Origin of the sequence: Dactylosporangium sp. McL0621, from assembly GCF_049995355.1 — a bacterium.
In the GTDB taxonomy this organism is placed as follows: Bacteria; Actinomycetota; Actinomycetes; order Mycobacteriales; family Micromonosporaceae; genus Dactylosporangium.
In genome coordinates this window covers 12073050-12523920 of sequence record NZ_CP188259.1, presented here as the reverse complement: position 1 = coordinate 12523920, position 450871 = coordinate 12073050, and the positions used below count along the sequence as shown (strand labels likewise).

At 71.8% G+C, this 450871-nt stretch carries 420 protein-coding genes, 8 tRNA genes, 1 other RNA gene, 7 pseudogenes and 2 riboswitches (2 of these 438 only partly in view); of the genes and pseudogenes, 254 read left to right on the top strand and 182 right to left on the bottom strand.

The features are described 5' to 3' along the window. The 3 genes from ACPPVO_RS59470 to ACPPVO_RS59460 all read right to left on the bottom strand — a co-directional run. Positions 1-326 carry the start of a PKD domain-containing protein gene (locus tag ACPPVO_RS59470; RefSeq protein WP_426508757.1) on the bottom strand. Its footprint begins 1726 nt before the window's first position, so only the first 326 of its 2052 coding nucleotides appear in the window; the start codon lies at positions 324-326; its stop codon lies off the left edge, out of view. Between the two features lie 89 nt (positions 327-415). Beyond that, the gene (locus tag ACPPVO_RS59465) at positions 416-736 is read right to left on the bottom strand and encodes a CopG family transcriptional regulator (protein WP_360368533.1); all 321 of its coding nucleotides are present in this window, start codon (positions 734-736) and stop codon (positions 416-418) included. Then, positions 733-1005, bottom strand: coding sequence for a hypothetical protein (locus ACPPVO_RS59460; RefSeq protein ID WP_426508755.1), 273 nt, complete (start codon positions 1003-1005; stop codon positions 733-735). The genes ACPPVO_RS59465 and ACPPVO_RS59460 overlap by 4 nt, the downstream gene beginning before the upstream one ends. 55 nt (positions 1006-1060) lie before the next feature. Between ACPPVO_RS59460 and ACPPVO_RS59455 the strand changes: the two genes are divergently transcribed. The 3 genes from ACPPVO_RS59455 to ACPPVO_RS59445 are packed head-to-tail and all read left to right on the top strand — an operon-like array spanning position 1061 to position 5183. Next, the gene (locus ACPPVO_RS59455; RefSeq protein ID WP_426508754.1) at positions 1061-1849 is read left to right on the top strand and encodes an SDR family oxidoreductase; all 789 of its coding nucleotides are present in this window, start codon (positions 1061-1063) and stop codon (positions 1847-1849) included. A 26-nt stretch (positions 1850-1875) separates the two neighbouring features. Next, complete coding sequence (gene valS / locus ACPPVO_RS59450; RefSeq protein WP_426508753.1) at positions 1876-4377, top strand: valine--tRNA ligase; 2502 nt, start codon at positions 1876-1878, stop codon at positions 4375-4377. Then, the gene (locus ACPPVO_RS59445) at positions 4377-5183 is read left to right on the top strand and encodes a TrmH family RNA methyltransferase (RefSeq protein ID WP_426514915.1); all 807 of its coding nucleotides are present in this window, start codon (positions 4377-4379) and stop codon (positions 5181-5183) included. The genes valS and ACPPVO_RS59445 overlap by 1 nt, the downstream gene beginning before the upstream one ends. A gap of 29 nt (positions 5184-5212) precedes the next feature. Here the strand turns inward: ACPPVO_RS59445 and ACPPVO_RS59440 are convergent, their stop codons facing one another. From ACPPVO_RS59440 to ACPPVO_RS59425, 4 genes are all read right to left on the bottom strand, one after another. Beyond that, positions 5213-6961, bottom strand: a complete 1749-nt coding sequence (locus tag ACPPVO_RS59440; RefSeq protein WP_426508752.1) for a VWA domain-containing protein — start codon at positions 6959-6961, stop codon at positions 5213-5215. 160 nt (positions 6962-7121) lie between these two features. Next, positions 7122-7913 carry an endonuclease/exonuclease/phosphatase family protein gene (locus tag ACPPVO_RS59435; RefSeq protein ID WP_426508750.1) on the bottom strand — a complete coding sequence of 264 codons (792 nt, stop codon included), beginning with the start codon at positions 7911-7913 and terminating at the stop codon, positions 7122-7124. 155 nt (positions 7914-8068) lie between these two features. After that, the gene (locus tag ACPPVO_RS59430) at positions 8069-8374 is read right to left on the bottom strand and encodes a hypothetical protein (protein WP_426508749.1); all 306 of its coding nucleotides are present in this window, start codon (positions 8372-8374) and stop codon (positions 8069-8071) included. Beyond that, a complete protein-coding gene (locus ACPPVO_RS59425) occupies positions 8364-9305 on the bottom strand; it encodes a hypothetical protein (protein WP_426508748.1) in 942 nt (313 codons plus the stop codon). The genes ACPPVO_RS59430 and ACPPVO_RS59425 overlap by 11 nt, the downstream gene beginning before the upstream one ends. Positions 9306-9471: 166 nt before the next feature. On the opposite strand from ACPPVO_RS59425, the gene fabG reads away from it, so the two are divergent. From fabG to ACPPVO_RS59410, 3 genes are all read left to right on the top strand, one after another. Further along, complete coding sequence (gene fabG / locus ACPPVO_RS59420; RefSeq protein ID WP_426514914.1) at positions 9472-10230, top strand: 3-oxoacyl-ACP reductase FabG; 759 nt, start codon at positions 9472-9474, stop codon at positions 10228-10230. 67 nt (positions 10231-10297) lie between these two features. Continuing rightward, positions 10298-11413, top strand: a complete 1116-nt coding sequence (locus ACPPVO_RS59415) for an acyl-CoA dehydrogenase family protein (RefSeq protein WP_426508746.1) — start codon at positions 10298-10300, stop codon at positions 11411-11413. Continuing rightward, positions 11410-12447: an acyl-CoA dehydrogenase family protein gene (locus tag ACPPVO_RS59410; protein WP_426508745.1), complete on the top strand. Its 1038-nt coding sequence runs from the start codon at positions 11410-11412 to the stop codon at positions 12445-12447. The genes ACPPVO_RS59415 and ACPPVO_RS59410 overlap by 4 nt, the downstream gene beginning before the upstream one ends. A 56-nt stretch (positions 12448-12503) precedes the next feature. On the opposite strand, the gene ACPPVO_RS59405 is transcribed toward ACPPVO_RS59410, so the two are convergent. From ACPPVO_RS59405 to ACPPVO_RS59390, 4 genes are all read right to left on the bottom strand, one after another. After that, positions 12504-12959 (bottom strand): MaoC family dehydratase, encoded by a 456-nt coding sequence (locus ACPPVO_RS59405; protein ID WP_426508743.1) that lies wholly within the window; start codon positions 12957-12959, stop codon positions 12504-12506. Positions 12960-13061: 102 nt separating this feature from the next. Further along, positions 13062-16250: a S8 family serine peptidase gene (locus tag ACPPVO_RS59400; protein WP_426508741.1), complete on the bottom strand. Its 3189-nt coding sequence runs from the start codon at positions 16248-16250 to the stop codon at positions 13062-13064. A 307-nt stretch (positions 16251-16557) separates the two neighbouring features. After that, positions 16558-16791, bottom strand: coding sequence for a hypothetical protein (locus ACPPVO_RS59395; protein WP_426508740.1), 234 nt, complete (start codon positions 16789-16791; stop codon positions 16558-16560). Positions 16792-16821: 30 nt separating this feature from the next. Further along, positions 16822-17001 carry a hypothetical protein gene (locus tag ACPPVO_RS59390; RefSeq protein WP_426508738.1) on the bottom strand — a complete coding sequence of 60 codons (180 nt, stop codon included), beginning with the start codon at positions 16999-17001 and terminating at the stop codon, positions 16822-16824. Positions 17002-17042: 41 nt separating this feature from the next. On the opposite strand from ACPPVO_RS59390, the gene ACPPVO_RS59385 reads away from it, so the two are divergent. After that, entirely contained in the window at positions 17043-17729 is a 687-nt protein-coding gene (locus ACPPVO_RS59385; RefSeq protein ID WP_426508737.1) for an HAD family hydrolase, read from the top strand. Positions 17730-17748: 19 nt separating this feature from the next. Here ACPPVO_RS59385 and ACPPVO_RS59380 read toward each other — a convergent pair whose 3' ends face one another. Next, positions 17749-18315: a GAF domain-containing protein gene (locus ACPPVO_RS59380; RefSeq protein ID WP_426508736.1), complete on the bottom strand. Its 567-nt coding sequence runs from the start codon at positions 18313-18315 to the stop codon at positions 17749-17751. A gap of 49 nt (positions 18316-18364) precedes the next feature. Here ACPPVO_RS59380 and ACPPVO_RS59375 point away from each other — a divergent pair, with 49 nt between their 5' ends. Beyond that, complete coding sequence (locus ACPPVO_RS59375; RefSeq protein ID WP_426508734.1) at positions 18365-18709, top strand: STAS domain-containing protein; 345 nt, start codon at positions 18365-18367, stop codon at positions 18707-18709. A 1-nt stretch (position 18710) separates the two neighbouring features. On the opposite strand, the gene ACPPVO_RS59370 is transcribed toward ACPPVO_RS59375, so the two are convergent. After that, entirely contained in the window at positions 18711-19082 is a 372-nt protein-coding gene (locus ACPPVO_RS59370) for an ATP-binding protein (protein WP_426508732.1), read from the bottom strand. A 106-nt stretch (positions 19083-19188) separates the two neighbouring features. Here ACPPVO_RS59370 and ACPPVO_RS59365 point away from each other — a divergent pair, with 106 nt between their 5' ends. The 6 genes from ACPPVO_RS59365 (at position 19189) to ACPPVO_RS59340 (ending at position 24530) form a co-directional block, all read left to right on the top strand. Then, entirely contained in the window at positions 19189-19554 is a 366-nt protein-coding gene (locus tag ACPPVO_RS59365) for a TraR/DksA family transcriptional regulator (RefSeq protein WP_426508730.1), read from the top strand. A gap of 238 nt (positions 19555-19792) precedes the next feature. Then, the gene (locus tag ACPPVO_RS59360) at positions 19793-20941 is read left to right on the top strand and encodes a hypothetical protein (protein ID WP_426508729.1); all 1149 of its coding nucleotides are present in this window, start codon (positions 19793-19795) and stop codon (positions 20939-20941) included. Between the two features lie 51 nt (positions 20942-20992). Next, entirely contained in the window at positions 20993-22306 is a 1314-nt protein-coding gene (locus tag ACPPVO_RS59355; RefSeq protein WP_426508728.1) for a response regulator, read from the top strand. Between the two features lie 105 nt (positions 22307-22411). Next, a complete protein-coding gene (locus ACPPVO_RS59350; protein ID WP_426514913.1) occupies positions 22412-24049 on the top strand; it encodes a sodium:solute symporter family protein in 1638 nt (545 codons plus the stop codon). A gap of 15 nt (positions 24050-24064) precedes the next feature. Beyond that, positions 24065-24346: a hypothetical protein gene (locus ACPPVO_RS59345; protein ID WP_360368584.1), complete on the top strand. Its 282-nt coding sequence runs from the start codon at positions 24065-24067 to the stop codon at positions 24344-24346. A gap of 37 nt (positions 24347-24383) precedes the next feature. After that, positions 24384-24530, top strand: coding sequence for a hypothetical protein (locus ACPPVO_RS59340; protein ID WP_426508727.1), 147 nt, complete (start codon positions 24384-24386; stop codon positions 24528-24530). On the opposite strand, the gene ACPPVO_RS59335 is transcribed toward ACPPVO_RS59340, so the two are convergent. Continuing rightward, positions 24508-24816 carry a hypothetical protein gene (locus tag ACPPVO_RS59335; RefSeq protein ID WP_426508725.1) on the bottom strand — a complete coding sequence of 103 codons (309 nt, stop codon included), beginning with the start codon at positions 24814-24816 and terminating at the stop codon, positions 24508-24510. The two genes, ACPPVO_RS59340 and ACPPVO_RS59335, sit on opposite strands and share 23 nt — an antisense overlap. A 3-nt stretch (positions 24817-24819) precedes the next feature. On the opposite strand from ACPPVO_RS59335, the gene ACPPVO_RS59330 reads away from it, so the two are divergent. The 3 genes from ACPPVO_RS59330 to ACPPVO_RS59320 are packed head-to-tail and all read left to right on the top strand — an operon-like array spanning position 24820 to position 27980. Further along, positions 24820-25740, top strand: a complete 921-nt coding sequence (locus ACPPVO_RS59330; protein WP_426508723.1) for a hypothetical protein — start codon at positions 24820-24822, stop codon at positions 25738-25740. A gap of 39 nt (positions 25741-25779) precedes the next feature. Next, positions 25780-26475: a response regulator transcription factor gene (locus ACPPVO_RS59325; RefSeq protein ID WP_426508722.1), complete on the top strand. Its 696-nt coding sequence runs from the start codon at positions 25780-25782 to the stop codon at positions 26473-26475. 35 nt (positions 26476-26510) lie between these two features. Further along, on the top strand, positions 26511-27980 hold the full coding sequence (locus ACPPVO_RS59320; RefSeq protein ID WP_426508720.1) for a sensor histidine kinase: 1470 nt from the start codon (positions 26511-26513) through the stop codon (positions 27978-27980). Between the two features lie 410 nt (positions 27981-28390). Here the strand turns inward: ACPPVO_RS59320 and ACPPVO_RS59315 are convergent, their stop codons facing one another. From ACPPVO_RS59315 to ACPPVO_RS59305, 3 genes are all read right to left on the bottom strand, one after another. Next, complete coding sequence (locus ACPPVO_RS59315; RefSeq protein WP_360368601.1) at positions 28391-29053, bottom strand: response regulator transcription factor; 663 nt, start codon at positions 29051-29053, stop codon at positions 28391-28393. Beyond that, positions 29050-29187 (bottom strand): hypothetical protein, encoded by a 138-nt coding sequence (locus ACPPVO_RS59310; RefSeq protein WP_426508718.1) that lies wholly within the window; start codon positions 29185-29187, stop codon positions 29050-29052. The genes ACPPVO_RS59315 and ACPPVO_RS59310 overlap by 4 nt, the downstream gene beginning before the upstream one ends. Before the next feature lie 257 nt (positions 29188-29444). Continuing rightward, positions 29445-30632 (bottom strand): sensor histidine kinase, encoded by a 1188-nt coding sequence (locus ACPPVO_RS59305; protein WP_426508716.1) that lies wholly within the window; start codon positions 30630-30632, stop codon positions 29445-29447. Positions 30633-30800: 168 nt separating this feature from the next. Here ACPPVO_RS59305 and ACPPVO_RS59300 point away from each other — a divergent pair. After that, positions 30801-31526, top strand: a pseudogene (locus ACPPVO_RS59300) (ABC transporter ATP-binding protein); the annotation flags it as partial. Between the two features lie 203 nt (positions 31527-31729). Continuing rightward, positions 31730-34165: an FtsX-like permease family protein gene (locus tag ACPPVO_RS59295; RefSeq protein WP_426508715.1), complete on the top strand. Its 2436-nt coding sequence runs from the start codon at positions 31730-31732 to the stop codon at positions 34163-34165. A gap of 77 nt (positions 34166-34242) precedes the next feature. Here ACPPVO_RS59295 and ACPPVO_RS59290 read toward each other — a convergent pair whose 3' ends face one another. From ACPPVO_RS59290 to ACPPVO_RS59280, 3 genes are all read right to left on the bottom strand, one after another. Further along, a complete protein-coding gene (locus ACPPVO_RS59290) occupies positions 34243-34695 on the bottom strand; it encodes a Rieske (2Fe-2S) protein (protein ID WP_426508713.1) in 453 nt (150 codons plus the stop codon). 17 nt (positions 34696-34712) lie between these two features. Continuing rightward, positions 34713-35297, bottom strand: coding sequence for a DUF6529 family protein (locus tag ACPPVO_RS59285; RefSeq protein ID WP_426508711.1), 585 nt, complete (start codon positions 35295-35297; stop codon positions 34713-34715). Positions 35298-35862: 565 nt separating this feature from the next. Continuing rightward, entirely contained in the window at positions 35863-36555 is a 693-nt protein-coding gene (locus ACPPVO_RS59280; RefSeq protein ID WP_426508710.1) for a hypothetical protein, read from the bottom strand. Positions 36556-36732: 177 nt separating this feature from the next. Between ACPPVO_RS59280 and ACPPVO_RS59275 the strand changes: the two genes are divergently transcribed. The 7 genes from ACPPVO_RS59275 to ACPPVO_RS59245 all read left to right on the top strand — a co-directional run bounded on the left by ACPPVO_RS59275 (position 36733) and on the right by ACPPVO_RS59245 (position 45386). Beyond that, the gene (locus ACPPVO_RS59275) at positions 36733-38637 is read left to right on the top strand and encodes an adenylate/guanylate cyclase domain-containing protein (protein ID WP_426508709.1); all 1905 of its coding nucleotides are present in this window, start codon (positions 36733-36735) and stop codon (positions 38635-38637) included. Next, positions 38634-39290 carry a Crp/Fnr family transcriptional regulator gene (locus ACPPVO_RS59270; protein WP_426508707.1) on the top strand — a complete coding sequence of 219 codons (657 nt, stop codon included), beginning with the start codon at positions 38634-38636 and terminating at the stop codon, positions 39288-39290. Before ACPPVO_RS59275 ends, ACPPVO_RS59270 begins: the two co-directional genes overlap by 4 nt. Before the next feature lie 149 nt (positions 39291-39439). Then, entirely contained in the window at positions 39440-41803 is a 2364-nt protein-coding gene (locus ACPPVO_RS59265; RefSeq protein ID WP_426508705.1) for an immune inhibitor A domain-containing protein, read from the top strand. 36 nt (positions 41804-41839) lie between these two features. Further along, on the top strand, positions 41840-42232 hold the full coding sequence (locus tag ACPPVO_RS59260; RefSeq protein ID WP_426508704.1) for a hypothetical protein: 393 nt from the start codon (positions 41840-41842) through the stop codon (positions 42230-42232). A gap of 34 nt (positions 42233-42266) precedes the next feature. After that, the gene (locus ACPPVO_RS59255) at positions 42267-42848 is read left to right on the top strand and encodes a DsbA family protein (RefSeq protein WP_426508703.1); all 582 of its coding nucleotides are present in this window, start codon (positions 42267-42269) and stop codon (positions 42846-42848) included. Positions 42849-43192: 344 nt separating this feature from the next. After that, positions 43193-43819: a GOLPH3/VPS74 family protein gene (locus ACPPVO_RS59250; protein ID WP_426508702.1), complete on the top strand. Its 627-nt coding sequence runs from the start codon at positions 43193-43195 to the stop codon at positions 43817-43819. A 58-nt stretch (positions 43820-43877) separates the two neighbouring features. Continuing rightward, positions 43878-45386, top strand: coding sequence for an APC family permease (locus ACPPVO_RS59245; RefSeq protein WP_426508700.1), 1509 nt, complete (start codon positions 43878-43880; stop codon positions 45384-45386). Between the two features lie 128 nt (positions 45387-45514). Here ACPPVO_RS59245 and ACPPVO_RS59240 read toward each other — a convergent pair whose 3' ends face one another. The 3 genes from ACPPVO_RS59240 to ACPPVO_RS59230 form a co-directional block, all read right to left on the bottom strand. After that, positions 45515-45709: a hypothetical protein gene (locus ACPPVO_RS59240; protein WP_360368634.1), complete on the bottom strand. Its 195-nt coding sequence runs from the start codon at positions 45707-45709 to the stop codon at positions 45515-45517. Continuing rightward, entirely contained in the window at positions 45706-46776 is a 1071-nt protein-coding gene (locus tag ACPPVO_RS59235; protein ID WP_426508698.1) for a LacI family DNA-binding transcriptional regulator, read from the bottom strand. Before ACPPVO_RS59235 ends, ACPPVO_RS59240 begins: the two co-directional genes overlap by 4 nt. Positions 46777-46917: 141 nt before the next feature. Then, positions 46918-48033, bottom strand: coding sequence for an MBL fold metallo-hydrolase (locus ACPPVO_RS59230; RefSeq protein WP_426508696.1), 1116 nt, complete (start codon positions 48031-48033; stop codon positions 46918-46920). 261 nt (positions 48034-48294) lie between these two features. Here ACPPVO_RS59230 and ACPPVO_RS59225 point away from each other — a divergent pair, with 261 nt between their 5' ends. The 3 genes from ACPPVO_RS59225 (at position 48295) to ACPPVO_RS59215 (ending at position 51255) form a co-directional block, all read left to right on the top strand. Continuing rightward, entirely contained in the window at positions 48295-49650 is a 1356-nt protein-coding gene (locus tag ACPPVO_RS59225; RefSeq protein ID WP_426508695.1) for a helix-hairpin-helix domain-containing protein, read from the top strand. Further along, positions 49650-50717: an OmpA family protein gene (locus tag ACPPVO_RS59220; RefSeq protein WP_426508693.1), complete on the top strand. Its 1068-nt coding sequence runs from the start codon at positions 49650-49652 to the stop codon at positions 50715-50717. The genes ACPPVO_RS59225 and ACPPVO_RS59220 overlap by 1 nt, the downstream gene beginning before the upstream one ends. 133 nt (positions 50718-50850) lie before the next feature. After that, positions 50851-51255 carry a hypothetical protein gene (locus ACPPVO_RS59215; protein ID WP_426508691.1) on the top strand — a complete coding sequence of 135 codons (405 nt, stop codon included), beginning with the start codon at positions 50851-50853 and terminating at the stop codon, positions 51253-51255. A 15-nt stretch (positions 51256-51270) separates the two neighbouring features. Here the strand turns inward: ACPPVO_RS59215 and ACPPVO_RS59210 are convergent, their stop codons facing one another. The 5 genes from ACPPVO_RS59210 to ACPPVO_RS59190 all read right to left on the bottom strand — a co-directional run bounded on the left by ACPPVO_RS59210 (position 51271) and on the right by ACPPVO_RS59190 (position 54479). Beyond that, on the bottom strand, positions 51271-51951 hold the full coding sequence (locus ACPPVO_RS59210; RefSeq protein ID WP_426508690.1) for a DUF4386 domain-containing protein: 681 nt from the start codon (positions 51949-51951) through the stop codon (positions 51271-51273). A gap of 41 nt (positions 51952-51992) precedes the next feature. After that, positions 51993-52220, bottom strand: a complete 228-nt coding sequence (locus tag ACPPVO_RS59205) for a helix-turn-helix transcriptional regulator (protein WP_360394006.1) — start codon at positions 52218-52220, stop codon at positions 51993-51995. After that, positions 52220-52714, bottom strand: coding sequence for a hypothetical protein (locus ACPPVO_RS59200; protein ID WP_426508688.1), 495 nt, complete (start codon positions 52712-52714; stop codon positions 52220-52222). The genes ACPPVO_RS59205 and ACPPVO_RS59200 overlap by 1 nt, the downstream gene beginning before the upstream one ends. Positions 52715-52807: 93 nt before the next feature. After that, positions 52808-53479: a hypothetical protein gene (locus ACPPVO_RS59195; RefSeq protein WP_426508687.1), complete on the bottom strand. Its 672-nt coding sequence runs from the start codon at positions 53477-53479 to the stop codon at positions 52808-52810. A 64-nt stretch (positions 53480-53543) separates the two neighbouring features. Further along, the gene (locus tag ACPPVO_RS59190) at positions 53544-54479 is read right to left on the bottom strand and encodes a septum formation family protein (RefSeq protein ID WP_426508685.1); all 936 of its coding nucleotides are present in this window, start codon (positions 54477-54479) and stop codon (positions 53544-53546) included. A 303-nt stretch (positions 54480-54782) separates the two neighbouring features. Here ACPPVO_RS59190 and ACPPVO_RS59185 point away from each other — a divergent pair, with 303 nt between their 5' ends. From ACPPVO_RS59185 to fxsT, 3 genes are all read left to right on the top strand, one after another. Then, a complete protein-coding gene (locus ACPPVO_RS59185) occupies positions 54783-60848 on the top strand; it encodes a hypothetical protein (RefSeq protein ID WP_426508683.1) in 6066 nt (2021 codons plus the stop codon). Then, entirely contained in the window at positions 60841-62976 is a 2136-nt protein-coding gene (locus ACPPVO_RS59180) for an MBL fold metallo-hydrolase (protein WP_426508682.1), read from the top strand. The genes ACPPVO_RS59185 and ACPPVO_RS59180 overlap by 8 nt, the downstream gene beginning before the upstream one ends. A gap of 345 nt (positions 62977-63321) precedes the next feature. Next, the gene (gene fxsT, locus ACPPVO_RS59175) at positions 63322-65829 is read left to right on the top strand and encodes an FxSxx-COOH system tetratricopeptide repeat protein (RefSeq protein ID WP_426508681.1); all 2508 of its coding nucleotides are present in this window, start codon (positions 63322-63324) and stop codon (positions 65827-65829) included. A gap of 105 nt (positions 65830-65934) precedes the next feature. Here the strand turns inward: fxsT and ACPPVO_RS59170 are convergent. Then, positions 65935-66006 (bottom strand) — tRNA-Lys (locus tag ACPPVO_RS59170). 140 nt (positions 66007-66146) lie between these two features. On the opposite strand from ACPPVO_RS59170, the gene ACPPVO_RS59165 reads away from it, so the two are divergent. Then, positions 66147-66938, top strand: a complete 792-nt coding sequence (locus ACPPVO_RS59165; RefSeq protein ID WP_426508680.1) for a hypothetical protein — start codon at positions 66147-66149, stop codon at positions 66936-66938. 57 nt (positions 66939-66995) lie between these two features. Here ACPPVO_RS59165 and ACPPVO_RS59160 read toward each other — a convergent pair whose 3' ends face one another. Both ACPPVO_RS59160 and ACPPVO_RS59155 read right to left on the bottom strand, forming a co-directional pair. Then, complete coding sequence (locus ACPPVO_RS59160; RefSeq protein WP_426508679.1) at positions 66996-68141, bottom strand: epoxide hydrolase family protein; 1146 nt, start codon at positions 68139-68141, stop codon at positions 66996-66998. A gap of 123 nt (positions 68142-68264) precedes the next feature. Continuing rightward, positions 68265-69374 (bottom strand): glycoside hydrolase family 19 protein, encoded by a 1110-nt coding sequence (locus tag ACPPVO_RS59155; RefSeq protein WP_426508678.1) that lies wholly within the window; start codon positions 69372-69374, stop codon positions 68265-68267. 247 nt (positions 69375-69621) lie between these two features. After that, a riboswitch (cyclic di-AMP (ydaO/yuaA leader) is annotated at positions 69622-69768 on the top strand. A 9-nt stretch (positions 69769-69777) separates the two neighbouring features. Between ACPPVO_RS59155 and ACPPVO_RS59150 the strand changes: the two genes are divergently transcribed. Continuing rightward, positions 69778-70800 (top strand): coiled-coil domain-containing protein, encoded by a 1023-nt coding sequence (locus ACPPVO_RS59150; RefSeq protein ID WP_360374944.1) that lies wholly within the window; start codon positions 69778-69780, stop codon positions 70798-70800. 72 nt (positions 70801-70872) lie between these two features. After that, positions 70873-71373: a hypothetical protein gene (locus tag ACPPVO_RS59145; protein WP_426508677.1), complete on the top strand. Its 501-nt coding sequence runs from the start codon at positions 70873-70875 to the stop codon at positions 71371-71373. 12 nt (positions 71374-71385) lie between these two features. Here ACPPVO_RS59145 and ACPPVO_RS59140 read toward each other — a convergent pair whose 3' ends face one another. Beyond that, entirely contained in the window at positions 71386-72447 is a 1062-nt protein-coding gene (locus ACPPVO_RS59140) for an App1 family protein (RefSeq protein ID WP_426514912.1), read from the bottom strand. 174 nt (positions 72448-72621) lie between these two features. Between ACPPVO_RS59140 and ACPPVO_RS59135 the strand changes: the two genes are divergently transcribed. The 3 genes from ACPPVO_RS59135 (at position 72622) to ACPPVO_RS59125 (ending at position 74030) form a co-directional block, all read left to right on the top strand. Then, positions 72622-72927, top strand: coding sequence for a hypothetical protein (locus ACPPVO_RS59135; protein ID WP_426508676.1), 306 nt, complete (start codon positions 72622-72624; stop codon positions 72925-72927). Positions 72928-72970: 43 nt separating this feature from the next. Then, complete coding sequence (locus ACPPVO_RS59130; RefSeq protein ID WP_426508675.1) at positions 72971-73243, top strand: hypothetical protein; 273 nt, start codon at positions 72971-72973, stop codon at positions 73241-73243. Between the two features lie 67 nt (positions 73244-73310). After that, entirely contained in the window at positions 73311-74030 is a 720-nt protein-coding gene (locus ACPPVO_RS59125) for a hypothetical protein (RefSeq protein ID WP_426508673.1), read from the top strand. Here the strand turns inward: ACPPVO_RS59125 and ACPPVO_RS59120 are convergent. Both ACPPVO_RS59120 and ACPPVO_RS59115 read right to left on the bottom strand, forming a co-directional pair. Next, a complete protein-coding gene (locus ACPPVO_RS59120) occupies positions 74027-74923 on the bottom strand; it encodes an AAA family ATPase (protein WP_426508671.1) in 897 nt (298 codons plus the stop codon). The genes ACPPVO_RS59125 and ACPPVO_RS59120 overlap by 4 nt on opposite strands. Continuing rightward, the gene (locus ACPPVO_RS59115) at positions 74920-75681 is read right to left on the bottom strand and encodes an RNA ligase family protein (RefSeq protein WP_426508669.1); all 762 of its coding nucleotides are present in this window, start codon (positions 75679-75681) and stop codon (positions 74920-74922) included. Before ACPPVO_RS59115 ends, ACPPVO_RS59120 begins: the two co-directional genes overlap by 4 nt. Before the next feature lie 169 nt (positions 75682-75850). Here ACPPVO_RS59115 and ACPPVO_RS59110 point away from each other — a divergent pair, with 169 nt between their 5' ends. Beyond that, positions 75851-77461, top strand: coding sequence for an alpha/beta hydrolase (locus tag ACPPVO_RS59110; protein WP_426508667.1), 1611 nt, complete (start codon positions 75851-75853; stop codon positions 77459-77461). A gap of 64 nt (positions 77462-77525) precedes the next feature. Here the strand turns inward: ACPPVO_RS59110 and ACPPVO_RS59105 are convergent, their stop codons facing one another. Further along, a complete protein-coding gene (locus ACPPVO_RS59105; protein ID WP_426508665.1) occupies positions 77526-78641 on the bottom strand; it encodes a MerR family transcriptional regulator in 1116 nt (371 codons plus the stop codon). Between the two features lie 352 nt (positions 78642-78993). Here ACPPVO_RS59105 and ACPPVO_RS59100 point away from each other — a divergent pair, with 352 nt between their 5' ends. The 8 genes from ACPPVO_RS59100 (at position 78994) to ACPPVO_RS59065 (ending at position 86765) form a co-directional block, all read left to right on the top strand. Beyond that, positions 78994-79281, top strand: a complete 288-nt coding sequence (locus tag ACPPVO_RS59100; protein ID WP_360374964.1) for an antibiotic biosynthesis monooxygenase — start codon at positions 78994-78996, stop codon at positions 79279-79281. Between the two features lie 4 nt (positions 79282-79285). Continuing rightward, the gene (locus tag ACPPVO_RS59095) at positions 79286-79726 is read left to right on the top strand and encodes a GyrI-like domain-containing protein (protein ID WP_426508663.1); all 441 of its coding nucleotides are present in this window, start codon (positions 79286-79288) and stop codon (positions 79724-79726) included. 160 nt (positions 79727-79886) lie between these two features. Continuing rightward, the gene (locus ACPPVO_RS59090) at positions 79887-81248 is read left to right on the top strand and encodes a S53 family peptidase (protein WP_426508661.1); all 1362 of its coding nucleotides are present in this window, start codon (positions 79887-79889) and stop codon (positions 81246-81248) included. A gap of 150 nt (positions 81249-81398) precedes the next feature. Next, positions 81399-81908, top strand: coding sequence for a mycothiol transferase (locus tag ACPPVO_RS59085; protein ID WP_426508659.1), 510 nt, complete (start codon positions 81399-81401; stop codon positions 81906-81908). Between the two features lie 84 nt (positions 81909-81992). Beyond that, the gene (locus ACPPVO_RS59080; protein ID WP_426508657.1) at positions 81993-83318 is read left to right on the top strand and encodes an NAD(P)/FAD-dependent oxidoreductase; all 1326 of its coding nucleotides are present in this window, start codon (positions 81993-81995) and stop codon (positions 83316-83318) included. Between the two features lie 144 nt (positions 83319-83462). Then, the gene (locus ACPPVO_RS59075; protein WP_426508656.1) at positions 83463-84698 is read left to right on the top strand and encodes a reverse transcriptase family protein; all 1236 of its coding nucleotides are present in this window, start codon (positions 83463-83465) and stop codon (positions 84696-84698) included. A 129-nt stretch (positions 84699-84827) separates the two neighbouring features. Beyond that, the gene (gene cax, locus ACPPVO_RS59070; protein ID WP_426508654.1) at positions 84828-85799 is read left to right on the top strand and encodes a calcium/proton exchanger; all 972 of its coding nucleotides are present in this window, start codon (positions 84828-84830) and stop codon (positions 85797-85799) included. A gap of 57 nt (positions 85800-85856) precedes the next feature. Then, positions 85857-86765, top strand: a complete 909-nt coding sequence (locus ACPPVO_RS59065; RefSeq protein WP_426508653.1) for an expansin EXLX1 family cellulose-binding protein — start codon at positions 85857-85859, stop codon at positions 86763-86765. Here ACPPVO_RS59065 and ACPPVO_RS59060 read toward each other — a convergent pair. Next, positions 86718-87257 carry a TetR/AcrR family transcriptional regulator gene (locus tag ACPPVO_RS59060; protein ID WP_426508652.1) on the bottom strand — a complete coding sequence of 180 codons (540 nt, stop codon included), beginning with the start codon at positions 87255-87257 and terminating at the stop codon, positions 86718-86720. The genes ACPPVO_RS59065 and ACPPVO_RS59060 overlap by 48 nt on opposite strands. Before the next feature lie 77 nt (positions 87258-87334). Between ACPPVO_RS59060 and ACPPVO_RS59055 the strand changes: the two genes are divergently transcribed. The 10 genes from ACPPVO_RS59055 to ACPPVO_RS59010 all read left to right on the top strand — a co-directional run bounded on the left by ACPPVO_RS59055 (position 87335) and on the right by ACPPVO_RS59010 (position 98084). Further along, positions 87335-88522 carry an FAD-dependent monooxygenase gene (locus ACPPVO_RS59055; protein WP_426508650.1) on the top strand — a complete coding sequence of 396 codons (1188 nt, stop codon included), beginning with the start codon at positions 87335-87337 and terminating at the stop codon, positions 88520-88522. Between the two features lie 126 nt (positions 88523-88648). Beyond that, positions 88649-88948 carry a MarR family winged helix-turn-helix transcriptional regulator gene (locus tag ACPPVO_RS59050; protein WP_426508649.1) on the top strand — a complete coding sequence of 100 codons (300 nt, stop codon included), beginning with the start codon at positions 88649-88651 and terminating at the stop codon, positions 88946-88948. Positions 88949-89338: 390 nt separating this feature from the next. Continuing rightward, complete coding sequence (locus tag ACPPVO_RS59045) at positions 89339-90967, top strand: hypothetical protein (RefSeq protein WP_426508648.1); 1629 nt, start codon at positions 89339-89341, stop codon at positions 90965-90967. 577 nt (positions 90968-91544) lie between these two features. Beyond that, a complete protein-coding gene (locus ACPPVO_RS59040) occupies positions 91545-92993 on the top strand; it encodes a hypothetical protein (protein ID WP_426508647.1) in 1449 nt (482 codons plus the stop codon). Beyond that, positions 92990-94498 carry an NADH-ubiquinone oxidoreductase-F iron-sulfur binding region domain-containing protein gene (locus ACPPVO_RS59035; RefSeq protein ID WP_426508645.1) on the top strand — a complete coding sequence of 503 codons (1509 nt, stop codon included), beginning with the start codon at positions 92990-92992 and terminating at the stop codon, positions 94496-94498. The genes ACPPVO_RS59040 and ACPPVO_RS59035 overlap by 4 nt, the downstream gene beginning before the upstream one ends. 4 nt (positions 94499-94502) lie before the next feature. Beyond that, positions 94503-95093, top strand: a complete 591-nt coding sequence (locus ACPPVO_RS59030) for a sigma-70 family RNA polymerase sigma factor (protein ID WP_426508643.1) — start codon at positions 94503-94505, stop codon at positions 95091-95093. 119 nt (positions 95094-95212) lie between these two features. After that, positions 95213-95860: a COG4315 family predicted lipoprotein gene (locus tag ACPPVO_RS59025; protein ID WP_360374990.1), complete on the top strand. Its 648-nt coding sequence runs from the start codon at positions 95213-95215 to the stop codon at positions 95858-95860. Beyond that, positions 95860-96768, top strand: a complete 909-nt coding sequence (locus tag ACPPVO_RS59020) for a DUF4142 domain-containing protein (protein WP_426508641.1) — start codon at positions 95860-95862, stop codon at positions 96766-96768. Before ACPPVO_RS59025 ends, ACPPVO_RS59020 begins: the two co-directional genes overlap by 1 nt. Positions 96769-96973: 205 nt before the next feature. Then, a complete protein-coding gene (locus ACPPVO_RS59015) occupies positions 96974-97495 on the top strand; it encodes a hypothetical protein (protein WP_426508639.1) in 522 nt (173 codons plus the stop codon). 373 nt (positions 97496-97868) lie between these two features. Continuing rightward, positions 97869-98084: a hypothetical protein gene (locus tag ACPPVO_RS59010; RefSeq protein WP_426508638.1), complete on the top strand. Its 216-nt coding sequence runs from the start codon at positions 97869-97871 to the stop codon at positions 98082-98084. Between the two features lie 108 nt (positions 98085-98192). Here the strand turns inward: ACPPVO_RS59010 and ACPPVO_RS59005 are convergent, their stop codons facing one another. Together ACPPVO_RS59005 and ACPPVO_RS59000 are read right to left on the bottom strand one after the other, a co-directional pair. Next, a complete protein-coding gene (locus ACPPVO_RS59005) occupies positions 98193-99401 on the bottom strand; it encodes an RNA polymerase sigma factor (RefSeq protein ID WP_426508636.1) in 1209 nt (402 codons plus the stop codon). A gap of 57 nt (positions 99402-99458) precedes the next feature. Then, positions 99459-100103 carry a LysE family translocator gene (locus tag ACPPVO_RS59000; protein WP_426508634.1) on the bottom strand — a complete coding sequence of 215 codons (645 nt, stop codon included), beginning with the start codon at positions 100101-100103 and terminating at the stop codon, positions 99459-99461. Between the two features lie 133 nt (positions 100104-100236). Here ACPPVO_RS59000 and ACPPVO_RS58995 point away from each other — a divergent pair, with 133 nt between their 5' ends. Beyond that, complete coding sequence (locus tag ACPPVO_RS58995) at positions 100237-100602, top strand: hypothetical protein (RefSeq protein ID WP_426508633.1); 366 nt, start codon at positions 100237-100239, stop codon at positions 100600-100602. Here ACPPVO_RS58995 and ACPPVO_RS58990 read toward each other — a convergent pair. Then, on the bottom strand, positions 100588-101949 hold the full coding sequence (locus ACPPVO_RS58990) for an MFS transporter (RefSeq protein ID WP_426508632.1): 1362 nt from the start codon (positions 101947-101949) through the stop codon (positions 100588-100590). The genes ACPPVO_RS58995 and ACPPVO_RS58990 overlap by 15 nt on opposite strands. A 67-nt stretch (positions 101950-102016) precedes the next feature. Here ACPPVO_RS58990 and ACPPVO_RS58985 point away from each other — a divergent pair, with 67 nt between their 5' ends. From ACPPVO_RS58985 to ACPPVO_RS58950, 8 genes are all read left to right on the top strand, one after another. Then, a complete protein-coding gene (locus ACPPVO_RS58985; RefSeq protein WP_426508630.1) occupies positions 102017-103108 on the top strand; it encodes a winged helix-turn-helix domain-containing protein in 1092 nt (363 codons plus the stop codon). A gap of 120 nt (positions 103109-103228) precedes the next feature. Continuing rightward, on the top strand, positions 103229-103642 hold the full coding sequence (locus ACPPVO_RS58980; RefSeq protein ID WP_426508628.1) for a VOC family protein: 414 nt from the start codon (positions 103229-103231) through the stop codon (positions 103640-103642). 14 nt (positions 103643-103656) lie between these two features. After that, on the top strand, positions 103657-104928 hold the full coding sequence (locus ACPPVO_RS58975; RefSeq protein WP_426508626.1) for an adenosylmethionine--8-amino-7-oxononanoate transaminase: 1272 nt from the start codon (positions 103657-103659) through the stop codon (positions 104926-104928). Positions 104929-105422: 494 nt separating this feature from the next. Beyond that, positions 105423-107450 (top strand): glycosyl hydrolase family 28-related protein, encoded by a 2028-nt coding sequence (locus ACPPVO_RS58970; RefSeq protein WP_426508624.1) that lies wholly within the window; start codon positions 105423-105425, stop codon positions 107448-107450. Positions 107451-107791: 341 nt separating this feature from the next. Next, positions 107792-108340, top strand: coding sequence for a hypothetical protein (locus tag ACPPVO_RS58965; RefSeq protein WP_426508622.1), 549 nt, complete (start codon positions 107792-107794; stop codon positions 108338-108340). Positions 108341-108374: 34 nt separating this feature from the next. Further along, positions 108375-108809: a T3SS (YopN, CesT) and YbjN peptide-binding chaperone 1 gene (locus tag ACPPVO_RS58960; RefSeq protein ID WP_426508621.1), complete on the top strand. Its 435-nt coding sequence runs from the start codon at positions 108375-108377 to the stop codon at positions 108807-108809. 73 nt (positions 108810-108882) lie between these two features. Next, a complete protein-coding gene (locus ACPPVO_RS58955; protein ID WP_426508619.1) occupies positions 108883-110442 on the top strand; it encodes an aldehyde dehydrogenase family protein in 1560 nt (519 codons plus the stop codon). 417 nt (positions 110443-110859) lie between these two features. Beyond that, a complete protein-coding gene (locus tag ACPPVO_RS58950; RefSeq protein ID WP_426508617.1) occupies positions 110860-111516 on the top strand; it encodes a hypothetical protein in 657 nt (218 codons plus the stop codon). 58 nt (positions 111517-111574) lie between these two features. On the opposite strand, the gene ACPPVO_RS58945 is transcribed toward ACPPVO_RS58950, so the two are convergent. Then, entirely contained in the window at positions 111575-112903 is a 1329-nt protein-coding gene (locus tag ACPPVO_RS58945; protein WP_426514911.1) for an MFS transporter, read from the bottom strand. A 19-nt stretch (positions 112904-112922) separates the two neighbouring features. On the opposite strand from ACPPVO_RS58945, the gene ACPPVO_RS58940 reads away from it, so the two are divergent. Both ACPPVO_RS58940 and ggt read left to right on the top strand, forming a co-directional pair. Then, positions 112923-113909, top strand: coding sequence for a GlxA family transcriptional regulator (locus ACPPVO_RS58940; RefSeq protein WP_426508615.1), 987 nt, complete (start codon positions 112923-112925; stop codon positions 113907-113909). Between the two features lie 42 nt (positions 113910-113951). Then, positions 113952-115727 (top strand): gamma-glutamyltransferase, encoded by a 1776-nt coding sequence (gene ggt, locus ACPPVO_RS58935; RefSeq protein ID WP_426508614.1) that lies wholly within the window; start codon positions 113952-113954, stop codon positions 115725-115727. Between the two features lie 21 nt (positions 115728-115748). Here the strand turns inward: ggt and ACPPVO_RS58930 are convergent, their stop codons facing one another. Then, the gene (locus ACPPVO_RS58930) at positions 115749-116192 is read right to left on the bottom strand and encodes an HAAS signaling domain-containing protein (protein WP_426508613.1); all 444 of its coding nucleotides are present in this window, start codon (positions 116190-116192) and stop codon (positions 115749-115751) included. After that, the gene (locus ACPPVO_RS58925) at positions 116189-116530 is read right to left on the bottom strand and encodes a PadR family transcriptional regulator (RefSeq protein WP_426508611.1); all 342 of its coding nucleotides are present in this window, start codon (positions 116528-116530) and stop codon (positions 116189-116191) included. Before ACPPVO_RS58925 ends, ACPPVO_RS58930 begins: the two co-directional genes overlap by 4 nt. A gap of 75 nt (positions 116531-116605) precedes the next feature. Between ACPPVO_RS58925 and ACPPVO_RS58920 the strand changes: the two genes are divergently transcribed. From ACPPVO_RS58920 to ACPPVO_RS58890, 7 genes are all read left to right on the top strand, one after another. Continuing rightward, the gene (locus ACPPVO_RS58920; RefSeq protein WP_426508609.1) at positions 116606-117055 is read left to right on the top strand and encodes a MarR family winged helix-turn-helix transcriptional regulator; all 450 of its coding nucleotides are present in this window, start codon (positions 116606-116608) and stop codon (positions 117053-117055) included. A gap of 77 nt (positions 117056-117132) precedes the next feature. Beyond that, the gene (pulA, locus tag ACPPVO_RS58915; RefSeq protein WP_426508607.1) at positions 117133-122883 is read left to right on the top strand and encodes a pullulanase-type alpha-1,6-glucosidase; all 5751 of its coding nucleotides are present in this window, start codon (positions 117133-117135) and stop codon (positions 122881-122883) included. 29 nt (positions 122884-122912) lie between these two features. After that, positions 122913-123140, top strand: a complete 228-nt coding sequence (locus ACPPVO_RS58910) for a hypothetical protein (protein ID WP_426508605.1) — start codon at positions 122913-122915, stop codon at positions 123138-123140. Between the two features lie 628 nt (positions 123141-123768). After that, a complete protein-coding gene (locus ACPPVO_RS58905) occupies positions 123769-126498 on the top strand; it encodes a sensor histidine kinase (protein ID WP_426508603.1) in 2730 nt (909 codons plus the stop codon). Then, a complete protein-coding gene (locus tag ACPPVO_RS58900; protein WP_360375471.1) occupies positions 126498-126908 on the top strand; it encodes a roadblock/LC7 domain-containing protein in 411 nt (136 codons plus the stop codon). Before ACPPVO_RS58905 ends, ACPPVO_RS58900 begins: the two co-directional genes overlap by 1 nt. Positions 126909-126927: 19 nt before the next feature. Beyond that, a complete protein-coding gene (locus ACPPVO_RS58895; protein ID WP_426508600.1) occupies positions 126928-127896 on the top strand; it encodes a TAXI family TRAP transporter solute-binding subunit in 969 nt (322 codons plus the stop codon). Positions 127897-127966: 70 nt separating this feature from the next. Continuing rightward, positions 127967-128923, top strand: a complete 957-nt coding sequence (locus ACPPVO_RS58890) for a threonine ammonia-lyase (RefSeq protein WP_360375038.1) — start codon at positions 127967-127969, stop codon at positions 128921-128923. 136 nt (positions 128924-129059) lie between these two features. On the opposite strand, the gene ACPPVO_RS58885 is transcribed toward ACPPVO_RS58890, so the two are convergent. Continuing rightward, a complete protein-coding gene (locus ACPPVO_RS58885; RefSeq protein WP_426508598.1) occupies positions 129060-131138 on the bottom strand; it encodes a S9 family peptidase in 2079 nt (692 codons plus the stop codon). A gap of 125 nt (positions 131139-131263) precedes the next feature. Here ACPPVO_RS58885 and ACPPVO_RS58880 point away from each other — a divergent pair, with 125 nt between their 5' ends. Together ACPPVO_RS58880 and ACPPVO_RS58875 are read left to right on the top strand one after the other, a co-directional pair. Beyond that, positions 131264-132259 carry a hypothetical protein gene (locus ACPPVO_RS58880; RefSeq protein WP_426508596.1) on the top strand — a complete coding sequence of 332 codons (996 nt, stop codon included), beginning with the start codon at positions 131264-131266 and terminating at the stop codon, positions 132257-132259. A gap of 194 nt (positions 132260-132453) precedes the next feature. Next, the gene (locus tag ACPPVO_RS58875) at positions 132454-133680 is read left to right on the top strand and encodes an FAD-binding oxidoreductase (RefSeq protein ID WP_426508594.1); all 1227 of its coding nucleotides are present in this window, start codon (positions 132454-132456) and stop codon (positions 133678-133680) included. On the opposite strand, the gene ACPPVO_RS58870 is transcribed toward ACPPVO_RS58875, so the two are convergent. Beyond that, a complete protein-coding gene (locus ACPPVO_RS58870; RefSeq protein WP_426508592.1) occupies positions 133677-134966 on the bottom strand; it encodes a hypothetical protein in 1290 nt (429 codons plus the stop codon). The two genes, ACPPVO_RS58875 and ACPPVO_RS58870, sit on opposite strands and share 4 nt — an antisense overlap. A 1-nt stretch (position 134967) precedes the next feature. After that, a complete protein-coding gene (locus ACPPVO_RS58865) occupies positions 134968-135462 on the bottom strand; it encodes a SigE family RNA polymerase sigma factor (RefSeq protein ID WP_360375048.1) in 495 nt (164 codons plus the stop codon). Between the two features lie 122 nt (positions 135463-135584). On the opposite strand from ACPPVO_RS58865, the gene ACPPVO_RS58860 reads away from it, so the two are divergent. The 3 genes from ACPPVO_RS58860 to ACPPVO_RS58850 are packed head-to-tail and all read left to right on the top strand — an operon-like array spanning position 135585 to position 136748. Next, the gene (locus tag ACPPVO_RS58860) at positions 135585-135806 is read left to right on the top strand and encodes a hypothetical protein (RefSeq protein WP_426508590.1); all 222 of its coding nucleotides are present in this window, start codon (positions 135585-135587) and stop codon (positions 135804-135806) included. Between the two features lie 13 nt (positions 135807-135819). Further along, positions 135820-136446, top strand: a complete 627-nt coding sequence (locus tag ACPPVO_RS58855) for a glycosyltransferase family 2 protein (protein ID WP_426508588.1) — start codon at positions 135820-135822, stop codon at positions 136444-136446. Continuing rightward, entirely contained in the window at positions 136398-136748 is a 351-nt protein-coding gene (locus tag ACPPVO_RS58850; protein ID WP_426508586.1) for a hypothetical protein, read from the top strand. The genes ACPPVO_RS58855 and ACPPVO_RS58850 overlap by 49 nt, the downstream gene beginning before the upstream one ends. Before the next feature lie 3 nt (positions 136749-136751). Here the strand turns inward: ACPPVO_RS58850 and ACPPVO_RS58845 are convergent, their stop codons facing one another. The 6 genes from ACPPVO_RS58845 to ACPPVO_RS58820 form a co-directional block, all read right to left on the bottom strand. Beyond that, positions 136752-136961, bottom strand: a complete 210-nt coding sequence (locus ACPPVO_RS58845; RefSeq protein WP_426508584.1) for a hypothetical protein — start codon at positions 136959-136961, stop codon at positions 136752-136754. 2 nt (positions 136962-136963) lie between these two features. After that, entirely contained in the window at positions 136964-137803 is an 840-nt protein-coding gene (locus ACPPVO_RS58840) for a hypothetical protein (protein ID WP_426508582.1), read from the bottom strand. 21 nt (positions 137804-137824) lie between these two features. Next, entirely contained in the window at positions 137825-138415 is a 591-nt protein-coding gene (locus tag ACPPVO_RS58835; protein WP_426508580.1) for a L,D-transpeptidase family protein, read from the bottom strand. Positions 138416-138495: 80 nt separating this feature from the next. Then, on the bottom strand, positions 138496-139320 hold the full coding sequence (locus ACPPVO_RS58830; RefSeq protein ID WP_426508578.1) for a TolB family protein: 825 nt from the start codon (positions 139318-139320) through the stop codon (positions 138496-138498). 279 nt (positions 139321-139599) lie between these two features. Then, the gene (locus ACPPVO_RS58825; protein ID WP_426508576.1) at positions 139600-140124 is read right to left on the bottom strand and encodes a SigE family RNA polymerase sigma factor; all 525 of its coding nucleotides are present in this window, start codon (positions 140122-140124) and stop codon (positions 139600-139602) included. A 71-nt stretch (positions 140125-140195) separates the two neighbouring features. Further along, positions 140196-141173, bottom strand: a complete 978-nt coding sequence (locus ACPPVO_RS58820) for a TolB family protein (protein WP_426508574.1) — start codon at positions 141171-141173, stop codon at positions 140196-140198. A gap of 197 nt (positions 141174-141370) precedes the next feature. On the opposite strand from ACPPVO_RS58820, the gene ACPPVO_RS58815 reads away from it, so the two are divergent. Beyond that, complete coding sequence (locus tag ACPPVO_RS58815; RefSeq protein ID WP_426508572.1) at positions 141371-142114, top strand: hypothetical protein; 744 nt, start codon at positions 141371-141373, stop codon at positions 142112-142114. 277 nt (positions 142115-142391) lie between these two features. Here ACPPVO_RS58815 and ACPPVO_RS58810 read toward each other — a convergent pair whose 3' ends face one another. The 8 genes from ACPPVO_RS58810 to ACPPVO_RS58775 all read right to left on the bottom strand — a co-directional run bounded on the left by ACPPVO_RS58810 (position 142392) and on the right by ACPPVO_RS58775 (position 151466). After that, a complete protein-coding gene (locus ACPPVO_RS58810; protein WP_426508570.1) occupies positions 142392-142619 on the bottom strand; it encodes a hypothetical protein in 228 nt (75 codons plus the stop codon). A gap of 190 nt (positions 142620-142809) precedes the next feature. Beyond that, positions 142810-143571, bottom strand: a complete 762-nt coding sequence (locus tag ACPPVO_RS58805; RefSeq protein ID WP_426508568.1) for a 2-phosphosulfolactate phosphatase — start codon at positions 143569-143571, stop codon at positions 142810-142812. Next, positions 143568-145997 (bottom strand): phosphoribosylformylglycinamidine synthase subunit PurL, encoded by a 2430-nt coding sequence (gene purL / locus ACPPVO_RS58800; protein ID WP_426508567.1) that lies wholly within the window; start codon positions 145995-145997, stop codon positions 143568-143570. The genes ACPPVO_RS58805 and purL overlap by 4 nt, the downstream gene beginning before the upstream one ends. Further along, entirely contained in the window at positions 145994-146674 is a 681-nt protein-coding gene (gene purQ / locus ACPPVO_RS58795) for a phosphoribosylformylglycinamidine synthase subunit PurQ (RefSeq protein ID WP_426508565.1), read from the bottom strand. Before purQ ends, purL begins: the two co-directional genes overlap by 4 nt. Further along, positions 146671-146934: a phosphoribosylformylglycinamidine synthase subunit PurS gene (gene purS / locus ACPPVO_RS58790; RefSeq protein ID WP_360375064.1), complete on the bottom strand. Its 264-nt coding sequence runs from the start codon at positions 146932-146934 to the stop codon at positions 146671-146673. Before purS ends, purQ begins: the two co-directional genes overlap by 4 nt. A gap of 176 nt (positions 146935-147110) precedes the next feature. Continuing rightward, positions 147111-148550, bottom strand: a complete 1440-nt coding sequence (gene purB, locus ACPPVO_RS58785) for an adenylosuccinate lyase (protein WP_426508564.1) — start codon at positions 148548-148550, stop codon at positions 147111-147113. A gap of 5 nt (positions 148551-148555) precedes the next feature. Then, the gene (locus tag ACPPVO_RS58780; protein WP_426508562.1) at positions 148556-150139 is read right to left on the bottom strand and encodes a hypothetical protein; all 1584 of its coding nucleotides are present in this window, start codon (positions 150137-150139) and stop codon (positions 148556-148558) included. Between the two features lie 28 nt (positions 150140-150167). After that, on the bottom strand, positions 150168-151466 hold the full coding sequence (locus ACPPVO_RS58775; RefSeq protein ID WP_426508561.1) for an acetyl-CoA C-acetyltransferase: 1299 nt from the start codon (positions 151464-151466) through the stop codon (positions 150168-150170). A gap of 92 nt (positions 151467-151558) precedes the next feature. Here ACPPVO_RS58775 and ACPPVO_RS58770 point away from each other — a divergent pair, with 92 nt between their 5' ends. The 5 genes from ACPPVO_RS58770 (at position 151559) to ACPPVO_RS58750 (ending at position 156259) form a co-directional block, all read left to right on the top strand. Further along, on the top strand, positions 151559-152878 hold the full coding sequence (locus ACPPVO_RS58770) for a 3-oxoacyl-ACP reductase (protein ID WP_426508560.1): 1320 nt from the start codon (positions 151559-151561) through the stop codon (positions 152876-152878). Next, positions 152878-153726, top strand: a complete 849-nt coding sequence (locus ACPPVO_RS58765; RefSeq protein ID WP_426508559.1) for a MaoC/PaaZ C-terminal domain-containing protein — start codon at positions 152878-152880, stop codon at positions 153724-153726. The genes ACPPVO_RS58770 and ACPPVO_RS58765 overlap by 1 nt, the downstream gene beginning before the upstream one ends. Positions 153727-154076: 350 nt before the next feature. After that, on the top strand, positions 154077-154811 hold the full coding sequence (locus ACPPVO_RS58760; RefSeq protein ID WP_426508557.1) for a hypothetical protein: 735 nt from the start codon (positions 154077-154079) through the stop codon (positions 154809-154811). A gap of 75 nt (positions 154812-154886) precedes the next feature. Next, entirely contained in the window at positions 154887-155861 is a 975-nt protein-coding gene (gene rffA, locus ACPPVO_RS58755) for a dTDP-4-amino-4,6-dideoxygalactose transaminase (protein ID WP_426514910.1), read from the top strand. Beyond that, entirely contained in the window at positions 155858-156259 is a 402-nt protein-coding gene (locus ACPPVO_RS58750) for a GtrA family protein (RefSeq protein WP_426508556.1), read from the top strand. The genes rffA and ACPPVO_RS58750 overlap by 4 nt, the downstream gene beginning before the upstream one ends. Before the next feature lie 296 nt (positions 156260-156555). Here ACPPVO_RS58750 and ACPPVO_RS58745 read toward each other — a convergent pair whose 3' ends face one another. Then, complete coding sequence (locus ACPPVO_RS58745) at positions 156556-156690, bottom strand: helix-turn-helix domain-containing protein (protein WP_426508555.1); 135 nt, start codon at positions 156688-156690, stop codon at positions 156556-156558. Between the two features lie 121 nt (positions 156691-156811). Continuing rightward, positions 156812-157348 (bottom strand): annotated as a pseudogene (locus tag ACPPVO_RS58740) (recombinase family protein); the annotation flags it as partial. Here ACPPVO_RS58740 and ACPPVO_RS58735 point away from each other — a divergent pair. Next, positions 157280-157744, top strand: a complete 465-nt coding sequence (locus ACPPVO_RS58735) for a hypothetical protein (protein WP_426508553.1) — start codon at positions 157280-157282, stop codon at positions 157742-157744. The pseudogene ACPPVO_RS58740 and the gene ACPPVO_RS58735 overlap by 69 nt on opposite strands. Before the next feature lie 308 nt (positions 157745-158052). Then, on the top strand, positions 158053-159000 hold the full coding sequence (locus tag ACPPVO_RS58730; protein ID WP_426508551.1) for a hypothetical protein: 948 nt from the start codon (positions 158053-158055) through the stop codon (positions 158998-159000). 293 nt (positions 159001-159293) lie between these two features. On the opposite strand, the gene ACPPVO_RS58725 is transcribed toward ACPPVO_RS58730, so the two are convergent. Then, positions 159294-159381: transfer RNA gene (locus ACPPVO_RS58725), tRNA-Ser, on the bottom strand. A 181-nt stretch (positions 159382-159562) separates the two neighbouring features. On the opposite strand from ACPPVO_RS58725, the gene ACPPVO_RS58720 reads away from it, so the two are divergent. Beyond that, positions 159563-160216 (top strand): hypothetical protein, encoded by a 654-nt coding sequence (locus ACPPVO_RS58720; RefSeq protein WP_426508550.1) that lies wholly within the window; start codon positions 159563-159565, stop codon positions 160214-160216. A gap of 7 nt (positions 160217-160223) precedes the next feature. Continuing rightward, a complete protein-coding gene (locus tag ACPPVO_RS58715) occupies positions 160224-161180 on the top strand; it encodes an NAD(P)H-quinone oxidoreductase (RefSeq protein WP_426508548.1) in 957 nt (318 codons plus the stop codon). On the opposite strand, the gene soxR is transcribed toward ACPPVO_RS58715, so the two are convergent. Further along, complete coding sequence (gene soxR, locus ACPPVO_RS58710) at positions 161167-161592, bottom strand: redox-sensitive transcriptional activator SoxR (protein WP_360375475.1); 426 nt, start codon at positions 161590-161592, stop codon at positions 161167-161169. The two genes, ACPPVO_RS58715 and soxR, sit on opposite strands and share 14 nt — an antisense overlap. Continuing rightward, positions 161589-162296: a glycosyltransferase family 2 protein gene (locus ACPPVO_RS58705; RefSeq protein ID WP_360375086.1), complete on the bottom strand. Its 708-nt coding sequence runs from the start codon at positions 162294-162296 to the stop codon at positions 161589-161591. Before ACPPVO_RS58705 ends, soxR begins: the two co-directional genes overlap by 4 nt. 103 nt (positions 162297-162399) lie before the next feature. Here ACPPVO_RS58705 and ACPPVO_RS58700 point away from each other — a divergent pair, with 103 nt between their 5' ends. Beyond that, a complete protein-coding gene (locus ACPPVO_RS58700) occupies positions 162400-162792 on the top strand; it encodes a PPOX class F420-dependent oxidoreductase (protein ID WP_426508547.1) in 393 nt (130 codons plus the stop codon). Between the two features lie 119 nt (positions 162793-162911). Here the strand turns inward: ACPPVO_RS58700 and ACPPVO_RS58695 are convergent, their stop codons facing one another. Together ACPPVO_RS58695 and ACPPVO_RS58690 are read right to left on the bottom strand one after the other, a co-directional pair. Continuing rightward, positions 162912-163121, bottom strand: coding sequence for a BldC family transcriptional regulator (locus tag ACPPVO_RS58695; protein ID WP_223099768.1), 210 nt, complete (start codon positions 163119-163121; stop codon positions 162912-162914). A gap of 450 nt (positions 163122-163571) precedes the next feature. After that, complete coding sequence (locus ACPPVO_RS58690; protein WP_426508544.1) at positions 163572-164411, bottom strand: hypothetical protein; 840 nt, start codon at positions 164409-164411, stop codon at positions 163572-163574. A 144-nt stretch (positions 164412-164555) separates the two neighbouring features. On the opposite strand from ACPPVO_RS58690, the gene ACPPVO_RS58685 reads away from it, so the two are divergent. Together ACPPVO_RS58685 and ACPPVO_RS58680 are read left to right on the top strand one after the other, a co-directional pair. Then, positions 164556-165614: a Glu/Leu/Phe/Val dehydrogenase dimerization domain-containing protein gene (locus ACPPVO_RS58685; RefSeq protein ID WP_426508542.1), complete on the top strand. Its 1059-nt coding sequence runs from the start codon at positions 164556-164558 to the stop codon at positions 165612-165614. Positions 165615-165843: 229 nt separating this feature from the next. Continuing rightward, a complete protein-coding gene (locus ACPPVO_RS58680) occupies positions 165844-166071 on the top strand; it encodes a DUF3073 domain-containing protein (protein ID WP_360375095.1) in 228 nt (75 codons plus the stop codon). A 235-nt stretch (positions 166072-166306) separates the two neighbouring features. Here the strand turns inward: ACPPVO_RS58680 and amcA are convergent, their stop codons facing one another. From amcA to ACPPVO_RS58655, 5 genes are all read right to left on the bottom strand, one after another. Then, on the bottom strand, positions 166307-166504 hold the full coding sequence (gene amcA / locus ACPPVO_RS58675) for a multiple cyclophane-containing RiPP AmcA (protein WP_360375097.1): 198 nt from the start codon (positions 166502-166504) through the stop codon (positions 166307-166309). Then, entirely contained in the window at positions 166488-167579 is a 1092-nt protein-coding gene (amcB, locus tag ACPPVO_RS58670; RefSeq protein WP_426508540.1) for a cyclophane-forming radical SAM peptide maturase AmcB, read from the bottom strand. The genes amcA and amcB overlap by 17 nt, the downstream gene beginning before the upstream one ends. Before the next feature lie 189 nt (positions 167580-167768). After that, positions 167769-168923, bottom strand: coding sequence for a phosphoribosylformylglycinamidine cyclo-ligase (purM, locus tag ACPPVO_RS58665; RefSeq protein ID WP_426508538.1), 1155 nt, complete (start codon positions 168921-168923; stop codon positions 167769-167771). Between the two features lie 58 nt (positions 168924-168981). Next, positions 168982-170553 (bottom strand): amidophosphoribosyltransferase, encoded by a 1572-nt coding sequence (gene purF / locus ACPPVO_RS58660; protein ID WP_426508537.1) that lies wholly within the window; start codon positions 170551-170553, stop codon positions 168982-168984. 227 nt (positions 170554-170780) lie between these two features. Further along, positions 170781-171134 (bottom strand): sterol carrier family protein, encoded by a 354-nt coding sequence (locus ACPPVO_RS58655; protein ID WP_426508535.1) that lies wholly within the window; start codon positions 171132-171134, stop codon positions 170781-170783. A gap of 359 nt (positions 171135-171493) precedes the next feature. Here ACPPVO_RS58655 and ACPPVO_RS58650 point away from each other — a divergent pair, with 359 nt between their 5' ends. Beyond that, entirely contained in the window at positions 171494-173737 is a 2244-nt protein-coding gene (locus ACPPVO_RS58650) for a carboxypeptidase-like regulatory domain-containing protein (RefSeq protein ID WP_426508533.1), read from the top strand. 70 nt (positions 173738-173807) lie between these two features. On the opposite strand, the gene ACPPVO_RS58645 is transcribed toward ACPPVO_RS58650, so the two are convergent. The 5 genes from ACPPVO_RS58645 to ACPPVO_RS58625 form a co-directional block, all read right to left on the bottom strand. Continuing rightward, positions 173808-173972 (bottom strand): hypothetical protein, encoded by a 165-nt coding sequence (locus ACPPVO_RS58645; protein WP_426508531.1) that lies wholly within the window; start codon positions 173970-173972, stop codon positions 173808-173810. 16 nt (positions 173973-173988) lie between these two features. After that, positions 173989-174162 carry a hypothetical protein gene (locus ACPPVO_RS58640; protein ID WP_426508530.1) on the bottom strand — a complete coding sequence of 58 codons (174 nt, stop codon included), beginning with the start codon at positions 174160-174162 and terminating at the stop codon, positions 173989-173991. Between the two features lie 241 nt (positions 174163-174403). Further along, entirely contained in the window at positions 174404-175324 is a 921-nt protein-coding gene (locus ACPPVO_RS58635) for an anti-sigma factor RsbA family regulatory protein (RefSeq protein ID WP_426508528.1), read from the bottom strand. Continuing rightward, positions 175321-176199: an MEDS domain-containing protein gene (locus ACPPVO_RS58630; RefSeq protein ID WP_426508526.1), complete on the bottom strand. Its 879-nt coding sequence runs from the start codon at positions 176197-176199 to the stop codon at positions 175321-175323. The genes ACPPVO_RS58635 and ACPPVO_RS58630 overlap by 4 nt, the downstream gene beginning before the upstream one ends. 42 nt (positions 176200-176241) lie before the next feature. Beyond that, positions 176242-177018, bottom strand: a complete 777-nt coding sequence (locus ACPPVO_RS58625) for a hypothetical protein (protein ID WP_426508524.1) — start codon at positions 177016-177018, stop codon at positions 176242-176244. Between the two features lie 359 nt (positions 177019-177377). On the opposite strand from ACPPVO_RS58625, the pseudogene ACPPVO_RS58620 reads away from it, so the two are divergent. Beyond that, a pseudogene (locus ACPPVO_RS58620) lies at positions 177378-178331 on the top strand (helix-turn-helix domain-containing protein); the annotation flags it as partial. Between the two features lie 190 nt (positions 178332-178521). Continuing rightward, complete coding sequence (locus ACPPVO_RS58615) at positions 178522-179244, top strand: HAD family hydrolase (protein ID WP_426508522.1); 723 nt, start codon at positions 178522-178524, stop codon at positions 179242-179244. Positions 179245-179467: 223 nt separating this feature from the next. Here the strand turns inward: ACPPVO_RS58615 and ACPPVO_RS58610 are convergent, their stop codons facing one another. After that, positions 179468-180070 (bottom strand): peptide deformylase, encoded by a 603-nt coding sequence (locus ACPPVO_RS58610; RefSeq protein WP_426508520.1) that lies wholly within the window; start codon positions 180068-180070, stop codon positions 179468-179470. A gap of 258 nt (positions 180071-180328) precedes the next feature. After that, positions 180329-180949 (bottom strand): pyridoxamine 5'-phosphate oxidase family protein, encoded by a 621-nt coding sequence (locus ACPPVO_RS58605; RefSeq protein WP_426508518.1) that lies wholly within the window; start codon positions 180947-180949, stop codon positions 180329-180331. 80 nt (positions 180950-181029) lie between these two features. On the opposite strand from ACPPVO_RS58605, the gene ACPPVO_RS58600 reads away from it, so the two are divergent. The 4 genes from ACPPVO_RS58600 (at position 181030) to ACPPVO_RS58585 (ending at position 184838) form a co-directional block, all read left to right on the top strand. Continuing rightward, positions 181030-182142 carry a globin domain-containing protein gene (locus ACPPVO_RS58600; RefSeq protein WP_426508516.1) on the top strand — a complete coding sequence of 371 codons (1113 nt, stop codon included), beginning with the start codon at positions 181030-181032 and terminating at the stop codon, positions 182140-182142. Between the two features lie 168 nt (positions 182143-182310). Beyond that, the gene (locus ACPPVO_RS58595) at positions 182311-183057 is read left to right on the top strand and encodes a CPBP family intramembrane glutamic endopeptidase (RefSeq protein ID WP_426508514.1); all 747 of its coding nucleotides are present in this window, start codon (positions 182311-182313) and stop codon (positions 183055-183057) included. 225 nt (positions 183058-183282) lie between these two features. Next, positions 183283-183999 carry a S8 family serine peptidase gene (locus ACPPVO_RS58590; RefSeq protein ID WP_426508513.1) on the top strand — a complete coding sequence of 239 codons (717 nt, stop codon included), beginning with the start codon at positions 183283-183285 and terminating at the stop codon, positions 183997-183999. Further along, entirely contained in the window at positions 183996-184838 is an 843-nt protein-coding gene (locus tag ACPPVO_RS58585; protein WP_426508511.1) for a hypothetical protein, read from the top strand. The genes ACPPVO_RS58590 and ACPPVO_RS58585 overlap by 4 nt, the downstream gene beginning before the upstream one ends. A gap of 3 nt (positions 184839-184841) precedes the next feature. Here ACPPVO_RS58585 and ACPPVO_RS58580 read toward each other — a convergent pair whose 3' ends face one another. Then, positions 184842-186095 (bottom strand): mannosyltransferase family protein, encoded by a 1254-nt coding sequence (locus ACPPVO_RS58580; protein WP_426508509.1) that lies wholly within the window; start codon positions 186093-186095, stop codon positions 184842-184844. A 282-nt stretch (positions 186096-186377) separates the two neighbouring features. Then, positions 186378-187679 carry a hypothetical protein gene (locus ACPPVO_RS58575; protein WP_426508507.1) on the bottom strand — a complete coding sequence of 434 codons (1302 nt, stop codon included), beginning with the start codon at positions 187677-187679 and terminating at the stop codon, positions 186378-186380. A 132-nt stretch (positions 187680-187811) separates the two neighbouring features. Between ACPPVO_RS58575 and ACPPVO_RS58570 the strand changes: the two genes are divergently transcribed. After that, positions 187812-187902: transfer RNA gene (locus ACPPVO_RS58570), tRNA-Ser, on the top strand. Between the two features lie 35 nt (positions 187903-187937). After that, positions 187938-188010 (top strand) — tRNA-Arg (locus ACPPVO_RS58565). A 73-nt stretch (positions 188011-188083) separates the two neighbouring features. On the opposite strand, the gene ACPPVO_RS58560 is transcribed toward ACPPVO_RS58565, so the two are convergent. Further along, the gene (locus ACPPVO_RS58560) at positions 188084-191212 is read right to left on the bottom strand and encodes a VWD domain-containing protein (RefSeq protein WP_426508506.1); all 3129 of its coding nucleotides are present in this window, start codon (positions 191210-191212) and stop codon (positions 188084-188086) included. Positions 191213-191548: 336 nt separating this feature from the next. Next, positions 191549-192379: an SAM-dependent methyltransferase gene (locus tag ACPPVO_RS58555; protein WP_426508505.1), complete on the bottom strand. Its 831-nt coding sequence runs from the start codon at positions 192377-192379 to the stop codon at positions 191549-191551. A gap of 123 nt (positions 192380-192502) precedes the next feature. Between ACPPVO_RS58555 and ACPPVO_RS58550 the strand changes: the two genes are divergently transcribed. From ACPPVO_RS58550 to ACPPVO_RS58540, 3 genes are all read left to right on the top strand, one after another. Further along, positions 192503-192700, top strand: coding sequence for a hypothetical protein (locus tag ACPPVO_RS58550; RefSeq protein ID WP_426508504.1), 198 nt, complete (start codon positions 192503-192505; stop codon positions 192698-192700). An 87-nt stretch (positions 192701-192787) separates the two neighbouring features. Beyond that, a complete protein-coding gene (locus ACPPVO_RS58545; protein WP_426508502.1) occupies positions 192788-193549 on the top strand; it encodes an SDR family NAD(P)-dependent oxidoreductase in 762 nt (253 codons plus the stop codon). A 32-nt stretch (positions 193550-193581) separates the two neighbouring features. Next, positions 193582-194334, top strand: coding sequence for a class I SAM-dependent methyltransferase (locus ACPPVO_RS58540; protein ID WP_426508500.1), 753 nt, complete (start codon positions 193582-193584; stop codon positions 194332-194334). 15 nt (positions 194335-194349) lie between these two features. Here the strand turns inward: ACPPVO_RS58540 and ACPPVO_RS58535 are convergent, their stop codons facing one another. Both ACPPVO_RS58535 and ACPPVO_RS58530 read right to left on the bottom strand, forming a co-directional pair. Next, positions 194350-194835: a hypothetical protein gene (locus ACPPVO_RS58535; RefSeq protein WP_426508498.1), complete on the bottom strand. Its 486-nt coding sequence runs from the start codon at positions 194833-194835 to the stop codon at positions 194350-194352. Positions 194836-194845: 10 nt separating this feature from the next. Continuing rightward, the gene (locus tag ACPPVO_RS58530) at positions 194846-195703 is read right to left on the bottom strand and encodes a sigma-70 family RNA polymerase sigma factor (protein WP_426508496.1); all 858 of its coding nucleotides are present in this window, start codon (positions 195701-195703) and stop codon (positions 194846-194848) included. 102 nt (positions 195704-195805) lie between these two features. Between ACPPVO_RS58530 and ACPPVO_RS58525 the strand changes: the two genes are divergently transcribed. Next, positions 195806-196261 carry a carboxymuconolactone decarboxylase family protein gene (locus ACPPVO_RS58525; protein ID WP_360375161.1) on the top strand — a complete coding sequence of 152 codons (456 nt, stop codon included), beginning with the start codon at positions 195806-195808 and terminating at the stop codon, positions 196259-196261. A 5-nt stretch (positions 196262-196266) separates the two neighbouring features. On the opposite strand, the gene ACPPVO_RS58520 is transcribed toward ACPPVO_RS58525, so the two are convergent. Next, positions 196267-197205, bottom strand: coding sequence for an STM4015 family protein (locus ACPPVO_RS58520; RefSeq protein WP_426508494.1), 939 nt, complete (start codon positions 197203-197205; stop codon positions 196267-196269). A 97-nt stretch (positions 197206-197302) separates the two neighbouring features. Here ACPPVO_RS58520 and ACPPVO_RS58515 point away from each other — a divergent pair, with 97 nt between their 5' ends. The 4 genes from ACPPVO_RS58515 (at position 197303) to ACPPVO_RS58500 (ending at position 202602) form a co-directional block, all read left to right on the top strand. Beyond that, positions 197303-197704 carry a hypothetical protein gene (locus ACPPVO_RS58515; RefSeq protein ID WP_426508492.1) on the top strand — a complete coding sequence of 134 codons (402 nt, stop codon included), beginning with the start codon at positions 197303-197305 and terminating at the stop codon, positions 197702-197704. Positions 197705-197708: 4 nt separating this feature from the next. Continuing rightward, positions 197709-199310: an arginine--tRNA ligase gene (gene argS, locus ACPPVO_RS58510; RefSeq protein WP_426508490.1), complete on the top strand. Its 1602-nt coding sequence runs from the start codon at positions 197709-197711 to the stop codon at positions 199308-199310. 121 nt (positions 199311-199431) lie between these two features. Next, positions 199432-199947, top strand: a complete 516-nt coding sequence (locus ACPPVO_RS58505; protein ID WP_426508488.1) for a hypothetical protein — start codon at positions 199432-199434, stop codon at positions 199945-199947. Between the two features lie 96 nt (positions 199948-200043). Next, positions 200044-202602, top strand: a complete 2559-nt coding sequence (locus tag ACPPVO_RS58500; RefSeq protein WP_426508487.1) for a hypothetical protein — start codon at positions 200044-200046, stop codon at positions 202600-202602. A gap of 491 nt (positions 202603-203093) precedes the next feature. Here the strand turns inward: ACPPVO_RS58500 and ACPPVO_RS58495 are convergent, their stop codons facing one another. After that, complete coding sequence (locus ACPPVO_RS58495) at positions 203094-203648, bottom strand: methyl-accepting chemotaxis protein (RefSeq protein WP_426508485.1); 555 nt, start codon at positions 203646-203648, stop codon at positions 203094-203096. A gap of 98 nt (positions 203649-203746) precedes the next feature. Between ACPPVO_RS58495 and ACPPVO_RS58490 the strand changes: the two genes are divergently transcribed. Then, positions 203747-204055 (top strand): hypothetical protein, encoded by a 309-nt coding sequence (locus ACPPVO_RS58490; RefSeq protein WP_426508483.1) that lies wholly within the window; start codon positions 203747-203749, stop codon positions 204053-204055. Here the strand turns inward: ACPPVO_RS58490 and ACPPVO_RS58485 are convergent. Next, positions 203962-204624: pseudogene (locus ACPPVO_RS58485) on the bottom strand (MCP four helix bundle domain-containing protein); the annotation flags it as partial. The gene ACPPVO_RS58490 and the pseudogene ACPPVO_RS58485 overlap by 94 nt on opposite strands. A gap of 488 nt (positions 204625-205112) precedes the next feature. On the opposite strand from ACPPVO_RS58485, the gene ACPPVO_RS58480 reads away from it, so the two are divergent. The 5 genes from ACPPVO_RS58480 to ACPPVO_RS58460 all read left to right on the top strand — a co-directional run bounded on the left by ACPPVO_RS58480 (position 205113) and on the right by ACPPVO_RS58460 (position 209196). Then, on the top strand, positions 205113-206156 hold the full coding sequence (locus tag ACPPVO_RS58480; RefSeq protein WP_426508481.1) for a suppressor of fused domain protein: 1044 nt from the start codon (positions 205113-205115) through the stop codon (positions 206154-206156). Between the two features lie 57 nt (positions 206157-206213). Then, a complete protein-coding gene (gene mgrA, locus ACPPVO_RS58475; RefSeq protein WP_426514909.1) occupies positions 206214-207203 on the top strand; it encodes an L-glyceraldehyde 3-phosphate reductase in 990 nt (329 codons plus the stop codon). Positions 207204-207270: 67 nt separating this feature from the next. After that, positions 207271-207615 carry a YciI family protein gene (locus tag ACPPVO_RS58470; protein WP_426508480.1) on the top strand — a complete coding sequence of 115 codons (345 nt, stop codon included), beginning with the start codon at positions 207271-207273 and terminating at the stop codon, positions 207613-207615. After that, positions 207609-208811 (top strand): RNA polymerase sigma factor, encoded by a 1203-nt coding sequence (locus ACPPVO_RS58465; RefSeq protein WP_426508478.1) that lies wholly within the window; start codon positions 207609-207611, stop codon positions 208809-208811. The genes ACPPVO_RS58470 and ACPPVO_RS58465 overlap by 7 nt, the downstream gene beginning before the upstream one ends. A gap of 58 nt (positions 208812-208869) precedes the next feature. After that, positions 208870-209196, top strand: a complete 327-nt coding sequence (locus tag ACPPVO_RS58460; RefSeq protein WP_360375181.1) for a DUF5808 domain-containing protein — start codon at positions 208870-208872, stop codon at positions 209194-209196. A gap of 4 nt (positions 209197-209200) precedes the next feature. On the opposite strand, the gene ACPPVO_RS58455 is transcribed toward ACPPVO_RS58460, so the two are convergent. Further along, positions 209201-209623, bottom strand: a complete 423-nt coding sequence (locus tag ACPPVO_RS58455) for an ester cyclase (RefSeq protein WP_426508476.1) — start codon at positions 209621-209623, stop codon at positions 209201-209203. 90 nt (positions 209624-209713) lie between these two features. Between ACPPVO_RS58455 and ACPPVO_RS58450 the strand changes: the two genes are divergently transcribed. From ACPPVO_RS58450 to ACPPVO_RS58410, 9 genes are all read left to right on the top strand, one after another. Further along, positions 209714-210328 (top strand): TetR/AcrR family transcriptional regulator C-terminal domain-containing protein, encoded by a 615-nt coding sequence (locus ACPPVO_RS58450; protein ID WP_426508474.1) that lies wholly within the window; start codon positions 209714-209716, stop codon positions 210326-210328. Positions 210329-210453: 125 nt separating this feature from the next. Next, positions 210454-212250, top strand: coding sequence for a molecular chaperone HtpG (htpG, locus tag ACPPVO_RS58445; protein WP_426514908.1), 1797 nt, complete (start codon positions 210454-210456; stop codon positions 212248-212250). Between the two features lie 5 nt (positions 212251-212255). Next, the gene (locus ACPPVO_RS58440) at positions 212256-213443 is read left to right on the top strand and encodes an aminoglycoside phosphotransferase family protein (RefSeq protein WP_426508472.1); all 1188 of its coding nucleotides are present in this window, start codon (positions 212256-212258) and stop codon (positions 213441-213443) included. A 71-nt stretch (positions 213444-213514) separates the two neighbouring features. Further along, positions 213515-214000, top strand: coding sequence for a hypothetical protein (locus ACPPVO_RS58435; RefSeq protein ID WP_426508471.1), 486 nt, complete (start codon positions 213515-213517; stop codon positions 213998-214000). Beyond that, the gene (locus tag ACPPVO_RS58430) at positions 214000-215349 is read left to right on the top strand and encodes a hypothetical protein (protein ID WP_426508470.1); all 1350 of its coding nucleotides are present in this window, start codon (positions 214000-214002) and stop codon (positions 215347-215349) included. Before ACPPVO_RS58435 ends, ACPPVO_RS58430 begins: the two co-directional genes overlap by 1 nt. Then, positions 215349-216647: a VWA domain-containing protein gene (locus ACPPVO_RS58425; RefSeq protein ID WP_426514907.1), complete on the top strand. Its 1299-nt coding sequence runs from the start codon at positions 215349-215351 to the stop codon at positions 216645-216647. The genes ACPPVO_RS58430 and ACPPVO_RS58425 overlap by 1 nt, the downstream gene beginning before the upstream one ends. An 11-nt stretch (positions 216648-216658) precedes the next feature. Then, positions 216659-217771, top strand: coding sequence for an ATP-binding protein (locus ACPPVO_RS58420; protein ID WP_426508469.1), 1113 nt, complete (start codon positions 216659-216661; stop codon positions 217769-217771). Continuing rightward, the gene (locus tag ACPPVO_RS58415; RefSeq protein ID WP_426508468.1) at positions 217768-220560 is read left to right on the top strand and encodes a DUF5682 family protein; all 2793 of its coding nucleotides are present in this window, start codon (positions 217768-217770) and stop codon (positions 220558-220560) included. Before ACPPVO_RS58420 ends, ACPPVO_RS58415 begins: the two co-directional genes overlap by 4 nt. Positions 220561-220845: 285 nt before the next feature. Then, the gene (locus ACPPVO_RS58410; RefSeq protein ID WP_426508467.1) at positions 220846-221496 is read left to right on the top strand and encodes a hypothetical protein; all 651 of its coding nucleotides are present in this window, start codon (positions 220846-220848) and stop codon (positions 221494-221496) included. Between the two features lie 53 nt (positions 221497-221549). Here the strand turns inward: ACPPVO_RS58410 and ACPPVO_RS58405 are convergent, their stop codons facing one another. Continuing rightward, positions 221550-222371 (bottom strand): SDR family oxidoreductase, encoded by an 822-nt coding sequence (locus ACPPVO_RS58405; protein ID WP_426508466.1) that lies wholly within the window; start codon positions 222369-222371, stop codon positions 221550-221552. A 58-nt stretch (positions 222372-222429) separates the two neighbouring features. Between ACPPVO_RS58405 and ACPPVO_RS58400 the strand changes: the two genes are divergently transcribed. Next, positions 222430-222816 carry a winged helix-turn-helix transcriptional regulator gene (locus ACPPVO_RS58400; RefSeq protein WP_426508465.1) on the top strand — a complete coding sequence of 129 codons (387 nt, stop codon included), beginning with the start codon at positions 222430-222432 and terminating at the stop codon, positions 222814-222816. Here ACPPVO_RS58400 and ACPPVO_RS58395 read toward each other — a convergent pair. Beyond that, positions 222813-223472: a hypothetical protein gene (locus ACPPVO_RS58395; RefSeq protein WP_426508464.1), complete on the bottom strand. Its 660-nt coding sequence runs from the start codon at positions 223470-223472 to the stop codon at positions 222813-222815. The genes ACPPVO_RS58400 and ACPPVO_RS58395 overlap by 4 nt on opposite strands. A gap of 1 nt (position 223473) precedes the next feature. Continuing rightward, positions 223474-224169 carry an ATP-binding cassette domain-containing protein gene (locus tag ACPPVO_RS58390; RefSeq protein ID WP_426508463.1) on the bottom strand — a complete coding sequence of 232 codons (696 nt, stop codon included), beginning with the start codon at positions 224167-224169 and terminating at the stop codon, positions 223474-223476. Between the two features lie 108 nt (positions 224170-224277). Here ACPPVO_RS58390 and ACPPVO_RS58385 point away from each other — a divergent pair, with 108 nt between their 5' ends. After that, complete coding sequence (locus ACPPVO_RS58385) at positions 224278-225498, top strand: sensor histidine kinase (RefSeq protein WP_426508461.1); 1221 nt, start codon at positions 224278-224280, stop codon at positions 225496-225498. A gap of 1 nt (position 225499) precedes the next feature. After that, positions 225500-226159, top strand: coding sequence for a response regulator (locus tag ACPPVO_RS58380; protein WP_426514906.1), 660 nt, complete (start codon positions 225500-225502; stop codon positions 226157-226159). A 247-nt stretch (positions 226160-226406) separates the two neighbouring features. Here the strand turns inward: ACPPVO_RS58380 and ACPPVO_RS58375 are convergent, their stop codons facing one another. The 6 genes from ACPPVO_RS58375 to ACPPVO_RS58350 form a co-directional block, all read right to left on the bottom strand. Continuing rightward, positions 226407-227795, bottom strand: coding sequence for an FtsX-like permease family protein (locus tag ACPPVO_RS58375; protein WP_426514905.1), 1389 nt, complete (start codon positions 227793-227795; stop codon positions 226407-226409). Further along, positions 227795-228472 (bottom strand): ABC transporter ATP-binding protein, encoded by a 678-nt coding sequence (locus tag ACPPVO_RS58370; protein WP_426508459.1) that lies wholly within the window; start codon positions 228470-228472, stop codon positions 227795-227797. The genes ACPPVO_RS58375 and ACPPVO_RS58370 overlap by 1 nt, the downstream gene beginning before the upstream one ends. Continuing rightward, on the bottom strand, positions 228469-229422 hold the full coding sequence (locus tag ACPPVO_RS58365) for an efflux RND transporter periplasmic adaptor subunit (RefSeq protein ID WP_426508457.1): 954 nt from the start codon (positions 229420-229422) through the stop codon (positions 228469-228471). Before ACPPVO_RS58365 ends, ACPPVO_RS58370 begins: the two co-directional genes overlap by 4 nt. 48 nt (positions 229423-229470) lie before the next feature. After that, positions 229471-230235 (bottom strand): C1 family peptidase, encoded by a 765-nt coding sequence (locus tag ACPPVO_RS58360; protein ID WP_426514904.1) that lies wholly within the window; start codon positions 230233-230235, stop codon positions 229471-229473. 287 nt (positions 230236-230522) lie between these two features. Continuing rightward, entirely contained in the window at positions 230523-231062 is a 540-nt protein-coding gene (locus tag ACPPVO_RS58355) for a hypothetical protein (protein ID WP_426508455.1), read from the bottom strand. Between the two features lie 174 nt (positions 231063-231236). Next, the gene (locus ACPPVO_RS58350) at positions 231237-234065 is read right to left on the bottom strand and encodes a PQQ-dependent sugar dehydrogenase (RefSeq protein ID WP_426508453.1); all 2829 of its coding nucleotides are present in this window, start codon (positions 234063-234065) and stop codon (positions 231237-231239) included. A gap of 553 nt (positions 234066-234618) precedes the next feature. Here ACPPVO_RS58350 and ACPPVO_RS58345 point away from each other — a divergent pair. From ACPPVO_RS58345 to ACPPVO_RS58330, 4 genes are all read left to right on the top strand, one after another. Next, positions 234619-235263 carry a DUF6230 family protein gene (locus ACPPVO_RS58345; protein ID WP_360375221.1) on the top strand — a complete coding sequence of 215 codons (645 nt, stop codon included), beginning with the start codon at positions 234619-234621 and terminating at the stop codon, positions 235261-235263. 70 nt (positions 235264-235333) lie between these two features. Continuing rightward, the gene (locus ACPPVO_RS58340; protein ID WP_426508451.1) at positions 235334-236959 is read left to right on the top strand and encodes a DUF6114 domain-containing protein; all 1626 of its coding nucleotides are present in this window, start codon (positions 235334-235336) and stop codon (positions 236957-236959) included. 225 nt (positions 236960-237184) lie between these two features. After that, positions 237185-237328, top strand: a riboswitch (cyclic di-AMP (ydaO/yuaA leader). Between the two features lie 136 nt (positions 237329-237464). Further along, a complete protein-coding gene (locus ACPPVO_RS58335) occupies positions 237465-238322 on the top strand; it encodes a hypothetical protein (RefSeq protein WP_426508449.1) in 858 nt (285 codons plus the stop codon). Positions 238323-238429: 107 nt separating this feature from the next. Continuing rightward, on the top strand, positions 238430-239110 hold the full coding sequence (locus tag ACPPVO_RS58330) for a DUF899 family protein (RefSeq protein ID WP_426508447.1): 681 nt from the start codon (positions 238430-238432) through the stop codon (positions 239108-239110). A 64-nt stretch (positions 239111-239174) separates the two neighbouring features. Here the strand turns inward: ACPPVO_RS58330 and ACPPVO_RS58325 are convergent, their stop codons facing one another. Both ACPPVO_RS58325 and ACPPVO_RS58320 read right to left on the bottom strand, forming a co-directional pair. After that, positions 239175-239375 (bottom strand): hypothetical protein, encoded by a 201-nt coding sequence (locus ACPPVO_RS58325; RefSeq protein WP_426508445.1) that lies wholly within the window; start codon positions 239373-239375, stop codon positions 239175-239177. Continuing rightward, positions 239366-240052 carry a hypothetical protein gene (locus ACPPVO_RS58320; RefSeq protein WP_426508443.1) on the bottom strand — a complete coding sequence of 229 codons (687 nt, stop codon included), beginning with the start codon at positions 240050-240052 and terminating at the stop codon, positions 239366-239368. The genes ACPPVO_RS58325 and ACPPVO_RS58320 overlap by 10 nt, the downstream gene beginning before the upstream one ends. A 260-nt stretch (positions 240053-240312) precedes the next feature. Here ACPPVO_RS58320 and ACPPVO_RS58315 point away from each other — a divergent pair, with 260 nt between their 5' ends. Then, on the top strand, positions 240313-245094 hold the full coding sequence (locus tag ACPPVO_RS58315; protein ID WP_426508441.1) for a family 43 glycosylhydrolase: 4782 nt from the start codon (positions 240313-240315) through the stop codon (positions 245092-245094). A 60-nt stretch (positions 245095-245154) separates the two neighbouring features. Here ACPPVO_RS58315 and ACPPVO_RS58310 read toward each other — a convergent pair whose 3' ends face one another. Beyond that, complete coding sequence (locus tag ACPPVO_RS58310) at positions 245155-245544, bottom strand: VOC family protein (RefSeq protein ID WP_426508440.1); 390 nt, start codon at positions 245542-245544, stop codon at positions 245155-245157. Between the two features lie 381 nt (positions 245545-245925). Here ACPPVO_RS58310 and ACPPVO_RS58305 point away from each other — a divergent pair, with 381 nt between their 5' ends. Then, positions 245926-247659: a glycosyl hydrolase 53 family protein gene (locus tag ACPPVO_RS58305; RefSeq protein WP_426508438.1), complete on the top strand. Its 1734-nt coding sequence runs from the start codon at positions 245926-245928 to the stop codon at positions 247657-247659. A 26-nt stretch (positions 247660-247685) separates the two neighbouring features. Here ACPPVO_RS58305 and ACPPVO_RS58300 read toward each other — a convergent pair whose 3' ends face one another. Then, a complete protein-coding gene (locus ACPPVO_RS58300; protein WP_426508436.1) occupies positions 247686-249356 on the bottom strand; it encodes a DUF885 domain-containing protein in 1671 nt (556 codons plus the stop codon). A gap of 80 nt (positions 249357-249436) precedes the next feature. Between ACPPVO_RS58300 and ACPPVO_RS58295 the strand changes: the two are divergent. Then, positions 249437-250252, top strand: a pseudogene (locus ACPPVO_RS58295) (DMT family transporter); the annotation flags it as partial. A gap of 72 nt (positions 250253-250324) precedes the next feature. On the opposite strand, the gene ACPPVO_RS58290 reads toward ACPPVO_RS58295, so the two are convergent. Next, complete coding sequence (locus ACPPVO_RS58290; protein ID WP_426508434.1) at positions 250325-251368, bottom strand: PHP domain-containing protein; 1044 nt, start codon at positions 251366-251368, stop codon at positions 250325-250327. A 91-nt stretch (positions 251369-251459) separates the two neighbouring features. Here ACPPVO_RS58290 and ACPPVO_RS58285 point away from each other — a divergent pair, with 91 nt between their 5' ends. The 3 genes from ACPPVO_RS58285 to ACPPVO_RS58275 are packed head-to-tail and all read left to right on the top strand — an operon-like array spanning position 251460 to position 252956. Next, positions 251460-251834 (top strand): hypothetical protein, encoded by a 375-nt coding sequence (locus tag ACPPVO_RS58285; RefSeq protein ID WP_426508433.1) that lies wholly within the window; start codon positions 251460-251462, stop codon positions 251832-251834. A 42-nt stretch (positions 251835-251876) separates the two neighbouring features. Next, positions 251877-252467: a hypothetical protein gene (locus ACPPVO_RS58280; RefSeq protein ID WP_426508432.1), complete on the top strand. Its 591-nt coding sequence runs from the start codon at positions 251877-251879 to the stop codon at positions 252465-252467. Positions 252468-252500: 33 nt separating this feature from the next. Further along, positions 252501-252956, top strand: coding sequence for a hypothetical protein (locus tag ACPPVO_RS58275; RefSeq protein ID WP_426508430.1), 456 nt, complete (start codon positions 252501-252503; stop codon positions 252954-252956). Between the two features lie 89 nt (positions 252957-253045). Here the strand turns inward: ACPPVO_RS58275 and ACPPVO_RS58270 are convergent. Beyond that, positions 253046-253135, bottom strand: a tRNA-Ser gene (locus ACPPVO_RS58270). Between the two features lie 67 nt (positions 253136-253202). Between ACPPVO_RS58270 and deoD the strand changes: the two genes are divergently transcribed. Further along, the gene (gene deoD, locus ACPPVO_RS58265) at positions 253203-253910 is read left to right on the top strand and encodes a purine-nucleoside phosphorylase (RefSeq protein ID WP_426508428.1); all 708 of its coding nucleotides are present in this window, start codon (positions 253203-253205) and stop codon (positions 253908-253910) included. 443 nt (positions 253911-254353) lie between these two features. On the opposite strand, the gene ACPPVO_RS58260 is transcribed toward deoD, so the two are convergent. From ACPPVO_RS58260 to ACPPVO_RS58245, 4 genes are read right to left on the bottom strand one after another with little or no spacing between them, the layout of a single operon-like run. Continuing rightward, complete coding sequence (locus ACPPVO_RS58260; RefSeq protein ID WP_426508426.1) at positions 254354-255520, bottom strand: ABC transporter permease; 1167 nt, start codon at positions 255518-255520, stop codon at positions 254354-254356. Further along, positions 255517-256167, bottom strand: a complete 651-nt coding sequence (locus ACPPVO_RS58255; RefSeq protein WP_360375269.1) for an ABC transporter ATP-binding protein — start codon at positions 256165-256167, stop codon at positions 255517-255519. The genes ACPPVO_RS58260 and ACPPVO_RS58255 overlap by 4 nt, the downstream gene beginning before the upstream one ends. Next, positions 256164-257192, bottom strand: coding sequence for a peptidoglycan-binding protein (locus tag ACPPVO_RS58250; protein ID WP_426508425.1), 1029 nt, complete (start codon positions 257190-257192; stop codon positions 256164-256166). Before ACPPVO_RS58250 ends, ACPPVO_RS58255 begins: the two co-directional genes overlap by 4 nt. Next, positions 257189-257677 (bottom strand): hypothetical protein, encoded by a 489-nt coding sequence (locus tag ACPPVO_RS58245; protein WP_426508423.1) that lies wholly within the window; start codon positions 257675-257677, stop codon positions 257189-257191. The genes ACPPVO_RS58250 and ACPPVO_RS58245 overlap by 4 nt, the downstream gene beginning before the upstream one ends. A gap of 88 nt (positions 257678-257765) precedes the next feature. Between ACPPVO_RS58245 and ACPPVO_RS58240 the strand changes: the two genes are divergently transcribed. The 4 genes from ACPPVO_RS58240 to ACPPVO_RS58225 are packed head-to-tail and all read left to right on the top strand — an operon-like array spanning position 257766 to position 260656. Continuing rightward, complete coding sequence (locus ACPPVO_RS58240; RefSeq protein ID WP_426508422.1) at positions 257766-258422, top strand: response regulator transcription factor; 657 nt, start codon at positions 257766-257768, stop codon at positions 258420-258422. Continuing rightward, a complete protein-coding gene (locus tag ACPPVO_RS58235; RefSeq protein WP_426508421.1) occupies positions 258419-259537 on the top strand; it encodes a sensor histidine kinase in 1119 nt (372 codons plus the stop codon). The genes ACPPVO_RS58240 and ACPPVO_RS58235 overlap by 4 nt, the downstream gene beginning before the upstream one ends. Positions 259538-259580: 43 nt before the next feature. After that, positions 259581-260210: a TetR/AcrR family transcriptional regulator gene (locus ACPPVO_RS58230; RefSeq protein ID WP_426508419.1), complete on the top strand. Its 630-nt coding sequence runs from the start codon at positions 259581-259583 to the stop codon at positions 260208-260210. Continuing rightward, positions 260207-260656, top strand: a complete 450-nt coding sequence (locus tag ACPPVO_RS58225) for an acyl-CoA thioesterase (RefSeq protein ID WP_426508417.1) — start codon at positions 260207-260209, stop codon at positions 260654-260656. The genes ACPPVO_RS58230 and ACPPVO_RS58225 overlap by 4 nt, the downstream gene beginning before the upstream one ends. On the opposite strand, the gene ACPPVO_RS58220 is transcribed toward ACPPVO_RS58225, so the two are convergent. The 4 genes from ACPPVO_RS58220 to ACPPVO_RS58205 all read right to left on the bottom strand — a co-directional run bounded on the left by ACPPVO_RS58220 (position 260615) and on the right by ACPPVO_RS58205 (position 262713). Beyond that, positions 260615-261040, bottom strand: coding sequence for a nucleoside deaminase (locus ACPPVO_RS58220; protein ID WP_426514903.1), 426 nt, complete (start codon positions 261038-261040; stop codon positions 260615-260617). The genes ACPPVO_RS58225 and ACPPVO_RS58220 overlap by 42 nt on opposite strands. Before the next feature lie 20 nt (positions 261041-261060). Then, complete coding sequence (locus ACPPVO_RS58215; RefSeq protein ID WP_426508415.1) at positions 261061-261582, bottom strand: tRNA adenosine deaminase-associated protein; 522 nt, start codon at positions 261580-261582, stop codon at positions 261061-261063. Positions 261583-261904: 322 nt separating this feature from the next. Further along, positions 261905-262108 (bottom strand): hypothetical protein, encoded by a 204-nt coding sequence (locus ACPPVO_RS58210; RefSeq protein ID WP_426508413.1) that lies wholly within the window; start codon positions 262106-262108, stop codon positions 261905-261907. Positions 262109-262203: 95 nt separating this feature from the next. After that, entirely contained in the window at positions 262204-262713 is a 510-nt protein-coding gene (locus ACPPVO_RS58205; protein ID WP_426508412.1) for a hypothetical protein, read from the bottom strand. 642 nt (positions 262714-263355) lie between these two features. On the opposite strand from ACPPVO_RS58205, the gene ACPPVO_RS58200 reads away from it, so the two are divergent. After that, on the top strand, positions 263356-264360 hold the full coding sequence (locus ACPPVO_RS58200; protein ID WP_426508410.1) for a prephenate dehydrogenase: 1005 nt from the start codon (positions 263356-263358) through the stop codon (positions 264358-264360). Positions 264361-264524: 164 nt separating this feature from the next. Here the strand turns inward: ACPPVO_RS58200 and mtnA are convergent, their stop codons facing one another. Continuing rightward, positions 264525-265451 carry an S-methyl-5-thioribose-1-phosphate isomerase gene (mtnA, locus tag ACPPVO_RS58195; protein WP_426508408.1) on the bottom strand — a complete coding sequence of 309 codons (927 nt, stop codon included), beginning with the start codon at positions 265449-265451 and terminating at the stop codon, positions 264525-264527. 150 nt (positions 265452-265601) lie between these two features. On the opposite strand from mtnA, the gene ACPPVO_RS58190 reads away from it, so the two are divergent. After that, positions 265602-266045, top strand: a complete 444-nt coding sequence (locus ACPPVO_RS58190) for a hypothetical protein (protein ID WP_426508406.1) — start codon at positions 265602-265604, stop codon at positions 266043-266045. 75 nt (positions 266046-266120) lie between these two features. On the opposite strand, the gene ACPPVO_RS58185 is transcribed toward ACPPVO_RS58190, so the two are convergent. Further along, positions 266121-269354, bottom strand: coding sequence for a DNA polymerase III subunit gamma and tau (locus ACPPVO_RS58185; RefSeq protein ID WP_426508404.1), 3234 nt, complete (start codon positions 269352-269354; stop codon positions 266121-266123). Between the two features lie 90 nt (positions 269355-269444). After that, positions 269445-269538, bottom strand: an RNA gene (ffs, locus tag ACPPVO_RS58180) — signal recognition particle sRNA small type. A 54-nt stretch (positions 269539-269592) separates the two neighbouring features. Here ffs and ACPPVO_RS58175 point away from each other — a divergent pair. From ACPPVO_RS58175 to ACPPVO_RS58155, 5 genes are all read left to right on the top strand, one after another. Then, a tRNA-Ser gene (locus ACPPVO_RS58175) sits at positions 269593-269677 on the top strand. 291 nt (positions 269678-269968) lie between these two features. Then, a complete protein-coding gene (locus ACPPVO_RS58170; RefSeq protein WP_426508402.1) occupies positions 269969-270241 on the top strand; it encodes a hypothetical protein in 273 nt (90 codons plus the stop codon). A gap of 285 nt (positions 270242-270526) precedes the next feature. After that, the gene (locus tag ACPPVO_RS58165; RefSeq protein WP_360375303.1) at positions 270527-270802 is read left to right on the top strand and encodes a hypothetical protein; all 276 of its coding nucleotides are present in this window, start codon (positions 270527-270529) and stop codon (positions 270800-270802) included. Between the two features lie 263 nt (positions 270803-271065). Further along, a complete protein-coding gene (locus tag ACPPVO_RS58160; protein WP_426508399.1) occupies positions 271066-271977 on the top strand; it encodes a helix-turn-helix domain-containing protein in 912 nt (303 codons plus the stop codon). Positions 271978-272048: 71 nt separating this feature from the next. Continuing rightward, complete coding sequence (locus tag ACPPVO_RS58155) at positions 272049-272231, top strand: DUF397 domain-containing protein (protein WP_426508397.1); 183 nt, start codon at positions 272049-272051, stop codon at positions 272229-272231. A 3-nt stretch (positions 272232-272234) separates the two neighbouring features. Here the strand turns inward: ACPPVO_RS58155 and ACPPVO_RS58150 are convergent, their stop codons facing one another. Further along, positions 272235-272438, bottom strand: coding sequence for a DUF397 domain-containing protein (locus ACPPVO_RS58150; protein ID WP_426508396.1), 204 nt, complete (start codon positions 272436-272438; stop codon positions 272235-272237). 172 nt (positions 272439-272610) lie between these two features. Beyond that, positions 272611-273084 carry a DUF6232 family protein gene (locus ACPPVO_RS58145; RefSeq protein WP_426508394.1) on the bottom strand — a complete coding sequence of 158 codons (474 nt, stop codon included), beginning with the start codon at positions 273082-273084 and terminating at the stop codon, positions 272611-272613. A 284-nt stretch (positions 273085-273368) separates the two neighbouring features. Here ACPPVO_RS58145 and ACPPVO_RS58140 point away from each other — a divergent pair, with 284 nt between their 5' ends. Next, on the top strand, positions 273369-273728 hold the full coding sequence (locus tag ACPPVO_RS58140; RefSeq protein ID WP_426508392.1) for a YbaB/EbfC family nucleoid-associated protein: 360 nt from the start codon (positions 273369-273371) through the stop codon (positions 273726-273728). An 11-nt stretch (positions 273729-273739) separates the two neighbouring features. Next, entirely contained in the window at positions 273740-274333 is a 594-nt protein-coding gene (gene recR, locus ACPPVO_RS58135; RefSeq protein ID WP_360375315.1) for a recombination mediator RecR, read from the top strand. Here recR and ACPPVO_RS58130 read toward each other — a convergent pair. From ACPPVO_RS58130 to ACPPVO_RS58115, 4 genes are all read right to left on the bottom strand, one after another. Next, entirely contained in the window at positions 274330-274572 is a 243-nt protein-coding gene (locus tag ACPPVO_RS58130; RefSeq protein ID WP_426508390.1) for a hypothetical protein, read from the bottom strand. The two genes, recR and ACPPVO_RS58130, sit on opposite strands and share 4 nt — an antisense overlap. A gap of 68 nt (positions 274573-274640) precedes the next feature. After that, positions 274641-275306, bottom strand: a complete 666-nt coding sequence (locus tag ACPPVO_RS58125) for an HNH endonuclease family protein (protein ID WP_426508388.1) — start codon at positions 275304-275306, stop codon at positions 274641-274643. Positions 275307-275387: 81 nt separating this feature from the next. Continuing rightward, the gene (gene leuA / locus ACPPVO_RS58120; RefSeq protein ID WP_426508387.1) at positions 275388-277103 is read right to left on the bottom strand and encodes a 2-isopropylmalate synthase; all 1716 of its coding nucleotides are present in this window, start codon (positions 277101-277103) and stop codon (positions 275388-275390) included. Positions 277104-277295: 192 nt separating this feature from the next. Beyond that, positions 277296-278051 (bottom strand): hypothetical protein, encoded by a 756-nt coding sequence (locus ACPPVO_RS58115; RefSeq protein WP_426508385.1) that lies wholly within the window; start codon positions 278049-278051, stop codon positions 277296-277298. Between the two features lie 147 nt (positions 278052-278198). Here ACPPVO_RS58115 and ACPPVO_RS58110 point away from each other — a divergent pair, with 147 nt between their 5' ends. From ACPPVO_RS58110 to ACPPVO_RS58095, 4 genes are all read left to right on the top strand, one after another. Further along, positions 278199-279464 (top strand): aspartate kinase, encoded by a 1266-nt coding sequence (locus ACPPVO_RS58110; RefSeq protein ID WP_426508383.1) that lies wholly within the window; start codon positions 278199-278201, stop codon positions 279462-279464. 11 nt (positions 279465-279475) lie between these two features. Next, complete coding sequence (locus ACPPVO_RS58105; protein ID WP_426508381.1) at positions 279476-280534, top strand: aspartate-semialdehyde dehydrogenase; 1059 nt, start codon at positions 279476-279478, stop codon at positions 280532-280534. A gap of 847 nt (positions 280535-281381) precedes the next feature. Further along, positions 281382-282884 (top strand): MFS transporter, encoded by a 1503-nt coding sequence (locus tag ACPPVO_RS58100; protein ID WP_426508379.1) that lies wholly within the window; start codon positions 281382-281384, stop codon positions 282882-282884. Next, the gene (locus ACPPVO_RS58095) at positions 282862-283446 is read left to right on the top strand and encodes a TetR family transcriptional regulator (protein ID WP_426508377.1); all 585 of its coding nucleotides are present in this window, start codon (positions 282862-282864) and stop codon (positions 283444-283446) included. Before ACPPVO_RS58100 ends, ACPPVO_RS58095 begins: the two co-directional genes overlap by 23 nt. Positions 283447-283452: 6 nt before the next feature. On the opposite strand, the gene ACPPVO_RS58090 is transcribed toward ACPPVO_RS58095, so the two are convergent. Beyond that, on the bottom strand, positions 283453-285093 hold the full coding sequence (locus tag ACPPVO_RS58090) for a DNA repair helicase XPB (RefSeq protein WP_426508376.1): 1641 nt from the start codon (positions 285091-285093) through the stop codon (positions 283453-283455). Between the two features lie 223 nt (positions 285094-285316). Here ACPPVO_RS58090 and ACPPVO_RS58085 point away from each other — a divergent pair, with 223 nt between their 5' ends. Together ACPPVO_RS58085 and ACPPVO_RS58080 are read left to right on the top strand one after the other, a co-directional pair. Beyond that, positions 285317-285514: a hypothetical protein gene (locus tag ACPPVO_RS58085; RefSeq protein WP_360375334.1), complete on the top strand. Its 198-nt coding sequence runs from the start codon at positions 285317-285319 to the stop codon at positions 285512-285514. Then, positions 285511-285729: a hypothetical protein gene (locus tag ACPPVO_RS58080; protein ID WP_426508374.1), complete on the top strand. Its 219-nt coding sequence runs from the start codon at positions 285511-285513 to the stop codon at positions 285727-285729. The genes ACPPVO_RS58085 and ACPPVO_RS58080 overlap by 4 nt, the downstream gene beginning before the upstream one ends. Here the strand turns inward: ACPPVO_RS58080 and ACPPVO_RS58075 are convergent. After that, positions 285726-288095 carry a helicase-associated domain-containing protein gene (locus ACPPVO_RS58075; protein ID WP_426508372.1) on the bottom strand — a complete coding sequence of 790 codons (2370 nt, stop codon included), beginning with the start codon at positions 288093-288095 and terminating at the stop codon, positions 285726-285728. The genes ACPPVO_RS58080 and ACPPVO_RS58075 overlap by 4 nt on opposite strands. A gap of 78 nt (positions 288096-288173) precedes the next feature. Next, positions 288174-289814: a glycosyl hydrolase family 18 protein gene (locus tag ACPPVO_RS58070; protein WP_426508371.1), complete on the bottom strand. Its 1641-nt coding sequence runs from the start codon at positions 289812-289814 to the stop codon at positions 288174-288176. A 174-nt stretch (positions 289815-289988) separates the two neighbouring features. Here ACPPVO_RS58070 and ACPPVO_RS58065 point away from each other — a divergent pair, with 174 nt between their 5' ends. Beyond that, positions 289989-290588, top strand: coding sequence for an HAD family hydrolase (locus ACPPVO_RS58065; protein ID WP_426508369.1), 600 nt, complete (start codon positions 289989-289991; stop codon positions 290586-290588). Positions 290589-290660: 72 nt separating this feature from the next. Next, positions 290661-291059 (top strand): cold-shock protein, encoded by a 399-nt coding sequence (locus ACPPVO_RS58060; RefSeq protein ID WP_360375344.1) that lies wholly within the window; start codon positions 290661-290663, stop codon positions 291057-291059. Between the two features lie 42 nt (positions 291060-291101). Here ACPPVO_RS58060 and ACPPVO_RS58055 read toward each other — a convergent pair whose 3' ends face one another. The 3 genes from ACPPVO_RS58055 to ACPPVO_RS58045 form a co-directional block, all read right to left on the bottom strand. Continuing rightward, positions 291102-291920 carry a 1,4-dihydroxy-6-naphthoate synthase gene (locus ACPPVO_RS58055; RefSeq protein ID WP_426508367.1) on the bottom strand — a complete coding sequence of 273 codons (819 nt, stop codon included), beginning with the start codon at positions 291918-291920 and terminating at the stop codon, positions 291102-291104. 543 nt (positions 291921-292463) lie between these two features. Beyond that, a complete protein-coding gene (locus tag ACPPVO_RS58050) occupies positions 292464-293156 on the bottom strand; it encodes a futalosine hydrolase (RefSeq protein ID WP_426508365.1) in 693 nt (230 codons plus the stop codon). Beyond that, the gene (locus ACPPVO_RS58045) at positions 293153-294826 is read right to left on the bottom strand and encodes an MFS transporter (RefSeq protein ID WP_426508363.1); all 1674 of its coding nucleotides are present in this window, start codon (positions 294824-294826) and stop codon (positions 293153-293155) included. Before ACPPVO_RS58045 ends, ACPPVO_RS58050 begins: the two co-directional genes overlap by 4 nt. A gap of 71 nt (positions 294827-294897) precedes the next feature. On the opposite strand from ACPPVO_RS58045, the gene ACPPVO_RS58040 reads away from it, so the two are divergent. Beyond that, positions 294898-295746 (top strand): DUF3027 domain-containing protein, encoded by an 849-nt coding sequence (locus ACPPVO_RS58040; RefSeq protein WP_426508361.1) that lies wholly within the window; start codon positions 294898-294900, stop codon positions 295744-295746. Further along, positions 295733-296425 (top strand): helix-turn-helix domain-containing protein, encoded by a 693-nt coding sequence (locus tag ACPPVO_RS58035; RefSeq protein WP_426508359.1) that lies wholly within the window; start codon positions 295733-295735, stop codon positions 296423-296425. Before ACPPVO_RS58040 ends, ACPPVO_RS58035 begins: the two co-directional genes overlap by 14 nt. Here ACPPVO_RS58035 and ACPPVO_RS58030 read toward each other — a convergent pair. Together ACPPVO_RS58030 and ACPPVO_RS58025 are read right to left on the bottom strand one after the other, a co-directional pair. Next, positions 296422-296808 carry a VOC family protein gene (locus ACPPVO_RS58030; RefSeq protein WP_426508357.1) on the bottom strand — a complete coding sequence of 129 codons (387 nt, stop codon included), beginning with the start codon at positions 296806-296808 and terminating at the stop codon, positions 296422-296424. The genes ACPPVO_RS58035 and ACPPVO_RS58030 overlap by 4 nt on opposite strands. Positions 296809-296818: 10 nt before the next feature. Then, positions 296819-297064 carry a DUF2530 domain-containing protein gene (locus ACPPVO_RS58025; RefSeq protein ID WP_360375487.1) on the bottom strand — a complete coding sequence of 82 codons (246 nt, stop codon included), beginning with the start codon at positions 297062-297064 and terminating at the stop codon, positions 296819-296821. A gap of 131 nt (positions 297065-297195) precedes the next feature. Here ACPPVO_RS58025 and ACPPVO_RS58020 point away from each other — a divergent pair, with 131 nt between their 5' ends. The 5 genes from ACPPVO_RS58020 (at position 297196) to thpR (ending at position 302707) form a co-directional block, all read left to right on the top strand. Further along, complete coding sequence (locus ACPPVO_RS58020) at positions 297196-297636, top strand: MarR family winged helix-turn-helix transcriptional regulator (protein ID WP_426514902.1); 441 nt, start codon at positions 297196-297198, stop codon at positions 297634-297636. Continuing rightward, positions 297633-298940: an MFS transporter gene (locus tag ACPPVO_RS58015; RefSeq protein ID WP_426508355.1), complete on the top strand. Its 1308-nt coding sequence runs from the start codon at positions 297633-297635 to the stop codon at positions 298938-298940. The genes ACPPVO_RS58020 and ACPPVO_RS58015 overlap by 4 nt, the downstream gene beginning before the upstream one ends. Positions 298941-298978: 38 nt before the next feature. Then, positions 298979-299776: a maleylpyruvate isomerase N-terminal domain-containing protein gene (locus ACPPVO_RS58010; protein ID WP_426508353.1), complete on the top strand. Its 798-nt coding sequence runs from the start codon at positions 298979-298981 to the stop codon at positions 299774-299776. A gap of 1762 nt (positions 299777-301538) precedes the next feature. Continuing rightward, on the top strand, positions 301539-302126 hold the full coding sequence (locus ACPPVO_RS58005; RefSeq protein WP_426508351.1) for a hypothetical protein: 588 nt from the start codon (positions 301539-301541) through the stop codon (positions 302124-302126). A 20-nt stretch (positions 302127-302146) separates the two neighbouring features. Beyond that, positions 302147-302707 carry an RNA 2',3'-cyclic phosphodiesterase gene (thpR, locus tag ACPPVO_RS58000; RefSeq protein WP_426508349.1) on the top strand — a complete coding sequence of 187 codons (561 nt, stop codon included), beginning with the start codon at positions 302147-302149 and terminating at the stop codon, positions 302705-302707. 45 nt (positions 302708-302752) lie between these two features. Here the strand turns inward: thpR and ACPPVO_RS57995 are convergent, their stop codons facing one another. The 4 genes from ACPPVO_RS57995 to ACPPVO_RS57980 form a co-directional block, all read right to left on the bottom strand. Further along, a complete protein-coding gene (locus ACPPVO_RS57995) occupies positions 302753-303739 on the bottom strand; it encodes an aldo/keto reductase (protein ID WP_360375366.1) in 987 nt (328 codons plus the stop codon). A 14-nt stretch (positions 303740-303753) separates the two neighbouring features. Then, on the bottom strand, positions 303754-304839 hold the full coding sequence (gene sepH, locus ACPPVO_RS57990) for a septation protein SepH (protein WP_426508348.1): 1086 nt from the start codon (positions 304837-304839) through the stop codon (positions 303754-303756). 106 nt (positions 304840-304945) lie between these two features. After that, positions 304946-306064 carry a phosphoserine transaminase gene (serC, locus tag ACPPVO_RS57985; protein ID WP_426508346.1) on the bottom strand — a complete coding sequence of 373 codons (1119 nt, stop codon included), beginning with the start codon at positions 306062-306064 and terminating at the stop codon, positions 304946-304948. A 180-nt stretch (positions 306065-306244) separates the two neighbouring features. Continuing rightward, complete coding sequence (locus tag ACPPVO_RS57980; RefSeq protein ID WP_360375372.1) at positions 306245-307351, bottom strand: citrate synthase 2; 1107 nt, start codon at positions 307349-307351, stop codon at positions 306245-306247. 180 nt (positions 307352-307531) lie between these two features. Between ACPPVO_RS57980 and pdxH the strand changes: the two genes are divergently transcribed. The 13 genes from pdxH to ACPPVO_RS57915 all read left to right on the top strand — a co-directional run bounded on the left by pdxH (position 307532) and on the right by ACPPVO_RS57915 (position 321103). Continuing rightward, positions 307532-308149: a pyridoxamine 5'-phosphate oxidase gene (pdxH, locus tag ACPPVO_RS57975; protein WP_426508344.1), complete on the top strand. Its 618-nt coding sequence runs from the start codon at positions 307532-307534 to the stop codon at positions 308147-308149. 59 nt (positions 308150-308208) lie between these two features. Further along, positions 308209-309423, top strand: a complete 1215-nt coding sequence (locus ACPPVO_RS57970) for an MFS transporter (protein WP_426514901.1) — start codon at positions 308209-308211, stop codon at positions 309421-309423. Positions 309424-309440: 17 nt separating this feature from the next. Next, on the top strand, positions 309441-310376 hold the full coding sequence (locus ACPPVO_RS57965; protein WP_360375378.1) for an aldose 1-epimerase family protein: 936 nt from the start codon (positions 309441-309443) through the stop codon (positions 310374-310376). A 10-nt stretch (positions 310377-310386) separates the two neighbouring features. Next, positions 310387-311004, top strand: coding sequence for a nitroreductase family protein (locus ACPPVO_RS57960; protein WP_426508342.1), 618 nt, complete (start codon positions 310387-310389; stop codon positions 311002-311004). A gap of 57 nt (positions 311005-311061) precedes the next feature. After that, on the top strand, positions 311062-311352 hold the full coding sequence (locus tag ACPPVO_RS57955) for a type II toxin-antitoxin system VapB family antitoxin (protein ID WP_426508340.1): 291 nt from the start codon (positions 311062-311064) through the stop codon (positions 311350-311352). Positions 311353-311532: 180 nt separating this feature from the next. Next, complete coding sequence (locus ACPPVO_RS57950) at positions 311533-312705, top strand: acyl-CoA dehydrogenase family protein (protein WP_426508338.1); 1173 nt, start codon at positions 311533-311535, stop codon at positions 312703-312705. A 73-nt stretch (positions 312706-312778) separates the two neighbouring features. Further along, complete coding sequence (locus ACPPVO_RS57945; protein WP_426508336.1) at positions 312779-313573, top strand: DUF4230 domain-containing protein; 795 nt, start codon at positions 312779-312781, stop codon at positions 313571-313573. 161 nt (positions 313574-313734) lie between these two features. Next, the gene (locus ACPPVO_RS57940; protein WP_426508335.1) at positions 313735-315057 is read left to right on the top strand and encodes an ABC transporter ATP-binding protein; all 1323 of its coding nucleotides are present in this window, start codon (positions 313735-313737) and stop codon (positions 315055-315057) included. A 57-nt stretch (positions 315058-315114) separates the two neighbouring features. Beyond that, complete coding sequence (locus ACPPVO_RS57935; RefSeq protein WP_426508334.1) at positions 315115-316122, top strand: hypothetical protein; 1008 nt, start codon at positions 315115-315117, stop codon at positions 316120-316122. Positions 316123-316158: 36 nt separating this feature from the next. Continuing rightward, the gene (locus ACPPVO_RS57930; protein ID WP_426508332.1) at positions 316159-316623 is read left to right on the top strand and encodes a DUF4442 domain-containing protein; all 465 of its coding nucleotides are present in this window, start codon (positions 316159-316161) and stop codon (positions 316621-316623) included. 97 nt (positions 316624-316720) lie between these two features. Beyond that, complete coding sequence (locus ACPPVO_RS57925) at positions 316721-318196, top strand: glycoside hydrolase family 3 protein (protein ID WP_426508330.1); 1476 nt, start codon at positions 316721-316723, stop codon at positions 318194-318196. 39 nt (positions 318197-318235) lie between these two features. After that, positions 318236-318964 carry an LppX_LprAFG lipoprotein gene (locus tag ACPPVO_RS57920; protein ID WP_426508328.1) on the top strand — a complete coding sequence of 243 codons (729 nt, stop codon included), beginning with the start codon at positions 318236-318238 and terminating at the stop codon, positions 318962-318964. Between the two features lie 678 nt (positions 318965-319642). After that, positions 319643-321103, top strand: coding sequence for an MFS transporter (locus ACPPVO_RS57915; RefSeq protein ID WP_426508326.1), 1461 nt, complete (start codon positions 319643-319645; stop codon positions 321101-321103). Here the strand turns inward: ACPPVO_RS57915 and ACPPVO_RS57910 are convergent. Both ACPPVO_RS57910 and ACPPVO_RS57905 read right to left on the bottom strand, forming a co-directional pair. Next, positions 321094-321480 carry a DUF6401 family natural product biosynthesis protein gene (locus ACPPVO_RS57910; RefSeq protein ID WP_426508324.1) on the bottom strand — a complete coding sequence of 129 codons (387 nt, stop codon included), beginning with the start codon at positions 321478-321480 and terminating at the stop codon, positions 321094-321096. The genes ACPPVO_RS57915 and ACPPVO_RS57910 overlap by 10 nt on opposite strands. A 710-nt stretch (positions 321481-322190) precedes the next feature. Next, positions 322191-322391, bottom strand: a complete 201-nt coding sequence (locus ACPPVO_RS57905; RefSeq protein ID WP_360375402.1) for a PspC domain-containing protein — start codon at positions 322389-322391, stop codon at positions 322191-322193. 227 nt (positions 322392-322618) lie between these two features. Between ACPPVO_RS57905 and ACPPVO_RS57900 the strand changes: the two genes are divergently transcribed. The 3 genes from ACPPVO_RS57900 (at position 322619) to ACPPVO_RS57890 (ending at position 325057) form a co-directional block, all read left to right on the top strand. Next, complete coding sequence (locus ACPPVO_RS57900) at positions 322619-323269, top strand: CAP domain-containing protein (protein ID WP_426508322.1); 651 nt, start codon at positions 322619-322621, stop codon at positions 323267-323269. 65 nt (positions 323270-323334) lie between these two features. Then, on the top strand, positions 323335-323832 hold the full coding sequence (locus tag ACPPVO_RS57895; protein ID WP_426508320.1) for a hypothetical protein: 498 nt from the start codon (positions 323335-323337) through the stop codon (positions 323830-323832). A gap of 34 nt (positions 323833-323866) precedes the next feature. Next, a complete protein-coding gene (locus tag ACPPVO_RS57890; protein ID WP_426508319.1) occupies positions 323867-325057 on the top strand; it encodes an esterase-like activity of phytase family protein in 1191 nt (396 codons plus the stop codon). A 203-nt stretch (positions 325058-325260) separates the two neighbouring features. On the opposite strand, the gene ACPPVO_RS57885 is transcribed toward ACPPVO_RS57890, so the two are convergent. After that, positions 325261-325581 carry a DUF6401 family natural product biosynthesis protein gene (locus ACPPVO_RS57885; protein ID WP_426508318.1) on the bottom strand — a complete coding sequence of 107 codons (321 nt, stop codon included), beginning with the start codon at positions 325579-325581 and terminating at the stop codon, positions 325261-325263. A 126-nt stretch (positions 325582-325707) separates the two neighbouring features. Between ACPPVO_RS57885 and ACPPVO_RS57880 the strand changes: the two genes are divergently transcribed. Both ACPPVO_RS57880 and ACPPVO_RS57875 read left to right on the top strand, forming a co-directional pair. Further along, positions 325708-326178 (top strand): DUF6328 family protein, encoded by a 471-nt coding sequence (locus tag ACPPVO_RS57880; RefSeq protein WP_426508316.1) that lies wholly within the window; start codon positions 325708-325710, stop codon positions 326176-326178. Between the two features lie 80 nt (positions 326179-326258). Beyond that, positions 326259-328805, top strand: a complete 2547-nt coding sequence (locus ACPPVO_RS57875) for a glycoside hydrolase family 9 protein (protein WP_426508314.1) — start codon at positions 326259-326261, stop codon at positions 328803-328805. A 4-nt stretch (positions 328806-328809) separates the two neighbouring features. On the opposite strand, the gene ACPPVO_RS57870 is transcribed toward ACPPVO_RS57875, so the two are convergent. Genes ACPPVO_RS57870 through ACPPVO_RS57845 form a run of 6 tightly spaced genes read right to left on the bottom strand, consistent with a single transcriptional unit; the run spans position 328810 to position 335356 of the window. Further along, positions 328810-329943 carry a vWA domain-containing protein gene (locus ACPPVO_RS57870; protein WP_426508313.1) on the bottom strand — a complete coding sequence of 378 codons (1134 nt, stop codon included), beginning with the start codon at positions 329941-329943 and terminating at the stop codon, positions 328810-328812. After that, positions 329915-330775 carry an AAA family ATPase gene (locus ACPPVO_RS57865; protein ID WP_426508311.1) on the bottom strand — a complete coding sequence of 287 codons (861 nt, stop codon included), beginning with the start codon at positions 330773-330775 and terminating at the stop codon, positions 329915-329917. Before ACPPVO_RS57865 ends, ACPPVO_RS57870 begins: the two co-directional genes overlap by 29 nt. Then, positions 330772-331656: an XdhC family protein gene (locus tag ACPPVO_RS57860; RefSeq protein WP_426508309.1), complete on the bottom strand. Its 885-nt coding sequence runs from the start codon at positions 331654-331656 to the stop codon at positions 330772-330774. The genes ACPPVO_RS57865 and ACPPVO_RS57860 overlap by 4 nt, the downstream gene beginning before the upstream one ends. After that, positions 331657-334026, bottom strand: coding sequence for an aerobic carbon-monoxide dehydrogenase large subunit (locus tag ACPPVO_RS57855; protein ID WP_426508308.1), 2370 nt, complete (start codon positions 334024-334026; stop codon positions 331657-331659). It lies immediately after the preceding gene. Beyond that, on the bottom strand, positions 334023-334478 hold the full coding sequence (locus ACPPVO_RS57850) for a (2Fe-2S)-binding protein (RefSeq protein WP_426508306.1): 456 nt from the start codon (positions 334476-334478) through the stop codon (positions 334023-334025). The genes ACPPVO_RS57855 and ACPPVO_RS57850 overlap by 4 nt, the downstream gene beginning before the upstream one ends. 2 nt (positions 334479-334480) lie before the next feature. Next, positions 334481-335356, bottom strand: a complete 876-nt coding sequence (locus ACPPVO_RS57845; RefSeq protein WP_426508304.1) for an FAD binding domain-containing protein — start codon at positions 335354-335356, stop codon at positions 334481-334483. A 108-nt stretch (positions 335357-335464) separates the two neighbouring features. On the opposite strand from ACPPVO_RS57845, the gene ACPPVO_RS57840 reads away from it, so the two are divergent. Next, positions 335465-336316 carry a spermidine synthase gene (locus tag ACPPVO_RS57840; protein ID WP_426508302.1) on the top strand — a complete coding sequence of 284 codons (852 nt, stop codon included), beginning with the start codon at positions 335465-335467 and terminating at the stop codon, positions 336314-336316. A 68-nt stretch (positions 336317-336384) separates the two neighbouring features. Continuing rightward, on the top strand, positions 336385-337503 hold the full coding sequence (locus ACPPVO_RS57835) for a branched-chain amino acid aminotransferase (RefSeq protein WP_426508300.1): 1119 nt from the start codon (positions 336385-336387) through the stop codon (positions 337501-337503). Positions 337504-337558: 55 nt separating this feature from the next. Here the strand turns inward: ACPPVO_RS57835 and ACPPVO_RS57830 are convergent. Further along, positions 337559-337634: transfer RNA gene (locus tag ACPPVO_RS57830), tRNA-Arg, on the bottom strand. Positions 337635-337745: 111 nt separating this feature from the next. Here ACPPVO_RS57830 and ACPPVO_RS57825 point away from each other — a divergent pair. Together ACPPVO_RS57825 and ACPPVO_RS57820 are read left to right on the top strand one after the other, a co-directional pair. Continuing rightward, the gene (locus ACPPVO_RS57825; RefSeq protein ID WP_426508298.1) at positions 337746-338249 is read left to right on the top strand and encodes a SigE family RNA polymerase sigma factor; all 504 of its coding nucleotides are present in this window, start codon (positions 337746-337748) and stop codon (positions 338247-338249) included. A gap of 1 nt (position 338250) precedes the next feature. Beyond that, complete coding sequence (locus tag ACPPVO_RS57820) at positions 338251-339381, top strand: hypothetical protein (RefSeq protein WP_426508296.1); 1131 nt, start codon at positions 338251-338253, stop codon at positions 339379-339381. On the opposite strand, the gene nhaA is transcribed toward ACPPVO_RS57820, so the two are convergent. After that, complete coding sequence (gene nhaA / locus ACPPVO_RS57815; RefSeq protein ID WP_426508294.1) at positions 339335-341242, bottom strand: Na+/H+ antiporter NhaA; 1908 nt, start codon at positions 341240-341242, stop codon at positions 339335-339337. The genes ACPPVO_RS57820 and nhaA overlap by 47 nt on opposite strands. A gap of 104 nt (positions 341243-341346) precedes the next feature. On the opposite strand from nhaA, the gene ACPPVO_RS57810 reads away from it, so the two are divergent. The 6 genes from ACPPVO_RS57810 (at position 341347) to ACPPVO_RS57785 (ending at position 347768) form a co-directional block, all read left to right on the top strand. Beyond that, the gene (locus tag ACPPVO_RS57810) at positions 341347-341940 is read left to right on the top strand and encodes a response regulator (protein WP_426514900.1); all 594 of its coding nucleotides are present in this window, start codon (positions 341347-341349) and stop codon (positions 341938-341940) included. After that, positions 341937-342992, top strand: coding sequence for a sensor histidine kinase (locus ACPPVO_RS57805; RefSeq protein WP_426508292.1), 1056 nt, complete (start codon positions 341937-341939; stop codon positions 342990-342992). Before ACPPVO_RS57810 ends, ACPPVO_RS57805 begins: the two co-directional genes overlap by 4 nt. A gap of 3 nt (positions 342993-342995) precedes the next feature. Further along, positions 342996-343856 (top strand): ABC transporter ATP-binding protein, encoded by an 861-nt coding sequence (locus tag ACPPVO_RS57800; RefSeq protein WP_426508290.1) that lies wholly within the window; start codon positions 342996-342998, stop codon positions 343854-343856. Further along, positions 343853-345322, top strand: a complete 1470-nt coding sequence (locus tag ACPPVO_RS57795) for a hypothetical protein (protein WP_426508288.1) — start codon at positions 343853-343855, stop codon at positions 345320-345322. Before ACPPVO_RS57800 ends, ACPPVO_RS57795 begins: the two co-directional genes overlap by 4 nt. A 61-nt stretch (positions 345323-345383) precedes the next feature. Beyond that, positions 345384-346730, top strand: a complete 1347-nt coding sequence (locus ACPPVO_RS57790) for an FAD-binding oxidoreductase (protein ID WP_426508286.1) — start codon at positions 345384-345386, stop codon at positions 346728-346730. A gap of 60 nt (positions 346731-346790) precedes the next feature. Beyond that, on the top strand, positions 346791-347768 hold the full coding sequence (locus ACPPVO_RS57785; RefSeq protein WP_426508284.1) for a diguanylate cyclase domain-containing protein: 978 nt from the start codon (positions 346791-346793) through the stop codon (positions 347766-347768). 4 nt (positions 347769-347772) lie between these two features. Here the strand turns inward: ACPPVO_RS57785 and ACPPVO_RS57780 are convergent, their stop codons facing one another. Then, positions 347773-348342, bottom strand: coding sequence for a permease (locus ACPPVO_RS57780; RefSeq protein ID WP_426508282.1), 570 nt, complete (start codon positions 348340-348342; stop codon positions 347773-347775). A 162-nt stretch (positions 348343-348504) separates the two neighbouring features. Between ACPPVO_RS57780 and ACPPVO_RS57775 the strand changes: the two genes are divergently transcribed. After that, a complete protein-coding gene (locus ACPPVO_RS57775) occupies positions 348505-349098 on the top strand; it encodes a TetR/AcrR family transcriptional regulator (RefSeq protein ID WP_426508280.1) in 594 nt (197 codons plus the stop codon). Here the strand turns inward: ACPPVO_RS57775 and ACPPVO_RS57770 are convergent. Together ACPPVO_RS57770 and ACPPVO_RS57765 are read right to left on the bottom strand one after the other, a co-directional pair. Next, the gene (locus ACPPVO_RS57770; protein ID WP_426508278.1) at positions 349084-349746 is read right to left on the bottom strand and encodes a response regulator; all 663 of its coding nucleotides are present in this window, start codon (positions 349744-349746) and stop codon (positions 349084-349086) included. The genes ACPPVO_RS57775 and ACPPVO_RS57770 overlap by 15 nt on opposite strands. Then, positions 349743-350789: a sensor histidine kinase gene (locus ACPPVO_RS57765; RefSeq protein WP_426508276.1), complete on the bottom strand. Its 1047-nt coding sequence runs from the start codon at positions 350787-350789 to the stop codon at positions 349743-349745. The genes ACPPVO_RS57770 and ACPPVO_RS57765 overlap by 4 nt, the downstream gene beginning before the upstream one ends. A gap of 89 nt (positions 350790-350878) precedes the next feature. On the opposite strand from ACPPVO_RS57765, the gene ACPPVO_RS57760 reads away from it, so the two are divergent. From ACPPVO_RS57760 to ACPPVO_RS57745, 4 genes are all read left to right on the top strand, one after another. Then, a complete protein-coding gene (locus tag ACPPVO_RS57760) occupies positions 350879-351574 on the top strand; it encodes an ABC transporter ATP-binding protein (protein ID WP_426508274.1) in 696 nt (231 codons plus the stop codon). After that, positions 351571-352329: an ABC transporter permease gene (locus ACPPVO_RS57755; protein ID WP_426508273.1), complete on the top strand. Its 759-nt coding sequence runs from the start codon at positions 351571-351573 to the stop codon at positions 352327-352329. The genes ACPPVO_RS57760 and ACPPVO_RS57755 overlap by 4 nt, the downstream gene beginning before the upstream one ends. Before the next feature lie 71 nt (positions 352330-352400). Beyond that, positions 352401-353000, top strand: a complete 600-nt coding sequence (locus tag ACPPVO_RS57750) for a carbohydrate-binding protein (RefSeq protein WP_426508271.1) — start codon at positions 352401-352403, stop codon at positions 352998-353000. Positions 353001-353054: 54 nt separating this feature from the next. Continuing rightward, positions 353055-353408, top strand: coding sequence for a response regulator (locus ACPPVO_RS57745; protein WP_426508269.1), 354 nt, complete (start codon positions 353055-353057; stop codon positions 353406-353408). Here the strand turns inward: ACPPVO_RS57745 and ACPPVO_RS57740 are convergent. After that, positions 353391-354086: a response regulator transcription factor gene (locus ACPPVO_RS57740; RefSeq protein ID WP_426508267.1), complete on the bottom strand. Its 696-nt coding sequence runs from the start codon at positions 354084-354086 to the stop codon at positions 353391-353393. The two genes, ACPPVO_RS57745 and ACPPVO_RS57740, sit on opposite strands and share 18 nt — an antisense overlap. Positions 354087-354128: 42 nt before the next feature. Here ACPPVO_RS57740 and ACPPVO_RS57735 point away from each other — a divergent pair, with 42 nt between their 5' ends. Both ACPPVO_RS57735 and ACPPVO_RS57730 read left to right on the top strand, forming a co-directional pair. Continuing rightward, entirely contained in the window at positions 354129-356027 is a 1899-nt protein-coding gene (locus ACPPVO_RS57735) for a CHASE3 domain-containing protein (protein ID WP_426508265.1), read from the top strand. Between the two features lie 138 nt (positions 356028-356165). Beyond that, complete coding sequence (locus ACPPVO_RS57730) at positions 356166-356414, top strand: hypothetical protein (protein ID WP_426508263.1); 249 nt, start codon at positions 356166-356168, stop codon at positions 356412-356414. Positions 356415-356481: 67 nt separating this feature from the next. Here the strand turns inward: ACPPVO_RS57730 and ACPPVO_RS57725 are convergent, their stop codons facing one another. Then, complete coding sequence (locus ACPPVO_RS57725; RefSeq protein WP_426508261.1) at positions 356482-357489, bottom strand: coiled-coil domain-containing protein; 1008 nt, start codon at positions 357487-357489, stop codon at positions 356482-356484. Between the two features lie 198 nt (positions 357490-357687). On the opposite strand from ACPPVO_RS57725, the gene ACPPVO_RS57720 reads away from it, so the two are divergent. From ACPPVO_RS57720 to ACPPVO_RS57685, 8 genes are all read left to right on the top strand, one after another. Beyond that, on the top strand, positions 357688-357915 hold the full coding sequence (locus ACPPVO_RS57720) for a hypothetical protein (protein ID WP_426508260.1): 228 nt from the start codon (positions 357688-357690) through the stop codon (positions 357913-357915). Then, positions 357912-359288, top strand: a complete 1377-nt coding sequence (locus ACPPVO_RS57715) for a hypothetical protein (RefSeq protein WP_426508259.1) — start codon at positions 357912-357914, stop codon at positions 359286-359288. The genes ACPPVO_RS57720 and ACPPVO_RS57715 overlap by 4 nt, the downstream gene beginning before the upstream one ends. A 223-nt stretch (positions 359289-359511) precedes the next feature. Continuing rightward, complete coding sequence (locus ACPPVO_RS57710; RefSeq protein WP_426508257.1) at positions 359512-360144, top strand: ATP-binding protein; 633 nt, start codon at positions 359512-359514, stop codon at positions 360142-360144. Positions 360145-360227: 83 nt separating this feature from the next. Further along, positions 360228-361199: a hypothetical protein gene (locus ACPPVO_RS57705; protein ID WP_426508256.1), complete on the top strand. Its 972-nt coding sequence runs from the start codon at positions 360228-360230 to the stop codon at positions 361197-361199. A gap of 112 nt (positions 361200-361311) precedes the next feature. After that, positions 361312-361953, top strand: coding sequence for a hypothetical protein (locus tag ACPPVO_RS57700; RefSeq protein WP_426508254.1), 642 nt, complete (start codon positions 361312-361314; stop codon positions 361951-361953). 69 nt (positions 361954-362022) lie between these two features. After that, positions 362023-363411 (top strand): MFS transporter, encoded by a 1389-nt coding sequence (locus ACPPVO_RS57695; protein ID WP_426508252.1) that lies wholly within the window; start codon positions 362023-362025, stop codon positions 363409-363411. Next, on the top strand, positions 363404-363823 hold the full coding sequence (locus tag ACPPVO_RS57690; RefSeq protein WP_426508250.1) for a MarR family winged helix-turn-helix transcriptional regulator: 420 nt from the start codon (positions 363404-363406) through the stop codon (positions 363821-363823). Before ACPPVO_RS57695 ends, ACPPVO_RS57690 begins: the two co-directional genes overlap by 8 nt. 154 nt (positions 363824-363977) lie before the next feature. Beyond that, positions 363978-366581 (top strand): lamin tail domain-containing protein, encoded by a 2604-nt coding sequence (locus ACPPVO_RS57685; protein WP_426508249.1) that lies wholly within the window; start codon positions 363978-363980, stop codon positions 366579-366581. Positions 366582-366634: 53 nt separating this feature from the next. Here ACPPVO_RS57685 and ACPPVO_RS57680 read toward each other — a convergent pair whose 3' ends face one another. Further along, positions 366635-367516: a MarR family transcriptional regulator gene (locus ACPPVO_RS57680; RefSeq protein ID WP_426508248.1), complete on the bottom strand. Its 882-nt coding sequence runs from the start codon at positions 367514-367516 to the stop codon at positions 366635-366637. Between the two features lie 140 nt (positions 367517-367656). Here ACPPVO_RS57680 and ACPPVO_RS57675 point away from each other — a divergent pair, with 140 nt between their 5' ends. Continuing rightward, entirely contained in the window at positions 367657-368457 is an 801-nt protein-coding gene (locus tag ACPPVO_RS57675) for an ABC transporter ATP-binding protein (RefSeq protein WP_426514899.1), read from the top strand. Further along, entirely contained in the window at positions 368454-369272 is an 819-nt protein-coding gene (locus tag ACPPVO_RS57670; RefSeq protein WP_426508247.1) for an ABC transporter permease, read from the top strand. Before ACPPVO_RS57675 ends, ACPPVO_RS57670 begins: the two co-directional genes overlap by 4 nt. On the opposite strand, the gene ACPPVO_RS57665 is transcribed toward ACPPVO_RS57670, so the two are convergent. Next, the gene (locus tag ACPPVO_RS57665; protein WP_426514954.1) at positions 369204-369629 is read right to left on the bottom strand and encodes a hypothetical protein; all 426 of its coding nucleotides are present in this window, start codon (positions 369627-369629) and stop codon (positions 369204-369206) included. The genes ACPPVO_RS57670 and ACPPVO_RS57665 overlap by 69 nt on opposite strands. Here ACPPVO_RS57665 and ACPPVO_RS57660 point away from each other — a divergent pair. After that, on the top strand, positions 369580-369696 hold the full coding sequence (locus tag ACPPVO_RS57660; protein WP_426508245.1) for a hypothetical protein: 117 nt from the start codon (positions 369580-369582) through the stop codon (positions 369694-369696). The genes ACPPVO_RS57665 and ACPPVO_RS57660 overlap by 50 nt on opposite strands. A 71-nt stretch (positions 369697-369767) precedes the next feature. Beyond that, positions 369768-370505 carry a CPBP family intramembrane glutamic endopeptidase gene (locus tag ACPPVO_RS57655; RefSeq protein WP_426508243.1) on the top strand — a complete coding sequence of 246 codons (738 nt, stop codon included), beginning with the start codon at positions 369768-369770 and terminating at the stop codon, positions 370503-370505. Here the strand turns inward: ACPPVO_RS57655 and ACPPVO_RS57650 are convergent. Continuing rightward, positions 370502-371158: an RluA family pseudouridine synthase gene (locus ACPPVO_RS57650; protein WP_426508242.1), complete on the bottom strand. Its 657-nt coding sequence runs from the start codon at positions 371156-371158 to the stop codon at positions 370502-370504. The two genes, ACPPVO_RS57655 and ACPPVO_RS57650, sit on opposite strands and share 4 nt — an antisense overlap. Positions 371159-371382: 224 nt before the next feature. On the opposite strand from ACPPVO_RS57650, the gene ACPPVO_RS57645 reads away from it, so the two are divergent. From ACPPVO_RS57645 to ACPPVO_RS57635, 3 genes are all read left to right on the top strand, one after another. Continuing rightward, a complete protein-coding gene (locus tag ACPPVO_RS57645; protein ID WP_426508241.1) occupies positions 371383-372366 on the top strand; it encodes a sigma-70 family RNA polymerase sigma factor in 984 nt (327 codons plus the stop codon). Positions 372367-372437: 71 nt separating this feature from the next. Then, positions 372438-373037 (top strand): DedA family protein, encoded by a 600-nt coding sequence (locus ACPPVO_RS57640; protein ID WP_426508239.1) that lies wholly within the window; start codon positions 372438-372440, stop codon positions 373035-373037. Between the two features lie 24 nt (positions 373038-373061). After that, complete coding sequence (locus ACPPVO_RS57635) at positions 373062-373256, top strand: CsbD family protein (protein WP_426508237.1); 195 nt, start codon at positions 373062-373064, stop codon at positions 373254-373256. 66 nt (positions 373257-373322) lie between these two features. Here ACPPVO_RS57635 and ACPPVO_RS57630 read toward each other — a convergent pair whose 3' ends face one another. The 4 genes from ACPPVO_RS57630 to ACPPVO_RS57615 form a co-directional block, all read right to left on the bottom strand. Next, the gene (locus ACPPVO_RS57630; protein WP_426508235.1) at positions 373323-373739 is read right to left on the bottom strand and encodes an SPW repeat domain-containing protein; all 417 of its coding nucleotides are present in this window, start codon (positions 373737-373739) and stop codon (positions 373323-373325) included. Between the two features lie 36 nt (positions 373740-373775). Beyond that, entirely contained in the window at positions 373776-375386 is a 1611-nt protein-coding gene (locus ACPPVO_RS57625) for a glycoside hydrolase family 10 protein (RefSeq protein WP_426508233.1), read from the bottom strand. A 195-nt stretch (positions 375387-375581) separates the two neighbouring features. After that, positions 375582-376097, bottom strand: a complete 516-nt coding sequence (locus ACPPVO_RS57620; protein WP_426508231.1) for a GNAT family N-acetyltransferase — start codon at positions 376095-376097, stop codon at positions 375582-375584. A gap of 167 nt (positions 376098-376264) precedes the next feature. Continuing rightward, the gene (locus tag ACPPVO_RS57615) at positions 376265-376483 is read right to left on the bottom strand and encodes a hypothetical protein (RefSeq protein ID WP_426508230.1); all 219 of its coding nucleotides are present in this window, start codon (positions 376481-376483) and stop codon (positions 376265-376267) included. Positions 376484-376891: 408 nt separating this feature from the next. Here ACPPVO_RS57615 and ACPPVO_RS57610 point away from each other — a divergent pair, with 408 nt between their 5' ends. The 7 genes from ACPPVO_RS57610 (at position 376892) to ACPPVO_RS57580 (ending at position 386120) form a co-directional block, all read left to right on the top strand. After that, complete coding sequence (locus tag ACPPVO_RS57610) at positions 376892-377905, top strand: helix-turn-helix transcriptional regulator (protein ID WP_426508229.1); 1014 nt, start codon at positions 376892-376894, stop codon at positions 377903-377905. A 129-nt stretch (positions 377906-378034) separates the two neighbouring features. After that, the gene (locus ACPPVO_RS57605; protein ID WP_426508228.1) at positions 378035-379147 is read left to right on the top strand and encodes a hypothetical protein; all 1113 of its coding nucleotides are present in this window, start codon (positions 378035-378037) and stop codon (positions 379145-379147) included. Between the two features lie 74 nt (positions 379148-379221). Beyond that, complete coding sequence (locus tag ACPPVO_RS57600) at positions 379222-380691, top strand: glutamate--cysteine ligase (protein WP_426508227.1); 1470 nt, start codon at positions 379222-379224, stop codon at positions 380689-380691. 7 nt (positions 380692-380698) lie between these two features. Then, entirely contained in the window at positions 380699-381424 is a 726-nt protein-coding gene (locus ACPPVO_RS57595; protein ID WP_426508226.1) for an enoyl-CoA hydratase/isomerase family protein, read from the top strand. A gap of 62 nt (positions 381425-381486) precedes the next feature. After that, on the top strand, positions 381487-383421 hold the full coding sequence (locus ACPPVO_RS57590) for an ArnT family glycosyltransferase (protein ID WP_426508224.1): 1935 nt from the start codon (positions 381487-381489) through the stop codon (positions 383419-383421). A gap of 304 nt (positions 383422-383725) precedes the next feature. Beyond that, positions 383726-384940, top strand: a complete 1215-nt coding sequence (locus ACPPVO_RS57585; RefSeq protein ID WP_426508222.1) for a glycosyltransferase — start codon at positions 383726-383728, stop codon at positions 384938-384940. Positions 384941-385070: 130 nt separating this feature from the next. Next, the gene (locus ACPPVO_RS57580) at positions 385071-386120 is read left to right on the top strand and encodes a hypothetical protein (protein ID WP_426508220.1); all 1050 of its coding nucleotides are present in this window, start codon (positions 385071-385073) and stop codon (positions 386118-386120) included. A 182-nt stretch (positions 386121-386302) separates the two neighbouring features. On the opposite strand, the gene ACPPVO_RS57575 is transcribed toward ACPPVO_RS57580, so the two are convergent. Continuing rightward, positions 386303-386809, bottom strand: coding sequence for a PaaI family thioesterase (locus ACPPVO_RS57575; protein WP_426508218.1), 507 nt, complete (start codon positions 386807-386809; stop codon positions 386303-386305). A 66-nt stretch (positions 386810-386875) separates the two neighbouring features. Here ACPPVO_RS57575 and ACPPVO_RS57570 point away from each other — a divergent pair, with 66 nt between their 5' ends. The 7 genes and pseudogenes from ACPPVO_RS57570 (at position 386876) to ACPPVO_RS57540 (ending at position 391735) form a co-directional block, all read left to right on the top strand. Then, complete coding sequence (locus ACPPVO_RS57570) at positions 386876-387358, top strand: winged helix-turn-helix transcriptional regulator (RefSeq protein ID WP_426508216.1); 483 nt, start codon at positions 386876-386878, stop codon at positions 387356-387358. A gap of 104 nt (positions 387359-387462) precedes the next feature. After that, positions 387463-388200: a S8 family serine peptidase gene (locus tag ACPPVO_RS57565; RefSeq protein WP_426508214.1), complete on the top strand. Its 738-nt coding sequence runs from the start codon at positions 387463-387465 to the stop codon at positions 388198-388200. Continuing rightward, a pseudogene (locus tag ACPPVO_RS57560) lies at positions 388197-388334 on the top strand (hypothetical protein); the annotation flags it as partial. The gene ACPPVO_RS57565 and the pseudogene ACPPVO_RS57560, both read left to right, overlap by 4 nt. Positions 388335-388428: 94 nt before the next feature. Then, complete coding sequence (locus ACPPVO_RS57555) at positions 388429-388935, top strand: hypothetical protein (protein ID WP_426508212.1); 507 nt, start codon at positions 388429-388431, stop codon at positions 388933-388935. 467 nt (positions 388936-389402) lie between these two features. Continuing rightward, a pseudogene (locus ACPPVO_RS57550) lies at positions 389403-390623 on the top strand (putative bifunctional diguanylate cyclase/phosphodiesterase); the annotation flags it as partial. Between the two features lie 61 nt (positions 390624-390684). After that, positions 390685-391026: an EAL domain-containing protein gene (locus ACPPVO_RS57545; RefSeq protein ID WP_426508210.1), complete on the top strand. Its 342-nt coding sequence runs from the start codon at positions 390685-390687 to the stop codon at positions 391024-391026. Positions 391027-391036: 10 nt separating this feature from the next. After that, a complete protein-coding gene (locus ACPPVO_RS57540; RefSeq protein ID WP_426508208.1) occupies positions 391037-391735 on the top strand; it encodes an NRDE family protein in 699 nt (232 codons plus the stop codon). Positions 391736-391996: 261 nt separating this feature from the next. Here ACPPVO_RS57540 and ACPPVO_RS57535 read toward each other — a convergent pair whose 3' ends face one another. Further along, positions 391997-392791 (bottom strand): SDR family NAD(P)-dependent oxidoreductase, encoded by a 795-nt coding sequence (locus ACPPVO_RS57535; RefSeq protein ID WP_426508206.1) that lies wholly within the window; start codon positions 392789-392791, stop codon positions 391997-391999. A 28-nt stretch (positions 392792-392819) separates the two neighbouring features. Further along, on the bottom strand, positions 392820-393404 hold the full coding sequence (locus ACPPVO_RS57530; protein WP_426508204.1) for a DUF998 domain-containing protein: 585 nt from the start codon (positions 393402-393404) through the stop codon (positions 392820-392822). Between the two features lie 237 nt (positions 393405-393641). Here ACPPVO_RS57530 and ACPPVO_RS57525 point away from each other — a divergent pair, with 237 nt between their 5' ends. Both ACPPVO_RS57525 and ACPPVO_RS57520 read left to right on the top strand, forming a co-directional pair. Then, positions 393642-394604 (top strand): LysR substrate-binding domain-containing protein, encoded by a 963-nt coding sequence (locus ACPPVO_RS57525; RefSeq protein ID WP_426508202.1) that lies wholly within the window; start codon positions 393642-393644, stop codon positions 394602-394604. A 280-nt stretch (positions 394605-394884) separates the two neighbouring features. Beyond that, positions 394885-398880, top strand: coding sequence for an AAA domain-containing protein (locus tag ACPPVO_RS57520; RefSeq protein ID WP_426508201.1), 3996 nt, complete (start codon positions 394885-394887; stop codon positions 398878-398880). 3 nt (positions 398881-398883) lie between these two features. Here the strand turns inward: ACPPVO_RS57520 and ACPPVO_RS57515 are convergent, their stop codons facing one another. Together ACPPVO_RS57515 and ACPPVO_RS57510 are read right to left on the bottom strand one after the other, a co-directional pair. Further along, positions 398884-399876 (bottom strand): SMP-30/gluconolactonase/LRE family protein, encoded by a 993-nt coding sequence (locus ACPPVO_RS57515; RefSeq protein ID WP_426508200.1) that lies wholly within the window; start codon positions 399874-399876, stop codon positions 398884-398886. 25 nt (positions 399877-399901) lie between these two features. Next, positions 399902-403603 carry a family 78 glycoside hydrolase catalytic domain gene (locus ACPPVO_RS57510; protein ID WP_426508199.1) on the bottom strand — a complete coding sequence of 1234 codons (3702 nt, stop codon included), beginning with the start codon at positions 403601-403603 and terminating at the stop codon, positions 399902-399904. A gap of 235 nt (positions 403604-403838) precedes the next feature. Between ACPPVO_RS57510 and ACPPVO_RS57505 the strand changes: the two genes are divergently transcribed. The 4 genes from ACPPVO_RS57505 (at position 403839) to ACPPVO_RS57490 (ending at position 410329) form a co-directional block, all read left to right on the top strand. After that, positions 403839-404663, top strand: a complete 825-nt coding sequence (locus tag ACPPVO_RS57505; RefSeq protein ID WP_426508197.1) for a cyanophycinase — start codon at positions 403839-403841, stop codon at positions 404661-404663. Continuing rightward, positions 404653-407301: a cyanophycin synthetase gene (cphA, locus tag ACPPVO_RS57500; RefSeq protein ID WP_426508196.1), complete on the top strand. Its 2649-nt coding sequence runs from the start codon at positions 404653-404655 to the stop codon at positions 407299-407301. Before ACPPVO_RS57505 ends, cphA begins: the two co-directional genes overlap by 11 nt. Further along, positions 407283-408755: a protein kinase domain-containing protein gene (locus tag ACPPVO_RS57495; protein WP_426508194.1), complete on the top strand. Its 1473-nt coding sequence runs from the start codon at positions 407283-407285 to the stop codon at positions 408753-408755. Before cphA ends, ACPPVO_RS57495 begins: the two co-directional genes overlap by 19 nt. Positions 408756-408895: 140 nt before the next feature. After that, positions 408896-410329, top strand: coding sequence for a hypothetical protein (locus tag ACPPVO_RS57490; protein WP_426508193.1), 1434 nt, complete (start codon positions 408896-408898; stop codon positions 410327-410329). 736 nt (positions 410330-411065) lie between these two features. On the opposite strand, the gene ACPPVO_RS57485 is transcribed toward ACPPVO_RS57490, so the two are convergent. Then, positions 411066-413159, bottom strand: a complete 2094-nt coding sequence (locus ACPPVO_RS57485; protein WP_426508191.1) for a RecQ family ATP-dependent DNA helicase — start codon at positions 413157-413159, stop codon at positions 411066-411068. Positions 413160-413201: 42 nt separating this feature from the next. Then, on the bottom strand, positions 413202-413492 hold the full coding sequence (locus ACPPVO_RS57480; RefSeq protein ID WP_426508189.1) for a C40 family peptidase: 291 nt from the start codon (positions 413490-413492) through the stop codon (positions 413202-413204). A 752-nt stretch (positions 413493-414244) separates the two neighbouring features. Here ACPPVO_RS57480 and ACPPVO_RS57475 point away from each other — a divergent pair. Further along, on the top strand, positions 414245-415108 hold the full coding sequence (locus tag ACPPVO_RS57475) for a hypothetical protein (RefSeq protein WP_426508188.1): 864 nt from the start codon (positions 414245-414247) through the stop codon (positions 415106-415108). 54 nt (positions 415109-415162) lie between these two features. Here ACPPVO_RS57475 and ACPPVO_RS57470 read toward each other — a convergent pair whose 3' ends face one another. Beyond that, the gene (locus ACPPVO_RS57470) at positions 415163-416794 is read right to left on the bottom strand and encodes a DEAD/DEAH box helicase (protein WP_426508186.1); all 1632 of its coding nucleotides are present in this window, start codon (positions 416792-416794) and stop codon (positions 415163-415165) included. 235 nt (positions 416795-417029) lie between these two features. Between ACPPVO_RS57470 and ACPPVO_RS57465 the strand changes: the two genes are divergently transcribed. Beyond that, positions 417030-417692, top strand: coding sequence for a ferritin-like fold-containing protein (locus ACPPVO_RS57465; RefSeq protein WP_426508184.1), 663 nt, complete (start codon positions 417030-417032; stop codon positions 417690-417692). A 359-nt stretch (positions 417693-418051) separates the two neighbouring features. On the opposite strand, the gene ACPPVO_RS57460 is transcribed toward ACPPVO_RS57465, so the two are convergent. Together ACPPVO_RS57460 and ACPPVO_RS57455 are read right to left on the bottom strand one after the other, a co-directional pair. Further along, the gene (locus ACPPVO_RS57460; protein ID WP_426508183.1) at positions 418052-418285 is read right to left on the bottom strand and encodes a DUF3107 domain-containing protein; all 234 of its coding nucleotides are present in this window, start codon (positions 418283-418285) and stop codon (positions 418052-418054) included. A 69-nt stretch (positions 418286-418354) separates the two neighbouring features. Next, entirely contained in the window at positions 418355-418993 is a 639-nt protein-coding gene (locus tag ACPPVO_RS57455; RefSeq protein WP_360374780.1) for a TetR/AcrR family transcriptional regulator, read from the bottom strand. Between the two features lie 89 nt (positions 418994-419082). Here ACPPVO_RS57455 and ACPPVO_RS57450 point away from each other — a divergent pair, with 89 nt between their 5' ends. The 5 genes from ACPPVO_RS57450 to ACPPVO_RS57430 are packed head-to-tail and all read left to right on the top strand — an operon-like array spanning position 419083 to position 425462. Beyond that, the gene (locus ACPPVO_RS57450) at positions 419083-421461 is read left to right on the top strand and encodes a hypothetical protein (protein WP_426508181.1); all 2379 of its coding nucleotides are present in this window, start codon (positions 419083-419085) and stop codon (positions 421459-421461) included. A 27-nt stretch (positions 421462-421488) separates the two neighbouring features. Next, positions 421489-422529, top strand: a complete 1041-nt coding sequence (locus ACPPVO_RS57445) for an alpha/beta fold hydrolase (RefSeq protein WP_426508180.1) — start codon at positions 421489-421491, stop codon at positions 422527-422529. A 6-nt stretch (positions 422530-422535) separates the two neighbouring features. After that, positions 422536-423402 carry a DUF3152 domain-containing protein gene (locus ACPPVO_RS57440; RefSeq protein WP_426508178.1) on the top strand — a complete coding sequence of 289 codons (867 nt, stop codon included), beginning with the start codon at positions 422536-422538 and terminating at the stop codon, positions 423400-423402. Between the two features lie 41 nt (positions 423403-423443). After that, positions 423444-424622: an adenylyltransferase/sulfurtransferase MoeZ gene (gene moeZ / locus ACPPVO_RS57435; RefSeq protein WP_426508177.1), complete on the top strand. Its 1179-nt coding sequence runs from the start codon at positions 423444-423446 to the stop codon at positions 424620-424622. 42 nt (positions 424623-424664) lie between these two features. Beyond that, the gene (locus tag ACPPVO_RS57430; protein WP_426508175.1) at positions 424665-425462 is read left to right on the top strand and encodes a squalene--hopene cyclase; all 798 of its coding nucleotides are present in this window, start codon (positions 424665-424667) and stop codon (positions 425460-425462) included. Positions 425463-425477: 15 nt separating this feature from the next. Here ACPPVO_RS57430 and ACPPVO_RS57425 read toward each other — a convergent pair whose 3' ends face one another. Beyond that, the gene (locus ACPPVO_RS57425) at positions 425478-426044 is read right to left on the bottom strand and encodes a TetR/AcrR family transcriptional regulator (RefSeq protein ID WP_426508173.1); all 567 of its coding nucleotides are present in this window, start codon (positions 426042-426044) and stop codon (positions 425478-425480) included. An 84-nt stretch (positions 426045-426128) separates the two neighbouring features. On the opposite strand from ACPPVO_RS57425, the gene ACPPVO_RS57420 reads away from it, so the two are divergent. Beyond that, a complete protein-coding gene (locus ACPPVO_RS57420; protein ID WP_426508171.1) occupies positions 426129-426887 on the top strand; it encodes an SDR family NAD(P)-dependent oxidoreductase in 759 nt (252 codons plus the stop codon). Here the strand turns inward: ACPPVO_RS57420 and ACPPVO_RS57415 are convergent. Continuing rightward, positions 426879-427178 (bottom strand): MGMT family protein, encoded by a 300-nt coding sequence (locus ACPPVO_RS57415; RefSeq protein ID WP_426508169.1) that lies wholly within the window; start codon positions 427176-427178, stop codon positions 426879-426881. The genes ACPPVO_RS57420 and ACPPVO_RS57415 overlap by 9 nt on opposite strands. 52 nt (positions 427179-427230) lie before the next feature. Between ACPPVO_RS57415 and proB the strand changes: the two genes are divergently transcribed. Next, complete coding sequence (proB, locus tag ACPPVO_RS57410) at positions 427231-428331, top strand: glutamate 5-kinase (RefSeq protein ID WP_426508167.1); 1101 nt, start codon at positions 427231-427233, stop codon at positions 428329-428331. A 126-nt stretch (positions 428332-428457) separates the two neighbouring features. Here the strand turns inward: proB and ACPPVO_RS57405 are convergent, their stop codons facing one another. From ACPPVO_RS57405 to ACPPVO_RS57395, 3 genes are all read right to left on the bottom strand, one after another. Beyond that, the gene (locus ACPPVO_RS57405) at positions 428458-430125 is read right to left on the bottom strand and encodes a caspase family protein (protein WP_426508165.1); all 1668 of its coding nucleotides are present in this window, start codon (positions 430123-430125) and stop codon (positions 428458-428460) included. Positions 430126-430516: 391 nt separating this feature from the next. Next, positions 430517-430744, bottom strand: a complete 228-nt coding sequence (locus ACPPVO_RS57400) for a hypothetical protein (RefSeq protein WP_426508163.1) — start codon at positions 430742-430744, stop codon at positions 430517-430519. A 195-nt stretch (positions 430745-430939) separates the two neighbouring features. Further along, complete coding sequence (locus tag ACPPVO_RS57395; RefSeq protein ID WP_426508162.1) at positions 430940-431119, bottom strand: hypothetical protein; 180 nt, start codon at positions 431117-431119, stop codon at positions 430940-430942. A 133-nt stretch (positions 431120-431252) separates the two neighbouring features. Between ACPPVO_RS57395 and ACPPVO_RS57390 the strand changes: the two genes are divergently transcribed. Genes ACPPVO_RS57390 through ACPPVO_RS57380 form a run of 3 tightly spaced genes read left to right on the top strand, consistent with a single transcriptional unit; the run spans position 431253 to position 433248 of the window. Then, complete coding sequence (locus tag ACPPVO_RS57390) at positions 431253-431762, top strand: NADH-quinone oxidoreductase subunit B (RefSeq protein WP_360374758.1); 510 nt, start codon at positions 431253-431255, stop codon at positions 431760-431762. Beyond that, positions 431759-432277, top strand: a complete 519-nt coding sequence (locus ACPPVO_RS57385) for an NADH-quinone oxidoreductase subunit C (RefSeq protein ID WP_426508160.1) — start codon at positions 431759-431761, stop codon at positions 432275-432277. The genes ACPPVO_RS57390 and ACPPVO_RS57385 overlap by 4 nt, the downstream gene beginning before the upstream one ends. Further along, entirely contained in the window at positions 432277-433248 is a 972-nt protein-coding gene (locus ACPPVO_RS57380) for a complex I subunit 1/NuoH family protein (RefSeq protein ID WP_360374903.1), read from the top strand. Before ACPPVO_RS57385 ends, ACPPVO_RS57380 begins: the two co-directional genes overlap by 1 nt. On the opposite strand, the gene ACPPVO_RS57375 is transcribed toward ACPPVO_RS57380, so the two are convergent. Then, the gene (locus ACPPVO_RS57375) at positions 433214-434674 is read right to left on the bottom strand and encodes a pyridoxal phosphate-dependent decarboxylase family protein (RefSeq protein ID WP_426508158.1); all 1461 of its coding nucleotides are present in this window, start codon (positions 434672-434674) and stop codon (positions 433214-433216) included. The two genes, ACPPVO_RS57380 and ACPPVO_RS57375, sit on opposite strands and share 35 nt — an antisense overlap. Next, a complete protein-coding gene (locus tag ACPPVO_RS57370; RefSeq protein ID WP_426508156.1) occupies positions 434616-435962 on the bottom strand; it encodes an MFS transporter in 1347 nt (448 codons plus the stop codon). Before ACPPVO_RS57370 ends, ACPPVO_RS57375 begins: the two co-directional genes overlap by 59 nt. Positions 435963-436041: 79 nt before the next feature. Here ACPPVO_RS57370 and ACPPVO_RS57365 point away from each other — a divergent pair, with 79 nt between their 5' ends. Next, positions 436042-437391, top strand: a complete 1350-nt coding sequence (locus ACPPVO_RS57365) for a gamma-glutamyltransferase (RefSeq protein WP_426508155.1) — start codon at positions 436042-436044, stop codon at positions 437389-437391. Positions 437392-437448: 57 nt separating this feature from the next. On the opposite strand, the gene ACPPVO_RS57360 is transcribed toward ACPPVO_RS57365, so the two are convergent. Then, a tRNA-Tyr gene (locus ACPPVO_RS57360) sits at positions 437449-437529 on the bottom strand. A gap of 102 nt (positions 437530-437631) precedes the next feature. Between ACPPVO_RS57360 and ACPPVO_RS57355 the strand changes: the two genes are divergently transcribed. Further along, entirely contained in the window at positions 437632-438126 is a 495-nt protein-coding gene (locus tag ACPPVO_RS57355; RefSeq protein ID WP_360374714.1) for a YajQ family cyclic di-GMP-binding protein, read from the top strand. 168 nt (positions 438127-438294) lie between these two features. Here the strand turns inward: ACPPVO_RS57355 and ACPPVO_RS57350 are convergent, their stop codons facing one another. From ACPPVO_RS57350 to ACPPVO_RS57310, 9 genes are all read right to left on the bottom strand, one after another. Beyond that, complete coding sequence (locus ACPPVO_RS57350; RefSeq protein WP_426508154.1) at positions 438295-438459, bottom strand: hypothetical protein; 165 nt, start codon at positions 438457-438459, stop codon at positions 438295-438297. An 11-nt stretch (positions 438460-438470) separates the two neighbouring features. Then, positions 438471-439712: an MFS transporter gene (locus ACPPVO_RS57345; RefSeq protein WP_426508152.1), complete on the bottom strand. Its 1242-nt coding sequence runs from the start codon at positions 439710-439712 to the stop codon at positions 438471-438473. A gap of 132 nt (positions 439713-439844) precedes the next feature. Further along, positions 439845-440720 (bottom strand): zinc metalloprotease HtpX, encoded by an 876-nt coding sequence (gene htpX, locus ACPPVO_RS57340; protein WP_426508151.1) that lies wholly within the window; start codon positions 440718-440720, stop codon positions 439845-439847. A gap of 149 nt (positions 440721-440869) precedes the next feature. After that, complete coding sequence (locus ACPPVO_RS57335) at positions 440870-442372, bottom strand: NADH-quinone oxidoreductase subunit N (protein ID WP_426508149.1); 1503 nt, start codon at positions 442370-442372, stop codon at positions 440870-440872. Next, the gene (locus ACPPVO_RS57330; protein ID WP_426508148.1) at positions 442369-443961 is read right to left on the bottom strand and encodes a complex I subunit 4 family protein; all 1593 of its coding nucleotides are present in this window, start codon (positions 443959-443961) and stop codon (positions 442369-442371) included. The genes ACPPVO_RS57335 and ACPPVO_RS57330 overlap by 4 nt, the downstream gene beginning before the upstream one ends. Then, on the bottom strand, positions 443958-445799 hold the full coding sequence (locus tag ACPPVO_RS57325; RefSeq protein WP_426508147.1) for an NADH-quinone oxidoreductase subunit L: 1842 nt from the start codon (positions 445797-445799) through the stop codon (positions 443958-443960). The genes ACPPVO_RS57330 and ACPPVO_RS57325 overlap by 4 nt, the downstream gene beginning before the upstream one ends. Then, positions 445796-446176 (bottom strand): NADH-quinone oxidoreductase subunit NuoK, encoded by a 381-nt coding sequence (nuoK, locus tag ACPPVO_RS57320; RefSeq protein ID WP_426508145.1) that lies wholly within the window; start codon positions 446174-446176, stop codon positions 445796-445798. Before nuoK ends, ACPPVO_RS57325 begins: the two co-directional genes overlap by 4 nt. Next, complete coding sequence (locus ACPPVO_RS57315) at positions 446176-446700, bottom strand: NADH-quinone oxidoreductase subunit J family protein (protein ID WP_426508143.1); 525 nt, start codon at positions 446698-446700, stop codon at positions 446176-446178. Before ACPPVO_RS57315 ends, nuoK begins: the two co-directional genes overlap by 1 nt. A 78-nt stretch (positions 446701-446778) precedes the next feature. Continuing rightward, positions 446779-447285 (bottom strand): NuoI/complex I 23 kDa subunit family protein, encoded by a 507-nt coding sequence (locus ACPPVO_RS57310; RefSeq protein ID WP_360374696.1) that lies wholly within the window; start codon positions 447283-447285, stop codon positions 446779-446781. A gap of 84 nt (positions 447286-447369) precedes the next feature. Here ACPPVO_RS57310 and ACPPVO_RS57305 point away from each other — a divergent pair, with 84 nt between their 5' ends. From ACPPVO_RS57305 to ACPPVO_RS57295, 3 genes are all read left to right on the top strand, one after another. Further along, positions 447370-447666, top strand: coding sequence for a hypothetical protein (locus tag ACPPVO_RS57305; RefSeq protein WP_426508141.1), 297 nt, complete (start codon positions 447370-447372; stop codon positions 447664-447666). Between the two features lie 439 nt (positions 447667-448105). After that, positions 448106-448327, top strand: coding sequence for a hypothetical protein (locus tag ACPPVO_RS57300; RefSeq protein ID WP_426508140.1), 222 nt, complete (start codon positions 448106-448108; stop codon positions 448325-448327). Positions 448328-448479: 152 nt separating this feature from the next. Next, positions 448480-450871: the 5' portion of a putative bifunctional diguanylate cyclase/phosphodiesterase gene (locus ACPPVO_RS57295; RefSeq protein WP_426514898.1), read on the top strand. The gene runs 62 nt beyond the window's last position; the window shows 2392 of its 2454 coding nt (coding positions 1-2392); its start codon is at positions 448480-448482; the stop codon falls past the right edge of the window.

Sequence of the window (450871 nt, the reverse complement as noted above, 5' to 3'; positions counted from 1 at the left end):
CCGGCGCTGCCGACGATCCGGCTGCGGGCGGGGTCGACCACGCTGATGGATGTCCCGTTCGCCACGTAGGCCCGGCCCTTGACCGGATCGAACGCGATCCCGCCGGTGCCGCCCTTGACGTCGACCGGCGGCCGCTCGGTGATCGTGTTTACGTCCTTGCCGGTGGCCGCGTCGACCACGGTGGCGAGCCCGGTTCCGGTGCCGCCGACGTAGAGCACCGGCCGGGGAGCCGCCGCGGCGGCGGACGCCGGGGCGGCCAGGGCGATCAGCGCGCTCGTCGCGCCGGCCGCCGTCGCCGCGATGGCGGCGATGAGGGGTTTCTGCACGCGGAGATTATGATCGACAACCCGCCCACCCGTGGATGCGGGTGGGCGGTGGGGTTACGTCTCGGACGTTACGTCTCGGACACGACCGCTCAGGCGACCCGGCGCAGGGTGGTCAGGGCGCGCAAGGCGTCCGACAGGGAGATCGGGTGGTCGTCGGCCTCCGTGGCCAGGCACTGTTCGATCATCTGGCGCATCAGTGTCGAGGGCTTCACGCCACGGTCCTTCGCCAGCGTTGCCAGCTGCTCGGCGGTGTCCGTCGGCAGGCGTACCGAGTACACGGCCATGGTCTCGCCGTCCGGCCTCGGGGGAAGGGTCGCCGGGGTGTCCGTGTAGGTGATGTTGCCCGCGGCGACGGCCAGGGCCAGCTGGTCGAGCTCGTCGTCGGTGGCCCGGGGGTGCGGCTGGCTCATTGCGAGACCTCCCATGCCTGGAACTCGGCCTGCTGGGTGGGCGTCATGTCGAGCGCGCCGACGATGAGCCACTCCAGGCCGCCTTCGTGTCGCAGGACGACGATCAACGCTCGTCCCGCCTTGGTGCGGGCCCACACGCTCAGGACCGGCAGGCCCAGGGCCTCACCCGCCCTTGGGAGTCGACGGTCCGCGTTGAGGGCCTCCAGGGCCTCGAGCGGGTCGATTCCGCTGAGGGCCGCCAGGGTCGCCGGCCACCAACGGTAGGGCATACCCCAATGTACGACGCTCGTCATACGCGCGTCCAGCAGGGAGGATACTGACGGCATGATCGTTGTCAGCGGAGCGTCGGGGCAGGTCGGGTCCAGGGTCGCCCGAGGGCTCTCGCAGCCGTACGTGCGGATGGTGCGCGACGCCGCCAAGCTGCCCGGGGCCGAAAGGGCCGCCGACTACGCCGATCTCGCGGGCATGGTCGAGGCGCTGCGCGGCGGGGAGACGCTGTTCCTGGTGTCCGGGCGGGAGGACCCGCACCGGCTGCGGGCGCACAAGACGGCGGTCGACGCGGCGGTGCAAGCGGGCGTGCGGCGGATCGTCTACCTCAGCTTCGCCGGGGCCGCGGCCGACTGCACGTTCACGTTCGGGCGCGACCACTGGCACACCGAGCAGCACATCCGGGAGAGCGGCCTGCGGTTCACCTTCCTGCGCGACAACCTCTACCTCGAGATGGTTCCGCGGCTCGCCGGCGCGGACGGGGTCATCCGCGGGCCGGCCGGGGACGGGCGCCTCGCCGCCGTGAGCTACGACGACATCGCGGCCTGCGCCGTGGCGGTGCTCGAGGACCCGGACTCGCACGACGGCCGGACGTACACCCTGACCGGGCCGGAAGCGTTCACGCTGCACGAGGCCGCGGAGGTCCTGCACCTGACCTATGTCCCGGAGACCGTTGCGGAGGCCTATGCGTCGCGGGCCCACCTCGGCGCGCCGGAGTTCGAGGTCGCCGGCTGGGTGACGTCGTACGAGGCCATCGCCAACGGCGAGCTGGAGCAGGTCACGGGCGACGTTGAGCGGCTAACCGGACAAAAGCCCCGATCGCTGCGGGAATTGAGAGGTGCGTGACCAGGGCCGGCCATAGCATGAGATCCATGCCTGAAACCGACCGCATACCGCAGCGCCCCAGTCTCGACGGTCTCGAGGAGAAGTGGGCGCGCGTATGGGAGGTGGACGGCACGTACCGCTTCGACCGCACCGCGGCCCGGGAGGACATCTTCTCCATCGACACGCCGCCGCCGACGGTGAGCGGGGCGCTGCACATCGGGCACGTGTTCTCCTACACGCAGACCGACATCATCGCGCGGTACCAGCGCATGCGCGGCCGCGAGGTGTTCTACCCGATGGGGTGGGACGACAACGGCCTGCCGACCGAGCGCCGCGTGCAGCTCACGTTCGGCGTGCAGTGCGACCCGACGCTGCCGTACGACGCCGACTTCCAACCGGTGGAACAGAAGAACGCGAAGTCCGGCACCGACCGGGTGCTCGTGAGCCGGCGCAACTTCATCGAGCTCTGCCAGCGCCAGACCGCGATGGACGAGCAGTCCTACGAGCGGCTGTGGAAGCTCCTGGGCCTGTCGGTGGACTGGTCGCTGCTGTACACCACGATCGGCGACCGGGCCCGCGCCACCGCCCAGCGCGGGTTCCTCAACAGCCTCGCGCGCGGGGAGGCGTACCCCCTGGACGGCCCGACCCTGTGGGACGTGTCGTTCGGGACCGCCGTGGCGCAGGCCGAGCTCGAGGACCGGGAGCGGCCGGGCGCCTTCCACCGGATCCGCTTCGGCGAGCACTTCGTCGAGACGACCCGGCCCGAGCTGCTGCCGGCGTGCGTGGCGCTCGTGGCGCACCCGGGCGACGAGCGGTACCGGGCGCATTTCGGCGGTACCGTGCGGACCCCGTTGTTCAACGTGGAGGTGCCGATCCTGCCCCACCGCCTCGCCGACCCGGAGAAGGGCAGCGGCCTGGTGATGGTGTGCACGTTCGGCGACCTCACCGACGTGATCTGGTGGCGGGAGCTGGACCTGCCGACCCGCACCGTGATGCAGCGCAACGGCCGGCTCGGGCTCACCGCGCCCGACGGCGTGGACGAGGACCTCTACGCGCCGGTGGCCGGGCTGACGGTGCACCAGGCGCGGGAGAAGATCGTGGCGCTGCTGCGCTCCTCCGGCGAGCTCGACGGGGAGCCGCGGCCGATCACCCACTCGGTGAAGTTCTACGAGAAGGGCGACCGGCCGGTCGAGATCGTGGCGACCCGCCAGTGGTACATCCGCAACGGCGCCCGCACTCCCGAGCTGCGGGAGATCATGCTCGAGCGCGGGCGGGAGCTCGAGTGGGAGCCCACGCACATGCAGACCCGCTACGAGCACTGGGTGGAGGGGCTCACCGGTGACTGGGTGATCAGCCGCCAGCGGTTCTTCGGGGTGCCGATTCCGCTGTGGTACCGCCTCGACGCCGACGCCAACCCGGTCTACGACGACCCGATCGTGCCCGAGTCCCTGCCGATGGACCCCAGCAGCGACGTCCCGCCGGGCTACGAGGAGATCGACCGCGGCATGCCGGGCGGCTTCGTCGGCGACCCGGACGTCATGGACACCTGGGCGACGTCGTCGCTGACCCCGCAGATCGCCGGGGCCTGGCTCGACGACCCGGAGCTGTTCGCGCTGGTGTTCCCGATGGCGATGCGGCCGCAGGCCCACGAGATCATCCGCACCTGGCTGTTCACCACCGTGCTGCGCGCCCAGTTCGAGCACGGCGTGCTGCCGTGGCGGCACGCCGCGATCGCCGGCTGGATCCTCGACCCCGACCGCAAGAAGATCTCGAAGTCGAAGGACAACGCCAAGGACTCGCCCGAGGAACTGCTGGCCCAGTACGGCGCCGACGCGATCCGGTACTGGTCCGGCAGCGCCCGCCGTGGCGTGGACACCGCCATCGACGTGAACCAGTTCAAGGTGGGCCGGCGCCTCGCGGTGAAGCTGCTCAACGCGAGCCGGTTCGTGCTCGGGCTCGGCTCCGGGGGCGCCCCCGACGCGGCCGCGGTGACCGAGCCGGTGGACCGCGCGCTGCTCGGCGCGCTGTCCACGGTGGTCCGCGAGGCGACCGCCGCGTTCGAGGGCTTCGACTACGCCCGCGCGCTGGAGGTCACCGAGCAGTTCTTCTGGACCTTCTGCGACGACTACGTGGAGCTGGTGAAGGCCCGCGCCTACGGCGAGGCCGCGCCGGCGGAGGTGGCGTCGGCCCGGGCCGCGCTGGCCGTGGCGCTGTCGGCGGTGCAGCGGCTGCTGGCGCCGTTCCTGCCGTACGTGGCCGAGGAGGTCTGGTCCTGGTGGCAGGAGGGCTCGGTGCACCGGGCGGCCTGGCCCGAGGCGCCCGCCACCGCCGACGTCGCGCCGTTCACGGTGGCGGCTGAGGTGCTCGGGGCGATCCGGCGCGCCAAGTCGGCCGCGCAGCAGTCGATGCGCGCCGAGGTGGCCCGGCTGGAGGTGGCCGGGCCGGTCGCCACCCTGGAGCGGGTCCGGGGCGACCTGACCGCGGCCGGCAACGTGCGCGACTGGGCCATCTCCGAGGCGGAGGAGCTGTCGGCTACCGTCAGCCTGTGATGGAACTTCAGGCCATCGGGCTGCAACACCCGGCCGTCCGGCAGGTGCAGCACATCCAGAACAACACCGCGCCGAACCGGTACAAGCTCTTCGTCGCCGAGGGGCTGTGGGCGCACAACATGCTGCTGGAGGCCGGGGCCCCGATCGACACGTTCTTCTGGTGCCCGGAGGCGATCTACGCCGACGAGGCCCGCAAGCGGGCCGAGGAGATCGCGGAGCGGGCCGAGCGCTCGTTCCGCATCTCCCTGCGCACGCTGGAGAAGATCTCCGAGCGGGACAAGCCCGACGGGCTGCTGTCGCTGGCCGCCCTGCCCCGCTGGGACGAGCGCGACCTGCGCTTCGGCAAGACGGCGCTGGTGCTGGTGGCCGACGGGCTGGAGATCCCCGGCAACCTCGGCACGCTGATCCGCTCGCTCGACGCGTGCGGGGCGGACTGCCTGGTGCTGACCAACCGCAAGACCAGGCTCACGCATCCGAAGGTGATCCGGGCGAGCCAGGGGACGATTCTGACGGTACCGACGCTGGAGTTCGAGACCGTGGACGACGCGGTCGCGTGGCTGGAGTCGCGGCGCTTCACGGTGCTGCTGGCCGACACCGACGAGGCCGTCAACTACCGGCAGGCCGACTACAGCGGCCGCACCGCGCTCGTGGTGGGCAGCGAGCGGTACGGCATCGCCAAGGGCTGGTACGGCCACGGATACCAGCGAGTCGCCGTCCCCATGCTCGGGTCCGGCGACTCACTCAACGTGTCGGTCTCCGCGTCGGTCCTGCTCTACGAGGCACAATCGCGAAAGCGGGGCTGGTAGGTACTGCGCGCAAGTCCGGCTGGTAGCCCTTACTTCGGCTGCGCGATCTGGCCGCGCAGTGAGATCGCCTGCAGGAAGATGTCGCCGATCTTCGCCGGGTCCGGGGCGACGAACGTGCCGCCGCCGACCGAGTCGGTGATCTGCTTCATCGCGGCCTCGCCGACCTTGTCGCCGATGCCGATCAGGATGATCTGGATCGGCTTCTGCGGGTCGGCCGCGGCCTTCAGCTGGGCGATGAGCTCCTCCAGCTTCAGGCCGCCGGCGGGGTCGTCGTTCTCGCCGTCGGTCATCACGATGATCGAGTTGACCCGGCCGCTCTCGTACCCGCTCTGCACCGCCTTGTACGCGGCGAGGATCGTGTCGTAGAGGCCGGTGTCGCCGGTCTTCTTCGGCTGGATCGTGCCGAGCGCCTGCAGCGCGGCGTTCCGCTGGCTGATCAGCGGCCCGATCGGCACCAGCTGCTTGTAGTCCTTGTTGCCGTCCAGCAGCGTGGAGAAGATCCACACGCCGAGCGACCAGGAGTCGTCGAAGAGGCTCATGCCCTTGCGCGCCGCCTCCAGCGTGACCTGCATGCGGGTCGCGTTGCCGGCGGTCGGCACCGGTTCCAGCATCGAGCCGGAGACGTCGATCACGGCCAGCATGCGGGCCGGCAGCGTGATCGCCTGCCAGCGGCTCAGCAGCTGCTCCACCGTGGCCGCGTCGGGCAGCTGCGGGGCCGCGGCCGCGAGTGCGCCGGGGGCGTTCGCCGGGGTCTGGAAGCCCTTGCCGGGCGCGCCGTCCGCGCCGCGCAGCCCGATCGCGCCGAGCTTGTCGCGGAAGTCCTGGCTGTTGAGCTGCTTGAGCAGCTCGTCGGCCATGCTCGCCTTGTCGGCGCTGAGCACCACGTACGGGTAGTCCATCGGCGGGGCCGACGGCTCGGCGTAGAGCGCGGCCAGGCGGACCGGCGGCTGCTGGCCGTTGTACTGGATCACCGCCTGCTCCGACAGCGGGGCCACGGTCAGGCCGCTGCCCAGAGAGGTCGGGTCGGGGGCCTTCGGGAACTTCTGCACCAGGTCGGAGCGCACCGAGGAGCGCCCGGCGGCCAGCGCCCGCAGCGCGGCGGTGGCGATCTGCGTCGCCTGGGTCTGGTTGCCGCCGCCGGCCTGCTGGGCGACGGTGGCCAGGGTCAGCAGGCTGCCGAGGCCGGTCGCGTCGCGGCTGGGCTCGACGATGCCGACCTTGACCTTCTGGTCGGTCGCCACCTTGGTCACCAGGTCGGCGTACGAGATGTTCTTGTTCGGCCAGCCGAAGGAGGCCGTGGCGATCGGCTCGGGCATGGCGAGCACGACCGGGCTCAGCGCGATCGAGTGCGCGCCGGCCTGGAGGCTCTGCGGGTTGACCGCGCGGATGCGCTGCAGCCACAGCGAGGAGTCGGCGACCCAGACGTCCGGGATGCGGGTCTTGCCGTTGGCCTGCCCGACGCCCGTCAGCGACTTCTCGGCCTTGCCGGCCAGTGCGGCGGCGACGTCGGCCGGGTCCTCGTCGAAGACCTCGATGTCGACGCAGTTGCCGTCCTGCTTGGCCTGCTCGGCCCAGTCCGCGGCCTGCTGGCGCAGCGCGGGCGCGATGTCCGCGACCGCGCCGATGCTGAGCTTCGCGGCGGTACCGCCGCAGGCGGGCTTGGAGTACTTGTTGAACGCGTACCAGCTACCGGCGAGGACGATGAGCACGGCGACGGCGGCGGCGCCCAGCTTCAGCGCTCCGCCCGACGACCCCGCTGAGCGGTGGCGACCTTTCACGGCTCTAATCCTCCGGACCGGCGGCCTCTGCGGCCTTGTACCTTCGGTTGAAAATCACTGACGGTACGCATCCCAACAAACGAACGCCCAATCTACAAGGCGCCGAAGAATCGTAGTTATCCGAGCACTCTTCGCAATCGCGACGCCTCCGCCTGGTGATCTACCAGCGGCCACGCACCGTCACCACGAGCGGCCGATGGTCGGAGAACGGCATCGAGGGGCTCGTCACATCGATGACCCGCCCCAGCCGCTCGATCCCGCGCCGGTCGGCCAGCACGTGGTCGAACTGCACCTGCGGCGACAGGGAGGGGTAGGTCGGCACGCCGGCCAGCCGGTGCCAACCGGAGAACAGCCGCGGCAGGCCGCCCGGCAGGTTCAGATCCGCGAGCAGCACCCGCGGGGCGGGCAGCGTGAGCAGCGCCCGGCGGACCATCCGCAGCTGCCGGACGTTCCATCCGGGCACGAACGACAGGTGGGTGGTGGCGACCGTCATACGTCCGACCGGGGTCGCGACCACCGCGGCGAGCAGCACCCGCGGCTCGTCGTCGAGCAGCGTGAGCTGCATCCCCTTCGGGCCGGGGATCACGATCGGGGCGCGCAGCGGGGCCGCGGGCAGGCGGGTGACCCGCCACTCCAGCACCGGATAGCGGCTGACCAGCGCCACGCCGTAGTGCGGGTCGACGCCCTCGGCGTCCTCGTCGGTGGCGGGCCGGAAGGCTTCCCCGGGTGTACCGACGACCGCCGGCACGAACATCGCGTGCTCGGCGCCGAGCGCGTCCGCCGCGATCCGGGCCAGGTCGGCGTGCCCGCTGCGCGGCTGGGCCCGGTCGACCTCCTGCAGGCCGAGCACATCCGCGTCGAGCTGCGCGATCCCTGACCAGATCCGGCCGGTCTCGACCAGCCCGTCGGTCAGCGAGCGCCCGTGCATCAGGTTGAACGTGCCGAACCGCATGACCTCATTCTCGTCGCCTCATCTTCGCGACGGCCGCCTTCGCGATCGACTCGGTCTCGGCGCGGTCGACCCCGGGCTGCCCGAAGTGCACGAGTGTGCAGGTCAGACCCGCGACGCGGACCTGGAGGAGATAGCCCGACGTGGTCCAGGCGTCGTCACCGGGTACCGCCGGATGCCGTCATCTTGAAGACGTGCTGGTCGGCTCCCAGGTCCGGGAAGCCCTGCTCCGGCGCGACGCTCACGTTCGTGGTGTCGCCTTCGTCATCGGCGTCCGTGAAGCGGGCACATGTGCCGGCCATGGAGTTTATGTCGGTTTCCGGGGCCAGGCTCTCGGCGAGGAACGGGCCGCTGGTGCCGGCCTCGAACCGGGCCGCGTCCGCCGGGCCGGACTGGAAGAGATCCAGGAGCGTGTCGCAGCCGCTCGCGGTGCTCGCGGCGTTCTCGGTCGTACTAGGCGGCAACGGTCGGCTGCGAGCCCTGGTGGAGCGGGGTGCGCCGGCCCGTGGCGAGGTCGACGGCGGTGATCCAGGAGTGGCCGTTGTACGCGGCGGTCAGCATGCCCGTGCGGGTGCCCTCGTAGACCATCTCGCGGTCGTCGGCCTTGCCCACCATGTGGCGGTTCGAGCCGTCCACGTCGGCCTCGGTAACGGCCACGGCGGTACCGTCGGCGTCGTACCTCGTCCAGGCGACCTTCTGGCCGTCCGTGCGCCAGGCCGGGACCACGCCGAAGCCGCTGGTGCCGTTGCCGCCGCCGTACACGTCGATCGCGCGCTCACGGCCGGTGGCCACGCTGCCGATGCTGAGGCAGTTGTCGGCGATGCTCTCGCACTCGCCGCCGCGGAAGGCGATCCGGGTGCCGTCGGGCGACCAGGCCACGGCGTCGTCCGTGCGCAGGCGGCCGACCAGGTCGGCCGCCGCCGGCGCCGGGGCCGACTCGGTGGCCGCCGGGACCCCCTGGTCGCGGCAGCTCGCCGGGAACAGGGGCTCGACGGTGTCGTTCGGGCCGCCCCGGAAGACGCCCGGGCCGCCCGTGCACGACAGCGCGGCGAACGCGATCGTCCGGCCGTCGGGGGACCAGGCGGGCCCGCCGGCCTTGCGGTCGCTGACCTGGTGCTTGTTCCCGCCGTCGGCGTCCATCACCCAGACCGTGCCGTCGTGCAGGTACGCCAGCTTCGTGCCGTCCGGGGAGAACCGCGGGCGGGCGTTGACCGTGTCCTCGGTGAGACGCACCTCGTCGGCGCCGCTGCTGCGGTAGATGACCCCGCCGCGCACGTAGGTGACGGTCTGGCCGTGGGTGGCGGTGGAGGCATGGGCGGCGGTACCGGTCAGCAGCGCGGCCACGCCGGTGAGTCCCGCGATCGTGAGCGCCTTCGTGATCGTCTTGCCGTTCATCCTTGCCCCCCGTTTGTGCTGTCTCATCCGTGTGACGCCCTGACCATCGGCGCAACCTTTCCGCACCTGAACGGTTCCCGGCGGGAAACTCTCGTTTGAGGAATATGCACTCTTAGTGCATACTTTTCGAGACCCTGTCTCACGCGGGAGGATCGGTGTCGTGACCATTACTGACCTGAACCGCGTCGCCATCGTGACCGGCGCGGCCCGCGGCATCGGAGCCGCCACCGCCATCCGCCTCGCCGCCGACGGCCACGCCGTCGCCGTGCTCGACCTCGACGCGGACGCGTGCAAGGACACCGTCGAGCAGATCACCACGGCCGGCGGGCGGGCGCTCGCCGTGGGCGCCGACGTCGCCGACGCCGAGCAGGTCGCCGCGGCCGTCGAGCGGACCGCGGCCGAGCTCGGCCCGCCCGTGGTGCTGGTGAACAACGCCGGCGTCATCCGCGACAACCTGCTGTTCAAGATGACCGACGGCGACTGGGACACGGTCATCGGCGTGCACCTGCGCGGGGCGTTCCTCATGAGCCGGGCCGCCCAGGCGCACATGACCGCGGCGAAGTTCGGCCGGATCGTCAACCTGTCCTCGTCCTCGGCGCTGGGCAACCGCGGCCAGGTGAACTACTCCGCGGCCAAGGCCGGCCTGCAGGGCTTCACCAAGACCCTGGCGATCGAGCTCGGCCCGTTCGGCGTGACCGCGAACGCGGTCGCGCCCGGGTTCATCGCCACCGACATGACCGCGGCCACCGCCGCGCGCATGAAGATCGACTTCGAGACCTTCCAGAAGGGGGCCGCGGAGCAGATCCCGGTGCGGCGCGTCGGGCGGCCCGACGACATCGCGCACACCATCTCGTTCCTCGTCAGCGACGGTGCCGGGTTCGTGTCCGGTCAGGTGATCTACGTGGCCGGCGGGCCACTGAACTAGAGGGGTACCTCCTTTGAGTACAGCGGACCTCGCCCGGGAGTTTCTGGCCGGTCATGATCCTGTCCGTATGGACCCGTTGGACTTCCAGCGGGCGCGGTTCGACGCGGGGCTGGCTTGGGTGCAGTACCCGCCCGGCCTCGGCGGCCTCGGACTCCCGCGGGCCGAGCAGCCCGCGGTGGACCAGGTGTTCGCCGAGGCCGGCGCGCCCGACAACAATCCGCGGCGCATCGGCATCGGGCTCGGCATGGCCGCCCCGACCATCCTGCGCCACGGCACGGACGAGCAGCGCCGGCGCTGGCTGCGCCCGCTGTGGACCGGCGAGGAGGTGTGGTGCCAGCTGTTCAGCGAGCCCGGCGCCGGCTCCGACCTCGCCGGGCTCGGTACGCGTGCGGTCCGCGACGGCGACGACTGGGTCGTGGACGGGCAGAAGGTCTGGACCTCCATGGCGCACGAGGCCCGCTGGGCGATCCTCATCGCCCGCACCGACCCGGCCGTGCCCAAGCACCAGGGCATGACCTACTTCGTGCTCGACATGACCGGGCCGGGGGTGGAGGTGCGCCCCCTGCGCCAGATCACCGGCGAGGCGGAGTTCAACGAGGTCTTCATCACCGGCGCCCGGATCCCCGACACCGACCGCCTCGGCGCGGTCGGCGAGGGCTGGGCCGTGGCGCAGACGACGCTCATGAACGAGCGCGTCTCGATCGGCGGGCAGGCGATCCCGCGCGAGGGCGGCACGATCGGCATCGTGACCGAGCTGTGGCGGACGCGTCCCGAGGTGCGCTCACCCGGCCTGCACGACGCGCTGCTGCGGCTGTGGGTGGAAGCGGAGGCGGCCCGGCTCACGGGGGTGCGGTTGCGCCAGCAGCTCGCGGCCGGCCAGCCCGGGCCGGAGGGCTCGGCGTCGAAACTGCTCTTCGCGCGGCTCAACCAGGAGATCTCGGCCCTGGAGCTGGACCTGCTCGGCGAGGAGGGCCTGCGCCACGACGACTGGACGATGCGGCGCCCGACGCAGGTGGACTTCGCGGGGCGGTCGGCGGGGTACCGGTACCTGCGCGCGAAGGGAAACTCGATCGAGGGCGGCACCTCGGAGATCCTGCGCAACATCGTGGCCGAGCGGGTACTGGGCCTGCCGCAGGAGCAGCGGGCCGACAAGAACGTCGCGTGGAAGGACCTGCCGAAGTGAGCGACCTGCTGTACTCCGAGGTCGAGGAGGAGCTGCGCGCATCGGTGCGCTCGCTCCTGTCGGACCGCGTCGACCTTTCGCTCTTCGAGGGCGCGGCCGACATGAAACTGTGGCGCGCGCTGGCGGCCGACATGGGCTGCGCGGGCCTGCCGATCCCGGAGTCCGCGGGCGGCGCGGGAGCCACGTGGCGGGAAACCGCGGTGGTCATGGAGGAACTGGGGCGTTTCGCGGCACCGGTACCGTTCCTGGGCAGCGCGGTCCTCGCGACGGCGGCCCTGCCGGCGGACGATCCGCTGCTTCCGGAACTGGCCGCCGGCACCCGGACGGCCGCGCTGGCAATTCCGCTGTCCGGCGCCGCGCAGTGGACCGTCGAGGGCGGCGCCACCCTTTCCGGCTCGGTCACCACCGTGGCCGACGCCCTGACCGCGGACGTCCTCCTGGTGCCGACGGCGGCGGGCCTGTTCGCGGCCGAGGCCTCGGACGTCACGCGGACGCCGGTGGTGTCCCTGGACCTGACCCGGCCGGTGACGGACCTCGCGTTCGACGGCACCGCGGCGCGGCTGGTCTCGGCGGACGCGGCCCCGCTCGTTTCCCGGGCAATGCTGGCGGGCGCGGCCCTGCTGGCGTCCGAGCAGCTGGGGATCGCCGAGTGGTGCCTGGAGACGACTGTCGAGTACGCCAAGACGCGCCGCCAGTTCGCCCGGCAGATCGGCTCGTACCAGGCGATCAAGCACCGGCTGGCCGACCTGTGGGTCGCGGTGACCCAGGCCCGCGCGGTGGCGCGCTACGCGGCCGACTGCCTGGCGAACGACGACCCGGACCTACCGGTCGCCGCGTCCCTGGCGCAGGCCTTCTGCTCCCCGGTGGCCGTGAAGGCGGCCGAGGAGTGCGTGCAGTTGCACGGGGGGATCGGGTTCACCTGGGAGCATCCGGCGCATTGGTACCTCAAACGCGCCCGGGCCAACGCGACGGCTCTGGGCTCGGCGACGCGCCACCGTGCGCTGCTGGCCGACCTGGTGAATCTTCCCGCCTGACGCCCTTGCGCTCAGCGCGCGGGTGCGTCACGCTCCCGCGCGCTGTGTGGCCGAAGTCAGATGAGCAGGCGGGTCAGGGCGTCCGCCACGCAGACGGGCTTCTCGTGGCCCTCGCGCTCGATGGTCACCCGGCACTTCAGCTGGGTCCAGCCGTCGCCCTTGTCGTCGGCCGCCAGGATTTCCACGCCCGCGCGGATCTTCGAGCCCGTCGGCAGCGGGGACGGGAAGCGGACCATGTCCAGGCCGTAGTTGATGCCCATGCGGACGCCGTCGACGCGGTACACCTGGCCGACCAGGATCGGCAGCAGGGACAGGGTCAGGTACCCGTGGGCGATCGTGGTGCCGAACGGGCCCTCCTTGGCCCGCTCCGGGTCCACGTGGATCCACTGGTGGTCGCCCGTCGCGTCGGCGAAGAGGTTCACGCGCTCCTGCGTGACGTCCTGCCATTCGCTGTAGCCGAGGTGCTCGCCCACCGAGGCCAGTAGTTCGCCCGCGCTCGCAAAGGTCCGCATGACCTCGATCCTCGGGCGGGGCATCCCTCGGCGCAAGGCATTGTGAGGAAATGGAAGCGGCCGGCCCCGGAGGAGGGGCCGGCCGCCTGTGTGCAGGGTGGATCAGGTGCCGATGCGGTTGAGCTTCGGGCTCACCGTCACGGTGCTCTTCACGATCGTCGTGCCCGGTACCGCGGGCGTGCTGACGGACGTGGTGACCTCCCCGCTGCCGGGTATGAGGCCGAACACGGTCACGGTGTAGGACGTCGACGCCCCGGGCACCGGTTCGGTGCTGACGATGCGCAGGTCCTCGGTCGGCAGGGTGTTGTACAGGCCCTGGCCGCCCGTGCCGTTGACGTTCTCGGCGCCGACCGCCAGGTTCTGCCCGTTCGGCAGAGCCCCGACCGTCGCCGGGTCGTAGGCGAACACGATGTCCTGCACGCCGTTGATGCCGATCCAGGTCTGGAACCGCCGGGTCGTCGCCGTGCCGAAGTCGTTCACCCGCCACTCGACCACGAGCCACGAGTCGACCCCGTCGGTCAGGTTGCCCACGTAGATGCCGTCCGCGCCGGTGCCGTTCAGGTCGGTCCAGAACGGGGCCAGCACGTTGTTGGGCTTCGACGGGTCCGGGATCGGGGGCGGGTCGAAGACGCTGTTCTCGTTGCTGTCATCGCTGCCCGGATACATGTACCCGTTCGACGAGATGGTGAACGAGTTGTACGTGACGCCGTTGTACACGTAGTCGGGCACGTTGAACGAGAGCAGGCTTTCGTCGGTGACCGGCGTCGGGGTGATCCCGAACAGATCCAGGGGCAGATACCCGGCGATGGTGCCGGGCGTCAGCGACGGGGTACCGGGAACGGCCCCGGCTATGGGCGCGCCCTTCTTCTCCGCCTTGAACGGGTTCACGACCTTGGCGCCGCTGGCCCCCGCGATCGGGAGGTTCAGCGACGTCGTGGTGGTGAAGTCCGACGTGGTGTCGTTGAAGGTGTTGTTGGTGGCCGTGACCGTGCACTTGCTGGTCTGCAGCAGACCGATCGCGGCCGGCGTGCAGGTCTGGGTGACCGTCACGTCGCCCTGCTTGGGCACGAACGCCACCGGCAGATGCAGCGTCGGTACCCCGCCGGTGACCGGCACGAGCCGGACCTCACCGAAGTACTGGCCCTGCGCCGCGCTGGACTTGATCGTGATGCTGATCTGCTGGCTCTTGCCCGGCGCGACGGAGAACACCGCCGGCGTCGCCGTGATCGAGGAGCCCTTCGGGGAAGTCGTCTCGACGCGGTACAGCAGCGTCTTGTTCGTGACGTTCTTCGCCGTTCGAACGGCGGTGAGCTTGCCCGGCATGACGGGCGCGTTCACCGACGGCAGGTTGATCTGCACCGCGTTGACCGGGTCGTTGCCGAGGGCGAACATCCGATCGGCCGTCTCGTCGAACGTCAGGCCGGGGTTCGCGGCCAGGTTGACCTGGACGCGGCCCGAACCGAGGTCGAACGGGTCGGCGGGGGTGACCCCGTCCTCCTTGACCACCTTGGTCGTCGCCGTGGTCATCAGCGACGACTTGATCTGACCCGGGGTGAAGCCCGGGTGCAGCGCCTTCTCCAGGATCGCGGAGCCGGCGATGTGGGGGGAGGACATCGAGGTGCCGGCGATCGCCTGGAAGTACTGTCCGGGCGGGCCGACGGCGATGTCGTCCGGGGTCGGCGTGTTGCCGGCCAGGATCTGGGTGCCGGGGGCGGTGATGTCGGGCTTGATGAAGTTGCCGCCCGGGCCGCGGGACGAGAAGCTCGCCATCACGTCACCGGCCTGTGTGCCCTTCTCGCCCTGCGTGAAGCTCGCCGTGACGTTCGGGTGAGCCCCCATGTACGCCAGGAACGGCGCCCCGTCGCCCAGGTGCACCGCCGGCAGCCAGTGGCTGTCGCTCAGCGTCTCGGCCGCCGGGCTGTTGTAGAGGATCATGCCGGCCGCGCCGGCCTGCTTGACCGTGAAGCCCTTGAGGACCCGGTTGGGCCCGCGCTGGCACGCCACGATCTTGCCGGTGAACAGACCGGCGGGTGGCGTCTTGATGCAGAGCGGGTCGCTGTACGGAGCCGCCGAGGCCAGCACGACCGGCAGTGCGGTGGAGATACCGGGCGTGATCGAGGTGCCGATCAGCGACGCCCCCGTGCCGTCCGAGGACCGCAGCGTGAGCGTGGACTGGAACGCGCGCTTCTGGGTGGACGCGGCCACCGTGGTCACCCACGGCGACAGGTGGTCGGACGTGCTCGCCCCCGGGCCGCTGTTGCCGGCCGAGGCCGCGACGAAGACGCCGGCCTTGTACGCGTCGAAGAACGCCAGCTCCACGACGTCGGTGTACGGGCTCGCGCCACCCGAGATCGAGAAGTTGATGACGTTCACGCCGTCCTTGATCGCCTGGGCGACGGCGGCGGCGGAGTCCGTGCTGTAGCAGCCGGTGGCCCCGCAGACCTTGTACACCGAGACCCACGCGCCGGGCGCGATGCCGTTGACCGGCCCGCGCTCGATGTCGAAGATCTTCGCCGACGCAACCGGGTCACCGGCGGCGGTCGACGCGGTGTGCGTGCCGTGACCGTCGGAGTCCCGGGCGGTGTACCCGTACACCTCCATCGGCTGCAGCGCGTTGTAGGTGTCCAGGAAGCCCTTGCCCCCGATGAGCTTCTTGTTGCACGCGAACGGGTCGCTCGCCGGGGTCAGCGGGTTGTCGCCGAAGTCGCACGCGCGGGCCGTACCGTCGGCCTTGGCGGGCGGTGCGCCGAGGTTGCCGTTGTCGGCGAAGGACGGGTGCTCCGGCCAGACGCCACTGTCCAGCGAGCCGAAGATCACGCCCTTGCCGGCGTTGGGCGCCCCGCCGAGCTGCGGGTAAACCTGGTCCGCGCCGATGAACTGCGGTGAGGAGTCCGTCTGCGGCTGCCGGGCCGAGTCGGCCTGGACCGCCACGACGTTGTCGATGGCGAGGATGGCCCCGACCTTGTCGGCCGGCACGGAGAGCGCGATGCCGCCGTAGACCGTCCGGAGCCGCTGCCCGACCTTGGCGTCGGGCACCTGCTTCTTCAGGTCGGCGAGGAACTTGTCCTCGATTCCGGCGATCCGGTTCTCGTACCGCTTTTCGTCGGCGCTGCCGGACAGCGCCTTCCCCGTTACGGATGGGCTCGTCGCCGCATATCCGGCGATATCACCGGAATAGGTCGCGGTCGAGTCGTAGTCGAGCTTGACCGCGATCGCCACCTTGGCGGTGTCGGAGCGGTTGAGCAGGGACGGGTCGGTCTTGGCCATGCGGCTCGTCGGTGCCTTGGCCATCTCGGACTGCTTGGCCGGTTTGAGGTTTTCGACGGCCTTCAGGCTGCCTGCCGGGATTGGTGCCGCTTCGCTCGGACTCGCCGAGGCGATAACGAACAGAGGCGGAAGGAGTGCGCTCGCCACTGCGGCGTGCACCCATCTCCGTCGGCCCATCGTGCCCCCTCTCGCTGGTGGAGGTGATGCCTCAACATGCCAGCTTTCGTACGCACGGAAAAGAGGGGTTCACGCTGTGACATCGAATCGTGAAATGCCGGTAGGGCAACGACGAGGGTCGGTCCGAATTGGCCGGGCCGACCGCATTTGACATTTATTGCCGTCGTTCGTCCGAGGAGCGGCGCACGACGACGCCGGGCAGGCCGAGGAGCCCGGGGATCGGGCCCGGGATCGGCGCGGCGATGTACGAGGCGGGCGCGGCCGGCTCGAGGAGGTCGGCGGGGCCGGGCGCACGAGGGCGCCGGCTCCCGTTGCGCCTGGTCAGGCGCTGGAAGCCGGCGCGGACAAGCCGGATTATCACCCCAGGGGTCTCACGGACCGAGTCCATGCTCCGAGGGGTTGCCCCATTCAGGCGTGTTTATTCATCCATGCCCGCGAGGCCGCGCGGGCTCTCCGCCTCACGGGCGTGTTCGGGGCCGCCGGCCATCTCCCCGGCGAGCGTGACGCTGCAGTGCTCGGAGGCGAAATCGCCGAGGTCGTCCACGTCGAAGCCGGGAAAGGGCTCGGCGACGGCGACCGGTCGTTCTTGCTCGGTCATGGATCCAGTGATACCCCGGCCCGGGTGGGTATCACCCGCACATGACCAAACCCGTGACGGGCGTTCTCTTTGATGTGGACGGCACCCTTGTCGACAGCGTGTACCTGCACGTCGCCGCCTGGTGGCAGGCGCTGCGCCAGCACGACCACGACGTGCCCATGGCGCGCATCCACCGCGCGATCGGCATGGGCTCCGACAAGATCCTCGACGAGCTCCTCGGGCCCGGCCACGACCCGTCGGACGACGACGCGATGCGGGCCGCGCACTCCAGCCTCTATGCGCCCCACTGGCCGGCCCTGCGCCCGCTGCCCGGGGCCCGGCGGTTGCTGGACACCTGTGCGAACAGGGGCTTGAAGGTGGTACTGGCGACATCCGCTTCCCGCCCGGAGCTCGACGCGCTGCTGCGCTGCCTCGACGCCGACGCATCCCTGACCGCCGTGACGACCTCCGACGACGCCGAGCAGAGCAAGCCGGCGCCGGACATCGTGGAGGTGGCGCTGGAGCGCTCGGGGCTGTCGGCGGACGAGACGGTGTTCGTGGGCGACTCGGTGTGGGACGTGCGTGCGGCCGGCAATCTCTCGATTCCGTGCATCGGGCTGACGTCCGGGGGATTGTGCGCGGCGGAACTGCTCGACCACGGGGCGGCGGGGATCTATGCGGATCCGCAGGATCTGCTGGACCACCTCGATGAGGCGCTGACCACGGCGTTCAGAATGGCGCTGTCGTAGAAATGGCGGGATGACGCGGTCAGGGCAGCGCCGACAGGTGGCGCGACGCCTCCGGCAGGGGTTCGCTCACCGTGCCGCCACCGTGTCCGCCAGGCCGCCGCGCGCGGAGTGCAGCTCCGTCAGCCAGTCGTTCGCCTCGCGCACCAGGCGCGAGTCGTCCGTCAGCAGCGCCGCCGAGAGCGAGTGCAGCGCGTGATCCAGCGCGTCGTCGGCCAGCGGCGTTGACGGCCAGCGCGATGCGGATGGCCAGCTCCTCGGCGAGCTCGACGTCGTCGGCGTCGACGCCGATCCCCGCGCGCCGGGCGAGGGTCAGGGTGCCGAACGTGGTGCCGCGGGCGGTCAGCGGCACGCCGAGCACGTCGGCCGGGCGCAGCGCGGACACCTGCCCGCGCATGCCCTCGTCGGGGACCAGGGCGCTCAGGCCCTCGGCGGCCGTGTCGTCCAGCGCGACGTGCAGCAGTTCGGGGCGGCCGGTGCGCAGCAGGCGGGCCTGAGCGGCGGGCGGGGCGGGCCGGAGGGTGTTGCTGGGGACGAGTGTTCCGCGGGGGCCGATCGAGGGCAACCGCGCTGTGCGTTTGAACTCCACCGATTGGGTACCCCAGACTGTTGACCAGTGAATCGGAAGGGAACGCCAGGTGGTTGACGACGACGAGGCGATCTGGGAGTTGGAGACGCACCGGCGGGACGGCCGTGCGCACATGATGCTGACGGGGGAACTCGACCTCGACACCGCCCCCAGCCTGCTCACGGCCGTCGTGGGGGAGCTCGACGCCGGCGCCGGGGAGGTCGTGGTCGACCTCACGCATCTTTCCTTCATCGACTCGAGCGGCCTCGGCACGCTCGTCGGCTGCTGGCGGCGGGCGAAGAGCGCGGGCGCGAAGCTGGTGGTGGCCCACCCGAACGAGGACGTGCGGGTGACGCTGGAGATCACCGGGCTCGACCAGATCCTGCCGATCACGAACGAGCCGGTCGCCAACTGAGTCAGGCCGCGATCTCCGCCCAGACGGTCTTGCCGCCCTGGTGGGGCCGCACGCCCCAGGCGCAGGCGAGGGTGTCGACGATCTGCATGCCCCGGCCCGACATGCTGGTGAGGTTGTCGATCTCGGCGATGCGGGGCACCTGGTCGCTGCCGTCGCCGACCTCGATGATGAGCCCGTCGCCCCGGCGCAGCAGCCGCAGGACCGCCGGCGGCATGCCGTGGCGCAGGGCGTTGGCGACGAGTTCGTGGCCGACCATTACCGCGCCGCGGGTGAGATGGGGCAGGCCCCAGGCCTCGAGCGCCTGGGTGATCACGCGACGCGCCCCACGGGCCTGACCCGCGAGCACGTCGACCTGGATCGAATCCCCCTCCACGTATTCATGGTGCCCTGCGGGGGTCGCAAAAAAACAGTCAGGTTTGGGCCACCACTCGGGCGGGCACCCCGGAAGCCAATCCATCGCCGCGACACCGGGGGGCCCGATGACGCTCGTTTACCCTGAGACCCGTACCCAGGACATCCGCACGGCCCTGCTCGGCCGGCGGGAGGAGCTGGAGGCGGAGTACGCCGTGACCGTGGCGGAGATGACGCTCGCGGGCGTCGTGGATGCCGGCGACGACGTGGCGGACCTGGGCACCAAGGCATTCAACCGGGAGCAGGAGGCCGCGCTGGCCCTGTCGATCCGGACCCGTCTGGACCAGGTCGACCGGGCGCTCGAGCGCCTCGACGCCGGTCACTACGGCACCTGCGAGACCTGCGCCGGCGAGATCCCGGTGGCCCGGCTGGCGGCGTTCCCCTCAGTCACCCTCTGCGTCGCTTGCAAGAGCCGCAGCGAGTCGCGTCACTAGTCCCAGCGCCCGCTCGGCCGCGCTCTGCAGGTGCGGCAGGTACTCCGGTGCCGACCCCGTGCGCGCCAGGTCCTCGGCGAGGAAGGTCGTGTAGTTCAGCACCGCGCCGAGGGCGTGGACAGGTCGTGGGTGGTCGCGGCGACGGTGGCGCGCAGGGCATCATCGCTCATCCGGCCCCCCGCCCTCCGTCGGCTGACTAAAGTGAGTCCCGTTCGCGAAGGTAACGGGGCGTAGTCGTATGGTAACTCTTGTCACAGCCGCGCTGGTCGCGGCCGTCTTCCTGCGGGCGGCCGTGGGCTTCGTGCGCGGCCGGGACCCGTTGCAGCGCGACGTCGCCCTCATCTTCCTGCCGACGCTGGCGGTGTGCGCCAACGCCGTGTTCCGCGACCTGTCGCACCGGCCTCTGCCGGTCGCCGTGAGCGCCGTGACGACCGCGTTGCTGCTGCTCCAGCCGTACCTCACGCTACGGCTCGCCGCCCGCCTCGGCCGGGTGCCGCGCTGGCTGAGCGGGACGCTGCTCGTGCTCATGCTGGGCAGCATCGCCGTGGTGACGAACGAGCCCCGGCCGCTGAGCCTGCCGTACCTCGGGCTGGTCACCGCCACCTTCACGGTCACCGAGGCGATCGCCGCCACCATCCTGCTGCGCGTGAGCCGGCGCCGCTCCGGCGCCGGACGGGCACGGCTGCGCCTCGCCGCCGGGGCCACCTACCTGTACCCCGTGATGATGCTGATGATCTTCACCGCGGCCAGCCGCTACCCGGGCGAGCGGGTGTGGTGGCAGCCGGCCGGGCGGGCCGTCGGGCTCGCCGCGGCGCTGCTGTACCTGCTGGCCTTCGTCCCGCCCGCGTTCCTGCGCCGGATCATGTCGGCGACGGTGTGGTACGAGGCGAGCGGGGACCTGCAGCGCCTGCCGGCCGACGTGGAGACGGGCAGGTGTGGCGGCGCTACGTGCACGTCGTGCACGACACCACCGGTACCGATGCCGTCCTGCTCCTGGGCCACGACCTCGAGCGCATCGCCTCGGTCTGCCGCTCCGGCACACGCCTGCCGCACGAGCGCCTCGACTTCGACGTGCAGGCGCTCCTCGCCGCGCGCCAGCCGGTCCGCCTGCCGACGGACCACCCGCTCGCGCTGGCTACCGGCGCCCGGCTGGCCTCCGTGCTGCGACTGCCGGAGGTGGGCACGGTGCTGCTGCTGGACCGGTACCGCGCGCTGTTCAGCTCCGACGACCTGCGCCTCACCGGCGTGCTCGGCGCGCAGGCCAAGGTGCTCGCCGAGCGCAGCACGGTGCTGGCCGAGCAGCGCGAGCTCACGGCCGCGCTGGCCGAGTCGGTCGGCGCGCTCACCCACGCCAGCCAGGCCAAGAGCGACTTCCTGGCTGGCATGAGCCACGAGCTGCGCACGCCGCTCAACGCGATCATCGGGCTTCAGCGACCTCATGCGCGCCGAGCAGCCCGACGGCGACCGGCGCAGCGTCCCGGCCGAGTGGGTCGACCACGTGCACAACAGCGGCCGGCACCTGCTGGGCCTGATCAACGACATCCTCGACCTGGCCAAGGTCGAGGCGGGCCGCACGGAGCTCAACGCCGAGCCGATCGCGCTCGCCACGGCCGTGAGCGACGTCGTCACCACCCTGCGGCCGCTCACCGACCGCAAGGGGCTGCAGGTGTACCTCGAGGTCCCGCCGACGGCCGCCGTGCGCGCAGACCCGCTGCGGCTGCGGCAGATCCTCGACAACCTGCTCTCCAACGCGATCAAGTTCACGCCCGACGGCGGCCAGATCGCCGTCATCGTCGCTCCGGCGGCCGGCACGGTGGCGATCACCGTCGCCGACAGCGGCATCGGCATCGCCGCCGCCGACCAGGAGCGGGTCTTCGAGGAGTTCCAGCAGCTCGGGCCGGCCGACCAGCGCAAGGCCGGCACCGGGCTCGGCCTCGCGCTGACCCGCCGGCTCGTCGAGGCGCACGGTGGGGACATCTCGCTCGAGTCGGCGCCGGGGGAGGGCAGCCGGTTCACGGTGCGGCTGCCCGCGGCCGAGACGCCGGACGTCGAGCCCGTGGGCCATGTCCCCGCCCCCGGCCGCGGCCGCGTGCTGGTCATCGACGACGACGCGCAGGCGGCCGAGCTGCTCGAGGCGTACCTCACCGGCGCCGGCTACGAGGTGCGCACCGCCTCCACCGGCGAGGCGGGGCTGGCCGAGGCCGGCGCCTGGCGCCCGGACGCGATCCTGCTCGACGTGATCATGCCCGGCCTCGACGGCTGGGACGTGATCCGGCACCTCAAGCGCGACGAGACGCTGGCCGCGATCCCGGTCTTCTTCGCCACGATCGTCGACGACCGGCGCGCCGGGCTGGCCCTGGGCGCGGCCGACTTCTTCGTCAAGCCCGTGTCGCACGACGCCCTGCTGGCCCAGCTCGCCCGGCACGTGGCGCCCGCCCTGACCCAGGATCCGGCGTCGGTACTCGTGGTCGACCGCGACGACACCACCCGCGCGGTCGTGGAGCAGCGCCTGACCGAGGCGGGTATCGACCTGGTACTGCTGGACGTCAACCTGCCCGACGGCAACGGGCTCGCGCTGGCCTCGGAGCTGCAGGACGCGGCCGGGCGCCCGACCGTCATCGCGCTGACCGCGAGCGTCCTGCCGCACGAGCGGGCCGCGGCGATCGAGGCCGGGTGCGACGCCTTCCTGGACAAACCCTATGCAGCCGCCGATTTGGTGACAATACTGTCAAACCACTTAAGTCGACCCTGATGGTTTGATCCTCGCCCTTGTCTGGGTAGGAGCCTCGACGCTCCACTCGTACCGGCACAAGGGGAGGAACGGGTGCAGACATTCGCCGATGGGCTGCGCCTGCAGATGGACGCGATGGACTACGTCCTGCTGGCGCTCTACTTCATCACCGTCCTCGGGGTGGGTCTCGCGGCCCGCCGCTCGATCCGCAACAGCGTGGATTTCTTCCTGTCCGGCCGTTCGCTGCCGGCCTGGGTGACCGGCCTCGCGTTCATCTCCGCCAACCTCGGGGCCCTGGAGATCCTGGGCATGGCCGCCAACGGGGCCAAGTACGGCCTCATGACGCTGCACTACTACTGGATCGGCGCCGTGCCGGCCATGGTGTTCCTGGGCATCGTGATGATGCCTTTCTACTACGGCTCGAAGGTGCGCAGCGTCCCCGAGTTCATGCGGCGGCGCTTCAACCGCCCCGCGCACATGCTCAACGCCCTGTCGTTCGCGCTGGCCCAGGTGCTGATCGCGGGCGTCAACCTCTACGCGCTCGCACTGATCATGCAGGCGCTGCTCGGCTGGCCGCTGTGGATCGCGATCATCGTGGGCGCCGCCATCGTCCTCGTGTACATCACCCTGGGCGGTCTCTCCAGTGCCATCTACAACGAGGTGCTGCAGTTCTTCGTGATCATCGCGGGCCTGCTGCCCATCGCCATCGTCGGCCTCGTCAAGCTCGGCGGCATCGACGGGCTCTTCAACGCGGTACGCAACAGCACCAAGCTCGGCGACGCCGGCCTGCACACCTGGGCCGGCACCGGCGGCAGCGACAACCCGCTCGGCGCGCCCTGGTGGGGCATCGTCTTCGGCCTCGGCTTCGTGCTCTCCTTCGGCTACTGGACGACCAACTTCGCCGAGGTCCAGCGCGGTCTGTCGGCCCGCAACATGAGCGCGGCCCGGCGCACACCGATCATCGCGGCGTACCCCAAGCTGCTGATCCCGTTCGTCACGGTCATCCCCGGCCTCGTCGCGCTGGTCACCGTCAAGGGCCTGGGGGCGGACACCGGCGACCTGCAGTACAACAGCGCGGTCCCGCTGCTGATGCGCGAGTTCCTGCCCAACGGCGTGCTCGGCATCGCCGTGACCGGCCTGCTCGCCTCGTTCATGGCGGGCATGGCGGCCAACGTGTCCGGCTTCAACACCGTGTTCACGTACGACCTCTGGCAGGAGTACGTCGCCAAGGACAAGCCGGACGGCTACTACCTGCGGGTCGGCCGGATCATCACCGTCGTGGGCGTGGTGATCGGCATCGGTACCGCCTTCATCGCGTCCGGCTACAGCAACATCATGGACTACATCCAGGCGCTGTTCTCGCTGTTCAACGCCCCGCTGTTCGGCGCGTTCATCATCGGCATGTTCTGGAAGCGGATGTCGGCCTGGGCCGGCTTCTGGAGCCTGCTGCTCGGCACGCTCGCCGCCTTCATCACCTACGCCGGATACAAGTGGTTCGGCTGGTTCACGTTCGGCTCCGACCTCGACGAGTCGTTCTGGGGCGCCGGCATCGCTTTCGTGGTGGTGGCCATCGTCGCCATCATCGTCACGCCGCTGACCCGGGCGAAGGAGGAGTCCGAGCTTCAGGGCCTGGTCTACGGCGTGGGCAGCCACGACCTGCGGGCCGACGCGATCGCCGGCGACACCGCCTGGTACCGCTCGCCGGTCCTGCTCGGCTCGGGCGCCCTGGTCCTGGCCTTCGTCTTCTACCTGCCGTTCCTGTAGGACTGGGGAGTTGTCATGAGTGACGAGCAGAAGGTCGACACCGCTCGCGCGGCTCGCCTGTTCGACGTCCGGCGGGTCATCGGGGGCCTGTTCACGGTGTACGGCGTGATCGTGACGACCCTCGGGATCTTCGACTCGCAGGCCGAGATCGACAAGGCCGCGGGCGTGCGCATCAACCTGTGGATCGGGCTCGGGATGCTCGCGCTGGGGCTGCTGTTCCTGCTGTGGCAGTGGCTGCGGCCGGCCGAGCCGCCGGAGACCTCGGACATTCCGCCCGCGGATCACGTCCGGGAGTAGATGTTCTTTCGCGCTGCGGCGCCGCAGACTGCTCGGCATGGAAATCGTGCTGGCCGATGTGGCGCCGCAGCCGTCTGTCTCGCCCACGTCGGCCGTGGTCGTCATCGGCCTGGCCTGCCTGGTCTTCGTGGCGGCCCTGGCGGTGCTGATCATCTGGCTCGTCAGGCGGCGGTCAGGCCGATGAGCAGCGAGGCGGCGTTCGCGCCGACGGCGACGAGCAGCAGTAGGAGTTTGTCAGTTTTTATCGCTTTTATCAGGACGAACGCCTCGATCGCCGTGGCGGTCGCCTCGGCCGGCCAGAGCCGGTCGGGGTGGTGGCTGAGGAAGAGCCACAGGGCCGGGTGGGTCAGCAGGTTCACGAGGACGCCCAGCGTCGCCGCTTTCGCCGGTTTTGCGAGCTTCAGGGCCACGAGGGCCGCGGTGTACAGCGGCACCTCGACGGCGAGGGTCAGCAGCAGGGCCCGGAGCACGCGATGAAGATAAGCCTGTTCTTCGTGCTGGCCACCCTCGCCGCGCTCGGGATCGCGGTGCGCTCGCCGCTCATCGTGACCGTCGGCGGGCTCATCGCGTTCGGGGCGCTGCACAACGTGCTCGAGCTGCGGTACGTCGCCGGGCGCTTCTCCTCGCTGCTGACCGGCCGCTTCCTGGCGGTGCTGCTCGGGCTGGTCACCGCGATCGTGCTGTGCCGCCTCGCCGCGCTCGTGGTCGGCGACCCGGCCCGCTACGCCGAGATCCTCGTCGGGTACGCGGTGCTGGCCGCCGCCTGCATCCACGCGCTGCGGGGCCGGCGCCTGTTCGGTGCGGGGTTCGTTCTGCTCGTCGGGGCGGCGCTGTCGCTGAGCTTCCCGGGGTACCACTTCGTGGTCTTGGCTCATCTCCACAACGCCGTTCCACTCTTCTTTCTGTGGGAGTGGGCGGGGCGGCTGCGGCGGCCGGCGCTGTTCCGGTGGACGCAGGTCGCGTGGGTGCTGGTCGTGCCCGCGCTGGTGCTGCTGGGCGCGATCGACTTCGCCCTGCCGGACGGCGTCGATTTCCGGCGGTTCCTGATCGCCCCGCCCGGCTCCTCCGATCTCGTCGGCACCCGGTTCCTGGTGGTGTTCGCGTTCCTGCAGACCATGCACTACTTCGTTTGGGTCTACTTCCTGCCGCGGTACGCCCCCGAGGCGCCCCGGTTCCTGCTCGGCCGGCGCGCGTGGCTGCTCGGCCTCGGGCTGGCCGCGCTGCTCGCCATCCCCTTCGCGATCGACTACGCGACCGGGCGGGCGTTGTACGGCGCGTTCGCCTCGTACCACGCCTACCTGGAGTTCCCCGTGCTGCTCGCGGCCGTCGCAGGCGGTTCACAGCTGGTTATCAGGGAAACCGCATCGGGAGGTCAGGTACCGGCGGCAGTCTGAACAGGACAAGGGAAACTCTGACGCAATCTGGAGCGAATCATGACGCGGCTGCTTGTGGTCGACGACGAGCCCGACATCGTCGAACTGCTCTCCGCGAGCCTCAAGTACCACGGCTACGACGTCGCCAGCGCCACCAGCGGCCGCCAGGCGATGGAGGAGGCGCGGCGCTTCCGGCCGGACATGATCCTGCTCGACGTCATGATGCCCGAGCTCGACGGCTTCGAGGTGCTCCGCAAGCTCCGCGGCGAGGGCGCCCGTGTGCCAGTGCTGTTCCTGACCGCCCGCGACGCCACCGAGGACAAGATCAAGGGCCTGACCCTGGGCGGCGACGACTACGTCACCAAGCCGTTCAGCCTCTCCGAGATCCTGGCCCGCATCCAGGCCGTCCTGCGCCGGGTCGCCGACCCCGCGGGCGGCGCGTCCGCGCAGACGTCGCGGCTGAGCTTCGCCGACATCGAGCTCGACGAGGACACCCACGAGGTCTTCAAGGCGGGCCAGGAGGTGCAGCTGTCACCGACGGAGTTCAAGCTGCTGCGGTACTTCATGACGAACTCCGGTCGCGTGCTGTCCAAGGCTCAGATCCTCGACCACGTGTGGCAGTACGACTTCGGCGGCGACGCCGGCGTCGTCGAGTCCTACGTCTCCTACCTGCGCAAGAAGATCGACACCACCGAGCCCCGGCTGCTGCAGACCCTGCGCGGCGTCGGCTACTCGCTGCGGTTGCCACGCACATGAAGTCGTGGCCGCTCCGCGTCAAGCTAGTCGTTCTCATGCTCGTCCTGCTCGCGGCGGCCCTAGCGACGACCGGCATAGCCGGCGTGATCAGCACGCGCGACTACCTCATCAACCGCGTCGACGACCAGCTCCTGCAGAGCTTCAACGACGCCTTGCGCAACTGCAACCCTCCCCTCCCGGACAACGGGAACGGGAACGGCCACGGCCGCGGTCCCGGCGCACCCGTGCTGCGCAGCGGCTACTTCGTGGCCTGCGGCAAGCCCGACGGCTCCTTCATGGACTCCGTGTTCACGCCGAGCACCAGCGACCAGGTCCAGCCGGTGACGCCGAAGACCTGGGACGGTATCGACACCACGCCCCTCGCGCCCAACGTCATCGGCGTCTACTCGACCGTCGACTCCCGGGACGGCACGGGCCACGCCTGGCGCGTGCTCATCGCGTCACCGCCCACGGACCCGCCGCACCCCGTGATGATCGCGATCAGCTTCGACGAGATCGACAGCACGGTCAGCCGCCAGGTGGTGATGAGCGCGACGATCGGCGGGTTCGTCCTGCTGGTTCTGGCCGTGGTGGCGTACCTCCTGGTGCGCTCCAGCCTCCGCCCCCTCGTCGAGGTCGAGGAGACCGCCGAGGCCATCGCCGCCGGCGACCTGAGCCGGCGCGTGCCCGAGTCCGACCCGCGCACCGAGGTCGGCGGCCTAGCCCGGGCCCTCAACACCATGCTGGGCCAGATCGAGACCGCCTTCGAGGAGCGCCGCGCCTCGGAGGAGGCCGCCGTCGCCTCCGAGCAGTCGGCGCTGGCCTCGGAGGGCCGCATGCGCCGCTTCGTCGCCGACGCGTCCCACGAGCTGCGAACGCCGCTGACGTCGATCCGGGGCTTCGCCGAGCTGTACCGCCAGTCCGGCCACCAGGACGAGAACATCCGCCGGATCGAACACCACGCGACGCGTATGGGCCTGCTGGTCGACGACCTGCTCCTGCTGGCCCGCATGGACCAGCAGCGCCCCTTGGAGAAGCGTCCGGTCGACCTGCTCTCCTTGGCCACCGACGCGCTCATCGACGCCCGCGTAACTGCCGGCGACCACCACCGCCTGCGCCTGCGCACCCCGAACAGCACCGACGCCGAGGCCGACACGGAGCCCCCGATCGTCCTGGGCGACGAGGCCCGCCTGCGCCAGGTCTTGCAGAACCTGCTGTCGAACGCGCTGAACCACACCCCGCCCGGCACCGAGATCACCGTCTTCGTGGGCACCGAGGCGGACCAGGCAATCCTGGAGGTGGCGGACAACGGCCCAGGCATGACCGCCGAGGACGCGGCCCGGGTCTTCGAACGCTTCTACCGAACGGACCCGAGCCGGACGCGAGCCCTGGGCGGCTCAGGCCTGGGCCTGTCAATCGTCGCGGCCCTGGTAACCGCCCACGGCGGCCAGGTGTCCCTGACCACAGCCCCAGGCGAGGGCGCCACTTTCCGCGTGACCATCCCGCTGCTTCGCGAGCACCACTGACGAGACGGCCAGGTGTGGCTGGCCACGGGCGCCTTTCCGCATGTATGACCATCCCGCCGCTTCGCGAGGACCATTGACGAGGCGGCCAGGTGTGTCTGGCCACGGCCTCCTGCGGGGACGCGACTTTCCGCGCGACCATCCCGCTTCCTTCGCGAGGACCACGGCCCCGCCACCGTCTAGTCGTCTCGCCCGTCGGCGGATCGGGTGGCCTCGTCGCCGCTGGGCGGGTGTGACCTCTCCGCCCGCTGCCCCACGAGGACCGCTGACCCCCGCAACAGTCTGATCTTCTCGCCCGACGGCGGTGGGGTGGCTTCGTCGCCGCAGGGCGGGCATGGCCTCCCCGCCCGCTCGTGCACCACGCCCCCGCTCTTCCTCGGGGCACTACTCCCCACCGGGCGCGGCTTGGCTGGTCAGACGCTCGCGGTCACCAACCCCGTCTCGTACGCCACGATCACCAACTGCGCCCGATCCCGCACCTCGAGCTTGGCGAGTATCCGCCCCACGTGTGTCTTCACCGTGGCCAGACTCAACCTGAGGTGCGTGGCAATCTCGGTGTTGGAGAGCCCGCGCCCGACGAGCTCGAGCACCTCCCGCTCCCGCTCGGTCACCCCGTCGAGCCGCCGCGGTATCGGCTTCTCCGGCTGCGGCCGCCGCGCAAACTCCGAGATGAGCCGCCGCGTAACCGACGGCGACAGCAGCGCCTCCCCGCCGGCCACGACCCGAACCCCATTGAGCAGCTCGACCGGCGGCGTGTCCTTGACGAGAAACCCACTGGCCCCCGCCCGCAGCGCCCCGTACACGTACTCGTCGAGATCAAAGGTCGTCAACATCAGCACGCGCACGCCGTCGAGCTCCGGATCCCGGCAAATCAGCTGCGTCGCCTCGATCCCGTTCATCCCCGGCATCCGCACGTCCATGAGCACGACGTCCGGCCGGTGCTCACCCGCCAGCCGCACCGCCTCGTCCCCGGTCCCGGCCTCCCCAACCGTGCTGCAGTCCCCACTGAGGTCGATGAGCGCCCGAAAACTCCCGCGGAGCAGCGCCTGATCGTCCGCAATCAGCACTCGAATCACAGCTCACTCCCGCCGCTCGTCTCCGGCTCGCGCAGCAGCGCTCGATTGCCCGGCATCAGCACCCGAATCACAGCCCCATCCCCGCCGCTGGTCTCGGGCCCGCGCAGCAGCGCCCGGTCGTCCGCAATCAGCACTCGAATGACGGTCCACTCCGTTCGCTCGTTTCCGCCCCGGAGCAGCGCTCGATTCTCCGGAGTCAGCACTCGAATCACAGCCCGTCCCCGCCGCTGGTCTCGGGCCCGCGCAGCAGCGCCCGGTCGTCCGCAATCAGCACTCGAATCACAGCCCGTCCCCGCTGCTCGTCTCGGGCCCGCGCAGCAGCGCCCGGTCGTCCGCAATCAGCACTTGAATCACAGCCCGTCCCCGCTGCTCGTCTCCGGCCAGCCCTGGTTCATGTCACGCCCCCCGCCGCCGGTAAGAGCGCTCGCACCGAGAACCCGCCCTCGGTCCGCGGCCCGGCGCTGAACGTCCCCCCGTGCAGCGCGACCCGCTCGCGCATCCCGATCAGCCCATGCCCGACGCTGCCGGTCCGCGCCGGGCGCTTCCCGTCGTCGTCCACCTCGATGCACACCTGGTCGGCCCCCACCACCACGCTCACGTGGCACCGGGCCGGCGACGCGTGCTTGACGACGTTCGTGATGGCCTCCTGCACGATCCGGTACACGGCCAGCTCCACCGACTCCGGCATCCCCGCCGCCACCGCCTCCTCGGGCCGGTCGACGTCGAGCCGCACCTGGACGCCGCCCACGGAGGCCAGCTCGACGAGGGCGGGCAGGTCGCGGAGGCCTCGGGTCGGTGCGTACGGCGTGTCCTCGCGCAGCATGTCCAGCACCCGGCGCACCTCGAGCATCGCTGTCCGGCCCGTCGCTTCGATCACCTGGAGCGCGTCGCGCGCCTCGGCCGGGCTCGCCTCGGCGACGTGGTTGCCGATCGCGGCCTTCACCACGATGAGCGTCATCGTGTGTGCGATGACGTCGTGCAGCTCGCGGGCCACCCGGAGCCGCTCCTCGACCGCGGCCCGCTGGAGCATCTGCCGGCTGCGCTCGGCGGCCTGCGCGCGGCGCTCACCCAACGCGAAGCCGAATGTCTGGGCGGGCGCGATGGCGATGAACCCGAAGAGCGCGGCGAAGGCTCTCCCGGGGCTGTCGCCGGAGGGCGATCCGCCGGAGGCGACGATCGGACCGATCATGCCCGCGCTGACCAGGGCGCCACAGGCGATGCTCGTGCCCAGGCCTTTCCAGTCCCGCGCGCGACTGCCGAACGTGTAGAAAACCAGAGCCAGTGCGAACCCCGGGCCGATCCCCGCAAAGTCGGGGACGACCTGGGTGGCCAGGCTGACCGCCGATGTGATGGTTACGGCAAAGGCCGTCGGATAGGGCCAGCGCCGCCGGAGGGCGACGGTCAAACCGAACACCACGGCGACGAGTATCGACACCCAGGTCGGCTCCTGCGGTCCGTGCATCGGCGCCGCGAGCGCCGCCGTGCTGCAGAGCACGGTGACGAGTATCGCGACGAGCGCGTCGAGAGCGTACAGACCCTTTGGGGTGAACCGCCGGGTCAGCACCGGTGGCAGTTCCATGGGCTCGACGGTAGCGGTCGGCGGGGTTTTGCGCGTCGGCCTGCGAGCCGTCATACCCAGGTATGAGAGAGGGGCCGATCGCGGCTCGGCGTACCACAGTGGTCGGAACGAAAAGTGTCAATCACGGTCCGATGCGCGACCCGGCCCCGAGACGGCAAGGTTTCGGCCATGACGACGCAGACCGTTGTTCTGGAGGGCGTCCGGGCCGCTTATGGCGACGGCGCACGGCAACTCGTTGCGCTCGACCACGTCTCGGTGGCGTTCGAGCGCGGCACGTTCACGGCGGTGATGGGACCCTCCGGCTCCGGGAAGTCGACGTTGCTGCACTGCGCGGCCGGCCTCGATCGCCCGGTCGGCGGCTCGGTCACCGTCGACGGGGTCGTGCTCGACAACCTGAGCGAGGACGACCTCACGCGGTTGCGACGCGATCGGATCGGGTTCGTGTTCCAGGCGTTCAACCTGGTCTCCGCTCTCACCGCCGAGCAGAACGTCTCCCTGCCGATGCGCCTCGCCGGTCGCCGCCCACCCGCGGCGGATGTGGTGGCCGCGCTCGCCGCGGTCGGGCTGGCCGACCGGCTCCGGCACCGCCCGAGCGAGCTCTCCGGCGGCGAGCAGCAGCGGGTGGCGGTCGCCCGGGCCCTGATCAGCCGCCCGGCGGTCGTGTTCGCCGACGAGCCAACTGGCGCGCTGGACAGCGTGACGTCGCGCCACATTCTCGACCTGCTGCGGGCGCTCGTCGACGAACACGCCCAGACGGTGGTGATGGTGACCCATGACCCGGTCGCCGCCGCCCGCGCCGACCGGATTGTGTTCCTCGCCGACGGCGGGATCGTCGACGACATCCGTGGCCCGCTCACCGCCGAGGCGATCGCGGCCCGCACCGCGCACCTCGAGGAGCTGATGGCGGCGAGCATCACCCACCTCGACGGGCCGATGGAGGTGAGCGGCACGCACCTCGAAGGGCCGGTGGCGGCGAGCGGCACGCACCTCGAAGGGCCGGTGGCGGCGAGCGGCACGCACCTCGAAGGGCCGGCGGCGGCGACCGCCACCCACGTCGAAAGGCCGGTGGCGGCGAGCGTCATCCACCTGGAGGGGTCGTGCTGAAGATCCGCCGGATGGCCGGCGCGCTCGTCGCCGTGGTGGTCGGGATCGCGCTGGTCGTGCTGGCCCTGCTGCTGCTCCTCGCGGGCCGTCCGATCGTGCCGGACCGGCTCGCCGCGGCGGCCGTGGTCGTGCAGGCCTCCGGGAGCCGCAGCCCGGCCGAGGCGTTTCCGCCGACGGTTCCGTGGTCCGCGGCCAGGACGGAGGAGCTCCGCCGAGAGCTCGCCGCGCTACCCGGCGTCGAGACCGCCGTCGCCGACCGGAGTTTCTACGTCCAGGCGCTCGTGGACGGGCGGCCGCCCGCGGTTGCGGGGCAGCGGCAGGACACGTACGAGGGGCACGGCTGGTCCTCGGCGCGGTTGGGTGGCCTGTCGCTCGTCGCCGGGGCGGAGCCTCGAGGATCGGGCGAGGTCGTCGTCGACCGGGCGCTCGGGTTCCGGCCGGGGGACCCGGTGACGCTGCTGACCGCGACGGGGCCGGTGCGGTACACCGTGACCGGACTGGTCGATGCGCCCGGCTATCTGGTGGCGGACGAGGTGGCCGCGGAGCTGGCGCCGGGGGTGCGCGCGATCGGGCTGGTGCTCGGGGCGGATGCGGAACCGAGCGCGGTAGCGGCGGCCGCGTGCGGAATTGTCGGGGCCGACGGGAGGGTGCTGTCCGGCGACGAGCGGGGCGCGTTGGAGCCGCGAGACGACGCGCGGGCCCGGTGGATCGGCATGCAGGCGCTCACCGGGGTGGCGACGCTCGCCGGGTTCGTCACGGTGTTCGTGGTCGCATCGACGTTCGCGTTCACCGTCGCCCAGCGAAGGCGGGAGCTCGGGCTGCTGCGGGCGATCGGGGCGACGCCGCGGCAGGTGCGGCGGATGGTGTACGGCGAGGCGCTGCTCGTCGGCGTCGTCGGAGCCGTCCTCGGCATGGTCGTCGGGGCGGCGGCGGCACCGATCGTGGCGCGGATGCTGGTCGGAGGCGGGTTCGAGCCGGCGACGTACGAGGTGCGGTACGGGCCGCTGCCGTTCCTGGTCGCGCTCGCGCTGGGGCCGATGGTCGCGCTGCTCGGGGCGTGGTCGGCGGCTCGGCGCGCGGCCCGGGTTCGGCCGCTGGAGGCCTTGCGCGAGGCGGCCGTCGAGCAGCGGTCGATGGGGCGGACGCGCTGGGTGGTGGGCGGGTTGCTGCTGGCGCTGGGCACGGTCCTGGCCATCGGCACGGCGACCGCGGACGATGCGCAGGACGGGGCGACGCTCGCGTTGTACAGCGCCATGGCCCTGATCACCGGGATGGTGGCGTTGGCGCCGGCGGCGGTGCGACCGATCGTGCGGCTGTGGCGACTGCCGTTCCGGCGCGGAGGCGGGGCGATCGGGCTGCTCGTGCGCGAGGGGGCGACGACCGCGGCGCGGCGGACGGCGTCTACGGCGGCGCCGGTGCTGCTGACCGTCGCGTTCGCGGTACTCGTCGCGGGGATGGTGCGGACGTCGACGGCGGCGTACGCCGCGGGGCGGGCCGCCGGCGTCGACGCGGGGCACGTGCTGGTGCCGGACCGCACACCGGGGCTGTCGGATGCCGCCGTGGCCGCCGTACCGGGGGCCGCGATGCTGCCGAGCACCGTGTTCGCGGCCGAGGACGGGAGCGGGCCGGGCCTGCGGGCGTGGAGCGTGCTCGGGGTCGACACGGCCGCGTTCGCCCGGGCCGATCGCGGGGCGCGTGTCGTCGCGGGCTCGCTCGGAGACCTCGGTTCCGGGGACACGGCGGTGGTCACCGAGTCGGTGCATAGCGGGGTTGGGGACGCGTATCCGGTGGTGTTCGCGGACGGCGAGCGGGTGTCGTTGCGGGTCGTGGCGGTGGTGGCCGATCGTTCGGTACGAGCGGATCTGTTGCTGTCGCGGGAGACCGTCCGGCGCCATGATCCGTCGGCGTTGACCTCGGCCATCTACCTGCCGGACGGCGGGGATGCGGTGCCGGGTGCGCCGGCGGGTACCGGGGCGCGGGTGACCGACGTGGCCACGTGGGCCGCCGAGGCGGACAGCTCCGAGGATCGGCTCGTATGGCTGTTCACGCTGATGCTGATCGGGGTGTCGGCCGGGTACGGGGCGATCGCGGTCGCGAACACGCTGCTGATGGCGGCCCAGGGGCGCGGGGCCGACCTGCGGGTGATGCGGCTGGCGGGGGCGACGCGCAGGCAGGTGGCCGGGTACGTCGCGGCGGAGTCGGCGCTGGTGGTGCTCATCGGGGCGGTGCTCGGCGGGGTGGTCGCGTTCGGGGCGCTCGTGAGCATCCGGGCCGGGCTCAGCCAGCAGGTGGGGGCGGCGGTCGAGCTGGTAGTGCCGTGGTCGGTCGTCGGCGGGGTGGTTGGGCTCTGTCTCCTGCTCGCGCTGCTCGCGGGGGTGCTTCCCACCCGGCGGATGCTGCGGGAGCGTGCGATTCGGATGCCGTCATGAGCGGGCGGAACGGCGGCAGTCGAGTGCCCGCCGTCCGTCCGGTGTGGACAGTCGGCGGGCACTCGACCCTGTGGGAGTCAGGCCTTGGAGATGGCGTCGCCGGTGACCTTGATGGCGATCGCGGCGAGCGCCTTTTTGGCGGGGCCGGCGGCTACGGTGCCGTCGGCGACCTTGAAGCGGCTGCCGTGGCAGGGGCAGTTGATGGTGCCCTCCGACACGTCACCGACGATGCAGCCGGCGTGGGTGCAGACGGCGGTGAAGCAGCGGAAGGTCCCGGCCGTGGGCTGTGTGACGACGATCTTCTGGTCGGCGAGGACCTTGCCGCCGCCGACCGGGATGTCGCTCGTGCTGGCGAGGCTCGCGCCGCTCGGGGCGGTCTGGTTCGCCCCGCTGCTGCTGCCGTCGTCGTCGTTGGCGTCGTCGTCGGCGGGGGCGCTGTCGGGGCCGTACGCGGCGCAGCCGGAGAGTGCCGTCGCGAGGCCGACGGCGCCGGCGCCGGCCAGCAGGGTGCGTCGGGTAGGAGTGCCCATGGTTCTTCGCGCCCCTTTCAGAGCTTGACGCCGAACGTGGTGAAGAACCACAGGGCGGAGGTGACGAACAGGCCGGCCAGCGCGGTGAAGACGAGGCCGCCGAACAGCGGCAGCGCCCAGTTGGGGACGCCCTTCTTGGCGAGGATCAGCATCTTGGCCGTGAAGACGCCGTAGAAGAAGCAGCCCAACAGGGAGTGCAGGAGGACGCGGGTGTTGTAGTCGTCGAAGCCGAGCGCGTAGAGGCAGTGCAGGGCCACGGGAATGGAGGCGATGAAGGCCAGGCGGCCGGACCAGCGGTGCACGGGGCCGAGCCACTGGGCGTTGTTGAGGATCGGGATCTTGCCGTACATGACGAGGGCGGTGAAGAGCTGCACCAGGGCCAGGACGAAGGCGACTGTGGCCAGCCACACCTTGACCGTTGCCGGGCTGGAGAAGCCGGCGACGTTCACGGCGATGCCCGTCGGCTCGTGGAGCTTGCCGTAGACGCCCAGGCCGGCGGCGACCAGGCAGGCCACCAGAAACGGGACGATCAGGGTTGCGGTGGTCTTCGGGCTGGTCGGGGTTGCGGCTGGAGCGGTGGCCGGGGCCGCGGGGGTGGCCAACGCTGGGGCCGCGAAGGCCGGGGCCGCGAAGGCCGGGGCCGCGGAACCGGGGATGGCTGAGTTGGGGGTGGCGAAGGACGGAACGGTGGAGACCGGGAGCGCCGAACCTGGGACACCGGAGGACGGAGCCCCGGAGGACGGAGCCCCGGAGGACGGAGCCCCGGAGGACGGAACCGTGGAGACCGGGAACGGGGAACCTGGGACACCGGAGGCCGGCACCCTCGAGAACGGGACTGCGGAAGCTGGGACCCCAGAGGTCGGGACCCCAGAGGTCGAGGCTCCAGAGGTCGAGGCTCCAGAGGTCGGGGCCCCAGAAGGCTCAGCAGAGGGGGCGGATGGGGAGTAGGTGGGAGGGGGAGTCGGGGCGGAGTAGGCGGGTGCGGCTGGGAATGAGGGCTGGGCGGGCTCGGAGTACAACGGGTCGACCGTGTAGGCCTGGGGTACCTCGAACGGCTTGGCGTCCGACGGTGGTAGGGGGGACGGGTCCGGGATCGGGGGGAACTCCACGCGCTTCAGTGGCTCGTCGGCGTTGTTGAGCGGGGCGGTCATCTCGCGGGCTCCTCGCTCAGTATCCGGTCGCGGGGCTGGTGGGTTCGATCGTCACCGCGGTGCCGTCGACCACGGCGGTCTTGTTGTTCACGTCGAAGGGCGGGGCCGGCTGCAGGACGCCGTTGCGGGTTTCCACGCCCACCTGCTTGCCGTCCGGCAGGACGATCCAGCTCGCGTCCAGCTTCTTGCGCAGGCTCGCCTGGGAGCGGTAGAGGCCCGACGGGGGCGCTACCGCCTTGATGGTGAAGGTCCACGTCTTCGTGCCGGCCTTCACGGTGCCCTTCATCTGGGCGGCGGTGTACGTCGCGGTCAGGTTGCCCGTTGCCTTCGCGCTGTTGAGCTGGGCTTCGCCGTTGGCCATGTCGCCGTCCATCCAGGACTCGGCGGCGCGGCCGTCGCAGACGTACGCGATGGCCTTGCCGTTCTTGACGACCACGCCCAGGGAGGCGGCGCCGCCGTCCACCGCGCCCGCGTAGGTGATCGTGCCCTGCTGGGCCGCGTTGCCCGTGCCGTCGCCGGGCGGCGGCGTCGAGGGCTGGGCGGAGGTGGGGGCCGGGGCCTGGGCCTGGGACGGGGACGCGGCGGGCGCCGCCGCGGTCGCGGCCTTGTTGCGGGCCGCCTCGTTGGTGACGCTCACATTCATGCCGTACAGCACGCCGGCCACGACCAGGCCGGCGCCCAGGGTGATGAGCGGTGCCTTGAGTTTCATCGGTAACTCCCACAGGTTGAGCACCGTGTCGGTGCTTCATGGCTTATGAGACCGAGGTTGCGCCGCCGTGTCTGCGTCGAAAGACGCAGAGCGAGATGTCCAGAACGAGACGGCTCGGATCCGCGGGAGAGGTGGGACCCTTATGCGGATCGATCGACGGACCTAGGGAGGGGCGAGATGCCACGCGTCATCGTCTGGGCCGCGCATCTCGCGCTGCCGCTCGCCGGGCTCTGGCTCCTGCTGAGCCGGCCCGGTACCGACGTCATCTGGCAGCACCATCAGACGCACTTCTGGCTCGTCATGATCGTGGCGGGCGTCAACGTGATCGTGGGCGTGGCGATGGGTGTCGCGGCGCGGCGGCGCTCCGACGGGCGGCTGTTCCTCGTGTCGCTGGTGTTCCTCGCCGCGGCCGGGTTTCTGTTCGCGCACGCGCTCGCCACGCCCGGCGTGCTGATCGGGCACCCCAACGCCGGCTTCGACCAGTCGATGGCGGTCGGGCTGATCGTCGGGTCGGTGCTCGCGGTGCTGTCGTCGCTGAAGCTGCCGAGCGGGATCACCGGCTGGCAGCTCGGGCTGCGGATCGCGCTCGGGCTCGTGCTGTTCGTGTGGATCCTGTGGTCGCTGTCGGACCTGCCGCCGCTGTCGCGGCAGGACCAGATCCGCGACGTCGAGGGGCCGCTGGTCTGGGTGTCCTGGGCCGCGGTGGCGCTCTACGTGGCGGCCGCGGTGCGTTTCTTCCTGTTGTACCGTCGCAGCCCGGGCGCCGTGCTGATCTCTGTCGTGACCGCGTTCGCGCTGCTGGCCGAGGCCATGGTGGCCGTCACGCTGGCCGACAAGTGGCGGCTGTCGTGGTGGGAGTGGCACTTGATCCTGACGGCCGCGTTCCTGTTCGTGGCCTACAGCGCGTATGTGCAGTACCGCCGCGAAGGCAGTGCCGCGGGGCTCTTCGACGGCATCGCGATGGCCGCCACGAACCGGCGGATCCGGCAGCAGTACGAGGCCGCGCTCGAGGAGCTGGTGGCCGCGCTGCAGGAGTCCGAGCAGGGGGCGGCGCCCGAGCGGCTGGCGGCGCGGATGGCCGAGCGCTTCGGGCTCACCGAGAAGCAGGCGGAGGTCCTGGACCGGGCGGCCGCCGCGCTGGTGGCCGAGCGGCAGCTCTCGGAGCGGCTCGGCGCGCTGGTCGCCGTGGGCGAGCAGGCGCGGGTCGGGGCCGGCGAGGAGGAGTTCCTGCGGGGCGCGGTCGAGGCCGTCCGCGGCTCATTCGGTACCGTCGAAATCGCCCTTGTCTCCGACGGAGAGATCGAGGAGCGGCCCGATGCGTTGCCGCTGACGGTCAAGAACATCAAGGCGGGCGCCGTCACGATTCCGGCCAGCACCCGCGCCGAGCTGCGCCAGACGCTCGCGCACCAGCTGTCCATCGGGCTGGAGAACGCGCGGTTGTACGGCGAGCTGTCGACCCTGTTCCGCCAGTACATGTCCCCGGACGTCGCCGCGGCGCTGCTGGCCGACCCGGACCAGGCGGCGCTGGGCGGGCGGCTGGTCGACGTCACCGCGCTGTTCGCGGACCTGCGCGGGTTCACCACGTTCTCCGAGGCGGTCGAGCCGGGCGACATCGTGGAGATGCTCAACCGGTACCACGGCGTCGCGGTGCCCTGCATTCTCGACAACGGCGGCACCATCGTGCAGTTCGTCGGCGACGCGCTGCTGGCGCTGTTCAACGCGCCCGCGCGGCAGGAGGACCACGAGGCCCGGGCGGTGCGGGCGGCGCTGCAGATGCAGGAGGCCGTGCGCGGGATCGCCGAGGGGCACCCGGACTGGCCGCGGTTCCGCGTCGGGGCGAACACCGGGCCGGCGCTGGTCGGCAACATCGGCAGCGAGCTGCTGCGCGGGTTCAACGCGATGGGCGACGCGGTGAACGTGGCCGCGCGGCTGCAGACGATCGCCGAGCCCGGGCAGGTGGTGATCGGCGGGGTCACGTACGACGCGATCGCCGAACGGGCCACCGCGACGCCGTTGGGGGAGCTGGAAGTGAAAGGTCGCCGACAGACAGTCCGCGCCTATGTGGTGGAGACTTTGGCGTGACCGAGTTCTTCGAACTTCTGCACGCCGACGAGCAGGCCGCGCTGGAGGCCGCCGGGCACCGCAAGCAGTGGCGGCGCGGCTCGGTGATCTTCCGCGAGGCGAGCCGCTCGGAGGCGGTGATCATCCTGCGGTCCGGGCGGGTCAAGGTCTCCTCCGACACGGCGTCGGGCACCGAGGTGGTGCTCGCGGTGCGCGGGCCGGGGGCGCTGCTCGGGGAGCTGTCGGCGATCGACGGCGGCCTGATGTCGGCGACCGTGACGGCGCTGGAGCCGGTGACCGCGCTCTCGGTGCCGTCGCCGGACTTCGAGCGGTACCTGCTGGGCCACGCCCGCGTCTCGTTCCTGCTCATGCGCGAGGTGACCCGCCGCCTGCGCGACGCCGACCGCAAGCGCATCGAGTTCGGCGCCTACGACACCACCGGCCGGGTCGCGGCCCGGCTGGTCGAGCTGGCCGAGCGCTTCGGCGAGCCGTCGCCGGAGGGGCTGCGCATCAGCCTGCCGCTGTCGCAGGACGAGCTGGCCGGCTGGACCGGCTCGTCGCGCGAGGCGGTCACCAAGGCCCTGCGCACGCTGCGTGAAGAGGGCCTGATCCAGACGGGGCGACTCCACGTGATCGTCCATGATCTCGATGCACTCAGAGACCGCGCTCAATAAATGGACGACCCTTGTTTTGACCCTCGCAAACATGCGTAAACCCCGATGTTGATCTTCAGGAGGCGAGAACAGCCCCTAGTCTTCCGCGACAGGTGCATCGAGGCATCGACGCAGGGCCTCGGTGCGGAAGCCCCACCAGGGAGGTACCTGTGCGTAAGTTGACCGTGGGACTGCTCAGTCTCACGCTCGCGTCGGGGATGGGGGTGTTCGTCGGCGGGGGTGCGGCCCATGCCGTGCCGGCCCAGGCGCCGTCCGTCGACGCGGCGTCGCCCTCCGACGAGCTGATCACGGCCGACGAGCAGAAGCAGCGCGCTGCTCGTGAGGTCGCCCTCTCGCAGGTGCTCACGGGTCAGGCCCAGCCGGAGAAGCGTGGCGCGAGCACGGTCGTGAACATCGGCAAGACCGACCGGAGCAAGGGCCACGTCGACAAGTACGTCGAACTGGGCCGTGAGAAGACGGACAAGATCTTCGTGGTGCTGGCCGAGTTCGGCAACACCCGCCACCCGTCGTACCCGGACCAGGACACCAACCCGGCCATCGCCGGCCCGGCCAAGTTCGACGGCCCGCTGCACAACGCGATTCCGCAGCCGGATCGCACCCGGGACAACTCGACGATCTGGAAGCCGGACTTCAGCCGGCAGTACTTCGAGAACATGTACTTCGCCTCCGGCAACGGGGTCGAGTCGCTCAAGACCTACTACGAGAAGCAGTCCTCCGGCCGCTACAGCGTCGACGGCATGGTCTCGGACTGGGTGAAGGTGCCCTACAACGAGGCGCGGTACGGCCGCAGCAACGGCTTCCCGTGCACCGGCAACGTGTGCAGCAACAGCTACTACCTGATCCAGGACGGCATCCAGGCCTGGGTCGACGCGCAGCACGCGCAGGGCAAGTCCGACGCGGACATCAAGGCGACGCTGGCCTCCTACGACCAGTGGGACCGTAACGACTACGACCACGACGGCGACTTCAACGAGCCGGACGGGTACATCGACCACTTCCAGATCGTCCACGCCGGCGGCGACCAGGCCGACGGTGACCTGATCCAGGGCGAGGACGCGATCTGGAGCCACCGCTCGACGGCGTTCCCGGGCGACAGCACCGGCCCGGCGTACAACATGCGCGGCGGCACCCAGGTCGGCAACACCGGCCTGTGGGTGAGCGACTACACGATGCAGCCCGAGAACGGCGGCCTGAGCGTGTTCGCGCACGAGTACGGCCACGACCTGGGCCTGCCGGACCATTACGACACCTCGGGCGCCGGCGGCAACGCCGAGAACCCGGTGAACTGGTGGACGATCATGGCGCAGAGCCGGGTCAGCCTCCCGAGCGACAACGGGATCGCGACCCGCGCCGCCGACCTCGGCGCCTGGGACAAGCTGCAGCTGGGCTGGCTGGACTACACCACGGTCAACGCCGGCAAGACGAAGCTGGTCGACCTCGGCCCGCACGAGTACAACAGCAAGAAGCCGCAGGCGGTGGTCGTCAACCTGCCCAAGAAGAAGGTCACGACGCCGCTGGCGACACCGCCGGAGGGCACCAAGTCGTGGTGGAGCGGCTCGGGCAACCTGCTCGACAACTCGCTGACCCGCAACGTCTCGGTCCCGGCGGCCGGCACCACCACGCTGACGTTCCAGGCCAACTGGGACATCGAGGACTGTGGGCCGGACCCGTGTGACTACGCGTACGTCGAGGTCGACGACGGCTCCGGCTTCAAGGAGATCCCGGGCTCGATCACGAACGCGGCCGAGGGCGACGGCATCGACGGCACCAGCAACGGCTGGGTGCCGGCGACGTTCGACCTCTCCGCCTACGCGGGCAAGACGGTCGGCCTGCGCTTCCGCTACGTCACCGACCCGGCGGCCGGCGGCAAGGGCTTCTTCGCCGATGACATCCGCATCACCAACGGCGCCACCACGGTGTTCGCCGACGGCGCGGAGAACGGGCTCAACGGCTGGACCGCGGTCGGCTTCACGGCGGTCGGCGCGTCGCTGACGACGGAGTACGACAACTTCTACATCGCGTCGCACCGCACCTACGAGTCGTACGACAAGTACATGAAGACCGGCCCGTACAACTTCGGGTTCGCGGACAAGCCGCAGTGGGTCGAGCACTTCCCGTACGAGACCGGCCTGCTGGTCACGTACTGGGACACCTCGTACCGCGACAACAACACCAGCCAGCACCACGGTGAGGGCCTGATCCTGCCGATCGACTCGCACCCCGACCTGGCGCTCAAGGCCGACGGGACTCCCTGGCGGCCGCGCATCCAGGGCTTCGACGCGCCGTTCTCGTTCGCGCGGACGGACTCGTTCACCCTGCACTCGGGCGCGACGAGCGCGCCGAGCCAGCTCGGCGGCCAGTGGGGCAACCCGCTGTTCGACGACAGCAAGAGCTACTACCGGGAGGACCCGGCGACCAGCACCTACTACGGCGTGAAGGTTCCCAACAACGGCGTGAAGATCTTCGCGCTGCTGGAGAACGGCACGTCGATGGCGGTACTCGTCACCGGCTGACCGGAACCGATCGAACCGGGAGGAGGTCCAAGGAGTATGAAAGCTCCGCTGGGCCTCCTCCTGGCCGTTCTGCTGCTGGCCGGATGCGCCACCGCACCGAAGACGGATGAACCCGCACAATCCGCCGCACCGGCCGTCTCTGTTTCCCGGGAACCGACGATCAGCATTCCGCCGGGCGTGCCGAAGACGACGAAGGTCGAGCCGCCGGTCGACGAATTCCAGCAGGTCGTGACCGAGGGCCGGGTTCGCGTCACTGGTACCTGCATCGAGCTGATCACCGCGCAGCTGAACTGGGTGCTCATCGGGCCCGCCGCGGACGGCCTGCGCGACGGCCAGCAGGTGAAGGTCACGGGCGTGCCGAACCCGAACCGCGAGACCATCTGCACCGGCAGCCCGCTGCTCGTGTCCAGCGTCGCGCCCGTGGGGTGACGTTCCCGGGGCGACTCCGGCTGACCGTTGAGGCATGACCACCACGCCCTTCCAGGTCACGACCCCCCGGCTGACGATCCCGGTGGGCCCCGACGACCACACGTTCGGCCCGGCGAGCGCCCCCGTGTCCCTGGTCGAGTACGGCGACTTCCAGTGCCCGTACTGCGCCATGGCCCACGTGATCCTCCATGACCTGCTGCGGCTGCGGCGGGAGACGGTGCGGTACACCTTCCGCCACTTCCCGCTGACCAACGTGCACCCCTACGCCGACCTCGCCGCCGAGGTGGCCGAGGCCGCCGGGGTGCGGGGCGCGTTCTGGCCGATGCGCGACTGGCTCTTCGCCAACCAGGCCGGCATCAACCCGCGCCGGCTCATGGTCGGCGTCGAGCGCCTCGGCCTGCCCTCGGCCGAGGTCGGCGACGAGGTCGGCGCGCACCTGTACCTCGACCGCGTCCGCCGTGACCTGGTCGGCGGCGTGCGCAGCGGCGTCGCCGGCACCCCCACGTTCTTCGTCAACGGCATCCGCCACGACGGTGGCTACGCGCTGGACGACCTGCTCGAGGCGGTCGACGAGGCGGCCGAGACAGTACAGCGGCACAACGAACACGCACCGTAGCGGGCCCGGCATTACGCAGCGCACACGTTCGGCGGACGGTGAGTGGACCGTCCGCCGTTCAGGAGCGTGCCGCCAATGGGCCGGATATTCCGGTGCGTAATCGGCGGCGGTGAACTCCGGAAATTCCGGACATCACCGTGCGTGAAAAACCAACGCTGCAACATCCGTCAATTCGGTAATGGTCGGCGGCGATTATCCGATTTTGCGCGCCGATGGTTGCGGTCCGTCAATGCGCAAGGCATGCTTTCCGATCGGGTCGCACGTGTCTTTCGGGCCCTAACTGTCAGATCTGGGGTAATGGGGGCCCTGGGCGGGGCGACGATTGGTGACGGGTACGCGGTCGAATGCTGCTGGCCGATGACTTCTTTCTCATTGCGCACGACGACCGGGATGGCCGATCCCGGCTGTCCGCGCGCGCGGTGGAGCTCGGGCTGGCCGGGGCCCTGCTCGGCGAACTGGTACTGGAGCAGCGGATCACCGTCGAGGGTCCGCGGCTGCGGGTGCTCAGCGGAGAGCCGCCCTCCGACCCCCTGGCGCACACCAACCTGGCCACGATGGTCGCCGAGGTGCAGCACCGCGAGGTGCGCACCTGGCTGCAGTTCCTCGGGCGCACGGCGGTCGACGAGGTCGGCACGCGGCTGGCCCGCAACGGCATGGTGGAGCAGACCCAGGTGCGGCGCCTGCTGCGGTCCTCGACCCGGTGGCTGCCCACGGACATCAACCTGCCGGCGGGGCGGGTGGTGCGACTGCGCCGCCTGCTCACCGGATTCGAGCCCATGCGGGTCGCGGACACGACCCTCGCCGGCATCGCGGAGGCGACCGGGCTGACCGGGCACATCCTCTGGGACCGCGACCCCTCGGGCGGCAGAAGACTTCAACACGCGATCGGCGCCCTGCCGCCACCGCTGCGCGACCTGATCCTGCAGGTCGAGTCGGCGGTCGGCGACGCGGTGCTGTCGCAACGCGGGTGACGGCGCGGCTCGGACTTCCCTCTCCCCCTTCCCCCCTCAAAGAAACCCTGGAGGACCGATGTCCGCAACGTCGCCTGCGCGACCGAGCGTGGTATCCCAAGCACTGGCCCGCGACCGGCTGGGCGTGCCTTCCGTCATCATGTTCGCCCTGACCGCGGCAGCGCCGCTGATGGTCGTCGGCGCGCTCGTCTCGACCGGCTGGGGCGTGGTCGGCACGACCGGGTTCCCGCTGGCCTTCCTGATCATCGCGGTGATCCTGGCGCTGTTCAGCTTCGGCTACGTGGCCATGTCGCGGCACATCACGAACGCCGGTGCCTTCTACTCGTACATCGCGCAGGGCCTGGGCCGGCCGCTGGGCGTCGGCGGGGCCATGGTGGCCCTGGTCGCCTACAACCTGCTGCAGGTCGGCCTGTACGGCGCGTTCGGGGCCTTCCTGTCGCAGCTGCTCGCCGAGAAGGCGGACGTCACCATCGACTGGTGGGTCCTCGCCCTGGTGCTGTGGCTGTTCATCGCGGTCCTGGGCCTGCTGCGGGTCGACGTCAACAGCAAGGTCCTCATGATCCTGCTCGGCGCCGAGCTGATCGTGGTCACGATCTTCGACGTGATCTTCTTCAGCCACCCGGCCGGCGGCTCGCTGAGCTTCGAACCGTGGAGCTGGGGCGCGCTGCAGGACAGCGCCGGCCCGGCCTTCGCGGTCGCGACCACGGCGTTCGTCGGCTTCGAGGCCGCCCCGGTCTTCGCCGAGGAGGCGCGCAGCAAGAACCGCACCGTGGCCCTGGCGACGTTCCTCGGCCTCGCCGTCATGCTGCTGTCGTACTCGCTCACCAGCTGGGCGGCGTCGGCGAGCATGGGCGTCGACGCGACCGTCGGGCAGGCCCAGCAGACCCTCGACCAGGGTGGCCCGTTCTTCCCGGCCCTGGTCGCGGCGAGCGGCAACTGGGCCAGCGACCTCGGCCGGACCCTGCTCATCACGAGCATCGCGGCGGCGGCGCTGAGCTACCACAACACGACCGCCCGGTACGCGTTCGCGCTGGGCCGCGAGCGAGTGCTCCCGTCGTTCTTCGGGCGCACCCGGGCCCGCTCGGGCGCCCCGATGGCCGGCTCGCTGTTCCAGACGATCATCGCGGCCGCCACCATCGTGCTGTTCGCGGTGACCGGCTGGGACCCGCTGGTGAACCTGTTCTTCTGGCTGGGCACCGCGGGCGGCGTCGGCGTGCTGCTGCTCGTCGCGGCGACGTCCCTATCGGTGATCTTCTACTTCGCGCGGGACAGCCGTGGCGAGAGCGCCTGGTCGCGGCTCGTCGCGCCGATCCTGGCCACGATCGCGCTCGGCTACGTGATGTGGCAGGTGTTCGACAACTTCGGGCTCCTGCTGGGCATCCCGCCGGACGCGAAGAACGCGGCGGTGTGGGCGTTCCCGGCCACCTACGGCATCGCCGCGGTCATCGGCATCGTCTGGGCGCTCATCCTGCGCGGCCTCAACCGGCAGGACTACGAGGCGATCGGCCTCGGCGCCCGGGCCAACACCGCACGCATCGAGACCGCGGACGCGGTCGAGGTTCGTTAGATCCGGTTGTACCCGAGGGAAGACAACAGCGAGGGGAGGTCGGCGGTGGCCGGCCTCCCCTCGCTGTTTCACATACGCCTGCCGCCGGGTGTTACCCGGCTTCGCATACGCCGTCCCTTGGCGGGGTGTTACCCGTAGGTGAGGGCCGGCGTGGGCTCGACTCGGTCGGCGACGGCGCGCAGCCGGCGAGCGGCGAAGCCGCGCACCTTCTTCATCGTGGCCGACTCGGGACGGCGGTCGTCGACGACCGGGGCGTTCGGCAGCGCGGAGTGCATCTCCAGCCGGACGGCCTCGAGCGAGACGATCATGGCGATCGGGGTCATGACTGCTCCTTGGTGGGGTTCGGGCCGGTGGTCGCCCTGACCACCAGCGATACGGGCAGCGTCAGGCGACGCCGCGCCGGGTCCTCGGGCGGGTCGAGCAGGAGCTCGCCCGCGAGCCGCCCGCGCTCGACGCTGGGCTGGCGGATGGTGGTGAGGCCGGCCGGCTCGGCCTCGCCGATGTCGTCGAAGCCGGTGACCGACACGTCCCGGCCGGGGCGCAGGCCCCGCACGCGCAGCGCGTCGAGGACGCCGAGCGCGAGGACGTCGGAGGTGGTCAGGATCGCCGTGGCCCGGTCGAGCCGGTCCAGCGCGTGCGCCGCGGCGGCCGAGCCCTCGTCGCGGCTGTTGTCCGCCGCGTTGATGAGCAGCACCCGGTCCCACTCGACGCCGGCCTCGGCGAGCGCGTCGCGGAACCCGCGCACCCGCTGGCCGGTCACGTAGTACCGCAGCGCGTCGGGGTCGGCGTCGACCGGCCCGGTCACGCCGCCGTCGACGATCCAGTGCGCGACGACCGCGATGTCCCGGTGCCCGAGCCGGGCGATGTGCTCGCCCAGCCGGTGCGCGGCCGCGCGCTCGTCGATGCCCACGTAGCCGGCGTCGGGGCCGAACGCGTTCGGGTCCTCGCCGATGACGATCGGCACGCCCCGGGCGCGGATCAGCTCGAGCGCGCCGTGCCAGTCGGGCACGCAGTAGAGGCAGAAGGCGTCGACCGCGGCGTTGCTCACGATCCGCCGTCCGGCCTCTTCGTCCTGGGGCAGGTTGAGCAGCAGCAGCGAGGTCTCCCGCGCCGAGGCCGCCTCCGCCAGTCCGCGCAGGTAGGCCACCGCATAGGGGTCGGTGAACGCCATCGACAGGTTGTCGGTGAGCAGCACGCCGATCGCGTTGACCTTGCCGCGGCGCAGCGACCGGGCCGTCGGGTTGGGGCCCGAGTAGCCCAGCCGCTCGGCCGCTGCGAGGATCCGGGACCGCAGGTCGGGGGAGAGCTGATCCGGGCGGCTGTACGCGTTCGACACGGTGCTCCGCGACACGCCCAGCTCGTCGGCGATGGTCTGCAGGGTGGCGGGCATGGCCTGGATCCTCCCTTCCGGCTGTATCGATCCAGTTCCTTCTGTATCGATACAGTACGCCGAGGCGGCCCACGCTGCCAGGCTTTTGCCGGCTCCTGGCATGTGGGCCGCAACACGTGCTCTGAGCTGCGGATTTAAACGTCACGCAATAGCGCGCCACCACGGTTCAAGTGCCGGTAACGCGTCGATGTTCACCCGGTCACCCGGGCGCGGCACAACGAGCTCGATGTCGCGCGCGCGGGCCTCCTCGACCAGCCGCTCGACCGGCTCCGACCACGCGTGCAGGGCGAGGTTGAACGTGCACCAGTGCAGCGGGATGAGCACCCGTGCCCGCACGTCGAGGTGCGCGCTCGCGCCGTCCTCGGGCTTCATGTGGATGTCCGGCCAGGCGTCGTTGTACGCCCCCACCTGGATCAGCGACGCGTCGAACGGGCCGTGCTGCTCTCCGATCTGCTTGTACCCCTCGAAATAGCCGGAGTCGCCCGTGTAGAACAGGCTCCGGCGCGCCCCCTTCACCACCCACGACGCCCACAGCGTGCCGTCGCGGGTGAACCGGCGGCCGGAGAAATGCCGGGCCGCCGTCGCGGTCAGCGTGATCCCGCGGATCTCGGCCTGCTCGTCCCAGTCCAGCTCGATCAGCCGGTCCGTGGGCACGCCCCAGCGCTCGAGGTGCGCCCCGACGCCGAGGGGTACCAGGAACGGCGCCTGCTGGGTGCGTTGGAGCGCCCGGATCGAGTCGAGGTCGAGGTGGTCGTAGTGGTCGTGCGAGATGACCACGGCGTCGATGCGCGGCAGCTCGTCCAGCGGCAGCGGCACGGGGTGCAGCCGCCGCGGGCCCGCGAACCCCGTGGGCGAGCAGCGATCGCTCCACACCGGGTCGAACAGCACCCGTACGCCCTCGATCTCGACCAGCGCGGTCGAGTGGCCCAGCCAGGTCACGTGCAGCTCGTCCGGCTCCAGCCGGCCGTCGAGCGCGGGCCGTGTCACCGGGATCACGCCGAGCGGCTTGCGCCGCTGTTTGCCCGTGAGCAGCTCGACGAAGGCGTCCCGCATCGCGTGCGGCGGCAGGATGTCGGCCGGCACCGAGTTCACGAACCGGCCGTCGCCGCCGTACTGCGGTGAGCGCCGCATGCGCTCGGCCCGCGCCCCCGCCGGGACCGCCCCCAGCTGCGCCGGGAGGTCACGCAGAGCCCATGCGACGCCGCCGGCGGCGGCCGCCACCGCGGCCCAGGCAAGCACCCGAGTCGTCTTCCCCATTGCTCCGTCGCCTCCAGTTGTGGTGAGGTTCAGCACCCGTCCGTTTCGATTTTCGCTCGGCCCTCTGGGTGACCCGCCACCGGCAGAGCCCCCGTGAACGCCCACGATCTGCGAAAACGTCGATCAACAGGCCTTTGACCGGTGATAACGACCCGGTACAGGGCGTGGGCGGGGCCCTGTTGCCGGACTTCCAGTTGTGCAAGGCTGCCCGCGAACCCCCTCTTTCACGCTTCCCTTTCACGCCTGCCCCGGAGGCCTGTCGTGGTCTGGTACACCAACCAGTCACTTTTGTTGATCCTGCTCGCGTTCCTGCTCGGTCTGCTGGTCGGGTACCTCTGGTGGGGCCTGCGCCTGCGCCGGGTCCGGTCGTCCGAATCCACCACCGAGTCCACCACCGACGCGCCGGTTGCGCTCGCCGAATCGACTTCGTCGGCCGCGGTCGCCGATCCTGAACCCCTTGCTTCGCCGGTCGAGGTGCCTTCGCCGGTTGATGTCGCTCCGCCTTCGCCGGTTGTCGAGGATTCGCCTTCGCCGGTTGTCGAGGATTCTCCTTCGCCGGTCGTGGCAGAAGAGCGCGACCCCGTCGATGCCGATCTCGTGGCCGATGTCGAGTCCGCGTTCACGGCCGAGCCGGCGCCGGTCGTGGTCAGCGAGGAGCCGCAGCCGCACGACAAGCTCGAGCGCATCGAGGGCATCGGGCCGAAGATCGCGGCGGCGCTGCGGGCGGCCGGCATCACGACGTACGCGGCGCTGGCCGACGCCGACCGGTCCACTGTGGAGCTCGCGCTCGAGCGGGCCAATCTTCGGTTCGCGCCGAGTCTTGCGACCTGGTCGCGGCAGGCGCGGCTGCTGGCCGACGGGGACGAGGCCGGCTTCAAGGAGCTGACCGACCGTTTGACCGCGGGCCGGGAAGTCTCCGCCTCGCCGGCCGTGGTCTCGCCTGCGGTGGTCTCGCCGGTCGTGGATGAGCCGGTCGTGGACGAGTCCGTGATGGTCTCGCCGGTCGTGGATGAGCCGGTCGTGGACGAGTCCGTGGTGGACGAGCCGGTGGTTGAGGAGCCGGTGGTTGAGGAGCCGGTGGTTGAGGAGCCGGTGGTTGAGGAGCCGGTGGTTGAGGAGCCGGTGGTTGAGGAGCCGGTGGTTGAGGAGCCGGCGGTGGCTGAGGAGCCGGCGGTGGCTGAGGTCGAGCCCGAGCCCGAGCCCGAGCCGGTTGCCGAGGTCGTGGAAGAGCCCGCGGTCGAGGAGCCGGTGGCCGAGCCTGAGCCCGAGGTCGAGCCGGTTGCCGAGGTTGTGGACGAACCCGCGTCCGAGGTTGTCGTCGTGCCCGCACAGGCGGCGGCGGTCGAGGACGTCGAGCCCGACAATCTGCGCCGGATCGAGGGCATCGGCCCGAAGATGTCGGCGGCGCTGATCGGGGCGGGCATCAAGACGTACCGTCAGCTGGCCGAGACCGACGTAGACACGCTGCGGGCCGCGATCGAGGCGGCCGGGCTGCGCTTCGCGCCCAGCATCGTCACGTGGTCCCGCCAGGCGCAGCACCTCGCCGACGGGGACGAGGAGGGCTTCGCCGACCTCACGCGCCGCCTGGTCGCCGGCCGTGACACCGGGCGGGCCTGATGGCGGGCACCACCCGTACGACGTTGTCGACCGGCTGGGAGGTCCGCAAGCGCAATCCGCTCATCCCGATCGGCGTCGCCGTCGTGGGGCTCGCGGCGCTGGTCGTCACGTTCGAGGTACCGCATAGGCATGCGGTGGAGGACAGTCTGACCGACCGCACGAAGGTCGCGCTCGCCAAGGCGGGCATCGACGCCGACGTGCGGTTTGTCGGGCGGGACGGCACCGTGAAGGTCGGCTCGGCCGACGAGAAGGACAAGGCGCGCGAGGTCACGCTCGGGATCGACGGCGTGCGCGTGGTCGACGTACAGGCCCCGCCGAAGGTGACGACGCCGGAGGTCCAGCGGTCGGCGATCTCGGTCAAGCTGCTGGTCGACAACGGCAAGGTGACGCTCACCGGCACCGTGCCGGCCGAGGGCGACCGGGCGAAGATCGCCGACGCGGTCAAGCCGGTCTTCGGGGCCGAGAACGTGCAGGACGAGATGACCGTCGACGCCACGCGGGTCGCCGACGACACCGACCTGGCCGGGCTGGGTGCGGTGGCGGTCGCGCTGGGCAAGGACGCCAAGGCCGCCGTGGTCGACCTGACCGACCACGTGGTCACGCTGACCGGCACCGTGGCCTCGGCGGAGACCAAGGACAAGGCCGAGACGGCGGCGAAGGCGGCGGCCAAGTCGGTCCGCAACGAGCTCGTGGTGGGCCAGGCGGCCGCGCCGGAGCAGGTACAGACCCAGCTGGTCGCGCTGCCGACGGTCGAGTTCGAGAACGACAGCGCCACGCTGACCCCGCAGGGCCGGGCAGTGGTCGAGAACGCGGCCTCGATCCTGCGGGCGAACCCGAACATCAAGGTCAGCATCGAGGGCCACACGGACCTGACCGGCACCGTCGAGCACAACCAGACGCTGAGCGAGAACCGCGCGCGCACCGTCCTGGACACCCTGGTCTCGCTGGGCATCGCCGCTGACCGCCTGACCTCGAAGGGCTTCGGCGAGAGCCGCCCGAAGGTCCAGGGCAGCGACGCGGCGGCGAACGGCGTCAACCGGCGGGTCGAGTTCATCGTGCAGCAGTAACCCGGGCACGGGCACGAGGCCAATCTCGTGCCCGTCCCCGTGTCAGCGGCCGCGTCAGGGCGCTGACCGTTCGGTGTCAGCGGCGGCCCGCATGGTGGTGGCACACAACAACCGCCACGAAGGAGCGCCCACCATGTCGACCACCCTCACCACCCAGGACCAGAACACCATCCGCCTCGCCGCCTACGGCGCCGTCACCCTCCTGTCCGCCGCGGCCGCCGCCGGTGGTTCGCCGCACAAGGTCGCCAGCAACGGCAGCATCGCCCTGGGCACCTCCACCGGCCTCGTCGGCCACATCCTGGCCAAATACCCCAGCCACAAGGACCTCAACGGCCGCTCCGTCGCCGACATCGCCGACCGGGTCCTGCCCGCGCTGACCGAGGCGTCGGCGCTGCTGCGCACCCAGGCGCCGGACGAGGCCGCCAACTTCCGCGGCACCGTCCTCACCGCCCTGGAGTCGGCCACCCACAACACCCGGCCCACCCCCGCCGTCACCGACATGATCCGCAAGATCACCGCGGCCATCGACGCCGCGTGACCGGTCGGTGGTGACTCAGCCGGTTGCCGTCTTCAGGCCCGCCCTCACCGTCACGCCCGTCACGAGCAGGTGGCCGACCATCCACAGCTCGCCGACGGTGGCCGGCACGGTGAGGGCGTAGGCGAGGCCGGAGCTGTCCGGGGCGAGGAAGGAGACCACGACGCTCAGGACGTAGCCGACTCCGCCGCCGACGAGCAGCCAGCCGAGCGGCCGGGGCATGTAACCGGAGCGGCCCGCGAGCCAGCCCATCGGCACCAGCCAGAGGCCGAAGAACAGCCCGCCGAGGCTGGTCCCGGCGGCGTTGAGGTCGTAGAGCAGCAGCGCCTGGTCCGCCGACGCCGGCGCGGCGCGCACGGCCACGTCGAGCGCGGTGGCCGAGAACATGGTGCCGACCAGGATCGTCACGGAGTTCACCAGTCCGAACGCGGCGATCGAGCCAGCGGCGACCGGGTGGACCGGGCGGAACAGCCGCCAGAACCAGACGGCGGTGACGGCCTGGGTGAGCACCGTCACGGCGTCGGCGACGATACCGAACCGGGCGAGCCCTTCGTGCGCGACCAGGTTCGCCGCCGTACGCGTGGCATCGCCCGGCACGTAGAGCTGGCTACGGACGACGAGGAATCCGAGAATGCCGGAGACGGCGAGGCCCAGATAGGCCAGGCCGGTGATCCGGGCCGTGTGCTTGACGTCGGTCATGCGACTGCCTCCGGTGAACGGGTGGTGGTCGCACCGCCGCGTCAGCCGGGCGGCGCGTCGTACTGGAAAACCGCGTCGAGCGGCCGGTCGAAGATCCGGGCGATCTGGAACGCCAGCTCCAGCGAGGGCGAGTAACGCCCCTGCTCGATCGCGATCACCGTCTGGCGGGTCACGCCGAGGCGGTTGGCCAGGTCGGCCTGCGTCATGCCGTCGGCCTGCGAGCGCAGCGTGCGGATCTGGTTGGTGACCCGGGTGGGCTTCGGGCTCATCAGAAGCCCCGCTGGTACAGCCGGAGCTTTGTGATCGCCTCCACCACCGCGCCGATCGTGCCGAACACGAACAGCAGGTTGCCGATCCAGAAGCTGTGGGCGTCGAGCATCGCCAGCACGAGAGCGCCGCCGAACCCCACGCTGATCACGATCATCGAGGCCCGCCAGCCGCGCCGGCCGATCTCCTGATCCCGCACGTCGGAGGTCACCGTCCCGCCGCAGGCCGGCACCGATCCGCCGCCCCGGGTGGCCTCGGCGACGATGGTGAACACGATGCTGAGCACGATCGAGCCGACGATGGACAGGCCCAGGGTCCACAGCATCGGAACCACCCACGAGATCTCCGCGACCGGCTGGTGCAGGAGCCGTGGCACCATCAGCGCGCCGTAGGCGCCGGACGACACGACGACGGTGGCGAGCGAGGCCCAGACGGTGCGCTCGTTGACCGTCATCCGGACCGGCTCGTCATCGGACAACGGCGAAACGGCGGCCATGAGCCCCTCCAATGTCAAACATCTTGTACATGACGACCGTACGGCGGTACCGGTCGCGAAGTCAAGTATCTTTGACATTCCCAGCTCGCGGCGTCAGGAATGACAGCGCACCCGGGCCAGGATCGTCTCGGGAGCGACCGAGTCGACGTACGAGCTCAGCGCCAGAGCGTGCTCGTCGGCGCCGCGGTCGCCGGTCTCCTCGCTGAGCCAGTCGCCGGTTAGCGTGATGTACACGTAGGTGGACATGGCCTGGGCGGCGGCGCGGGCCAGGTAGGCGTCACGGCTGCCGGCGAGGGTGGCGACCGGGTCGGCGAGCAGGAACTGGAACGTGAAGTAGCGGTGGCGCTGGGTCGCCGCGGCGATGGCGACCGCCTGGATCGCCGGCTGGGCCAGCCAGGGGCCCTGGTCGTCGAAGTCCGACAAGGGCCGGGTGCCGGGATGGGCGGCGGTCAGCTCGGCCCACGCGTCGAACTCGCCGGCCGCGCGCCGCACCGAGCTGTCCCGCACCGCCGCGAAGTCGATCGCGGCCTTGGGCGCCGCGAAGGCGACCCGTCGCCGGCCGGGCCGCAGGCGGTCGAGGCCGCGTGGCAGCAGCGGGAATGCGACGGAGTCACGGGCCGGCTCCCAGCGGTCCCAGGTGGCCGACGGGTCGTACGGGCCGTGGGTGTAGTCGTCGCGGTCGTACGGCGCGAGCGCCGCGGCGAGGGCGGCCGCGACGTCGGCCGGGGGCGTCGGCGGCAGGAAGACGGTGGCGTAGAAGTTCACAGCGCGGCATCCTATGGTCCGTGAAGTCCGCACTGGACAGTCCACAGTAGACGATTACGATTGGTCAGACCGGCAGGGGTTTCGTGCCCAGTCCCTTGATCGAGGCGTGGACCTTCTTGCCGGGGCTGAACAGAACGAAGCAGCGCTGGTGGCGCTCGCCGGCATCCCACTGGTACTTGCTCATGCCTTCCCAGGTGAGCCCGATGTCTTCGCGGTTGTCGAACTGGGCGCGGCTGAGCCCCATGAACGTGGCCACCACGGGCCAGCAGATGTCGGTCGTCCACTTCTTCAGCACGTCCTTGGCGGGCAGCGCGCCGCCGGCCCCGGTGCCGATCTGGACCGCGCCGACGAACTCGGCCTCGTGCGGCTGCGCGCAGTCGATCGGGGTCAGCGCCGAGATCGCGTCCCACCAGCCGTTGGCCGCCTTGTTGCCGACGACGTCCAGGCAACGCAGCGCTTTGGGCGCGTCCCCGGCCAGCGCACCCTTGAGCGACCCGGAGGTGAAGGACATCACGCCGTAAGCGCTGCTCAACGCGTAGACCGAGCAGACGTAGGAGCGCAGGCCGCCGCCCCACGGAGCCCGCGTCGGCATCTGCACACTGATACCGAGCATTCCGGTGTACCAGTCACCGCCGACATAGCCGCCGGCCGCCTGGCCACACGCCGCATACGCGGCCTGGTACCCCTCGCTCCCCGGAGCGGGCGGCTCGGGCGCCTGCGCGGCCTTGCCCTCGATCGTGCCGACGAGCACGACCTCCAGCGTGTGCCCGCGCTCGCACTCGATCGGCGTGGACCGCACGAAGGCCGGATCGAACGGCGCCTTCGACGGGCTGTCCAGGCACATCCCGACCGTCGGCAGATCGAACTTCGCCGCCGCCATCGGCTTCCAGTCGTCGACCAGGTCGCCGTCGGTGCCGGCGACGCGCAGACCGCAGCCGGACAACCCGAGAAGAGCCCCGACAAGCACGGCCGTGATCGCCGTCCGGGCAGGCATCATCATCGCCACTCGTTCCCCCGTGAACCCCACCGGACAGTGGAGATCACGACTGTCTCCGCCACGTCCCGCGTTGTCAACGGCTATACGGCTGACTTTGTGATCCCGGCTCCTCGGCACTCGGCCCGTACCGCAGGGCCGGGGCAAGCCGTACTCGCTCGGTGCCCGGAAACCGCGGGCCGGTCGGCGTTGCGGTGAAGCCGATCGTTGCCTGTAGTCGGCCGCGCGGGCGCTCCATGCGCCGGGTGTGGTGCGGTAGAACCGGAGTTCGACCAACTCCGGAGGTTGCAGGTGGGCGGGCGGCGCGGCGTGACACGGATCCAGTTCGACGACGAGCAGCAGGCGCCCACGCCCGAGGGCTGGCCGAGCGCCGGCGACGTCCTGGCGGTCGTCGACCCGCACGCCATCGCCCAGCGGCTGCTCGAGCACGTGTCCAACGACGACGTGCTGATGCTGCTCAAGCGGATCGGCCCGGAGGTGTCCCGGGTCGTGCTGCACGTCATCAACCTCAACCTCTCGGGCCGGGTCAACGCCGGCATGGCAGGGCAACTGCTGGTCCGGCTGCGCCACGACAAGGCCACCGCCTCCTCGCACGCACTGCGGGCGCTGCTGTTTCCGGTCGTCGAGGTGTTCCGGCGGCTCGCAATCGGGGCCGACGACTGGCGGGTGCTCGTCGAGGAGCCCGACGCCAAGGTCGCCTACGCCTTCGACGAGCAGACGTTCCGGGGCATCCAGCAGGTCCCGGCGAGCCTGCGCTCCGTCGGATGCGCGGTCGCCATCGCCTACCGCAGCTCCGCCGCGGCGGCCGCGCTCGGCTTCCTCGCCAAGCAGGACCCCGACCTCGCGGTGGTCTACCAGGCGCTGCGCGAGCGGCACCCGGCGCTGCCCGAGCGGTACGCCGTCGACATCGCCGACGTCGTCGACCCGGCCCGCGGAGGCGTGGACGACGGCGCCCTGGCGGAGCCTGCGCCCGCAGCCTTCGACTCCCCGGGCCTCGATGCCGCGGCCATCGATGGAGCGGCCTTCGATGGAGCGGCCTTCGATGGAGCGGCCTTCGATGGAGCGGCCTTCGATGGAGCGGCCGAGCTGCGACGGGTAGAGGCGCGGTGGGACCTCGGTCGGCGCGCGGCCGAGCGGGTTGGCGCCTCGCTTGAGGCCGGTCGGCTACCGGCCGGCGAGGACCTGGCGACCCTCGCCGCGCTCGGACCCGAGGTGCGCGGGGCGGCCGGCCGGTTCGCCCGGCGCGTCGGCCAGGAAGTGGCATCCGAGCTCGATGCGATCCGAGCCGCCGCGAGCGCGGTCGAGTGGGCGCAAAGCCATGGTTGGCTGCGACGGCTGGCCGCCCTCACCGGCCCGGCGGGCTCCGACGAGCCGTTGGAGCAACTGCGGGTGATGGCGGCCCGCGCCGAGACGGCCCCGAACGACGCCGCGGACCTACGCGATCTGCGCTCCTTCTACGAGTTCCTGGTGGCCGCCGAGGGCTCGCCCGACGACGCCCGCGATCACGCCGACCGGCTGCGCCTCGACGAGGCGCTGCCGGAGCCGCTGCGGACGCTGGCTTTCAAGGAGCTGATCCGGCCGGGGTCGCTGGTCCTGCCCGCCCGCGCCACCGAGCCGGGCGAACGCGGGCCGGAGCTGGTGGAGGCGTCGCCGCCCGCGGCCGAGAGCCGGCATCCGGCCGTCGCCGAGGCGGAGCCGGTGCCCGCGGCCGAGGGGTCGGCCGATGCGCTCGACGCCGAGCTGGACGAGTTGCTCGGCGGGAACATGGACCGGCTGCTCGCAGTCAGCCAACCGCCGGCGCCGGTGGCGGCAGTACCGCCGCGGCAATCACAACCCCGTGCGGACGCTTCGCCGCCGGTGCCGCGTCCGGAGGCGGAGCCCGCCCCCGCACCCGTTCGGGGGCCGGTCGGCACCGACGCTCCGCACGCCGGTCGCGACGCCGACCCGGTGACCGTTGTCGGCCTCCAGGCCGCGCTGATCGAGGACCGGCGGTTCGGGCTGGCGGCCTGTATCGCCGAGGCGGCCGGGCAGCCGTCCGCGGTTGTCGCAGCGCGCCAGGCCATGGCCTACGCGACGAGCATGCGCGGTTCGGCCGGGTCGCTCGCCGCCGCCCTGACCGCGAGCGCGGAGCGCCTGTCGCGGACCCGGCTCGCCGACGACCGGGCCGGGCAGCTGTTGGGCTGGGGAGCCGCAGCGACCGCGGCGGCGGTCGCGCACGTGCCGCAGCTCGCGATCGTCCTCGACGACCTTCAACCCGCCATCGAGGATCACGCCGGCCTGGCCGCGCTCGGCCGGGCGCTCTCCGAGGCGACCCGCAGCGGCATCGTCGTTGCCCAGGAGCCGGGCGCGACCGTTGCGGCCGCCCTCGACCTGGAGAACCACGCCCGGCGCTACGCCGAGCAGGCCGCCCATTTGATCGACATCGCGCGGTCGCGGAGCATCAAATACGCGCCGGCGACCGGGGTGTACATGGCCTGGATGGGCGAGCGGGGTCTGCTCGGCACTCTGTTGCGGATCGTCACCCGCAACGACGCGGCTTGCCTGGCCGACGTGCGCGAGCAGATCCTGCACGCGCAGGGCCAGGAGGACCGGCAGATCGACAACCAGTACGCCCGGCAGCGGGGCCGGCGGCAGTCGAGGATCGAGGCGGGCGCGCGGCAGAAGCTGCGAGCGCAGTACCGCGAGGCGCTGCGCGTCGCCTCGGAGTGGGTCGCCACCGTCGAGCGGATCCGGCAGTTGCGGGAGCAGCATGCGGACCCGTCGGCCGAACGCGTCGACCGGATCCGCCGGGCGGTGCTGGCCTCCCGGGAGGACGTCCGGCGCGACATCGCCGCTCTGCGCGGCGAGGAGCTCGCCCGGGGACGCCAGGAGGTGGTCGCCGCTTTGGGGGCGGTGGGCGAGCTGATCGAGCGCATCTACGATCGCTGCACCGGCCAGGCCGCACCGGAGCCGCCCGGCGCCGAGCTGTCGGCCGCCTTCGTCGTCAGCGGCGAACTCGCCGCCACCAGCCTCTTCCTCGACCCGAACCGGCTACGTCCCGAGTCCGGGCTCACCGCGGCGCTGCTCGACGAGATCGTCGCGGTCGCCGGGCTGCCCCGGGCGGAGCTCGACCAGCTCTACACCCACCGGGCCAACCTGGGCGACCACGACATCACCCAGCGACTCATCGACGAGGCGCGGGCGGTCGACGCGCAGCTGGCGGAGGAGCTAGCGGTGCGCTGGGCGGCCGACGACGCGGAGTGCGGCGCCCGGATCCGCCCGGCGATCGAGGGAATCAAGCTAAAGGTCGAGCAGATGCGCATGGCCGGCGTGCTCGACGAGCGGCAGTGGTCGTTCTACGCGCTGGACGTGGAGAGGCTCGAGACCCACGGACGGCGCGACTACCGGCGCATCGAGGACGAGATCGCCCTGCTGGACAACGTGCTGATCGAGACCCGGGCCGCCGTCATCGACCGCACGCTTGCCGACATCGACCGTGAGGCGTTCGACCACCAGAAGGTCGCCGCGCACCAGGAGCGGCTCAAGGCGATGGCCCGGCAGGGCGAGATCGCGGGCGCCGAGGAGTACCTGGAGCAGATCCGCGCCGGCCGGGACCTGCCCTCGCCGGACCGCTCCGCCCGCCACCTCAGCCGCTTCTTCCCGGCAGTGCCTGAGCTCTTCGCCACCTGGCCCGACCTCATGGGCTCGCTGCTCGAGGGGCTCAAGACCGACACGGTCGACGCCGCCTTGGACGCGCTGCACCAGGCGACGGAGCTGTCGGTGAAGGGCGTCGACGAGCGCCGCCGCCGCGCCGGGGCCCGGTCGGTGGAGTCGTGGCAGGGGCTCTCGGCCCGTCGGCTGCGTGCGCATGGCCTGGACACCCAGCGCGCCCTCGCCGAGGTGCTCAGCCAGGCCGGCATCGACTTCAAGAGCGCCACGCCGGACTCCGTGGAAACCAAGGAGCGCCGCTGGTGGGTCCTCGACGACGTCAGCACGGCCGGGCGAGCGGCCAACCCGGCGCTCGGCTCGCGGATGAGCCCGGACGGCTCGACGCTGCGGGTGCTCATCGTCCACTCGGCGCAGTCGGTCACCCGCCTCATCGAGTCGCTGCGGGATCAGAGCGAGGAGCACACGGTCCTCGTAGTGTGGCTCGGCGCACCGCTGCGGGCTGCGGAGCGGCGCTCCCTCATGGAGGCGACCCGCGGCCGTCCCCGGCCGTCGGTGCTGCTCATCGACGCGGCGGTGCTCGCCTATCTGGTACTGCAGCCAGAGGCTCTGCGCGGCCCGTTCGCCGACATCACGGTGCCGTTCAGCGCCGCCAACCCGTACCAGGACAAGGCCGGCGACGCCGCCGAGGAGATGTTCTTCGGCCGCAGCCGTGAGCTGCGCGAGGTCCAGGCCATGGACGGCTCCTCGATCGTTTACGGCGGCCGGCAGCTCGGCAAGTCTGCCCTGCTACGGGCGGCGCAGCGGGAGTTCGTCCGGCGCAACCGCAGCAGCGTGGCGGCCTACCTCAGCATCTTCTCGATCGGCAGCGACGGGCAGGCGGCCAAGCTGTGGCCGGAGCTCTGGCACAAGCTCGCCGAGCACGGCGTTCTGCCGGACACGCCGGCGCAGCAGGACATGGCTCGCGGGGTGTACGACGGCATCCGTGCCTGGCTGCGCCGGGACTCGACCCGGACGCTGCTGGTGTTGCTCGACGAGGCCGACGCGTTCCTCGAGGCCGACGCCCGGCAGCAGTTCGTCGAGATCGACTGGTTCCGGCGGATCATGCAGGACCCGGGCAGCGCCGGGCGGGTGAAGATCGTGCTGGCCGGGCTCCATCGCACGGCGCGGTTCAGTGCGGTACCGAACCAACCGCTCTCCCACTTCGGGCAGCCGATCCTGATCGGACCGCTCGGGCCGCAGCAGGCCTACGACATGATCATCCAGCCGCTGGAGACGCTGGGCCTGCGCTTCGCCAACCCGCAGACCGCGCCGGCGCACATCATGGCGTACACGAACAACATCCCGGCGCTGCTGCAGATCCTCGGCCAGGCCCTGGTGACGCAGGCGTTCAGCCGGGTGGTCGGCGAGGGCGAGCCGCCCGGCGTGATCACCGACGACGACGTCACGGCGGTCATCCACAACGCCGGCCTGCGCGGACAGCTGGTGCAGAAGTACAACCTGACGCTCGACCTCGACCACCGCTACCGGGTCATCGCGCTGGTGCTGGCGCTGGCCGCCTACGAGGAGGAGTCCGGCCCGTCCGGCCTCTCCGTCGAGGAGATCGCCCAGCGGTGCCGCATGTACTGGCCCGAGGGCTTCCGGGACAGCCCCAGCGACCAGGTGGTGAGCCTCGTCGACGAGTGCGTCGACCTGGGAGTGCTGGCCCGCGACGGCAACCGCTACCGGATCCGGACGCCGACCGTGCTGCGCCTGCTCGGCGACCACGAGAGCGTGCTCCAGAAGCTCTTCTCGGCGCCCGAGCAGCTCGAGGTGCCAAGCGTCTCGCGCCGGCTGCACTTCCGCCGCGACATCGGCAACGACCTGCACTGGCGCTCGCCGCTGACCGAGCTGCAGGTCGACCGGATCGCCAAGATGAGCGTCCCGCTGATCATCGTGGGCACAAAGGCGCACGGCATCCACTTCGTCGCACGGGCCCTGGACGCGCTGCGCGGGATGCTCTCCGTCGACGAGGTCCGTCGGGTCTCGAAGGGTGGCCTGGATCAGGTACGCCATCAGGTGAGCATGCACCCGCGCTCGCTGGTCGTCGTCGACGCGACCGCCTCCGCCCCGCAGGAGCTGGCCGACCTCTACCGCGAACTCGACCCGGCCGCCCGCGTGGTCATCCTCGCGTCGGCGGCCGGCGCGCCGGCCTGGATCGGCATCGAGCACCGCATGGCCCTGAGCCGGCTCGGCCGCGACGGCCTGCGGCTGTGGTGCGAGGAGGAGAATCTGCCGTTCCACGACACCGCAGGGCAGCGCAGCCTGGACCTCAAGACCGGCGGGTGGCCGTCGCTGCTTGCCCGGATCACCGAGAAGTCCCGTTCCGACGGGAACCTCACCGCGGAGCAGCTGCTCGCCTGGTTCGACGCGTGGTGGGCGGAGCGGGGCTCGGCCGGCCTGCTGGCGGACGTCGGCCTCGAGGACCGGCAGAACCCGGTCGTCGGCGCGCTCGTCGCGGCCCTTGCCGCCGCCACCGCGATCGGCCCCGTCGGGATCCAGGACCAGGTTGCGCTGATCGAGATGCTCGGCGAGCAACTGCCCACCGACGCGCTCGTCGGCTTCGCCGGCCCGGAGGCGCTCTTCGACGCGCTGTGCGTGCTCGGCCTGTTCGACATCGACGGCAACGGCATCCAGCCCGACCCGGTGCATCTGGACGCGATGCGCCGCGCCGGAGCGGTCGATGGGTGACGAGGCCGGCCCGCCGACCGACCCGCGGGCCGACCCGGCGATCGGCGCTGTACTCACCACCGTGGCCGACCTCGTCCGCCGGCGCCGTCCCGCGCTCGGCCCGGCGGAGCGGGTACTGGCCACCCGCGCCGGCATCGACCTGATGCTCGATCTGCTGGCCGGCGGACGGACGCTGCGCTCGGTCACGGCGACCGCCATCGCCGGCCGAGACGATGGCGCGGCGCTCGCGTCGGCCCCGATCGCCCGGCTGATGCTGGCCCCCGATCCCGAGCAGGCACACGCCGGCGTCGCCTGGCTGCGCGAGCGGCTCGACGCCCACGACGCCGAGCGCCGCGGGGTGGAGCGCGAGCAGGTTCGGCGGGGCCGGGAGGAGCGCAAGGTCGCGCAGCTGCGGCAGGAGCGGGACCGGGCCCGCGGCCGGCTCGCGACCGCCGAGGCCGAGCTCACCGAGGCCCGGCAGCGCCTGGCCGAGCTCACCGACGAGGTCACCGCCCTGCACGGCCAGCTCGTCGCCGGCCGCGCGCAGCTGGAGCGCTCCCGCGCCGAAGCGGACAAGGCGCCGCTGCTCGCCGACCGCCTGCTGCGCCTGGTCGCGCCGGCCCGCGGCACCGACGACACCCGCGGCATCCAGGCCGGCGAGCCGCAGCCGCGCACCGGCGTACTCTCGCCCGAGGCCCTGGCGACCGCCGCCCGGCAGGCCGGGGTCCCCGACGCCACCGCCTGGCTACCCGCACTGCTGGAGCGTCTGGCCCGACCGAGGCCACCCGAGATGCTCATCGGCCTCGAGCGCACCCTGCGGGTCGAGATGCTCGGCGGCGGCGCCGAGATCGGCGGCTCCTGCGTCCTCGTCACCGCCGGCGACACCCGCATCCTGGTAGACGCAGGCCTACGCCCTGGCGGCCGGACCGCCGAGGAGTGCGCGCCACCGCGCATCGACCGCGCGCTACGCCGCCGGCTCGACGCCGTCGTCGTCACGCATGCGCACAACGACCACGCCGGCTGGGTGCCGACCGTCCTGCGCCGCCAACCCCACACCCCCGTCTACGCCACCAGCGCCACCATCGACCTGCTCGGCGTGATGTGGGCCGACGCGCTGCGCCTCCAGGCCCGCGACACCGACGGCGACCCGGCCGAGAGGCACTTCGACCCGTCTGATGTCACCGCCGCCCTGGAGGCCCTGACGGCGGTGGAGCCCGGCACCACGCGCACGATCGGCGACCTGACGGTCGAGCTCTTCCCCGCCGGCCACATCCTCGGCGCCTCCGGCGTGGTCGTCCACGCCGGTCGGCGCCGCGTGGTCGTCTCCGGTGACGTGTCGAAGACCGCCCAGTACACCGTCGGCGGCATCGAGCTGCCCGCCGGCGCCAAGCGAGCCGACCTGCTGCTGCTCGAGTCGACCTACGCCGGCCAGGGTCGCCGCCGCCCGAGGTCCGTCGCCGTCGAGGAGATCATCGAGGCCACCACCGGCGTGGTGGCCGCCGGTGGCCGCCTGCTGGTGCCCGCGTTTGCTTTCGGGCGCGCCCAGGAGCTGGCCATGCTCTTCGCCACCGAGATGCCGGGCGTCGACGTCCTGGTCGATGGTCTGGCCCGCGACGTGACGGAGGTGTACGAGCAGCACCTGGGTCCATCGGGCTCGCCGCTGCGCATCTTCGGCCGCTCGGTACTCCCCGTACCGCGCGGCAAGTCCGACCAGTACATCCGCCAGCACCGCACCGGCGTCGTCATCGCCACGTCGGGCATGCTGGACGGCGGCCCCGCGGTCCGTTGGGCACGCGCGGTCCTGCCGGATCCGGCGTCGGCCCTCATGCTGGTCGGCTACCAGTCCCGCGCGTCCGCCGGCGCAAACCTTCGCGAGGCGGCGCTCTCCGGAGCCGCGAAAGCCGACCTGCCAACGGGCTACGGTGCCCACGACCCGGTGCCGCTGCGGGCTCGGGTCCTGGACTGCCAGCTGGGCGCGCACGCCTCGGAGGACGAACTGGTCGAGGTGATCCGCGACATCACACCTGACACCGTGATGCTGGTCCACGGTACCCGGCGGGGGCAGCAGGCCCTGGAGGAGCGCTTGGCCCGTCGTGGCCAGCCCACCACCCCGGCGACCACCGTCTGGCGCGCCGGCGGGTCTGATTAGCCCGGCATTTCAGTATCGTCGGCGTAGCAGTAGAGCGTTGGCATAGACTGATCCCGATGTCTGGTTCGGCTCTCGATCGGGACGGTGAAGGTCAACATCTGACATCTCCTGGACTGAGTAGGCCGTTGGTGTGGTCCTTTGTGCAAGTCCGGCCGATTCCCCGGCGATGGCTGGCGTAGGTAACCTCCGGAAAACCCCAGTCCGACATCCGAGATTCGTATTCCGTGGTCCGGATACGCCCCGGACCGCCGAGGGGGCGGTGATTTCGTGGCCGCATCGTCCGGTCCTGCCGGCACATTCGCCGCAGGGCTCCGCCAACTACATGAGGCAGCGGGAAGCCCCACATTGGCCGAACTGGTGCGGCAGGGAGCCCGCCAAGAACCACGTTTGGCATTTGCGGAAACGTCACTGAGTGACTGGTTTCGCGGCGTCTCGATTCCGAGCGACGAAGCAGTGGTGCGGTTCCTCGCTGATTACCTTGAGGCACGAGCTGCCCGGCGAACAGCTTCGTACGCACCACGCGGCAGCCGGTGGTGGCTCGAGCGCCGCCAGGAGGCGTGGGATGACCGGCACAAGCACCGTCGCGGGCATCCGGCCGACCGTCCGCCGAGCCCTGCCGCCGACAGGAAACCAGCGCTTTGCGTCGGTGTCGCGCCGACCATGGTGACAGGTCGGCAACCCCGAGCCGTCGACGATCAACTAGCCACGGCAACGGTCGGTCAGGCTGCCACCGTCATCGTGGGCATGGGCGGCGTCGGCAAGACCCAGATCGCCGCGGCTCTGGTTAACCGATTGAAGAACGAAAATGCTGTCGATCTGCTGGTATGGGTTCCGGCAGCATCTCGAGACGGGATCATCACGACGTATGCGCGAGCCGCGCATACGGTCGAGGTGGGCGAGATCGATCCGGACCTGGCTGCCGCAAATTTCGTAGCCTGGTTGGGGCAGCCCCACCGTCGCCGCTGGATAGTCGTCCTCGACGATGTCACGGACCCGGCCGATCTCGCTGGCCTCTGGCCGCCGGTGGCCGAGAGTGGCCGTACCATCGTCACTTCCCGTCGTCGCGATCATGCAATGCTCGCCGGGCACAACGTTGTGGACGTCGGCGCCTTCGACGACGCGGAGGCCGTCCGGTACCTCTGTGAGCAGTTCGGCGAGGGCGAGAGCAGCGCCGAAGCCGCTGCTCTCGCCGCCGACCTGGGCCACCTCCCGCTTGCTCTGGCCCAGGCGGCCGCATACATCGCCGATCGTGGGCTGACGTGCGCACGGTACCGGGCACGTCTGGCTAGACGGCGCTCGCTCGCGGATCTGACGCCAGACGCGCTGCCTGACGGCCACCAGCACGCGGTGGCAGCCGCGTGGCAACTATCGATTGAACTCGCGAACGAACTCCGGCCGATCGGGCTGGCAAAAGCGGTGCTCGAGTTGATGGCACTTCTAGACCCGAACGGAGTTCCTCTCAACGTTCTGGCAGCTCGGGTCGTCACGCTCCACGTCTCACGGCAGACCGGCGTGGATTTCGACGCCGAGGACGTCTTCGACGCCCTGCACAACCTTCGCCGGCTGAGCCTCGCCACCGTGGACGAGCCCGCCGGCGTCGCCCGGGTTCACGCGCTGGTGCAGCGGGCCACACGCGAGGCAACTCCACCGGAAGCCGTCGATGCGGCAGTTATCGCGCTGACCCAAGCGTTGTTGAGTGTGTGGCCGGAGACTGAGCGAGACGCCGAAGTCCAGATCCTGCGGGCTAGCGTCGCCTCGCTGCGACAACTCGCCGGCGACACTCTATGGAAGGGCCAAGACAACCGCGGTGAGGTCTTGTTCAAGGCGGGAAGCAGCCTCGGTTTCACTGGACAGGTCTCCGCCGCAGCCTCTTACTTCGACGATCTGGTGGCCATGGCGTCCGCCAGAATCGGCACCGATCATCGTGACACGTTGTACGCGCGCTATTGGGCGGCGTACTGGCTCGGTGACACCGGCGACATCACGGGCGCCATTTCCGCCTTGACGTCGTTACTCGTTGACCAGCAGCGGGTGCTGGGGCCGGACAGGGAAGCTGACATTTTGTCTACGCAACACGAACTCGGTTACTGGTACGGCCGATCCGGTGACACCGCTCGGGCGGTCCGGAGCTTGAGCGCCGTCTTGCCCAACCGCATCCGGGTGATCGGCGACGAACATGAAGAAACGCTCCAAACTCGTAGCAGCCTTGCATACTGGCGGGGCCGGAATGGTGATGTTGCAGGCGCCCTTGCCGACAACATCGAGTTACTCGCCGACCGCACACGTATCCTCGGTCCCGAGCATCCCAAAACGGTGAACACTCGACACGAGATTGCGTACTGGCGCGGCTGCTCCGGCGACTTCGAGGGCGCTGTCGAAGGCTTCACGACCGTACTGCACGATCGGACGCGCAGCCTGGGTGCGGAGCACCCCGAGACGCTATCGACGCGGCACAGTCTCGCCTACTGGCGTGGTAGGGCCGGCGACCCAATCGCCGCGGTAGCCGAGTTGCGCGAGGTGCTGGCAGATCGCCAACGCGTTATGGGCGAGGACAATCCGGCGACGCTTACCACTCGACACGCTCTGGCCTACTGGACCGGGCATGCCGAAGGACCGGCAGCCGCAGTCACCCAGCTGGAGGCAGTCCTGGCCGACCGTCGGCGGGTGCTCGGTCCCGACGACCCGGACACTCTGCTCACTCATCACGAGCTCGGCTGCTGGCGGCACCGCGCTGGGCAGCTGGAGCAGGGCATCGCCGACCTCGTTGACGTGCACCGTGATCGGGAGCGCGTCTTGGGTCCCGTCCACCCCGACACATGCGCTACTCGGGCTGAACTCGAGCGCCTACGGTGACATCCGGCGGGCACGGGACCAAGGAAGCCAAATAGCCGCCCGTAGCGGATGAACCACCCGGGCCACGGCCGACCTCTGTGGAGAAACTGCTGAGCTGGCCAAACGTGGGCCGCCAGGGACTCGAACCCTGAACCAATGGATTAAAAGTCCACTGCTCTGCCATTGAGCTAGCAGCCCGCGCCCTACAGGGTACCGGGCGGTCCGCTGCTGGCCGCAACGACTTTCCGGCCGGCCGTGTTTCTGCAGCTTACGGTCGACCTCCACCGGTCGGTCGTGACGGAGCGTCGCGGTTTGCTGACGGGCGTCACACTGCTGGCATGGACGGGGAATGTGCCGAGCTGGAGTGGAGCCCGATCGTCTCCGCGCCGGTGCACTCGGCGTTTGCCGGGGTGCTGGCCGGGCTGGTGTTCGCCGGCATCGTGGTCCTGCTGTCCGGGGCCGGCGATCAGGTGCGGCGCACGAACGCGCTGGTGACGTTCGGCAGCTCGTTTCTCGTCCTCGCGTTCGACGCGTTCCTCTTCGGGGTCATCGCCGGCGAGCGGGTGTGCGGGCGGGCCTGGACCGAGACGCTGTACGCGAGCGGCCTGCTCGGGCTCGGCGCGCTGGGCATCTTCGCGGGCATCTGCTGGCTCATCGACGCCGGGGACACGACCTCGGGCCGGATGACCCGGTTCTACGTCGTGACCACGTACGTCATCGCGCTCATCGTCAGCTACCACGTCGGCGCGACGGCTATCGAGTACCTCGACGATCTTCGCCGGACGTCGAGTGTGCCGGGGTGGCTGGTGGCGGTCGCGGCGGGCTACCGGTGGGTGATGCTCGCCGCCGTTCTCCTGGTGGGCGCCTCGCCCCGGCTCCGGCGACGGTGGGGGACGCTCGTGACGTCCACCGCCTACGCGTACGTCGCCTGCGTGGTGCTGGCGCTCTACGGCGCCGGCGGCGCATCGGGCAGCGCTCAGGACTGGACGCATCCGTCGGCCGCGCTGATCGCCGGTAACACGGTCCTCGCGCTGGCGTTCCCGGCGCTCGCGGTCCTGGCCCAGGTCATCACGCTGCCGTCCCGCGTGCCGGCGGTCGTGGAGGAGCAGGAGCCGGAGCGCCGCACCTGACCGCCCGGAGCAGGTGCGTGCGGACGGCCGTGGGGCGCGTCCGCACGTACCTTCGGGTCAGCGGAAGCGGCGGAAGAAGGTGCGCACGTCCGGCACGAGCAGGTCGGGTGCCTCCATGGCGGCGAAGTGCCCGCCCCGGTCGAACTCCGACCAGTGCACGATGGCGTTGCCACGCTCGGCGTACTGCCGAATGGCGATGTCTTCGGCGAACACGGCGACGCCGGTGGGGATTTCGCTGCGCGTGGGCCAGTTACGGGTGTGCATGCTTTCGTAGTAGAGGTTCGCGGCGGAGCCGGCGGTGCCGGTCAGCCAGTACAGCATGACGTTGGTGAGCATCCGGTCCCGGTCGACCGACTGCTCGGGCAGGTCGCCGTGGGTCCATTCCTTGAACTTTTCGACGATCCAGGCCAACTGCCCGGCCGGCGAGTCGAGCAGCGCGTGGGCGAGGGTCTGCGGACGGGTGGCCTGGATCTGGAAGTATCCGTTGCCCTCGCTCAGGAACGCCTTCATCCGCGTCAGGCGCGCCCGTTCCGCCTCGGTGAGCGCGGCCTGCTCGTCCTCGCTGATCTCCCCGAACGGGATGAAGCCGACCGTGGCGGCGTTGACGTGTACGCCGACCACGTGCTGCGGATCGACCCGGCCGAGGTCCGGGGCCACGAACGCGCCGAAGTCGCCACCCTGCGCGCCGTACCGCTCGTAGCCGAGACGGCGCATCAGCTCGGCGAACGCGGTCGCGATCCGCCTGCTGTCCCAGCCCGGCCCGGACAGCGGCCCGGAGAACCCGAATCCGGGCAGCGACGGGATCACCACGTCGAACGCATCGGTCGGATCGCCGCCGTGGGCCCGGGGATCGGTCAGCGGGCCGATGACGTCGAGGAACTCGACGATGGAGCCCGGCCATCCGTGCGTCAGCAGCAGCGGCAGCGCGCCGGGTTCGGCGGATTTCGCGTGTACGAAGTGCAGCCGCTGCCCGTCGATCTCGGTGACGTACTGCGGGTGGGCGTTGAGCTCGGCCTCGTGCGCGCGCCAGTCGTACTTGGTGGCCCAGTGCTCGGCCAGGTCCTTCAGATAGCCGACCGGCACGCCGCGCTCCCACGCCGGGCCCGGCAGTTGCCCGCCCCACCGCGTGCGGGTGAGACGCCCGCGCAGATCGTCGAGGTCGGCCTGGGGAATGTCGATACGGAACTCGGTGATCGCTGTCATGGCTCCAGACTGACGACCACTGCGGACAACTTCGGTCCTCAAATGAAGGAGGGCTGAAAGACCTGGCGGCGGCCCCCCACACCCCAGGGAGGGCCGCCGCCAGGTTCGGAAGGAAGCAATGAATCAGCAGGACAGGGAGCCGGCCCCCACGCCCGTGCCCAGGATCGACACGAAGCGCTGGTACGCCGACACGCGGCTCTGCACCTGGGCCGGGTTGCGGCCCCCGCACTCCAGGCTGCCGTTGATGCTCCGGATCGTCTCGCCGAAGCCGGCGCCGTTGACGATGGCGTTGTGCGGGGTCATGGTGCCCGGGCCGCTCTGAGTGTTCCAGTACCAGAGGGCGGTCTTCCAGGCCACGGCCGAATCGGTCTGCACGAGGTTCGGGTTGTGCAGCAGGTCGATGCCCAGCGCGTCGCCCGCGGCCTTGTAGTTGAAGTTCCACGACAGCTGGATCGGGCCGCGGCCGTAGTACGCCGACTGGCCGGCCGGGCAGCCGTAGGACTGGCTCGTGTCGCAGTAGTGCGGGTAGTTCGCGGTGTTCTGCTCCACCACGTACACCAGGCCGCCCGTCTCGTGGTTCACGTTCGCCAGGAACGCGGCCGCCTCCTGCTTGCGCACGTCGTCCGAGCCGGTCTTCGCGAAGCCGGGGTACGCCGACAGCGCCGCCACCAGGCCCGAGTACGTGTAGAAGGAGTTCCGGCCCGGGAACATCTGGTTGAACTGGGCCTCGCTCACGACGAAGGAGCCGTTCGAGGGGGGAGGAGTCGTCCCGCCACCAGTTCCACCACCAGTGCCGGTGCACGCGTACGGGTCCCAGTACCAGGTGCTGATCACCGGGCTGTAGCCCGGGTTGTCATGTTCGGCGACGTAGAAGTTACCGTCCGTGAACTTCACGATGTCCCCGGTCGCGTAGTTGCGGCCCTGCACCCACGCCGGGAAGCTGCAGCCGCCCGCGGTGCCGGTCTGGGTCGGGGGCTGCGGGGTCGAGCCGCCGCACGAGCCCTGGTCCTGCCAGACGCCGGTCGTACCGGGGGGCGCCTCGTTCTGCGTCCACCACTTGGCGAGGAAGTTGTGGCCGTTGCGGGAGACCGTCGCGCCCCCGGTGTAGACCGCCGAGGCCTGCCAGGCGGGGCTGCAGGACGCGGCCGACGCGGGGAGCATGTTGAAGACCGCGACCACCCCGCCCACGACGGTCACCGCGGCCAGCATCGCCCACAGGCGCACTCTCGACACCGTTGATCACTCCTTACCCAGGTCGTCTGACCTGCCCATCCGACCAGGCGGAGGGGCGTGAAGGAGCGAACGTCATCTTTTTATGAAGAATATTTACGGTTGTCTTGAGACATGCGGCCCGGCGGTGATCTACGTCACTGCGGCGTGTCTTCAACTGGAAGAGGACAAACCGTCCGGTGCGCGAATTCGGCGCCCTGGGTACAGTGACCCACGGTCACGTCCACGAGGGCACCGCCCCCGGTGCCGGGCGAGGCTGCCGCCTAATCGCCGCACTGTGGCGAGCCGGGGACCCACCGTAACGTTGGGGTGAATCCGCCCTTCTCCCGAAGGGTGGTAGGGGTCGTTCCGTCCCGAACCCGTCAGCTAACTCGGTCGGCGGCCGACGGAAGGAACAACGAACAAGATGTCATTGCGACATCCCTACCGGCGCCTGATGGTCGCGCTGCTGGCGGCATTCGTGCTCGGGGGGCTCGCCGCCACGCCCGCCGCGGCCGAGCCCGGCGGCGACACCGGCGACGAGGGCTCCAGCGCGAACCCCACCCTGGGCTCCGTACTCGAGGACAGCACCCGGGCCTGGTCCGAGGCGAAAGAGAAGTTCGACGCCTCGGTCAAGCGCCAGGGCGAGCTCACCGCGCAGCTGCAGGCGACCGAGGCCCAGCTCGCGACGGTGCAGGACCAGGTGGCCTCGATCGCCGTCGCGGCCTACCGCACCGGCCCGCTCACCACGTTCGCCGCGCTGATGGACTCCGGCAGTCCGGACGGCTTCGCCGAACGGGCCGGCACCATCAACCAGATCGCCCACCACAACGACAACCTGCTGCACCAGCTCAAGCAGCTCAAGGACAGCCAGGCCGCGCAGAAGAAGGCGCTCGAGGACGAGGTCGCCGCGCAGCAGCAGCAGGTCCAGACGATGGAGCAGAAGAAGAAGGACGCGGAGAACGCCCTGAAGCTGGCCGGCGGCCCGAGCAAGGGCTTCGTCACCGCCAACCTGCCGACCGCCGACCCGGTGCCCCGCACGTCCACCGGCGCGCTGCCGAAGGAGTCGTGCAGCGTCAAGGACCCCACGACGACGGGCTGCATCACCCCGCGCATGCTGCACGCGATGCAGGAGGCGCAGAAGGACAACTTCAAGCGGTTCGTGGCGTGCTTCCGCCCGAGCGGGCCGTACGAGCACCCCAAGGGCCGGGCCTGCGACTTCTCGGTACAGACGAAATCGGGATTCGGCGGCGTGGCCTCCGGTGACGACTTCGTCTACGGCAGCACGCTGGCCGCGTACTTCGTCAAGAACGCGAATGCGCTCGGCGTGATGTACGTGATCTGGTTCAAGGAGATCTGGACGCCCGCCGTCGGCTGGCACCATTACAGCGGCGTCGCCGGCGATCCCTCCAGCGACCACACGAACCACGTGCACCTCTCGATCCTGTAATCCTCAAAGACGCGAGCGGCCGGCCGATGGGGCAACCGTCGACCGGCCGTTTTCCGTGGCAAGGGGATTGCAGTGAAGTACCGTCTCGTGACCCGCAGCGACTTCGACCGACTGGTCTGCGCGGTCCTGCTGCGCCACCTGGACCTCATCGGCGACATCACGTTCGTGCACCCCAAGGACGTGCAGGACGGTGCGGTCGACGTGGGCCCGACGGACATCCTCACCAACCTGCCGTACGCCCCCGGCGCCCACCTGGTCTTCGACCACCACCACTCGGAGACGCTGCGCACCGGCGGGCTGGCGAGCAACCACGTCATCGACGCGGAGGCCCCGTCGGCGGCCCGGGTGATCTGGGGAAAGCAGAAGCTCAACACGGTGTTCGCGGTCGGCAGGTCGATCCTCGACCGCAGCTCGCCGACGGACATCGGCTCGGTCATGCTGCAGTACGGCGGCGGCGGCCACCTCGCCGCCGGCACCTGCCAGGTCCCGCACGACCGGTCCGAGCAGGTCCTGCACGAGCTGATCGAGAAGGTCGGCGCCCCGATGAGCTCGAGCGCGAGCCGCAAGGGCTAGCCCCTGGAGGAGCTACAGGAGTTCCGTGTCGCGCAGCAGGCGCCACAGGCCGGCACCGTCCGGGGCGCCGAGCCAGCGCCAGTCGTCGGGCGGGAACCGCCGCGGGTTGCCGGCCACGCCCGGGACCGCGCCGGCCAGCACCGCCTGCGTGGGCGAGAGGTGCCGGATCGCGACCGCCGCGATGCTGTCCGGGTGCTCCGCGGCGAACTCGGCGTAGATCTCCGGGTCGTGCTGGCCGTCGTCGCCGACGAGCAGCCAGCGGATGTCCGGGAACTCCTGGGCGAGCCGGGACAGCGAGGCCCGCTTGTGCGCCTGGCCGCTGCGGAAGAACCGGTCCGCCTGTGGCCCCCAGTCGGTGAGCAGCAGCGGGCCGGCCGGGTACAGGTGCCGCGACAGGAACCGCGTGAGGGTCGCCGCCACGTTCCAGGCGCCGGTGGACAGGTAGAAGACGGGCGCGCCCGGGTTGGCGTTGACCAGCCGCTCGTACAGCACCGCCATCCCTGGTACCGATGCCCGGGCGTGCTCATCCAGCACGAAGGTGTTCCACGCCGCCAGCAGCGGCCGCGGCAGCGTCGTGACCATTACCGTGTCGTCCACGTCGGAGACGATGCCGAGGCGGGTGGCGGCCGGGTCGATGATCCGGACCGGCGCCTCGACGGGGTCGCTGTCCTCGCACTGCAGCGTCACCGTGGCCCAGCCGGGGGCCAGGTCGGCCTCGACCACGAAGTCCACGAACCCGCCGCGGTCGCAGCGCACCTCGCAGGTCTGCCCGCCGGCCTGGATCCGCACGAGCGCGTTGCTGACCGACACCGCGGTGAACGAGCGCCAGCCGCGCAGCTTCTTGAGGCGCTTGCCGGGCTTCGGGTCGATGCGGGCCAGCAGCACCCGGCCGAGCACCCGGACCCAGCCGGGCCTGGTCTCGGTCGCGGCGGAGCCGTAGCCGGTGTAGGCGGTGACCGCGACGCTCCAGCCCCGCCGGCGCAGCCGCCGCTCCAGCACGGCGTGGAAGGCGTCCTCGATGCGCGCCGCCCGGTGCAGCGGCAGAGGCGCGCTGCTCGGAGAGCTCGAGGTCAGGGACACCGCCCCACCCTGCCACAGCCCTGCCACCGGTGCACCCTGCTAGCCGATCAACTCAACGTGACCAACAGACGACGGTGGCATGAAACCGTGAGCCCGAACCGGCGGGGCACTTCTAACGTGAATGTCATCGAGGAAACATGAAGGTACGAGGCGCACAGGAGGTGCGAGATGGCTACCACTTTCGAGGCCGTTCGGGCCGAGGCGCTGTTCGCCTCGGATCTGCAGGGCTCGCAGGCCCCGGCGCGCGGCGAGATCCGCACCGCGGTCGCGGCGACCCTGCGGCGCATGGGCGTGCAGGGCTGCGCGGCCCGGGTCGCGAGCGAGTTCGGCGACCACCCGGAGACCGCCGTCGCCCGCATGGCGTGGGCGCTGGCCCAGATCCGCGCGACCTACCCGGTCGAGGGCTCCAAGACGCTGCGGGCCATTCGCTCGATGCGCCGCCCGGGCGCGGTCATCCGTCCGATGGCCGCCTGAAAAGCCTGAATAAAAGGCGCGGCCGTCGGGCATTACCACGGCCATGCAGGAACTGCACGTCACCATTGACCCGGACGGCGCCGACCCCGCCGTCCAGCGGCTCCAGGAGCCGCTCGAGGCCCAGCTGACCTCGGCGCTGCAGCGCGCCGCCGAGGTCGTCAAGGACGACTACCACGGCGAGTCCGTGGACGAGGTGAGCCAACGGCTCCTCGAGGTCGCCCGCGCGAGTCTGCATCCGGACATCGCCGGCGCCTGGCTGCCCGACCAGCGCGAGCTGCGCCAGGCCGCCGAGGCGATCGTGAGCGATTTTCACTGATTGCCCCGATCATGCAACCTGTCCGCCCCACACTGTCTCCAGAGCCCGCAAACCCAGGAGGCCTGCAGTGGAGCAGCACAAACTCAAGATCGACATGAACGACGCCACGGTCGACCAGCTGCGCGACCACCACTTCGCGCTCTTCGGCCTCCACGCGATCGCCACCTCGGCGAGCGGTGCTCCGACGATCTGGCTCTCCGCCCACTATCTCGAGCGGCACCTCGAGATCACGTGGCGGGAGACGTACTCGATGTACACCACCCGCCAGACGGCCCACGCCCCGAGCACCAAGGTCGTCGCCACGCACAACTACCCGGCCCCGCTGGGCAGCGTGCTGACCGTCGCGGGCAACGACGGCGCCGGCATCGTGACGCCCGGCGGCCCGGCCGGCCACATGGAGATCGACAACACCGGCCGCACCGAGCTCGGCGCCGGGCTGTGCCTCCACGACTCGCACGGGATGTACCAGCCGATGGGGGTCTTCGACCTGATCGACGTCGACCTGTTCCAGCCGGTGCCCAAGGTCGCGTTCTTCTTCTCGCCGATCCCGCACACGGCCGGCGAGATCGCCACCCGCTCGCTCGGCCCCGGCGTACTGCTGGACTACCAGATGTCGAGCAACCGGGAGCTTTCGGTCGAGTACGACATCCACGACGGCTGGTCGACGAACAACCGCCCGTACGCCCGCGCGATCGCCGCCAACGAGCCGCTCAACCCGCTCCTGCTGATCCGCTCGTCGGCCCTGCAGGCCCTGGCGATGCAGCGGCAGCGCATCACCGCGCGCTAGACGTTGCTGATCCAGCGCACCGCGTGCGCCTCGGTCGGGTCGGGCGGCTCCCAGCGCCCGGCCATCCGGTCGATCACCGCGGGCGGCACCGTCCGGGCCCGCGCGCGGTTGCGCCGGTGCACCACGTCGGGCGGCGCCTCGACGCTGACGACCTCGACCCGCGCGCCGTAGTCGGCGGCCAGCCCGATGCTCCGCGAGCGCAGGGCGCGGGTGAGGTTCGTGGCGTTCCAGACGTACGCCGTGCCCGCGCGCAGATGCTCGCGGGCGCGCGCGTAGGCGGCGGCGATCACCGGGCCCTGGTCGCCGGTCGGGCGCACGCCGAGCTCGTCGCGCAGGTCGTCGAGGCTGATCACGGGCACGCCGGGCCGGTTGGCCGCGATCCAGTGGTCCTTGCCCGCGCCGGGCAGACCCGACATCACGGTCACCGTGAACCGCGTGCCGTCGAAGGCGGCATAGCCCGGATCGCGGCCCGGGGTCCGGAAATATTCGAACCGGGCATGGTCCGAGGGGAATGCGCGGGGCCGGTCGAAACAGCCGATTTCCCGGGTGTACTGCATGAAGAGCGCGACTTCCGCGAGCCGCTCGGCGTCGCCGCCGGACGCCGCGGCCGCCAGCAGCGCCAGGTCGTCGTTGCGGGCGAGCAGGCTGACCCGGAAGGCGACGCGGTCGAGATCGGGGCGCTCGAGCGCGCCGAAGGGGAGCCGCTGGTGGCGTACCAACGCGGCGACATGCTCCCGCCAGGCGATCGGCACGCCGCGCGCCCACAGGATGCGCCGCGCCCCGAGCTCGCCCGCGTCGAGCAGGAGCGCCGCCGCCCGCACCCGTTCGCGCTCCTCCGGCGGCCGCGCCCGCCACGCGGCGAGGCCGTCCAGCGCCTCCGCGACCGGGTTCACGCGCGGACCCGGTTGGCCACGATCGGGCGGTCCTGCCAGTGGCTGCCCGAGTCGAGGATCGCGGTGTGGAAGCTCGGCCGCACCCATTTGTAGCGGCCCAGTACCGTGCCCGCGTCCTCGAGCTTGAGGTACAGCCCCTCCATCTCCTCGGACATGTCGGTCTCGCGCACGACCTGGTCGGGGTCGGCGCCCCCGGCCAGCGCCGCCTCGCGCAGCGCGCCCCGCCAGCCGGGCGTCCGGCACGTCGACGGGCCGGCGAGCTTGGTCAGCGTGGCGAGGTCGGCGTACTCGCCCTCGCCCAGCACCGGCACGGAGGCGATGCCGAGCCCGGCGAGCAGCTCCCGGCGGCAGGGCGTGGAGAGAAATGTTTCGGATTGACGGTCGTAGACGTCGAACTCGCAGAAATGATGCGGCAACGCGTCGTAGAAGACGGTGTGCTTGGCGTACAGCCACTCGCCGTACAAGATGAAACGTTCGCGCAGCACGGGCCACAGCTGGTATTGCCGTCCGGCCGCCCACGCCTTGAACGGGGCGAACTGCTTCTCGCGCGGCCCGCCCGACAGATAGTGACCGCGCGACTGCAGCCGCAGCGTGCCGTCGGCATCGAAGCTGATCGCGGCGTTGGCCCCGTCGAGCTTCTCCTCCACCACCAGCGGCCGGCCGGCCAGCTCGGCGAACGGCACCTGGGCGAGGTCGTGGTCCCCCGGCTGCAGCCGCGATCCCTGCAGGTGGGGCGTCCGGGGGTACTTGCGCAGCATCTTCCCGTTGTACCGGACCGCGGATGTTGCCCGACATCGGTTTTACGCGGGTGAGGGAAAGGGTCCTACGGCTTCCGCGCGGCGGGCCCGCCCGAAAGCATCGGCGTGACATTGTTTGACCCGAATCAGCTGGCCACTGCACAGATTTGGGCAGATTGGGAGGGTTGTCTTGACGAACAGAACCGTGAAGGGGCTGGTCCTCTTCACCGCCGCGGCCACGCTCGCGGCCGTCGCGCCGGCCTCGAGCGCCCTGGCCGCGCCCGGCGCGCCGGGCGCCGACGGCTACGCGGCCTCGATCCCCTGGGGCCAGTGTGCGAGCAAGGGGCTGCAGTCCCGCGGGGCCGAGTGCGGCCTGCTCGACGTGCCCCTGGACTACGGCAAGCCCAACGGCAAGAAGATCCAGATCGCGGTCTCGCGGATCAAGCACAAGGTCGCCGACAAGGACTACCAGGGCGTCATGCTGGTCAACCCGGGCGGCCCCGGCGGGTCCGGGCTGACGCTGTCGGTGCTGGGCGAGTACGTGCCCAACGGCGCCGGCGACGCGTACGACTGGATCGGCTTCGACCCGCGCGGGGTGGGCTCGAGCGTTCCGGCGCTGCACTGCGACGACGACTACTTCAACGGTCCGCGTCCGGAGTACATCCCCTGGAACAAGAGCATCGAGAGCACCTGGCTGAACCGGTCGAAGGGTTACGCCGAGGCCTGTGGCAAGTCCGGCGGTGACCTGCTCAACCACATCACGACGGTCGACTCGGTCAACGACATGGAGTCGATCCGCAAGGCGCTCGGCGCGAAGCAGATCAACTACTACGGCTTCTCGTACGGCACGTACCTCGGCCAGGTCTACGGCACCCTGTACCCGGACAAGGTCCGGCGCATGGTCCTCGACGGCAACGTCGACGTGCGCAAGGTCTGGTACCAGGCCAACCTGGACCAGGACGTGGCCTTCGAGCGCAACGAGAAGATCTGGTTCGGCTGGCTGGCCAAGTACGACAGCGTGTACCACCTGGGCACGACCGCCAAGCAGGTCGAGCTGCGCTGGTACGCCGAGCAGAACAAGCTGCGCACCGCCCCCGCCGGCGGCGTCGTCGGCTCCGACGAGTGGACGGACATCTTCCTCTACGCCGGCTACTACCAGTCGACATGGACGGAGCTGGCCGACGCCTTCTCGGGCTGGGCCAACGACCACAACACCGAGATCATCGTCGACGCCTACAACAACTACGTCGGCCCCGGCGACGACAACGGCTTCGCGGTCTACAACGCGGTCCAGTGCAGCGACGTCCAGTGGCCCCAGAGCTGGAACCAGTGGCAGCGCGACAACTGGCTGACGTTCCTCAAGGCGCCGTACATGACGTGGGACAACGCCTGGTACAACGCGCCGTGCCTCTACTGGCCGGCCAAGGCCCACAAGCCGGTCAAGGTCGACGGCTCGAAGGTCAAGAGCGTCCTGTTCGTCGGCACCACCCTCGACGCGGCCACCCCGTTCGAGGGCAGCCTCGAGGCGCGCCGGCTCTTCCCGCACAGCGCCCTGCTCGCCGAGGTCGGTCAGACCACGCACGCCAACTCGCTCAACGGCAACGCGTGCATCGACGACACGATCGCGGAGTACCTGTCCACCGGCAAGCTGCCGCAGCGCAAGTCGGGCGACCGCCCCGACAAGAACTGCGACGCCCTGCCGCAGCCGGACCCGACCGCGGCCGCCGCGACGGCTTCGGTGCAGTCCCTGCGCGCGGACAACAGCGTCGCGCGTGAGCCGCTCTACCCGATCGGCCGCTAGTTCGACCCGTACCGAACGAGAGGGGCGCGACCGCTACCGGTCGCGCCCCTTCTTGCGTACGCAATCAGGCTACGAGGAGGCGGAGGCCGAGCTCGGCGGCATCGAGGTCGGCGAGGTCGCCGTTGCGCTCGGCCCATCGGCCCGAGGCGAGGTCGTCGCCGAGCTCGCCGACCACCCGCCGTTCGGTCCGCGGCCCGACTCTCGTCCATACCGACACGGCTCGGCGCACATGCTCGTCCAGGTACGCCTCGGGCCGGCGCCAGTAGGCCTCGAAGAAGCCGTCCGCGCAGTCCCACGGTACGAGCACCGGCTCCGTGCGGCCCTCGATCGCACGGGTCAGGTCGGCCAGTGCGGGCCGGCCGGCGAAGAGGTCCGCGAACTCCGGCAGGTAGTCGCGGGTCAGCCAGAATCGTTGCCGCCAGCCGGCGTCGTCGGCGTCGTACGTGAGCACCACCACCCGGCGGGCGACCCGCCGCATCTCACGCAGCCCGGCGATCGGGTCCGGCCAGTGATGAACGGTGCTGACCGCCATCGCGACGTCGAAGGACCGGTCCTCGAACGGCAGGCACTCCGCGGCGGCGGCCACGCAAGGCGCCGCGTCCGCGGGGCGCTGCGCTCGCATGACCGCCGACGGTTCCACGGCCGTGACGTCGCGATCGGAGGGCTCGTAGGAGCCGGTGCCGGCCCCGACGTTCAGCACCGTCCGGGCGTCACCGAGCGCATCCCAGATACGCGCGGCGATCCGCGGCTCGGTGCGCCGCGTCGCCGGGTAGGCGGACCCGATGGCGTCGTACAGCTGCGCGCCGAACATCTGCAGTTGTTCCTCCGGTGTCGTCCTGATTCCCATGGCCCGGGCCTCCAGTTCCCTGTCGATGGCCGTCACCATGGCGGCCGCGCGGTCGCGCTGGTCCAGCAGCAGCCCGCGCAGCCGGCGCAGGTGCGCGACCGCGTCGGTGGCCGGGTCGTCGACCAGATGCGCGATCTCGCGCAGCCCGAAGCCCAGCCGCCGGTAGGCGAGCACCTCCCGCAGCCGTTCCACATCGCCCGACGTGTAGGCCCGGTACCCGGCCGCGGTCCGCGAGGACGGCTGCGCGAGACCGATCTCGTCATAGTGGTGCAGCGTGCGGACCGTCACGCCGGCCAGCTCGGCCACCCGTCCCACGGTCAGGTGTTCTTCCACGCGACCGACTATGCGGTATGACGCCACGTGAGGGACAAGCCCGGCCGGGCGGCGGCGGGACGTACGTTCAGCTCGTCCGGGCGCCGGCGCCGCTCTCGCCGGCGCGCGGGCCGGTGCCCGCCGACAGGGCGGTAGCCCGGTGCCGCACGACGAAAGCCGCACCAGAGGGCGATCGCGGCCGGTTTGGTTCCGGCGTGCCGGCCGGCGTAGGCGATCAGCTTGTCCGGCGATGCCAGGAGGTCGAAGAGGGCCAGCCGGCCGTCCCGGGGGAAGATCTCGTCGTGCCACTGCAGGTGGAAGAGGACCGGCGCGGTGATCCGCCGCGCCCGGCGCGTTACATCATGCTTGACGCATGACCGCAATTGTGGAACTCACCCGCCTGCGGGTGGCGCCCGAGCAGACCGACGCGTTCCTGGCCGCGCGGCCCGGCATGGTGGCCGACTTCCGGGCCGACCGCGCGGGCTTCCTCGGCGCGCGCCTCGTGCGCCTGCCCGGCGACGAATGGCTCGACATCGTCGACTGGGCCTCGGCCGAGGACCGGGAGGCCTCCCGCGTCAAGGGCGCGAACCGCCCCGGCATCGCGGCGTTCTTCGCCACCATCGCCGACGTGGTGTCCGCCGAAGACGGCGTACCGGTCTAGCGCGATGTACGACGTCAGGATCGTGGACGCGCAGCGCCGCCCGACCGTAGTGGTCCCCGCGCAGACCACCTGGGCGCAGTTCCCGGCCCTGTGGCGCGAGCTGAGCGGCGAGGTGTGGGCCTGCCTGCGGGCGGGCGGGGTGGAGCGGGGATGCCGCAACATCATGCTGTACCTCGACGACAGCCCGCGGGTGGAGATCGGCGTCGAGCTCGGCGTGCCGTGCGCGCTCACCGGCCGGGTCGTGCCCTCCGCGCTGCCGGCCGGGCGCGCGGCCACCACCGTGCACCGCGGCTCCTACGCGGACCTCGGCGCCGCCCATGCGGCCGTGACCGGGTGGTGCGCCGAGCGCGGCGAGCGCACCACCGGCGTGCGGTGGGAGGTGTACGGCCCGAACGAGCCCACGCCCTGGGTCGAGGTCTTCTGGCAGCTCACAGCGGTCGAGTAGACATCGTCACGTGATGGTGGCCGGATTATTCCGGGAAGATGTCCCATTTGGAAGGGCCTCAATATCAAGAAAGGGTGACAGAAAGGGTTCCGACGGATGGCACGGCGGCGTCCCAGCGGTTCGGATGGGCTGGTCCCAGTTCCTCGCCCGAGAGGTGTCGATGAAGCTCATCTCGATCGTGTCCCGGGCCGCCGTAGCGACGGTCGTCACCACCACGGTGGCCGGCTTCGCGGCGGTGGCCGCGCCGGCGGCGGCCTCGGCCGCGACGCCCGCGTTCAAGCTCCGTCCGGCGATCACCGGGCATGTGGAAAAGGTCTCCCGGACCGCACCGCTGTCCACGTCCGACTGCGTCGCGCAGATCGGCATCCACTGCTACTCGCCGCTGCAGTACCGCACGGCGTACAACCTGAACCCGCTGTACGCCCGCGGCGTCACGGGCAAGGGCCGCACGATCGTCATCGTCGACTCCTTCGGCTCGCCGACGATCCAGCACGACCTCGAGGTCTTCGACGCGCAGTTCGGCCTGCCGAACATCAACGTCCAGGTGGTCAAGGCCGGCAACGTTCCGGCGTTCGACCCGACCAACCCCGACCACGTCGGCTGGGCCCAGGAGACGACGCTCGACGTCGAGTACGCGCACGCGATCGCGCCCGACGCCAAGATCGTGCTCGTGGAGACCCCGGTCGCCGAGACCGAAGGCGTCACCGGCCTGCCCGAGATGATGAACGCCGAGAAGGCGCTCATCGACAAGGGCGTCGGCGACGTGATCTCGCAGAGCTTCGGCGCGACCGAGAACACGTTCCCCGGCTTCGACAAGGGCGACTTCTCCAGCATCCAGAAGCTGCGGTACGCGTACGCCGACGCGGCGGTGCACGGCGTGACGGTGCTCGCCGCCTCGGGCGACGCGGGGGCCACCGACTACCAGGAGAACGGGGAGGACCTCTACACGTACCCGGTCAACTCCTGGCCGTCGTCGGACCCGCTGGTGACGTCGATCGGCGGCACGCAGCTCAACCTCGACAACAGCGGCAAGCGTGTCACCGCCGACGTCGTGTGGAACGACGGCTACGGCGCCGGCGGCGGCGGGCTCTCGCACGTCTTCCCGCGCCCGCTGTTCCAGGCCGGCGTGAAGAACGTCGTGGGCAACCACCGCGGCACGCCTGACATCTCGATGAGCTCCGCGGTCGACGGTGGGGCGTGGGTGTACTACTCCTTCGTCGGCGCCGACTCGCCGTGGCACATCTTCGGCGGCACCAGCGAGGCCACCCCGATCTTCTCGGGCATCGTGGCCCTCGCCGACCAGCAGGCGGGTCGCCGCCTCGGTGACATCAACGCGGCCCTGTACCTGCTCGGCGCGGGCAGCACCCGCACGCACCTGCCGACCGGCCTGGTCGACGTGACCTCGGGCGACAACAGCTTCGAGGGCGTGACCGGCTTCCCGGCGAAGCCCGGCTACGACCTGAGCTCGGGCTGGGGCACCATCGACGCGAACAAGTTCGTTCCGGCCTTGGCGTTCCTGTAGCAAAAGGCGCTTTGACAACAAGGTAGAAAAGGCGGGCCGCCCCGGGTGGGGCGGCCCGCCGTCTTTTCGGGCCGGCGGGCTGGAGGCATCTCCCCGGCTCCGATGGGTAAGGATCCGGGTTGACCGAGTGTTGGAGAGGGGTACTGAGCCATGCGCGTGAACGAACTGCTGGCCGAGGGCTACGGGCGGCTGCCCGACCTGGTGCGCGGGGCCGTCGAGGGGCTGAGCGCCGACCAGCTGCACTGGGCCCCCGGGCCCGGGGCGAACTCGATCGGCTGGCTGGTCTGGCACCTCACCCGGGTGCAGGACGACCACATCACCGACCTGGTCGACGGGGCCGAGCAGCTCTGGGTGACCGGCGGCTACGCGGCGCGGTTCGGGCTCAAGCCGCAGGCCCACGACACCGGTTACGGGCACACGCCCGACCAGGTCGAGGGGGTGCGCCCGGAGTCGACGGAGGCGCTGCTGGAGTATTTCGACGCGGTGTACGCCCGCACCCGCGCCTTCATCGGGCGCCTCACCGAGGACGAGCTCGACAAGATCGTCGACGAGCGCTGGGACCCGCCGGTGTCGCTCGCGGTGCGGCTGGTGAGCATTCTCGACGACGACGTGCAGCACGCCGGCCAGGCCGCCTACGTGCGCGGACTCTTGCCACAGTGAGGTAGTACAGGACACACCGTCACCGGCCCCAAACGGTGGTGTACTTGATCCGCAGGGTCCAATGCCCCACATCGGGAGATGCACATGGACGAGCGTTCGCAGCAGCGGCACCGGGTGGTCGTCATCGGCGCCGGGTTCGGGGGACTCTTCGCGACCAAGGCGCTGAAGGGCGCCCCGGCCGACGTCACCCTGATCAACGGCACGGCGCATCACCTGTTCCAGCCGCTGCTGTACCAGGTGGCCACCGGCATCCTGTCGGAGGGCGAGATCGCGCCGCCCATCCGTGAGGTCCTCAAGCGGCAGCACAACGTCAAGACGCTGCTGGGCACCGCGACCCACGTCGACCCGGTGGCCAAGCGCGTCGACGTGGTCGCGCCCGGGGTGGCCTACAGCGTCGAGTACGACTCGCTCATCGTGGCGGCCGGGGCCTCGCAGTCCTACTTCGGCAAGAACGAGTTCGCCGAGTTCGCCCCCGGCATGAAGAGCGTCGACGACGCCCTGGAGCTGCGCGGGCGGATCTTCGGCGCGTTCGAGCTCGCCGAGATCGAGAGCGACCCGGCCGCGATCGAGCGGCTGCTCACGTTCGTCGTCGTCGGGGCCGGGCCGACCGGGGTGGAGATGGCCGGGCAGATCGCCGAGCTCGCGCACCGGCACCTGCCCGGGCAGTACCACAACATCGACCCGCGGCAGGCGCGCATCATCCTCGTCGACGCGCTGCCGACGGTGCTGTCCACGTTCGGCGACCACCTCTCCACGCAGGCGCTGCGCCAGCTGCACAAGCTCGGCGTCGAGGTGGAGCTGAGCACCAAGGTGGTCGACGTCGACGAGACCGGCATCGAGGTCGAGACGGCCAACGGGCGGCGACGCATCGAGTCGGCGACGAAGATCTGGGCTGCCGGGGTGGCCGCGCCCGCGCTGTCGCTGCAGCTGGCCGAGGCGACCGGGGCGGAGACCGACCGGGCCGGGCGGCTCAAAGTCAACCCCGACACGACCGTGCCCGGCCACCCGGAGATCTACGCGGTCGGCGACATGATGTCGCTGGACCAGCTGCCCGGGGTGGCGCAGGTGGCCATCCAGAGCGGCCGGCACGCCGCGGGGCAGATCAAGAAGCACCTCGCGGGCGAGCCGACCGGGCAGCCGTTCAAGTACTTCGACAAGGGCAGCCTCGCCACCATCTCGCGCTTCTCGGCGGTGGCCAGCGTCGGCCGGTTCCACTTCGCCGGGCTGCTCGGCTGGCTGCTCTGGCTGGTGGTGCACCTGCTCTACCTGGTCGGCTTCAAGAACCGGGTCACCGCGGTGCTGCACTGGTTCGTGAGCTTCGTCGGCCGCGGCCGCTCCGAGCGGGTGGCCACGTTCCAGCAGGTCTTCGCGCGGCGGGCGCTGCAGGAGTACCAGTCGAAGCTGCCGTAGGGTATTGCCCGTGGCAGCGCGTCCCGAGCTGATCGCGGCTCGCCGTGATCGCTCCGGGGCAACCCCGGGGACGCGAAATTGAGCACCGCAGCACACCGCCGGCCCACTACCGCGCTGCGCGCGAGCCGGGGCAGGCACGACCGGGTGACGTCGGGGCGCGCTGCCCATGCCCTCGCGCACGCCTTCCTGGCCGCGGCCGACTGGTCGCGGCCGGTTCTGCTCGAGGCCGGGTCCGAGGTCGTCGGGCGCCGCCCGCGCTGGATGGGCCCTCTGGTCACGGCGGTGCTGCGGGGGTACCGCGAAAGGCCCGCCGACCGCCCGCGCGAGCTCGCCGGTTTCCTCGCGGCCCAGCTGCCCCCGCGGGTGCCGGCGCGGATCGTGGTGCGCCGGGCGGTGCCGACGCGGGTCGTGCGCATGCGGTGGGACACGCCGCCGCTCGACGACCTCGCCGCCCTGGCCGAGTGGCTGGAGCTGGACGGCGACCGGCTCGACTGGTTCGCGGACCGGCGGGAGATCAACCGCAAGAGCTCCGCGGAGCGGCTCCGGCACTACCGGTACACCTGGATCGGCAGTCGTCTGATCGAGGCGCCCAAGCCGGCCCTTCGCGGCCTGCAGCGGCGGCTGCTGGACGAGCTGCTCGGCCGCGTGCCGGTGCACCCGGCGGCGCACGGCTTCGTGCCGGGCCGCTCGGTCCACACGTTCGCCGCGCCGCACGCCGGCCGGGCCCTGGTCGTCCGGCTCGATCTCGCCGCGTTCTTCCCGAGCATCCCGGTGCGGCGGGTGTACGGCCTGTTCCGCACGATCGGCTACCCGGAGCCGGTCGCGCACACGCTGGCCGCGCTGTGCACCACGAGCACGCCCTTCGACGTCGCCCGGAGCGCCGTGCTGCGCGCCCCGCACCTGCCCCAGGGCGCACCGACCTCGCCGGCGCTGGCCAACCTCTGCACGTTCCGGCTCGACCGGCGGCTGACCGGCCTGGCGGCGGCCTTCGGGGCCCGGTACACCCGCTACGCCGACGACCTCGCCTTCTCCGGTTCGTTCCGGCCGTCGCCGTTGATCGAGGCGGTGACGGCGGTGGTCGCCGACGAGGGCTTCCGCGTCAACCCGGCCAAGACGCGGGTGCGCGGCCGCGGCGACCGGCAGCGCCTCGCCGGGCTCGTGGTGAACGACTCGCCGGCCGTGGCGCGGGCGGAGTACGACCGGCTGCGGGCCGTCCTGCACAGCGCCGCCCGGGACGGTCTCGAGGCCGCCAACCGCGACGGCCACCCCGACTTCGCGGCCCACCTGGCGGGCCGGATCGCCTGGGTCGGCGCGGGGCGCCCGGCCCGGGCCGCAAAATTGCGGGAACTGTACAGGGCCGTCGCCGCGACAGACTTGTGATCGAATGCGATATTCGACGTCGTGACTGTGGAAGCCGCTCCCGTTCGAGTGTTCGAACGCTCCGACTACACCATCTTCGGCCTTTGCGCCGTGGCCGTCGGTGCCGCGGCGGTGACACGGTTCGCGAACGTGCCCTCTGTGGTGGCCTTCATCGTGGCGGGCGCCGCCGTGGCCGCTCTCGCCTCGCTGGTCGGCCGTAGCGTCGAGCAGCTCGGCGACCGCTTCGGCCCGGGCGCGACGGGCGTGCTGCAGGGCGCGCTGGGCAACCTGCCGGAGCTGTTCATCGGCTTCTTCGCCCTGAAGGCGGGCCTGGTCGCGGTGGTCCAGTCGGCCATCATCGGCTCGATCCTGTCCAACATCCTGCTCGTCCTGGGCCTGTCCTTCGTCGCCGGCGGCCTCAAGCACGGCACCCAGAAGTTCAACTCGGAGCGCGCCCGGACCACGATGGTCCTGATGGTGCTGGCCACGGGCGCCCTGGTGCTGCCGAGCCTCGCCTCCTACGTGCACACGCCGGCCGAGCCCCACGAGAAGGCCCTGTCCATCTTCGTGGCCGTCATCCTGCTGCTCGTCTTCGCGCTGTCCCTCCCGGCGAGCCTCAAGCGCAGCGCGGCCGCGGGCGCGGACGTGCACATGGAGGCGCCGCGCTGGCCGATCTGGCTGGCCGTGGCCCTGCTCGCGGTGGCCAGCGGGTGCGCGGCCCTGGTCTCGGACTGGTTCGTGTACGCCCTGGAGCCCGCGATCGACGCCATGGGCATCTCGCAGGCGTTCGCGGGCCTGGTGATCGTGGCCATCGCCGGCAACGCGATCGAGAACGTGATCGGCATCAAGCTGGCGTACAAGAACCAGTCGGACTACGCCCTGAGCGTGATCATCAACAGTCCGCTGCAGATCGCCCTGGTCCTGGCCCCGGCGCTGGTGCTGCTGAGCCTGCTGACCGCGACGACCCTGACCCTGGTCTTCGCCCCGATGCTCATCATGGCGGTCGCGATCACGGTGATCGCCGTGGCCTTCATCGTCTTCGACGGCGAGTCCACCTGGCTGGAGGGCGCCACGTTGGTCGCCCTGTACACGATCATCGCCGCCGTCTTCTGGTGGGGCTGAGCTTAAGCTTCGCTTTGGTCGGCGGCTCCGGCCCGGCCCGGTCGGTAGGCTGCGGCCGTGGTGGAAGCTGACGCGCCCCGTGGGCATCGCGCGGCGCCCTGGTGGCGCAGCCGCCGGGCCCTCGTCGGGGCCGGCGCCGGGATAGTCGTGGCCGGGGTCGCCACCGTGGCGCTCGTGGCACAGGCGTCCGGGGCGGCCTGCGCGGCCACCGTCGGCAGCACCGCCGGGCAGGCCACGTACTACGCGGCCGACGGCGGCGGGAACTGCTCGTTCGACAAGGTGGCCGAGCCGCTCGTCGTGGCGCTCGGCAACGCCGAGTACCAGGCCGGGGCCGCCTGCGGGGGGTACCTCGACGTCAAGGGGCCCAAGGGCAGCGTCCGCGTGAAGATCACGGATCGGTGCCCGGAGTGTGCCGCGGGGCACATCGACCTCAGCCGGCAGGCGTTCGCCCGGATCGGGGCGATCGACGACGGGATCATCAAGGTCTCCTACAGCCAGGTCGCCAATCCCGCCGTGCCCGGGGCGATGACGGTCCGGGTCAAGGAGGGCTCGTCGCGGTACTGGCTCGCCCTGCGCTTCGACAACACCGGCAACCCGCTCGCCGGCGCCGAGATTCAGTCGGGCGGCTCCTTCAAGGCGCTCGCCCGCACGGACTACAACTACTGGATCGCCGAGAGCGGGGCCGGGAACGGGCCGTTCACCGTGCGGGTCACCGACACGGCCGGACGGCGTACCACCCTCAACGGCGTCACGCTCAGCGTCGGCACGGTGCAGAAGCCCGGGGCGCAGGCCGCCACCGCCTCACCGGCCGCGCCGAAGCCGAGCCGGGCCACCGCGACCGGCTCGGCCGGCCCCACCGGACTCCCCGTCGCCGCGCCCTCGGCGGAGGCGAGCAGCGCCATGCCGGAGGCGGGCTCGCTACAGGCCGAGCGCAGCCCGGGCGGCCTCCAGCGTTGCGGCTCGTAGCTCGGCCGGCGGCGCGTCCGTCTCCATGACCGTGCAGTCGCCCAGGCCGCCGATCGCGACCAGGGCGCGGGTCTGCTGCACCAGGGTCGGGGCGGTTCCGTAGAGCAGGACCGCCATGCGGCGCCGCCAGCCGTCGACCGCCATCGCCAGGTTCAGGTGAGCAAGGACACTCGGGTCGGTCATCACCATGCTGGTGATGGCGCGGTGGCGGTACGTCACGTCGAAGTAGTCGCCGAGCAGCTCCTCGACCTCGGCCGAACCCGCCGCCTCGTAGCGGGCCAGGAGCTCCTCGACGTCGTCGATCAAGGGCTGGACCAGGCCGCGGAGCAGGTCCTCACGCGAGGCGAAGTGGTAGTACAGCGCCGGTTTCGTGATGCCGACGCGCTCCGCGATCTCGCGCAGGCTCGCCTGCTGGACCCCCTTCTCAAGGATCAGCTCCAGGGCGGCGGCCCGGATGCGCTCGGCGGTCTCGCTCGTTCTCGGTCTCGGCACCCCTCCAGCCTAGTTGACTTACCGGGCGGTAAGCATTTACCGTCCGGTAGGTAAGTAAATGACTCGGGAGGGTGGACATGCGCGTACTCATCAGCGGGGCCAGCATCGCCGGACCCGTCCTCGCCTACTGGCTGCACCGGGCCGGCTTCGAGGTCACCGTCGTGGAGCGCACGGCATCGCTGCGCACCGGCACCGGCGGGCACCCGGTGGACCTGCTCGGGCCCGCGGTCGAGGTGATCGACCGGATGGGGCTCGGCGACGTTGTCCGGGCGCACCGCACCCGCACGGACCTCATGGCGCTGGTGCGCCCGGGCAAGCCGGACGTCACCATCCGCGCCGCCGAGCTGCTCGCCGGCATCACCGACCGGCAGATCGAGATCATGCGCGGGGACCTGGCGCAGATCCTGCACAACGCGACGAAGGAGCAGGTGGAGTACCGCTTCGACCGGACCGTCACCGGCATCGAGGACACCGCGGTGACGTTCTCGGACGGCTCCCGGGAGCACTTCGACCTGATCGTCGGGGCCGACGGGCTGCACTCGGGCGTGCGGCGGCTGGTGTTCGGCGACGAACGGGGCTACCGGCACTTCCTCGGCGCGTATCTCGCCGTCTACACCGTCCCCGCGTTCCTGGAAACGCAGACCGTCCTGACGTACAACACCGTCGACCGGGCGATCGCGATCTACCCGACCAACGACCCCGCCCGGGCGCGGGCCGGATTCCTGATCCGCAGCCCCGAGCTCGAGTACGACCACCGGGACCTCGCGGACCAGCGCCGGCTGCTGCGCACGCTCGCGGACGGGCTCGGGTGGGAGGTACCGCGGCTGCTGTCGCACCTCGACGAGGCCCCCGACTTCTACTTCGACGAGATCAGCCAGATCCGGCTCGGCTCGTGGTCGCGCGGGCGCGTGACGCTCGTCGGGGACGCGGGCTACGGCCCCGGGCCGGCGGTCGGCGGCGGGAGCAGCCTCGCGCTGGTCGGCGGCTACGTGCTGGCCACCGAGCTCGCCGCGGCGGGCGGGGACCACACCGTGGCCTTCCCGGCGTACGAGGCCGCCATGGCGGCCACGGTCGAGGCCAGCCGCCGCATCGGCCCGTCGGTGCTCGCGACGCTCGTCCCGCGCAGCAACCTGCAGATCTGGGCGATGGCCCAGGCGATGCGCCTGCTGCCGCGCCTGCCGGCCTTCGCCCAGCGGCGGCTCACCGCCTTCGGCGGCGGCCCGGCGGCGATGCTGGACGGCGTGCAACTGCAGCCGGCTTTATAGTCGGGAACTATCGAACCCACCGACCTCGGCGTCCTCTCCGCGCAGGTCCTCTTCTCGCTGCAGAAGGAGCTGTTCGGACGCCTGGCCGAGCAGGGGCACCCGCGGCTGCGGCCCCGCCACGGCGCCGTGCTGGCCTACCTCGACCCCGAGGGCAGCCGGGCCACCGACCTGGCGGCCCGGTCGGGCCAGCACAAGCAGGTCATCGGCACGCTGGTGGACGAGCTGGAGGAGCTCGGATACGTCGAGCGCCGCCCCGACCCCCAGGACCGCCGGGCCAAGCTCGTCGTCCCCACCGACCTGGGCCTGGACCAGGCGCACAAGTCGCGGGTCATCCTCGCCGGTATCGAGGCGCGGCACGCCGTGGAGGTCGGCGGGGAGGCGTACGCCGCGTTCAAGGCCGTCCTGATCCGCATCGCCAGGGGGTGAATCCGCACCCGTTTCCCGGATGAGGCCGCCCGAAGCCCGGTAGGAAGCGGGGCGTGACCCTGCTCGCGGAACGGGACACGTCCGGCACGGACCGCGGGCGGCCCGTCCGGGTCCGGTGGGGGTCGGGGTGGTGGCCGGCCGGGCTGGTCTTCGTCGCGACCGGGTCGGTCCTGCACGCGTACGGCGTCGCGCTCCCGGCCTTTCTCGCGTTCTCCGCGTACGTCGGGCTCGCCGTCGCCCTGCCCGGAATGCTGCTGTGGCGGCTCATCCACCGCGGCTCCCGCGGCCTCGGCGAGGACCTCGCGGTCGGCACGGCCGTCGGCTACGGCGTCGAGGTGCTCGCCTACATCCCCCGCCCACGCCCTCGGCGTCCCGCTCGCCGCGCTCCTGGTGCCGGCGACGGTTCTCGGGGCGTTCGCCGGGTTCGAACGGCTGCGGCGGTACTGGCACGGCAGCGGCCCCGCCGGCCGTGCCCCGGTCGCGCACTCGTGGACCCTCGCCGCGATCGCGCTGGTCCTGCTGTTCTTCGCGCTCTCCCCGGACCCGTACGGCTGGGTGCAGGACCTGTTCTACCGCGACTACGGCTTCAACGCGACGGACGACGGCTCCAACATCCGGCTCACCCTGTGGACCAGCCCGACCCAGACGTTCGGGGCCCTGCTGTTCGTACCGCTGATGCTGGTCCTGCTGGACCTGCTGCGGGAGCACGGCGGCGACCGCCGGCGCCGGCTCGCCTTCCTGCTGCTGCCCGCCGCGGTGATGGGGGCCAAGGCCAGCTTCCTGCCCACGCTCTTCTGCGGCCTGCTGCTCGTGCTCGCCGTGCACGGCCTCGTGCGCCGCCGCGTGCACGGGATCGCCGCGGCCGCGCTGGGCGTCGTGCTCGGCTGGCTGGTCTTCGCGCAGCTCGTGCTCTTCGGCGGCGAGAGCCAGGGCCTGGGGCCGGGCCCGCTCGACGCCCTGCGCCGCAACCCGGCCGGCGTGAGCACGCATTACACCGAGGATCCGCGGGTGTACCGCCTGATCGTGCTCCTGGCCCTGACGGTCCTCGCCTGGCTGGCGATCTGGGGCGCCGCCCTGGGCCTGCGCCGCCGCCTGCTGCACCCGGACGCGGTACTGCTGCTGGGCCTGGGCCTGGCCGGCTTCTCGATCCTGGTCCTGTTCGGCCACTCGGGCGGCCAGGCCGAGGGCTTCTTCCTGCAGGGCGCCCGCCCGTACCTTGCGGCCTTGGCCACCTGGGGCCTCCTGTCCCTGCCCCGCCCCCGCCGCGTAATTTATTGGCTCGGGGCCGGCGCGCTCTTGATCTACGTCGTACGTTTTCTCGACGGCGCCCAGGTCCCGGCCATCGGCCCCACGCGCCACGCCGCCGCCGTCACCGCCGCCCTCGTCTGGCCCTGGGCCGTCATCGCCGCGGTCGCGCTGGCCGGCCTGCTCCTCGCCCGCCGGTCGGCCAAGGCGTACGCCGTCGTCGCCGTGTTCCTGCTCGGCTGTACGGCCCCCACCGCCGTGCGCCAGATCGTCTACGCGGCCCAGGACGGGCGCGCCAACGGCTGGAGCGAGCGCGCCGACCTGTGGCCGATCGTCACCGAGGGGACCCTGGAGGCCGGCCGCTGGCTCCGCGATCATTCGTCCCCGAACGACCTCGTGGCCACCAACATGCACTGCGCCTACGAGGGCCGGCGCGGCCACTCGGCCTGCGACCGCCGGCACTTCGGCATCGCCGCCTACAGCGAGCGCCGGGTCCTGGTCGAGTCCTGGGCCTACACCGCCGAGGCCCACGACCAGGAGGCGATCCAGGGTGTACCGCAGGAGCACACCGCCTACTGGAACCCCCGGGTCCTGGCCGACAACGACGCCGCCTTCGCCCGCCCGTCCCCCGAGACGATCGGCGTGCTGCGCGATCGCTACCACGTGCGGTGGCTGTTCACCGAGGACGACATCATGCCCCCGTCGCCCGACCTGTCACGCTACGCGACGCTGACGTTCCGCTCCGGCGCCTGCGCCGTGTACCGCGTCGGCTGACCTCCGTCGCACACACGTTCTATCCACAGGCTGTGGACGAACATGTGTACGAACTCCCGGAGTGCCTTCTCGTGCTGGTTATGTGGGCCCGAACGACGTGATCATCGATCGGCTCAAGGGTTTCCGAAAGAAGCCCTAACGGGCACTTAAGCAGTGGTTCACGAACGGCGGGCCGTTACCGTTCGAAGTGGATCGATGACATTGGTTCTTGAGGGTTGCGCCAGGCGCGACCGATGCCCGACAAACCGGACAATTGCCCCCGGCGCGCTGCGTGGGAGCGCTCCCCAGTGGTGCCCTTCGATGTTCAGCGATCAATAAAGAGGATTAACAGACTTTGAAATGAGGTCTGTGGATCATGTTCCGCAGGCGTGGAACCGCTCGATGAAACTTAAATTGACCCGTTCCTAAGGCCCTGCCTAGGTTGGTTTCGCCGGCCGGTGGAAACCGCCGGAAACCAGCTCGACAGGATAGAGGAACTGCAATGGCTCAGCCGCACCCGTCGGGCTCCGGCGGGGGACAGGCACCACGCGGTCGATCCACACGGGGCGGTCCGCCGTCCGCGGTCAACGTCGGGCTCGTGGCCCTTGCCGGGCTGCTGCTGCTCGGCGTGGCGACCGGCGGCGGGCGCGAGACGATGACCCAGCTCTTCGGATTCCTGGTCTTCTACTGCGGCGTCTTCACCCTGGTCTCGCTGACGCTGTCGGTCATCGTGGGGCTCGTCGCGACCGACCGCATCATGCTCGTGGCCCGGCACCGCGTCTGGGTCCAGTCGGTGCACCGCACGCTCGGCATCGTCGCGGTGGCCATGCTCGGCCTGCACATCGCCACCGAGGTGATGGCCGCGCGGGTCAGCGTGGTCGGCGCGCTGGTGCCGTTCACCATGGCGCCGTTCACCATCGGCGCCGGGTCGGTCGCGGCGTACCTGATGATCCTGGTGATGTGGACCGGCATCGTCCGCGCCCGCTTCGCGCAGACCGGCAAGCCGTGGATGTGGCGGCCGCTGCACGCGACGGCGTACCTCTGCTGGCCCGTCGCCCTGTGGCACGGCCTCAACGCCGGCCGCCCGCCGGCGGTCTGGGTGACCGCCAGCTACCTGCTGCTGGGCTTCCTCACCTTCGTGGCGCTCGGGCTGCGGCTGTCCGTCGAGCGCAACCGGCGCCGGCAGCAGCTCGCCGCCGACCGCACCACGACCCTCATCGCGCCCGTGGGGCGGCCGGAGCCGGTCGGGTACGAGCGGCGCGCGCCTCGCACGTCGCGCTCGGCGAACCGGTTCCGCTGGGACGCGCCGCCGGCCGACCAGCAGTGGGCGGCGGAGGAGCGGCCGGCGGATCTGCGCGCCGACTACCGGCGCGAGGCCGTTGCCGACGTGACGCCGGTGACCGCGATCCCGTCCTATGTGGACAGTTTCGTCGAGGCCCCTGTCCCTGCCGCTGCCCCTCGCTTCGTCGAGAGCCCTCGCTTCTCGGACGGCCCGCCGCGCTTCTCCGACGATCCCCCGCGCTTCTCCGACGATCCCCCGCGTTTCTCCGACGATCCCCCGCGTTTCTCTGCCGATGCCCCGCGTTTCTCTGCCGATGTCCCGCGTTTTGCCGAGGGGCCGCGCTTCTCGGACGATCCTCCTTACGAGCCCGAGCACCTCGTCGAGGCCCCCTACGAGCCGGTGTACGAGCCGATCGAGGAGCCGGTCCAGACCTACCGCGGGGTCGCCGCTGCGATCCAGGACGACTACGACCCCTACGCCGCCTACCCCGAGCCGTCCAAAGTGGACGACACCGCGGGGATGTCGCTGCGGGACCGGTTCGCCGCGCGCCGCTCGGCCGCCGCGGCGACCGCCGCCGCCGAGGCGGAGCAGGACCGCTACGCCGACGACGACACGCCCACGCTGGTCAACCTCGACACCCGGCGCGAGCTGCGCCGCCAGGAGCGCGAGCAGGCTCAGAAGAACGTCAGCCGCGGCCGGCGCTACCGCGACGACGATGACGACGACGTCGCGTTCTGGAACCGCATTCGGGGCGAGGCCCGATGAGCTCACGCAGTCGTGGTGCTACCGCGACCGCGGCGCCGCAGGTGCCGACGGTCCTGACGATCGGCCCGGCCCGGCTCACCGCCGGGCTCGACCGGGCCGAGCGGCTGGACCTGCGCGCGCACCAGCAGGTGCACGGCCCGATCGGCCCGCTGGCGATGCGTGGCCTGCTCGAGCTCGCCGAGGACATCCGGCTCACCGGCCGTGGCGGCGCCGGCTTCCCGTTCTACAAGAAGGTCAAGGCCGTCGTCGACGTCGTCGAGCGGCGCATGCTCGCCCCGTACGTCGTCGTCAACGCGACCGAGGGCGAGCCGGCGGCGTGGAAGGACAAGGTGCTGCTGACCCGCGCGCCGCACCTCATCCTCGACGGGGCCGCGCTCGTCGCGTGGGCGCTGCGCGCGGTGGAGATCGTGCTGTGCGTGGCCGACGACGGCGTGGGGGAGCGCTCGCTGCTCAACGCCCTGGCCGAGCGCGACATGCCGGTGCCGTCCCGCGTGGTGCGGGTCCCGCACCGGTTCATCTCCGGCGAGGGCGGCGCCCTGGTGCAGGGCATCAACGGCTTCCCGCACATCCCGCCGGGCATCAAGCGCCGGGCGGCCGAGGCCGGCGTGGCCGGGCAGCCGACGCTGCTGTCCAACGCCGAGACGTTCGCGCAGCTGGCGATCGCGGCCCGGATCGGGCCCCGGCGCTACTGCGAGGTCGGCGACGGGGAGAACAAAGAGCCGGGCACGGTACTGCTCAGCGTCACCGGCAGCGCCCGGCACCCGGCCGTGGTCGAGTGCCCGACGGGTACACCGCTCGAGGAGGTGCTCGACCTGTGCGGCGTCCCGGCCGGGCCGGCCGTGCTCACCGGCGGCTTCCATGGCCGCTGGATCGACATGGCGGGCGCGGCGCGGGCCCAGGTCTCGCGCCGCGGGCTCCAGGCGGTCGGCGGGGCGCTCGGCGCCGGGATCATCCTGCCGCTCGGGCCGGACACGTGCCCGGTGGGCGAGGTGGCGCGGGTGGTGCGGTACCTCGCGGCCGAGTCGGCGGGCCAGTGCGGCCCGTGCCGGCTGGGCCTGCCCGACCTGGCCCGGGCCGTGGACGGCCTGGCGACGGGGTCCGGCGACGCGGCCGTCGTGCGGCAGGCCGCGGCGGCGGTCAAGGGGCGTGGCGCCTGCAGCCATCCCGACGGTACCGCCGGATTCGCCACCTCCGCCCTGGAAGTCTTCGCGGACGATCTCGCCCGCCACGCCCGGTCCGGCGACTGCGGACGCCCGGTCGCCGGGGTGCTGCCGGTGCCCACCGCCCGTGACGAGGGCGGCACGCGGCGGCTGCACGTCGACTGGTCCCGCTGCGACGGCCACGGACTGTGCGCCGACGTGGCCCCCGACCTCATCCGGCTGGATGGCAACGGCTATCCGGCCTTCATGGACGCACCCGTGCCGGTGCGGCTCGAACCCGTTGCCGCGCAAGCGGTGGCGATGTGCCCGGCACTCGCGCTCCGCATGGCTGCCCCGAAACGGTGACGTGATGATCGAGGCATATGGACGCCGCACCGCGCGGCACACCTCCGGCCCCCGCGACGCGGACGACGAGCTGCTCGTCGCCCTGTACCGGGAGCACGCCGACGCCCTGCTGCGCTTCGTCGCGCGGCTCACCGGCGGCGACCGGCAGCGGGCGGAGGACATCGTGCAGGAGACTTTGCTGCGGGCCTGGCGCAACGCGGACCGGTTCGACCACAGCGCGGTCGGCTCGCTGCGCCCGTGGCTGTTCACGGTCGCGCGGCGCATCGCCATCGACGAGCACCGCAGCGCGAGCGCCCGGGCCGGCGAGAGCTTCGGCCAGGACCTCGACGAGCTGTGGCTGGCCGACCTCGCGCAGTCCGACGAGACCGAGCGCGTGCTGGCCAACATGGTGGTCATGGACGCCCTGCGCAGCCTGAGCCGGGCCCACCGCGAGATCCTGGTGGAGACCTATCTGCGCGATCGCACCGTCAACGAGGTGGCCGAGCTGCTCGGCCTGCCGCTGGGCACGGCGAAGTCCCGGGTGTACTACGCACTGCGCTCCCTGCGTGCGGCGCTGGACGCTCGCAAGGGTGGTACGGAGCGCGGCGCCCGATAGTTCGAATACACGCCCGGCAATCTTTGTGAACTTGTCCACTGTGGAACCTTCAGTCTCGCGCCCCTCGGCCGCCCGTACCACTTGGCGGAACACGAGACACGCCAACCGAGGAGGATCCAGTGGCAGCAACCAGGCTCACCGCCACCGTGGCGGGATGTGCCGCGGCGGCGGCCGCGCTGGCCGCCCTGACCGCGTGCGCGCCGCAGGGCGCGGGCGCCGACAACGCCTACGATGCGGCGGCCCAGGCGCAGGCGCCGGCCCTCAATGATGTGGCCGGGGAGAGCCTCGCGCCGGTCAGCACCGCGCCCGCGGCCCCGCTGACCACCGCGCTCAAGGCGGCGTCGATTCCGAAGATGGGCAAGGTCGTCACCGACCAGGACGGGTTCGTCCTGTACCGATTCGACAAGGACACCGCCAAGCCGCCGAAGTCCAACTGCGTCGACAAGTGCGCGCAGGTGTGGCCGCCGGCGCTGACCGACGGCAACCCGGACCTCACCGGTGTCGACACCGCGGTCGTCGGTACCGTCACCCGCGCCGACGGATCCCGCCAGATCACGCTCGCCGGTTGGCCGGTCTACCGCTACATCGGCGACCCGAAGCCGGGCGCCTGGAAGGGCCAGAACGTCGGCGGTGTCTGGTTCGTCGTCGCGCCCGACGGCAAGAAGAACCTGACCTGCCTGCCCACGCCCGCGCCGACCGCGGTGCAGCCGCCGGCCGCCTCGGCCGAGCCGACCGCCACCGGTAACGGCGGGTCCGGCGGCTACTGATGTACTCCGTCGAGCCCGACGGCGCCGGTTCCCGGCCGTGGCCGCGCCGCCGCACCTGGCCCTGGTGGGTCCTGATCGCCGCGGCCGTGGGCGTCATTCTGGGCGTGCCGTCCTGGCGCGCCGCGCTGACCGGCGGTCAGGCGGGCTCGGCGAACGCTCAGCAGACCGCTCCGGCCGCCGCGTACGGCCCGGCCTCGCCGGCCGCCCAGAACCCGGTGCAGGTCGCCGCGGCCGGAACGCAACCGGCCGGGGCCCTGCCCTCGGGGTACACCATGACCAGCTTCGGCCCGCTGGGCCCGGTCGACCGGGAGTTCCTGACCAAGGTGCGCCAGGCCGGGCTCTGGGAGGGCCCGGCCGGCACCATGGCGCAGTCCCGGGCCGCCGATGAGAAGGTCAAGGAGGTCGGCAAGCAGCTCGCCACCGACCACAAGGGCCTCGACCAGCAGGTCCGGCAGGTGTCGGCGCAGCTCGGGGTACCGCTGCCGGACAAACCGAGCGACGAGCAGCAGGGGTGGCTCAACGAGATGAACGCCGCCACGAGCGGCGAGCAGTTCGACGACGTCTTCTCCAACCGGCTGCGGGCCGCGCACGGCAAGGTCTTCGCGCTCGTCTCGCAGATCCGCTCCGGCACCCGCAACGAGCTCGTGCGGACCTTCGCCCAGACCGCGGTCAACGTCGTGATGAAGCACATGACGCTGCTGGAGAGCATCGGCAACGTCAACTTCGGCGCGCTGCCCGAGCCGGTCAGCGGCGCGGCCCCGGCCAAGAAGAGCAACGCCACGCCCGCCTTCGCCCTGCAACCGGACGCCGTCTGGGCGATCGCCGGGGTGGCCGTGGCCATCGGCGCCTTCGCCGCGTTCCGCATCTTCCGCGGGAGCCGGGGTTCCCGGCACCGCACAACGTACTGATTTTTGTACCGTCCATCTTGGACGCTTGATCCTCGGCGCCGTCGAGTGCAAGGAAGGCCTCGACGGCGCCGAGCCCATCGCTTTTCACTGCTCCCCATCGACTGTTATCGTGCGCTAGGCCCCGGTGGAGGGGCCGGTTACCGACGCACACGGGGAGGACGCGGTGACCAACGGGGGTAGTGCCTTGCCTGTCGGCGAGGTCCCGATGGAGGTTTCACAGGCCGCTCAGGCTCGCGGGCTCGGCCCGCTGGTGAGCGAGCGGCAGCTGGCCAACATGCGCAACCGGTTCCTGCTGTGGCTGGTGATCGCCTTGGCCTGCCTCGGCCTGCTGATCGGCGTCAGCGCGATCGGCAGCAAGATGAGCGTTTTCGACGCGATGTACTCGGTCGTCCGGTTCATCGGCCTTTTCTTCTGTTTCGGCATGGTGTTCGCGATCGGCACCGCCATCCGGACGCTGGTTGTGGGCAATCGCGCCTATTTTGTCTACAGCGAGGGCTTCGTCTACCGACACAACGGGAAGGTCCGGGCGTTCAGCTGGCCTGAGACCACCGGACTGCAGTCGGTGCTCGGCAAGCGCGGCGATGCGGCCGGCAAGCTGAGCCACTACAACCTGCTGGTCCAGGGGAGCGAGCCCATCATGATCCCGATCCAGATCGTCAACGGGCGGGACGAGTTCCTCGACCACCTCATGGCGGCGCTGAACCGCCACGGCCGACCGATCACCTGACAGGACCACCATGCAACCTGGATATCCGCCCTCGGATCCGCAGCAGCCTTATGGGCAGCCTCAGCAGCCTTACTCGGCGCCGCCGGCCTATGGGCAGCCGCCGAACTCCGCGCCGCCCGCCTATGGGCAGCCGCCGCAGCAGCAGCCTTATTCGGCGCCGCCGGCTTATGGGCAGCCGCCGAACTCCGCGCCGCCGTCTCCCTCTCCCCAGAGTGGGCCGCCGGCTTACGGGGAGCAGCCGGGTTACGGGCAGCCGCCGGCTTATGGGCAGCAGCCGCCGGCCTACGGGCAGCAGCCGCCGGCCTACGGGCAGCAGCCGCCGGCCTACGGGCCGCCTCAGCAGCCTTATGGGCAGCCTCAGCAGCCGCACTACATGCAGGTGCAGCAGTCGACCGAGGCCAAGAGCGCGCTGGCCTCGAAGGGGCAGCGGGAGATCGTCTTCGGTCTCATCTGGATCGCGGCCGGCATCGGCATCACGGTGTGCACCTACGCGGCGGACATCCCCGTGTACGTCGTCGCCTGGGGCCCCATCGTCTGGGGCGTCGTCCAGGTCATCCGTGGTGTGATCAACCTGGGCCGCGGTCGCTGACGCGTTGCCGCCGGGGTGCGGTTCGTCCGCACCCCGGGGGTTCTCAGCTCGGCCGAAACTGTCATACCCCGCGGCTAGCCTCATCCCCGAAACACGTTGCTTCACAAGTCAAGAGGGGATGGCGGCGGCCTTCTGCTCGAGGTACCGCTGCTCGGGAAGACTTGTGGTGCGCTTGGCGGCGAGGGCGTACCACTCGCGCGCCTCGCCGGGAGCACCGGCCATCTCCAGCAGGTGCGCGCGCACGGCGGCCAGGCGGTGGCTGGAAGCCATCCGGTCGTCGGCGTCGAGGGTCGCCAGCAGGTCCAGCCCGGCCCGTGGGCCCTTCACCATGGCCAGCGCGACGGCGTGGCTCAGCGTGACCATCGGGTTCGGGGCGACGCGGGCCAGCAGTTGGTAGAGGACCAGGATCTGCGGCCAGTCGGTCGCCGCGGTGTCGGCGGCCTCGTCGTGGACGGCGGCGATCGCGGCCTGCAGTTGGTAGGGGCCGGGCGAGCCCTGCGGCAGTGTGCGCGTGATCAGGTCGGTGCCCTCGTCGATCATCGGGCGCAGCCAGAGCGAGCGGTCCTGCTCGGCCAGCGGGACCAGGGTGCCGTCGGGTCGTGTGCGGGCCGGGCGGCGGGCATCGGTGAGCAGCATCAGGGCCAGCAGGCCGGCGACCTCGCCGTCGGCCGGGAGCAGCCGGTGCACGTCGCGGGTCAGGCGGATGGCCTCCGCGGTGAGGTCGCCGCGGTGCAGGTCGGCCCCGGAGCTCGCGGTGTAGCCCTCGTTGAAGATCAGGTACAGCACGTGGAGGACGACCTCCAGGCGGGCCTCGCGCTCCTCGGGCGGCGGCGGGGCGAACCGGGCGCCGGCCGACTTGATCTTCGCCTTGGCGCGGCTGATGCGCTGGGCCATGGTGGCCTCGGGGACGAAGAAGGCGCTGGCGATCTCGGCGGTGGTGAGGCCGCCGACCGCGCGCAGGGTCAGCGCGAGCTGCGACGCCTGCGACAGGGCCGGGTGGCAGCACAGGAAGAGCAGGGTGAGCGTGTCGTCGCGGTCGGGCACCGCGTCGGACGGCTCCGGCTCGAGGGCGGCGACGGCCTGCTCCCGCCGGCGGCGGGCGTCGTCGGAGCGGAACTGGTCGGTGAGGCGGCGCACGGCGACGGTGATCAGCCAGCCGCGCGGGTTGGCCGGGGTGCCCTCGGCGGGCCACTGCAGGGCGGCCGCGAGCAGGGCCTCCTGAACGGCGTCCTCGCAGGCGTCGAACTGGCCGTACCGCCGGATCAGGATGCCCAGCACCTGCGGGGCGAGCGTGCGCAGCTCCTCCTCGACCGTCACAGCCTCATCTCTACACCACCACCGGCCGGGGCCCGCGCGCCCGTCACCTCGACGGCGTCAGACCGCCATCGGGCGGGCCTTGTCGGTCGCCAGTTTCACGGCGATCAGGCCGAGGAGGGTGCCGGTGACGTACCGCTGGGCGCGCAGCCAGGCCGGGCGCCGGGCCAGGAACGCCGCGATGGAGCCGGCCGCGCCCACGATCCCGGTGTTGACCAGGAGGCTGACGACGATCTGCACGCCGCCGAGCAGGAACGCCTGGGCCACGAGATGACCCGCGTGGACGTCGACGAACTGGGGGATCAGCGAGGCGTACATGATCGCCGCCTTCGGGTTGAGCAGGTTGGTCATCAGGCCCATCGTGAACAGCCGGCGGTTCGAGTCCGGCGGCAGCTCGACCGGGGCGAACACCGACGTCCCGCCCGGGCGGACCGCCTGCCAGGCGAGGTAGGCCAGGTAGCCGGCGCCGGCGAGCTTGACCGTCGTGTACAGGGCGGGCACGGCGGAGAAGACCACGGAGAGCCCGGTCGCGGCGAGGGCCAGGTAGACGAGGAAGCCCACGGCGACGCCGCCGAGCGAGGTCAGGCCGGCGCGGCGGCCCTGGGAGATGCTGCGCGAGACGAGGTACATCATGTTCGGGCCCGGCGTGAGAACCATCCCGAGCGCCACGAGCGCGACGCCCGCCGCCGCACCGACAGAGATCATGAGGCCCACGATGCCCCGCCGGTCGGCTACGGAGAACGGCCAATCCGCGATGAGTGGCGTACGACAGCGGGCGTAGGCGCGGTTACGCCCGTCGGGCCACGACCGGAGGCCGCGGATTTGCCAGGCTGTTGGGGTGCGATTCACACCGAGATGGCGCAAGGCGATCCTGACGCTGCACGTGGCCACCGCGGTCGGGTGGCTCGGCACCGACCTGGTGCTGCTCACGCTCGGCATCGCCGGGCTGAGCGGGGCCGCCGACCGGGCGGTGGTGTACCCGGCGCAGGGGCTCATCGGCATCGTGCTCTTCGTTCCGCTGACGTTCCTGGTGTGGCTGGTCGGCGTGGTCAACGCCCTCGGCACGCCCTGGGGGCTGGTCAAGTGGTGGTGGGTCGCGGTGAAGCTCGGCATCGTGACGGTGATGCTGGGACTGGTCGTCCTCGCGCTGTACCCGAACCTCGCCGACGCCTCCGACCTGGGCGCCGCGCTACCGGCCCAGTAGCGCCTCAACCTCGTCATCGCGCCCGCCGTGTCCAGCACGCTGCTGCTGTTCGCGACGGTCCTGTCGACGTACAAGCCCTGGGGCCGCACCCGCCGCGGTGAGCAGGGTGGCCGCGCCCAGCACGCCGACGACCAGGCCGGGCCGCAGCGCCTCGGCGAGCAGGCCGGCCAGCGCCGGTAGCAGGCCCTGCGCGGTCATCAGGCCGGTGCTGAGCAGCCCGAACGCCTGGCCACGGCCGTCGGCGGGCAGCGCGTCGCGGAACGCGGCCTGCACGCCGAGGCCGAACGCGAAGCCGACCCCGACGAGCACGAGCGCGGCGGCGAGCACCGGCCACGCCGGCTGCCCCGCCCGGGTCGCGGGGAGGGCGAAGACCAGGCACGGCAGGCCCATCAGCGCGATGAGGGCCGGAACGAGCCGCTCGCGCCGCGCGGGTGCGAGCAGCCGGCCGACGACCAGGTTGCCGCCGACCATGCCGACCGGGATCGCGGCGAGCAGCCAGCCGGCGACGCCGACGGGGAAGCCACGACCGGCCGCGTACGGGACCATGAGCGCCTCGGCGCCGGTGATGAACGCGGGCGGGAGCCATTGGACCAGTAGCAGGCGGCGGACGGTCCGGTCGCGCAGCAGGGCCGCGTTCCCGCGCCAGCTGGCCGCGGCGAGGCCCTTCGGCCCGGAGGCGGCTCGGGCGCCGGCCTGGGCGGCGGGTCGGGTGGCGGGTCGGTCGTCGGTGTCAGCGTTGGCCTCGGCTGCGGCCCGGCCCGCGACGTGGGCGGCGGGTCGGTCGGCCAGCGACAGCCGGGTCCAGGCCGCGGCGATGACGTGGCCGAGCGCGGCCAGCAGCATCGCGTCGCGGCCGCCCAGGACCGCGACCGCTACGCCGGCGCCCGCCATGCCGACGAGCTGGGCCAGCGAGGAGGCGACGTTGGCGAGGGAGCGGCCCAGCACGTACGCGTCGCCGGTGAGGGTCTCGGCGATGAGCGCGTTCTGGGCGCCCATGAACACCGGGGTGAGCAGCGCCCCGGCGGCGACCAGGGCCAGGGCGGCCCAGACCGGTAGCGCGAAGGCGGCGAGCAGCGCGGCGACGGCGGCCTCGGCGAGGTAGCCGAGCACGATCAGCGGCCGCGGCCGGATGCGGTCGGCGAGGGCACCCAGCACACTGGCCCCGAGCAGCTGGGGCAGGAAGCCGATGCCGTATGCGAGGGCGGCCAGGGCCGGCGAGTCGGTGGCGGCGTAGACGAGCAGCGAGAGCGCGACGATGCGCAGGGTGTCGGCCAGGATGCTCAGCGTCCGGGTGCCGAACAGCACGCGGAACGTGCGATCGCGCAGCACCGCCGTGTACGTGGTCATGCCCCTCAGCCTCATCGCGCGCCGCGCTTGCGCGAGAATCATTCGTCCCTGGACGTAAGGTCGGGGGATGCTCCGGCTCGAGGTCGCCGCCGATGACCTGCTGCACACCCGGTTCGCGGTGTCGCCGCTGTTCGAGCTCGGCGCGCTGCTGCGGCGGCTGAGCGGGCTGGCGCCGCTAGGGCCGTTCGCGCGGCTGCGGCCCGCCTACGAGCGGCTGCGGGCCGGGACCGACCTCGACGCGGTGGTGGCGCTGCACACCGCGCGGTACGGGGCCGACTTCGTCGGTTCGCCGCCGGCCGGGATGCAGCAGACGTGGCAGGACGACCTCGCGGCCGTACGGGCGACGCCGTTGCCGGTGGCGCGCCGGGAGATCGCGCGGGCGCTGTCCGCGGGGCCGCGGATAGGCCCGGCGGCGCTGGCCGTGCTCCGCGCCGACGACGTGGTGCCCCGGCTGGCCGCGGCGCTGGAGGAGGCGTGGCTGACGCTGCTGGCGGCGGACTGGCCGCAGCTGCGCGCGATCTGCGAGAGCGACGTGGTGTACCGCGCGGGGCGGCTGGGCGAGGGCGGCTGGGCGGCGGCGTTCGCGGGCCTGCATCGACGCGTGCGCTGGCACGACGGGGCCGTGGAGATCACGGTTCCGGCGGAGCCGCCCGTTGCGCCGACGGTGGCCTCCGTTGCGGCGGCGGGGACCGCCGGTTCGGTCGCAGGGATCGCCGGTTCGGTCGCAGGGATCGCCGGTTCGGTCGCGCGGGAGGAAATCGGCGGGGCGGGCGTGCGGACGGTCGCCTCCGATGGGGCGGGGCTGCTGCTGGTGCCGTCCGCGCTGGTCTGGCCCGGGATCGGGATCTACACCGATCCGCCGTGGCGGCGGGCGCTCGTCTATCCGGCCCGCGGGGTCGCGGCGCTCTGGGAGGGGGCGCCGGTCAGCGGTGGGGCGCTCGGGGAGCTCGTCGGGCGGTCGCGGGCCCGGCTGCTGCTGGCTCTGGAGGAACCGGCCAGCACCACGCAGCTCGCGGGGCGGCTCGGGCTGGCCGCCGGCGCGGTCGGTGATCATCTCGCGGTGCTGCGGCGGTGCGGGCTGGTGCGTTCGGCGCGGGCGGGGCGGTCGGTGCTGTACCGGCGTACGGCCCTCGGGGACGCGCTCGCCGCCCAGGCTTGAACGGCTCCCGGCCATCGGTGTCGGCCTTGGCGTGAACCTTTTCCGCATCGGGGTCCCGCGCCCGCACGGCGAACTAGGCTGCGGTTAATCGCGCCCGTCACACGACCAAAGGAGTTTGCTGTGGCTTCGAGGCTCAACCCGTACATCAATTTCCGGGGCAACGCCCGACAGGCGATGGAGTTCTACCAGAGCGTGTTCGGCGGCGAGCTGCGCATGAACACGTTCGGCGAGTACGGCTCCGACGACACGGCGATCGCCGATCAGATCATGCACGCGCAGCTGGAAAGCCCGGCCGGGTACACGATCATGGCGTCCGACACGCCGCCGAACATGACGCTCACCCCCGGTGACCACATCACGGTCAGCCTGAGTGGCGACGATGCCACGGAGCTGCGCGGGTACTGGGAGAAGCTGTCCTCCAGCGGCAAGGTCTCCATGCCGCTGGAGAAGCAGATGTGGGGCGACGAGTTCGGCTCCTGCGTCGACCAGTTCGGCATCCAGTGGATGGTCAACATCACCCAACCGCAGGGCTGACTAATCTCGGGGGCATGCCCACCGAGGATGAGCTGACCGCGCTCGATCGCGAGCATGTCTGGCACCCGTACGCTCCGATGCCGGCTACGCAGCCGCCGCTGGTGGTCTCGTCGGCATCGGGCGTGCGGCTGACCCTGGCCGACGGCCGGGAGCTCGTCGACGGGATGTCCTCGTGGTGGGCGGCGATTCACGGGTACCGGCACCCGGCCCTCGACGCCGCCGTGACCGACCAGCTCGGGCGCATGAGCCACGTCATGTTCGGCGGCCTCACCCACGAGCCCGCGATCCGCCTGGCCAAGACGCTCGTCGACATCACGCCCGGCCCGCTGCGGCACGTGTTCCTGTGCGACTCCGGCTCGGTGGCCGTCGAGGTCGCGGTGAAGATGTGCCTGCAGTACCACCGCTCGCTGGGCCGCACCGGGAAGCGCCGGATGCTCACCTGGCGCGGCGGCTACCACGGCGACACGTTCCACCCCATGTCGGTCACCGACCCCGACGGCGGCATGCACAGCCTGTGGCGCGGTGTGCTGCCCGAGCAGGTCTTCGTGCCGATGCCGCCGGTCGAGTACGACCCGGGCTATGTGGCGAGGATCGCCGAGACACTGCGTGAGCGCCGCGACGAGATCGCCGGCATCATCGTCGAACCCGTCGTGCAGGGGGCGGGCGGGATGCGTTTTCACAGCCCGCGGTACCTCACCGCACTGCGCGAGCTCGCCGACGAGCACGACGTGCTGCTCGTGTTCGACGAGATCGCCACCGGCTTCGGTCGCACCGGCGAGCTGTTCGCGGCCGACCACGCCGGGGTCGCGCCCGACGTGATGTGCGTGGGCAAGGCGATGACCGGCGGGTACCTCTCGATGGGGGCCACCCTCTGCGTGCCGCGCGTCGCCGCCGGCATCAGCCGCGGCGAGACCCCCGTGCTCGCCCACGGGCCGACGTTCATGGGCAACCCGCTCGCCTCGGCCGTCGCGAACGCCTCGATCGACCTGCTGCTCGCCGGCGACTGGGCCGGCAACGTGCGCCGCATCGAGTCCGGGCTGCGTGCGGGCCTCGAGCCGGCGTGGAAGCTGCCGGGGGTGCGCGACGTGCGCGTGCTCGGCGCGATCGGCGTCGTGCAGCTCGACCACGACGTGGACATGGCCGCGGCCACGGCCGCCGCGGTCGGGCACGGGGTCTGGCTGCGGCCGTTCCGCGATCTGGTTTACACGATGCCGCCGTACGTCACGGGCGACCTCGATCTGGCCGCCGTCTGCGCGGCCGTGGTCGCCGCGGCGGAAGCGGCTTGAGCGCGGCGCGCAATCGGATCTGAGCGCGGCGCGCAATCGGATCTGGAGGGCCGCGCGCAATCGGATCTGGAGGGCCGCGCGCAATCGGATCTGGAGGGCCGCGCGCAATCGGATCTGGAGGGCCGCGCGCAATCGGATCTGGAGGGCCGCGCGCAATCGGATCTGAGCATCGCGCCGCAATCGGTCTGAGTGCCTTGGCGCAAACCCGTCTGAGCGCCGCGTGCGCCGGGGTTGCGGCGGCTTCCGTCGTTGCGGAAGTTGCCTAGTCCGTCCATTTGGGACATCGTGCCGTGCAAGAAGGCGGCAGTGTTACGCAATTATGTCGCAAGGCCTTGTGCAAGGGCGTGCGGCCGCCCTAATGTCACCTCACTCCACGGCGTCCGCTCCCACCCCGCCTCGAGCGTCCGAGGTGTACACCCCTTCACCCCGCTCGACGTCCCGCCATCTCGATGCATCTGGGTGCGACCGCCTACCCGAGAGAAACGAGTCAATCGATGTCACGGAGCACCACAGGAGCACCACCGCGGTGGTCCGCGGCGGCGACCGCGGCCGCCGTCGGCCTCGGGCTCATCGTCGCCGGTGGCACCACCGCCTACGCCGCTTCGGCGGCGCCGGCCGTGACGCGGGCGGGCCTGGACCCCGCGCTGGTCGCGGGCCGGGGCGCCAACGTCGGCTTCGCCGAGCAGGAGGCGGAGAACGCCAAGACCAACGGGGTGGTCATCGGACCGGATCGCGCGGCGTACACGCTGCCGGCGGAGGCCTCCGGCCGGTCGGCGGTCAAGCTCACGCCCGGGCAGTACGTCGAGTTCACGCTGCCGAGCGCGGCGAACGCCATCAACGTCCGCTACAGCATCCCGGACGCCCCGAATGGCGGCGGCATCACCGCGCCGCTGGACGTGACGGTGAACGGCAAGTCCAAGCAGACGATCTCGCTGACCTCGCAGTACTCCTGGCTGTACAACCAGTATCCGTTCACCAACGACCCCAACGCGGACCTGCTGCACGCCGACTGGTGGATCACCGAGTGCGGCTGCGTGCCGGCCGCCACGTCGCCGGCGCCGCAGATCAGCAAGCCGTTCCGGCCGTTCCACTTCTACGACGAGCAGCGGCTGCTGCTGGGCAAGACGTACAAGGCGGGCGACAAGGTCCGGCTCGCGGTGCCGGCCGGCAGCAACGCCGCCTGGACCGCGATCGACCTGCTCGACTCGCAGCTGGTCGCCGCCCCGAAGATCGACCTGATCGCGTCGAACGTGCTGTTCTTCGGCGCGGACCCGACCGGCAAGCGCGACTCCGCGGACGCGTTCGACATGGCTATCGCGTTCGCCAAGTGGACGCACCTGAAGGTGTACGTGCCGCCGGGCACGTACCAGGTGAACCGGCACATCGTCGTGGACAACGTCACGGTCGAGGGCGCGGGCTCCTGGTACACCATCATCAAGGGGCACGAGGTCGCGCTCAGCGAGCCCGCGCCCGACAAGTCGATCCACACCGGGGTCGGCTTCTACGGCAAGTACGCGCAGGACGGCGGCAGTCGTAACGTGCACCTGTCGGGCTTCTCGATCGTCGGTGACGTGCGCGAGCGCATCGACACCGATCAGGTGAACGGCATCGGCGGGGCGATGTCGGACTCCACCATCGACGGGCTGTACATCCAGCACACGAAGGTGGGCCTGTGGTTCGACGGCCCGATGAACAACACCAAGGTCACCAACACCACGGTCGTCGACCAGATCGCCGACGGCCTGAACTTCCACACCGGCGTCACGAACTCGTCCGTGTCGAACAGCTTCTTCCGCAACACGGGCGACGACGCGCTGGCGATGTGGTCGGAGACGACCGCGGACGCGAACAACACGTTCGACCACAACACCGTGCAGACCCCGACGCTGGCCAACGGCATCGCGATCTACGGCGGCCAGGACATCACGGTCTCCGGCAACCTGGTCGCGGACCCGATCCGCGAGGGCAGCGCGCTGCACCTGGGCACCCGCTTCGGCGCCCAGCCGTTCGCCGGCACGATCAACGTCACGAACAACACCACGGTCCGGGCCGGGACCTACGAGCTCAACTGGAACATCGGCCTGGGCGCGATCTGGCTGTACGCGCTCGAGCGCAACATGGACGCGAACATCCAGGTCGTGGGCGACAACTTCCTCGACAACACGTACAACGCGATCATGCTGGTCGTCGACTTCCCCGTGAAGGACCAGTACTCGATCACGAACGTCCACTTCAAGGACATCAAGGTGGACGGTACCGGCACGTCGGTCGTCTCGGCCCGCGTGGCCGGCTCGGCGACCTTCGAGAACGTCGACGCCCGCAACGTGGGCGCGGTCGGCGTGAACAACTGCGGCTCGTTCCACTTCACCCCGGCCGGCTCGGAGTTCTCCCTGACCGACCTGGGCGGCAACGACGGCGGTGGGACCACGGGCCCGTGGCTGGCGCCGTGGGAGCTGCCGAACACCATCACCTGCGACGACCGCCCGCCGGTCGTGGCACCCCCGGCTCCGCAGCCGTGGTGATAATCGCCTGAACCAGAGCGCCCCCGCCGATCTCCGGACCGGCGGGGGCGCTTCGTTCAGGCGTGGCGCCGGATGCGCAAAAGCGGTCGCGGGGCCCGGCGAGACCCCGCGACCGCGGCTTTGTGCGCCGACGCCGCCGAGCGGATCGCGCCTGTACACGCTCCGCTCGGCGGCCACCGTCCGCGTCGCCCCGTTCCCCCGACTTCGACGCGGACGAGCCACCGGCATGCGACCGCCCCCCGGTCCGAACACCTTGTGGCTGGTGGGTCCGGATAAGCGTATCTAGACGTCTAGGTGAGCGCAATTGTTGATTTGCGGAATTGTGGATTAGCCTTGCGGGCGTGCGGGGCCGCCTCTTTCCAGTCGCCGATGGCTGGTACGAATGGCGCCAGGACGAGCCCCCGCTGGCCGGGGCGGTGCTGGTGCGCGTCGCTGTGGGTGCGGGTGGCCGGCTCGTGCTGACCGGGCTGCGCATCGACGGGACGCCGAGCGCCGAACTGCTGCGCGCCATCCCGGTCGGGCGCATCGAGGCGGCGGCCAACGCGCAGCTGGCGGCCGGGGAAGCGGCCGGAGGTACAACTCCGGTGCTCAGCCTTCGGGCCCGACCCGTCGCGCCGCCGGTGGCCGAGGACATCGGCTGGGAGATGGTCGAGCCGGCGCTGGCCGTCGTGCGCGCGGCTCCGGCCGGGCCCGGACGGCTGCGGGGGCGGCCCGACTTGTTCTATCGGCAGGTCGCCGACGTGTACCTCGAGTTCGCCGCGGCCTCGGCCCGCCCCGCGTGCGATCTGGCCGACCGGCACGGGGTGCCCGTGAGCACCGCGCACCGGTGGGTGAAGGAGGCCCGCCGGCGCGGGTTCCTGCCGCCCGGGCGGCCCGGCAAGAGCGGCTGACGGCGGGCGTGCGCGTCACTTGTATCGTGGACGTGTGTCGATAGACGGGGCCTTACGGGCGAGGGTGCACGGGCTCGTCACCGAGTACCTCGGCGGCCAGGACGTGCCCGCAGACCTCGTCGACCGGCCGATCGCGATCCGCAGCGGGACCGCGGTCGTGTATCTGCGCCTGATCGCCAGCGAGCCGCCGTTCGTGCGCGTGTTCTCGCCCCTGCTGCGGCAGCTGGCGTGCTCGCCCGAGCTGCTGGCCGAGCTCAACGAGCTCAACGGGCGGCTCAACTTCATCCGGCTGTTCTGGCGCGACGAGAGCGTGTTCGCGGCGGTCGAGATGCTCGCGTCCACGCTGGACCCGATCGAGCTCAGCAACGCCTGCGACTGGGTCGCCGACACCGCGGACTACTACGACGAGCGGCTCCGGGACCAGTTCGGCGGCCGGCTGGCGTTCGACCCGGCGGAGACGCCGAGTTAGCGATACGACACACAGAGCGACGATCCGGATGACCGTTCCAAAAGTGTCAGACCCCGGGTCCAAGATGAGACCCATGAACCGCCTCATCGTCTCGACCGTCGGGGGCCGACCGGTCACCGCCACCGAGCACCGCATCCCCTCTCTCAACCCCTCCCGGCTGGACGACGTCGTGGCCGAGGTCGCGCTCGCCGACGCCGACACCTTCGTCGCCGCCTGCCGCTCCGCCCGCCGCGCGCAGAAGGCCTGGGCCGACGTGCCGGCGCCGGTGCGCGGGCGGGTCGTGGCCAACCTCGGCCGCCTGGTGGAGGCCAACTTCGAGGCGCTCGCCGCGCTCGTCACCCGCGAGGTCGGCAAGACGCTGGGCGAGGCCCGCGGCGAGGTCCAGGAGATCGTCGACACCTGCGACTTCTTCCTCGGCGAGGGGCGGCGGCTCTACGGGCAGACCGTGCCGAGCGAGATGCCCGACAAGCAGCTGTTCACGTTCCGGGTGCCGGTGGGGGTCGCGGCGATCGTGACCGCGGGCAACTTCCCGGTGGCGGTCCCGAGCTGGTATCTCGTGCCGGCCCTCCTGTGCGGCAACGCGGTGGTGTGGAAGCCGGCGGAGTACGCGGCGGGGTGCGCCGAGGCGTTCGCCGAGCTGATCCGCCGCGCGGGGGTGCCCGAGGGCGTTTTCGAGGTGGTGTACTGCGACGGGCCGACGACCTACGCCGGGCTCGAGTCCGGGCTCCGTGAGCAGCTCATCGACAAGGTCGGGTTCACGGGCTCGTCCGAGGTCGGGGCACGCATCGGCGAGCTCGCCGGGCGGCACCTGCAGAGCGCCTGCCTGGAGCTCGGCGGGAAGAACCCGATGGTCATCACCGAGGACGCCGACCTCGACCTGGCGGTGCACGGGGCCCTCTTCGCCGGCTTCGGCACCGCGGGGCAGCGCTGCACCTCGCTGGGGACGCTGATCGTGCATGACAGCGTGCTGGACGAGTTCACGCGGCGGCTCGAGGACGCGGTGCAGGGGGCGGTCGTCGGGGACCCCGCCGACGCCTCGGTGCTCTACGGGCCGCTGATGAGCGAGCGGTTCGCGGAGCGGTACGAGGGCTATCTCGAGTGGATCGAGGACCACCACCGCGTGTCGGGCTCGTCGGGGGTCGGGCGGATCACGGCGGACAACCCGCGGGCCGGGTTCGTCGGCGACCCGGCGGCCGGGCTGTTCTACCACCCGGTGCTCGTGCACGGGGTGCGGCCCGAGGACAAGGTGTTCCAGCAGGAGACGTTCGGGCCGCTGGTGGGCGTGGTGCGGTACTCGGCGCTGGAGGAGGCGATCGAGCTCGCGGACGCGCCCGGCTACGGGTTGTCGGCCGCGATCTACACCACCGATCCGCGCAAGGCGTTCACGTTCCGGCGGGGCACGCGGGCCGGGATGGTCAGCATCAACAACTCGACGTCGGGGGCGGAGGCGCACCTGCCGTTCGGGGGCAACGGGCGGTCGGGCAACGGGAGCCGGCAGTCCGGGGTCTGGGTGCTCGACCAGTTCACGCGCTGGCAGTCGATGAACTGGGACTACTCGGGGCGGCTGCAGCGGGCGCAGATGGACACGCTGACGATTTCGCCGGACCTGGATTATCGGCTCGTCTCGGATTAAATCGGATATTTGCCGTAAATTTCCCGTCGGAGGGGCGACTCGTGCTGGAGGCGGCGCGGGAGCTATGGACGGCGGGAAACAGTGATCTTGCGGGAGAAGGGGGCACGGTCGACGCGCTGGGCCGCGGTGGCGGTGCTCGCCAGGTGCGGGGCGTTGGCCGTGCCACAGGCGGGCTTCGCGGCCCAGGCCGGGCCGGGGTGGAACGCCGGCGCGGGAATGGCCGGTCACGTCGATCGGGCGGCCAAGGTCGATCGGGACGGTAAGGCCGATCGGCGCGGCAAGACTGGCCGGGACGGTAAGGCTTCTCGGGACGGTAAGGCTGGCCGGGACGGTAAGGCTGGCCGGGAAAGTAAGGCTGGCCGGGAAAGTAAGGCTGGCCGGGAAAGTAGCGTCGGTCGGGACGGTAAGACTGGCTCGGTGGCCAAGGCTGGTCGGGTCGGGCGGAGTGACCGGGCCGGCGGGAGCGATGCGGCCGGTCAGGGCGGCGTGATCGGGCGGGTCGGCGGTAGTGGGCTGACTGGCGCCGGCGGGCATGTCGGCAGTAGTGGTCAGGCGACGTACACGATCACGGTCGTCACCAACCACCCGCTCGGGGACTCCGCCGCGGCGGGGCCGTCCAGCGAGGCCACGCCGACCGCACCGGTGATCCCGGCCACGCCGCCCGACACCGACCTGACGCTCACCACCGACCAGGGGCTGATCACGAGGGCGGAGCCGGGGCAGGACATCGTGGTGATCGGGACAGGCTTCATGGCGTACTCGACGGCCACCATCGTCGTGTACTCCACGCCCATCGAGCTCGGCACCGTCGTCACCGACGGGCAGGGCAACTTCAGCAAGCCGGTGCGGGTGCCGCCGGACCTCGTGGTCGGGGCGCACCAGCTCGTGGCCGCGGGGGTCGGGCCGAACGGGCTGCCGCACAGCCTGAAGATGGCGATCACCGTGCAGGCGGCCGGCAGCGCGCTCGCGGTGACGGGCACGCCGATCGCGGCGATGCTGCAGCTGGGCCTGGCGACCGTTTTCGGCGGCGGGAGCCTGCTGTTCGCGGCCCGCACCAGGCGCCGGCGGCGCTAACAGGTAGGTAGTCGAAGCGGCCGGGCCCGGAGAGAGCCCGGCCGCTTCAGCAAAAGGCTTAGGCCACCGCGGCGACCGCGGGCGTCGGGGCCGGGGCCTTGGACTGGCGGGCCTTGAACAGCAGCAGGGACAGCGCCGCGGCCGTGATGGACAGGCCGCCCGCGATGTACCAGGCCATGTCGTAGTTGCCGAGCCGGTCGCGCAGCAGGCCCGTCGAAGTCGCCGCGATCGCCGCGCCGAACTGGTGGGACGCGAAGACCCAGCCGAAGACGACGGGGCCGCTCGCGCCGAAGTACTCGCGGCACAGCGCGACTGTCGGCGGTACCGTCGCCACCCAGTCCAGGCCGTAGAACAGGATGAACACGAGCATGCTGGGCCGGACCGTCGCCGCGAACAGCGCCGGCAGCACGAGCAGCGACAGCCCGCGCAGGGCGTAGTACCAGCCGAGCAGGATGCGGCTGTCCATGCGGTCGGTCAGCCAGCCCGAGGCGATCGTGCCCGCGATATCGAAGAGCCCGACGAGCGCGAGCAGCGAGGCGGCCGTCGGCTCGGTCATCCCGTGGTCGTGCGCGGCCGGGATGAAGTGGGTGCCGATCAGACCGTTCGTGGTCGCCCCGCAGATCGCGAAGCCGCCCGCCAGCAGCCAGAACGCGGGCGAGCGGGACGCCGTGCGCAGGGCCCCGAGGGCCCGGCGGGCCGCGCCGCCGCTGCCGACCGGCGCGTCCACGGAGACGTCGGTCGCGCCGTACGCGGCCACGCCCAGCTCCGCCGGGTGGTCCCGCAGGCGCCACAGGACCAGCGGCACCACGGCGAGGGCCGCGCCCGCCACCGTCAGCGCGGCCGCGCGCCAGCCGTGCGCGTCGGTGAGCAGGGCCAGCAGGGGCAGGAAGACGAGCTGGCCGGCCGCGCCGCCGGCGGTGAGCACGCCGGTGACCAGGCCGCGGCGCTTCACGAACCAGCGCCCGGTGACGGTGGCCACGAAGGCCAGCGCCATGGAGCCGGTGCCGAGGCCGACGAGCACGCCCCACAGGGCGATGAGCTCCCAGCTGTGCTTCATGAACACCGTCAGGCCGCTGCCGGCCGAGACGAGCAGCAGCGCGTACGCGACGACCCGGCGGACGCCGAAGCGCTCCATCAGCGCGGCGGCGAACGGGGCGGTCAGGCCGAACAGCAGCAGGTTGATCGACACGGCCAGCGAGATGGTGCCCAGCGACCAGCCGAACTCGTCGTGCAGCGGATGGATGAGCACGCCCGGGGTCGCGCGGAAGCCCGCGGCGCCGACGAGGGCGACGAACGCGACGGCGGCGACGAGCCAGGCCGGGTGCAATCTCTTCACGAGACTATTGCAGCGGATTCGGTACCGGAGAACGAGTGGCCCGAAAGCCAACGTACGCAAGAATTGAGCCATGACCGAGCAGCACCTCGTGGCCGTGATCGCGCTCGACGGCGTGGTGTCCTTCGACCTGGGTACGCCGACGCAGATCTTCGGCACCGCCCGGGACGAGACCGGGCACCGGAAGTACCAGATCGCCGTCTGCAGCCCCGGAGGGCTTCCGGTCGAGACCTCGGCCGGCTACAAGGTCCTGCCGGAGCACGGGCTGGAGATCCTGGAGCGCGCCGAAACCGTGGTCGTGGCCGGGATTCACCGCGGCGACCCGGTCGAGCGCGGCACCCTGGACCCCGCCGTCGCCCGGGCGCTGCGGAGCGCCCACGAGGCCGGCAAGCGGGTCATGTCGATCTGCACCGGCGCGTTCGTGCTGGCCGCGGCCGGGCTGCTGGACGAGCGCCCGGCGACGACGCACTGGTGGTGGGCGGAGCGGTTCCGGGAGTTCTTCCCGCAGGTCAAGCTCGACGCCGACGTACTCTTCGTAGATGACGGCGACGTGCTGACCAGCGCCGGGGTCGGGGCCGGCATCGACCTGTGCCTGCACGTGGTGCGCACCGACTTCGGCAGCGAGGTCGCCAACCGCGCGGCCCGGCGCAGCGTGGTGCCGCCGTGGCGCGACGGCGGGCAGGCGCAGTACATCGAGCGCCCCCTGCCGCGTCCCGCCGACGCCACGCTGGCCGCCACCCGTTCGTGGGCGGCCGAGCGGCTGGATGCGCCGCTGTCCCTGCAGGACCTGGCCGCGCACGCCAACATGAGCGTGCGCACGTTCACCCGCCGGTTCCGCGAGGAGACCGGGGTGAGCCCCGCGCGCTGGCTGCTGCAGCGGCGCGTCGACCACGCCCGCGCCCTGCTGGAGAGCACCAACCTGCCGGTCGAGGTGGTCGCGCGCCGCTCCGGCCTGGGCACGGCCGCCGGGCTGCGCCAGCACCTGCAGAACACGATCGGGGTCGCCCCCAGCGCCTACCGCCGCACCTTCCGGGTTGTGCCGGAGGGCGTCGGCGGGTAGGCAGGGATGAGCGATCGCCGTCGATCTCTCTGGGAGGTACCCGTGCGAAGGCTCATCCCCCTGCTACTCGTCCCGGTCCTGCTCGCCCCCGCGGCCCCCGCGGCCGCCGCGAGCACGAACGGGCCCACCGCGACGGGGTACGGCGGCGCGGTCGCGTCCGTCGACCCCACCGCCACCGCGGCCGGCCTCAAGGTCCTGCGCGACGGCGGCAACGCGGTCGACGCCGCGCTCGCGGTCGCGGCCACGCTGGGCGTGACCGAGCCCTTCTCCTCCGGCATCGGCGGGGGTGGGTTCTTCGTGTACTACGACGCCCGCACCGGCCGCGTCTCCACCCTCGACGGCCGGGAGGCCGCGCCGCAGTCGATGGGCGCGACGGCCTTCGTCGACCCGGCCACCGGCCAGCCCCTCGCCTTCCAGGAGGCACGCGTCAGCGGGCTGTCCGCGGGTGTACCGGGATCCCTCGCGACCTGGCAGGAGGCGGCCCGGCGCTGGGGCTCCCGCCCGCTCGCGGCCGCGCTGCGCCCCGCCGCCCAGGTCGCCCGCGACGGCTTCACCGTCGACGCGACCTTCAACCAGCAGGTCAAGGACAACGCCGCCGCGTTCGCGCAGTTCGGGCCGACGGCCCAGCTGTTCCTGCCCGGCGGCGCCCCGCCCGCCGTCGGCAGCACGCTGCGCAACCCCGACCTGGCCGCGACCTACGACCTCGTCGCCCGCCGCGGCACCGGCGTCTTCTACAGCGGCGACGTCGGCCGGGACATCGTCTCGACCGTGCAGCACCCGCCGGTGGCCGCGAACCCGGGCCAGGCCTGGCAGTACCCGATCCGCCCCGGCGGCATGACGATCGACGACCTGCGCGCCTACGACGTGCGCAACCCGGCGCCGACCCGGATCTCGTACCGCGGCTACGACGTCTACGGCATGGCGACGCCGTCCTCCGGCGGCTCCACCGTCGGCGAGGCGCTGAACATCCTCGAGCGCTCCAACCTGTCGAAGCTCGAGAAGACCCAGGCGCTGCACCGGTACCTCGAGGCGAGCGCCCTGGCCTTCGCCGACCGCAACCGGTACGTCGGCGACTACACGCCCCGGCCGCTGCTCGACGCGCTGCTGACCGACGGCTTCGCGGGCGAGCGGGCCTGCCAGATCGATCCGGCGAAGGCGCTCGCCAAGCCGGTGCCGCCGGGCAACCCCGACGGGCGGTACGACCGTCACTGCGCCACCGCGCCGGGCGGGGCGAGCCCGGACAAGGGCCAGTCGACGACCAACCTCACGGTGGCCGACAAGTGGGGCAACGTCGTGGAGTACACCCTGACCATCGAGCAGATCGGCGGCAACGGGATCGTCGTGCCGGGCCGCGGCTTCCTGCTCAACAACGAGCTGACCGACTTCAACTTCACGAACACCCAGGGCACCGCGGACGACCCGAACCTGCCCGGCCCAGGCAAGCGGCCGCGCAGCTCCATGGCCCCGACGATCGTGCTCCAGCACGGCAAGCCGTTCCTCGCGGTCGGCTCGCCGGGCGGCTCGACGATCATCACCACCGTGCTGCAGATCCTGGTCAACCGCCTCGACCTCGGCATGAGCCTGCCGCAGGCGGTCGCGGCCCCGCGCGCCTCGCAGCGCAACAGCGTGAGCGTCACCGCGGAGCCGGCGTTCATCGCCTCGCCCGAGGGCACCGCGCTCGCCGGGCTCGGCCACACGTTCACGCCGATGGCCGAGATCGGCGCGGCCACCGCCATCGAGTTCCTGCCCCACGGCAAGCTCCTGGCCTGCGCCGAACCCGTCCGGCGGGGCACCGGCTCGGCCGGCACCGTCCGCTAGATCGGGGTGCGCCCCGGCCCCCTACGACGACGAGGGGGTCGGGGCGATCACCGAGGCCTCCGGCAGCGGCGCTGGTCCGCCACCGCTGGTGCCGTCCCCACCTCGGAACGCCAGGAACGCGGCGCCCAGCACGCCGACGACGACGCACAGCGAAGCCACCGCGGCGATCGTGATGATGACCCAGATCAGCGCGGCCGACTTCTTCTTCGGCTCGATGAGTATCGGCGCGGAGTGCGGATCGTCGAGCCGGGCCTCCGCGGCCACCTCGTCGGGGTCGCCCAGCAGCTCGAGGATCGAGCGCACCTCGACCTCGGTCTCCTCGCCCGGCGCGATCTCGGCGCGCTTGGCCGAGATGTGCTCGGAGAGGTCGGCGAGCAGCTCGGCGCGCCGGTTCGCGGGGACGCCGGCCAAGGCCTGCTCGACGGCGTGAAGGTAGTCGTTGACCAGGTCATCGTAGGTGTTCATGCCGCCCTCGTTCCGACAATTCGGTCAACTGTGGTGCGGAACGCCGCCCACTCCTCGCGGAAGTGCCGCAGCGCCGCCCGGCCGTGCTGGGTGAGGGCGTAGTAGCGCCGGGGCGGTCCGCTGGGGGACTCGCGCCAGGTCGTCTCGACCCAGCCGGCGCGGCGCAGGCGGGCGAGCATCGGGTACAGCGTGCCCTCGCTGGTGGTCAGGGTCCGCTCCGCGCCCAGGCGGCGGACGAGCTCCACGCCGTACTGCTCCTCCTGCTCCATGAGGGCCAGCACGCAGAACTCCAGGGTGCCGCGGCGCAGCGCCGTCGACAGCGAGCCGGGTACTTCCATGTCTGGCACAGTACCTTGTGTCGCAAGGTAGCAACAGGAGCGAAACCGTTTTCTGAACATGCAAAAATGAATGTCATGACCCGCTGGCTCGACGAGGAAGAGCAGGCCGCCTGGCGCGCCTTCTACAGCTCGACCACGCTGCTGATCGACCGGCTCGACCGCGAGCTCCAGCACGACGCCGGCATGCCGCACGCCTACTACGAGATCCTGGTCGTGCTGTCGGAGTCCCAGGGTCGCTCGCTGCGCATGAGCGAGCTGGCGATCAAGACGCGCTCGTCGCGCAGCCGTCTCTCGCACGCCGTCACCAAGCTCGAGGCCCGGGGCTGGGTCAAGCGCCGCGACTGCGACGACGACAAGCGCGGGCAGTTCGCCGACCTCACCGAGGAGGGCTTCGCCGCGCTCGAGGCCGCGGCGCCCGGGCACGTCGAGACGGTCCGGACCCACCTGTTCGACCCGCTCACCCCGCAGCAGGTCGAGCAGCTGAAGCAGATCAGCGACGCGATAAACGCGAGCCTGAAAAGCTGAAATGCCTGCTTGTCAAGGCTTGTAAGGATCTCCATCGGTCGATACGGTGCCCACCTCGCCAGAGAGGTAGGCCCGCCATGCCGTCCGCCAAGCACCTGACGTTAGGCATCCTCACGACCCTCGCCGTGCTGGCCGCGGTCCCCGGGGACAACCCGCGCACCCCGGACGTCGCGCAGCGCCCGACGAGCTACTCCGCGGAGGGCGTGCCCGAGTGGGCCGGAGAGCCCTCGATCGCGAGCCTCCTCGCCGGCGAAGCCGGCCAGCAGGACAAGGGCAAGGCCAAGCGGGCCGAGCAGTTCTACTTCGTGCTCGCCGACCGCTTCGCCGACGGCGACCCGGGCAACAACACGGGCGGACTGGGCGGCGACCGGCTCAGCACCGGCTACGACCCCACCGACAAGGGCTTCTACCACGGCGGCGACCTCAAGGGCGTCATCGACAAGCTCGACTACATCCAGGGCCTGGGCACCACTGCGATCTGGCTCGCGCCGGTGTTCAAGAACCGCCCGGTGCAGGGCAGCGGGGCCGACGTCTCGGCCGGGTACCACGGCTACTGGATCACCGACTTCACCCAGATCGACCCGCACTTCGGCACCAAGGAGGACCTCAAGGTCCTCACGCGCAAGGCGCACCAGCGCGGGATCAAGATCTACCTCGACGTCATCACCAACCACACCGCCGACGTCATCCGCTACGCGCAGAACCAGTACACGTACCGCAACAAGACCGACTACCCGTACAAGGACGCCAACGGCAACAAGTTCGACGACAGCAACTACGCCGACGGCACGCACGGGTTCCCGCCGGTCAACGCGCAGTCGTTCCCCTACACGCCGGTCTTCCCGAGCGAGAGCGACAAGACGGTCAAGCAGCCGGCCTGGCTCAACGACCCGACGATGTACCACAACCGCGGCGACTCGACGTTCAGCGGGGAGAACGCGGAGTACGGCGACTTCTTCGGCCTCGACGACCTGTGGACCGAGCGGCCCGAGGTCGTCAAGGGCATGACGAAGATCTACTCGGACTGGGTCCGCGACAGCGGCATCGACGGGTACCGCATCGACACCACCAAGCACGTCGACCTGCCGTTCTGGCCGCAGTTCGTGCAGGGCGTCGAGTCCGCGGCCGAGAAGGCCGGCAAGCCGGACTTCTTCATGTTCGGCGAGGTGTACGACGCGAACCCGGCGTTCGACTCGCGGTACGTGCGCAAGGGCCGGCTCCCGGCGACCCTGGACTTCCCGTTCCAGCAGGCCGCGGCCGACTTCGTGGCCAAGGGCGGCTCGGGCCAGGAGCTCGCCGACATGTACGCCCAGGACGACATGTACACCTCGGCCGGCACGAGCGCGCAGTACCTGCCGACCTTCCTCGGCAACCACGACATGGGCCGCATCGGGTACTTCGTCGCCACCGGCGGCACCGACCCGGCCACGCACCTGCGCCGCGACGAGCTCGGCCACGAGCTCATGTTCCTCACCCGCGGCCAGCCGGTCGTGTACTCCGGCGACGAGCAGGGCTTCACCGGGGCCGGCGGGGACAAGGACGCGCGGCAGGACATGTTCGCCACGAAGACCGCGGACTACCTCGACGACGACCTGCTCGGCACCGACACCACCCACGCGGTCGCGCACTACGACACGAACCACCCGATCTACCGGACCATCGCGAGCCTGGCCGACCTGCGCGAGCACAACCCGGGCCTGCGCCAGGGCGTGCAGGTGACGCGCTACGCCGACCAGAACGTCTTCGCCTTCTCCCGCATCGACCCGGACCAGCGGGTCGAGTACGTGGTGGCCAGCAACAACGGCACCGGCACGAAGACGGTCACGATCCCGACGTCGATGGCGAGCACCACCTTCGACCAGCTCTACCCGAGCACCGGCGCCATCGCCGCGACCGCGGGCAACGGCGGGCTCCAGCTGAGCATCCCGGCGCTGACCACGTTGGTGTTCAAGGCGCGGGGCCAGATCGCGAAGGCGACCGCCAAGCCGCAGATCACCCTGGCCGTGGACCCCGCCCCGGCGGGCGTCGCGCAGGTCAGGGCGAGCGTCAACGGCGACCCGCTGTCCACCGTCACGTTCGCGGCGCGGGCCGGCGACGGCGCCTGGAAGCTGCTCGGCACCGACCAGGCCGGCCCGTACGCGGCCTACCACGACCTCGACGGGCTCGCGGCCGGCACGAAGCTCGAGTACAAGGCCGTGGTTCGCGACGGCTCAGGACGTACCGCCGAAGCCCGGATCACCACGAAGGTCGGCACGCCGCCGAGCGCCGCGTCGGCCGACTACGCCGTCGTGCACTACCAGCGGCCGGCGGGCGGCTACGACGACTGGAGCCTGTACGCCTGGGGCGACATCCAGGACCCGATGAGCTGGCCGGCGGGCGCGCCATTCGCCGGGGAGGACTCGTACGGACGCTTCGCATGGGTCAAGCTGAAGCCGGGCGCCACGAACATGGGCTTCCTGGTCGTCGACCACAACGGCGTCAAGGACGTCGAGGCCGACCGATCGCTCGACCCGACGAAACATCCGGAGATCTGGCTCAAGCAGGGAGATGCGACCATCTACACCTCCGAGGCGGCCGCCACCGGCAGCGTTTCGATCCACTACGGGCGCCCGGACGGCAACTACGCCGGCTGGGGCCTGCACCTGTGGGGCGACGGCCTCGCCCCCGGCACCGCGACCGACTGGCCGAGCCCGCGCCCGCCGGACGGGGTGGACTCGTTCGGCGCCTACTGGCACGTGCCCGTCGCCGACCCGTCCAAGCCGGTCAACTTCATCGTGCACAACGGCGACACCAAGGATCCGGGCGCGGACCAGTCGGTGCTGCCCAGCGCCCAGGGCGAGGCGTGGGTGCGCTCCGGTGAGTCGGCCGTGCACCCGACCCGGGCCGCGGCCGAGCACACCGCGGTGCTGCACTACCGCCGCCCGGCCGGCGATTACGACGGCTGGGGCCTGCACGTGTGGACGGGCGCGGCGACCGGCACCGACTGGGGCAGCCCGCTGCCGCCGTCGGGCACCGACGCCTTCGGGGTGACGTTCACCGTGCCGCTGGCCGATAACGCCCCGCTGCTCAACTACATCGTGCACAAGGGCGACACCAAGGACCTGCCCGCCGACCAGGCGCTGGACCTCGTCACCGTCGGGCACGAGGTGTGGATCCTGTCGGGGCAGGAGAAGTACCTGCTGCCGATCCCGGCCCAGGGCACGCCCGACACCGACGTGACCAAGTCCAAGGCGGTCTGGATCGACCGGAACACTGTCGCGTGGCGGGCCGGCCCGACCGACGGGCACGGCTACGAGCTGTGGTCCGCGCCGGCCGGCGGGCTCACCGTCGTCGACGGGCAGGTCGTGGGCAACGCCACGAAGCTCGGAATGACCGCGGTGCCGGGCAACCTCACCGAGACCCAGCGGGCGAAGTTCCCGCACCTGTGGGCATACCAGACCTTCCACGTCGACGGGGACCGCGACGCGTTCACCGCGGCCCTGCGCGGGCAGGTCGTGGCGGTCGAGCGCGACGCGTCCGGGCAGGTCACCGAGGCGACCGGGGTGCAGCTGGCCGGCGCCCTCGACGACCTCTACGGCGCCGCGGTGAGCGCGCGGCTGGGCCCGGCGTTCGACGGCGGGCGGCCGGGCGTGAGCGTCTGGGCGCCGACCGCCCAGACCGTGGCGCTGGAGCTGTACCGCGATGTCAAGCAGCCGCCGCAGATCGTGGCCATGCGCCGCGACGAGCGCACCGGCGTGTGGTCGGTGAGCGGCGACAAGAGCTGGAAGAACCTTTACTACAAGTTCCGGGTCACGGCGTACCAGCCGGCCGTGCGCGCGGTCACCACGGCGAGCGTCACCGACCCGTACTCGGTGTCCCTGGCCGCCAACGGCACCCACAGCCAGCTCACCGACCTGTCGGACTCGGCGCTGCGCCCGTCCGGCTGGGGCGACCTGCGCAAGCCGCCGGCCCCGGCGCGCCCGCAGATCACCGAGCTGTCGGTGCGCGACTTCTCCATGGCCGACGAGACCGTGCCGGCCGCGCAGCGCGGCACCTACCTCGCCTTCGCCCAGCCGCAGTCGGCCGGCATGCAGCACCTGCGGCAGCTGGCCCAGGCCGGCACGTCGTACGTGCACCTGCTGCCGGTCTTCGACATCGCCACCATCCCCGAGGTGCGCGCCGACCAGGCCCAGCCGCCGTGCGACCTCGCCGCGCTGCCGCCGGACTCCGCGCAGCAGCAGGCGTGCGTCGCGCAGGTGGCCGACCGGGACGGCTACAACTGGGGCTACGACCCGTTCCACTACAACGCGCCCGAGGGCTCGTACGCGACCGACCCGCAGGGCACCCCGCGGATCACCCAGTTCCGCCAGATGGTCGCGGGGCTGAACAACGCGGGCCTGCGCGTGGTCATGGACGTCGTGTACAACCACACCACCGCGGCCGGCACCGACCAGTACTCGGTGCTCGACCAGATCGTGCCCGGCTACTACCAGCGGCTGCTCGACGACGGCACCGTCGCCAACTCCACCTGCTGCGCCAACACCGCGCCGGAGAACGCGATGATGGGCAAGCTCGTGGTCGACTCGATCGTGCAGTGGGCCAAGCAGTACAAGGTCGACGGCTTCCGCTTCGACCTGATGGGCCACCACCCGAAGGCGAACATCCTCGCCGTCCGGGCCGCGCTCGACCAGCTCACGGTGGCCAGGGACGGGGTCGACGGGAAGAAGATCCTGCTGTACGGCGAGGGCTGGAACTTCGGCGAGGTCGCCGGCGACGCCCGGTTCGTGCAGGCCACGCAGGCCAACATGGCCGGCACCGGCGTGGGGACGTTCAACGACCGGCTCCGCGACGCGGTGCGCGGCGGCGGCCCGTTCGACGGCAACCCGCACATCCAGGGCTTCGCCACCGGCCTGTACACCGACCCCAACGGGGACCCGGTCAACGGCAGCGCCGAGGAGCAGAAGGCCCGGCTGCTGCACTACCAGGACCTCATCCAGGTGGGGCTCACCGGGAACCTGGCCGCGTACGAGTTCACCGACTCGGCCGGGCACCACGTCACCGGCGCGCAGGTCGACTACAACGGCTCGCCGGCCGGGTACACGCGCTCGCCGAGCGAGGCGGTGACGTACGTCGACGCGCACGACAACGAGATCCTCTACGACGCGATGGCGTACAAGCTGCCCGCCGGCACGACCGCCGAGCAGCGGGCCCGGCTGCAGGTGCTGGCGCTGGCCACGACGATCCTCGGGCAGGGCACGGGGTTCGTCACGGCCGGCTCCGACCGGCTGCGCTCGAAGTCCCTCGACCGCAACTCGTTCAACTCCGGCGACTGGTTCAACCAGATCCGCTGGGACTGCGCCGACGGCAACGGTTTCGGGGCCGGGCTCCCGCCCGCCGCGGACAACCAGGACAAGTGGCAGTACGCGCAGCCGCTGCTGGCGAACCCGGCGCTCGTGCCGGGCTGCGCCGCGGTCGACCTGGCCTCGGCGCGCTTCCAGGAGCTGCAGCGCATCCGGGCCGGCTCGCCGGTGTTCTCCCTCGGCACGGCGGCGCAGGTGCAGCAGCGGCTGAGCTTCCCGCTGTCGGGGCCGCAGGCCACCCCGGGCGTGATCACCATGGTGCTCGACGCGCGCGGGCTGGACGGCCACTGGCGGTCGCTGGTGGTCGTGTTCAACGCCGGCGCGGTGGCCACGACCCAGACGGTGCCGGCGTACCGCGGGGCGCATGTCTCGCTGCACCCGGTCCAGGCCGCCTCGGCGGACCCGGTGACCCGGCAGTCCACATTCGACAGCGCCCACGGAGCGTTCACGGTGCCGGCACGGACGGTGGCGGTGTTCGTACAGGAATGAGATGAGCGCGGTGGGGTAACCACCTCTGCATGAGTCGATACCGCAACCGCGTCCTGAAGGCGACGGCCGCTATGTGGCTGCTCGTCCTGCTCGCCGACGCCGGCTGGGTGGCGACCTCGCGCGCCGCCCTCACCGCCGCGACGGTGCTGGGCGTCTGCGTGGTGCTGTCCGCCGCGCTGCTCCACAAGTTCATGCAGAACCTGCGCGAGGACGAGGCGGTCCCGGTCCGCGTCCGCGGTAACGACCGGCGCCGTTGATCGCGTAAAGGCGCGCTTAATCCTCGTAAAAGGCTCAACCCCGTCCCGCCGGTGCCGTTGGGACGGGCGTGAAGTCGCTCGTGGCCGCGGTGCTGATCGGCGGCGCGGCCCTCGGGCCGACGCCGCCGCCGGGGCCGCCCCTGCCCGGGCCGCCCGCCATCCTCGAGCCCGTCGGGCCCTCCGCGACCCTGCCGGACCTCACCGCCGGACCGACCGGGCCGGCCACACTTCCGCCGGTCGCGACCCCTGCCGTGCCCTCCGGACGGCCGCTGTCGCCGACCCCGGGGGCGTCCGGCGGCGCGCCCGCCGCGAGTCCCGCGCCGAGCGCCGGCGAGGTCTCGCCGAGCCCGGCGTCCGTGGAAGTGTCATCGGGGCGATCGGCCACCTGGATCGCTCTCGGGGTCGCTCTGGGGCTCGCCGGAGCCGTCACCTGGTTCGTTGTGCGACGCCGTCGTCACGCATAGTCAGAACGACTAGGCCGTTCGGCTAAGGACTCTTTAGGGATCCGACCTCTTCCAGTAGCGTGCCTGATCGTGTTCCGTAGTGGATCCGACTCCGACGCCAATGTGTTGGAGCGCTCTCTTCGGCACGCTCCGTTGTGGAGCCGCTACTTTTAGGAGGCCAGGCGGTGGCAGCTAGCGCCCCCTCCCGCGCCCCGGTGCCGCGTCACGGTGTCAGCTCCGGCGGCCCGACGCGCCGGGCCGCGGGCACCGACACCTCGGTGGCCGGGCACCGCCGTGGCGGAGGCCCTCGCGCGGGCCTGCTGCAGTCCGTCCGCGCCCAGCTGCTCGCGCCGATCGTCGTGGCGATGGTCGGCCTCATCGTCCTGGGCGGCATCCAGGTCACCAACGCCATCAACTCGGCCCGCGACGCCGGCCACGCCCGGACCCTGAGCATCACCGCCACCAGCGCGGTGCTCTTCGTCCACGAGATCGAGCGTGAGCTCGCCGAGACTGCGGCGCTGCGCCAGCGCGGCGGCCAGAGCGGCGCCGCCCTGGTCACCGCCCAGCGCGCCCGCACCGACCAGGCCGCTTCACGCTTCTTCGCCGACGCCGCCAAGGCCGTCGACGCCGTGCCCGCCCTGTCCAACCGGGTGCGCGTGGCCGGCGAGAACTACGGCCAGCTGGGCTTCACCCGGGCCGCGATCGACAACGGCACCGCCACGATCGTCCTGGTCACCGACGTCGTCTACGGCGGCCTGGCCGACGCGCTGCTGGCCGTCGCCGACGCCGTCCCCGGCCAGATCGAGGACATCGAGCTGTCCAACGCGGCCCGCGCCCTCGCCGCCAGCGCCTTCGTCGAGCACTACTCGGCGGTCGAGCGCGACCTGCTGCGCACCGTCTTCAGCCGAGGCAACCTCCAGCCCGGCGACCTGGGCAACCTGGCCCTGGTCGAGGGCGCGCGGGGGCAGCGCGAGGCCGAGTTCCGGCGGGTCGCCACCGCCGCGGAGCTGCAGCTGTTCACCACCGAGGTCCGCGGCACCGACGTGGACACCGCCGACAGCATGAGCGCCAAGGTGCGCGACGCCGAGCGGGACGCGGCCGGGCTCAAGGTCGACGCCGACGCCTGGTTCGTGGCGCAGAGCGGCGTGATCCGCCGGGTCAGCATCGTCAGCGTCGAGATCGCCGACGACCTCGACGCGCGCGCCGAGCAGGTCGCCACCAACGCCTCCCGCCGGGCCTGGGCCACCGGTCTGCTCACCGTCCTGTTCGCCCTCGCCGCCCTGGCCATCGCCATCATCCTGGCCGTGCGCACCGCCCGCCGGCTCAACCTGCTGCGCGGCGCGGCCCTGCAGGTGGCCCGCCGCGACCTGCCCGACGCGATCAACTCGGTCTCCGCCGGCTCGGTCTCCGCGGCCCCGTCGGTCATGGAGGGCGGCCAGACCGCGGCCGAGGTCACCCGCGGCATCGCCGCCGTCAACGACGAGGTCGGCCAGGTGGCCGAGGCGTTCGGCACCGTGCACCGCACCGCCCTGCGCCTCGCCGGTGAGCAGGCCGAGCTGCGCGTCGACGTCGCCCGCATGGCCGAGGTGCTGGCCCGGCGCATCCGTACCCTCATCACCCGCCAGCTGCGGCTGCTCGACGAGTTCGAGCGCGACGAGACCGACCCCGACGTGCTGGCCCGGCTCTTCGCCCTGGACCACCTCGCCGCCCGCCTGCGCCGCAACGGGGAGAACCTGCTGGTCCTCTCCGGCGGCGAGCCCGGCCGGCCGCAGACCAAGGCCGTCGGGCTGGGTGCGGTCGTCACCGCCGCCGCATCGGAGATCGAGGACTTCGTCCGGGTCGAGTTCCAGCCCGCCGACCTGGCCATCGCCGGCCCGGTCGTCGGTGACCTCGTGCACCTGCTGGCCGAGCTGCTGGAGAACGCCACCGCGTTCTCGCCGCCGACCGAGCCGGTCATCGTCGACGCGCGGGCCACCGGCAACGGCGCCATGATCCGCGTCCACGACCAGGGCATCGGCATCATCCCGGCCCGCCTCGCCGAGATCAACTCCCGGCTGGCCGTGCCGAGCGTGCTGAGCAGTGCCGCCGCCGGCACCATGGGCCTGCACGTGGTCTCCCACCTCGCGGCCCGCCACGGCATCCGCGTCCAGCTCTACGCGACAGGCAACGGCGGCGGCACGGTCGCCTACGTCGAGGTGCCGCACCGCCTGCTGGACCAGGTCTCGGCCCTGCCCGCGGGCCGCGGCGCGCCGACCGAGACGATCCCGGCCGTCCAGCCGCCGGCCGCCCGGCCGGTGCAGGTCCCCTCGACCGTCGGCGCCCCGATCGGCCGGTCCGAGCCCGTCGTGGCCCGGGCCGCCGAGGCCGCGCAGATCCCGCAGCAGCGCCGCCCGGAGCGCGCGGCCCAGCCGGCCGCCGCCGGCCCCGGCCTGCAGTCGGTCGCCCCGGCGGGCGGGGTGGCGCCCTGGTTCCGCCCGTATCTCAGTGGCAACTCCGGCGCCGGCGGGTCCGACACCCCGCCGCCGGCGCCCCCGCGGGTCCAGCCGGGCGGACACACCCCGCCGCGCGGCGTGGCCCAGGTGGCCGCCACCCCGCCGCCGGCGATCCCGCCGGTCCGGCCGCCGCAGTACAGCGCGCAAACCACCTGGGGATCCCCCGGCACTTGGCCGCCACGTCCGGGGAGCCCGTCCAGTGCCGGAGGTGGCTCGATGTCGGAGCAGGATCAGGACAATCTTCCGCGCCGTCGTCCGGGGGCCCAGCTGCTCCCGGAAACCACCGAACCACGTGCCGAGAGCCGCAGCGCCGCGGCGGTCGACCCGGAGCAGGTCCGCTCCCGGCTGTCCGCGTTCGCCGAGGGCGTCTCGGCCGCAGCACGTCGCACGAACAGCACCGCCCCAGGAACGAAGGACTCATGATGTCTCAGCAACCCCAAGGCGCCGGACAGCTCGACTGGCTGATGGTGAGCTTCGCGCGCCAGGTGCCCGACGTGGCGCACGCCATCACCGTGTCCGGTGACGGGCTGCGCCTGGCCGCTTCGGCCGACCTGCCGATCGACCAGGCCGACCACCTCGCCGCCGTGATCAGCGGCCTGGCCAGCCTGGTGTTCGGCGCGGCCCGGGTCATGCAGGCCGGCCACGTGCGGCAGACAATCGTCGACATGGACGGCGGCGTCATGATCGTGATGTCCGTCGGCGACCGGGCGCTGCTGGGCGTCCTGGCGGCGCCGGGCTGCGACCTGGGCCAGGTCGGCTACGAGACCGCCATGCTCGTCCACCGCGTCGCCGACGCGCTGGACCCGCTGCCCCGCGATGCCCTGTTCCGCTGAGACCGCTGAGAAGGTCGGCTTGAAGATCCGGAATCTGGCGCTGGTGCTGGTGGCGGTGCTCGCGGTCGCCGGCTGCGCGAACTCGTCCCAGCGCCCCGGCGCCGGGTTGTGGCACGGCGGGCGCCTCTTCATCGCCACCGGCAACACGACCGGGGTGTTCTACTCGCTCGGCGGCGGCTACGCCGACCTGATCACCAAGCACGTGCCCGGCTACGAGGCCCGCGCGGAGGCGACCGGCGCGTCCGGCGAGAACATCCAGCGGGTCGCCACCGGCGACATGGACATCGCGCTGACCCTGGCCGACACCGCCGCCGACGCCTACGCCGGCAAGGGCGCCTTCGACGGCAAGCCGCAGAAGGTCGTGGCGCTGGCGCGGATCTACAAGAGCTACACGCACCTGGTGGTGCGCAAGGCCGCCGGCATCACGAAGTTCTCCGACCTGCGCGGCAAGCGGGTGTCGACCGGCTCGCTCGGCTCGGGCGCCGACGTCCTGGCCGGGCGCATCCTGTCCGCCGGCGGGCTCAACCCCGACGCCGACGTGGTACGCCAGCGCCTGTCGCTGCCGGAGACCACCAAGGGCATGCAGAACGGCACCACCGACGCGCTGTTCTTCACCGGCGGCCTGCCCACGCCGGGCATCGCCGACCTGCTCAGCAGCCAGCCCAACGCGTTCGCGATCCTGCCGCTCAACAGCCTGCTGCAGCCGCTGACGGCCAAGTACGGGGCGGTCTACCTCGGCGCCAAGATCCCCAAGTCGGCGTACAACACCGCGGCCGACATCGACACGATCGCGGTCGGCAACTTCATCGTCGTCTCGCCCGACATGCCCGAGCAGCTCGCGCACGACCTGGCCAAGGTGCTGTTCGAGTACCAGCAGGAGCTCAGCCGCGTGCACCCCGAGGGGGGCAACTTCGACAAGGGCGCCGCGCCGCAGACCGAGCCCATCCCGCTGCACCCCGGCGCCGCCCGCTATTACAGCAGCGGATAGGCGTTATGGATCTCTCATTCGGGACAAGGGACGAGGGTGATCCGGGCCGGGTGATGTCAGGATTGGCGCCGTGACCGCCCTCCAGCAAAACCTCGTTCACCTGGACGACATCCGCGACGCGGCCGCGCGGGTGTCCGGGCTCGTGGTGCGCACCCCGCTGCTGCCCAGCCCCTGGGCCGAGGAGCTGTGGCTCAAACCCGAGAGCCTGCAGCCCATCGGCGCGTTCAAGCTTCGCGGCGCCACCAACGCGCTGCACCGTCTGGACCTCGAGCGCCGGCGCGCCGGCGTGGTCACGCACTCCTCCGGCAACCACGGCCAGGCCCTCGCCTACGCGGGGCGGGCCCTGGGCGTGCCGGTCACGGTCGTCATGCCCGACGTCTCCACGCCCCTGAAGATCGACGCGACCCGCGGCTACGGCGCCGAGGTCATCCTGGTGCCGCAGGCCCAGCGCGAGACCGAGGCCCTCCGCCTGGTCGAGGAGCGCGGGCTGACCCTGATCCCGCCGTACGACCACCCCGACATCATCGCCGGCCAGGGCACCATCGGCCTGGAGATCTTCGAGGACCTGTCCAACGTCGACGTGGTCGTGGTGCCGGTCGGCGGCGGCGGGCTCTCCTCCGGGGTCGCGACCGCGGTCAAGTCGCTCGCCCCGCACGTGGCGGTCATCGGCGTGGAGCCCGCGGTGGCGGCCGACGCCGCCGAGAGCCTGGCCGCGGGCATGGTCCGGGTCTGGCCGGTCGAGCGGATGCTCGCCACCGTGGCCGACGGGCTGCGCACGCCCCTGTCGGAGCTGACGCTGGCCCACCTGTCGACCTACCTCGACGCGATCGTGACCGTCAGCGAGGAGGAGATCCTCGACACGGTCCGCACGCTCGCGCGCAAGGCCCGGCTGATCGTCGAGCCCAGCGGCGCGGTGGCCACGGCCGCGGTACTGCACCGCCGCGACGAGCTCCCGGCCGGCCGGACAGTTGCCGTGATCAGCGGCGGCAACATCGCCCCTGAGCTGGCCGCACGCCTCTTCGCCTGAGCGTTGTCCACAGGCTGTGGAGAACTGCCTGTGGACAACCCGCCGTCCGCCTGTGGAAAACTCCCGGTAACGAGGTTTCCGCGCGGCGCGTGACTGTGCGGATCCACACAGGCGTTACCCACAGCCTGTGGACAACTCAGGCGCGCCCCACCTTGTCGAGCAGCCAGGCGGCGATGAAGGCCTCCTCGCGCCAGGCGTCGTAGCGCCCGCTCGGCCCGCCGTGCCCGGCGCCCATCTCGGTCTTGAGCAGCACATGTGTCGACGGCGACGCCACCCGCAGGCGGGCGACCCACTTGGCCGGCTCGTGGAAGAGCACCCGGGTGTCGTGGAGGCTCGTGACCGCCAGGATCGCCGGGTACGGGACCGGCTGGAGGTTCTCGTACGGGGTGTACGACTTCATGTACGCGTACACCTCCGGATCCTGCAGCGGGTTGCCCCACTCCTCCCACTCCGTCACGGTCAGCGGCAGCGACGGGTCGAGGATCGTGTTGAGCGCGTCGACGAACGGCACCTGGGCCACGATCGCCCCGAACGCCCCGGGGGCCAGGTTGGCCACCGCGCCCATGAGCAGGCCGCCGGCCGAGCCGCCGCGGGCCACGAGCCGGTCCGGCGCCGTCCAGCCGGCCTTGACCAGGTGCTCGGCGCAGGCGATGAAGTCGGTGAACGTGTTCTTCTTGGCCAGCAGCTTGCCCTCGTCGTACCAGCGCCGGCCCATCTCGCCGCCGCCGCGGATGTGCGCGATGGCGAAGACCACCCCGCGGTCCAGCAGCGACAGGCGCGGGATCGAGAACCACGGGTCCATGGAGGACTCGTAGGAGCCGTAGCCGTACAGCGTCGCCGGGGCCGATCCGTTGCGCGGGGTGCCCTTGCGGGCCACGATCGAGATCGGGACGCGGGTGCCGTCGTCGGCGATGGCCCACTCGCGGTGCTGCTCGTAGCGGGACGCGTCGAAGTCGCCGAGCACCGGCTTCTGCTTGCGCAGGGTCAGCGTGCCGCTGTCGAGGTTGCAGTCGAACACCGAGTCCGGGGTCACCATCGACACGTAGTGCAGGCGGAACGAGGTGGTGTCGTACTCCAGGTTGGCCTCCGGCCCGACCGAGTACAGCGGCTCGGGGAAGGCGATGTCGTAGGGCGCGGCCCCGAGCAGAGGCACCACCCGGACGCCGGTCAGCCCGTCGCGGCGCAGCGAGACCACCAGGTGCCCGAAGAACGCGTCGACCTGCAGCAGCCGGGTGCCCGGCTCGTGCTCGATCAGCGTCGTCCAGTCGCCCGGGTTGTCCACCGAGGTGTACGCGAGCGCGAAGTCCTCGGCCCCGTCGTTGTGCAGGATCAGGAACCGGTGGCCGTGGTGCTCGACCGAGTACTCCACGCCCTGCCGGCGCGGGGCGATCGAGCGCGGCGGGGTCAGCGGCGCGTCGGCCGGGATCACCAGCACCTCGCTGGTGACCTTGCTGTTGACGTCGATGAGCAGGAAGCGCTCCGAGCGGGTCAGCTCGATGCCGACCCAGAAGCGCTCGTCGGGCTCCTCGAACACGACCGCGTCGTCGCCGGCGGCCGTGCCCATGGCGTGGCGCCAGACGCGGTTGGGCCGCCAGGCGTCGTCGACGGTGATGTAGAACAGCGTCGAGCCGTCGGCGGACCACGCCGAGCCGTAGAACGCGTTCTCGATGACGTCGGGCCGGTCCTCGCCCGTGCGCAGGTCCTTGATCCGCAGCGTGAAGCGCTCGTCGCCGGAGAAGTCGGTGCTGTACGCCAGCAGGTGGCCGTCCACGCTGAGGTCGAACGTGCCGAGGGCGAAGTACTCCGAGTCGCCCGCCAGCGCGTTGCCGTCGAGCAGCACCTCCTCGCCGGGCAGCGGGGTGCCGTCGCCGATCTCGGGCGGCGCGTCGCGGCCCTCGGCGGCGGGGACACGGCAGTGGATGCCGTACTGCTTGCCCTCCTCGGTGCGGGTGTAGTACCAGTGGCCGCCCTTGCGGGTGGGCACCGAGAGGTCGGTCTCCTTGGTGCGCGACTTGATCTCGTTGAACAGCGTCTCGCGCAGCGGCTCGAGGTGCGCGGTCGCCGCGGCGGTGAACGCGTTTTCGGCCTCGAGGTAGGCGACCGTGTCCGGATCATCCCGGTTCTGGAGCCAGAAGTACTCGTCGGTCACGGTATCGCCGTGATGGACCCGCTCGTGCGGGACCCGCTTCGCGGCGGGTGGCTGCTCGGTCGTCACACAGCCAAAGGTTACCCGGTTCAGGACGCAACCAGGCGCGTCGTTCGGTGGTCTGTCCACTAGGAGAGAGCGACGCCGGTACCGTCATGGTCGCGTAGTTCGGGCGAGACCACGGAGGGATGCCGGTGCGGCGTCGTGGGGTGTTGCACATCGGGGTGACCGGGCTGGCAGTAATGCTGGCTCAAGCGTGCTCCGAGGGGTCGTCGACGACACCACGGGCGGGGAGCGGTTCCCCGGCGGGCGGTTCCGGCTCGCCGAGTGCCGAGCCCCAGGCCGCGTCGACGTTCGACCCCTCGGGGTACGTCCCGGCGCCCGTGCCCATCGCGGAGCTCAAGAAGCTCTACAACTATGACAAGGGCTCGACGCTCAACGCCCAGCTGACCGACCGGCGCACCGGCGACGGGGTCATCCTCGAGGACATCACGTACTCCGACACCCGCGGCAACGACGCGATCCCGGCGTACGTGGTGAGCGCCGACATTCCGGGCGACACCCTGCGGATGCCGGCCGTCGTCTTCGGCACCGGCCCCGACGGCGACCGGGACAAGCTGCTCGCCGAGGCGACCGCCATCGCCCGTATGAAGGCGCTGGTCATGATCACCAGCCTGCCGGTCAAGCCGACCGGCGACCCGAGCGCCGACGCCACGGCGTTCGCCGCCGCCGTGGTCGCCCAGCGCCGCGCCTTCGACCTGCTCATCCGGCGCAGCGACTGCGACGGCTCCCGGGTCGGCTACGCCGGGCACCACTCCGGCGCCGCCCTCGGCGCGGTACTGCTCGGGCTCGAGTCGCGCATCACCGGCGCCGTGCTCGCCAGCGGGACCAGCCGCTTCTCCCGCTGGATGGTGAAGCAGAAGGTCCCGGCGAACTGGCACGCGTACCTCGACTCCCTGGCCCGCTTCGACGCCGCCCCCTACGTCGCCGTCGGCGGCAAGCGCTCCGTGCTGCTGCAGTTCGGCACCAAGGACGCCGTCGTGCCCGAGGCCGAGCGGGCCGAGCTCGCCGCTGCGGTCGCCGGGGCCAAGCAGCGCAAGGATTACGACACCGGCCATGACCTGGCCGGATTCGCCGCGGCCGCCACCGACCGGGCGGCCTTCCTCAAGCAGGTCTTGCGGCTCTCGTGACGACCCCATAGGCTTTCGAACGTATGTTCGGTGTCGGTTGATGCGCCATGTGCATCGCTCCGGCGCCCGGATGTACTCGAACGTGTCATTGGGAATGCCTGGATCATGTCTTCCTTACCCGGGCAACCGCGAATCCCAGCGACCGATCTTCCCCACGTCCACGGCGGGTGACACCAGGGAAGCGGGAGTTTGCGGTGACGGTGATCGAGGCGTTGGCCGAGGCGTGCGGGCCGGACCACGCGTGGGAGGCGGGGCCGGCCGACAACGTCGACGGCGTGCCGGTCGGCTGGGTGGCCGAGCCCGGCGACGCCGCCGCGGTGGCGGAGGTGCTGCGTTTCACGGCGACCGAGGGGCTCTCCGTTGTCGCGACCGGCGCGGGGACGAAGCTCGACTGGGGCGTCCCGCCCAGCCACGCCGACGTGCTGCTCGACGTGGGCCGGCTCACCGGCGTGCTGGGCTACGAGCCGGGCCGGCGCGCCGCGACCGTCGCGGCCGGCACTCCACTGCGGGCGCTGCGCGCGATCCTGCTGCGGGAGCAGCGCCGCCTGCCGCTCGACGTCGGCTCCCCGGCCGCGACCCTCGGCGGCGTGCTGGCCACCAACGAGTCCGGGCCGCTGCGGCACCGCTTCGGCGCGCCGCGCGACCTCGTCACCGGCGTGCGGGTCGCGCTGGACGAGGGCAGCGTCGAACACGCGGCCGGCGGCCAGGACCTCGCGCGGTACGTCTGCGGCTCCTACGGCACCCTCGGCATCATCACCGAGGCGACCGTGCGGCTGGAGCCGATCCCGGCCGCGCGGGCCTGGGTCGTGCGCCCGGTGTCGACCCCGCGGGAGGTCCAGCAGCTCACCGAGGCCCTGGTCGCCTCGCCGCTCGAGCCGGCCGCGATCGAGGCCGACCTGCCCGGCGGCGCCGGCGCCCGCCCGGCCGAGCTCGCCGCGCTGTTCGAGGGCGAGGAGGCGTTCGTCGCGCACCGGGCCGAGTCCGCCGCGAAGCTGCTGGGCGGCGGGGCCACGGTGGAGTCCCTCCCGCCGCCGTGGTGGGGGCGCTACCCGTTCGCCCTCGACGACGTGGCCCTCAAGATCTGGGGGCGCCCGAGCGAGCTGTTCGCCGTCGTGTACGCGCTCCGGGACGCGGCCGGCCAGCCGGTGCCCGTGCGCGGCTCGATGGGCCTGGGCGTCGCGCACGTGGCGCTGCGCGACAACATCGCGCCCGAGCGGCTGGACGGCATGCTGACCGTCGCCCGCGCCGTGCTCCTGGCCCGCGGGGGCGGCGGCTGCACCCTGTTGCGGGCCCCGCTCGACCTGCGGGAGCTGGTGGAGAGTTACGGCCCCGACCCGATGCCGGGGGCGGCGGCCCGGCTCAAGCTGGCCCTCGACCCCGAGGACCGCCTGGCACCGGGCCGCACACCCGACTTCTCCTAGTGACAGTTCCAGACCACGGCCTGGAAGGTGTCGCCGGTCTTCCAGGCCTGGCCGGCGATGGTGCGGCCGTCGTCGCTGATCGTCCTCGCCAGGTTGGGCCGGTCCTTGGTCGGGTCGAGGATCGCCGGTAGGACGAGACGCTGGTCGTCGGCCACCAGGACGGCCCGGCCCCCGGCGGTCCCGCCGACCACGAAGCCCATCCCGTTGACCGGCCCGGCCGGCGCGTCGACGCCGCTCAGCACCACCACGAAGTCGCCCCGGACGCTCCAGCGGACCGGCTTCGGGCTGCTCGAGTACAGCCCGGCCACGCCCGTCGCCCAGCCGCCCCGGGCGCTGTAGACGACGGTGCTCGGGCCGGGCCGGCCGCCGCTGTTCGGCGCGGTCGGCGTCCCCGGCGGCAGCGGCAGCTGCTTCCCGGTGCCGTTCGCCTCCCAGTAGTACGGCAGCTCCTGCGCGCCCATCGTGACCGAGCCGAACACGGCGCCCTGCTCGTCGATCGCCCGCACCTGGCCGCCCGTCGCGCCCGCCGGCAGGGCCAGCTCCACGGGCGCGGCCGCGGTGTCGCGCCACACGATCGGGTGGCCGCCCGGGCCGTCGGAGCCGCGGCTTCCGGCCACGGCGCCGGTGTCGCTGATCGCGACGGCGTACAGGTCACCGTCGCCCGGCAGCCGGGTGACCGTGTCGTCGTCGCGCAGCAGCCACGGGACCCACCTTCCGTCGACGAGGGAGTTGCCGACCGCGTCGTGGTAGTTGTTCGCGGACCGGACCATCGGCTCGTCGCCCTCGACCGTCACCGTCGCGGGCTGCCCGGCGCGCCAGCGCACCACCCGCTTGTCGCCGCCGGTCAGGTACAGCTGCCCGAAGTGCACCTGTCCGTCGGGCGAGCCCGCGGTCACCAGGTTCGACCTGCCGCCGGCCGGGGCCGGCAGCTCGTGCACGGTGCAGCTCGTCGGCGGCGACACGAAGGGCAGGCCGCCGAGCGAACGGCTTGGCTGCGGCCCCGGCGTGCCCGTGTTCGGGTCGACCGGGCGGATGGTGGCGGGCGCCGTGGGATCGGGGCCGGCCGGTGCGCCCTCGTTGCGGTTCAGGGCCAGCGCGGCCGGCACCGCGACCACCACCGCGACGGCGACGGCGATCCCGCCGACGACCGCGGCGCGGCGGGCCGAGCGCCGGCGGCGGCCCGCGCGCACGGCGGCGGCGATGTCGACGCGGGGCGGGCGCGGCGGTTCGGGGGAGAGGCCCGCCCGGAGCAGGTCGCCGGCGTTGTGTTCGTTCAGGTCCACCATCTCAGCGCTCCTTGGTCAGGGCGGCGACCGTCTGCTCGCCGAGCAGGCGGCGCAGGGCCGTCAGGCCGTGTGAGGTCTGGCTCTTCACCGTGCCGGCGGACACGCCGAGGATCTCGGCCACCTCGGCCACGGGCAGGTCGTAGAAGAACCGCAGGACCAGCACCGCCTGCTGGCGGCGGGGCACGCGGGCGAGCGCCTGGCGCACCGCCGTGTGTTCGGCGCGGTCGGCCTCGGGCGCGACCCGCTCGGGCGGCTCGGCGAACAGCCGCACCCGCGACCAGGCCAGCCGGCGCTCGTCGATGAACGTGTTGACGAGCATGCTGCGGACGTACCGGTCGAGGTGCTCCGCGCGCCGGACCCGCGACCACTTCACGTAGAGCGTCGTGATCGTCTGCTGCACCAGGTCGTCGGCGCGGTGCACGTCGCCGCTGAGCACGTAGGCGAGTCGGTGCAGCGCCGGCAGCCGCGCCGTGACGTACTCGACGTAATCGTCCATTCGCGTCCCTCCCCGGAAATCGTCTTCCCTGAGACGGGTCCCGCGGGCACTCAGGTTGTACGCGACTTTTCCGTCCACACCACGAGCTGCTCGGTGCCGCCGGCACCGTCTGCCACGTCACCGTGGGCTCGCTCGCCGAGCTCGCCCCCGCCATCCGCCGCAAGGACCAGACGCTCGCGCAGTTCGGCTTCACCCGCGCCGAACTCGACGACTTCGTCACCCTCGTCGCCGGGCGCGGCCTGGACCGGATCGTGCCGTTCGGGCAGGCGCTGACCTTCGCCGGGGTCTGGGACGGCCTCGACCTGCTGCACGAGTTCACCCGCATCATCACGATCGCCGCCTAGCCTTGGAGCTCGCGTGTCAGTCTCCGTTGTCGTCCCCTGCTACCGCTCGGCGAGCATCCTGCCGCGGCTGGTCGCGCGGCTGAACGCGGTGCTGCCGGCGATCGACCCGGTGCACGAGATAATCCTGGTGGTCGACAGCACCGACGTCACCTGGGACGCCGCCCGCGACCTGGCCGCCGAGCAGCCGCACGTGCAGGCGATCCGGATGGCCCGCAACTACGGCCAGCACAACGCGCTCATCGCCGGCATCCGGGCCGCGTCCTGCGAGCGGATCATCACCATGGACGACGACCTGCAGCACCCGCCGGAGGAGCTGCCGAAGCTCGCCGCCGCCCTCACCGACGACCTCGACGTGGTCTACGCGGTGTCGGAGGCCGAGGAGCACGGCCTGCTGCGCAACCTGACCTCGTGGGGCGCCAAGAGCCTCGTGATGGGCCGCAGCATGGGCATCCCGAACGCGGATGTGCTCGGCGCTCTGCGCATCTTCCGCACCTTCCTGGGGCCGGCTTCGACCAGGTCAGCGGGCCGCACGTGTCCGTGGACATCGTGCTGTCGTGGACCACCACCCGGGTCGGCTCCGTGGTGGTGCGCATGGACCAGCGCACCGAGGGCCGCTCCGGCTTCACGTTCCGGTCGCTGATGAAGCACGCGGTAAACATGATCCTCGGGTACTCGTCGAAGCCGCTGCGGCTCGTCACGTACCTCGGCTTCCTCATCGGCGTCTGCGGGGTGCTGCTCACGCTGCGCCTGGTGTGGCTGTACTTCACCGGGGACACCAAGGTCGCCGGGTTCACGACGCTCGCCTCGCTGGTCACGATCTTCTCGTCCGCGCAGATGATCGGGATCGGGGTGCTGGGGGAGTACCTCGGGCGCGTCCACGCCCACGGCATGGGGCGCCCGACGTACGTCGTCCGCGAACACTTTCTCAAGAGCGAAGGCTGACGCTCAGCGGGTCGGCCGGCCCGGCGAGCTCGGCGACGGGGACGGGTACTGACCGGGCCGTTGCTCTCCGGCGTCGTGGTACCAGTCCGGCGGGTCGGCGATCGTCGCGGGCGGCTCGACCGCCGGCCCGGTCGCCCCGGACGGTGGCAGGTGGGCCGCGCCGACTCCGCCGATCAGCGTGAGCGCGGCCAGGGTACCCAGAAGTTTTCGCATCGCTACGGCGCCAGCCGGTCGTAGGCCGCGTCGAACGCCTGCCGGTAGGGCGCGACACAGGCATCGTGGGCCGCGTTCCCGGCGGAGACGATGTCGGCCGCCTGCTGCACCTTCGCCTCGAGCCGGTTGACCTGCGCCGCGTACGCGGCCTTCTGCAGCTCGGTGGCGGTCGCCGGCAGTGGATCGGGCCACGCGCTGTCCGGCGGCTCGATCGCCTCGGCCTGGGTCTCGACCAGGTTGAAGATCTGCTCCGTGTCGCCGACCGTGTAGCCCCGGCCGGACATGCAGGAGATGTACGTCGTCAGGGCGGCCCGCACCGTCGGGTCGGCGGCCGCGGCGGCCTTGACCCGCTCGGCCGCGGTCGTGGCGATGTCCAGGGCGCCGGCGTCCGACGCGCTCATCGTGTTGGCCCGGTCCGCGCACCCCGGGTCCGCGTCGTTGCCGACCAGGGCGAAGGTCCAGGTCGCCTGCTGGTCGGCCGGCAGGGCGGTGACGACGGTCTCGTTCGGGTCGGCCGGAAGGCCGGCCGCCACCTGCGCCAGGAGGTCGTGCAGCTCCGCGCCCTGCTTGCCGGCCGCCACCGCGTCGGTGTAAGCCTGATCCAGGTAGACGTCGTTGGGCACCGCCACGACGTACGTCAGCCCGAGCGCGTGCATGCAGTCGGCGACCTGCTGCTCCTGCGCCAGGGCCCGATCGCGGATGGCCGGATCGATCGACACACTGGTGTTTGCCGCCGCGGCCGAGCCGCTCTCGGCGGTGCTGACCAGCCAGCCACCGATACCGATCGCGAAGGCGGTCACGAGAGCCGTCGACCAGACTCGCTTGTTCTTCCTCGGAAGCACCGGATTCTCCTCGTCGGCTCGTCAGTAGACCATCAACATGCCGGTGTCCCGGCGGTACGCGGCGCTCCACCGCTTCTTCAGCTGCGCGCGGTCCGTCTGGTTCACCTTGATGCAACCGTTGGACTTGTAGTTGTTCTCGGTCCAGCCGCTCGTGCCCTCCGAGTGGATGAACAGGTCCGTGCGGGTGATCCGTTTCTCGCCCGCCTTGGGGTGACAGACCTTGTTGCCGAGGCTCCAGACCGCGCCCCGGATGACGCTGTTTCCCCAGGTCTTGTTGCTGATGTACACGAGGGTGCTGTTGCTGTCCTCGTCACGCGGGTCGTAGAAGCCCACCGGGATCTGTCCCTTGTTGCGGACGCATTCGCTGACGACGCCGCTGCCCGTGCCGGCGCGCATCGAGACCCGGTACCGGGTGCTGCCGACGCTCACGTAGGCCGTCAGCGTGCCGCGCTGCGGCGCCTTGTTGTTCCGCTGGAAAACCATGTAGGGCGCGGTCTTCGTCGCGGTCGTCTTCGTCTCGGTGTATGCCGCCGCGGGCACGGCCGGCAATGCGGCGCCGGCCAGGGCGAGGCAGATCAGGCCGGTCACCACCTGGCTGATTCGTGTTCTCAACGGAATGCTCCTCTGCATCACGCACGGGAATGTCCGCTCGCGCTCTGGCGCGATCGTTCCCGGTCGATGTTGTGAGGGCGTTAATGTTCCGTTGGAACGTACGAGATCAGCCGGTAACTCTTAACCGCCGCGGGCTCGGTGATCTGCGTCCTGACCGTGCGGTCGGCGTCGAGCAGGGTCAGCCTGCCCGCGGTGCGCACGAGGATCTCGCCGGTGGGCAGGAACACGATCGCGCTGATGGTGCCGGTCACCGGCAGGCTCACGTTCTGGCCGGTGCGGGTGTCGACAACGGCGTTGGCGGAGCTGTCCCGCCCGATGTCGCCCCACGGCTCGTCGCCGACGCGCTGGTCGACCGCGACGAGGGTGCCGTCGCGGTTGACGCTGTACGGGTCGCAGTTGTGCCGGTCCCCGACGTTGGGGATGACCTTGGCGCCGCTCCCGTCGGCGTTCATGATGCCGAGGCGGCAGTCGCCCGTGCCGTAGGCGATCTTCTTGCCGTCGCCCGACCACAGCGGGTGGATGCCCTCGCCGGACTGGCGGGCCAGCGGTGCGAAGGCCTTCGTCGCGACGGTGACAACGCCGATCGTCGTGCTGTCGGCCGTCACCTTGGCGACCAGGAGGCGCTGCGAGTCGCCGGACCAGGCCGGCTCCCATCCGATGTCCGGCGTGCCGGTCAGCACGGTCTGGCGGTGCTGCCCGTCGCGGTCCGCGACCACCACGTCGGTGCCCTCGATGAAGGCGATCCGGGTGTCGTCCGGGGAGACGTTTGCGGTGTACGCGTGGACCCCCGCGATCTTCTTCGGGGTCGACTTGTTCAGGCGGTACAGGTCGTCGCCGCCGCTGAAGTAGAGGGTGCCCGTCAGCTCCTGCGGCGCCGCCTTGCTGGCCTCGCGACTGGGATCCACGCTGGGTTCCCGGCTCGGCGCCGAACCGGTGGCGGCGGCGGTCGTGGCCACCGCCGAGGGCGGGCCGGCGACCGGGGCCGGCCCCCGGTTCCCCGGGCCGGTTCAGCTGCCAGGCCACGCCGCCGGCGAGGGTCAGCGCGAGCACCCCGGCCGCCGACGCCGTGATCGCCCGGTTGCGCCCGATCCGCCGCGACTGGGCGAGCGAGCGCTCGAGGAGGTCCGCCGGCTCGGCCCGGTCGCCGATGCGCGCGAGGCTGTCGCGCAGCAGTTCGTCGTCGTTCATCGCCCGGTCCCCTCCGCGGTGCGGAACTCCCGCAGCTCCGGCACCAGCCGGCGCAGATGCTCCAGGGCCCGCGCCGTCTGGGTCTTGATGGTGCTGACCGAGACCCCGAGCACGTCGGCCGCCTCGGCCTCGGTGTGGTCCTCGAAGTACCGCAGGACGACGACCGCCCGCAGCCTCGGGCTGAGCGAGCGCAGGGCCTGCTCCACCGTCATGCGCAGCACGATCGCGCCGGTGTCCTCGCGGTTGCCGTCGCGCCGGTCGGGCAGGTCGCCGGGCAGGTTCTCCGCCACCCGGCGCCGCCGCCAGAAGCTGACCTGGAGGTGGTACATCACCCGGCGCGCGTAGGCCTCGGCATTGCCGGTCTCGTGCAGGCGGTCCCAGGCCCGATGCGTGCGGGCGAGGGCCTCCTGCACGAGGTCCTCGCCCAGGTGCTGGTCGCCCGTGAGCAGATAGGCGGCCCGGAGCAGGGCATGGCTCCGCGCGCGGACGAACGCCGCATACTCGTCCTCGCGGGAAACCATGCCTGATCCTGTCGACGACGATGGGCACGCGACCCGAGAGTGTACCGGTGCCATCGTCATCGGTCTTTCCCTCAGCGCCCGACCGCGGCGATCAGCCGGTCGTCCCGCACGCCGGCGGCCTCGGTGAACTGCGCCTTCACGGTGCGGTCGGGGTTGAGCAGCGTCAGCTTGCCGGGCGCGCGGAGCAGGATGTCGCCGCCGGGCCGGAACACGATCGCGTTGACGTCGCCGGCCACGTTGGTGCTGACGTTCTGCCCGGTCCGGGTGTCGACGATCGCATTGGCGCCACTGTCGCGCCCGATGTCGCCCCACGGCTCGTCCCCGACGCGCTGGGAGACCGCGACGAGCCCGGCGTCACGGTTGACGCTGCACGGGTCGCAGTTGTGCCGGTCCCCGACGTTGGGGATGACCTTAACGTTGCTCCCGTCGGCGTCCATGACCCCGATCTCGCAGGTGCCCGTGGCGTAGACGATCTTCCTGCCGTCGCCCGACCACATCGGGTGGATGCCGGCGCCGGGCTGGTGCGCCAGCGGTACGAAGGCCTTCGTCGCGACGGTGACCACGCCGAGCGTCACCTCCTGCCCGCCGGGGCTCTTGGCCACCAGCAGCCGCCGCGAGTCGGCCGACCAGACGGGCTCCCAGCCGACCGTCGGCGTGCCGGCGAGCACGGTCTCCCGGTGCTGCCCGTCGCGGTCGGCGACGACCACGCCGTCCCCGTCGATGAAGGCGATCTTCGTGTCGTCGGGGGAGACGTTCGCCGTGTACGCGTGGACGCCCGGAATCCGCTTGGGGCCGGACTTCTCGAGGCGGTACAGCTCGTCGCGCCGGCTGTAGTAGAGCCCTTCGATCCCGTCGGCCGGGGCCTTGGACCCTGCTGAGGACGCGGTGGACGTCTCCGGCATGCTGCCGCTCGGCAGGCTGCCGCTCGGCGCGCTGCCGTTCGGAACGCCGGCGCTCGGCGTCGGGTCGGGCCGGTGGGGGTCGCAGGCGGCGGTGAAGAGTGCGGCGGAGGCGGTGAGCAGGAAAAGGGCCCGGCGGGTCGCGGACATGGTGAGACTCCGATTCTGTGGGGTTGGGGTTTCGCATCACGTACGCCGGCCGGGCAATACGTCGTGATAGACGCGCGCCTCTGCTTGGGCGGGTGACAGTACGTTCGGCGGATCTTCGACTCGTCCGAACGGCCGGTTATCCACAGGCTTGGATTGCCTCTTGAGCCGCCCCCCAGGCCCGCGGGAGCCTGAGTCTCGTGACACGGGGGCGGTTCACGCTTTTGATTCCGGCTCTGCTCTTGGCGGCCCTGCTGCTGACCGGGGCGTACCGCTGGTGGGCGCATCCGGTGCCGGCCGGGTGTTCGGGGGTCGGTCCGCGCGCGGTGGGGGCGGCGGTGCCGGTCCAGGACGGGCTGGCGGTGGCCGAGCAGGGGTTCAGCCGCGTCGGAGGATGGTCGTTCAGCGCGGGCGCGCTCGTGGTTGATCGATCGCCGGAGTGGGCGGCCTACCGCACGACGGTGAGCCTGCGCCTGCTGGACTCCTCGGGCGGAGTTGTGGTGGCGCTGCCGGAGCGGACGCTGCCGATGGTGCTGCCGGGGTCGCGACTACCGGTGGGCGCGGTGATCGAGGTGGCACCGGATCGGGCGGCGTCGGTCGCGGGGTTCTCTCTGGCCTTCGGGACTACGCACTGGGTGCGTCCGGAGCCGTGGAATCCGCTCTTCCGCCGCTTTGACGTGCGGCCGGAGCCGGACGGGCCGGGGGCGCCGGATTTCCTGCTGCCGGCGAACATGGGCCCGGTGGCGTGCGAGGGGCTGTCGCCGGCGGGGGCGGCGCTGGTTTATCGCAACGGGGCGGGCGCGGTGATCGGCGGGGAGGGGGTGGCTTACTCGGGGGAGTACTGTGCGGGAACCCACGCGGGCGACACCGTGACGGCCGCACACATGCCGCCGACGACGGATCCGCAGCGCACCGAGATAGCGATCTACTGCGACGTCGGCTAGCGCCGTCGCCCTAGGGCATCTCGACCTTGACTACCTCACTGACCCACACCGACGAAACCAACGGTCGGCGTGACCACGCTGATGTATTTATCCGTTTGGTCCCACCCAAAGATCCAGAGACCCGCGACGATCGCTGGAACGCCCACCGCAGCGACAACGATGCCTCGCTGCACGCCATGATCACGCAATTGTCGCTACACGGGAGAGGATCGCTGGACACTGTCTCCGGCGCAGCGGACGACCCGGCCGAACGATCCTCTCCACGGAGCGGCGCGGTCTAGGCAAGCATCTGATCCGTAGCCACCGCGGCGGCGATGCCGGCGCCGAGGGCTGCCGCCGCTATCGGGGAGAACAACACGAGGGCCGCGGCGACGCACCCCACCATCAGCACGAACGCCCACCTGAGCGGCAAGCGGGAGCTGGCCGATCGGGGGGAAATGTCCGCCAATTCATCGGAGATCGGCGATTCGACGAGCGGCGCGCGCCGTCGACGCTGGCTTGACATGCCTGGATCCTTTCGTTCAACACGGGACGAAGAAACTTTTGCGACCGCCTGCATATGCACAGGTTCGAATCGACAATTCTTCGGACCGGTTGGCCAAGGTCGGCCCAACGAAAGTGCTGAGCGAAGGCGCTTCACCGGCGTGCAGTGGCGTCTCGGCGCGGCGCGGGCGAGCCCTGATGCGGACCGTTGATCACGCAGGGGCGAAGGACTCGCCGTTGGTCATGATCGGCACCGTGTGCGACGCGCCCGATTGGGACGCCAGTCTCACGTCCTCGGCGAAACCGCGCTGGATCAGTTCCTGGCCGCTCACGCACCGCCGTACCGCCGCGGCCACGTTCTTCACCGCGGCCAGCGCCGCCAAAGAGACCGCGGCCTCCACCGACAGCGGGGCGCCCAGCATTGACAGGCCGTCCAGCACCGCGGCCGCGCCCAGGAGGTCCTCCACGCACGGGCGCAGCGTGCCGTCCGGCCACAGTTCGCCCGCCGCTATGACCCCCACCGGGCTCGTCGGCGTGCCGTGGCCGTGCGCCCGCAGCCAGCGGGCCACGGCCGGGGCGTTGCGCAGGCAGGCCGCGACCACCGGTACGCCCGTCGAGGCGGCCGCCGAGCAGATCGTCGCGCCGTTCGGGGACGGCAGGACCAGCTGGTCGACTAGCGGGGCGGTCAGCAGGGCGGCCGGCGACAGGCTCCAGGGCTGCTCCGGGCTCGCCTGGCGGCGGCCCACGGCCACCGCGGCGCCCAGGCGCGTCGCGTAGGCCTGGGCCTGGTCGCTCCACGGGAACGGGTGCACGCGGATGCCCCGGCCGACGGCTACGTCCACGGCGGTCGAGAAGGACAGCACGTCGACCACGACCAGGACCGAGCAGACGCGCGCCAGCTCGGCCGCGCCGGCCGGGCCCCAGTCGAACCGGGCGCCCGAGCCGGGCTGGCTATAGACGCCCTCCGGGGTCACGACTCGTCGTCGAGCGGGGCGTGCGGTACCTCCGGCGCGTCGACCTTCTCGAAGAAGGACGACTCGTCGGCCGCGGGAGCCTCACTGGAAGCGGGCGCGGAGTCGTAGAGCGAAGGCTCCGGCTCGCTCGGGGTGCGGTACGCCGGCGCCTCCGTCGACACCTCGCCGAACAGCGCCGGCAGCGTGCCCATCCAGGCGGAGCGCAGCTCGTCGAGGGCGATCGTGAACTGCCCGCGCACGTCGAGCGCGCGGCTGCGGCCGTCGACCGAGCCGATCACGGTCGCCGGGAGGCCGTGCTGGGCGCACATGGCGGTGAAGGCCTTCTCGTGGCCGCGCGGCACCGAGACCAGGGCCCGGGCCGTCGACTCCGAGAAGAGCGCGACGAACGGGTTGAGGCCCTCCGGCAGGGTGATGTTCGCGCCGCAGTCGTAGCGCAGCGTCGCCTCGACCAGGGCCTGGGCCAGGCCGCCGTCGGAGAGGTCGTGCGAGCTCGACAGGTGGCCGCGCTCGCCGGCCTCGGTCAGCACCGAGGCGAGGATGCGCTCGCGGGTGAGGTTCACGCGCGGGGGCAGGCCGCCCAGGTGCTCGTGAGTCACCCAGGCCCACTCGGAGCCCGAGAGCTCCTCGGTGGTCTCGCCCAGCAGCATGATCAGGTCGCTGTCGCCGCCGAAGCCCATGGGGACGCGGCTGCCGACGTTGCCCAGGATGCCCAGGACGCCCACGACCGGGGTCGGGTGGATGGCCTGCGTACCGGTGGAGTTGTAGAAGGACACGTTGCCGCCGGTGACCGGGATGCCCAGCTCCGCGCAGCCGTCGGCCAGGCCGCGGACGGCCTCGGCGAACTGCCACATGACCTGCGGGTCCTCCGGCGAGCCGAAGTTGAGGCAGTTGGTCACGGCGAGCGGGGTCGCGCCTGCGGCGGCCACGTTGCGGTAGGCCTCGGCGAGCGCCAGCTTGGCCCCGTTGTACGGGTCGAGGCGGGCGAACCGCGCGTTGCCGTCCACCGACAGGGCGACGCCGAGGCCGGTCTGCTCGTCGATGCGTACGACGCCGGCGTTCTCCGGCTGGGCGAGGATCGTGTTGCCCTGGACGTACCGGTCGTACTGCTCGGTCACCCAGCTCTTGTCGCACAGGTTGGGGCTGGCGGCCAGGCGCAGGAGGGTCTCGCGCAGCTCGACCCCGGTGCGCGGGCGCGGCAGGGTCTCGGCGCGGTCGGCCTGCAGCAGGATGAGGTCGGCGGGCTCGCGCATCGGGCGGGCGTACACCGGGCCGTCGTCGACCAGCGAGCCCGGCGGCACGTCGACCACCGTCTCGCCGCGCCAGGTGATGACGAGCCGGCCGGTGTCGGTGACGGTGCCGATCGCGGTGGCGATGACGCCCCAGCGCTCGGCGACCCGCAGCACCTCCTCGAGCTTGGCCGGGTCGACGATGAGCAGCATGCGCTCCTGCGACTCGCTGGCCAGCACCTCCTGCGGGTCCATGGAGGCCTCGCGCAGCGGCACCTTGTCCAGCTCGACGTCCATGCCGGTGCCGGCGGCCGCGCTGGTCTCGGTGAGGGCACAGGTGAGCCCGGCGCCGCCGAGGTCCTGCACGCCGACGATCAGGTCCCGCTCGTACAGCTCCAGGCAGCTCTCGATCAGCAGTTTCTCGATGAACGGGTCGCCGACCTGCACCGAGGGGCGCCGGGCCGGGCCGTCGCTGTTGAAGGTCGCGCTGGCCAGGACCGAGACGCCGCCGATGCCGTCGCGGCCGGTCTTGGCGCCCAGGAGCACGACGATGTTGCCGGGGCCGTGCGCCTCCTTGTTCTGCAGGCGGTTGACCGGCAGCACGCCCACGCAGAGCGCGTTGACCAGCGGGTTGCCCTGGTAGCAGGGGTCGAAGACGACCTCGCCGCCGATGTTGGGCAGGCCGAGGCAGTTGCCGTAGCCGCCGACGCCGGCGACGACCCCGGGCAGGACGCGCTTGGTGTCCTCGTGGTCGGCGGCGCCGAAGCGCAGCGGGTCCATGACGGCGACCGGGCGGGCGCCCATGGCCAGGATGTCCCGGACGATGCCGCCGACGCCGGTGGCGGCGCCCTGGTACGGCTCGACGAAGCTCGGGTGGTTGTGCGACTCGACCTTGAAGGTGACCGCGATCTCGTCGGAGATGCGGATCACGCCCGCGTTCTCGCCGATGCCCGCGAGCATGAGGTCGGACTTGGGGGCCTTCTCGCTGAACTGGCGCAGGTGGACCTTGCTGCTCTTGTACGAGCAGTGCTCGCTCCACATGATCGAGTACATCGCCAGCTCCGACGTGGTCGGGCGGCGGCTGAGGATCGAGCGGATGCGCTGGTACTCGTCCTCGCGCAGCCCCAGGTCCTCGTAGGGCTGCTCGTCGTCCGGAGTCTTGGTGGCGTGATCGACGGTGTCAAAAACTTCCGCGGTCATACACGGGCTCCCAGGTGAGCGAGCACGGACGTGAAGATGCCCAGCCCGTCGATGGACGGGCCGGTCAGCACCTCGACGGCGTGCTCCGGGTGGGGCATGATCCCGACGACGTTGCCGGCTGCGTTGCTGATCGCCGCGATGTCGTGCAGCGAACCGTTGGGGTTTCCGCGGATGTACCGCGCGACGACCCGCCCCTCGGCCTCGAGCTCGTCAAGCGTCCGGGCGTCGGCCATGTAGCAGCCCTCGCCGTTCTTGACCGGGATCACGACCTCCTGGTGCGGCTGGAAGCCGACCGTCCAGGCGGTGGTGTTGTTCTCGATGCGCAGGCCCTGGTCGCGGTTGCGGAAGTGCAGGTGCTGGTTGCGCGTGAGGGCGCCGGGCAGCAGGTGGGCCTCGCAGAGCACCTGGAAGCCGTTGCAGATGCCGAGCACGGGCAGCCCTTCGCCGGCGGCCTTCACGATCGAGTCCATGACCGCGGAGAACCGGGCGATGGCGCCGGCGCGCAGGTAGTCGCCGTAGGAGAAGCCACCCGGCAGGATGACCGCGTCGACCCCGTAGAGGTCGGCGTCGGCGTGCCACAGCGGGATGGCCGCCGCACCGGCGAGGTGCACGGCCCGGGCGGCATCGCGGTCGTCGAGCGAACCGGGGAACGTGACGACACCAATGCGGGCGGTCACTGCTGCTCGACCTCCACCGGCTCCAGCTCCTCGACGCGGAGGGTGAAGTCCTCGATCACCGGGTTGGCGAGCAGCTTGTCGGCGATCTCGCGCGCGCGGTCGAGGTCGGCCGCGCCGGCGAACTCGATCTCGATGCGCTTGCCGATCCGCACGGACGTGACATCGTCCACGCCGACGCGCGGCAGCGCGTTCGCGACGGCCTGGCCCTGCGGGTCCAGGATCTCCGGTTTGAGCATGACGTCCACCACGACGCGGGCCACGGGGCACTCCTGACGTTGAGTCGGGCGCTCGAGGGCGAGCGACACGAGCCTACCGGGCGAGGCTCCGCCGCAGATCACCGGCCGTGTCACGGTTCAGTCGACCGGCTCGGTGAAGCGTGGAAAAACATCGCCCGGCACGCATCTTACCGGGCGTCGACGGCCCCCAAGATCGACGCTCAGAGGATGGGAGGCGGCACGTAGACACCGGCGGAAGGGTGGGCCGCGACGACCGCCGCGACCTGTTCCACGATGGCTGCGACCTGCGCGGATGCCGCGCCGACGAAGGTCGCCGGGTCGGCCACGAGGGCCTCGACGTCGTCGCCGGACAGGCGCAGCCGCTCGTCGCCGGCGAGCCGGGTAAGGAGGTCGTTGCCCTGGATGCCCTTTTCGCGCATGGCGAGCGCCACGGCGACGGCGTGCTCCTTGATCGCTTCGTGAGCATCCTCACGGCCGACGCCCCGCCCGACGGCGGCGACGAGGACCCGCGTGGTGGCCAGGAACGGCAGGTACCGGTCCAGCTCCCGCGCCACGACCGCCGGATATGCCCCGAACTCGTCCAGTACCGTCAGAAACGCCGCAAACAGCCCGTCGACCGCGAAGAACGCGTCCGGCAGGGCCACCCTCCGCACGACCGAGCACGACACGTCGCCCTCGTTCCACTGGTCGCCGGCCAGCTCGCCGACCATCGACAGGTAGCCGCGCACGATCACCGCGAGACCGTTGACCCGCTCGCAGGAGCGCGTGTTCATCTTGTGCGGCATCGCCGACGAGCCCACCTGGCCGGCCTTGAACCCCTCGGTGACCAGCTCGTAGCCGGCCATGAGGCGGATCGTCGTGGCGAGGCTCGACGGGCCGGCGACGGCCTGGGCGAGCGCCGACACCACGTCGAGGTCCAGCGAGCGCGGGTACACCTGGCCGACGCTCGTGAGTACGTTGCGGAAGCCCAGGTGCTCGGCCACCTTGCGCTCGAGCTCGGCGACCTTGCCCGTGTCGCCGCCGAAGAGGTCGAGCTGGTCGGCCGCGGTGCCGACCGGGCCCTTGATCCCCCGAAGGGGGTAGCGCTCGATCAGCTCGTCGAGGCGGCGGTACGCGATCAGCAGCTCCTCCGCCGCCGAGGCGAAGCGCTTGCCGAGCGTCGTGGCCTGCGCGGGCACGTTGTGCGAGCGGCCGACCATGACGAGCTCGTCGTACTGCTTCGCCCGCGCCGCGAGCCGGGCCAGCGCCGCGACCATCCGGTCCCGGACCAGCTCGAGGGAGGTCCGGATCTGCAGCTGCTCGACGTTCTCGGTGAGGTCGCGCGAGGTCATCCCCTTGTGGATGTGCTCGTGCCCGGCCAGCTCGGAGAACTCCTCGATGCGGGCCTTCACGTCGTGGCGGGTGACGCGCTCCCGTTCGGCGATCGAGACCAGGTCGACGTCGTCGAGGACCTTCTCGTAGTCCTCGACGACGCCGTCCGGTACCGCCACGCCGAGGTCCCGCTGGCCCTTGAGCACGGCGAGCCAGAGCCGGCGCTCGAGCCGGACCTTCTCCTCCGGCGACCAGACCTCGACGAGCTCGGGCGAGGCGTAACGGGCGGCGAGCACATCGGGAATCCGCGCTTTCTTCACGCCGCCCATTGTGCCTAGGTGCGGGGTGGGTGATCGCGCTCGGGGAGGCCGTAGTGCAGCGCGACACGATCGGCGTACAGCAGCTGGGCCACCACCCCGAGCACCAGGAACAGCAGCAGCATCGGCAACGGCAGGAGCCGGGCGTACGGAAGGTCGCCGGAGCCCCGGTAGCCGTACTGCTGCATCGTGTTGAAGACCGCGTAGAGCCCGGTCGGGTTGGTGTTGGTGCCGTTGACGTACGGCCACACCGTGTCCTGGGCCTGCACGAACCAGGTGGCCAGGTAGGCGAGCCCGAGCAGCGGCAGCCCGGGCCAGATCACCGACCACCACGAGGCCGGCCGCCCCTCCTGGTGCAGCACCTCCCGGCGCAGGGCCTGGCCGCGGAACAGCATCGCCAGCAGGATGAGCGCCGGGATGGTCACCCGCGACGGCGGGACCAGGGCGAGGAACGTGTTGAGCCGGCCCGCGGTCGCCCCGGCGGCGTACTCGCGCAGCACGAGCGGCGCGTTGCCGACGAACAGGAACAGGCCGAAGGGCAGCAGGAGCAGCTCGCTGTACCTGCCGAGCGGGCGCAGGCCGCTGATGCCGAACGCGGCCAGGCCGGCCACGGTGACCCCGATGAGCGCGGCGAGCAGGGGCGGTATCCACGTGTTGACGAACGTCCCCGGGATCCGGTCGGTGTCGTCGGTGATGCGGCTGAGCCAGGGCCAGATCCCGATCACGGTGACCAGGAGCACGATCAGCAGCAGGCCGGCGAGCGGGCCCCAGCCCCAGGTGCGCGTCTCGCGGACGACGGAGGTGACCTGGAAGCGCAGATTGGTCACGATGATCAGGACGGTCGCCGCGGCCCCGAGCAGCAGCAGCGGGACGAGCACGACGGACGAGACGGCGCTGGCGAGGCCGAAGTTGAAGGACACGAAGCCGTTCTGCGTCATCTGCAGCATCGGCGTGGCCGAGCGCTCGTCCGGGGCCACGTTCTGGAAGACGAGCGCGAACGCGAACTCCTGCAGGACGATTCCGACCACGGCCAGCACGGCGAGCATCCCGCCGAGGATCACCCCGGGCCAGGGGCTGCGGCCGCTGCGGAACGCGGCCAGGTAGATCAGCGTGGCCGTGGCCGTGACGAAGCCGAAGGTGCCGAGCCAGAAGGCGGAGAGCTGGGAGTGCCCGTCGGTGAAGTGCGCGACGGCGAGGCCGAAGGGCGCGAAGGCGACCAGCGGGAACGTCAGCAGCCCGCGGGCGACCCAGCGGCCGGACCGGCCGGTGGTCTCGGCGGCCCAGGCCACGGCCGGGGCGACCACGACCACGGCGAGCAGCGGCAGGAGGGCGAGCAGCAGCGTGTAGCCGATCGCGCCGCCCAGCCCCTTCTCGAACGCGTGCCGGTAGTTGTCGAACCCGACGGATTCGTCCGCACCGCCGCCGCTGAGCGCGCGCACGCCGCTGAACTTGTTGAAGGAGCTCTTGAAGGTCCAGAAGACGGGCTCGACATAGGAGGTGATCAGCAGTACCAGCGCGGGGAGCACCAGTACGAGGCCGACGACCACCTGCCAGGCGGGTCGGGGTGTGGCCGGGCGCAGCATCGTTGGCTGGACGGTCATGCGAACACGATATTGGTCCGGCGCCCATTCAGCGCGACAAGATTGCCGTCACTCCCTGGCCGCCGGCGGCGCAGATCGAGATGAGACCCCGCCCGCCGCCGTTTTCCGAAAGCAGCTTCGCGAGGGTCGCCACGATCCGCCCGCCGGTCGCGGCGAACGGGTGCCCGGCCGCCAGCGATGAACCGTTCACGTTGAGCCGGGCCCGGTCGATCGCGCCCAGGGGCTCGTCGAGGCCGAGGCGCTCCTTGCAGAACGTCGGGTCCTCCCAGGCCTTGAGAGTGGCCAGCACCTGCGACGCGAAGGCCTCGTGGATCTCGTAGTAGTCGAAGTCGCGAAGGGTGAGCCCGCCCCGGGCCAGCAGCCGGGGCACCGCGAACGCCGGGGCCATGAGCAGCCCGTCCCCGCCGTGCACGAAGTCGACGGCGGCCGTCTCGGCGGTCTCGAAGTACGCCAGGATCGGCAGTTTGCGCGCCTTCGCCCAGGCCTCGGAGGCCAGTAGCACCACCGCGGCGCCGTCGGTGAGCGGGGTGGAGTTGCCGGCCGTCATGGTCGCCTCCGGGCCGCGGCCGTAGACCGGCTTGAGCTTGGCCAGCTTCTCCAGGGACGTGTCCGGGCGCAGGTTCTGGTCGCGGGCGAGGCCGAGGTACGGCGTGACGAGATCGTCGAAGAACCCGCGCTCGTAGGCGGCGGCCAGCCGCCGGTGCGACTCCAGCGCCAGTTCGTCCTGCTCCTCGCGGCCGATGCCGAACTCGGCCGCGGTCAGCGCGGCGTGCTCGCCCATCGACAGCCCGGTGCGCGGCTCGGAGTTGCGCGGGATGTCGGGCCGGAGCTGCCCGGGCCGGAACTTGCTCACCGCGCGCAGCCGGGCGCCCAGCGAGCGCGACCGGTTGAGCTCCATCATGATCCGCCGCGCGTCCTCGTTCACGCCGAGCGGCGCGTCGGAGGTGGTGTCGACGCCGCCGGCGATGCCCGCCTCGATCTGCCCGAGGGCGATCTTGTTGGCGACCAGGATCGCGGCCTCGAGCCCGGTGCCGCAGGCCTGCTGCACGTCGTACGCCGGGGTGCGCGGGTCGAGCCTCGATCCGAGCACGGATTCCCGCGTCAGGTTGAAATCGCGGCTGTGTTTGAGCACCGCACCGGCGGCGACCTCGCCGAGCCGCTCGCCGGCCAGCCCGTAGCGGGCCACGAGGCCGTCTATGGCGGCGGTCAGCATGTCCTGGTTTGATGCAGTGGCGTAGGCGCTGCCCGAGCGCGCGAAGGGAATGCGGTTGCCGCCGACGACCGCGACCCGGACGGGGGTTTCCGAGGGGGTTCTCGAGGGGGCCATCGGAGTCTCCTTCGCGACGGGGCAGGGCATCCTGGCGTTACCCTACTCGTGAGTAGGTTAGCGTGCGGAGTTGTAACTGGGGAGGCACCGCAATGACCGATCGCTACGCATCCTTCGCCCACTCGGGCGCCGGGAGGTTCCTGGTCAGACGCCTCGGCCTACCGGACCCGCCGAGCCTGCGCCGGCGTCGGCCGGGCGCGGAGTTCGTCGGGCCGTTCACCCTCGGCGGCGAGGGGCGGCTGGCCGAGCCCACCCGCCACATCCTGGACAAGCTGCCCACCGCGGCCGGCGGCGCCGACGAGCGCACCGCCGCGCTGATCTTCGACGCCACGGGCATCGCGGACAGCTCCGGGCTGCGCGCGCTCTACGACTTCTTCCACCCGGTGATCCGCTCGCTGCGCTCCTCCGGCCGGGTGATCGTGCTGGGCAGCCCGCCGGAGCTGTGCCCGAGCGCCCGGGAGGCCACCGCCCAGCGAGCCCTCGAGGGCTTCGTGCGCTCGGCCGGCAAGGAGATCGGCCGCGGCTCGACGGCCCAGCTGGTCTACGTGGCCCCGGGCGCGGAGGAGGCCACCGAGTCCACCCTGCGCTTCCTGCTGTCGGGGCGGTCGGCGTACGTCTCCGGCCAGGTCATCCGCATCGGCCCGGCCGCCGTCACCGCGCCCGACGACTGGGACGAGCCGCTGGTCGGCCGGACGGCGATCGTCACCGGCGCCGCCCGCGGCATCGGGGCGGCGATCGCCCAGGTGCTCACCCGCGAGGGCGCGCACGTCGTCTGCCTCGACGTGCCGGCCGCCGGCGAGGACCTGTCGAACGTCGCCAACGAGCTCAAGGGCACCGCGCTCCAGCTCGACCTGACCGCCCCGGACGCGCCGCGCCGGCTCGCCGACTTCATCGCCACCCGGCACGTGCACGCCGACATCTTCGTGCACAACGCCGGGATCACCCGGGACAAGACCCTCGGGCGCATGGACGAGGGGCAGTGGGCGTCGGTGATCGACGTGAACCTCGCCAGCCAGGAGCGCATCAACGACGTCCTGCTGGCCGAGAACCTGCTCGGCGGCAACGGCCGGATCGTCTCGGTCTCCTCGGTCTCGGGCATCGCCGGCAACCGCGGCCAGACCAACTACGCCACCTCCAAGGCGGGCGTGATCGGCCTGGTGCAGGCCAGCGCGGGCGCGGTCGCCGAGCGCGGGCTCACCATCAACGCGGTGGCGCCCGGCTTCATCGAGACGAAGATGACCGCGGCCATGCCGATGTTCGTGCGCGAGGGCGGCCGGCGCCTCAACAGCCTGGCGCAGGGCGGACTGCCGGTCGACGTGGCCGAGACCATCGCCTGGCTGGCCCACCCGGCGTCGGGCGGGCTCAACGGCAACGTCGTGCGGGTGTGCGGGCAGAGCCTCCTGGGGGCCTGATGGAGACCACCGTCCTGTCCGCCCCGCCGCGGCTCGGCCCGCTGTACCGCGCCGCCGCCCTGCGCCGCCCGAGCGGCAATACGCTGCCGGAGCGGGAGCTGCGCCTCGACGGGGTCCGCGCGGACCTCGCGCACCTCGCGGAGTACAACCGCGTCTGCGGTTTCCGGCTGCGCGACGAGCTGCCGGCGACCTATCCGCACGTGCTCGCGTTCCCGCTGGCGCTGTCGCTCATGACGGCCGCGGACTTCCCGTTCCCCCTGCTGGGCCTGGTGCACGTCGCAAACTCGATCGAGGTCCTCCGGCCCCTGACGTCTTCGGACACTTTTTCCTTGTCGGTACGCGCTGAGGCCCTCCGCCCCCACGCGCGCGGCACGCAGCTGGACGTGGTCGCGACGGCCACGGCCGGCGCCGAGCCGGTGTGGCACGGGCGATCGACGTACCTGCGAAAAGACGGCTCGAAATCGGATAGGTCGCCCACCACGGAGAGGCCGGAGGCCACCGCCGTGTGGAAGGTGCCGCGGCGCACCGGGACCGACTACGCGGCCGCGTCCGGCGACCGCAACCCGATCCACACCAGCCGCCTGCTCGCCCGCGCGTTCGGCTTCCGGTCCACCATCGCGCACGGCATGTGGACCAAGGCCCGTTGCCTGGCCGCGCTGGAGGGCCGCCTGCCGGACGCGTACACCGTCACGGTCGCGTTCAAGCTGCCGATCCTGCTGCCCGCGACCGTGGAGTTCGCGGCGTCCGGCGGGCACATCGCGGTACACGATCGGATGACAGGAAAGCCGCACCTGACCGGGACGATCGTTGAGCCCGACTGTGCAGACGCTGACGAGGGCGCCCGCTGAGCCCGTGATCGCGGCGCCCGAGGGTGCGCTCGGGAGCCGGTTCGGGGGCCCCGCCCTGCTGCTCGCCACGACGGTGGCGGTGCTGTGGTTCTACCGTGTGCCGCCCCTGAGCACCGCGGCGTTCGGGCTGTGCCTCGCGCTCGGCGTCACGCTGCCGGGGACGCTCTGGTGGCGGCTGCTGCGCGGCGGCCCCGGCTGGTTCGTGGCCGATGTGGCGTCGGGGCTCGTCGTGGGGTACATCGGCGAGGTCTTCTGCTATGTCCTGGCCCGGCTCGTGGGGGCCCCGCTCCTGGTGCTGGTCTTCCCGCTCGGCACCCCTCCTCGCGCTCGGCGGCACCGTCGCCGCGATCGTGGCCGCCCAGGTGGTGCTGTTCGGCTCGAGCAGCCAGGGCACGCGGTTCGCGCCGCTGACCGACGTGGCGACCGGAGGCATCGGGGTGACGACGGCCTTCAGCGCCGGCCGGGTCCCGTGGAAGCTGCTGCTCCTGGCGTTCCTGACCGTCCTGTGCTGGGCGGCGATGTGGGCCGGCGCCCTGCGGGTGCGTTCCTGGAACGCGGCGCTGATCGTGATGGCGGGCCTCGGCATCGCGGGCGCGGCGGCGACCATGCTGCTGGGGCAGGACGGCGACAGCGAGCGCTATTTCCTGGAGTCGGCGCGGCCGTACCTGTGCATAGTCGCGGTGGCGGGCCTGGCGCGGTGGCGGACACTGCTGGTGTCGGCGCTGGCGGGCGTGATCGTGATCCAGGCCGTCCAGTACTTCGGCCGCCACGACATCCCCCGCGACCCTTCTCCGGCCGTGCTGCTCCTTCCCTACGCGGCGCTGGCTCTGGTGCTCGGACTCGTATACGGCGTCCCGAAATGTCCGCCACTCCGTGACGGACATTTCGGACATTTCATAATATTGGGGTTGCTGCTGGGATTCTGCAGCACTTCGCGCTCGTCGCCTCGGAGTCGCGCCAGGGCGGCTTTCGGGATGTGGTGCGCGGCCCGCGGTACATCAGCGAAGGCACTTTGCAAGCGGGTCGTTGGCTGCGGGACCACTCCAGCCCCGCGGATCTGGTGGCGACCAACGCCCACTGCCTGATGTTCGAGGGGCGGTGCAGCAACCTGCATTTCTCCATGACGGCGTACTCGGAGCGCCGGATGCTCGTCGAGGGCGCTGCTGCTCGACCTCGGCTCCGGCGACGAGGTCATCCTGCCGTCGTTCACGTTCTGCTCCACCGCGAACGCGTACGCCCTGCGCGGCGCCCGCCCGGTCTTCGTCGACTGCCGCGCCGACACCCTGAACATCGACGAGCGCCTGGTCGAGGCGGCCATCACCGAGCGCACGCGCGCGATCGTGGTCGTGCACTACGCCGGCGTGGCCGTGGAGATGGACGCCATCACGGCCCTGGCCCGCCGCCACGACCTCGTCGTGATCGAGGACAACGCCCACGGCCTGGGCGGTACGTACCGCGGCCGCAACCTCGGCTCGATCGGCGAGCTGGCGACCCAGAGCTTCCACGAGACCAAAAACATCCACTGCGGCGAGGGCGGCGCCCTGATCCTGAACGACGACCGCTTCTACGACCGCGCCGAGATCATCCGCGAGAAGGGCACCAACCGGGGCCAGTTCTTCCGGGGCATGGTGGACAAGTACCGCTGGATGGACCTGGGCAGCTCGTACCTCCCGTCGGACCTCCTGGCCGCGTTCCTGACCGCCCAGCTGGAGAACTTCACCGAGATCCAGCGCCGCCGCATGCACGTGTGGAACAGCTACCACAACCGCCTGGCCACGTGGGCCGTCGAGCACGGCGTGAACCAGCCGACGGTACCGTCGGACCGCACCCACCCCGCCCACCTGTACTACCTGCTGCTCCCCGACCTCGAGACCCGCTCGGCGATGCTGAGCCACCTGCTCGAACAGGGCGTCCTGGGCACCTTCCACTACCAGCCGCTGCACCTGGCCCCGGCCGGCCAGAAGTACGGCCGCACGGACGGCTGCCCCGTGACGGAGGACGTGGCGGACCGCCTGCTGCGCCTGCCCCTCTACGCGGGCATGGACGACGACGACATCGACCTCGTTGTTCGCGCGGTGGAGTCGTACCGCCCGATCCGCCGGCTCCCACGCCCGTCGGTCGCCTGCCCGAAGTGACGACAACGGTAGAACGAGTCCTGTCCGACCGCCGCGTCCGCTACGTGGCGGTGGGGGCAGTGTCTTCCGCGGTCTACTACGCGCTCTCCACGGCGATCTACCTTTCTACGAGGACGCACCTGCACTACCTGGCGATCCCGGTACTGGCGAACTTCGGATGCGCCCTTGCCACTTATCCGCTGCAGCGGCGTTGGGTCTTCCGTTCGACCGGGCCGGTGGTGCGGGGCTTCCTGAAGTTTTACGTGATTTGCTTGTGGGCCTTGGTCTTCACGTATGCGGGGCTGCCGCTGCTGGTGGAGCTGGCCCACGTGCCGGTCCTGCCGGCGCAGGCGCTGCTGATCGTGACGGCACCGCTGATCAACTACCAGCTGAGCAAGCTATGGGCCTTCCGCCGCTGAGCTCCGCACCCGTGGAGTGCGGCAGATCCGGTGAGACGGGGTCGCGATCTACGACGACGTCCGCTGGCCACTGTCCGCGATTGTCAGCGGACGTTTTCGCCGGCGTGGAGCGGAGGCGTGAGATACGGAGACGCGGAACGCCTCACCGGTTTTCAAGACCGACCGCTGATGTCTCGGCTGATCTCCTGCTGCTCCGGTCCATCCTGTTCTAGCAGGTCAGAGCGCCTTAACCTCCCGGTCCGTCTCTGCCAGTCGTCGCCGGTTCCGTGCGGTCCGTGGCCAACATGCGGCCAAATTTAGTGGGCGTTGTCCGGCTCCAGGTGCCGGTAGAGAGTGGCGCGGCTGACCCCGACAACCTTCGCGATGGCCTCGACGGTGTGCTGCCTGGAGTCGTACGTCTGCCGTGCCGCGGTGAGTTTGTCGGGCGTCATGACGGGACGCCGGCCGCCCTTGCGTCCGCGGGACGAGACGACTCCAGGCCGTCGAGTGCGCGCTCCGAGAGCAGTCCCGTTCGAACTCGGCGATGCCGGCGAGGATGTGGAAGAACAGCTTCCCGCCGGGGGTCGTGGTGTCGATGCCCTGCGAGAGGATCTGCAGGCCGACCTGGCGGGTCTTGAGGTCGTCGGCGAGCTCGCACAAGTTTTTGACGGACCGGCCGAGCCTTTTTGACGGACCGGCCGAGCCGGTCGAGTCGGGTGATGACGAGCTGGTCGCCTGGCCGCATGTAATCAAGGCTGCGTCGAGCTGTGGTCGCCGCGCGAGCTTGCTGCTGGCCCGGTCGGTGAAGATGCGTTCGCATCCTGCGGCGGCGAGCGCGTCGCATGCTGCCGTGTCGCTGTGGCTCAACGCCGGCGTTTCCGGGCACCCAGGTCGCGGAGGTCGGCGGTTCGCCCTCGTCTTGCTGCTGCAACGCCGTCTCGATGCGCCGGCGTAGCTGCTCGGCGACGTAACACGGCTTCTTCCGTCCACTACCGAGCGCTGCGGCGGTTTGGTGTCGCCGTCCGCCGATACGATCCGACGATGACCGTACTTGCCCGGCTGACTGGTCACTTCTTCGATCTTGATGCGCTCGTATGGGAATTCCCGCATGGGGAGCCACACGTTGGCAAGGACGATGATGAGAGTCATCCTTACTACCTGGCTTCCGAACATCTAGACGACTTGTTCGCAAAGCCCACAGAGCTTCACGAAGCCGCTTCAGCTCTGCTCGTACAGCTCAACGGCCTGGCACGGGCAATGAGAGACGACTTCCGGCCGGTACGGTTGGTCGGCCGGTACGGCAACGACCGCAATAACGTCCAGCAGCTCGTGCTCGCCGATACCGCCGAGGTGCGGGAACAAGCCCTAGCCATCACCGCCTTTGTTGGCGGCGTGGTGCAAACACGGCAAACTCCAGGAGTTAGGTACTTCGCCCCTACAGCGAACGCAGACGTTGCGGAAGTCTTGACGATTCTCGGAAACGTCGGATTTGCCCTTCATGGATAGAATTATACAAAGTTTATGAGATTATCCGAGATAACCTCCGCCCTCTCCAGATAGCGGAGGTTTGCTCTGCAACCGAGTTGGAGCTGAAGGCTTTCACCGCATCCGCGAATCGACCTGATGTAAGCGGCGATACGGCGCGACATGCGCGTCTCCCCGGCTTGCCACCCAGGCGAACCATGTCACTAGGTGATGCACGAGCGTTCGTTGGGCAGTTGGTCGTGGATTGGATCGATGGAATCACGAAAAACACGCCCTCGGATGCCTAGCACCCTGGGTCCGGACGGTGAACAGTCAGCGGGTGAGACTGCGTGAAGCGCAACTACTCTGACAAGACTATCAAGCTGCTTTACGGCCGTGCGACGCGATGCGCGTATCAAGGATGCCGGAACCCTTTGATATTTGAAGATCGCGGAATACTTTCCGTCAGTGCGCAGATCGCCCATATTCGCCGCTCTGAATCGCCGGGTGGTCCTCGCTATGACCCTGCGTATCCAATGGAACTAGTAGACCAGGAAGAGAATCTGCTTCTGTTGTGCGGGATTCACCATAAGCCTGTTGACGACCACGCCTCCGTCTACCCGGTTGCAGAGTTGTTGGAGTGGAAACGCCAGCAGGTATCAGCAGGCTTCGGTAGTGAGCTAAGCGAGCGTGAAGTCGCAGAAATCATTCGACACTACGACCTGAACAGTCTTGAGCCGATGACCTTCGAGATGCTTTGCCAGGCCCTTACTGCGAAAAGATTCGGTCCGCGGACAAGGATCCATGGTGGTTACGGACCCGACGGCGGGCGGGACGCGTCATTCGACGGACGGTTGGCCGACTTCCCCAGCGCTGAAGCGCCCTGGGAAGGCTATGTGGTCATGCAGGCTATGTTTAAAACCTCGGGCGCTAACACTCCCGCCGCGGCTGCCTGGATGCGCGACAGAATTCGACGCGAGATCCAGTCGGGAATTCTCAGTTCGAGACGGAGGGTGGATAGCAGGCCAGTAGACTATCTCGTCCTGGCGACCAATATCTCAGTGCAAGCCGCTTTCGGAAGCGCGGGCATGTACCAGCTAAACCAAATGATCGCCGACCTTTCGGACGGCAACCTTAAGGAATTGGTGATCTGGGATGAAGCGCAGCTCTTCGCAATGCTCGATGCCTACACCGACGTAAGAGATGCGTTCACGCCGCTAATGAGTTCTAGTCGGATTGTAGTGGGTTTGATGGACTCGCTCAGAGGCGCTCCGGGTGATCCAACCGCACGGCAGTAGTACCCCGTCACGGAGCAGGGGCAGATATTTCGGTCTCTGGTGTGCTGGACCAACCTGCACAGGCTTCGCGCCAGGGATGGGCCGTGTGCGCTGGCGGTCGAAGCGGCGTTGAAGCGGTAGGACGAGGCGGGCCGGCCGCGTGGCTCCGCGGCCGGCTTCCCATCCACGGCTCATCCACAACCAGTGGTCTGAAGCCAGATCGAGTGAGAATCAATGGGACTCGATCGATGCCGTCAACGATGTCCGCTGGGCAGCGTCCGCGCTGCTCAGCGGACACCGTTGCTTGCGGGGAGCGGAGGGCGTGGGATTCGAACCCACGGAGACGCGGAACGCCTCACCGGTTTTCAAGACCGGCGCCATCGGCCACTAGGCGAGCCCTCCAGCGGAACGACGCTAAGTGTGCCAGATCCCCGCCCGCCCATGGGGCGTCACCCACGTGGGGGAGGTCGTTCGGGCGAACGCGGGGCGGTGAACCGCCGAACACTGTGTCGCAACTCCCGCCCAAGTGGCTGTGACCTGCGCAGACTCAAGCCAGGGCAGTAGTGACGGGGGGAATGGGAGCGTGCATCTCTTCTTCAACGATCCGCGGGTCGGGTACGTCACCCGGCATCGGCGAATCGTCAGGCCCTCGCTCGCCGTGCTCGTTGTCGGTGGGGTTGGTGTCGCGGCGCTCGGGGTCATTGTGGGCTCGGCCGGGTACGACGTGGGCAGTGGTGTCGGGCCGCCCAGGTCCGATGACGGTGGGTTCGCGATGCCGGTTGCGACGCCCGGTGGCGGGCCAGGAGTCAACGCCAATGGGCCGCTCGGCATGGGTACCGTGCCCGCCGCCCCCGTTCCTATCCCCGACCTCGGGGTCACGCCCAGCGTGGCGCCGCCGCCGGATGCTTCGGTCAGCGTCGAGAAGAAGGCCGTCGTGCGGGTCGAGAGCACCACGCACCCGCTGGCGGACAGGACGACAGCGGCGGTGGTGACGGACGAGCCCGAGCCGAACCCCACCGAGGAGCCCGAAGCGCTGGCCGACCAAAACCAAGACGGCCAGGACCGAGGCGACCAGGACCAGGGCGGCCAAAACCTGGGCGGCCAAAACCAGGGCGGCGAGGACCAGAGTGGTGGCCGGCTTCGGTGGCACCAGGACCGGAGACAGAACCAGTGGGGCGACGGGCAGAACCAGTGGGGCGACGCCCAGCGGTGGCGGCCTTGGTGGGAACGGCAATGATGGAGCCGTGCATGCGATCACGATTGAACGCCCCGGCGGGCCCGAGGTGCTGCGCTGGACCGAGGTGCCCGATCCGGCCCCCGCCGCCGGTGAGGTGCTGATCGAGGTGGCGGCCGCCGGCGTCAACCGCGCCGACGCGCTGCAGCGCCAAGGGAACTATCCGCCGCCCAAGGATGCGCCGCCGTACCCGGGGCTCGAAGTCTCCGGACGCGTCCGCGCCGTCGGCGAAGGGGTGCACGGGTGGCACGCCGGGCAGGAAGTGTGTGCGCTGCTCGGCGGGGGTGGTTACGCGCAGCTCGTCGCGGTGGCCGCGGGTCAGGTGCTGCCGGTGCCCAAGGGCGTCGACCTGGTCGACGCGGCCGGGTTGCCCGAGGCGGCGGCCACGGTCTTCTCCAACGTGGTGGACCTGGCGCGGCTCAAGCCCGGCGAGACGGTGCTCGTGCACGGGGGCGGGAGCGGGATCGGGACGTTCGCGGTACAGCTGGGCAAGGCTCTTGGGGCCGAGGTTGTGGCAACCGCCCGCGCGGCCAAGCGGGAGCGGCTGCTCGAGCTCGGGGCGGACCGCGTGATCGACTACAAGACGGCCGACTTCGCCAAGGAGGTGCGGGCCGACGTCGTGCTCGACATCATGGGCGGCTCGTACCTGAAGCAGAACGTCGACGTACTGAAGACCGGAGGGCGGCTCGTCGTCATCGGGCTGCAGGGTGGCCGCCGCGGCGAGCTCGATCTCGGGCAGCTGCTCGCCAAGCGGGCGCTCGTGGCCGGTACCACGCTGCGGGCGCGGCCGGCCGCCGAGAAGGCCGCGATCGTGCGCGGGGTGCGCGAGGAGATCTGGCCGCTGCTCGACGAGGGCATGATCCGCCCGGTGATCGACCGGCGCTTCCCGATCGTCGAGGCCGCCGAGGCGCACCGCGTGCTCGAGTCGAACGAGCACTTCGGCAAGCTGGTGCTCACGGTTGGGTGAGGACCACCGGGCCCGGGCCCTTCTTCGCGAGGCGGTCGTCGGTGTTCACCAGCGTGCAGCTCTTGAGCGAGAGGCAGCCGCAGCCGATGCAGCCGGTGAGCGTGTCCCGCAGCCGTTCGAGCAGTTCGATCTGCTCGTCGAGGTGGGTGCGCCACCCGGAGGAGAGCCGGGCCCAGTCCGCCTTCGTCGGGGTGCGGTTCGCCGGCAGTGAGGCGAGCGCCTCTTTGATCGTTTCCAGCGGTACGCCCACCTGTGCCGAGATGCGGATGAAGGCGACCCGGCGCAGCTGCGAGCGCTCGTACCGGCGCTGGTTGCCGCCGGTACGCGTGGCGTGGATCAAGCCCAGCTTCTCGTAGAACCGCAGCGCGGACGGGGCCACGCCGCTGCGTGCGGAGAGCTCCCCGATGCTCAGGAGGTCCCGATGCTGCTGGACGGCTTGCGCATGCGTTCGCGGGACAGGATCCACAGCGCCTCGACGCCGTCCTTCCAGGTGATCTTCTTGCCCTCTTCGCGGGTGCGGGCGCGGTAGCTGATCGGCACCTCGTAGGGCCGGTGCCGGTTGCGCAGCAGCTTCCCGGTCACCTCGGCCTCCATGCCGAAGCCGGCCGAACGCACCTGCAGGGAGCGGTACAGCGAGACGGGCATCAGCTTGAAGCACGTCTCCAGATCGCCGAGGTAGCAGTTGTACAGCATGTTCGCGGCGGTGGTGACGGCCTTGTTGCCCATCACGTACCAGAACGAGAAGGAGCTGTGCGAGCCGAAGGTCCGGTTGCCGTAGACGACCGTCGCCCGGCCGTCGAGCACCGGCTCGAGCAGCTTCGGGATGTCCTGCGGGTCGTACTCGAGATCCGCGTCCAGGATGACCATGTAGTCGCCGGTGGCGTTCTCGACGGCCGTCTTGATCGCGGCGCCCTTGCCCCGGTTGCGCGGGTGGACGACCACGCGGAGCCGCTCGTCGTTCAGCCCGTGCAGGATCTCGGCCGTCCGGTCACGACTGCCGTCGTCGACGATGACGAGCTCGATCTCGGTCGGGTAGTTCACGTCGAGCGCCTGTTTCACGGCGTCGGCCACGCGGACTTCCTCGTTGTAGACCGGCATCAGGATCGACAGCTTCATTGCGAACTCCGGGGGCCGTTTTGGCTGGACCAACAGACTAGCTGCCCGTCACTCGGGCGTGTGACCCTCCCGCGGACGAGAGGAGGCTCGTACCTTGAGCCGTATGACGAACACATCCGCCACGGTGGAGCAGCTGGGCGAGGAACAGTATCTCCTGGTGACGACGTTTCGCCGGGACGGTACCCCAGTCCCGACACCCGTGTGGGCGGCGCGGGACGGCGAAGCGCTCATGGTGTGGACCGTGGGCGACTCCGGCAAGGTCAAACGCATCCGCCGCGACGGCACCATCACCGTCGGGCCGTGCACGGTCCGCGGCAAGGCGACCGGCGAGGCGGTCCCCGCCCACGCCACGCTCCTGGGTCCCGAGGGCGGCGTCGCCGTGCGCGAGCTCATCAAGCGCAAGTACGGCCTCCGCGGGCGCCTCTTCGTGTGGGTCAGCCTCCGCCGCCGGGGCGCCGACGCCACGGTGGGCATCCGAATCACGCTGACACCCTGAAGACGGATCACGCTGAAAGAACAGCGCGCTCGGATCACCGGGGGGTGACGATCCGAGCGCGCTGCGGTAATAAGCCGTGTCGTTTTGGCGCGGGAGGAGGACGCGATGTACTGTCGGCGTCAGTCGCCCGTGCGCTGCGTGGGAATTTGGCCCTGGAGCAGGGCTCGTACCTCAGACTCGCGGTAGCGACGGTGGCCACCAAGCGTCCGGATCGCGCTCAGCTTGCCCGCCTTCGCCCAACGGGTGACGGTCTTCGGGTCGACGCGGAACATCGACGCGACCTCAGCCGGCGTTAGCAACGGCTCAGGCTCATGCGTGCGAGATGGCATCGGTCACTCCTCCACAGGTACCCAGGAACGCCGGCCGGGGTCCCGCCGGTCGACGCGTTTCCTATGGTCCGGGTAGTCCCCGATGTCCGACATGGGCCGAACGGCTGAAGGTCCCTGTATGGACGGATGATGAATAAGTGAATTTTCCGATTTTGACACCGCAAAATCGGATAAATTCGGACTCATTTTGACGGAGGGTGAGCGATCCACCACGAATCTAGCTCACTCTCCGGGGTGATGGGTAGCTGCCAAACACCCGCTTATTTGGCATAACGGACACTGACGGGGAGCGATTCGGTTGCGAAGGGTGACACTCGATCGGGTGGGTGACGAACCGGACATTTAGCTTCGTCGAAGTCACGCCTGAACGCCCGGCGGACCCGCGTTCGTGGCGAACGCGTTCGTCGCGGGGGCATGGTCGAGGGTCCGGCGTGAGGGCGCCGGCTCGAGTCAGTTGCAGCGCTCCAGCAGCTGCACCGAGCGCCACCGCTCGACCAGCTTCTCGTAGACCTCGGTGGCCGCGTCCGCGTCGCCGCGGGCCACGTTCGACAGGCCCGCCGACACGAGGCCCGGCGAGTCGTCCGAGGCCAGGGCCTCGTCCGACATCAGCGTCACCAGGCCGCCGTAGTCCAGCTCCACGATCGAGCGCGAGTGGAACTCCTCCAGCCAGCGCGCCGTCTCCTCCACCGCCACCGTGATCGGGGCGTCGCCCATCGCCCGGCGCAGCACCGCGTAGGCGCGGTGGGCCCGGCGGCGGGCCTTCGAGATCTCGGTGCGGTAGCGCAGGACGCGGCGGCCGGGACGCATCGACAGCTCGCGCTCCTCCAGGTCCACGAAGACGAACCAGCGCAGCGGTACACCCCAGGTCGCCACCTGCTCGTGGACCCGGGGGAGCCCGCGCTCCAGCACGTTGTCGCCGCTGCGCCAGTCGTCGACGATGGTCTGGGCGAGGCCGGCCAGCACCGGAGGCACGAACGCGTCGGCGATAACGCTGGGAACGCCGTCGCGCGCGGTCAGGGCCGCCTCGGCGACGCGGATGCGCAGGTTCCAGGGGCAGACGAGCAGCGTGTCGTCGGCCTCCAGGACGTAGGCCTCCTCCGGCAGGGCCGGCAGGCGGGTCCATCCGGCGCCCAGCGCCTCCAGGACCGCGGTGCGCTGACGGCCGGGGCCGTCCGAGAGCGCGACGGCACGGCCCTCCTTGACGTAGCGACGCCAGTACAGCTGGTGGTCGCGGTCGAAGGCAGCCAGCGGCTCGTACACCCGCAGGTATGACGCGAAGAGCGACGGCACGGCCCGATCGTCGCACGAAACGGCCGAACGACGCGAAGGCGCCCTGGAACCGACGGCCACGTGTCGGCGTTAGGGTCAAGTCACCGCACTGTCGTGAACGGCCCCGTCTCACGAGGACGGGCCGCGATTGCCTCGGGAGCATCCATGGGCGTCTTCGCCACCAACCACGAGCAGGTCGTGTTCTGTCACGACCGCGAGTCCGGCCTGCGGGCCATCATCGCCGTCTACTCCACCGCGCTCGGTCCGGCGCTCGGCGGCACTCGCTTCTATCCGTACGCGTCCGAGGACGAGGCCCTGCACGACGTGCTGGAGCTCTCGCGCGGCATGGCGTACAAGAACGCGCTCGCCGGCCTCGACCTCGGCGGCGGCAAGGCCGTCATCTGGGGCGACCCGGACAAGGACAAGAGCGAGCCGCTGCTGCGGGCGTACGGACGCTTCGTGCAGTCCCTCGGCGGGCGGTACTACACCGCGTGCGACGTGGGCACGTACGTGCGGGACATGGACGTCGTGGCCAAGGAGACCCGCTACGTCACCGGGCGCTCCGAGTCCCACGGCGGCGCCGGCGACTCCTCCGTGCTCACCGCGTACGGCGTTTTCCAGGGCATGCGGGCCGCCGCGGAGCACCGCTGGGGCACGCCCACGCTCGCCGGGCGCCGGGTCGGCATCGCGGGCCTGGGCAAGGTCGGTAAGCACCTGACCAAGCACCTGCTCGACGACGGCGCCTCGGTGGTCGCCACCGACGTGTCCGTGCGGGCGCTGGACTGGGCGAGCGCGACGTACCCCCAGGTCGACCTCGTCGACAGCAGCGACGAACTGATCGCCGCGCCGATCGACGTGTACGCCCCCTGCGCCCTCGGCGGCGCGCTCAACGACGACACCGTCCCGGTCCTGCGCGCCAAGATCGTCGCCGGCGCGGCCAACAACCAGCTGGCCCACCCCGGCGTCGAGAAGCTCCTCGCCGAGCGCGACGTGCTCTACGCGCCCGACTACGTCGTCAACTCGGGCGGGGTCATCCAGGTGGCCGACGAGATCGAGGGGTTCAACTTCGCCCGGGCGAAGGAGCGGGCCGGACGGATCTACGACACCACGAAGCAGATCCTGGAGGTGGCCTCCGCCGAGGGTGTACCCCCCGCGGTGGCCGCCGATCGGCTCGCCGAACGGCGGATGGCCGAGGTCGGAAGGCTCCGTACCATCTTGGTGTAACCATGCGCGGCGGCTCACGGCGAACGTGACGACCCGTCGACCACGTGGTGCTTACCCGTCGGCAACCAGACCGGTCCGGTCGGGTAAGCAACGCCACCGAAATGGTCGGTAGGGGCGAGATGCCGAAAGGTGCCCGCGACATGTACCGTAAGAGCCACGAGAGATGCCTGACGTTGTCGGGGCCTGCCGGTAATGGCTGCCCCGTAATTCTGTGCGAGGGGGTCGAGCCATGGGGCGCGGCCGTGCGAAGGCCAAGCAGACTAGGGTGGCCAGGGAGTTGAAATATCACTCACCTAACACCGACCTCGAAGCGTTGCAACGCGAGCTCGCGGCCGGCAGCCCTAAGTCACGCGACGACTACGCCGAGTATGACGGAGTCGACGAAGAGGCTGACGACGAGGACGACGACGAAGACGACCCCTCCAGCGACAGTGATTGGCGCTCAGGGGGGCGTTGACCATCGTGCGCTCAGTCTGGCTCGAGTAGCTTCGCGGATCGACCCAGACCGGGCGTCAACTCGGCTCACGGGCACGTGGACAACCACGTGCCCGAGCCGTGTCCACAGCACCCGCACGGCGGCCGTTCTCTCGACGGCACGCCCTGCGGGTGTCTCGACGTAGCCACCTCTTGAGGGCGGTGCAGTGGCGCACCGCCTCGAGAGTCCTCGAGTGCCGGTCCTTACCGAGCTCGAGCTACCTGGGACGGTTGTTCCAGTTGTAGAAGGTCGGGATGTTCTCGAAGTGGTTCCAGGCACACACGGCACTCGTGGCGTCGTCGCCCGGCACCTCTGATCTCGCCGTCCGTGCGGCCGCGGCCTCCTCCAGCAGCACCCTCAGGCCGTCGGCGGCCCGGTGAACGCGCTCGGTGACCGGGTCAGCTTGCTCCGGCATGGTCCAGCACTCCCTCCAGAAGGCGAATCTTGCTGTTGCGGCAGTGGTTCGTCTCGGTGCCGTCGAATCGGCCGTGCTCGAAGTAGCGGTTGGCCGCGTGGGCGCCGCCGCAGAAGCCGAAGTACGGGCAGCTCCGGCGGCAGGACTCCACGCCGCTCAAGTATTCGCCGATCCACGGGGCGGACGTTGCCGCGCCGGCCAGAACGGCCGACAGCGGCGTCTGCAGCACGTTGCCCGAGGAGAAGTCGCCGTAGTGCGGGTCGGTGAAGCCGGCCAGCTCCGGCGAGAGCAGGAACACGCGGCCGTCGGCGGCGATTGTCGGGATCGGGTCCAGGGCGCTCGGCAGGATGCCGTCGGCGCGGCCGGCCAGCACCGCCCCGGCGTACCGCAGCGTCCACTCGATCTCGCGGACGTGGATGCGGGGATCGCGGCGCCACGCGGCGACGAGCTCGGCCCAGAAGGCGCGTACGGCGTCGTCGGCGAACGCGTTCGTCCGCGCGTTGACGCCCTCCTGCTCCTCGATGTTGATGCCCAGCACCTCGCAGCCCAGCGCCAGGAAGTAGTCGTAGATCTCGGCGGCGAGGCCGGGCCGGGGATCGCTGACCACGCAGAGCGCCGAGAACGGCACGCCGTGGCGCTGCAGCGCTTCGATGCCGTGCAGGATCGTCCGGTACGCCTCCGAGCCCGCCCGGTTCACCCGCTGCCCGTTGTGCGCCTCAGGCCCGTCGACGCTCACGCTCACCCGGACGCCGTGCTCGGCGAAGAACTCACACCAGGCGTCGTCGATGAGCGTGGCGTTGGTCTGCACGTGGTGCTCCACCCCCGCGAACGGGGCCATGAGCCCGGCCAGCGCGGCCCGGCCGGCGGCCAGGGGCTCGCCGGCGTGCCAGACGACCGAGAAGCGCTCGTCGGCGGCCGCCCACGGGTTCACGGAGGCGGCGACCGCCTCGGCGACGGCGGGGCTCATCCGCTGGTTACTGGACCGGAACGGTAGGTAGCAGTACGTGCAGTCGAGATTGCACAGGGTGGTCGGCTGCATCACGACGTACCCAGGGACCGGCGAGATGCCTTGCATGCCGCTCCACGACACCGCCCCGTCCTCCTTTTGGGCGTAGGGACGTGTCGCCTCAGCCTAGGTCCCTCGCTGCGCCGCGGTAAGCCCAGTTGATCGGATACGCGAGAGTTCGCGTATTCCGACACGCCCGTTCTAGAGAAACGCGTACGGGGGCAGTGCCGTTACACCACCCCCGTAGTGAAGATCCGGTCAGCCGCGGGTGTGCGAGCCGACCATCTGCACCGTGCCGGTGCCCTCGATGACCTCGCCGACCTGCCAGGCGTCCAGGCCGCGGCCGGCCAGGAAGGCCAGGGTGCGGTCGGCGTCCTCGGCGGCGACGACGGTCATCATGCCGATGCCCATGTTGAAGGTGCTCTCCATCTCGGTGTCCTCGATGCGGCCCTTCGTGCGCACGAGCTCGAAGATCGGCTGCGGGCGCCAGGTCGAGCGGTCCACGACCGCGTCGACGTGCTCGGGCAGGACCCGGACCAGGTTGCCCGGTACGCCACCGCCGGTGACGTGGGCGTACGCGTGGATGTCGCTCTCCTTGATCAGGTCGAGGCAGTCCTTCGCGTAGATCCGGGTCGGGGTGAGCAGCTCCTCGCCGAGGGTGCGCTGGCGGCCGAACTCGTCGATGATGCTGTCCAGGCGCATCCGGCCGGCGCCCAGGAGCACGTGGCGGACCAGCGAGTAGCCGTTGGAGTGCAGGCCCGTCGAGCGCAGGGCGATGACGGCGTCGCCGACCTCGACCCGGTCGCGGCCGAGGATCGCGTCCTCCTCCACGACGCCGACGCCGGTGCCGGAGATGTCGTACTCGTCGGGGCGCATCACGCCCGGGTGCTCGGCGGTCTCGCCGCCCAGCAACGCGCAGCCGGCGTAACGGCACCCGTCGGCGATGCCGGCGCCGATCTCGGCCACCCGGTCCGGCACGACCTCGCCACAGGCGATGTAGTCGAGCAGGAACAGCGGCTCGGCCCCGCACGCGACGAGGTCGTCCACGACCATCGCGACGAGGTCGATCCCGACCGTGTCGTGGATGCCCATGGCCTGGGCGATCGCCAGCTTCGTGCCGACGCCGTCGGTCGAGGAGGCGAGGATCGGGCTCTTGTACTTCTTCAGGTCCAGCCGGAACAGCCCGGCGAACCCGCCGATGTCACCCATGACCTCGGGCCGGTGCGTGCGGTGCACCTTGGTGCGCAGCAGCTCGACGGCCTGCTCGCCGGCGTGGATCGACACACCCGCGTCCGCGTACGTCACGGTCTTACGGCGACCCCGGCCGTTGCCGGCGGTCCACAGCTGCCGCTCGGGGGTGCTGCCCTGACCGGCCTTGCCGGTCTTGTCGGCGCGCTCGTCCACGTGCGTCACTTTCTCCCCTTTGGTTGCCTCTGCGGCGCAGGCACCGCGGTATGTCTCGGGTGGGCGGTCACGGGTGCAGCAGTGCGCCCGAACCACCGACACTGGCGGTCACGCTCGGCGCGCCGTCAGTCGCGGTCGGCGCGGCCCCCGCAGCGCGGGCCGCGTTTTTCAAGCCTTCCAGCACGTGCTTGCCGATCACATTGTCGGCCGGCAGGTCGATCGGGTACTGCCCGTCGAAGCAGGCGCTGCAGAGCCGGGTGGCCGGCTGCTCAGTGGCGGCGATCAGGCCCGGCAGCGACACGTAGCCGAGGGAGTCCGCGCCGATGGAGCGGCGGATGCCCTCGGTGTCGAGGCCGTTGGCCAGCAGCTCCGCCCGGGTGGCGAAGTCGATGCCGTAGAAGCAGGGCCATTTGACCGGCGGCGAGGAGATCCGCACGTGTACCTCGATGGCCCCGGCCTCGCGCAGCATGCGCACGATCGCCCGCTGGGTGTTGCCCCGCACGATCGAGTCGTCGACGACGATGAGGCGCTTGCCCCGCACGTTGTCGCGCAGGGGGTTGAGCTTGAGCCGGATGCCCAGCTGGCGGATCGTCTGGGACGGCTGGATGAAGGTGCGCCCGACGTACGCGTTCTTGATCAGGCCGTGGCCGAACGGGATGCCGGACTCGGTGGCGTAGCCGATGGCGGCCGGCGTGCCGGACTCGGGGACCGGGATGACCAGTTCCGCGTCGACCGGGTGCTCCTTGGCCAGCGTGCGCCCGATGGCGACGCGGGCCGCGTGCACGTTGCGCCCGGAGATCGTGGTGTCCGGGCGGGCGAGGTAGACGTACTCGAACAGGCACCCCTTCGGATCGGGCGTGCCGAAGCGGCTGGAGCGCAGGCCGTGCTCGTCGATCGCGATGAGCTCGCCGGGCTCGATCTCGCGGACCACGCTGGCGCCGCAGATGTCCAGGGCCGCGGTCTCGCTGGCCACGACCCAGCCGCGCTCGAGGCGGCCGAGCACCAGCGGGCGCACGCCGTTGACGTCGCGCGCCGCGTAGAGGGTGTCCTCGTCCATGAAGACGAAGCTGAACGCGCCGCGCAGGGTCGGCAGCACCTCCAGCGCGGCCGCCTCGACGGACAGGTCGGGCCGCGCGGCCAGCAGCGCCGTCACCAGGGCGGTGTCGTTCGTGGAGTTGATCGCGTCGGGCTCGACGTCGGGCAGCTCCGCCACCCGGCGGGCCAGCTCGGCGGTGTTGACCAGGTTGCCGTTGTGGGCCAGCGCGATCGTGGTGCCCGCCCGGTCGTCGCCGGCGCGGGTGGAGCGCAGCGTCGGCTGCGCGTTCTCCCAGGTGGAGCCGCCGGTCGTCGAGTACCGCGCGTGGCCGATCGCGATGTGGCCGCGCAGGCTCGCCAGGGTCGGCTCGTCGAAGACCTGGGACACCAGGCCCAGATCCTTGTAGACCACGACACCGGATCCGTCGGACACCGCGATGCCGGCCGCTTCCTGACCACGGTGCTGTAGCGCATACAGCCCGTAGTAGGTCATCTTCGCGACCTCTTCGCCCGGCGCCCAGACGCCGAACACACCGCACTTGTCCTGAGGACCTGGACGTTGGGGGTCGAGCTCGTGGCTCAACCGGCCATCGCCTCGGGGCACTAGCCGCTCCTGTCGTCGCAGTTGCCTTGGGGTGGCTGAAGTGAAGACCGTGCGTGGGGTGTCGGGGGGATGGCTTCTCGGTTGACGCCGGCCATCCGCCGGGGGCTGTTTCGACGCCACTAGCTGGGTCGCCGTCGCGGGGAACAGTGTACGCGAGGTTTCGGGCATGACGCAGAGCGACGTATCGAAGGCCGTTGGTGACCAGTGTGCCCGACGGTTTGCGAGGGTTACAAGGGTAGATAGCCGGATAAATCCGCGCGAACCCCGCTGGCGCGAATCTTCCCGGCCGTGACGGCTTCATGCCATGATTTCCGGCCCGTGGCGATCTCGATCCACGTGACCGGGTCGGTCTCCACGACGTTGGGTGGCGTACCTCTCGTATGTCTTGGCCCCTCGATGCACTGAATCGCGCCGTACGGAGGAACCCGCACCTCCACCGAACGTCCGGGCGCGCGTGACCGCAGCTCGGCGAGGAGTTGCCGGACCGCATCGCGCACCGCGGTCCGGTCCGGATCGACCCCGGCGTTCAGGGCATCAAGGACGCTTTGCACCGTGTCGGAATATCGGTGCGCACTGGACATAGCGGGACGATACGACTGCTCCGGCACTGCTCGCAAGACGCAGCGGGTTTCGCCGACCCCGTCGGACAGGGCATAGTTTGCTGCGGCGCACCATGCAAGGCGAGCCTCGCTCGCATGTTGGACCATGGACAGACATGCTCGGCAGCGACGCTCGGGTGAAAGTCAAGATCCGGAGGGGTGTGGACGTGACTGCGCACCGACGAACCCTGCTGTTCAGGGCAGGGACGGTGGCTGTTCTGGCCACGGGCGCTCTGGTCAGCACGGCGGCGCCGGCGTTTGCCGATGCCACCGTAGTCATCGGCGGTAATCTCGACGCGTCACTGACGGTAGGCGGTGGACCGCAGACCGTCAATGTCCAGGTGAAGAACACCGGTGACTCGCCCCAGCTGACGGCGGTCAAGCTCACCATCGACATCCCCAGCGACCTCGGTCTGAGCATCTCCAGCAAGCCCGGCGGCTGCAGTGGCAGCGGCACGCACCTCGACTGCACGATCGACGGGCCGCTCGCGCCGAACTCCACCAAGAACCTGCCGGTCGGCATCGCCCCGCCGGCGCAGAGCTCGATCCCCGCCGGCCAGACCAAGACCGGCACGCCCGGCCAGGTGATCATCACCGACGGCGGCTCCGACACCAAGCCGTTCAACGCCAGCCTCAAGGCTCAGGCCGCCGCGCCGACGACCCAGGCGGCGCCGACCACGGTCACCGAGGTCTCCGGGACGATCACCGACTCGCAGACCGGCAAGGGCGTCAGCGGCGCCACCGTGGTGCTCGCGGACGGCAGCGGCAAGGAGCGCCAGCAGTCGTCGGGCTCCAGCGGCTCCTTCAAGTTCACCGGCAGCGAGGCCAACCCCATCGCGCCGGGGACGATGACGATCACGGCCGGCGCGACCGGCTACGAGAACTCCAACGCCAAGCAGGTCACCGGCACGGCCGGCAAGGCGACGACCGGCGTCAAGGTCGGGCTCGTCGTGCTGGCCGACACCGCCTCGGCGGCGCCGCTGCCCAGCGCGAACGACGGGGCCATCGTCGAGGGCCAGTCGGCCGGCGGCGTCGTGCCGCAGAACACGGCGACCAACAACGCCTCCAACGACAGCGGCGGCGGGGTCTCCTGGATCCTGATCGCGCTCGGGGTACTGCTTGTCGGCTTCGGCATCGTGGCGATCGTGCTGCTCCTGCGCCGCCGCGGCGATGACGACGACGAGAACGAGGACGAGCCGGCGCCGCGCCGCGGCGGGCCCGGCGGCGTGCGCCCCGGTTACGCCGGCGGCGGCGCGGGCCCCGACCCGACAATGGTCGGCGCGATGGGCCCGGCCCCGACGATGGTCAACCGCGGCGGCAACAACGACGCGACCGCGATCGTGCGGCCCGGCCGCGGGGTCTTCGACGACGTCCCGCCGGACCCGTACGGCGCGCCCCCGCCCGGCCCCGGCGGCTACCCGTCGGCCGGCGGCTACGACGACCGCGCGGGCTTCGCCAGCGGCGGGTACAACGGCGGCGGCGCCAACGGCTACGGCCCGCAGGGTCGCCCGGCCCCCGGCCCGGCGGTCGACCCCTACGCGCCGGACTACAACGGCGGCGGCCAGGCCGGCGGCGGCTACCCGGACGCGACCCAGCGCTACGAGCCCGGCACCGGCGGCAACGGCTACGGTGGCGGCGGCAACGGCAACAACGGCTACAACCACAACCCGGCGACCGGCGGCAACAACTACGGCGGCGGCCAGGGCGGCCAGGGTGCCTACGGCGCCAACGGCTACGACGGCCCCTCGGCCGGCGGCGGCTACGGTGGCGGCGGTCAGCAAGGCCGCGGCGGCTACGAAGGCCCGCCCACGACCCTCGGCGGCTACGAAGGCCCGCCCACGACCCTCGGCGGCTTCGGCGGCGGTGACCGCGGCGGCTACGACGGCCCCCCGGCCGGCGGCGACCGCGGCGGTTACGACGGTCCGCCGGCCGGCGGCGGCTACGACGGTCCGTCGGCGGGCGGCGGGTACAGCCCGGCCGGCGGCGGCGCCGATCGCGGCGGCTACGGCCAGGGTTACGACGACCGCGGTGGCTACAGCGCCGGCGGCGGCCAGTACGACGGACCCCCGGCCGGTGGCCAGTACGACGGTCCCTCAGCCGGCGGCGGGTACAGCCCGGCCGGCGGCGGCGCCGATCGCGGCGGCTACGGCCAGGGTTACGACGACCGCGGCGGCTACGGCCAGGGCGGCGGCGGCCAGTACGACGGCCCCTCGGCCGGTGGCGGGTACGCCCCCGGTGGCGATCGCGGTGGCTACGGCCCCGGCCCCGGCCCCGGCAACGGTGGTGGCGGCGACTACGACCAGCCGTACGCGGGCCGCGGTGGCTACGGTCCCGGCGGCGGAGCCGCCGACCGCGGCGGGTACGAGCCGGCCGCGGGCTACGAGCGCGACGGCTACGAGCGCGTCCCCGAGCCCCCGCGGGCCGGTAACGGCTACGGCCCGGGCGGCGGTCCCGGTGGTCCGGGCGGTGGCGAGTACGACCAGCGCGGCGGCTACGGCCCGAACGGCGGCGGCGGCGACTACGACGACGCCCGCTCCCAGGGGCGCGGCGGCAACCGGCGCTCGCTGGACTGGCTGGACGACTAGGCCCGGTAGAAGCGGTAAGACCTGTACATGTAGACGGAGGGGCGGCCGGGTGCCGCCCCTCCGTCGTCGTTCAGGCATCCTCGCCGGAGTCGGTGTCCCCGGAGGTGTCCGGCTCGGCGTCGTCGTGGTCGCGCAGGTCGAGGTCGTTGCGCGTGTTGCGCAGATCCACGGCGTGCCGCGGAACGTACTCGTCCTCGTCCGAACGGCGCAGAACCTTCGTGTGGCGTCGCATCATGTGCGTATCCCCGTGGCTATTTGGTGTTGGGTGTGGCGGCGCGGCAGGCGGCGGCGAGCTCGAGGCTCGACGGCGCCGGGCGCCGCGGGTGCGTCACCCGGAGCCAGCGCACCTTGCGCAGCATCCGGGTCGCCGGGCCGGCGGCCCGGTGCCGGGTGACGTGTCCGATGCCGCTTTCTTGAATACTCACGACACAGAGTGTGCGGGGACGGCAACAGAATCGTTAGACCACAAACAGTCCGGACACGGCGACCGTCCGGATTCCCCCGGTAGTAGGTGAGTAACTCAATCACGCCGGGCTGAGTAGGGATGCGTGTCCATCCCACGGGGTCCGTCGTACGCCCGCCCGAACCGGCCAACTCCGCTGATGGTGTCCGCGCCCGGGCCGGGGCCAAGGTAAATGCATTACCGAGATAGGTGCCGCCACCCGTCTACTCGCGCCGCATGTGCAGCCGGACCGTGGTGCCCGGCCCGTTGGTGCGCATCTCGAGCAGGTCGCAGATCTGGCGCGCGATCCACAGCCCGTGGCCCTGGCCGGCCTGGGGATCGGCGCGCAGGAAACCGAGGAAGTTGTCAGTGGCGGAACCCTGGTCGACGACCTCGCAGATGACCCGGCGCTCGGTCGCCCACAGCCGCACCTCGCCCCGGCCGGCGCCGTGGCGGATGGCGTTCGTGGCGACCTCGTTCACGGCGAGGGTGAAGTCGTCGAGGCGTTCGGCCGGCACGCCGAGGCTCACCGCGTGATCGGCGACGAACTGCCGTACCGCCGCCATGTCGGTGAATTCCGGCAGCAGTTCGACGTCGTGGGCCGGGCGCTCCATCAGGGACTGGTTCTGTTCCGCGTAGTAGGAGGCCGGGTCGGCGTAGGCGGAGCTGACCTCGCTCTGCGGCCCGACCGCGAGCGCGGGATGGGTACGCCGGGCGTCGTCGACGATCGCGGCCGGCAGGGACCGGGTGTCGTACCCGCACATCAGCCAAGCCCGCGCGTCGGCCAGGGCGACGTTCATGACCGACTCGTACCGCCCCCACTCCGACGTCTCCAGCGAGTCCCGCCCGGCCCAGACCGGCTCGCCGAGCACCCGCAGGAGCCCGGTCGGGTTCGGCAGCGCGTCGATGCGCCGGTGGTGGGCGTCGAGCGTGCGGCCGGGAGAGTCGAACCAGCCCGAGGCGGGCAGGAAGGTCACCCGGCCGGCGTCGGCGCCGAGCTCCTCGCGCAGCAGCGTCTCGTTCTCGTCGGAGGTGACGGCCAGCACCGAGTCGCCGCGGTGCACGCCCTCGGTCACGAACGGCACGGCCGCCGCGAGGAAGGCCGTGGCCGAGTCGAACACGAGGGCCTGGTGGATGAGGCTCACGGCGACTCGTCCACTTCCGGCAGCGACCAGCGCGCGATGTGCAGAACCTTGCGCATCGAGGCGGGCATGTGGCGCACCTGCACCCGGCGCTCGGGCGCGACCGACTCGGCGAAGCGCACCAGCGCGCGGATGCCGGCCACGTCGATGAAGGTGAGCTCGGCGAGGTCGAGGACGAGCAGCGGCTCCCCGGTGGGCCAGTCCGCCGCCTGCGCCAGCGCGTCGGCGAGCGGGGCGGCGGTGGAGTCGTCGACGACGCCGGCGACGCGCAGCCCGCGCGGGGAGTAGGTCGGCACGATCCGCAGCCGGCGGTCGTCGTGCAGCGGGTCGATGCAGACCACACCGTGGTGCACGGACACGAGGCCGGCGAGGTCGGCCCGCTCGAAGAGCCGTTCGTCGTACTGGCACACCGCGGCCAGATCCGCGGAGTCCACGACGGTCGAGGAGACCCCCGCCTCGTACTCGTGCAGCTTGGTGGTTCCCGGCACCCCGCGCCGCGTCCAGCTCATCTCGCCGGTGAGCCGCAGGCCCTGGAAGCCGGCCGCGCGCGCCTCGCGCACCGCGAGCCGGATGCCGGAGAGCACCTCGGCCGGGTCGAAGCCGGCGTCGCTCCCGTCGGCCGCGCGGACCTCGAGCTGGCCCCGGGCGATCGCGAGTGCGCCGTCGACACCGCGAGGGCCGAGCCAGGCGTCCAGCGCGCCGGAGTTCGTGCGGTCGGAGAAGTACAGCACGCGCTCACCCCGCCGCAGCCCGTCCGCGATGAACGCGGAGACGACCTCCCGCTGCTCGGCGTCGCTGGCGAACGGTAAGCACAGGTGGTCGCCCGGGCGGATGCGCCCGGCATGGGTGGCGGAGATCGACTCGCTGATGGGTTTCAACCTACGTGGTCTACCCAGGGGGTGCCGTCCGCGAAACCCCGCTTATCTGATGCAACAGGTCGTGCAGACCTTGGGCGTGGGCAGCGTGAAGGCCAGGCAGCACGTGCGGCGCTGGATGTTCAGCCCGCCGCCCTCGCGCGGGGTGAGCTCCACCAGGTCGTCGGCGTCCAAGGCGGTCAGCAGCCGGGCCGCGATGTCCATCGTCGGGCCCGGCAGGGAGTCGGCGGCGCGGGACAGGCCGTAGGCCACGCCCGAGGCGACCGAGCCCCAAAGCGTCCGCCTCCCGAGGCGGGCCCGCTTGCGGAACTCCTCCAGCAGCGGGTCGAGGTGCGCGTCGACCAGCGAGCGGCGCAGCACCCCGAGCAGCTCGTCCTCGTCCTCGACGATGAGCAGCCCGGGCGCGTCGGTGGCCACGATCGGGTCGGTGGCCAGCACCGCCGTCACCGGGGAGCGCAGGGCGAGCGTGAGAAAGGGCCGGGGTTCGCGGTACCGCACGAGCACGTGGTCCGGCGTCATCAGCGGGACGCGGCGCGAGGCGGCGAAGCCGAGCACCGCAGGCAGCGCGCACCAGTACGAGTAGCACTTCCACGCGAGCGCGGCGGCCGCGTGCGGCTGCGCGCTCCAGCGCCGGGCGGCGGTGTCGAGCAGCTCGCTCACGTCGAGGTCGGCCGCGGAGCGCCACCCGGGGCCGCCGGTGCCGACGAGATCGGGCACCAGCCCCTGGAGTGAATCTTCACCGTGCCGATTCCGCAGCGCGGCCAGCGTGGCGACGACCGGCCGGAGGGGCTCGACACCCTCGCGGCTGATGAGCGCGGTCACGTTCGGTCGCCGTTTCCGGTGGCGGGCACGATGAGCGGGCACCGCGGCGCGGCGCTCGTACCATGCGTGCTGATGCTGCTCACCACCGTTGCGTACCCCCAGAAGTGCCTACCAAGCGCCCACGATACAGCTATTAGGTAAGGCTAACCAGGTTAACCTTGTCGGCTTAGGGCGGCCGGCATGTCGTAACGTTGTGTCACGAGAAGGATGGCGCGTGGTGACCGAAACGGGTTGATCAAGACCGATCCGGCGGTGTTGTCAACCATTTTGTCAGGAATCTGTCCGGCGGACCTGGTCAACAGCCGGACTCGTGGACACTAACCGGACAGGGGCCGTCTCCCTGTAGGGCTGGACCGGACATGACTACGAGCGACCCATCTCCCGTGCAGCGGGCGGCGGAGGCGTTCGTCGCAGAGTTCGCGCGGTGGCGCGTCGAGCGTGGCATGTCGAAGAAGCAGCTGGCCGCGGCCATGGGCTTCGACGCGTCGTACGTCAGCCACGTGGAGGCCGCCCGGCACCGCCCGACCGAGGACTTCGCCCGGCGCGCCGAGGCGATCCTGCAGAGCGGCGGGTCGGTCTGGCAGCGGTACAAGGAGTACGACGAGCTGCGGGCGACCGCGCGCAGCCGCGTGGGCGTGCCCGGCCGCGACCCGCCGGTGCCGGACCAGTGGCTGCCACCGGGCACGGGGCTCGTGGTCGAGCGTGAGACGGCACGGCTGTCGTACGTCGACGGGAAGTACCGCTGCACGGTCCGCCGCGCGCTGTACAACGCCGGCACGGAGCCGATCACCCGGTACCTCGTCCGGATCGCGGTCGACCGCTACCCGGAGGACCCCGCCCGCTCCAACCGCCACCACCACGACCACCCGCTCTCCCTCGAGGAGCTCTCGCTTGTCGCCTCGTGCGCCGGCGAGCCCATGGAGTGGCGGGCCAAGACCGACCGCGACACCCTCAAGGAGCTGTGGCTGCTCTTCGAGAACGCGCAAGGGCGTTTCCCGTTGTACCCCGGGCAGCGCACGACGATCGCGTACTCGTGGCACATCAGCATCGACAAGTGGGGCAACTGGTTCGAGCGGGCCATCCGCCTGCCCACCCGCCACCTCACGGTCGAGGTCGAGTTCCCGGCGCGCATGCGCCCGGTGGTCTGGGGCGTGCAGACGTCGCTGTCGGCCGAGGAGGTGCCGCTGCGCACGCCGATCACGCAGGAGCTCTCCGAGGACGGGCGCGCGGTCTTCTCCTGGCACACGGAGGCGGCCACGCTGCACGACTACTACCGGCTCGAGTGGCGCTTCCGGGGCAGCCGGCCCGAGGGCGCCGTGGAGGACACCGACGACTGGCCGGACCCGCCGTTCGTGCCCCCGTCGGCCCACCGGCTCTCGGCCTGACGCCGCGGGAGCGCGCGTTCCGGGTGACACCGTGCGCGCAGGGTGCGACTACCTTCCGTACACCGTGGGCGTGAAAAAGGTGTACACCGCGTGAGACCGCGCCGGAGCCGTCGCTACGATGACGCGCGTGGCGGAAGCGGTCTTATTCGACCTCGACGGCACGCTCATCGACAGCGAGCCCATCTGGGCCGCGGCCAACACGGCCCTGGTGCGCTCCCGCCGCGCCGAGGCCACCGATGAGCTGCTGCGCAGCCTGAGCGGGCTCGACGCGACGGTGGCGATGCACCGTATCCACCGGTACTACGGCTGGCGCGGCCTCGACGTGCCCGGCGACGTGGCGTTCGTGCAGCGCCGGGTGCACGAGGCGTACGCGCGCGGCGTGCACTGGCTGCCCGGCGCCCGGGCGCTGCTGGCCACGGCACGCGCCGCGGGCCTGCGGGTGGCGCTTGTCACCTCGACCTATCGCGAGCTCGTCCGGTACGTGCTGCGCGAGGCCGGCCCGGGCGCGTTCGACACGGTCGTGTGCGGCGACGACGGGCACCGGCCCAAGCCCGACCCGGCGCCGTACCTCGCCGCGATGGACGCCCTCGGCGTCGCCGCCGCGGACTGCGTCGCCGTGGAGGACTCGGCCGTCGGCGTGGCCAGTGCCCACGTGGCCGGCTGCGCCGTGCTCAACGTCGCCCCGATGATGCGCTCCGATCTCGCCCACACGTGGGCGCCGTCGCTGCGGCACGTCGGCGTCGCCGAGCTGCGCGCCGCCCTCGGCGACCGGGCGGCGCTGACCGGCCCGTCGCTGCTGAGCGTGGTGCCCCACCCGGCGATCGCCGTGCAAGCCGTGTGAATGGCCGTGCAAGCCGTGTGAATGGCCGTGCAAGCCGTGTGAATGGCCGTGCAAGCCGTGTGAATGGCCGTGCAAGCCGTGTGAATGGCCGTGCAAGCCGTGTGAATGGCCGTGCAAGCCGTGTGAATGGCCGTGCAAGCCGTGTGAATGGCCGTGCAAGCTGTGTGAATGGCCGTGCAAGCCGTGTGAACAAGGGCGGCGCCGCCGTGCAGTACGGCCGTTGTCAGGCCATCGAGACGGCCGGGGCGCCCGGGTCCACGTGGTCCACGCACAGGATGCCGCTGAGGTGGTCGACCTCGTGCAGGACGTCGCGGGCCAGGCGGCCCTGGTCGAAGGTGGCGATCTGCTCGTCGCCCGCCGGCGTGCGGTAGCTGACCACGGCGGTGCGCGGGCGGCGCAGCGAGCAGCGGAAGTCGAAGAAGCTCAGGCAGCCCTCGGTCGTCTCCTCCCACTCGGTGCGGGCGGCCGGGCCGACCTCGATCACCTGCGGGTTGATCAGGGCCAGCTGGGGCGCGCCGTGGGCGCGGAAGATCGCGATCGAGCGCGGCTCGCCGATCTGGGGCGCGGCCAGGCCCATCGCGCCGGTGCTGAAGTCGTGCACCCGCATCACCGCGTCGGCCACGGCGGTCAGGCGGTCGAGGATGCGCAGCGCCTCGTCGCGCTCCGAGGGCAGGTTGAACGGGCGGGTCCCCGCGGTCAGCATGGGGTCGCCCAGCTGCACGATGCCGAGCGCCGCCATCACCTCGCTCGGCCGGCGGGTCCGGTTGAGCCGGCGGGGCGCGGGGGCCGGCGCGGTCTTGCGGTCGTCTGCCACGTCGCTGGTCATCGCTGCTCCTTCAAGGGGCGGTTGGTGCAATCGCCACGTGAATGGACGCGAGCCAAGTGCGCGAAATGCCGCGGGCTGGCGGGACCGCGGAGTGAAGAATCGTACGGGTGCAGGTGCGGAAATGCGACGGCCCGGCTCAGCGCCATCCACCCAGTGTGAGTGGCGGTGAGCCGGGTGTGAACCCCTATAGGCCTCGTTGAACGTGAATGAATGCGTACGATTCTTAAGGGCTTAGGTAACGTTTAGAGCGGGGAAAGCTCAGTCGAGTTCGCCGGCCGCCGAGAGGAACGCTTCCTCTACGTAAACGGTGATCCAGCGGGCCGGACGACGATCGGCGACCAGGTCGAGCGAGGGGTCGAGGTTCAGCCGGCGGTAGGCCCGGCGCATGGCGTCGTCGTCCAGGACCTTCGCCTGGCCGCTGACGTGTAGCCCGATCGCGCCGCGGGCGAAGTCGACGAACAACAGGCCGATGCGCGGATCGTGCTGAATGTCGGAGACCGGGGTGGAAAGGCACAGGTCGTCGAACTCGGGCCACGCGAGGCGATTCGCGCCCAGTACGCGAACGAAGCCGGGGCCGCCGGTGACGAACGTGCAGTCGTGCCCGTCGTCCGGCTCGCCGGTGGCGACGAACAACATCTCCTGGCGGCGGACGAAGCTCTGCATGCGTTCGTCGAGTTCGGTCAGGACCTCGCGGTCGGACAGGGTGGGCAACGGACACCTCCGGGATTGCGTGCGCCTCCGACTCACCGTTGCACCGGCCGGCGCAACCAGCCGGACAGTCGGTGCGACACCGCCGTTCGGCTGATGTGGCCGAGCCTGTCCAGTGCCAAGGACCGGCGCGTCGCGGGGAATATGGGCGCCGCACACCCGTCGTCGCACACTCAGTGCGATGCGTGGTCTTCGCAGGTAGTGACCCTGATTCACACCAGGGCACCGACGTTTGACCGCGAAGGGCACCGATGAGCAATCTGTCGCGATTACTGAAGGAGAGCTGGACACTCGTCGAGGAGCAGCAGGACAAGCTCGCCAGCTACTTCTACGCGCGCACGTTCCTCAACAACCCGCAGCTGCGGGACCTGTTTCCGGTCCAGATGGATGTCCAGCGCTCCCGGCTGCTGGGCGCGATCGTCACCGCCGTGCAGACGGTCGACAACCCGGAGAACTTCGACGAGTACCTTCAGTCGCTCGGACGGGACCACCGCAAGTTTCACGTGCAACCAGAGCACTACGAGGTCGTCGGGGACGCGCTGTTCGAGGCCCTGCGCACGTACGGCGGCGACCAGTGGACGATCGAGTTCGACCAGGCCTGGCGCGACGCCTACGCGAGGATCGCGGAGGTCATGATCGCGGGGGCCGAGGCCGACTCGACCAATCCGCCCTACTGGCACGCCGAGGTGCTCTACCACGAGCGCCGCAGCCGGGACATCGCCGTGCTGACCTGCCGGCCGATGCAGCCGCTGGAGTACCGGGCCGGGCAGTACGTCAGCGTCGAGACGAAGTACCAGCCGCGGCTGTGGCGGGTGTACTCGATCGCGAACGCGCCCCGCAAGGACGGCTCGCTCGACCTGCACGTCCGCGCGGTGGGGGCCGGCTGGGTCTCCTCGGCGCTGGTCCGGCGGGTGCGGCCCGGCGACATGGTCCGCCTGGGCGCCCCGATGGGCCAGATGACGCTGGACCGACGCTCGACCCGGGACATCGTCTGCGTCGCCGGCGGCACCGGGCTGGCGCCGATCAAGGCGCTCATCGAGGAGATGACCCGCGCCAACCGGACCCGCTGGGTGCACGTGTTCTTCGGCGCCAAGGACCGCGACGACCTCTACGACCTGGCCTGCCTCAACCGGCTGGCGGCCCGCTACCCGTGGCTGTCGGTGGTGTCGGCGACCAGCGACGACCCGGACTTCCCGGGCGAGCACGGGAACGTATCGGACATCGTCGCCCGCTACGGCCCGTGGCGGAACCACGACTTCTTCGTCTCCGGCTCGCCCACGATGGTGCGGTCGACCCTGCGAACCCTGGCCGAGATGCAGGTTCCGTCAATCCGGATCAAGTACGACGCATTCGGCGACGTCTGAACGCGGGTGAGTGGATCAAGTACGACGCATTTGGCGACGTCTGAACGCGGGTGAGTAGATCAAGTACGACGCCTTCGGTGACGTCTGAGCGCGGCGGGCGGTCAAGGTGCGGTGAACGCCAGCCCGTGCTCGGACGGGGCTTCGAGAGTTCTTCAGTACAGTGGCGCCGTGATCGAAAAGCGGGGGATCCGGGCCGAGATCCTCCTGGTGCTCGGCGTCTCGCTGGGCAGCTCGGCCATCTACGCGATTCTCAACATCATCAACCGGCTGACGTACGTCAAGCCGCTGTCCGAGCAGACCGCGACGCTGAACCCGACCGTCGTGGCCGATCGGCCGTGGCTCGACCTGCTCTACCAGCTCGCCGGGATCCTGCTCGGCGTCGTGCCCGCCTTTCTCGCGGTACACCTGCTGCGCCGGGCCCATGACCCGCTCGAGGTCGGCCTGGACGTCAAGCGGCCCGGCTTCGACCTGTTGACCGGGGCCGGGCTGGCCGCGCTGATCGGGCTGCCCGGGCTGGGGCTGGTCTGGGCCGCCCGGGCGCTCGGCATCAGCGCCCAGATCGTGCCCGAGGCCCTCGGGACCCACTGGTGGTCGGTGCCGGTCCTGATCCTCTCGGCCGTCGAGAACGGGGTGCTCGAGGAGATCGTGATGATCGCGTACCTCCTGACGCGCCTGCGCGACCTGCGGCTGGGCTGGTGGACGGCGATCCTCACCAGCGCCGTGATCCGCGGCTCGTACCACCTCTACCAGGGCTTCGGCGGGTTCGTCGGCAACCTCGTGATGGGGCTCGTGTTCGGGTACTTCTTCCGCCGGACGCAGCGGGTCATGCCGCTGATCGTGGCCCACTCGATCCTCGACATCGTGTCGTTCGTCGGGTACGCGCTGCTCAAGGATCATCTCGGTTTCCTGAGTTAGGGCAAATCCAGACAATTAGTCTGGCGTCGTGGGCCGAATCCTTCTCGTCATCACCCTGGTGCTGACCACCGCGTTCGCCGTACCGTCGCCGGCTTCGGCAAAATCCGACACGACGCTCTACATCGTGCAGCTGGCCGGGGACCCGGCGCTGCGCACCGAGAGCGCTCGCGCCGCCGTGCGCGCGAACCGGAGTCGGTCCTGCGGCGGGCCGGGATCGGCAGCCCCGTGGTGGACTACGAGACCGTCTTCAACGGCTTCGCCGCCGCCCTGACGCCCCAGCAGCGCGAGCGGGTCCGGCGCGACCCCGGCGTGCGGCGGATCTGGAAGAACGAGCGGCGCACCGTGGAGACGATCAGCACGCCGGCGTTCCTGGGCCTGGACGGGCCGGCCGGCGTGTGGGCGCGGGAGTTCGGCGACCCGGAGCACGCGGGCGAGGGCATGATCATCGCCGACATCGACACCGGGTTCTGGCCCGAGAACCCCAGTCTCGCCGCGCTGCCCGAGCCCCGCCCCGACCAGGCGGTCGTCGGCGGCAAGTGGAAGGGCGCGTGCGTCGCGGGCACCGGGACCACGCAGCAGCAGGTCACCTGCAACAACAAGGTGATCGGGGCGCGCTACTACGACAACAGCGGCTTCGGCGACTGGACCGGGGAGTTCCGCTCGCCCCGGGACTACGACGGCCACGGTACCCACACCGCCACCACGGCCGCCGGGGACCACGGCGTGCCGGCCACCATCAACGGCAAGCCCGTCGGCAACGTCTCGGGCACGGCCCCGGCCGCTCGCGTCGCGGTCTACAAGGCGCTCTGGCGCCAGGCCGACGGCGAGGGCGCGGGCGGGACGGTCGACCTGCTGGCCGCCATCGACGACGCGGTCGCCGACGGCGCCGACGTCATCAACTACTCGGCCTCACCGCGCCCGGGGTCGACATCGCCGAGGTGACGCCCCCGCCCGGCACCACGGTCGCGGTGACCCCGTCGACCATGACCCTGCCCGCGGGCGGCACCGCGAAGTTCACGGTCACCGTCCAGCGGACCGACGCGGCCTACCGCGAGTACGCGTTCGGGGCCCTGACCTGGACGGACCTGCGCGGGCACGCGGTGCGCAGCCCCATCGCGGTGCGCCCGGTCGCGCTGACCGGCCCGGGCGAGATCACCGGCACCGGCGCCGCCGGCCACGCGGCCATCGACCTGCTGTCCGGGTTCGGCGGCACGGTCACCGCCCACCCGTACGGCCTCGCGGCGTCGACCGAGCACGCCCAGAACCTCGTGGGCAGCACCGCCGCGTTCCTGCCCACCGTCCCGGGCATCTCGCCGGCCGTGTTCAGCTTCGAGTTCACGCTGCCGCCGGCCACGAAGCTCGCGCGGCTGGCGACCTACGACGCCGACGTCGCGCCCGGTACCGACCTCGACCTCTACGTCTACCAGAACGGCGAGCTCGTCGGCCGCAGCGACGGCACGACCTCCGACGAGGAGGTGCCGCTGACCGGGGGTTCCGGGGTGTTCCAGGTGTACGTCGTGCAGTTCGCGCTGCCGCCGCGGCTGAACGAGCAGCTGGTCAAGGCGCACCTGTTCGTGGTCGGCGCCCCGCTGACGGGCAACCTGACCGTGACGCCGAAGACGCGGCCGGTCGCGCCCGGCGACACCCTGCACTTCGACGTGAACTGGCAGGGGCTGGCGCCCGACAAGCGGTACCTCGGGATGATCGAGTTCGGGGACGGCTCGGCGGCGCGGGCCTGGACCACCGAGGCGATCGGCCCGCAGCCTCCGACGATTCCCTGAGGGTCAGGCGACGAACTGGATCTTCAGCAGGATCTGCGCCAGGAACAGGCCCTGGGCCATGAGCGCCAGGAACAGGTATATGCGCTCGACGGTGCGGCTCCGGCCGAGCATGGCCAGGATGACGAAGGCCGGGAACCATTCCATCGCGATGCGCGGGGCGGAGATCAGGTAGTTGGGCCAGCCGGCCTCGGTGCAGATGAACAGCAGGATCGGCACGGCCGCGTACACCAGCAGGTAGTTCTGGTCCGGACGGAAGCCGAAGCGGCTCTTGCGGCGCAGGGCGAACAGCAGCAGCGCGATCGCGCCGAGCACCGAGACGAGGTTGAACAGCCCGAGCAGGCGCCAGTCCTGCAGGTACGGCTTGTCGTTGAGCAGCTTGATCGTCTTCCAGATCGGCTCGCCGGGCCAGCCGTACTTGCGGTGCCAGCCGCTCTGCGCGTGGCTGAACGCCAGCCAGTCGCCGGTCACCCGGTAAAGGAACGCCGAGAACGCGATGAGGCCGGTCGGGATCAGCAGGAAGCCGAGCGCGTCCCAGCGGATCTTGCGCACGCTCCAGCCGCGATGGCGCATGTACTCCCAGGCGATCGGCGCGGCCAGGAGTAGGCCGAACAGCCGTGTCCCGCCCGCGAGCGCGGCGGCGATGTTGGCGACCCAGAAGTGGCCCTTGCGCGCGGCGTAGAGGGCGATGAGCACCAGCGCGATGTAGAGCGACTCGTTGTAGGCCGCGAACAGGAAGAAGCCCATCGGGAAGGCGGCGAGGTAGAGCGTCGTGCGGCTCGCGACCTCGGCGCCGAACTCCTCGTCGACCAGCCGATGCAGCATCACCAGCGTGACGAGGGCGAAGAAGATGCTGATCGCCATCGCCGCCGGGAAGGCGCCGCCCGGGAAGATCGGATTGAGCGCCTTGATCATCCCCGGGTACAGCGGATAGAACGCCGGCGCGTAGTCGTAGAACTTGTAGCCGTCCTCGGCGATGCGGACGTAGAAGATCGTGTCGTACTGGTACCAGGTGCCCAGCAGGTCGCTGATCCCCGGGATCCGGGTGGGCAGGAACCGCCAGGCGTAGAACGTGACGAAGACGTAGGCGATGCCGGCCGCGAGCCACACGCCCGAGGCCACCTTCAGCGAGCGCAGCCAGGGCTGCATCCACGGACGGATCCACGACCGCCATTTGGGGGTGGCGGCCGGGGCTTCCTCCGGCTCGATCCCGGTGGAAGCCTCCGGAACGGCCTCGTCGATGGCTCCGACGGCGACCACGGCGGCCTTCCCGTTCACCGGTTCCGGGTCACTGGGGAATGCATCGATGTCAATATCGTTCACGTCGGCGGCGTCAGATTCGATAGCGCCAGAGGGGAGCGACACAGGGCGAGACTATACATAAGCCCAGTTCACGTTGGCGTCCCCTGCCCGGCGCCGTATTGGCTTCCACAGTGACCAAGACGTTGCCGGTTCGTTTCCGGTTGCTGTCCACGACGGCACTCCTCGCTCCCGTACACCCCAGTTCTACCCCGGGCGCGCCAGCCCGGGTTCAGGGTGTTCTCAGGGTTTGAACCCGCGGTAGTACCGCACCGCACGCGCCGCCAGACGTTCCGTGCTGCGCGCCGCCGTGACGGAGCCCACGACCATGCCCGCGCCCGGGACGAACCGCCGCACGAGCCGGGCCGCGGCCGCACGCAGCAGGCCGGCGCCGACCATCCGGGCCAGCGGGGCGGTGGCGCGCCCGGGGTCCCGCCGCTCGGCCGCCCGCACCGCTTCCTCGGCGGTCTCGACGGTGCCGTGGACCCGCTGCAGCACCAGGAGCTCGGCGGCACGGCGGCGGTCCTCGGGGTCGTGCCCGTAGGCGGCGGCGAGGTGGAGCACCAGCTTGGCCTGCAGCCAGGCGACGCCGGCCGCCTCGACCACCAGGCCGGCCGGGCCGACCAGGCCGGCGGCGAAGCCCTGACGGCGGGCGCGGCGGACGAACTCGTGCGTGATGGCCCGTGACAGGGCGTCGCCGTTCGCGTCGGGGTAGGTGAACCGGTACCAGGCGACGCGCTGGCGGGCGCCCGCGCCGAGGTGGTCGACGGCGGCGAGGGCCAGAGTTTCGGGGAGGTAGGCCGGGATCAGGGTGGGGGAATCGTGAGTTTGTTCACCAACTGAAGTGGTCGGGGCCGGCTCCACGGAGGGCGACTCGACGATCACCGGGGGTTGGGGCTCTTTGAGGGCCGCCGGGGGAGTGGCCTTTGTCACTGCGGCTTTTTTGGCGGCGGTCTTCTTGGCGGGTTCTGGGGTCGCTGCCTTGGTCGCCTTTTTCGCGGCCTTCTTCGCGGGGGTCGCCTTCTTGGCCGGGGTCGCCTTCTTGGCGGGGGCCGTCTGCGCGACCTCGACCGGGGCCGGGGCGGCCTTCTTCGCTGGGGCCTTCTTCGCCGGTGTGGCCTTGGCCGACGCGACCTTCGCAGGTGTGGCCTTGGGCGGAGCGGCCTTCGCCGGTGTGGCCTGCGGAGCGGCCTTGGGCGGAGCGGCCTTGGGCGATGTGACCTTGGGCGGCGTGACCTTGGGTGGCGTGACCTTGGCCGGAGCGGCCTTCTGCGCCGGGGGTTCGGGGGCCGGCTCCGGCGCAGGCGGGCGTGGAGGGGTCGCCGGCAAAGGGGTCGAGGCCACGGTCGGGACCGCCGGAGCGAACGGCGTCGTCGCGGCCGGGGTGTGCGGCCGTGGCGGAGCCTTCGGCGTGTCCTCGTCGGGCGTGTCCGCCGGAGGCGGCTCGAACCGGAGCGCCGTGTCGCCGAGGACCCGGATCTTCCGCGGTACCGTATCCGGGTCTTCGCTCTTCCGACGCGGCGGCGGCGTTGCGTCCTCTCCCATCTGCACGAGCGTAATGGCGAACCGCCCTGAGCACCCGTTCTGCGCTCGCGGCGCCTAATGGCGTACCCGCTTTGCCCGGCAAGTCGGGCGGCCTGTATCCTCGTACGGCGGTCCCCGGTGACGGGGATTGCTGGAGGCTTCGCCTAGTTCGGTCTATGGCGCCGCACTGCTAATGCGGTTTGGGTCTTAAAGCCCATCCCGGGTTCGAATCCCGGAGCCTCCGCGCAAAACCTGGTGTGTACACTAGGCAAGCACCGAGCGCCCGTAGCTCAACGGATAGAGCATCTGACTACGGATCAGAAGGTTAGGGGTTCGAGTCCCTTCGGGCGCGCTTGATAGTGAGGGGCCTGAACTGCAGAAATGCGGTTCAGGCCCCTCGTCGTTTCCGTCCCCTGTGGACTCGGCTAGCTCTTCTTCGGCGTGAGTGTCCAGGTGCCCAGCTGCAGACCGCTGGTGCGGTAGGAGCCGCTCATCGTGCCGTCGGCCGCGACGGTGCCGGTGAAGTCGACGTACGAGCCGGGGTCGGTGCTGATCCGCAGCGTGACCGTCGTGCCGGTCACCTTGCCGGTGAAGGGGCCGCTGCCGTACAGCGGCGGCGCGATGACCGCCTGGCCGGAGATCGTCCCGTCGGCCGACGCGGTGACGCCGGTCAGCTGCCAGGTCGAGTTGATGTTGTACGTCGTGTTGTGCAACGTGCCCGTGTAGTCGGCGCTGACCTGGACCGGTGCGCCGCCGGTGACGAACGCCTGGGCGCCCGCCGCGTCGGCGACGGCGTTCGCGTCGCCGGTCAGGGCCGCGTCGAGGATGCACGCGTCCAGGAACGGCTGCGTCGATGCGCCGGCCGCGGTACACACCGCCGCCGCCTGGTCGCGGGTCGCCGCCGGCAGGCTGCCGGTGCCGAGCACCGCGTACGGGAACGCGCGGTCGGTGAACGTGTTGGTGTCGGTGCCGGAGGCGTAGTCGAAGAGCGACTCCGCCTGGGCCACGCGCCAGCTGTTCGCGAACGGGCCGTACAGGTCGGCGGGCTTGGCCGGGTAGGCGATCGCCGTGCCGTCCCGGGTCGCCAGGTCGTTGGCCGCGACGCCGTCAGCGTTGCCGAACAGCCCGTGCACGTGCCCGTGGCGGGCCGTGGCGAGGCCGACGGAGATGCGGAAGTAGCCCGCCGCGAAGACGCTCACGAACGAGCCGTCCGGCCACTGCACGACCAGGGCGCCCTGCACGGACGAGATCGAACCGCCGCCCGGCAGTGCGTAGGGCAGCGCGGCCGGGGCGATCGCCGCGCCGTCGACGAGGATCTGCGGTTCGCCGGAGGTCCGGTAGATGCCGACGCGGTGGCCGGCGACCGTCATCGCGACGGCGGAGTTCTCCGCCACGGTGCGCGAGGACTGGAACCACGGCCGCTGGCGCACCTGCACCTGCATGTCGTCGGTGTCGGAGCGCAGCGCCACGAACTCACCCACCTGCTGGAAGTCGTAGTAGGCAAGGTCCGGCGTCACCAGGTGCGGGTCGCCGTACGAGCTGGCGCACGTGCCGTTGCAGGTCGGCTGGGCGCCCGGCGGCGGGGGTGGGGCCGGCAGCGGCGGCAGCGGGTCCGCGACGACCAGGTCCAGGTCGAGGATGCCTGTCGCGCCGTCCGCGTCGGCGACGCCGAGGCTCACCTTGTACTTGCCGGCCTTGGTCGGCGTGCCGGAGATGACGCCCTCGGGCGAGATGGCCAGGCCGTCGGGCAGGCCCTTGGCGGCCCACACGTAGGCGGGATGGCCGTCGTGCGCGGCCGCGGTGAGGTTGTACGCCAGGCCGACGGTGCCGTCCGGCAGGCCGGTGGTGTCGATGACGACGTCGCTGCAGCCGGGCGCCCGCTGGGCGCTGTACACGTCGTAGGCGAACGGCTCGGCCAAACCGAGATCGAGCTTCTCGAGGAAGTCGTCGAGCGCCTCGACCGCCGCGGCGCCACGCAGGCTCGGGTTCGCGATCAGGCTCACCTTCGCCGAGCCCCGGCACGGGTACTTGACCTCGTAGCGCACGCCCAGGCCGAGCGAGGCCTCGGGGCCGAAGGCGCCGTCGATGAGCAGCGCCACGCGGGGCACGACCGACGCCGAGACGCTCGCCGAGCCCTTGCCCACCTCGCCCAGCGGGGTCGCGCTGCCGCCGCCGCCGGTGGAGCTGGTGTTGTGCCAGCCGTTCGCGTCGTACTGCCCGGAGACGGTCGCGGTGATGCGGCCCTGGCCATTGAACTCGGCGTCGAGGGAGGTCTCGGCCTCGAACTCGGTGTCGAGCGAGACGACCGGGGCCAGGTACAGCGGGAGCGGTCCGGGCAGCGGATACCGCCCGATCTTCCACGGGCCGCCGGCGACGTTCTCCTTGGTGTACTTGATGGTGCCCTCGCCGGACAGCTTGGCCGACCCGTTCACCGTGAGCGAGCCGGTCATCCCGACGTTGGCGCGCACGGGAATGGGCACCGGCAGGATGCCGAACTTCCAGACGGTGCGGATGTCGATGTCGACGATCGGGTACAGCAGGCCGGTCGCCGAGAGGCTCGCGTCGGCGCCGATGGAGCCTTCGACTTCGATCTTGTCGGTGATGTCGCCGCGGCCACCGCCCCGCATGTGGTACTCCAGCGCGCATCCGACCGCGGCGGCGAACGGCACGCCCGCGACCGTCGCCGCGGCGCCCAGGCAGCCGCCCCCGCCGATCGAGGCGAAGCCGCCGCCGGCGGACGCGAGGGCCTTGGGCGCCGCGGCGGCGTTGGCCGTGACCGCGCCCGGCGGGGCCGTCTTCGCGGCGGCCGGTACCACGGGCGTCGGCAGCTTGATCGAAGCCTGCAGGTACATGTCGGTGAGCGTGGCCGGCGCGGTCTTGTACCGGTTGCCGGACACGGACACGATGCGCCGGGCCAGGCCGTCCGGCGTCTTCGGGCCCAAGCCGGCGACGAGGATCGTGCCGGCGTCCAGCCGCGAGTCGGGCCTGGTGGTGCTGAACCCGTCCGCGGTGACATCGGTGATCCGGCCCAGCAGCGTCTGATCGGCGACGAGCACGTCCGGGTCGACAACGGTGGCGGTGGGCGCGGGCGCCTTCACGGTGATGCGCACCGACGCCGCCGCGACCGTGCCGCCGGCGGTGCGCGCGCAGGCCAGGAGGGTGTGCACGCCGGGCGCGGCCGACGTCGTGATGCCCCAGTCGGCGTCGCGCCGCCACCAGTCGCCCTTCCACCACCGGTGCCGCTCGCGCCGGTCGGGGTCCACGCTGCCGATGAGCTGGCCGTCGCCGTAGAGGTCGATCGCGACGACGGAGCGGCTCCGCTCGCCGCCGACGATGCCCTCGACGTCGAACTCCGGCGTCTTGGCCAGGTCGATCGTCCGGCGGTCGTCCGGACCGGTGATGCTGAGCCGCACGCCGTTGTAGTAGCGCGGTGAGGAGCACGGCGCGGCCGAGGCCGCCGCCGAACCCGCGGTGCCGACCAATGCGGCGGCCGCCAGAACAAGCACGATCGGAATGCGCAACCAGCGGTTGGCGCCATGCTTCTGGGCAATCACGGCGGCAGGTTATAACAGCGATATGAACGGCCATCGATACTTATCTCCAGGTGGCCGTCCACCACCTGGATGTCGCCGCAAGAATGCCGGACAGGACCGGCCACATCCCTGCTGAACTGCTAAAACAGCGTGAAATCCGACCAATGTCGACCGATTGCACAAGAATTTCCCACGGCCGGGAAATCGCAGGTCGAAATGCCTGGTGGGGCCCGCTCGGTTCGCCCAGGAAACGGAACGCCGCATTCTGTCGGTTGTTTTCGCGGACCGTTCGGGCAGAATCGCACCGCCCCACGGCCACATTCGCTTAGCGCCGGTCCCGACGACGGTTTGCGGCTGTCATCCGATGCGGGCGACCGCCGCGTTGCAGAAGACGTCCTCGGCGGACGGGCGGGGCTCCGGCTCGCCGTCCGCGCGCCACTGGGCGACCGAGACGATGCCCGGCGCGACGAGTTCCATGCCGTCGAGGAGCGCGGCGAGCTGCTCGGCACTGCGGGCCCGGAACCGTCCGTCGCGGTTGGCCGCTTCCATCTGCGCGAGCTGCTCCGGGGGCATGTACTCGTAGGTGACGTGGGAGGCGACCAGGTAGCTGCCGGGCGGCAGCGCGTTGGCGAGCGTGGTGATGATGCCTTTGGGGTCCTCGTCATCGCGGATGAAGTGCAGGATCGCGACAAGCATCAGGGCGACCGGTTGGGTCAGGTCCAGGGTGTCGCGCAGGTCGGGGTCGGCGAGGATCCGGCCCGGTTCGCGCAGGTCGGCGTCGATGTAGGCGGTGCGCCCCTCGGGGGTGCTGGTCAGCAGCGCCCGGGCGTGGGTGAGGACGATCGGGTCGTTGTCGACGTAGACGATCCGGGCGTCCGGCGCGACGGCCTGCGCGACCTCGTGCGTGTTGTCCGCGGTGGGGATGCCGGTGCCGATGTCGAGGAACTGCCGGATGCCCTGCTCGGTCAGGTACCGCACGGCCCGTTGCAGGAAGCGCCGGTTCTCGGCCGTCGCGACCCGGATCGTGGGCGTCGCGGCCTCGATCTGTTCGGCAGAACGCCGGTCGGCCTCGAAGTTGTCCTTGCCGCCGAGCCAGTAGTTGTACCGACGGGCCGGGTGCGCCACCGTCGTGTCGATCCGCTCCAAAGCTGACAGTTCCTGCTCGTGGCCGGACACCGGCTCTCCCATCGCTGTATCGACATCCCGGGGGCGTGCACATCGTGAGCGCTCCGCCCACGGCCCACAGCCTATGGTTACCGCGGCCGCGGCAACACCGGCCGCGATGCTCGCCGCCGGCCATACGGTCGGCCCATGCAACGACCTCTCGCCGTCTGGATCGTCTCGCCGGTCCTCGCTCTGTGCGGGGTGGCCGGCTCGGCCGTCATCGGTCCGGCGCTGCTCGGCGCCGAGGACTCGGCGGTGCCGGTCCTCGGCCTCGCCACGCTCTTGTGCGCCGCCCAGGTCGCGGCGGCCGCGGCCCTGTTCCTCGGGGGCTCCGTCGTGAACTGAGCGAGACCGCCGGCCCCGGGCGCCCTTCGGCGTCCGGGGCCGGACATCGGCCGGCCTGATGCCGGCCCGAATGGGTAGCTTCGCGGTATGGGAACTTTGGACGGAACAGTTGCGCTCGTCACCGGGGCCTCCAGCGGGATCGGCGAGGCCGCCGCGCTCGCGCTGGCCGAACGCGGGGCCGCCGTCGCGCTCGCGGCCCGGCGCGGGGACCGGCTCGCCGAGCTCGCCAAGCGGATCGACGGCGACGGCGGGCGGGCGTTCGTCATCGAGGCCGACATCACCGAGCGGGAGCAGGCCGAGGCGGCCGTGCGCCGCACCGTGGAGGAGTTCGGGCGGCTCGACACGCTCGTGAACAACGCCGGGGTGATGCTGCTCGGGCCCGTGGTCGACGCGCCGGTGGACGAGTGGGAGCGGATGGTCTCGATCAACGTCATGGGGCTGCTGTACTGCGCCCACGCCGCCCTGCCGCACCTGCTGCGCGCGGCCGGGGAGGAGCCGCGCCGCGTCGCCGACATGGTCAACGTCAGCTCCGTCGCGGGGCGTGTCGCGCGCAACGGCAGCGGCGTCTACAACGCCACCAAGCACGCGGTCGGGGCGTTCAGCGAGGCGCTGCGCCAGGAGGTCACCGGGCGGTACGTGCGCATCTCGCTCGTCGAGCCCGGCGCCGTCGCCACGGAGCTGGCCGGGCACAACCGGCCGGAGGTCCGCGAGGCGATCAAGCAGCGGTTCGAGGGCGTCGAGCGGCTCCAGGCGCCCGACATCGCCGACACCATCGCCTACATCGTGACCCGGCCCCGGCACGTCGCCGTCAACGAGATGCTGGTCCGGCCCACGCAGCAGCAGAACTGACCGGACCGTCGCATCGGCGATACCGTGGCGGCATGGCCCGGTACCTTCTCGACAACGCCCAACCCGAGGCCGGCGCCCGCTTCGGGGCGCTCGCCGAGCTCTTCGACCCGTCGACCTTTCGGCACATCGACGCGCTCGGGATCGGGCCCGGGATGCGGTGCTGGGAGGTCGGCGCGGGCGGGCCGACGGTCCCGGCCGGGCTCGCCACGCGCGTCGGGCCCGGCGGGCACGTGCTCGCCACCGACCTCGACGTCGCCTGGCTGCCGGCCGGGGCGGGCTACGAGGTGCGGCGGCACGATGTGGGCGCCGAGCCCCCGCCGGGCGAGGACTTCGATCTGGTACACGCGCGGCTTCTCCTCGTGCACGTGCCCAACCGCGCCCAGGCCCTCGCGGCAATGGTCGCGGCCCTGCGCCCCGGCGGCCGGCTGCTCGTCGAGGAGGCCGACCCGGCGCTGCAGCCGCTGGCGTGCCTGGACGAGTCCGGGCCGCCGCAACGGCTGGCCAACAAGCTCAAGCGCGACTTCCGCACCCTGATGGCCGGTCGCGCGGTCGACCTCGCGTACGGGCGGACCCTGCCCCGGCTCCTGCGTGAGGCCGGCCTGACCGGGGTCGCCGCGGACGCGTACTTCCCGGTCACCGGCCCCGCGTGCGCCCGGCTCGAGCGCGCCACGGTGGAGCAGATCCGCGGCCGGCTCGTGGACGCGGATCTGGCCACCACGGCGGAGATCGACGAGCACCTCGCCAACCTCGACGCGGGCGTGCTCGACGTGCGACCTCGCCCATGATCTCCGCGTGGGGCGTCAAGCCTTAGACGCCGAGGACTGGCACTCGGCCACGGCGTAGAACCACACGCTGTCCTCGGAGCCGTTCGCGATGTACTTGATCACCTTGTTCAGCGGCAGCGTGAACCCGCCGTCGCCGGTGGACAGCACCGACGCCACGGGCAGGCCGCGGTCGCCGAGCAGGCGCCGGATGTCGGGGTACTCCGCGGTGAAAACGTCGTAGTCGATCCAGTCGTAGGTGCGTTCGGCCGCCATGCGGATGGCCTCGCCGACGTAGGCGCCCGCGCGCAGCACGGTGCGCGACCAGTCCTGGCCCATGCGTTCGGGGCGGTGCTCGTGGAGGTACTCCAGGTAGGTGTCGACGACCGTCAGACTGTCCAGCGAGCCGTCCAGCGCCTTACGGTCGAGGCGGTCCGGGTGCACGATGTCGTCGCCCGAGGGGTCGTCGAGGTGGCCCGTGAACAAGGCGGCGAAGTCGGCGAAGATTTCGTTGACGTCCTCCATCCGGGCGAGTCTAGAGCAGCGTCATCTCCAGCTCGCCGAGGTCTTCGGGCTCGGCCACGGCCTCGATGGCGGTGATGCGGCCACCCACCACGGTGAACAGCAGCGCGACCCGTGGGCGGCCGGGCGGGGCGACCAGTGCGCCCGGCAGGCCGGAGAAGTCGGCCAGGCGCGCGCCCGTCGCGCGGCCGTTGAAGAAGGCCGCGACGACCTCGGCGCCGCGGGTCTCGCCGTGGCCGCCCATCCGGGCCGCGGTCTCGTCGGCGCGCATGACGACGTCGGGGTCGAGCAGCGTCAGGAGGCCGCCGAGGTCGCCGTCGCGGGATGCCTTGAGGAACGCGCCCACGATCTCGCGGCGCCGCTGCACGTCGCCCTCGCTCGCCGTGCCGCCGCCGGTCTGCACGCGGCGCCGGGCGCGGCTGGCCAGCTGGCGGGCGGCCGCCGGGCTGCGGCCGACCACGACCGCGATGTCGTCGAACGAGACCGCGAACATGTCGTGCAGTACGAACGCCAGCCGCTCGGTCGGGCTCAGCGTCTCCAGCACCACGAGCAGCGCCAGCCCGACCGAGTCGGCCAGCATCGCCTCCTGCTCGGGGTCCACCCCGGCGGCCGGCGGCTCGGCGACCGGCAACGGGTCCTCCCGCCGGTTGGCGCGGGCCCGCAGCATGTCGAGGCAGATCCGCCCGACCACCGTGGTCAGCCAGGCCCCGAGGTTGTCGAGCTCGCCCGGGTCCGTGCGGTTGAGCCGCAGCCAGGCCTCCTGCACCGCGTCGTCGGCCTCGCCGGCCGAGCCGAGCATGCGGTGCGCGACCGCCCGCAGCCGCGGCCGCAGGTCCTCGAACCGCCGCGCCAGCGCATCGTCGCTCGTCATGTGCACCCCTTTTGTGGCCTACGCCACATATGTCACATGCCCCGTCGGTGGGGCGTCATACCAGCGACGAACCAAACCGTTCCGATGTGACAGGAGACGACGATGCCGGCTCGAATCGACACTTCCGCCGTGAACCCGGACGTGGCCAAGGCCATCAACCTGCTCTACAAGGCGGCCCACTCGGCCGGCGTGCCGCAGAGCACGCTGGAGCTCGTACACCTGCGGGCCAGCCAGATCAACGGCTGCAGCCCGTGCGTGGACTCGGGGGCGCGCGCCATGCGCAAGGCGGGTGAGACCGACGAGCGCCTCTTCTCGGTCGCGGCCTGGCGCGAGACGCCGTACTTCACCGAGGCCGAGCGCGCCGCCCTGGAGCTGGCCGAGGCCGCCACCCGCCTCGCCGACAAGGGGGATGCGGTACCGGACAAGATCTGGAACGCGGCCGCGGAGCACTTCAAGGACGAGGAGCTGGGCGCGATCGTGCTGTGGATCGCGACGACCAACTTCTTCAACCGGATCAACGCCGCGACCCGTACCCAGGCGCCCCAGAACTGGGGCTGAGCGGCCTACTCGGACACCGCCGTGTACCGCCCCCAGCGCTCCTCCGTCTGCTGGTCGGCCACGTCGACGTCCACGCCCGGCAGCTCCGCCACGACCCGCGCCGCGAACTCCGCGGACAGGTAGTTGCGGCGCAGGCTGAGCCGGCGCAGGTGCGTGAGCGGCTGCCCGGCCAGCAGCGCCTCGGCCCCCTCGTCGTCCAGCACGCCCATGGAGAGGTCCAGCTCCTCGAGCCGGCCGACGAGCGGGGCACCGGCCACCGCGGCCGCGATCCGGTCGGCGATCTCGGCGTTGCGCAGCCCCAGGCGGCGCAGCGCCGGGAACCGGCCCCCGGCCAGCAGCGGCTCCAGGTGCCGCACGGTGACGTCGCCGCCGTAGTTGCGCACGCCGAGCCAGAGCTCCAGGTGCTCGAGCTTGGGCAGGTCGCTGTCGAGCACCGCGGTGACGACCTCGGCGGGCAGGCCGCCGGACTCGAACGCGAGCTCCTCCAGGCGCGGGTGGTGCAGCGGGGCCAGCTTGAGGTTCTCGGAACCGCGCACGCGCAGGACGCGCAGCTTCGGGTACGCCTCCAGCAGCGGGTTCAGGTCTCCCTGGCGGATCCAGGAGACCTCGCACTCGTCGCCGGTGATGTCGCCGAGGAACAGCGCCTCGAGGTTCGGCAGCCGGTGCGCGACCTCGCAGAGCTTGACGATCGGCGCGTCGGCGAACGCGGCGTACCCCCACGGGCCGAGCACCAGCGCGTGTACCGCCGCCGTGTCGACCCCGTCGAGCAGCTCGTCGAAGGCCGCGTTGAAGGCCGGGTTCGGGCCTTCGCTGTCGTCGGAGTCCTCTTCCCAGAACTCGAACCGCCAGGCGGCCGGCCCATCGACGTCGGGGAGTGGCTCGCCCTGCGCCACCGCGACCACGGGCCGCCCGGCGAAGGTCTCGGTGTTCGCGTGGAACGTCACGCGCCGAACCTAACAGGCGGTGCCATGACATCGGTCACGGTCCGGTGGTGACGGCGGGCAGAAGTACCGAATCCTTCCCGCCCATAACTTCATCGGCATGACCGAGAAGAACGTGAACCGCACCCTCGCCGCCGTCCTCGCCATCGCCGCGTTGCACGTGGTCGCGATCGGGGTGACGCTCGTGGCGCTCGGGTCCGCCGGCGTCGGGGCGGTCGTGCCGCACCTCGTGCTCGCCGTGCTGCTGCCCCTGCGGGCGTACAAGCTGCGCAGCGGCCGGCCCAAGGCGCGCCGCATCCTCACCGTCGTGCTCGCCATCCAGATCATCGCGCACGTCACGCTGCCCGGCGTGATCGCGCAGATGCCCGGGTACGCCGCGCCCATCGTCGCGCTCCAGGCGCTCTCCCTGGTCGCCGAGGTCGCCGCGATGGTCTTCCTCTGGGCGCCCGCCGGCGCCGGCGTTATTCAGGGGCGCGGCAATCGGAGCGTCGCTAGCCTTTGAAGGCATGGCTGACATCGGCAAGGTGCTGCGGGACAGGCTCGCGGCCGCGTTCGAGACCGTGACCGGATCGACCGTCGACCCCGTGCTGCGCCGGTCCCGCCACGCCGATTTCCAGGCCGACGGGGCCCTCGGCCGGCCCGACGCGCGGGCGGTCGCGGCGGCCGTGGCCGAGGCCGCCGACCTGGGCGACCTGTGCTCCGACGTGCGCGTGGTCGGCCCCGGCTTCGTCAACCTCACGCTCGCCGACGCCGCGCTGGACGGTTGGCTCGCCGCGGCCGCGGCCGACCCGCGGCTCGGGGTGTCCACAGTGGAGCCCGAGGTGGTCGTCGTGGACTACTCGGGGCCGAACGCCGCCAAGGAGATGCACGTCGGGCACCTACGCTCGACCGTCATCGGCGACGCGGTGGTGCGGGTCCTGGAGTACCTCGGCCACACCGTCATCCGCCAGAACCACCTCGGCGACTGGGGTACCAACTTCGGCATGCTCGTCGAGCACCACGTCGACGGCGCGACGTTCGACCTCAGCTCCTTCTACGCCGCCGCGCGGCGCAAGTTCGAGACGGACCCCGACTTCCAGGAGCGCTCGCGCCGGCGGGTCGTGCGGCTGCAGGCCGGCGACCCCGACACGATCGCGCTGTGGCACTCGATGATTGACTCTTCGCAGCGGTACCTCATGAGCGTCTACGACCGCCTCGGCGTACGCCTGCAGGCGGCCGACTTCGCCGGGGAGAGCAGCTACAACGCCGCGCTCGACGGCGTCGTCGACGACCTTTCCGCGCTGGGCCTGCTGCGCGAGAGTGACGGGGCGCTGTGCGCGTTCCCGGACGGCTCCACGACCCCGCTCATCGTGCGCAAGCGGGACGGCGGCTACGGGTACGCCGCGACCGATCTGGCGGCGCTGCGGTACCGCATCGACGAGCTCAAGGCGACCCGGCTGCTGTACGTCGTCGGCGCCCCGCAGCGCCGGCACCTCGAGATGGTCTTCGCCGTCGCGCGCGCCGCGGGCTGGCTGGCCCCTCCGGTGCACGCCTCGCACATCGCGTTCGGTTCGGTCCTCGGCACCGACGGTAAGATGCTGCGCAGTCGGGCCGGCGGTGCGATCAAGCTCACAGAGCTGCTCGACGGGGCCGTTGCCCGGGCCGACGATCCCGCGATCGGCATCGGCGCGCTGAAGTACGCGGATCTGTCCAGCGACCGCATCAAGGACTACACGTTCGACTACGACCGCATGCTGGCGGCGACGGGCGACACGGCGCCATACCTGCAGTACGCGCACGTCCGGGTGTGCTCGATCTTCCGCAAGGGTGACGTGGGCGGCGTGGAGGGCCCGTTCGCCGTCACCCATCCGGCGGAACATGCGCTGGCGATGGAACTGCTCGAGTTCCCCGGCGTCGTGGCCCGGGCGGGGGAGACGCTCGAGTTCCACCGCCTCACCGCGCACCTGCACGCGGTGGCGGTGCGCTTCAGCGCGTTCTTCGAGCAGTGCCCGGTACTGCCGGCGCCCGAACCGGTGCGCGCGAGCCGTCTGGCGCTGTGCGCGCTGACCGCCCGTACCCTCCGGACCGGCCTTGACCTGCTCGGCATCGACGCGCCGGAGCGGATGTAAGACAGTGCAGCGACGCATTTGACTGCTACGATCCGGCGTCCGCTCGCTGCCGGGAGCCCGGAATGCCCCGCAAAGTGACGCCTGAGCGTGACGCTTCCCACACATTGAGGAGATCCCCACAATGCGACGGCTTTTGACCGTGGCAATCCTCGCCGCACTCGTCGGCACCGCCGCGGCCTGCGGCGACAGCACCGACAACAACACGTCGGCCTCGTCCTCCACCGGCGCGACCCCCGCGGCCACGTCCGCCTCGCCGACTCCCACGGTCGACGTCAAGGCGAACACCAAGGCGGTCTGCGGTAAGGCCGAGAAGATCATCACCGAGGACAACGTGAAGCCCATCGGTGAGCAGATCGGCATCATGATCGCGGCCAAGCAGTCCAAGAACAAGCAGGCCGAGACCGCCGCGGCGGCCAAGGCCAAGCAGCTCGCCGACGCGCTCGCGGAGCAGCTGCGCGCCCTCAAGGCCGAGGCCGCGGACCCGAAGCTGCAGGCCGCGCTGGACAAGGGCGCGGACGGCATCAAGCTGTTCGGCTCGCCGGACTACCTGGCGAAGATCAACACGCTGAACGACATGGACAAGCTGACGACCGACATCGACGCCGCCGGCAAGGACCTCGAGGCGCTCTGCGCCTGACGCTGCGTTGGTCGATGCCCCGCTCTGCGTCATCGCAGGGCGGGGCATCGCCGTTTTGTCAAGCCGAAGTTGTACCGCTGTGGCAGGCTTCCGGGCGTGGTAGATCCATCGGGTGTCTCCACCCTGGACGAGCTCTCCGGACTCCTGCGCGACCTGCGGCGACGGCAGGCGCGGCGGGTCCGCTCGTCCCCGTTGACCTTCGGCGAGCTCGCCGCGCGCACGGGCTGGCCGCACGCCGCCATCGGCGCGTACTTCGACGGCCACACGCTGCCGCCGGCCGAGCGCCTCGACGCGCTGCTCCGCCTGCTGGGCGCCTCGCCGGCCGAGTGCTTCGCCTTCGCCTCCGCGCGCACGCGCATCGAGAGCCTCTCGGACCACCGTGCCCAGCTCCCGTTCGTGGCGCGCCCGCGCCGCCTCCCACCGGCCCCACCCGGTTTCGCCGGCCGGGCCGGCGCCGTCGCCCGCCTGGACACCCTCCTGCCCGGCGCCCGGGCCGTCTTCATCGGCGGTCCCGCGGGCGTGGGCAAGACCGCACTGGCCGTCCACTATGGACACCGAATCGCCGACCGCTTCCCCGGCGGCGCCGTCTTCCTCGACCTGCGCGGCTCGGGCACGCCGCTGTCCGCGGCCGAGGCGCTGCGCATCCTGCTGGACGCGCTGGGCGTGGCACCGGCGGACCTTCCGCTCGGCGTGGCCGCCCGCACCGGCCTGTTCCGCACCTTGACCGCCCGCCGCGGCGTGCTCCTGGTCCTGGACGACGCCGCGGACGCCGCCCAGGTGCGACCGCTGCTGCCGGCGGCGGGGGACAGCGTCGCGCTGATAACGGGCCGCGGAGATCTGCGGCCACTCGCCGACGATGCGGCGGCCGCGCTCGACCCGGCGGCGGCCGCGCTCGACCCGGCGGCGGCCGCGCTCGACCCGGCGGCGGCCGCGCTCGACCCGGCGGCGGCCGCGCTCGACCCGGCGGCGGCCGCGCTCGACCCGGCGGCGGCCGCGCTCGACCCGGCGGCGGCCGCGCTCGACCCGGCGGCGGCCGCGCTCGACCCGGCGGCGGCCGCGCTCGACCCGGCGGCGGCCGCGCTCGACCCGGCGGCGGCCGCGCTCGACCCGGCGGCGGCCGCGCTCGACCCGGCGGCGGCCGCGCTCGACCCGGCGGCGGCCGCGCTCGACCCGGCGGCGGCCGCGCCCGACCCGGCGCTCGTGGCGCTGTCGGGGAACGTGCTCGCCTCGATCGTGCCGGATCGTGCGGTCCCCGTGCACGGCTCGGTCTCGGCGGACGGTTCGGCTTTTGTGGCGCCGGATCGCGCCGTCCCCGCTGACGGTTCGGCCTTCGTGGCGCCGGATCGCCTCGTCCCTGCTGATGGTTTGGCCGCTGTTGTGCTGGGCCCGATCGACCGCACCGAGGCCCGGGCCATGCTGGCGGCTCGAATGGGCGCCGAGCGGGTCGCGGCCGAGCCCGAAGCCGTGGACCACATCATCACCGCGTGCGGCCGCTCGCCCATGGCGCTGGCGGTCGTGTCCGCGCGCGTGGCCCTGCATCCGGACCTGCGCCTGTCCACGGTGGCGGACGCGCTGGGCGAGGCGACGGCGTTCTCCTGGTCGTACGACCTGCTGACCCCCGCCGCCCAGCACCTCTTCCGCGGCTTCGGCGCCCACCCGGCCCAGGACCTCTCCACCATCGACGCGGCCGTGATCCTGGACGGAAAGTCCACCGTGGACTCTTTGACCGAGCTCGCGCGCACGCAACTGATCACCGAGGTCCGGCCCGGCCGCTACGCGATGCACGCACTGCTGCGCGAGCACGCGGCCGCCCGCACCCCCGACGCCGAGCGCGAGGCCCTCGAGGACCGGATCGTCGGACACGGCTCCTCGTTCGCCGTGCTGGGCCTGGCCATGCGCCGCCGCCGGTACCGCGACGCCTGGCGCATCGCCGACGCCGTAGACGGCCACCTGGACGCCACGGGCCGCTGGGACGACCGCATCGCCGCCCAGGAGATCGCCATCCGCGCGGCCGAACACCTGGGCGCCCCGGCACTGCTGGCCCGGGCCCAGCGCGCCCAGTCCGCGGCGTACCTCCGAACCGGCCAGCACGAGGCCGCCCTGCGCCGCCTGCGCGAGGCCGCCGACTGCTTCCACGCCCAGGGCGACCCGGCCGCGGCCGCCCACTGCCGCCAGGACCTGGCCGCGCTCCTGGAGTCGATGGCCCGCTTCGCGGAGGCGATCGTCCACGACGAGCTGGCCCTCGCCCTCTTCCGCCGAGCCGGCGACCACCACGGCCAGGCAACGGCCCACGCCGCCGCCGCGTGGCACTACGCCCAGGCGGGCCGAGCCGCGGAGGCGGTGGCCCACGGCGAGGCGGCCCTGGCCCTGCACCGCGAGCTGGACGACCCGCACGAGGTGGCCGCGGCCCTGGCCCATCTCGGCCGCGTACACGCCGCCCTGGGCGAACGCGAACGCTCCCTGGAACGCCTGCGCGCCGCCCTGGACCGCTACACGGAGCTGGGCGACCGCCTGGACGAGGCGGACACCGCAACCCGCCTCGGCGACGCCTTGGACGGCGCCCCGGCAATAGGCCTGTGGCGACGAGCCCACGCAATCTACGAGCGCCTGGGCCACCCGGCCGCCGCAACGGTAGCCGCGCGCTTGGGCATCTGAGAGCCCCAACGCGCAGAGCACTCGGCCGCCCCAACGGCGAGCAGTCCGCGACGGTGGGTAGTGCGTGCACCGTGAGCAGCGAAACTCGGCGGCGGCCAATGCGTGGGCCGCGGGGTAGCGGAGCCGTCCCATGATCGGCGGCAGGTGGTGCGCGGGCTGTCAGCAGCGGCAACGCCCCGCGAGCGCGGCAGTCGGTGCGCGGGCCGCGGCTAGCGGAACCGTCCCACGATCGGCGGTGGGCGGTGCATGGGCCACGGGTAGCGGAGCCGTTCCCCGCGAGCAGCGGCGGGTGATGCGCGGGCCGTCAGCAGCGAGCCGTCCGGCGCGCGCGTGGGCCGTCGGCATTGGGCCGTCCCGCGAGCAGCGGTGGGTGATGCGGGCCGTCGGCGGCGAGCCGTCCGGCGAGCGCGCGTGGGCCGTCGGCAGTGAGCCGTCCGCGAGCGTGCGCGGGCTATCAGCAGCGAGCGGTCCCGCGAGCGCCCGCGGGGTCGTCAGTAGCGGAATCGGCCCACGAGCTGCTGCAAGCGGTCCGCCATGGTTGCCAGCTCCGCCGAGGCCGTGCGCGACTCGCCCACGCCCGAGCTCGTCGTCCGCGACGCGTCGGTCACCCCCGTGATGGTCGACGCGATCTCGTCCGTCCCCGCCGCCGCCTGGGTCACGTTGCGGCTGATCTCGCTCGTGGTCGCCGTCTGCTCCTCCACCGCCGCCGCGATCGTCGTCTGGTGCTGGCTGATCTCCCCGATGACCGTGCTGATCTCCCCGATCGAGGCGGCCGCGGCCCGGGCGTCGCTCTGGATCGCCCCCACGCGCCCGGCGATGTCCTCGGTCGCCTTCGCCGTCTCCTGGGCGAGATCCTTGACCTCGTTGGCGACGACCGCGAAGCCCTTGCCCGCCTCCCCGGCGCGCGCCGCCTCGATTGCCGCGTTCAGCGCGAGCAGGTTCGTCTGCTCCGCGATCGAGGTGATGAGCTTGAGCACGTTGCCGATCTCGGACGACGAACTGTCGAGTTTGGCCACCGTCCCGGACGCGGCCTCGGCGGCCTGCACCGCGGCCGCGGCCCACCCCGGCCGCCTGCGACGCCGACTGCGCGATCTCGCGGATCGACGCGGACATCTCCTCGGCCCCGGCCACCACGCTGTGTACGTTGCCCGCCACATGCGTCGCCGCGGCCGCCACCGAGTCGGAGCGGGTCGACGCCGACTCCGCGGTGCGGGCGATCTCCTCGTTGGTCGTGGCGAGCCGCCCGGCCGCGCCGGCGACCCCGGTCGCGGTGTCGGCGACCGCGCGGACCGTCTCCCGGGTGCGGGCCGTGGCCGAGTCCAGTGCCGCCGACATGCGCCCGATCTCATCGCGGCTGTCCGAGCCCGCCACGCGGGTCAGGTCGCCCTCGGCCATCGCCGTGAGCACCGAGCCGACCCGCCGCAGCGGCCCGACGATCCGGCGGACGGTGTAGGCCGCCACCGCGCCGCCGAGCAGTACGCCCGCGGCCAGCACGGCGATCAACAGGAAGCGGGCCCGGTGGTAGTCGGAGCGGGCGAGCGCGACGAGGTCCTTGGCCTGGGTCGACTCGGCCGCCGCCGCCTCGTCCAGCGCCGCCATCGCCTTGTTCATCACCGGGTTGGCCTTGTCCGTGGCGATCTGCTCGAACGTCGCCAGGTCACCGGTCCGCGCGGCCGGCAGCTGCTCGCCGTTGCGGATCTGCTTGTACTCGGTCCAGTCGGACTCGAACTCGTGGACCCCGTCGGAGTCGGCGGTGTGGGCGGCGTAGGCGGCGACGTCGGTGTCCACGCCCGCGTCCGCCGCCGACAGCTTCTGCTCGGCCGCCGCCTTGTTCGGCGACAGGGCCACGTCGCGGATCGCGATGCGGGCACTGAGCGCCTGCGCGCGCAGGTCGGCCAGCTGCAGCGACGGGCGCAGGTTGTCGCGCTCGATCACCTCACCATGCGCGTACACGGCGCCGAGGCTGCTCACCCCGACGAACCCGGCGACGATCGCCGCCACGGTGAACAGGCCGCTGATCATGAAGATCTTCACGGCAACGGGCCTGTCCGCGAACCAGCTCACGCCGTCACCTCCGCAAGCTCCCGCGCCGGCGTGCGCCCCGCCCTGTGCTTCCCGGCCGCGGGCAGTCCGCATCGCGGACCGCCCGCGGGCAGTCCGCGATGCGGCATACAGCTCGTGCCCGCCGCCCCGGCGAGCTCCGGGGCCTCCGCCAGCTCCCAAGCCGGCGCGAGCCTCGCCCAGCGGTCCGGCGCGGAGGCCGCGAGCGTGCCCGCGACGAGCGTGCCGGCCACGGACATGTGTTTCGCCGCAGGCGTCGGCGCCGGAGTGTGCCCCGCGCTGTGTTTCCGGCTCCCGGGCACCCCGCGTCGCTGCGTACCGCTCACGCCGTCGCCTCCGCTGCGTTCGGTCGGTTCGACCTCCCCGCGATGCTGATCGTCCCCGCGCGGCACCGGTGAAGGATTTTCTCGGGGCATGCCGGAAGGCCATCGAACGGGTTTAATCACCGCATGACCTCCGAAACGCCCGGCTGGGACGCCATCGACGCGGCGCTGGAGCGGCTCTACCCCGGCGTCGAGCCCCGCCACCTCGGCACGCTCCTCAAATGGGCACTCGGCGGCCCGGATCCGCTCGACGGCATCAGCTTCTACCCCCGGCTGGATCCGGTGCCGCATTGGCACGCCGTCACCTACGGCATGAGCGAGCTCTACGGCAAGCAGTCCGACAACCCCGACGAGTCCGGCTGGGGCTTCGAGTTCACCTTCCGGATCCGCCGCGACCCGGACGAGGTCGAGCCGCCGATCTGGGCCGCGAACTTCCTGCAGAACCTCGCCCGGTACGTCTTCCAGACCGGCAACTGGTTCGAGCCCAACCATCACATGGACCTCAACGGCCCCATCGCGCTGGACCACGTGACGCTCATCCGGGCCGTCGTGTTCACCGAGGACCCGGAGCTGGGCGCGATCGACACGCCCAACGGCGCCGTGCAGTTCCTCCAGGTCGTCGGGATCACCGCCGACGAGTACGACGCGACCCAGGCCTGGAGCGTGCGCGAATTCCTCGAGCTGCTCGTCCGGCACATCCCGCTGCTGGTCACCGACCTCGGCCGGGCCTCCGTCACCGACGACGTGAACGTGGCCGAGACGGTCGACGAGGGCCGCCGGCTCGACGGCTCCTCCACCGCCACCCTCGCCCTCGCCGAGTTCGGGTGGCGCCCCGACGGCGACCTGGTCCGCCTGGTGATGGGCGCGCACGTGGCCCCGCGGGTCGCCGAGACGCTGCTCGGCCGCCTGCCATTCGGCCGCACGCTGCGCCTGGACGGGCCCGAGAGCAGCGCCGAGTTCTCCGCGGGCAGTTTCTTCGTCGGTACCGCACCGGGTGCCGAGGACCAGCTCCAGGTCGTGCTCACCGACGAGGCCCTCGACGGCCTGCTCCAGGTGCTGGTGCCCCTCGCCGGCGTGCGCGCGGCCCCCGGCGCGGAGCCGCTCGTCGTCGAGATCGTGCGCTCGGAGATCCGCGACCCGGAAGGCAACGTCGTCCGGACGATCGGCTGATCCCGTCCTACTGTGAAGGTCGTGGCATACACCGCAGACGGTTCGCGCTATGAGCAGATGCAGTTCCGCCGGACCGGCCGCAGCGGCCTGAAGCTGCCGGCCGTCTCCCTCGGGCTGTGGCACAACTTCGGCCACGACCGGCCGCTCGACGGGCACCGGGCGCTGGCCCGGCGCGCCTTCGACCTGGGCATCACCCACTTCGACCTGGCCAACAACTACGGGCCGCCCTACGGCTCGGCCGAGGAGAACTTCGGGCGGATCCTGGCCACCGACCTCCGCCCGTACCGCGACGAGCTCGTCATCTCCTCCAAGGCCGGCTACGACATGTGGCCGGGCCCGTACGGTGAGTGGGGCTCCCGCAAGTACCTGACCGCGAGCCTCGACCAGAGCCTCAAGCGGATGGGCCTGGAGTACGTCGACATCTTCTACTCCCACCGCTTCGACCCCGAGACGCCGCTGGAAGAGACCATGGGCGCGCTCGACGCCGCGGTGCGGGCGGGCAAGGCGCTCTACGTCGGCGTCTCCTCCTACTCGCCGGCCAAGACGGCCGAGGCCGCGGAGATCCTGCGTGGGCTCGGCACCCCGGCGCTCATCCACCAGCCCTCGTACTCGATGCTCAACCGCTGGATCGAGGACGGCCTGCTCGACGTGCTCGAGCGTGAGGGGATGGGCTGCATCACCTTCTCGCCGCTGGCCCAGGGCATGCTCACCGACCGCTACCTCGACGGTGTGCCGGAGGGGTCGCGGGCGAGCGAGAACAGCTCGCTGTCGCCGGAGTGGCTCACCGAGGAGAACCTCGGCAAGATCCGCGCCCTGCGGGACATCGCGGCGGCCCGCGGGCAGAGCCTGGCCCAGATGGCGCTCGCCTGGACGCTGCGCGACCCCCGGGTCACCTCGACGCTGATCGGGGTGAGCAGCGTCGCCCAGCTCGAGGACAACGTCGCGGCGCTGGCCCGCCTGGACTTCTCCGCCGAGGAGCTCGCCGCGATCGACGAGCACGCTACCGAGTCGGGCATCAACCTCTGGGCGAAATCCAGCGCCCACTGATGTCGAATCCGGGCCGGCCGTGTTCGTACAGCTGGTACGAGTCGCTTCGTTCCGTCTGGAGGAAACCATGAGGCTGTACCTGCTGAGCGTCATCGAGCCGAGCGTCGGCGAGCCGCCGCCGCCCGCCGAGATGGAGAAGATCATGGCGCAGGTCGCCGAGCTCGACCGCAGCCTCAAGGAGGCCGGAGCCTGGGTGTTCAGTGGCGGCCTGCACCCGCCGGGCACCGCCACGACGCTGCGGCCCAAGGGCGACGACGTGCTCGTCACCGACGGCCCGTATGTGGAGGGCAAGGAGCACCTCGGCGGCTTCACGATCGTGCAGTGCGAGGACCTCGACGCGGCCCTCGACTGGGGCCGCCGCGCCGCCGAGGCCACCACTCTCCCCGTGGAGGTGCGGCCCTTCCGATGGTGAGCGGGACGGTCGAGCGGGTCTTCCGGGAGGAGTACGGCCGTGCCGTGTCCGTGCTGGTCAAAACCTTCGGCAACATCGACCTCGCCGAAGAGGCGGTGCAGGAGGCTTTCGCGGCGGCGCTGCAGCGCTGGCCGGACGGCGGCGCGCCGCCCAGCCCGGCCGGGTGGATCATCACGACCGCGCGCAACCACGCAATCGACCGGCTGCGGCGCGAGGCTCGGCGCGCCGAGAAGCATGCCGAGGCCGACTTGATCTACAACGTGCCCCCGGACGAGACCGACGACCGCCTCCAGCTCATCTTCACCTGCTGCCATCCGGCGCTGGCCCGGCACGCGCAGGTGGCGCTCACGCTGCGGCTGCTCGGCGGCCTCACCACGCCCGAGATCGCCCGGGCGCTGCTGGTGCCGGAGCCGACGCTGGCCCAGCGCATCGTGCGCGCCAAGACCAAGATCCGTGACGCCGGCATCCCCTACCGGGTGCCGCGTGCCGCCGATCTGCCCGACCGGCTGGCCGCGGTCCTCGCGGTGGTGTACCTGATCTTCAACGAGGGCTACGCGGCCAGCTCCGGCGGCCTTGTCCGCGACGACCTGTGCGCCGAGGCGATCCGGCTCGGGCGGATGCTGCGCCGCCTGATGCCGGACGAGCCGGAGGTCGCCGGCCTGCTGGCGCTTATGATCCTGGCGGCGGCCCGCCGCCCGGCCCGGGTCGACGAGTCCGGCGGCCTGGTGCCGCTGCCGCGCCAGGACCGCTCGCGATGGGACCGCGACGCGATCGCCGAGGGGCACCGCCTGGTGCGGGAGTGCCTGCGCCGGGGCCGGCCCGGCCCGTACCAGATCCAGGCGGCCATCAACGCCGTGCACACCGACGCCCCGAGCGCCGGGGCGACAGACTGGGGCCAGATCGTGCGGCTCTACGACCAGCTCATGATGGTCGCGCCGTCGCCGGTCGTCGAGCTCAACCGCGCCGTCGCGGTGGCCGAGACGGACGGCCCGGACGCCGGCCTGCGGCTGGTCGAGGGCCTCCCGCTGCCCGGCTACCACGTGTTCCACGCCGTGCGCGCGGACCTGCTGCGCCGGGCCGGGCGCCTGTCCGAGGCCCGGGCCGCGTACGAGACGGCGGCCGAGCTGACCGGCAACACCGCGGAGCGTGACTACCTGCTGACGCAACGCTCGGCCCTCTCTCCTCCTGTGTCGTAACTGTTCGCGGTTCGGCGCAGCGCTCGACCATCTTGTCGTCGAGTGGGATGCTCGAAAGATGACCCATCCGGTGCTCGCTCAGCTGCTCGCGGTCGCGTTGGTCGTCGCGATCTGTGCGCTGGCCGTCGTCGTCATCCCGATCAACCGCCGGGGCGCACCCATCAGCGCCCGGACCCGCCCGGGTCGCCGCGACGACGAGCGTGGCTGGTACGGCTTCATCTACGCCAACCCGGATGACCCGAACCTGCTCGTGCCCAAGCGGCTCGGCCTGGGCTGGACGATCAACTTCGGGCACCGGCGGGCCTGGCAGGCGGTCTTCGGCCTGCTGGCGTTCATCGCCCTGAGCATCGTCATCGGCACGGTCGCCGGCCACCAGGGCCGCTGAGGCCTCAGCCCACGGTGGGCCAGTCCCACCCCAGCTGTAGAAACATGCCCAGCCGGTCGCTGACCGCCCGGATCTCGGCGATCTTGCCTTCGTGCAGGGTCATGACCCAGATCTGCTCCACCTCGCACGAACGGCCCGTGGGCTCCGGCATCCGCGGGTGAAATCCGGTGTGTGTCCCGCGCACGATCAGCCGGGCGACCACCGTGTCGCCCTCGGCGATGAGCTGCTGCGGATACATCCCGCCCTCGCCGAACGCGTCGAGCTGCTGCCGGAACCCCTCGAACGCCGCCCCGGGCGCGTCCTCCTCGCCGAAGATGACCTTGTTGTGGTCGACGACGTCGTCCGCCATGTACTTCCCCCAGTCGGCGATCCGCCGCTCGCTCACGGCCTGGAAGAAGTCCGCCACCACCTGCTTGTTCGCGTTCATCGCGCTCGATTCCTTTCTTACGTCGTAAGTTTGCTGCGGCCGAGTGTAGACTTACGACGTAAGAATCCGCAACCCCGAGGAGAGCCGGCCGTGGCAGCGAAGCGTCAGCGCGGCGAACGCGCGGGCCTGACCCGCGAACAGGTGCTGGACTCCGCCCTGGCGCTCGTCGACCGGGTGGGCCTCAACGGGCTCACCATGCGCGCGCTGGGCGCGGAGCTGGGCGTCGAGGCGATGACCCTGTACCACTACGTCCCCAACAAGGACGCCCTGATCGACGGCATGGTCGAGCGCCTCTTCACCGCCGTCCACCCGGCCGGCCCGGGCGGCGACTGGCAGGCACACCTGCGCGGCTACGCCCACGGCCTGCGAGCCGCGCTGCTGCGCCACCCCGGCGTCCTGCCCGCGGTGAACCGCCCCGCGGTCACGCCGGCGGCGCTGGACGCCGCCGAGGCCGGCCTGCGCACGCTGACCGAGGCGGGCTTCACGATCGGCGACGCGCTGGACGCGCTGAACGCGCTGACCGTGTTCGTGCTCGGGCACACCGCGGCCGAGGTCGCCATCGGCCCGGACGGCCCGCTGCCGGTGGACGCCGGCCGCCATCCGCTGCTGGTCGAGGCCGTCGAGAGCGGCGCCGGGCTCGACGACGCGGCGCGGTTCACCTTCGCGGTCGACGCCCTGCTGGCGGGGTTCGACGCGGTGAGGTGACGACGTGCCCGCCCGCGACGGGCCTTGGGTTGAGTATTGTTTTCGGCGGCCACAGCCTTCGAGAAGGAGCCGAAGTGAGCGAAACGCTGGAGTTCCAGGCCGAGACGCGACAGCTGCTGCAGTTGATGGTCCATTCGATCTACTCGAACAAGGACATCTTCCTGCGCGAGCTGATCTCGAACGCCTCGGACGCGCTGGACAAACTGCGCCTGGAATCCCTGATGAACAAGGAGCTGGAGGTCGACACCAGCGACCTGCACGTCCAGCTCGAGATCGACAAGGATCAGCGCACGCTGACCGTACGGGACAACGGCATCGGCATGTCCCACGAAGACGTCGTCTCACTCATCGGTACCATCGCCAAGTCCGGCACCGCGGAACTGCTCAAGAAGCTTCGGGAGTCACCCGAACAACAGCAGCGGGCCGAGCTCATCGGGCAGTTCGGCGTCGGTTTCTACTCGACGTTCATGGTCGCCGACAAGGTGACGCTCGTGACCCGCAAGGCCGGCGAGAGCCAGGGCACCCGCTGGGAGTCGGCGGGCGAGGGAACGTATGAGATCGAGTCGCTCGAGGACGCGCCCCAGGGCACCACGGTCACGCTGCACCTCAAGGCGGAGGACAGTGAGGACCAGCTCTTCGACTACACCGCGGAATGGAAAGTCCGCGAGATCGTCAAGAAGTACTCCGACTTCATCGCCTGGCCGATCCGGCTCGCCGGCGCCGAGTCCGACGCGCCGCTGAACTCGATGAAGGCGCTCTGGGCCCGCCCGCGCAGCGAGGTCGCCGCCGAGGAGTACAACGAGTTCTACAAGCACGTCAGCCACGACTGGACCGACCCGCTCGAGACCATTCACATGAAGGGCGAGGGCACCTTCGAATACGAGGCCCTGCTCTTCATCCCGGCCCGCGCCCCCTTCGATCTCTTCATGCGCGACGGGCATCGCGGCGTGCAGTTGTACGTCAAACGCGTGTTCATCATGGACGACTGCGAGGCGCTCACCCCGCGGTACCTCCGCTTCGTGAAGGGCGTCGTCGACGCGCACGACCTCTCGCTCAACATCTCCCGCGAGATCCTGCAGCAGGACCGCCAGATCCAGGTCGTCCGGCGCCGTCTGGTGAAGAAGGTTCTCTCCACGCTCAAGGAACTGCCCGCGGAACGGTACGCCACGTTCTGGAACGAGTTCGGCCGCGCGCTCAAGGAGGGCCTGCTCGACGACGCCGAGAACCGCGACACCCTGCTCGATCTGATCCGCCTGCCCTCGACGCATTCGGCCGAGGAGCCCACCTCCCTGCGCGACTACGTCGAGCGGATGAAGGAGGGCCAGAGCGACATCTACTACATGACCGGCGAGAGCCGGGCGATGGTCGAGAACTCGCCGCACCTCGAGGCGTTCCTCGCCAAGGGTTACGAGGTGCTCATCCTCGCCGACCCGGTCGACGAGGTGTGGGTCGAGCAGGTCACGCAGTACGACGGCAAGCAGTTGCAGTCCGTGGCCAAGGGCCAGGTCGACCTCGGCAGCGAGGAGATCCCCGCGGAGCGCACCGAGGGATTCGCGCCACTGCTGAAATGGCTCGGCGAAAAGCTCGAGGCGGACGTCAAGGACGTGCGCCTTTCCACGCGCCTGACGACGTCGGCGGCGTGCATTGTCGGCGACGAGCACGACATCACACCGACGCTGGAGAAGATGTACCGCGCGATGGGTCAGGAAATGCCGCACACCAAGCGCATTCTGGAGCTCAATCCCGACCACGCGCTCGTTTCCGGGCTCCGCGAGGCGTTCGCGGCGGATGCGGAGGCGCCGGCGCTGGGTGAGACCGCGGAGCTGCTCTACGGCATGGCGCTGCTGGCCGAGGGCGGCGAACTGGCCGACCCGTCCCGCTTCACCCGCCTGCTGGCCGACCGCCTGGCGCGTTCCCTCTGACGGCCGTGAACCTTCCCGCGCGCACCGTCGTCCTCGTCCTCGTCGACGGGGACGGCGGTGTGCTGGGCGCGCTGCCGCCCTTCGAGGTGGGGCTGCCGTGGTGGCCCGAGGTCGAGGAGATCGTCGACGGAGCCGACGAGCGGTTCGGGGCCGGGGTGAGCGTGCTGCGGCTGCTGCACGCCGATCGGTCGCACCCGCCCGGGGGCATCGTGACGTACCTCGCGCAGCTGGAACGCGGCCGTCCGGCGCTCGAACCGACGTCGTTCGAGCTGAGGCCGCATCCGCGCCGGGCGCCCTACGCCGAAGTGGGCGGGCCGGCTGAGTCGCTCGCCTGGGCGCGGGATGTATTGGCGGGGGCGGGTTACGGTACACCCGAGCGAATCCGGCAGCGGAAAACCTGGAATCTCTCGGGTTTGTGGCGGCTGGACACGGCCCGCGGGACGGTTTGGCTCAAGCACCTGCCGCCGTTTCTGCGTGCGGAGCACGAGGTCCTCGCGTGGCTCGGCGCGGTCGCGCCCGGGTCCGCACCGCCGCTGATCGCCGCGGACGGGACCGGCCGGCAACTGCTCGGGCACCTGCCGGGCGAGGACGGCTTCTTCGCACCCGCCTCGGCGCGTCTCGCCATGGCGGACCTGCTGCACGGGCTGCAACGGCGGGCGCTGGAGGACGTGGACGCGCTGGCCGAGCGGGATGTGCGGGACCGTCGCGGCGGGCTGCTGCTCGAGCAGATCGTGGCGACGGCGGAGCCGTGGCTCGGGGAGGTCTTCGGCCTCGACGCCCTGGTGGTCGGCCTGCCCGCCCGGCTCGCCGCGGTGGACGCGTGCGGGGTGCCCGAGACGCTCGTGCACGGTGACTTCCACCCGGGCAATGTGCGTTTTTCGGCGACGGTACCGCCTGCCGTTCTCGACTGGGGGGACGCCTTCCTGGGTCATCCCGCGTTCGACGTGATCAGGCTGTGCGAGGGCCTCGAGCCGGAGGACGCCGAGCCGCTCATCGAGCGCTGGGCCGCGCAGTGGCGGCAGGTCGCGCCCGGCAGCGATCCGGTCCGCGCGGTGCGGCTGCTCCGGCCCGTGGCCGCGCTGCTCGGCGCCGTCGTGTACGCGACGTTCGTCCAGAACATCGAGCCAAGCGAATGGCCGTACCACACGGACGACGTCGCGAACGGGCTGCGGAGCGCCGTCGAGCTGGGCTGACGCGTTTTTGTCGTACCCATGCGATACAACTTCTGGCGTCACGGAGCACCGGATGCTGGAGGTCGATAATCTTGAGCGTCGAAACGCGCTCGACGGCGGTCGTCATACCGCCCGTACAGCCCCGCAGGCTGGCCAAGGTGCCGTTCGTCGAACTCACCGACGGCCGCCTGCAGGGCGTGGTGTCGAGCGGATCTGACATCGAACGGGTCTATGTCTCCTCGATCGGCGCCGGCTCCCACGGGCTGAGCTGCAGCACCAACAACAACCGGCCGTGTGGCGGCCTGCGCGGCGCCAATCCGTGCAAGCACCTGGTCGCGCTGCTCGACGAGGCCGAGCTGCAGTACGGGCGCGAGCGCGTCGCGCGCTACCTGCGCATCGAGGTCGACGAGAGCACCCACCTGGTGCGGGGGCTCAAGGCCCACCACGAGCCGTCGCCGGCCGCGACCGTGTTCAGCGGGTTCCTGCGGCACCTGGCCTATCTGGAGCTTCCCGGCAGCGACGAGCCCATCCCGGAGCTGCACTGGTTCCCGTCCGTCGCGCCGGCCGGGGAGCGCTGATGCTGTCCACGCTGTTCGCCGGAGCCGGCACCGGCCCGGACCCCGAGATCGACGCGGCGCTCGAGACCGCCGGCGCGGTCGACGAGGGCCTGCTGCACGGCTTCGCCCGCATCGACGACGACCGGACCGCGGCGCTGGCCGGCCTGGCCGGGGCGTTCGCCGGCAGCCCGCTGCGCGAGGCGGTCGCCGAGGCCGTCGACAAGGTCGCGGCCGGCTCGGTCGCCGACGACCACCTCTTCGCCCTGGCCGCGGCCCGGATCGCGCTCTTCGGCTCGGTGCACGACGCCCTGCTCGCCCGGGCCGACGCGGCGCTGGGGCGGCCGCGGGCCGACTGGCGCGGCGAACCCGGCCCGGCCGCGGCCGCCACCCACCTGCTCGGCGGCGCCCGGTCGTGGCTGCGCGAGCTCGCGATCACCGGCTGGCGGGGCGTCGACCACGACCTCGTCGCCGCGGCCGGCCAGGTGATCGAGGCCGCGTTCGGCGACCCGGAGCTGCGCCGCCTCGCGGTGCTGCTCGACGGGCTCGCCGCGGAGCTGCGGGCCGGGAGCCCGATCGCGACGATGGACCCGGTGCCCGTGCGGCGCTGGGCCGACCTGTGGAGCCGCGCGCTGCTGCTGGCGCACGACGGCGGCCGGGCGCAGCGGGCCGCGCAGGCCGAGACGGTCACCGGCCGGCTCTTCGTCCTCGGCGTCGACGTCCACGAGCACCCGACCGCGGTGCAGGTGCAGGTCCACGGCGTGCTGGAGGCCGCGGGCGCACCCACCCGGCTCGTGCGGGCGAGCGTCTCCGCGGCGAAGGTCGACACGATCGTCGGCCCCGCGATCTGGCGCCTGCTGGCCGGGCACCCCATGCTGCTGACCGCGCTCGCCGAGCGCCGCGCGCTCGACCTGACCGACATGCCCCTGCTGGCCGGCGGCGACCTGATCTGGCGCGACGCGCAGGCCAAGCCCGGCGACCCGGCCGACCCCTTCACCACCGCCCGCGTGCACCTCGGCGCCGCGCTCGCCCCGGCCACGCCGCCGCTGGAGCGGCACCCGGCCCGCATCGCCGAGCCCGTGTTCGTCGACGACCTCTCGACCGTCGCGCTCGACACGACCCGGCTGCCGGCCTGCGGGCCGCTGATCCCGGAGATCGTGTCCGCCGCGAACGCGTGCATCGGGCTGCTGCGCTGGGACGACGGCGCGTGGACGGTGCAGCCGCTCGGGGTGCAGGTCACGGTCAAGAAGAAGCAGACCGGCGTGCACACCGCCGACTGGGCGCTCGGCCCGGCCGACGCGAAGCTGGCCAAATCGGCCGGCGAGGCGGTCGAGGTGCTGCGCGAGCGGGCCGGAAGGTTGCTGCGCAAATGATGACCGCGGACGAGAACCGGCGCCAGGTCCTCTACTGGCGCATGCTCGGCCGGCTCTTCGAGGCCGACGAGCAGCTGTCCCTGGAGTCCGCCAGCGTCGCGATCGTCGACGACATCGGCCTCCCGCCCGCGCTGCTCGACCCCGGCGTCACGGTCGACAACCTCGTGCAGCGCCACCCGGAGCTGGCCGGCGAGTTCGAGGGGCTGATGGCCCCCGGCGACGGCGAGGACGGCGACGGCGCCGAGGTGCGGCGGGCCGCGCTGGTGTCCAAGCTGCTCATCAACGTCTTCAACACCGGGCACGGCAACGTCAGTGCCACCCAGCTCGCCAACTGGCAGGCCGACGCCGGGTGGTTCGAGAAGGCGCTGGGCCTCGACCCGGGCGAGCTGCGCGGCCGGCCCAACGCCGGCGGGCTCGCGGGCGTGCTCGGCGGCATCGAGGGCGACCTGGTCAAGCGGATGCACCTGCGGGAGGTGCTGGCCAACCCGGCGCTGGCCAAGCAGCTGACCCCGAGCATGTCGCTCATCGAGCAGCTGCTGCGGGACAAGAACAACCTGTCGGGGGTCGCGCTGGCCAACGCCAAGGCGCTGATCCGCCGGTTCGTCGACGAGGTGGCCGCGATCCTGCGCACCCAGGTGCAGCAGACCAGCGTCGGCGAGATCGACCGGTCGGTGCCGCCCAAGCGGGTGTACCGCAACCTCGACATCGAGCGCACCATCTGGAAGAACCTGACGAACTGGAGCCCCGAGGACGAGCGGCTCTACGTCGACAAGCTCTTCTACAAGCAGACCGCCAGGCGCACCACGCCGGCGCGGCTCATCGTGGTCGTCGACCAGTCCGGCTCGATGGTCAACGCGATGGTCAACTGCACGATCCTGGCCTCGATCTTCGCGGGGCTGCCGAAGGTCGACGTGCACCTGGTCGCGTACGACACCCGGGCGCTGGACCTGACCCCGTGGGTGGCCGATCCGTTCGAGGTGCTGCTGCGCACGCGGCTCGGCGGCGGCACCGACGGCACGGTCGCGATGGCGCTGGCCCAGCCGAAGGTGTCGGACCCGCGCAACACCGTGGTCGTCTGGATCTCGGACTTCTACGAGTCGCAGCAGCAGGTGCTGTTCGACTCGATGCAGGCGATGCACCGCTCCGGCGTCAAGTTCATCCCCGTCGGCTCCGTGAGCAGCGGCGGGCAGCAGAGCGTCAACCCGTGGTTCCGGCAGCGCTTCAAGGACATGGGCGCGCCGGTGCTCTCCGGGCACATCAAAAAGCTTGTCTTCGAACTCAAGAGCTTCCTGGCATAGGAGACCCCCTCATGACTGAAATGCTTCGTGCCCCCGCCGAGGTCAAGTACGCCGAGGAGCTCGACTGGCTCGAGTCGGTCGACGACGGCCCCAAGCCCTTCTCGTGGCGGCTCAGCCCGCGGATGGTCCGCCTGTTCGTCCTGGGCTCCGAGCGCGCCGACGGCCTCGACCGCGAGATCTCGCAGAAGTGGTTCGGCGACCGCAGCTTCGTCGAGCGCAGCATCGTGACCCTGGCCTCCGACCGCGGCCTGCTGCTCATCGGCGACCCGGGCACCGGCAAGAGCTGGCTCGCCGAACTGCTCGCGGCGGCCATCTCGCGCAACTCGACGCTCGTGGTGCAGGGCACGGCGGGCACGACCGAGGACCACATCAAGTACTCCTGGAACGTCTCGATGGTCATCGCGAAGGGCCAGTCGCGCGCCTCGATGATCCCGTCGCCGATCATGACCGCGATGGAGAACGGGGTCATCGGCCGGTTCGAGGAGCTGACCCGCTCGACCAGCGACGTGCAGGACGCGCTGATCTCGATCCTGTCGGAGAAGTACGTCTCGATCCCCGAGCTCGACGAGGACAACATCGTCTTCGCCCAGCCGGGCTTCTCGATCATCGCCACCGCCAACAGCCGCGACCGGGGCGTCAACGACCTGTCCTCGGCGCTGAAGCGGCGGTTCAACTTCGTGCGGATCCCGGTGGTGACCAACAAGAAGAGCGAGGCGGAGATCGTCCGCTTCCGCACCAGCGAGCTGCTGCGCCGCCACCAGATCGAGCTCGACGTGCCGCCGAACCTGCTCGACATCCTGCTGCAGAGCTTCGCCGACCTGCGCACCGCGGCCGCGTCGGCGACCAGCGACGACGAGAAGCTCGAGTCGGCGCTGTCGACCGCCGAGCAGATCGGCGTGCTGGAGGACGCGATCCTGCACAGCACGTTCTTCGGCGACCGCAGCCTGCGGGCCGAGACGCTCGCCGGGTCGCTGGTGGGGTCGCTGGCCCGGCGCAGCCCCGAGGACCTGGCGATCCTGAACAAGTACTGGCACGGGGTCGTCGAGCCGCGCAGCAAGGAGGACGGCGGGGAGTGGCCCGCGTTCCTCGAGGGCGGCCGTCAGGCGATCGCCACCCTGTCATGAGCGAGCCGTTCAACGCCCTGCGGACCCAGATGGTGGAGGCGGCCACCGCCTTCGCCGCGGGGCCGGGCGCCGTGCCGGAGATCCTCGCCGGCATCGTCGACGACGTCGACCGGGCGCTGCGTGAGGAGCTGGAGATCTTCCCGGTCTGCCACCACTCCCCGGCGTCGGGCCTGGCGATGGTCCGGCGGCTGCGGGAGAAGCGGCCGAAGGTCATCTACCTGGAGCTGTGCGAGGACCTCGGGCCGCTGCTGACGGAGCTGCGCAACTGCCGGCTGCCGGTGGCGCTGCAGGCGTTCGCGTCGCAGCTGGACGGGTTCCCGCAGGACTGGGGGCCGCTGAGCATCGTCGCGCCGATCACCGAGGCGTCGGCGGAGTACCAGGCGATCGCCTATGCGCTGGAGACCCCCGGCGTCGAGCTCGTGCTCGTCGACCGCTCCACCGACCACGTCTTCCAGTGGCAGCCGCGCGAGGAGCACGACACCCCGCCGGCCGAGGGCGCCGAGGAGGCCGAGGACACCGACCTGCACGGCGACGCGATCGGCATCGAGATCGGCGACCTGCGGCCGCGCTTCGCCGAGCTGGAGCAGCACCTGCTGCACCACGGCAAGGTGCGGCACTGGTCGGAGTGGTGGGACCAGTACGTCGAGCAGCCGCTGGCCGGCGCCGACTACGCCACCTACCGGCAGGTCATGGTGCTCATCGGCAGCCTGTTCCGGCGGCTCGCCCCGTCCGACACGCGGCGGGTCAAGGTCGACGAGGACCGGGAGCGGTACATGTGGACCCGGATGCGCGAGCACCTCGCGCGCACCGGCGTCGACAAGGCCGACTGCCTCTACGTGTGCGGCGCCTTCCACGCGGCCAGCCGGGTCGAGGAGTTCGGCACCGCCGAGGGGGTGCCCGACTTCGACATCAGCCCGCGCACCGCGACGAAGTGGCTGTACGGGCTGATCCCGTCGAGCCACTCGGCGATCGAGGCGCAGTTCGGCCTCGCCTCCGGCTCCGTCTCGATCGCCGCGGCCACCTGGCAGAAGGCGGTCACCCGGGCCCGGCTCACGCCGTTTCAGCTCGAGGGCCAGAAGGGCAGCCGCAAGCGCAAGGCCGCCCCTCAGGAAGCCGGCGGCCCGGCGGCGGCCGGCGAGCCGGTGGCGGACCAGCTCAGCGGGTTCCTCGCCAGCCCGCCGGCGCTCGACTCGCTCGACGAGGAGGAGCTGCTCGGCTGGTGCGTCGACATCGTCCGGCTCGCGCGGCGCAACGGCTACCTGGCCAGCACCGCCGACGCGATCGCGGTGTTCGAGACCTCGATCCTGCTGGCGGGCATGCGCAACCGGGCGCGGCCGACGCCGTACGACTTCCAGGACGCCGCGGTCACGTGCATCGAGAAGGACTCGACGCCGGGGCGGCGCGACGTGCGGCGGTTGTGCGAGATCCTGCTCGGCGGCGACCGGGTGGGGCAGGTCGGGTACGAGGCGCTGCCGCCGCTGGCCCAGGACGTCTACAACCGGCTGGCCCCGATCGGGCTCGACCTGACCCGCGCCACGGTCCAGCGGGCGCTGCTCGACCTGGCCGGGCGGCCCGAGCTCGGGCCGGCCTCGCATCTGCTGTGGATGCTGCGGTACCTCCTGCCGGACGGCGCGGTCCGCCCGATCATGGGCTCGCGGCGGCTGGGCGAGAAGTCGATCCAGGAGAGCTGGGACCTCGCGATCGGCAAGCACCAGCGGTACATCATCGAGCTCGGCTACGAGGGCGTGACCGTCGAGCAGGTGGTGGAGCAGCGGCTGCGCCGGTCGGTGTGGGCCCATGACGCCACGGCGGCGGTCGCGCTGCGGGCCGTCGAGGACTCGATCCTGTTCCTGGGCAGCCGCCGCTTCACCGACGAGCTCGGCGCCCGTGCGGTCGAGCTGCTCGCGGCCGAGCGCACGGTCGACGACGCACCGGAGGTGCTCAAGCGGATCCGGCGGCTGCTGGCGCACTACCGCGCCACCGAGCCGACGCTGCCGGCGTGGGCGGAGTCGTTCGTGACCGCGGGTTACGCGCACTACTGCACGCTGCTGCCGACCGCGTTCGTCGACGACGAGACGGGGGTGCGGCAGGTCGCGGCGATGCTCGGGTTCCTGTTCACGATGGAGAGCCTGGCGCTGTCGCTGGGCTGCGACCGGGCGCAGCTGGAGCTCGCCGTGCGCCAGTCGCACCCGGAGAGCCCGGCGAAGGTGGCGCTGCTGTGGTCGGCCCACCACCAGCTGGGGCTGCTGCCGCTGAACGACCTGCGGGCGCGCGGGGCCGAGCTGCTGGCCAACCCGCTGGTCGTGCCGTCGGTGCCGCAGTACCTCAGCGGGTTCATCCAGGCGCTGGACCCGGCGCCGAAGCTGACCCCGTTCGTGGTCGAGTTCATGTCGAACGCGTTCGCCAAGCTGCCCGACCCCGTGCTGCTGCCGTGGCTGCCGACGCTCATCACCACGCTGCGCGACCAGGCGGGCGAGCTCGTGCCGATCCTCATCCGCGAGGCGGGGCGCACGTTCCCGGCGACCCTCGCGGCGCTCGACACGTTCGTGCCGCCGTGGCGCGCCGCGCGGAAGCCGGCCCCCGCGGCGGCGGCGACGGCCCCGTCGACCGGCCCGGTCGGCGCGTTCCTCGCGGCCCACCCGGTCACGACCGACGCGCTGGCCCTGGCCCTTGGCCTGGCGGCGACCTGGTCGACCGCTCAGGCAAGCGGCGGCGAATCGCTGGCGCTGCTGGCCGAACACCCCGCCACGGCCGAGGCCCTGGCTGCTCTGCTCGCCGCACCGGTCTAGGTCCTGTCCTGCCGGTCATGTCGAGCCGGGACGAGGTCCAGATTTCGCCTGCGTGTGCCCCGCGGAGGACTGGCTACCGGTGTTGTAACCCGGCCTTCGCGGGGTGCACGCGGCGCCTTGGGCGAGGGTCTGGGCCCGGCGCGGGCCGGCATGATCGGCAGGACAGGGCCTGGGCCGTACCGGAGCGGCGCCCGGGCCCCGGCGGGGAACGAGCCGCCGGGGCCCGGACCTTGCGCGGGTGCTTAGCGTGGGGGCATGGATGCGTCCGTGATCGTGTCGGGGCTCGTGTGTATAGCGCTGGTGTTCGCGCTGGTCATCGGCCTGGCCGTCCACTCGCGGAAGCGGGAGCGGCAGCGGCGCGAGATGCTCGAGGTCTGGGCGGTGCGCAATCGATGGCAGTACGTGCCGACGCCGCCGACGGAGTGGTGGCGGCGGCTGCCCGGGCGCAACCAGCGCGGCGTGGCGCTCGCGTTGAGCGGCGTGATCGGCGGGCGGCCGGTGTCGGTGGCCGAGTACTCGTACACGACGACGAGCACCACCTCCGGGCCCGACGGGACGACGTCGACCAGCAGCCAGACGCACCACTTCGTCATCTGGGTGGTGCGGGTGCGCGGGTCCTGGCCGGCGATCGCGGTGCACCGGCGCGGGGCGGTGTCCCGGTTCGGGCGGTCGCTGTTCGGGGATCGGGCGACGGCGCTGGGGTACGAGCCGTTCGACAGCGCGTTCCGGATCTCGGCGGAGCGGCCCGAGCTGGCGCGGAGCGTGTTCGGCCAGGACCTGGTCGCCGAGCAGCTCGCCGGGTGGCTGCCGGAGTGGAGCCTGTCCGGCGACGAGCTCATGGTCGTGGAGAACGGGCGGCTGACCGAACCGGACGGGATCCCCGCCCGGTTCGGGCCGCTGCTGCGCGTCGCCGACCTGATCGATGCGCCGCGGTAGTTCGGTCAGTCGCTGTCACGAGTGGTACACGCACCAGGGGCCCGTGTCGTTCCCTACGACTTCTGCAGCACCTCGGCCAGCGTGGTCGTGGGGCGGCCGATGAGCCGGCTGAGGTCACCGGTCACCACGTCGAGCGCGCCGGCGGCGATGGCCGCGTCGGACTGCGCGAGGACGTTGGCGAAGGCGCTCGGCACGCCGAAGCCCTCCAGCGCCTTGGCGTACTCCGCGACGGGCAGGTCCTGGTAGGCGACCGGCTTGCCGAAACGCTGCGCGACCGCCGCGGCGTACTCGGCCATCGTGAAGGCCTGGTCGCCGCCGAGCTCGTAGATCTTGTTCTCGTGACCGTCCGTGGTCGCGACGACCGCGGCCGCCGCGGCGTAGTCCGCGCGGGTCGCGGCGGCGATGCGGCCGTTGCCCGCGGCGCCGAGCACGACGCCGTGCTCGACGGTGGTGGCCAGGTTGCCGGTGTAGTTCTCGAAGTACCAGTTGTTGCGCAGGAACGTGTACGGGATGCCGGATTCCTTGAGGTAGCCCTCCGTCACCAGGTGCTCGGGCGCGAGCGGGCTGGCGCTGGTGTCGGCGTGCGTGATGCTCGTGTACACGATGCGGCCGACCTTGGCCTCGACGGCCGCATCGACGACGGCGCGGTGCTGCGGCGCGCGCTTGCCGGCCTCGCTGGCGGAGACGAACACGAGCACGTCGGTGCCCGCGAACGCGTTCGCCAGGGTCTCCGGGCGGTCGTAGTCGCCGAGGCGCGCCTCCACGCCGTCGATCGCCTCGGGCCGCCGGGCGACCGCGCGTACGTCGTACCCCTTCAGTTCGTTCAGGATCAGCTGCCCCAGGTGACCGGTCGCGCCGGTTACGGTGATCGTCATTACCAGATCGTAGGCACTAACTTTTCGAAAGTGCAACCTTCTCGGTTATCGTAGTGAGATGTCCCTCGACCCGCTGGTGTTCGACGTGTTCGCGCGCAACTGCACGTCGCGACCCGTCATGGACACCGTCGCCGGCCGCTGGGGCATCCTGACGCTCGCCGCGCTCCGGGAGGGCACGCACCGCTTCAACGAGCTGCGCCGGCGCGTCGACGGGGTGAGCGAGAAGATGCTGTCGCAGACCCTGCACGCGCTGGAGCGTGACGGCCTGGTGGTGCGGGAGGTGCGCAGTGCGATCCCGCCCCGGGTCGAGTACAGCCTGACCGACATCGGGGCGAGGATCGCCGCCAAACTCGACGAGCTGATCGAGCTCGTCGAGGGCGAGATGCCGCAGATCACCGTCGCCCAGGAGCGTTACGACGCCCGGGAAGACGATCAACGGCGTTAGGGAAGGTCGCGGCGCCGCATCGCGAAGGCCGCGCCGATGAACGCGAGCGCATACGCTCCGAGTACAGCCGCCGCAGTGCCCTGACTCAGCGCCGCGCCCGGCATGCCGCCCAAAGCTGTCGCCGCGCGGAACGGCAGCCACCGGGCCGCGTCGTCGCCGAGCAGCTCGGCCGCGACCCCCTCGACGAGGGCCAGCCAGGCCAGCGCGCCCGCGATCGCCGCGACCTGGCTGCGTACCAGCGCGCCGAGCCCGACCCCGATCGCCGCGAACAGCGTGTTCCAGGCGACGGCGCCGGCGAGGGTCGCGTACGGAAGGCCGCCGTCGGCCCCGGCGAGCACGATGACCGCGGCGGTGCCGGCGGCGACAATGCCGAACCCGGCGCCGACGATGGTGTACACCGTGAACTTCTGCAGCAGCACCCGCGCGCGGTCCGGCGTGGAGAGGTAGGTGTCCGCCACGGTCCGGTGACGGTACTCGCCGGCGAGCGCCATGATGCCGAGCACGAGCGGGAACAGCGCGGCGAGCCCCGCGTGGGCCGCGGCGCCGGAGGCGTCCTCGGGGTGCTTGACGATCCGGCTCCCGGCGCCGACGGCCACGATCGCGACGGCGGCGGCGAGCAGGAACCACGGTGGCCGTACCGTCACGAGCTTTCGCATTTCAGCCCTCATGGCCGGCCCCCGTCACGGCGAGGAACGTGCGCTCGAGATCGGGCGCCACCGGGCCGCAGTGCCGCAACCGTCCATCGTGGACGATGACGATGCGGTCCGCGGTCTGTGCGATCTCGGCCAGCACGTGGCTGGAGACGAGCACCGTGCGGCCCTCCGCCGCGCGCCGCCGCAGCAGCGCCCGCAGCCACGCCATGCCGGCCGGGTCGAGCCCGTTGGCCGGCTCGTCGAGCACCAGCAGGCCCGGGTCGCCGAGCAGCGCGCCGGCCAGGCCGAGGCGCTGGCGCATGCCGAGGGAGTAGGTGCGCACGCGGCTCCCGGCGGCGTCGGTGAGCCCGACCTCGTCGAGCACCGCATCGACCCGCGCCGCCGGCAGGCCCGCCGAGTCGGCGAGGATCCGCAGGTGGTCGCGGCCGCGGCGGCCCGGGTGGAAGCCGCTCGCCTCGAGCAGCGCGCCGACCGTGCACCGGGGCGCGGACAGCTGCGCATACGGGCGGCCGTCGATGAGTGCCGCGCCGGCGCTCGGGCGGGCCAGCCCCACCAGCATGCGCAGTGTAGTCGTTTTGCCGGCCCCGTTCGGCCCCAGGAAGCCGGTGACCGCGCCCGCCGGAACGTCGAAGGTGAGCGTGTCGACGACCATTTTTCGGCCGTACCGTTTGCTGAGCTCCCGTATCTGTACCTCTGTCATGCCGTCACTCTCGGCCGCCGCGGGCCGCCGGTCGTCCCCCAGCGGCGGCATTCGGGATACCGCGGCCGTGGGACGTTTTTGTCGTACCCCCGGTCTAACGTCTTGGTCATGGGCATCGATCTGGGCATAGGACTGGTGGTGGGGGTCGTGGTGCTGGTCACCACGCACGGCTCGCCGACCGGCCGGCCGCTCGAGCCCGCGACCCTGGCCGCCGTCGTCGTGGCCTGCGGGGCGCTGGCCCTGCGCCGGCGCCACCCGTTCGCCGCGTTCCTCACCAGTTCCGTGGGCGCCGAGGTGTACCTCGTGCTGAACCACAGCACCACCAACGGCACGATGATTCTGGCGGCACCGCTGATCGCGCTCTACACGGTCGCCGAGTCCGAGTCCGAGTCCCGCCGCCGAGCGCTCGCCATCGGCGTGCTGGCGGTCCTCGCGTTCGCGGGCCTGCACATCCTCGTCAAGCCGGCGTCCTGGCTCGGCGTGGAGAACCTCGCCCTGGCCGCGCTCGGCGGGCTCGCGGTCGCGGCGGGCGACGGGGCGCGCAGCCGCCGGGAGTATCTCGCCGAGGTGGAGGCCCGCGCCCGGCGCGCCGAGCAGGAGCACGAGGCCGAGGCGCTGCGCCGCGTGACCGAGGAGCGCCTGCGCATCGCCCGCGACCTGCACGACGCCGTCGGGCACCAGCTCGCCCTCATCACCGTCCAGGCCGGCGTCGCGACGCACCTCCTCGACTCCCAGCCGGCCCGCGCCCGGGAGGCTCTGACCCACGTCCGTCGCGCGGGCCGGACGGCACTGGAGGAGCTGCGCGACACGATCGGCCTGCTCCGGCGGCCGGGCGAGCCGGCGCTGCCGGTGGACCCGTTACCGGGCCTGGCGGGGCTGCCCGAGCTGCTGGCCACGCACATGGCGGCCGGGCAGCCGGTGACCACGACCACGAGCGTGGCCGGCGACGACGATGTGGGCTCGGTGCCGGTGCCGGTCGACCTGACGGCGTACCGGGTGATCCAGGAGGCCCTGACCAACGCCTGCAAGCACGCGCCGGGGGCGGCGGTCGTGGTGGACCTGCGGTACGAGCCGGCCGCCCTGCGCATCCGGATCGACAACGGGCCCGCGCCGCCGCCCGCCCCTCCGCCGTCCACCGAGGGGGCCGCGGTGCCGGGGCTCGGGCTCCTGGGGATGCGGGAGCGGGTGGCGGCCCTGGGCGGCTCCCTTGCGGCCGGGCCGCGACCCGACGGCGGGTATCGCGTCGAGGTCTTACTGCCGCGCTCGGTCGCGCCGCCGGGGGTGCGGGACTCGGGCTTGTCGCCGGGTTCGGAGGTGGGGCTTGGGTGACGTGATCCGGGTCGTGCTCGCCGATGATCAGGCGCTCATTCGCAGTGGGTTCAAGGTGTTCGTCGAGGCGGCCGCGGACGTGGTCGTGGTGGGGGAGGCGGCCACCGGGCGGCGGGCGGTCGAGCTGGTGCGGGACCTGCGGGCCGATGTCGTGCTCATGGACATCCGGATGCCCGATCTCGACGGGCTCGCGGCCACGCGGCTCATCACCGCCGATCCCGACCTCGCCGGGGTGCGGGTGCTGATTCTGACGACGTTCGAGGTCGACGAGTACGTGTTCGAGGCTCTGCGGGCCGGGGCCAGTGGGTTTCTCGGGAAGGGGGCGGAGCCGGAGGAGCTGCTCGCCGCGATCCGTACCGTGCACCGGGGCGACTCGCTGCTCTCGCCCGCCGCGACCCGCAGCCTCATCGCGCGGTTCCTGGCCGAGCCCGTGCCCAGCGTGGTGCCGCGCGGGGACGGGCGGCTCGTGCGGCTGCTCACCGAGCGGGAGCGGGAGGTGGTCGGGCTGGTCGCGACCGGGATGTCCAACGAGGAGATCGCGGCGCATCTCGTGGTCAGCCCGCATACCGCCAAGACCCACGTGAACCGGGCCATGACCAAGCTGGGGGCGCATGACCGGGCTCAGCTGGTCGTCATCGCGTACGAGTGGGGGCTGCGTTAGGAGTCGAGAAATTCGCGACGTCGGAGGCCGGGCGGACCGCCGGTGCTGGGGGGCGCGCGGTGCCTTGGGCGGATCGGCCCGGCGCAGCATCGAGCCGACGCCAAGGCTGACGTCGGCTCGGTCAGGGCGGCGCGTGTGCTTGGCTACCGGTGTCGTCACCCGGCAGAGATGGGTGTGCGCAGCGCCCTGGGCGGGGGCCGGCCCAGTCAAGGTGGTGCGTGTGCGCCGGGCCGGCCGGGACCGGGGCCTACGCGCGCATCACCGTGGCGATCGGGATCTTTGCCGCTCGCAAGGCCGGGATCGCGCCGCCCAGGATGCCCGCCACCAGGCCCGCGATCACGCCCGCCACGCCGGCCTGCCACGGGAAGGAGACGTCCTGGAGCTGGGGTATTCGGTCGCCCAGGACGCGCGTGGCCACGCTGACGCCCGCCGCGGCGGTGGCGATCGCCGCGCCCGCGGTCAGGAGGCCCGTCAGCAAGGTTTCGGCCAGGACGATTCCCGCCAGGAGCACGCGTGGTGTGCCCACGGCGCGGCGCAGGGCGAACTCCTCCACCCGCTCGCCCACCGTCGCCAGGCCCACGTTGAGGATGCCGGCCACGCCGATGAGCAGGACCAGGCCGGCCATGCCCAGGAAGATTGCGTTCAGGATGGCCAGCTGCTGCTCGAAGTCCTTGCGGGCGTTGCGCACGTCGACGTTGAGGGCCTCGCGCGGCACGCCCGCGGCGATCAGTTTGCGGATCAGCAGCGCCTCCAGCTCGCCGTTGCCCGGGGCGAAGCTCACCTCCAGCGGCGGTCCGCCCGAAATCATTTTGCGGAACGCCGGGCCGGCGGCGGGTTCGGCGTCGGCGGGGGGTTCGGCGGCGTCCGGCGGGAGGAGCCAGTTGTCGATCTCGTCGGCCCGGGCGTACGCGGTCGGCTGGGAGCTGCCGTCGTCGATCACGCCGATGATGCGCGGGGTCGGGTTGGCCACGGCGCCGTCGAGGCGCATCTCGGCGGGGATCGTGTACTTGGCGAAGCCGACCGCGGCCGCCTTGTTGATCACGAGGCGCGGGGAGTAGGACGGCTCGCCCGCGAAGTCGAGGAAGGTGCCCGAGACCGGGCGGAAGGGGCGGAACTGGCGCACGTCGTTGATCAGGGCGACCAGCTGTACCTCGATCGCGGCGCCCTTCGGGGCCGGGGCGGACGCGTTCACGGGCACGGCGCGGCAGTTGCCCGCGTCGTCGCACTGCATCTCGAACTTGGTGTCGGGGCCGTACACGGTGCCGTCGCCCCTCTCGTCGAGGTGTTCGAACGGCACCGCGCCCGGGTTGATCGGGCTGACCTTCGGCTCGCCGATGATGGCCTGCAGGCCGTAGTTCGCCGCGACCCCGGGACGGCCCTGGATGGTCTCCTTCGTGACCTTGCCGGCCTCGGCGATCGGCGGGATGTACATGACCCGGGTCCCGTCGCGGCCCTGCTGCAGCTCCACGTCGGCGAGCTGGAGGGTGCGGACGGTCTCGGCGCCCGCCTGCACGGTGACGACGGCGAGCACGCCGAGGAACAGCGAGATCATCGACAGGAACGTGCGCGTCTTGCGGGCCCGGATGCCCTGGAAGCCGATGATGAGCGCGGACCGGAACCGCCCCGAGAGCCGCATCACGCGGCGTCCTGCAGGACGCCGTCGGTCAGGCGCAGGACCCGCTGCATCTTGGCCGCGTGCCCCTGGTCGTGCGTGACCAGGATGAGCCCGCAGCCGCGGTCGGTGGCCGCGCGCATCACCTCGATCACGAGGTTGCCGGTCTCGGTGTCCAGCGCGCCGGTCGGCTCGTCGGCCAGGAGCAACCGCGGCTGCCGTACCAGGGCCCGCGCGATAGCCACGCGCTGCTGCTCGCCGCCGGAGAGCTTCGCCGGCCGGCTGCGCGCGAGGTGCGCGACGCCGACCAGGTCGAGGGCCTCCATGGTGCGGGCGCGCCGCTTGCGCCGCGGCAGCCAGCCCTGGCCGTTCACGAGCGCCATGGCCACGTTCTGCGCGGCGGTGAGGTGCTTGAGCAGGAAGAAGCGCTGGAACACGAAGCCGAACTCGGCGCTGCGCAGGGCGGCCGCCTTGCGTTCGGAGATGCGCGCCAGGTTCCGGCCGCCCATGTGGTACGTCCCCGAGTCCGGCCGGTCGAAGAGCCCGATGAGGCTCAGCAGCGTGCTCTTGCCCGAGCCCGAGCGGCCCAGGATCGCCACCGACTCGCCCTCGTCCACGGTCAGGTCGACGCCGGCGAGGATGGTGCGCGGCTGCGACTGCCCCTTGAGCGTCTTCGTGATGCCCGCGAGCTCGATGATCACTTCCCGGCCCCCTGGCCGGCGCCGCCCTTCGCGTCGGGGATGCTCGGCCCCGGCACGGCGACGGTCTCTTCCTCGGTCAGGCCGGTCTTGATCTCGATGACCTTGCCGTCCGTGAGCCCGAGCGTCACCTCGCGGATCTCGCGCGTCTGGTCGGCCTTGACCACCTCGACCTTGCCCTTGCCCTGGGACCCGGCGACCGCCTCCACCGGCAGCACCAGCACCCCGGCCGCCTTCGCGGTGATGATCTCCACCGTGGCGGTCGCGCCGTTGATGAGCTTCACCTCGGCCGGGCCGATGCAGACCAGCCGCATCCCGGTCGCCTCCGAGGGCTGCTGCGGCTGGCCCTGGGTCGGCTGCGCGACCGGCGCCGCGCTCCCGGTCGGGTTGGCCGCCGGCGCCTTGGGCTCGGGGATCGTCCCGCCCGGCAGCGCGGCGAGCGTGCCGAGCACGGCGCAGGCGAACGGGCCGGGGCCGCTCTTGATCTGCGCGGTGACCGACTGCAGGGAGTCCGAGACCTGGTACGCCTGCGAGCCGTCGATGTCGGCGACGATCCCGTATCCGGCCTGGCGCGCCGAGACGATCGGCATCCCGGCGGTGACCTTGGAGCGGTCGTCGACGAGCCGCCCGGCGAACACGGCGCCGGCCGGGACCTCGACCGCTGTCGCCTTGCCGCCGGCCCAGATGTTGGCGACCTTGGTCGGCTTCGTCGGCGTGCCCGTCGGCGCCTTGACGTCGAGGTAGCGCACCTCGCCGTCGATCGGCGCGATGAGGCCGAAGGTCGGGCCCAGCTGGACCTTGCCGCTCAGGCTCACCTTGTTGGTGAGGTCCTGGCGGGTCGGCTTGGCCGTGGTCACCGCGGTGCCGCGGTCGGCCAGCCCGGGCGGCGGCTGCTGAGCGGCCCCGGTCGCGGTGCACCCGGCCAGCAGGCCGAGCACCGCCAGTACAGGCATGATCCGTCGCACTCGGGCAACCCCCGGGTCATCGAAGTTGGGCACAGGCTAGCCGCCACTGGTATGACGCCGATGCCCCTTTCGGGGGATGCACGGAAAAGGCCCCGTCCCCCGAAAAAGGGGGACGGGGCCGGTGGGAAAGGTCAGACCTTGTAGGTGAAGGTCGCGGCGGCCGAGGCGGCGCTGGTGCCACCCGGCGTGGTGACCTGCCTGCACGTCGGTGGTGACGAACGACCAGGACAGGTGCGCGTCACCGCTCGCGCCCCAGCCGGTGCCCCACTGGTTGCGGATCCACACGCCGTCGGCGTCGTACGCGTACGCGGTGATCATGTGCCCGCCGAGGCTGGACCCGGTCACCGTGTTGTAGATCGTGTTGCCCTTGAGGTACATGAAGTCCTTGAAGACCGGGATGCCGATCGCGACCGGGGAGCCCGCGGCGATGGCCGTCCTGATCGCGGTCCTGGCCTTGTCGCCCTGCTTGTCGCCGACCCACAGCGCGTTCCAGCCGGAGAGCTTGTAGTTCGCGGCGTTGGCGATCTCGGCCGCGGTCGGGGCGGTCTGGTAGCCGTAGACGCCCTGCACGTAGTCGTCCTGGGTGTTGACGCCGCTCGCGGTCGCCTCCTGGAGGGCCTTGTCGGGGTACAGGCCCATGCCCGGCGCGCCGCCCTTGGCGACCGAGCGCATGTAGAGGTACAGCGGGGCGAACGGCGCGCCGGTGCCGCCGCTGCGGTTCGTGTAGTACCCCATGATCGTGTGGGCGATCGTCCACGCGACGCACGAGGAGATCTGGCCCTGGTCACCGACCGGGGGCAGGTTGGTGATCAGTGTGGCGCTGTCCGGGAGCGCATCCTGCGCGCGGAAGGCCGGAACACTCGCGTTGACGCGGGTCGTGGGGGCCGCGAAGCCGCCGACCGCGTGCGGCAGGGCGGTCGTGTCGGCCAGCGCGGGCGGCGCGGCGAACAGCGAGCCGCCCGCCGCCAGCGCGAGGCCGAGGGCCGAGGGCCGAGGTGAGAAGGCGCATCCATGCTCCTAACGGGGGTACGTGACCTACGCCGCAGATCGGCGCGATCCGGCCCGGCCTTCGTTCGGAGCGGGTGGCATCAAGGTGCAGAAGAGTGGCCGGCTCCCACGAAACCGTGGGAGCCGGCCGTTGCTACCGGCCCGCTAGCGGAGAGCCCCTGCGGCATCCCGCCGGTGCGGATCTGCTCGTAGAGCCCGTTGAGCCGGTCGTTGAGCCGGGCCGCGCTCGCCTGGTCCTCGTAGGAGAAGCCGTTGCCGGGCGACCATTCGTGGCCCGCGACCCGCAGCCCGAGACCGCCGAACTCGCCGAGCACGGCGGCGCGGGTGCCGGACGGGCGGGTCGCGCCCGGGCCGACGTAGATGTGGAGGTCGAGTACGTCGCCGTTGCCGCCGTCGACCGCGCCGCAGCAGTTGATGCCGCTCGTGTTGTCGACCAGCCGCGACGGGTCGTAGGCCTTGGCGTCGTCGGCGATACGGGCCTGGTCGTACTGCCCCCAGCCCTCGTTCTCGTCGACCCACATCACCAGCGCGGGCGAGCTGCGGTGCTGGTCGATGATGCGGTGGAACTCGGCCTCCCACTGGGTGCGCGCCGCCGTGTCCGGGTTCTTGCCGGTCGGCATGGCCGGCATGTCAGCGGGGCGAGCGCGAGCGCGACCCGTCTGGAGAGCTTCATGCGAACACTCCTCGAGGCAACGGTGGCGGCCGTAGCCGGTCCGTGAGGGCCTCATAGACCCCCACGGACCAACACATCCACTCATATTCCAACGAGAAGTGTCAACGTACAGTTGCACGTACTACTGGACGAGTGTGAATTTCTCCCACGGGCCGATGGCCGTCCGGTTGGCGATCAGCGGCTGGGTGCCGCTGTTCTCCGCGGTGACGTACTTGCCGTTGGCCTGGGCCAGGAGGCTCGCGGTGCCGTCGGCGTTGCGGACCAGGGTGTACGTCTCCCAGCTACCCGCGCTCGCCCGGTTGGCGACCAGCGGCTGGCCGCCGCTGTTCTCCGCGCACACGAACTGCCCGTTGGACTTCGCCTTCAGGGCCACCTTGCCGCCGCCGAGGTCGACGACGTCGAACTGCTGGGCGGGGCCGATCGACGCCGAGTTGGCGATGAGCGGCGTGGTGGCGTCGAGCGCGGTCACGTACTGGTTGTTCGCGCCCGCGCGCAGGCTCGTCCCCGAGCCGGCGAACGTGAACGCGTCGAGGTCGAACAGGTTGCCCGCGCCGCCCTTGAACACCAGGTACAGCGTCGTCGCCGTCGCCGGCGCGCCCGAGATCGCCGCGGTGACGTCGGCGAACGTTTCCCAGCCGCCGGTCGGGGCGACCGCGGCCGAGCCGAGCAGCGTCCCGGTCGGGGAGCCGGCCCGGACCTCGATCGTGCCGCCGGCGCCGGCCGACGACACGCGGGCGGTGAACTGGTTGACGCCGGTGAGCAGGTACGGCGAGAAGGAGACCCAGTCACCGTTGTCGATGAAGCCGACCGTCGCCCCGCCCTCGGCCGTGCCGTGGGTCGCGACCTGCACGCCGCCCGACTGGGCCCCGAAGTGCTCGCCCTGGCGGTGGCGCGGCTGCAGCGTCGAGACGCCGTGCCCGGTCAGGCCACCCTTGTCGGTGTAGGAGGCGTCGAAGACCCCGAAGATGTTGGCCGCGGCGTCGTGCTCGCCGTCCACCGGTACCGCGATCGAGCCGGTGCAGCCGGTCTTCGAGGTGATCTGGTGGGAGTGGCTGTCGTGGCCGAGGAGGTACGTCACGGTGACCTTCGAGCAGTCGACCGCGCCGTCCTCGGGGTCGGTCACCGTGATCGAGAACGGCACGGTGTCACCGAAGCCGAACAGCTGCCCGTTGCCGGGAAGGTTCAGCCGTACCGTCGGGGCGGTGTTGCCCACCGTGACGACGGTGCTTGCGGTGCCGGTCAGCCCCTGCGGGTCGCGCACCGTGAGCGTCGGCGTCTTGGTGCCGTTCGAGGTGTACGTGAAGGTCGGGTTCGCCGCCGTGGAGTCGGTCGTGCCGTTGCCGTCGAAGTCCCACGCGTACGTGAGCGCGCCGCCCTCGGGGTCGGACGAGCCGGCCGAGGAGAAGGCCACCGTGAGCGGGCTCGGCCCCGACGTCTTGTCGACCCCGATCTTCGCGACCGGGGCCCGGTTGGCGCCGCCGACGTACTCGATGCGGTACAGCGCCTGGTTGTTCGCCCCGGTCCCGTAGTCGAGCACGTAGAGCGCGCCGTCCGGGCCGAACGCCATGTCCATCACCTGCGTGCCCGTCCACGGGAAGGTGGAGATCTCGCCGGGCGAGCCGTCCGCGTTGACCTTCACGGGCTTGATCCAGCGGCGGCCGTACTCCCCGGCGAAGAACATCCCGTCGAGGCTCTGCGGGAACTTGACCGGCGAGGCGAGGCCGGCGTTGTAGCGGTACACGGGGCCGCCCATCGGCGACTCCGACCCGCTCGTGCCGAACTCGGGCGGCGTGCCGGCGTCGCCGCCGTAGCGGATCCAGCTGGGCCTGGCCGCGGGCAGGGTGGCCAGGCCGGTGTTGCGGAAGGAGTTGTTCGCCGGCCCGGCGCCGCAGTTGTACTTCGGGCCGGTCACGTTGGCCGCGAAGTCCCACTCGTTGTAGGTCTCCGCGGTGGTGTTCGTGCCGGTGCAGTACGGCCAGCCGTAGAAGCCCGGCCCGGTGACCCGGTCGAACTCGACCTGCCCGCCGGGCCCCCGGTTCGGGTCGGTCGTGCCGGCGTCGGGCCCGTAGTCGCCGAGGTAGACCACCCCCGTCGGCCTGTCCACGCTCATCCGGAACGGGTTGCGGAAGCCCATCGCGTAGATCTCCGGCCGGGTCTTGGCGGTGCCCGGCGCGAACATGTTGCCGGCCGGGACGGCGTAGGTCCCGTCGGCGTTGGGGTGGATGCGCAGCAGCTTGCCGCGCAGGTCGTTGGAGTTGGCGGCGGAGCGCTGCGCGTCGTACTGCGGGTTGCGGTTGGTCCGCTCGTCGATGGGCGCGTAGGAGGCGGACTCGAACGGGTTGGTGTCGTCGCCGGTGGTCAGGTACAGGTTGCCCTGCGCGTCGAAGTCGATGTCCCCGCCGACGTGGCAGCACAGGCCGCGGTCGTTGTCGACGGTGAGCACGACCTTCTCGCTCGTGAGGTCCAGCGTGTTGTCGGCCTTCAGCGTGAACCGGGAGAGGTTCAGATGGCCCTTCCAGGCGTTGAAATCGGCGGCGGTACCGGTGGCGGGCGCGTCGCCGGCGGGCGTCGACAGGGTCGGGGAGTAGTACAGCCAGACCCAGCGGTTCGAGGCGAAGCCCGGGTCCGCGGCCACGCCCTGGAGCCCCTCCTCGTCGTGGGTGTACACGGCGAGCTTGGCGGCGACCTTGGTGTTGCCCGCGGCGTCGGTGACGCGGACCGTGCCGTCGCGGGCGGTGTGGATCACCGACCGGTCGGGCAGCACCGCCAGGGACATCGGCTCGCCGAGCTCGGCGCTGCCGAGGGCCAGCTGGACCTGCTGATAGTCGCCGGCCGGGATGGGGATGGCGGTGGCGGCCGGGGCATCGGCCACGGCGGCCACGACGGAGCCGCCGAGGGCTAGCGAGGCCGCGGTGAGCAGCCGCCGCCACCGGCGCGAGGATGGTGCCATGTGCGGGTGTCCTTCCTGAGCTGTGGGGTTCAGCCAGGCAAGACGCGCGCCGATCGCGCTTGCGCACTCGTGGACGTGGGGCGCCGACCCTGTGTCCGTTTAGTTATGGGAGCTAACTAACCATCGATGACCCGGGCTGGCAATGCTCAAATTTCGATGCGCCTTCTGAAAAAAGAACCTCGCGGGTTTGTCGTTATGAAACCGTGATAGTTACCAAGATCCGTCACGTGTGGTAGCGATCACAGTGAACGTCTGCCCGATTTGATGGCGTTGGGGACCCGTAGCCACCCGGAAACGCTCCCGTAACCGACTACGGAGCGTCGAAATTTGCGTGATTCGGGGTTACCCGCCGGTAACGACCGGCCTTGTACCCGCGCGGGTGACCCGGCAACATCGTCCGCACGCCCCGACCCGGACTCTGGACCCTCTTGGAACACCCGGCTCCAAGAACCCGCCCGGCAGCCGCCAGAGACCGGTCCCGGACGGCGCGACGCGCGCGCCCGCACCCGCAGGAGCGCCGCACCACAGCACCCCGCGACAAGAGGAGCCCTACGTGTCCGTAGCTCAGGGCAGCGCGGTGAAGGGCCGCACGCGATGGAAGCGTTTCGCTACCGTCGTCGTGCCGGCCAGCTTCATCGCCGGCGCCATCGTCTTCGGCCAGGCGACCGGCGCGATCGCCGCGTCGTTCAATGTGTCCGGCAGTCAGTTCAAGGTCTCCGCCGACAAGCTCGAGGGCACCGGCTTCGTGCAGTACGGCGGCATGGCCACGGAGAAGGGCGGCAACCCGCAGAACCCGGCCGACCCGAAGAACCACCCGGTCGCCGTGTCCGGCATCGCTCACGCCAAGCTCTACAACCTCTGCCAGTCGGTGAAGGTGCCCGGCCTGCCGGTGACGATGGTCATCCACGCCGGCAAGGACGCGAAGAACCCGGCCGAGGCCACCGACCTGCTGATCGACCTGACGTCGCTCAAGGGTGACGCCACGTTCGACAACATCCAGATCGGCATCGACGCCTCCGACCTCACCAAGGGCGGCGCGAACGCCAAGGGCCTCCAGGGCGGCTTCGCCCAGCAGGCCGACGGTGTCGTCATCACCAACCTCAAGCAGGTTGCCTGGTCGACCACCGCCGGCACGTTCAAGCTCACCGGCCTCGACCTCGGCATCTCGACGGGCGCCAACGCCGAAGAGTGCTTCTGACCGTTCCACCAGGGCCCGCGGGTGACACCCGCGGGCTCCCTGTTTGTTGCCGCAGTTCTTGGAGGACCCAGTGACCCCCTCGCACGCTTCGGCCGGCTGGCGTGCCCAGCGACCGTTCTGGGGCGGGCTGTTCTTGCTGCTGTCGGGGCTGGAGCTCTTCGTCAGCGGCAATCTCAAGCTTGCGCTGGAGGTCCACTTCGGGCCGACCGGCTTCCTGTCGTACGTGATCCCGCTGATCATGCTGCTGTGCGGGGGGCTGACCTGGTTCAGCCCGCAGCAGCGGCTCTTCTACGGGATTCTCGGCACGGTCACGGCGCTGTACTCGCTGATCGGCCTCAACCTCGGCGGCTTCTTCCTCGGGACGGTGCTGGGTCTCGTGGGCGGCGGCCTGGCGGTCGCGTGGTCCCCGGCACCGGCGCCGGCTCCGTCTGACGACGATTCGTCTTCGGACTCGTCGGCTCCGGCTTCGGACGCCCCGATGTACTACGAGGACGCGCCGCTCGACGACATGCTGGGCGACGAGACTCGCGAGGTGCCGGCTCCCGCGGCCTGGTCGCGGTCCGGTGACTCCTTCGCCGACGACACGCGCGAAGTTCCGGCTCCCGCGGCCTGGCTGCGGTCCGGTGACTCCTTCGCCGACGACACGCGCGAGGTCCCGGCTCCCGCGGCCTGGCCGCCGCCGTCCGACGGTTACGACCGGCCGCCGTCCGGGGTGCTGCGCGACGAGATCCCGACGACGAACGTGAGCCCCCTGCACGACCGGCACGAGGGGAGCGGTGCGGGCAGCGCCGATGAGCAGCTCCCCCCATCGTCCGGCCCAGGTGATCTGCCCAAGCGGCGTTACCTGGGCCCGCTCCTGATGGCCATCGCCCTGACCGCCGCCCTGGTGGGCGCGGCCAACCGGGGCGGCTCCGCGTTCGCCGCCCCGGCCGCGTGCCCGACTTCGTCGGCGGCCAAGCCCGCGGGCAGCGCTCCCGCCACCACGGGCGCCCCGGCCAAGACCGAGTCAGCGGCGCCGGCCCCCACGCCGACGCCGACCCCCACCGAGGAGAAGAAGGGCCTGCTCGGCTGGCTCGGCGACCTCTTCACCGGCGGCGACGACAAGAACGAAGGGGCAACCGCGGAGGCCTCGGCCGTACCCACCACCAGCGCACCGGCCCCCCCGCCGGCGACGACCACGCCTGACACCAAGCCGAGCACGGCCAAGCCGTCGTCGACCCCGGCGTGCGGCCTGACGAGCGCGTCGCCGTCGCCGAACAACAAGAAGGCCCAGGTCGCCGCGGGCCAGCCCTTCGTCGCCGCCAAGCCCTCGATCCTGAAGGCGGACGTGATGACGATGGACGGCCTGACCTACGACGGCGTGGCCGACCTGCCGCGCAAGGACGGCACGACGGTGAAGGTGCTGGCCTTCACCATGAAAAACTCGGTCTCGACCCCGTTCGAGCTGGACACCCCGGGCGGCCCGAGGTTGCTCATCACCAAGAGCAGCAAACTGACGGTGGAGGGCGACGTAAAGTTCTACACAACGAGCTTTTCGGCGAACGTGCTGGGCTTGTTGCCGCTGACCTTCACGCCGTCGTTCCCGCCACCGCCGATCCCGCTGCCGGGCTTCTACACGGCGTGCACGATCGAGCTGGTCTTCGTGCAGTCCAACGTGCTGACGGCGCCGGACATGAACATCGCGTACGCGAACTGACACCCTTGCGAGAGAGCCCGGCCGCTTCGGTGGCCGGGCTCTTCTCATAGTCAGAATCACGAATACGACCTCACTGCCACCGGCCGACGCGTTCGCGGCAAGCGGCCGAAGGCCGGGCCGCCGCGCGCACCTTGGCAGTTCCATTTGGGTCTTCACCTGCGGTTATGCAGCCGTTATGGTCTTAGGGTCCGCCGCGCCTGGCCGTCTCCGTTCGAGGTGACGACGGCGGCGGGCCCGCCGAGTCGTGCTCGCACGAGCCGGGGAACCAAGCAAAACTGGGGTGAATCCGAGCGGCCAAGCGCCGCGAGGTAGGGCGATCCTCCCGCCCGAATCCGTCAGCTAACTCGGTAGGCGGCATCGGAAGGAGCATCGCGTGCAGACCCTCGCATGTCGCGACACCTCGGCCTCCGGCCCCGGAGAGCGGCCCTCACAGCAATCACACGGTACGGTCCGGCAACCGTTCAGGCGCGCCTGCTAACCGTCCCCTGTGGACGGTCGATGGCTCATGTGGCTCATGCCCTCGCTCCGTGCCGACCGGATCCGTCTGTCGAGGTTGTTCGTGAAATATCGCTATCCACACGGTCCTGCCCCCCGTCACCGCCAACACCAGCGCCGCGGCCGCCATTCGGCGGCCCGCAAGAGGATCGGCCTCCGATCGGCCGCGGTCGTCGTCGCGTTCTCGGCGATCGGTGCGTTGTTCGTATCCGTGTCGCCGGGCAACCGGCCGGCCACCGTGGTCCAGGTCGACGCCGTGCAGCGGGGCGACGGCGGGCGCGCGGCGTTTGCCGAGAACCGGGCATCGCGTGGCGGAGCGCGCACGGGCGACCAGTCCAGCCAGCAACCGGCGGCTCCGGCCGGCGCACAACCGACTCAGTCGCCGGCGCCGGGCGCGGCTTCCGCCGCACCGACCAAGGCCTCGCCATCGCCGACCGTCCACACGCCCATCGGCGGGCTGGCCCAGGCCGAGATGGACAACGCCGTCACGATCATCCAGGCCGGGCAGCGGTTGGATCTGCCGGAGCGCGCGTTCGTCGTCGCGATCGCCACCGCGCTGCAGGAAAGCCATCTGCACAACCTCGCGAACTCCAACGTTCCGGAGTCGCTCAAACTCCCCAATGAGGGAGTCGGAAGCGACCACGACTCGGTCGGCCTGTTCCAGCAGCGGCCGAACTGGGGCACCGTCGCTCAGCTCATGAATCCGGCCGAGGCGGCACGCCGCTTCTACGCGGCGCTGGTGCAGGTCCAAGGCTGGGAACAGATGTCCGTCACGGTGGCGGCACAGACCGTGCAGGTATCGGCGTTCCCGGACGCCTACGCCCAGTGGCAGACCCTCGCCGGACAGATCGTGGACGCTGTCGCGTAGCTGGTGCGCCGCCACTCACACCCCGTAGGACGAGTTTGGCGCGGTGCGGCCGGGGTAACCGAGCGCGTCCGCCCTGACCGCCGTGGAGGTGGAGTATGACTGTGGAAATGACCCGGTTGGCGAACGAGTCGACGGAGTACCGCGCCGCTCGCGAGGAGCTGCGGCAGGCCGAGATCGACCTGATGCGCCAGCGCGAGCGGGTGGCCGAGTTGCGCCGTGGGCTGCCGGCGGGGACGGCGGTCGAAGATTATGTTTTCGAGGAAGGCCCGGCCGATCTGGCCGCGGGGGACGAGCCGGTCCGTCAGGTCAGGCTGAGCGAGCTGTTCATCGGGCCCGATCGGCCCTTGATCGTCTATCACTTCATGTACGGCAAGGCCCAGCACTCGCCGTGCCCGATGTGCACGATGTGGATCGACGGGTTCAACTCCGTTGTCGACCATTTGTCCCAGAACGCCGACTTCGTTGTCGTGGCCGCCGCCGACGTACCGACGCTGCGGTTCCATGCCCGGGCTCGAGGTTGGGATCGGCTCCGGCTGCTCAGCGCGGGCGACGGCACGTTCAAGTACGACCTGGCCAGTGAGGACGAAGCGGGGGCCCAGGACTCGACCATCTCGGTCTTCACGCGGCAGGCCGACGGGACGGTAAGGCATTTCTACACTTGCCATCCGTGGATGTCGGCCGACATCCGTGAGCGCGGCGTGGACCTGCACAGCCCGGTGTGGCACCTGCTCGACCTGACGCCCGCGGGGCGGGGCGGGTGGTACCCCGAGCTGCACTACGAGTCTTGAAAGAAGTGCCGCGCCGAGCGGGGCGTGTTATTGACGGCCCCTCGACGTGGCGCCAAGCCATCGGTCAGTAGGCGACGCTGATCCGGGTCTTGGGGTGCCCGGCCGTCTCGATCTCGTCGATGAACGCGACGGCGTAGTCCTCGGTACTGATGCGGCTGTTGCCTTCGGCGTCGGTCAGCAGGGCGTCACCGCCGACGCGGAAGGTTCCGGTGCGTTCGCCGGGGGCGATGTTCGCGGCGAGCCGCCCGCGTGTCGTTATCGCCAATACGGGGCTTGGGTTGCCGAGCTCAGTCGGTGCGGGGTCGGGTCGTTCGGAGCGTCAGGCCATGTGTCGTTCTCGTACGGTTCTGGGGCGTTGGCGTAGGGCTCGGGCACGTTCGCGTGGGGCGCGGGGGCCGTGCGGTAGCGGGCGGCCGGCTCTGGTTCGGCGTCCCGGTACGGGTCTGCCAAGCCGAGCCCGTCGATGCCCACCGGACGGTCCTCTGCCGGCGCCTTCTCGGGCGCCGAGCCGGCGGGTCGTGGCCAGCTTCGCCAGCGCTGCCCGCTGATTGCGCCGATGAGCAGCAGCACGCCCACCACCATGGTGGTACCTGTTCGTATCGGCGCGGCCAGATCGAGGTGGCGACCTGCCACCCACACATCGTCGCTGAACAGGTCCACCACTCGTGATGGTGCGACAAGCAGCATCGTGTAGCTCGATGCGTACACGACGCCGATCACCGTCGCCCCGAGTGGGGAGAACCGTAGCGTGCCGAGAACGCCCAGCAGCAGTCCGGCCGCGGCCAGCAGCAGCAAGGGCCGCAGGAAATCGTCAGGGCGCAGGGCGCTGCCGTGACTCGCGCCGGTGAATGCGTCGGCCGACCGTTCTTGTCCGAGTGCCAGCAGCACCCAGGCCAGTGGAGCGACGACGATCGCAGCGATCAGGGTTCGAATGTGCCGCATGCCCAGCTCCTACTGCATCGTGAGTTTCTTACTCGTCCAAAGGGCGTTCAACCGCCGCGTACCGTTACACCACTGTCGATTTTGCCCGGCGTGAAGCGCTGAGCACCTGCCCGGTGACTTGGAGCGACTTCGGGTGCGTGAGGACGGCCGCTGCCAGGCGTACATGTGAGCGAGCACAGCACCTCTTGACGGACGCGCATACGGCGCAAACAATACGGGCTCTGTTAGCGCTAACATTCGCATCCCTTGAGGAATCCGCCATGCGACGAGCGTTTCCTTTCCTGGTGTCCGTCGGCGTGCTGATCGGACTGGTCGGCGGACTCATGCCGGCCGGGCCGGCGGCGGCCGCCGACGTGGACGTCACCAGCGGCCTGCTGGTGCGGTACGACCTGACCCAGACCTCCGGTACCACCGTGACCGACGGCTCCGGCAACGGCAACAACGGCACGCTGGCCGGCGGCGGCACGTGGACCGGCGCGAACGGGCTCGCGCTCGACGGCGTCGACGACTCCGTGAAACTGCCGGACAACCTCATGGCCGGGCTGTCGGCCATCACCGTCTCGGTCGACGTCTACGTCGACCCGGTGCAGCAGACGCCGTACTTCATCTGGGGCCTCGGCAACTCCGCGACCTCGTCGTCCGGCACCGGCTACCTGTTCGCCAGCGGCGACGCGTTCCGCGCCGGCATCACCACGACCAACTGGGCCGGGGAGAAGGTGACCGGCAAGGGCGCGAACCTGGCTCGGGGCGTGTGGAAGTCGGTCACCTACACGCAGACCGGCACCACCGGCACCCTCTACGAGGACGGCGTGCAGGTCGCCCAGAACACCGCCGTCACCGTTCTGCCCAGCGCCGTGGGCAACGGCACGACGGTCAACAACAACCTCGGCAGGTCCAACTACGCCGGCGACCGGTACCTCAAGGGCAGGGCGCTGAACTTCCGGGTGTACAACCGGGCGCTCAGCGCCGCGGAGGTGTCCGCGATCGCGCTGCCGGACGGCCGGCGGGTCGCCGCCGACGCCGACGCCCTCGACCTCGGCGACCTGTCGAAGGTGACCGGCAACCTGACCCTGCCGAGCGCCGGCGCGTACGGCTCGACGATCGCCTGGGCCTCCAGCGACCCCGCCACGATCAGCCCGACCGGCGCGGTGGCCCGCCCGGCTGCGCCGGCCGGGCCGGCCCAGGTGACCCTGACCGCGACGCTCACCCGCGGCTCGAGCAGCCAGACCAAGGCGTTCACCGCCACCGTGCTGCCGCAGGAGTCGGACCAGAGCCGGACCGACGCGGCGGCGGCCGCGCTGTCGGTGGTGCACGCCGACGACGTACGGGGCAACCTCACCATGCCCGCCACCGGGCTCGACGGCGCCGCCGTGACCTGGCGCTCCGACCGGCCGGCGATCGTCGCGCCGGACGGCGCCGTGCACCGGCCGGCCCACGGCGACGGCGACGCGCGGGTGACGGTGACCGCCACCGTCACCCTTGGTACCGCCACCGCCGAACGGGCCATCGAGCTCACCGTGCGCGAACTGCCCGCGCCCGCCCCGTACGCCGGGTACGCCTTCAGCTACTTCACCGGCAACTCGATCGCCGGCGAGAAGATCTACTTCGCGGCCAGCCGCGGCAACAACGCCCTGCGCTGGACCGAGACCAACGGCGGACAGCCGAAGCTGGAGTCGTCGTACGGCACCCTGGGGCTGCGCGACCCGTTCCTCATCCGGTCCCCGGAGGGCGACCGGTTCTTCCTGATCGCCACCGACCTGTCCATCGCGCGCAACGGCGACTGGGACGTCGCCCAGCGCAAGGGCAGCCGGTACCTTGAGGTCTGGGAGTCCACCGACCTGGTCAACTGGTCCGCGCAGCGGCACGTGCTCGTCTCGCCGCCGATCGCCGGCAACACCTGGGCGCCCGAGGCCTACTGGGACGAGGCCCGCGGCGAGTACCTGGTGTTCTGGGCCTCGAAGCTGTATGCCGAGAACGACCCGAACCACACCGGCGACACGTACAACCGGATGCTGGCCGCGACCACCCGCGACTTCGTGACGTTCACCGAGCCGGCCATCTGGCAGGACCCGGGCGCGTCGCGGATCGACTCGACGGTCATCAAGGCCGGCGACACCTACCACCGCTTCACCAAGGACGAGGGCGGCGGCGGCACCGGCTGCTCCGACATCATCCAGGAGAAATCATCCTCGCTGACCGCGGTCGACCTGCCGGGCAAGCCGTCCTGGTCGATGGTGGACTCGTGCATCGGCCGCGACGCGGGCACCTCCGCCGTCGAGGGGCCGACGGTGTTCAAAGCGAACCCGGGCGACACCTCCGGCTCGGCGTACTACCTGTTCGTCGACGAGTACGGCGGCCGCGGCTACATCCCACTCGGAACCGACGACCTGGCCAACCCGAACTGGCGCGTCCCGGCGTCGTACAGCCTGCCGGCCAGCCCCCGCCACGGCACGGTCATCCCCGTCACCCAGCGGGAGCTCGACGCCCTCATCGACGCGCCGCCGCCGGTGCGCCGAACCGACCAGGGCCTGGTCGCGCACTACCCGCTCAACCAGACGACGGGTACCACGGTCACCGACGACTCCGGCAACGGCTACCACGGCACCCTCGTCGGCGACGCCGGCTGGAGCGACGGCGCTCTCGCTCTCGGCGGCGCAAACGGCCACGTCCGGCTGCCCGACAACCTGATGTCCGGGCTGAACGAGATCACCGTCTCGCTGGACGTGAACATCGCCGCCGACCAGGCAACGCCGTACTTCATCTGGGGTATGGGCAATACCGACGCCGGCGGTGCGGGCAACGGCTACCTGTTCACCACCGGTGACAACTACCGGACGTCGATCAGCCTGAAGAACTGGACCGGCGAGGAGACCGCCGGCAGCTCGAGCGCCGTGCCGCGCGGGGTGTGGAAGACCCTGACGTACACCCTGGACTCCGGCGGCACCGCCCGGATCTATCTCGACGGGGTCCGGGTCGCCGAGCAGACCGGGCTGGTCAACCGGCCCGGCGACATCGGCAACGGCCGGACCACGGCCAACTACATCGGCCGTTCCCTCTACGCGGCCGACAAGTACCTCAAGGGCCGGGTCCGTGACTTCTCCATCTACGGCCGGGCGCTCACCGACGCCGAGGTCGCCGGCCTCGGCTCGAACGCCACACGCGTCACCGGAGTGCAGCTGGGCAGCCTGAAGGTCCCGGCGGTGATCGACGCGGCGACGAGCACCATCACCCTGCCGGTCACGCCGGGCACCGACCTGCGCGGCCTCGACCCGGTGTACGTCGTCGCGCCCGCCTCGACGGTCGCGCCGGCCGGCCCGCGGGACTACTCGTCACCAGTCACGATCACCGTCACCAGCGCGGCCGGCGCGACCCGGCAGTGGACCGTACGGGCCGTGGAGATGCGCTCACCGGTGCTGCCCGGGTTCAACGCCGACCCGAACATTGTCCGGTTCGGCGACACCTACTACATCTACGCCACCACGGACGGCTTCCCCGGCTGGAGCGGCTCGTCGTTCAAGGTGTGGTCGAGCCCGAACCTGGTCGACTGGACCGAGCACGGCACGATCCTCGACCTCGGCCCGGACGTCGCGTGGGCGGACAGCAACGCGTGGGCGCCCGCCGCGATCGAGCAGGGCGGGAAGTTCTACCTGTACTTCTGTGCCGCGCAGAGCATCGGGGTGGCTGTGTCCGACTCGCCGCTCGGGCCGTTCGCCGACGCGCTGGGCCGCCCACTGGTGAACAAGGCCGACTACAACGGGGCGCAGCAGATCGACCCGGCCGTGTTCACCGACGACGACGGGCAGAGCTACCTGTACTGGGGCAATGGCAACGCCTACGTCGTGCCGCTCAACGCGGACATGATCTCCTACGACGTGACCAAGCGGGTGCAGCTGACCGGCCTCACCGGCTTCCGCGAGGGCCTGTTCATGCACAAGCGCAACGGCACCTACTACCTGTCCTGGTCCATCGACGACACCCGCAGCGAGAACTACCGGGTCGGGTACGGCATCGGCACCGGCCCGCTGGGGCCGTTCACCGGCAAGGGTGAAATCCTCGCCAAGGACGCAAGCCAGGGCATCCTCGGCACCGGGCACCACTCGGTGGTCCAGGTCCCCGGAACCGACGACTGGTACATCGCCTACCACCGCTTCGCGATCCCGGGTGGCGACGGCACGCACCGGGAGACCACGATCGACCGGCTGTACTACAACGCCGACGGCACGATCCGGCCGGTGGTCCCGACGCTGACCAGCGTGACCCCGCTGCACTACGAGGGCGGGCAGCCGGAGGCCACCGTTGCGCGGGCCGGCATCGAGGGCTGGTACGGCGCCGGCGCGGCCCTGACCCTCAGCGCCGGCCCGGCGGTGCGGCTGGTGGAGTACCAGATCGACGGCGGCGGCTGGTTCCCGTATCGCGACCCGGTCCCGCTGCCGGCCGGCACGCACCGCGTCGACTACCGCGCGCAGGGCGTCAATCTGCTGTGGAGCGACCCGTGGACGCTGACGGCCAAGGTCGACCCGGTCGCGCCGACCGTCGCCGCGACCCTGTCGGCGCCGGCGACGTACCGGACCGTGACCATCACCGGCGCCGACGCCGACTCCGGGGTGGCCCGGACGGAGTACCAGCTGGACGGCGGATCGTGGCAGAGCTACTCGCTGCCCGTGGTGGTCGACGCCGCGGCGCACGTGGTCCGCTTCCGGGCGACCGACCGCGCCGGCAACACGAGCGAGGAGGGTGTACTGCAGGCGCCGGCCCTGGCGCCGGCACCGGCCGCCTGGCTACCCCCGGAGGTGCTCGGGGCACCCAAGGTCGGCCACGTCCTCACCGCCACGGCGGGTGCGTGGAAGCAGTGCGACCTCACGTTCACCTACCAGTGGCTGCGCGACGGCGCGCCGATCGCCGGCGCGACCGGACAGCGGTACACCGTCCAGGCCGCCGACATCGGCCACCGCCTGTCCGTGGAGGTGACGGCGACCCGCACCAACACCATTCCCGGGGTCGCGCGGTCGCGGGAGACCGCCGTGGTACGCAAGTCTTCGTAGGCCCGGTGCGGCTGCGGGGCGGACGCGTGAAGCGCGTCCGCCCCGCTGGCTGATCGTCACTTATCGCCGCCCACTGCCGTACGGGCGAGTGAGGATCTCCAGGTTGTGCCCGTTCGGGTCGTCGAAGTACACCCCACGGCCGTCGTCGCGGTGGTTGATCTGCTTCGGCTGGTCGTGGTGCGGATCGGCGTAGAAGGCGACCCCCGCCTCCCGGATCCGGCCGAAAATGGCGTCGAACTCGTCCTCCGAGACCAGAAACGCGTAGTGCTGAGCGGTGACGGGCTCGCCGCCGGTGTCCATGAAGTCCAACGTGACGCCGTTGCTCACCTCGACCGGGATGAACGGGCCGAGGCGAGGGCGTACCGGCACCCCCAACATCGTGGCCAGGAACTCGGCGGATGCCTCCTTGTCGCGGGCCGCGACGATCGTGTGGTTGAGCTGTACGGACATCGCAATGCCTCCCAACGCAGGCGCTACTCGACATGCTGGCTACCCCGCAAATCCCCGGAATATGCCTGATTTGTCATCTCGGGCCGCCGGGCCGTCCCGTCGCCGCGGCACTCACTGCCACCGCTCGCGATAGTCGGCGCAAGCGCTCACGAACTCGCAATAGCCAACGCGCGCTATCAATAGTTGGAAACAGTCAACATGAACGCCCATAAGCTCCCAGTACGCTGCTGGTGATTATCCTCGACGGCCATAAATGCACGGTTCTGCCTCTGGTGGAGGGCCCGATTCATCGTGCATGATGGCCCGAGTTCCGCCGCGTTCCCACTAGTTCCCGCGCATTCCCCCATGTTCCCGAGTTTCCCCGAACGCAAGGGGCCAACAATGAGTGGTCAGCCAAGACGCTGGATCGTAGCCGCCTGCGCCACGGTCGCCGCCGCCGCCGTCGGCGCGACGGCCACCACCCCGGCCTCGGCGCAGTCGGCCTCCGCAAGCGACACGGTGCAGATTCAGCCGGTTGAGAGCAACATCGCTGGAAAGCCGTGGGTGACGTACACGGCCAGTACGGGGCGGAAGACTGCGTCCCTCGCCGCTGACTCGGACGAGACAACGGCATGGAAGGCCACCGGGCAAAGCAACCAGTGGCTCCGTCTCGATCTGGGCGGCGCTTACGACAACCTGCGCAAGGTCCGCGTGGTGTTCCCGAGCCCGAAGGCAACGTACCGGTACGTCGTGGAGGCTTCGGCCAACGGCGGTGCGTGGACGACGATCGCGGACCACTCGCACAACACGACGGCGGGCCCCGGTGAAGACCAGTTCACCCGCCCCGGGATTCGCTTCTTGAGAGTGAAAATTACAGGTGCGTCCGCGGGCGCGGAGATCGGCGTCTCCGAGTTCAAGGTCTACAACTATCTTCGTCCGGACCTCGTCGCCGGCGCGGACATCTCCTACGCCGACCAGGACGACAACCAGGACCATCTGACCTACTACGTCGACGACCCGGCCACCGCGACGGATGTGCTCACGTCCGCGCGCAACGCCGGCATGCGCTACGTGCGCCTGCGCGTGTTCAACACTCCGCGCGACGAGAAGACGGGCAACTACCTCAACCCGGCCTACCAGGGGCCCGATCGCACGCTGGACGTTGCCAAGCAGGTGAAGAACCTGGGCCTGGGCCTGGGTATCGACCTGCACTACTCGGACTCCTGGGCCGACCCGAGCAAGCAAGCCAAGCCGGCGGAATGGGCGTCGCTGCCGTTCGACCAGCTCGTGACGGCGGTCCACGACTACACGCGCGACTACATCGAGCGGCTCGTGGCGCAAGGCACCGTTCCTGACAAGGTCGCCGTCGGCAACGAGCTGATCAAGGGATTCCTATGGGGATCAGAGCGCGCCGAGCCATGGTTCACCGACCCGGCCGACTGGTGCTACGACTGCTACTTCAACCACGACCCCACGTTCGTCTCCAAGCCTGGCGGCGGCATCGACTGGGATGACTGGAAGTCCACCGACCCCGCGAAACGAGCCGCCTACGAGGCCTCGTGGGACAGGTTCACCACCCTGCAGGCGGCCGGCATCCGGGCCGTCCACGAGGTCGCCGCCGCCAACCACGTGCACATCGGCATCGAGACCCACGTCATCATCGACAACGGCCAGTTCGAGAGGACCCAGGAGTTCTGGAACCAGTTCCTGCGCCGCCTCAAGGCCAAGGGCCAGAACATCGACGTCATGGGCTTCTCGTACTACTCGGAGTGGCACGGTACACCGGACGTCTTCGAGTCGGAACTCCAGACACTTGCCGCGCAACACCCCGGCTACAAGATTGATATCGCGGAGACCGCGCACCCGTCCGCTTTCACGGACCCCATCCCCAACTCGCCGTACCCCGTTTCCGTGCAGGGCCAGGCGGACGCACTGCTTCGGGTCTTCCAGATGGTGAACGACTTGCCCGACAATCGCGGCCTTGGCGCACTTGTCTGGGAGCCGGCGCATTTCCAGTCGATGGTCAATTGGGGAACATCGGCCTGGCCCTTGATTCAGTGGAACGCGTCGATCAAGGTCTACGGCGTCATTCCCCCTGCTCCGACATCGGTCAACGCACCACCGCCGAGCCTGTAGGACGCGACGCTGCTCGGGTACAGCCCCTAGATCCGGGCCAGGGCCGCGCTGAGCGGGTCCAGGCCGAGCGAGCCCAGGTTGAGCGCGTCGCGGTGGAACGCCCGCAGGTCGAAGTCCGAGCCCTTGCGGGCCTGGGCGTCGGCCCGGGCGGTCAGCCAGGCGCGCTCGCCGAGCTTGTAGGAGGGGGCCTGCCCGGGCCAGCCGAGGTACCGGTTGAGCTCGAACCGCAGGCTCTTCTCCTCCACGCGGCAGTGCGCGCGCAGGAACTCCCAGCCGAGCTCCGGCGTCCAGCGCTCGCCCGGCGCGAAGCCGAACGGGTTGTCGCGCGGGATCGGCAGCTCGAGGTGCATGCCGATGTCGACGATCACGCGGGTCGCGCGGAACGCCTGGCCGTCGAGCATGCCGAGCTTGTCGCCGGGGTCGGCGAGGTACCCGAGCTCGTCCATGAGCCGCTCGGCGTAGAGCGCCCAGCCCTCGCCGTGGCCGGACGACCACGCGAGCACCCGGCGCCAGCGGTTGAGCAGCTCGGCGCGCACGTACGTCTGGGCGATCTGCAGGTGATGGCCTGGTACGCCCTCGTGGTAGACCGTCGTGACCTCGCGCCAGGTCGAGAAGCTGTCCACGCCCTGCGGCACGGCCCACCACATGCGGCCCGGGCGCGTGAAGTCCTCGCTCGGGCCGGTGTAGTAGATGCCGCCGTCCGAGGTCGGGGCGAGCATGCACTCGATCGCGCGGACCTGCTCCGGGATGTCGAAGTGGTGGCCGTTGAGCTGCTCCACGGTGGCGTCGGCGAGCTGCTGCATCCAGTCGCGGAACGCCTCCTTGCCCCGGATCACCCGGATCGGGTCGGAGTCGAGGGCCGCGACCGCCTCGTCGACCGAGCCGCCCGGCACGATCTTGTCGGCGACGGTGCGCATCTCCGACTCGAGGCGTGCGAGCTCGTCGAAGCCCCAGGCGTACGCCTCGTCGAGGTCGACCGTCGCGCCGAGGAAGTAGCGGGAGGCGAGCTGGTACCGCTCCCGCCCAGCGGCCTCCTTGGGCCGGCCGAGCGGGGCGAGCTCGCGGCGCAGGAACTCGCCCGTCTCCACGGTGGCGGCCCGCGCGGCCTCGGCCCGGGCCGCGAGCTCGCCGGCCAGGGCCGGGTTCTCGGCGCCGATGCGGGCGGCCAGGTCGGGGTAGAAGTTGTCGCCCTCGAGGTCGGCCCAGACCTCGCACTGCTTGGCGACCTCGACGATCTGCTTGGCCGGGGCGATGTTGCCGCGCTGGGCCTCGTGCATGAGGGTCTGACGCCACTGGGCCAGCGCCTTCGGTACCCCACCCAGCCGGGCGAGAATGTTGGCGACGGCCTCCTCACCGCTGGTCGGCATGAGGTCGAACGAGCTCCGCACCCCGTGCAGCGGGCTGGAGATCACGTTGACGTCGCTGGTCAGGTCGCCGGCCTCGTAGCGCTCCAGGGCCAGCCCGAGGCGCTCCTGCATGGCCTCCTTCGCGACCCGCTCGGTCTCGCTCGCCGGCGTCTCGGCCCCGAGCGCGATGAGGGCGGCGCGGTCGAGGTCGGCGAGCGCGGCGAAGCCGTCCGGGGAGAGGTCGGTCAACTCGTGGTCGTGGCCGGCCACGCCGACGAAGGTCGCCCCGATCGGGTCCAGGGGCGCCCACTGCTCGACATATCGGTTGGCGATGTCATCGATAGAACCCACGGGCCGACCCTACAGGCCAATTCGCAACCCGTGGCTGGGGCCGGGCGACAGTCTTTCGGCTTTAGGGCAGAGTAAGGGCCATGACGAGTCCCGCCCCTGACAGCAAGCGCTGGCTGCCCGCCTTTGCCGCCGTCGCCCTGATCTGGGGCACGAGCTTCATGTTCATCAAGGACGCGCTCACGGGACTCCCGCCGGTCTACATCGCGCTCTACCGCATCGCCCTGGGCGCGCTGGCCCTGCTGCTGTTCCTGGCGGTCCGCCGGCTGCCGCTGCCCCGCGGGGCCCGGCTGTGGGGCCATTTGTTCCTCTTTTCGCTGTTCGCGGCGACGGTACCGTTCACACTCTTCGGCTACGCCGAGCAGCGCGTGCCATCGGTGCTCGCGGGCATCTGGAACGGCACCGCGCCCCTCACCACCCTGCTGGTGACCCTGGTCGCGGTCCGGTCCCAGCGCCCGAGCCGGCGCCAGATCGGCGGCCTCCTGACTGGCTTTCTAGGTGTACTCGTAGTGCTCGGCGTATGGGAAGGAGTCGGCGGCAGCTCACTGTCCGGCCAGCTCATGCTGCTGGCGGCGGTCGTCTGCTACGGGATCGCGTTCAACTACACGCGCTGGCTGATGCAGCACTTCGACATCTCGCCGTTCCAGCTCTCGACCGGGCAGCTCATCATGTCGACGCTGCACCTGGTCATCGCGGCCCCGCTCATCGCCGGGCTCCCGCCCTCGCCGCTCTCGCTGACGCCGCGGGTGTGGCTGGGCGTGTTCGCGCTGGGCGTGTTCGGCACCGGCATCGCCTTCGGCCTCAACTACTACGTCGTGCAGACGGCGGGCGTGACGACGGGTTCGATGGTGACGTACTTCCCGCCGTTCGTGGCCGCCATCGCCGGAACGGTGTTCCTGGGCGAGCACCTGACCTGGCACCAGCCGGTGGGCGGTCTGATCGTGCTGTGCGGCGTCGGGATCTCCCAGGGCCTACTTGTGCGACGCCGTCCACGCAAGCAGCTCATCGACGGGCAGCGTGTTGAGGATCCGGTCCGCGGGCACGCCGCAGGCGACGGCGCGGGCGCACCCGTTGGCGAGCCAGTCGAGCTGCCCGGGGGCGTGCGCGTCGGTGTCGATGGTGAACCGGCAGCCGGCCTCCAGCGCTAGCCGGAGCAGCCGCTTGGGCGGGTCGAGCCGCTCGGGCCGCGAGTTGATCTCGATCGCCTTGTCGTGCTCGACCGCCGCCGCGAACACCTTCTCGGCGTCGAACCGGCTCTCGGCCCGCGTACCCCGCCCGCCGGTGATGAGCCGCCCGGTGCAGTGCCCGAGGATGTCCATGCGCGGATTCGCGAGCGCGTTGACCATCCGCCGCGTCATGACCTCGGGCTCGTCCTTGAGGCTGCTGTGCACGGATGCGACCACGACGTCGAGCCGGTCGAGCAGCTCGTCGGTCTGGTCGAGCGAGCCGTCCGCCAGGATGTCGACCTCGATCCCGGTGAGCAGCCGGAACGACATACCGAGATTGCCGAACCCGGCGTTGACGTCGGCGACCACGTCCAGCTGCTCGGCGAGCCGCTCGGCCGACAGCCCCCGTGCCACGGTGAGCCGGGGCGAGTGGTCGGTGAGCACGAGGTACTCGTGCCCGAGCTGCGCCGCGGCCATGGCCATCTCGTCGATCGGCGACCCGCCGTCGCTCCAGTCGGAGTGCGCATGGCAGTCCCCGCGCAGCGCCCGCAGCAGCCCCGCCGTCTCGTCGTCGAGGTCCTGCCCGGCCGTAGCCTCCAGCCGGCGCAGGTAGACCGGCTCCTCCCCGTTGAGCGACTCGACGACACACCGGGCCGTGACATCGCCGATGCCCGCGATCTCGGTGAGCGTGCCCGCCGCCGCCCGAGCGGCGAGCTCCCCTTCGGGCAGCTTGAGCAGCTTGGTCGCGGCGCCACGAAACGCGCGCACGCGATAGGTCTTCTCATGGGCGCGCTCGAGCAGAAACGCGATGCGCCGCAGATCGGCAATCGGATCACGCGCTGACGGCATAGGCCCCACGCTACTTGGAGTGGGCCTGGCCCCACCCACACCGGGGCCCAGACGGATACTGCGCGACCGCCGTTCTTCCTAGCTTTTAGGCATGACTTCGACGCCGCTCCGCCTGCTGCAGCTGTTCACCGCCCTCTCCGCCGCCCTCCTGGCCGCGACCGCAATCCTGTCCGCGACGGACCCGGCCGCCGTGAACGGCGTGGTCTGGATCCGGGCGGCGGGCATCCTGCTCCTGTCCCTGCTGGCCCTGCGCTGGGCATCCCAGCTGCGCACCGGCCACCGAGGCGCGTACCGGCGGCTCCTGTGGGTGTCGATCGCGGGCTCCCTGGGGATCGCCGCGCTGGCCCTGCTGCCGGACAGCCCGTTCCCGCTGTGGTTCCGCATCGAGCAGTCGATCCAGGGCCTGGTACTGCTGACCTTGGCCGCAACCCTGCTACGCCCAAGCGTCCGAGCCGCCGTCCGCTGAGTTCCAACGACACTTCACTTAACTGGGATATATATTCCATTAATGCGCAGTGAAGCCCCGAGCCTGCTGCCCCTCTTCCGCTCGCAGCACCAGGCCGAGCTGCTGACCTGGCTCTACTTGCACCCACGGGAGGAATACCAGGCCACCGAGCTGGCCGGTCGCCTGGGCGTTCCGCTCTCCACCTTCCACCGCGAGGCGCAGCGGCTGGTGACCGCCGGCTTGATCCATGACCGCCGGGTCGGCCGGACGCGACTGCTGAGGGCGGCGACCGACCATCCCGTCGCAAAGGCCCTGAGCCAGCTGCTGTTGCTGACGTTCGGTCCGCAGACCGTAGTCGGCGAGGCGTTCGCGGACGTGCACGGCGTACGACGCGTCTACATCTACGGCTCCTGGGCGGCACGGCACGAGGGTGAGCCGGGTGCACTGCCCAACGACGTGGACGTACTGGTGATCGGCACCTCCGCGCGAGCCGCGGTGTACGAGGCGGCAGACGCGGCCCAGGATCGTCTAGGCCTGCCGGTCAACCCAACGGTGCGATCGCCGCAGCAGTGGCAGGATGCTTCAGACGCCCTGATCCAGCAGATCAGGGCGTCACCGCTGGTAACAGTCATCGACCGTGACGCCGCCAACTAGCCCACGGGGGCGTCGCCGAGCGGAAGGACCACAATGCCTCAGTGGGCGCAGGGAGCCGACAAGATCCGAGAGCTACTACAGCTCGGCGACCTGCAGAAAATCCAAGGTGCAGACGCAAACGGCGAGCCGCTGCTCGACAAGGCCCACCGGACCCTGCTTTCGGCTGTCGTCCTGGCCGACAAGGATCCGGACAGCAGTTACACGTTGGCCTACGATGCGGCCCGGTTCGCATGTACCGCACTGCTAGCGCAGCAGGGCCTGCGGCCGACCAGCAAGGGCGGCCACTATGCAATCGAACAGGCGGTACGCGCCCAGTTCCAGGACCACTTCCGTCGCTTCGGCGCGCTACGACGAAGGCGCAACGAGCTTGAGTACCCGTCGGCGCAAGAGATCGGCACCACCCCGACCGAGGCTGCCGAGGCGCACGACGAGTCCCGATCGATCATCGAGGCGGCCGGGAAGCTCCTGCCTCATCTGAGCTTCTTCTGAGCCAGCATCCAGCGTGGGCTCGGGGGACTGGAAAGCCGAACGCCCGGTCGCCTCCTGCTAGAGGTGCCGGGCGTTTTGGCTGGTCCTGCTGGCGGTGGCGCGGGGATTCGAACCCCGGGAGGGCTTGCACCCTCACACGCTTTCGAGGCGTGCTCCTTAGGCCACTCGGACACGCCACCGTCGAAGAGGTTACCTGACTCCACCCGGGCGTCCGCGCGGGGGCTCATCGTTTGGCAGGATCAACCTATGAGCACGCACATCGGCGCTGAGCCGGGTCAGATTGCTGAGCGGGTCCTTATGCCGGGAGACCCCCTCCGGGCGAAGTGGATCGCCGAGACGTACCTCAAGGATGCCCGTTGCTACTCCACCGTCCGCAACATGCTCGGGTACACCGGGACGTTCGAGGGCGTCGCGGTCTCCGTGCAGGGGTCGGGCATGGGCATGCCGTCCGCGAGCATCTACGCGCACGAGCTGATCAACGACTACGGGGTCAAGGCGCTCATCCGCGTCGGCAGTTGCGGGGCCATCCGCGAGGAGCTCAAGCTGCGGGATGTCGTTGCCGCCATCGGGTCCAGTACCGACTCCAATATGAACCGTGCGCGGTTCGACGGGCTCATCGACTACGCGCCCGTGGCCGACTTCGGGCTGCTGCGCACGGCCGTTGACGTTGCGGCCGAGCAAGGGGTTCAGATGCGGGTCGGGCCGATCCTCGCCGCGGACGCGTTCTACACCGACCGACCCGACCTCTACGACCGTCTCGCCGACTACGGGGTGCTCGCCGTGGAGATGGAGTCGGCGGCGCTGTACACCATCGCCGCTCGGTTCAATGCTCGCGCGCTCACGCTGCTCACGGTGTCGGACCACATCAAGACGGGCGAGCGTACGACGGCGCAGGAGCGGGAGCAGACGTTCTCGCAGATGGTTGAGATCGCGCTCAAGACGATCATCAAGTAGGACCGGAAATAAGGTATAAATCCGATATGTCGCGGCGCGCCAGCGCCCGACATATCGGGCCCGAGGTTGCCGGAATGTCGGGCATGAGACGCGCGACGCGGCGACGGGTCCGCATGTGCGGGCCCAGCGCACGGCGCGACCAGGGCTCGGGCACAGAGGCGCGCGGCGTGAGGGGCCGAAGTGCGACCCCGCGCGGCCCGTCGGGGCCGGGGCGCAGCGGTGCGTGGCGCGCGACGGAGCCCAGGTGCAGCCGCGCGCGACGGGGCTCGGGCGCAGCCGCGCGCGACGGGGCTCGGGTGCAGCCGCGCGCGACGGGGCTCGGGCGCAGCCGCGCGCGACGGGGCTCGGGTGCAGCCGCGCGCGACGGGGCTCGGGCGCAGCCGCGCGCGACGGGGCTCGGGCGCAGCCGCGCGCGACGCGGCAGCGCCCGAGATGCCGGACCTCTACGCCGCCAAGGCCGTCGTCGGAGACAAGCGAGCCGCCCGCATCGCCGGATAGAGGCCCGCCACCACGCCGATCAGCAGTGTCGCCCCGAACGCGCCGAGCAGTGACCACCACGGCAGTACAACCGGCCATGAGCGCCAAGCGGCATACGACGACGTCACGAGCAGCCCCAGCAGCACCCCGACCGCGCCGCCCAAGCCGGCCAGCAGCAGCGACTCCGCGAGGAACTGCAGCCGCACGTGCGAACGCGTCGCCCCCAAGGCGCGTCGCAAGCCGATCTCCGGGCGGCGCTCCAGTACCGAGATGACCATCGTGTTCGCCACGCCCACGCCGCCGACCAGCAGGGCCACCGCTCCCAGGCCCAGGAGCAGGCCCGTGTACGCCTGGTCGGTCGCGGCCTTCGCGGCGAGTGCGTCGGAGGGGCGGGACACCTGCACCTCGTTCGGCGCCTCCGGGTTTGCGGTCGCGGCCAGCACCGCGGCCACCGCGGTCACGGCGTCGTCGCGCGTGCGGCTGTAGATCGTCGTTGCGTACCCGTCGAAGTCGAGCACCGACGTTGCGACCGGCCAGCCGATGAGGGCCGCGGAGTCCAGTTCGGGCGCCAGCGGTACCGGATCCAGGATTCCCACCACCGTGAACCAATGGTCGCCGAGCCACACGTTCAGGCCCAGGCCGTCGCCGGTCAGTCCCAGGATCGTGGCCGCCCGCGCGCCCAGCACGACCGTCGGGTACGTCGGCGCCGTCAGCCAGGTGCCGGCGTGGACGGTCGCGCCGACCGTGCCCGGCAGCGTCGGGCGGGCCGCCAGCACCGCGATGCCGCCGGACTCCGCGGACGGGATGCGGTCGGTGCGGTACACGTGCGCCGCGGGCAGCCGCCCGGTCGCCGACACGGTGGTGACCGGGCCGATGCGGGCGACCATGGCCTCGGCGTCCTCCGGCAGGTGGGAGGCGTCGCCGAAGAAGGACTTGCCGGGGCCGGCGGTGAGCAGGTTGGTGCCGAGCGCGGCCAGGCGGCGGTCGACCTCGGCTCGGCTGGAGGAGGAGATGCCCACGACCGCGACCATCGCGGCGATGCCGATGGCGATGCCGAGCGCGGAGAGCACGACGCGCAGCGGCCGGGTCCGCAGTCCGATGCCGCCGAGGCGCAGGATGTCCGCGGTTTTCATGACAGCCGCCCGTCCAGCAGCGAGATCCGCCGCGGCAGCGACGCGGCGATGTCGCGGTCGTGCGTGATGACGACGACCGTCGTTCCGGCCTCCCGGAGCGAGCGCAGCAGCGCCATGACTCCGGCCCCGGCGGCGCTGTCGAGGTTGCCCGTCGGCTCGTCGGCCAGCAGCAGCGGCGGGTCGCCGAGCACGGCCCGGGCGATCGCCACCCGCTGCCGCTCGCCGCCCGAGAGCTGGTGGGGTCGGTGCGCGAGCCGGTGCCCGAGGCCGACGCGCTCCAGCGCCGCCGCGGCCCGGCGCCGGCGTTCGGTGCGGCCCACGCCCGCGTACAGCAGGCCGTCCGCCACATTGTCCAGGGCCGGCACCCCGGGCGCGAGGTGGAACTGCTGGAAGACGAACCCGATGGTCGTCGCGCGCAGCCGGGACAGGCCGGTGTCGGAGAGCGCGGAGACGTCCCGGCCGTCGATGCGCACGGTACCGCTCGTCGGCACGTCCAGCGCCCCGATCAGGTGCAGGAGGGTCGACTTGCCCGAGCCCGACGGGCCGACGATCGCGACCAGCGCGCCCGCCTCGACCGTGAGCGAGACGTCGTCGAGGGCGACCACGCCGCCCGGGTACACCTTCCGGACCTTCTCCAGGGCGATCATCCCGCGACCCCGACCGTCAGGCCCGGGGCGAGGTCCGGGCCGGAGACCTCGACGCGCCCGGAGGCGAAGAGGCCGGTCTTGACGGCAATGGTTCTGGTTGTACCGCCGGAGACGAGCTGCAGCCCGTAGCCGCCCTCGGCCAGTGCCACCAGCGCGTTGACCGGCACGATCAGCACGTCCTGGCGCTGCTGCGACACCAGCGTCACCCGCACCGGCGCGGCGTCATAGGTGCCGAGCCGGGTCTGGTCGGCGACGGTCACGGTGACGTCGACGGTCACCTTGGTCTGGTTGTTCTGCACCGATGCCGTGGCCACCGCTCCGATCGCGGAGATCTTCCCCGGTACCTCGCGGTCGTCCGGCAGCTTCACGGTGGCGTCGGCCCCGACGGCGGCGAGGCGCTGCTCGGTGACGTCGAGCTGGACGGTGACCAGGCGGGTCGAGCCGGTCCACTGCAGGATCGGGCCGGCCGCGTTGTCGCCCGCGTGCGCCTTGACCTCGCCCACGCGCACGGCGTCCGGCGCGACGACGATCCGGCCCAGCTCGACGGTGCCGGTCTCGGGCAGCCCGAGGTCCTCCTGCCAGTCGCGCACGGCGTCGGCGGTGGCGCCGGTGTACGAGTCGTCGGCGGTGAAGCCCTTGTACCCCAGCGCCGCGAGGTTGGCCTCGAAGGCGCGCACGTCCTCGCCCTCGGCGCCCGGCTGCAGCGCGCGGTAGAAGGGCGCGGTGGCGTAGAACAGCACGATGGGGCGGCCGTCGGCGCGGTACATGGCCTCGCCGCGGTGGATCGTCGAACCCTCGGCCGGCAGTGCGGTGACGATGCCGGGCAGGCGGCCGTTGACCGTGACCGGGTCGCCGAAGCCGAGCGTGCCGTCCACGGTTTCGGTCGCCGTCAGCGTGCCCCTGGTGATGGTCGTGGTGTGCGGCGCGGGTGGAGCGGCGACCGATCCCGAGTCCGGACGAAATTCGACATATCCGATAAAGACGATCCCGGCCAGCGCCGGAAGGAGCCAGAGCAAGCGTTTCACCGCTGCACCAGCGCCTTGCACGCGTCGGCCGCGGCCTTGAACGTGGGCGAGTTGAAGTCGATCCCGCTGTTGAGAATCGCCGACACGCCCGTGTTCGGGTCCGGGTCCGGCATGTCGACCCCGTGCTCGCGCATGCACTTGGCGAAGGCCCGCGCCTGCTCGAGCTGGTCCGGGGAGAGGTTCTCGAGGGTGCCGCCGTTGGGGAGGTACTGCTGGCAGGCCGACGCCGCCGCGACCGCCCGGTTGCGATCCTGCGCGGCGTTGGGGTCGAACTGGATGTTCCCGTCGGGCCCCGGGTCCGGCACGTCGACCCCGTGCTCGCGCATGCACTGCGCGAACCGGCGGTTGGCCTCGGCCTTGTCCACCGGGGCGGAGGCCGAGGGCGTGGCGGTGCCGTTGCCGGCCGAGGCCACGGACGGGCCCTTGGACGGCGACGAGCACCCGAACAGCAGCAGGCAACTGAGGACGACCAGCAGCTTCTTCATGCGGCCCAGTCAAGGCGCGCGCCGCTAAGCCGGGCATCAGCACCGGCGCTTATCCCCGGCTTACGCGGCGGCACGGCACCATGGGGACATGCGAGTGCTGGTGGTCGAGGACGAGCAGCTGCTGGCCGACGCGGTCGCCGAGGGGCTGCGCCGCGAGTCGTTCGCGGTCGACGTGGCCTACGACGGCGCGGGCGCCCTGGAGCGGCTCGGCGTCAACGAGTACGACGTGCTGATCCTCGACCGCGACCTGCCCGCGGTCGCCGGCGACGAAGTCTGCCGCCAGGTCAGCGCGCGCCTGCCCGACACCCGGATCCTCATGCTCACCGCGGCCTCGGCCGTGGCCGAGCGGGTCGCCGGGCTGTCCCTCGGCGCCGACGACTACCTGGGCAAGCCGTTCGCGTTCACCGAGCTCGTGGCCCGGGTCCGGGCCCTGGGCCGGCGCGCCCGCGCGGCCGCCCCGCCGGTGCTGGAGCGCGGCGACCTGCGGCTGGACCCGAACCGGCGCGAGGTGTTCCGGGGCGGGCACTACGTGGCGCTGACCCGCAAGGAGTTCGCGGTGCTGGAGGAGCTGCTGCGGGCCGCGGGCGGGGTCGTCTCGGCCGAGCAGCTGCTGGAACGGGCCTGGGACGAGCACATCGACCCCTTCACCAACGTGCTGCGGGTGACCGTGATGACGCTGCGCCGCAAGCTCGGCGATCCGCCCGTCATCGAGACCGTCGCCGGAGTGGGGTACCAGATCCCGTGAGACACCTGCGCATCCGCGTCCGCCTGACCGTGCTGTTCGGCGCGCTGTTCCTCGCCGGGGGAGCGCTGCTGCTCGGGGTGACCTACCTGCTGGTCGAGCAGAACATCCACCAGCGCAAGTCGCCCGTGAAGCTCGACGACCTGCCGCCGGAGGCCCTCAGCCTGCTCGGCGCCGACCAGCAGCGGTTCCTGGACACCGTGCGGCAGCTGCAGGAGCGCCAGGACCAGATCGAGCAGTCCACCCTGCACGCCCTGATCACCCAGGGCTCGATCGCGCTCGGCCTGGTGACCGTGATCGGGGTCGGCTTCGGCTGGCTGGTCGCGGAGCGCGCGTTGCGGCCGGTCGGGCGGATCACCGAGACGGCCCGCCGGGTGGCCGGCGGCAGCCTGCACGAGCGGATCGCGCTGAACGGGCCGCGGGACGAGATCAAGGAGCTCGCGGACACCTTCGACTCGATGCTGGAGCGGCTCGACCAGGCCTTCGACGGGCAGCGCCGGTTCGCCGCCAACGCCTCGCACGAGCTGCGCACGCCGCTGACCATCAACCGCACGCTCATCGAGGTGGCGCTCGGCCGGCCCGACCCGCCGCCGGAGCTGGTGCAGCTGGGGGAGACGCTCCTGGCCGTCAACGCGCGGCACGAGCGGCTCATCGACGGGCTGCTCACGCTCGTCGCCTCCGAGCAGGAGCTGACCGTGCACGACCGGGTCGACCTCGCCGAGGTGGCCCGGCACGTGGTCGCGGACGCGGACGTCGTGGCCGACCTCGGGCCGGCGCCGGTCACCGGCGACCCGGTGCTGCTGGAGCGGGTCGTGCAGAACCTCGTGGACAACGCGCTGGCGTACAACGTGCCGGACGGCGCGGTCTGGGTCACGACCACGCTGGCCGGGGACTGCGCGCTGCTCGTCGTGGAGAACACCGGAGCCGTCATCCCGGGGTACGAGATCCCGGGTCTTTTCGAGCCCTTCCGCCGGCTGCGGTCCCGGACCGGCTCCGCCCGCGGCACCGGGCTGGGGCTGTCGATCGTGCGCTCGGTGGCGGTCGCGCACGGCGGGACGGCCGAGGCCGAGCCGCGGGCCGGCGGCGGGCTGCGGGTGACGGTGACCCTGCCCACATAAAACAATCCGACCGATCGCACTTTTTTATTGGTACCGTCTGAGCATGATTGACGGCCGATTGGCGCGCGGCGAGCGGTCCCGCACCGCCGCCCTCGACGCCGCGGTCGTGCTGGCCACCGAGTCCGGCCTCGACGGGCTCTCGTTCAACCAGCTCGCCGAGCGCCTCGGGGTCAGCAAGTCCGGGCTCTTCGCGCACTGGCGCACCAAGGAGGAGCTGCAGCTCGCCGCGGCCGACCACGCCGAGGCCCGCTTCACCGAGGTGGTCGTGCGCCCGGCGCTGTACCAGCCGCGGGGCGTGCGCCGGCTCTGGGCGCTGCACGAGCAACGGCTGGCCGACATCGCCTCCGGTGAGCTGCCCGGCGGGTGCTTCTTCTGCCTCGCCCAGTTCGAGTTCGTGGCCCGGCCCGGGCCCGTGCACGCGCGGCTGGCCGGGGCGCTGGAGCGCTGGCACGTGCTGCTGGAGCGGCTCGTCACCGAGGCCGTCGAGCTGGGCGAGCTGCGCGCCGACACCGACCCTCAGCAGCTGTCGTTCGAGCTGAACGCGCACGGGACCGCGGCCGTCTACGAGTCGCGCCTGCTGCCCGCGAGCAAGGTCTACGCACACGCGCGCACCGCCGCCCTCGTGCGGCTGCGCGGTCTCAGTCCCCGACCCGAACTTCTTCCGGAGGCATGATGTCCGGCCACGTGGAACCGTTCACCGTTCACTTCGACGACCTCGACCCGATGGGGATCGTGCACAACTCGCGGTACGCCGTCTTTCTGGAGCGCGCGCTCTCGCAGTGGTGGGGCGAGCGCGGCGTCTCGTTCGCCGGCGGCCGGCCGTCGTCGCCCGATGCCATGCACGCCGTGGCCGAGTACTCGATCTCCTACCGGACCCCGGTCCGCGGCACCGGCGACATCGGCGTGCACTTCTGGATCGAGACCCTCGGGGAGAGCAGCGCGGTGTACCGCTTCCGCATCCTCTCCGCCGACGGCGCGACAGTCCACGCCGAGGGCCGCCGGGTCAACGTGAAGCTCGACCCGGGCACGCTGCGCCCGGCGCCGTGGACCGAGGACGCCCGGCGCACGGCGGAGCCGCTACTGGCGGTGCGTACGGAAGAAGTCGCGCAGCAGCGCTGAGGACTCGGCCTCGAGCACGCCGCCGATCACCTCGGGGCGGTGGGTGAGCCGCCGGTCGCGCAGCACGTCCCACAGCGAGCCGGCGGCGCCCGTCTTGGGCTCCCACGCCCCGAACACGACCCGCCCGACCCGGGCCAGCACGATCGCGCCCGCGCACATGGTGCACGGCTCGACGGTGACGACGAGTGTGCAGTCCTCGAGCCGCCAGCCGGTCGCACCGGCGGACCGGCGCAGGGCCAGCATCTCGGCGTGCGCGGTGGGGTCGCCGGTGAGCTCGCGCTCGTTGTGCGCGGCGCCGAGCTCGGTGCCGTCCGGCCCGAGCAGGACGGCCCCGATCGGCACGTCGGCCCCGGCCTGCGCGGCGACCTCGAGGGCCCGGCGCATCGCGCCCTCCCAGTGCCGCATCAGGCCTCGCGGAGTTCCTCGATCTCGTCGCCGGCCCCGATGGCCTGGCCGATCTCGGCGGTGATGTCGGCCGGGAGCATGCCCTCCTGGGTGCACAGCTCCATGAGCCGTCCGCCGGGCATGCCGAGGTCGGCCAGCAGCTCCGGGTCGCCGACGGGCTCGATGTCGGGCTCGGCGGCGGGCCGTTCCTCCTCCTCGTCCTCCTCGGCCTCATCCTCGTCGGCGGCGGCGATCTCGGGCAGCTGCTCCTCGATGTCGCCCAGGAGGATCGCGCCCAGCCGCGACTCCTCGGCGAACAGCTGATCCGAGCCGAAGACCCGCAGATCCTCGCCCTCGTCGAGGCGGAGGATCACGAGGTACGCGTCGTCGGACTCGACGAACAGCAGCGAGACGGACGCCTCGGGATCGGCGTCACGAAGGCGATCGGTGATCTCTTCGATGTCGGCGACGCCGCTGAGGTCCAGCTCGGCTGCGGCCCAGCCCTCAGCGCCGCGCGTGACAGCGGCAGCGAAGTGCGACACGGTCCCCCCGGTCGGTGCTCGTCGGTACGCGTGAACACTATTCGAGTGGCTTGCGGCTTGCGGGCAAAGGGCCCCGGAGTCCGTCTCGGCGAGTCGTCTTCTCCTTACGCCCGAGAGGGTGAACTCGAACGGGCTCCTCCGGCCGGTCCGCCGCGCGCGGCTCGGCGTTAGGGGCTCCGCCGGCCGTTCGTGGGGCCCGGCCGCCGGTTCGTCGGACGCGGCTCAGCCGGCGGTTCGCCCGACGCGGCTTGCGGCTCAGCCGGCGGTTCGCCCGACGCGGCTTGCGGCTCAGCCGGCGGTTCGCCCGACGCGGCTCGCGGGCTCAGCCGGCGATTCGGCGCCGGTTGGCGATGAGCTCGCGCAGGCGGTCGGCGCGCAATCGGCGTGGATGGAGCCGCTCGCGGAGCGCCTTGGCATCCGCGAGTTCGACCAGCAGCGCGAGCCGCCGGCGTCGCCGCTCGGGATCGAGCCGCTGCAGCCTCAAAGCCATGGTGCTGAGGGTGATCCTCGACGCAATCGGCGTCAAGAGAAGCATTGGGTTTTCGCGATTTTCGAAGCTTGGTCCCTGGTACCGCAACAGTCAGTCGCGGCGTTCACCACGCAGCGCATTTCGCACGCGGCTCACCACAGGAGCCAGTCGCCACCGGCGAGGCGGTAGGCGACGAGGATGCCCGCGATCGCCACCGCCACGCCGCTCGCGGCCGCCACGCCCACCGCGGCCCCCCGGTCGCCGAAGCGGGCCAGGATCGCGGCCGCGCCCCACGCGAGGAAGCCGGCGACGAGGGACGCCCACACGTAGGAGCGGGCCGAGCCGTTCATGAGCAGCCCGAACAGCAGCATCCAGGCCGCGCCCGCGGCGCCGCCGATGGCGACCGACTGGCCGCGGACGGGCAGGGGCTCGCGGTAGGTCGGGCGGGCCTGGCTGACCTTGAACATCGGCGGCCGCAACGCGCCCTGCCAGGCGCCGTAGGCCGCGGCGGGGGTCGGCGGCCGCGCGGTCGGCGTCTGGGCGCTCAGCCGCGGCGGCGGGCCGACGACCGGCCGTCCGGTGGCCCCCGGCCAGGGGCCGGGCTGGGCGGTCGCCGCGGCGGGACCGCCCGGCTCCTTCCACTGCGACTCGCTCACTGCCACATTTGCAGCTTAGCCCGGCGCGTCAGCCGAAGACCGCGAGCCGTTTCCAGCTCGCCCCGGCGACCATGGTGAACTCGCCGCCGGCCACCACCTGGCGCAGCGGCTCGCTGGCGGTGAGCGTGCGCACCCCGACGATGCCGTTGGCCTGTGGCGCCCAGTCCAGCAGGCGAGCGAGTCCCGCTTCGCGTCCGCAATGCGCGAAAAGTCACCGGCCGTATACACAGAGTGACCATCGGTAGCCAGGGCGCGTACGGTCGCGTCCGCGCTCGGGGCCCAGTCGAGCAGGGCCCCGGTGCGCGCGTTGAACGCCGCCAGGCGGGCCCGCGGGATGCTGCGGCCGTTCACGACCGCGTTGCCGAAGGAGCCGCCCACGTAGACGGTTTCGCCCAGGTAGGCGGCGGCGTAGACGGTTCCGTCGAACTGCGGGGAGCGCAGCGGGCTCCGCTGGACCCCGGCCGCGCTCGCGATGCCCCCGGAGGGGACGGCGACGGCCGCGACGGCAGCCGCCACAAAAGGGATAAGTCGCATGGAAGCACGGTAACTGGACGTAATCTCGCGAACGGTCAGGAATAGGTCCACATAAGTCGTTCGGCGGGCGTCCCGAGCCGAACGGGTGATCGGGCGGTGTGCGACAGTTCCGCAGTGCGGGTTGCGACGTTGAACGTGGCGGTGATCGGCCTCGGGCTGATCGGCGGGTCGGTCCTGCGGGCGCTCGCGGCGCACGGGCACCGGGTGAGCGGGTACGACGCGGATCCGGCGACGCGCGCCACCGCGCGCACGGCCGCGGCCAAGGCGCCGGCGAACGCGCGCTGGCACGTGTCCGGCTCGATCGCCGACGCCGTGCGCGACGCCGAGCTGGCCGTGGTCGCGGTGCCGCTGCCGGCCGTGGGGTCGGTCTTCGACGAGCTGGCGTCCCTCGGGTACGTCGGCGTCGTCACCGACGTCACCTCGGTCAAGGGCCCGGTGCGCGACCTGGCCGCCGACCGTCTGCGCACCGGCGGGCAGGCGCTGGCCACGTTCATCGGCGGGCACCCGATGGCCGGCCGCGAGACGTCGGGCTTCACCGCCGCCGACACCCGGCTGTTCCAGGACTGCGCCTGGGTACTGTGCCTGACCGAGGACGGCGCCCACCTGCGCGACTGGGTCGACCTCGCGGCCCTCGTCACCGGCCTCGGGGCCCGGGTCGTGCCGGCCACCGCCGACGAGCACGACGCCGCCACGGCCGCGATCTCGCACGTGCCGCACCTCGTCGCGGCCGCGGTCGCCGCGCTCATCTCCAACGATCCGCTCGCCGGGACGCTGGGGGCCGGGTCGTTCCGCGACGGTACGCGCGTGGCCGCCTCCCGCCCCGACCTCACCGCGGCGATGTGCGGGGGCAACGCGCCCGCGGTCGGGCGGGCCCTCGACGCCGTGCTGGCCGACCTCGCGGCGGCCCGGGCCGCGCTGGACGGGGCCGACCCGATCGGCGCGCTCACCGCCTGGCTCACTCCCGGCCACACCGCGCGGGTCGCCTGGCCGCCGGAGCCGGGCGAGTCCGCCGACCTGCCCGCGCGCGCCGACGTCCTGCTGCGCCTGGGCCGCGTCGGCGGCTGGATCGAGTCGGTCTCGGCCGATCGCAAGACCGTCCGGGCCGTGCGCCCGGCGTGACCCCGGTGGCTGGGCGTCGGCCCGGCGCCCGGCGTGATTTCGTTCGGTGGCTGGGCGTCCGCCCGGCGTCTGGCGTGGTTTCGTTCGGTGGCTTGGCGTCGGCCCGGCGCCCGGCGTGCTCTCGTTCGGTGGTTGGCGTCGCCCGGCGTGACCTTGCTCGGTGGTTAAGCGTCCGCCCGGCCCGAGAAGGTCCTTCTGTCGGTGACCACCGCGGTCACCAGCTCGGCCGGCGTGACGTCGAACGCCGGGTTGACCGCGTCCGTGCCCTCGGGCGCCGTCGCCCCCGCGACCTCGGCCGCGCCCCGGTCCTCGATCTCCACGTCCGCCCCCGACGCCGTGGCGAGGTCCACCGTGGACTCCGGCGCCACACAGATGAACGGGATGCCGGCCGCGCGGGCGCCGAGCGCGTGCGCGTACGAACCGATCTTGTTCACCACGTCGCCGTTCGCGCAGATGCGGTCGGCACCCAGGATCACCGCGCCGACCTCGCCGCGCGCCATGAGGAACGGCCCGGCCGAGTCGACCGCGAGCCGGTGCGGGATGTTCGCCTTGCGCAGCTCCCACGTGGTCAGGCGCGCGCCCTGCAGCAGCGGCCGGGTCTCGCTGGCGATCACCCCGCCGAGCGCCCCGCGGCGGTGCAGCTCGAAGACGACCGCGAGCGCCGTACCGTCCACGACCGTGGCGAGCCCGCCCGTATTGCAGTGCGTCAGCAGCGTCGGCGCCGCCCCGCAGAGACTCTGGACCAGGTCCGCCCCGCGCTGGGCCATGCTCCGGGAGTTGGCGATCTCCTCGTCCCGGACGCGCAGCGCCTCCGTCAGCACCGCCTCGAACGACGGCAGCAACGCCACCGCCCGTTCCACGCCGCGGGCCAGGTTGACCGCCGTCGGCCGAGCAGTGCGCAGCAGGTGTACCGCCTGATCCCGCTCCCGCCCCGCCTCGAACTGCTTCGCCGCGAGCGCCACCCCGAGCGCCCCCGCGACCCCGAGCGCCGGCGCCCCGCGCACGCGCAGCCGCCGAATCGCCTCGACGAGCCCGTCAACGGTCTCCAGCCGCAGGTACACCTCTTCCCCGGGCAACCGCGTCTGATCCACCAACACCACGGCGCCGTCAATCCAGTCAATCGTGTACATCAATGCCAACTGCCTTCCGTCGCCCGATGGAATTCGTCCGTTCGGACCTACGCCACGCCGGTTTGTCTAAAGCCCCGACAGCGGACGTCGATGGGCGTACATTCGGTTTTCATGAGCTCCGCACTGGTGCTCGCGGCGGTCCCGATTGTGCTGGCCGCGGGTTTGCTAGCGTTGATGAAGGTCCCGACCAATCTTCAGCTGACCGTGACCGACAGCGCCCTCGTCATCGAACCGCAGGGCCTGGACCGCCTCTGGACCAGGCGCGACCGCGTGGAACTTTCGCTGGCCGCGGTCTCCTCCATTCGCATTGCGCCCCGCTCCGAGGCCCCGCCCCTGCCGCCGCGCCGCAATGCCCTGCACCTGCCGGGAATCATCACGGCAGGCGCGCACGGCAATACGTTCTGGGACGCCCGCCGAGGCGACCAGCTCCTCATCATCCAATGCCTGCCGGGAGCGGAGTTCGGCACGCTGGTGCTGCAGTTCGCCAACCCTTTCGCGACGCTGACCCGAACGCGAACGGTACTCGCCCCGCACCCCCACCGCGCCGCCACCTGACAGTCTTTCCGCACCGCTGAATCGGCCCCAGCACCGCGTTTCAACCGCGGTGCCGGGCGCTTTTCACGACCGCGGTCAGGTGCTGATTTCGCTGATCTTCTCGGCGCCGAGCGTCTCCATCAGCAGCCGTACCGCGGCCTCTTCGCTCGTCTCCCGCACCTCGGACGCGTCGTCGAGCAGCTCGTCACCCGGGTCGAGGCCGGGGAACCGCGGGTCGGCGACGGGCGAGTCGTACTCGGGGTCGAAGGGCGGCTCTTCCGCGCCCACACCCTCCCAGGCCGACTCGCCACCGGCGCGGGCCGGTGCGCGCCCCGGGGCCGCGGCGGGGCCGGCGTTGCGACGACCTCCCCCGGCCGCGGAGGCCGCGGCGCGGCTGGCCGCCTCGCGGGCCTTCTCCACCGCGCTCGAGCCACCTTGGCGCGCCCGGCCGCCGTTGGTCGCCGGAGCCGGGGCGCTATTTCCGGCAAATGCGGACGAACTGGACGGGGCGGCACCCGCGGGAGATGCCGTGGCCCCTCCGGCGGACGGTGGGGCGGCGAATTGTCCGGAGGCGGCGGCCGCGGACCGAGCGGCCGTGTGGGCGGCGGACTGCGCGGAGGCGGTGCCAGCCGGGTCGCGATGGGCGTGGACGGTGCCGGCGGCGGGATGCGAGGCAGCGGTGCCGGCGTGGGCGGACCGCGCGGAGGCGGTGCCGGCGGCGGGCTGTGCGGAGAGGGTGGCCGCGGACTGGGCGGTTGCGCCGGGCGCAGCGGCTCCGTGAGTGGCGGCGACCGCGTGGGTGACGGCGGGCGAGTTGGCGGCCGACGGATCGGGGGCGGATGGGTGCGCGGCGATGGGGGCCGCGGCCGGGCCGCCGAACTGTGCCCCGCCCGGGCCGCCCGGCTGTGCCCCGCCCGGGCCGCCCGGCTGTGCCCCGCCCGGGCCACCGAACGGTGCCACGCCTGGGCCGCCCGACATTGCCCCGCCTGGGCCGCCGGACATTGCCCCGCCTGGGCCGCCGGACATTGCCCCGCCTGGGCCGCCGGACATTGCCCTGCCCGGGCCGCCGGACGTTGCCCCGGGCGAGCCGGCCGGTAGTGCCCCGGGCGAGCCGCCCGGAAGTGCCCCAGCGGAGCCGCCGGGTGTTGCCGCGGCCGGCCAGTCGCCTCCGAGTGCCGCCGGCGTCGGCCACTCCTCCGCAGCGGACGCGCTCGCCGCGCCGCCCGGGATCGCGGCCACCGGCCACTCTTCCTCTTGCGCGGCGGCTTGCGGCGCGGCCACCGGCTGCGGGGCGCTCGACGGGCGGGCCTGCTGCGGCGCGGAGTACGACTGGCCGTTGCCCGCCGGTGCCGGACCGGCAGGCGGCGCGGGTGACGACGGGCCGGAGGGCTGGGGCGTCGGCTTCGGGGGCGCCGGGCGGTTGCCGCCGCCTCCGCCGCCGGGCTGGCCGCCGATTTCGCAGCGCACCTGCCAGCGGCCTCCCAGGAGCTCCTGAAGCGCCTTGAGCAGCACGTCCGGGGAGGCGTTGAGCATGTCGGCGTGCGTGGAGTACTTGAAGCCGAGCACCAGCGTGGTGCCCTCCACGCTCTGGACCGTCGCCTCGCGCACGATGGCGCCGGCCTTCTTGCTCTTGTCGTTCACCAGGGCCAGCAGGTCGGGCCAGACGCGGCGGATGGCGTCGGCGTCCATGCCGCCTCCACCGCTCGCCGGCGGGGCGGACACGACCGGCTCGGGAGGCTGGGGTGCGGGAGCCTGCGCGGCCTCGGGCTGAGGTGCAGGGGCGGCCGGCGCCGAGGGATCGGGATCGGGTGCGGGCTCGGACCAGGTGCCCGGCGGCGGCGCGGCGGCCGGCGGCGCGGGCGTGGCGCCGTTCGAACGCGCATCCCTGATGTAGTCGAGGCCCCGGTTGCCGCCCTCGCCCGCCGCCGGCGAGACCGGAGCGGCGGAAACGGGGCCCGGAGCCGCGGAAGCGCGGGCCGGCGCGGCAGAAACGTGGGCCGGTGCGGCAGAAACGGGTGGCGCGGCAGCAGCGGGTGGCGCGGCAGCAGCGGGTGGCGCGGCAGCAGCGGATGGCGCGGTGAAAACGGGTGGCGCGGCGGACGCGGGGGGCGGAGCGGAAGCCGGGGCCGGGGCGGAAACGGGGGCCGGGGCGGCCGCGGGCACGCCGCCGGCCTGGAGGCGGCGCTCCATGCGCTCCAGGCGCTGCAACAGCGCCGAGCTCGAATCGTCGGCGCCCGGCAGGAGCATGCGGGCGGTGATGAGCTCGAGCAGCAGCCGCGGGGCCGTGGTGCCGCGCATCTCGGTGAGGCCGTTGTGCACGATGTCCGCGTAGCGCGAGAGGGTCGCCTGGCCCAGCTGGGCGGCCTGGGCGCCCATCCGCTCGAGCTGGTCGTGCGGCGCGTCGAGCAGGCCCTTCTCGACGGCGTCGGGCACCTGCTGCAGGACGATCAGGTCGCGCAGGCGCTCGAGCAGGTCGGAGGCGAAGCGGCGCGGGTCGTGGCCAGCCTCGACCACGCGGTCGATGACTCCGTAGGCGCCGCGGCCGTCGTCGGCGGCGAGGGCCTCGCACATCTCGTCGATGAGGGCCACGTCGGTGACGCCGAGCAGGGCGACCGCGCGGCTGTAGGTGACGCCGTCCTCGCCCGCGCCGGCGATGAGCTGGTCGAGCACCGAGAGGGTGTCCCGGGCCGAGCCGGCCCCGGCGCGCACCACCAACGGGAAGACGGCGGGCTCGACCTTCACGCCCTCCATGGCGGTCATCTGCTCGATGTACGGCCGCAGGACGCCCGGGGGGATCAGCCGGAAGGGATAGTGGTGCGTCCGGGACTTGATCGTGCCGAGCACCTTCTCGGGCTCGGTGGTGGCGAAGACGAACTTGACGTAGTCGGGCGGCTCCTCGACCAGCTTGAGGAGCGCGTTGAAGCCGGCCGAGGACACCATGTGGGCCTCGTCGATGACGTACACCTTGAAGCGGCTCGAAACCGGCGCGAAGAATGCCCGCTCGCGCAGGTCGCGCGCGTCGTCGACGCCGCCGTGGCTGGCCGCGTCGATCTCGATGACGTCGATCGAGCCGGAGCCGTCGGGCGCCAGGTCTCGGCAGGACTGGCACTCGCCGCACGGCTCCGGGGTCGGCCCGCGCTCGCAGTTGAGCGAGCGGGCCAGGATGCGGGCGCTACTGGTCTTGCCGCAGCCGCGGGGGCCGGAGAAGAGGTACGCGTGGTTGAGCCGCCCCGAGCGCAGGGCCTGCGACAGCGGTTCGGTGACGTGTTCCTGGCCGATGATCTCGGCGAACGTGCGAGGCCGGTACTTGCGGTAGAGCGCGAGCGCCACCAGCGGTCCTCCGTTCGACTAGAGCCGGGACCACCGTACTCCCGACCACCGACACTTTTCGGCGGGCGTCACCGGGCGGGCTCAGGATGCAAAGAGGCCACCCGTGCACCCGACAGAGCTCACTTATCCTTGCTGCCTTCCGGCCCTGGGGAGGTTCATGAGGTGCCGCCGCACGAGTGGCTTACGGACCACAATACCCGGTGCGCGAACCTCGCAAGCGATGGGTATCCTGGCGCACGGAGGATTCGCCTAGTGGCCTAGGGCGCACGCTTGGAAAGCGTGTTGGGATAAAACCCTCACGAGTTCGAATCTCGTATCCTCCGCCGTTCGACCAGGCAAAACGCCGGGTTGCCCACTGCGGGCGCCCGGCGTTCGGCTTTGCGGGTGCGAAGAGCGCCACCGGCGCCGGGCCGCCGGGGGGCGCACGGCAGGGTGTGGTGCGCGTCTCACGCCGGTCCTCCCGCTCGCCCGATCGTGGTCCGAAATCCCGGAACGCCATCCACCGGTCAGGCAATCGTCACGTCGCCATCTGCGATATGGCAGGTTGACGCCTGTTCCGGGGTGACGACGCATGGGACCATCTGAATACCGACACGCTGTTGGAGGGGGCGGCGATGTTCTATCGGAGCTCGGACATCCTGATCACCAGCACGCACGTGGTTGTGATGTACCCCGAGGCCCAGCGGTTTCCGCTCGACGAGATGGAGGCGCCGTACATCGTGAAGCACGGTCGGGGGGCCGGCTTCCGTACGGGGCACGAGATCCGGGCGCGCTTCGGATCGACCGACGTACGCATCTTCTACACCACCGACCGCGCCACGTTCGGGGCCGTCCGAAGGGCTCTGATCCGCGCCCTGGAGTACCGCTCCGACCCGCTGCCGATCTGACGCCGACCCCCGGGGTGTCACCGTGCGTAATTTGCAACCGGCTTTTCGGCTATCTGCGATATGGCAGGTTGTGAGCTAGCGCGTAGGGATGCGGCCATGCAACCATCGAAGGAGAGCCACGAGGGGGTGAGTGGCGGAAGCGCACCAGCGCCCGGCGGCGAGCGGGCGCTGTTCTGGTTGCGGCCGCCACCTTTGGTTACGCGGAGAGGCGGGCATCGACGTCCGATGCCATCCTCACCGCACGGCCGACCCCTCGAGCAAGGCCGAGGGGAAAGGGATATGCGAATGTTCTACCAAAGCCCCGACCTGGTCGTGACCAGCGATCACTTCGTGATCCTGCGCCCGGCGCAAGTGCAGTACCGCCTGGACTTCCTCGAGGGCGTGTACGTGCTGCAGCACCCTCGCTCGGGCCGGTCCCGCCCGGCTCAGGAGATCCGCGCCCAGTACGGACCCCATGACGTCAGACTTTTCCACAGCACCGACCGCCAGACCTTCGGGCAGGTGCGGCGGGCCCTGATCCGGGCCCTGGAGTGGCGCGCTCGCTACGCGACGTCGGGTTGACCACTTTCGCCGGGTCGTGACCCTACTGTCCGGTAGGTAACGATCCGGCGAAACTGCCATATCCCCGAGTGCCGTATCGCAGTTAGGTTCTACACTGGGCGACGGCCTGACAGGGTCACCCGTGCGAGTGACATATTTCCCGACAACGTGGGGTATGGGCGACTCGCATCTTTTCATGACTTACCCACACGCCACGACCCGGCGCGTAGGCTGAACTACGACCAGCGATATGGCAACTAGACATACGTCCAACGAGGGACACGATGAGTTCGGGTGACGCGCCCGCGGCCGCTCGCCGGAAGGTTCGGCTGGCGATCAAGGATGCCCGCTCCCGCAAGGGAGACACCCAGTCTCAGGTCGCCGAGGCGATGGAGTGGTCCCTCTCGAAGGTGATGCGGATCGAGTCCGGCGAGGTCACCATCTCGGCGAACGACCTCCGCCCGCTGCTGTCCCACCTCGGCATCAGGGATCGCCAGATCGTTGAAGATCTGATCCAGGCGGCCAAGGCATCCAAGCGGCAGCGGAAGCAGTGGTGGGACGACCGGCGCTATCAGGACATGCTGACGCCGGCCATGCGTCAGATGATCAGCTACGAGGCCGAGGCCACGGTGATGCTGAGCTTCGCGCCGGCGGTCATCCCCGGATGGCTGCAGACCGAGGCCTATGCCCTCGCCGTGAACAGCGGCTTCGTGGGTGATCTGACCGACGCCGAGATTCGCACGCGCGCCGAGATCCGGACCGCGCGTCGCCACGCGCTGCGCGATCGCGATCCGCGCCCCAAGCTTTTTGCGTTGTTCGACGAGTCGGTACTCCTGCGCCAGTACGGCGGGGCCGAGGCACTTGGAGAGGCGCTGTCCGCGGTCAGTTCGGCAATCGCCGAAGGCTGGATCAGCGTGCGCATCCACCCGCTCTCGAGCCCTTATCCGCCGTTCGGCCAATTCGATTTGCTGTACCTGTCGAGCGAAGACAACAGCCACGCCGTGTTGTACCGAGAGAGCTATACCATCGACGAAATCGTCGACGATTCCGTCCGCATCGCGCGTCATCGCGAGGGCTGGGATCGGATGTGGGACGCCTCTATCGGGGAAGTCGAATCGGCCCGGAGGATTGCTGCCGCCGCGAAGGCCCCCGCCGCCGCGGATCTCTGGCCGGCCGATGAAGGATCTTCGGCCTGAAGCCGAAGAACCCGACCGGAGGCGATCTGCCTCCCTGTCAGAAACCCAGGTGAACCATGCACGAATCGGCCATGCCACGCGTCTTCCGCCGCAGCTCCTACTGCAGCAACACGACGTGCGTCGAGGTCGCCGCCGCGAACAATGTGCACGTTCGGGACGGCAAGAACCCCGGCGAGGCTGTGCTCTCCTTCGAGTCCGGCCCGTGGCGGGCATTCATGGCCGGGGTCAAGATCGGCCAATTCGACCGAGCCTAGCCGTCAGCGGTTCGCCGCGATTTCGTCAGACCGCAGGCCGGCGATGAAGGTTCGCCAGGCTGACCGGTCGAATCTCAAACGGGCGGAGTCCCGATCCTTGCCGTCGCGAATGAGTACCACGTCAGCGTTGGATGCCACCTCGACGCACGTGTTCGAGCCGCAGAATCGGGACCTGCGCCAGTCGAGAGCGTTGCTGTTCTCGGCCATCGGGTCGACCTCCTGAAACCCTAGGACGTGAGCCCTCAGCATACGTAGCGCGTCGCAACACGACACGCGAGTATGCAAGGTTGGCCCATGAATGCATATTTCCGGCAAACCGGGCAACGGGCGTTGCCCGCGGGACTACGAGTCCCGCGGGCAGGTGCTGGAGGTCGACCCCTCAGAGCAGGGAGTTCAGCCTCCGGTAAGCCTCGGCGTAACCGGTGCGGTCGAGGCGCTCCATGCTCGCCGCGTTGGCGGCGAAGGCGCGCATCAGGCTGCGCCGTATGCGCAGAACCGTAATCGCGTTGTTCGATGCGAATAGCGTGACGCCGGCGCCGGCGTAACTGGCGCGCAGCAGCCAGACGACCGGGGTGAAGATCCGGATCGCCCGGCCGGTCAGCGGCGGCACCGACAGCACCGCCGCGGCGACCACGAATTGACCGGGGCCATCGGTGAGCGTCATCGCGGCCACGGCCCCCACCGTGACCAGGGCGCCCGCGGCAACGAGCGCCGCGCGACCGGAGCGGCCGCCGTGCTCGATGCGCAGATCTTCGAGGGCCTCCAGGTCGTACACCTGGGGCTCGGGTTTCCAGATCGCGAAGACATCATCAGTGATGACGATGTCGTGACTCTGATAGAAGACGGTCGGCATCGGTTCCCCCCTTAGCCTCGTCAAACAGTATGAGTCGGCTGCGTCACAGATCGCCAGACCACCAGGTGCCATATCGCAACCTGCGAAACTCCTACTCGCCGTGCGACCGTCGTCACCGTGGGTGGGCCGTGTCGTGCTGAACGCCCCACCAGCGTGGCGAAGGCGGACGGATGCGCGCAAACGAATTCGGAAGAACCAATCCTTCGGTCGGCGAGCGCCGGTACCGTCCCGGGGTGATGCGGCGGGACAGGCCCTAAGCTGGATCGACGGTCACGCTGACAACAATGAAGGAGCGCCCTGTGCGGCCCGGTGGACAGCCCAACCTGCAGCAGATGATGAAGCAGGCCCAGAAGATGCAGCAGCAGATGGTCGCCGCCCAGGCGGAGCTGGCCGAGGCCGAGCTCACCGGCACGGCCGGCGGCGGGCTCGTCACGGCGACGGTCAAGGGGACCGGTGAGGTCGTCGCGGTGAAGATCGACCCCAAGGCGGTCGACCCGGACGACGTCGAGACGCTCGAGGACCTCGTCGTCGCGGCGGTGCACAACGCGGCTCAGGCCGCCAAGGAGCTGACCGAGCAGAAGATGGGCCCGCTCACCGCCGGCCTCGGGGGCCTGGGCGGCGGGCTCGGCCTGCCCGGCTTCTAAGGGCGACCGGCGTGTACGAAGGCGCCATCCAGGATCTGATCGACGAGCTTGGGCGCCTGCCCGGGGTCGGTCCGAAGAGCGCGCAGCGCATCGCGTTCCACGTGCTCGCGGCCGACCCCGTGGACGTCAAGCGGCTCGCCCAGGCGCTGCAGCGGGTCAAGGAGCTCGTGCGCTTCTGCACGCGCTGCTTCAACGTGGCCGAGGCCGAGCTCTGCCGGATCTGCCGCGACCCGCGCCGCAGCGATGACGTGTTCTGCGTCGTCGAGGAGCCCAAGGACGTCGTGGCGATCGAGCGCACGGGTGAGTTCCGCGGGCGGTACCACGTGCTCGGCGGCGCGATCAACCCGCTCGAGGGCGTCGGGCCGGACAACCTGCACATCCGGGAGCTGATGATCCGGCTGGCCGAGGGCACCTGCAAGGAGCTGATCCTCGCGACCGATCCCAACACCGAGGGCGAGGCCACCGCGACGTACCTCGCGCTGCTGGTCAAGCCGATGGGCCTCAACGTGACCCGGCTCGCCAGCGGCCTGCCCGTCGGCGGCGACCTGGAGTACGCGGACGAGATCACCCTCGGCCGGGCGTTCGAGGGGCGCCGGGCGGTCTAGCCCTCGGGACGGTTGAGGATTCCGGCGACGACCGCGTGGACGGCGGCCAGGTCGGCCGGGTCCTTCAGCGTGCCCCGGGCGCCGGTCACCGAGTACCACTCCTCGGCGTCCTTGTATTGAACCTTCACGACGAACGACCCGTCGGCGCCGAGCACGGACTCCAGGGTCAGGTCCCCGGTCACGACCCCGACCTCGTCGGTCATGACGCCGCCGGGGCCGGCCGTGATGTCGGTCCGCAACGGCGCAGGGGGAGGAACCGGACCCGCAGTCGTGGTCGTCTCCGTCATCCGGTTCCTCCAAAAGCGCATCAGCAGGTAGCCAGCATGTCCGCGAGCGCGGTCTTCTCGGCCTGGGTGACCGACAGCTTGTAGTACGCCTTCACTGTTACCCAGTCCGTCGCGTACGTGCACCAGAATGCGTGGTTCGGCGGCTTCCACGTCGACGGGTCCTGGTCACCCTTGGACCGGTTGGACTGAAGGCTGACCGCGAACAGCTGCGGCCGGGTGAGGTCGTTGGCGAAGTCCTTGCGCTGGTCGTCGGTCCACTTCGCGGCGCCCGAGCGCCAGGCGGCCGCGAGCGGCACCATGTGGTCGATGTCGAGGTCCTGCGGGTCCGTGAGGTTCTTGTCGTCGTACGGGCTGTGCCACGAGCCGGCGGTGATCTTGCAGTCGGCGGTGGCCTTGACGCTCTTGCCGTCGCGCTTCAGTACGACGTCGCGCGTGTCGCAGCCGTTCCCCTGGCTGATCCAGTGCGTGAACTTCTCGCGGCTGTACCCGGACATCGAGGCGGCCGCGGCGACGGTCAGCCCGTTCAGCGACGCGGCCCCGCCGCCACCGCCGGAGCCCGCTGTCGGGCCGGAGGTGCCCTGGGCCGAGCCGGGGGTGGAGGAGACGTCGCAGCTGCCGGCGCCGGTGAGCACCGTTGCGAGCGCTAGAGCGATGAGAACGGCTTTGCCGTTGGTGGAGGGGCGCACGCCCTTACTGTGCGGCATCGATGCACGCAACGCGCGCAGGACCCGCCCGTGACGATCACCACGGGCGGGTCCGATTGCCGACTAACCGCGGTTGGCCGCGCTCAGCACCGCGCGCAGGGATGCCGTGACGATGTTCGCGTCGATGCCGACGCCCCAGTACGTCGTGCCGTCGACCGAGCACTCGACGTACGCCGCGGCCTGGGCCCCCTCGCCCGACGTCAGCGCGTGCTCGGCGTAGTCCAGCACCCGCACGTCGACGCCGACGTCGCCCAGCGCGTGCACAAATGCGTCGATGGGGCCGTTGCCGGTCGCGTGGACGCTGCGGGCCTCGCCGTCGACGGTGATCTCCGCGGCCAGCGTGACCTTGCCGTCGGCGGTGTTGGCCTCGTACGAGTTCAGCGTGAAGCGCCGGTCGGAGAAGTACTCGCCGGAGAAGATGTCCCACATCTGCTGCGGGCCGACCTCGCCGCCCTCGTCGTCGGTGTGCCGCTGCACGACGCCCGAGAACTCGATCTGCAGCCGGCGCGGGAGGTCCAGGTGGTGCTCGGACTTCATGACGTACGCGACGCCGCCCTTGCCCGACTGCGAGTTGACCCGGATGACGGCCTCGTAGGAGCGGCCCAGGTCCTTCGGGTCGACCGGCAGGTAGGGCACGCCCCACGTGAACTGGTCGACTTCGACCCCGGCCGCCACCGCGTCGCGGTTGAGGGCGTCGAAGCCCTTCTTGATCGCGTCCTGGTGCGAGCCCGAGAACGCGGTGTAGACTAGGTCGCCCGCGTACGGGTGGCGCTCGTGCACCGGCAGCTGGTTGCAGTACTCGACCGTGCGCTTGATCTCGTCGATGTCGGAGAAGTCCACCTGCGGGTCGATGCCCTGCGAGAACAGGTTCAGCCCGAGGGTCACCAGGTCGACGTTGCCGGTGCGCTCGCCGTTGCCGAACAGGCACCCCTCGACCCGGTCGGCGCCGGCCAGCAGGCCCAGCTCCGTGGCCGCGACAGCGGTACCCCGGTCATTGTGCGGGTGCAGCGACAGTACGACCGACTCCCGGCGCGGCAGGTTGCGCGACATCCACTCGATGGAGTCGGCGTAGACGTTGGGTGTCGCCATCTCCACCGTCGCCGGCAGGTTGACGATCAGCGGGCGGTCCGGGGTCGGCTGCAGTACCTCGATGACCGCGCTGCAGACCTCCAGCGCGTAGTCCAGCTCCGTGCCGGTGTACGACTCGGGCGAGTACTCGTAGAAGATCTCGGTGTCCGGGGTGATCGCCTCGGCGTACTTCTGGCACAGCCGCGCGCCCGAGGTGGCGATGTCGGTGATCCCGGCCTTGTCCAGCCCGAACACCACGCGCCGCTGCAGGGTCGACGTCGAGTTGTAGAAGTGCACGATCGCGCGGCGGGCGCCGACCAGCGACTGGAAGGTGCGCTCGATCAGGTTGTCCCGGCACTGGGTCAGGACCTGGATCGTGACGTCCTCGGGGATCAGGTCCTGCTCGATGAGGGTGCGCACGAAGTCGAAGTCGGTCTGGGAGGCGGCCGGGAACCCGACCTCGATCTCCTTGTACCCCATCCGGACCAGCAGGTTGAACATCCGCCGCTTGCGCTCGACCGACATCGGGTCGATCAGGGCCTGATTGCCGTCGCGCAGGTCCACCGCGCACCAGCGGGGCGCGACCGTGACCTCTTTGCCCGGCCACTGCCGGTCGGTCAGCGGGATCGTGAACTGTTCAGAGAACGGCTTGTACCGGTGGATGGGCATCCGGCTGGCGGTCTGGCGGGCGATCTCAGACATGTTCTTCATGCTCCTGGGTTGTCGCGCTCGATGCGCGGGAAAGGTCTGGGATGTCAGACCGGCAGGAGCGCGGACGCGCGCATCATCCCCGCGACGAGGTGCCGGCCTGTAGGGCCTCGTCGCGGCGACGAAGAAGAAGCGTCTGCCACATGTCGAAAGCCACCTTACGCCCAGAGCCCCCGTCGGCGAACCCGGTCCCGGTCAGTGAGAGGACGCGGAGGCGCTCGGCGGGGCCGGGGGCGGGGACGCGGTGCCCAGCGGCGCGCCGGCCCCGACCGGGCCGGGCAGCGAGACCGTCGCCGGCGCGGCCACCACCTCGCCGGTCAGCATGAGCTGGCCGATCGGCAGCCTGGCCGCGGTCAGGATGCCGTTGTCGTTGTAGCAGAAGGTGCCCGGGTCGATCGGGGGCGCGATCGCGGTGACGCCCGGCTCGACCGCGAAGCACGGCGCCGAGGTGCCCGCCAGCGGCTCGGCCGTGGCCACCGACAGGGGGATCTGGCGGTCCAGCAGCACGTCGAGCCAGCTCACGAAGACGTACTGCACCCGCGGATCGATCGCCGCGGGCAGCTTCTTGCCGGCCGCCGCGACCCGGACACAGCCGCCGCCCGACGGGTTGATCGGGCACTGGAACTGCCCGTCCGGCCGGCCCACGATCGCCACGTCCGCGGTGCCGCCGAGCGCGCCGCCCTGGATGTCGACCCGCCAGGTCCGGTCGGAGGCGATCGACACCAGGATCGAGCGGGGCGCCCGGCCCTGGACGGTGAGGGTGTACGCGGCGACGTACCGCCGGTCCTTGGCCACCGCCACCCGCGCCGCGAGCAGCCCGCGCGGGTCCGGCTGGGCCGGCACCGGAATGCCGGCCGGAGTGGTCGGCGACTCCGGCGACGGGCTCCCGGAGGAGCCGCACCCGGACAGCAGCAGGCCGGTGAGCACGGCCAGCGCCGTGCCCGTGGTCACAGTGATCGCACAATGGCCGATCCGACGCTCCCGCACCCGCGTATTCTCGCCCGGCGGGCGGGCCGGATCGTGGAACGCCACTCCCGGGGGGTTTGCAACCCCGGTAGGCTCGGCTGCGTTGGACTCACCCGGAAGGAGCTCGGCGGCGTGGCGCTGATCGTGCAGAAGTATGGCGGTTCCTCCGTCGCCAACGCCGAGCGCATCAAGCGTGTCGCCGAGCGCATCGTCGACACCCGCAAGGCCGGCCACGAGGTCGTCGTGGTGGTCTCCGCCATGGGCGACACGACCGACGAGCTGCTCGACCTCGCGTCGCAGGTGAGCCCGGTCCCGGCCGGCCGCGAGCTCGACATGCTGCTGACCGCGGGCGAGCGCATCTCCATGTCGCTGCTCGCGATGGCGATCAACAACCTCGGGTTCGAGGCCCGCTCCTACACCGGCAGCCAGGCCGGCGTCATCACGACGTCGACGCACGGCCGGGCCCGAATCATCGACGTGACCCCGGGCCGCCTGCGCAGCGCGCTCGACGAGGGCGCGATCGCGATCGTGGCCGGCTTCCAGGGCGTCGCGCAGGACACCAAGGACATCACCACCCTCGGGCGGGGCGGCTCCGACACCACCGCGGTGGCGCTGGCCGCCGCGCTGCAGTCCGACGTCTGCGAGATCTACACCGACGTCGACGGCATCTTCACGGCCGACCCGCGGGTGGCCAAGAACGCCCGGCACATCAAGCAGATCACCTACGAGGAGATGCTCGAGCTGGCCGCGTGCGGCGCCAAGGTGCTGCACCTGCGCAGCGTGGAGTACGCGCGGCGGTTCTCGCTGCCGATCCACGTGCGCTCCTCGTACTCAACCGCCAACGGCACCATGGTCACCGGATCGATGGAGGACCTTTCCGTGGAGCAAGCGCTCATCACCGGCGTCGCGCACGACCGCAGCGAGGCGAAGATCACCATCGTCGGCGTGCCCGACCAGCCCGGTGTCGCCGCGCGGATCTTCCAGACGGTCGCGGCCGCGGAGACCAACATCGACATGATCGTGCAGAACGTGTCGACCGAGAGCACCGGCCGCACCGACATCTCCTTCACGCTGCCGAAGACCGACGGCCCCGCCGCCAAGGCGGCCCTGGAGCGGATCAAGTCCACGGTGGACTACCGGACGATCCTCTTCGACGACCACGTCGGGAAGGTCTCGCTCATCGGCGCCGGCATGCGCTCCAACCCGGGCGTGGCGGCCACGCTGTTCGCGGCCCTCGCCGAGGCCGGCGTGAACATCGAGATGATCTCCACCTCGGAGATCCGGGTCTCGGTCGTGTGCCGCGACACCGACCTCGATGTCGCCGTCCGGGCGATCCACGACGCTTTCGAGCTGGGTGGAGACGAGGAAGCCGTGGTGTACGGCGGGACCGGAAGGTAGGTTCGTCCATCATGGGCGATCTGCCGAGCCTGGCCGTAGTCGGAGCCACCGGAGCCGTCGGCTCCGTGATGTGCGAGCTGCTCTCGTCCCGCAAGAACGTGTGGGGCGAGATCCGCCTCGTGGCGTCCAAGCGCTCGGCGGGCCGCAAGCTCACCGTGCGGGGCGAGGAACTGCTCGTCCACGAGCTGGCGCCCGACGTCTTCGACGGGATCGACGTCGCCATGTTCGACGTGCCCGACGAGGTCTCCGCCGAGTGGGCCCCGATCGCGGTCGCGCGCGGCGCCATCGCGGTGGACAACTCCGCCGCCTTCCGCATGGACCCCGACGTGCCGCTCGTGGTGCCCGAGATCAACCCGGAGCAGGTGCGCAACCGCCCCAAGGGCATCATCGCCAACGCGAACTGCACCACGCTGACGATGATCGTGGCGCTCTCGCCGCTGCACCGCGAGTACGGCCTCAAGGAGCTCGTCCTCGCCTCCTACCAGGCCGTCTCCGGCGCCGGCCAGGACGGCGTCGACACCCTGCTCGACCAGCTCGAACGCGTCGGCGGCGACCGCACGCTGGGCTCGCGCCCGGGCAACGTGCGCCGCGCCGTCGGCGACGACCTCGGCCCGTTCCCGGCGCCGCTGGCCCTCAACGTCGTACCGTGGGCGGGCTCCCTCCGCGAGGCCGGCTGGTCCTCGGAGGAACTCAAGCTCCGCAACGAGTCCCGCAAGATCCTCGGACTGCCCGACCTCAAGGTCTCGGCCACCTGCGTCCGCGTCCCCGTCGTCACCGGCCACTCGGTCGCCGTGCACGCGGTCTTCGGCACCGAGGTCGACGCCGACGGCGCCCGCGAGGTGCTGAGGCACGCGCCGGGCGTGATCCTGGTCGACGACCCGGCCGCGGGCGAGTTCCCGATGCCGATCGACGCCGTCGGTACCGATCCCTCGTGGGTCGGCCGCATCCGGCGCTCGGTCGACGACCCGCGTGCGCTGGACTTCTTTGTGACGGGGGACAACCTGCGCAAGGGGGCGGCCCTGAACACCGCGCAGATCGCGGAATTGTTGTCCGCCGAACTCACCGCCTGATCCGGCGCCGCCGAGTTTCGCGAAAAGTCGGGCGCTTCGCGCCGCGACTTTTCGGACTTATCATCATTTTTCCGGGCGCGGGTCGCGAGCCTGGTGGGTGCCGGTCGCGAAGCCCGGTTGGCCGCTGTTCACGCGATGGCTGGGCGCGGGTTGCGGCGCGCTGGTTGCTGTCCGAGAGGGGCGGGCCGCTCCGCACGGGTGTGGAGTGCGGCGTGCGGGATGTGAGCGCGAGGGGCGAGGCGCGTGAGCCGCCAGGGCGCGACGTGAACGCGAACGTGCGGGGCGCGAGGGCGCGGGCGGGGCGCGAGGGCGGCGCGAGGGCGCGGGGGCGCGGCGTGAGCGCGAACGTGCGGGGCGCGAGGGCGGCGCGAGGGCGCGGGGCGCGAAGGCGCGAGGGCGCGGCGTGAGCGCGAACGTGCGGGGCGCGAGGGCGCGGGGCGCGAGGGCGCGGCGTGAGCGTGCGGCGTGCGGGGCCGAGGGCGCGGCGTGAGCGTGCGGCGTGCGGGGCCGAGGGCGCGGCGTGAGCGTGCGGCGTGCGGGGCCGAGGGCGCGGCGTGAGCGCGAATGTGCGGCATGCGGGGCGCGGGCGGCGTGCGGGGCGTGAGCGCGAACGTGCGGCGTGCGGGGTGCGGGGTGCGAGCGCGAGGGCGCGGCGCGCGGCATGTCGGCGTTTTGGCGCGAGACCGTGGAGTGCTGAGTGAAGGCGCCGGCTGCGGGCTGGATCGATCCTGACGGCTGCCGGGGCGTTGCCGGACATGCAAAAGCGCGAACCGCCGAGGGGTCACCCGGTAAATGTGAAGTAGCCCGCAATTGACAGAGACATCCAAGTGGTAGTTACTGTCAAAATATGGATGCTGTTACCTCGAGCCCCCGCCGGTGGTGGGCGCTCATCGCGATCGTGCTCTGCGTGCTCACCGTCGGCTTCGACACCACGATCCTCAACGTCGCGCTGCCCACGCTCGCGACGGCGCTCGATGCCGGCTCCGACGACCTGCAGTGGATCGTCAACGCGTACGTCCTGGTCTTTGCCGGGCTGCTGCTCCCAATGGGGGCACTCGGCGACCGGTACGGCCGCAAGCGGCTCCTGGCCATCGGGCTGCTGCTCTTCGCCGCCGCGTCGCTCGTCGCCGTGTTCGCCACCGACGCGGCGCAGGTCATCGCGGCGCGGGCGCTGATGGGCGTCGGTGGTGCGATTCTGACCCCGCTGACCATGGCCGTGCTGCCGGTCCTGTTCGACGAGCGGGAGCGCGGCAAGGCGATCTCCCTGCTCACGATGGGCATGGGCCTCGGCCTGCCGCTCGGGCCGATCATGGGCGGCTACCTGCTCGAGCACTTCTGGTGGGGCTCGATCTTCGTGATCAACGTGCCGGTCGCGCTCATCGCCCTGGTGGCGGTGTTGTTCCTGGTTCCGGAGTCGCGCTCGGCCACGCCGAAGCGCGTCGACCTGCCCGGTGCCGGATTGTCCACGCTGGGGCTGATTTTCGTGGTGTACGGCGTGATCGAGGCGCCCACCCAGGGCTGGACGGCCCCGAAGGTCCTGGGCGCCCTGGTCGCGGGCGCGGCCCTCCTAGCGACGTTCGTCCTGGTGGAGCGCCGCGCCGCGAGCCCGATGATCGACCTGACGCTCTTCCGGAAGCCACGCTTTGCCTGGGGTACCGCCGCCGGAACGCTGGCGTCGTTCGCGCTCTTCGGCGTGCTGTTCATCCTGCCGCAGTACCTGCAGGCGGTTCGCGGCAACGACGCGCTCGGCGTGGGCCTGCGCCTGCTCCCGCTGATCGCCGGCCTGTTCGTGGGCGCCCCGCTGGGCGAGCGCATCGCCCGGCTGACCGCGACGAGGCTCCCGGTGGCGCTCGGCCTGCTGATCGGCGGGGTCGGACTGGCCCTGGGCGCGCGGACCGAGGTCGGCTCCGGGTACGGGTCGGTCGCGACCTGGCTGGCGATCGCCGGCGCCGGCATCGGGCTGGCCCTGACGCCGGCCATGGACGCGGTCCTGGGCTCCCTGCCGCGCGACGAGGCGGGCTCCGGCACCGCGATCACGATGACCTTCCGCCAGGTGGCCGGCGCCCTGGGCGTGGCCCTGCTGGGCAGCCTGACCACCGCCGTGTACCGCGACCGCCTCGACCAGGCCCCCGAGGCGGCGAAGCGCTCGATCGCCGCGGCCGTCAGGCTGGGCGATCCGGCGCTGGCCGCGGCCGCCCGAACGGCGTTCGTGGACGCGATGTCGGCGGTCATGCTGGTCTGTGCGGCCATCGCCGTCGTGGGCTCGATCCTGGTGGCGGTGTTCCTGCCCAATGCCCAAACGCGCCGGGGTACGGAAGAATCGTCGGATGAGCTCACCAGGGTTGCGTGAACGCAAGAAGCAGAAGACCCGCTGGGCGATTCAGGAGCACGCCGTGCGCCTGTTCGTCCAGCAGGGTTATGACGCGACCACGATCGAGCAGATCGCCGAGGCCGCCGAGATCTCCCCGAGCACGTTCTTCCGGTACTTCAAGACCAAGGAAGACGTGGTGATCCAGGACCGCTACGACGAGCTGATGGCGGAGAAGATCCGGCAGGCCCCGGCCGACCAGCCCCCGCTCGAGGTGATCCGCCGCGCGTTCGTGGACGGCTTCCAGGCCATCACCGAGGACGAGATGGACCAGGCCCTGCAGCGCGCGAAGCTCCAGCTGAGCGTGCCCGCGCTGCGCATGCGCGCCCTGGACAACCTGCAGGACTCGATCCGCTACCTGGCCGTGCCGTTGGCCGAGCGGCTGGGCCGCCCGGCCGACGACTTCAGATGTCAGGCCTTCGTCGGGGCCTGCGTGGGCGCCATGATCAACGCCCTGCTGGCCTGGGCGAACGACGGCGGCGACGGCAAGGCCGCCCTGCAGCTGATCGACCAGGCCCTGGATGTGGTGGCCAAGGGCCCCTGAACGCTCTTACGCCACGACGTCATCGGCATCGGTGATCGTGTAGGCGTAACCCTGCTCCGCCAGGAACCGCTGCCGGTGCGCCGCATACTCCGTGTCGATGGTGTCGCGGGCCACCACCGTGTAGAAGTGCGCCTGCCGGCCGTCGGCCTTGGGGCGGAGCACCCGCCCGAGCCGCTGCGCCTCCTCCTGCCGGGACCCGAAGGTCCCGGACACCTGCACGGCGACGGCCGCCTCCGGCAGGTCGATCGAGAAGTTGCCGACCTTGGAGATCACGAGCGTCCGCAGCGACCCGCTCCGGAACTCGTCGAACAGCTTCTCCCGCTCCCGGTTGGTGGTCGAGCCCTGGATGATCGGCGCGGCCAGGAACTCCCCGAGCTGGTGCAGCTGGTCGATGTACCCCCCGATGACCAGCACCTGGTCGTTCTTGTGCCGGTCGATCAGCGCCCGGACCACCGGCAGCTTCGTCTTGGCCGTGGCCGCTACCCGATACCGCTCCTCGGGCTCCGCCACCGCATACGCCATCCGCTCCTCGTCGGTGAGCGTCACCCGCACCTCGACGCACTCGGCCGGCGCGATCCAGCCCTGCGACTCGATGTCCTTCCACGGCGCGTCGTAGCGCTTCGGCCCGATCAGCGAGAACACGTCGCCCTCGCGCCCGTCCTCCCGCACGAGGGTCGCGGTCAGCCCGAGCCGCCGCCGGGCCTGCAGGTCGGCGGTGAACCGGAAGATCGGGGCTGGCAGCAGGTGCACCTCGTCGTAGACGACCAGGCCCCAGTCGCGGGCGTTGAACAGGTCGAGGTGGGCGAACGTGCCGCCGCGGCGGGTCGTCAGCACCTGGTAGGTCGCGATGGTGACCGGCCGGATCTCCTTGCGGTCGCCGGAGTATTCGCCGATCTCCTCCTCGGTCAGGCTCGTGCGCGCGATCAGCTCGCGTTTCCACTGCCGGCCCGCGACCGTGTTGGTGACCAGGATGAGCGTCGTCGCCTTGGCCTCCGCCATCGCCGCCGCGCCGACCAGGGTCTTGCCGGCCCCGCAGGGCAGCACCACGACGCCGGAGCCGCCGGCCCAGAAGGACTCGACCGCCTCGCGCTGATAGGAGCGCAGGACCCAGCCGTTCTCGGCCAGGTCGATGTTGTGGGCCTCGCCGTCGACGTAACCGGCCAGATCCTCGGCCGGCCAGCCCAGCTTCAGCAGCGCCTGCTTGAGCCGCCCGCGCTCGGACGCGTGGACGATCATGGTGTCGGGGTCGAGCTGGGCGCCGAGCATCCCGGCCAGCTTCTTGCTCTTGGCCACCTCGATCAGCACCGCCCGGTCGGACGCGTGCAGGACCAGGCCGTGGACCGGGTCGTTGAGCAGCCGCAGCCGCCCGTAGCGGTCCATCGTCTCGGCGATGTCCACCAGCAGCGCGTGGGGCACCGGATAGCGCGAGTAGCGCAGCAGGGAGTCGACCACGCCCTCGGCGTCGTGGCCCGCGGCGCGCGCGTTCCACAGCCCGAGCGGGGTCAGGCGATAGGTGTGCACGTGCTCCGGCGACCGTTCAAGCTCGGCGAACGGAGCGATCGCCATGCGGCACGCCTGGGCATCGGGGTGGTCGACTTCGAGCAGGAGCGTCTTGTCGGACTGGACGATCAGGGGACCTTCAGGCACCGGACCAGTGTCGCATGGAGGTGTGACACTTCCCGGATAGTGGGAACGATCCATACCCATGCAACCGCGGAGCCCGTGGGATGCGTTCCAAGATTTGACGGTCTCGGCCGGACGCGCTCGGGAGATCAGTTCGGGGGCGAGCGCGTCCCGCCGATTCCGCCCCGCCCCGACATCCGGACTTTCACCGGATCCCGAGCGGGCCGGACCGGCCTACCATCTATACATGCGTCCGAGGGTGACCTTGACGTTCGGGGGAATCGCCGCCCTCGCGGTGGCGGTCGGCTGGTTCCTGCTTTCGCACCAGGTCGCGCACACCGACGTGGAGACCGCGGTGAGCGAGTCGCTCGGTGCCATCCTCGTCGTCATGCTCGTGGCTTCGGTCATCGGCTCGATCCGCCGCAGCGACGGGAAACGGAAATGAGCGAACTCGACCACGCGCGGCCGCAGACCCTCTCACCCCTGGCCAAGCTCGGCGTCACCGTGGTCGTCATCGCGGCCCTGAGCTGGTTCTTCGTCTCCTGGCTGGTGCTCGACAGCCCGCTGACCGACGCCATCGGCGAGACGGCCGGCAGCCTGGCGGTGGTGCTGCTGATCGTCTCCGTGATCGGCACGGCCCGGGCCGACGACGGGGCCTAAGCCTCGGCCTCCGGCACCGCGCCGGTGATCCGGTGCAGCGCGAACGTGTGCAGCATCTCCGTGCGCTCGTCCTCCGCCCGCAGGTAGCCCGAGCCCATCGACACCGGCCGGACCAGCCGCGACGCCGTGGCCCCGTGCGCGTCGACGTAGCCCACCCAGACCCGCGTCTTGTCCCGCAGCGCCTGCTGGAGCACCTCGAGCGCCTCGGTGTGCGAGGCCCCGGAGCCCCCGTTGGTCCGCACGGTCACCGGCGCCCGCCGCGCGACCCGGGCCGCCGCGTCGCCGCGCCGGATCTGCTCGATGACCCCGGCCAGCCGCGGTGGGGAGAGCCGGACCGCCGAGGTCGGGTCCTCCACCCCGCGCGAGGCCCAGGTCGGCCGCGGCGCCCCCCGGCGCGCCTTCGGCCGGCTCAGCACCGCGGCGCCGGTCGAGTCCTCCTGCACCGGCGGGTAGCCGGCCTCGCGCAGCGCCTCCAGCAGTCGGGCCGGCGTGTGGCGGCAGGCCAGCACCGTCGGGGCCAGGCGGCGCAGGCCGAGGGCCTGCAGGCGCCGGTCGGCCAGCACCTCGGCGACCAGCGACTCGTCGTCGCTGCGCACGTAGGAGTTGGCCGAGCCGATGCGCATGCCGCCGTGCCGGCGGGCGACGTCGTCGATGAGGTACGTCAGCGTCTGCGGCACCGGCGTGCGCGAGCGCCGGGCCAGCAGCGCGTGCAGGTCGGCCGCGGAGTAGCCGGCGTCGAGGCTCCGGCGGACAGTCTCGGCGGTGATGCGGTACACGCTGGCGGACTCCTGCTGCCCGAGCAGCTCCAGCTCCCCGGCGAGGGTCGGCTCGGGCGGGCCCGGGACGATCGCGGACAGGTCGGCCTGCAGCAGGAGGTGGTCGACCGGCTCCGGCAGCAGCGTGTGCAGCAGCGCGGCCGAGCCGGACAGCGCGTAGCCCTCGGGCGAGCCGATGCCGAGCGGGTCCTCCGGGTCGGGGGACTCCGCGGCGAGCTCGGCCAGCAGCAGGCGCCCGTAGCCGGTCAGGCCGCCGAACCCGGTCAGCCCGACGAACGCGGCCTCGGCCAGGCTCGCCTCGATCGCGGCCGACGCGCCCCGGTTGATCCGCCGCGGCGTGCGCCAGGCGAGGGTCTCCACCACTCCCGCCGGGGTCGCGGTGCGGCCCGGGGCCAGGTCGGCGAGCACCTGCAGCGCGGAGCGGCGCTGGGCCGGCGCGCCGGGGCGCGACAGCTCGGGCGCGAGCGCGTTGAGCGGGCGGTCGCGGTCGTCGCGCTGGCCGACGAGGGCGGGCGCGCGGGTCATGGTCAGCCAGGCCACCGCGAGCCGGTGCCAGCGAGCGGCGATGCCGAAGGCGCGCCAGGCGTCGTACGCCACCGTGGGCAGGAAGACGCTCTCCACCCGCTTGTTGTCGACGATCTCCTCGCCGACCAGCCCCGCAGCGGTGACGATCTCCACCAGCAGCGCGGCCTGCTGCTCGTCCACGCCGGCGTTCTTGGCGAAACGGCGCAGCTCGCGGATGCCGAGGCCGCCTGAGCGCAGTACCGACGGCGGCTCCTGACCCATCGCCTCGATCAGCGTCTCGGCGTTGCGGACCAGCTCCAGCACCTGCCCGGCCCCTGCCCGGTCCAGCTGGGCGGGCTCGCGCTGCGGGGTCTCCATCGGCGGCGGGTCGGGGTGCAGGGGCCCGAGCGGCCCGGCGTCGCGGCGCAGCAGCAGCGCGACCTCGACCGGCAGCTCCACCGCGTCGCGGCCGACGATGACGAGCAGGTGCCGGTCGACCAGCCAGCGCACCGGCGAGTCGGAGCCGGGCTGCAGGCCGGCCGCGGCGACGGTGCCGACCGGCGGGCCGGCGGCGAGGCGGTCGAGCACGGCGCGGGCCGCGGGGGAGGCGGCCAGGAGCGTGCGGCGCAGCCCGGCGGCGTCGGCGACCAGCGCACCCGCCACCGGGTCGAGCTCCTCGGCGGGGCGGCCCAGCCCGGCCGGGTAGGGCGAGCAGACCTCGTCGACGGCGTTCACGATCCGCAGCGCCGGGTCGGGGCCGAAGACCACCGCGCAGGCCCGCAGCCGGTCGATCGCCGCGCGCACGCGGGCCGCCTCCACGCCGGACTGCGCGGTGAGCGCCAGCACCGACTCGGCCGACGAGCCGTGGCCGACGCGGGTGTACCGCAACGCGTCGAGGATCTCCAGCGTGAACTGGTCCAGGGCGTCGAGCGCGCGGGCCACCGCCACCCGCGACTGCGCCCGGTGCGCCAGCGCCGAGAAGTCCGACGGCGGCGGGATGACCAGGTCAGGGCGCAGCCGGATGAGCGCCGTCAGCTCGTCGTCGGGCAGGGCGCGCAAGTGGTCGGCCAGCGTAGTCGTCGTCATCTCGCCTAATACGCTAACCGGCGGGTACGACAAAAGAGGGCGGGCCCTGGGGGCCCGCCCTCGATTGCTGACTCGGTGTTACTTCAGGCCGCCGCTCACGGCGGTCATGAGCTCGCCGTTGCTGGTGTCACCCGAGAGCTCCCAGACGAACGCGCCGCCGAGGCTCTGCTGCTTGGCGTAGGCCATCTTGCTGTTGATCGTGGCCGGGGTGTCGTAGCTCCACCAGTTGTTGCCGCACTTGGCGTAGGCGGTGCCGCCGACGGTACCGGTGGCCGGGCAGCTGGTCTTCAGGACCTTGTAGTCCTCGATGCCGGCCTCGTAGGTGCCGGGGGCGGCGCCGGTCGCGCTGCCGCCGGGGGCGTCCTGCGTCACACCCGTCCAGCCGCGGCCGTAGAAGCCGATGCCGAGCAGGAGCTTGCTGGCCGGGATGCCCTTGGACTTGAGCTTCTGGATCGCCGCGTCGGAGCAGAAACCGGCCGTCGGGATGCCCGAGTAGCAGGTCAGCGGCGAGTGGGGGGCGGTCGGGCCCTGCGCGCTGAAGGCGCCGAAGTAGTCGTACGTCATCGGGTCGATGAAGTCGAGGTTCGAGATCGCCCCGGCGTAGTCGGCCAGGTCGATCTTGCCGCCGTTGGAGCCGTCGGCCGTGATGGCCGCGGTGACCAGGGCGCTGGAGCCGAACTTGGCGCGCAGCGCGGCGATCACGCTCTTGAACGCGTTGGGGCCGCTGGAGTCGCACTGCAGGCCACAGGCGTTCGGGTACTCCCAGTCGATGTCGATCCCGTCGAACACGCCGGCCCAGCGGGGGTCGTTGACCAGGTTGTAGCAGGAGTTCGCGAACGCGGTCGGGTTCGCGGCGGCCTGCGTGAAGCCGGCCGACCAGCTCCAGCCGCCGAAGGACCAGATGACCTTCAGGCCCGGGTGCTTCGCCTTGAGCTTCTTGAGCTGGTTGAAGTTGCCGCGCAGGGGCTGGTCCCAGGTGTCGGCGACGCCGTCGACGGAGTCGGCCGTGGTGTAGGCCTTGTCGTAGTCGGCGTAGCTGTCACCGATGGAGCACTGGCCGTTCGTGGTGTTGCCGAACGCGTACATGATGTGGGTGAGCTTGGCCGCCGAGCCGCTCGTCTCGATGTTCTTCACCTGGTAGTTGCGGCCGTAGACGCCCCAGTCGGTGAAGTACGCGACGACCTTCTTGCCACCCGTGGCGGGGGGCGTGGTCGTGGTCGGCGGCGGAGTCGTCGGCGGCTTGGTCGTCGGCGACGTCGTCACCGGCGGGGTCGTCGGCGGCTTCGTGGTGGTCGGCGGGGCCGTGGTCGGGCTGCCACCGCTACAGCTCACGCCGTTGATCGTGCAGTTGGTCGGCGGCTTGGCGCCGGCCCCGTTCATGCCCCAGCTGAAGGTCGCGCCCGCGGCCAGCGTGGGGGCCCAGGACTTGTTCTTGGCGACGTAGTGCTGACCCGCGTGGGTCACGTCGGCGTCCCAGAAGCTGGTGATCTGACCGCCCGCGGGCAGGTCGAACTCGAGCGTCCACCCGTTGATCGTGCTCGAGGTCCCGTTGGTGATCTTGTAGCTGGCGCCCCAGCCGGAGCCCCAGTCCTGGTCGACGGTGAACGTCGCGCTCAGGTTGCCGGCGGCGTTGGCGGTGGTCGTGACGATGGGAACTACGGCCCCGGCCACCGCCAGAGCGGCGGCGACGATGAGGCCGTTGCGGACGGATCGTTTCATCGCGTCTCCTGGATGGTCTCTTAGGAAACTTTCCTAAAAGTGAAGGTGACGGTAGTGGCCTGGATCTCACCCGTCAATAGATGCGCGAGCGCGTATTTCGATGGCATACCCACTGTGACCTGGGCATCCTTAAGGGTGTCTCAACAACCGGTTGTCATTGGCTTTGACCTTGACATGACGCTCCTCGACACCCGCCCCGGTATCGCTGCCACGTGGCGGGCACTCACCGCGAAGACCGGCGTCCCGGTCGACGCCGACCTCGCCGTGACCAGGCTCGGGCCGCCGCTGCGGCTGGAGATGGCCGAGTGGTTCCCGCCCGAGCGCGTCGAGGAAGCGGTCGGGATCTATCGGGCGCTCTACCCGGACCACGCCATAGCGCCCTCGGTACCGCTGCCGGGCGCGGCGGAGTCCCTGGCGGCGGTCCGCGCGGTGCACGGCCGGGTCGTCGTCATCACCTCGAAGCTCGGCCGCCTGGCGGAGCTCCACCTGGCGTACCTGGGAATCGAGGTCGACCACGTGTACGGCGACGTCTTCCACGCCGAGAAGGCCGAGGTGCTGCGGGAGATCGGCGCCGCCCTCTACGTCGGCGACCACGTGGCCGACATGCAGGCGGGCGTGCTGGCCGGCATCCCGGCCGTCGGGGTGACCTCGGGCCCGTGCTCGGAGGAGGAGCTCCGCGCGGCCGGAGCGACCGCCGTGTTCGCGGATCTGCGCCCGTTTCCCGCATTTCTCGAAGGCATGATCTCGGTTGGCCGGGCCGTTTCGGGTGACTAGCCTTGTTGTGCAATCCCGGGTGTCGGTGACGCGGCCGCCCGGGACGGGTCCGACACTGGGGAGTAGGGCAGCGTGCCGACGGGTCGAGTGAAGTGGTACGACCAGGAGAAGGGTTTCGGTTTCCTCACCAGCGACGACGGCGGAGACGTCTTCGTGCACAAGGCGGCGCTGCCGTCGGGCGTGGATGAGCTGAAAACCGGTCAGCGGGTCGAGTTCGGGGTGGCCGAGAGCCGCAAGGGCAGCCAGGCCCTGCAGGTCAAGCTGCTCGACGCGCCGCCGTCGGTCGCCGAGGCCCGGGCGGTGGCCAGCCGCCGCCCGCCGGAGGAGCTGCACGGCCTGATCGAGGACATGATCAAGGTCCTGGAGGCCAAGATCCAGCCGGACCTGCAGCGCGGCCGCTACCCGGACCGCAAGGCCGCGCGCACCGTGGCCGAGGCCGTCCACCTGGTGGCTCGGGAACTCGAGGTGTGAGCCGAAGAGGGGGCCGACCGGCCCCCTCTTCCGCTTATCGCTTCAGGCTCCGACGAGCGGCGTGGCGGGCACGAGCCCCTCGGCCGCGGCCCGGTTGAGCAGCGCGTCCACGGCGGCGTGCCCGTCGGGCCCGAGGGACGCGGTGAACTCGTTGACGTACAGGCCGATGTGCTGGTCGACGACCGACTGCTCCATCTCCTGCGCGTGCTCGAGCACGAACGACCGGCTGGCGCCCGGGTTCTCCCAGGCCAGCCGCACCGACTCCTTGATCCAGGCGGTCGCCTCCCCGGGATCGACGCGCTCGCGGTGCGCGAGGATCGCGCCGAGCGGGATCGGCAGTCCGGTGTCGTCCTCCCACCACTCCCCGAGATCGGCGAGCGCGTGCAGGCCGTACCGCTGGTACGTGAACCGGGCCTCGTGGATCACGAGCCCGGCGTCGAACCGCCCGGCGGCGACGGCGGGCATGATCTCGGCGAACGGCACGACCTCGATGTGCGCGGGCGGCTCGGCGGCCGACCAGAGGCGCATGAGCAGGTAGGCGGTGGTCCGATCGCCGGGGACGGCGACGCTCTTGCCCGCGAGCGAGGCGATCCCGGCGTCCTTGACCAGCACGAGCGGCCCGCAGCCCCGGCCGAGGGCCCCGCCGCAGGGCAGGAGGGTGTACTTTTCGAGCAGCCACGGCAGCGCCGCGTAACTGACCTTGACCAGGTCGAACTGCCCGGAAAGCGCCGCCGTGTTGGTGACGTCGACGTCGGCGAAGGTCACGTCGAAGTCGGGCGCACCGGGCACGAGCCCGTGGGTCAGCGCGTGGAAGACGAACGTGTCGTTCGGACACGGCGAAAAGGCGAGCGAAAGCGTCACAAACCCGAATCTAGACCCGCAGCGGAACGGCGCACCCCAAGCGGAAAAACCGCCGGTGTGACACTGAGCGCACCTCGCCGAGCAGCGCCGCCGGGGAGTCCGCCAAGCCGCCTGTTGCCCTCGCGGCGGCGCTCAAAGGGCTCACCGCGTCGGGAGTGCGTCGAAGACCTCGCGGAGCAGCCCTGCCGTCGGTGGAGTCCGCCATGCCGCCCGTGCCCCTCGCGGTGCCGCGAGCGCCCGCACCGCGCGCCCGTCCCGGTGCCGCGTGTGCCTCGCGCCACGCCGTGCATGTGCTCACCGCGTCGTGAGTGTGCCGACGCCTCTCACAGCAGCGCCGGCGCCGGGGGAGTCCGCCGCGCCGTCCGTCCCTCGAGCGGTGCTGGGAGCGCCCCGCACCGCGCGGCCCCTCGCGGTGCCGTGCATGTGCCTCACCGTGCGGACCGCTCGCGGTGCCGTTGCATGCGCCGCACCGTGCGGACCCTCGCGGTGCCGTGCGTGCACGCGCCTCACCGTGCGGACCTTCGCAGGCGCCGCGCGTGCGCCTCAGCGCGCCGCTAGTGCGCCGAAGACCTCTCGCAGCAGGGCCAGCGCCTGGGGGATCCGCCACGCCGCTCGGTCGCGCGGGCCGACCGCGTTCGACACCGTTCGGATCTCGCCGAAGGCCGTGCCCGGCCAGAGCCGCGCCGCCGACGCCACGCCGAACCCCTCCATCCCCTCGGCCACGGCGTCCGGATGCCGCTTCTGTACCAGCTCCTTGGACCGGGCCGACCCGGTGACGGTCGACACGGTCAGGACGGGGCCGCCGACGGCCTCGGGCAGCGCCAGCCGCAGGGTCCGGAGCAGCTGCGGGTCGGCGTCTATCCGCGACGAGCCGAATCCGAGCTCGTCCACGCTGAGGAACCCGTCGGGCGCCTCCGCCCCAAGGTCCGCCGCGATCGACTCGGTGGCGACGACCAGCCCGCCGATCTCGACCCGTCCGGCGAACCCGCCGGCGATGCCCGCCGAGAGCACGAGATCGAAGGCGGGGCCCATGTGCATGGCCGTGGTCAGGTACTGCGACGTCACCGCCGCGCTCGCCGCCGGGCCGACGCCGCCCGCCACCACGACGACCGGGGCGCCCTCCTCCAGTGCCTCGGACCCCTGCTCGCCCAGGCCCAGCCCGGCCAGCACGCTCTCGCGCTCGGCCGCGACCGCGGTCACGATCAGCGTCCGCGAGTACCCCAGTAACGGCCTCATCGCTCGTCGTCCTCCAGCCGGGCCGTCGGGTCGGTCCCCGACGGCCGATACAGCGTGTACCCCGGCGGGGCGAGCGGCGAACCGTCCTCGACGTCGACGGCGGGCATCTTCTTCGTCTCCGTGGCCGCCGCGGCCGGGGCCGGCGCGGTGACCGTCGGCTCCGCGCTGTCCCGCCGCCGGCCGAACCCGAACCGCCGCCGCTCGCCGTCGTCCGCGGCGGCCGCCGGGCGCGGGACGGTGCGGGCCTCGGGCGCCGGCGCGGCGGGGGCGGCGGGCGCGACCGGGGTCGCGACCGTGGTGGCCTCGGCGTCGGGCACGTCCGGCGGGGCTCCGCGCAGCCGTTCCTTGCGCAGGACCACGGCCGAGTACAGCGCCCGCACCGCCGCCAGCGTCACGAACGACGCGGCCACGAACAGTCCCCACGCCCCGCCGAACGGGATGAGCCCGACTGCCCCGCCGGCCACCCACGCGATCATGAGCAGCGTCTCGGAGTGCGCGAACGCGCTGGCCCGCACGTTCTCGTCGATCCGCTCCTGGATCGAGGCGTCGACGGCCAGTTTGGCCAGGCCGCTGGCGACCGCCGTGAACAGGCACAGGAGCGCCACCGTGCCGAGTGAGTCGCGGTCGGCGGCGAGGATGGCCATGAACGCGGTGAGCACCACGCCAATCGCCTGCAGCAGCGCGGGCCGGTGGATGCGCAGCCGGGTGCCGATGGCCGTGGCGAGGAACGACCCCACGCCCAGCGCGCCCGCCACCACGACGACCGCCACCTGCTCGGAGAGCCGCCAGGTCAGCAGCGTGACCGGGAGCGTGCCCTCCTTGATGGCGAACGCGAGATACAGCGTGAGGAACCCGTAGAGCGCCCGCAGCGTCGCGCTGCCGACCAGCGCCGCGATCACCACGCGCCCGCTGAGCACCTTGACCCCGCGCCCGGACGGCCGCAGGACCCGCGGCATGGTCTCGGGCGGGTCGGAGTCGGCGCGGGGCGGCAGGCGCAGGGAGGTCACCATGCCGTACACGAAGACGAGGATCGACACGCGCAGCGGCCACTGCGGCCCGAACTGCCCCGCGAGCAGCCCGATCGGCAGCGCGATGGCGCCGGCGAACGTGCCGAACACGGAGGCGCGCGCGCCCGCCTCCGACAGCCCGAGCCCGGGCGGCAGGACCCGGGGCACGGCGGCGCTGCGGGCCACGCCGTAGGCGCGGGACAGCACGAGCATGCCGAACGCGGCCGGGTACAGCAGCCAGCTCGTCAGGTGTTCGGAGAGCAGGAAGGCCAGGAACGCCCGGCCGAGCATGGTGACCGCGAGCGCGTAGCGGCGGCCGTGCCGGAACCGGTCGAGCACGGGGCCGACGACCGGGGCGAGCAGTGCGAACGGGAGCATGGTGATGAGCAGGTAGAGCGCCACCCGGCCGCGGGCCTCGCCGGCCGGCACCGAGAAGAAGACCGTGCCCGCGAGCCCCAGCGCGACCAGCGTGTCGCCCGCACACGAGGCCGCGTGCAGGTCGAGCAGGCGGAGCATGCCGGACTCGCCGCCCGCGCCGCGCTCGCGCACGCGCAGCAGGTTGCGGCCGAGATAACGGCCCGCCCTCGTGGTGCCGACCGTCGCGACCCGCGCCGCGCGCACGGTGGTCACCATGGTCTGCGCCACTCCTCGAATCACCGACATGCCACCCATCTTGACTGACGGGTACGACAGTTTTGGGCGCGCCGGGGCCGCCGTGCTCGTCGGGCGTGGCGATGAGGAACAATGGACCCGTGACTGCCTCGACTGCGCCCACGCGGGGAAGCCGTGCCGCCAAGCCCGACCAGGTCCTGACGGACGCGGTCGAGATCGCGCTGCAGGGCCTAGACGTTGTCGATCCCGACCACATCGGTGCCCATTTGGGCGTTGTCGCAGAAGGCGAACGCCTGGTCACCCACTTCTTCGAGTGCGGTCTGCCCGGGTACCGCGGCTGGCGCTGGGCCGTCACCGTGACGCGCATCTCGCGCAGCAAGCAGGTCACGATCTGCGAGACGACGGTGCTGCCCGGCCCCGAGGCGCTGCGCGCGCCCGAGTGGGTGCCGTGGCAGGAGCGCCTGCAGCCCGGCGACCTCGGCGTCGGCGACCTGCTGCCGACCCCGTCCGACGACCCGCGCCTGCAGCCCGGCTACGTGCAGTCCGACGACCCGGCCGACGAGTCGCTCAACTGGGAGCTCGGCCTCGGCCGCCCCCGCGTGATGTCCCGCGAGGGGCGCCTCGACGCGGCCCAGCGCTGGTACGACGGCGACCGTGGCCCCAACGCGCCGATCTCCGTGGCCGCCCCGTCCGCGGCCCGCTGCGGCTCGTGCGGCTTCTACCTGCAGCTCGCCGGCTCGCTGCGCCAGGCGTTCGGGGTGTGCGGCAACGAGTACGCGCCCGACGACGCCCAGGTCGTCTCGGCCGACCATGGCTGCGGCGCGCACTCCGAGGTGCTCGTGGAGCAGGTCCAGGCGGTCGACGAGCTGCCGACCGTGTTCGACGACAGCGAGGTCGAGGCGGTCGCGGTCAGCCGCGCCCCGGGCTCCGTCGACGGTGACGAACCGGCCGAACCCTATGGGCACGGCTGATTTCGGCTACACGGAACGCGCGTCGCGGCTGCGCGGCGCGGTCGCCTGGCGCCACCGCGCGGGGGCGGGCGGCCCGGCCCGCATCCTGCCCGACGGCTGCATGGACGTGATCCACAGCGAAGGCCGCCTGATCGTCGCCGGCCCCGACACGATCGCGCACCTGACCTGGATCCCGGACGGCGCGCGGACGGCGGCGGTGCGGTTCGCGCCCGGCCAGGGCCCGGCGCTGCTGGGGATCTCGGCGGACGAGGTGCGCGATCAGCGGGTACCACTGGATGCGCTTTGGCCTTCCGACCAGGTGCGCCGCCTGACGGAACGGCTCGAGGAGGCGCCCGATCCGGTCGCCGTGCTCGAGGCCGCCCTGCTCGCCGTCGACCGGGCGCCCGACCCGCTGGCGCCGCGCCTGCTGGCTCCCCTGCGCGCCGGACGGCCGGTGGCCGGGATCGCGGCGGAGGTCGGGCTCAGCGAGCGGCAGTTGCACCGGCGCGGGCTGCGGTTGTACGGGTACGGCCTCAAGCACCTCGCCCGTGTCCTGCGCCTCGGCGCCGCGCTCGACCTGGCGCGGGGCGGGGTGGGGCTGGCGGCGGTGGCCGCGAGCGCCGGTTACGCCGACCAGGCCCACCTCGCGCGCGACGTCAAGGCGCTGGCGGGGGTACCGATGAAGGAGCTTGTTCCTTAGTTCTTGCCGGCGTACAGGTCGACGCCATTGCCGTCGGGATCGTGGACGACGGCGTACCGCATCCCCCAGAACGCGTCCCACGGCTCCTTGTGGCCCTCGTAGCCGGCCGTGAGCAGCTCGGCGTACACCTTGTCGACCTCGGCCGGCGACTCGCACTCGAACGCGAGCCCGATGCGGCTGCCCCCGACCGGCGGCTGCCATTCGGGGTCGAACGAGTGGATGGTCTCGATGGTGTCCCAGGTCAGCTTGACCCCGCCGGCGAGGACGTGCTCCACGTGCGGGCTCGCGTCCTCGGCGGCCGGTACGTCGAGCCCGAGCCGGCGGTAGAAGGCGAGCGAGCGCGGCATGTCGGCCACGACCAGGCCGAATACGTTCAGTCTCATGTAGCCCACGCTAGGGCGCGGCCGGGGTGTCCGTCTTGAACGAATCGGACGCGGCCCGGGCTCCCTCGCGGCGCCGCCGCCGGTTCCGGTCGTGCACGACCATCGTGAGCCCGCCCGGAATGCCCCACAGGGCGCCGGCGACCGCGATGCCGAACCAGTTGCCGTGCCCGTGCGCGGCCAGCTCGTCCCGGAACGGCAGCATGATCAACGCCGCGACGACCCACAGCGCGATCCCCGCGATCGCGAAGGGCACCATCGGCGGGTCGAGCGGCTTGGGCGGGGTGGTCACGCCGCTCACGGTACCCGCCCGGATCTCCTCGCCGCAGGCCTCCCGTGACCCAACCCACAGGTCGTTAGCCATGCTCATTAGGTAAGCTAACTAACGTGATGGTTCGCGTGCCCCGCCTCGCCGCCGCCCAGCTCGCGGCGGCCCTCCGGGACAGCATCACCCGCCTCAACCGCCGCTTGCGCCAGGCCCGCCCGATGGGCGACCTGACGATCACGCAGCTGTCGGCGCTGACGAGCCTGGAGCTCGCGGGCGCGTTGACGCCGCGGGAGCTGGCCGAGCTCGAGCGGGTACAACCGCCGACCCTCACCAAGATCGTCGCGAAGCTGGAGGAACGCGGTCTCGTCCAGCGCTCGCCGCACCCGACCGACGGGCGGCAGGTAATCCTCGCCGCCAGCGAGTCGGGGCGCGCCGTCGTGGCCGAGCACCGCCGCACCCGCGACGAGTGGCTCGCCAAGCACCTCATGGCTCTGACCCCGGAGGAGCGCGAGGTGCTGACCAAGGCCGCCGAGATACTGGGGAGGATCGGTCGCAGCACATGATCGGCAGTACGTTCGGCTCGTTGCGGGTTCGCAACTATCGGTTGTTCACCATCGGCCAGCTCATCAAGCTCCTCGGCACGTGGATGCTCTTCACGGCGCAGGACTGGCTCGTCCTGCAGCTCTCCGACAACTCCGCATCCGCCCTCGGCGTCGTCACGGCGCTGCAGTTCACGCCGGTGCTCCTGCTCACCCTGTACGGCGGCCAGCTCGCCGACCGCTTCGACAAGCGCCGCCTCCTGCAGCTCGCCAACGCCGGCTCGGCGGTCGTCGCCACCCTCCTCGGAGTCCTGGTCGTCTCCGGCATCGTGAACCTGTGGTGGGTGTTCGTGACCGCCGCGCTCTTCGGGGCGATCAGCGCGATCGAGACGCCCGTGCGGCAGTCGTTCGTCTCCGAACTGGTCGGCAAGGAACTCCTGCCCAACGCGCTGTCGCTGTCCTCGGCGACGTTCAACACCGCCCGCATCGTCGGCCCCGCCGTGGCCGGCCTGATCATCGCGGGCCTGCACGACCGCACCGGACCGATCTTCCTGCTCACCGCGGCGTTGTGCACGGCCCCGCTGGTGGCGCTGGCCCGCATGAGCCCTTCCGAGTTGTACCGTGTCGAGCGCGACGCCCTCGCCGCGAGCGAGGCGCGCACGATCGACGGGCTGCGGTACGTCCGGCAGCGCCCCGACCTCAGCCTCGCGATCCTGCTCGTCTTCCTCGTGAGCCTCTTCGGCTTCAACTTCCAGCTGACCCTGGCCGTGCTCGCGCGCGTCGAGTTCCACGTCGACGCGAAGTACTTCGGCCTGCTCACCACCGCGATCGCGGTCGGCGCCCTGGCCGGCGCCCTGTCCAGCTCGCGGCGCCGGGCCCGCCCGTCGGTGTACCGCGTGCTCGCCGCGGCCATCCTGTTCGCCGGCTTCGAGTCGCTGGTCGGCCTCGCGCCGAACTTCGTGACCGCCGTGGTCCTGCTCCTGCCGACCGGCTTCTTCATGATCTACTTCGCCCAGGCCGCCAACCAGCGCATTCAGCTCGGCGTGGAGGCCGCCTTCCGCGGCCGTGTGATGGCGCTGTACGTGCTCGTCTTCCTCGGCAGCACGCCGGTGGGCTCGCTGATCATCGGCTGGTGCGCGGAGCGGTTCGGGCCGCGCTCGGGCCTGTGGACGGGCGGGCTGATCTCGCTCTTCGCGGCCGTCCTCCTGGGCGTGCTGCAGCTGCGCCGCGTGCGGGGGCGCATCCACGTGGCCTGGCGCCCGCGCCCGCGCATGCACGTGCACGAGCGGGCCGGGGGCGTGCCGGTGGTGCGTCCGGCGGTGCGCTGACGGGATTTTTGTCGTACCTGTGTGGTTGAGTCAGATTCATGGAGCGATCGCGACTGCTGCAGTGCCTGGCCGCCGACTACATGCGCCTGCGCGAGGTGGCGGGCGCCGGCCTGACCGCCAAGGTCCCCACCTGCATGCCCTGGACCGTGGCCGACCTGGTGCGCCACGTCGGGCAGGTGTACCTGCACAAGGCCGAGGTCATGCGCATCGGCTCCTGGCCCGACCCGTGGCCGCCGGCGGAGGTGCTCACCGAGCACCCGATCGCGCTCCTGGACCGCGGGTACGGCGCCCTGACCCACGAGTTCTCCCGCCGCCACGACACCGACCGGGCCAAGACCTGGCACAACCCCGATCAGACCGTGAAATTCTGGATTCGCCGCATGGCGCTCGAGACCGTCATCCACCGCCTCGACGCCGAGCTCGCCCACGACGTCGAGGCGGCCCCGATCCCGGACGACCTGGCGTCCGACGGCGTGGCCGAGCTCCTGGAGCTGTTCGTCGGCTACGCCTCCCGCGAGTCGCCGGACGAGTTCAAGCCGGCCCTGGAGCACGCGAAGGGCCACGCCGTGCTGGTCCGCCTGCTGGCGCCGCCGCCGCTCTCGCGCTCCTGGCTGGTGACGGCCGCAAACGACCACGTGGCGGTGACCACGGCTAGCGGTTCGCCACTCACTTCTCCGCCGGCGGCGACGGTAACGGCCGCTCCGGTCCCTTTGTTGCGGTGGCTTTGGGCACGCGAATCGACCCCAACGACCGATGCGCATTCCCCGATCGAGGTGGATGGTGACGAGGAGGCCATAGCAGAACTCCGATCTCTGTTGCGGGCCGGCACGCAGTAGGCGCTCCCGGGCGGGCCCCTGGGAATCGCGGCAGTGGGGCCTGGGTAGGCGACGGCGAGGGGGCGCCGCCTGCTCGGCCTCACCGCCGCGGAGTCCACTTCGGGCGCCGCGGCGTGCCTCGCGCCTGCCTGTGCCCTCGGGTCCTGCGGCGTGTCTCGCGGCTGCGGTGTGCTTCGCGTCTGCCTGTGCCTGGTGCCTGCCTGTTCCTCGGGGCCCCGGTGTGCGTCGCTCCTGCCTGTGCCCCGAATCCCGCGGTGAGTCTCACGCCTGCCTGCGTCTCGGGTCCCCCGGTGTGCCTCGCGCCTGCGGTCTTGTCGGCGCTGTGCAGCCGTGCCCGTCGCCGAGCGTGCTCGTGGTCGCCGTCTTCCGCCATCGCACCCGGGTTGGCCAGTGCAGCACGGGGAGCTGGGCCGACGGTTTGACTTGCCGGTGCGGTGCGGTGCGGTGCGGTGCGGTGCGGTGCGGTGCGGTGCGGTGCGGTGCGGTGCGTGCGGCTCGACGTGCGGCTGGCGTATTGCGGCGCGGTGCGTCGGTGCTGTGGGCCGGTCTGGCTCGATGTGTGGCTGGTGTATTGCGGCGGTGCTGCAGCGCTGTGGGGCGGTCTGGGCTCGCCGTGCGACTGGCGTATTGCGGTGCTGCTCCGTCTCCGCTGCCTCATTGGCTGGTACAGGGGTGGAAGGTCGGGCCCAAGTGCGCCCGGCAACAGGTCAAGAGCACCTTTGAGGTCGGCGGCACCTCGTCAGCCAGGGCGTCTGCAAGCGGTCGAGCTTGAAGTTGCATGCCGCAACGCGCGGTTGGTTCACGCCGAGCGCCCTCGTAAGCCGCTGCGGTGCGGGCAGTGTTGGAACCGTTGCATTGGCCTCAAATGCTGCGTCGTCGGTTGTTTCTTGTGTGGCTCGCAGACCGTGATCACCGCGCCTGGGCGACGCGTCAACCGTGCCTCCGTCGGCGCATAGGAATGCGTGCATCGCCGTTTCGTGCGGAGCGTTTCGGGGTCGGGCGATCGAGGACTTCGATGTCGGGGATCCGTCGGGGTGATGGACGATGGATGCCGTTGTTCGGTCGTTTCGGCGGAATATGAAATGTGCTGGTCGGTGCGGCTTCGGTTGATTGTTCCGCATCCGGCCTGCTCAACCGGCGGAATCAACAGGACCGGGCTTTCGGTCCGCTCAGTCGATGGCACCGGCCCAGCTGGCGCAAGGGCAGCCATCGAACGCTGCTCGTAGGCCGCCCTCACCTCCGCCGCCCGTCGCGCGAAGCTCGCATACCCCGCCGCCTCGCTGCCGTATTCGCGTCGCAGCTTCTCCGCATACCGCCGCCGAAGCCCCCAGTAGCGACGCTCCGCATGCTCCCGCCGAAACGCATCCCGAGAAGGCGACCAATTTCGCGCCCGAGTCCGATTCCGCATAGCAGCCACTTGCGCCCGACTAAACAAAGATATCTGCCAGACCACAAAACAATTATCCCAACCCACCCCGGACTACGCTGCCCCACTTCATATAGCGCACAAATCCGGGGCCACCGAATGACGACCCGCACGAACCCGCCGGAAACCAGCGGCCAAGAGGCATAACCGCACGCAACAACGAGCAGGGACCACGCTTACCCATTGCGGGAGCGCAAGCTCCCGCCACCATCGGCCGAGCGTCGTTGGGCAGCCCCCAGTCCAAGTAAGCCCACGAGCGACCACCGCGGACAGGTTGGCGCGGCGAAGGTCGGCAAATCGGTGGCGATCGTTCCCCTGTGAGCTTAGTCTCATATCGTGGGCGTGTTGCACGGCCTGCTGGTGGCCGGGGTCATTGGGCTGATCGCCGTGGCTCCGTGTCTTGTCTGTGTGCTGCTCATGTCGGCCGATGAAGTGTTCGCTCGCGGGTGGGAGCGGGTCCTCAAGGTGTTGCCCCAAGGCGTTCGGCGGCGGATCGAGGAGCGGTCTCGGCGGCGGGGTGAAGAGCGTGTCGCTGAGCATCGGTGGGGGGCGCGCGGTCGGGAGTTGCGCGGTGGTGGGTGGTTGCGGCGGCGGTGGGTGATCGGCCGCGTCGGGCGTGGTGTTGACCAGGTTGTCGGTGCCCGTGGGGCTCGGGCCGTCGGGCCGCCGATCGAGCAGGTTGCCGGGGATCTTCGGCGGCTCAATCGGCTTCGGGAGAGTGTGGCCACGCGGTCTCGGGTGTGGTTCGTTGCGGTGCAGGAAGCGTATGACGAAGGGTTGCACACGGCGTGTGCGCAGCTTGGCATCGAGGAGCACCTCGACGAGGTCTCCGGGATCGATCTCGAGCTCGAGCGGCTCCGGGTCGAGGGGGAGCTGCAGCGAGCCGGCCTGGTGCTCCGTAACACCAGCGCGCAACCGAGGTGAGCAGGGAGACAAGGCAAAGCGTGAGCAGGGTGTTCATGGCGGTCTACCCGCCGGTCGAGGTGCGGGAGCACTTCAAGCGCATGGTTGACGGGCTGGCGGTGGCGCGGCCGCGGGAGAAGTCAGTTCGGCTCGCGCCGCCCGAGCGGTGGCATCTCACGGTCGCGTTCATCGGGGACGTCGAGGACGAGGACGCCGCCGGGGAGGCTTTGCTCGAGCTCGGAGAGGTCGAGGCGCCCACCGTGCGCATCGCGGGCGGGAAGACGATCGGGCGCAAGCAGTTCAAGCATCTCGTCGCCGGGGTCGAGAGCGACGACGGGGGGATCGCGCTGCGGCGGCTGGGGGACGCGGTGCGCAAGGCGTTGCGCCGGCGCCGGCTGCCGTTCGACCGGCGGGACTGGCAGCCGCACGTGACGATCGCTCGGCCCGGGGAGCTGGTCGGGGCCGAGGAGCTGGCGATGGATCTCGAGCATCTCGCCGCGTACCGCTCGCCCGAGTGGCGGCTCGACGAGGTACGACTGATGCGCAGTCGCCTTGGGCCCCAGCCCGAGTATGACGTCATCAGGACCGTCGGTCTGCAATGAAAACGGCGCCGGTCCCGGCTGGGACCGACGCCGAAGACAAACGAGCTACCAGGCCCAGGCCTCCGGGCCGGGGCCGCCCTTGCCCACGGGCGGGAAGATCTCGTCCAGCCGGTCCAGCGTCGCCTGCGACAGCTCCAGCGACAGCGCGCCCAGCGTGCTGTCCAGCTGCTCGAGCGTGCGCGGGCCGATGATCGGGGCCGTCACGCCGTCCTGGGCCAGGAGCCAGGCCAGGGCCAGGTTGGACGGGTCGGCGCCCAGCTCGGCCGCGAGCTTCTCGAACTGCTCGATCGCGCCGCGGTGCTTCTCCAGGTCTTCGGCGGAGCGGCCCTCGCCGCTGCGGCCGGCCGCGCCCGCGGCGATCTTCGCCAGGGCGCCGCTCAGCAGGCCGCCGTGCAGCGGGGACCACGGGATGACGCCGAGGCCGTACTGGCGGGCGGCCGGCAGCACCTCGAGCTCGACCGTGCGGGCCATGAGGTTGTAGATGCACTGCTCGGCGACGAGGCCCAGGAAGTGGCGCGCCTTCGCCGACTCCTGCGCGGCCGCGATGTGCCAGCCGGCGAAGTTGGAGGACCCGACGTACAACACCTTGCCCTGGGCGACGAGGAGCTCCATCGCCTGCCAGATCTCCTCCCAGGGCGTGCTGCGGGAGATGTGGTGCATCTGGTACACGTCGATGTAGTCGGTCTGCAGGCGCCGCAGGGACGCGTTGGCCTCGGCGACGATGTGCCGCGCGGAGAGGCCCTGGCCGTTGGGCCACTCCTGCATCTTGCCGTAGACCTTGGTGGCCAGCACGACCTTCTCGCGCCGGCCACCGCCCTGGGCGAACCAGTTGCCGATGATGTTCTCGGTGATGCCCTCGCCGGTCTTCCAGCCGTACACGTTCGCGGTGTCGAAGAAGTTGATGCCGTGCTCCAGCGCGCGGTCCATGATCGCGAAGCTGTCGGGTTCGGTGGTCTTCGGCCCGAAGTTCATGGTGCCCAGGCAGAGCCGGCTGACGGACAGGCCGGTGCGCCCGAGGTTGGTGTACTCCATGGACACCAACCTACTCAGGAAGTCTCCCGGGCCGCCGGGGCGCCGCCGAAGAGCACGTCGTCCCAGCTGGGCAGGCGCTTGCGCGGCTTCTCGTTGGCCGCCGAGGGCTGCTCGACCACGCCCGCCGCCGAGGTCGTGTTGCGCCGCGGGCGCAGAACGGCCAGCGAGGGTACCGCCGGCACCTCCTTGGCCTGGTCGGTGTCCTCGTCGAACGGGGAGCGGCCGATCAGCGCGGCGGCCCCGCGGGCGCGGCTCTCGTGCTTGGCCGGCGGCGTGACGACCGGGGCCGCCTCGTCGCCCGGCTGCGAGCCGAGCGGGCGGTCCAGCGAGGCCAGCAGCGCGTCGCGCCCGGCGCGGATCGGGTCGTTGCCCAGCGTCCGGCCGCCGGGGCGGCGCTCCGGCGCGGACGGGCGCATGGGCTCGTGGCCGCCGCCGCGCACCGAGTCGGTGCGCAGGCCGAGGTCGCCGCGGCTGGTCTCGCCGCGGCTGGGCAGCGCGCGCTCGGGCGCGGGCGGCTCCGCCCCGAGGGCGTTGGGGCCGCGCTCGGTGCACAGGTACTGCGCCATGTCGTCGTGCGGCGCGACCAGCTGCCGGGCCTTGTCCAGCTCCCAGACGGCCTGGGCCGTCGCCTTGCCGCTGGGCCAGGTCGCGGTGATGCGCCACGTGCCGTCCTCGCGGCGGTACGCGTCCCAGGAGATCTTCTCCGTGTCGATGCCGTGCTGGCCGAGGCGCGTGTCGACGACCTCGGCCAGGGACGAGCCCCGCTCCGAGGTCTTCAGCCGCGTCCGCCGGGCGTGCTGGGCGAGCATGGCCCGCTCCTGCAGCACCGGGCCCGCGTAGCGCAGCACCCGGTCGACGGGCACGCCGGCGACCCGCGCGACCTCCTCGGCCGACTCGCCGGAGCGGATGCGGGCCTGGATGTCGCGCGGCGCGAGCTGCGACGAGCCGGTCTCGGGCGTGCTGGTCGGGTGGCTGTGGTCGGCGCGCAGGGCACCGTGGACACGGTCATCGATGGGCAGCGCCAGCAGTCGCCCAACCTCGTCGGCAAGAACGAACGCCTGGCCGTCCTCCGAGAGGGCGACGAATCGCACAGGCCGCATCGCGTGCCTCCGTCCCACCCGCATCAGGCGCCATCGGCCGGCGCCTTCCGGTCACAGTACGGCAACCCTAGCTGGCGCCACGTGCGCCGCGCCGACAAAAAGCAGATCAGAGCCGTTCGATCACGTGGTCGATGCACACGGTCAGCGCCTCCACGTCCGCCGGGTCGACGCCCGGGAACATCGCGACGCGCAGCTGGTTGCGGCCCAGCTTGCGGTACGGCTCCGTGTCCACGATCCCGTTCGCGCGCAGCGCCTTGGAGATCGCCGTCGCGTCGATCGAGTCAACGAAGTCGATCGTGCCGACCACGTTGGAGCGGACCGCCGGGTCGGCGACGAACGGGGTCGCCACGCTGGAGCGCTCGGCCCAGCCGTACAGCAGCGCCGCCGACTCCTCGCTGCGCTTGGCGGCGAAGGAGAGCCCGCCGCCGGCCAGCATCCAGTCGACCTGCTCGGCGGCGATGAAGATGGTGGCCAGGGCCGGGGTGTTGTAGGTCTGCTCGAGCCGCGAGTTGTCGATGGCGGTCTGCAGGTCGAGGAAGTCGGGGATGTAGCGGCCCGACTCCTTGATCTCCGCGGCCCGCGCGATGGCGGCCGGCGACATGAGGGCGATCCACAGGCCGCCGTCGGAGCCGAAGCCCTTCTGCGGCGCGAAGTAGTACACGTCCGTCTGGCTGACGTCGACGTCGAGCCCGCCTGCGCCCGACGTCCCGTCGGTCAGGTGCAAAGAGCCGGCGTCGGTACCGCTCAGCCGCTGCACCGGCACCGCGACGCCCGTCGAGGTCTCGTTGTGGGGCGAGCAGTACGCGTCGACGCCCTCCTCGGCACGCAGGAACGCGCCGGTGCCCGGGTCGGCCTTGACCACGGTCGGCTCGCCCAGGAACGGGGCCTTCTTGGCCGCCGAGGCGAACTTGGCGCCGAACTCGCCGAAGCTGGCGAACTGGGCCCGGTCCCGGATCAGGCCGAAGACCGCGACCTCCCAGAACGCGGTGCTGCCGCCGTTGCCGAGCACCACCTCGTAGCCCTCGGGCAGGCTGAACAGCTCGGCGAGGCCGCGGCGCAGCCGGGCGACCTGGTCGCGGACCGGCTTCTGGCGGTGGCTCGTCCCCATCCACGTCGAGGCGACGCCGGCGAGGGCCTGCAGGGCCTCGGGCCGCACCTTGCTCGGGCCGGAGCCGAAGCGGCCGTCCTTGGGCTTGATCTCGTCGGGGATGCGGATTTCAGCCATGTGAGTACTCCGGGGTGCGGCGGGCGAGCGGGTACCTCGCGGATCCTGCCACCTTCCGCGCCGCACCCCCGGAAAAATTAACCTTCGTCACACGCGCCTCCTCCGCTTCGCTCCGGCGGCGCGCAATGGCTGTGTTCATGGTGCAGCGGCCCCTCCGCTTCGCTCCGGACCGCTACACGGTCAGACGCCGTGGGTGACCTTGTCCCACCCCTCGACGTCCTGCGGCTTGCGCGGGGCCGGCCCGACGTACGTCGCCGACGGCCGCACCAGCCGGCCCAGGTCCTTCTGCTCGAGGATGTGCGCGCTCCACCCGGCCACGCGGGCGCAGGTGAACATCGACGTGAACATGTGCGCCGGTACCTCGGCGAAGTCCAGGACGACGGCCGACCAGAACTCCACGTTGGTGGCGAGCACGCGGTCGGGGCGACGGCTGTGCAGCTCGGCCAGCGCGGCCTTCTCCAGCGCCTCGGCGACCTGGAAGCGGGGGGCGCTGAGCTCCTTGGCGGTGCGGCGCAGCACACGGGCGCGGGGGTCCTCGGCCCGGTACACGCGGTGCCCGAAGCCCATCAGGCGCTCGCCGCGGTCGAGCACGCTCTTGACGTAACCCTCGGCGTCACCGCTGCGCTCGACCGCCTCGATCATGCCGAGCACCCGCGACGGCGCGCCGCCGTGCAGCGGGCCGGACAGGGCACCGATCCCCGAGGAGATGCAGGCGGCCGCGTCGGCGCCGGTGGAGGCGACCACGCGGGCGGTGAACGTGGAGGCGTTCATGCCGTGCTCGGCGGCGGAGATGAAGTACGCGTCGACGGCCTTGACGTGCCGCGGGTCGGGGTCGCCCCGCCAGCGGCGCATGAACCGCTCGACGATGGTCTCGGCCTTGTCGATCTCCTTCTGCGGCACGGCCGGCAGCCCGAGGCCGCGGGCCGCCTGGGCGACGAAGGAGAGCGCGGTGACGCTGACCCGGGCCAGGTCCTCGCGGGCCTGCGGGGTCTCGATGTCCAGCAGCTGGCCCAGGCCCCAGTACGGGGCGAGCATGGCGACCGCGGACTGCACGTCGACGCGGATGTCGCCGGAGTGGACGGGCACGGGGAACGGCTCGGCGGGCGGCAGGCCGGGGCCGAACTTCCCGTCGACCAGCAATGCCCAAACGTTGCCGAAGGACACCTGGCCGATGAGATCCTCGATGTCGACGCCGCGATAGCGCAGGGCGCCGCCTTCCTTGTCGGGCTCAGCGATCTGCGATTCGAAGGCGATCACGCCCTCGAGTCCCGGCTTGAAATCGGACATGACGCACTCCTGCATGAAATCGGGGTGTCAACCTCCAGCCATCTTCGCCCAGGAGCGTGGCGACTGCCGACTGAACGTTGGCTCAAATGTGTCCTGCACGACACATCTTCACGCAAATCCGATCCTCGGAGGAAGGATGTGAGCGTGACACCCAGCACATCACCGCAAGATTTGTCCCGCATGCGCACCGAGTACACCGGCGAACTGGCCGAGGAAAAGCTCGCCGCTTCGTGGTTCGACCAATTCGCCACCTGGTTCGCCGATGCCCTCGAGGCCGGCCTTCCCGAGCCGAACGCGATGCTGCTGGCCACCGCCACGGCGGAGGGCCGGCCGTCCGCGCGCACGGTGCTGCTCAAGGGGTACGACCAGCGCGGTTTCACGTTCTTCACGAACTACGACTCGCGCAAGGGACACGATCTTGCGGGGAACCCGCGGGCGACGCTCGTCTTCCCCTGGTACCACCTCCACCGCCAGGTCATCGTGGGCGGAACGGTCACGAAGATCCCGCGGGAGGAGACCGAGGAGTACTTCGCGGTGCGCCCGCGCGGGGCCCAGCTCGGCGCCTGGGCGAGCCCCCAGTCGACGGTGATCGGCTCCCGGGCCGACATCGAGGGCTGGCTGGCGGCGGCCGAGCGCCGCTTCGGCGACGGGCCGATCGAGGCGCCGCCGCACTGGGGCGGGTTCCGGGTCGCCCCGGACGAGGTCGAGTTCTGGCAGGGTCGGGCGAGCCGTCTGCACGACCGGCTGCGGTACGTCACCGCGGACGGCGTCACCCGGGTCGAGCGGCTCGCGCCGTGACCGCGGTCGAGGACGAACATCAGCAGACCGAGCATCAGCAGACCGAGCGCAAGGGGTGGCTGCGCCGGCACGCGATCGACATCCGGCCGCTGCGCCACAGCGCGTACCGCCGCATCTTCGTCGGCAACGCGGTGTCCTTCTTCGGCGTGCAGTTCACCGCCGTCGCCGTACCCGTGCAGGTCTACGCCATCACGAAGTCCTCGCTGTGGGTCGGCGTGGCCAGCTTCGTCGGCCTCGTCCCGCTCATCGTCTTCTCGATCTGGGGCGGCGCCATCGCCGACGCCTACGACCGGCGCAAGGTGCTGCTGACCAGCTCGGTCCTGATGTGGCTGACCACGCTCGGGCTGCTGGTCCAGGCCGTGCTGCACCTGAACAACGCCTGGCTGATGCTCGCGCTCATCGCCGCCCAGTCGGCCGCGTTCGGCGTCAACAGCCCGGTGCGCCAGGCGATCATCCCGTCGCTGGTCGGCTCCGAGGAGGTGGCCTCGGCCAACACGCTGGGCTTCACCGTGTCGAACGTGGCCGCGATCGGCGGCCCGGTCGGGGCCGGCATCATCATCGCCGCGCTCGACTTCTCGGCCGCCTACGCGGTCGACGCCGTGCTGTTCACGGTGGTGCTGTGGGCCACGCTGCGCCTGCCCGCCCTGCCCCCCACCGGCGAGAAACAGTCGGCCGGCCTGCGCGACATCGGCGTGGGGCTGCGCTTCCTGGCCGGGCACCGCCTGATCCTGCTCACGTTCGCCATCGACATCGCCGCGATGGTGCTGGCCATGCCCAAGGCGCTGTTCCCGGTCGTCGCCGACGAGCGCTTCGGGGCGGCCTCGCTGGGCTGGCTGTACTCCTCGATCGCGATCGGCGCCGTGCTGGCCGGGCTCACGTCGGGCTGGATCAACCGGGTGCACCGCCGCGGTGTGGCGCTCGTGGGCGCCGTCGTCGGCTGGGGGCTCGCGGTCGCGGCGGCCGGGGCGGTGCCATGGCTGTGGGCGTGTGTAGCTTTCATGGCATTGGCCGGGGCGGCGGACATGATCAGCGGGGTGTACCGCCAGACCGTGCTCCTCAGCGCGCCCGACGAGATGCGCGGCCGGCTCCAGGGCGTCTTCTTCGCCGTGGTCGCCGGAGGTCCACGTCTGGGTGACCTTCGGGCCGGATCGGTGGCCGACGTGGCGGGCTCGACGTTCTCCTGGGTCGCCGGCGGCATCGCGGCCGCCGTGGTGGCGGTGCTGCTCGCGGCGGCGTTCCCGGTGCTCCTCCGCTACACCGACTCGACGGGGTGACGATATTGTCACTGACCATGGAAACCGCCGCCGCCGCGCAGCTACAGCAGGCGCCCTCGGGTACACAGTGGACGATCCGCTCCGGCGGCCAGGAGGCCGTCATCGTGGAGGTGGGCGGTGGCGTCCGCACCTTCACCTCGGATGGGCGCGACGTCGTCTCCGGCTATGAGGAGCGCGAGCACGCCGTCGGCAGCGCCGGGCAGGTGCTGGCCCCGTGGCCGAACCGGATCCGCGACGGGCAGTACGCGTTCGAGGGTGAGCACTACCAGCTGCCGCTCACCGAGCCGGAGCGGCACAATGCCATCCACGGGCTCGTGAACTGGACGCGCTGGACCGCCGTGGACGTCGCCGAGGACCGCGTGACCGTCGAGCACGACATCGTGCCCCAGCCCGGGTACCGGTGGCCGCTGCGCCTGCGCACCACCTGGTCGGTGAGCGAGGACGGCCTGCGCGCCGAGCACGAGGTGACGAACAACGGCGGCACCGCGGCCCCGTTCGGGCTCGCCACGCACCCGTACGTCCTCGTGCCGGGCGTGCCGGTGGACGACCTGACCCTGCGCGTTCCGGCCCGCAGCCGCGTCCTCGTCGACGTGCGCCTGCTGCCCATCGGCGCGGCGAGGGTGACGGGCACCGAGTACGACTTCGTGGAGGGCCGCCGGCTCGGCGCCACCGTGCTCGACACGGCCTTCGGCGACGTGGACGCCGGCCCGGACGGCGGCTCGGAGGTGGAGATCACCGCGCCCGACGGCCGCGGGGTGACCGTCTGGGCCGACGCCGCCTTCACCTGGTGGCAGGTGTACTCCTCCGACACGCTCCCGACCGACCGGCTGCGCAAGGCCCTGGCGATCGAGCCGATGACCTGCCCGCCGGACGCCTTCCGCTCCGGCCGCGACGTGGTGATCCTCGAGCCCGGTTCGACCTGGCGCGGCACGTGGGGAATTCGCGCGATCTAGGCTGCACTTCGTGGAGCTTTCCGAGGTGATCCGCCGGCGGCGGATGGTGCGCAACTACGACCCCGACCGTCCTGTGCCGGCGGAGGCCGTCGAGCGGCTGCTCGGCTACGCCACCCACGCTCCGTCGGCGGGCTTCTCCCAGGGCTGGGAGTTCCTGCTGCTCGACACCCCCGGGGACGTCGAGCGGTTCTGGACCGTCACGACGCCCGAGGAGCAGCCGCCGACGGGCTGGATGGAGGGCATGACCAAGGCGCCCGTCATCGTCGTGCCGCTGAGCCACCGCGACGCCTACCTCGACCGTTACGCACAGCCGGACAAGGGCTGGACCGACCGCGACGAGGCCCGGTGGCCGGTGCCCTACTGGCACATCGACACCGGGATGGCGAGCCTGCTCGTGCTGCTCGGCGCGGTCGACGAGGGCCTGGGGGCGTGCTTCTTCGGCATCACCCCGGACCGGATCCCGCAGTTCCGGGCCGAGTTCGGGGTCCCGGAGGCGTACACCCCGATCGGGGCCATGACCATCGGTTTCCGCGCGCAGGACAAGAAGTCGCCGTCGCTCAAGCGGGGCCGGCGGGAGTCACCGAGCGTCACGCACCGCGGCAACTGGGGTAACCGGCCGGGCTCGTGAGGCGGTTCTTGTCGCACCCAGTCGGTACCCTGGCACGGTCAGGGGGGTGACGCGTTCATGATCTTCAAGGCGGTCCGGGAGGGTCGGCCGTATCCGGAGCATGGGCTCACGCTGAAACAGTGGTCCGAGATCCCGCCGCGGCCGGTGCGGCTCGACCAGCTCATCACCACCAAGCGGGAGCTGGCGCTCGACCACCTGCTCGCGGAGGACTCGACGTTCTACGGCGACCTGTTCCCGCACGTCGTGCTGTGGGACGGCGGGCTCTACCTGGAGGACGGGCTGCATCGGGCGCTGCGTGCGGCCCTGCAGCAGCGAACCTCGATCCACGCCAGAGTCTTGCAGGCATAGCGCCTGCTTCATGGCTGAGGCCGGGCTGCGGTGGGCCCAGATTCCGCCTGCGCACGGCCCGCGAAGGCCCGGTTACAACACCGGTAGCCGGGCCTCCGCGGGCCGCACGCAGCCGAAATCTGGGCTCCGCCTCGCTCCGGCCCCAGTCATGAAGCAGGCGCTGTGCATATTCTTGGGGGCGTGACGACACCGGCGCGCCCCCTCGACCTGCTCGACATCGACGGACTGCACTCCGAGGAGGAGCTGGCGATCCGGGCGCTGGTGCGCCGGGTCGTCGACGACCACGTCCGGCCCAACGTGGCCGAGTGGTACGAGCGGGGTGTCGTGCCCGTCCGGGAGCTGGCCAAGGAGCTGGCCGGGGTCGGGCTGCTCGGCATGCACCTGGAGGGCTACGGGTGCGCCGGGGCGAGCGCCGTGGCCTACGGGCTGGCGTGCCTGGAGCTCGAGGCCGGCGACTCCGGCGTGCGCAGCCTGGTGTCGGTGCAGGGGTCGCTGGCGATGTTCGCGATCTGGAAGTTCGGGTCCGAGGAGCAGAAGGCCGAGTGGCTGCCCCGGATGGCGACCGGCGACGCGATCGGCTGCTTCGGGCTCACCGAGCCCGATCACGGCTCCGACCCGGCCTCGATGACGACCCGGGCCCGGCGCGACGGCGACGACTGGGTGCTCAGCGGCGGCAAGATGTGGATCACCAATGCTCCCGTCGCGGACGTGGCGGTGGTGTGGGCGCGCACCGACGACGGGGTGAGCGGTTTTGCGGTACCGACGCAGACGCCCGGATTCAGCGCGCGCGAGGTGCACCACAAGCTCTCGCTGCGGGCCTCCTGCACCGGGCAGATCTTCCTCGACGAGGTCCGGCTGCCCGCCTCGGCCCAGCTGCCCCTGGCGCGCGGGCTGAAGGCGCCGCTGTCGTGCCTTACCGAGGCGCGCTACGGCATCGTGTGGGGCGCCCTGGGGGCGGCCCGTGACAGCCTCCACACCGCGCTGGACTACGCCGGCGCCCGGGAGCAGTTCGGCCGGCCGATCGCCGGGTTCCAGCTGACCCAGGCCAAGCTCGCCGACGCGGCGGTGGAGCTGCAGAAGGGGTACCTGCTGGCGCTGCACCTGGGCCGCCTGGCCGACGCCGGGAAGCTGCGCCCCGAGCAGGTCAGCGTGGGCAAGCTCAACAACGTGCGCGAGGCGATCGGCATCGCCCGGCAGTGCCGCACGATCCTCGGGGCCAACGGGATCAGCGCGGAGTACCCGGTCATGCGCCACGCCGCCAACCTGGAGACGGTGCTCACGTACGAAGGAACCTCGGAGATCCATCAGCTGGTCATCGGCCAGCGCCTGACGGGACTCGCCGCGTTCGGCTGAGATCGATTCGCGGGGCTTTACCGTGCCCCTTACCGTTGTCGGTAGGTAGATCCTCCGCCATCCAGGAGTCAGCATGGCCGACAGCGAAGAGTCGAAGACCTCCGAGTACCCGGAGGTCACGTCTGGTCCTGGAAAAAGCCTGGAGATAGGCGACCGCCTCGATCCGCGCGATGACCGGGAGCCTCGTAGCACCGAGCCGCCCCAGCCGGTGATCCTGAAGCAGGGCGGCGGCGCGATGCGCGGGCTGTTCTGGCTCGTGGCCGCCATCGGCCTGGTCGTCGCGCTCGTGCTCGGCGCCAAGACCATCGGGCTGTTCCCCGGCCTGAAGAACCCGTTCGCCCAGGAGCAGACCGACCGCTCCGGCCCCGCGCTGCTCAAGTCCGTGCAGGACCTCAACCAGTTCGTCGCGGCCGAGGGCAACTTCCAGGTCATCGTCGATGTGCAGAAGGACCGCAAGTACATCCCGGACTTCCTGCTCAATGAGCGCATCCTGTTCGTGGCGGCGGGGTCGGTCGAGGTGTACGTCGACTTCTCCAGCATCGGCCAGGGGGCGGTCAAGGAGTCCGAGGACCGCCGCACGGCCGAGATCACGCTGCCCGCCCCGCAGCTGCGGCCGGTCCGGATCGACAACGACCACAGTTACGTGTATCAAGAGGAGCGCGGCGTCTTCAACCGCATCGGCGACGCGTTCAGTTCGGACCCGAACCGTCTCCAGGAGGTCTACAAGCTCGCCGAGCAGAAGATCGGTGACGCCGCCAAGGACGCCGGCCTGCAGAAACGCGCCGAGGACAACACGCGCAAGATGCTGCAGCAGTTCCTGGGAGCCCTCGGCTACACATCGGTCACAGTGAACTTCCCCGCCGGGTGACCCCGGAGGGCCACCAGGAAACTTTCGCGACTGTAATTGCGCGGTAACGCGTTGAACACTGGTCATTTACCCGATGGACCAACTTGCGTGCGCCTCATCACAGTATTTGACTCGGGGTAACTGGCCGAACCGCGAATTGCTGACCTGGGGTGGAGGTGACGGTGGCTACCGTCGCACTCAAAGATGTTATGAAGGTTTTCGCCGACGGCACGGTTGCCGTCGACCGAGTGAACCTGGATGTGGGACAGGGCGAGTTCATGGTGCTGCTCGGTCCCAGCGGCTGCGGGAAGTCGACGCTGCTGCGCATGGTGGCCGGGCTGGAGGACCCCACCTCCGGCGCGATCATCATGGACGGGGAACTGGCCAACGACCTGCCGCCGCGGGAGCGGGGGGTCGCGATGGTCTTCCAGGACTTCGCTCTCTATCCGCACATGACCGTGGGCGAGAACATCGGGTTCCCGCTGCGGCTGTCCGGTATCGAGCCCGAGCCGCGGGCCGAGCAGGTCGCGGAGGTGGCCAGCGCGCTGGGCATCGGCGACGTGCTCGCGCGCAAGCCCGGGCAGCTCTCCGGTGGTCAGCGCCAGCGCGTTGCGATGGGGCGGGCCATAGTGCGGCGGCCGAAGCTGTTCCTCATGGATGAGCCGCTGTCCAACCTGGACAGCGGTCTGCGCGCCGAGCTACGGGCCGAGATCTCGGGCCTGGTGCGGGAGCTGGGCGTCACGACGATCTACGTCACGCACGACCAGGCCGAGGCGCTCACCATGGCCGACCGGGTCGCGATCCTGCGCAAGGGCGTCCTGCAGGACGTGGGCACGCCGACGCAGGTGTACGGCCGCCCGGCCACCCTCTACGTGGCCGCCTTCCTGGGCAGCCCGCGGATGAACCTGCTCGAGGCCGAGGTGTACGTCCACCTCGACCGCCACATCGCGCTGCACATGGGCGACCAGGTGCTGCACCTGCCGTGGAACGACCTGCGCTCGCGTCAGGTCGCGCACTTCCATGGCGAGCGCATCGTCATCGGGGTGCGGGCGGAGGCGTTGACCCCGGTGCCGGACTCGACCACGGGTGACGTGCTGAGGGGCCGCATCCGGTACCTCGAGCACCACGGTCACGAGTCGCTGGCGTTCCTGGACATCGGCGCGACCGCCGTGATCGTCGACGAGATCGGCAAGCCGCCGACCGACGTCCCGATCAACGGCGGCGGCCTGCGCCGGTTCGTCACCAAGCTCACCGGGCGTGGTGGCGAGGACGAGCTCGTCGGGGCCGGCGTCAACGGCCGCGGCGGCACCCAGCGCCGCCAGCAGAACCGCGAGAGCGTGCTGAGCGACCCGGGCCGGCACCACCGGCGCCCGGCCGAACTGGCCGTGCGTCTGGCGCCGTACCCGAATGTCACGCATGGTCATCCCTTGACCGTCGCTGTGCGCATGGAAGCTCTGCACTTTTTCGACGAAAGGGGACAACGCATCGACGTGGGGTGGCGCTGAGTGATGTGCGTCGCTTAGCCTGCGCCGATGGCAGCCTATGGCGAATCCAGTTCCGGCTTGCTCATCATCGAACGCATCCTGCGTGACCGCGAGGGAATCTGGCGGCAGATCGGTGAGGAGCGCGAGCTCGGCAAGCTGACGAGGCAGATGCTGTACAGCTCCGTAGTAGCCCTGGCCTGCTACGGAGCTGTGCTCGGAGCCTCTCACAGCGTCGCGATGGCGGCGCTCTCGGCGGTGAAGCTGCCGCTGCTGTTCCTCATGACGCTGGCGATCTGCCTTCCCACGCTGTACCTGTTCAACCTGGTCTTCGGGGCCAGGCTCCAGGTGAAGCAGGCATTGTCGCTCGTCATGGTCACGATCACCGTGACGTCGGTGCTCTCGCTGGCGTTCGCGCCGATCAGCCTGTTCTTCCTCATCACCGCGTTCAGCTACGACTTCTACAAGGTCCTGAACGTCGGCATCCTCACTCTCACCGCCTTCGTCGGCCTGCGGTTCCTGACCAGCGGCATGCGCTCGCTCAACGAGCACACCGCGGCCATGGCCCGGGCCCGGCGGCTGGAGCGGGAGCGCCAGGAGAGCGAGGCGGCCGCCGCCCTCGCCGCGCTCTCGGCCCCGGCCGCCGCCGCCGAGTCCGACCCCGTCCCGGCCGGATCCGTCCCGGCCGAGTCCGAGGCCGTCTCGCCGGTCTCCGCGGTCCCGGCCCCCGCGCCCGTCCCGGCCTTCGCGCCGCCCGTCCAGCCGAACGGGCTCGTCGCCACCATCGTGTCCCCGCCGGTCCCCCCGCCGCTGATCGGGCCCGACGGCCGGCCCATGTACCCAGTGCCGATCCACGTGCCCGCGCGGCCGATGCCGCACCCGGTCGAGCAGCTGGCGCCGGGGGAGCGGCCGGCCAGCATGACCCTGCTCAACGTGTGGATCCTGCTGTTCGGCTTCGTCGGCACGCAGCTGGCCTGGACGCTGCGGCCGTTCTTCGGCTCGCCGGACGAGCCGTTCCAGATCTTCCGTCAGATCGAGGGCAACTTCTACGTCGAGATCGTCCGGGCGATCGGTCGGCTGTTCTCCTGAGCCCCGCCCGACCTACTCACCGGTAACATCTCCGGCATGACTCTCGACATGAAGGCGGTCGCCGCGAACCTCATCGCGGCCGTACCGTTCGCGCGCACCCTCGGCATCGAGATCACCGATCTGGAGGCCGAGGGTGACGCCGTCCGGGCCGTGGCGACGCTCCCCGACGAGGAGCGCCTGCACAACCACGTGGCCGGGCCGCACGCCGGGGCCCTGTTCACGCTCGGCGAGACCGCGTCCGGGGCCGTGGGGATGGCCGCGTTCGGGCCGTACATGCACCTGGGGACGCCGCTGGCGGTGCGGTCGGAGATCGCGTACCTGAAGCTGGCCCGCGGCCCCGTGCGCGCCACCGCGACCCTCGGCCGGCCGGTACGCGAGGTCGTGGAGGAGCTGACCGCCGGCGGGCGCCCCGAGTTCCCCGTGCACGTCGAGATCAACCGTGCCGACGGCGCCGTCACAACGACCATGACGGTGGTGTGGACGATCCGCCCGAACGGGTAGTTCTGAACTGGGAAGACCCTGTTAACTACTGGAAAGTTTCTTGACTATTACCAAGCCGTGATGTGACCATTTTCGCCAAGCGAAGGGTGGGTCACGCATGGATGCACGCACGGGGGTCGAACTCGGGAGCATGGCCGACGCCGTGCTCCAGCCGGGATTCGTGGGCAAAGAGCCACCACCCTGGCTCCGTCGCCGCCTCGCCGAAGGGCTGGGCGGCGTCGCGCTGTTCGCCCGCAACGTGGTCGACCGCGACCAGGTCGCCGCGCTGACCGCCGCCCTGCGCGCCGAGAAGCCGGACGTCATCGTCGCCATCGACGAGGAGGCCGGCGACGTCACGCGGATCGACGCGCACACCGGCAGCCCCTGGCCCGGCAACCTCGCGCTCGGCGCGATCGACGACCCGGCGCTGACCCGCGACGTCGCCTGCCACATCGGGCGCGACCTGGCCGCGGCCGGCATCACCCTCGACTACGCGCCCGACGCGGACGTCAACAACGACCCGAACAACCCGGTCATCGGCTCCCGCGCGTTCGGCGCCGAGCCCGACCGCGTGGCCCGGCACACCGCGGCCTGGATCAACGGGCTGCAGGAGGCCGGCGTCGCCGCCTGCGCCAAGCACTTCCCCGGGCACGGCAACACCAGCGTCGACTCGCACCTGGACGTACCGCTGATCAAGGCCGGCCGCGCCGAGCTGGACGCCCTCGAGCTGGTCCCGTTCCGGGCCGCCATCGCCGCGGGCGTACAGGCGGTGATGAGCGCGCATCTGCGGGTACCGTCGCTGGATCCCGAAATGCCGGCAACGCTCAGCCGCCGGATCATGACGGACCTGCTCCGGGGCGAGCTCGGCTTCGACGGCCTCATCGTCACCGACGGCATCGAGATGCGCGCCATCTCCGACCGCTACGGCCTGGCCAACGCCACCGTCCTCGCGCTCGCCGCCGGCGCCGACGCCATCTGCGTGGGCGGGGAGCACGCCGACGAGGAGACCGCGATCATGCTGCGCGACGCGATCGTCGCCGCCGTGCACGCGGGCGAGCTCTCCGAGGAGCGCCTCGCCGACGCCGCCGCGCGGGTCGCCCGCCTGGCCGCCTGGTCGGTCGCGGCCCCGAAGACCGCCCCGGACCCGCGCGCGGCCGCCCTCGGCCTGTCCGCGGCCCGGCGCGCGCTGCGCATCTCCGCCCCCGACGCGCTGTTCCCGCTCGCCGACGCGCCGCACGTGATCGAGTTCCAGCCCCAGCTCAACCTCGCCATCGCCCCCGAGACCCCCTGGGGCCTGCTCGCGCCGCTGGCCGAGCTGGTGCCGGCGACGGGCGTGCGGCTGTCGTCCCCGGACGGCCTGCCCGACGCGCTTACGGCCTCGATCGGGCGCCCGCTCGTGCTGGTCGTGCGGGACCCGCACCGCTATCCGTGGATGACGGATTCCCTCAAAGGCGCGCTATCGGTACGTCCCGATGCGATCGTCGTCGAGATGGGCGTCCCGGCCGCGCCTCTGGGTGACGTGCACATCGCGACCTTCGGCGCGACGGCCGCGGCCGGACGTGCGGTGGCGGAGCTGCTCGCGGGACGCCCCTGAGACACCGGGTTGTTACCCGTGTCGGTCTAGCATGCCGGTATGTCTCGCACCCAGTCCCGCCGCGGTCTGCTCGTCGCCGGCATCGCCGCGCTGACGGCCGCCGTCGTCGCGCTCTCCGGCTGCTCCGACGGCACGGCGAGCTCGCAGCCCGCGACCGACCCCGACCTGCCGGCGGCCCAGAACCTGCTCAAGGACTCGTCGACGGCGATGGGCGGCATCAAGACGGCCAAGTTCCTCATCACGGCCGACGGCACGATCGCGGGCCTGGCCCTCAAGCGCGCCGAGGGCGTGCTCACCAAGGAGGGCAACGCCCAGGGCACGGCGCAGGTGGAGCAGATGGGCACCACGACCGACCTGAACTTCACGATCGTGGGCCAGACGATGTACCTCAAGGGCCCGACCGGCGACTACCAGCAGCTCCCGCTCGCGCTGGCCGCGTCGGTCTACGACCCGTCGGCGATCCTCGACCCCGAGCGCGGCATCGCGAAGGTCCTGAGCACCGCGACCGACGGCAAGACGGAGGCGTCGGAGAGCGTGGACGGCCAGGCGACGTTCCGTGTGGGCGCCAAGTTCCCGGCCGAGAACCTCTCCAAGATCATCCCCGGCGTGACCGGCTCGGTGCCGGGCAAGGTGTGGATCGCCAAGGACAACAAGCGCGTGCTCAAGGCCACCTTCGACCTGCCGGGCACGGGCGACGCCAAGGGCGGCACGGTGACGGTCACCTTCACGGAGTTCGACGCCGCCGTGACGATCACGCCGCCGAAGTGACGCCGCTCGCCGTCGCTCTTGCCCCGGGTACGTGGACCGCTTCGCGGGGCGTGGAGCCGGATATGTCGGGCGCTTCGCGCCGCGACATATCCGACATTTCCGGATTGCCGGTAGGTTTCGGTGTTGGCGCTGGTCAGGGCGGCGGGGAGTGATGTGAGCGCGGGTGGCGGTGGCGAGGCTGGGGTTCCCCGCGGGGGCGCGGGGGTGCCGGCCGGCGGGGGCGTTGCGGATGTGGGTGCCGCTGCCGGGGATGGAATGGAGGCGCCTGCTGGGAGCGGGGTGGGCTCAGCGGGCGTTTTGGGCGTGGGCGGGGCGGCTGTTGGCGGCGCGGGGGCGGATGGCGGCGTGGGTGTGGCGAACGAGGGTGGCGAACCGGCTGGGACCGGCGCGCGCGGGGGAACGGGTGGCGGTGTGGCGGGGGCGGCTCTGGCCGGCGCGGGCGCACGGGCCGGTGGCGACGCGGGCGCGATGACTGGGAGCGGCGCCGGCGGGGCGGGTGGCGGCGTGGGAGCGGTGGCTGGGAGCGACACGGGCCGGGCGGCTGGCGGCGGCGGGGGCGCCAGGGCTGGGAGTGGCGTGGGTGGGGGCGCCGGGGCTGGCGGCGGCGTGGGTGGGGCGGCTGGGAGTGGCGGGGTTCGGGTTCGGCGGCGGCTGGCTATCGGGGTCGGCGGGGTCACGGTGTTGCTGGCGGCTTTGGACGCGTACGTCGTTGTGGGGGTGCTGACCGACATCCTCGACGCGCTGCACATTGCGACAAATCGGCTCGAGCGTGTTACGCCGGTCGTGACGTTGTTCCTGCTCGGGTACATCGCTGGGATGCCGTTGCTCGGGTCCCTCTCGGATCGGCTCGGGCGGCGGGCGGTGCTCGTCGGGTGCCTGGTCTGGTTCGCGGGCGGGTCGGCGCTCACCGCGGCGTCCGGAGACTCCGTCTGGCTGCTCGCGAGTGGGCGGGCGGTGCAGGGGCTGGCCGGCGGGGCGCTGCTGCCGGTTACGCTCGCGCTGGCCGGGGACCTCTGGGCCGAACGGCGGCGGGCGGCCGTGCTCGGGGTCGTCGGGGCCGCGCAGGAGCTCGGGAGTGTGCTCGGGCCGCTGTACGGGGTCGGGCTCGCCGCGCTCTTCGGCTCGTGGCGCGGGATCTTCTGGCTCAACATTCCGCTCGCGGCGGTTGCGATTGTGCTCGTGTGGGTGGCGCTGCCGGGGCGGGCTCAGGGGGTACCGCCGCGGAAAACCGATGTCGTTGGTGGGTTGTTGCTGGCCGTGACGCTCGGTGCGGCGGTGGTGGCGCTCTACAACCCGGATCCCGAGCGCGCGGTGCTGCCGCCGTGGGGTGGGTGGGCGCTCGCCGGGGCCGGGGGCGTGGCGCTGCTGTTCGTGCTCTGGGAGGCACGGGCGCGTACGCGGCTGGTCGACCTGCGCGGGGCGCGGCGGCGGCCGTTCTTCGGCGCGCTGGGGGCCAGCTTCTGCGCGGGCGCGGCGCTGATGGTGACGCTGGTCGACGTGGAGCTGGTGGCTCAGACGCTGCTCGGGCGCGGCGGGGTGCAGGGGACGCTGGTGCTCACCCGGTTCCTGGTCGCCCTGCCGGTCGGTGCGGTCCTGGGCGGGTGGCTGGTGGCGCGCCTCGGTGAGCGTCTGGTCGCCGTGGCGGGCCTGGTGGTGGCCGCGGCCGGGTACGTTCTGGTGGCCGGCTGGCCCGCCGACGTGCTGTCCCGGCACTACCTGGGCTTCCTGCCCCGCCTCGACACCGACCTCGTGATCGCGGGCTTCGGGCTCGGGCTCGTCATCGGCCCGCTGTCGTCCGCGATCCTGCGCGCGACGCCGGCCGCCCAACACGGCGTGGCGTCGTCGGCGGTGGTCGTGGCGCGCATGATGGGCATGCTGATCGGGGTCGCGGCGCTCACCGCCTGGGGGCTGCATCGCTTCCACGAGCTCACCGCGCACCTGAACTTCCCGCTCGTCTTCGGCAAGTCCCCGGACGAGCAGCGCCGGCTCCTGGACGCCTACAAGGGGGCGTTGCAGGCGGCGTTGCGCACGGAGTACCGCGAGATCTTCCTCGCCACCGCGGTCATCTGCGTGCTGGGGGCGGTGTGCGCTCTACTCCTGCCCGGGCGTACGGCGGCGTCCGCCGCGGGTCAGACGTAGCCGCCCGCGCGGGCGAGGGAGCAGATCGCGATCAGGCGCAGGGCCGGCCACTCCACGCTCGACCAGTCGATGTCGGCCGTCGGGGGCAGCTGCCACTGGGCCTCGATCAGGGCGTCGCGCACGCCGGTGGCGTAACCCGCGAGCGGTACGGCGCCGGGGCCCCGCTCGGGATCACCGAGGGCGTCGCGCACGGCGGCGGCGTGCTGGTCGATCACGGCCTGCAGGCCCGCGGACTCGCGCGCCGCGGCCAGCCCGGTCTCGCCGAGCCAGGTCATGAGGCCGTTGAGCGTCGATCGCGCGACGCTGCGGCGGGTGGCCTCGGCGTAGTCTCCGAAGGCGCCCGTACCGGCTGCGGTGTAGCTCGTGTCGTTGGACATGCCACCGACTTCGGCGGTCGCGAACCTGGCTGAAACGCCCGAACCGGCCCGCACCCCGCACTACCCGGCCCGCTCCCGAACGCCCGGCGGCCCGCATCTTCCGGCCGGCCGCGTGGGCGTTGAAAGCGTTCCGCACAGCAACCGCTCACCGAGTGGCCTGGACGAGCGGAGCAACCGCTCACCGAGTGGCCTGGAAGAGCGGAGCAACCGCTCACCGAGTGGCCTGGAAGAGCGGAGCAACCGCTCACCGAGTGGCCTGGAAGAGCGGAGCAACCGCTCACCGAGTGGCCTGGAAGAGCGGAGCAACCGCTCACCGAGTGGCCTGGAAGAGCGGAGCAACCGCTCACCGAGTGGCCTGGAAGAGCGGAGCAACCGCACACCGAGTTGGCCTGGAAGACAGGCGCCAATGGCGCACCGAACCCGCCCCAAGCGCCGTGAGCGCCCGGAGGGCGAAAGCGCCACGCCCGGCGCCGCGCGGGACGAACGGGCACGAACCGCCCCGGTCGCCGGGAACGCCAGGTGGCAAACGCGAGACTGCGTCATATTCGGATCTAGCAGGCCTATACCACGTCAGGCGATAAATCCGATAAGTCGTGGCGCGGAGCGCCCGACTTATCGCGCCGAACACCAGGCGAGGCGGTGGCCCGGGCCGCACCCCGGGCCACCCCGTTCCCCGCCACCGAGTCCGCTGTGGAGAGAGGAGGGCGGACTCAGTTGTAACTGCGGGCCTTGGACTCGTCCGGCATCAGCACCCACAGCACGATGTAGATCACGAACTGCGGGCCCGGCAGCAGGCACGAGATGACGAAGATCAGCCGCATGATGTTGGGCGAAATGCCGAAGCGGCGGGCGAGGCCTGAGCAGACGCCGGCGATCCAACGGTTGTCACGGGGTCTGACGAGACTGGACATCCTCGCTCCTTCGTTGATGTGTATCTCCAACGGTAGGAATGCCCGGGCGTTCTTCCCTCCAACCTTTGACCGAAATCGTGCGCCCCGACCACTAGGGATTGCTCCGCACGGGTAGCCGGTCGGTTGCCGCGCGTTGCTTGCCGGTTGACCGGCTAACACCCACCGTGACGGACCCGATACCCACTGCGTCAGACCTCACCTGTTCCCGAACGGAAGGCCTACGTCCAGTGACCCGGTTCGCCCGCCGCGCCACCACCATCGCCGCCGCGCTCATCGCGGCGCCCCTCGGCTTCGCGCTCGTCACGACCACCGGACCACAGGCCCTCGCGGCCGGCGCGCCCGTCTCGGCCGGTGTCGCGCACGTCGTCGAGGCGGTGGGTGCCGTCGCCGCGAACGACGCGGCCGCCAAGATCTCCCGGACGCCCAAGAAAAAGAAGAAGAAGCCCGTCGCGAAGAAGACGCCGGCCACGACGGTGCCGGGCAGTGCCCAGTACGCCGCGATCGAGAACCAGGTCGTGACGCTGACCAACAACTACCGGCAGGCCAACGGCTGTGGCGCGCTGCGCATCGACAGCCGCCTCGTCGCCGCCGCGCGCAAGCACAGCAGCGACATGGTCGGCAAGGACTTCTTCGATCACACGGCCTCCGACGGCAGCAACTTCGTGCAGCGCGAGGTCGCGGCCGGGTACACCACCGGCGCCTCGGCCGAGAACATCGCGTGGGGGTACCGCACCGCGCAGGACGTGGTCACCGGCTGGATCAACAGCCCGGGGCACCGCGCCAACATCCTCAACTGCACGAGCGTGGCGGTCGGCGTCGGCCTGGCCTACAAGACGGACGGCACCCCGTACTGGACGCAGGACTTCGGCCGAGTGTGAAGCCGAATATGAAGCCGAGCGCGAACAGCGTGTAGAAAGCATGAGTGACCCTCACTCTTCGTAGAGTGCTGCTGCTGGCGAGCGCCGCCCTGGTGCTCGCCGGCTGCGGCGACGAACAGGCGGCCAAGCCGCCCGAGGCGAAGTCCAACGCGGCCGCCTACGACGCCGTCGACGTGTGCGCGCTCGCCACCGACGAGCAGTACAAGGCCGCGCTGGGCGAGAACGCCGCCGGCAAGGAGCGCCGGGACACCGCGAGCCTCAAGGCGTGCGCCGTCGACGGCTCGTCCGGCGCGTTCTACATCTTCCTGAGCATCCTTCGCCCGGCCATGGCCGCGCCCGAGCAGGTCGACTACGACAAGACCGCGGCGCAGGGGGCCAAGGACGTGGATGCCAGGACGTTCTCGTTCTTCGATGACGGCCAGGCGTACGTCGAGACCTCCGACGGCGACCTGGTGCTGCGCGCGTCGTTCGTGTACTACGTCGACAGCGGCAAGATCACCGATGGGCCGGGAGTCGTCAACCGCCTACACACGCTGCTCGGGCAGATGACACAGAAAGTCTAGGAGCGGTTCACTGCGCCTGCCTACCGTGCGGGCGATGAAGAATCTTCGACGCGTCGGCCTCGGCGTGGGCATCGGCGCTATGGCGCTCACCCTCACGGCGCCGAGTGCCGGCGCCCACGAGGGCCACGACGGCCGGGCGACCCTCACCGGCTGGGCCCAGCTGCCGGCGGCGACGTTCGTCTCCGCGAGCGACCCCTCCGGCGCGCTGCTGGGCGGCACCCCGTCCAACGGCATCACCCCGCCCTTCGACGACCAGCCGATCCAGGGCTTCAGCGGCATCGTCAAGAACGGCGACGGCACGTTCGACGTCATCTCCGACAACGGCTACGGCAACAAGGCCAACAGCGGCGACTTCGTGCTGCGCATCCACCACCTAGCGCCCGACTACGGCAAGAAGACCGTCGACGTGCTGGGCGGCATCAACCTGACCGACCCGAACAGCTTCGTGCCGTTCGCGCTGACCCGCAAGGACCGGGTGCTCACCGGCGCCGACTTCGACATCGAGTCGATCCAGCGGGTCAAGGACGGCTCGTACTGGATCGGCGACGAGTTCGGCCCGTACCTGCTGCACTTCGACCGGGCCGGGCGCCTGCTGCAGGCCCCGATCTCGCTGCCGGGCGTGCGCGCGCCGGAGAACCCCGAGGGCAACCCGAACCTGAACAGCAGCAAGGGCTTCGAGGGCATGGCGCAGTCGCCCGACGGCTGCACGCTCTACCCGCTGCTGGAGGGCACGGTGGCCGGCGACCCGGCCGGCGCGCTGCGGTTCAACGAGTTCGACCTGGGCAAGCAGCAATACACCGGCAAGGTGTACACGTACCAGCTGGAGGACCCCAGCAACTCGATCGGCGACGCGATCGCCGTCGACGACGACCGGTTCCTGATCATCGAGCGCGACCAGGGCCAGGGCGCCACCGCCAAGCTCAAGCGGATCTACCTGGCCGACAAGCGCGACCGCAACCACGACGGCAAGATGGACAAGACGCTGGTCGCCGACCTCATGAACATCGCCGACCCGCGCCACCTGTTCAGCTCGGCCGAGACGTTCACGTTCCCGTTCCAGACCATCGAGGACGTCGTGATCCTCGACGACCGCACGCTGGGCGTGGTGAACGACAACAACTTCCCGTTCTCCAGCGGCCGCACCGCGGGCCAGCCGGACAACGACGAGTTCATCACCATCCGCCTGGCCGACAACCTGCACGCGGACAAGCGTTTCCTGCGCTGATGCAACTAGGGGCTGTGTCGAAGTGGGGGTCGGAGCGAGGCGAGGCTCAGGCGTCGGCTGGGGCCGCGCCGGGCGCGCCCCGATACCGGGGGTTGTATCGGGGTGTGACCGCTACGGTTCCCGGCGGCGTCTGAGTCCGCCGCAGCCCGGCCATCCACTTCGATACAGCCCCTAGCGGTGTGCGGCCCGGGAAGTCGTGTAACTTACGGCACCAGGCTGCACACCGCGAGCAGGCGCAGCATCGCCCACGTCGGGCGCGACCAGTCGTCGAGGGGGTCGTCGGCGTCGCGGGCCGCGTCGCGGATCGCCGCCGAGTAGCCGGCCAGGGCGACCGGGTCGAGCAGGGCCCCGCCGAGCGAGTCGCGGATCGCGGCCGCGTGCTGGTCGACCCGCGCGAGCAGGTCGGGGCGTCCGGCGACCGCCGCCCGGCCGGGGAGGCCGATGGTGTTGGCGAGCTCGGCCAGACCGGCGCGCGCGATCCAGGCGCGGCGACCGGCGGTCAGCTCATCGAAGGGGGCACTCACGTCGCGACGATATGCCGAGCGTGCAAGGTTGCACAGCCCCGACGTGGCCGCGCCCGGCCGAGCCCGGACCAGGACGAGCCGAACCGCCAGGTTCGCCCGGTTCGTCCGGTGGGTAATTGGACCCGCATGGCCGATCGTGAGGAGCCCACGGACCGGCGCGGCGAGACGCCCGACGAGCGGTTCGACCGGAATTGGAACGAACTGCTCCAGGAACTGCGGGTCGCGCAGACGGGTGTGCAGATCCTCTTCGCGTTCCTGCTGACGCTGCCGTTCAACGACCGATTCGCGACAGTGTCCCCGGGGCAGAAGATCACCTATATCGCAACACTGGTGTGCACCGGTCTGTCCGCGCTGTGCCTCATCGCGCCGGTGAGCCACCATCGCATTCTCTTCCGGCGCGGCCGCAAGCGGGAACTGGTCGAGTCGAGCAGCAATCTCGCCGGTGTGGGCCTCTGGTTTCTGTGGTTCTCGATCGTGGGCGCGATATTCCTGATCTTTCAGGTCGTCATGGGAATGTCCTGGGCGGTCGGCGTGGGTGCCGCGTTCGCTGCAGCTTTCATCGGGATCTGGTACATCCTGCCCACCGTGAAGCGTTGAAGCGCTTCACGTCTTGACAGTCCCGCCGCGCTGAGACACCTTGGGAACGCTCCCACCGTCTTTCCGCCAAAGGGGTGTCTGTGCAGCGCAAATTACCCATCGCCATTGCGGCGGCATTGTTGGTCGTCCCGCTGAGCGCATCGGTGGCCCACGCCGACCCAGCGGAGCAGATCGTCAACGGTACCTTCGACAACGGCACCGACCCGTGGTGGTGGACCGGGAACTCGCCGGCGTCCGTCATCGACGGGCGACTGTGTGCCAACATCCCCGCGGGCACCACCAACCCGTGGGACGCCATCATCGGGCAGAACGCGATCACCCTGCAGGCCGGCGAGTCGTACCGTCTCGCGTTCTCGGCCAGCGCCTCGGTCCCGGTCACCGTGCGCGCCAACGTGCAGCTCGCCGACCCGCCGTACACCCAGGAGATTTCGGAGGCCCCGCAGCTGACCCCGGAGCCCCAGAACTTCAGCTACACGTTCACCGCGGCCGCCGACACCGGCGGTGGGCAGGTCGCGTTCCAGGTCGGCGGCAGCGCGTCCGCCTACACCTTCTGCGTCGACGACGTCTCGCTGCAGGGCGGCGCCCCGCCGCCCGTGTACGTGCCGGACACCGGTCCGCGGGTGCGGGTCAACCAGGTCGGGTACCTCGCGAACGGCCCGAAGCAGGCCACCGTTGTGACCGAGGCGACCGCGGCCCTGCCCTGGCAGCTGCGTGACGCCGCCGGCACCGTCGTCGCGAGCGGCACCACGACCCCGCGCGGGGTCGACGCCACGAGCGGGCAGAACGTGCAGACGGCGGACTTCTCGCGGTACAAGACCCAGGGAAAGGGCTTCACGCTCACCGCCGACGGCGAGACCAGCGTGCCCTTCGACATCGGCGCGAACGGCTCGTATGAGCAGCTGCGCGCCGACGCCCTGTCCTGGTTCTACGTGCAGCGCAGCGGCATCGAGATCTCCGACGCGATCGCGCCCGGGTACGGCCGCAAGGCCGGGCACCTCGGCGTCGCGCCGAACCAGGGCGACACCGACGTGCCGTGCCAGGCCGGCGTGTGCGACTACCGGCTGGACGTGCGGGGCGGCTGGTACGACGCCGGCGACCACGGCAAGTACGTCGTCAACGGTGGCATCGCGGCGTACCAGCTGATGAGCACCTTCGAGCGCTCGAAGGTCGCCGCCAGTGCCCAGCCCCAGGAGCTCGGCGACGGCTCCCTGCGCCTGCCGGAGCACGGCAACCAGGTGCCGGACGTGCTCGACGAGGCCCGCTGGGAGCTCGAGTTCCTGCTGCGCATGCAGGTGCCCGCGGGCCAGCCGCTGGCCGGGATGGTGCACCACAAGGTGCACGACCAGAACTGGACCGGCCTGCCGCTCGACCCGGCGGCCGACCCGCAGCCGCGCGAGCTGCACCCGCCGTCGACCGCGGCCACGCTGAACCTGGCGGCCACGGCGGCGCAGGGCGCCCGGCTCTTCGCCCCGTACGACAAGGCGTTCGCGGCCAAGCTGCTCGCGGCGTCCCGGACGGCGTACGCGGCGGCGATGGCCCACCCGGCGGTCTACGCCCTGGTCAGCGACGGCAACGGCGGCGGCGCGTACGACGACGCCGACGTGACCGACGAGTTCTACTGGGCGGCGGCGGAGCTGTACATCAGCACCGGCGAGACGACCTACCGCGACGCGGTCACCACCTCCAAGTGGCACACCGCGGACATCTTCAAGCCCGAGGGCTTCAGCTGGGGCTTCACCGCCGCGCTGGGCCGGCTCGACCTGGCGACCGTGCCCAACGGCCTGCCGGACCGCGACCGGGTGCGCCAGTCCGTGGTGGACGGCGCGAAGGGGTACCTCGCGACGGTGCGCGCCAACCCGTACGGCATCGCGTACGCGCCCGGCACCGGCAAGTACGAGTGGGGCTCCAACAGCGCCGTGCTCAACAACCTCGTCGTCATCGCGACCGCCTACGACCTGACCGGGTCGGCGGACTTCCGCGACGGGGTCGCGAGCGGCATGGACTACCTGCTCGGCCGCAACGCGCTCAACCAGTCCTACGTCACGGGCTACGGGGAGCGCGCGTCGCAGAACCAGCACACGCGCATCTACGCGCACCAGCTCAACGCGGCGCTGCCGCACCCGCCGGCGGGCTCCCTCGCGGGCGGGCCGAACTCCAACCTGCAGGACCCGCTCGCGCAGAAGCTGCTGCAGGGCTGTTCGCCGCAGTTCTGCTACGTGGATGACATCAACTCGTACTCCACGAACGAGATCGCCATCAACTGGAACTCGACGCTGTCCTGGGTGGCCTCGTTCATGGCCGACCAGGGCGAGGGCGGCGCGCCGGCGGCGTCGGCGTGCTCGGTGCAGTACAGCACCGTGCTCAACCTCGGCGGCGTGTTCATCGCGCAGGCCACGGTGCGCAACACGAGCCGGCAGACGCTGAACGACGTGCGGGTGCGCTTCGCCTACACCGGCACGCAGAAGGTGGAGCTGGCCGTGAACGGCACGGCGACGCAGACCGCCGCGAACGTCGAGCTGGCGCCACGGGACTCGCGGCTGAGGCCGGGCGAGCAGACCACGGTCCTGCTCGTCGGGACCGTGGCGTGGGGCCCGAACGCGGCCCCGGCGACGTTCCGCTGCGGTTAGAGAATTACCGGCGGCCCCCTGCTCGGAGCGCTTCGAGCAGGGGGCCGATCGCCTCCAAAGAGTGCCCGCTGACCACCGCGTCGCAGTGCGGCCACGCGGCCGCCATGCCGCCCACTAGCGGGCGGTAGCGCGGGCTCTGGGTTCGCGGGTTGACCCAGACGACGCGGTGGGCGAGGCGGCGCAGTCGAGCCATCTCGACGCCGACCGGGGCCGGGTCGCCGGTCTCCCAGCCGTCCGACACGATGAGCACGACGGCGCCGCGGGCCAGGCCCCGGCGGCCGTACTCGTCGTTGAACCGCCGCAGCGCCGCCCCGATGCGCGTGCCGCCCGACCAGTCCGGGGCGGCCTGCCCGGCCCGCTGCAGCGCCGCCGCCGGGCTCGTACGGCGGGCCAGGAGCCGGGTCAGGCGCGTCAGCCGCGTGGCGAACGTGAACACCTCGGCGCGGGAGGCGCCGGCCGCGCAGTACAACAGCTGGATCATGGCCCGCGCGTAGGGCTCCATCGACCCGGAGATGTCGCACAGCACCACGAGCCGGCGGGGCTTCTCGCGGCGCGTCCGGCGGGGCAGCGCCAGCGGCTCGCCGCCCGTCCGGCGGGCCTTGCGCAGGGTGGCCCGCAGGTCGATGCGGTGCCCGTCGGCGGCCGGGCGCCACCGGCGGCTGCGGCGCGGCGGGGTGGCGAACCGCAGGAGCTTCATGAGCTCGGCGAGGCGGGCGAGCTCGGCCTCGCTGAGCGTGGCGAAGTCCCGCGTGGCCAGCCGCTCGGAGGCGCTCCCCGTGACCCCGACCGAGACCTCGCGGGACGGCGCCTCGCCCGGGCTGTCGGCCAGGTTCAGGCCGGTGGAGCTGGGCGAGGACAGGGCCCCGGAGGCGTTGAGGTCACCGCGGAACTCGGCGACGTCGCTGTAGCCCCGGAAGGCCGCGTCGAAGACGGCGTCCAGCACCGCGAACTGGGTGGGCGAGGAGACGAGCGTCGCCCGGGCGCAGCGGTGCAGCTCGTCGACGGTCCGCGGGTCCAGGACCGCGATGGCCTGGGCGAAGCGGGCGGCGCGGTCCGGCCCGACCGAGAGGCCGGCCTGGTGCAGCGCCGCGCCGAACGCGGCGACCAGATCAGCCAGCGATGTCGGCGAGACCGGCACGCGCCGTCTCCTCGTCCTCGCGGTACTTCAGCACGGCGCCGAGCGTCATGTCCGCCGACGCCGCGTCGAGCCCCAGGCCGAGCAGCTGCAGGGCGTTGGCCCACGAGATCGCCTCGGCCACGCCCGGCGGCTTGACCAGGTCCATCCCCCGCAGCCGGGACACCGCGCCGGCGACCCGCTCGGCGAGCGGCCCCGCCGCGCCGGGCACCCGGCGGCGGATGATGGCGGCCACGCGCGCCTGGTCCGGGTAGCCGATCCAGTGGTACAGGCAGCGGCGCAGGAGCGCGTCGTGCAGGTCGCGGGTCCGGTTCGAGGTGAGGACCACGACGGGCGGCACGACCGCGACCCGGGTGCCCAGCTCGGGGATGGTGACCGAGCCCTCGGCGAGCAGCTCGAACAGGAACGCCTCGAACTCGTCGTCGGCCCGGTCGACCTCGTCGATGAGCAGCACCGCCGGGCGCGGCCCCGGGTGCTCGATCGCGGCCAGCAGCGGGCGGCGCAGCAGGTACTCGGGGGCGAAGAGGTCCGCCTCGCGCGGGGTCTCGCCGCGCGCCTCGGCCAGCCGGATGCCGAGCAGCTGGCGCGGGTAGTTCCACTCGTACAACGCCTCGGCCGCGCTGAGCCCCTCGTAGCACTGCAGCCGGATCAGCGGCGTGTCCAGCGCGGCCGCGAGCGCCCCGGCCGCGGCCGTCTTGCCGACCCCGGGCTCGCCCTCCAGCAGGATCGGCTGGCCCATCCGCACGGCCAGGAACAGCGCCGTGCCCAGCGCGGGATCGGTGAGGTACCCCTGGCGGTCCAGCCCCGCGACGAGCCCGTCGACGCCGTCGATCACAGGTACCGGGCCGGGTCGTCGGCGAACGCGCGGCGGCAGCCGGTGCCGCAGAAGTAGTACGCGACCCCCTCGTGCTGGTAGTGCAGCGCGTCGGGGGCGATCACCACGTCCATGTTGCAGACCGGGTCCTTGGCCGTCGCGACGGGAACCGGCGTCGGCGCGGTCTGCCGGGGGCGCAGCGCGATGATCTCGGCCAGCACCGACAGCGCGATCTCGTGCGGCGTCCGCGCGCCGATGTCCAGCCCGGCCGGGGCGTGGATCGAGCCCCGCTCGGCCTCGGTCACGGCGAGCTCGCCCAGGACCGCGGCCGCGCGCTTGCGGCTGGCGACCAGCGCGATGTACGGCGTCCGGGCCTTCAGGGCGGCGGCCAGCGCCCCGGCCTCGTCGCGGCCGTGCGAGGCGACCACGACGGCGTCGGCGTCGGCGGGGACCGCGGCGCCGGGCTCGTCCACCCGGCGCCCCTCCCAGCCCACGGCCGCGGCCACGTCGACCAGGGCCCGGGCGACGGGCGCCTCGCCGAACACGAAGACCAGCGGCGCGGGGATCATGGCTTCCAAGAAGATTTCGAGGGTACCGCCGGAAAGGCAGGGATTCGCCACGGTCAGCAGCCCCTCCGCGCCCGGGCGGTCCTCGGGCCCGTCGTCGTCGGGCGTGATGCGCAGCAGGGCCGACTCGCCCGTCGCCAGGAGCTTGAGCCCCTGGAGACGGACGGTCGACTCGGCACACGTGCCCCCGACGAACCCCTCCAGCGTGCCGTCCGGCAGGACCAGTGCGCGGTCGCCGGCCTTGGCGCTGGTGGGGCGCTCCGCCCGCACCACCGTCGCCAGGACGAAGGGGGTGCGGGCGTCGCGCAGCTGATCGGCGCGGTGCAGGAGGCTCATTTAGCTGATCGCCATATCGGTTCGGATCGGGTTGCCCTGCACGGCCCGCCACACGTTGGACGGCGTGAGGGGCATGTCGGCGTGGCGTACCCCGAAGGGCTTGACGGCGTCGAGGACGGCGTTGACGACCGCGGCCGGGGAGCCGACCGTGGCGGACTCGCCGACGCCCTTGGCGCCGATCGGGTGGTGCGGCGACGGCGTGACGGTCTCGCCGAGCTCCCACGAGGGGCACTCCAGCGACGTCGGCAGCAGGTAGTCCATGAGCGACGCGCCGAGGTGGTTGCCGTCCTCGTCGAACGCCATGAGCTGCATGAGCGCCATGCCGATGCCGTCGGCGAGGCCGCCGTGGACCTGCCCCTCGACGATCATCGGGTTGATGCGCACGCCGCAGTCGTCGACCGCGATGAACCGGCGCACCTTGACCTGGCCCGTCGCCGGGTCCACGTCCACGACGCAGACGTAGGCGCCGAACGGGTACGTCAGGTTCGGCGGGTTGTAGACCGTCGTCGCGTCGAGGTGGCCCTCGACGCCCTCCGGCAGCTCGAGGCTCGAGTGCGCGGCCATGGCGATCTCCTGGATCGTCCGGCCCTGGTCCGGGTCGCCCTTGACGAAGAAGCGGCCCTTCTCCCAGTCCAGGTCGTCCGGGGACACCTCCAGCATCGCCGAGGCCACGATCCGGGCCCGGTCGCGCACCTTGCGGGCGACGATCGCCGTGGCCGCGCCGGAGACCGGGGTCGAGCGCGAGCCGTAGGTACCGAGGCCGAAGGGGGTCTGATCGGTGTCGCCGTGCACGACGTCGATGTCGTCCGGGGAGATGCCGAGCTCCTCGGCCACGATCTGCGCGAACGTGGTCTCGTGGCCCTGGCCCTGGGTCTGCACCGACAGGCGCAGCACCGCCTTGCCGGTCGGGTGTACCCGCAGCTCGGCGCCGTCGGCCATGCCCAGCCCGAGGATGTCCATGTGCTTGCGCGGGCCCGCGCCCACGCCCTCGGTGAAGAAGCTCAGGCCGATGCCCATGTACTCGCCGCGCTCGCGCTTCTCCGCCTGCTCCTTGCGCAGCTGCTCGTACCCGACCATGTCCAGCGCCAGCCGCAGCGCCTTCGGGTAGTCGCCGGAGTCGTACTCCCAGCCGGTGGGCGTGGTGTACGGGAACTGCTCCGGCTTGAGCAGGTTCTTCATCCGCAGCTCGGCCGGGTCCATCTTCAGCTCGTAGGCCAGCACGTCGATCATGCGCTCGACGAGGTACACCGCCTCGGTGATCCGGAACGAGCAGGCGTACGCCACGCCGCCGGGCGCCTTGTTCGTGTACACCCCCGTGACGTCGCACGAGGCCGCCTCCAGGTCGTAGGACCCGGTGAAGATGTGGAAGAAGCCGGCCGGGAACTTCGTCGGCTGGGCGGTGCCGTTGAAGGCGCCGTGGTCGGCGAGCACCTTGACCCGCAGGGCGCGGATCTTGCCGTCCTTCGTCGCCGCGATCTCGCCGTGCATGTGGTAGTCGCGGGCGAACGCGGTGGAGGTCAGGTGCTCGTTGCGGTCCTCCATCCACTTGACCGGCTTGCCGGTGACGATCGAGCCGACGATCGCCAGGACGTAGCCGGGGTAGATGCCGACCTTGCCGCCGAAGCCGCCGCCGATGTCGGGCGAGACCACCCGGATCTTGTGCTCGGGCAGGCCGGCGACGAGCGCGTACACGGTGCGGTGGGCGTGCGGCGCCTGCGTGGTCGAGTAGATCGTGAGCTTGCCGCTGACCTTGTCGAAGTCGGCGACGGCGCCGCAGGTCTCCAGCGGCGACGGGTGGACCCGCGGGTAGAGCACGTCCTCGGCCACCACGACCTCGGAGTCGGCGAAGACCGCTTCGGTCTTCTCCTTGTCGCCCGCGCTCCAGTCGAAGATGTGGTTGTCGGTCTTGCCCTCCTTGTCGTCCCGGATGACCGGGGCGCCGGGGGCGAGGGCCTGCTTGGCGTCGGCGACGACCGGCAGCGGCTCGTAGTCGACCTCGATGAGCTCCAGGGCGTCGCGCGCGATGTAGTGGTTCTCCGCCACCACGAACGCGACCTCCTGGTTCTGGAAGCGCACCTTGTCGGTCGCGAGCACCGCCTGGGTGTCGTACGACAGCGTGGGCATCCAGGCCAGCTTGAGGCTCTCGAGCGTGGCGCCGGTGATGACCGCCTTGACGCCGGGCAGCGCCTCGGCGGCGCTCGTGTCGATCGAGATGATCTTCGCGTGCGCGTACGGGCTGCGCAGGAAGGCCCCGTGCAGCATCCCGGGCAGGCGGACGTCGTCGACGTAGTTGCCCTTGCCCCGCACGAACCGCGCGTCCTCCTTGCGGTGCATGCGGCCGAAGCCCATGGGCGTCTCAGTAACTGTCATTTGGTCGCCGCCCACTGGATCGATCGGACGATGTTCTCGTACCCGGTGCACCGGCAGAGCTGCCCGGAGATGGCCTCGCGGATCTCGCTCTCCGACGGGTCGGGGTTCTGGTCCAGCAGCGCGCGGGCGGTGATCAGCATGCCCGGGGTACAGAAGCCGCACTGCAGGCCGTGGCACTGTACGAAGCCCTCCTGCACCGGGTCGAGGCCGTCGGCGCGCTCGAGGCCCTCGACGGTGCCGACCCGCTTGCCGTCGGCCATGACCGCGAGCACGGTGCACGACTTGACCGGCACGTCGTCAAGCGTCACGGTGCACACGCCGCAGTTGGAGGTGTCGCAGCCCCAGTGCGTGCCAGTGAGGCCGAGCTCGTTGCGCAGGAAATGCACGAGCAGCAGGCGGGGCTCGACATCGCGGGTGTGCTGCTCGCCGTTGACCGTCACGGTGATCTGCATGCTCAGGCCTCCTGCCCCCGGGCCCGGGCGGCCGCGGCGCGCAACGCGCGCGTGGTGAGCTCGCCGGCGAGGTGGCGCTTGTAGTCGACCGGTCCGCGCTGGTCGGCGACCGGGTTGGTGTGCTCGGCGGCGATGCGCCCCGCCTCGGCGAACGTCTCCTCGGTGGCCGGCCGGCCGACCAGGAACTCCTGGGCCTCGGTGGCCCGGAAGTGCTCGGCGCCGACGGCGGCCAGGCCGATGCCGGCGCGCTGGACGGTGCCGCCCGACAGCCACAGGGCGGCCCCGGCCGCCGCGACGGCCCAGTCGCCGACGCGGCGCTCGACCTTGAGGTACGCCGAGCCCCCGCCCGGCCGGATCGGCACCAGGATCTCGATGAGCAGCTCGCCGGCCTCGACCACGGTCTCGTACGGCCCGACGTGGAACTCCGTCAGCGGCACGGTCCGCGACCCCCGCGGGCCCTGCACGACCACCGACGCGTCGACGGCGGCGAACGCGGCCGAGAGGTCCTCGGCCGGGTCGGCCTGGCACAGCGAGCCGCCGACCGTGCCGCGGTTGCGCACCAGCGGGTCAGCGATCACCTTCTCGGCGTCGGCGAAGATGCGGTAGTGCTCCTCGACCAGCGGCGAGGCGAGCAGCTCGGCGTGGCGCGTGAGGGCGCCGATGCGCAGCTGCGAGCCGTCGACCCGGATATAGGACAGTTCGGCCACGTCGTTGATGTCGATCAGTGCGGTGGGCCGGGCCAGGCGGAGCTTCATCATTGGGATGAGGCTGTGTCCGCCGGCGATGACCCGGGCGTCCTCCCCGTACTGCTCCAGCAGTTGCAGGGTCTGACCGACGCTCGTGGCCTTCGCGTACTCGAATGCGGCGGGTACTTGCATCGCGCCTCCGGTCTTTCGGATACAGACAACCAGCATCGTCGTCCTCGGGCCGTTATCGGACAACCCCCGAGTGCCTGTGGATCTGCTGCGCGAATGCAAGATTGACGCGTGGGCGGGCGGAAGCGGGCGACGGGAATCGTGGAGCAGGTCGATGGCGGCGTGGCCGAGCTGTGCCCGGACGACGGGCGGCCCGGGCGGTGGACGCTTCTGCTGGACGGGTATCCGCAGTCCGCGCTCGACCTGGACGATCCGCGGCAGCTGGACTTCGAGTACATGCGGCGCATCGCCTCGGTCATCGACGCGATTGCTCCGGCCCGCGCGCCGCTGTCGGTGCTGCACCTGGGCGGGGGCGCGCTGACGCTGCCGCGGTACGTGGCGGCGACCCGGCCCGGCTCGGCCCAGCGCGTGGTCGAGCGCGACGCGGCGCTCATCGCGTTCGTGCGCCGCGAGCTGCCGCTGCCGCGCGGCGCCGACATCCGGGTGCGCGCCGCCGACGCCCGGGAGGCGGTCGAGACGCTCGCCCCGGGCCGCTTCGACCTGGTCATCGCCGACGTCTACGGCGGGGCCCGGGTGCCGGCCCACCTGGCCTCGCTGGAGTTCCTGACGGCGGCCGCGCGGCTGCTGCGCCCCGGCGGGGTCTACGTGGCCAACCTGGCCGACGGCTCCGGGCTCGCGTTCGCCCGGGGGCAGGCCGCCACGCTGCGGCGGGTGTACGGCGAGGTCGTACTGCTCGCCGAGCCGGGCGTGCTGCGCGGGCGCCGCTTCGGCAACGTGATCCTGGCCGCCGCGGTCGAGCCGGGGCGCATCCCGCAGGCGCCGCTGGCCCGGGCGGGCGCGGCCGACCCGTTCCCGGCCCGGCTCGTGGCCGGCGACGACCTGACCGACCTGGTCGCGGGCGCCCGAGTGGTGACGGACGCGACGGCCACGGCGAGCCCCCCACCGCCGGCCAATTTGTTCTGAGTGGTTGTTACCGACCAGTTCCCGGGATACGGCTTAGCGATCGTTCAGGCTCCGCTTACAGTTCCGGAATGCTCGAATTCGACATCGTCCCGGCCGAGCGCCGCCCGGCGGCCGAGCGCGCCGCCCTGCTCGTCGACCCTGGGTTCGGCCGCGTGTTCACCGACCACATGGTCACGATCCGGTACGCCGAGGGCGAGGGCTGGCACGACGCCCGCCTGGTCCCGTTCGGGCCGCTCTCGCTCTCCCCGGCCACCGCGGCGCTGCACTACAGCCAGGAGCTGTTCGAGGGGCTGAAGGCGTATGCGCTGCCGGACGAATCCGGCGAGGTAGGTTCAGGCCGCGGTCGCGGCGGCGTCGGGCTGTTCCGCCCTGACGCCAACGCGCGCCGGCTGAATGCGACCGCCGAGCGCCTGGCGATGCCGCAGTTGCCGGAGGAGCTGTTCCTGAAGGCGGTCCGGACGCTGGTCGAGGCCGACCGGGACTGGGTGCCGGCGGGCGAGGGGCAGAGCCTGTACATCCGCCCGTTCATGATCGCCACGGACCCGTTCCTGGGCGTGCGGCCCTCGTCGGAGTACCTCTTCGCCGTGATCGCCTCCCCGTCGGGCGCGTACTTCTCCGGCGGCGCGAAGCCGGTCACGGTCTGGATCTCTCAGGACTACTCGCGGGCCGCGCCGGGCGGGACGGGCCACGTGAAGGCCGCCGCCAACTACGCGGTGAGCCTGCGCGCCCAGGCCCAGGCCCAGGACGCGGGCTGCGACCAGACGGTCTTCCTCGACGCGGTGGAGCACCGCTGGATCGAGGAGTCGGGCAGCATGAACCTCTTCTTCGTGTACGGCTCCCCCGACGCGCCGGTGCTGGTGACCCCGCCGCTGAACGGCTCGATCCTGCCCGGCGTGACCCGCGACTCCGTCATCACGCTGGCCCGGCACCGCGGCTGGACGGTGCACGAGCGGCCGTACTCCGTCGACGAGTGGAGCGCCGACGCCACCGGCGGCGAGCTGCTGGAGACGTTCGCCTGCGGCACCGGCGTGGTCATCACGTCGATCGGCCGGGCGCGCTCGCGCGACGGCGAGTTCGAGATCGGCGGCGCCGCGGAGGGCCCGGTCACGGCCTCGATCCGCGACGCCCTCGTGGGCATCCAGCGCGGCCGGGCCGAGGACCCCTTCGGCTGGTCGGTGCGCGCCTGACCGCCCGCCGACGCGAACGGCCCCCGCCCGGGTTCGGGCAGGGGCCGTTTCTCGTTGGTGGCCCCGGCGCGAATCGAACGCGCGACACCCGCTTTAGGAGAGCGGTGCTCTATCCCCTGAGCTACGAGGCCTCTGTGCTGCAGGACCGAGTCTAGGGGAACCATGGCATCGACCGAAATCGCGTATCCGTGCAACCTTCCACCGGGCGGCGCTCGTTTCAGTCCGACCGATGGGGGAGGGCGATGCGCCGACAGGCGCGGGACGAGTACGTCGAGTACGTCACGGGGCGGATTGCACCGCTGCGGCGGCTCGCGTACCTGCTGTGCGGCGACGAGCACCACGCCGACGACATCGTGCAGCTCACGATCGAGAAGCTGTACCGGCGCTGGCCGCGGGTCCGGGCGCTGGAGCACGTCGACCAGTACGTGCGGCAGATGCTCGTGCGCACGTTCCTCGACGAGCGGCGGCGGCCCTGGGCCCGGGTGGGACTGTTCGCCCGCGCGCCGGAGCCGGGGCCGCGCCCGGCCGGCGGGGAGCCGGAGACGGCCCTGGCCGTGCGGGCCGCGCTGGCCCGGGTGCCGCCGCGGCAGCAGGCGGTGCTCGTCCTGCGGTACCTCTGCGACCTGCCCGTCGACGAGGTGGCCGCGATCCTGAACTGCTCTCCCGGCACGGTGAAGAGCCAGTGCTCGCGCGGGCTGGCCGCAATGCGCCGGCTCGTCGGTGACGACCTGCAGAGGACGGTGTGAGATGGACGATGACCGGTTCGCGGTGGAGCTGCTGGCGCCGCTGCGCACGGAGCCGCGGGGGCCCTCGGGCGTGGACGTGGGTCGCGCGGTGGCCCAGGGCGAGCGGCGGCAGGGCACGATACGCGCGGCGGGCGCGGGCGCGGCGGTGCTCGTGGTGCTCGGCGGCGGCTGGGCGGCGCTGGGCCTGCGCGGCGGCGGTCCGGCGCCCGGACCGGACGCCGGCGCGGGCGCGCCGCCGGTGCCCAAGGCCTGCGTGCCGAAGGTCCTCGGGGCCCCGTCCGAGTTCGAGTACCGCGTCACCGTGGCCGCCGGCGACCCGACCGGGCGGTACCAGGTCGGCCGGGCCTCCGACGGGCCGGACGCCATCTCGGTGCTGTGGGACCGCGGCCAGTGGACCAGGCTCGACGACCTTGCCGTGAACCCGGCGGACGTCAACGCGAACGGGGCCGTGGTCGGCACCCGGCCGGGCGCCCGGAACCGCCTGGACGGCATCGGATGGATGTACCGCGACGGGCGGCTCCAGGAGCTGGCCGGCGGCGACCACGTGCTGGCGACGGGCGTCAACGACCGGGGCCAGATCGTCGGCAACATCGAGGGCAAGGGGGTGACCTGGGCGAGCGCGGACTCGCCGCCGGTCGACCTGCCGGTCCCCGCGGGCTACGAGGGACCGGCGGGGGCGGGCGGCATCGACGAGGACGGGACCGTGGCCGGCACGCTCAAACAGGACGGCGTCTCCGTCCCCGTCGTCTGGCTCCCGGACGGCCGGGTCGAGCGGCTCGAAACGCCCGGCCCGGGATTGATCGACCCCATCGGCATCCGCAACGGCTGGGTGATCGGCAACCGCTGGGAGGGCGCGGTGCGCTGGAACCTGCGCGCCGGGGGCCCGGTGGCGACGATCGGCGGCGGGCACAATGCCGAGGGGCCGAACTCGTCGGGCTGGCTGGTGCGGCAGGTCTTCCCGGGCGCCGAGCTCGAGGCCGGCGGCGTGCGCGTCCCGCTGACGCCGCCGGACGGGACCAGGCCGGCCGCCGTGATCGATCCGCGCTCGATAAGCGACGACGGGCGCACGATCGCGGGGCAGATTCCTAACGATCGGAGCGGTTCGACCGCGTACCTGTGGACGTGCCGATGAGGGCCCGCGCCCGGGCCACCTTCACCGCCTCGGTGAGGGTGGCCAGGTCGTAGGCGCCGTAGTGGCGCCGGCCGTTGATGAAGAAGGTCGGGGTGCCGCCGACGCCGCTCAGGTCCGCGGACTCGACGTCCTGGGCGATCCGGGCCTCGTGGGCGTGGCGCATGAGGTCCTCGTGGAAGCGCCGGCGGTCGAGGCCGAGGCGCTCGGCGTACTCCACCAGGGCCATCGGCTTGAGCTCGTCCTGGTGGTCGAGCAGCAGGTCGTGCATGGGCCAGAAGGCGCCCTGCGCGGCCGCCGCCTCGGCCGCCTCCGCCGCCAGCTGGGCCTGCGGGTGCACGTCGGTCAGCGGCAGGTGCCGCCACACGTAGCGCAGGTCGGCGTCGGACAGCAGCTCGCGCACCGCGGGCTCGGCCTGGCCGCAGTAGGGGCACTGGAAGTCGCCGTACTCCACGACCGTCACCGACGCGCCGGCCGCCCCGCGCACGTGGTCGACGTCCGGGTCGACCGGCGGGATGAGGTCGGTGAGCACGTCGGCGTCGCCCAGCAGGGCCCGGGCCCGCTTGTGCTTGGGCAGGAGGGCCGTGACGCGGTACACCACCCAGGTGAGCAGCGACGCGACGGCGGCCGCGGCCAGCACGCCCAGCTTGGCCTCGGCGAGCTCGTCGCCGGTGAACGCCAGGCTGGCGATGAGCAGCGACACCGTGAAGCCGATGCCGGCGATCGTGCCGCTGCCCAGCACCGCCGCCCACCCGGCGCCGGGCCGCACCCGCCCGCCGGAGAGCCGGGTCACCAGCCACGACGTGCCGACGACGGCGACCGGCTTGCCGAGCACGTAGCCGGCGATCACGCCCAGCGTGACCGGCGAGGCGAAGGCCCGCGCCAGGAACGCCCCGTCGACCGGGATGCCGGCGTTGGCCAGGCCGAAGAGCGGGACGATCAGGTAGCTGCTCCACGGGTGGTATATCCGCTGGAGGCGGTCGTTCGGCGACAGCGTGCGCGTCAGGCCCAGCGACGCCGACCGGGCCAGCTCGGCCGTCGGCTGCTCGCGGAACAGCTTGAACAGGCCGCTGGCCGCCTCCAGCGCGCCGCGGGCCGGGGTGTATGCGGTCGCGGTGAGGCCGATGGCCAGGCCGGACACGACGGGGTCGACGCCGGAGCGCAGCATGAGGTACCACAGCAGGATTCCGAGCGGCGCGTAGACGAAGCCGGCCCGCACCCCGAGGGCGCGCAGGCCGAGCAGGCCGCCGAAGACCGCCACGGCCAGCAGCAGCGGCATCATCGCGATGTGCTCGGAGTAGGCCACGGCGATGACGATCAGGGCGACCACGTCGTCGACGACGAACACGGTCAGCAGGAACACCCGCGCCTGCTCGGGCACGCCCCGGCCGACCAGCGCGAGCAGCCCCAGGGCGAGCGCGGTGTCGGTCGACATGGCCACGCCCCAGCCGTGCGTGCCGGGGCCGCCGTGGTTGACCGCGAGGTACACGCCGACCGGCAGCACCATGCCCGCCACCCCGGCCGCGAACGGCAGCAGGAAGCGGGGGCGGTCGCGCAGGTCGCCCAGGTCCAGCTCGCGCCGCGCCTCCAGGCCGACGACGAGGAAGAACAGCGTCATGAGCCCGCTGTTGACCCAGGTGCGCAGGTCGTACGCGAGCTCCCAGCCGCCGACCTTCAGCGCCAGCTCGGTGTGCCACAGCCGCTCGTAGCCATCCTCGTCCACGTTCGCCCAGACCAGGGCCGCGACGATGGCGGCGACGAGCACCCCGGCGCTGCCGGACTCGGTCGCCATGAAGGTGCGCAGCGGCGCCGCGATGTCGCGGCGCCAGAGGGACTTGCCGCCCTCGGTCGACGGGTCGGCCATAGCGGCAAAGTCTAGGCTCAATGATCGTGAGCGCTGTTGTGAACGGGCTCGGTGGCGCCGCGAGTGCGAACGGCATTCAGGTGGTCATCGCGGACGACCAGGCAATGGTTCGCGACGGCCTGCGGCGCATCCTCGGGGCGGCCGCGGACATCGAGGTCGTGGGCGAGGCCGCGGACGGGGTCGAGGCCCTGGAGCTGGTGCGCGCCGTGCGGCCCGACGTGGCGCTTGTCGACATCCGGATGCCGCGCATGGACGGGCTCACCCTCACCCGCGAGCTCGCCGGCGGCCCCACCCGGGTCGTCGTGGTCACCACGTTCGACCTGGACGAGTACGTGTACGCGGCCCTTCGCAACGGCGCGGCCGGGTTCCTGCTCAAGCGCTCCGGCCCGGCCCTGCTCACCGAGGCCGTCCGGGCCGCCGTCTCCGGCGAGAGCCTGATCAGCCCGGCGATCACCGTCAAGCTGCTGCGGCACCTCTCCCGCCCGCGCCCGGAGTCGCCGGAGCCGCTGACCGAGCGGGAGCTGGAGATCGCCGCCCACGTCGGCGCGGGCCGCACCAACGCCGAGATCGGCGCGGAGCTGTTCATCTCGGCCGGCACGGTGAAGACGCACGTGGCCGCGGTCCAGCGCAAGCTCGCCGTGCGCAACCGGGTCGGGATCGCGGTCTGGGCCTGGAACCACGGGGTCGTCGTGCCGTGAGGGCCTACTGGCTGCTGCTCCTGGTCGTCCCGGTGCTGTGCGGGCTGCCCTTCACCCGGTCGGCCGGGATCCTGGTGAGCATCGCGGCCATGGTCGCCGTGGCGGCGGCGGTCCGCCCGTCCCTCGGCCTCGTGGCGGCCGCGGTCTCGATCGGGGTGACCGTGATCTACCGGGGCCCGCCGCAGCCGCCGGGGCTGTGGCTCATCTTCGAGTTCACCCCGCTGCTCGTCCTGCTGACCCGCACCGCCCGCGCGGGCCGGTGGGTCGCGGCCCTCGTCGCGCTCGCCGTCACCGTCCTGCCGCTGCGGGTCACCCTCCACCAGCCGGCCCACCGCCTGGACGGCTCGGTCCTCGTGGTCGCCGCCGCGTTCGCGTGCGCCGTGGCCGCCGCCGGGCTCGGGCTGTACCGGCGAGCACAGGACGGCCGGCGCGCTCGCGCCCTCGCCGCGGCGCGGCGCTCGCAGCGGCTGGAGCTGGCCCGCGACCTGCACGACCTCGTCGCCCACGAGGTCACCGGGATCGTGCTGGAGGCGCAGGCGGCCCGGGTCGCGCCGGCCGCCGGGTCCTACGAGCGGATCGAGGCGGCCGGGCAGCGGGCGCTCACCGCGATGGACGACATGGTGGCGGCCCTGCGTACCTCTGACGAGGACGCCCCGCCGCGGGTCCACGGGCTCGCCGACCTGCCCGGGGTCGTTTCACGCTTCGGCCCCGCGGCCACGCTGGCGATCGAGCCGGGGGCCGCGCTCCCGGCGGCGGCCGGGAGCGTGGCCTACCACGTGGTGATCGAGGCGCTGACGAACGTGCGCCGCCACGCGCCGGCGGCCGACGTCGCGATCACACTGTCAACGGCGGGCATTCTGACCGTCGTTTCGGATATGCCGGAAATATCGACCACGCGCCCCGCCGGCGGCAACGGGCTCGAAGGGCTCCGCGAACGCGTCGAGGCCGTGGGCGGCACGTTCGGCGCCGGGCCGCGCGACGGGCGGTGGGAAGTGCGCTGCGATCTCTCCCGTTCGGCAGATGTGCCCGGGAACGGCCGCCCGCAGCCTTGAGGCATGCTCGAACTGGTCGACATCACGAAGGTCTACAAGGGGCAGAAACGCGCCGTCGACGGCCTCACGCTGCGGCTCACGCCGGGGCTGGTCGGGCTGCTCGGGCCCAACGGCGCCGGGAAGTCGTCGCTGCTGCGGATCGCCGCCACCGTCACCCGGCCCACGAGCGGCCAGGTGCGCTTCGACGGCCAGGACGCGGTCGCGCGGCCGGACGGGCTGCGGCAGGCGCTGGGGTACCTGCCGCAGGACTTCGGCGTGTACCCGAACCTGAACGCGGTCGAGTTCCTGCGGTACCTCGCCGCGGTCAAGGGGCTCTCGGCCCGCTCGGCGCGGGCGCGGATCGACGAGGTCCTCGAGCTGGTGAACCTCACGCACGCGGCGAAGCGGGCGCTGGGCGGGTACAGCGGCGGCATGCTGCGCCGGGTGGGCATCGCGCAGACGCTGCTCGGGGATCCCCGCGTGATCATCGTGGACGAGCCGACCGCCGGGCTCGACCCGGAGGAGCGGGTGCGGTTCCGCAACCTGCTCAGCGACCTCGCGGCCACGCGGGTCGTGCTGCTCTCCACGCACATCGTCGGCGACGTCGAGTCGGCCGCGGCGCGGATCGCCGTCGTCAAGGGCGGCCGGATCCGCCTCGACGGGGCGCCCGAGGACCTCGTGCGCGGCGTCGCCGGGCACGTGTGGGAGGCGACCGTCGCGCCCGCGGACGCCGCGGCCCTGCAGCAGCGGCTGCTGACGACGCGGGCGGTGCGCACGGCCCAGGGGGTACGGCTGCGGATCCTGGCCGTGAACCGGCCGCTGCCCGACGCCGTGCCGGCCGCGCCCGACCTCGAGGACGCCTACGTCGGGGCGGTGCACGCGTGATCGCCGCGGCCGTCGCCGACTTCCGGGAGCGGGTGCGGCGGCCGGCGTACCTGCTGATGCTCATCTCGGCCATCGGGCTGGGGCTCCTCGCGGTGCCCGCCGTCGACGCGCACTGGTCGGTCCTCGTGATCGGGGGGTTCCGCGGGCGGTACACCAGCGGGTACGTCGGGATGGTGACCGCCCTGACGAGCGCGCTCTGGCTGACGCTGGTCGGCTTCTACCTGGTGCGCGACGCCGTGGCCCGCGACGAGCGCACCGGCGTCGGGCAGCTGATCGCGGCCTCGCCGATGCGCACGCCGGCGTACCTCGCGGCGAAGCTGCTCAGCAACGTCGCCGTGCTCGTCTCGATGACCGCCGTGCTGGCCGGCACCGCGGTGGTCCTGCAGCTGCTGCGGGGCGAGTCGCGGGTCGTCGACCCGGTCGCGCTGCTGCTGCCGTTCGTGCTCGTCGCCCTGCCCATGCTCGTGGTCACGGGCGCGGTGGCGCTGCTGTTCGAGGCGACGCCGGTGCTGCGCGGCGGGCTGGGCAACGTGCTGTGGGTCTTCGTGTGGATGGTCGGCGCGATCGGCGGGCAGTCCGCGCACGCGCCCTTCGGCGGGCTCGGCCTGCAGCCGGTGAACCTCCCCGCGGGGGCGTCGCAGGACGTGGGGCTCGGGCTGATGTACGTCGACGAGCCCCTCAAGGTCTTCGACTGGCCCGGCCTGCGCCTCTCGCCTGAGTTCCTCGGCGGCCGGGCGGGGCTGCTGCTCGTGGCCCTCGCGCTCGCGCTGCTGCCCGCGCTGTGGTTCCACCGCTTCGACCGCCCGGCCCGAGCGGGTCGCGCGGCGCCGGCCTCCGATCCGCCGGCCCGGTACGCGGGGCTGCCGCGGACCGCGCCCCGCCGCGGCGCCACGTTCGCGCGGCTGCTGGCCGGCGAGGCGCGCATCCTGGTCGCGGGGGCGCCGCTCTGGTGGTGGCTGGGGGCGGGCGCGCTGGGCCTGGCGGGGCTCGCGGTGCCGCGCGGGGCCGTGCTCGCGTTCGCCTGGGTGTGGCCGCTGCTGCTGTGGTCGCGGCTGGGCACGCAGCCGGCGCTGTCCGGGACCGCGGCGATCCTGGGCGCGTACCCGGCGCCGCGGCGGCGCCGGCTCGCCGAGTTCGGCGCGGGCGTGCTGCTGGCGGTGGCGATCGGGCTCGGCTCGGCGGCCCGCCTGGCGATCGGCGGCGACTGGCGCGGGCTGGCGGGGTGGGCCGCCGGGGCGCTGTTCATCCCGGCCCTGGCCCTGCTGCTGGGCACGCTGACCGGCGCGCCGAGGGTCTTCCAGGCCGTGTACACGCTGCTCTGGTACCTCATGATCAACGATACGGACGCGCTGGACTACATGGGCATCCTCCGGGGCGAACCGGGCGCCGCCTTCTGGGCCGGGGCCGCGCTCGTCTTCGTCGCGGGGTCCCTGAGCTGGGCGGCGATGCAGGAGGCGCGCCGGTAGCGCGCCGCGGCACAACTCGTCGCCAAGTCGCGACCAACCGGCGGGCCGCACCGTGAGGCCCATGACCACTGCACCGACCTCCCTCCCGGCCGTGGCCGGGCCCGTATACACCAAGCAGGACGAGGGCTACGCCGCCGAGATCGCGGCGTGGAACGTCGCCACCGTCCACGAGCCGCTCGCCGTCGTCGGCGCCACCTGCCCGCAGGACGTCGTCGAGGCGGTGCGCTGGGCCGGCGCCCTCGGGCTGCCCGTCGCCGTCCAGGCCACCGGCCACGGCGCCGTGCGCCCGGCGCGCGGCGTGCTCGTCAACACGAGCCGGATGAACGAGGTCAGCGTGGACCCGGTGGCGCGGACCGCCCGCGCCGCCGCCGGGGCCCGCTCGGCCGACGTGATCGCCGCGGCCGCCCCGCACGGGCTGGCCCCGCTCAACGGCTCGTCCTCGCGGGTCGGCTTCGTCGGGTACACGCTCGGCGGCGGTGTCGGCCCGCTCGGGCGCCGGTACGGCTTCGCCGCCGACCTCGTGCGCTCGGTCGAGATCGTCACCGCCGACGGCGTGCTGCGCACCGTCGACGCCGACCGCGAGCCCGACCTGTTCTGGGCGGTCCGGGGCGGCAAGGGCAACTTCGGCATCGTCACCGCGCTCGAGTTCGACCTGGTCGAGGTCGGCAGCTTCTTCGGCGGCGGGATCTACTACCCGATCGAGCACGCCGGGGCGGTGCTGCATGCGTACCGGGAGTGGTCGGCCGGCCTGCCGGAGGAGATGAGCACGTCGGTGGCGCTGCTGCGGCTGCCCGACCTGCCGGCCCTGCCCCCGCCGCTGCGCGGGGCGAACGTGGTGCACCTGCGCGTGTGCTTCCTCGGCGGCGCGGAGGAGGGCGACGCGCTGCTGGCCCCGATGCGCTCGGCCGCGCCGGCGATCATCGGGGAGGTGCTGACGCTGCCGTACCCCGCGATCGACGCCGTGCACCGCGACCCCGTCGACCCGATGCCGACCCGCGAGCGCGGCGTGCTGCTCGGCGCGCTCACCGCCGAGACGGTCGACCGGGTGCTGGCCGCGGCCGGGCCGGGCGTCGACGTGCCGCTGCCGGTGGTCGAGCTGCGCCAGCTCGGCGGGGCGTTCGACCGGCCGCCGGCGGTGCCCAACGCGGTGAGCGGGCGCGGCGCCGCGTACTCGCTGTTCGTCATCGGCCTGGGCGTCCCGGAGCTGCGGGAGGCCGTGGACGCGGCGACGGAGCGGGTGCTCGCGGTCGACCGGTTCCCGGGCGGGTTGATCAACTTCTCGGGCGGGGCGGGCCCGGAGGCGATCCGGGCCAACTGGCCGCCCGCGGACCGGGACCGGCTGCTGGGCGTGAAGCGCTCCTACGACCCGGCGAACGTCTTCTCCGGCGGCCAGCCGCTGGTCGGCTGACTCCCGTGTTGCACCCGGCCCGCACTGTTGCGGGCCGGGTGCGGCGGCGATGCTGGCAGCATGGCTCGAGCGGTCGCTTACCTGCGGCGTGACCTGCTGCGGACGATGCGGCTCGTATTCGCATCGGCCCTGGCGGCGGTCACGGCCGTCTCCTTCGTCCAGGTCGGTCTGCTCCGGTTCGCGCCCGCGGCGGCGCTGCCCGGGACCGTCGTCGTCGTCGCGGCGGCCGCCCTGGGCCTGCGGACGCTGCTGCGCCGGCTCCACCAGCAGCACCGCGCCCAGGCGGCGCTGCTGCACGCGGTCCTGCAGCGGCTGCCGTCCCCGGTGCTGATGACCGGCCCGGAGGGCGCCGTGCTGCTGGCCAACCCGGCCGCGGTGGACCTGCTCGGCGGCGATACGGGCCTGGCGGGCCTGGCGACGTTCGACGGCCGCCCGGTGAACCTGCCCGAGCTGGCCCGCTCCGGCGCCGAGGCGTGCGAGGCGCGCCTGACCCGGCCTGGCGGGAGCACGACCGACATCCGCATCGAGGCGGTCCCGATCGAGGGCGGCGCCGGCATCGTGTGGGCGCTGCAGGACGTCAGCGCCCAGCGGGTCTACGAGGAGTCGCTGCACCACACGGCGTACCACGACGCGCTCACCGGCCTGCCCAACCGCGCCCTGCTCTGGCAGCACCTGAGCGCCGCCGCCGCGGACGGGCGCCCCTACGCGGTGCTGCTCGTCGACCTCGACGACTTCAAGACCGTCAACGACACCCACGGCCACCAGGCCGGCGACGAGCTGCTGAGCGTGGTCGGGCACCGGCTGCGCGACGCCGCCTTCGCCGGGACGCGCACCGCACCGCAGCGCGCGGTGGTGCCCGGCTCGGCGGCGACGAGTTCGCGGTGCTGCTGCCGGGCGCGGACGCCGCGACGGCCGACCGGCTGGCCCCGGCGCTGCGGGCCGTTTTCGACCGGCCGTTCCCGACGAGCGAGGGCCGCCTGGCCGTGCGGGCGAGCATCGCGGTGTCGACCACGATGCTCGCCGACGCCTAGGGGCTAGCGGGTCAGAGGCCGGCCACGTCGAGGGCCAGCGTCACCGCGCCGCACGCGACGAGCAGCCCGGTGGCCAGGTTGACCCGGGCCGGGGCGCCGCCGGTCCGGCGCGCCGCGCGCCAGTAGAGGGCGGCCCCGACCAGGATCAGCAGCCCCTCGATGACGGCGGTCAGGAGGTGGTACCGCCACAGGCCCAGCCCCAGCCGCGGCAGGTCGCCCGCGTTGCCGGGCAGCAGCGGCAGGTCGGCGCGGTGCACGAGCAGGTCGAGCAGCCAGTGCGAGAAGACGACGGCGCCGATGACCGTCCCGCTGCGGCGTCCCCACCAGCGGGCGGCCACCAGCCCGGTGAGGGCGGCTATGACGAGCGCGCCGACCAGGGAGTGGGTGTAGTCGGCGTGGATGATCCCGTCGCCGTAGCCGCCGTCGGTGCCCGGGACCGGGTCGATGTGTTCGGCGCCGGCGAGGTACAGCGGGACGAACACGATGTCGAGCCAGACCGTCGCGAGCATGAGCGACCACAGCGGGACCGGCCGCTCGACCGACTTCACGGCCGCGGCCAGGCCGAAGTGCCCCGTGATCATCGCTTCGGCCAGGGCAGCTTCGCGTCCAGCGCGCCGACGAGTGCGGCGAACAGGATCGCGCCCACGAAGAACGCCATCTCGGATACTCCTTCACTAAGTGAACTCCAGTTGCGTTAGCATGAGCATGGCAGGACGACCGCCACTAACGCAACTGGAGTTGCATTGACCGGCAACACCCGGCCCGGCGGGCGCACCGCCCGCACGCGCGCGGCGGTGGCCGAGGCGCTGCAGGCCGAGCTGCTCGAAGTCGGCTACGCGGGCACCACGATGGAGCGGATCGCGCAGCGGGCGGGGGTGGCGAAGACCACGCTGTACCGCCGCTGGGGCTCCGTCGGCCAGCTCGTCGCCGACCTGTTCGCCGGCACGGCCGCGGCGCAGATCCCGCCGCCGGACACCGGCACGCTCGAGGGCGACCTGCGCGAGCTCGGCCGGGCGAGCATCGCGCTGCTGTCGGCGCCGCCGCTGCGGGCCGTGTTCGACGTCGTCGTGCGCGAGGCGGTGCACGACCCGGCCGTCCGGGAGGTGCTCACCGGGTTCTTCGCGACGCGGATCGCGCTCGCCGCGACGCTTGTCGAGCGGGCCGTGGAGCGCGGCGAGGCCCCGGCCGGCACCGACGCGGCCGAGGTGATCAGGCTCGTCGGCGCGCCCTACTACGCGCGCGCCTACATCACCGGGGAGCCGCTCGACCCGGCGATCGCCGACCGCACCGCGCGCATCCTGGCCCTGGCCGTGCGCGAGGGGCTACTGGTCGGCTGACTCGCGGTACAGCAGCGCCGCCTGCACGCGGTTCGCGCAGTCGAGCTTGGTGAGCACGCGGCTGACGTACGTCTTCACGCTCGGCTCGCTCATGCGCAGCCGCGCCCCGATGCCGGCGTTGGAGAGTCCCTCCGCGACCAGCCGCAGCACATCGGCCTCCCGCGGGCTGAGCGCGGCCAGCCGGTCCCCGGCGGCCCGGCGCCGCTGCGCCCCGGCCGCCCCGGACGGCCCGATGAGGCCGATGACCTGGCGGGCGACCGGCGGCGAGAGGTACGCGTCGCCGGCGTGCGCGGCCCGCACCGCACGCAGGAGCTCCTCGGGGGTGCAGGTCTTCAGCACGTACCCGGACGCGCCCTGCCGCAGCGCGCGCAGCACGTTCGCCTCGTCGCCGAACGACGTGAGCAGCACGATCGCCGCGCCCGGGCGCGCGGCGCGCAGGGCGGCCATCGCGTCCAGGCCGCCGAGCAGCGGCATGCGCACGTCGAGCAGGGCCACGTCCACCGTGACCCGCTCCGCCGCCGCCACGGCCGCGGCGCCGTCCCCGGCCACGGCGACGATCTCCAGGTCGGGCGCGGACCCGAGCACGGCCTGGATGCCGGCCAGCATCAGCGGCTCGTCGTCGGCGACGAGGACCCTGATCCGGCTCATCCGGCGACGCCGACGACCAGGCTGAGCGGCACCAGGCCGAACATGATGCCGGCCAGGGCCACGCCGAGCAGCGCGGGCGGGCGGCGCACGGGAGCGTCCGGGAAGACCGCCCACAGCCGGAACGCGCCGCCGTCGACGCCGTGCCCGACCAGCCCGCCGGCGAGCTCGGCCCGCTCGGCCAGGCCGAGCAGCCCCCGCCCGGGCGCGGGCACGGTGCCGGGCGGGACCGGGTTGACGACGGAGAGCAGCAGCGCGTCGTCGTCCCACTCGGCCCGCACGGTCAGCGGCGCGCCGGGCGCGTGCTTGCAGCCGTTGGTGAGGCCCTCCTGCACCAGCCGGTACGCCTCCGGAGGCACCTCCCGCTCGCGGCCGCACCGGACGAGCTCGACCGGCACGCCCGCCGCCCGGGCCCGCTCCACCAGCTCGACCAGCCCGGCCCGCGGCGCCCGGAGCCCGCCGAGCACGTCGTGCAGGTCGCCGGCGGCCCCGCGGGCGGACTCGGCGAGGCGGCGCACCGCCTCCCGCTGCGCCTCCGGCAGGCCGGCCACCTCCAGCGCCGCGGCCTGGATGGACACGAGGCTGAGCCGGTGCCCGAGCGCGTCGTGCATGTCGCGGGCGATCCGCAGCCGCTCCTGCGCGGCGAGCGCGGCCGCGTGCCGCTCCTGCTCGGCGACGTAGGCCCCGACGAGCAGCGGCAGCAGCGCGAACACGACGGCCGACACGACGACCGGCGCGACCGCCGGGGCCCGCCCGGCCTGCACCGCGGCGAACCCGGCCACCGCCAGGGCCAGCCACGGCGTCGAGGCCTTCCCGGCCCGGTAGGCCGTGAACGGCAGCAGCGCCCCGGCCCCGCCCGTGACCAGCGCCGGGCCGAGCGCGGCGAGGAACCCGAGCCCGGGCCGGCGCCGGGCGAGGGCGAGGACGCCGGCCACGGCCAGCGCCCAGACCGGCAGCAGCCAGGGCCGGACGATTCCCGGATGCGCGTACGTGAGCAGCACGCTGTCGACGCAGACGATGCCCGCGGCGGCGAGATATCGGCGCATGCGAGCAGGCTACCGCCGACGTTCGTCGCGGTGGCGGGGCGACTTTCGGCGACTGCGGCCGCGGCCGGGCCGCCCTAGCGTCACGGGACGTGATCGTTGTGGAGGAACTCAGCAAGCGCTACGGCCGCACCGTCGCCGTCGACGGGTTGTCGTTCGCCGTCCGGCCGGGGTGCGTGACCGGCTTCCTCGGGCCCAACGGGGCCGGGAAGTCGACCACCATGCGGATGATCCTCGGGCTCGACCGGCCGTCGGGCGGGCGGGCCCGGATCGACGGGCGGCCCTACGAGGCCCTGGACCGTCCGCTCTGCGCGGTCGGGGCGATGCTGGAGGGCCGCTCCGCCCACCCGGGCCGGCGGGCGCGGCACCACCTGCTGTACCTGGCCCGCAGCAACGGCATATCCGACCGGCGGGTGGACGAGGTGCTGGAGCTCGTGGGACTGGCCGGGGACGCGCGGCGGCGGGCCGCCGGGTTCTCGCTCGGGATGGCCCAGCGGCTCGGGCTGGCCGCGGCGCTGCTCGGCGACCCGCCGATCCTGCTGCTCGACGAGCCGGTCAACGGGCTCGACCCCGAGGGGGTGCACTGGCTGCGGGCGCTGCTGAAGGGGTACGCCGCGCAGGGCCGCACCGTGCTGGTCTCCAGCCACCTGATGGCCGAGACCGCGCTCACCGCCGACCGGCTCGTGGTCATCAGCCGCGGGCGGCTCGTCGCCGACGCGACCGTGGACGAGTTCGTGGCCGGCGCCCCGTCGCTGGAGGCGGCGTTCCTGCTCGCGGTCGGCCGATGAGCGGCCCGGCCGCGCTCGCGGCGGAGTGGGTCAAGGTCCGCACCCTGCGCTCGACCGCCTGGACGCTCGCGCTGACCGTCGTCGCCGGGGGCGGGCTGGCGTACCTGACCGGATGGAGCCTGCGCCGCGCCGAGCCCGAGCACTTCGACGCGCTGTTCGCCTCCTTCTACGGGCTGAGCCTGGCCCAGCTGGCGCTCGTCGTGTTCGCGGTGCTGACGGTCGGCGGGGAGTACGGCTCCGGCACGATCCGCCCGACCCTCGCCGCCGTTCCGCGCCGCGGCCGGTACTACCTCGCCAAGCTCGCCGTCCTCGCCCTGTGCGCCGCGGCGGTCTCGGCGCTGACCGTCGCCGCCGCGTGGTTCGCCGGGCAGTCCGGGCTCGCGTCGCGGCACACGACACTGACCGCCGACGGGGTGCCGCGCACGGTCGCCGGGGCGTTCGTCTACCTCGTGCTCATCGCCCTGTTCGCGGCGGGCGTGGCGCAGACCCTGCGCGGGTCGACCGCGGCCCTGGCGGTACTGCTGCCGCTGTTCTTCCTCGGTTCGCAGGGCCTGGGCAACATCCCGGGGCTGCGCCGGGTCACCCAGTTCCTGCCCGACCAGGCCGGCGTGGCGATCCTGCACTACTTCGGGGCGCCGGACGGGCCGCGCTACGACCGCGCGTTCGGCCCCTGGGGCGGCATCGGGATCATGGCGCTGTGGACGGCGCTCGCGCTCGCCGCCGGGTACGTCAGCCTCCGGCGACGCGACGCATAGACGGCTTAGACCTGCTTTACGTTCGACTTAGGAGGCTTCAGCGGGCGCCCGGTCGTGCATACGGTCGGGAAATGCCGCTCGACCCCCGGCTCAACCCGTACGTGGTGCCGCCGCGCCGCGAGCCGAAACGGCGTCCGGCGCTGCTGGCGCTCGTGCTGGTCCCGATCGCCGGGGCCGTGGCCACCTCGCTGATCGTCACCACGTCGGCAGGCGCCGAGCAGGTCGACACCGAGGGCGTGGTGCAGGCCGAGGCGTGGGGCGCGCAGAGCGGCGCCCGCACCGAGGGCACCGGCGACGCCGGCGGCGGCAAGAACGTGGGCTGGCTCGCCGACGGGGACTGGATGCGGTACGACAACGTCGACCTCGGCGGCCCGGGCTCGCTGACCGCGAGCGTGCGGGTCGCCGCGGGCGGCCGCACGGGCGGGACGGTGGAGCTGCGGGCCGGCGCCCCGGACGGCGAGCTGCTGGCCAGCTACCAGGTCGGGAACACCGGCGGCTGGCAGAGCTGGACCACGAAGACCCGGGTGAGCACCACGGGCCGGACCGGCCTCCAGACCGTGTTCGTCCTGATCCGCAGCGAGCACGGCGGCGACTTCGTCAACGTGAACTGGCTGCGGTTCCACCGCACGCCCACGGCCGCGATCCCGGGCTCGCCCTCGGCGTCGTCCTGAGTCTTCCGGCTACCAGCAAGGCGATCCCACCCGGCCTTGTGGCACGGTCGCAGCATGACGATCCGCTGCGTCATCGTCGACGACTCGGAGCGGTTCCGGGCCAGCGCCCGGCGGCTTCTCTCGACCCAGGGCATCGCGGTGGTCGCGACCGCTTCGGACAGCCGGCAGGCGCTGCGGGCGGTCGAGGAGCAGGAGCCGGATGTCGTACTCGTCGATGTCGGCCTCGGCGCGGAGAGCGGCTTCGACCTGGCCCCCCGCATCCGTCACGGCGCCGTCATCATGGTGTCGAGCCTCGCCCCGGACGACCTCGCTGAGCTGCTCGAGGAGAGCCCGGCGATCGGCTTCCTGCCCAAGGACCAGCTGTCGGGCTGCGCGATCACGTACCTGCTGTCACGAACCTGCTGTTGAGCTCGAGGCCGCTTCGAGGAACGTGAGCACGGCGAGCACCCGCCGGTGGGTCTCGTCGGTCTCGGGCAGGTCGAGCTTGGTCAGGATCGACCGGACGTGCTTCTCGACCGTGCCCTCGGTGACCCACAGCGCCTTGGCCACGCCCGCGTTCGAGCGCCCCTCGGCCATGAGCGCCAGCACCTCCCGCTCGCGCGGGCTGAGCACGTCGAGCGGGTCTCGGCGGCGGTGGGCGGCCACGAGCTCCTGGACGACCGCCGGGTCGACGACGGTGCCCCCGTCGTGCACCCGGTGGATCGTCTCGACGAACTCGTCGACGTCGGTGACGCGGCTCTTCAGTAGGTAGCCGATGCGCTCACCACTGGCCAGCAGCTCGATCGCGTGCTCGACCTCGACGAAGGCGGACAGCACCAGGATCGCCACCGACGGGAAGCGCCGGCGGATCTCCCGGGCCGCGCCGAGCCCCTCGGTGGTGTGCGTCGGGGGCATGCGGATGTCGACCACGGCGATGTCGGGCGTCGCCTTCTCGACCAGGTCCAGTAGGTGGGTGCCGTCGTCGGCGAGCCCGATCACGTCGAACCCGTGCCGGTCGAGGAGGCTTGCCAGCCCCTCGCGCAGCAGCACGTCGTCGTCCGCGATCACCACCGAACGACGCAGCGCCGCGCTTGCCTCGAATGCCATCAAATCCAACATATCCCCGCGATCCGGGGTAGTCACCACCCCATGCACGGGGGGTTGACCTTCCGCCTCGCGTTAACCAGCGCGCTGTTCACCGTCCTGATCTCGGCGGCGTTCGCGGTGATCCTCGTGTCCGTTTACGACCTGCGGGCCTCCGTCATGGTGGTCACCCGCGCCGAGCACGCCGTCTCGGCCTGCAACACGCTGGAGCGGCTGGTCCTCGACGTGGAGGCGGGCCGGCGCGGGTACGCCCTCACCCACGACCGGGCGCTGCTGGAGCCCTGGATCCAGGCCCAGCAGCAGATTCCGCTGCGCCAGCAGGAGCTCGCCTCGTCCGTGGCGGGTGACCCGGCCCAGGCCGCTCGGGTGGCCCGGCTCAACAGCGACGTCACCGCGTACCTCGACAACTACGCCGACCCCGCGATCGCCGAGGGGGAGTCGGGGGAGCCGGCCAACATCGACCCGCAGTCCGTCACCGATGGGCAGAAGCAGATCGCCGCGATGCGCACGGAGTTCGACGACTTCATCAACAGCCAGCGCATGACCGTGGACCATATGCACGCCGCGGCGACCCGGGCCGGCAAACAGGCCCTGTTCGCCGGTATGGCCGGCTTCGTGGTAGCCCTGCTCGCGGTCGCGATTCTGACCCGCTCGCTGGCGGTCATGGTGGTGCGGCCGCTGCACCGGATGGTGATGGCGGCCGACCGGGTGGCGGGCGGCGACCTGGAGACGAGGGTCCCGACGGACGCCCCGGTGGAGGTCGGGGCGCTGCAGCGGACCTTCAACACGATGGTCGCTGCGCTCGACAAGGGCCGCCGGATGCTCGGCGCGGTGGCGGCCGAGCAGGCGGCGCTGCGCCGGGTGGCGACCGTCGCGGCGCGCGGCATGCCCGCCGAGGACGTCTTCGCCGCGGTGACCGAGGAGGCCGGCAAGCTCTTCGACGCCGACGCGGCCGTGCTGCTGCGCTTCGAGCCCGACGGCAACGGCACCGTGGTGGCGAGCTGGAGCCAGGACCCCGTCCACCGCATCGGGCTGGGCCGGGTGAAGGTGGCCGACGGCGGCGTGGCCGGGGAGATCCTGCGCTCCGGCCGCCCGATCCGCCTCGCCGGCATGCACAGCGCCGACTTCCTGCAGCACGAGTTCGGCGACGTGACCATCCGCTCCGCGATCGGCGCCCCTGTCTCCGTGGCCGGGCGCACCTGGGGCGCCCTCAAGGCCTTATCCACGTGCGCGTCCCCGCTGCAGCAGCACGACGCCGAGCGCGCCGCCGAGTTCACCGAGCTGGTGGCCAGCGCGATCGCCAACTCCCAGGCGCGCGCCGACCTGACCGCCTCCCGTGCCCGCGTGGTGGCCGCGACCGACGAGAGCCGCCGCCGCATCGAGCGCGACCTGCACGACGGCACCCAGCAGCGGCTGATCGCCCTGCTGCTGGCCCTGCGCGCGACGGAGACGCAGGTGGCGGGCCCGCTGCATGACCGCCTGCACGGCATCGGCAGCGACCTGTCGCAGGCGATCGACGAGCTGCGCGAGCTGGCCCGCGGCATCCACCCGTCGATCCTGTCGGAGGGCGGCCTGGCCCCGGCGATCCGCTCCCTGGCGCGCCGCTCCCCGATCCCGGTGGAGACGCGGCTCGACCTGCCCTCCAGACTCGACGCCTCGGTGGAGATCGGGGTGTACTACGTCGTCGCCGAGGCCCTCACGAACGCCATCCGCCACGCGCACGCCACGGTGATCTCGGTGTCGGCCGCCGTCACGGACGCCCGGCTGTCCCTGTCGATCGAGGACGACGGCGTGGGGGGCGCGGATCCTGGTACGGGCACGGGCCTGACCGGCCTCGGCGACCGCGTGGCCGCGCTGGGCGGCACCATACAGATCTCGAGCCGCCACGGCGCCGGGACCCGCCTGCGCATCGGCATCCCCCTCCCGGAGGGTGAGGCCGGTTGAGGGGGCGGTGGCAGCCAGCAGGTATGCCGGGGTCGGAAAACCCACCACAGGGAAACCCCGCTGGCCACGAGGCGTCGGACACCCGTCCGGAGGCACGGTGGAACAGTCAAACACACCCCCTTGAACAGGTGATCCACCATGACGACTCGCCCGGTCGACCCGGTGCTGTGCATGGCACTGTTCGTCTCCGACACTCCGTGCTTCTCCAACCCCAACGACGCCGAGGTCCGCGCCACGGTGGACGACACCTTGGACCGGCTCGGCCCGCAAGAGTGCTACGCCCGGGCCGCCGAGGTCTTCGGCGACCGCCCGGATGTGGCGTTGAACCGCATTCAGTGGGCCCGCTCGGTCTGCGAGCGCGCGCTGACCGCGGCCGGCGCACGATGAGCCGGCCGTTCCCCGGATACTGGCGATAAGTCCAGACACCGACGTGTCCGGATTTATCGCCCTTCCGTCACAACACGGACAGGTGTACGTGGTTCGTGTGGTCGCTGGACGGGTCCCCGTTGCCGCCGCTGTAGGCGTGCCAGCCCGCCGCCGGCGTCCAGACCTGACGGAACCAGATCACGTACAGCACGCCCAGCGAGGACGCGTTCTTCACGAAGAAGGCCGCCAGGTTCGTGCCGTAGGTCTTGTCGGCCCCGCTGGCCACGCCGCCGAAGCCGTCCGACGCCGCGGCGAAGTCGCAGGCCCGGCCCTTCGGATGCTCGTACGGGCCCGAAGGACGGAAGCACGAGTAGAAGTGCGTGAAGCCGGCCTTGCGCGCCTCCTGCGCCGCGTGCAGCAGGCGCGGCGTGATGCAGCCGGTGGTCGTCGGGTCGTCGATGATGCAGTTCTCGGCCGGCCAGGAGCCGTCGGCGTTGCGCGGGGCGGGCGTCGCCAGCGGTGAGTTCACGCTGACGTAGCCGTCGGCCTTCCCCTTCATCTTGGCCAGCGCCGCTTCGGCGTCGGCCTTTTTCTTTGCCTGGATGACCGCCTGCGCCTGCTGCTTGGCCACCTCGTCGTCGGCCGCCTTCTTCGCGTCCGCGAGCTCCTTCTCGAGCTTGGTCAGACGGGCGATCTGGCGGTCGTTGTACTGCGCGATCGTGTTCACCAGCAGCACGCGGTCCATGAACTGCTCGGCCGAGCCGGTGTTCACGAGGGCGGCGGTCAGGCGCACGTTGCCACCGGTCCGGTACGCCGCGGCGGCGATGACGTTCACGCTCGCGCGGACCGGCTCCAGCTCCTTCTGCATCGAGTCCATCTGCGCGGTCAGCTCGGCCTGGCGCTTCTTCGACGTGTCGAGCACCGCCTGGGCCTGCAGCCACTCCGTGTTGGCCGCGTCCAGCTTTTCGCCGAGCGTGAGGTCGGTGCCCTCGTTCGGCGCACCCGTCGGATCGCCCGGCGCGGCGCCCGCGGGGCCGGCCCAGGCGCCGATCAGCACGAGCGCCGCAACCATGAGCATGAGCACCCGGCGCCGCATGCGGCCGAGCGTACCGAACCGGAAAGGCGCCGGACAGCACCAAGAACGCGGCCGAACGAACACGGAAAGTAGTGCTGAACCTTCGCGGAGCGACCGTCGTAATGGTCTTTCGGGTTCGAACATACGTCCGGCGTGTCAGATTCGGTCATCGACGGTTGCTTTGCTAGCGTGCGCGCTAGCAAACGGCTAGCGGGAGTGATGTTGGAAGCGACAGAGAAGGCGGTGGCGATGCCACCGCAGCGGCCGCGGTTCGAGCGGGTCCAGCTCAACGCCCGGGTTCGGGTCGAGATCGAGCAGACCCTGCAGCGGTTCGTCGTCGACCACAACACCACCGTGCAGAGCTCGGTGGATCTCGCGCTGGCCGAATTTCTCGAGGCGCGGGGCTATCGGCTGCCCCGGCCCGACGACGACGGGAGAAGCCGGTGAGCACGCCGGGCATCAACCAGCTCGACGCCGATCTGCAGAAGACTGTCAAGCGCACCTCGTACATGCGGCAGCTGTTCTACTTCGTGGTGCTGCTCGTGGCCCTGGCCGGGCAGGTGTCCGGTGCGGTCGAGGCGCTCGGCATCCCGCTGATCTGGGCGATCCCGGCGGTGGGCGCGCTGGAGCTCGGCGGCATCGTCGTGCTCGCCAACGCCGACGTGCGCCGCCGGCTGGGTGAGCGGGCGGTGGCCTCCCGCATCCTGTCGGCGGCGATCGCGGCGTTCGCGGTCGCGTTCAACTGGATGGCCCACGACAACAAGCTGCTCGCCGGGTTCTTCGCGGGGATGTCGGCGCTGGGCTACCTGGTCTGGCTGATGCACACCGAGAACCAGCGCCGCGACCGGCTGCGGGCCAAGGGTGACCTGCCGCCGACCACCCCGGCGTACGAGGTGGTCGGGCACTGGGTCCGCCATCCGTGGCTGACGCTGCGGGCCAAGAACCTGGCCAAGGCCGACATGAGCCTGGGCCTGTACAGCTCGATCGCGGCCGCGAAGGCGGAGAAGCGCAAGGAGCAGCGGACCTCGGCGATCGCCAAGGTGCTGCACCGCAAGATCCGCGCCGCGGTCGACCCGACCACCGCGGACATCGCCGTGGCCGTCTACGACCTCGACGAGATCGCGGTCCGCCTCGCCGACGGCGCCGACTACGACGGCCTGACCTCGCTCATCGCGGCCGACCTGGCCCCGGCCCGCCTCGCCGCCATGACCGGGAGCACGCCGCCCCCGCCCGCCGTGGCCGCGCCCCCGCCCGCCGTTGCCCCGGAGCCGGAGCTGCTGCCGATCATCGACACGCAGGAGCAGCAGGCGCTGCCCGGACCCCGGCTCAGCTACGAGGAGGCGGAGCGCCGGGCGGCCCGGGAGGCGGTGGCCCGGGCGACCGAGGCCGCCGCCGAGCCGGAGCCGGAGCTCGGGCCGGTCGTCGCGTCCTCGCCGCTGGGCGGGCTGCGCGCCGACCTCGAGGGCATCCTCCCGGCCGCGCCCGCGCCGCGCCGCCCGCGCAGCCGGACCGCGCCGGTGACCCACGAGGCCGCCGACGTGCTCGAGATCGCCGAGGAGCCGACGCTCACCCCGCCGACGATGGTGCGGGAGGGGTCGCTGCGCAACCAGGTGTACCAGGTGCTGCACGACAGCGTCCCGGCCAACGACCGCCGCGACGTGGTGGCCCTGACGACCATGGTGGGCGACCTGCTCGACCTCGACGACGTCGAGCGGCTGACCGCCTCCAACTACGTGCGGACCTGGAAGAGCGAGGTCGACGCGGGCCGCCGCACCGCCGTGAACGGCCGCCACCTCCAGGGAATTCTGCCCACCAAGTAAGACCCGTCCCTCCGCTGCCGATCTTGGTAGCGGAGAGGCGGGGGGTGCCGCATGGCCCGGTTGCTCGTGGTGGACGACGAGCCCGACGTCCGCGACCTGATCGTCAAGCGGCTGATCGCCGACGGCCACGACGTCCTCGCCGCCGAGGACGGGGCCGCGGCGCTCGCCGCGGTGGCCCGCCACGGGCTGCCCGAGGCCGGGCCCGTTCGCCGCCGTGCCCTCCGTGGCCACCCGCGCGCTCGTCGCGCAGGCGTTCGTGGGCATGATCGCGATCGTCGGGCTGTCCATCGCCCTGGGCCGCGACGAGCGGGCCGAGCTCCTGGGCCGCCTGACCGCCGCGGGCCGCGAGGCGGCGGCCCAGGCGCGCCTGCTGACCACGATCGTCGACTCGATGAGCGAGGGCGTGTCGGTGCTGCGCCCCGACCGGCGCCTGGTCATGCGCAACCCGGCCGCCGTGGCGCTGATGGGCGGGGTGACGAGGGACAACCGGGCGGCGGCCGACAACCTCGTGGGCAACGCGGTGAAGTACACCGCCCCGGGCACCGTCCCGCGCATCGCCATCACCTCCGCGATCGACGAGGAGCGCCTGGTGCGGGTCGAGATCGCGGACAACGGCATCGGCATCCCGCCCGGCCAGCACGACGCCATCTTCACCAACTTCCACCGGGCGCACCGCGCCGCCGGCTACGCGGGCACCGGCCTCGGGCTGGCGATCTGCAAGCGGATCGTGGAGCGGCACGGCGGGACGATCGGCGCCACCGACAACCCGGGCGGCGGCTCCCGCTTCACGTTCACGCTGCCGCCCGCGTCCGAGCACGCCCGCGCGCGCCCGGCCGTGACGGGCGTCGCACAGTAAAGCGAACGTTCATTCTTGACGAGCGGGCGGCGACGGTACACCCTGAGGAAATAGCGAACGAACGTTCCTTTTAGGAGATGGTCATGCGGAAGGTCGCCGGCGTCGTCCTGCTGCTCACGGCACTGCTCAGCCTCATCATGGTGGCGTTCGCGTGGCCGGCGACCCGGGCCGGCGTGCACGACATCCCGCTCGCGGTCGCCGGCCCGGCCCCCGCCACCGCCCAGCTCGTCCAGCAGCTCGAGGCCCGGCGGCCGGGCGCGTTCGACGTGCGGACCGTCGCCGACACGGCCGCGGCCGAGCGGCTGATCCGCGACCGCGAGGTGTACGGCGCGATCGACCTCACCAGCGGCAAGCCCCAGCTCATCGTCGCCTCCGCGGCGAGCCCGGCCGTCGCCCAGGCGCTCCAGCAGGTCGCCCAGGGCCTGAGCGCGACCCCCGGCGAGGCGGCCGTGCGCGACCTCGTGCCGCTGCCGGTCGACGACCCGCGCGGGGCCGGGCTCGCGGCCGGGGCGCTGCCGCTGGTCCTCGGCGGCATCGCCGCCGCGGGCCTGCTCACCAGCCTCGTCGTGGGCACCGGACGCCGGGTGGCGGGCGCGCTCGCCTTCTCCGTGACGGGCGGGTTCGCGCTCGTGGCGATCCTGCAGTACTGGCTGGGCTCCCTCGGCGGCGACTACTGGGTCAACAGCGGCGTCGTCGCGCTGTCCATCGCGGCCACGGCGCTGACCATCCTGGGCCTCGAGGCGCTGCTCGGCACGGCCGGGCTCGCGCTCGGTGCGGCGACCATGATGCTGCTGGGCAACCCGCTCTCGGGCCTGACCAGCGCGCCGGAGATGCTGCCGTCGGGCTGGGGGGCGCTCGGACAGTACCTGCCGCCGGGCGCGGCCGGGTCGCTGCTGCGCAGCACCGCCTTCTTCGACGGGGCCGGCGCCGGGCCGCACGTGCTCGTGCTCGTCGTGTGGGCGGTCGCGGGCCTGGCCCTGGCCGGGATCGCCGCGCTGCGCAAGGGCCGCCGGCCCGCCGTCGAGGCGGCCGAGCCCGAGCTCGTGGCGGTCTGATCGGTTCACAGGTGGCTCCGAAGATTCGGACGGCCCCGTGCCAGGCAGCCCCGCGATGGTTACTCGTGAGCGGCTCCTAGCAGCGGGGCCGCCGGATTCAGGGAGCCACGCCATGAGCAGCCAGACCACCGACCCGCAGCCGCCCGCCGCCCCGGTCTGGGCGGACGCGGCCCAGCCCCACACCGCCGCCGGACTCGCGCCGGCGGCGGCCCCGGCGCCCGCGGCGAAGTCCTCGAAGGTCAAGATGATCGTCGTCGGCGCCGTCGCGGCGCTCGTCATCGGCGGCGGCGGGTTCGCCGTCATCAAGGCCGCGAGCGGCGACTCCTCGTCGACGACGGCGCAGGCCGGGCCCGGGGGCGCCAACGGCCAGGGCGGCCCGGGCGGCCGGGGCGGCGGCTTCGGCGGCGGGGCGAGCGGCCTCTCCGGCGCGCTCCACGGGGACTTCACGGCCTCCGACGGCAATGGGGGGTACACCACGAAACGCCTCCAGAGCGGAACGGTCACCGGGATCAGCACCACCTCGATCACCGCCAAGAGCGCCGACGGGCACGCGACGACGTTCGTCATCGGCTCGGCCACGACCGTCGACAACGGCAACGACCAGGTCTCCGACGTCAAGACCGGCGACACCGTGACCGTCGTCGGCACCGTCGACGGCACGACCGTCACCGCCACCACGATCACCGATACGGCCCTGGAGCAGGCCAACGGCGGCGGCATGCCCAACGGCGGCAACCCGGGCGGGACCAACTAGATGGTGATCTGAGCCGCAGTAGGGCTCCAGCGTTGGCGCCGGACGCTTTGTTGTACGAACATAACTATTATGGTCGTACAATCACGTGGCCGGCGCCTGCTCATCCTCGGCATCTGCTGCCTGAGCCTGCTCATCGTCGGCCTCGACAACACCATCGTGAACATCGCGGTGCCGGCGATCGGGCGGGACCTGGACGCACCGCTGTCGGGCCTGCAGTGGGCGATCGACGCGTACACGCTCGTCCTGGCCAGCCTCCTGATCCTGGGCGGGTCGACCGCCGACCGCCTCGGCCGCCGCCGCGTCTTCCAGACCGGCCTGGTGGCCTTCTCGATCGGCTCGCTGCTGTGCGGCATCGCCCCGACGCTGGGCTGGCTCATCGCGTTCCGCGTGGTGCAGGCGATCGGCGGCTCGATGCTCAACCCGGTCGCCATGTCGATCATCACAAACGTGTTCACCGACCGCCGCGAGCGCGCCCGCGCCATCGGCGTGTGGGCCGGCGTCGTCGGCATCAGCATGGCGCTCGGCCCGGTCGTGGGCGGCCTGCTGGTCCAGACCGTCGGCTGGCGCACGATCTTCTGGATCAACGTGCCGATCGGCATCGCCGCGATCGTCCTCAGCGCCCTGTTCGTGCCCGAGTCGCGGGCCCCGCGCCCGCGCCGCGTCGACGTGCCCGGTCAGATCATCGTGCTGGTCCTGCTGGCCAGCGCCACCTTCGCCATCATCGAGCACCAGCCGCTGGCTGGCCTGGTCGCCCTGCTGGCGCTGGTGGCCCTCCTACTGGTCGAGCCGCGCCGCCCCGAGCCGCTGGTCGACATCACGCTCTTCCGCAGCCCCCCGTTCGCCGGCGCCACCGCGATCGCCGTCGCCGCGTTCGGGGCGCTGGCCGGTTTCCTGCTGCTCAACACGCTGTACCTGCAGGACGTCCGCGGCCTGTCCCCGCTGCGCGCGGGCCTGCTGACCCTGCCGATCGCCGCGATCACGGTGGTCCTCGGCCCCCTCTCGGGCCGGCTGGTCGGCTCCCGCGGCCCGCGCCCGTCACTGCTGGTCGGCGGCGCGGGCATCCTGGCCAGCGGGGTCCTGCTCAGCGGGCTCACGGCGGACACCCCGCTGCCGTGGATCCTGGCCGCGTACGTCGCGTTCGGCATCGGCTTCGCCATGGTCAACCCGCCGATCACCGTCACCGCCGTCTCGGGCCTGCCGGTGGCCCAGGCCGGAGTGGCCGCGGCGTTCGCCTCGACCAGCCGCCAGTTCGGCTCGGTCCTGGGCATCGCGGTCCTGGGTGCCGTGGTCACCGCGGGCCTGCACGGCCGGACGATGTCCGCCGGCTTCAGCCCGGCCAGCCACACGGGCTGGTGGATCATCGCCGGTTGCGGCGCCGCGATCCTCGTCATCGGTACGCTCACGACCGGTACCTGGGCGAAAAGCCGACAACCCGATGCGGAGCTCGTCGATGCCTGAAGCGGATGCCGAACGCGCCGGCACGGTCTGGCGCGCGATGCTGGCCCTCGTCCACGAGCGCCACGACCGGCGCAAGGAGGTCAGCGAGGCGCTGGACCTGAGCTTCGTGCGGATCAAGGCCCTGCGCCGCCTGGCGGGTTCGCCGCTGACCATGCGCGAACTGGCCGCGCGGCTGCAGACGGATGCGCCGTACACCACACTGGTCGTGGACGATCTGGAGCGGCGGGGGCTCGTGCGCCGGGAGCCGCACCCGTCGGACCGCCGGGCAAAACTGGTGACGACGACGGAGCTGGGCCGCAGCGAGGCCGCACGGGCCGAGGCGATCCTGACCCAGCCACCGCCGCAGATGCTGGCCCTGTCACCCGAGGAGCTGGACGACTTGGCGCGCCTGGTCGCGAAGCTGGACTCCTGACGCCCGCGACACGTGTTGCTATGTAGTCAACAAAGCAACATGAATGCCGACGGCGGCGCCAGGCCGGGACGGCACGCTCCACCGAACGGCCTGACCTGTGGGCCGTTCGCGCGCCGTTCACGTGCGGTTCGCCGCCGTGGCCGACGCTGCGCTCGTGCGCACGAAAACCCTCTTCATCGCCGCGGTGCTCGCCGCGGCGCCGCTGGTCGCGCTCGGGCCGGCGGCCCAGGCGGCCGACGGGCCGACCGTCCGCATCAACGAGGTCGAGTCCAGCGGCGGCACGCCGGGCGACTGGGTCGAACTGGTCAACACCGGCACCGCGCCCGTGGACCTCTCCGGCTGGGTCGTCAGGGACAACGACGACACCCACGTCTACACGATCGCCGCGGGCACCACGCTGGGCCCGGGCGCCTTCCTACCCGTGGACGTGGAGAGCGCCTTCGGGCTCGGGGCGGCCGACTCCGCGCGGCTGTACCTCCCGGACGGCGCGACCCTCGTCGACTCGTACTCGTGGACCGCGCACGCGGCCACCACCTACGGCCGCTGCCCCGACGGCGCCGGCGAGTTCCGGACCACCACGTCCTCGACGCGCGGCGCGGCCAACGACTGCCGCGAACCGGGCGCGGCGACCGTGCGCATCAACGAGGTCGAGTCCAACGGCGGCAGCCCCGGCGACTGGATCGAGCTGACGAACACCGGCGCGGGCGCGGTCGACCTGTCCGGCTGGGTGCTGAAGGACAACGACGACACCCACGTCTTCACCATCGCGGCCGGCACGACGCTGGCCGGGGGAGGGTTCGTGGCGCTGGACGTCGACCCGGTGTTCGGCCTCGGCGGCGCCGACTCCGCGCGCCTGTTCACCGCGGGCGGCGCGCTTGTCGACTCGTACTCCTGGACGGCGCACGCGGCCACGACGTACGGCCGCTGCCCGGACGGCACCGGCGACTTCGCCACCACGACCGCCGCCACGAAGGGCACGGCCAACGCGTGCCCGGGCCAGACGCCGGCGCTGCCCTGGCCGGGCGGCTCCGCGGTGACGACGGCCGACGCCGCCAACGTGCTCGGCGGCAACATCTCCGGGCTCTTCTACGACCGAGGAGCGCTCTGGGCCGTCAAGAACGGGCCCGGCACGTTGTACCGCCTGAGCTGGGACGGCACCCAATGGACCCCGGCGGCCACGTACACGCTGCACTACCCGGGCGGCACCGGTGACCCCGATGCCGAGGGCGTCACGCTCGCGAACGGCGCGATCTACCTCTCCACCGAGCGCGACAACGCCAACAGCGGCGTCAGCCGGCCCGCCGTCGAGCGCTTCGACCCGGCCACCGGGGCGATCACGAGCGAGTGGAACCTGACCGCGGACCTGCCGCCGGTCGCCGCGAACAGCGGACTGGAGGGCATCACCTTCGTCCCGGACTCGTACCTGACCGCGAAGGGCTTCCGCGACGAGCACACGGGCGCGGCGTACGACCCGGCGGCCTACCCGAACCACGGCGGCGGGCTGTTCCTCGTCGGGCTCGAGGCGAACGGCTCCATCTACGCGTACGCGCTGTCCGGCGACGGCTCGTACACCCGCGTCGCCACCATCGCGAGCGGCTTCGTGAGCGTGATGGACCTGCAGTACGAGCCGGAGACCGGCCCGATCTGGGCGGCCTGCGACGACACCTGCGGCGGCCGCACGGCCACCCTCGACGTCGACGCCTCGGGCAAGCTCGCGGTGACGAAGGTGTACGAGCGCCCGGCCGGCATGCCGAACTACAACAACGAGGGCTTCGCGGTCGCGCCGCAGTCGGAGTGCGTGGCCGGCCAGAAGCGCGTCTGGTGGTCCGACGACACCAACGACGAGGGCCACGCGCTGCGCGCCGGCACCATCGCCTGCACGGTGCTCGACCCGGACGCGGACGACGACGGCGTGTACGACGCGGTCGACCCGCACCCGGGCACGGCCGGCGACGACTTCACCGGCGGGCGCATCCTCGACCGGGCCGGCCGGACGGTCACCGTCGAGCCGGGCCTCACCTTCACCGTCGGCGCGGGCGGGGCCCCGCTGCAGGTGCGCTTCGACGGCCGCGCGGCGACGATCGCGCTGGGCGCCGGCGTGTACTCCCTGGGCGCCGACCGCGTCGCGACACTGTCGGGCGAGCCGGCGGTCGTGACCGTGGCGGTGAAGTCCCAGCCGATCCTGCTCACGGTCGCGGCCGGGGGCTCCGTCACCTACGACGACGCGCTGACGGGCATCGCCTCCACGGGCCCGGTCCAGGTCCGCGCGGCGAGCCAGCCCGCGGGGGCGTGCGCCGGGATCGCGGTGCACAACGTGGTCGTCGGCGGCACGGGCAACGAGCGCCTGGCCGGCACGGGCGGCAACGACCTCATCCTGGGCCGCGGCGGCAACGACGTGGTCGAGGGCAACGGTGGCGCCGACTGCATCACGACCGGCCCGGGCAACGACACCATCACCACGGCCGACGGCAACGACTGGATCGACGCGGGCGGCGGCAACAACGTGGTGAACGCGGCCGGCGGCGACAACACCGTCCGTACGGAGTCGGGCAACGACACCATCGCGACGGGCGCCGGCAACGACACGGTCGACGCGGGCAACGGCAACAACAACGTCTCGACCGGCGCCGGCGACGACGCGGTGACCGCGGGCAGCGGCAACGACACCCTGGACTGCGGCGCGGGCACCGACGCCGCCCACCCGGGCCGCGGCAACAACACCAACTCCGGCGCGCGCTGCGAGTCCTTCACGGGCTGAGCCGCGCACGCCCTACATAGAGGAACGGCCTCCGCCGCCCGGCGGGGGCCGTTTCATCTCGAAACCGAGCGAGACGCGAGGCGCTGTTCGTTGGCGACGGCCAGATACCGCCCGTCCGGGAGCGGCCTCGGCGTCACCGGATCGGCGAAGTCGGGCCGCTCGGCCGCCAGGGCCAGGGCCGCCGCCACCCGGACATCCGGCCAGCCCAGGGCCCCGGCCAGCTCATCGACGGCGCACGGCCCGCCGGCGTGGACCAGGGCCGCGATCACGGTGAGCATGTCGTCGGCGACCGCCGGGTCGTAGTCGACGCTCATGTCCTGGCTGAGCGAGTCGAAGAACCGCCCCATCCGCTCCAGCCGCCTCCCGGCAGGGGAGTCCGCCCCGTGGAGCGCGGCCCCCTCGCGCGCCGCCGCGCCCCACTTCGCGTGCGCCTGGGCGCTGGTCATCCAGGTGCGCAGCCAGACGTCGTCGTCGATGACGTACCGCTCCCGCCGGCCTTCCGCCCGTTCCCGCCGCACGATGTCGATCGACTCCAGGTAGGCGACGGACTTCGACACCGAGGCCGGGCTCACGTGCAGGCGCTGGACGAGCTCGGCGGCGGTCAGCGCGCCCGCGTCGGTGGTGACGATCGCCAGCAGCACCCGCGCCGCCATCCGCGGCAGCCCCGTCTCCACCATGAGCGAGGCGAAGCGCTGCTCGAAGTCGCCGTCCCGCGGGCGCTCGGGCGCGGCCGGCAGGCGCCCCCGGCGGCGCAGCGTCGACTGGTGGGCCTGCTCCGCGCGGTAGCCGCCGGAGCGCAGGTTCCGGGCCACCTCGCGGGAGACGGTCGACGTGGGGCGGCCCAGGCGCCGCGCGATCTCCGCGTAGTCGAGCCCGTCGGTCAGCCCGGCCGCGATCCGCTCGCGGTCCTCCCGTGTCAGTCGCGCCCCCGGCATGGCCCCATCGTTGCATTAGAATCGAACCCATTGCAATTCTATGCAATTCCTGTCAGCCAGATGCAACGTCCAGTTGACCAGAAACGAGCACGGTTTCTACGTTCGCAAATGTGGAAACCATCGAGGTCGAAGAGCTGCGGATGCGGTACGGCGGCGAGCAGGACGTCCTGCAGGGCGTCACCTTCCAGGGGCGCCGTGGCGAGGTCCTCGCGCTCCTCGGGCCCAACGGGGCCGGCAAGAGCACCACCATCGAGATCCTCGAGGGCTTCCGGACGCGGACCGGCGGCCGCGCGACGGTGCTCGACGCCGACCCCGCGCGCGGCGACGAGCGGTGGCGGGCCCGGGTCGGGATCGTGCTCCAGTCGTGGCGCGACCACGCGAAGTGGCGGGTCCGGGAGCTGCTCGCCCACCAGGCGCGGTACTACGCCGCCCGCGCCTGGGACCCCGACGAGCTCCTCGCCGCCGTCGGCCTCGGCGCCCAGGCCCGGCAGCGCATCGCCACCCTCTCCGGCGGGCAGCGCCGCCGGCTCGACCTGGCGCTCGGGCTCGTCGGCCGGCCGGAGGTGCTGTTCCTCGACGAGCCGACCGCCGGCCTCGACCCGCACGCCCGGCGCGAGTTCCACGACCTCGTGCGGCAGGTCACCGCCGAGCACGGCAGCACGGTACTGCTCACGACGCACGATCTGGACGAGGCCGAGCGCCTCGCCGCGCACATCGTGATCCTCGACGCCGGCCGGGTGATCGCCGACGGGACGGCCGCCGAGCTCGCCGGCCCCGACGAGGTGCGCTGGCGCATCGACGGCCGGCCGTACGCCGAGACGACCCCCGACCCGACCCGCTTCGCGTTCGAGCTCTTCGGCCGCTTCGGGGAGGCGGTGCAGGACCTGGAGATCCGCCGGTCCTCGCTCGAGACCACCTACCTCGGGCTGGTGCGGCGGTGAACGCGCTGCGCCTGGGCTGGGCGCGCGGCCGCATCGAGCTGCGCCAGTCCCTGACCAACCCCGCCGACCTGTTCAACCACTGCTTCTGGCCCGCGCTGATGCTTGTCACGCTGTACTTCCTGCGCCACCGTACGTTCGGCGGCGCGAGCGTCCCGCTGGGCGCCCTGGTCCTGCCCTCGATCCTCGGGATGGACGCGTCGATGGCCATGGTGACCATGAGCCAGCAGCTGACCGCCGACCGCGAGGACGGCACGCTGCTGCGGGCCCGGGCGACCCCAGGCGGCGTGCGGGCGTACCTCGTCGGCAAGGTCCTCGCCGTCGCGCTCGGCCTGCTCGTGGACCTCGCGATCTTCCTGGGGCCGGCGCTGCTGATCATCCCGCCGGCCCGGACCCCGGACGCGGCGACCGTCGCCTGGGTGCTCGCACTGGGCCTGCTCGCCACCCTGCCGATCGGGGCCGTGCTCGGCGCGCTGTTCCCGACCGTGCGCGGCCAGGGCCTGCTGACGCTGCCGGTGCTCGCGGTCATCGGCATCTCGGGCATCTTCTACCCGATCACCGCGCTGCCCGGCTGGGTGCAGGGGATCGCGCAGGCCTTCCCGGTGTACTGGCTCGGCCTCGGCATGCGCTCGGCCCTGCTCCCGGCCGACGCGGTGGCGGTCGAGATCGGCGGGTCCTGGCGGCCCCTGGAGACCGCCGCGGTGCTCGCCGTCTGGGCGCTGGCCGGGCTGGCCCTGGCCCCGCTCGTCCTACGCGAACGCCTCGCCCTGCACCACCGACCGCAGCCGGGCGGCGGCGGCCGGGGCCAGGGTCGGTAGCGACAGCGGCAGCTCCTTCCCGCGGTCCAGGGCGGTGAGCTGGGCCGCGGGCGGGTCGTCGAGCAGCGCCACGATCGGGGCGGCCGACTCCGCGACCGGGCGCGCCGCCAGGCGCGACAGCACCCCGAGCGCGGCCCGCGCCAGCGGACCCAGCGGCGTGCGGTCCCCGCTGCGGGTGAAGCCGGGGTGGTACAGCACGTAGCGCGCCTTGCCGCTGTAGCCGGCGCCGAGCAGGTCGTTGAGCCGGCCCGCCTGCATCTGGGCCCGCACCGTCGAGTACCCGCGCGCAGCTGCAGGTCGTCCGAACGTGCCGCCGTCGGTGGAGTACGCCCTCACGCCGAAGGGCGCCGCGCTCATGTCCGCGCTGGCGCCCCTGACCGACTTCGCCGTGCGTCAATGGTGCCCGCCTGAGGTCGCGGGGTAGGGCGGGCACTACCCCGAAGACTCCGCTCAGCAGGCTGGGGCGGCCGCGGCCGAATCCATAGCGTCGGGTCTATGACGACGACCGTCCTGACGCAGGCCGCGGACACCCGGCGAACCAGGATGACGTGGCCCACGGTCCTCGCGCTGCACCTGCTCCCGGCCGCCGCGACCTTCGCCGTCGCGCTCGCGCTCGGGCCGCTCGTGCGGGCCTGGCACCTGCCGCCGCAGTTCGCGCTCACCCTCGCCTTCGCGTTCGTGCTGACCCCGATCGAGCTCGGCCTGCTGCTGCGCGCGGCCGGCTGGTCCTGGCGCGGGCTGCCCGGCATCCTGGCGTTCCGGCGCAAGCTCCCGCTGCGGCTGTACCTCACGATCCTGCCCTGCGTGACCGCGATGGCCGTCGGCCTCGTCGTCCTGCTCGCACCCCTGGAGCAGCGGATCCTCGACTGGTACCCGGCCTCCTGGCTCCTGCCGCCGGACTCCGACGCGTTCCCGGTCCCGACCATGGTCGGCACGCTGCTGTTCACCCTCGCGGTCGACGGGCTGGTCAACCCCGCGGTGGAGGAGCTGTACTTCCGGGCGTACCTGCTGCCCCGCCTGCCCGTGCGCGGCGCCCTCGCGGTCGTCACCTCGGCCGGGCTGTTCGCGCTGCAGCACTACTGGCAGCCGGAGAAGTTCGTCTTCGTGTTCGTCGCCCAGCTGCTGCTTATCGCGGTCATGCTGCGGGTGCGCAGCGTGCGGATCAGCATCGCCGCGCACTGCCTGACCAACAGCCTGGCGATCCTGCTCGCCGTGGGCGCGGTGCTGTCCTAGAGGGCGAACTCCTCGGGCATGGGCGCCTCCACGGTGACCCGCTCGCCGCGGTGGTCGAAGGACAGGCGCCAGGAGTGCAGGTACGTGCGGCCGGCCGGGCTCTTCTCGAACAGCGGGTCGCCCACGATCGGGTGGCCGACCCAGGCCAGGTGCACGCGGATCTGATGGCGGCGGCCGGTGTGCGGGTACGCCTCCAGCAGCGCGCGGTCGCCGGTCTGGGCGCGCACCGCGAACGTGGTCGTCGAGGGGTACGTCGGGACGGTGTCGAACACCGCCGACGCCGGCACGGTCCAGGTGTCATCCTTGAGCACGATGCTCTCCCGTGGCGCCGCGATCCGGACCCGGTTCTTGCGGCCGACGCTCAGCGGCAGGTCGATGCGGCCCCTGGCCGGCAGCCCGCCCGGGGCCGTCACCGCCAGGTACGCCTTCTCCACCGTGCGCTTGTTGAACTGCCGCGTCAGCCCGCCGTGCACGGCCAGGTCCTTCGCGAACAGGATCACGCCCGAGGTGACCTTGTCGATGCGGTGCGCCGGGAACAGCTGCTCGCCCGCGTCGGCCGCCATCCGCACCAGGTCGGACTCGTGCCGCTCGCCCATCACGGAGACCCCGACCGGCTTGTCCAGCACCAGGACCGCGTCGTCCTCCAGGATCACGCGCTCACGAAACTCCGCCCACATCGTCTTAGCCTCTGCCCTGTCGCTCCGGTCGAGCCGAGACGAGGTCCAGATCTCGTCTGCGTGCGGCCCGCGGAAGCCAGGCTACCGGTGTTGTAACCGGGCTTTCGCGGGACGTGCGCAGGCGGGATCTGGGCCCGGCGCAGGCCGGCCGGAGCGGCAGGGCAGAGGCTTGCATCGCATGCGCGACGAGGGGGCTTTTCATGGACCTGACCGAACTCGAGCCGTACCGGCGGGAGCTGGAGCTGCACTGCTACCGGATGCTCGGCTCCTTCCACGAGGCTGAGGACCTGGTGCAGGAGACGTTCCTGCGCGCCTGGAAGGGCTGGGACGCGTTCCAGGGCCGCTCGTCGGTGCGCGCGTGGCTGTACCGCATCGCCACCAACGCCTGCCTCGACGTGCTCAAGAGCGCCCAGCGGCGGATCCTGCCGATGGACCTCGGCCCGCCATCAGCCGAAGGCCGCGACTGGACAGCCCCCGGCGACGTCAGCCTTGCGCGCGCCGACGTGGCCTGGCTGGAGCCGCTGCCCGACCGGGTGCTCGACGCCGACCCCGCGACCCGCGCGGTCGCCCGGGAGACGGTGGAGCTGGCGTTCCTGGCCGCCCTGCAGCACCTGCCGCCGCGGCAGCGGGCCGTGCTCGTCGCGCGGGACGTGCTCGGCTGGTCGGCGGCCGAGACCGCGCAGCTGCTCGACGTCACGGCCCCGGCGGTCAACAGCGCCCTGCAGCGGGCCCGGGCCACCCTGCGGGAGCGGCTGCCGGAGCGCGGCGAGGACTGGACGCCCGAGCGCGGCCCCGACCCGGAAGAGCAGGAGGTGCTGCGGCGGTACGTCGAGGCCTTCCAGCGCGCCGACGTGCAGGGCATGGCGAGGCTGCTCGCGGACGAGGCGCGCGCCGTGATGCCGCCGCTGCCGATGTGGTACCTCGGCCGCGACGCCATCGCCGCCTCGCTGCTGAGCAGCGTCCCGCCCGGCTCGCCGTTCCACGTCGGGCGCATCCGCGCCGAGCTCACGCGGGCCAACCGCGACCCGGCGATGGTCGTGTACCACACGCCGCCGGGCGAGTCCGGGGAGCGCCCGTTCGCCGTCGGCGTCCTGCGGGTCGAGGGCGGCCTGATCCGGGAGCTGACCGCGTTCCACGATCCCCGGGTCTTCACCGAGTTCGTGGCCCGAAACACCTACGGGTAGGGGAAACCCCCCTGTGGATCGGCGGGCTGGCACCGCTGATTCCGCGGCCGCCGGACGGCACGGTAGATGGCATGGAGTCGATGGCCGGTTGGGCGTACCTCGTGATCTTCGTGCTGCTGGTGCTGGATTGTGTGATTCCGGCGGTACCGGCGGAGACGAGTGTGATCGCGGGCGGGGCGCTCGCCGCGAACGGGCACCTGCACGTGGCCGCCGTGCTGCTGGCCTCGGTCACCGCGGTGTTCATCGGCGACGTGGTCGTGCACGAGGTCGCGCGGCGCGGCGGGCGGCGCCTGGTGGAGCGGTTCCTGCGCAACGAGCGCTACTGGAAGGCGGTCGGGTGGGTGGCGCGGCTGCTCGAGCGGCACGGCGGCGCGATCGTCGCCGGCGGCCGGTTCGTGCCGCTCGGGCGCACCACCGTCGCGCTGGTCAGCGGCTACGCGCAGTTCCCGCGGCACCGGCTGCTGCCCGCGCTCGGCGTCGGCGCGCTGCTGTGGAGCATCTACGTGGTCGGCCTGGGCTACCTGGGCGGCAACGTGTTCACCGACAACCCGTTCGCGGCCGCCGGGCTGGGCATCGCACTGTCGTTCGTCCTGACCGGTGTGACGACGGCGGCACGGCGGCTGCGTTTGCGGGCCCGCCGGGCCGGGCAACCAGTAATCAGCAAGGCGTGACCGAAAACGTGGAAAGGACCGACAATGAGTTTCACGGACAAGGTCGAGCACAAGGCCGAAGAGCTCAAGGGTGCCGCCAAGGAGAAGTACGGCGACGCCACGGACAACGAGCGGCTGGAGGCCGAGGGCGCCGCTGAGCGCGCCGCCGCGAAGGCCAAGCAGGCCGGTGACCACGTGAAGGACGCCGGGCACGACGTGGCCGACGCGTTCGACCGCTGATCGCTCACCGCTCAACCACCGCGACGGAGTTCGGGCCGCCCCTCACCGGGGCGGCCCGCCCGTGTTTCAGGGCTTCTCGTCCGGTCCGAGCGCGGCGCAGGTCAGGATCAGCACCCCCACGGCGACGTCGTTGGCGGTGGACGCCGACCAGCCGTACTGCAGCACCAGCGGCGCCACGAGCAGCCAGCCGGCCAGGCCGCCGATGATCGGCGTGAAGCCGGCCGCGCGCGGGTTGAGCAGCCGGATGATCGTCGCGACGGCCAGGGCGATGCCGGTGACCGCGTCGCTCCAGAATGCGTCGTAGCGGCCGGCCCCGATGTAGCCGAACGGCACCGCCGACACCACGAGCCACACCGCGGCGAGGAAGACGATGGTCAGCGGCAGGTTCCGCGCGCCGCGACCGGCGGGCCGCTCGGGCTCGACGGGTTCCAGGCGGATGTGCGCCGGCGTCGTGAAGTCCTGGTCCGAGATGAAGCTGCTCATGGCGGCCAGCCTTCGGGCCGCCCGGATGAGCGGGGCTCACCCCGCGGGAGGGCTTTCGTTCCAGGACCGGTCGAGCTCGGTGACGCAGTAGGTGCCCTTCGGGCCGCTGAACTCTCCGTCGCCGCCGCGCCGCGTCGCGACAAGCTTCGCCGCGCCGTTCTCGACCCGGTACACGGCCGCCGAGGCGCCCTTGCCCTTCCAGCTCAGCTTCACGTTGTCGCCGTCGGACCCGCTCGACAGGGCGGGCGCGGCCGGGGCGTTGTTCGGCAGCCACTTCATCACCGGCGGCAGCGCGGGCGTGGCGTAGAAGTCGCCGGAGTACTTGGTGACCGAGCCGAGCGTGTCGGCCCGCAGGTTCTTGGCGCTGAAGTGGACGCTGCCGGTGACCTGGGCGTACTTGCGGTTGAGGGCGAGCTGGCGGTCGAGCTCGGCCGGGTCCGACCACGGGCCGGCCTGCCCGACGCGGTAGTCGGCCTGCCCGATGTACAACTGCACCCTCGTGTCTTTGACGACATTGACCCACCAGGGCACGAGCTTGGCGTAGTCGGCGACGTCGAAGCCGATGTTCCAGTACAGCTGCGGGACGATGTAGTCCAGCCACTGCTGCTGCACCCAGAGCCGGGTGTCGGCGTAGACGTCGTCGTAGCTCTGCAGGCCGCGGGTCGGCGAGCCGGCGGGGTCGGTGGCGTCGTTGCGCCAGATGCCGAACGGGCTGATGCCGAACTTCACCCACGGCTTGAGCTGCTTGATCCGCTCGCTCATCTCCTTGACGAGCAGGTTCACGTTGTCGCGGCGCCAGTCGGCCCTGCTCTTGCCGCCGCCGTACTGCTGGTAGGCCGCGTCGTCCGGGTAGTCCTGCTTGCCCACCGGGTACTGGTAGAAGAAGTCGTCGAAGTGCACGCCGTCGACGTCGTACTTCTTGACCGCCTCCAGCATCGAGTCCTCGACGAACCGCCGCGCCTCGGGGATGCCCGGGTTGAAGTGCAGGCGGCTGCCAGTGGTGCCGGCCGACGGGTAGACCACCGCCCACTCCGGGTGCTTGCGCAGCGGGTGGTCGGGGGCGAGCTTGTCGATGTCCGAACCGGCCCCGGAGGGGGCGGGCTGGCTGCCGCGGTACGGGTTGAACCAGGCGTGGAACTCGAGGTTGCGACGGTGCGTCTCGTCGATCATCCACTGCATGAGGTCGAAGCCGGGGCCCTGGCCGCGCACCCCGGTGATCCACTCCGACCAGGGCGCGAAGTCGGACGGCCACAGCGCGTCACCGCTCGGCCGTACGTGCACGAAGACCGCGTTGAGGTTGCGCTGCTGGGCCAGGTCGAGCCAGCCGAGGTACTCCTGCTTGATCTGGTCCGCGGGGAGCCCGGGCCGGCTGGGCCAGTCGATGTTCTCGACGGTGGTGATCCACACCCCGCGCAGCTCCCGGGGCGCGCTCAGCGCCGCGCCGCCGCAGCGGGCCGCGCGCGGGTCGGTGGCCCGGTCCGCCCGGTCGGCGTTGCGGTCGATGCGGTCCGTGGCGGGCGAGTCGGACGACGTGTTGGTGGCGTCGTCCCAGACCATGCGGGCCAGCCCGACGCCGCCCAGCAGGACCAGCACGAGGCCGACGACGAGCGGCAGCACCGAGGTGGCGGCGGGCCGGCGGTGATCCACCGGCCTAGTCTGCCGGTGGGACCGGGGGTCGAAGCAAGTCAATCCGGGAAGTTCTGCCCTAACGGACCAGTCGGGACTGGTCCTCCAGTTCCGCCAAGCGCTCGGTGGCCCGGCTGACCGCCGCGTCCATGAGCCGCCGTTCGGTCACCACGGTCTCCATCCCGTCCCTGGCGAAGTTGCGTGCCTGGGGCGACGCTACGCGAGGACAAGTCGCATTTGTGGGCGTTTGCCGAAGCCCGCCGTCGCCGGGGCCGGCAGCGCCTTGACCATGATCTGGCACCGCTCGACACCGAAGTGCTTGCGGCCCGCCTCGTCCCACTCCACCACCATGGCGTTGACCGGGCCGAAGTCCCATTCGACGTACTGCCGGTTGGCGTACAGCCGCCGCGCCGCCGCGTTCGTGAGGGTGACGCCGAGCGCGATCCGGGCCCGCCCCTTCGCCCGCGCGTAGTCCTCGGCCGCGTCCATGATCGCCGAGGCCACGCCCTGCCGGCGGCGCTGCGGCGCGACCTGCAGGTGGCTCAGGATCGGCACGTTGCGCAGGTGCTCGCGCAGCTCCCACTCCTCGGCCGGCAGCATCCGCAGGAAGGCGGCGCCGGCCACGCGGGTCGCGGTGTCGTCGGTGTGCTCGGCGACGAAGAGCACGCCGAGGTGGGGTTGGCGGGCGATGCGTTCCTGGAAGTAGTGGGGCTGCTTGAACGCCTCGGTCAAAGCCGGCAGGTCTGCGCTGACCGCTGGTCGTACCTCTAGCACCGTCGTAGAGCTCCCTCTGGCCGACTGCTGCGAACCTGGCTGGCTGTGCACGGGGAGGGGACGGCCGCCCCACCGCTGCCGTCCCCGGTTGTCGCGCCGCTAAACCCGCTGAAACTCCGGTGTCCTCAGCCGGTGCCGGCGTGGAACACCTCGTACAGCGTGACGAACACTACGGGACACAGGACCGCCAGCACCAAGCAGGCCCGCACGATGTCGGCGCCCGCGTCGTCCCGTGTGGCCTGCTGCTGATGGGTCAGGTGGACGCGGCGGGTCTGGTGCCGGCGCACCGATCGGCCGAGCCAGCGCGCGACCAGGGTGATCACGAGCGCGGCCGCGCCGAACACGATCGCCGGGTTCGCCGCCGTTCCGTGATTTCCCGATGAACTGAGGAGGAATATAATGCCCATTGGTACGTTTCCTTGATCCTCGCCCGGACACAGGGGAGCTGCCGATATGGGGCGTCTCGGCGGCAACCGAGGACGCCCCAATTTCGTGCGGTGTCACTTGTCGATGCCGGGCGGGCCCCTGGTGCGGCGGACTCGGCCGTAGGACATCACTCCGACCCCCCTCGTTTCAGTCGATCCCCGACTGAATTTCAGTGATGACCTGAAATCCTCGACTTCTCCTGTGAAAAAGCCTATGGTTTCAGCAGCTGCTGAAGCAATCACCGTCATCGCTCCCCTAAATGCGCAGATCGCGGATTTTCAGGAGCGTCCGGCGCGCCGCTGAAGTTGGCTGAAAGGGGGCGCGCGATGGCCGGGGATCTCGCGGAGCAGCTTCGGAACCTCCGCCTGACGGGGCTGCCGTCGGGCCGGCTCACCCAGACCGACATCGCGCGGGCGTTCGGCGTCAGCACCCCGCTCATCTCCTCGTGGGAGAAGTCGGTGCGGCCCAGCGGCGCGTACCTCGACAAGTACGCCCGCCTGTTCGCCACCCCGCGCTCGTTCACCGCCGACCCGCCGACGCTGTTCGAGCTCGCCCAGCTGACGGACGGGGAGCGGGCCCGCTACGACGAGATCAAGAAGGACTTCGGACTCTCCGAGCCGGCCAACCCGCTGTACTACCCGGACGGCCGGCCCATCACGATCGTCTGCGCGGAGCTGCCCGAGAAGATGCAGCCGGCCAAGGAGCTGGCCGACCCGCTCGACCCGGACCACGTCGAGCTCTACAACTACGCCGACCTGGACGCGCTGGTCGAGCTGTACGCGTACGTGGGCCGGATCAATCCCGACAGCCAAGTGCGCCGCCGGCTCGTGACCCGGCTGACCGACGAGGACCTCGAGAACCACCTGCTGGTGCTGGGCGGCGTGGACTTCAACACCCTCACCCGGCAGCTGCTCGACGAGCTCGGGCTCCCGGTCGTGCAGGTCGAGCGCGACGGCGTCGCCGGGGGCTTCGAGGTCACCGACGCGGGCGGCGAGCAGCGGACCCTCGTGCCCGACCTGCGGGAGGAGAACGAGCGGACCATCCTGCGCGAGGACGTGGCGCACCTGTGCCGCGCGCCCAACCCGTTCAGCCCGACCGACACCACGGTGACCCTCTTCAACGGCATGTTCGGCCGCGGCACCTACGGCATCGTCCGCGCGCTTACCGACACGAACACCAAGCGGCGGGCCGCGAACTTCCGTTACCTGGAGCGCCGCTTCGCCGGCGCGCCGAAGTTCAGCCTGGTCTGCCGGATCCCCGTGGTCGCCGGGGTGGTCAAGGTTCCCGATCTCACCGACGCGAGCATGCGCCTGCACGAATGGCCGTTCGCTCCGGCCTGAGCAGCTGTGACAGTCCGGGTGAGCGAGCCGTAGAGTAGCCGTCACACGGACGGGGGAACCCACGGGAGGGCGACGCGTGGAGTCGGCACCACACCCGCGCGGCGCGTCATGCGGACGGCCACCCGCTTCATGACCCAACCCGCGGATCCGCGCCACCACTACTCCCACACCAAGCTGCTCAGCGAGGCCACCGCCGTGCCGGGCACCGTGGACGCCGTCATCGTGCCCACCAACCGCAAGGTCGGCTTCCTGCAGCGGGCGATGCGGCTGGCCGGCGACCTGGACTGCCTGCTGATCGTGCTGTGCAGCCGCTGGAGCCACGCCCGGCCCGTGCTCGGCGCGGCGGCGGCCGCCGGGGTTCGGGCCGTCGCCGTCGACGTGCCGCCGCGGGCCGGCCTGCCCCAGCTCGAGACCGACGACCTGCTCGACGACACCTCGTTCAGCGGCCGGACCGACACGAGCATGAAGCGCAACATCGGGCTGGCCGTGGCGCACATGATGCCGGACTGGCGCGCGGTGCTCTTCCTCGACGACGACATCACCGTGACCGCCGACGACGTGCGCGGCGCCGCGGGGCTGCTCGCCGACTACGCGGCCGTGGGTCTGACCAACGCCGGCTTCCCCGACAACTCGGTGGTCTGCCACGCCAACCGCGAGGTCGGCGGTACCCAGGACACGTTCATCGGCGGCGGTGCGCTGGTCGTGCCCGCGCGGAGCCGGTCGTACTTCCCGCACGTCTACAACGAGGACTGGTTCTTCCTGTTCGAGCACGTCCGCGACCGGCGCGTCGCCGTGACGGGGCGGGCCGAGCAGAAGGAGTACGACCCCTACCGCAGCGCCAAGCGCGCCCGCCGGCAGGAGTTCGGCGACTGCCTCGCCGAGGGCGTGTTCGAGCTGCTCGACGACGGCCGCGGCCTGGCCGAGGCCGGCGTGGACTTCTGGCGCGACTACCTGACCCGCCGCGAGGCGTTCATCGCCGGCATCCTCGACCGGACCCGGCACATGCCGATGCCGCGGGCGAAGCGGGAGCGGGCGGCGGCCCAGGCCAAGCGGGAGCGGATGGTCGCCGCGCTCACCACCGCCCAGGCCAGCCGGGCCGAGATCACGCCGAAGCTGTGCGTGCGGTACCTCGACGCCTGGCAGCGCGACCGGCTGGCGTGGGCGGCGTTCCTGGACCGGGTACCCCCGCTCGGCAATGTCCAGGAGGCCCTGCGCCACCTGAGCCTGCATCCTGTGTCGTAAACCGTCAGGAGTAAAAAGCCGCGCATCGTGGTATGCCAGAGGGCACGGCTCTTCCCGCGCGGAGGTGGCAGCCCATGGGCAAGGACGTCGAGGCGACGGTGTTCAGCCGGGAAGACCGGATGCGGTACCGGGACAAGGTCCGCCGATGCCTCGACGCGTTCGCGCGCATGCTGGCCGAGAACCCGTTCGACACCGGCGAGGGCATGAGCGGCCTGGAGATCGAGCTCAACCTCGTCGACGACAACTACGACCCGGCGCTGCGCAACCAGCGCGTGCTCGACGCGCTGGCCGACCCGGCGTTCGTCACCGAGCTGGGCCAGTTCAACATCGAGATCAACGTGCCGCCGCAGCGGCTGGCCGGCGACGGCCTGGCCCGCTTCGAGGCCCAGGTGCGCGAGAGCCTCAACGCCGCCGAGGAGCACGCGGCCCAGGTCGACACCCGGCTGGCGATGATCGGCATCCTGCCGACGCTGCGCCGCGACCTGCTCACGCCCGACGTGCTGTCGGCCAGCCCCCGCTACGCGCTGCTCAACGAGCAGATCTTCACCGCCCGCGGCGAAGACCTGCTGATCTCCATCGACGGCATCGAGCGGCTGCACGTGCGCTGCGACTCGATCGCGCCCGAGGCGGCCTGCACCAGCGTGCAGTTCCACCTCCAGGTGACGCCCCAGCGCTTCGCCTCCTACTGGAACGCGGCCCAGTCGATCGCCGCGGTGCAGGTGGCGCTGGGGGCCAATTCGCCCTACCTGTTCGGCCAGGAGCTGTGGCGCGAGACCCGCATCCCGCTGTTCGAGCAGGCCACCGACACGCGCGCGGAGGAGCTCAAGAGCCAGGGCGTGCGGCCGCGGGTCTGGTTCGGGGAGCGCTGGATCACCTCGATCTTCGACCTGTTCGAGGAGAACGTGCGGTACTTCCCGGCGCTGCTGCCCATCTGCGAGGACGAGGACCCGATCGACGTGCTCGACCGCGGCGAGGCGCCGCGGCTGGGCGAGCTCAAGCTGCACAACGGCACCATCTACCGGTGGAACCGGCCCATCTACGACGTCGTGGACGGCCGGCCCCACGTGCGGGTCGAGAACCGGGTGCTGCCCGCCGGCCCGACGGTCGTGGACAGCATGGCCAACGCCGCCTTCTACTTCGGCCTCGTGCATCGCCTCGCCGGCCAGGAGCGTCCCGTGTGGACGCAGATGTCGTTCGGCGCGGCCGAGGAGAACTTCCACACCGCGGCGCGGCTGGGCATCGAGGCCTCGGTGTTCTGGCCGGGCCTGGGCTCCGTCCCGGTGACCGAGCTCGTGCTGCGGCGGCTACTGCCGCTGGCGTACGAGGGCCTCGACGAGTGGGGCGTCGACCCCGCCCACCGCGACCGGCTGCTCGGCATCATCGAGCAGCGCTGCCTCGCCCAGCGCAACGGCGCCTCCTGGCTCGTCGAGGCCGCCCACGCGATCGAGGGCAGCGGCCCGGTCGAGCGGGACGACACCATGCGCAAGCTGCTGGCGGAGTACCTTCCGAGGATGCACTCGAACGTCCCCGTGCACGAATGGTGACCGGCGAGTGGTGACCGGGGAAATCGTCCTGCACCGGGACGGCCCGCTCGCCACCCTCGTCATCACCAACCCGGCCAAGCGCAACGCGATGACCGCCGCGATGTGGGCCGCCCTGCCCGGGATCCTCGACACCCTGGCCGGGGACGCCTCGATGCGCGTGCTGGTGCTGGCCGGCGCGGGCGGCACGTTCTGCGCGGGCGCCGACATCACCGAGGCCGCGGCCATCGCCCGGGCCGGCGACGAGAGCCTCGCGGTCGCGGCCGAGCGGGCCCTCGCCGACTTCCCGCGGCCGACGATCGCCCGCATCGACGGCTTCTGCGTCGGCGGCGGCTGCCAGCTGGCGGTCGCCTGCGACCTGCGCGTCGCGGGGGAGTCGGCCCGCTTCGGCGTGCCGCCGGCCAAGCTCGGGATCGTGTACCCGCCCGCCACCACCCGCCGCCTGGCCGCGCTCGTCGGCCCGTCCCGGGCCAAGCTGCTGCTCTACACCGCGGAGCTGTTCGACGCGGCCGCCGCCGAGCGCTGGGGGCTGGCCGACCTCGTGGTCCCCGACGGCAACCTGGCCGCGACCGTCGACGACCTCGCCGCGACGATCGCGGCCCGCTCCCAGCTCACCCTGCGGGCGGCGAAGGCCGTGCTCGGCGACCGTCCGGTGCCCGAGCAGAGCGAGGCCGAGATGGCCGAGGGCATCGCCGCGTTCGGCGCGCGGCGGGCCCCGCAGTTCCGCTGGGCCTGACTCACAGCTCGCCCACAGCTGATCGGCACGCCGCCGGAAGGGTCGAACCGCAGCGTGGACGCATGACAACCACGCTGACCCCTCCGGCCGCGCCCCCGGCGCCCGCCGAGGCCCCGGCCGGGACGCGGGCCGGCGATCCCGTCTGGGTGCGCCCCGCACTCGTGCTGCTCCTGCTCGCCACCGGCGCGCTCTACCTGTGGAACCTGAGCGCGTCCGGCTGGGGCAACGCGTTCTACGCCGCGGCCGCCCAGGCCGGCGGGGACAGCTGGAAGGCGTGGTTCTACGGCTCATCGGACGCCGCGAACTTCATCACGGTCGACAAGACGCCGGCCGCGCTGTGGGTCACGGGCCTGGCGGTGCGCCTGTTCGGGCTCAGCTCGTGGAGCATCCTGGCCCCCCAGGCGCTGATCGGGGTGGGGACGGTCTGGCTGCTGTACCTCACCGTGCGCCGCTGGCACGGCCCGGCCGCCGGCCTGCTCGCCGGGGCGGTGCTGGCCACCACGCCGGTGGCCACCCTGATGTTCCGGTTCAACAACCCGGACGCGCTGCTCATGCTGCTGCTGGTCGCGGGCGTCTACGGCATGCTGCGCGCCATCGAGCGCGGCAGCACCTGGTGGCTGATCTTCGCCGGCTCCACGGTCGGCTTCGGCTTCCTGACCAAGATGCTCCAGGCGCTGCTGGTGGTGCCGGCGTTCGGCCTGGCGTACCTCCTCTTCGCCCCGACCGGCTGGGTGCGCCGCCTGGTCCAGCTGCTCGCGGCGGGCGCGGCGGTGATCGTCTCGGCCGGCTGGTGGGTCGCGATCGTGTCGCTCACCCCGGCCTCGTGGCGCCCGTTCGTCGGCGGCTCGCAGACCAACTCGATCCTGGAGCTCACCCTCGGCTACAACGGCTTCGGCCGGCTCACCGGCGACGAGACCGGCAGCGTCGGCGGCGGCGGCGCGGGCGGCGGGGTCGGCGGGGGCGGCGGGGGCGGCGGCTGGGGGGCCACCGGCTGGTCGCGCCTGCTCGACGGCCAGACCGGCGGCCAGGCCTCCTGGCTGCTGCCGGCCGCGCTCATCCTGACCGCCGCGGGCCTGATCTGGTCGGCACGCAGGGCCGCCTACGTGCTGTGGGGCGGCTGGCTGGTCACCACCGCGCTCGTCTTCAGCTACATGCAGGGCATCTTCCACGACTACTACACGGTGGCCCTGGCCCCGGCGATCGGCGCCCTCGCCGGCATGGGCGCGGCAACCCTGTGGCGGCGGCGCGACGACCTCTACGCCCTGCTGGTCCTGGGCGGCTGCGTGGCCGTGACCGCCGTCTGGTCGTACATCCTGCTCAACCGGGCCGCCGACTTCCACCCGTGGCTGCGCGTGGCCGTGCTCGCCGCCGGCGCCCTGGGCGCGGCCGGCATCCTGCTCAGCCAGCAGCTGGGCCGCGGCCTGCGTCCGGCCGCCGCGGCGCTGGCCCTGTTCGCGGTCCTGGCCGGCCCGATCGCCTACTCCCTGAACACGGCCGCGACCGCGCACACCGGCTCGATCGTCACCGCCGGCCCTGCGGTCGCGGGCGGCAACGGCTTCGGCGGCGGGGGCGGGCGCAACTTCCCCGCGGGCGGCGGCGCCTTCCGCGGCGGCGGCGGAGCCGGCGGCGGCATGGGCGGCCTGCTCAACGCCACGACCCCGAGCGCCGAGGTGGTGGCCGCGCTGCAGCGCGACAGCGCCAGGTACACCTGGGCGGCCGCGGCGGTCGGCTCCAACAACGCCTCGGGCTACCAGCTGGCGACGGAGCTCCCGGTGATGGCGATCGGCGGCTTCAACGGCAGCGACCCGGCCCCGAGCCTGGCGCAGTTCCAGCAGTACGTGAAGGACGGAAAGATCCACTACTTCATCGGCGGCGCGGGGCTGGGCGGCCGCAGCAACGGCGGCAGCGGCGTGAGCGCAGAGATCGCCGCGTGGGTGGAGGCCAACTACACGGCGACGACGATCGGCAACACCACCCTGTACGACCTGACGAGTTGAGCTTTACTCCCCCTCGAACCAGCGGCCCCGCCCGGGAACCCATCCCGGGACGGGGCCGCTGGTGCACTGCAGCGGGCATATCCGGCCCCGCCCGGGAACCCATCCCGGGACGGGGCCGCTGGTGCACTGCAGCGGGCATATCCGGCCCCGCCCGGGAACCCATCCCGGGACGGGGCCGCTGCTGCCCTGCAGCGGGCATATCCGATTTTTCGCCCGACAGGGTATTGACAGGAATTCTGCGCTCACAGGCTGGCCACAGCTTCGCGGGAACTTGCCGGAAGGTCGGGCCGCGAGTCTTTGGACCATGAGCACTGAGACGCTTCCCCGCGCGATCGGCGCGGCCGCCCGGAACGCCGGCGCCGTTCTCGACGTCGTCATCCCGGTGTACAACGAGGAGGCCGATCTCGGGCCCTGTGTGCGCCGCCTCCACCAGCACCTCGCCGAGACGTTCCCGTACCCCTTTCGGATCACCGTCGCCGACAACGCGAGTACCGACGCCACGGCCGAGGTCGCCCGCGCGCTCGCCGCGGAGCTCGACGGTGTCGAGGTGCTCCGGCTGGCCGAGAAGGGGCGGGGCCGGGCGCTGAAGCAGGCCTGGTCCGCGTCCGACGCCCCGGTGCTCGCCTACATGGACGTCGACCTCAGCACCGACCTCAACGCCCTGCTGCCGCTGGTCGCGCCGCTGCTGTCGGGCCACTCCGACGTCTCGATCGGCTCCCGCCTGGCCCGGGGCTCGCGCGTCGTGCGCGGCCCGAAGCGCGAGTTCATCTCCAGAAGCTACAACCGCATCCTTCGTACCACGCTCAGCGCCGGCTTCTCCGACGCGCAGTGCGGGTTCAAGGCCATTAGCCGCGACGTCGCCGAGCAACTCCTGCCGCTCGTCGAGGACACCGGCTGGTTCTTCGACACCGAGCTGCTCGTGCTCGCTCAGCGCGCCGGGCTGCGCATCCACGAGGTGCCGGTCGACTGGATCGACGACCCCGACAGCCGGGTCGACATCGTCGCGACCGCGGTGGCCGACCTGAAGGGCATCGTGCGGCTCGGCCGCGCGCTGGTCGGCGGGAAGGTGCCGGTCGCCGCGCTGCGCAGCCGGCTGGGGCGGGCCCCGCTCGTCGAGGGCGTCCCGGCCGGGATGCTGCCGCAGCTGCTGCGCTTCGGCGGCATCGGGGTGCTCTCGACGGTGGCGTTCCTGGCCCTGTACGCGCTGCTGCGCCCGGAGACCGGGGCCCAGGCGGCGAACTTCGTGGCGCTGCTGGCCACGGCAATCGCCAACACCGCGCTCAACCGCCGGCTCACGTTCGCGATCCGCGGCAGCGACGGGGCGGTACGTCACCAGATGCAGGGCCTGCTGCTGTTCGCCCTCGGCCTGGCGCTCAACGCGGCGGCGCTGGCCGGGCTCAACCTGGCCGCGCCCGGGCACGGGCACGGGGCCGAGCTCGCGGTGCTCCTGTCCGCGAACGCGGTCACCACGCTGCTGCGGTTCGTGCTCATGCGGGTGTGGGTCTTCCGCAAGGCGTGAGTTTCCGCCCGGCGGGCCCGCACGTCGCATTACGAAAACCTGGTGGTCCGGACAAAATGGTCAAGTCGGATACACCGGAGTCGCCCGCACGATACCGTCAAATGTGGTGAAAGCGGGATTTCTTCATGAAATGCGCGACGGCGTCACGCCGCGCGCCGGTGCGCTGGTCCTCGCGGTCCTCGCCCTCCAGCTGGCGTTCATCGCCAGCTACATAGGCGCCTTCCACGAGCCGACCCCGCACCGCATTCCTGTGGCCGTCGCGGCGCCGCCGGAGGCGCTCGACGACCTGGTCGGCAAGCTCGACCGGCTGCCGGGCGAGCCGCTGGACGCGCGCGCAGTGTTCAGCGAGGACGCCGCACGCCGGATGATCGACCGGCGCGAGGTGTACGGGGCGTTCATCGTCTCCAACACCGACGCCACCGACCGGCTCATCGTCGCCGGGGCCGCGGGCGCGAGCGTCGCCACCGCCCTGGAGCAGATCATCACCCCGATCGAGGACGCGCAGGAGCGGGCCTTCACCACCGAGGACGCCCGCCCGGCCGTGCTGGGCGACGCGCGCGGCCTGTCCGGGTTCTACCTCGCGCTGGGCTGGGTCGTGGGCGGGTACCTGGTCGCCCTCGCGGTGAGCATGAGCAAGGGCGCCCGCCCGGCCAACCCGCACCGGGCCCTGATCCGCCTGCTGTCCCTGGCGGTCTACTCGGCCCTGTCCGGCACCGGCGGCGCGCTCATCGCGGGCTCCCTCTTCGGCGCCCTGGACGGCCATCTCGCGCAGCTGTGGTGGTTCGGCGCGCTGCTGGTGTTCGCCTCGGGCTGCTTCACGATGGCCCTGCAGGCGGCGTTCGGCTTCGTCGGTACCGGCCTGACGATCCTGCTCTTCGTGGTCCTCGGCAACCCCGGCGCGGGCGGGGCCTACCCGGCGCCGTTGTTGCCGGGGTTCTGGCGGGCGGTCGGCCAGTGGCTGCCGCCGGGGCTGGGCACCGAGGCGATCCGCGGCATCGTGTACTTCGACGGCACCGGCGTGCAGCGCGAGGCGATCGTGCTCGGCGGGTACGCGCTCTTCGGTCTCGTCGGCACGCTGCTCGTGGCCCAGATCGCCCAGCCGCGCCAGATCGTCATCACGCTGGGCCAGAGCCTGGTCCCGGTGGGCCGCCGCGACCCGGTCCAGTCGTCACGCCCATAGCGGCATTCACGACACGTCGGGCGCTCCGCACCTCGGCATTTTCGACATGTCGGGCGCCTCCGCAATCCGACATAGCGGCATTCACGACACGTCGGGCGCTCCGCAACCCGACATGTCGGATTTATAACCCGACAGGCGAAAAATGAGATAAGTCGTGGCACGGAGCGCCCGACTTATCGTGATCACGGCATCTCGAACAGCATGCAGGTCGAGGTCGCGTGCGCGATCAGCGCGCCGCGGCCGTCCGTGATCTGCGCCTGCGCCAGGGCCGTGCGCCGCCCCTTCGACAGCACGGTCCCCTCGCACGTCAGCACGCCCGACGCGATCGAGGCCGGCCGCAGGAACTTCGTGGTCAGGTCCAGCGTCGTGTACCCCACCCCCGCCGGCAGCGTCGAATGCACCGCGCACCCCGTGGCGGTGTCCAGCAGCGTGGCCAGCACCCCGCCGTGCACGGTGCCGAGGGGGTTGTAGTGGTACTCCTTCGGCTCCAGCGTCACCACGACCCGCCCCTCCTGCGCGTCGAGGCCCCCGGTGCCGAGCAGGTGCATGATCGGCGGGGCCGGCAGCTCGCCGCGGCGCATCGCCTGCAGCATCTCCAGGCCGCTCTGTCGTCCCAGCTGGGCCGCGTTGAGCATCGGGTCGGACCACGAGAACGTGCGGCTGCGGAGGTCCCCCTCGGTCTGCGTCATGGACCCAGCCTCGCGGGCCGGAGCTAGATCTGTCAACAAGACTCAGGCCCGGGTTAGCCTGGCACCATGAGACCCAGGGCACTCGAGTGGTCCGTCGAGAACTGCACGATCGGGCGCACGATGGCGATCCTCGGCGAACGCTGGACGCTCGTGGTGCTCCGCGAGGTCTTCAACGGCATCTTCCGCTTCGACGACATGCGCGAGCGGACCGGCATCCCGCGGCAGGTGCTCACCAACCGGCTCGGCGTGCTCGTCGACAACGGCATCCTGCGCCGCGTGCCGTACCGCGAGCCCGGCGCCCGCGCCCGCGACGAGTACCGCCTCACCGAGAAGGGCTTCGACCTGTACCCGCTGCTCGTCGCCATCCGCGAGTGGGGCGACCGGTACCTCGCCGACCCGGGCGGCCCGCCCCTGGAGACCGTCCACCGCGGCTGCGGCGCCTACGTGCACGCCACGCTCGTCTGCGAGGCGGGCCACCACGAGGTCGCCCCGCGCGACGTCGTCCCGCAGCCGGGGCCGGGGGCCATCAGGCGCGCACCCGTGGGCTAGGTCACGCACCGTGAGCGAAGACCGCCCGATCTGTTGACAACGAGCCGTCACCGGCTGGTCGACCATGGATCACGGCGAGTCATCGACCCATGGAAGGGGCCCGCATGCCGAGCAGATACCGGGGCGCACTGGGCGCCGCATCAGCGGCGATCCTTGCGATCGCGGCGGGGGCGGGCGCACCGGGCGGGCCGGCGGTCGCAGCCACCACCCCGGCCGCCGACGCCGCCGGCCGCATCCGCGTCATCGTCGAGTACAGCGACGCCGACGCGGCCGCCCGGGCGGTCATCGCCGCCGGCGGTACGGTCGGCCGGGCGCTGGCCGTCGCGGACGGCTTCGTGGCCGAGGTACCAGGCGACCAGCTGACCGCACTCAAGTCCGCGCCGGGGGTGCGCGGCGTGACCGAGGACGGCACTGTCGCACTCTCCGCGGCGCGATGGCGCGCCGACGGCGACGCCAACTCGATGTTCAGCGTCGTGCGCGCCACCGGCGCCCTCGACGTGTGGAAGAAGGTCGACTCGACCGGCAAGAACATCGCCGGCACCGGCGTTGGCGTGGCCCTCATCGACTCCGGCGTCTCATCGGTCACCGGCCTCAACGACACCACCCGCATCGTCAACGGGCCGGACCTGTCGTTCGAGTCGCAGGCGGCGAACCTGCGCTATACCGACACCTTCGGCCACGGTACCCATATGGCCGGCCTCATCGCCGGACGCGACCCGTCCACGAACCTGCTGACGGTCACCGATCCCAGCAACTTCACCGGCATGGCCCCGAACGCGACGCTGGTCAGCTCGTCGCCGACTTCAGCAGCCGCGGCAACGCCACCCGCTCGGTCGACCTGACCGCGCCCGGGCGCTCGATCGTCGGCCTGCGCGACCCCGGCTCGTACGTCGACGTGAACTACCCGACCGGGCTGGTCCCCGGCGACACGACCGGCCGCTACTTCCGCGGCAGCGGCAGCTCCCAGGCCGCCGCCATCACCTCCGGCGCGGTCGCGCTGCTGCTGCAGCAACGCCCGTCACTCACCCCCGGACGAGGTAAAGAAGTTGCTCACCAGTACCACCGACGCCATGCCCAAGGCCGAGAAGCTCGGCAGCGGGTCGGGCGAGCTGAACATCAAGAAGGCCATCGACGCGCCGACGCCGACCGTGGCCACCGCCACCCAGACCTGGGCCGCGTCCACCGGCACCGGATCGCTGCAGTCCGCCCGCGGTACCGCCCACGTGGCCGACCCGACGAGCGGCGTCGAGCTGACCGGCGAGAAGGACATCATGGGCAAGGCCTGGAGCGGCACCACCTGGGCCAAGGCGGCCACGGCCGGCACCGCGTGGAGCGGCGGCACCTGGAACGGCGCGACCTGGACCGGCACCGCGATGAACACCAGCCTCCTCACCGGCCGCAGCTGGTCCTCGGTCAACTGGTCGAGCACCAACTGGGACGGGCGCACCTGGAGCGGGCGCACCTGGAGCGGCGCCACGTGGGACGGGCGCGCATGGAGCGGCCGAACTTGGTCAGGAAACACCTGGAGCGGCCGAACTTGGAGTGGGAGCTACCGGTCCGGTTCCATCTGGCAGTAACACCATAAGATCCGCACAAACAGGGCGATGATGAAGAAAGCACGCGGTTGGAGTCGCCCGGATGCACGGGTCGCGATCCTCAGTCTCTGGCTGGGCGTCGCGACCATCGCGGCCCACGCGCTGCGTATCCGGTCCGGCGGCCTGCTCACCGCTCCCGACCCGGCGCCGCTGGCGATCCTGCTCGTGGCGTTCGCGCTGACCGAAGGCTTTGCGGTACACGTCCGGGTCCGCCGCGGCGGGCACGCGATGAGCCTCAGCGAGATCCCGATGGTGCTCGGCCTGCTGTCGGTCGACCCGACGCTGCTGCTGTGCGTGCGGCTCATCGGCGGGGTCGTGGGCCTGTCCGTCCTGCGCCCGACACCCGCGGCGTGGCCCGGATCGTGCTCGAACAGGCCCGCGACCAGCTGCGCGCCGAACGGGCCGAGCTCATCATCCCCGACGCCGAAGGCGCCCACGTGCGCCTGCGCATGCACGGACGGAAGACATTTGAGATCGGTACCGTCGAAGCCCTGCCCGAAACCGCGTGGTGGGCGCCCGCCAGGGCCGGTGAGCCGGTGCTCGTGGCCAAGGGCAGCCGCGTGATCGGGTCCATCGACGACGGCATCGCCGTGCCGGTACCGCTGAACGACGGCCAGTCCGGCGTGCTCCTCGTGGCCGACAGCCTGCCCGACATCCCCACCTTCGGCGGGCAGCACATGCGGCTGTTCCAGGCGCTGGCCAACCATGCGAGCCTCTCGCTGACCAAGGCCCGCCTCCTCGACGACCTGCGCCGCGAGGTGGCCCAGAAGGAGCACCTGGCCCTCTACGACCCGCTCACCGGCCTGCCCAACCGCCAGCACTTCCAGGCCCTCACCGACCGGCTGCGCGCCGAAGGCACCCCGGTCGCGGTGCTCCTGATGGACCTCGACCGGTTCAAGGACGTCAACGACGCCCTCGGCCACGACGTCGGCGACCAGCTGCTGCGGCTCGTCGGCGAGCGCCTCCAGGAGCGGCTGGGCGACCGGGGCCGGGTCGCGCGCTTCGGCGGGGACGAGTTTGCGGTACTGCTGCCGGACATCCGCACCCGCGAGCACGCCATCGCCGTCGGCGACGACCTCGGCGGGGCCATGGAGCAGCCGATCCCGATCGGGCACCTGCGGCTCAACGCACGCGTCAGCATCGGCATCGCCCTGGCCCCCGAACACGGCCACGAGGCCCGGACCCTCATCCAGCGCGCGGACGTGGCGATGTACGTGGCCAAGACGACCCACACCGGCGTGCGCGTCTACACCAGCGACGACAACCGCAACAGCCCGCGCCGCCTCGCCATGGTCGCCGACCTGCGCGAGGCCATCCAGCGCCGCGACCTGGTCGTCGTCTTCCAGCCCAAACTGTCGACCGCCACCGCTACCGTCGTCGGCGCCGAGGCCCTGGCCCACTGGCACCACCCCGCGCACGGCTTCGTACCGCCCGACGAGTTCATCCCGCTCGCCGAGCACTCCGGCCTCATCCGCCCCCTGACCCTGCACGTGCTCGAGGTCTCCCTGCGCCGCTGCGCTTCGTGGCGGCGCGCGGGCCACGACCTGCACGTAGCCGTGAACCTCTCGCCGAACAGCCTGCAGGAGTCGGACCTGCCCGACATCGTGGCCCGCCTGCTGGGCCAGGCCGGCGTCCCCGCGAGCGCACTCACCCTGGAGATCATCGAGAGCAGCATCATGGCCGACCCGACGGGCGCGCTGGTCATCCTGGACCGCCTGCACGCCCTGGGGGGTGAAACTCGCCATCGACGACTTCGGCACCGGCTACTCCTCGCTGGGCCGCCTGCGCGAACTGCCCATCCACGAGATGAAGATCGACCGCTCGTTCGTACAGCGCATCGCCGTGGACCACCGCGACCGGGCGGTCGTGCGCTCGGCCGTGCAACTGGGCCACGCCCTCGACCTCATGGTGGTCGCCGAGGGCGTGGAGGACGAGGAGACCCTGCACCACCTGCGCGACGAGGGGTGCAATCTGGTCCAGGGGTACTTCATCTCGAAGCCGCTGCCGGCCGACGAATTCGCCGACTGGCTGAGCGCCCGGCCCTCGGTTCTCCTCCGTTCTCCTGGGGCATAACGTCTCGTCCATGTGCACCGTGCTCCTCCGGTTCGACCCCGACGCCACGTGGCCGGTTCTCCTGGCCGCGGTCCGCGACGAGTACCTGGCCCGCCCCTGGGAACCCCCGGCCGAGCACTGGCCGGGCCGCTTCGGCGGCCGCGACAGCACCGCGGGCGGCACCTGGCTGGCCGTGGACCCGGCGCGCCCGAGCGCGACGGCGCTGCTGAACGGGCACCCTGGCCTCCCTCCTGCGGGTGACCGCCCGACGCGCGGCTCGCTGCCCCTGGCGCACTTCCCCCCGGAGGACGACGTGCTCCGCTCGTTCGACGCGTTCCACCTGGTGCGGGCCGAGCCGACCGAGATCGCGGTAACGTCCTGGGACGGCGTCGCCGTCACGCACCACCTACTGCCGCCCGGCGACCACGTGATCGTGAACCAGGGCATAGACGTGAACTCGTTCGCGCCGTTGCGCGCGGCGGGAACCCCCGACCCGAAGCCGGGCCTGTCATCGCTGGAGGCCTGGGGCGACTGGATCGCCTTGCTGTCGGGCGGCGAGTTCACGGGCGCGGCCGAGCGCCCGCTGCTGGTGCGCAAGGAGGTGGAGGGCCTCTTGTACGGGTCGGGGTCGGCGGCTCTGGTCGCGATCGGCGAACCGGGCGTGCGCTACGACTTCACGGCAAACCCAGGCCCGGACGCGTCCTGGTCGGAGATCCACCTACCGAACTGAGACGACACCGTCACGGCGCGTATTTACGGGCATGATCGGTTAGGTCGGGGAGGGTAGAATTAGGTTTGAAAAAGGGGGCCACCGACCGACACGTGTGCCGCCGGTTTCTTCTTCTGTTGTCGCGGCCGTCTCTTGGTGAGCCCCCGCCGCTCTGGGTGAGCCCTGCCGCGGCTTCAGGTGAGTCCTGCCGCGGCTTCAGGTGAGTCCTGCCGCGGCTCTAGGCGAGCCCTGCCGCGGCTCTAGGCGAGCCCCGCCGCGGCTCTAGGCGAGCCCCGCCGCCGCCAGGGACGCGTCCCACAGGCGGGCCGCGCGGTCGGGGCTGGTCGAGCGCGGTGTCGCGGGGAACGGTTCGCGAAGGAAGTAGTAGCCGCCCGGGGCCAGGTCCCGCGCCGGGGCGTCGGCCAGCCACTGCAGGGTGCCGGCGGCGCGCTCGGGCGAGGTGAACAGGACCGGGATGAGTTTGCCCAGCATGAACAGTGGGCTGCTCGACGCGAACCGGCTGCGTACCAGGCCCGGGAAGAACGCGGTCGGCAGCACGCCGTAGGGGGTCCAGCGCCGCGCGGCCTCCAGGGTGAAGAGGAGGTTGGCCTGCTTCGACGAGCCGTACGCCAGCCAGCGCACCCGGTGCCGGAGTGAGTTCCGCAGCGGGGCGTCGACGTCGAGCACGCCCCAGGCCTCGGCCAGCGACGCGGTGGTGATCAAGCGTGAGGTGCCCGCGGCGCGCAGGTGGTCCAGCAGTTCGTGGGCCAGGACGAAGCCGGCCAGGTGGTTCACGGTCAGGGACCGTGGGCCGCGGTACAGGCCTCCGGCGTTGTTGATCAGGACGTCGATGTGGTCGCAGGCCGCTCTGATCTCGGTGGCGGCGGCTCTCACCTGGGTCAGGTCCGCGAAATCGGCGCGGATCGGCGTGGCGTTCGGGAGCTCCGCGGCTATGGCGGCCAGGCGGCGCTCGTCGCGGCCCAGGAGGATCAAGCGGGTGTCCGGCGCGGCCAGGCGGCGGGCGGCGGCCTGGCCTATGCCCGCGCTCGCGCCGGTGATCACGATCAGTCGAGACATGCGATGAATCCGGAAAAAAGACGATATGTCACGAGATCTCCCGCGCGTGGCGCACCGCAGTCAGGACCACCCACGCCGAGACCGCCACCAGGGCCGCCCGCTCCGTCACGCCCGTGAACAGCGAACGGCCGACGAACAGGATTCCGCCCGCCGATAGCAGCAACGGCGGATAAGCGAGCAGCACCCCCAGCCAACCCGTCCAGCGATGCGGCGGGGGAAGCAGGCAGTACAACAGTATGGCCAAGGCGCACAGCAACAGCGCCGCGATCGCGGCCGCGGCATGAACCAGGTCCCGAACCGTCGGCGAGTCGTACGGCGGCAGCGGACACCCCGGGCTGCAGCGCACCGCCCCCGATGTGGCCGCCATGGGGGCCGCCAGCAGCAGTGACGCCCCGATCAGCCAGCGCGCCCGCCGGGCCGGCACGGCGAGGAGGGCCAGGGATAGGGCCAGCAGGACCATGCTCGCCGCATACAGCGTGGCGTGCGGCGCCCCCGGTACCCCCGCCTCCGAGACGTAGGCCGACGGGGGTGAGCCCGTCACCGCCGCCGTCAGTCCCGCGGCCCCGAAACAGCCGGACAGCGCCGAACCCAGTGCCGCCCAGCGGATGATCACCGTCCCAGCCTAGCCAGGAGCGGTCCCGGCCCAACCAGGGAGCGGTCCCGGCCCGACCAGGGAGCGGTCCGGGCCCGACCAGGGAGCGGTCCGGGCCTGACCAGGAGCGGTCCGGGCCTGACCAGGAGCGGTCCCGGCCCGACCGGGAGAGAGGGATTACCCTCGCCCTGCAGAAAACGGCACGCCTCAATATCTCCAGGCCTTCTGCCAGGGGCTCCGCGGCCCTACCGTCTCAGTATGGAACTGGAGCTGCGGCATCTGCGGGTCGTGTGCGCGATCGCCGACGCCGGCAGCGTGACCAAGGCCGCGTCAGTGCTCGGCCTCGCCCAACCGGCGCTCACCGCCCAGCTGCAGCGCATCGAGCGCGCGCTCGGCGGGGCGCTGTTCGAGCGGGACCGGCGCGGCGCGCGGGCGACCCCGCTGGGGGAGTTGGTGCTGGCCCGGGCCCGGGTGCTGCTGCCGGCGGTCAAGGGGCTGCAGGACGAGGCGACGCGGCTGGCCAGCGCGGCCGAGCGCCCGGGGCGGTACCGCATCGGCGCCGTCAACGGGCCCATCCTGGGCGGTCTGGTCCACCGGATCACCAGCAACCACCCGGCCGCGCAGGTCACCACGCACGCGTCGTGGTCGTCCTCGGAGCTGGGCGACCTCGTGCTGGCCGGCAAGCTGGACTTCGTGCTGGTCGGCGCCTGCGGGGACGCCCCGCCGGCCACCGACACCGGGCTGGCCTGGCGCGTCGTCGCGGCCGACCCCGTCTTCCTGCTGCTGCCCGAGGGGCACGAGCTGGCCGGGCGGGACGAGGTGGAACTTTCCGAGCTCGCCGAGGCCCAGTGGGTGGCCGCGCCCGGGGACGGGTGCTTCTCGTCCTGCCATGCGGCGGCGTGTGCGCGGGCCGGGTTCACGCCGAAGGTGCTCTTCGAGACCGAGGTGCGCGGGGCGATCGACCTCATCGAGTCGGGCGACGCCGTCGGGCTGTGCCAGGCGACGCTGCGGCCGATGGCGGGGTTGGTGACGGTACCGATCGCGGGGGCGCCCCTGCATTGGCGGCAGATGGTCGGCTGGCTGCCCGACGGGCCCGCGGCGAACGTCGCCGGGCAGGTGTGGGCCTACGCGATCGAGTCCTACGCGGACGCCGTCCGGCGCAACGAGCGCTACTCGAACTGGCTGGGCCGGCACCCCGACCGGCGAGGGCTGGCGTTGTAAAGCAAGGCCCGACCGGCGAGGGCTGGCGTTGTAAAGCAAGGCCCGACCGGCGAGGGCTGGCGTTGTAAAGCAAGGCCCGACCGGCGAGGGCTGGCGTTGTAAAGCAAGGCCCGACCGGCGAGGGCTGGCGTTGTAAAGCAAGGCCCGACCGGCGAGGGCTGGCGTTGTAAAGAAAGGCCCGACCGGCGAGGGCTGGCGTTGTAAAGAAAGAGGACCGGCGTTGTAAAGACGTGAAGAAAGGCCGGAACGACGAGCTTGCCAGGACGGATACGCTCGCACCGTGGAGGAAGCAAGGGGCACGCTGGTGCAGGAGGCGGCCCGCCGCTGGCGGACCCAGCTGATCGATCTCGGCGGCCGCAACACGCTGCTGTACTACCGCGACCTGCGCGCGGGCACCCTGGACCTGAGCGCCACCGACCCGGTCGCCCTGCAGGCCCTGCTCGGCGGCCGCACGCTGCCGCTCGGCCAGCTCTTCGCCGACCGCGACGCGCACGCCGCCGCGATCAAGCGCGCCCGCACGATCCGGAACAAGGCGCGGGAGCTCACCGAGGAGCGGGGCATCGAGACCTGCTTCGCCGCGATCGGCAGCGCCACCTGGACGCCGGCCCCCGGCTCCGGGGCCGCCCCCGCCGCCCCGGTGCTGCTGCGCTCGGCCCAGCTGCGCGCCCGCGGCGCGGCCGAGGACGACTTCGACCTCACCCTGCAGGGCGACCTGGAGCTCAACCCGACGCTGCTGCAGCTGTTCGAGGAGGACTTCGGTGTCCGCGTCGACGCCGACGAGCTCGAGGAGCTGGTCAGCTACACGTCCGGGTTCGATCCCCTGCCGCTGTACGAGCGCCTGACGAAGGAGGCGGCCGGGCGGGTCCGCGGGTTCGCGATCAGCCCCCGCTTCGTGCTCGGCACCTTCTCCTACGCGAAGCTGCCGATGGTCACCGACCTGCGGGCCGGGGCCCGGGCCCTGGTCGAGCACGACGTCATCGCGGCCATCGCCGGCGACCGCGACGCCCAGGCCGCGCTGCGCCCGGCCAGCGGTATCGCCCTGCGCGACCCGGACTGGATCCCGCCGGAGGACGAGTTCCTGGTGCTCGACGCCGACTCGTCGCAGAACTACGCGATAAACGCCGTCCTCGCCGGCGAGCACAGCGTGATCAAGGGTCCGCCCGGCACCGGCAAGAGCCAGACCATCGCCAACCTCATCGCCTCGCTCGTCGCCCGGGGCAAGCGGGTGCTGTTCGTGGCCGAGAAGCGCGCCGCGATCACCGCCGTGACCGACCGGCTGACCCGCCGCGGCCTGGGCAACCTGGTGATGGACGTGCACGACGGTACGACATCCCGGAGAAAGGTCGCGGCCGACCTGAAGGCCGCGCTGGACTCCGCGGCCCGCATCGCCCAGCCCGACCTTCTGGTGCTGCACGAGACGCTGGCGGCCCGGCGGGCGGCGCTCAACGACCACGACGAGGCCATGCACCAGATCCGCGGGCCGTGGGGGGTCTCGGCGTACCAGGCCCAGACCGAGCTGATCCGGCTGGCCGCGCTCGTCACCCCGATGACCGCCGTCCGGCTGCGCGGCCCGGTGCTGGCGAACCTCGACGAGGCCGGCGCCCGGCGCGTCCGCGAGCAGCTGCGCGACTACGCCACGGTCGGCGGGTTCCAGCTGACGGAGCAGGAGTCGGGCTGGATCGGAGCCGCCGTCCGCACGCCCCAGGAGGCCCAGGCCGCCTTCGACCTGACCGAGCGGCTGTCGGGGCACACCCTGCCCGGGGCGCGCCCGGCGCTGGAGTACGTCGCCGCCCAGACCGGCCTGCCCCGCCCGGTCAACGTCACCGGCTGGCGTGCGCTGTTCGCGTTCCTCGACCAGATCGCCGCCACGCTCGGCAACTTCCAGCCGGAGGTGTACCGGGAGGATCTGAGCGCGTTCCGCAACGCCGCCGACCTGGGCTGGTGGGCCCGGCGCAAGCTGCGCAAGCGGGCCGCCCGGCTCTGGCGCGGCCCCGGCCACCCGACCCCCGAGCAGCTCTTCGAGGGCCTGGCCCGGGCCGAGCGCCAGCGGGAGCAGTGGGGCGGCGAGCCCCGCCTCCCATCCGACCTGCCCCGCGCCCGCGAGGCGTTCGACGGCCTCGACCGGGAAGTGCAGGAGCTGCAGCGGTACTGCGTGCACATCCCGCTGCTCACCATGGACCTCGACCGCCTGGCCCGGGTGCTGCAGTCCCTGGCCGCGGACGAGCGCACCCTGCGCCGGGTCCCGCGCCTCAACGAGCTCGCCGAGGCCTTCGCCGCCGCCGGCCTGCACCAGCTCGTCGAGGACCTGCAGGCTCGGCGGGCCGATGCCGACCGGGCCGCGGCGGTCTTCGACGCGTGCTGGTACGCCTCGATCCTGCAGCACCTGAACTTCACCGACCCGCGGGTCGGCGCGTTCGACGGGCCGCTGCACGCGCGGACCGTCGCGGAGTACCGCGACGCCGACCGCCGCCACATCGACGCCACCGCCACCCGTGTGCTGCGCGCCGTCGCCGAGCACATCACCCGGGTCCGCGACGAGTACCCCGACGAGAGCCGCCTCGTCGAGCACCAGGCCAACCTCAAGCGCCGCCACCTGCCGATCCGCCAGCTCTTCGCGACGGCCCCGCACATGCTCACGGCGCTGCGCCCCTGCTGGGCGATGAGCCCGCTCGTGGTGTCCCAGCTGCTGCCGGCCCAGGCCGACCTCTTCGACGTGGTCGTCTTCGACGAGGCCAGCCAGGTGACCCCGGCCGACGCCGTGCCCGCCCTGCTGCGCGGCCGCCAGATCGTGGTCGCCGGCGACGAGCACCAGCTGCCGCCGACGTCGTTCTTCACCGCGGCCGAGGAGGGCGTCGGCGCCGACCCGCTCGGGGTGAACGCGGACGGCTCCATCGACCTGTCCCTCACGTCCGGCTACGAGTCGATCCTCGACGTGCTCAGCGCGCTGCTGCCGGGGTACCTGCTGCGCTGGCACTACCGCAGCCAGGACGACCGGCTCATCGGCTTCTCCAACGCGCACATCTACGAGGGCTCCCTCGTCACCTTCCCGGGCGTCGCGGGGGAGGGCAGCGTCCAGCACGTGCACGTGCCGTTCACCGCCGAAGGCGCGACGGAGGAGGCCACCGACTCGGTCGCGGCCGAGGTGCAGCGGGTCGTCGAGCTGATCCTGCAGCACGCCCAGGTGCGGCCCAACGAGTCCCTCGGCGTGATCACGATGGGCATCACCCACGCCGAGCGCATCGACCTCGCCCTGCGCAAGGCGCTGGCCGCGCGGCCCGAGTTGCACGCGTTCTTCGCCGAGACCGCGGCCGAGCCGTTCTTCGTCAAGAACCTCGAGCGGGTCCAGGGCGACGAGCGCGACGCGATCATCCTGTCCATCGGGTACGGCAAGAACGCCGCCGGGCGCCTGCTGTACCGCTTCGGCCCGCTGCTGCTGCCGGGCGGGGAGCGCCGCCTGAACGTGGCCGTGACCCGGGCCCGGCGGCGGATGACGCTGGTGAGCTCGTTCACCGCCGCCGACATGGACCCGGCCCGCTCGACCAGCGACGGGGTGCGGCTTCTGCGGTCCTACCTGGAGTACACCGAGTCGGGCGGCACGTCGCTGAGCCCGGCGGCCGCCGACCGCCCGGCGCTGGGCGCGTTCGAGGCCGACGTGCGCGACCGCCTCACCGCCGCCGGGGTCCCGGTCACCCCGCGCTTCGGCGTGGCCGGCTACGCCATCGACTTCGCCTGCGCGCACCCGACCAACCCGAACGAGATGGTCCTGGCGATCGAGACCGACGGGGAGACGTACCACTCGGCGAGCACCGCCCGCGACCGCGACCGGCTGCGCCAGGAGCAGCTCGAGCGCCTCGGGTGGCGCTTCCACCGCATCTGGTCGACGGACTGGTTCGCCGACCCGGTGGCGGAGACGGCCCGCGCGCGGGCGGCCTACGACGAGGCCGTGGCCGCGGTCGAGGCCCGCCGCACCGACGAGCCCACGGTGGTGCTGCACCTCGACCCGCCGGCCCCGGACGAGGACGACGACGGCGAGCGCTCCCGGCCCCGCCCGGAGTTCGTGCCGGGCCGCCCGATCGGCGAGTACCCGCACGAGCTGCTGGTCGAGCTGATCCGCTGGATCGAGTCCGACACCCTGCTGCGCACCGAGGAGCAGGTCGTGGAGGAGGCGCGGCGGCAGCTGGGCTTCAAGCGGGGCGGCTCGCGGATCAACGCCGCCCTGACGACCGCGCTGGACGAGGCCCGCGGCGAGGCCGGCGAGCGTCCCGAGACGGACTAGGGCCTAGTTCAGGGGGACCCGGGCGATCGAGCGCTCGGTCAGGCTGCCGAACCACAGGGTGTCGCCGGCCTGGCGGACGCCGGTGAGCATCGGGTACCGCCCGGCCGGGCTGTGCACCGTGCGCAGCACCGTGCCGTCCGCGTCGACCTGGGCCGCGATGGTGTGCTTGCCCGGCTGGGGCTGCATCCACGTCGGCAGGGTCGCGACCACGCGGCGGATGCCCGGGTGGGGCAGCAGGCGCTCCGCGATGGCGACGCGCGGGCTGGCCAGGGCGATCCAGAAGGTGCCGTCGCCGGCCGAGGACATGTTGTCCGGGTACGCCGGCAGGTCGGCCAGCACCGTGGCCGCGCCCGAGGGCAGGGCGATCCGGGTCAGCCGGTGCGCGACCGTCTCGCACACGAGCAGGGCGGACTCGTCCGGGGTCAGGGCCACGCCGTTGGGGAAGTACAGGCCGGCGGCCACGAGCGAGGTGGTGCCCGATGCCGGGTCGTAGGCCAGGACGCGGCCGTTCGGGCGGTGCTCCAGCAGGTCGCGGCGCCAGTGGGAGAGCGGGAAGCGGCTGGAGGAGTCGCTGAAGTACACGGTGCCGTCGCGGGCGATCGCGGCGTTGTTGCAGAACAGGATGGCGGTGCCGGCCGCCTCGCGGGTCAGCTCGTGCAGCTCGCCGTCCGGGGTGAGGCGCAGGAGGCCGCGGTACGCGTCGCAGATGATCAGGGAGCCGTCGCGCGGGTCGTGCTCGATGCCCAGCGGGCGGCCGCCGGTGTCGGCCAGGGCCTCGAACGCGTCGCCGCGCAGGCGCCAGACGACGCCCTCGTGGGTACCCGTGAAGACCGCCCCGTCCGGGTCGACCGCCACGTCCTCGGGGGCGTGGCCCGCGGGGAGCGGGACGAGGACCGCCTGGTCGATGCGGGTGTCCGTGGGGGACCAGGGGCCGGTCAGCGGCGGGGGCGTCGTCGCCGGAAGACTCGCGCCGTCGATGAACCGCGGGACACTCATGGGCTGAGTGTCCCGCGGTCGTCGCTCAGGCGGAAGCGGTGAAGGTGTAGGAGCCGGACGGGAGGTAGTACGTGGCCGCGGCGGTCGGGACCGCCTGGGCCGGGGCGTTGACCGAGGCCGCGTTGGCGGTCGGGACCTTGACCGTCGCCGTGGCGCCGGCCGGGACTGTCACCCGCAGGGTGAGCGTGCCGCCGGAGATCGACCAGTCGCTCACCGCGCTGCCGTACGGGGTGTCGTACGACGACTTGGCGGAGGTCAGGCCGCCGCCGGGCTGGGGTGCGATGGTGAGCGCGCCGTAGCCGGGGGTGGCGGGGGCGACGCCGCCGACCTGGCGGTAGAGGAAGTCGCCGACCGAGCCCAGGCCGTAGTGGTTGAAGGAGTTCATGCCGGGGTCGTTGAACGTGCCGTCGGTGCGGATGCCGTCCCAGCGCTCCCAGATCGTGGTCGCGCCCTTGCCGATCTGGTAGCCCCAGCCGGGGAAGCCGGGCTGCATGAGGATGGTGTACGCGGTGTCGGCGTGGCCGTTGCTTGCCAGCACCGGCAGCAGGTTCTCCACGCCGAGGAAGCCGACCGAGAGGTGGCCGCCGGTCGCGGCGACCTTCGCGGCGAGCTTGTCGGCCGCGGCCTGCACCCGGTTGGCGGGCAGCAGGCCGAAGGCGAGCGCGAGCACGTACCCCGTCTGGGTGTTGCCGCTGACCGTGCCGTCGGCGGCCACGAACCGGTTCGTGAACGCCGCCGCGACCTGGTCGGCGAGCTGGCCGTAGGAGGTCGCCTCGGCGGTGCGCCCGGTCGCCGCGGCCATCCGCGAGACCAGCCGCGCCGACCACGCGAAGAACGCGGTGGAGATGACGTCCTGCGCGGTGTTGTCGTTGACGTTGAGCCAGTCGCCGTAGGTCGACACGTTGCGGATCAGGTCGCTGCCCGAGGTGCTGCGCAGGTAGTCGACCCACTTGGCCATGGCCGCGAAGTGCTCGTCGACCACGCGCACGTCGCCGTAGCGCTGCCACAGGGTGTAGGGCACGATCACCCCGGCGTCGCCCCACCCGGCGGTGCCGGCCCCGGCGGACACGCCCGGCGCCACGTCGGTGAACGCCCCGTCGGCGTGCTGGGCGTCGGTGAGGTCGTCGGTGAACTTGTCGAGGAACCCGTGCACGTCGAGGTTGAACGTGGAGGTGGCCACGAAGGCCGCGATGTCGCCGGTCCAGCCGAGCCGCTCGTCGCGCTGGGGGCAGTCGGTCGGGATCGAGAGCATGTTGTCGCGCTCGCCCCACAGGATGTTCTTCGCGAGCTGGTTGAGCAGCGCGCTGGACGTGCTGAACGTGCCCAGCTGGGCGCCGCTGGTCCACGCGGCCCGGCCGGCGAGGGTGTCCGCGGTCGGGGTGAAGCCCGGCGGCAGGCCGGTGAGCTCCACGTACCGGTACCCGTGCACGGTGAACCGCGGCTCGTAGGTCTCGGTGCCGGAGCCGCTGAAGGTGTACCGGTCGGTCGCCGCCGCCCCGCGCAGGTTGGCCGTGTAGATGGTGCCGTCGGGGTTGAGCACCTCGGCGTGGCGCAGCTGGACCGTGGTGCCGGCCGGGGCGCTCATCGTCAGCCGGTCCCAGCCGGTGAAGTTCTGCCCGAGGTCGAGCACCCACACGCCGGCCTGGGGCTGGGTGATCGCGACCGGCCGGAACTCCTGCTGGACGGTGACGCCGTTGTCGACCTGGGCGACGAGGTTGGGCTTCGCGCCGCCCCGCACCGCGACGGCCGGCCAGGCGGCGTCGTTGAAGCCGGCGTTGTCCCAGCCCGCGATGGCCATGCGGTTGTCGTAGGTCTCGCCGCCGTACAGGTCGTCGGCGCGGATCGGGCCCGTCGTCACCTTCCAGGTGCCGTCGGTCTTGACGGTCTGGGTGGTGCCGTCGGTGAAGGTGATGAGCAGCTGGGCGGAGTACCACGGCTGGGTGCCGTAGAGCTGGCTGCCCGCGAAGCCGACGTTGCCGGAGAACCAGCCGTTGCCGACGTACGCGCCGAGTGCGTTGGCCCCCTGGCGGATCTGCCCGGTGACGTCGTACTCCTTGTACTGCAGCCGCTTGTTGTAGTCGGTCCACCCGGGCGCGAGCACGTCGCTGCCGACCTTCGCCCCGTTGAGCCGGGTCTCGTGCAGGCCGAGCGCGGTGGTCAGCAGCCGCGCCGAGGCGACCGCCTTGCTCACCGTGAAGCCCTTGCGCACCAGCGGCGTCGGCTTGACCACGAGCACGTTGGCGCCCCAGGGCCCGGTGCCGTAGGTCGCGACCGCCTTGGCCGCGGCCCAGCCGGAGTCGTTGAAGCCGGTGGTGTTCCAGCCGGCGGGCGCGGTGGTGTTCGACTTCCAGGCGGTGTCGGTGCTGATCGTCGGCGCGCCGGCCACGGTCAGCTTGGCCAGCACCCCGGCCGGCGACTGGGTGGTGTTCTGCGCCGAGATGGCGATGGTGTTGGTACCGCTGGTGAGCCGCCCGGTCAGGTCGATCGTCGCGGCCTGCTTCCACGAGTCGGTGACCCGCGGCGAGGAGCTGACCTGCACGCCGTTGACCCACACGTCGGCGGTGTCGTCGCCGGTGACCACGAGCGTGGCGCTCGACGGGGCGGCGGTCAGGCTGAAGGTGCGGCGGAAGTACCGGGTCGCGGCGGGCACGCCGGCGGCGGGGTCGCCCTCGGGGTACCAGATCCAGGTCGCCCCGGAGACGTCGGCGCCGGTCGCCGGCTGCCCGACGAAGTCCGCGGTCCACTCGGTGGCCGGGCTGCGCAGCGCGGTCTCGAACGTCTGGGTCGCGCTCCAGGCGCCCGCGCGGCCCTGCGTGTCCCAGGCCCGCACGCGCCAGTAGTACTTGCGCAGGCTGGCCAGGGCCGGCCCGCCGTAGGCGACGTCGACCTGGCTGCTCGAGGCGACCCGGCCGCTGTCCCACACGTCGGCGGTGTTGGCGCCGCTGGTGGAGACCTGGATCTGGTACGCGCCCTGCTCCTGCTGCCCCGAGCCGGCGCCGAGCTTCCACCCGAACCGCGGCAGCGCGGCGTCCACGCCGAGCGGGTTGGCGGCGTGCTCGACGGTCGCGCTCGCGACGCTCAGCGGCGAGGCGGCGTTCGTGTCGGGCAGCACCACGGACGTGTTCCACGGCGACGAGCCGTACAGGCCGAGGTCCAGCGCCGCGGGCCAGCCGCCGTCGCCGAAGCCGGGCTGCTCCCAGCCGCCGGGCGCGCTCGTCGCGGTCTTCCAGCTCGCGTCGGTGACGAGGTCGGTCGTGCCGCCGCCGCTGGTGACGTGCACGTGGCCGATCATCCCGGCCGGGCCGGCGGTGGTGTTCCTCGCGGCGATGGCGATGGTGTTGGTACCGCTGGTGAGCGCGCTCTGCAGGTCGACGTAGACGGCGCTCTTCCACGAGTCGGTGACCCGCTGGGAGCCGGCGAGGGGCTTGCCGTTGAGCCAGACGTCGACCGTGTCGTCGCCGGTGACGACGAGCTGGGCGTCGCTGACGCTGCCGGCCGCGACGCTGAAGGACTTGCGGAAGTAGCGGTACGCGGCCGGCGCGGTGACGTGCGGGTCGCCCTCGGGGTACCAGATCCAGTGCGCCCCGGACAGTGCGACCGGGGTGGCGGCCTGGCTCGGCGCGGGCGGGGCAACGAGCACCAGGGCGGCGGCCGAGACGAGCGCGGTGGCGGCCGCGCGCGTTCGTCTGTGTGACGTTCGTTTGTGCGGCATTCGTTTGTGCGGCATTCGTTTGTGCTGCGTTCGTTTGTGCAGGGGCATGGCGGGCTCCCTAATTCGTGAAACGTTTCATTAAAACGTTTCATATGCACCTAGTGGCGCTCACTGTAATGAGACGATGTTCGATGCGCAATGGCGTTCGGGGCACATCGCCGACCAACACTCGAACATTTTCGAAACCCGGATCGGGGCAAACGACGGACGCCCGGCACCCCCGGTTTGCAAGATGGTGGGTGGAGGTGGGATGGCGGGAAAACTGCTCGTCATCGGGGGCGCCGAAAGCCATGACGCCGGCGATGACGAGATCCTCGAGCGCTTCGTGCTGCTCGCGGGCGGGCACGACGCGCACCTCGTCGTGATCGCCACGGCGAGCGAGAGCCCCGGGCAACGGGAGAAGGAGTACGCCGAGGTCTTCCACCGGCTCGGGGCCGCGCGCGTCACGGCGCTGCGCCTCGGGTCGCGCGAGGACGCCAACGGCGAGCTGGCCGTGGCCGCGATCGAGCGCGCCACCGGCGTCTTCTTCACCGGCGGCGACCAGCTGCGCATCACCACCGTGGTCGGCGGCTCCAAGGTCGACTCGGCGCTGCACACCCGGCTGGCCGAGGGCCTGATCCTGGCCGGCACGAGCGCGGGCGCCGCGATGATGTCCAGCACCATGATCCTCGGCGGGAGCGTCGCCTCGGTGAGCACGACCAGCGTGCGGACCGGCCCCGGCATGGAGTTCCTGCCCGGCGTGCTCATCGACATGCACTTCGCCGAGCGCGGGCGGCTCAACCGGCTGCTCAGCGCCATCGCCATGTTTCCGCACGAGCTCGGCCTCGGCATCGACGAGAACACCGCCATCCTCGTCGAGGGCGAGATCTTCGAGGTCCTCGGCCGCGGCACCGTCACGGTGATCGACGCCGGCCAGGCGCGCGACATCCACTGCCCCTCGCCCGGTTTCGCCGGGGAGGCCGGCGGCCCGATCGCGCTGTGGGGCGCCCAACTGCACGTCCTGCCGGCCGGGCACCGGTTCAACCTGACCGAGCGGTCCCCGATGAGGAGAGCGGAAGAGGACAATGCGCATTGAGAGCAGCCGCCGCCTGCGCGGGCCCAACCGGTACGTCGCGCGCCCGGTCCAGGTGACCCGGGTGCTGCTCGACGGGCTCACCGGCCGCGAGACCTGCGACTTCCCCGGGCTGCCCGAGCGCCTGCTGGAACTGCTGCCGGGGCTGGCCGAGCACCACTGCGCGGCGGGGGCGCCGGGCGGGTTCGTCGCGCGGCTGCACGGAGGCACCTACTTCGGGCACACCGCCGAGCACGTCGCGATCGAGCTGTCCAACCTCATCGGGCGCGAGGTCAGCTTCGGCCGCACGGTCGGCACGGAGGACCCGGCGGCGTTCGACGTGATCATGGAGTGCCCGGTCGACGAGCCGCTGGACTCCGAGATGTCGGAAAAATTACTGCAAAAAGCGATAGGTCTGGTCGTACCGCTCACCCGCGGCCAGGAACCCCCGGCGCTCGATCTCGCCGAGCTGTCGCGACGGTACGAACGCGAAAAACCGGGCCCGTCGACCCGGTCGATCGCCGACGCCGCCCGCGCGCGCAACATCCCGGTCGAGCGCATCGGCGACCTCAGCCTGCTGCGGCTGGGCTACGGCCGCCACCGGCGGCTGGTCTGGGCCGCGCTCACCGACCAGACGTCGGCCATCGGCGTCGACATCGCCGGGGACAAGGAGCTCACCCGCCGCCTGCTCGAAGAGGCCGGCATCCCGGTCGCCGACGGCGGCCCGGCCACCACGGCGGAGGAGGCCCTGGAGCTGTTCGCGGAGCTCGGGCCGCCGGTCGTGGTCAAGCCACGCGGCGGGCGGCAGGGGCGGCACGTGTACCTCGGCGTCGAGACCCCGGACGCGGTCCGGTCCGCCTTCGCGGCCGCGACCGCGGACGGCAGCGAGGCCGTCGTCGAGCGGCAGGTCGACGGCCGCGACTACCGTGTGCTGACCGTCGGCGGCGAGATCGTGGCCGCCGCCGAGCGGGTCGCCGCGCACGTCATCGGCGACGGCCGGACCGACGTCGCCGGGCTCGTCGCCCGCGCGAACGAGGACCCCCGCCGCGGGGTCGGGCACGGCCGCGCGCTCACCCGGCTCGCGGTCGACGAGGTCGCCCACACGCTGCTGCACCGCCAGGGGCTCGCGGTGGGCGACGTGCCCGAGGCCGGGCGGACGGTGTGGCTGCGCGACAACGCCAACCTCTCCACCGGCGGTACCAGCGTCGACGTGACGAAGCTCGTGCACCCCTCGGTCGCCGACCTGTGCCGCCGGGTCGCCGGCCTCGTCGGGCTGGACATCGCCGGGATCGACCTGCGGCTGCCCGACATCGCCGAGGAGCTGTCCCTGCGCCGGGGCGGGGTCATCGAGGTCAACGCCGCGCCCGGGCTGCGCATGCACCTGGAGCAGCACGACGTCGGGGCCGCGATAGTCGACGCGCTCTACCCGGCCGGGACGCCGTCGCGGATCCCGATCGTGGCCATCACCGGCACCAACGGCAAGACGACGGTGGCCCGGCTGACCGCGCACCTGCTCGCCGGGGCCGGGCTGCGCGTCGGCCTGACCACGACCGACGGCGTGGTCGTGGGCGGGCGGCTCATCCAGCGCGCCGATGCCACCGGACCGCGCTCAGCCCGCGTGGTGCTCGGCGACCCGACCGTCGACGCGGCCGTGCTGGAGACCGCGCGCGGCGGGCTGCTGCGTCAGGGGCTCGGGTACGACTGGAGCGACGTCGGGATCATCACGAACCTCTGCTCGGACCACCTCGGCCAGGACGGCATCGAGAGCGTCGACGAGCTCGTCGACCTCAAGTCGGTCGTGGCGGAGCGGGTGCGCGACGGCGGCGTGGTCGTGCTCAACGCCGACGACCCCCGCAGCCGCGAGCTGGAGTTCCCCGGCCGCGAGATCATCTGGTGCTCGCTCGACCCGCGCAACCCGCTCGTGCGCCGGCACTGGGACTCCGGCGGCCGGGCGTACCTGCTCGCCGACGGCTGGCTGGTCGAGCTGTCCGACCGGCGGTGGGTGCCGCTGCTGGCCGCGCACCAGCTCGGCGGCGGGTTCGGCGGCGCGGCCCGGCACCTGATCGCCAACGCGCTCGCCGCCACGGCCGCGGCCCGCGTGCTCGGCGTGACCACCGCGCGGGTCGCCGACCGGCTGCGCAGCTTCGCCGACAACCCGGGCCGCGGGACGCTGCTGCGCTGCGGCGAGGTCGACGTGCTCGTGGACTACGCGCACAACGCGGCCGCCATCGCCGCCGTGAGCGACCTGGTCGAGCGGGTCTGGGGCTGCGAGCGGGCGGTCGCGGCGGTCACCCTGCCCGGCGACCGCCGCGACGACCTGCTGCGCGAGTCCGCGGCGGCGGTCGGGGCCCGCTTCGGCCGGGTCGTGCTCTACGAGGACGGCGACCGGCGCGGCCGGGCCCCGGGGGAGGTGCCCGGGATCGTCCGCGAGGAGCTGGCACGGGTCGCGCCGGAAGCCGCCTGCGTCGAGGTGCGCACGATCGACGAGGCGGTGCCGGCGGCCCTGGCGCTCGCCCGTCCGGGTGATGTCGTACTGCTTTTGTACGAGAAGATCGAGCCCGCCCTCGCGCTCCTCGAGGCCCACGGCGCACTTCGGGCGGGTGAGTTGGGTGTGGCGGAGGTGAATCTGGGCATGACTTTGGCGTGGACCGGTACCGGCTGATCGAACCCCTCGGCACCGGCGGCATGTCCGTGGTCTGGCGCGCCTTCGACGAGATCCTCGAGCGCCCGGTCGCGGTCAAGCTGCTCGCCCCCAAGCTGCTCGACGATCCCGACTCGCGCCGGCGCATCCAGGCCGAGGCCCGCGCCGCCGCCCTGCTCAGTCATCCGCACATCGCGCAGGTGCACGACTTCGGCCACGGCCCCGACGGCGCGCCGTACGTCGTGATGGAGCTCGTCACCGGCCGCTCGCTGGAGGAGGCCGGCCCGCTGCCGCCCGCCGCCGTCCTGCGCCTCGGCGCCGAGCTGGCGGGCGCGCTCGCCGCCGTGCACGCGCGCGGGCTCGTCCACCGTGACGTCAAGCCGGCCAACGTGATGCTCACCGACGACGGGTCCAAGCTCGTCGACTTCGGCATCTCCGCGGTCGCCGGCGACCACAGCGACAAGACCGGGCAGATCCTCGGCACCCCCGCCTACCTGGCCCCGGAGCGCATCCGCGGGCTGCCCACCACCGCCGCGACCGACGTCTATGCCCTGGGGCTGCTGCTGTACCGCGCCCTCGCCGGCCGTTTCCCCTGGCCCGAGGCCACCACCGGGACCACCATGGTGCTCGAGGCCCACCGCCGCACGCGCCCGGCCCCGCTGCCGGCCGGCCTGGTCGACGCGCCGATCGCCGCGGCGATCCACCGCTGCCTGGCCAAGGCGCCCGAGAACCGCCCGTCCGCCGCGGAGATGGCCGCACTCCTGGCCGGCTTCAGCTCGGCCGCGCTGCCCTCCGGCGCCCCGGACGCGCCGGACCTGGAGCCGACGCGCTGGGTCGCCGCCGTCCCGCGCCACCTGCGCGGCCGGGTGGTGGTGGGCGGCGTCGTGGCCGCCGCGGCCGTCGGTGTCCTGGCCATGTCCGCCTCGGGCAACGCCGCCGAGAACGTGCATCCCGCCGCGGGCACCGCCGCGGCCCCGCCGCCGGTCGACTGCGCCGTGGAGTACACGGTCCGCACCGAGCAGGCCGGCGCCTTCAACGCCGACCTGCGGCTGAAGACGGAGGGCGGCACCGGCGCCTGGAGCCTCACGTTCCGGCTCGCGGACGGCCAGGCGATCGGCGCGATCGACGGCGCCACCTGGCACCAGGACGGCCCGACGGTGATGCTCGCCGGCTCGGACCTGGCCACTGACCTTTCCTCGGGCGCCGACTTCCCGATCGTGGGGGCCTACCGCGACACGTCCGCGTTGCCGACGGACTTCGCGCTGAACGGGGCCGGGTGCCGCTCGGTGCTGGTGGTCCCGGCGGCCCAGGTCGTGGCGTCTCCTCCGGCCGCCACCGCTCCGGCCGCCACCCCTCCCGCCGCCACCCCTCCCGCCGGCGGGCCTCCGGCTGCCGGGCCGAAGGCTCCCGTCGTGAAGAGCCCCGGAAAGCCTCCGAAGAAGGACGGCGAGAAGAAGGACAAGGCGGACGACTGACCCTTTCGTAGCTTGATCGTCGTTTTGTAGGTTATGGCGTGCAACCTTCCTGACTGGTACACAAGTCTGATCCTCGTGGCGTCCCGTATATCCGCGGCCCGCCTCGCCGTAGGGTGTTGGGGTCGAAGGTAGGAGGCGCCGTGCGGTTCGAGATCAGCCGGGTCATGGACACGATCGAGCAGCGGCTGACCACGGACGTGACCTTGGCGCAGGCCGTGGTCGACCTGGCGGAGGTCGCCCGGTTCGTGGCGCTGGACGGCGGCCGCCCCATCAACCTGCTGCGCCTGGGCATGGTGGTCGACGCCCTGAGCCGCTACCTGATCGACGCGGGCGCGATGCTGTACCCGGTCGCGGGCCGCGAGGTCCTCTCGGAGGCCGCGCTGACGTCGAAGGAGCGCATGGTCCTGGGCCGCTGGGCCGACGACGGCCTGATCGAGGTGACCCCGGTCGTAGCCGACCGCCCCGCCGAGATCGCCGACTTCACGGGCCTGCCCCTGATCGTGGTGCGCGACCTTCCACAGCAGGCGGCCCGCTTCCCGTGGATCACCGACAGCCCCGAGCGACTCCTGCGCCTGACCCCGAGAGCCGGCGGCGCGGTCCTGACCCCCGGCGGCGAGCCGACACCGCCGAAGGACGGCAAGGAACGCCTGGTCGTGGTGGGCAAGGCGACCCTGCCGATCGTCCCGCCGGACCCGAACGAGCCGGCGACGGAGAAGGAGATGGCCGAGCCGGAGCCCGCGCCCACGCCGGAGCCCCCCGACTCCGAGGCGTCCGATCCCCCGCCTCCGGAGGCCTCCTCGTCCTCCGCCGCTCCCTCTACCCCGTCGCCGTCACCTTCGCCTGCTGCTTCGCCTTCCCCTGAGGAGCCGAAGGGCGGCCGCCCGGACGGCGTGCAGTCCTTCACCGCGAGGGGCGCCCAGAAGTTCGGCCGCACCCGCGTGGTCCGCCGCCGCTTCACGAGGGCCGACCCGAGCGGCGTGGGCGCTTCCCTGATGGCCCGGGAGTGGCGCTGCAAGGTGCCGGACTGCCCGGCGTTCGGCCCGTCCCGCCGCATCGGCCAGCCGGTCCCGCGCATGCGAGCGGGCCTGCCCGCCTGCCCCCGCCACGGCGAGGCGGTGAAGGACATCGGCCCCCGCCCCTCGGCGTTCGCGGTGGCCGTCGTGGTGGACGACCTGGCCCGCCGCCGTTTCGTGGTGAGCACCGACCACCCGGTAACGGTCGGCAAGGACCCGGCAGACCCGGATGACATCTCGGTGGCAACCTGGCTGCACGAGGCCGCGGCCGCCTGGATCGCGAAGGAACACGTAAAACTGGAGGTGCAGTCGGGCCACCTGCAGGTGACCGACACCAGCGAGAACGGCACCGTGATCTGGAAGCGCTCGTCCCCGGACATCAAGGAGGAGACGGAGCGCATCTACCGCAAGTCGTACCAGCTCAACGGCTGGGACTCGATCGAGCTCTACACGGGCGTCGAACTGGTGGTGGGCGACCACCGCCTGCAGACGATCGTCGGCTCGGAACCGGCCTCGGTACTGCTCGACGCCCCCACGGTCGCCCTCCGCCTGGTCGACTGACTCCCACGCCTCAGCAGGGACTTCCCGCTTCACTGAAGGCTTCCTGGAAACGCAGACCGTCCTGACGTACAACACCGTCGACCGGGCGATCGCTTTCCCCGGCGCGGGCCGTCGCCGACGATTCCGCGCCCACCGGCGAACGCATTCCTGGCTCATGGCACGACCGCCCGCACCAGCGCGAGGCCGCCGTTGAAGGAATCTGCGCACGGCAGCTCCACGGCGGCTCGCCGCAGGGCGAGCGCGGCTTGCGGCGAGCGCGGCTTGCGGCGAGCGCGGCCTGCGGCGAGCGCGGCCTGCGGCGAGCGCGGCCTGCGGCGAGCGCGGCCTGCGGCGAGCGCGGCCTGCGGCGAGCGCGGCCTGCCCGGCGTGCGGTCCGCTGTCTGCGCCCCGCCAGGCGCGCGGTGCGTGTGCAGCCCCGCCAGGCGGTGCGTGTGCAGCCCCGCCAGGCGGTGCGTGTGCAGCCCCGCCAGGCGGTGCGTGTGCAGCCCCGCCAGGCGGTGCGTGTGCAGCCCCGCCAGGCGGTGCGTGTGCAGCCCCGCCAGGCGGTGCGTGTGCAGCCCCGCCAGGCGGTGCGTGTGCAGCCCCGCCAGGCGGTGCGTGTGCAGCCCCGCCAGGCGGTGCGTGTGCAGCCCCGCCAGGCGGTGCGTGTGCAGCCCCGCCAGGCGGTGCGTGTGCAGCCCCGCCAGGCGGTGCGTGTGCAGCCCCGCCAGGCGGTCCGCGGTCAGGCCGTTCGCGGTCAGGCGGTCAGGGCCAACGCGAACGGCAGCACCCCCGGCGCCCCCGCCTGCCGCAAGGCCCGCGCCGCCAGGGCCATCGTCCAGCCGCTGTCTACCACGTCGTCGACCAGCAGCACCGGGCCGTCCAAGGACCGCACCGCCGCGGCCAGGTCCGCCGGGACCTCGAACCCGCCGTACAGCGCCCGCACCCGCTGCGCGCTGTTCGTCCGCGAGGCCGTGTCCGTCGAGCGGGCGGCCGGGATCGTTCCGAGCAGCGGCAGCCGGCCCACAGCGGCGATCCGCGCGCCCAGGGACGCCACGAGCTCCGGCGCGTGCTGTGACCCGAGCACCACGACCCCCGCCGGGCGCTGCTCCCACCGCGCGTCGCCCTTGGCCCACTCGGCCAGGGTCGCCACGACGCCGTTGAAGAGCTCGTCCGGCAGCGGGCCGTCGGGGCCGGTGAGCACCGCGCGCAGGCGCTCGCCCCAGCCCAGGTCGCTCAGCCGGCCGATCGCGCGGCCCGGCAGCGACTGCTCGCCCGCCGGGATCTTGCCGCTCAGCGGCACGCCGACCGTGGGCAGGCCCGTCGGCCACAGCTTGCGCGGCGCGATCTCGACGCCGGCGCGGCCGAGGTGGGCGCGGGCGGCGTCCAGGGCCTCGGGGGAGACCTCCGTCGCGTACCAGGCCCCCGCGCAACCGTCGCACCGCCCGCACGGCGCCGCCTCCGGGTCGTCGAGCTGCCGGCGCAGGAACTCCAGCCGGCAGGAGGTCAGCGCCGCGTACTGCCGCATCGCCTCCTGCTCCGCCTCCCGCGCGGCGGCGATGCGCGCGTATCGCTCGGTGTCGTGCCGCCACTCGGCCCCCGTCGCCTCCCAGCCGCCGCCCCGCACGCGCCGGACCGCCCCGTCGACGTCGAGCACCTTGAGCATCAGCTCGAGGCGCCCCCGCCGCAGCTCGACCCGCGGCTCCAGCGCCTGGATGGACAGCGGCCGCCCCGAGGCGGCGAGCACGTCGATGACGGCGCGCACCTGGTGCTCGGGCGGGAAGGCGAGCGAGGCGAAGTACCGCCAGATGTCCGCGTCCTCCTTGCCCGGCAGCAGCAGCACGTCGGCCTTCTCCACGGCGCGCCCGGCCCGGCCCACCTGCTGGTAGTACGCGATCGGCGACGACGGCGCGCCCAGGTGCACCACGAACCCGAGGTCGGGCTTGTCGAACCCCATCCCCAGCGCCGACGTGGCCACGAGCGCCTTGATGCGGTTGCCGAGCAGGTCGGCCTCGGCGTCGCGGCGGTCCGCGTCCTCGCTCTTGCCCGTGTACGCCGCGACGTCGTACCCCTGCGAGCGCAGGAACGCGGCCGTCTCGTGCGCGCCGGCGACGGTCAGCGTGTAGATGATCCCCGAGCCGGGCAGGTCGCGCAGGTGCTCGCCGAGCCAGGCGAGCCGGTGCGACGGCGAGGGCAGCGTGAGCGAGCCCATGCGCAGGGACTCGCGGTCGAGCGATCCCCGCAGTACCAACGCGTCGCCCAGCTGCTCGGCGACGTCCGCGGTGACGCGGGAGTTGGCGGTGGCCGTGGTCGCCAGCACCGGCGTGCCGGGGGCCAGGTCGAGCAGCAGCGTGCGCAGGCGCCGGTAGTCGGGCCGGAAGTCGTGGCCCCAGTCGGAGACGCAGTGCGCCTCGTCGACCACGAGCAGCCCGGCCGTCGCGGCGAGCTTGGGCAGCACGTCGTCGCGGAACGCCGGGTTGTTGAGCCGCTCCGGGCTGACCAGCAGCACGTCGATCGAGCCGGCCGCGATCTCGGCGGTGATCGCGTCCCACTCCTCGAGGTTCGCGGAGTTGATGGTGCGGGCCGCGATGCCGGCCCGGGCGGCCGCGTCGACCTGGTTGCGCATGAGCGCGAGCAGCGGCGACACGATCACCGTGGGCCCGGCGCCGCGCGCCCGCAGCAGGGCGGTCGCGACGAAGTACACCGCCGACTTGCCCCACCCGGTGCGCTGCACGCAGAGCACCCGGCGGTGCTGGGCCACGAGCGCCTCGATGGCCGTCCACTGATCTTCGCGCAGTTCAGCGCTGGGTCCGGCGAGCTTCTTGAGTGTTACTTCGGCTTCGTGTCGCACGTTGCCGACGCTAGCCGAGGGGTCTGACAAAAACCGAGTCGATCACAATGGCCGCCCGTATCCGGCCACCGGAGCGTAGTCGACCAGTCGCATTGAGATACGTTCACCGGCTCGGGGCGCCTCGATCACGCGCCCGTCGCCGATGTAGATCCCGACGTGGCTCACGTCCCTGTAGTAGAAGACCAGGTCGCCGGGGGTCAGCTCGGCCCGTGTGATGGGCCGGACCGTCTGCTTCTGGCGGGCGGCATTGTGTGGAAGTACGACTCCCGCGGTCTTCCAGGCGGCCATCGTGAGCCCCGAGCAGTCGAAGGTGTTCGGCCCGTCGGCCCCCACCGGTACACCTTGCCGAGCTGGGAGAACGCGAACTTGACCGCGCGCCCGGCCGCGTCGTCGGTGAAGGCGGGCACATAGCCGTCGTGCAGGGCGCCCGCGCCGCCCGCGCCGCCCGCGCCGCCCGCGCCGCCCGCGCCGCCCGCGCGCCGCCGAGCCGCCGCAGCTGGGCCTCGATCGCGGCCTTGCGCCGGCCCAGCTCGGCCGACTGCGTGCGCTGCTGTTGCTGCAGCGCCGCCAGCTCGGTCCGGCGCGAGCTCAGCTCGTCCTGCGCGGACCGCAGCGCCCGCAGTGCGCCCACGCGCCGGCGCGAGATCTGGTCCAGCGTGGCCAGCTGGTCCATCCAGGCCTCGGGCGACGCGGCGGAGATGATTACGGCGGTCGAGCCGATGGCGCCACTGCGGTACAGCGCGGCGGCCTGCGCATCGGTCTCCCGCTGGGCGGCGTCGACCTGGGCCTGCAGCGGCCCCAGGCGCGAGTTCACCTCTTCGAGTCGAGTGTCGGTGGCCCGCAGGTCGTCCCGGACGGCGTTGTACCGTTCGATGACTCCCTCGAGCTCCTGCCAGGCGTTGGCGAGCAGCCGTTGCCGGTCCGCGGCGGGATCCGCGTGCCCGGTCCCGGGCGCCGCCGGGAGAATGAGTCCCGCGACGACCAGACATGCGGCGCTGCGCAAGTTCTTGCGACAAAACCCCACGTGTCACTAACGTCGCAATTTGGACAAACGTGACGTATCTTCCCCCGGTAGGGTGGCTCGCATGGTGCTCAAGGGACCGTTCGTGGCGGCCGGGCTGGTCGCGGCCCTGCTCCTGGGCTTCGGCATCGCCCGGGCGGCGGCGCCGCAGGCCAGCTCGGCGGCCACGTCCGATCCGACGACGATCCCGTCGCACTCCCACGGCGGCGCGGTCACCGGCGACCTGGGCGGCTTCTCGCTGAGCGCAGGCGGCTTCACCCTGGCCCCGGCCGAGCCCCCGATCTTCCAGGCGGGCGTCGGTCGTACCTTCGCCTTCAAGATCCTGGCCCAGGGCGGCAAGCCGGTCACCAAGTTCGTACCCAACCACGACAAGCTGCTGCACTTCGTCGCCGTCCGGCACGACCTGTCGGGCTTCCAGCACCTGCACCCGGAGATGGCGGCGGACGGCACGTGGTCGATCCCGCTGACCCTGCCGAGTCCCGGCATCTGGCGGCTGTACACCGACTTCGTGACCCTGGACCCGACCGGCCAGCAGGTCCCGCTCACCCTCGCGATCGACGCCACGGTGGCGGGCGCCTACAGCCCGGCCCCGCTCCCGCCGGCCGCGCGCGAGGCCGACGCCGACGCCTTCAAGGTCACCTACGAGGGCACGCCGCAGGCCAACGCCACCCAGCCCCTGAGCTTCCGCGTCTTCGCCGGCGGCGCCCCGGTCACCGATTTGGAGCGCTACCTGGCGGCGTACGGCCACCTGGTCGTCGTCCGCGACGGCGACCTCGGCTACCTGCACGTCCACCCCGAGGACCAGCTGTCGGGCGGCGCGGTCAAGTTCTGGCTGTCCGCCCCCAGCCCGGGCCGCTACCGGCTGTACTTCGAGTTCCAGAAGTCCGGCGCCGTCCACCGCGCGGAGTTCACGGTCGACGTGAAGTAGCTACGCAAGAGGGCGGGCCCGTCCGGACCCGCCCTCTCGCCGAATGCCTGCTGGTTACTCGGCCGCGCTCTCGGCGCCTTCGCCGTTCCCGCCGCGCCCACGCCCGCCCCGGCGCCGACGACGCCGGGCGCGCCCGGCCCCGCCCTCGTCCGCCGTCGCGACCACGGCCCCGCCGTCATTGGCGGCGGCGGCCGAAGGAGCCGACCCGGTCGTGGTCTCGGCGTGCTCGGCCGCGTCCACCTCGCCCCGGCGGCGCCGCTGGCGCTGCCGGCGCGGCTCCGTCGACTCCGCGGCCTCGGGAGCGGCCGCCGTGGAGCCGGACGAGCGCCCGCGCCCACGGGTGGAGCCTGTGGTGCGCCCCCGCCCGCGCGGCTTGCCCTCGATGTCCTCCAGCTTCTCCGCCGACAGACCCGCGCGCTTGCGGTCGGCCGTCGGCAGCGAGCCGGTGGTGCCCTCGGGGATGATGATGTCGGTGAGCAGGTGCGCCGAGGTGTGGTACGTCTCCGGCGGCTCCGGCAGCTCCATGCCCAGGCTCTTGTCGATGATCCGCCAGCGGGGCATGTCCTCCCAGTCCACGAACGTCACCGCGACGCCTGTCGCGCCGGCGCGGCCCGTGCGGCCGATGCGGTGGGTGTACGTGTCCGGGTCCTCCGGGCAGTCGTAGTTGATCACGTGCGTGACGCCCGAGACGTCCAGTCCCCGGGCCGCGACGTCGGTCGCGACCAGCACGTCGATCTTGCCGGCCCGGAACGCGCGCAGGGCCCGCTCGCGGGCGCCCTGGCCCAGGTCGCCGTGCACGGCCGCGGCCGCGAAGCCGCGGAAGTCCAGGTCCTCGGCGACCCGGTCGGCGGCCCGCTTGGTGCGGCAGAAGACCATCGTGAGCCCGCGATCGGTCGCCTGGAGCATGCGCGCCACGATCTCGATCTTGTTGAGCGGGTGGGTGCGGTACACGAACTGCTTGGTCAGCGGCGAGGGCCCGGTGTTCGCGTCGTGGTGCGCGTGGATCGTCATCGGGTGGCGCAGGAACCGCCGCGCCAGCGTCACGATCGGGTCCGGCATCGTCGCCGAGAAGAGCATCGTCTGACGCTCCTCGGGCAGCAGCGTCAGGATGCGCTCGACGTCGTCGAGGAATCCCAGGTCGAGCATGCGGTCGGCCTCGTCGAGCACCAGCGCGCGCACGGCGTGCAGGCGCAGGTGCTTGCCCTTGGCCATGTCGAGCAGGCGGCCGGGCGTGCCGACCACGATCTCGACGCCGTTGCGCAGCGCCTCGACCTGCGGCTCGTAGGCCACACCGCCGTACAGCGGCAACACCCGCACGCCGCGGGTCTTGCCGGCCGCCGCGATGTCGCGGGCGACCTGCAGGCCCAGCTCGCGGGTCGGCACGACGACGAGCGCCTGCGGCAGCCCGTCGGAGCCTTCGCCGGGGGCGGTGACGCGGTCCAGCAGCGGTACGCCGAACCCGAGGGTCTTGCCGGTACCGGTCGGCGCCTGCCCGATCAGGTCGGTGCCCCGCAACGCGATGGGCACGGCGTATTCCTGGATCGCGAAGGCGCGGGTGATGCCGACCGCTTCGAGCGCGGCCACGGTTTCGGGCCGCGCGCCCAGGTCGGCGAATGTCGGAGATTCGGCGCGCACAGGCGCGCTGGGGGCCACTGTCTCGGCGGCCTCAGTGTTGTCGATCGTCATGTTGAGCTCGGGGTGTCTCTCTCGCGGGAGCGCCCCTGATGTTCCGGGTGCGCTCGATCGGTATAGGGCGCGGGCCACACGCGACCGTTTGACCATGGTCGCGGGCTACAAGCGCCGGTATGCCTGAGCTAGGGTCCGCCCAGGGCCATCTTTGTTAGTGTACCGACACAAAGCCGGATCCGCTCACGACACCTCGCGGAGCATGTCAAGCGATCCGGCGCGGTACTGTGCCGACGTGTCCGATGTCACCCCGGCCGTCCGGTCCGACGACTCCGCAGCGGTCGTCGATCTGCTGGGCATGCTCGCGTACGGCGAGCTCGTCGCCTTCGACCGCATGGCCGCCGACGCCCGCCTGGCCCCCGACCTGCGCCGCCGCGCCGTGCTCAGCGAGATGGCGGCCCGCGAGATCAGCAACTACGGCCGCCTGGCCGACCGCCTCGCCGAGCTGGGCGCCGACCCCGAGGCGGCCATGGCCCCCTACGTGCAGGCGGTGTCGGACTACCACGAGCAGACGGAGCCCAACGACTGGCTCGAGGGCCTGACCAAGGCCTACGTCGGCGACGGCATCGCCGACGACTTCACTCGCGAGGTCGCCGCGGTGCTCGGCGCCCCCGACCGCGACCTCATCCTCGACGTGCTGCACGACTCCCGCCACGCCGACTTCGCCGCCGACGAGCTGCGCGCCGCGATCGCCATCGACCCCAAGGTCGCCAACCGCCTCTCGATGTGGGCGCGCCGCCTGGTCGGCGAGGCGATCTCGCAGTCGATCCGGGTGGCCGGCGAGCGCCCGTCGTTCGCGACCCTCCTGGCCACGCAGGGCACCGACTTCCAGGCCCTGCTCAAGCGCCTGACCACGGCTCACACCGCGCGCATGGGCGCGGTTGGCCTCAACAACTGAGCGTTCGCCCGATATGTCGGGCGCTGGCGCGCCACGACATATCGCATTTATCGCCTGGCGGGGCATAAGTCGGAAATGTCGCGGCGCGGAGCGCCCGACATTTCGTCCAGCACGCGGAGAGTTTGGCCAGGCGGTGCGCCCGAAGCGCCCGACTTTTCGTCCGAAGGGCCGAGGATTTGCGCAGGCCGTGCGCATGAAGCGGTCCGCGGCGCGGAGCACTGGAGAGTTGGTCCAGCACGTGGAGAGTTTGCGCGGGCCGTGCGATTGAAGCGAGAGTTTGGCCCGGCGGTGCGTGACTTTTCGTCCAGCGCAACGGAAAAGGGCCCCCTGATCAGGGAGCCCTCTTTCGTGAAACGGGTTCAGCGCGCCGCGGAGAACCCGACGGGCCGCGGTGATGCTTCGGCGATCTCCACGTAGGCGATCTTGCCGACCGGCACGATCACCCGGCGGCCCTTGTCGTCGACCAGGGACAGAACACCTTTATCGCCACCGTTGATCGCGTCGGTGACCGCAGACTCGACCTCGGACGGCGACTGGGTGCTCTCCAGCACCAGCTCCCGAGGCGCGTACTGCACGCCGATCTTGACCTCCACGACTTCCTCCTTGATCGGGCGCGGCCGTGCGTCGGCCTGCACACCCAGTGTGGTTGAAGATTAACGCGATCAGGCGTGATCGCCGTGCAGGGGGAAGCTCGCGATGCCGCGCCACGACAATGTGGTCAGCAGGCTCTCCGCCTCCGCCTTGTCCACCTGGCGGCCTCCGGCCAGCCAGAAGCGCGCCGCGATCTCGGCCGCGCCGACCAGGCCCGACGCGAGGAGCTCGGCGCGGGCGCGGCTCACCCCGGTGTCGGCCATGATCGTGTCGGTGATGGCGGCGATGCAGCCGGTCTCGACGCGGTCCACACGCTCGCGCACGGCGGGGTCGTTGCGCAGGTCGGACTCGAAGACCAGCCGGAAGGCTTCACTCTCGTGGTCGATGAAGTCGAAGTACGCCTGGATCGCGCCCCGCACCCGGTCCTTGTTGTCGGTCGTGGCCTCCATCGCCGAGCGCACCCGCGAGACCATCGCGTCGCAGTGGGTGTCGAGCAGGGCGAGGTACAGCTCCAACTTGCCCGGGAAATGTTGATACAAGACAGGTTTCGAAACGCCCGCGCGCTCCGCGATGTCGTCCATCGCCGCGGCGTGGTATCCCTGTGCCACGAACACCTGCTGTGCCGCGGCGAGCAGTTGCTTTCGCCGAGCCGACCGGGGCAGCCGCACGGGCCGACCGGCCGCCTGCGTGCCGCTCATCGCCGAGGTCATGTTCACCATCCGGATTTGGGTCGAGATTGCAACTTACCCCCTTTCCACCCACACGGTAGCCTCACCTAGGGGCGACGGAGGAGCGTGCGGTGGACGAAACGGGGCAAGCCGGTAGCCCGGAGGCGGGCGGTGCATACCCTGGTGGAAACCTAGGTCCGAACCCGGGCCTGGGGCGTGGCCGCTCCGCATACCCGGACGGGCAGGTCAACGGGGCAACACCGACCGACGACGCGCTCGAAGCCATCGTTTCGGCGTGGCGCGAGCCGGCCACCGGCTCGATCGCCGGGCGGGCCTCCGTGACGGGCGCCTTCAACATCAACGGCCTCAACGGCAACGGCCTGGGTTCGAACGGCGTCAACGTCCACGGCCTCAACGGAGCCAACGGCTCGCCGAACGGGCACGGCACGAACGGCGTCAACGGCACGAACGGGGCGAACGGCACCAACCCGGCCGGCCCCCGCGGCCGGGCCGAGGTGCGCGGCCCGTACTCCGACATGCTCGCCCCGATGAGCCCGCCCGTCTCCGCCCCGCCGCCGGTCCAGCCGCCCACCTCGACGCTGCACTACGGCCACTACGGGCCCGACGGGCAGGGCTGGCCCACCTCGAGCCCGACCGGCGAGACCAAGAGCGTTCCGCCACCGGCGCCCGGCACCGTGTACGGCGCGCTGTCCACCGACCACACCGGCGAACTGCGCCGCCCGGTGTCCGCCCAGCCGTCGTACGGCCAGCAGTCCTACGCGCTCGAGGCCCCACCGTCCTACGGCCAGCCCCTGGAGCGAGAGGCCCCGCCGTCCTACGGCCAGCCCCTGGAGCGAGAGACCCCGTCGTCCTACGGCCAGCCCCTGGAGCGAGAGACCCCGTCGTCCTACGGCCAGCCCCTGGAGCGAGAGACCCCGTCGTCCTACGGCCAGCCCGTGGAGCGCGACGCCCAGCCGCCGGAGACGCGGCCCACGTACGAGCGCGAGAGCCGGGCGTACGAGCGCACGAGCCAGCCGTACGAGAGCCTGAGCCCGGCGTACGAAAGCCCGAGCCCGGCGTACGAGAGCCCCAGCCCGGCGTACGAGAGCCCGGGTTACGAAAACCCCAGCCCGGCGGCCTACGAGAGCCAGGCGCCGTCCGCGCTCGACCGCGTCGCCGAGCAGCAGGTCGCCGACCAGTGGGGCTACCGCGGCGGGCAGTACCAGCCCGCGGAGCAGCGCCACTGGGCCCCCGAGCCCGCCCAGCCCGAGTTCGACTGGGCCGCGCCGAGCCAGCACCCGGTCGTCCAGCCGGAGCAGGTACCGACGCCGCCACCCGCCGCCGCCCAGCCCCAGCAGGTGCCCACCCAGCGCGTTCCGGAGAACGACCCGCTCGTCGGGCCGCTGCCCCCCGTCCTGCTGGGCTCGGCCACCGCGCTGTCGGCCGCCGAGCCGATCATGCCGACGTTCGCCGACGACATGCAGCAGCCCGCCTACGACCCGCCGGACCTGCCCCAGCGCGTTCCCGCCGAGCCCGACGTCCCGCCGGTGCCGGCCGGGGAGCCGCCGGCCACCGCGGTCGGCGCCCCCGAGCTCACGCGGATCACCAACTTCCTGCGCGAGGACGAGGACGGCGAGCCCGGCGACCCGGACAGCCGCCCCGACGGCTTCGACGTGCAGAGCGTCCTGCGGGCCGTGCAGACGGTCAGCGGCGTACACCGGGCCAGCCTGCGCAAGAACGCCGACGGCCTGCACACTCTGCGCCTGGAGCTCGCCGACGAGGCCGACGCCGGGCAGGTCAGCCGGATCGTCGCGCGGATGCTCAACGACACGATGGGCCTGTCCGCCGAGCAGAACCCGCTGCTGCCCGACGGCATGCCCGAGCCGGCCCCGTACGCCGCCGCGGCCCCCGCGTCCGGCCCGGTGATGACCCCGCGGCCGCCCGTGAACGCCCTGCGCAACACGCCGCACAGCGCCCTGCCCGGGTACGGCCGCGACACCCGCCGCCGGCGGCCGGTGAGCGGCGCGCGCAAGCCCGGCACGGCCGTCGAGTCGACCGAGAAGAAGGCCCCAGCGCTCATCCCGAACCCGGGGGCGATCGTCTCGCCGCGGGTCGTCATCGAGTCGGTGGACGTCAACACCCAGGGCATCGACGCGACCGTCGAGGTGCGCCTGACCGCCGACAACCAGCCCGCCATCGGCGTGGCGAGCGGCCCGAACTTCGACGGGTACATGCTGAAGCTGGCCGCCCTGGCCGCCGCCTCCGCCGTCGACCAGTTGCTCATCGACACCGACACGAGCGTGCGCGCCCGCTGTTACATCGAGCACGCCGCCGTGGTCGCGCTCGGCGGCTGCGAGGTGGCGGTCGTGGTGCTGCTGCTGATGTACGACGGCTTCGTCGAGCAGCTCACGGGCTCGGCGGTGGTCTCCGCCGACGGCGACTCCCGCCAGGCCGTGGTGCGCGCCACGCTGGCTGCGGTGAACCGTCGTCTGGAGGCTCTGCTGCCGTAGGGCCCGGTTCCGGGGCACACTTGGTGAATGAAGCGAGCCAGTCTTGTCCCAGAGTTCACCGTCCCGTCATCCGAGCGGCTGCCGGAGCGGTGGCCGGGGCGAGAGGTCGAGCTCGACGGATCGGTGACCTTCGTCCGCGACACCCCGTCCGCGCGCCCGAACGCCGAGCCCGCGGTCTACGTGCACGGACTCGGCGGTTCGTCGACCAACTGGACCGACCTGGCCGGCATCCTGGCCGCCCGCGAGGACGGCACCGCGCTCGACGGGCAGGCGATCGACCTGCCCGGGTTCGGGTACAGCGGCCGGGCCCGCAGCTACACCCTCGACGCGATGGCGGACCACGTCATCCGCTGGGTCGAGTACAGCGACCGCGGCCCGGTCCACCTCTTCGGCAACTCGATGGGCGGCGCCGCCATCGTCAAGGCCGCCGCCCGCCGCCCCGACCTGGTGCGCTCGCTGACGCTGATCTCCCCGGCGATGCCGTTCCTCGACCCGCGCCGCTCCCTGCAGGGCCGGGTGGTACCGCTGCTCCTGCTGCCCAACGCGGCCCGGCTCGCCGCGCGGCACATGTCGTCCATGGAGCCCGAGGTGCTCGCGGACATGGTCATCGACTCGTGCTACGCCGACCCGACCCGCTACCCCGAGCAGCGGCGGCTGGAGGCGATCGAGGAGGCGCGCCTGCGCCATCAGGTGCCGTGGTACGCGGAGGCGTACGTCGGCAGCCTGCGCGGCCTGGTCGGCAGCTTCCTGCGCGCGTACCTGCCGGGGGAGGGCTCCATCTGGCGCGCCGCCGCGCGGATCACCGCGCCGACCCTGGTCATCGCCGGGCGCCAGGACAAGCTCGTGGACATCCGCACCGCCCCGCAGGTCGCCCAGCTCATCCCGGACAGCCGGCTGATGATGCTCGAGGGCGTCGGGCACGTCGCGCAGATGGAAGTTCCACGCTCGGTGGCCCGCGCCGTCTTCGGGCTCCTCGACGAGCTCGCCGCGGCGGCCGCGGCCCCGGTTGCGGTCCCGTTGCAGGAGACGGTCCGCCCGCGCGTCGCGCAGGTGCGCATGGCAAGCTGAGCATCGATGGTGAGCCGGCTGATCAGTGACCGCCGGCGGGAGCCGGCCCCGCTGCCGAGCGACCCGACGGCCGCTCGCGAGGCCGTGCGCGCCGCCCGCCATCGCCGGCGTATGGAGGCCCGCCGCCGCCGGTATCTCATCGCCGGTCTGATGGCCGGGGCCGGGCTGCTCGCCGCGCTCGGCCTGACCCGGCAGCTGTTCTTCGCCGGCCCCGACTCCGACGGCAAGCCGAACCCGGCCGCGCGCCAGGAGGCGCCGATGCTCGCCGTGCCCTCCCAGCCGGCCAGCCCGCCCCCCGAGGCCGGCGCGGCCAAGGGCGACGGCACGTTCTCGTACGCGACGACCGACGGACCCGTCGCGGGCGCCAACGGAGGGCTGAAGAAGTACCGTGTCGCCGTCGAGAACGGCGCCGGGCTGACGGCCGACGCGTTCGCCGCCGCCGTCGAGAAGACCTACGCCGACCCGCGCGGCTGGACCGCGGGCGGTGACCTGCGGCTGCAGCGCGTCAAGGGCGAGGGCGCCGCCGACTTCACCGTGTTCCTGGCCACGCCGGTCACCTCCGAGGCGATGTGCGCCACGGTGGGGCTGCACACGGACGGGTACAGCTCCTGCCGTATCACCGGCAAGGTCATCATCAACCTGGCCCGCTGGAACACGGCCGTCCCGGACTACGGCGCGCCGGTCGCGGACTACCAGACCTACGTCGTCAACCACGAGACCGGCCACGAGCTCGGCCGCGGGCACGAGGCGTGCCCGGCCGCCGGAAAGCCCGCGCCGGTCATGATGCAGCAGACGTACGGGCTGAAGGGCTGCCTCGCCAATTCGTGGCCCTACGTGGACGGTCAGCTGTTCACGGGCCCCAAAGTGCCGTAGCTCACTCGGGTTCGGCGGTCCCGCGGGGCAGAATGAGAACCATGTCGCTGCCTCCTCTGGTCGAGCCCGCCACCGACCTGTCGGTGGACGAGGTCCGCCGCTACTCGCGCCATCTGATCATTCCCGACGTCGGGGTGGCCGGGCAGAAACGACTCAAAAACGCCAAGGTGCTCTGTGTGGGCGCGGGTGGCCTGGGCTCGCCGGCCCTCATGTACCTCGCCGCCGCCGGGGTCGGCACGCTGGGCATCGTCGAGTTCGACACCGTCGACGAGTCCAACCTCCAGCGCCAGATCATCCACGGCCAGTCCGACATCGGCCGGCCCAAGGCCGAGTCGGCGCGCGACTCGGTGCTCGAGATCAACCCGTACGTCAACGTCGTGCTGCACAACGAGGCGCTCAGCAACGACAACGTGATGGAGATCTTCGCGCAGTACGACCTCATCATCGACGGCACCGACAACTTCGCGACGCGGTACATGGTCAACGACGCCGCGGTGCTGCTCGGCAAGCCGTACGTGTGGGGCTCGATCTACCGCTTCGACGGCCAGGCGTCGGTCTTCTGGGCCGAGCACGGCCCCTGCTACCGGTGCCTCTACCCGGAGCCGCCCCCGCCCGGCATGGTCCCCTCCTGCGCCGAGGGCGGCGTGCTCGGCGTGCTGTGCGCGTCGATCGGCGCGATCCAGGTGACCGAGGCGATCAAGCTCCTGACCGGGATCGGCGAGACGCTCCTGGGCCGCCTGATGGTCTACGACGCCCTGGAGATGGAGTACCGCAAGATCAAGCTGCGCAAGGACCCGAACTGCGCGATCTGCGGCGAGAACCCGACCGTGACCGGCCTCATCGACTACGACGACTTCTGCGGCGCGGTCTCGGACGAGGCCCAGGCCGCGACCGTCGGCTCCACGATCACCGCGTCGGAGCTCAAGGACTGGCAGGACTCCGGCAAGCCGATGGACCTCATCGACGTGCGGGAGCCGGCCGAGTGGGAGATCGTCCGGGTGCCCGGGGCCCGGCTCGTGCCCAAGGGCGAGATCCTCAACGGCAATGCGCTGGCGGACCTCCCCCAGGACAAGCAGATCGTTCTGTACTGCAAGAGCGGCGTCCGCTCCGCCGAGGCCCTCGCCGCCGTGAAGGCCGCGGGCTTCAAGGACGCGGTCCACGTACAGGGCGGCGTGGTCTCCTGGGTGAAGACCGTCGATCCGTCCCTGCCGGTCTACTGACGACCAGCGCGGTAGAGGCGGGCGAGCGGTAGCCTACGGCCCATGGTGGACCTTGACGCCGCGATCGGTTACGTCGTCGCCCATGGCGACGCCGTGGACCGCGCCCGCCTCGCCTGGCTGCGCACAGGCCAGGCGCCGACGGCGGACGTGCTGGAGCGGGCCGAGTCCGGCCAGGCGTCCACGGGCGGCTGGCCGGCGTACCTCGGCGCCCACGTCGCCTCGGTCGACGCCACCTGCTTCCGCCTGGCCGAGCTCGACGACCTCGGCGCGCTGGGCCGCCCGGCCGCCCGCCGCGCGCTGGCCTGGCTCGGCCACAGCCAGCGCCCCGACGGCATGTGGGAAGAGGACGAATCCCTGGCCGGCGTCGCCCCGCCGTGGGCCCAGCCCGGCGACGACGAGGCCCGCCTGTTCCTCACCTGCAGCGCCGCGTACTGGCTCGTCGCCGGCGGCCCGGCCCCCGGCGACGAGGACGAGCACGCGGCCCGCATCGCCCGCGCCGCCGAGGCCTTCCGGGCGTCGCTGCGCCCCGACGGCAGCTGGCCCTCGTTCCTGGTGACGGGCTGGCTCGGCTGCGCGGTCCTGTACCACCTCGGCTGGTTCTACGAGTCGGCCCAGATCCAGGTCGCCCTGGCCGACCGCGTGCCGACGATGACGGCCGCGGACACCGCCGGCCTGTACTCCGCCCTGCGCCGCATCGGCATGTCGACGGAGGACTGGCTGCTGGGCGCGGCGCGCAAGCGCCTCATCGAGACCCAGCGCAGCGACGGCGGCTGGACGAGCGACGACGGCGACCAGTTCGACGTGCACACGACGCTGCAGGCGATCCGCGCGCTGCGCTGAGCGGCCTGCCGTGGCTCAGAGAACCTCGGTCAGGGCCGCGTCCAGGGCCACCCGCAGCGCCGTCGAGTCGCCCGTCGCCAGCAGGATGCCGACCCCGCCCTGCACGGCCGCGAGCATGACGAGTCCGGACTTTTCCGGATCCGCCGCGCCGGCCCGCGCGGCCCCCTCGGTGAGCCGCGCCCGCCAGGTCTCGAGCAGGCCGGACACGATCGGCCGCACCTCGGGGTTGGTCGGCGCCAGCTGCCTTGTCAGCGCCGCGAGCGGGCACCGCGTCCCCTGCGCCTCGTAGCGCGCGATCACCGCATCCCGCCAGGCCGCCCACGACTCCGGCGGGCCGAGAGAGGTGAGGTGGGGCTCCTGATCGTGCAGTACCGCCGAAGCCTCGTGCTGCGCGACGGCCAGCAGGAGCTGGGAGCGCCCCTCGGGGAAGTAGTGGAAGAGCTGGCTCTTGCTCGTGGCGGTCGCGGCCCGGATGTCGTCGAGCGACACCTCGCCGACGCCCCGCTCGCGCAGCAGCGCCGCGGCCCCGGCCACGATTCGTTCCCGGGTCGCGGCCCCCTTCCGCGTCAGCGCCGTGCTCATGAGCACATCCTAGCTTTGTGGACCAGCCAGTCCAGACGGTGTTACGTTGGCTGGACCAAACAGTCCATTTAGGAGTTGTACCCCATGAGCCGTCTCGCCCGCCGCACCGCCCTCATCACCGGCTCGACGAGCGGCATCGGCCGCGCCATCGCCGAGCGCTTCGCCGCCGAGGGGGCCACCGTGCTCGTCGCCGGCCGGCGCGCCGACCTCGGCGCCGAGGTGGTCGCCGGGATCACCGCCGCCGGCGGCCGCGCGTGCTACCTCCCCGTGGACCTGACCGCCGGCCGCGAGGCGATCGAGGAGTTCGCGGCCCGGGCCGGCGACGTCGACGTGCTGGTCAACAACGCCGCGTACCTGGTCGGCGGCCGCCCCACCTTCGACACCCCCGAGGACGTGGTGGACGCGGCCCTGGCCACGAACATCAAGGCGCCCTACCTGCTGACCGCCGCCCTGGCCCCCAAGATGCAGGCCCGGGGCGCCGGCGCGATCGTGAACATCGGCTCGATCAACGCGCTGACCGGCATGGCGGGCAGCGCCCTGTACAGCGCGACGAAGGCCGCCCTGCACGCGCTGACGGCCGCGTGGGCGGCGGAGTTCGGGCCGTACGGCATCCGCGTCAACACGATCGCGCCCGGCCCCACCGACGTCGAGTGGTCGACGTCCATCCGCCCGCACCTGGAGCGTATCGTCGCGACCGTCCCGAGCCGCCGGCTGTCGAGCCCCGCGGAGATCGCCGCGGCCGCCGTGTTCCTGGCCTCGGACGAGGCGTCGCACATCCAGGGCGCGACGCTGCCCGTCGACGGCGGCCTGACCACGGTCACGGCCCACGGCGCCCTAGTCTGAGTCGGGCCACCAGGCCGCGCGGCGCATGTCGACCTTCTCGGCGCGCAGCGGGGTGCCCTCGCTGCGGTGCCGGCGCAGCGCCTCCTGCTCGTGGCCGGGGACCAGCCGCCCGTTCGCGGCCACGACCCGGTGCCAGGGCACCGGCCCGCCGTAGTGCGACATGACGGCCCCGACCTGGCGGGGTCCGCCCTGGCCGAGATATTCGGCGATCGCGCCGTACGACATGACGCGCCCGGGCGGAATCCGCTCCACGAGCGACAGCACCAGCTCGGTGAACTCCTCGTCGGCCACGATATGGGAACCTACCGCGCCGCCGCCCCGGGCACGCGGCAAGATTAGCGGCGTGCGCGAACAGGTCACCGAGGCTCGACGCATCGTCGTCAAGATCGGGTCGTCGTCGTTGACCACCGCGACCGGAGGCCTGGACGAGGCGAGGGTCGACGCCCTGGTCGAGGCCCTGGCCACGAGCCCGGCCGAGGTGGTCCTCGTGTCCTCGGGCGCGATCGCCGCCGGCCTGTCCCCGCTGGGCCTGCCCCGCCGCCCGCGCGACCTGGCGACCCAGCAGGCGGCCGCGAGCGTGGGCCAGGGCCTGCTGATGCGCGCGTACAACGACGCCTTCGCCCGCCACGGCCGCGTCGTCGGCCAGGTCCTGCTCACGGTCGACGACGTGACGAGGCGAGCCCACTACCGCAACGCGTACCGCACCCTGCGCCGGCTGCTGGACCTGAAGGCCATCCCGATCGTGAACGAGAACGACACGGTGGCGACCCAGGAGATCCGCTTCGGCGACAACGACCGCCTGGCCGCCCTGGTCGCCGCGCTGGTACACGCCGACCTGCTCGTCCTGCTGTCCGACGTGGACGGCCTGTACACCGGCGACCCGTCCCGGCCGACCTCGAGCGCCATCACGGACGTGCGCACCTTCGCCGACCTGAAGGGCGTCGACGTCCGCCGCCCCGGAAAGGCCGGCGTCGGTACCGGCGGCATGGTCACAAAGGTCGAGGCGGCCCGCATCGCCACGACGAGCGGCATCCCGGTCGTCCTGGCCTCGGCACCCAATGCCGCGGCGGTCCTCACGGGCCAGCCGGTGGGCACCCTGTTCCACCGCCAGCGGGACCGCCCCCAGGCCCGCCTGTTCTGGCTCGCCCACGCAACGACCCCGCGCGGCCGCCTGGTCCTGGACGCGGGCGCCGTACGAGCGGTCGTGGGCGGCCACGCCTCACTGCTGCCAGCGGGCATCACGGCGGTGGACGGCCGCTTCGCCGCGGGCGACCCGGTGGACCTCGTGGACGGCGGAGGTGTTCCGGTGGCCCGCGGCCTGGTGAACTACGACGCGGAGGAGCTGCCACCGCTGCTGGGCCGCTCGACGGGCGACCTGGCCGCGGAGCTGGGCCCGGCGTACGAACGAGAGGTCGTCCACCGCGACGACCTGGTCCTGCTCTAGCCGCAGCGCGACGTGCGATGGGCGTTTCGGGCTCGAACTACCGCGGGACGCGGGCTGTGAATCCGCCGCGAAGGAAAAGAGGCTCGGATTGAGGGCGACGTGGGTGATTGTCCCGTGGTCTTCGATCTAGCGGTCTCTGCTACCCGCGACATTCCGCGTAAACCGGCCTGCCGCCTTGCCTTGCAGTGGCAACAGTTGGCCAGCGCCGGACGCCAGGGAAATACAAGATGCTGCCAAGGCGGTGATGCTGAGAAACCAATGGGGGTAGTTACCGCGAAATGCATCTGCAGCCGAAGATATCAACGTCAGCAACCCGAGGGCGAATAGGGATGCCAGGATCGGTGGGGACACCCTCCACCACCAGGCGCCCGCCATCAATAGGCCGACACCAAATGCAATTACTCCGCTTCCGGCATTCAGGCCGGAGTAGAAACCGCTCGACTGGTCCGGGCCTGGGTCAAACTCGAAGGGAATGCAATTTCCCAGGAAGAGAAGGACTGAAGACGCGACGAATGCGGCGTCTCCCAACTTAGTTAACCGCGCCGCCGCGATCAGAGTGATGAGAGCGAGGCAAGTCCAGGTTGCCACCCATGACGCTGTGACAAACCCTCGACCCGAGAGTGGGCCGAGGCACAGGACCGCCGCCGGAACGGCGAAACCTGTTTGCATACCTCTGACCACCTTGGGTGCGCGTCGATCGTACTGCAGAAGATATCGACGGCGCGAGAGTCGTCTGGGTAACCGCTTCTCCACCACGAACTTCTCAAGGATTCCCAATATCAACTGGATAACCCCGAGTGCGCACGCCGAGGCGATCGCAATCTCTTCGGGCAAATAGTTATGGTCGTCCGAAACGTACTGGTTGTGAGATTCGGCGAAGACAAACCTGAAGGCCATCGCGGAGCAAGCAATTAGGGCGAGTGATAGCGAAATTGACATGACCGATCCGCGCATGTCTGCTACCGAGAAGTCGCCCTGCCGTCGCCGGGCCAGTGATAGATTACGCAGGTACGCGACGATGGAGGGTGAATCGGCCAGCTTGCCGGGCAGTTCGGGTGCGGCCGGTCCATGCTCGACCAACTCCGGTTCGGGGCGCTGGAGCCGTTTTGCCATAGCCACTCGACCGGCCCCGTCGAAGTCCCGCTCGGGACGAGAAAATTCCTCTCCGAGTCGAGCCTCTACGTCTCGAAACACGTCGTCGATATCGACATAGCCATCGTGGTCGCTGTCCTCGGCGCCCAATTGGAGGCTCTCCAGAAGTGCTTCCGTAAACGGACTGGGAGTGCCGACCTCGGCGGAATCATTCGCCACATCTACCGAGGTGGTGGCGCTGATTATGTATCGCCCGGTACCGGTAAGGCCGGTCGAAGGCTTTCCTTTGAAGCCGCCGCTGAAGCAGCAGTCAAGGAGGATGATGATCGACTCGGCAAAGCTGTCATTGATGATCTTGCCAATCTCGTCGGTCGAGATGCCGGTAGACCGAATATGTGATACCAAAGTGTCTCTAAGGCAGAGATATAGCGAACCTCCCGCGAGTTGGCCGTGCCCGGAAAAATAGAACAGCAGCGTGTCACCACTCCGGGCGCTTCTGAAGAAGTTTTCTATCTTCTCGAATACGTCTCGCTGGCTGCGTTCAAATAAGACTGCAACGTTGTTCTCGGAAAACATTCCGACATTGTCGTCAGTAAGTTGCCGCCATAAGTAGAGTCCATCGACCTGCGGGCCGTGCAAGTTTGGCAGATGGACTGGATCTTCCGGATAGGTTGAGTTACATACCACCAAGGCTCGATACATCCGCCAGTCCCAGTCTGCGAGGTCGGTAGGCCTGTACGCTACCGAAAGCATCCGAGAAGTGGGAGGTCCGGCGGTGGCAGACTTAACTCTGACAGTAGAGCCGATCCTGGAGGGCTTAAGGCCAGGTCATCCAGCATATCTGGCGGCGTCCGAGGAGCTTCTGCAGTTGAGCCCCAACTCGGAGGCCGAGTCGTTGGAGTCGACTCCAGGAGCCAAGGGCCACCCGACCGAGCTTGCTTGGCAGCTAGCACCGGCTGCGCCAGTCGTGGTTGGGGCGCTCTTGCGCGCTTGGCGGCTGTGGCTTCAACGCGACGGCCGCCGCAGCCTCAAGGTCACCGTCAAGGAAGCCGGAGTCGCCACAAAAGAGCTTACTATAGACGGAGAGAATATCTCACTCGAAACCCTTGAGAATGCCATTGTGCACGCCCTTGGCCAGGATGGCCAAACCCGAATAAGCGAGCAGGATTCCGCCGATTAGGGTGCGTGCAATTTCGTCGAAACGATCTGACTGCAACGCGCGAAGCTGAACATCGGCCTCCGTTGCAGCAGGGTCAGACTCGACGATCGTTCGTGCCGACTGCGCGGTCCAGCGGACACCGCATGATCTTCCTGCCGCCACTGGCAACGCTGAAGGGGCCTGTACCCATGGTCCCCTCCTGTGTGAAGGCGTGCGGCGGGCTGTTGAAGTGGTGATTGGGAACGTCAACGGCTTCGTCGACCTCGCCTCGCATCCGGCCGGGATCTACCGCACCGCCTAAGGTCGCGTCTTCGCCAAGCTCGGCGACGCCACGCACGTCGACGCCGAAGTTCGCGGCTAGAGGTGGTCGGCGAAGTCGTCGCCACGCCGGCGGTGGTCGGCAAGCGAGCCGTGCTGCTGCTCGAAGCCGTCGACGGAAGTTCCGGCCCCCAACGGACCGAGGAACAGTGGCGCAAGGTCGAGCGGGCGACAATTCGGGCCGTTGCCCCAGGGTAGCCGGCCGGTCGAGATCAACACCCGGCGGGAGTTCTACGTCGAGCGCCGCGTCCGGCCCCATCTCCGCGACGCCCGGCTGCCCCCGGAACTCGCCCTGCGGCGTGGACCGACCGGGCCGGCTTTCTCCGGCGCATCGCGCGAGTACGCTGTCGCCATGTCGGGAGTGCTGGGTGAGCCGATCAAGTTCGTGCTCAACTGGGGGCGGCGCTACTCGCTGTGGGTGTTCAACTTCGGGCTCGCCTGCTGCGCCATCGAGTTCATCGCCACCTCCATGGGGCGGCACGACTTCATGCGGCTCGGGGTCATCCCGTTCGCGCACGGGCCGCGGCAGGCCGATCTCATGGTCGTTTCCGGCACCGTCACCGACAAGATGGCGCCCGCGGTCAAGCGGCTCTACGACCAGATGCCCGAGCCGAAGTACGTCATCAGCTTCGGCGCCTGCTCCAACTGCGGCGGGCCGTACTGGGACTCGTACTCGGTGACCAAGGGCGTCGACCAGATCATCCCCGTGGACGTGTACGTGCCCGGCTGTCCGCCGCGGCCCGAGGCGCTGCTGCACGGGATCATGCGGCTGCAGGAGAAGATCGCCGGGGAGCAGGCCGGGCTCGGCGGCACCCCGCGGCCCGACGTCAAGGCGCTGACGGCGCCGCCGGTGAAGAAGTGATAGGCGAAGTCTCCGAGAGCGGCGGCGGCCGGTTCGCCCGCCCCACCTATGACGTGCCCGCCGACGGCTGGGCCGAGGCGATCGAGACGGCCAAGGGCGAAGGGTACGACTACTTCGACTGGCTCTCCGCGGTCGACGAGCTGCCCGGCGGCTTCATGGTCGTCGTGCACCTGTGGTCCATCGCGCAGAAGAAGGGCGTCCTGATCCGGGCCGAGATCCCGCGGTCGGCGCCGGCCATCGCGAGCATCGTCGGCATCTACGCGGGCGCGGCCTGGCACGAGCGGGAAACGCACGAGATGTTCGGCATCGGGTTCACCGGGCACGGCGAGCTCAAGCCCCTCCTGCTCCCCGAGGAGTTCGAGGGCAACCCGCTGCGCAAGGAGTTCGTGCTCGCCAGCCGGGTCGCCAAGCCGTGGCCGGGCGCGAAGGAGCCGGGCGAGAGCGAGCACACGGTGAGCAAGCGGGCGCCGATGCGGCCGCCCGGGGTTCCGGATCCCAACGAATGGCCGAAATGATGCCGGTCTGGCTGGATGTCGCGATCCGCGTCGTCGGGGTCGTCATCGCGTTCCTCACCCTGCCGCTCATCGTCGGGCAGGCCGAGCACAAGGTCATGGCCCACATGCAGGGCCGCCTCGGGCCCATGTACGCCGGCGCCTTCCATGGCTGGGCGCAGCTCGTCGCCGACGGCGTGAAGTTCGTGCAGAAGGAGGACATCACCCCGCGGGCGGCCGACCGGGCGGTGTTCCGCCTCGCGCCGGTGGTCGCGCTGCTGCCGTACCTCGTCGTCCTGCTCGTCATCCCGCTCGGCCCGCACGGGCTGGTCGCGCAGAAGCTCGACATCGGGCTGTTCCTCGTGCTCGCGGTGGTCGGCGTCGGGGTGGTCGCCGTGCTGATGGCGGCGTGGTCGAGCGCGAACAAGTACGCCCTGCTCGGCGGCCTGCGCGCGGCGGCCCAGCTGCTCGGGTACGAGCTGCCGTTCATCCTGAGCGCGCTGTCGGTCGCGATGGCCGCGGGCACCCTGTCGCTGTCCGGGATCGTCGAGGCCTGGCGGCCCTGGTGGCTGCTGTGGCAGCTGCCGGCGATGCTGATCTTCTTCACCGCCGGGCTGGCCGAGATCCGCCGGCCCCCGTTCGACATGCCGATCGCCGACTCCGAGCTGGTGTTCGGCTACATGACCGAGTACACCGGTCTGCGTTTCGCCTTCTTCCTGCTGGCGGAGTACGTCGGGATCGTCGTCATCGCCGCCCTCACGACGGTGCTGTTCCTCGGCGGCTGGAAGGGCCCGTTCGGCCTCGACGCGCAGCTGGGCTGGGCCTGGACGCTGATCAAGGTGTTCGCGGTGGCGTTCGTGGTGATCTGGGTGCGCGTGTCCTACCCGCGGCTGCGCGAGGACCAGCTCCAGCGCCTGTGCTGGCTCGTGCTGGTCCCCGCCGCGCTGGCCCAGCTCGTGCTCACGGCCGCCGTGAAGGTCGCTGCAGGAGACTGAGAAAAGCCACGAGCAGCTTCTCTCGTACCGGTGGAGCCGCGGCGTCCAGCAGTGAGTTCACGGCCGCCATGCGCTCCGGCAGGCCCCCGCCCGCGCCCAGCCCCAGCGCCGCGGCGAGCTGCTCGACCGGCGCGGTCCCGAGCAGTTCCAGGACGCCGTCGGGCAGCTCGACCGGGCCGTGCGCGCGGGCGGCGGCGACCGCGGCGGTCAGGTCGGCCTCGAACTCGCCGACCCTCGGCGCCACGGCGGCGGTGACCGTCAGGTGTACCGAGGCCGGGATGTCCCCGTGCCGGAACTGCGGCTGCGTGTGCCAGCCGCGCGCGGCGAGCTCGTCGGCGAGCACGAACAGGTCGACGCCCGAGGACATGAAGGCAACGACCGTCGACTCCCGCGGTACCACCGAAAAGTCTTCGATCTTCGAAACGGCATCCGCGATCGCCCGGGTGGCGTCCCGCGCCTTCGCGGCCAGCGCCAGGTAGCCGTCGTCGCCGATGTGGCGCAGGGTGGCCCACGCCGCGGCGATCGGGCCGCCGGAGCGCGTCGACGAGATGACCGGGTTGACCATGGTGTACCCGGGCCAGTCGGCATAGCCGAAGTACTGCGACAGGCGCAGCGACTCGTCGCGGTGCAGCAGTACCGACACGCCCTTGGGCGCGTAGGCGTACTTGTGCAGGTCGACCGAGATGCTGGTGACGCCCGGCACCGACAGGTCGAACGGCGGGACGGGCTCGCCCAGCCGGCGCAGGTACGGCAGCGTCCAGCCGCCGAAGCACGCGTCCACGTGGCAGCGCACCCCCGCGGCCCGGGCCGCCGCCGCGATCGGCTCGACGGGGTCGATCAGCCCGTGCGCGTACGACGGCGCCGAGCAGGCCACGAGCACCGTCTCCGGGGTGATGGCGGCCGCGACCGCCGCCGGGTCCACCCGCAGCGACACCGGGTCGACGGGCACGGTGTCGAGCTCGACCCGCAGGTAGGCCGCGGCCTTGGCCAGCGCCGCGTGCGCCGAGACCGGCATGACCAGCCGCGGGTGCCCGACGTCCGGCCGCCCGTCCCGGGCCGCCTTCACGGCCAGGATCAATGATTCGGTACCGCCTGAGGTGACGCTGCCGACGGTGTGTTCGTCGCCGCCGAGCACCTGCGCCGCCGCCCCGACGAGGTCGTTCTCCATCGCCAGCAGCGACGGGAACGCGGTCGGGTCGAGCCCGTTGACGTGCGAGGCCAGCGCGTGCGCGGCTGCGGCGAGGTCGTCGAGGCCGGCCAGGCCCGGGTCGTACACGTAGGCGAACAGCCGCCCGCCGTGCGTCGGCAGGTCGTGCTCGCGCAGCCGCTGGAGCTCCGCGAGCACATCCCGGGCCGGAATGCCCTGCTCAGGCAGTGCGCTCAAGTGCCTCACCCTCCCGCGACAATCGCTCTTCGTCGAGGTCATAGCCTCGCAGAGTGAACAACGCCAATACGACGACGACTGCGGGTACCACCGTGAAGCCCAGCAGCACGCCGAGCTTCGCGGTGTCCGTCTGGGCCGCGGCGGTGCCGGAGTCGCTGGAGACGTACCCGAACCCGGCCAGGAGGAGCGCGAAGATCCCGGGCCCGAGCGCCAGCCCGAACGTCTCGCCGGCCGTCCACAGCCCGGTGAACACGCCGGCCTGGCGCCGGCCGGTGCGCGCGGCGTCGAACGCGATGCAGTCGGGGAGCATGGCCAGCCCGAAGACCTGCTGGCCGGCGTACCCGCACCCGACCAGCCCGGTGAGCACGTACACGGCCGCGTTGGGCAGGACCGGCGCCAGCCCGATGAGGGCCGCGGCGCCGGCGAAGATGAGGGAGGCCAGGACGTACGCGCGCAGCTTGCCGATCCGGGCGCCGGCCCGCGACCAGAGCGGCATCACGAGCAGGGCCGGCCCGACGAAGCAGGCGAAGAGCACGGTGGACCCGGTGTCGGGGTCGGCGAGGATCTGGGTCGCGAAGTAGCTGACCCCGGCGAGCATGGTGGCGATCCCGGCGGCCTGGATGATGAAGCAGATGAGCAGCCGGGTGAACGCTTTGTTGCTCCTTGCCGTCCGGAGCTGCGCCCCCAGGCTCGCTTCGCTTTCGAGGACTTTGCCGGTGGGCGCTTTCCGGGTGCCGAGAAAGCTGCCGAGGGTACCGACGACGATGAGCGCCGCCACGAAGACGCCCATGGCGCGGTGGCCCGGAATCCCGTCGCCGAACTGCTTGGTGACCACGGGGGCCAGCGCCCCCGACACGAGGATGGCGACCGCGAGCAGCGCGACGCGCCAGGTCATCAGCCGGGTCCGCTCGCTGTAGTCGTCGGTCATCTCGGCGGGCATCGCGACGTACGGCACCTGATAGAACGCGTACGCGGTGGCCGTGGCGAGAAACGTCAGCGCGACATATACGCCGCTTTTTATTGGTGCGGCGAAAATCGCCGCGAACAGGACGGCCACGGCGAGTCCGGCCCCGAGCAGAAATGGTCGGCGAGCGCCCCAGCGAGTGCGGGTACGATCAGAAATCCGCCCGGCAACCGGGTTGATCAGCACGTCCCATGCCTTTGGCGCCAGCACGAGCAGCCCGGCCACCCCGGCCGCGACGCCCAGGGTGTCGGTGAGATAGGGCAGAAGCAGCAAACCGGGCACGGTGCCGAACGCACCAGTGACGAGCGAGCCGAGTGCGTATCCCGCCCGCACGCGACCGGGCAGTGACTCCGACGGGTGGTTCATGGTCCACGGATGCTACCGCGAGAATTCTTCATGGAAAGCCCCCGCGGGTGTCGCCGCGGGACATCCCGCCACCACGGAGGTGGGACTGCGGGTGCTGGAGGACGGCGGCTCGGCCGCCGACGCCGGCGTGGCCGCGATGCTCGCCGGCTGCGTGGCCGAGAGCGTGCTGACCGGCATCGCGGGCGGCGGCTTCGCCACGTTCTACGAGGCGGCGACGGGCACGACGACGTGCCTCGACTTCTTCTGCGCGGTGCCGGGCCTGGAGGCCACCCGCCCCGCGGCGCCGATGGAGCCGATCGCCGTGGCGTTCGGCGGGGTCCCGCAGCGGTACGAGATCGGCGCCTCGAGCGTGGGCGTGCCCGGCGTTCCGGCGGGCGCCGGCGCCATCCACGCCCGCTGGGGCCGCCTGCCCTGGCCTCGCGTCGTGGCGCCCGCGGTGTCGCTGGCCCGCTCCGGCACGCTGCTGCCCCAGCCGCACGCCGCGACCCTGGCCTCGCTGGCCCCGGCGATGCTGCCGGGCCTGGGCGCGCAGGTGTACGCCCCCACGGGCCGCCTCCTCACCGGGGGCGACCTGCTCTACCACCCGGGCCTGGACCGGGCGCTGGCCATCCTGGCCGACGACGGCCCGGCGGCCTTCTACACCGGCGAGGTGGGCCGGCGGATGGTGTCCGCGGTCGCGTCCGGCGGCGGCGTCCTGACCGCGACGGACCTGGCGTCGTACCGAGTCCTGAGCCAGCCGGTGGCCACGGCCCCGCTGGCCGGCCTGACGGTCGCGGCCCGCCCGGACCTCAACGACTTCATCGTGACCCTGGGCGCGTTACCCGACCTGGTCGGCCTGCCCCGCCCGGCGCGGGCGGTGGCGCTGGCCGAGGCCTTGCGCGCGTACGGCACCCAGCGCCTGGGCGACACGACGAACATCTCGGTCGTCGACGGCGACGGCAACGCCTGCGTGATCACCCTGACCCTGGGCATCGGCTCGGGCGTCTGGCTGGACGGCCTGGGCATCCACCTGAACTCGATGCTGGGCGAGGGCGAGCTGATCCGCCCCGGCACCCTGCCGGGCGAGCGCATGGCCTCGTGCATGTGCCCGACCGTCGTGACGGCCCCGGACGGCCCCTTACTCCTGGCCATCGGCTCCGCGGGCGCGACCCGAATCCGCACGGCCCTGCTGCACGCCCTCATCAACACCGTGATCGACGACCACGACACGGCGACGGCGATCAGCCGCCCGCGCTTCCACGTCGTTTCGGACCTCGTCCACGCGGAGCCGGGGTATCCGGAGGATGAGCTCGAGGCGCTGCAGGAGGCGGGGTACAAGATTCAGCGCTGGGACAGGACGGACCATTACTTCGGCGGGGTGAGCGCAGTGGGCGTGGCGGGCGCCGGGGGCGACCCGCGGCGGGGCGGGATCGGCCGCCTGCTGACATAATGCAGAAGGGCCCGTCAACAAGGTTTCCCCTGGTGAAAGGCCCTTCAGACTTGCCGGTGGCGGGTAGAGGATTCGAACCTCTGTAGCTTTCGCGACGGATTTACAGTCCGCTCCCATTGGCCGCTCGGGCAACCCGCCTGGCGGAAGCCAGAATAGCGGTAGGCCCCGGGGGCAATGCAAACGGGTACCCTCGGCACGCCCACAACCGTCTTTCGCGCGCAGTAACAGGGAGCGTCTGCCATGGCTTCGGCACCCTCGTTCGACATCGTCAGCAAGGTCGACCGGCAGGAGGTCGACAACGCGCTCAACCAGGCCGAGAAGGAGCTGGCTCAGCGGTTCGACTTCCGCGGCACCGGCGCTGAGATCAAGTGGGCCGGGGAGGAGACCGTCGCCCTCCAGGCGGAGACCGAGGAGCGCGTCGCCGCGGCCCTCGAGGTCTTCAAGGAGAAGCTGGTCAAGCGCAACATCTCGCTCAAGTCGCTCGACGCGGGGGAGCCCCGCGCGTCCGGCAAGACCTACAAGATCGACGCCAAGATCGTCCAGGGGATCGAGGCCGACAAGGCCAAGGCGATCTCGAAGAAGATCCGCGACGAGGGTCCGAAGGGCGTGCAGGCCCAGATCCAGGGCGACCAGCTGCGCGTGACCGGCAAGAAGCGGGACGACCTCCAGGCCGTCATCGCCCTGCTCAAGCAGGAGGACTTCGGCATCGCCCTGCAGTTCACCAACTACCGCTGACCCACGTCCGGGGCTGGTTCGCGCGTCGAGCCGGCCCCGGCGCGGACGTCTAGCGGCGCTTGCTGCGGTTCACGATCGTGATCGTGACGACGCCGGCGATCACGGCCATCACCAACAGACAGCACAGCAGCACTTCCCACGGCCGGATTGCACCCATGACCGCGCAGCCTAGCCGAGCGGCCGCTCCTGTGTTGACCCGTCTCGATCGAAGAGACCACGAAGGTCGTCGCCGGAGGAGCGGACGAGCACGAAGCTGTCCGTGTGGCGGATCTCGATGTCGCGCTCGCCGGCCTCATCGGGGTCGGTCAGCACGACGTGGAGCGTCTGAGCCATGGCTGCGGACCCTACACGGCGGCCTGATTCTCATCGCTCGAACGAGTGACGGACGGCGCGACCACGGCGCTCGAGTCAACAACCCGCGGCGCGGGCGCCACCACGGCGCCCGCCGCGACCGCGGCCCCGGCCAGCAGAAACGCCCAGACGACCCCGCCCGGCCGGTCGACCACGAGGCCGGTCACCGCGACCCCGGCCGCACTGGCGCCGATCGAGACCGTGACCAGCCAGGTGTACGCCTCCGTCAGCATCGACCGCGGCACGACCTGCCCGACCATGGAGTTCTGGACGGTCAGCGCGGGCGCGATCGTCGCCCCGCCGAGCAGCAGCGCCAGCCCCAGCGCGAGCGCATTGGGCATCGCGGCGAGGACGGCCAGGCTGGCCGCGACCCCCACGAGCAGCCACCGCAGCCGTACGCCGGGCCGGGGCCGGACGCCGAACCACACGCCGGCGACCGCGCTGCCGATGCTCCACACGCCGAGCAGGACGCCGCCGGCGCTCTGCGGGTCGTCGGCGACGTAGGCGGTCGCGTACGCGGGCACCGCCACCCCGGTCCCGCCGAACGCGAACCCGATCCCGCACGCCGTCACGAGCAGCGCCGCGAACCCCGGCACGCGCAGGGGCCCGAGCCCGCGCGCCGGCACGTGCCCCTCGGGCCGCCGCCAGGAGCGGATCGCCCGCCCGCGCGCGACGACCAGCGTGCCCACGAGCGTCACGGCGGCCGCGCCCGCGAGCGCGACGGCCGGCTGCCACAGCGCAACGCACAGCGCGACGAGCATCGGCCCGATCACGAACACGAGCTCGAACAGCGCGGTCTCGGCCGCGAGCGCCGTCACGCGCACGTCGGGCTCATCGGCGGTCATCGCGTTCCAGGTGCCCCGCACGGCCGCCGTGAGCGGCGGAAACGTCACGCCCGCGAGCACCGCCGCGGCGAGCACGACCCCGAGCGGGAGATCCCGCAGCCCAGCAAAGATCAAAAAGACCAGGCTGCAGGGGTACGTCAAGCCGGTCATCAAGAGCACCGGCGCCGGCCCGATCCGATCGGCCAGCCGCCCCACCAGCGGACTCGCGGCGGCGCTCGCGACCGCGTACACCGAGCAGGCGAGCGCCGCCTGCGCGTACCGCCCATGCGCCTGCTCGAGCAGCAGGAGCAGCGCGAGCGAAACCATCCCGATGCCGAGCCGGGCGAACACGCCCACGACGAGCAGCACGGGCGCGCCGGGAAGCCGCCACACGGCCATGTACTGCCGCACGGCAGACCTCGATCCGATCTCTGAACAGCAAAGCCCGCCGATCGTACGGCGACCCGGCCCCCGTTTCCGCTGTGATAACGGCAACGACCGGCGGCTCGGTCGGCCGCCGGTCGTCGTCAGGGCTGGTTACTACTACCGGTGCAGGGCCACGCCGGCCATCTGCTCCAGGCGCGCCACCCGCTCCTCCATCGGCGGGTGCGTCGAGAACAGCGACGCGATGCCCCCACGCTTGAGCGGGTTGTCGATCATCAGGTGCGCCTGGCTGGCCAGCTGCCCGTCGGCCGGCAGCGGCAGCGCCTGCGTGCCCCGGTGGATCTTCCGCAGCGCGCTCGCGAGCGCCAGCGGGTCCCCGGTGAGCCGCGCCCCGGACTCGTCCGCCTCGTACTCCCGGCTCCGGCTGATCGCCAGCTGGATCACGGTCGCGGCGAGCGGCCCGAGGATCATCATGAGCAGCAGCCCACCGATGCCCGGCCCGTCCTCGTCGTCGTTCGACCCGCCGAGCGGCAGGAAGATCGCCAGCTGGGCGAGCATGGTGATCATTCCACCCAGCGCCCCGGCCACGCTCGAGATCAAAATATCCCGGTTGTACACGTGTGAGAGCTCGTGCCCGATCACGCCCCGCAGTTCACGCGGCGTGAGCGTGTCGAGAATGCCCGCGGTGACCGCCACGGCCGCGTTCTGCGGGTTGCGCCCGGTCGCGAAGGCATTCGGCTGCCGGGTCGGACTGATGTAGAGCCGCGGCATGGGCTGCCCGGCCGACGTCGCCAGCTCCCGCACCATCGAGTACAGCTGCGGCGCCTGCGCCTCGGTGACCGGCTGCGCATTCATCGCGCGGAGCGCAATCTTGTCCGAGTAGAAATAGCTGAACGCGTTCATGCCCAACGACAGGAACACGGCGATCACGAGGCCACCGCTACCGCCGAGCCAGTAGCCGACAAGCAGAATGAGCGAGGTCAGCAGCCCAAGGAGGGCCGCCGTCTTCACACCGTTGAAATGCCTGTGCTGCATGCCACCTACAACAGCGCGACTCCCCGTACCCCTTCCCAACGCACGCTGTGAGCTAGCTGAAAACTTCACCGCCCGGACGACACTTATTCCCACACGCCCCGCACAGACTCCCCACGCAGACGACCCCCTGCACGGACTCCCCGCGCCGCCTACCCGAACGTCCCGGCGGCCCGCATCACCAACTCCGGCCCGAACCCGACCAGCACCGCCACCACCGCCGCAACCCCCACAGAAGTCGCGACCGCCCACGGCACCCGAGCCCGCAGCGCCACCACCTCACCCGCCTCCTCCGAGGGGGTGAAGAACGTAGCGCCCACCCGGACGTAGTACGCCAACCCGATCACCGCGTTCACCGCCACCACGATCGCCAGCCAGGTGGCGTCCCCACCGAGCAGCGACCGGACCACCGCCACCTTCGCGAACAGCCCCGCCAGCCCCGGCGGCAGCCCCGCGAGCCCGGCCAGGGCCAGCACCAGGACGGCGGTCAGCCAGGGCGAGCGCCGCGCCAGCCCCCGGTAGTCGGCGATCCTCCCGCCGTCGCCCGCCCCGCGGACCGCGACCAGCGCCCCGAACGCGGCGAACTCGAGCACGACGTAGAAGAAGGCGTACCCGATCACGGCCGCCACCAGCAGCGGCGTCACCTCGTCGGCGGCGATCAGGGCCCCGAGCGGCGCCAGCAGATAACCGGCCTGCGCCACCGAGGACCAGGCGAGCAGCCGCACCATCCGCCGCTGCCGCAGCGCCACCAGGTTGCCGACCGTCATGCTCAGCGTCGCCAGCACCGCGAGCGTCAGCCCCGACGTCGACAGCACCGGCCGCGCCGCCGAGACCCCGACGAGCAGCAGCGCGACGACGCCGCCCAGCTTGGAGGCGGTCGACAGATACGCGGCGACCGGCAGCGGCGCCCCGTCGTACGTCGCGGGCGCCCACGCGTGCGCCGGCACCGCCGCGACCTTGAACCCGAGCCCGACCAGCAGCAGCACCACGCCGACCTTGAGCAGCGCCCCGGTCGCCGCGACCGGCGCGCCGACCTCCGCCGACTGCCCGGCCAGGTGCGCCGGCCCGGCCGCGATGTCCGAGAAGTGCACCCCGCCGGTCGCCGTGAAGACCAGCGCGGCCCCGAGCAGCGCCACCGCCGTCGACACGACGCTCACCACAAAGAACGTGACCGCCGCCGTTCCGCCCTCTCGGGCCCCGCGCCGCAGCCCCACCAGCATGTACAGCGGAAGGGTCAGCGTCTCCAGGGCCACGATCAGCGTGATCAGGTCGCGCGCGCCGCCCAGCACCACGGCCCCGGCGAGCGAGCAGGCCAGCAGGAAGCAGTACTCGCCGACCGGCACCTCGCCGGTCCGCAGCAGCGGCACGGACAGCGCGAGCGCCCCGAGCGCGAGCGCGGCGAACACGCCGGCGACGATCGCCGCCGCCGGGTCGAGCACGAGCGAGCACTGGTCGGGCCCGACGCAGAACGCGGTCCGCCGCTCACCCCCGGCCCCGACCGCGATCGCCGCGGCCATGACCCCGGCCATCCCGAGCGCGGTGACCCCCATGACGGGCCCGCGCCGCCCCGGCACGATCAGATCCACGAGCAGTGCGAGCACCGCGGTGCCCGCCGCCACGTACGCGGGGATCAGCGCCACCTGGTCGATCCTCATCGCCCGAACACCCCCGCGAGCGCCTCGACCGCCGCATTGGACCAGCCCAGCGCCAGCGCCGGAGCCACACCCACGACGAGCGTGAGCAAGACCAGCGGCGCCCAGGCGACCAGCTCACCGGCGGTCAGCCGCGCCAAGATCCGCGCGCCGGCCGGCGTGGCGCTCCCGCCTCCCGCGAGCGCGGGCACGGGTGCGGGCGTGGACGGTGGCAGCGGCCGGGCGAGGGCGGCGACGTCGGGCGTGGCCGCGCCGTGGGTGACCCGGCGCAGCAGCCGCAGGAAGTACGCCGCCGCGAGCGCCGCCCCCGCCGCGGCCAGCACGCCGAGCGTCGTCCACAGCGGCCCGCCCCGCTGGAAGGCGGCCACCACCGCGAACGCCTCGCCCCAGAAGCCCGCGAGGCCCGGCAGGCCGAGCGAGGCGATCGCCGCGAAGGCCAGCACCCCGCTCAGGGCCGGGGCCGTCTCGCGCAGGCCGCCCAGGCGGGCGAGGTCGCCGGTGTGGGTGCGGTCCTTGATCCCGCCGGCGACGAAGAACAGCAGCCCGGTGACGAGCCCGTGCGCGATGTTGCCGATGAGCGCCGCCTGCATGCCAGTGGCGGTCAGCGTGGCCACGCCCAGCAGGACGAAGCCCATATGACCCACGGAGGAGTACGCGATGAGCCGCTTCAGCTCCGTCTGCGCCAGGCAGATCAGGCCGCCCGCGAGGATCGCCGCTGTGGCGAGGACCCCGAGCACGGGCGCGCTGCGGGCCGCGCCGTCGGGCGCCACCCCCACGGCGACCCGCAGCAGCCCGTACGTGCCCATCTTCAGCAGCACCCCGGCCAGGATCACCGATCCGACCGTCGGCGCCTCGGTGTGCGCGGCCGGCAGCCAGGTGTGCAGCGGCCAGAGCGGGCTCTTGACCGCGAACGCGACCGCCAGCAGCACGAACGCCAGCAGCTGCATGCCCGCGGACATCGGCCGCACCGCCGGGTCGGACAGCGCCACCAGGTCGCCGGTGCCGGACGCCGACACCACCACGAACACGCCGACGAGCAGCAGCACCGAGCCCAGCAGGGTGTACAGCACGAACTTCCGCGCCGCCCGCCGCCGCTCGGCCCCGCCCCAGACCGCGATCACCGCATACATGGGCAGGAGCACGACCTCGAAGAACACGAAGAACAGCACCAGGTCGAGGGCCAGGAACACCCCGGTGATGCCGGCCTGCAGCACCAGCAGCAGCGACACGAGCAGCCGCCCGCGCCCCGGCTCCGGCACCCGCCACAGGCAGTAGGCGCAGCAGAGGACCGTCAGCAGCGCGGTCAGCGCGACCAGCGGATAGGAGATGCCGTCGACGCCGATGTGGAAGCGCAGGCTCAGCGTCGGCGCCCAGGGCGCGTCGATCTCGGCGAACGGCTCGATGCGCCGCACCCCCGGCGTGTCCGTGCGCGCCAGCCCGAGCGCGACGACGACCCCGGCCGTGGCCGCGGCGAACACGGTCCCGCCGACCCGCCCGGCCCGGTCGAGCCGGGCCGGCATCGCGGCCGCGAACAGCGCCCCGATCGCCGGCAACAGCAGCGCCGCGAGCAACAGCGTCTGCGCGGAGCTCATCGGCCCACCCCCAGCGCCACGACGATCACGGCGGCGAGCACCACGCCGCCGGCCAGCACCGCGGTCGCCGCCCGGGGCAGCGCGGCGGTGTGCGCGCGGGCGAGCAGCCCGCCGAGCCCACCGGCGCCGGACCCGACCCCGTCGACCGCCCCGTCCACGAGGCCCTCGTCGCCGCGGCGGGCCAGCCGGGCCAGCGCCGCGACCGGCCGGGTGACGAGCGCGTCCTGTACCGCATCCAGATAAAAGGCATTGGCCAGCAGCCGCCCGAGCGCCGTGTCGGGCAGCGCGGCGGCCGGGTCGCGGCGCCAGGCGAGCAGCGCCCCGGCGGCCAGCAGCACCAGCGCGACGAGCGTCATCCAGCCCAGGTGGGCGACCCGTTCGTCGGCCCCGAGCCGTTCGCCGAACCCGGGCGCCAGCCCGGCCAGGCCGAGCAGCGCCGCCGGCACGGCCAGGACCAGCAGCGGCCCCCGCATCGCCCACGGCGGCTCGTGCCCGGCCTCGGCCGCGGCCGTGCGCGGCGCACCGAAGAACGTGCGGCGCCAGAGCCGCACCACGTAGGCCGCGGTCAGCGCCACCGTCAGCGCCGCCGAGCCGAGCACGATCCACGCGACCCCGCGCGGCACCGGCCCGGCCCCGGTCGTCGCCTCCAGGATCGCGTCCTTGCTCCAGAACCCGGCCAGCGGCGGCACCCCGGCCAGCGCCCCGAGCCCGATCGTCATGGTCCAGAACGTCACCGGCATGCGGCCCCGCAACCCGCCCATTGCCGACATCAGGTTGCCGCCGACCGCGTGGATCACCGACCCGGCCGCGAGGAACAGCAGCGCCTTGAACGCCGCGTGCGTGAGCAGGTGGAACAGCGCCGCCGAGGGCGCACCGACCGCGAGCGCGCCGGTCATGTACCCCAGCTGGCTCACCGTCGACCAGGCGAGCACCCGCTTGATGTCGTCCTGCCCGAGCGCACTGAGCGCACCGAGCAGCATGGTCACCGAGGCCATGACCGCGAGCACGACCAGCGCCGCCGTCGAGCGCTCGAACAGCGGGTACAGCCGGGCGACCACGTAGACCCCCGCCGCCACCATCGTCGCGGCGTGGATCAGCGCGGAGATCGGCGTCGGGCCGGCCATCGCGTCGGGCAGCCAGGTGTGCAGCGGGAACTGGGCGCTCTTGCCCGCCACCCCGGCCAGCAGCAGCACGCACGCCGCGGTAAGCGTCCCGCCGGAGATCGCCCCCGACCCGGCCGCCGCGAACACGTCGGCGATCCGGAAGCTGTGCGCGTGCAGCCCCAGCACCACGATCCCGAGCAGGAAGCCGACGTCGCCGACCCGCGTCACCAGGAACGCCTTGACCGCGGCCCGCGGAGCCTCGGGTAACCGCCGGTCGTGCCCGATGAGCAGGTAGGAGCAGATGCCCATGACCTCCCACCCCACCAGCAGCGCGATGAGGTGCCCGGACACGACCACCAGCAGCATCGCCCCGGTGAACAGGCTCACCTGCGCCGCGTAGGGCGCGTAACGCTCGTCGTCGTGCAGATAGGCGACGGAGTAGACCTGAACGCAGAGCGCGACCACCCCGACGGCGATCGCGACCAGCCCCGCCGGCCCGTCCAGCCACGTCCCGAACGTCACCGTGACCCGCCCGAACTCGGCGACCGTCACACCCGCGTCGGCACCGCGCACGCCGCGCAGCGCCACGGCGATCGCGCACCCGAGCGCGACGAAGGCCCCGCCAACCCCCAGAAGAACGGAAAGACCCCGCATCCGGTACCGCAGCAGCAGCCCCGCCAGCCCGGCTCCAACGGGCACGGCCGGCAGCGTGGCCCCCAGCACGTCGACGCTCACCGAGCCACCTCCGTTCCGCCCGAGCCGGTTCCGTCCAGCCCTTCATCGGATCGAGTGCCCTGATCGGTTCTCGTCTCGCCGAGCGGGAGGTCGTCGACGACGACCGTGCGGCTCAGGCGGTACAACTGCAAAATCAGGGCGAGGCCGACGCCGATCTCCGCGGCCGCCAGCACGATCACGAAGAGTGTGAAGGACTGCCCGGCGCGCGGCACCGCGGCGCGGATGGTCGCGTCCGCGGTCACGAAGACCAGGTTGACCGCGTTGAGCATGAGCTCGACGGCCATCAGGACCAGGACGGCGTTGCGGCGCACCAGCACGCCGTAGACCCCGATGCCGAACAGCAGGGCCGCGATGGTGAACGGCAGCACGGGGTGCATCAGCCGCGCCCCCGCTCCGATGACACGCGGGCGCCGATGTCCGGGCGGGACACCACGATCGCGCCGACCAGGGCCGCCAGCAGCAGAACCGACACCAGCTCGAACGGCAGCACCCAGGTGCGGAACAGGGCCGCGCCCAGGCGCTCGGCGGTGCCGGGCTCGGGCATCGCGACCCGCGTCCACCGGAACGCGTCGATGAGCAGCGCGGCGAGCCCGGCTCCGGCCCCGGCGCCGACGAGGGCCCCGGGCCATCGGACCCGGTCGAGGTCGTCGCTGGCGCCGATCGGTGCGCGGGTGAGCATCACCGCGAAGAGCAGGAGCACCACGACCGCGCCGACGTACACCAGCACCTGGACCCAGGCGACGAGCTCGGCGGTCAGCACGAGATAGAGGCCGGCGATCGCGCCCAGGGCGACGACGAGCCAGAGCCCGGCCCGCACGACGTGCCGGGTGGTCACCACCAGCAGGCCGGCGCCCAGCGCCACCGCGCCGAGCGCCAGCGTGAGCACGTCGGCCACGGTCATCGCTGCGCCACCCTCATGGCCGACATCCTGCCACCCGGGTATGACAGGAATCGACCGCCGGGCCGTGCATCGAGTGCGCTACCGGGCGGCGCGCTTCGCGGCGGCCGTCTGCTCCTTGGCCGGCTCGCCGCGGTGGTCGTGCGCGGGCGGCGCCGGGACGGTGGGCACCCACTCCTCGAGCCGGTCCTTCTCGTGCAGCAGGTCGCGGATGTCGTGCTCGGCGTACTCGAACTCCGGCGACCAGTGCAGCGCGTCGAACGGGCAGACCTCGATGCAGATCCCGCAGTACATGCAGAGCGAGAAGTCGATCGCGAACCGGTCGAGGACGTTGCGCTGGCGGGCCCGCGCGGCCCCGGGGACCAGGACCTCTTCCTTGTGCGAGTCGATGTAGATGCACCAGTCCGGGCACTCCCGCGCGCACAGCATGCACACCGTGCAGTTCTCCTCCAGCAGCGCGATCACGCCGCGGGAGCGGGGCGGGAGGTCGGGTTCGACGTCCGGGTACTGCTGGGTGTGCGAGCGCTTGGTCATCGTGCCCAGCGTGACGGCCAGTCCCTTGGCGAGACCCTTCCCCGGAAACTCCACGTTCGGAAGGTAACACCGGACCCGGAAGGGTGGCGGCGATCGCCGGGGGCAAAAAATGTCGTACACCTGTTCTAAGATATCCCCATGAACGAGCGACGGTGGTGGAACGGTAGCTGGGCGCGGCTCACGCGTCGTGACGTCTTCGTGCGCAACGCGGCCGACGGCCGGTGGCAGGTCGAGCTTCGCCGCGGCGGCCCGGAGGGGCGGGTGCGGACCCGGGCGTTCGGGTCCGAACGAGAGGCGGTCGAGTGGATCGAGGCCACGGTGGTCGGGGCGGAGCCCAGCTGGCGGGAGATCGTGGCGGCCCGGCCCAAGGTAAAGCGGAACAGCCGGCGGGGTGCGGTGAAGGCCGTGCCGAGTCCCGGCGGACGCGTCGCATAGAGATTGCATCGGGGGGACGGAAATGTCGGAGCAAGAGATGATCTGCCGGAGACGTCGGACTTGCGATAATTCGCGCGTGCCGAATGGGTGGACCGCGAAGTTCGTTCGGGTTGCTCAAGACCCTCGGAACGTCGAGGGGCGGGCCGGTCGGTTGACGGGACCTTGGGAGAACCGAGGTCCGTACGCCGCGGGGCAGTGCCGGAACGTCGGAGGGAGTTCGACGGAGGCCGACTCACGACGACGCCGAAACGTTGCCGGAAAGCTGCGACGAGTGAGCTGATATAGCCGGTTCGCCAGACCTGAAATCGGCCGAAAGGTCGATTCTTCCGCGCGGCCGCGTCATCTTGGCCCGCGCTCTGTTGGTCCTGACGTGGCTTGTGGCACGATCGTGGGTAACCAAACCGGGCCACGTGTCACAGCGATCGCATGGGAGTAACAGATGCGCGACAAGACGCTAGGCCGGTGGATTTTGCGGTTGGCGGTGACCATCGGAGCTGGAGCGGTGGTGTTAGGCGTTGGGACCGTTGCGGCCAACGCCGGAACTTCCATGAGCGGCCGAGCTGCAGTGCTGTCGACGACGATCACCGTGACCCACCAGGCCGATGCGCCGGCGCCGGCGGGCGAGCCGATGTACGTCACCGAGGACTGGTCCTGGGAGTGACCGGACCGTAGCCATCGCAACGGGCCGCAGTTGGGCCGTGACCGCGGCCGTTCGCGAATGGGGAGCCGGTGCCCGCACCAAAGACGCCGATCAAGCGCGATGACGCCTACGCCTGGCTGATCACCGGTCCGCTGTTCGTCATCGGCGCAGTGATGGCGCTGCCCGGCCTCTTGTCCGAACACTCAGTTCCGATCACGAAAAACATTCACTACGCGCCGCTGTTGCTGGCGTTCGCCGTTATCGCGGCGCACATGCAGTTCCGTCTGCACGTACGCCGGCAGGTCGTCGTGACCGGCATGAACGACCTGCCGATCCTGCTGGCGCTGTTCTACCTGTCGCCGGCGTTGGTGATCGCCATCCGGGTCGCGACCAGCCTGACCTGGAGCCTTTTCAACGGGCGGATGGCGCCGCACAAGATCGCGTTCAACGCCGTCAGCCACTTCGCCGGCGTTGCGGCCGCGAGCCTGGTCATCTTCTATGGACACCTCGGGTCCGCCGCCGACCCGCGCACCTGGCTGGTGCTGACGCTCGCCATCGTTGCGTGCAATCTCGTGAACCTCGCCGCGCTCGCCGGCGTCATGGCGATCGTGCAGGGTTTCGGGCACCTGCTGCAGTTCCTGCGCGCCGGCCTGCCGGGCCACGCCGTGATGAGCGTCTCCATCGTGCTCGGCCTCGTGATGATGCTGACGCTGGAGGCGAGCCCCTGGGCCAGCCTCCTGCTGATCTTCATCGGCATCCTGCTGGTGCTGGGCAACCGGGCCTACGCGCGGTTCCTGCGCCAGCATCGCAGCCTCATGGAGATGTACGGCCTCACCCGCGACATCGCCGGCACGAACCACGACGGCACGCTGCCTGACGTGCTGCTCGGCCGGGTCCGCGCGCTGCTGGTCGCCGACTCGGCGTCGCTGTGGCTGCCGAAGCAGGGCCGGCACCAGGAGGTGCTGCTCTCGGCGCGGTTCGACTACCCGGGCCTGCTCGACGCAGCGCCGACCCCGGACCTGTTCCGGGAGCTCGCGATGCGCACCGGGAGCACGATCGCGGCCGGTCCGCGCGACGGCGAGCCCGAGCTGCGCGCGGCGCTCTCGGAGGCGTCGGTCAAGGACGTCATCGTTGTGCCGCTGCGCTCCAGCGGTGTCACGATCGGCACCCTCGAGGTCGCCGGGCGCCTCGGCGAGCGGACCGAGTTCGGCCGCGACGACGTGCAGCTGATCGAGACGATAGCGGCGAACACCGGGGTCGCGGTCGAGAACAGCCGGCTCGTCGACCGGCTCCAGTTCGACGCCAACCACGACGCACTCACGGGCCTGGCCAACCGGCGCCGGATGCTCGAGGCGCTCGGCGAGGCGATGAGCGGGCGCGGACCGCGCGAGGTCGTGGCCGTGCTGCTCTTCGACGTGGTGGCGCTGCGCCAGGTCAACGACTCGCTCGGGCACGCGGCCGGCGACAAGGTGCTCGTCGAGGTCGCCCGGCGGCTCCGGGCACTCGCCCCGCAGGGCGCGCTCGTCGCCCGGGTCGGCGACGACGAGTTCGCGATCGAGCTGCGCACGGCCAGCTCCGACGCGGCCGCGACGGTCGCGGACACGTTACGCCAGGGCCTGCGCGACCCGATGGTGATCGACTCGCTGACCATAGACATCGACACGTACGTCGGCGTCTCGATCTACCCCGAGCACGGCACGGAGCCCGAGGAGCTGCTGCAGCGGGCGCACGTCGCCACCCACGTGGCGAAGTCGCGGGGGATCGTGCAGGTCTTCAACGCGGGCCTGCAGTCGCGCGCGGTCCGGCGCGTCGGGCTCGCGGCCGACCTGCGCACCGCCCTCGCCGGCGGCGAGCTCGAGGTGTACTTCCAGCCGAAGGTCGCCCTCACCGACCGCCGCCTCGTCGGCGTCGAATGCCTCGCGCGGTGGGAACACCCCGTGCACGGCCAGGTGGCGCCGCCCGACTTCGTGGCCGTCGCCGAGCACACCGGCCAGCTCGGCCGGCTCAACGGCGTGGTGCTGCGCGAGGGCATCCGGCGCGCCCGGGAGTGGGCCGACGCCGGCCGTCCGCTCGTCGTGGCCGTGAACCTTTCGGTCCGCACGCTGGGCGACTCCGACCTGCCGCTGCAGATCTCGGAGCTGCTCGACGAGCACGGCGTGCCCGCCGACCGGCTCATCCTGGAGATCGCCGAGGACGAGGGCCTCCTCGCCGGCGGCCGCGCCCTCTCGACCCTCACCCGCCTGCGCGACCTCGGCGTGCGGCTCTCCGTCGACGACTTCGGCGCCGGCCGCTCCTCGTTCGCGGACCTGAGCCGGCTGCCGGTCCAGGAGGTCAAGATCGACCGCACGTTCGTGCAGGGCATGGCGACCTCGCCCAGCGACCTCGCCATCGTGCGCACGATCGTGGACATGGCGCGCAACTTCGGCCTCGACGTGGTCGCCGAGGGCGTGGAGAGCGAGCTGACCCTGGGCCTGCTCGAGGACATGCGCTGTGACATGGGGCAGGGCTTCCTGTTCAGCCGCCCGCTGCCGTACGAGCGCTTCGAGTCGTGGCTGCAGGTCCAGA

Coding starts and splice junctions, on each gene's coding strand:
- ACPPVO_RS58260 (WP_426508426.1), bottom strand. CDS start 255,520: ATGAAAACCGCGGACATCCTGCGCCTCGGCGGCATCGGACTGCGGACC.
- ACPPVO_RS58685 (WP_426508542.1), top strand. CDS start 164,556: ATGGGCGTCTTCGCCACCAACCACGAGCAGGTCGTGTTCTGTCACGAC.
- ACPPVO_RS59100 (WP_360374964.1), top strand. CDS start 78,994: ATGACCGCAATTGTGGAACTCACCCGCCTGCGGGTGGCGCCCGAGCAG.
- ACPPVO_RS59455 (WP_426508754.1), top strand. CDS start 1,061: ATGATCGTTGTCAGCGGAGCGTCGGGGCAGGTCGGGTCCAGGGTCGCC.
- cphA (WP_426508196.1), top strand. CDS start 404,653: ATGCGCATTGAGAGCAGCCGCCGCCTGCGCGGGCCCAACCGGTACGTC.
- ACPPVO_RS57610 (WP_426508229.1), top strand. CDS start 376,892: ATGGCCGGGGATCTCGCGGAGCAGCTTCGGAACCTCCGCCTGACGGGG.
- ACPPVO_RS58765 (WP_426508559.1), top strand. CDS start 152,878: ATGGAGACCACCGTCCTGTCCGCCCCGCCGCGGCTCGGCCCGCTGTAC.
- ACPPVO_RS58375 (WP_426514905.1), bottom strand. CDS start 227,795: ATGCGGCTCTCGGGGCGGTTCCGGTCCGCGCTCATCATCGGCTTCCAG.
- ACPPVO_RS58050 (WP_426508365.1), bottom strand. CDS start 293,156: ATGAGGCCGTTACTGGGGTACTCGCGGACGCTGATCGTGACCGCGGTC.
- leuA (WP_426508387.1), bottom strand. CDS start 277,103: ATGAAGAACATGTCTGAGATCGCCCGCCAGACCGCCAGCCGGATGCCC.
- ACPPVO_RS58310 (WP_426508440.1), bottom strand. CDS start 245,544: ATGTCCGTACAGCTCAACCACACGATCGTCGCGGCCCGCGACAAGGAG.
- ACPPVO_RS59290 (WP_426508713.1), bottom strand. CDS start 34,695: ATGGGCACTCCTACCCGACGCACCCTGCTGGCCGGCGCCGGCGCCGTC.
- pulA (WP_426508607.1), top strand. CDS start 117,133: ATGCCGTCCGCCAAGCACCTGACGTTAGGCATCCTCACGACCCTCGCC.
- ACPPVO_RS58320 (WP_426508443.1), bottom strand. CDS start 240,052: ATGCGGCACATTCGAACCCTGATCGCTGCGATCGTCGTCGCTCCACTG.
- ACPPVO_RS58430 (WP_426508470.1), top strand. CDS start 214,000: ATGCTGTCCACGCTGTTCGCCGGAGCCGGCACCGGCCCGGACCCCGAG.
- ACPPVO_RS57640 (WP_426508239.1), top strand. CDS start 372,438: ATGGAGTCGATGGCCGGTTGGGCGTACCTCGTGATCTTCGTGCTGCTG.
- ACPPVO_RS57680 (WP_426508248.1), bottom strand. CDS start 367,516: ATGCCGGGGGCGCGACTGACACGGGAGGACCGCGAGCGGATCGCGGCC.
- ACPPVO_RS57440 (WP_426508178.1), top strand. CDS start 422,536: ATGGTGAGCCGGCTGATCAGTGACCGCCGGCGGGAGCCGGCCCCGCTG.
- sepH (WP_426508348.1), bottom strand. CDS start 304,839: ATGCGGCCTGTGCGATTCGTCGCCCTCTCGGAGGACGGCCAGGCGTTC.
- nhaA (WP_426508294.1), bottom strand. CDS start 341,242: ATGGCCGACCCGTCGACCGAGGGCGGCAAGTCCCTCTGGCGCCGCGAC.
- ACPPVO_RS59305 (WP_426508716.1), bottom strand. CDS start 30,632: ATGGAACTGCCACCGGTGCTGACCCGGCGGTTCACCCCAAAGGGTCTG.
- ACPPVO_RS58040 (WP_426508361.1), top strand. CDS start 294,898: ATGAGGAACAATGGACCCGTGACTGCCTCGACTGCGCCCACGCGGGGA.
- ACPPVO_RS59340 (WP_426508727.1), top strand. CDS start 24,384: ATGGAAATCGTGCTGGCCGATGTGGCGCCGCAGCCGTCTGTCTCGCCC.
- ACPPVO_RS57580 (WP_426508220.1), top strand. CDS start 385,071: ATGCGCGACGGCGTCACGCCGCGCGCCGGTGCGCTGGTCCTCGCGGTC.
- ACPPVO_RS57655 (WP_426508243.1), top strand. CDS start 369,768: ATGACGACGACCGTCCTGACGCAGGCCGCGGACACCCGGCGAACCAGG.
- ACPPVO_RS59090 (WP_426508661.1), top strand. CDS start 79,887: ATGAAGCTCATCTCGATCGTGTCCCGGGCCGCCGTAGCGACGGTCGTC.
- ACPPVO_RS57810 (WP_426514900.1), top strand. CDS start 341,347: ATGGTTCGCGACGGCCTGCGGCGCATCCTCGGGGCGGCCGCGGACATC.
- ACPPVO_RS58230 (WP_426508419.1), top strand. CDS start 259,581: ATGATTGACGGCCGATTGGCGCGCGGCGAGCGGTCCCGCACCGCCGCC.
- ACPPVO_RS59030 (WP_426508643.1), top strand. CDS start 94,503: ATGATCGAGGCATATGGACGCCGCACCGCGCGGCACACCTCCGGCCCC.
- ACPPVO_RS58645 (WP_426508531.1), bottom strand. CDS start 173,972: ATGATGCGACGCCACACGAAGGTTCTGCGCCGTTCGGACGAGGACGAG.
- ACPPVO_RS57370 (WP_426508156.1), bottom strand. CDS start 435,962: ATGAACCACCCGTCGGAGTCACTGCCCGGTCGCGTGCGGGCGGGATAC.
- ACPPVO_RS58365 (WP_426508457.1), bottom strand. CDS start 229,422: ATGCCTGTACTGGCGGTGCTCGGCCTGCTGGCCGGGTGCACCGCGACC.
- ACPPVO_RS58535 (WP_426508498.1), bottom strand. CDS start 194,835: ATGGAGGACGTCAACGAAATCTTCGCCGACTTCGCCGCCTTGTTCACG.
- ACPPVO_RS58085 (WP_360375334.1), top strand. CDS start 285,317: ATGCGTCCGAGGGTGACCTTGACGTTCGGGGGAATCGCCGCCCTCGCG.
- ACPPVO_RS57700 (WP_426508254.1), top strand. CDS start 361,312: ATGAGCAGCCAGACCACCGACCCGCAGCCGCCCGCCGCCCCGGTCTGG.
- ACPPVO_RS58400 (WP_426508465.1), top strand. CDS start 222,430: ATGTCCCTCGACCCGCTGGTGTTCGACGTGTTCGCGCGCAACTGCACG.
- ACPPVO_RS59320 (WP_426508720.1), top strand. CDS start 26,511: ATGCTCGTCCTGCTCGCGGCGGCCCTAGCGACGACCGGCATAGCCGGC.
- ACPPVO_RS58530 (WP_426508496.1), bottom strand. CDS start 195,703: ATGACGAGCGACGATGCGCTGGCGCGGCGGTTCGAGGACCTGCGGCCG.
- ACPPVO_RS58275 (WP_426508430.1), top strand. CDS start 252,501: ATGCCTCAGTGGGCGCAGGGAGCCGACAAGATCCGAGAGCTACTACAG.
- ACPPVO_RS58695 (WP_223099768.1), bottom strand. CDS start 163,121: ATGCCATCTCGCACGCATGAGCCTGAGCCGTTGCTAACGCCGGCTGAG.
- ACPPVO_RS58330 (WP_426508447.1), top strand. CDS start 238,430: ATGACCCGGTTGGCGAACGAGTCGACGGAGTACCGCGCCGCTCGCGAG.
- ACPPVO_RS57455 (WP_360374780.1), bottom strand. CDS start 418,993: ATGACCTCGGCGATGAGCGGCACGCAGGCGGCCGGTCGGCCCGTGCGG.
- ACPPVO_RS57585 (WP_426508222.1), top strand. CDS start 383,726: ATGAGCACTGAGACGCTTCCCCGCGCGATCGGCGCGGCCGCCCGGAAC.
- ACPPVO_RS59000 (WP_426508634.1), bottom strand. CDS start 100,103: ATGATCTCTGTCGGTGCGGCGGCGGGCGTCGCGCTCGTGGCGCTCGGG.
- ACPPVO_RS58540 (WP_426508500.1), top strand. CDS start 193,582: ATGGCCCGGTACCTTCTCGACAACGCCCAACCCGAGGCCGGCGCCCGC.
- ACPPVO_RS57855 (WP_426508308.1), bottom strand. CDS start 334,026: ATGACAGTTACTGAGACGCCCATGGGCTTCGGCCGCATGCACCGCAAG.
- ACPPVO_RS58825 (WP_426508576.1), bottom strand. CDS start 140,124: ATGGTTTCCCGCGAGGACGAGTATGCGGCGTTCGTCCGCGCGCGGAGC.
- ACPPVO_RS59160 (WP_426508679.1), bottom strand. CDS start 68,141: ATGACAGCGATCACCGAGTTCCGTATCGACATTCCCCAGGCCGACCTC.
- ACPPVO_RS59460 (WP_426508755.1), bottom strand. CDS start 1,005: ATGCCCTACCGTTGGTGGCCGGCGACCCTGGCGGCCCTCAGCGGAATC.
- ACPPVO_RS58990 (WP_426508632.1), bottom strand. CDS start 101,949: ATGACCACGTACACGGCGGTGCTGCGCGATCGCACGTTCCGCGTGCTG.
- htpG (WP_426514908.1), top strand. CDS start 210,454: ATGGTCCATTCGATCTACTCGAACAAGGACATCTTCCTGCGCGAGCTG.
- ACPPVO_RS57965 (WP_360375378.1), top strand. CDS start 309,441: ATGGAAACCGCCGCCGCCGCGCAGCTACAGCAGGCGCCCTCGGGTACA.
- ACPPVO_RS59275 (WP_426508709.1), top strand. CDS start 36,733: ATGCCACGCGTCATCGTCTGGGCCGCGCATCTCGCGCTGCCGCTCGCC.
- ACPPVO_RS59280 (WP_426508710.1), bottom strand. CDS start 36,555: ATGAAACTCAAGGCACCGCTCATCACCCTGGGCGCCGGCCTGGTCGTG.
- ACPPVO_RS57770 (WP_426508278.1), bottom strand. CDS start 349,746: ATGAGCCGGATCAGGGTCCTCGTCGCCGACGACGAGCCGCTGATGCTG.
- ACPPVO_RS58140 (WP_426508392.1), top strand. CDS start 273,369: ATGAAGGAGCGCCCTGTGCGGCCCGGTGGACAGCCCAACCTGCAGCAG.
- ACPPVO_RS58080 (WP_426508374.1), top strand. CDS start 285,511: ATGAGCGAACTCGACCACGCGCGGCCGCAGACCCTCTCACCCCTGGCC.
- ACPPVO_RS57590 (WP_426508224.1), top strand. CDS start 381,487: ATGACAACCACGCTGACCCCTCCGGCCGCGCCCCCGGCGCCCGCCGAG.
- ACPPVO_RS58425 (WP_426514907.1), top strand. CDS start 215,349: ATGACCGCGGACGAGAACCGGCGCCAGGTCCTCTACTGGCGCATGCTC.
- ACPPVO_RS57720 (WP_426508260.1), top strand. CDS start 357,688: ATGTTGGAAGCGACAGAGAAGGCGGTGGCGATGCCACCGCAGCGGCCG.
- ACPPVO_RS57515 (WP_426508200.1), bottom strand. CDS start 399,876: ATGAGTGTCCCGCGGTTCATCGACGGCGCGAGTCTTCCGGCGACGACG.
- ACPPVO_RS57425 (WP_426508173.1), bottom strand. CDS start 426,044: ATGAGCACGGCGCTGACGCGGAAGGGGGCCGCGACCCGGGAACGAATC.
- ACPPVO_RS58845 (WP_426508584.1), bottom strand. CDS start 136,961: ATGCGAAAACTTCTGGGTACCCTGGCCGCGCTCACGCTGATCGGCGGA.
- ACPPVO_RS58245 (WP_426508423.1), bottom strand. CDS start 257,677: ATGAAGAAGCTGCTGGTCGTCCTCAGTTGCCTGCTGCTGTTCGGGTGC.
- ACPPVO_RS57305 (WP_426508141.1), top strand. CDS start 447,370: ATGAACGAGCGACGGTGGTGGAACGGTAGCTGGGCGCGGCTCACGCGT.
- ACPPVO_RS57470 (WP_426508186.1), bottom strand. CDS start 416,794: ATGACGATCGACAACACTGAGGCCGCCGAGACAGTGGCCCCCAGCGCG.
- ACPPVO_RS59240 (WP_360368634.1), bottom strand. CDS start 45,709: ATGACCCCGATCGCCATGATCGTCTCGCTCGAGGCCGTCCGGCTGGAG.
- ACPPVO_RS59205 (WP_360394006.1), bottom strand. CDS start 52,220: ATGAGCCCGAAGCCCACCCGGGTCACCAACCAGATCCGCACGCTGCGC.
- ACPPVO_RS58870 (WP_426508592.1), bottom strand. CDS start 134,966: ATGGTGGACCTGAACGAACACAACGCCGGCGACCTGCTCCGGGCGGGC.
- ACPPVO_RS57510 (WP_426508199.1), bottom strand. CDS start 403,603: ATGCCGCACAAACGAATGCCGCACAAACGAACGTCACACAGACGAACG.
- ACPPVO_RS58035 (WP_426508359.1), top strand. CDS start 295,733: ATGGGCACGGCTGATTTCGGCTACACGGAACGCGCGTCGCGGCTGCGC.
- amcB (WP_426508540.1), bottom strand. CDS start 167,579: ATGCAAGGCATCTCGCCGGTCCCTGGGTACGTCGTGATGCAGCCGACC.
- moeZ (WP_426508177.1), top strand. CDS start 423,444: ATGTCGCTGCCTCCTCTGGTCGAGCCCGCCACCGACCTGTCGGTGGAC.
- ACPPVO_RS58985 (WP_426508630.1), top strand. CDS start 102,017: ATGCTCCGGCTCGAGGTCGCCGCCGATGACCTGCTGCACACCCGGTTC.
- ACPPVO_RS57600 (WP_426508227.1), top strand. CDS start 379,222: ATGGGCAAGGACGTCGAGGCGACGGTGTTCAGCCGGGAAGACCGGATG.
- argS (WP_426508490.1), top strand. CDS start 197,709: ATGGCTGACATCGGCAAGGTGCTGCGGGACAGGCTCGCGGCCGCGTTC.
- ACPPVO_RS58075 (WP_426508372.1), bottom strand. CDS start 288,095: ATGACGACGACTACGCTGGCCGACCACTTGCGCGCCCTGCCCGACGAC.
- ACPPVO_RS57835 (WP_426508300.1), top strand. CDS start 336,385: ATGCTCGAATTCGACATCGTCCCGGCCGAGCGCCGCCCGGCGGCCGAG.
- ACPPVO_RS58240 (WP_426508422.1), top strand. CDS start 257,766: ATGCGAGTGCTGGTGGTCGAGGACGAGCAGCTGCTGGCCGACGCGGTC.
- ACPPVO_RS59055 (WP_426508650.1), top strand. CDS start 87,335: ATGCGCGTACTCATCAGCGGGGCCAGCATCGCCGGACCCGTCCTCGCC.
- ACPPVO_RS57535 (WP_426508206.1), bottom strand. CDS start 392,791: ATGTCTCGACTGATCGTGATCACCGGCGCGAGCGCGGGCATAGGCCAG.
- ACPPVO_RS58255 (WP_360375269.1), bottom strand. CDS start 256,167: ATGATCGCCCTGGAGAAGGTCCGGAAGGTGTACCCGGGCGGCGTGGTC.
- ACPPVO_RS57995 (WP_360375366.1), bottom strand. CDS start 303,739: ATGGAGTACACCAACCTCGGGCGCACCGGCCTGTCCGTCAGCCGGCTC.
- ACPPVO_RS57955 (WP_426508340.1), top strand. CDS start 311,062: ATGATCTTCAAGGCGGTCCGGGAGGGTCGGCCGTATCCGGAGCATGGG.
- ACPPVO_RS58515 (WP_426508492.1), top strand. CDS start 197,303: ATGACCGAGAAGAACGTGAACCGCACCCTCGCCGCCGTCCTCGCCATC.
- ACPPVO_RS58280 (WP_426508432.1), top strand. CDS start 251,877: ATGCGCAGTGAAGCCCCGAGCCTGCTGCCCCTCTTCCGCTCGCAGCAC.
- ACPPVO_RS58020 (WP_426514902.1), top strand. CDS start 297,196: ATGGTTCGCGTGCCCCGCCTCGCCGCCGCCCAGCTCGCGGCGGCCCTC.
- ACPPVO_RS57605 (WP_426508228.1), top strand. CDS start 378,035: ATGACCCAACCCGCGGATCCGCGCCACCACTACTCCCACACCAAGCTG.
- ACPPVO_RS57675 (WP_426514899.1), top strand. CDS start 367,657: ATGCGGTACGGCGGCGAGCAGGACGTCCTGCAGGGCGTCACCTTCCAG.
- pdxH (WP_426508344.1), top strand. CDS start 307,532: ATGCGCACCGAGTACACCGGCGAACTGGCCGAGGAAAAGCTCGCCGCT.
- ACPPVO_RS58600 (WP_426508516.1), top strand. CDS start 181,030: ATGAGCAATCTGTCGCGATTACTGAAGGAGAGCTGGACACTCGTCGAG.
- ACPPVO_RS59250 (WP_426508702.1), top strand. CDS start 43,193: ATGCTGCTGGCCGATGACTTCTTTCTCATTGCGCACGACGACCGGGAT.
- ACPPVO_RS58290 (WP_426508434.1), bottom strand. CDS start 251,368: ATGCCGTCAGCGCGTGATCCGATTGCCGATCTGCGGCGCATCGCGTTT.
- ACPPVO_RS59390 (WP_426508738.1), bottom strand. CDS start 17,001: ATGACCGAGCAAGAACGACCGGTCGCCGTCGCCGAGCCCTTTCCCGGC.
- ACPPVO_RS58395 (WP_426508464.1), bottom strand. CDS start 223,472: ATGCGAAAGCTCGTGACGGTACGGCCACCGTGGTTCCTGCTCGCCGCC.
- ACPPVO_RS57540 (WP_426508208.1), top strand. CDS start 391,037: ATGTGCACCGTGCTCCTCCGGTTCGACCCCGACGCCACGTGGCCGGTT.
- ACPPVO_RS58285 (WP_426508433.1), top strand. CDS start 251,460: ATGACTTCGACGCCGCTCCGCCTGCTGCAGCTGTTCACCGCCCTCTCC.
- ACPPVO_RS59350 (WP_426514913.1), top strand. CDS start 22,412: ATGGACGCGATGGACTACGTCCTGCTGGCGCTCTACTTCATCACCGTC.
- ACPPVO_RS59115 (WP_426508669.1), bottom strand. CDS start 75,681: ATGCTGCGCAAGTACCCCCGGACGCCCCACCTGCAGGGATCGCGGCTG.
- ACPPVO_RS57315 (WP_426508143.1), bottom strand. CDS start 446,700: ATGACCGTGGCCGACGTGCTCACGCTGGCGCTCGGCGCGGTGGCGCTG.
- ACPPVO_RS57825 (WP_426508298.1), top strand. CDS start 337,746: ATGCGCCGACAGGCGCGGGACGAGTACGTCGAGTACGTCACGGGGCGG.
- ACPPVO_RS59210 (WP_426508690.1), bottom strand. CDS start 51,951: ATGACCGACGTCAAGCACACGGCCCGGATCACCGGCCTGGCCTATCTG.
- ACPPVO_RS57665 (WP_426514954.1), bottom strand. CDS start 369,629: ATGAGCGCGGCGCCCTTCGGCGTGAGGGCGTACTCCACCGACGGCGGC.
- ACPPVO_RS57845 (WP_426508304.1), bottom strand. CDS start 335,356: ATGCAAGTACCCGCCGCATTCGAGTACGCGAAGGCCACGAGCGTCGGT.
- ACPPVO_RS57695 (WP_426508252.1), top strand. CDS start 362,023: ATGGTCGTACAATCACGTGGCCGGCGCCTGCTCATCCTCGGCATCTGC.
- ACPPVO_RS59230 (WP_426508696.1), bottom strand. CDS start 48,033: ATGGGGAAGACGACTCGGGTGCTTGCCTGGGCCGCGGTGGCGGCCGCC.
- ACPPVO_RS57355 (WP_360374714.1), top strand. CDS start 437,632: ATGGCTTCGGCACCCTCGTTCGACATCGTCAGCAAGGTCGACCGGCAG.
- ACPPVO_RS58355 (WP_426508455.1), bottom strand. CDS start 231,062: ATGCCGACCGGCAAGAACCCGGACACGGCGGCGCGCACCCAGTGGGAG.
- ACPPVO_RS58350 (WP_426508453.1), bottom strand. CDS start 234,065: ATGGCACCATCCTCGCGCCGGTGGCGGCGGCTGCTCACCGCGGCCTCG.
- ACPPVO_RS57405 (WP_426508165.1), bottom strand. CDS start 430,125: ATGTATCGAGCCTTGGTGGTATGTAACTCAACCTATCCGGAAGATCCA.
- ACPPVO_RS58155 (WP_426508397.1), top strand. CDS start 272,049: ATGCCACGCGTCTTCCGCCGCAGCTCCTACTGCAGCAACACGACGTGC.
- ACPPVO_RS58465 (WP_426508478.1), top strand. CDS start 207,609: ATGGTGAGCGGGACGGTCGAGCGGGTCTTCCGGGAGGAGTACGGCCGT.
- ACPPVO_RS58545 (WP_426508502.1), top strand. CDS start 192,788: ATGGGAACTTTGGACGGAACAGTTGCGCTCGTCACCGGGGCCTCCAGC.
- ACPPVO_RS57300 (WP_426508140.1), top strand. CDS start 448,106: ATGCGCGACAAGACGCTAGGCCGGTGGATTTTGCGGTTGGCGGTGACC.
- valS (WP_426508753.1), top strand. CDS start 1,876: ATGCCTGAAACCGACCGCATACCGCAGCGCCCCAGTCTCGACGGTCTC.
- ACPPVO_RS57780 (WP_426508282.1), bottom strand. CDS start 348,342: ATGATCACGGGGCACTTCGGCCTGGCCGCGGCCGTGAAGTCGGTCGAG.
- ACPPVO_RS58105 (WP_426508381.1), top strand. CDS start 279,476: ATGGGCGATCTGCCGAGCCTGGCCGTAGTCGGAGCCACCGGAGCCGTC.
- ACPPVO_RS57330 (WP_426508148.1), bottom strand. CDS start 443,961: ATGAGCTCCGCGCAGACGCTGTTGCTCGCGGCGCTGCTGTTGCCGGCG.
- ACPPVO_RS59465 (WP_360368533.1), bottom strand. CDS start 736: ATGAGCCAGCCGCACCCCCGGGCCACCGACGACGAGCTCGACCAGCTG.
- ACPPVO_RS58095 (WP_426508377.1), top strand. CDS start 282,862: ATGAGCTCACCAGGGTTGCGTGAACGCAAGAAGCAGAAGACCCGCTGG.
- ACPPVO_RS57525 (WP_426508202.1), top strand. CDS start 393,642: ATGGAACTGGAGCTGCGGCATCTGCGGGTCGTGTGCGCGATCGCCGAC.
- ACPPVO_RS57690 (WP_426508250.1), top strand. CDS start 363,404: ATGCCTGAAGCGGATGCCGAACGCGCCGGCACGGTCTGGCGCGCGATG.
- ACPPVO_RS59435 (WP_426508750.1), bottom strand. CDS start 7,913: ATGCGGTTCGGCACGTTCAACCTGATGCACGGGCGCTCGCTGACCGAC.
- ACPPVO_RS57785 (WP_426508284.1), top strand. CDS start 346,791: ATGGCTCGAGCGGTCGCTTACCTGCGGCGTGACCTGCTGCGGACGATG.
- ACPPVO_RS59330 (WP_426508723.1), top strand. CDS start 24,820: ATGAAGATAAGCCTGTTCTTCGTGCTGGCCACCCTCGCCGCGCTCGGG.
- purB (WP_426508564.1), bottom strand. CDS start 148,550: ATGGGCGGCGTGAAGAAAGCGCGGATTCCCGATGTGCTCGCCGCCCGT.
- ACPPVO_RS58810 (WP_426508570.1), bottom strand. CDS start 142,619: ATGTCAAGCCAGCGTCGACGGCGCGCGCCGCTCGTCGAATCGCCGATC.
- ACPPVO_RS59095 (WP_426508663.1), top strand. CDS start 79,286: ATGTACGACGTCAGGATCGTGGACGCGCAGCGCCGCCCGACCGTAGTG.
- ACPPVO_RS57505 (WP_426508197.1), top strand. CDS start 403,839: ATGGCGGGAAAACTGCTCGTCATCGGGGGCGCCGAAAGCCATGACGCC.
- ACPPVO_RS58160 (WP_426508399.1), top strand. CDS start 271,066: ATGAGTTCGGGTGACGCGCCCGCGGCCGCTCGCCGGAAGGTTCGGCTG.
- ACPPVO_RS58865 (WP_360375048.1), bottom strand. CDS start 135,462: ATGGACGATTACGTCGAGTACGTCACGGCGCGGCTGCCGGCGCTGCAC.
- ACPPVO_RS58405 (WP_426508466.1), bottom strand. CDS start 222,371: ATGACGATCACCGTAACCGGCGCGACCGGTCACCTGGGGCAGCTGATC.
- ACPPVO_RS58735 (WP_426508553.1), top strand. CDS start 157,280: ATGACCGTACTTGCCCGGCTGACTGGTCACTTCTTCGATCTTGATGCG.
- ACPPVO_RS57890 (WP_426508319.1), top strand. CDS start 323,867: ATGAAGAATCTTCGACGCGTCGGCCTCGGCGTGGGCATCGGCGCTATG.
- ACPPVO_RS57905 (WP_360375402.1), bottom strand. CDS start 322,391: ATGTCCAGTCTCGTCAGACCCCGTGACAACCGTTGGATCGCCGGCGTC.
- ACPPVO_RS58305 (WP_426508438.1), top strand. CDS start 245,926: ATGAGTGGTCAGCCAAGACGCTGGATCGTAGCCGCCTGCGCCACGGTC.
- ACPPVO_RS57390 (WP_360374758.1), top strand. CDS start 431,253: ATGTCGGGAGTGCTGGGTGAGCCGATCAAGTTCGTGCTCAACTGGGGG.
- purL (WP_426508567.1), bottom strand. CDS start 145,997: ATGACCGCGGAAGTTTTTGACACCGTCGATCACGCCACCAAGACTCCG.
- ACPPVO_RS59235 (WP_426508698.1), bottom strand. CDS start 46,776: ATGCCCGCCACCCTGCAGACCATCGCCGACGAGCTGGGCGTGTCGCGG.
- ACPPVO_RS59325 (WP_426508722.1), top strand. CDS start 25,780: ATGACGCGGCTGCTTGTGGTCGACGACGAGCCCGACATCGTCGAACTG.
- ACPPVO_RS59200 (WP_426508688.1), bottom strand. CDS start 52,714: ATGGCCGCCGTTTCGCCGTTGTCCGATGACGAGCCGGTCCGGATGACG.
- ACPPVO_RS58025 (WP_360375487.1), bottom strand. CDS start 297,064: ATGGTGCCCTTCGCGATCGCGGGGATCGCGCTGTGGGTCGTCGCGGCG.
- ACPPVO_RS57800 (WP_426508290.1), top strand. CDS start 342,996: ATGCTCGAACTGGTCGACATCACGAAGGTCTACAAGGGGCAGAAACGC.
- ACPPVO_RS58480 (WP_426508481.1), top strand. CDS start 205,113: ATGACCTCCGAAACGCCCGGCTGGGACGCCATCGACGCGGCGCTGGAG.
- ACPPVO_RS58610 (WP_426508520.1), bottom strand. CDS start 180,070: ATGACCAGCGACGTGGCAGACGACCGCAAGACCGCGCCGGCCCCCGCG.
- ACPPVO_RS58900 (WP_360375471.1), top strand. CDS start 126,498: ATGTCTCAGCAACCCCAAGGCGCCGGACAGCTCGACTGGCTGATGGTG.
- ACPPVO_RS57920 (WP_426508328.1), top strand. CDS start 318,236: ATGTCTCGCACCCAGTCCCGCCGCGGTCTGCTCGTCGCCGGCATCGCC.
- ACPPVO_RS58170 (WP_426508402.1), top strand. CDS start 269,969: ATGTTCTATCGGAGCTCGGACATCCTGATCACCAGCACGCACGTGGTT.
- ACPPVO_RS57860 (WP_426508309.1), bottom strand. CDS start 331,656: ATGAGCCTCCTGCACCGCGCCGATCAGCTGCGCGACGCCCGCACCCCC.
- ACPPVO_RS58970 (WP_426508624.1), top strand. CDS start 105,423: ATGTCACGGAGCACCACAGGAGCACCACCGCGGTGGTCCGCGGCGGCG.
- serC (WP_426508346.1), bottom strand. CDS start 306,064: ATGGCTGAAATCCGCATCCCCGACGAGATCAAGCCCAAGGACGGCCGC.
- ACPPVO_RS58470 (WP_426508480.1), top strand. CDS start 207,271: ATGAGGCTGTACCTGCTGAGCGTCATCGAGCCGAGCGTCGGCGAGCCG.
- ACPPVO_RS59245 (WP_426508700.1), top strand. CDS start 43,878: ATGTCCGCAACGTCGCCTGCGCGACCGAGCGTGGTATCCCAAGCACTG.
- ACPPVO_RS58460 (WP_360375181.1), top strand. CDS start 208,870: ATGACCCATCCGGTGCTCGCTCAGCTGCTCGCGGTCGCGTTGGTCGTC.
- ACPPVO_RS58940 (WP_426508615.1), top strand. CDS start 112,923: ATGACCGAGCAGCACCTCGTGGCCGTGATCGCGCTCGACGGCGTGGTG.
- ACPPVO_RS59135 (WP_426508676.1), top strand. CDS start 72,622: ATGGCTACCACTTTCGAGGCCGTTCGGGCCGAGGCGCTGTTCGCCTCG.
- ACPPVO_RS58030 (WP_426508357.1), bottom strand. CDS start 296,808: ATGAGACTGAACGTATTCGGCCTGGTCGTGGCCGACATGCCGCGCTCG.
- ACPPVO_RS58190 (WP_426508406.1), top strand. CDS start 265,602: ATGAGCTCCGCACTGGTGCTCGCGGCGGTCCCGATTGTGCTGGCCGCG.
- ACPPVO_RS59445 (WP_426514915.1), top strand. CDS start 4,377: ATGGAACTTCAGGCCATCGGGCTGCAACACCCGGCCGTCCGGCAGGTG.
- ACPPVO_RS57430 (WP_426508175.1), top strand. CDS start 424,665: ATGGTGGACCTTGACGCCGCGATCGGTTACGTCGTCGCCCATGGCGAC.
- ACPPVO_RS57790 (WP_426508286.1), top strand. CDS start 345,384: ATGACCACTGCACCGACCTCCCTCCCGGCCGTGGCCGGGCCCGTATAC.
- ACPPVO_RS57420 (WP_426508171.1), top strand. CDS start 426,129: ATGAGCCGTCTCGCCCGCCGCACCGCCCTCATCACCGGCTCGACGAGC.
- ACPPVO_RS58015 (WP_426508355.1), top strand. CDS start 297,633: ATGATCGGCAGTACGTTCGGCTCGTTGCGGGTTCGCAACTATCGGTTG.
- ACPPVO_RS57575 (WP_426508218.1), bottom strand. CDS start 386,809: ATGACGCAGACCGAGGGGGACCTCCGCAGCCGCACGTTCTCGTGGTCC.
- ACPPVO_RS57750 (WP_426508271.1), top strand. CDS start 352,401: ATGCCGCTCGACCCCCGGCTCAACCCGTACGTGGTGCCGCCGCGCCGC.
- ACPPVO_RS57980 (WP_360375372.1), bottom strand. CDS start 307,351: ATGTCCGATTTCAAGCCGGGACTCGAGGGCGTGATCGCCTTCGAATCG.
- ACPPVO_RS58850 (WP_426508586.1), top strand. CDS start 136,398: ATGGACCAGCGCACCGAGGGCCGCTCCGGCTTCACGTTCCGGTCGCTG.
- ACPPVO_RS57630 (WP_426508235.1), bottom strand. CDS start 373,739: ATGAGCAGCTTCATCTCGGACCAGGACTTCACGACGCCGGCGCACATC.
- ACPPVO_RS58385 (WP_426508461.1), top strand. CDS start 224,278: ATGGGCATCGATCTGGGCATAGGACTGGTGGTGGGGGTCGTGGTGCTG.
- ACPPVO_RS57765 (WP_426508276.1), bottom strand. CDS start 350,789: ATGCGCCGATATCTCGCCGCCGCGGGCATCGTCTGCGTCGACAGCGTG.
- ACPPVO_RS57350 (WP_426508154.1), bottom strand. CDS start 438,459: ATGGCTCAGACGCTCCACGTCGTGCTGACCGACCCCGATGAGGCCGGC.
- ACPPVO_RS59220 (WP_426508693.1), top strand. CDS start 49,650: ATGGCGGGCACCACCCGTACGACGTTGTCGACCGGCTGGGAGGTCCGC.
- ACPPVO_RS57755 (WP_426508273.1), top strand. CDS start 351,571: ATGAGCGGCCCGGCCGCGCTCGCGGCGGAGTGGGTCAAGGTCCGCACC.
- ACPPVO_RS59400 (WP_426508741.1), bottom strand. CDS start 16,250: ATGGCCAAGGCACCGACGAGCCGCATGGCCAAGACCGACCCGTCCCTG.
- ACPPVO_RS58820 (WP_426508574.1), bottom strand. CDS start 141,173: ATGTCCGCGACCCGCCGGGCCCTTTTCCTGCTCACCGCCTCCGCCGCA.
- ACPPVO_RS59425 (WP_426508748.1), bottom strand. CDS start 9,305: ATGAACGGCAAGACGATCACGAAGGCGCTCACGATCGCGGGACTCACC.
- ACPPVO_RS59365 (WP_426508730.1), top strand. CDS start 19,189: ATGACGCTCGTTTACCCTGAGACCCGTACCCAGGACATCCGCACGGCC.
- ACPPVO_RS58315 (WP_426508441.1), top strand. CDS start 240,313: ATGCGACGAGCGTTTCCTTTCCTGGTGTCCGTCGGCGTGCTGATCGGA.
- ACPPVO_RS59020 (WP_426508641.1), top strand. CDS start 95,860: ATGTACTCCGTCGAGCCCGACGGCGCCGGTTCCCGGCCGTGGCCGCGC.
- ACPPVO_RS59180 (WP_426508682.1), top strand. CDS start 60,841: ATGGGTGACGAGGCCGGCCCGCCGACCGACCCGCGGGCCGACCCGGCG.
- ACPPVO_RS58615 (WP_426508522.1), top strand. CDS start 178,522: ATGACGCGCGTGGCGGAAGCGGTCTTATTCGACCTCGACGGCACGCTC.
- ACPPVO_RS58165 (WP_360375303.1), top strand. CDS start 270,527: ATGTTCTACCAAAGCCCCGACCTGGTCGTGACCAGCGATCACTTCGTG.
- ACPPVO_RS57705 (WP_426508256.1), top strand. CDS start 360,228: ATGCGGAAGGTCGCCGGCGTCGTCCTGCTGCTCACGGCACTGCTCAGC.
- ACPPVO_RS57930 (WP_426508332.1), top strand. CDS start 316,159: ATGACTCTCGACATGAAGGCGGTCGCCGCGAACCTCATCGCGGCCGTA.
- ACPPVO_RS59080 (WP_426508657.1), top strand. CDS start 81,993: ATGGACGAGCGTTCGCAGCAGCGGCACCGGGTGGTCGTCATCGGCGCC.
- ACPPVO_RS57820 (WP_426508296.1), top strand. CDS start 338,251: ATGGACGATGACCGGTTCGCGGTGGAGCTGCTGGCGCCGCTGCGCACG.
- ACPPVO_RS58655 (WP_426508535.1), bottom strand. CDS start 171,134: ATGTCCAGTGCGCACCGATATTCCGACACGGTGCAAAGCGTCCTTGAT.
- ACPPVO_RS58975 (WP_426508626.1), top strand. CDS start 103,657: ATGCCCACCGAGGATGAGCTGACCGCGCTCGATCGCGAGCATGTCTGG.
- ACPPVO_RS57375 (WP_426508158.1), bottom strand. CDS start 434,674: ATGACCTCGACGAAGAGCGATTGTCGCGGGAGGGTGAGGCACTTGAGC.
- ACPPVO_RS57380 (WP_360374903.1), top strand. CDS start 432,277: ATGCCGGTCTGGCTGGATGTCGCGATCCGCGTCGTCGGGGTCGTCATC.
- ACPPVO_RS57945 (WP_426508336.1), top strand. CDS start 312,779: ATGGCCGACAGCGAAGAGTCGAAGACCTCCGAGTACCCGGAGGTCACG.
- ACPPVO_RS57475 (WP_426508188.1), top strand. CDS start 414,245: ATGGTGCTCAAGGGACCGTTCGTGGCGGCCGGGCTGGTCGCGGCCCTG.
- ACPPVO_RS59395 (WP_426508740.1), bottom strand. CDS start 16,791: ATGGACTCGGTCCGTGAGACCCCTGGGGTGATAATCCGGCTTGTCCGC.
- ACPPVO_RS59360 (WP_426508729.1), top strand. CDS start 19,793: ATGGTAACTCTTGTCACAGCCGCGCTGGTCGCGGCCGTCTTCCTGCGG.
- ACPPVO_RS59415 (WP_426508746.1), top strand. CDS start 10,298: ATGGACCCGTTGGACTTCCAGCGGGCGCGGTTCGACGCGGGGCTGGCT.
- ACPPVO_RS58780 (WP_426508562.1), bottom strand. CDS start 150,139: ATGACCGTCCAGCCAACGATGCTGCGCCCGGCCACACCCCGACCCGCC.
- ACPPVO_RS59405 (WP_426508743.1), bottom strand. CDS start 12,959: ATGCGGACCTTTGCGAGCGCGGGCGAACTACTGGCCTCGGTGGGCGAG.
- ACPPVO_RS58700 (WP_426508547.1), top strand. CDS start 162,400: ATGACGAACACATCCGCCACGGTGGAGCAGCTGGGCGAGGAACAGTAT.
- ACPPVO_RS59010 (WP_426508638.1), top strand. CDS start 97,869: ATGCAGGTGCAGCAGTCGACCGAGGCCAAGAGCGCGCTGGCCTCGAAG.
- ACPPVO_RS58505 (WP_426508488.1), top strand. CDS start 199,432: ATGCGACGGCTTTTGACCGTGGCAATCCTCGCCGCACTCGTCGGCACC.
- ACPPVO_RS59015 (WP_426508639.1), top strand. CDS start 96,974: ATGGAGGTTTCACAGGCCGCTCAGGCTCGCGGGCTCGGCCCGCTGGTG.
- ACPPVO_RS57570 (WP_426508216.1), top strand. CDS start 386,876: ATGAGACCCAGGGCACTCGAGTGGTCCGTCGAGAACTGCACGATCGGG.
- ACPPVO_RS57635 (WP_426508237.1), top strand. CDS start 373,062: ATGAGTTTCACGGACAAGGTCGAGCACAAGGCCGAAGAGCTCAAGGGT.
- ACPPVO_RS59385 (WP_426508737.1), top strand. CDS start 17,043: ATGACCAAACCCGTGACGGGCGTTCTCTTTGATGTGGACGGCACCCTT.
- ACPPVO_RS57910 (WP_426508324.1), bottom strand. CDS start 321,480: ATGTCCAACGACACGAGCTACACCGCAGCCGGTACGGGCGCCTTCGGA.
- nuoK (WP_426508145.1), bottom strand. CDS start 446,176: ATGCACCCCGTGCTGCCGTTCACCATCGCGGCCCTGCTGTTCGGCATC.
- ACPPVO_RS57850 (WP_426508306.1), bottom strand. CDS start 334,478: ATGCAGATCACCGTGACGGTCAACGGCGAGCAGCACACCCGCGATGTC.
- ACPPVO_RS58770 (WP_426508560.1), top strand. CDS start 151,559: ATGACCGATCGCTACGCATCCTTCGCCCACTCGGGCGCCGGGAGGTTC.
- ACPPVO_RS58575 (WP_426508507.1), bottom strand. CDS start 187,679: ATGGGAGAGGACGCAACGCCGCCGCCGCGTCGGAAGAGCGAAGACCCG.
- ACPPVO_RS58955 (WP_426508619.1), top strand. CDS start 108,883: ATGAACCGCCTCATCGTCTCGACCGTCGGGGGCCGACCGGTCACCGCC.
- ACPPVO_RS58455 (WP_426508476.1), bottom strand. CDS start 209,623: ATGAACGCGAACAAGCAGGTGGTGGCGGACTTCTTCCAGGCCGTGAGC.
- ACPPVO_RS57645 (WP_426508241.1), top strand. CDS start 371,383: ATGGACCTGACCGAACTCGAGCCGTACCGGCGGGAGCTGGAGCTGCAC.
- ACPPVO_RS57925 (WP_426508330.1), top strand. CDS start 316,721: ATGGATGCACGCACGGGGGTCGAACTCGGGAGCATGGCCGACGCCGTG.
- ACPPVO_RS57445 (WP_426508180.1), top strand. CDS start 421,489: ATGAAGCGAGCCAGTCTTGTCCCAGAGTTCACCGTCCCGTCATCCGAG.
- ACPPVO_RS58920 (WP_426508609.1), top strand. CDS start 116,606: ATGACCCGCTGGCTCGACGAGGAAGAGCAGGCCGCCTGGCGCGCCTTC.
- ACPPVO_RS58390 (WP_426508463.1), bottom strand. CDS start 224,169: ATGACAGAGGTACAGATACGGGAGCTCAGCAAACGGTACGGCCGAAAA.
- ACPPVO_RS59215 (WP_426508691.1), top strand. CDS start 50,851: ATGTCGACCACCCTCACCACCCAGGACCAGAACACCATCCGCCTCGCC.
- ACPPVO_RS59085 (WP_426508659.1), top strand. CDS start 81,399: ATGCGCGTGAACGAACTGCTGGCCGAGGGCTACGGGCGGCTGCCCGAC.
- ACPPVO_RS57735 (WP_426508265.1), top strand. CDS start 354,129: ATGCACGGGGGGTTGACCTTCCGCCTCGCGTTAACCAGCGCGCTGTTC.
- ACPPVO_RS57745 (WP_426508269.1), top strand. CDS start 353,055: ATGACGATCCGCTGCGTCATCGTCGACGACTCGGAGCGGTTCCGGGCC.
- ACPPVO_RS58910 (WP_426508605.1), top strand. CDS start 122,913: ATGAGTCGATACCGCAACCGCGTCCTGAAGGCGACGGCCGCTATGTGG.
- ACPPVO_RS59130 (WP_426508675.1), top strand. CDS start 72,971: ATGCAGGAACTGCACGTCACCATTGACCCGGACGGCGCCGACCCCGCC.
- amcA (WP_360375097.1), bottom strand. CDS start 166,504: ATGCCGGAGCAAGCTGACCCGGTCACCGAGCGCGTTCACCGGGCCGCC.
- ACPPVO_RS59255 (WP_426508703.1), top strand. CDS start 42,267: ATGACCACCACGCCCTTCCAGGTCACGACCCCCCGGCTGACGATCCCG.
- htpX (WP_426508151.1), bottom strand. CDS start 440,720: ATGCAGCACAGGCATTTCAACGGTGTGAAGACGGCGGCCCTCCTTGGG.
- ACPPVO_RS58415 (WP_426508468.1), top strand. CDS start 217,768: ATGAGCGAGCCGTTCAACGCCCTGCGGACCCAGATGGTGGAGGCGGCC.
- ACPPVO_RS58705 (WP_360375086.1), bottom strand. CDS start 162,296: ATGAAGCTGTCGATCCTGATGCCGGTCTACAACGAGGAAGTCCGCGTG.
- ACPPVO_RS58775 (WP_426508561.1), bottom strand. CDS start 151,466: ATGGCCCCCTCGAGAACCCCCTCGGAAACCCCCGTCCGGGTCGCGGTC.
- ACPPVO_RS59035 (WP_426508645.1), top strand. CDS start 92,990: ATGAGCTCACGCAGTCGTGGTGCTACCGCGACCGCGGCGCCGCAGGTG.
- ACPPVO_RS58420 (WP_426508469.1), top strand. CDS start 216,659: ATGACTGAAATGCTTCGTGCCCCCGCCGAGGTCAAGTACGCCGAGGAG.
- ACPPVO_RS59355 (WP_426508728.1), top strand. CDS start 20,993: ATGCGCGCCGAGCAGCCCGACGGCGACCGGCGCAGCGTCCCGGCCGAG.
- ACPPVO_RS59165 (WP_426508680.1), top strand. CDS start 66,147: ATGGACGGGGAATGTGCCGAGCTGGAGTGGAGCCCGATCGTCTCCGCG.
- ACPPVO_RS58150 (WP_426508396.1), bottom strand. CDS start 272,438: ATGGCCGAGAACAGCAACGCTCTCGACTGGCGCAGGTCCCGATTCTGC.
- ACPPVO_RS59190 (WP_426508685.1), bottom strand. CDS start 54,479: ATGATGATGCCTGCCCGGACGGCGATCACGGCCGTGCTTGTCGGGGCT.
- ACPPVO_RS58100 (WP_426508379.1), top strand. CDS start 281,382: ATGGATGCTGTTACCTCGAGCCCCCGCCGGTGGTGGGCGCTCATCGCG.
- mgrA (WP_426514909.1), top strand. CDS start 206,214: ATGCAGTTCCGCCGGACCGGCCGCAGCGGCCTGAAGCTGCCGGCCGTC.
- deoD (WP_426508428.1), top strand. CDS start 253,203: ATGAGCACGCACATCGGCGCTGAGCCGGGTCAGATTGCTGAGCGGGTC.
- ACPPVO_RS57725 (WP_426508261.1), bottom strand. CDS start 357,489: ATGCGGCGCCGGGTGCTCATGCTCATGGTTGCGGCGCTCGTGCTGATC.
- ACPPVO_RS58745 (WP_426508555.1), bottom strand. CDS start 156,690: ATGACGCCCGACAAACTCACCGCGGCACGGCAGACGTACGACTCCAGG.
- ACPPVO_RS58930 (WP_426508613.1), bottom strand. CDS start 116,192: ATGAACACCTACGATGACCTGGTCAACGACTACCTTCACGCCGTCGAG.
- ACPPVO_RS59260 (WP_426508704.1), top strand. CDS start 41,840: ATGAAAGCTCCGCTGGGCCTCCTCCTGGCCGTTCTGCTGCTGGCCGGA.
- ACPPVO_RS58555 (WP_426508505.1), bottom strand. CDS start 192,379: ATGGGAGAGCCGGTGTCCGGCCACGAGCAGGAACTGTCAGCTTTGGAG.
- ACPPVO_RS58525 (WP_360375161.1), top strand. CDS start 195,806: ATGCCGGCTCGAATCGACACTTCCGCCGTGAACCCGGACGTGGCCAAG.
- ACPPVO_RS57880 (WP_426508316.1), top strand. CDS start 325,708: ATGGCCGATCGTGAGGAGCCCACGGACCGGCGCGGCGAGACGCCCGAC.
- ACPPVO_RS59150 (WP_360374944.1), top strand. CDS start 69,778: ATGTCATTGCGACATCCCTACCGGCGCCTGATGGTCGCGCTGCTGGCG.
- ACPPVO_RS58070 (WP_426508371.1), bottom strand. CDS start 289,814: ATGAAACGATCCGTCCGCAACGGCCTCATCGTCGCCGCCGCTCTGGCG.
- ACPPVO_RS58010 (WP_426508353.1), top strand. CDS start 298,979: ATGGAGCGATCGCGACTGCTGCAGTGCCTGGCCGCCGACTACATGCGC.
- ACPPVO_RS58925 (WP_426508611.1), bottom strand. CDS start 116,530: ATGGAAGTACCCGGCTCGCTGTCGACGGCGCTGCGCCGCGGCACCCTG.
- ACPPVO_RS58550 (WP_426508504.1), top strand. CDS start 192,503: ATGCAACGACCTCTCGCCGTCTGGATCGTCTCGCCGGTCCTCGCTCTG.
- ACPPVO_RS58225 (WP_426508417.1), top strand. CDS start 260,207: ATGATGTCCGGCCACGTGGAACCGTTCACCGTTCACTTCGACGACCTC.
- ACPPVO_RS57740 (WP_426508267.1), bottom strand. CDS start 354,086: ATGGCATTCGAGGCAAGCGCGGCGCTGCGTCGTTCGGTGGTGATCGCG.
- ACPPVO_RS57565 (WP_426508214.1), top strand. CDS start 387,463: ATGCCGAGCAGATACCGGGGCGCACTGGGCGCCGCATCAGCGGCGATC.
- ACPPVO_RS57335 (WP_426508149.1), bottom strand. CDS start 442,372: ATGAGGATCGACCAGGTGGCGCTGATCCCCGCGTACGTGGCGGCGGGC.
- ACPPVO_RS57555 (WP_426508212.1), top strand. CDS start 388,429: ATGCCCAAGGCCGAGAAGCTCGGCAGCGGGTCGGGCGAGCTGAACATC.
- ACPPVO_RS58335 (WP_426508449.1), top strand. CDS start 237,465: ATGTGGCTCATGCCCTCGCTCCGTGCCGACCGGATCCGTCTGTCGAGG.
- ACPPVO_RS58065 (WP_426508369.1), top strand. CDS start 289,989: ATGACGCTCCTCGACACCCGCCCCGGTATCGCTGCCACGTGGCGGGCA.
- ACPPVO_RS58045 (WP_426508363.1), bottom strand. CDS start 294,826: ATGTCGGTGATTCGAGGAGTGGCGCAGACCATGGTGACCACCGTGCGC.
- ACPPVO_RS58145 (WP_426508394.1), bottom strand. CDS start 273,084: ATGCCGACCGTCTTCTATCAGAGTCACGACATCGTCATCACTGATGAT.
- ACPPVO_RS58680 (WP_360375095.1), top strand. CDS start 165,844: ATGGGGCGCGGCCGTGCGAAGGCCAAGCAGACTAGGGTGGCCAGGGAG.
- ACPPVO_RS59345 (WP_360368584.1), top strand. CDS start 24,065: ATGAGTGACGAGCAGAAGGTCGACACCGCTCGCGCGGCTCGCCTGTTC.
- ACPPVO_RS58220 (WP_426514903.1), bottom strand. CDS start 261,040: ATGCGCCGGGCCCTCGAGGTCGCCGCGCAGGCCGGGGCCGACGTGCCG.
- ACPPVO_RS57730 (WP_426508263.1), top strand. CDS start 356,166: ATGACGACTCGCCCGGTCGACCCGGTGCTGTGCATGGCACTGTTCGTC.